Source organism: Mucilaginibacter sp. 14171R-50, from assembly GCF_010093045.1.
GTDB lineage: Bacteria > Bacteroidota > Bacteroidia > Sphingobacteriales > Sphingobacteriaceae > Mucilaginibacter.
Genome location: NZ_CP048115.1, coordinates 459,004 through 920,376, shown reverse-complemented (window position 1 = coordinate 920,376; position 461,373 = coordinate 459,004). Strand labels below are relative to the sequence as shown.

Sequence of the window (461,373 nt, the reverse complement as noted above, 5' to 3'; positions counted from 1 at the left end):
AATGGGGGCGAAAATGTTGGTGAGCGCATAGGTTGCGGTGCGGGCTACACGCGATGCTATATTTGGTACGCAGTAATGGATCACATCGTATTTGCGAAAAACCGGGTGGGTATGGTTAGTTATTTCGGATGTCTCAAAACACCCGCCCTGGTCAATACTAACGTCAATAATAACCGAGTTTGGTTTCATGCGGCTAACGGTTTCTTCAGATACTATACACGGGCTGCGGCCATCGTCGGCACGAATGGCACCAATGGCAACATCGCAGGTAGTTATGGCTTTTTCGAGTACTATGGGCTGCACAACCGAAGTAAAAATCCTTGTACCGATGTTGTTTTGAAGCCGCCTAAGTTTGTAAATGGACGGATCGAACACTTTAACCTGCGCCCCGAGCGATATAGCGGTACGCGCCGCATACTCGCCAACGGTGCCCGCACCCAATATCACAATTTCGGTTGGCGGTACCCCGGTTATTCCGCCAAGCATTAAGCCTTTGCCTTCAAAAATATTGCTCAGGTACTCGGCAGCGATAAGCACAGATGTTGCACCTACTATTTCGCTCATGGCGCGCACAACTGTTAGCGAGCCGCCTTCGTCTTGGAGATGCTCAAAACAAAGGGCGGTTATCTTTTTTTTCATGAGTGCATGCAGGCACTCGGCTTTTAAGGTTGATAACTGGAGCGCCGAAATCAATAGCTGCCCGGGTTTCATCATTTCAATTTCTTCCTGTGTAGGGGGCGCTATTTTAATGATGATATCGGCTTCGTAGACCTTTTTGGTGTCGTAAACTATCTGGGCGCCTTGCTCGCTGTAGTTATTGTCAGAAAAATTGGCAGCCTGGCCCGCGTTGCTCTCCAGCAGTATATCGTGCCCGTTATTTACAAGCAAGGCTACCGATAAGGGGGTTAGCGCGATACGGTTCTCCTGGAAAGAAACCTCTTTGGGGATGCCAATATAAAGTTTGTTTTTTTTACTTTTAACTTCCAGCATCGACTCCTGGGGTTGCATCATTGCCTGCCTGGCAACATTTGAGAACCCACTGTATTTCCCTGTACTCATGATAGCTATTTTTCCGGCTGATGAAGATACGAAAAAAACAGGTTTGATCAGGAAATGTTTTCAACCGTTAGTTGCCTCGAGCCCGCGTTGATGATATGTATCCGTATGCCGGTATAGCTATCAGGTACCAGGTCGGCAATTTTTTCGGGCCACTCTATAAAACAATAATTGCCCGAGTAGAAATATTCCTCGTATCCCATATCCAGTGCCTCGTTGTGATCTTTTAAGCGATAAAAATCAAAATGATAAACCGGGCCATCACTACCCTCATATTCATTCACTATCGAAAATGTAGGGCTGGTTACCTCATCTTTAACACCCAAAGCCGCGCAAAGGGATTTGATAAGCGTGGTTTTACCCGCGCCCATTTCGCCGTAAAAAAGAAAGATGCGTGTATCGCCGGCGTATTTCAATATCTCTGCCGCTGTGGCAGGCAGGTCTGTTGTGGATGTGGTGTGTAAGTCCATGTCAATTATCATCTCCCTAACGTCATTGCGAGGAACGAAGCAATCTCAAAACTTTGCATAGTCGTTATGATATCAGGAGATTGCTTCGTTCCTCGCAATGACGGGGTGAAATTAATACTTCTAAATTTTATTTAGGCCCGTAGGTAACTATCGGGATGATCATTTCTTCCAACGAGATCCCGCCATGCTGGAAGGTTTCGTTATAAAAATTCACAAAGTGGTTATAGTTATTAGGATAAACAAAATAGTTGTCGCCTTTTGCAAATACAAAGCTGCTACTTACGTGCAGCCTTGGCAGCATGGCATCGTGCGGGTTGCGTATGTGAAATACATCTTTGGCATTATAGTTAAGGTTTTTACCCTGTTTATAACGCAGGTTGGTGTTGGTATTTCGATCGCCTATTATTTTACTTGGATTTTTAACGCGAATGGTGCCATGGTCTGTGGTGATTATCACCCTCACCTGCTTGGAAGCTAAAAACTTAAGCAGGTCTAATAGCGGCGAATGCTCGAACCATGATAACGTTAATGAGCGATAAGCTGCATCGTCGCTGGCCAGTTCGCGTATCATCTGCATATCTGTGCGTGCATGGCTTAGCATATCAACAAAGTTGTAAACCACCACATTAAGCTCGTTGTTCATCAGGTTATTTACCGATTCGTTCAACGCGCGGCCTTCATCAATATTCAGAATTTTATGATAGGAGTGTTTAATGTCCTTGCGTAAAACGCGCTTAAGCTGGTCGGCAACAAAATCGGCTTCGTAAAGGTTTTTACCACCCTCGTCCTCATCGTTCTGCCACATTTGCGGGTAACGGCTTTCCATCTCTAAAGGCATTAAGCCCGAAAAGATAGCGTTACGCGCGTACTGTGTGGCAGTGGGCAATATACTGTAATAAGTGTCCTCTTCTTCCAGCCTGAAATACTCCGAAATAATGGGGTTAATTATTTTAAACTGGTCGTACCTTAAGTTATCAATCAATATAAAAAAAACCGGCCCTTTGCCATCCAGTTTCGGGAATACCTTCTTTTTAAATAATTGCGTCGAAATAGTAGGGCCGTTTTCAGGGTCTTTTATCCAACTTAGGTAATTACGTTCAACAAACTTGCAAAACTGTACGTTTGCCTCGGCTTTTTGCAGGGTTAGTATCTCGTGCATGCCGGCATCTTCAAGTGTTTCCAGTTCCAGTTCCCAATATATCAGTTTTTTGTAAACATCAACCCACTCCTGGTAACTTAAGTTATCGTTAAGGGTCATGCCCAGGTTCCTGAAATCCTGCTGGTATGCCATAGTTGTTTTTTCGGTAACCAGGCGTTTATTTTCAGTAAGTTTTTTTATCGTTAGCAGTATTTGCTTGGGGTGTACCGGCTTTATCAGGTAATCGTCTATCTTCGATCCGATAGCGTCCTCCATTAAATATTCTTCTTCGTTTTTGGTGATAAGCACTATAGGTACATCGCTGCTTATATTTTTTATTTGCTGCAAAGTTTCCAGGCCGGTTAATCCCGGCATGTTCTCGTCCAGGAATACCAGGTCAAAGTACTGCTTCTTAAATTCCTCAATGGCATCATTACCGTTGGTAACGGTGGTAACTTTGTAGCCCTTTTCGTTCAGGAAAAGAACATGTGGTTTCAGCAGATCAATCTCGTCATCGGCCCATAAAATAGTGGTATCCTGCATAATATATTTAATTTTACCTCCCTATAACCCCGGGGTAGTATATTTTGTTGTAAAAATATGCAAAGGATTAACATTAATTAACAAATACACCGTGCTTGTTTTGTCATAATTCAACACTTTTGTATTCTTAACAACTGCTTTGAATAAAAAGAAAATCATAAACGACCCGGTTTACGGCTTTATCAGCATTCCCACCGAACTGGTGTACGACCTGATAGACCACCCGTACTTTCAGCGTTTACGCTATATCAAGCAATTGGGAATGACGCACCTGGTATATCCGGGTGCGCTGCATACCCGCTTCCATCATGCTTTGGGCGCCATGCATCTGATGAGCCTGGCCATAGAAACACTTTGCAATAAAGGGGCTGAAATATCGCCCGACGAAAAGGAAGGCTTAACTATTGCCATTTTACTGCACGATATTGGGCACGGCCCCTTTTCGCATGCTTTAGAACATACTATTGTAGAAGGAATAAGCCACGAAGATATCTCTATACTGCTGATGAATAAGTTGAACGAGGAGTTTGGCGGAAGGCTGTCGTTGGCCATCAGTATATTTAAAGGCGAGTATCATAAGCACTTTTTGCATCAACTGGTATCGAGCCAGCTGGATATGGACAGAATGGATTACCTGAACCGCGACAGTTATTTTACAGGCGTATCTGAAGGGGTGATCAGTTCTGACCGGATCATAAAAATGCTGAATATTAAAGACGACAGTATAACGGTTGAAGAGAAAGGTATTTACTCGATAGAAAAATTTTTAATAGCCCGAAGGTTAATGTACTGGCAGGTTTACCTGCATAAAACCGTTATAGCTGCCGAACAGCTGCTTTGTAAGATTTTTACCCGAAGCCGCGAACTTGCTTTGCAGGGAATTCATTTTCCGTTAACCCCAGCCTTAAGTTATTTTTTAGAGGGCGTTATTACAAGGGATGAATTTATGGCAAGCGATCTGCATTTAAAAACCTTCGCCCTGCTGGATGATACCGATGTAATGGCTGCTGTAAAGATATGGGCGGGCAGTGGTGATTTTGTGTTGGCCACCCTTTGCAATAAGCTGATAAACCGGGGCTTATATCATGTGGATATTACCGCCGAAAAGCCCGACGAGGCCCTTGTTGAACAACTAACGGCTAATGCTGTAGAAAAATATAACATCAGCGCTCACGAGGCGTCGTATTTTGTATTTACCGACACTATACGCAACAATGCTTATAATAAAGGCGATGGTAACATTCATATATTAATGAAGAACGGTAGTATTAAGGATATTACACTGGCCAGCGATAATTCAAACCTGGAGGCTTTATCAAAAACTGTAAAAAAATATATACTTTGTTACACCAAAGACCTGTTATAGGATGGTGAGTTGTGAATGGTTAATTGGTGAGTAGTTAACGTTAAAGTGACCGTAAACAGCCATTTAGTGACTCACTATTAATAATTTGTTGCTATGGTTTTAACATTTAAATTTGTAAAATGCAATTTACCGCAAAGGATATAGCCTTTATGCTAAATGGAACAGTTGAAGGCGATCCGCTTGTGGCGGTTAACCACCTGGCCAAAATAGAAGAAGGCGGCGTAGGTTCCTTATCATTTTTGGCTAATCCTAAATATGAGCAGTACCTGTATACAACGAACGCATCCGTTGTGATTATAAATAATAGCCAGGAACTTACGGCGCCGGTAAATGCCACCCTGATACGGGTAGAGAATGCCTACGGAGCATTCACCTTACTGCTCGAGAAATACAACACCATTAAGCTAAATAAAACCGGGATAGAGCAGCCCTGCTTTATCCACCCGTCCGCAGCTATAGGTACAGAACCTTACATCGGTGCTTTTGCTTATATTAGCCAGGATGTAGCGATGGGTCATAACTGTAAAATATATCCCGGGTGCTATATTGCCGATAACGTAAAGTTGGGGAGTAATGTAACCTTGTTCCCCGGTGTAAAAATTTATTTCGACTGTATAATTGGCAATAATGTTGTTATACACTCCGGGGCGATTATTGGTAGTGATGGTTTCGGATTTTCGCCTAATGCCGATGGTACTTACACCAAAATTGCGCAGATAGGCAACGTTATTATTGAAGATAACGTTGAAATTGGGGCTAACGCTACTATAGACAGGGCCACAATGGGCTCAACCATTATTCGGAGCGGAGTAAAGGTTGATAACCTGGTACAAATAGCCCACAATGTAGAACTGGGGAAAAATACAGTTATAGCGGCGCAATCGGGTGTGGCTGGCAGCAGCAAGCTTGCCGAAAATGTAGTACTTGGCGGGCAGGTGGGCGTTGTAGGGCATATCAGCATAGCAAAGGGCACCCAAGTTCAGGCGCAATCGGGTATTAGCCGCACCATAACCCAGGAGGGGGGCAAATGGGCAGGTTCACCTGCAATTAGCTATGCAAATAATATGCGCTCAAATGTGGTTATAAGCAGGCTGCCCGAATTAGAGAAAAGAGTTGACCAACTGGAAAAGATAATTACAGAACTAAAGAATAAAGATGTTGATTAGTTCAATTGTCGAGCAGTTTGCCGTTCAAATAGGGGAATAACTGTTGCAAGAAACAATTGAATCAAATGAACCAATGAACACCTTCATAAAATGAACGTAAAACAAAGAACTATTAAGGAGCCCGTTTCAGTTTCGGGCACAGGTTTACACACCGGCCAAAAGGTTACTATGACCTTTAACCCGGCTCCCGAAAAACATGGCTATAAATTTCGCAGGGTAGACCTGCCCGGCCAGCCCATCATTGACGCCGATGTTGATAATGTTACCGATACATCAAGGGGTACAACGCTTACTCAAAACGGCGCCAGTGTAAGCACTATCGAGCATGTGCTGGCCGCGTTAGTGGGTTTAGAGATAGACAACGTGTTAATTGATATGGACGGGCCCGAAACCCCGATTATGGATGGCAGTTCTATACAATTTATTAATGCAATTGAAGCAGCTGGTTTTCAGGAGCAAGAGGCCGATAGGGAGTACTACCATATCCCATACAACATTCATTACTCCGAGCCCGACCGTAAGGTTGACATGGTTGCCATGCCGCTTGATGACGATTACCGCTTCACCTGCATGGTTGATTACAACTCGCAGGTATTGGGTAGTCAGCATGCAACTATCTCAACGCTTGCTGAGTTTAAAAAGGAGATTGCTTCAAGTCGTACTTTTTGCTTTTTACATGAGTTGGAAATGCTGGTAAAGCATGACCTGATAAAGGGTGGCGACCTTAACAACGCCATTGTGGTGGTTGATAAAGAAGTGGACGACGAAGAGCTTTCCCACCTGGCAAAATTGTTTAATCGTAAAGATATCAATGTTGCCCCGCAGGGGATTCTGAATAACATTGAGCTTAGGCACCAGAACGAGCCCGCACGCCACAAGCTGCTGGATATGATCGGCGACCTGGCGTTGGTAGGGGTTCCGCTTAAGGGGCACATTATGGCTGCCCGACCAGGGCACGCGGCAAACGTTGCCTTTGCAAAAAAAATAAAAACCCTGATCAAAAAGGAGCGTAGCCGCAAGCACGTAAAAGTGTACGACCCGAATATGACGCCGGTATACGATACCGTTCAGATCATGAACATATTACCGCACCGCCCGCCAATGTTATTAGTGGACAAGATTTTAGAGCTTACCAAAACGCATGTAGTTGGTTTAAAGGCGGTAACCATGAACGAGCCTTTTTTTGTAGGCCATTTCCCGGGCGCGCCTGTAATGCCGGGTGTTTTGCAGATAGAGGCGATGGCGCAAACGGGTGGAATCCTGGTATTGAACACCGTGCCCGATCCCGAAAATTGGTTAACGCTTTTCCTGAAAATAGAAAACGCCCGTTTTAAAGACAAGGTTTTACCTGGCGATACGTTAATATTCCGTTGCGATCTGATTGCGCCTATCCGCCGTGGCATTGCGCAAATGAAAGGGATTGGTATGGTTGGAGAAAAAATTGTTGTTGAAGCCGAGCTAATGGCACAAATAGTTAAATATAAATAAAGCATGATACAGCCCTTAGCATATATACATCCACAGGCAAAAATTGCCGATAACGTGGTAATTGAGCCATTTGTAACGATACATAAAGATGTAGAAATAGGCGAAGGCAGTTGGGTGGGCTCAAACTCGGTTATCATGGATGGGGCGCGAATAGGTAAAAATTGCCGCATATTCCCGGGAGCTGTAGTATCCGCGCCGCCGCAGGATCTTAAATACAAAGGCGAGCCAAGCACGGTTACTGTTGGCGATAACACGGTTATCCGCGAATGCGTAACCCTAAACCGCGGTACAGCGCTTGATAAAAACACAACTACCATTGGCACTAACTGCCTTTTAATGGCCTATACCCACGTAGCGCACGATTGTGTAATTGGCGATAATGTAATTATAGCTAACGGCGTGCAGCTTGCAGGCCATATCAATGTTTACGATTATGCTTTTATAGGGGGGACGTCGGCTGTGCACCAGTTTGTTGAAATAGGCGCCCATAGCATGATATCGGGGGGCTCGCTGGTGCGTAAAGATGTGCCGCCTTTCACCAAGGCAGGGCGCGAGCCCTTATCCTATATCGGTATTAATTCTGTAGGCCTGCGGCGGAGGGGCTTTTCAGCCGAAACAATTAACGAGATACAGGAGATATACCGGATCATCTTTCTGAAAAAATACAACATTACCAAAGCTTTGGATATCATCGAGGCCGAATTTAATCCTACCATCGAACGCGACGAGATCATCAATTTTGTACAAAATTCCCAACGCGGTATCATGAAGGGATTCGGAAGCAGTTAAGTTAGTTGATGCTCAATAGATCGTGGTTGAAAATATACAACAGGGCTATGATCTATGAACCGGGAACTATCAACTATCAACTACATGAACATTATCCTCCAAAATATTGGCCGTCGTTTTAACCGTGAATGGATATTCAAAGGAATAGATTATACTTTTGAAGCTAATGGCAGCTATGCCATTTTAGGACCAAACGGGTCAGGAAAATCCACTTTGCTGCAGGTGCTGAATGGTAGCCTGGTGCCATCTGCCGGAACGATCACATATACAGACGGTAGCGCAACTGTTGATGCCGGGGATATATTCAATCACCTGAGCCTTGCAGCGCCGTATCTTGAAGTTATCGAAGAATTTTCTTTGAACGAGATGATAGATTTTCATTTCAAGTTCAAAAAGTTCAGGCCCGGCATAGACAAAAGTGCCGTAGCCGATATCCTTAATTTAACAGGTAGCCGTAATAAATTGGTAAAATACTTTTCGTCGGGCATGAAACAACGGCTCAAATTGGCCCTTGCCTTTTGTGCCGATTCTCCAATACTGATGCTGGATGAGCCAACGTCTAACCTGGACGCCCAGGGGATAGACTGGTATTTAAACCTGGCGCAAAAATTCAGTGAAGACCGGCTGACGATAGTATGCTCTAACCAGGAGCACGAATATAGCTTTTGCCCAAACAGGCTTAGCATATCTGATTATAAATAGCAGATAAACTATACTTAACCCCCTACTGTGTGAAATCTCAAATCAATTATATAATTTTGCGCCTCAATTATAAAGTTTTATGGCAAAAGCATCTGATGTAAAAAATGGTAATGTTCTTCGTTTTAACGGCGAACTGGTACAGGTAGAGGAGTTTTTACACCGCACCCCTGGTAACCTGCGTGCGTTTTACCAGGCCCGCATGCGTAATGTTAAAACGGGTAAATTGGTTGAATACCGTTTCCGTACGGATGAAGAGGTGGATATAGCACGTGTTGAAACCAACGATTACCAATATCTGTACGAAGATGGCGATTCGTTAGTGATAATGGATAATACAACTTACGATCAGCATAACGTGCCTAAAAGATTATTTGGGCCTGCCGTAAAATTCCTTAAAGAAGGCATGAACGTTATTGTAGCATTTGAGAGTGATGAGCCTATTATGGCAAACATCCCGGGTTCGGCGGAGTTGGAGATAACTTACACCGAGCCGGCTGTAAAAGGAGATACCTCAAGCGGTGCATTGAAAAACGCTACTGTTGAAACCGGTGCCGAAATTAAAGTGCCTTTGTTCATCAACATTGGCGACAGGGTAAAAGTAGATACCGCGACAGGCGCTTATGTTGAGCGTGTAAAAGGATAATTAACCCTCCCTAACGGCGAGAGAGTGTAACCAACAAAGGCCGCGTATTCGTGGCCTTTGTTGGTTACATGTATTGCGAGAAGCGCAGCGATATGGCAATCTTCGACATGCTTGTCGCTGGCCTGTCCATCAATAGATTGCCTGGTGCCTAGTAATGACCTGCGGGAGAATCATATTGTTCCTATTCCCCTTCAAGGGTTAAAACTCGAGTTCCAGCAATACCGGGCAATGGTCAGAGTGTTTCGCTTCGGGCAATATAGCGCAGCGTTTAATGTTACTTTCCAGTTCTTTACTTACCATGGCATAATCAATACGCCAGCCCAGGTTTTTGGCGCGGGCATTGGCTCGAAAGCTCCACCACGTGTAATTATGCGGCTCCTGGTTACAGTGTCTGAAGGTGTCTACAAATCCCGACTCAATAAAGTTCTCCATCCACTCGCGCTCTTCGGGTAAAAAGCCGGACGAGTTGGCGTTTGATTTTGGATTGTGAATATCAATTGGCCGGTGGCAAATATTATAATCGCCGCAGATAACCAAATTTGGATGCGTAACCTTTAGCAGGGTAAGATATTTGCCAAACTCGTCCAGAAAGCGATATTTAAATATCTGCCTATCATCCCCGCTTGAGCCGGAGGGGAAATAAGCGCTCATTACCGACACCTCATCAAAGTCTACACGGATACAACGGCCCTCGCGGTCAAAATCAGGAATGCCGCATCCGTATTCTATATGGTTGGGCAAGTATTTGGTAAAAATGGCAGTGCCGCTATACCCTTTTTTTTCGGCCGGGAACCAAAAGTGCTGATATCCCATATCATCTACCAGACCAAGCTCTTTTATTACATCGGGTGTAGCCTTAATTTCCTGCAGGCAAACTACATCGGCATCTGTTGCCTGCAGCCAGGCCAGCCAGTTTTTGTTTATCGCCGAACGGATGCCATTAACGTTGTAGGTAATTATCTTCATGTTTTTAATATGTCATGGTGAGCTTGTCGAACCATTAGTCGCTTTAATAAGTCTTCGACAGGCTCAGACTGACATTTGGTTTATTTAGCGTCTGGCCATAACAGCTTATCCAACTGCTTACACTCCTTTTTGCTTAGTACCTCAACAGTCATCGGGATATCGGTTATTGGCCTGTCGCGTTCGTCTTTTTTAACAGCTGCAATCAGATCAACCATATCAATACCGCTTACCACTTCGCCATAAACGGTATAGTTTTGGTCAAGGTGTGGCACGCCACCAACGGTGGTGTAAATATCGCGCTGCCATACGGGTATTTTGCGCCCTTTTAGCCGGGTATTTTCAAGTGTATCCAATTTACCGGCTGTCCAGCGCTTTCCTTCTACAATATAAAACTGGCAGGCGCTTGATGCTTTGGCGGGATTATCGTCGCGCGCTGCGGCCAGCACCCCGCGTTTATGGAACAGGCTATCCCTGAACTCGGCTGGCACGGTATATTTAAGGTCGCCGTTGCCTAGCTCTGCGCCGGGTTTGTTTTTAGCGGTATCACGCGAATCGGGGTCGCCGCCCTGTATCATAAAGTTTTGTATCACCCTGTGAAACAACGTGCCGTTATAAAAGCCCTGCTTAGCAAGCTTTATAAAGTTATCCCGGTGTAAAGGCGTTTGATTATATAAGCGAATGATAACATTGCCGTAGCTGGTTTTTATACGTACGTATTGGTTTTTGGGCGGTTTAGCAAACGCAGTAGCTATGGTAAGCAATAATACTAACAGAATAGATATCTTTTTCATTTGTTTAGGTTGTCAAGGTTAAAATTCCCACTCCATCTCGGCTTCAAAGTAATCAATTATTAACGATTTTATCAGCATCTCCTGTTCAAGCAAAGTATAATTTGGAACGGTTTTTACAAGTTTCCAATGCGGCCAACCATCCTGGTCAAGCCCTTCCAATTCGTAGAAGCCCATTTTGCTGAATAGTTTGCAATTGGCAATGTGCATGAGCTCTTCTTTTTGCCGCTTGCTGAATTTTTTTGGCCCCTGCCCCAGTTCCTGCACACCTATCAGGAACAGCACCACTTTAATATCCGGCTTCTCGTTATCAAACTCAGTGGCAATACGGTCTTGCAGGGCGGCCCATTTCAAATTAATTTCGGCAGGTTTCATACCGGCAAATATACAGATGCGATACCGTTAAACCTTTTTTTGATGACATACAATTAACAACATTGTTACGTTTTAAAAACACGTTTAGCATATTATTAATTATTTTTGCAAGCGTACTACCAAAACATGCGTTGGTTTTGAAAAAAAGTAAATATCATATTTTTTGCGCCTGGGCGCTCATGTTCTGTTTTATAGCAGGGCAATATATGGTATTTGCCCATCAGCATCCTATATTAAAAGCAGCGCACGAAGCAAGTTGCCACGACTGTCATAACACGGCTAAACAAAGCATAACAGAAAAGTGCCAGCTATGCGATGCCATGCATCATAACAGCATGGCGCTGACAAGCCATACCTCCCACACTTCTTTTTCAGGCACGGACTACGCTTTTGTAACTTTTGAATACGACTTTAAAAGCATTGCCTTAATACTTTCGCCTGGCCGTGCACCGCCTGTAATTTCATAATAATTATAACCAATCAAACGCTGCTTTTTTCAGCATTTCCTTGTATTTTTTAATTTATTATTATGAAACTTAAGCTTGTTTATTGCTTTATATTATTATTCTTTCAATTTGCTGCATTTGCCGATGTCATAGATTTTAAGGGTAAAGTTGTTGACGCCAAAACCAACGAAGGACTTATTGGCGCTACGGTCAGCATCCCCGACCTTCATATAGCTGTCGCCACTAATGTAAACGGCGAATTTGTTATTAAATCGATACCTACCAAAGGCCGCTTTGTGGTACAGGTACAATATCTTAGTTATAAAACATTAACGCAAACGGTCGATTTTTCGTCGACAGCACCTATGATATTCGCTTTGCAGCCCAGTGTAATCGAATCGCACGAGGTGGTTATAACCGGTACACCTATTACGGCCGGCAGCCGCAGCAACAGCACTTCGGCATCGGTAGTTAGTAAAGAACAGCTGCAGGGTTCGTCAACCAATTTAATTGACGCGCTGGCAAGGCAGGTGCCCGGAGTAGGCCAGATAACCACCAGTCAGGCCATATCCAAGCCCGTGATACGTGGTTTAAGCTATAACCGGGTAGTTACACTTAACGACGGTGTTAAGCAGCAGGGCCAGCAATGGGGCGATGAGCATGGCATAGAGATGGACCAGTTCTCGGCCGGGCGCGTAGAGGTTTTACGCGGCGCGGCATCGTTGCAGTATGGTTCAGACGCGCTGGGAGGCGTTATCAATGTTATCGACCCGCCAACACCGGCAGAAGGAAACATACAGGGCGAATTTTTGACCAATTACTCGAGTAATAATGGGTTAAGTAATACATCGGTAATGTTAAGTGGTAACCAAAATGGTTTTGTTTGGCGCGGCCGGGGCACTTATCAAAACGCTTACTCATTTAACACACCCGCCGGCCGCTATATTAACAGCGGGTTTAATCAAACCAATGTAAGCGGTATGTTCGGCCTCAACAAAGCCTGGGGCTATTCGCACGTAAACTTTTCTTATTTTAAAAATAATATCGGTTTTTATGATGCCGAGCCCGGCGATCCGTTATATAACAACAGCACCAGCCGCACTTTAGAGTACCCCCGCCAGGATATCCGTCATTATAAAATAGCGGTAAATAACAACTTCCTTTTCGGGTCGAGCTCATTAAAGTTAGACCTTGGCTATCAGAAAAATCAGCGCCGCGAGTTAGAAGACAGCCCTACACCTTCGTTGTTTTTTGACATGAACACCTACTCGCTGGACGCCAAATATTACCTGCCCGAGGGCAATGGGTGGCACCCGGTCATCGGCTTAAGCAGTAGCATTGGCCATAGCGTTAACCTGGGCCAGGAACTGCTGATACCAGCTTATGATGAATATAGCAACGGCGCCTTTATATATGCTAAAAAAGCGTGGGGGCGAAATACCTTTAGCGCAGGTGCAAGGTTCGACTATATTAAAAACAAAGGCAAGGCACAAAACGATGAGGACGGCAATACGATTTTTACAGGGTTTGATAATAAATTCTCTAACGTAAGCGGGGCCTTGGGATACACCCATATTTTTAATGAAGTATTAAGCTTTAAGGCCAATGCCGGTTCTGCATTTCGCGCGCCAAACCCTGCCGAGCTCGGCTCAAACGGCGTACATGAAGGGACAAGCCGTTACGAGATAGGCAACGCCAACCTTAGCCCCGAACGCAGCTACCAAACAGATGCGACTTTAGAGTATGGATCTGGTGTTGTAACGGGGAGCTTTGGGCTATACGAAAACTATATACGCAATTATATTTATGCATCAAACACTAATAAAGAGCAGGTAACAGTTATTGATGAACAAACCGGTTTACCAAGAGATTACGATGCCTACCGCTACGGCCAGGTAAATGCTAACCTGTATGGTTTTGAGGGTAATTTAACTTTACACCCGGTATCTTTTATCCACTTTGAAAACACCTTTAGCTATACCCGTGCAAGCAATATCAGTTTTGACAGGCCCTTGCCTTTAATACCGGCCGGCACTTTGCATAATACCCTGCGCTTTGAGCCTAAGATAAAAGGCTTAAAGGATTTTTATCTATATGCAGGCATTGATAACTATTTTAAGCAAAGCCGCATCGATGCCACTTTTGAAACACCTGCCGATGGCTACACTTTGTTAAATGCCGGCGTAGGTGCAACCTTTAATGTAGGCAGGCAACCGCTTAAACTTTATGTATCGGGCACCAACCTTACCAACAAGGCTTATTACGATGCCTTGAGCCGCTTAAGGCCGGGCAGATACAGCCAGGAAGACCCAACTTATGGTGTTTACAATATGGGCCGTAACATCACGTTTGGGGTATATATCCCATTCGGGACCAATAAATAATTATTAGTTAGTTTAGTTAGAAAGATCGCCCCGCCTTGTTAGCGGGGCTTTCGCTTTTTAAGGTGTTAACCCGCAGTGCCGACTACTGATCTTGCGAGCAGGCTTTGCGTTTTAGCATAACTGTCTTCGTTGTGCCCCTGCTTAAATAATCTTTAAATTTTCTAATTCGGTTTTTAGTTGCTGCGGCGAATTAAAATGAATAGATTGAATACCGAGTTTTTGTGCCGCCAATACATTGCGCAGGTTATCATCAATAAACAATGCGTTTTGGGCTTTAACATTGTGCCTTTGTAACAGTAATTGATAAAAGGCAGGATTAGGCTTACGCATCTTTTCGGTGCCCGAAACAACAATATCGTCAAACCAGTTTAAAAAATCGTACCGCTCCAAAGCAACCGGAAACGTTTCTGCCGACCAATTGGTGAGCGCGTATATCTTATACCTGTTGGTGTTTTTTAGCTGCTCAAATATTTCAACGGTACCCTCAATGGCATCGCCCAGCATCTCATCCCAACGGCCGTAAAATGCGCGGATATTGGCCTCGTGCTGTGGATGCTGCTGAACCAATAGCGATGTGCCTTCTTGCAGGGGCCGGCCGGCATCCTGTTCCTCGTTCCAATCAGGCGTGGTAATATTGGCCAGAAAATGTAGCATATCCCGCTCGTCGGCAAATAGCTTCCGGTAAAGATATTGCGGGTTCCAGTCGATAAGTACTGCTCCGAGGTCGAATATGATGGTATCGGTCACTTTTTATTTTCCTTCTCCTCTTTATAATCTCGTTCGGTAACCTTAACGGCGGTGATAACTGAATCTTTGGTCATGGTGAAAACCAGGTTTTTGGTATACAGCGTATCAATTCCGCTCATTTTACGTATTATCTCATAATGAAAGCTAAGGCTGTCGCGACTAAAGCGATCCGGGTAATGAAGCATACCCACAATATTATTGAATTTAAGGCCAACCAATTTATGGGTAGCAAGCAGGTCCTCCACCATCAGGTTGCGCCTCGGGAAGGTAAGTCCATCGCCCTCATTCCATCCTTTCCGTTCAAACTTTTGTTTGTAGGTGCAGCTTGCCAGCATGGCTGCCATCAGCATGAAAATGATATATAGATTGATGTGTCGGGGGCGGATCATATTATTTAGTATTACTTAGCAAATATCCTTTAAATCCTTTTAAACAATGTAATTATTTTACATTGTTACAGTTAAGGCGCACTTGCCCGCCAAATGATATTTACAGCCGATAACACATCCGTCTCTAAACGAAGATCGCTGTTTACAACAAAATCGTTTTTTCGGTAGAAATTTATCGGCGACAAATAAGGCCTGCCGTCAGCTTTAACATCATTATCATGGTCAACAGCCCAGCCAAAAAGGGTGTCTTCCCTGGCCTTTAAGGCATTTAATAATTGTGTACCATACCCTCTGCCATGCCAAGCCCCCTTCAGCATGATAAAAAAGCAGCGAATGCCGCCGACAGAAAACAAGGTGGCCCAGCCAATAACTGCACTATCCTTATCTTTTAATAAAAAATAGTCTGGATTTATCAGTGTACCTAAGTAATCGTTAAATTCTGTTATGCCGGGCATACACAGCCTTGTAGGGTACTCGGCGTTCCAGATGCTCAAGAGGTTGTCCTTTTCCTGCGCTGTTAAATCATTAACGTGTTCAACATTACACATTATGTAACAAATAGGTTTTCAGTTCCTCGAAGCTTGTGCTTAAGCTTGTTGCACGGCGCGGTTTTTTCTCAAGGTCTTTAACCTGCTGTGGTATTGCTATTTTACCGGCTACATCCTGTGTAAACACATCGGGGAATTTGCAGGGATGGGCGGTTGATAAGAAAACACCGGCGGTATCTTTGGCATTCTGCTCATCCTGATAGGCCCTTAGCGCTTTCCAGGCAATAGCAGTATGCGGGCATACTACATAATTATATTTTTTTGAAATATCGCTTATGGCCTGCAATGTTTCTTCGTCGTTATAAGTATAGCCAACAATTAGCTTTTTAAGCGCCTCGGGTTCGTCTTTAAACAGGTCGGCAATACGTACCCAATTGCTTGGGTTACCCACATCCATAGCGTTTGAGAGCGTAGCTATTGACGTTTTTGGCTGATATACACCTGTTTTAAGGAACGACGGGACGGTATCGTTAGCGTTGGTAGCAGCAATAAATTGCCCGACAGGTAAACCCATTTTCCAGGCAAGCAAGCCTGCACCTATATTGCCAAAGTTGCCGCTTGGTACCGCGAACACTACCTTACTGATGCCTTCGCGAAGTAATTGTGCGTAAGCATTAAAGTAATAGAATGTTTGTGGTATAAGCCGTGCGATGTTAATGGAGTTAGCCGATGTTAAACGAAGCTTTTCATTCAGCTCCTGATCGGTAAACGCTTGTTTAACCAGCGCCTGGCAATCGTCAAATGTGCCATCAATTTCCAGTGCACGGATGTTTTGGCCATTTGTGGTGAGCTGCAGTTCTTGTATGTTACTTACCTTGCCTTTCGGGTACAGAATAGTCACCTGGGTATTGGGTACCCCTAAAAACCCCAGAGCAACTGCGCCGCCGGTATCGCCCGATGTTGCCACTAAAACATCGAGTTGTTTTTCGCCTGCTTCTAAAAAGTAACTCATCACCCGGCTCATAAAGCGCGCGCCAAAATCTTTAAACGCCAGCGATGGCCCATGGAAGAGCTCCAGCACGTAAACCTTATCTTCCAGTTTTACAACAGGCGCGTAAAAGTTGATGGCGTCGTGGATAATGGTTTTGAGGTCGTCGGCAGGGATGTCATTGCCCAAAAGATTTTGCGACACATGAAAAGCTATCTCGGGCAGGGTGTATTGATCAAGGTTGTTCAAAAACTTATTATCAAGGCGGGGTATCTCTACCGGCATATATAAGCCTTTATCCTGCGGCATACTATTAAAAACCGCCTCTTTAAAACCAACTCTTAGATCTGTATTGTTAGTGCTGTAGAATTTCATTTTGATTTCGGATTCCGAATGTTCGATTTCGGATTTTTAAAGTTCATATTAATACTGTTCGAAATTCGAAGTTGTAAATCCGAAATTCGAAATTAGGTTTATCCCAAAACCCTCGGCCCGGCATCATTTATGGTTGATACATAACCGTTGGAGCCAATTTTTATATTGGTTAAATGCTGCTGTAATTTAGCAGTGATACGCCTGGCGGTTTCCTCATCGCGGGTGAACGCGAATACGGACGGGCCAGAGCCGGAAATGCCGAAACTTACCGCGCCGAGTTCCATAGCCATTTGGCGCATCAGGTAAAAATCGGGGATGAGCATACTCCGTACCGGCTCAACCAAAACGTCCTTCATACTGCGGCCTATCAGATCGAGATCCTGCAGAAACAAGCCGCTTACCAAACCTGCTATGTTACCCCACTGGGTTACAGCATCCTTCATCTGAATGTTTTTTCGGATGATCTGCCGGGCTTCGCGGGTTGGCACATCCACATCCGGAAATACAATTGCGCACCATAGGCCCGCCGGGTGTGGCAAACGCACTAAATCCAAGGGTTCGTAACTGCGTATCAATACAAAGCCGCCCAGTAAAGCAGGGGCAACGTTATCTGCATGGCCATGCCCGCAAGCCATCTCCTCGCCTTTCATGGCAAAAGGCAACAGGGTAGATGGGTCGGCATCATCGCCCAATAGCGTTTTGATGGCAAACAAACCGGCAACCGTACTGGCCGAACTGGAACCCAGGCCACTGCCTATCGGCATTTTTTTGTGCAATTCTATATCTACCCCAACGTCTAACCTATCGATGCTTTGCAGATAATGTTGTACGCTTACGCTAACGGTGTTTTTAGCCGGGTTAAGCGGCAGGCGGCCATCATCACCGGTAATTTTACTGATTGTGATACCGGGCTTGTTGGTCATGCGCATAATCACCTCGTCTCCGGGTTCGTTCACAGCAAAGCCAAGTACATCAAATCCGCAAACTACGTTAGCCACTGTAGCCGGGGCAAAAACGTGTATACCCTCCCGCCCCCCTGAAGGGAGCGATTTTGAAGGACTTGACTGTAATATTTCTTTTAAATTTTCCATTATTTACTCGTTATGCTCCCCCTTCAGGGGGTTAGGAGGCGAATTTAATTCGCGCCCACATTTATCAGATCGGCAAACACACCGGCGGCGGTCACTTCGGCGCCTGCGCCCGGGCCTTTAACCACCAGTGGCCGATCTTTATACCTGTCGGTAGTGAAAGATATGATGTTGTCGCTGCCGCTCAGCATGTAAAAAGGGTGGTTCTCATCAACACTTTGCAGGGTAATGGAGGCCTTTCCGTTTTCCAGCTTACCTATGTAGCGTAAAACCTTTTTGGCTTTCGCTGCCTGCTCTTTCAAATCGGCGAAGTATGCATCTTCGGCCTTGAGCGCGGCGTAGAAATCTTCAACGGTTTGGGCCTCTAAACATGCTTTTGGCAGTACACTCTCTATTTCTACATCTGCCTCTTCCATTTGGTGGCCTGCATCGCGGGCAAGGATCAACATTTTGCGCATAAAATCCTTTCCGCTCAGGTCGTCGCGCGGATCGGGTTCAGTATAACCTTTCTCCTGCGCCTCTTTTACCACATCATGGAAATTAGCATCGCCGTTAAAGTGATTAAAGATAAAAGAGATTGTGCCCGACAGGATCGCCTCTATCCGTTGTATGCGGTCTCCGCTGCTCATCAGGTCCTTTAACGTACGGATGATTGGCAGACCCGCACCTACGTTGGTCTCATAAAAGAAGTCGACACCGTGCTTGCGTGCGGTATCCCTGAAGGTTTTGTATTGTGCAAATGATGCCGAGTTGCCTATTTTATTGCAGGTAACCACTGATATATTTGATTTGAAGATCTCCTCGTAAAAATCGACTGGCTTTGGGCTGGCGGTGTTATCAAGGAATACGCAGTTGGGCAGGTTCATTTCTTTCATTTTAGCGATGAACGCTTGCAGGTCGGCGGTATCGGCCGATGCCTGGAGGTCGTTTTGCCAGGTATCGAGTGATAGGCCATCGGCATTGAAAACCATTTTACGGGTATTGCTTATTCCGGTGATCTTTACCTGTATGCCGTTGTTTTTTTGCAAAAATTCAGTGTGCGCGTTTAACTGGTTAAATAAGGTTTTACCAATATTACCGGTACCGAGGCAAAAGGCGTGCAGGGTTTTAGTAAGCTCGATAAAAAAGGCATCATGTACCGCGTTCAGCGCTTTGGCAAGATCATGCGCCGAGATGATCACCGAAATGTTATATTCTGACGATCCCTGGGCTATTGCCCTTACGTTAACTCCGTTGCGGCCCAGCGCGTGGAATAATTTACCGCTCATGCCGGGGGTTTGTTTCATATTCTCGCCCACAATAGCCAGTATGGCCTGTCCTTTTTCTACCACCAGTGGCTCAAGTTTATTCGCCGCCAGTTCCAGTTCAAATTCCTGTTCAATCAACTGTTTGGCCTTATCAACGTCATGCGGTTGCACGGCAAAAGTGATGCTATGCTCAGATGATGATTGGGTGATTAGAATGATATTGATCTGTTCTCGCGCAAGTAGCGAGAAGAGCCTGCCGCTAAAGCCCGACTTACCAACCATGCCGCTACCTTCTAAGTTAAGGATGCTGATGTTGTTGATAGACGAGATTCCTTTGATAGGCAGACTTGACGCCTTGCAATTATGACGGATAACAGTACCCGCAAAAGCCGGCTCAAAAGTATTTTTGATAACAATAGGTATCTTCTTTAAAAACGCAGGGATCATAGTTGGCGGATAGATAACTTTGGCTCCGAAGTACGAAAGTTCCATAGCTTCAGTGTAAGTAAGTTCCTGCAGCGGGAACGCCTTTTGCACCATGCGCGGGTCGGCGGTCATCATGCCATTCACGTCTGTCCATATCTGTATCTCTTCTGCATTTAATGCAGCCCCGAAAATGGCGGCGGTGTAATCGCTTCCGCCGCGGCCCAGGGTGGTTATCTGCCCTGCGTCGTTACTGGCAATATAACCGGTGACGATAAGCAGTTTATCGCTGTTTTCGCGATAAAAGCCATTTATCAAAAGTTCAGTTAAGCTGATGTTTACTTTGGCCTGCCCAAATGCGTTATCGGTTTTTATCAGTTCAGAAGCGTCAACAAAAATTACATCGTTGAAGTGCTGGGCTGCAATTTTGCTTACCATCAGCGCCGAGCAACGCTCGCCATAACTTAGTATCTGGTCGCGGGTTTTTGGGGTAAGCTCACGCAAGGTCAATACGCCCTGCAGCAGCTCTTCCAGGTGATTAAAATGAATTTTAAGGCGGGTGTAGGCGGGGTTCTGGTTCTGAACGTTAAGCAAGGCTTTAACCACGTCAAAGTGGCGTTTTTCCAGTTCAGCTAATTGAGCGGTAAATTCCTTGCCGTTGGCGGCATCCTCTGCCATGGTTACTAACAGGTTGGTTACTCCACCCATGGCAGATAATACTACTACCGGGCGGCTACCGGGTTTATCCTCATCCTTTAAAATATCAAGCAGGGTTTGTATGCTGCTTACCGAACCTACTGAAGTGCCACCGAATTTTAAGATCTTCATTTCTATTCTTATAATTACTTTTCTTCGCCCCCTCTCCTTCAGAGAGTGTTGGGTGAGGCCAAAAAAAAGCCTTCCTCTTTGCGGAGGAAGGCTTTCATTTGGTTTTGTTTATGTTTTTACACCATACGATTATCTTCCTCCGTGTTTTATCCCGGTGGTAATAATAGTTGTAATAATGGTGTTGTTAGTTGTCATATATATAATGTCGGTAAAGTAAGTAGATTTTAAATTAATAACCAAATGTAAAGTAGTTTTATTTTTTCAAACCTTTTAAATCTTCCTAAATTGCAGCCTTATGCAGGGACTGATAACAAAATCGACCGGGAGCTGGTACCAGGTGAAGAGTGGTAAAGACACTATCGAGTGCCGTATCAAGGGGAAATTCCGGATAAAAGGGATTACTACCACCAACCCGTTAGCGGTTGGCGATGTAGTTGATTTTGAGATGGAGCCCGAACAGGGAACGGGGGTTATAACCAACCTGCACCAGCGTAAAAACTATATTATCCGTAAAGCCATCAATCTTTCCAAACAAGCGCAGATCATAGCGGCCAACCTGGACAGGGCGCTTTTAGTAGTAACCCTTGCCTCGCCCCGCACATCGCTTGGCTTTATCGACAGGTTTTTAGTTACCGCCGAAGCGTACGATATACCAGCCTGCCTGATATTTAATAAGCTGGATTTGTTTAGCGATGAAGGTTTGAAAATATTGGATGAATATAAGGCTATATACGAAAATATTGGCTACCCATGCTACTCGGTGTCGGCTTTAGAGGGTACCAATATCGATGAGATACAAAGTTTGCTGAAAGAGAAAGTGACGCTATTCTCCGGACACTCAGGCGTAGGTAAATCCAGCCTGATCAACTGCTTATTGCCTAACCTTGACCTGCGCACGCACATGATATCTGAATGGAGCGATAAGGGAATGCACACGACCACCTTTGCGGAAATGTTTGAACTGCCACAAGGCGGATATATTATTGATACGCCCGGTATCCGCGAATTGGGTGTTATCGATATAGAGAAAGAAGTGCTGAGCCATTTTTTCCCCGAAATGCGCGAACGCCTGAACCAATGCCGCTTTAACAACTGCCGCCATATTAATGAGCCCGGCTGCGCAGTATTGGATGCACTGGAAAAAGGCGAGATTGCGCCATCGCGGTATGATAGTTATTTAAGTATTTATCATGGCAACGATACGAGAGCGTAAGGGATTCAAGACTTTTAGAGTCAAGAATCAAGGAAGAAAAATAATATATAGTACTACATGTTGCGAGATCCTGACTCTTATGTCTTGATTTCTTGAATCTATTTAAATATGCGGGCAGTAATACAACGAGTTTCAGAGGCATCATGCCGGGTTGAGGGCAGCATCACCGGGCAAATTGGCGTTGGATTTATGGTGTTATTAGGTGTTGAAGACGCAGATACCGATGATGACTTGCAATGGCTTGCGCAAAAAATTACCGGCCTGCGCGTATTTAGTGACGAGAATGGCCTAATGAATAAAGCGCTCGCTGATGTTGGAGGCGATATATTACTCATATCGCAATTCACCCTGTTTGCCCAAACAAAAAAGGGTAACCGTCCGTCGTTTATTCGTGCGGCCAGGCCGGATAAAGCGATCCCTGTGTACGAGCAGATGATAAAAACGCTGGAAACCATTACCGGTAAAAAAATAGCCACCGGTATTTTTGGCGCCGATATGAAGGTTAATTTGGTAAACGATGGCCCGGTAACCATAACAATAGATACAAAGGTTCGGGAATAGGAATTGCCCGTATGCTGATAAGCGAAAACTGTTAAATAAGACCTATTTACACCTTTTGCGCGATTTTTAGTAATATTACGCTATGCGTAAAACTTTAACTCTCCTGCTTTTTGCTCTTGCTATGTCTGCATTGTCAGCCTTGGGCCAGGCACCCGGCTCAAGCATAGACGTGCAGCATTACCGCTTTGCCATCGACTTAAACGATGCCGATAATGTTATTAAAGGGCAGGCGACCCTTACAGTGAAGTTTTTAAAGCGGGCAGATAAATTTACGCTTGACCTGGCAAAGCAAAATAGCGAAGGCAAAGGCATGTTGGTAACCGCTTTAAAGGAGCATGGCAAGGCTGTTATGTTTTTGCAAGATAGCGATAAGCTGATCATCAACGCCAAGGGTGCGCCGGGATCTGTGCATAGTTACCGGATTAACTACCAGGGCACCCCTACCGACGGACTGATCATATCTACCAACCAATATAAGCACCGCACATTTTTCGGGGATAACTGGGCAACCCGGGCCCGTAACTGGCTGCCTTGTGTAGATCATCCAGCGGATAAGGCGTCGGTAGAGTTTTTGGTGACTACGCCTGCGCATTACAAAGTTGTAGCCAACGGGTTAAAGGTTGCCGAAAAACTGCTACCAGGCAATAAAAGATTTACGCACTGGCGCGAGACCGCCAAACTGCCAACTAAAGTAATGGTAATAGGTGTAGCCGATTTTGCTGTGGCTAACCCAGGTAACCCCGGCGATACCCCCGTTTATACTTATGTGTTTCCGGAAGATAAAGAGGTCGGGTTTAATAGCTATGCAGTGGCCACAAAAATACTGCCCTGGTTTGTCAGTAAAATAGGGCCGTTTCCATATAAAAAACTGGCTAATGTACAATCAAAAACCATCTTTGGAGGCATGGAAAACGCCGGGGCGATATTTTATTATGAAAAATCGGTGAATGATAAGGGTATTGAAGCTTTAATGGCGCATGAGATAGCACACCAATGGTTTGGCGATGCCATTAGCGAAAAGACGTGGCAGCATGTATGGCTTAGCGAAAGCTTTGCTACCTATATGGCCAACTTATACCTTGAAGGAACTTATGGACCCGATAGTTTAAAGTCGCGCCTGGAGGATGACAGGAAGCTGATATTTGCTTTTGAAAAGCAGTACCTTGCCCCGGTGGTCGACTCTGCATTTAAAGGCCCGATGATTAACATGCTGAATACAAATGCTTACCAAAAAGGCGGCTGGGTATTACACATGCTGCGCCGCAAAATAGGCGACGAAGCGTTTTGGAAAGGCGTATGTAACTATTATAAACTATACAATGGCAGTAATGCCAATACCGACGATTTGCGAGCGGTAATGGAAAAAGTTAGTGGAACAAACCTAAAGCCATTTTTTTACCAGTGGCTGCGCACCTCGGGCCACCCACAGCTAAAAATATCCCAGGTTTATAATGACGCGGCCAAAACCGTCGCCATCCATGTAAACCAATTGCAGGCATTACCTTACCAGTTTACGCTGGAACTACTGGTGGATGGAAAGCTTTACCAAATGAATATCAAAGGTGCCGAAACTATCTTAACGTTATCGTCGGCGTCTGCCAAGCCGGATATCAAGGTTGACCCAAACGTTAATTTGCTCGCTTCGTTTGTGCAATAATTAAACCTTTAATAGGCACCTGCGTCAAAGACGCAATGCGTTTAATTTAGTTTGGGTAATTTTAATTTTGCTTATTTTTTATTTTGGCAAATTAAAAAATTCAAAACATTATATCTTTTTAAAATGTTTTTCGTATAATTGAATTATAAAGTAGCCAATACGGCTATGTAAAAATTAACCGATCTGTTCACTTTAATTTTTCATCATGACAAAGGCTTATCAATCCATTTATGTAAAGTTTTGCAGGTGGAGTTTCAAAAATTTCGGTCAGGGGGCGTTGCCTCAATTTAAATCGTTGTTTAACGTAAGCTTTTTGCTGGTTGTGGTGTTAACAAACGCCATGCTGTTTACAAAGCTTTTGGTTAAGGCGCAATGGTTAACATTAAATATGTCCTCGTATGTGGCGATCCTTTTTGGTGCGGTAGCTTTTTTACTATTAAATCATTTTATATTGTTAAATAACCGCATGTTTAAAAAGCTTAATGCCCGCCTGGCAACTATAAGCGCGCACAATAAAAACCTGTTTTCGGTTGTGTTGCTTGTGAATGTATTGTGTGCCTGTGGGTTGTGCTTTATAAGGTAAATACTAAATCAGATATAAAAAAGCAGGGAAACATCACGTTCCCTGCTTTTTTATTTTGTGCATGGTTGTAAATATTTATGCAATTACCACATCGTATTTTTTTGCAACGTTGTGCATCGCCGCGTTGTTTTTTCCAAAGACCTTAACGGATCGTCCCGACGGTTTAAATGCGCTTGGCTGACTATCCGGGGTGAGCGTAACCAGTAATACGCCGGTTTGCGTTCCTATATTTTTAATGCTATGCACAATACCATGCGGAATAAAAATGTTAGCACCCTTTTCCGCTTCGAACGTTTTACCTTCTGCAAAAAGCAAAAAATTGCCGTTGGTAACCAAAATTACTTTGTCTTCGCGGTTACAGACATGGGCCGACGACACTGCGCCGATGCCTATTTCTTGTTCTATAATAGTTAATTTACCGCCGGTACACTCGGCGCTCAGGATGAGGTTCATACGTATTCCCTCTATTTCGGTCCCCGCTTGTTGGGGCCCTATATGATTAGTAGCAGATGTCATTGTGATAACTCTTTATTATTACTATGACGGAGCTTTAACCGCAAGTGTTACAAGTACACTTAGAAAATGTTGTATGTTTAAACGTATATAGGGCTGATTTTAAGTAGACTGTATATAGCTGTGCAGTTGCTCAATGGTCTCTTTCTGCGAGTGGATGGTTTCGTAAACCACATCGTTTATAGATATTATACCGCATAACTCATCCTGCTGGTCAAAAACCGGCAGATATCGTATGTTATTCTCGCTCATCACCAGCATACAAGTATCAACCGATGATTCGGGCGTTATCTTCGGGAAGTTATTGCTCATGATCTCACCAACTGTTGTATCGTCCGAGTGTTTGCCCATCAAGATGATCTTGCGGGCGTAATCCCTTTCTGTTACCAACCCTATGTATTTGTTATTTTCTGTTACTACTACCGAACCGATATTTTTATCAGCCATAAGCTTCAGTACATTTAAAACGGTGGTTTGTGTAGGTACAGCAATAACATTGCTGCCCTTGCGGGCCAGGATGTGTTTCACGCTTTTCATATCAGTTGGGGTTATTTGGTAACTGAATTTACGAATAACTAATAGAAAAACAATAGGTTATGGATAAAAAGAGAAATTATAGCTTAGCCTATAGCAATAACTTTGTCCTTTAATACCCCAAATATTCTGTCAGCTTTGCGACTCAGTATGGCAACCTTACCTGTAAATTTCCCGAACGAAGGCAGTATAGCCTGGTTTTTACCAAAAGCAAAACAGGGCAGCGTAACTTTTTGCCTGCCGCGCCCTATCAGGCTAACGCCGGGATGAATGTGCCCGCATAGCACGTAACCGCCGTCAGCTTTTTTCTCCGGATCGGGCAGCGGATGGTGCAGCATCAGGAAGGGCCCCATAGCTAACTGTTTATGCAGGATGATGCCCAGATCGGTATAATGCTTCTCGCTGATGATATCGTGATTGCCTTTTATGAGAATGATCTCCAGTTTGGGAAACTGGCTGCGCCAAAGCACAAACCAATCCCAGTCGTTATTCATGTCACTGTGGAAAAGATCTCCCAAAAAAATAAGCTTATCAGGTCGGTGCTCATAGATCAGGTCGGAGAGCATGGCCAGGTCATCCTGCTCCATATTACGCGGAATAGCGATGCCGGCTTTACGAAAATGCCCAACTTTACCAAAATGCACATCTGCGGCTATCAGTGCATTTTGCTGGTGCCAATAAATGGCTTTCTGAGGTAATAATAATAGGTCTTGATCTAAAAATTGGAAAGGGGTGCCCGCACTTATCGTCATGGCGCCAAAGATAAGGGTTTTGGTTGTTTGGTGAGTAGTGAGTGGTTGATTGGTGAGTGGTTGGAGCGCGAGCAACCAAATTTATTTATATTGCCTTATGGAAATTAAAGAGGCGCAGCATTTGGTTGATAACTGGATAAAAACAACCGGTGTACGGTATTTTAACGAACTGACCAATACCGCCATGTTGATGGAAGAGGTTGGCGAAGTTGCCCGTATAATGGCAAGGCAATACGGCGAGCAATCGTTTAAACAATCGGACAAGGATGTTAACCTGGCAGATGAAATGGCCGATGTGCTGTTTGTACTGATCTGCCTGGCCAATCAAACTGGTATAGACCTGACTGATGCCCTGGAGAAAAACATGCAAAAGAAAAATATCCGTGATGCCGATAGGCATCAGAATAATGAGAAACTTAAATAGTTATTTGCACTATATAATTCCATCCACACAACTAAAACAAAATATAATTCTGTTTTAGTTGTATAATCAAAATATAATAATGTAGATTTGCTATTAACTTATCAGATCTATGTGTTATGAAAAAGTATTTATTTATACTGCTTGCCATTTGTATAGGCTTTGCCAGTTGCAAGCACCAATCCACTGAAAAAGTTACCGAAGTGACGCTACCGTCTCCGCCGGTTGAGAAAGCAGTTGCTACTCAACAATTTTCCCCTCCCGCGGTAAGTGATAACGAACTTGCAGAAGGTGCACAACAAGACATCAGGATTGATGAACCGGTAGGCAATGCTGATGTAAAGCTTGTGGCGCCGGTTAAACCCGGCATTGATAAAAAGATCATCAAAGAAGGCGATATCCGTTTTGAAACCGGTAACGTAGCCGAAACCCGCAAACAGATCATCAGTTCGTTAAAACACTTAGGTGGTTACGCGGAAGATGATAGCGAAACAACCGATGGCGCGCTTCACAGTAAAGAATATACTCTAAGCATTCGCATCCCAGCAAAAAACTTCGACGTATTTTTGGGGACGGTATCGTCAACAGCGACAAAAATTGATAGCCGCAACATCCGCATTAAAGATGTTACCACGCAGTTTATTGATATCAAAGCCCGCCTGGATAACAAGCTGCAACTGGAAAAACGTTACCTGAACCTTTTAAACCGGGCTGAGAAAATGCGCGACCTGCTGGATATTGAGGAAAAGCTAACCCAGATACGGAGCGAGATAGAATCGACCCAAAGCCAGTTGAATTACATGAGCAAGCAGGTGGCCTACAGTTCATTAACAATTACCTTTTATACTATACAACCCGAGCAGGTAGCTGTTGGCAACGGTTTCGGGTATAAATTTAAGCATGCCTTATCAAACGGATGGAATCATCTACAGGAGTTGTTTTTCAGCCTCATATCTAACTGGCCATGGCTCATCGTTTTTGCTGTAGTGTTGGTATTGGTAAAGAGATGGAGCAGGCGCAGAACCGTTAAAACAGCTTAACCAGCCTGTCGCCCTCTAATACGGGGATAGCGGTTGTCAGGTCTACTTGCAGGCAAAAGGCGATATCCTTTTCGATGCCCAGTTTACGCAGGCGTTCGCCGTGGGATGTTTTGGCCAGGTACAGGTTGATATCATTTTTACCCAGTTGAAATAGGTCGTGGGCGGCAATGGCGGGGTCGTCTAATGTAAAATCCTCGCCTTTTAGCTGCTCAATTACTGCGCCTGCAAAAAGGGTGTCTTCCAGGTTAAAATTGTTTTGCCAACCCGCGCAAACCAGCAGTATATTGTCTTGCGTGGTTTTTAGCCAGTTACACAGCGATGTAAGGTTAAGGAACGAGCCTATCACGATCTTTTTGGCCATACGCGATAAATGCAGGGCGTGCGTACCATTGGTTGTAGTAAGTACAATGGTTTTGCCTGCAACCTTTTTGGCGGTGTATGAGAACGGGGAATTGCCAAAATCAAATCCTGCAACTACTTCGCCGTTACGCTCGGCGGCCAATAAATAGTCGAGGCCCTTTTCGCGGTAAGCCGCACATTCTGCTACTTCTGCTACCGGGATAATAGCCTCGGCACCATTTTCGATGCCATAACAAATTGATGAGGTGGCCCTGAAAATATCAATCACCACTACTATATACTCTTTCACATGGTAAAGCGGGAGAAGCGCCGGAGTAAGGCAAACATTTAACATGGGTCCCCTGCCCCCTGAAGGGGGAATAGAATTCTTAATGTCTGTGGTCATATTCTGTTCCCCCTTCAGGGGTTTAGGGCCTTACTTATAGAACGGCGGTTTTACCACTGTAGCTTTAACTTTATTATCGCGGATACTGATATAGATATCTGTACCTTCTTTGGCAAATTCGCTTTTTACGTAGCCCAGGCCAATTGCTTTTTGCAGCGATGGCGATTGCGTACCCGATGTAACTCTACCGATAAAGTTGCCCCCGGCATCAACAATTTCATAATCGTGGCGGGGGATGCCGCGGTCAATCATTTCAAAACCAATGAGTTTACGGCTTACACCGGCCTGCTTTTGCTGCTGTAAAGCTTCGGAGTTGGTGAATTGTTTGGTGAATTTAGTTACCCAGCCTAATCCGGCCTCTAATGGTGATGTGGTATCATCAATATCGTTGCCGTACAGGCAAAAACCCATCTCTAAGCGCAAGGTATCGCGGGCTGCCAAACCAATTGGTTTTATACCAAACGGCTCTCCGGCTTTAAATACCTCATCCCAAATATATTCGGCATGCTCATTATCGAAATAGATCTCGAAACCACCGGCGCCCGTATAACCCGTTGCAGACACCAGCACGTTGTCGATTCCTGCAAATGTGCCTTTCTTAAAGGTGTAGTACTCCATCGATCCAAGATCGATATCCGTAAGGCTTTGCAGCGCCTCAGCAGCTTTAGGGCCTTGTACGGCAAGTAACGATGTGCGGTCTGATATATCTTTCATGTCTACACCACCGGTGTTAAATTTAGATATCCAGTTCCAGTCTTTTTCAATATTCGAAGCGTTTACCACCAACATGTAGGTTTTTTCATCGATGCGATAAACCAGCAGGTCATCAACAATGCCCCCCTCTTCATTAGGCAGGCAGGAGTACTGCACCTTGCCATCGTAAAGCTTTGAAGCGTCATTGCTGGTAACGCGTTGTATCAGGTCGAGGGCGTTTTCACCCTTTAAAATAAACTCGCCCATGTGGCTTACATCAAATACACCAACGCCCTTGCGTACGGTATCGTGTTCGGCATTGATGCCGACGTATTGTACGGGCATATTATATCCGGCAAAAGGCACCATTTTAGCACCCAGATTGGTATGTACTTGTGTTAAAGCTGTATTCTTCATTATCGTGGTTTGTCGCGTGGCAAAAATAGCAAAATAGCTGTAGGGAATGCGCTTGTTTATACAATTGATTGATAAAAATCGGTTAGCTGAGGTATAATCGTATTTATATTATGCTGCTGCTCTACCAGTTTACGGGCGTTACGCCCAATTTCCAGGCAATAATGTTCGTCAGTAATGCATTTTTTAACGGCCTTGTAAAACTCGTCCACGTTGTTGGCTATAATAATATTTTTGCCGTTCTCAACATTAATGCCCTCTGCCCCAAGCGAGGTAGAGATGATACATTTTTCCATCGCCATTCCTTCCACAATTTTCACCCGCATGCCGCCTCCGGATAATAGTGGTACTATCATAATAGATTTACTGTTTACAAACTCAAGCGCGTCATCCACCTCGCCGTGTATAAATACTTTGCCCAGCACTTCGTAATCGTCGAACTGTTCGGGTATGTTGTGCCCGGCCACATAAAACTTAGCTTTAAGGGGGCCGTCAGTAAGGTCTTTATGAAAATTGTCCATAAACCACTCTATCCCTTCCCGGTTTGGAAGCCAATCCAGCGAGCCTAAAAAAAACAGGCTTGGGAAGTCGGTTTTTGAATGGTCGGGTTTGTAAAGCGATAGATCGATGCCGATAGGCAGCACCTTCAGCGGCACTTTATTGCCAAATGAAATAACGGAGCCTTTGTCCTGCTCAGTAAACACCACAATGCCGTCAAATTTGTTCAGCAATTCCAGCTCGTAATTTTTTATACGTCGGGCCAGTAATTGTAAGTACCACTTTTTTAACGGATCGCTTTTTTGTTGCGCCAGCTTTTGCCACACCTGGTGTTCGATGTTATGCGCCCTGAAAATAACTTTGGCTTTGGATGCCTTGCGGATGGTGCCAAGATAGGGCCCTACAAATATTCCTTCCAGTTGAATAACGTCGTACTCATTTTCCTGCAGATTTTTTAGGAGCAGCTTTTCGAACCCGGCGTTATAATACTTGTCAATATTGTAAGAATTGTGGGTGAACAAATTGCTTACCGCCTCGATCATGGTTATACGCGTATCGATATTGTACGCTATATAATTGATCTTCTCCAGCAGTTCGTCACTTTCGGGGGTTGCACTTGGGTATTTGTTAACATTTAGGGATATCAGCGACACTTGATGGCCGAGGGCGACTAACCCCTTTATGGTATTACCCACTACAATAGGGTAGCCACCATTTTGCGGAAATGGTGTACGATGCGTTAATATCAGTATCCTCAAGCCGGGCAAATAATTGGTTATGCCAAAGGTATTAATCCCATTAAGCTTTATCAATTAACTCTTCAAAAATAGATACGCCCGGTTCGGTCACTTTAAAAGTTTTACGGTGGTAAGGGGTGTGCCCGCGCTCTAAAACCATTTTACGGTGGCTAATGGTTGGGTAGCCTTTGTTGGTATGCCAATCATACTCGGGGTGCTCTAACGCTATTTTTTTCATATAGTCGTCCCGGTAGGTTTTGGCCAATATAGATGCTGCCGCTATACTGAAATATTTGGCATCGCCCTCTACAATACACTTGTGCGGTATCTCTTGGTATTTGTTAAAGCGGTTACCATCAATGATCAAAAATTGCGGTATACATAACAGCTTATCAATTGCTCGGTGCATGGCCAGGAACGATGCATTCAGAATGTTGATCTCATCTATTTCAGCATTGTCGCACCACGCCACGGCATGGGCAATGGCTTTTTCTTCTATTTCAACACGCAACTGATACCTTACCTCTTCGCTAAGCTGTTTAGAATCGTTCAATAAATGATGGTCAAAATCGCGTGGGAGGATAACTGCGGCGGCAAATACCGGGCCGGCAAGGCACCCCCGACCGGCCTCGTCACATCCCGCTTCAATATATTGTTGCTGATACCTTGCTAATAACATCCGTTCGCGCTTTCCCTTCGTTGGTTTCACAAATATCTTAAAATAAGCATAGTGCATGCAATAAGTGTTGAAAAATAAACCATTAGCGCAGTATGGGGTCAAACCAACAACTATTAAGAATGTTAAACAAAGGGATGAAGAGATTGATATTTGTTGTTTTTGTTTTTTGCGGGATAAATTGTTTTGCCCAAAAGCATACGCCACTACCGCACGGAATGGTTTTTGGCAATAAGCCCAACGATATTGCGCCTGTGCCGGCTACAAAAATAGAGGCGTTGATGGGTAAGAAGATACGCCAAAGCACGGCAGTTGTTGGTAAAATTATCACCGTAACAAAAGAACAGGGCGGCTGGTTTGAAATTGACGCAGGTAACGGGAAGATGATAGCGGCACATTTTAAAAACTACAATATAAAACTTCCCGAAGCGATTGAAGGCCGGACCGTAATTGTAGAGGGGGTAGCCCAGCGGATATTAACAGCTGACGATTTGCAGCACTTTGCCGGCGATACGGTTACCGGCACTAAACAACATCATGAAAAGGTAAACCCTAAAGCGCGATTAACGTTTGAAGTATGGGGTTTGGTTGTAGATAAGTAGAGGGAGCCGGGGTGTGTAGTAGGTGTTGCGGTAGGAATTTTTCATTGCCCCGTCTATTAATCTGGTTAAAACTATTGCCGGAATATAGAATCTACCCTAATTTTTAGTTGTCGACTATGATAGTACATGCGGGAGGCAACATATACCCGAAGGTCGTCGCGTCGCTATCGTTCCTCGCGATGACCTAGGATTGGACGGATCGGTATAGATGATAACAAAAGTAGCGATGGGTTTTATACCATCGCTACCTTGAAATTTTACGATACCTACGCAAACCTCGCTTCTTTCCTTAAGGATGCGGGTTCTACTGCAAGGTAATCGGCAAAAAGCTCCCGTATTTTTTCTGCTATTTCAGCACGGTTAACGGTTGAAGCATCGCGGCGACATTTAAGATAATGCTCGCGAGCAATCTTTTCAGAGAGGTCGCCAAGCGTTTTCACTTTTAATTCTTTGCCGAATTTGCCGGCAAGTACCAAGCCGGTAATAGAAATTACGGTACCTATATAGCCAATTAAACCGTAGGCAAAGCTTATGGTGATGGATAGGATAAGCACTATGGCAAATGCCCATACGATACCTGGCTTAGGGCGTAGCAGGTTCATGTGCAAGCCCATTTCGCTTTCCAGGTCGGCAATAACCTCAATGCGGTTATCTCGGGGGAAAAGTTCGCAAAGCTTGGTTTGTGGTTTCAGGTCGCATTTTTCAATTGACTTTTTAGCGTTTATAGCGCTGCGCAATTTGTAAAAGGCCTGCTGGGTGGTGCAGCTATCGCTTTGAACTTGTTTAACCTTATCAACAACCAGGTCGCACAGTGCGCCAAAGGTTTTGATGTGGGTAAGGTCGCCTTCAAATTTAATATTGAATGATTTTTCAATCATTAACATCACTTCCTCTACATCCTCCGGGTCGATATTGCTTAAATTACCAACCGGCGTATTCTTAAAATTAACTTTCAATACTATAGTACTAAATTAAACCATTTAGCGCCGTTAAATTAACGGCGGCTAATCCTTAATCCGAAACTGATGCCAGTTTCAAATTACTTGCTCAAATACATTGATTTTTCTTTATACAAATGTCTGAAATAGGGGTCTTCCAAATCGGGGATAAACCTGATCGCTTCACCTGTCGATTTCATTTCGGGGCCTAACTCCTTGTTTACTTCAGGGAATTTATCGAACGAGAAAACAGGCTCTTTTATTGCATATCCTTTAAGCTTGCGCTCTATCGTAAAGTCTTTTAATTTATTTACGCCCAGCATAACCTTGGCTGCTATGTTAATGTAGGGCACATCATAAGCTTTGGCTATAAAAGGCACCGTACGCGATGCACGCGGGTTAGCCTCAATTACATAAACTTTGTCATCCTTTATGGCAAACTGTATATTAAGCAAACCCCTTACGTTTAATGCACGTGCTATTTTGGCAGTATATTCTTCCATCTGGTGTATTACATTGTCAGACAGGTCGAAAGGCGGCAATACTGCAAATGAATCGCCCGAGTGGATACCCGCCGGCTCGATATGTTCCATCATACCAATGATGTGAACATCTTCCCCATCGTGGATAGAATCTGATTCTGCCTCGGCAGCGCGGTCAAGGAAGTGGTCAATTAATACACGGTTACCGGGTAAATTTTTCAACAGGTTTACCACAGCCTTCTCCAGATCCTCATCGTTTATCACAATGCTCATACCCTGGCCGCCAAGTACGTAACTTGGGCGTACCAATACCGGGTAGCCTACCTCGTGCGCAACTTCAAGGGCTTCTTCGGCACTTTCGGCAACCCCGTATTTAGGATAAGGGATGCCCAGGTCCTTCAGCAGGTCGCTGAAACGGCCGCGGTCTTCGGCAATATCCATATCGTTAAATGATGTGCCGATTATTTTGATGCCATGTTCATGCAGTTTTTCGGCCATTTTAAGCGCGGTTTGGCCGCCCAGCTGCACAATTACACCGTAAGGTTTTTCAAGGTCAATTATTTCACGTACGTGTTCCCAAAATACCGGTTCAAAATATAGCTTATCGGCCATGTTAAAATCGGTAGATACGGTTTCGGGGTTACAATTTATCATAATGGCCTCAAAACCGCTTTCTTTGGCAGCAAGCAAGCCATGCACACAACTGTAATCAAACTCGATGCCCTGCCCGATACGGTTAGGGCCCGATCCTAATACAATGATCTTCTTTTTGTCTGATACGACAGACTCGTTCTCACCTTCGTAAGTTGAGTAGTAGTACGGCGTTTTTGCCGCAAATTCTGCCGCGCAGGTATCCACCATTTTATAAACCCGGTTAATGCCAAGGGCTTTACGGCGCTGGTAAACATCTTCCTCAGTTACGTTGCCTAAAACATAGGCTATCTGGGTATCAGAAAAACCACGTTGTTTCAGGGTGAAAAAGAAGTCTTCAGGGATATTGTTAAGGGAGTAGCGGCGTAACTCTGTTTCCAGATTTACCACATCCTGTATCTGGTTCAGGAACCAGCGATCTATCTTGGTAACTTTGCGTATCGATTCGATAGGGACGCCCAGGCTCATCGCATCGTAAATATGGAATAGCCTGTCCCAACTTGGGTGTTCAAGGCTGTGCATGATATCATCGAGGTTGCGGCTTTGGCGGCCATCGGCACCAAGGCCTGCGCGCCCAATCTCAAGGCTTTGGCAGGCTTTCTGCAAGGCTTCAATAAAGCTGCGGCCAATACCCATTACCTCGCCTACTGATTTCATCTGCAGGCCAAGCTCGCGGTTGGCGCCTTTAAATTTATCAAAGTTCCAGCGGGGTATCTTTACAATAACATAATCCAAAGTCGGCTCAAAATATGCCGATGTTGTTTTGGTTATCTGGTTCTCTATTTCGTCGAGGTTATAACCAATAGCAAGCTTTGCAGCAATTTTAGCAATAGGGTAACCGGTTGCTTTTGATGCCAACGCTGATGAGCGCGATACGCGTGGGTTGATCTCTATCGCGATGATCTCTTCATCTGCCGGGTTTACCGAGAACTGTACGTTACAGCCGCCGGCGAAATTACCAATGGCGCGCATCATTTTGATAGCCTGGTTACGCATTTGCTGGTAACAGCGGTCGCTCAGGGTCATGGCAGGCGCTACGGTTATCGAGTCGCCGGTATGGATACCCATGGGATCAAAGTTTTCTATCGAACAGATAATGATAACGTTATCATTACTATCGCGCAATAGCTCCAGCTCATATTCCTTCCAGCCTAAAACTGCCTGTTCTACCAATACCTCGTGGGTTGGCGAAGCCTGCAGGCCCCGGCTTAAAGCGGCGTCAAAATCTTCTTTTTTATGTACAAAACCCGCACCTTTACCGCCGAGCGTGTAGCTTGGGCGTATCACCAGCGGGAAGCCAATTTCCTGCGCGGCTTCTTTGCCTTCAAGAAACGAATTGGCAATTTTTGATTTTGCTACGCCCACACCAATTTCCACCATCAACTGGCGGAAGGCTTCGCGATTCTCAGTTTTTTCAATGGCGGCAACATCAACCCCAACAACTTTAACACCGTATTTTTCCCAAATTCCGCGTTCAGATGCCTCGATGCAAAGATTCAGAGCGGTTTGGCCGCCCATAGTGGGCAATACGGCATCAATTTTTTGTTCCTGAAGTATTTGTTCAATACTCTCGCAGGTAAGCGGTAGCAGGTAAACGTGATCGCCAATAACCTTATCCGTCATGATAGTGGCGGGGTTACTGTTGATGATGGATACTGTGATCCCTTCGTCTTTTAAAGAAAGGGCTGCCTGCGAACCGGCATAATCAAACTCACACGCCTGGCCTATAATGATAGGACCTGAACCAATAATTAAAACGGATTTGATGGATGTATCTTTGGGCATAGGGCTTTTTTAAGTCAAAAAGTTAAAAACGGGCGTTTGCCATTTAAACAATAAGTTCTATGCGCTGAGGTTGTGAAGTATTTTCCCGACTCAGCATCGGGGTGCAAAGATAGTAATTTGCAACGATTTGGGTATTTAAATTTTGTAATTTAATGTGATATTATGGAAGGATGATTATTTAAGAGCGAAATTTATCGGGATACTGTAGACAACTCGTACTTGCTGCCCCATTATAGTGCCCGGAAGCCATTTTGGTGATTGGCCTAAAACTCTAACCGCTTCGTCATCAAGAACCGGATCTACAGATTTTACTACTTTAATATCGTTTATCTCACCGTCTTTTTCAACCACAAAAGTCAATATCACCCTACCCTCAATAATATTCTGACGGGCATACGCGGGGTAAACGATACTATTGCCAAGATATCTACCAAAAGCTGCAGAACCTCCTTTAAAAGTGGGCGGAGTGCCACGCGTGCCGGTATATTTAAAGGTTTCATTTTTATCATTAACGGATACTCCTTCAATTAGCTCGCCATTATTATACTTTTCGGTAAAGGTTGAGTGTATCCCTTTATTTTCGCCTGTCCATACGCCATCTTTTTTTCCATTATGAATCTGGCCGGTTTCTGTAACGGATTTGAAATCATCGCTGTAACCTTTATAATTACCCTCCCCGTCTTTTACATAGGCAACTCCCAGTGAATCGAAACTGGTAATAATATCATACCCCGGGTCGATTGATTTTTGCCCCGGCGCATCCGGGTATTTTATAGCGCGGTATAATTGGCCGTTAGGGTAATATTCGTAACTGTTACCAACCTTTTTGCCCTTAACAAAACTTGACAGATTTTGCCTGTTGCCCGATTCATAGTAGGTGATTTGCTGCATTTCATAAATTGGAGGATCCGCAACCGCTGACTTCCCAACCAGCTTACGCTTGCCGTTTTTGTAAAATTCCGTCACATTAAAAAGTACCGATCCGGAGTCGGGTTGATCTATAACCCGGGTATAATCGGCACTATCAGGCTGATTTGTATACTTGCCATTTTTTTTCAGATAAAAAACAACTTGTGAAAAGCCGGATGAAAAGAACAGGAATACAAAGGATAACGTAAAAAGTAATTTCATTAAATAGTAGCGGTTTAGGCTGCTGCTAATTTACTTCAATAATTTATTATTAGCATCCGGAAACACCAATATAGGCTCGTAATTACGCGCCTCTTCTGCCTCCATATAAGCGTACGACATAATGATAACAACATCGCCAACCTGGGCAAGCCTGGCGGTTGCGCCGTTAAGGCATATCGTACCACTGCCGCGTTCGCCTTTTATAACGTAGGTTTCAAAGCGTGCGCCGTTATTATTATTAACAATTTGTACTTTCTCGTTAGGGATAATATTTGCAGCTTCGATAAGATCCTCATCAATGGTTATACTGCCAACATAGTTCAGTTCGGCCTGTGTTACCCTAACGCGATGAAGCTTTGATTTTAATACCTCAATGATCATGGCGCAAAGGTAGGAATAATTGGTTGATGGTTCATAGATGATAGCCCATGGTAATGTTTTTCATTTGTAATATATGTATGACGGTACTATGATCTATCATCATTACTATATACTACTTTATCAACACGTTATCTATAAGCCTGGTGTTGCCAACCCTGGCCGCAGTGAGGGCTACAATTGTTTCGCTATTGGCATTGGCGGGTAACAGGGTTTTACCGTCAACAATACTGAAGTATTCAGGCTGCACCCCTTCTTCGGAGGCTAATTTTGCCATAGCATCCTTTTGAAGTGCCGGTAGATTATCGATATTGAAATTAGCTTTAACCCAGTTTAATGTTTTAAATAACACCCGGGCATGCTGCCGCTCTGCCGGTGTTAAATGGATGTTGCGCGAGCTCATGGCCAATCCGTCGATTTCCCGCTCAATTGGGCACATTACCATTTTTACAGGTAGGCCCATCAGGTTTACCATGCGGCTTACCACTAAAAACTGTTGGTAATCTTTTTGCCCCATGTAAAGGTTATCGGGCTTAACAATATCCAGCAGTTTATATACCACCTGCGTTACTCCCTGGTAATGGCCGGCCCTGAATTCGCCTTCCAGCAAATGCTCAAGCGGGCCAATGTTTAAATGCCATTGCTCATTATCGTCATAAATCTCGGTAACCGGGGGGTTAAATAAAACATCGCAGCCGGCCTGCTCTAATTTAGCCATGTCCTCGGCTATCGTGCGCGGGTAATTCTTCAGGTCCTTGGGGTCGTTAAACTGCGTGGGGTTTACAAAAATGCTGCAAACGGTTATATCATTGCCCTGCCTGGCCCGTGCTATTAACGATAAATGGCCATTATGCAAAGCGCCCATGGTTGGAACAAAGCCTATAGTTGCGGCGCCCTGAGATGTTAAATATTCCCGGATATCCCGGCGGGTGGTAAATGTTTTCAAGTTAAAATAAGGTTGCAAAAATTTGGTAAAGGTGTACAAATAGTTAAATACTACCAAACCCGCTTGCATAAGTGGTTGCCAGTTTATATAATAATGCTTATATTTGCAAACTCAAATTTTTTGACTTCTTTACATTTATTAATACTGATTAGTGATGGGTAAATCTAAGCTTTTGTTCATAACTCATGAAATGTCTCCTTTCCTTGAACTCACAAAAATTGCCGAAATAACACGCCAGCTTCCGCAAGCCATGCAGGAAAAAGGTTTTGAAATACGCATTTTGATGCCGCGTTTCGGGAATATTAATGAGCGCAGGAACCGCTTACATGAAGTTATCCGCTTATCGGGGATGAATATCGTTATTAATGACAACGACAATCCGCTGATTATTAAGGTGGCTTCGATACCGGCAGCACGTATGCAGGTATACTTTTTAGATAATGAAGAATATTTTCAGCGCAAGCATGTGTTTAACGATAAAGACGGTAAATTTTATGCCGATAACGACGAACGCATGATATTCTTTTGCAAAGGGGCCTTAGAAACGGTAAAAAAACTTGGCTGGGCGCCTGATGTAATACATTGCCATGGCTGGATGAGCGCGTTGGTACCTGCTTATTTAAAAACAACATATAAAGACGACCCTACGTTTAAAAATTCTAAAGTAGTTTACTCTATTTACGAAAACGACTTTAAAGAGAAAATGGATCCTGATTTTGCGCGTAAGGCAGTAATGGGCGACATGACCGAAACTCATACCGAAGCTTATAAAGAAGGCAGCAACACCGCGATGTATGCGGGTGCTATACAATACAGCGATGGCATTGTACTGGGGAGTGCTGATATCGATGCCGATGTGTTAAATAATGTTAAAAACAGCAATAAATCGGTGTTAGAATACGTTTCCACTTCTGATTTCGAAAATTATTACAATTTTTACGAAGAAATCACCAGCGACCAGTTGGTGGATGTTGCATAAGCTTTAAAATTATATATGAAATTTTACAAATTAGGCTTATTAACCCTGTTAATAAGTCTTTTTATTTTGAATAGCTGTAAAACCCAGGACGACATAGGTTTAGCGCCGGATGCGCCGATAAATGGCAACCTGATAACAGACACCAGCATTGTTGCCACAACCGTAGTAGAAGATAGTGTTGTAACTAATAATTTACGCGCAAGGGCGCCTCTGGCATATTTTAAAGACCCGGAATTTGGTACTACCGAAACGAATATTGCCGCGGTATTATCCCTGCCAAACGCAAGCGCTTACACGCTTCCTGCCGGTACAATTACTATCGACTCGGCACGGTTAGTGTTACCTTATTCTGGCAATGGTTTTTATGGCGATTCGCTTTTATCTACCTTCACCGTAAATGTACACCAGCTTAACGAGCGTATAGTAACTTCAAAATCGTACTACAACACCAGGCACTTTGATTTTAGTAGTGAACTATTGGGCGCTAAAACATTTAAAGCAAGGGCCCACGATAGTGTATGGATAACCAGTATTGTAAAAGGCAAGCCGGATACCCTGATAAAGGTTAAACCACAAGTGCGCATACCTATAGACCCCGCATTTATCAACACTAATTTATTTCATGCCTCAACAACTGTGCTGGCGTCTAATGCGTTATTTGAAAATACAGTAAAGGGATTATACCTTACCGTAGATAAAAATAACACTACTGGTATTGGCGGCAATATGTTTTTCAACCTCGATTCGGCTGCGGTAGTTGTTTATTATAAAAACGTTAATGGTTCAACAATTGATACTACCTCGCTTGCGCTTCCAATTGGCTCGAATGTTAACGAGATAAAGCATACATACAGTGCAAACGTACAAGCCGCTTTAGATCAGACAGCCACCAACGGCAACGTGTATGTACAGGGGCTTTTGGGCTTAAGGGCTAAGTTAACATTCCCTAATGTAAAAGGAATATTCGACTCGTTGCAAAATAAAGTAATAATTAACAGGGCCGAGTTAGTTGTTAAGGTTAAGCCGGGTACCGCATCGCCGTTTGGCCCAAATAAACGACTTGTACTATATAAGTACGATATCGCCCATCAGCGGGTTAACCTGCAGGATGCATCGGCGTCAGACCCACGTGCGTCTATTTTTGGGGGCGATTATAATGCAGCCACCGGTGAGTACCATTTTATAATAACGGCATATCTGCAAGACCTTATACGGGGGAAAGCGGTTGACTACGGTACATTTTTAGCACCAACAGACCCCACCTCTGACAATGTGGATATAAAAGCAACGCCATCGTTCGCAGAAAGATCTATACTGGTTGGAAAAGATTCGCCATATCGCATTAAGCTTAACATTATATACACCAAATTAAGTCAGTAAACTTTTTAAAAGCACTTAAAAAATACCTCATTTGGGGTATTTTTTTTTATATGCGGTTTTTTGCCTTGATAATGCTATTTATCTCCTTACTTTTGTCGCGCATCTAATTCTATTTTTTACATTAAAATTCTATTCATTTATGTGCGGCATAGTAGGTTACATAGGATACAGGGACGCGTATCCAATAGTTATAAAAGGACTTCACAGACTGGAGTACAGGGGGTACGACAGTGCAGGCATCGCCTTAACAAATCACAGCTTAAAACTTTTTAAAAAGGCCGGAAAAGTAAGCGATCTGGAGGCGCATGTAGCCGGGCAGGACCTTACAGGCACGGCAGGCATGGGGCATACTCGTTGGGCCACGCATGGCGCGCCGAGCGACAGAAACTCGCATCCGCACTCATCAGGCGACAGCAAGCTCACAATTATACACAACGGGATCATAGAAAACTACGCTACCTTAAAAGAGGCTCTTTTATCAAAGGGGCACGTGTTTAAAAGCGATACTGATACCGAGGTGTTGATCCATCTTATCGAGGAAATAAAGGACGTAACCGGCCTTGGTTTAAGGGAAGCGGTAAGGCTGGCGTTAAACCGTGTTGTAGGCGCTTACGCTATTGTTATTATGAGCGAGGACGAGCCCGATGAACTTATAGCGGCGCGTAAAGGCAGCCCGATGGTGATTGGCGTAGGTAAAGGCGAGTACTTCATCGCATCAGATGCTACGCCTATTGTTGAATATACTAAAAATGTTATTTATTTAAATGACAACGAAATTGCCTATGTAAGGCGCGACGACCTGCTTATAAAGCACATCGACAATACCATACAAACACCTTATGTACAAGAGCTGGAGCTTAAGCTGGAGATGCTTGAAAAGGGCGGCTACGACCACTTTATGCTCAAAGAGATATATGAGCAGCCGCGGTCGATCCGCGATTGCCTGCGTGGGCGAATTTACCCTGAACAGGGCCTTGTAGCGCTTGGTGGTATAAAAGAGTACATCGAGAAGTTAAAGAATATTGACCGTATTATTATTGTGGCCTGCGGTACATCATGGCATGCCGGCCTGGTTGGCGAATACCTGATCGAAGAATTCGCACGTGTGCCGGTAGAAGTTGAATATGCTTCAGAATTTAGGTACCGAAATCCAATCATTTCGTCTAAAGACCTGGTCATCGCCATATCACAATCCGGTGAAACTGCCGATACTATGGCAGCTATTGAGCTGGCAAAAGAGAAAGGGGCAACTATATTCGGCATTTGTAACGTTGTAGGTGCATCTATTCCGCGTATTACGCACGCGGGTGTTTATACCCACGCAGGGCCCGAAATTGGTGTTGCATCAACCAAGGCGTTTACTGCCCAGGTTACCGTATTAACCCTGATAGCGTTCTACATAGCTCAACAACGGGGTACCATTACCCAAAGTAAGTTTGTTGAATACCTCACCGAGTTAGATGAGATACCGGCATTAGTAGAACAAACCCTACAATGCAATGATGTGGTTAAAGCAATAGCCGAGCGTTTTAAAGATTCGGCAAACTGTTTGTTCCTCGGCCGCGGTAGTTCGTTCCCGGTAGCACTTGAAGGGGCGCTCAAACTAAAAGAGATATCATACATACATGCCGAAGGATATCCGGCTGCTGAGATGAAGCATGGGCCAATTGCATTAATTGATACAGACATGCCGGTGGTATTTATCGCTACAAAAAATTCGTCGTACGAGAAAGTTATAAGCAATATACAGGAAGTTAAAGCCCGCGGAGGTCATGTTATCGCCATAGTGTCCGAAGGTGATACTGATGTCAAGGAAATGGCCGACTATACGATTGAAATACCCTTAACTGGCGAAACCTTTGTACCCTTACTGGCAACTATACCTTTGCAACTGTTATCTTACCACATAGCGGTAATGCGCGGATGCAATGTTGACCAGCCACGCAACCTTGCAAAATCCGTAACCGTGGAGTAACTATAAGAGCGCTCAGGTAATCAAATAAATTACAAAGGCCGATAGTAGAAAGCTATCGGCTTTTTTGTGCATGGTGTTTATCCCTTGCCTGGTCGCTAAATTGGAACGATACTTGCCGTATTTCCTTTAAAAATATTATGGCAAACCGTGGAAAAAGGGGCCCGTGCTGGGCCGGATACAAAATAGCCGGGATGAAAAAAAAGAATGGTAAAAAAGTGCCGAACTGTATAAAATCGGCCACTAAACGCAAGCCTAAAAAGTAAGTTCAAATAAATGCTATAAGAAAAATCAATAGTTGGTATATTTATATATCGATATTATTGATATGACCATAACGCAGCTTGAATACGTCATAGCGGTTGATACTTACCGTAGTTTTGTAACCGCCGCAAACAAATGTTTTGTTACACAGCCGACACTGAGTATGCAAATACAAAAATTGGAGGATACACTTGGAGTAAAGCTTTTTGACCGCAGCCACCAGCCGGTTATACCTACCGAAATTGGCGAAGAAATTATTGCGCAGGCGCGAATATTACTTGCCGAGAGCGAGAAGATAAAGGAGATTATCAGCGACCGGCAAAAGGAACTTTCCGGGGAGTTGAAAGTGGGCATTATACCTACAGTATCGCCGTACATTTTACCCAAAATATTAAACGGTTTTATACAAAAGTATCCGCAGGTAAAGCTTATTGTTTGGGAACAGACTACCGAGATGATCATTCAGCAATTGAAACTTGGCATGCTGGATTGCGGCATATTGTCTACGCCGCTGCATGAAGCAAGCCTTACCGAGATTCCCGTTTTTTATGAAAATTTTGTGGCGTATGCTTCAAAGAACAGCAAGCTTTATAAAAAGAAGACCATAAGTCCGGATGATATTGATATGGAAGAGATATGGGTGCTGAACGAAGGACATTGCATGCGCGAGCAGGTGCTTAACATTTGCCAGCGCCGCAAGGCTACAAAAGGGTATCAGCATTTTGAGTATAATACCGGTAGTGTTGAAACCCTTAAACGAATGGTTGAAATGAACAATGGGGCAACCATTTTGCCTGAGCTTGCCCTTGCCGAGATGAGTGATAAGCAGCGCGACCGCGTACGCTATTTTAAAACCCCTGAGCCCGCCCGCGAGGTTAGTATTGTGATACACCGCAATTTTTTAAAGCGCCGGATGATAGAAGCGCTTAAAACCGAAATACTTGATTTTGTACCCAAAAGGCTGCGTACCAGGAAGAAAAAAGAAATTATGGAGATATAACGCTGGTACTCTTGTACGGTTACAATACTTCGCGCCTCAAAGCCGGTTGAGAGTTTGCAGCGCTTAGCCGGAACAAAGTGCTTCTCGCGCGAGGATAGACTACGTAAGAGCTAAAATTATCAAGGGCTGACCGATTGTTCTTTCAAGGTAGTACAGTTCAGGATTACTGTCAGATTTAATCAATAGCGCAATATTAGCCGCTGTTTCAGTTTTCAAAAACTCAACAGAGCCTATTTTATAAATTAGTTCTTTATCCTCAAGGCTCAACTTTAAATAATTTCCATTATTTATTTCGCCCGTAATAATCTCTCCGGCTACGGCCATTCCCCGATTAGTGATGCTAAAGACATCCGAGACCTTAAATTTCGCTACATCATAATATTCCATTGCATTAGATTTTAAGAGCATTTAGCACCCTCCCTTCGTTTTTATGCTACGTCCGCAAAAAAGCGATGGCTAACTACATCCCAGGCTAGCATAGTGCATTCAAAAGGAATCAAGTTTTAAATGGTTGCTGCATATGTGTAATTGCAGAACTTTCCTTAATAAATTGAAGAAAATTAAGTATTAATGTGCAAAAGCTTCTTCAGGGATCACAGCCGCTTTGCTGCTTTCCATTTTTCTTTTTACCAGCTTGTCTACCCGCGACATTAGCAAGACGCTCAGGATTGATATGCCCACCACCACGTAACCAACAGTGTCATAATGTTGCAACGGGCTGCCCTTACTTTGCTGGGTAACAATCATGCCCCCGACGGCCGCGGCTACACCTCCTGCAATTTGCTGTAACGACGCGTTAACGCTCATGAAAGCCCCGCGGTCGGCTGTGTCGGGTATGGCGCTGGTAAGTGCTGATGAGGGTATCATACGGCTCATAACGCCTATCATCATTAACACGTTAAAAGCCATAACCAACAGTAAAGGTGTTACCCCCAGGTTGGTGTATACCACGCACATGATCATTGTCCAAACAGACGCTGCGGTGAATATTTTAAACTTATCTATCTTATCGCTTAATTTACCAACTACAGGCATTATTACCAGCGTGCTTATGCCGGCTACCATAAATAGCGCGGGTAACTGCTGGTTGGTAAGGCCCAGGTTATTAACCGCGAAGGCGGTACCAAAAGGCATCATCATAAACCCACCTATTGATAACAATGCGGTAGATGCAAAGCCAATGCGATAGTCGGCTTTGACAACCGTATGCAAAAAGTGCTTATAAACCGATTTATCCTTTTGTACGGCAAGGTGTGCGTTTACAGGCTGTAGCTTTATGGCTATCATTATGGCAATGATGATACCTAACGCAGCGACCATCCAGAACGGGGCCTCCCAGCCCCAGGCGTTGGCCAGGTAAAGGCCAATGGGTATTCCCAGAACCTGGCTGCCGCCAAAGCCCATTTGTACAAAGCCCATTACGCGGCCGCGTTGCTGCAATGCAAAAAGGTCGGTAATAATGGCCATGGATATAGAGCCGATAACACCACCGAACAAGCCTGTGATGATACGCGCTGCTACCAATACCGCGTAGGTGTGTGCAAGGCCGCAAAATATGGTCCCTGCAATAAAACCAAGGTAAAAAAATAACAATAGTTTTTTACGGTCGAACTTGTCGGCGAAGCCGGCGGTAAGCAAACCCGATATACCGGCGCTAAATGCGTAGGCCGATACCGCTACGCCAAAGGCCGACGGCTTAAGGTTAAGCGATTTCATAAGCATATCGCCAAGGGGCGACATTACCATAAAATCCAGTATCACCGTAAATTGGGTGATGGCAAGTATAAATATTACAAATTTTTGATAGCCTGTAAAAGCTACCGGGTGTTGATTTTTCACTGTGTTGTTAGGTTAATTCGCAGCATTGATAGCCGAGACGGTTTATTAATTTAATTATTTGTGAGTGGTTTAAGGTATACGATACTATCCTAAGCACACAATCCTCATCCTCCATGTCAACACTCCAGCATTTGATATCGATGTTATTATCAAACAAAGTATGCAACAGTTGCTTATCATCATGGCACCTCACGTTGGTTTTAAATAAAAGGATGTGGTCAAAGTTTTCTATCATATGCATAAACTTACTTTTTAAGGCCTTTTACAACCAGATCAAAAGTTTTCCAAAGTATTTCATCTGTCATTTTAAATGGCTGGCCGCTCAGGCTTTGTCCTTCTTGCTCAAAGCGTATAAGGTTATACAAGGGTGCAAACGCCACCGACCAATACGCTTCAAAAGGCATTTTATCAATTTCCCCGCGCGCTATTACATTATCCATAAACTTCCCCATTACCAACTTAAAATCTGTAAGGAAGGATGACAAAAAGCTTTGCTGGTACGACGAACTGCGTAATTGCTCAAAAAACAGCGTCATAATAGGGTTAGCTTTCATGTACCCGTACCGGTTTTCCCATTGCTTACGCAGGCCCTCTTCAAAAGGCATAGCCGGATCAAAGTCTTTGATCATGGCATCGCCCATTTTTGTCCCTTCATCAATAGCGATCTTCAGGATGAGATCATCACGATCTTTATAATAAATATACAGGGTAGCTACAGAGATGTTACAGGCCTTAGCCAGCTTGTTCATGCTGAAGCCTTCTAACCCATCTTTTACGATAAGCTCAATGGCTTTTTGTTTTACCAGCTGTACTTTATCGGTATTTCTAATACGCATCTAAAATAAATTTCGCTGCAAATATAAATGAATATTCATTTATTTATAATCTTTTTTAATTTTGATAAGCGCTTGTTAACAATCTTGTGACTATATACTTATAAGACGATTATGCGCCCGTAACTTTTTATATTAGCTAACAATATTTTTTAGCTATGAGAAGTTTATTGTTGATGCTTATAACAGGATGCCTTGTAGTGAACCTGTGCAAGGCCCAACCCGGCAAAACCGAAATAGCCCGTTGGCAGGATGATAAAAAGGGAGCGGTATCTATTACCTGGGATGATGGCTCTATTAATCAGTTTAAAGTAGCCCTGCCTCTGCTTAATAGCTTTAAATTCCCGGCTACTTTCTTTATCATTACCGGGCAAATTCCGGGCTCGCAGTATCATGGAAAATTTATAGGGCGCCCGGTGCAGGATATTATAAAGGAAACGGCAGCCATCGCAACCAATAAGGATAACCTGTTTGAGCGGGCTTCGGCGGCACCCTATCTGGGCTTAGTTGGACCGATGGATTATTACTATAATGCAGGGTCGCTTGTTGATGCAGGGAAAACCGATGAGGCAATAAAGCTGATAGACGAGATGTACGCCATGGTGCGTAATAAGCAATTTAAACCCGGAGTGCAGCATAATCCTGAATATTTGGATGCCCACGGCACCACATGGAATGATATCCGAAAGTATGCGGCGCAGGGGCATGAGTTTGCCAGCCATATGATAACCCACCCGCGCCTGGCTATACTTGATGAGCCTAATATGTTATATGAGCTAACCAAAAGCAAAGAAGATATACTTAATCACCTCGGGGCCAGGTATACATTTTCGGGCGAGGGGCCGTTTGGGACCGAAAATGAACGTGTTATGCGTTATGCATATAAAGTTTATCCGGCCCTGCGTAACCGTATGCCCGAACCATGGCTAAAAGAGATAACCCGCGGCAATCCAAACAACCCGGGTAATACTAATAAAGAATACATCCAATTTCAGCGGGGCGCCACTACCAAAACGCCGTTGCCAATGATGAAGGCTTGGGTTGATACCACGGCCCACAAAAATAACACCTGGTTGGTACTAACCATTCATGGGGTAGATGGCATAGGCTGGGAGGCATTGTCGAGGCAGGAACTTAACGACTATTTTAGCTATATTAAAGCACGGGAGAATGACTTGTGGGTAGCAACCTTTGGTAATGTTACACGCTACATGCGCGAAAGGCAGGCCGCTGCGGTGCAGGTAAAACAAAATAAAGGTGCAATAACCATTACCTTACGGCACACGCTTGACAAGGCCATGTACAACCTGCCACTAACCCTTAAAACAGGAGTACCAGCTAACTGGAAGAGTGTTAAGATAACGCAAGGTAAAAAGTCGCTGATTGTTAAACCTGTAACGGGCAACAGTAAGTACGCTTATGTATTATATCGCGCCTATCCTAATAATGCCACAATAACATTATCGCCTATATAATGTAGCGCCGCTAAAGGTTATTGCCGTGTACCTGCCGGCTGCTTTTTGCTTTCGTAAACTGAACCGTACACATATGTTTTTTTATCACAGATATTGCAGGAATATCTTTTTAGAGGCAGCCAAAATAAAGTTGCTTTAACTAAAGCCGGCCTTCGGACACGGCTTGTGAGTTTACCTATGCCGCAATGCGGGCAGGTTTTTTTTTGTCTTGTTTCCATTTAAGGGGTATTGCAAACTTTAACAATTATTTATTCAATAGTTATTCAGAAACGCACGTGTATCAGGCTAGCGCTTTTATCAGAGCAGCTTTACTAACCGGCTTTGGCAAAAAGGCATTAGGCCCGGTTTTAAAGGCCATGTTTATTATATCTGCAGATGTTATGGATGATTGGAATATGAAGGGAATATGTAAATGCTGATTGATATAATGTGCCAGGTCGATTCCATTTTGTTCGCCCTTAAGCATTATGTCGGTAATTACAAGGTCAACATTCAAAATTCCAAGGTCCTTCACAGCCTCGTCATAACATTCTGCAATGCCGCAAATGTTGTGTCCAATATTCAGAAGCATCTTCTTTAACGCGCAGGCAATTAAAGGGTTATCTTCAACAATATAAATGTACAACTTTTGCATAAAAATTAACTTTCCATGTCGATATTAATTATAGCTATCTAAACCAAGCCATAAATTAATTTTAGATATATCAAATATCCGCTAAACAATGTCTTTTAAGAAATTTATAGGGTGGACAAAATTAAGACAAATGCTATGCAGCGGGCGGCTAAAGTATGTCTGTTACATCTTCCAAAGCCTCGTCTTCAACTAACCGCATCTTTTTTCGCAGGCGCTGCTTTGCCTTTTTAATGCCATCAACCGTGATGCCCAGCATGCCGGCCATTTCGCGATTGTTAAGCTTTAATTTAATTAGGGCCAGTAATCGTACATCGGTATCAGACAGGTTGGCGTATTTATGGCGAAGGTTATAAAAGAAAGTGCTGTGTACCCTGGTAAAAAGTCTTTTGAATTCAGCCCAACTATCATCCGTCATGATATGGGCCTGCAGCATTTTATCAAGGCTGGCGGCAACATCAGCCGAGTTAAATTTCACCTGGACGTTTTCAAGCTCCGCCTTAATCTTGTCTATCAAAATGTTCTTTTGCATCAGGCTTTCTGTGTAGCCGTTTAGCGCGCGTATGGCGTTTGTTAACTCTTCATCCAGTCGCCGCTTTTCTAATGCCATTAGTTCCTTATCCTTATTTGCCTTTAACCTTTGGCGGTTAAATACCAATGCTGTTATTATTATTAGCAATATTAATACTACAATTATGGTGTTTTGCTTAAAGGTGTTTATTTGAGCGCTCTTTTTTAAGTTGTTAAATTCATGCCTGCTTTTCTCTGTTATCCACTGCAGCCGTACGCGTTCGATAGCGGCCATGTTATCCCTTTTTGCTAAGCTATCGCGCAGGTTTTCTGCCCTATCGCGATATAATGCCGCCTGGGGGATATTATTGAGCTGCTCGTTAAGTATTGCTTTAAGATCGTAATATTGCGCACGCTGCAATAACATTTTTTTATCTATGTTTAAAAGTAACCGGTTGGCGGTATCTAACTGCATGCCCGCTTTCTTAAACTTGTAATGATCAATGTTAATGCGAATTATCCTTAACAAAGCAATAACCGCATTAAGTTTTTGGCCATACTTTAACGATTGGTTATAATCTGCCCGGATAAGCGGCAGGGCCTTATCATACCGGTGTTGTAAAAAATATATCGACCCTATATTGCCGCCTGCAATGGCCATCCAAACTGTATCTTTTGTTGCCGCAGCCATTTTTAGGGCGTTGTTAAAATAATTCATGGCTAACTCGTACTCCCCGTTATTGCGGTAAGTAAGGCCAATGGTATTTATAATATTTACGCTGGTGCGCGATATTTTGGTATCATATTTTAGAGCGTACCGCAAGTTTAGGCGGGCGTTTTCAAAATCGCCCATAGCGTAATAAAAGTTGGCGGTTTCTAAAAATAAGGCACTTACCCCGGGTACATTGGCGAACCCAACTTCGCGCAGGTTCTCTTCTGATAGCAGGAAATAACGGCACGCGGCCGTATTCTGTTTATAAAGGAAGTAATAATTGGCTTTGCGATGCTGGTATATGCCCGTCTCCAGTTGCATATGATTTTTTCGGGCGAAGGCAATCGCCTGGTCAAAATAGGTATTGCTTAAAATGTTGTATCCCCGATTTACCGAATAGTAGTCTGAGCGCATATCAAAGGTAGCGCATTCAAGCGGCAGGTCTTCAAGGTCAACCGCTATGCGTTTTATTTCGTCAATACAGCGCATGGCATCTGCCTCGTTCATGTTACGGCAATGCTGCTTATACATCAGCCTGGCCGCCTCTACCCGTCCTTTAACGGGCGCTTTTTTTAAGCTTATGAAGAGATTGGGTTGATAGGTTGGCTTTGTCTCAAACTCATGGGCAAATAACGGGCCGACAAGTATTAAACATATCGATAAAATGCAGAGCATTTTGCCTGATAAGATATTTGAGCACTTAGGGGCCAATGACTTAATTAATCAAAATTAGTTAGAGGAAATTTTCAGCAGTTAAATTTACTAAAGGTGAATAGTTTTTCGCAATAAATAATACTGAAATTCAGCTTTTTACGATACCTTATTGCACCCTTGTTTTGGTTACTTAATAGCTTGGGGTGTTTGTATCTCGTTTAAGGACAAAGGGATAAGCTTTTTGGTTTTGAGCCAGGTAATGGTTACGATGGCCAGGGTCATACTGCCGCCAAAAATAACCGCCGGTATGGTGCCCAAAAGCTTAGCTGCAACGCCCGATTCAAAATCTCCAATTTCGTTTGACGAGCCAATGAACATAGAGTTAACCGCCGATACCCTGCCGCGCATATGATCGGGCGTAAGCAGCTGCATCAATGTTCCCCTTATAATAACGCTTACGCTATCAAACGCTCCCTGTAAAAATAAGAACACAAGCGACAGGTAAAATATATGCGACAGGCCGAACCCAATTATTGAAACGCCGAAGCCAAGCACTGCTATCAATAAATTGCGCCAGGGCTTATTCATGGGCGAGTAACGGATCATGACCAGCATGGTGAGCGCAGCGCCCAGTGATGATGCCATACGCATAACCCCTAACCCTTCCGAGCCAACTTTCAATATGTCCAGCGCGAATACGGGCAACAGGGCTACTATCCCGCCAAAAAATACCGAGAACAGGTCAAGGCTCATGGCATAAAACATTACTTTATTGCTAAAAACAAAGTTAAGGCCCTCTTTAAGGCTTATCCAGATATTCTCTTTAGGAATAAACACCGGCGGATAGGTACGCAGCCTGAAAACCAGGTAAAGCGATATAAGCATTAGTATAAGTACCAGGCAAAAAGTAGCCGTAATGCCGCTTAAACCCGGAAACATATGGCTGGCAAAGCCGTAAATAAAACCGCCGGTAAGCGGGCCGAGTATCGATGCTACCTGCCAGCTGGAGCTGCTCCAGGTACTGGCGTTAGGATAAATCTCTTTTGGCACGCTATGGGCATAAATTGTAAATGTGGCCGGCCCGTAAAATGCCCTGGCTACCCCATTGCAAAATATCATGCCGTAAAGAACGGCTAACAGGCCATGAATGTGCATATAACCAGTTACGCTGTTCAAAGTGGCGATGAACATAATAAACGATGATAAAAATACACCCGAGAATATCAGCAGCAGCATTTTGCGTTTTTCGTATTTATCAGCAATATAGCCGCCGTAAAGCGCTATGCCGACAGCGGGTATGGCTTCGCTTAAGCCTATAAAGGCCAGCGCAATTTTACTGTGTGTTAGTTGATAAATATAAAAGCCGAGTACCACGGTTTGCATCTGGTAGGCAAACGTAAAGCAAAACCGCATGCCTACGTACGATCGGAAGTCCTTATATCTAAGGGCGGCGAATGAATCTGGTTTGCGGGTGTTATTTTCCTCGTCTGGCACTTATGGTGATGTTTGGGGCCGCAATTTACAATAGTAAAGGGCTGGCTCAAAATACTATCTACACCTGATTGTTAAAAACTTAAGCCGTGCTGATCTATCAGGTAAACCAACGTGGTAATTGCTGCCGCGCCCAATTCCAGCTCGCGTTTGTTTACATTTTCAAAAACATCGTTTGATGAATGGTGGATGTCAAAATAACGCTGCGAGTCGGGACGAAAACCGATCAAAACTATTGAGGGTACGGTTTCTTTCAGCGGTCCTATATCGGTTCCGCCACCGCCGGCAACCAAACGGTCGGCCTCGTAGGGTTCAAACAGGGGTTTCCAGTCTTTATTGATGCCCTTTAAAAATTCATTTGATACGCCCTGAAAACTAAAGCCCCGGGGCGTAAAGCCGCCCTCGTCTGTTTCAATAGCGGCTATATGTTCTTCTTTATTGGCAGCGGCAAGTTCAGCATATTTGATACCCCCTTTGTGGCCATTTTCCTCATTCATAAAAAATACTGCCCTTACGGAGTTTTTGGGGCGGTAACCGGTTGCTTTGAATATCCTTAGCACCTCGGCCGACTGCATTACACCCGTGCCGTCATCATGCGCTCCCTCGGCCAGGTCCCACGAGTCAAGGTGGCCGCCTACGGTAATAAATTTATTAGGGTTTTGACTTCCGGTTATTTCGCCGATAACGTTGTACGATTTAACGTCGGGAAGGGTTTGGCAGCTTTGTTTAAAATAAAATTTAATAAGCGGCCATTTGCGCAGCCTAAGCATATTGCTAAGCTTGTTTGCCGCCAGGGTTGATATAGCAGCGGCGGGTATTTTCTTAACGCCATCAACGTAAACCGTTCCACCTGTATGAGGATAATCGTCTATAGCTGATGATATCGAACGCACAATAGCCCCCACTGCACCGTATTTAGCCGCGGCTGACGGACCTGCAAAACGTTGTATGCCTGCGGCTCCGTATCCGGCGCCTGTTTCTATAAAGCGCTGGTCAAACGGCCCGTTAAAGAAAACAATTTTCCCTTTGATAATGCTTTCGCCCAGTTCATCCAGTTCTTTCAGGCTTCGTACTTCAATAATATTGGCCGTGATGCCTGCTGCAGGCGTGGCTATTGACATACCTAACGCAGCAATTGGCACAGCTATCTTGTTTTTGCCATCAATGATATAGGCTTGTTCTTTTGCGCCCCTAACCCAATGTGGCACCATTACTTCTTGAAGGTAAACCTTGTCAAAGCCATAACTTTCCATCAGTTTTTTACTCCAATCAACAGATTTCGCGGCGCCTGCCGAACCGCTTAAACGCTGGCCGATATTTTTGCACAGGTAACGCAGGTTTTCGTAGCATTGGCCGTTTACCAAAGCCTCGTCGTAAAACTTGCGTATCTGCACCGAATCCTGGCCCCGCGAATAAATTACCGATGATAAAATTGCGATAGTTAGGAGAAGGGATTTTTTCATGGATAAAGCGTTTAAGCAAATGTAATATTTGCCAGGCATTTTCATCAATGGCTTACGATATTTTATCCCAGCTTAGTCCGGCGTTTTTTGCCTGGAAGGCCCGGTTGAGAATCTGGTTTTCGGGCGAGGCCAGTTGGGGGTCTTTTTCAAATATTTCAATAACCAGATTCCGGGCTTGCTGTAATATCTCCTGATCAGTGGTAAGGTCGGCCACTTTCAGATCGAGCACACCGCTCTGCTGTGTTCCCTCGATATTTCCCGGACCGCGTAACTGCATATCTATTTCGGCAATTTCGAAGCCGTTGTTGGTTTTTACCATAGTATTTAACCTGATGCGGCCATCATTGCTAAGCTTCTCGTTACTCATCAAAATACAGTAAGACTGCTCGGCGCCGCGGCCCACGCGCCCGCGCAACTGGTGCAATTGCGAAAGGCCAAATCGTTCGGCATTTTCTATGATCATTACCGATGCGTTGGGGATATTAACACCAACCTCAATTACGGTTGTTGCCACCATTATCTGGGTTTCTCCTTTCACAAAGCGCTGCATTTCAAATTCTTTTTCGGCCGGTTTTAGCTTGCCGTGCACTATGCTTATTCTATAATCAGGCAGCGGGAACTCGCGCGCCATAACTTCGGTGCCGTCCATCAGGTTTTTCAGATCCAGCTTTTCACTTTCCTTTATTAGCGGATAAACAACGTAAACCTGCCTGCCTTTAGCTATCTCCTGTTTCATAAAACCAAACATACGCAGGCGTTGGGCCTCGTAAAGATGCCGCGTTTCAATAGGCTTTCGTCCAGCCGGCAGTTCATCGATCAACGATATATCCAGGTCGCCGTACATGGTCATGGCCAATGTTCGGGGGATAGGCGTAGCCGTCATCACCAGTATATGGGGTGGTACTACATTTTTACGCCAAAGCTTTGCACGTTGCTCTACACCAAAGCGATGCTGCTCGTCTATTACCACCAGGCCAAGATTTTTATATTGTACCTTATCTTCAATAAGGGCATGGGTGCCTATCAATATATTCAGGGTTCCGTTCTCTAACTTTTCATGAATCCCCTTACGTAGCTTGTTGGGTACCGACCCGGTCAGCAAAGCAACCTCAATAAAGCCCTCGCCTACCAGCCCTTTTATTGTTTGATAATGCTGATTGGCCAATATCTCGGTAGGGGCCATGATGCAGGCCTGAAAGCCGTTATCGATAGCTATCAGCATGCTCATTAAGGCCACAACAGTTTTACCGCTACCCACATCGCCCTGCAGCAGCCGGTTCATTTGTACGCCACGTTGCGTATCTAACCTTATTTCTTTTAAAACCCGCTTTTGGGAATTGGTTAAGGCAAAAGGTAATTTATGGTGATAAAACTCATTAAAGCAGTTACCTACCGACCCGAAAATATTTCCTTTAAATTTTTGGGTGCGGAGTAGCTTGTTACGCAAAAGCTTCAGTTGCAGAAAAAAAAGCTCTTCAAATTTTAAGCGATATTGAGCCTCCTTTAATTGGTTAGCATCTGCCGGGAAGTGAATGTTTCGGTAGCTTTCCTGTCTTCCGGAAAGTTTGAAACGGTTGCGGATATAGTCAGGCAGATTTTCATGAATATCTTTCGCTGTTTGATCCAGCAGGCCAGCAATTAATTTTTGCAGGCCTTTACTATCCAGGGCAAACTGCTTCAGCTTTTCGGTAGAATTGTACGCAGGCTGAAGGCTAAGGTTACCTTTTTGCTGCGCCCCCGGTGTGTATAACTCCATTTCGGGGTGTGCCATTTGGGCCTTGTTGTTAAAAAAGCCCGGCTTGCCAAAAATCACATACACTTTACCTGTTGCCAGCATCTTTTCCACCCATCTTATACCCTGAAACCACACCAGTTCTATTGTGCCGGTATCGTCTTTGGCCTGGGCAACTAAACGTTTTGTCCGCTTTTCGCCAATTATTTCTTTTAGGCTTATACGGGCCAGCACCTGTACATAGGGCATGTCGGGCTGTATTTCCCTTACTTTATAAAACCTTGTACGGTCTATATACTTATAAGGGAAGTGCTTTAGCAGGTCTTCAAAATTGTATATCTGCAATTCCTTTTTAAGTACTTCCGCACGGGCAAGGCCTACACCTTTCAGATACTCAATGGGTGTTTGAAACTGCTGATTATTCAATTTTTATATTGCTCAGGGTTTTAAGGCAATTACAGATATTTCTACGTTAACACCTTTTGGAAGTGCGGAAACCTGCACCGTTTCGCGGGCGGGAAAATCGGTAGAAAAATAGGAACCGTACACATCGTTTACCTGAGCAAAGGTTTGCATATCGGTTAAAAAAATAGTTGTTTTTATAATGCTATCAAAACCTACGCCTGCTTCAGTTAATATTTCCTTAAGGTTTTCCATCACCATTTTTGCTTCATCGGTTATGCCTGTGGTAATAACCTCGCCGCTTGTTGGGTTAATTGGCACCTGGCCCGAAACAAATAATAAACCGCCGGCTGCAACAGCCTGGCTGTATGGGCCTATCGGTGCAGGGGCGTTACTGGTATTGATAATAGTTTTCATAGCGCTAAATTAATTACTTCATTAAACAAACCACTGAATAAGCTTCCAGATAATACCTGCAAGGAACATGATAATGGCAACAGCATTGATCACGTGCATTACTTTAAGATTGAAGCTGGTGGGCCTGTTAGGGTCTTTTTTCCTAAAAAAGTACATAACACAAATTTAATAAAAAAAAGAAAGCCCTCCGAGTTATTCGGAGGGCTTCTTAATAATATTTTGGTTGGATATTATCTTTGTTTGAAAGAAACACGACGGTTAGCAACACGTCCTTCTTCAGTTGAATTGTCAGCTATCGGGTTAGTTTCACCGTAAGCTTTGATTTTCAATTTCGATGCAGAAACACCTGAGTTAACTAAGTAAGTTTTTACAGAGTTTGCACGGTCGCGAGATAAAGCCATGTTGTGAGCAGCAGTACCTTCAGATGAAGCGTAACCATCGATCTCAACAGTTTTACCAGATGAACGTAAATCAGCTGAAGTAGCATCTAATACTGGGTAAGATGAAGTCCTTAACACAGAGCTGTCGAATTCAAACTGGATATTTGAATAAGCAGTACCGGTTGCAGCACTGTCAGCAGAAGCGGTAGGGAATACGATAACGCAACCAGAACCGTCAACTACGCTACCTGCAGGAGTGTTAGGGCATTTATCGAATTGATCAGATACACCGTCGCCATCAGAATCTTTCTTAAGATCGGTAACCGCATTTTCAACGTTTGTTACACGGCCTTTAAGAGCTTCAACTTCCTGACGTAAAGCTGCATCGTATAATTCATCATACATCATAGCTACCGGGTTAACCCACTCTAAGCTTGGTTTTGAGCTTGAACCCAAAGTGAATTCTAAACCACCGTATCCGTATGAATAGTGATCTTTTCTGTTGCTACCTGTAGTAACACCATCAAAGTTACCACCATCAATAAAGTTTTCGGTGTAACCGAAGTTTAAGGCAACTACGTCGCTTAAACGGAATTTAACACCTGCACCAATTGGAATAACGAACTCTCTAACATTTCTGCCAGTACCAGCGTTACCACCTGCAGCACCGTTTTTATAATCAAAAGGCACACCAGCTGCAGTAACACCTGTAGGGTTATACATAGCTAAACCCGCACCTGCATTAATGAAGAAGTTAACCGAGTTTTTACGACGGATAAAGTCGATAGTTGCAACGTTAACAACACCACTTAAAGTAGCTTGCCAAAACTTAGTGGTATAAGTACCAACATTGGCAAGGCTGTTATTGTTACCTGATACTTTACCGCCACGTACATCTAATTGTAGGCCGAAGTTGTGGCCTAATTGGTCTCTTACGGATATACCGTAACCTAATTCGATTTTCTTATCTCTGAAGTCGTTACTTCCGCCTGTTGCAAGCACTTGAGATGTTGCACCAGCGTTAAGCCCGATACTCCAGGTTTTGTACTGACCTCTGCCGCCAAATACCTTGGCAGTAGTTGCTGTAGAAGACATCATGGTTGTATCTGTGGTAGTAGTGGTAGTGGTAGCGGCCGAGTCTGTTTGGGCACTAACCATTCCAGCAACCAGCAAAGAAGCGCATGATAATGCTACTGATTTCTTTAATGTAGAATAATTCATAGTTTTAAGATTAAACGATTTAATTGTGATTTTTTTCAAAATTAGTAATTATGTTTGAAACAAATACCAAATCTTGTTCCAAAAATCATTATATCTACTACAAACAACATAAATATTTTGTTTTTGTATAATTTAATATTTTATAATTTATGAAATATCTACCTGTTAGTGAACGGTTATTTACAATTAATAGAAAAAATTTCGTTTCAAGAATAAAATCAAACTCTATCGCTATATTTCACTCCAATGATGAGTATCCGAGAAATGGTGATCAAACATTCATTTTTAAGCAGAATCCCGACTTTTACTACCTGACAGGGATTGATCAGGAGCAAAGTATCCTTGTTTTATACCCCGATTGTCCTAATCAGCACTACAAAGAAGTACTTTTTTTAAGACAAACCAACGAACATATTGCTGTCTGGGAAGGTCACAAATACACCAAAGAGGAAGCGCGTGCTGCATCGGGCATACAACAGGTATTTTGGCTGCACGAATATGATAGTATTTTGCATAGTATAATAAACTACGCTGATAATATATATATAAATACTAACGAAAACGATCGGTATGTGCACACCGTGCCTTACCGCGACTTAAGGCTTCTGGAAAGCCTGCGGCAAAAATACCCGTTGCATCATTATGAGCGGTCGGCCCCTGTACTGCGCGATCTGCGTGTTGTAAAATCGGATATTGAAGTAGAACTTACCCAAAAGGCATGCGACATTACCAGAGATGCATTTATACGCGTACTAAAATTTGTACAGCCGGAGGTAACGGAATATGAAATAGAGGCCGAAATAACCCATGAATTTTTACGGCAACGTGCAACGGGACATGCTTATAGCCCTATTATAGCATCTGGCAAAAACGCTATTGTTTTGCACTATGTTGATAACAACCAGATTTGTAAAGATGGGGATGTAATATTGTTTGACTGGGCCGCCGAGTACGCAAACTATAATGCGGATATGAGCCGATCTATACCGGTGAACGGCCGCTTCACCAAACGCCAGCGCGATGTTTATGATGCAGTTTTGCGAGTGTTGCGTGCCGCCACAAAAATGATAGTAGCCGGTACCGTATGGAACGATTACCACGATGAAGTGGGTAAAATAATGACAGGCGAACTGATTGACCTGGGTTTATTAAAAAAGCACGAGGTTGATAAGCAGGACCCTAAAGCCCCCTTATACAAAAAGTATTTTATGCACGGCACATCGCACCACCTGGGCTTGGATGTGCATGACTACGCCAGCCGTTATAAGCCGTTTGAAGTGGGCAACATCTTAACCTGCGAGCCGGGAATTTATATACCCGAAGAAGGCTTGGGCATCCGTTTAGAAAATGATATCCTGATAACCAAGGATGGTAACCGCGACCTGATGGCGCATATACCTATCGAGGCCGGCGAGATTGAGGAGTTGATGAATTCTAAATAATAGAATGGTTTATTGAGTGAGTAGTTAACCATTGACCTGCTTACCCTACGTAGTCGGCTGCAAACCGGTAAATATTGAATGTGCCCGATCGTGCAGCTTTGGCAATATCCAGCTGCAGCTTTCTTTTGTCGATATCGGCCATCCGGTTTTGCTGTATTATATTGTAAACCTTTTGGGTTAGCAGCAATTCGTGCCGGCCGTTTTTTGTCTTAACGCCCGCCAATATAAAGTCGGTTAACGCCTCAATGCCAACCTTTTTGGAGGCTACTGTTTTAAAAACAGGCAACTTACTGTTTTTGCCCTGCTGAATAACTTTTTTAAGATTATTGATAAACAGGTCGGCGCCCTCCCTGTCGGCCTTGTTGATAACAAAGGCGTCGGCAATCTCCATCAGGCCCGATTTAATGTTCTGTATCTCGTCGCCCGCTTCGGGCACCAGCATAACCAAGGTGATATCTGCAAGGCCTGCAACTTCTACTTCCGACTGCCCAACACCTACTGTCTCTACAATAATATGGTCAAACCCCGATGCTTTAAGTACGTCCGTCATTTCGATGGTTTTGGCAGATAACCCGCCCAACGAGCCACGCGTAGCCAGCGATCTGATGAAAACATCAGGATGGTTAAAGTGCGAAGCCATACGTATCCTATCGCCCAGTAATGAACCGAAGTTAAATGGCGAGGTTGGGTCGATAGCCAGCACGGCAATTTTTTTGCCTTTTTGAACAAGGGTATCAATTACGGCATTTACCAGCGTGCTTTTGCCCGCCCCCGGCGGGCCTGTAATACCGGTAACGGGCGTGCTATTATTAATATGAAGGCTTTTTAACAGTTGGGCAGCACCGGCAAGGTTGTTTTCTACCACTGTTAAAGCACGCGCAACCGACCGGAAATCGGTATAATGTGGTTGAATAAGCTGCATAGTACCTGCCATATCTGTAGATATAAAGAAACAAAAATACACGTTAATTAAACAGAGCATAATAATATAAATGGGCTGGGTTAGATAATTATATTTGCCAAACCATATATCAGTGTAAATAATGAAGGTTTCGGGGTTCACATTTATCCGTAATGCTGTAAAAAACGATTATCCCATCGTGGAGGCGATAACATCAATATTGCCGCTTTGCGATGAGTTTATTGTGGCGCTGGGCGATAGCGAGGATGAAACCGAAAACCTGATAACGAATATCGGCTCGCCAAAAATAAAGATCATTCATACGGTTTGGGATACAAGCGTAAGGAGCGGGGGTAAGGTTTTTGCCGACGAAACGGATAAGGCGTTTGATGCTATAAGCCCCGATAGCGACTGGGCCTTTTATATACAGGGCGATGAATGCGTCCACGAAAAATATCTGCCTCTAATTAAAAAAGAGATGGAAGACAACCTTGCTGATAGCAAGGTGGAAGGCTTGCTGTTTAAATATTTCCATTTTTACGGCTCGTATGACTATTACGGCCACTCGCGCAGGTGGTACCGCCGCGAGATACGCATCGTGCGGAACAATAAAGCGATACGATCGTATCGCGATGCGCAGGGATTTAGATGGGCCGATAACTGCAAGATAAACGTAAAGCTCATCGACGCCTATATCTATCATTATGGGTGGGTAAAGCCACCATCGGGTTTAACCAATAAGCTGCGGAACTTTAACAGGTTCTATCACGACGACGAGTGGATGGAGCAAAACCTGCCCGAAACCTTTAAATTTGATTACAGCCACAAAAATCCCGACCGGCTGGTGCATTTTACCGACACACACCCGGCAGTAATGCAAAAGCGCCTGGCAGCCCATAACTGGAGTTTGGATATCGACCTGAAGGAACTGGACAAAAAAATGAGTTTTCGGCGCAAAGTGCTGCAAAAAATTGAAGATCTTACCGGCTGGCGTGTAAGTGAATACCGGAATTATAAAATTGTGAAATAGGTGATACTGAAGTATTTGTTAGTTAAATTAAGCAGTGTGAAATATAATTGGTTTTACAGTTAATAAAATTTACCTTTGCGAAATTTAAGTAATAAATATAAAGCAATGATTAAAAAATTACGTTTTAGAACTTTTTCGATGGGGGCAATTTTAATATTATTTAATATTATCGCCTGCAAAAAGGAAAATTCACAATCCCCGGATACAAATGTTATCCCCCAAAAAATAAAAATCCAATCAGCCTCAGATGGTAAGTGGGATTTATTAGGTTATGGTATAGATGTTACCGGCGATATGCTCGACCCTAACAGCATATCTGATGCAGCAATTTTTGACGTTAACAAGTTTTCGACTGATTATCTTAACAGAATTGATGTAGGTAACACGGGAAGTGGGGTAAATAAGTATTACAGTGGGGCTACTGCATTGGACTACATGAAAGACGTTAGCAATGGAAAGTCATTCGATGCTAATGACAACTCAACAATTGAAGGTACCGATAAAACAAAAAGTGTTTACAATTTCAAAGGTAGCTTCAGTAAAAACACTTCTGATGAAAATAAAACCACCTATTCAAATGCGTATTCTTATGCAACCTATGAAGTAAACCACACGGTAAAAAGAATAAGATTTACAGGCGATGTTAGTATTAGCTTGTTGATGAATTATCTAACCCCTGAGTTTATAAACAATGTTGCTACTAAAAGCGCAGATGAGCTAGTAACAAGATATGGGACTCACGTAATGCTGGATGTTACTATAGGTGGGCGTTTCAGGTTCGATTATAGTGGTGCAATGCAAAAAGGGAGCGATTATACTAAGAAAACATCAGATGTGAAGATGGGGTTAGGTTTTGGCTTACTAAAAAGTATTGGTGTAAATATCAATTCGGATAAAACTACTTCAGAGATAACAGAAGCAACAACAACAACCAGTAAAAGGCAATATACAGCCAGATACTATGGGGGAACAAATTCTGGTACAAGTGTAACAGTTGATAAGGACGGAAATAGCAGTCAAACTATTAATATTGCTAGTTGGGAGCAAAGTGTTAATGCAAGCAATGCTGCGTTGATAGATGTAGGAAAGGCTGTATTTCTTTATGACTTTATAACCGACCCTGTTAAAAAAGCGCAGGTTAAAGCTGCTGTAGAAAAACATATTAAAGATAATCAAATAACTTTAGTAGAAGATTATACTAACGAACTTGTTAATATCAATTCATTTGCGGCGAAAAAGGGAGGCGATCATTATTTATCTACAGGCTTTGTAAACGATCTGAATTATTGGAACTATATAGGTTCAGAGTTTCGCGCATATCCTAGTCAAATTCCAGGCACTGTTCAGGTAAACACTTATTTTAGCCAGCAAGGTGTCGATCATTTATTTACAACAGGTACAGTAAGTGATTTCTCCTGGTGGAAAAGTGAAGGAATTGCGTTTTATGCCTATAAAACGCAGGTTCAAGGCACCGTTCCGGTTTACTCACATACCAGCAAAGATGGGAAAGATCATTATTATTCTACTCGTGGTGATGTATTAGATGCAAACTATTGGTCACCTGTGGTTCCTGTAGCCTTTTATGCATACCCTAAAGCCATAAATTAATTTTTATTAGATTTTTAATAGCAAAACTATTTATTTAACAAAAAACCACATCTTTAAGGTGTGGTTTTTTGTTAAATAAATAATGTCAAAGCCTTCAGTATTAGTAACATTCGATTCTATGAAAAACCCCAACTCGGGATATTTCTACTTTGGGAAAGGGCTTGGCGATGCATTAATTAAAGAAAATAAGGGCCGGTTTAACCTGGCCTTCTACATGTTTAAAAAAACCACTTACTTTTTTAACGACAAAGCTGATGTCGTTTATCTTAACCGGCTGCACAATATATATTTCCCGCTGCGCAATAAGTTTGATGTGGTACATTTTACCGACCAAACCTGCAGGTTAAAGCCGTATAGCGTGAAGGCAAAAAAAATAATGACCATTCATGATATCAACAATGTTCATTTAAAATTTAAACCTCAGCGAAAAATAGATGCGCACATCAATAAGATCAGGCGGTACATATCTTATTGCGATATGGTAGTAACCATATCGCAGTTTGTAGCTGATGATATCCTGAAATATATTCCGGAAGCTAGGGAGAAACTAAGTGTAATATATAACGGCGCCGAAAAGCTTAGCGTGCCGGACAATCACACGCCGTTATATGTGCCTGAAAAGCGTTTTTTATTTACCATAGGGCTGCTATCGGTTCAAAAGGGATTTCACCTTATCCCGGCGCTTTTGGAAGGGAACGATTACGAACTGGTGATAGCCGGGATTGAAACCCCGCATAAAAGCACAATAATTGCCGAGGCCGAGAAATACAACTGCGCCGACAGATTAACTATAACCGGCCCCGTTAACGAAAACGATAAGGCGTGGTATTATAAAAATTGCAGTGCGTTCGTCTTCCCTTCAATCGCTGAAGGCTTTGGATTGCCTGTAATTGAGGCAATGCATTTTGGGAAACCCGTGTTTTTAGCAAAATACACCTCGCTCCCCGAGGTTGGCGGTAGCGTAGCCTATTACTTTGACAATTTCGAACCCGGGCACATGCAACAGGTATTTAAGGATGGTATGCTTGATTATGAAACGAACGATCGCGCCGCTGCTATTATGCAGCATGCTGGGAAGTTTTCGTGGGAGTCAGCGGCGAGGCAATATATAGAGTTGTATAACGAGTTGCTCGTCACAAAGTAATTTACTTTTCCGGCTTTTTCAGATAGTTCTTTTTAAACCTCCAAAACATAAACCTGCACCATATTTTAAAGCTAAAGTGTTTAAAAACAATGCCTACGTGGTCGTCTTCAAAGGGCTGATCAACATAGTTTTGCGATACGCCTAAATGGCTAAAGTTCGCTATAATGTAATCCTTAAATATAAACTTTAAGTCTTTATCGCTTGCGCAGTTTATATTCAAAAAGTGGTCGGCTCGTACAATGTATTTGGTATCATAACGGTACCTGTCAAAAACCATTTTAGGGTAAATAATGGCCTGATGATAGATGCCGTACTTGGCAATCTGGTAATCGCTTACAAAGCCCGAAAACTTTTTGCCCTTACAAAGTACGCTGGCGTAATAAATCGCATTCGGATCTTCCAGTTCAAAGGCCATTGTCGAAAAATCATCGAACATTTCATCATCGGCGCCAATAAAATAAACCCATTGCCCGCTTACCCGGTCTAAAGATTTGTTCATCGCGTCATAAATTCCCTTGTCTTTTTCGCTTATCCAGCTGGCTATCTTATCAGAATTTTCTTCCAGTATCTTAACCGTTCCGTCAGTGCTGCCACCATCTGTTACAATAATTTCAATATTCGGATACCTTTGCTGGTAAATGCTGTCCAGGCAGGCTTGTAAGGTGGCAGCGGCATTATACGTTACTATTATAACAGATATTTTAGCCGGTGTATTGGTATTTTTAATGCTGATAGTTTCGCCCGGGGATAACATAATTCAAATTAAGTTTATTGATAACGTATATTTGACAGTGTCAACGGTGCGAAATAACTAATATTTTATAATAATTAAGTACAAAGCGGTTATTAATGATTAAAATACAATTTGACCACCAGGCATTCTCAATGCAGCGCTACGGTGGCATCTCGCGTTATTTTGCCAATATTCAAAAATATCTGGCAAACAGTAATGAGTTCAGCTACGACAGGGGGCTGCTTTTCACCAATAACGCTTACATTAAAGATCAGAAGTTCCCGCTTCCGGAGTGGCTATGGCGCGCCTTCATAACTAAGGACAGAAAGATATTTAAGTATAACCGCAAGTACTCTAAGTATTGCATGCGCAATCATGATTACGATATATTCCACCCTACCTATTATAACCCGTACTTTTTAAGCAGTATAAAAAAACCCTTTGTGTTAACCGTGCACGATTTTATACACGAGTTATTTCCGGAGTATTTTTTGCCTAGCGACGATACGGCGCATTATAAAAGCCTGCTTATAAAAAAGGCAGCGCATATCATTGCTATTTCACAGTCAACCAAAAATGACCTGCAGAAAATTTACGATATACCAGATGATAAAGTAAGCCTGGTGTACCACGGATATGAACCCGTTATAGGCATCAATGAGCCCGAAGCAACCGCGCCCGGCCCGGGATATATTTTATTTGTAGGCGACAGGCCCGCTTATAAAAATTTTTTTAAATGGATAACTGCGGTTACCCCGCTGCTAACCAAATACGGTATCAATATAATATGTGCGGGCGGCGGAGAATTTACCAAAACAGAGCTCGACTTTATTAACCGGTTAAATATTCAAAATAAAATAAGCCAGGTAAGGGCGACGGAAGCTATGCTGGCAAGTTTATATCAAAATGCGTTGCTCTTTGCCTACCCGTCGTTATATGAAGGTTTCGGGTTCCCGATACTCGAAGCCTTTGCAAACAGTTGCCCCGTAGCAGTAAGTAACACCAGCTGTTTTACAGAAGTGGGTGGCGATGCCGCGGTTTATTTTGATCCGTATTCAATCGAATCAATGCAAATGAGTATTGATGGCATCCTTTCAAAAGCCGTTGATACCGAAAAAATGCGCACTGCCGGCAGTATGCAATTATCGAGATTTACCATGGAAAGCTGCATGCAGAAAACGACCCAGGTCTACCGGTCTTTAGTGTAACAAGTAATATTTATGAAACTGATATTATACTTCTTTCCTGATAATGTAACAGAGCCTGATGCGGGCAACAAGGCGCGGGCTTTGGGTTTGCTTAAGTATTTCCGTTATAAAAATTTTAGTGTAGATTTTGTAAGTATTAAAAATGAGCAGGCGGCTTTGGTAAATGAGCATACCGAAAGCGAACTGCTGTCGGCTGGGTTAGCTAATAAGGTTTACTTATTATCCAGAAAGCCAAAAGGTAATAACCCGGTTAGCTATTTTTTAAAATACAAGCTGTGGGACCTGTTCTATTACCTTTTTACTTACCCTGTAAACTCCGCCATTCCCACGTACTTAACCGTTGCATTAAAAAGAGGGTTCCGGCAAATCCTTAAGACAAACAGCTACGACCACATCATTATAAGCTACGTGCACAGTGCCGACCTGATAAGCGATAAGCAGTTAACAGGCAATGCTAATACCATAATTGATACGCACGATTTTTTAACCGCCCAGTTTAAGGACAAAAGGGGCTTTAACTTAGGAGCTACCTTTGCCGACGAGATAGAACGGCTTAATACCTTTAACGAAATATGGGCAATATCGCCCGAAGAGGAATACATTTTTAACCAGTTTTGCAGATCGCAGGTGCGGTGGGTACCAATGATGCTGGACGAGCCTGCACTGGACGTTAAAGATATAAATGAAAGAAAATATGACCTGGTTTACGTGGGTAACGATAACGTTCATAATATAACCGCTATAAATTGGTTTTTTGAGCAAGTTTATCCGCTTTTACGGGCCGATATTAAATTGTGTGTAATTGGCAGGATAAATAACCACATCTCGGAAAGCTACAAAAAGATAGACCGTGTTTCGTTTGCCGAAGACCTGTCATCTTACTACAACAACTCAAAAATTGCCGTTTGCCCTATGCTGAACGGCACCGGCATTAAGGTAAAGGTTGTTGAAGCCCTGGCCTACGGCTTACCGGTAGTTTGTACCCCGCGCGGTATAGATGGACTGCCGAACAAGCAAAACAACGGCTGTTTGGTAAGCGATGATGCGGCGGGTTTTGCGGGGCATATTATGGCGCTCTTAAATAATTATGAATTGTATAAAGCACAAAGCAATTACGCAAAAGCTACGTTCGAGGGGAACTTCAGCAGCCGGGCAACTTATCAATTATTGGATAAGGCATTTATTTAACAACCCGTTAAATACTTAACTCCAATTTTCACCGTCTTTATTTATTGGCGAAGTTTTAATTAATTACCATTAATTTTGCATCTTAAATTTTTAAATGAAGACTTATTTCCGGTTGTTATCTTTTGCAAAACCTATTGAGAAATTTGCAATACCTTATATTATAACAACTCTCCTTTCTATCATATTTAGCACATTAAACCTGGCTTTACTGGCGCCCCTGTTGCAAACCTTGTTTTCAAAAGATGGTACTGTTGTAAAACTTGGTGCAAAACCGGGCCTGCTTGATGTAATGGGTACCTTTAAATATTATGTGCAATATGCTATAAATACTTACGGCACATGGGGCGCATTACAATTTGTTTGCTGTACCATAGTAGTTTCGGCTTTATTAGGCAACCTTTTCAGATATTTGTCGCAGCGTACTATGGAGAACCTACGTGTGCATACCCTGCTAAACCTCAGACGTACAGTGTTTGATAATGTAATGGGCCTGCATATGGGGTTTTTCAGTAACGAGCGCAAAGGTGATATTATTTCGAAGGTAGCATCCGATGTGCAGGTGGTACAGTATTCGGTAACCGGCACTTTGCAGGTGGTATTTAAAGAGCCATTAACACTCATAACGTTTCTGGTTATGCTGTTCCTTATTTCGCCCAGCCTTACCTTATATTCATTTTTGGTTATCCCGATTTCGGCATTTGTTATATCAAGGATAGTAAAGCGGTTAAAGCAGCAGGCCATAGCCTCTCAGCAAACCTATGGTAATATGATCAGCTATCTTGACGAAGCCCTCTCAGGCATCAAGATCATTAAAGCGTTTAACGCTACCGATTTTATCAAGAACCGGTTTGATAGGGAAAACCGTAATTACTCGCGCATAACCAAATCTATGGCCCGCAGGCAGCAGCTGGCATCTCCCGTGTCTGAGTTTTTTGGGGTAACTATGGTAGCGGGTATCGTTTTATATGGCGGTCACCTGGTATTAAACAACACTTCAGCGTTAACGCCGCCTGAGTTTGTGACGTTTATAGCATTGTTCTCGCAGGTGATGCGCCCGGCTAAAGCCATTTCCGATTCGTTCAGTAATATCCACTCAGGTATAGCGGCGGGCGAACGTGTGTTAAGCCTGATAGATGAAAAGCCTTTGGTAAGCGATGCACCAAATGCTGTCAACATTACCGCATTTAATGAGGCTATCCGATTTGAAAATGTATCATTTGCTTACCAGGACAAAATGGTGCTGTCGCATATTAACCTTACAATTCCTAAAGGTAAAACCGTGGCGTTAGTTGGGCCATCGGGAGGGGGTAAATCAACCATGATGGATCTTATACCCCGCTTTATGGATCCTCAGGAGGGAAGTATTTCTATCGATGACGTTAACATAAAAGGCCTTACGGCAAACTCTTTGCGCAGTTTAATGGGCGTAGTAAACCAGGAGTCGGTTTTATTTAACGATAGCATTTACAACAATATCTCGTTTGGCAAACCCGATACAAACCCTGCCGACGTAGAAGCGGCTGCCAGGATAGCCAACGCCCATAATTTTATTCTGGAAACCGAGAATGGATACAATACCAACGTAGGCGACCGTGGCGCTAAACTATCCGGCGGGCAAAGGCAACGTATATGTATCGCCCGTGCGGTGCTAAACAACCCACCTATTATGTTATTGGACGAGGCAACATCTGCTTTGGATACCGAATCTGAAAAGCTAGTGCAGGACGCTTTGAATAACCTGATGAAAAACCGCACATCCTTAATAATTGCTCATCGCTTAAGTACTATACAAAACGCTGACATTATAGTAGTGCTGGAAAACGGCAAATTAATTGAACAGGGTTCGCACCAGGAGCTTATTAATCATGACGGATTATATAAAAGGCTTATTGATATGCAAACTTTCGAGAGTTGATCAGCCGTTAAGCTTATCTTTAATTAATTGCCAGTCGGGCCAGATCAAGCTATCCAGCTTTATCTCGTTTTTTTCTTCCATCCGTTTAACGTATTTCCTAGCTTTTCTAAGCAGGAACGGATCGCGCTTTTTTGGGCCGAACGGATCTTCGCTTAGCGGCTTTTTTGTAAATAAGTGAACAGATTTGCCATTGGTATAAAAATTACACCCATATAGCTTGGCAAGGTATTGCAACGATGGTATATTGTAAAAAGCAATATGCTGGCCGGTTTCGGTAGCAATGTATGGCCAGTTTTTCAGATCAGATGGGGCATCGGGTTGCAGCTCAGTGGTGAATAGCATATTATCAGAAAACTGGTATATCTGTTTTATCTCATCAACTGGGTTTGTCAAATGCTCAAATACTTCAAACGCGGTAACCATTTCAAAGTGGGTGCCTTGGGGCAGGCTATTAAGGTCGAAATACTCTGCGAACAGGTTTTGGCAATACTTATCGCTGCTGTAAAAATCGAAACCCTTATCGCGCATTAAGCGGGTAAACAGCCCGTATCCACCTGCATTATCTAAAAAAACGCCACGGTAATTAAAGAATTTTATAATAAGATCATTGGCTATATCAGCCAGTAACAAGTTCCTATTTACAAGCCCAACATCAAGTTTTGTAATTGCTGATGAATAAGCTTCATCAAGCCAATAAGGTTCTTCGGTTTGTATAAAGCCGGTTTCTTTACAGATATAATATTTAACATCGTGTTTTTGTAAAACTTTAGCAGTAAATAATAGTTCTGTATCGCCGCCCGTGATCTTGCTTTTCATTATTGCAAAACTACATATAAAGCCGCTAAATAATTAAGGGGTAATTTTATACTTATACCAATATATTTGTACCGTGAACGACAAATACCAAGCATCCTCGGCAGTTTTGTTTATTATTTTTAATCGCCCCGATACCACCGAAAAAGTTTTTGGGCAGATAAAGCAGGCCCGCCCTGCGCGATTATACGTAGCTGCCGACGGCCCGCGCACTGACAAACCGGGAGAACAACTTTTGTGTGAACAGGCGCGAAATATTACCAGGCAGATCGACTGGCCCTGCGAAGTAAAAACACTTTTCAGGGATAGCAACATGGGCTGCAAAAACGCGGTATCATCAGCGATAACCTGGTTTTTTGAAAACGAAGAAGAAGGCATCGTACTGGAAGATGATTGCCTGCCTACAGATGATTTTTTTAGGTTTTGCGATACTATGCTTGAAAAGTACCGACATGATACACGCATTCGCCATATTTCAGGATGCAATTTTCAGCATGGTAAAAAATGGGGAACGGCAAGCTATTACTTTTCAAACTTAACCCATGTTTGGGGTTGGGCTGGCTGGCGCAGGGTTTGGAAAGATTACGAGAAAGAGCTATTCCAATACCATGTAAACGATGTACGCCCGCAACTGGAAACTCTTTTTACTGATCGTTTTATTGTTGATGTTTGGGAGAGTATTTTTAAACTTGTAAAGACCGGCGGGGTAGATACCTGGGACTACCAGCTGACATTCCTTAACTTTTTTAACAACAGCCTATCTGTAATCCCTAACGTAAACCTTATTACTAACATAGGTTTTGGCGAAAGCTCTACCCATACCAACGACGTTAATAATATCAACGCCAACCTGCCGGTGCAGGCGCTTGGCAATATTACCCACCCTTTGTATATATTGCCTCAAAAACAAGCCGATATTTATACACTAAATGCTGACTTTGATATTGCCTCCCGCTGGAAAAAATATAACAAACCAAAGTATAAAGCTAAACGGTGGTTTAAGGGATTATTTAAATAATATAAAAAGCCACCCCAATAGCTCGGGAATGGCTTAAAATAAAATCAATAGTAACGGTTCTTACTGAAACTTAAACCCTAAGCCCAGTTGAAATACCTGGTTGCGGTAATCGGGTATTGCGCCGCTGTTTGAGCGGTTTTTGTCAAGGTCTATGGCATATCTGCCGCGTAGTTCAACATTACGGTTAAGGTCTATCCCCACACCAATAACACCCGAGATGTAGCTTTTGTCGCCCCGATTATCATAATCGTTTTCGTAGATGGTGTTGAACCCGTCATCGTAAATGTTTTTGGTTGATGTAAGAAAGCTTAATTGCGGCCCCACAACAAAGTTAAATCCGGGAACAAGCCTAAATTTTGCCAACAACGGTATATCGATGTAATTGGTACGCTGCTTAAACTCCCCGTAGGTGGTTTCGGCACGGAACCCTTTCTGCGAAAACAAAATTTCGGGCGCGAATGATAAAGGATACGCCACGGGGATATCGAACGTAAGCCCCAGATGCAAACCCGCAATTGTACTTGTACTAAAATCTGAGTTATAGGCATCAACCGTGTTAGAGAAGTTTACGCCGCCTGCAATTCCAACTCTGGGCTGGTAAAAGTTATCTCCCCGTCTTTGGTATCTTTCCTGTACCGGAACCGGGCGCCTGATAACCCTGCGCGGATAGCGGCGGTCATAACGTTGTGCACTTACCGAGCCTGCAACCGTAAGCAGGCATATCGCCATAAATAAAATTTTTTTCATTGGTAATTATTTTATGGCATCATATTACAGGCATGCCTGATAAATTGATGCCGGTTAATTTTTATACTCTTATAGAGTGAAAATTTGCGGCAAGGTTTATTCACTATTTTTTATAATCTATTTTATAGGTAAAACAATTAGCCGCAATTTAGATTTAAGCTACATTTGGAAACAATGAAACAAAAGACCCACTGCCGCTATTACCTGCTTTTTATAACTGTATTTTTTACCCAAAGCGTATTGGCGCAAAAAACAAGCTTTATAAACTCGTTAAGCCAGCAAAATCATTGGGTTGATTCTGTTTATAAAAAAATGAGCAGGAAAGAGCGCATTGGCCAGTTGTTTTATGTAAGGGCACATACCAACAAAGGCAAGGCATACGAGGATTCAGTGGGCAAGGTGATACAGGACGAGCATATAGGTGGTGTAGTGTTTTTCCAGGGCGGCCCGGTAAGGCATGCCAACCTGATAAACGTTTATCAAAAGCTGTCTAAAGTGCCGCTGCTTATTGCCATGGATGGCGAATGGGGCTTGGGCATGCGGCTGGATTCGTCAACATCGTACCCCTATCAAATGACATTAGGCGCTATACAGGATAATACGCTTATTTATAAAATGGGGCAAATGATAGGTAGTGATTTCAGGAGGCTTGGCATGCACATCAATTTTGCGCCCGATATGGATGTAAATAATAATCCTAACAACCCGGTTATCAATTACAGATCGTTTGGGGATAATAAGTACAATGTGGCACGCAAAGGCATTGCGTATTTCACAGGCATGCAGGATGCCGGCCTTATTGTTTTTGCCAAGCACTTCCCGGGCCACGGCGATACCAACGTAGATTCGCACCTGGCCTTGCCACAACTACCCTTTACCCGCGCCCGTTTAGATTCGTTGGAAGAATACCCTTTTCGCGAAGCGATAAATGCGGGCATAAGTGGCATTATGATAGCCCACATGAACATTCCGGCACTCGATACCACCAAAAATCTGCCGTCAACGCTGTCGCGGCCAATTGTAACCGGCGTGTTAAAAGATTCGCTTGGATTTAAAGGGATAGTTGCCTCCGACGCTATGGAAATGCAGGGTGTTGTAAAAGATTTCCCTAATGGCGAAGCTGATGTAAGGGCTTTTCTCGCAGGTAACGATCTGATCGAATTATCGGTTAACTCTGCAAACGGCGCCAAATTGATACGGAAAGCTATCAGGAAAAAAAAGATAACCAAAGAGGAGTTTGAGGCCAAAGTTAAAAAGCTGCTTGCCGCTAAATACTGGGCCGGGTTAAATAATTATCGGCCGACAAGTACCGCTAATCTGTTAAGCGACATTAACCGACCGGCCGCCGCTGAATTATTTCAGCAACTAAGTGATGCTGCTGTAACCGTGTTAAAGGGCGATAGCCGTACTCTTCGACAGGACCCGTTTAAAAAAACCGCTATCATCAGCATCGGGGTCGACAGGCCAACGGTTTTTCAGCTCGAACTATCTAAGTGGTATGTAAACAGCATGATATTTTTAGTAGGTAAAAGCACCTCGCTTACGGATATGAACCGTATGCTGCAAACGTTAAAAGGGTTTGACCAGGTTTTTGTAAGTATACATGATACCCGTACACGCCCCGCCAGTAAGCTTGATTACAGCAGCGATGTTAAATACCTGATAGCTGCGCTGGCCGCAAAACCAAACGCGGTAACCGCTGTGTTTGCAAACCCGTATACCATAGCAGGGTTGCCAGGCATAGAAAAAAGCGCCGGTATTATCGAAGCGTATCAAAAAGATGATGCCTTGCAGCGTTCGGCAGTAAAGGTAATAACCGGACTAATCAAGCCCGCGGGCAAACTGCCTGTTAGTGTAAATACCTTTTTTCCGACAGGTACGGGTATAAGCTTCTGAGGGTGTACAAGATCATATCAGCACGGCTATGCTGACTTCTTTTTTATCTGCACATCTGCTTTCGTTACTGCAGCAATGCAATTTTAAAGGTAGTATCGCTTGTGTTTAGTACGCGGTAATAAGCGTTATTGCCCCATTTAAAACGCGCTGCATGCGCTTTGATCAGTGTTTTAATAAACTCCTTTGATAACTTCAGATCCGCAGGATTAATATATTTTATCGTTTGCGACGCGTAAGCTATAAAATTATTTAAAACGTCTTCAGTGATGTGGTATTGATCTATAAAGCTATCGGCAGTTGCATATTTGGCAATCACGGGTTGCAGCCTGTCAATCACATAAGCCGTAAAAAGCTGGTTATCCGCAAGGTCTTCTACAAGTTGTGTGTTCTCTGTGGTATCGGCAGGTACAAATACATCTGGCATTATGCCGCCGCGACTAAAAACTTTTCGTCCCTTGGTTGTATGATAGGCTGAGCCGCCGATAAATGCGCTGTCGCTTAAACTACTTTCCGCGCTTAACAGTTCACCTTTTCGCACCCGGTTAGCCAGCTCGTTGCGGTAACTGGCAACGCCATTTTTATACGATTTTTGTATTGACCGGCCCGAAGGCGTGTAATATCTCGCTACCGTTAAATTTATTGCAGTACCATCTGCAAACGGAAACTGTTGCTGCACCAGGCCCTTACCAAAAGAACGGCGCCCAACAATAATGGCCCTGTCAAGATCCTGCAAGGCGCCCGCCAAAATTTCGCTTGCTGAAGCCGAATACTCATCAATAAGTACCGTAAGTGCGCCCTTTTCGTAATTGCCCGAGTCGGTGGCAAAGTAATCAGTTCTGGGTTCGTGGCTTCCTTTGGTGTAAACAATCAGCTTACCCCCGGGTAAAAACTCATCGGCTAAAGCAGTTGCCGTGTTTAAGTAACCGCCGCCATTTCCACGCAGGTCAAGCACCAGCTTTTGCATGCCTTCGGCTTTCAGCGTTTTAAGCGCGTCTTTAAAATCGTTATCAGTAGTTGATGCAAACTTGCTTATTTTGATATACCCGGTATTGCCAGTGGTGTATGCGGCGTCAAGGCTGCTCAGCGCTACCCGGCCACGTTTTATGGGGATGTTTTTGATTGCCTTCCAGCCGTTTCTTACAACGCCAAGCGTTATTTGTGTGTCCTTTTCGCCCCTAAAGGTTTTACTGATGCGGTCTGACTTTAATTTGGTGCCCGAAAAGGGTTTGCCATCCACTTGTATGATCCTGTCGCCGGTAATTATACCTGCTTTAGCGGCGGGCCCGCCGGCGTTAACCTGGGTAATTACCAGCGTATCGCGCAGTAACTGGTATTCTAACCCAATACCGTTGAAACCGCCCTCCAGTCGTTCGTTGATAGAGCGGGCCTGCTTTGCCGGCAGGTACACTGAGTGAGGGTCCAGGCTTTGCAGCATATCGTTAACCGTTGCGCCCTCTACACTGTCCGTATTAACAGAGTCGACATACTTGGTGCTTACAAGATCAAGCACACGGGATATTTTATCGGGCCCCGAAAAATTAAGGCCTATCCTTCGCCCCCCAATGTTATCACCGGTAATAAGTATCCCAATTGCAATACCTATCAATATTAAAATTACCGTCCTGAAGATAATGCCCGCAATTCTTTTCATCTATATTTAGCCATTGCAAATTTAATAAATAGCAGCTATTGCCTATAATTAATATCGGCTTCTTTGCTTTGATGTTTTTTATTCAATTTTGTTAAAATTTATTAACTGTAGCCTCACCTGAATCTTCTCCAAAGGAGAGGACTTATTCGTCGCATTATAAACCCTCTCCCTGGAGAGGACAGGGTGAAACTATTTTATTGCCAAAACATGGAAATAAACACCGAAAAAGACTCCAACTACAACGGGCTTGAAAGCATGCCGGTAGCGGAGCTGCTTCAAAACATTAATAACGAAGATAAAACCGTGCCATTAGCGGTTGAAAAAGCGTTACCCCAAATAGAAAAACTGGTAACAGTTGTTGCCCAACGCATACGCAACGGCGGAAGGTTATTTTACATTGGCGCGGGCACCAGCGGCCGCCTGGGCGTTGTTGATGCCTCTGAATGCCCGCCCACATTTGGTGTGCCGTTTGATTGGGTGGTTGGCATTATAGCGGGCGGCGATACGGCCATACGCAAGGCTGTTGAATTTGCCGAAGATGACCGTGAACAGGCCTGGAAAGATCTGCAGGAATTTAATATCACCGGCAAGGATGTAGTAGTGGGCATTGCGGCATCGGGCACTACGCCCTATGTTATTGGCGGGTTAAAAATGGCTAAAGAGCATGGCGTTGCCACAGGCTGCATAGTTTGTAATGCAGGCAGCCCCGTAGCTGCTGCGGCCGAATACCCCGTTGAAGTGGTTACCGGGCCCGAATTTGTTACCGGCAGCACCCGCATGAAGGCAGGCACCGCCCAAAAACTGGTATTAAATATGCTCAGCACAAGTGTAATGATACAATTGGGCCGCGTAAAGGGTAATAAAATGGTGGATATGCAGTTATCCAATAATAAATTGGTACACCGCGGCACCCGTATGGTAATGGCCGAAACGGGCTTGCCTGAAGAAGAAGCCGCTGAACTATTAAAGAAACATGGCAGTGTGCGCAAGGCGGTGGATAGTTTAAAATAGATGTGCAAATGAACAGGATTAGATGTGCAGATATGCAAATATGCAGATGTGCAAATGAGGAAAATAAAAAAGTCTCCCTGGCGGGGGGAGGTTGGAGGGGGTTATGCACGAAATAGAACCATATTACCGCTGGCGCGATGATTATGTAGCATCTGAGGATGAGTATTCGCCTTTTTATGCTACCGAGTACAGCGAGTTTGAATTTGATAAGCAGGTATATAATTATTTGCTGCACCCGCAGTGGGATTCTTTTGGGTCGAATACGTTGTACCTGAAGGTATTGTTTGTTGATTACGATCGGGGTTACAGCATCATCGAGTTTATTGGCGAATGGAACGACGCCATTAACAATGATATTATGCTGATGAAACGCGAACTTTTTGACCTGATGGTTGACCAGGGCATAAACAAATTTATACTGATAGGCGAGAATGTGCTTAACTTTCACTTCTCTGACGACAGCTATTACGAAGAGTGGTTCCAGGAGGTTGAAGATGGCTGGATAGCTGGCATAAACTTCCGCGACCATGTGATATCCGAGTTTAAACACAGCAACATTGATTATTACATCAATTTTGGCGGTCAGCTTGATGACCTTCACTGGAGGGCATTGAAGCCACTGCAAATGTTTAAAAAAGTAGAGGAGCAGTTAACTAAAAGATTAACTTAGAATTCACAGCCAATTGTAACCTTTTTAACCGCTACAACTTTTTCAATCATTACATCGTTTTTATTATATTCGTACAAATAATTTCTGAAATACATGGAAACCAAAACCGATAATTTTGAATACGTTTACGATAACGTAAGTTACGTAGAAAACCCTGAAGCATCCCGCAGGTTCATTGCTAATGTATTTGTTTGGATGTTTGTTGCCCTGGGCATATCGTCTGTATGTACCTATGCCTTTTCTTTTATCCCCGAACTATCGGGCTTGCTACGCGACACTGAAACAGGGCAGAATAATATCTTTGGCACCATCACTATGTTCGCGCCACTGATATTTGTAATTATACTGGCCCGAGGCCTTAACAAACTAAGTGTTTTTGCCACTATTTTAATGTTCCTGGCTTTTTCGGCTATAATGGGTATAAGCCTTAGTTATATTTTTTACATATACTCATTCGGCACAATTTCAACAGCATTTATAACTGCTGCTATTGTTTTTGGCGTAATGGCTATTGGCGGTTACACCACACAACAGGACCTTACCAAATTCGGCTCTATCCTGATCATGTTGCTGATAGGTGGTATTGTTGCTACGATACTAAATCTATTTATTTTCCGCAGCAGCAGTTTTGACCTATTGATAAGCTATATACTTGTAGCCGTATTTGTGGGCTTAACCGCTTATGATGTACAAAAACTGAAACGTATTGGCGCAGGCATTGAGTATGGCGATTCTACAGCTAAAAAGACAGCTATAATGGGTGCGCTAACTTTGTACCTTGATTTTGTTAACCTGTTCCTGTTATTATTGCGCATATTTGGTGGTAACAGAAGATAATCGGATATCATAAATAAAATTGAAAAGCCGTTTGCTGTAAGCAGGCGGCTTTTTTGTTTGTCCGCTTTGAAAGCCTTGGTGTAATTAATACGCTTGCACTTTACAACATTATTATTCATATTTGTACCGCTTATGGAGAAAGACGGAGGGATTAGACCCTGCGATGTCTTAGCAACCTGTTACTTAACAAGGTGCTACATTCTACTCCGGTTAAAAGAATAACCGGGGACAGATAAGTGAAAGTCAATTTAACACCCGACTTTTCGAGTAAGCTGCACTTAGATTTGAGATATTAGATGTGAGATTTGAGAAAGCTCCGCTTCTCAGCACGGCAATAATATTTTGATAGATAATGGAAATTAGTTTCCTATCTCACATCTCATATCTCCTGTCTCACATCTCAACAAATGGACATTAGAAAAGAACTACAGAAGCGTATATTGGTTATTGACGGAGCTATGGGTACCATGATACAGCGGTACGAGCTCACCGAGCAGGATTTTCGCGGGGAGCGTTTCCGCGACCATGCATCCGACCTTAAGGGAAATAACGACCTGTTGAATATCACCCGCCCGGATGTTATCAGGGCTATCCATGCCGAATATTTAGATGCCGGTGCGGATATCATCGAGACAAATACTTTTAGCACACAACGCATATCCCTGGCCGATTATCACCTGGAGGAGCTTGATTATGAATTGAGTTACGAGGGTGCCCGCATTGCGCGTGAAGTAGCTGACGAATATACGAAGCGCGACCCTTCAAAACCGCGCTTTGTAGCCGGAGCCGTAGGTCCCACAAACCGTACCGCATCGCTGTCGCCCGATGTGAACGATCCGGGTTACCGCGCCGTTACCTTTGACGACCTTGCCGAGGCCTATTATACGCAGGTACGCGGCCTGGTTGATGGCGGCTCGGACCTGTTATTGGTTGAAACTATATTTGATACCCTGAACGCCAAAGCGGCTTTGTTCGCTATCGACAGGTATAAAAACGAATGCCGGGCAGCCGGTAAAGATTACCCCGCCTTTAGGGAAACTGGCGGCGTTATGATATCGGGTACCATTACCGACGCCTCCGGCCGTACCTTGTCGGGCCAAACGGTAGAGGCGTTCTGGAACTCTATCAGTCACGCGCACCTCCTATCAGTAGGGTTAAACTGTGCTTTGGGCGCCCGCGAAATGAGGCCCCACTTAGAGGAACTGTCTGAAAAGGCAGGTGTGTTCATCTCGGCCTATCCCAATGCGGGGCTGCCAAACGAATTTGGCGCTTACGATGAGACCCCGCACGAAACCGCTCACCAGGTTGATGATTTTATGAAGGCAGGCCTGGTAAATATTGTTGGCGGTTGCTGTGGCACCACGCCCGAGCATATTAAGTGTATTGCCGATAAGGCCGCTAAATACTCACCAAGGCAGATACCCGAAATTAAGCCCTACCTGCGCCTAAGCGGACTGGAAGCCGTAACGCTTACGCCCGAAACCAACTTTGTGAACATTGGTGAGCGTACCAATATCACCGGGTCGCCTAAGTTTTCGAAGCTTATCCTGGCCGAAGATTACGAGGCAGCCCTGAGCGTAGCGTTGCAACAGGTAGAAGGCGGCGCGCAGGTGATCGATATCAACATGGACGAGGGGATGATCGACTCGGAAGCGGTGATGGTAAAATTCCTGAACCTGGTTGCCAGCGAACCGGATATTGCCAGGCTGCCTATCATGATCGATTCCTCCAAATGGACGGTTATTGAGGCTGGATTAAAATGCTTACAGGGCAAGGGTATCGTCAACTCCATCTCGTTAAAAGAAGGCGAGGAAAAATTTAAAGAATACGCCCGCAAAATATTAAGCTATGGTGCTGCAACAGTAGTAATGGCCTTTGATGAAACCGGCCAGGCCGATTCATTGGAACGCCGTAAAGAGATCTGCGAACGCAGTTATCGCATACTGGTTGATGAAGTAGGTTTCCCTCCGCAGGATATCATCTTCGATCCCAACATCCTGACCGTAGCCACCGGGCTTGAAGAGCATAACAACTATGCAGTAGATTTTATTGAAGCTACCCGCTGGATAAAACAAAACCTGCCGCTGGCTAAAGTAAGCGGTGGGGTAAGTAATATATCGTTCTCGTTCCGGGGTAATAACGTGGTGCGTGAGGCTATGCACTCTGCATTCCTCTACCATGCCATTAAGGCCGGGTTGGATATGGGTATAGTAAACGCCGGGATGCTGGAAGTTTACGAGGAGATACCGAAAGACCTGCTTGAGCTTGTGGAAGACGTTTTACTAAACCGCCGCGAAGATGCCACCGAGCGTTTGGTTGAGTTTGCCGATACCATTAAAAGCAAAGGTAAAGAAGTGGTGCGCGATGAAGAGTGGCGCAAAGGGACGGTAGAACAGCGCCTGTCGCACGCGCTGGTAAAAGGCATTATCGAGTACCTGGATGATGACGTAGAAGAAGCCCGCCAGAAATTTGCCAAGCCCTTAGAGGTTATTGAAGGCCCGCTGATGGATGGCATGAACGTGGTAGGCGACCTGTTTGGCGCCGGTAAAATGTTTTTGCCGCAGGTGGTAAAATCGGCCCGGGTAATGAAAAAGGCGGTGGCTTACCTGCTGCCCTTCATTGAACAGGAAAAACAACGCGTTATTGATGCCGGTGAGGATAGCAGCGGCAGTCGTGCTAATGCGGGCAAGGTATTAATGGCCACCGTAAAAGGCGATGTGCACGATATTGGTAAAAATATAGTAGGCGTGGTACTGGCCTGTAACAACTTTGAGGTGATAGACCTCGGGGTAATGGTACCGGCCCAAAAGATAATTGAAGAAGCTAAAAAACACGAGGTGGATATCATCGGTCTTAGCGGTCTGATTACCCCATCGCTTGATGAGATGGTACATTTTGCCAAAGAGATGGAGCGCGAAGGCTTTACCATTCCGCTGATCATTGGCGGGGCGACTACCTCGCGCATCCACGCGGCAGTAAAGGTAGCGCCGCATTACTCGGGCGGGGTTATTCATGTGCTGGATGCATCGCGCAGCGTAACGGTTTGCAGCAGCCTGCTAAACCGCGATACCCGCGAAGGTTATATACAGGGCATAAAAGACGAATATGCCAAAGCCCGCGAAGCCCATGCTAACAAAAAAAGCGATAAGCGTTTTGTAAGCATTGAGCAGGCACGTGAGCAAAGGTTTCAGATAGACCTGAAAACCGTAGCGCACGCGCCCACATTTACCGGTATTAAAGCATTTGAAAACTTCCCGCTGGAAGAGCTGGTGCCTTATATCGATTGGACGCCGTTCTTTCATACCTGGGAGTTACGGGGCAGCTACCCTAAAATATTTGCCGATAAGTTTGTAGGCGACGAAGCCAAAAAGCTTTTTGACGACGCGCAGGCATTGTTGAAGAAAATCGTTGACGAAAAATTGCTGCGCGCGAGCGGTGTTATAGGCTTCTGGCCGGCAAACAGCGTCGGCGACGATATTGAACTTTACACAGACGATACCCGCGGGCATTTGCTTACGCGTATTCATACGCTTCGCCAGCAAAACGAAAAGGTGAAAGGCGAACCATATTATGCCTTGTCGGATTTTATCGCTCCGAAAGAAAGCGGTGTGGCCGATTATTTTGGAGGCTTCGCGGTGACCGCCGGACTTGGCTGCGACGAGCTGGTGGCCGTGTTTGAGGCAGATCATGACGATTACAACAGCATTATGGCCAAGGCCATTGCCGACCGCTTTGCAGAAGCTTTTGCCGAAAAAATGCACGAACTGGTACGAAAGGAATACTGGGGTTACGCAGGGACCGAACAACTGGGTGCCGAAGAACTGATCAAAGAAGAATACCAGGGCATCCGCCCGGCACCGGGGTACCCCGCCTGCCCGGACCATACCGAGAAAACCACTTTGTTTGAGCTATTAAAGGCGGAGGATAACGCCCACATGCACCTTACCGAAAGCCTGGCCATGATGCCGGCCGCATCAGTAAGCGGGTTTTATTTCGCGCACCCACAGGCAAGGTATTTTGGTTTGAACAAGATAAGTAAAGACCAGGTTGAGGATTATGCAAGGCGCAAAAATATGTCAGTAGATACAGTTGAACGCTGGCTCGGGCCGAATTTGAATTATTAACCCCCCAACCCCCTAAAGGGGAGCAGGAGGGCATTTTATAATTATAAACTTTACAATAAATTCCCCCTTTAGGGGGTTAGGGGGCTCATGAAGATTACCGAACATATAAAAAACGCCAACGGCAAAACACTATTTTCTTTTGAACTGATCCCGCCATTAAAGGGGCAGAGCATCCAGGGCATTTACGATGCTATCGACCCGCTGATGGAGTTTAAGCCGCCGTTTATTGATGTTACCTCGCTGCGCGAGGATTACATATATAAAGAACACGAAACCGGTTTGCTGGAGAAACTTGCCTACCGCAAGCGCCCCGGCACTATTGCCATTTGCGCGGCTATCATGAATAAGTACAAGGTAGATACCGTTCCGCATTTACTTTGCGGCGGGTTTACCAAAGATGAAACGGAGAACGGCCTGATAGACCTGCAATTTTTAGGTATCGATAATGTGTTGGTGCTGCGCGGTGACGCCCGCCGTGGCGATGCCTCTTTTGTTCCCACACCAAACGGGCATTGCTACGCTACCGACCTGCTTCAGCAGGTAGTGAACATGAACAACGGTGTGTACCTGCACGAGCATTACGAAGGCATTATGAAGACGGATTTTTGCATAGGTGTTGCAGGCTACCCCGAAAAGCACTTTGAAGCGCCAAACCTGAAAACCGATTTTAAATACCTGAAGCAAAAAATAGATATGGGGGCGAACTTCATTGTTACCCAAATGTTTTTCGACAATCAGAAATATTTTGATTTTGTGAACAACTGCCGGGCTGTGGGTATCAATGTACCTATCATACCGGGGCTTAAGCCTATTACCACATCAAAGCAATTGGTTAACCTGTCTAAAACCTTCCATATCGATATCCCGGAAGCATTAAGCGATGCCATACACGATTGCAAGGAAGAAAAGCATGTAAAAGATATCGGTATAGAGTGGATGATAGACCAGTGTAAAGAGCTGGTTAAATTTGGCGCGCCCGTACTGCATTTTTACACTATGGGTAATCCGGGGCCAACTAAAAGGATAGCGGAAGCGATATTTTAGGTAAAAATATTCTCGTGACAAGTGGCAGCTAACATAGGATGACATTATAATAAAAAGGAAAGGCCTGACTATCAGTCAGGCCTTTCCTTTTTATCGGGAGACTAAGTTATATCCCTTCGGGCTTCAGTTTTGATGCGGCAACTAATGCCTTGTAAGCATTTACTATGCCCCCGGTTTTCGAAAGTGTTGTAAAATCAACCTTTTCGGTTTCGCTTCCGGGCTTTAAAACCATCGTTCCGGTTAACGGCGTTGCCGATTCCAATATCACTTGTTTTACCTGTTTGGCGCTTAAGTTTGGATAATACTCCAACACTAGCGCAGCTATACCCGCCGTAATTGGCGAAGCAAAGCTGGTGCCGTCGGCGGTGTTAAATTCGGCATCCATATTTACCGATGTTACCTTAACACCGGGTGCAAATACATCTACATTTTTTTTACCATAATTGCTAAAATCGCCGGCAAGGTTGGCGTTCAGCCTGTCGGCAGATGCGCCAACGCTTATCACGTTATCCGCGTCAACGCCCGATCCATCCTCAAATATATCGTTCGGGTATTCCGGCTTGGCATCCATGTCTGAATTATCATTGCCTGATGCCTGTACCAGCAACACATTTTTCGCGGCAGCATATTTAAAAGCTTCGTCGACCCAGGCCTTATGGGGCGATAATTTTTTACCAAAACTCATGTTAATGATCTTTGCGCCGTTATCAACCGCGTAGTGTATAGCGTTAGCGATATCCTTATCATACTCGTCGCCATTTGGCACCGCTTTAATAGCCATTATCCTTACATTGTCGGCCACGCCGTCAATACCGTATTTGTTACCGCGTACAGCGCCAATAAGGCCCGCTACACCGGTACCGTGTTCGGCATCCGGAAATTTAAGCAGATTGCTGCCATACGGTTTGCCATCCCTTACGTCGGGGTTATCGCCTACAATATTTTTGCGGGCGTCAAGGTCGGGGTTAATGTCGTTATTTAATTTTGCCAGGTATTCACTTAACTCTTTAATGATGCCGGCGTTAGTTTGGTCGCCGCCTTGCTGCTCAAAAACCGATATCCAAACCGCCTTGCTTTTGCTTACCGTATCGCTGGCGGTGGTAATTTTTGCCAGGTCGGCCTTTTTGAACGACGCGCCCGCGCTTAAGCTAAGCGCTTTTTTGATATAACCACTGGTGGCCATCAGGGCGTTCATTACCGGCTGTAGCTGCTGCGTTTCGGTTTTGGCTTTATTTACCGTGGCATCATGAGTAAGCTTTACTTTTTCCCAGTAAGCAAACTCTTTTTCGCTGCCGGCAGGGGCGGTGGTAAGGTTAATGTATTTATCCTTAAGCCGGTTATACTCCCGTACCTCCTCGGTAGTTTCGGTAAAATCGCATTTGCCGCCCGGGCCGCCTAAAAAGTTCCAGCCGTGTATATCATCCACATAACCATTCTTATCATCATCAATGCCGTTACCGGGTATCTCTTTTGTATTTACCCACAATACAGGCTTTAGGTCGGCCTGGGCGGTATCAATACCGCTATCAATAGTAGCTACAACTACAGTTTTGCTTTTTTTGCCTTTTACAAACTGATACGCCTGGTTTAGGCTGATACCGAAATAACCATCCGTTTTAAGATCAAGCAAGTGCCAGTTTTTCGGCGGGTCGGCGGGCGCTTTTTGAGCTACCTGTGCTGTAGCGGTAAAACCTGTTAACACGGCCGCGCTCAGTAACAGGGCCGAAATACTTTTGAAAACTTTGTACATATTTAATGGTCGTATTTTAATTTAATATCACACACCGAATGCTCAATTTTGAATAGTAAAGTGCTAATTTTTAATTTAGATATTCAAAATTCACTATTGATATTGTTGCATGGTGTTCCGTTATTGCTTTTACAGGTCAAATTTAATGCCCTGCGCTAATGGCAACGTTTTAGAATAGTTTATAGTATTGGTTTGGCGCCTCATATAAACTTTCCAAGCATCCGAGCCGCTCTCGCGGCCGCCGCCGGTTTCTTTTTCGCCGCCAAATGCGCCGCCTATCTCCGCGCCTGACGTACCGATGTTAACATTCGCTATACCGCAATCAGATCCCAAGCACGACAGGAACCTCTCGGCCTCGCGCAAATTAGTTGTCATAATAGCCGACGATAAACCCTGCGGCACACCATTCTGCAGCGCAATAGCCTCGTCTATATCCTTGTATTTTATCAGATACAATATCGGCGCGAATGTTTCGTGCTGTACAATTTTAAAATGATTCTCAACCTCGGCAATGCAGGGCTTTACATAACAGCCGGATGAGTAAGCCGCACCCTCCAGTTTGCCGCCTTCAACAACAAACCTGCCGCCTTCGGCCTTGCATTTCTCTATAGAATCGAGATATGAGGCTACCGCGTCCTGATCGATCAGCGGGCCCATGTGGTTGTTCTCATCCAGCGGGTCGCCAATTTTTATCTGGCTGTAGGCGTTAACTAACTTTTGTTTAAAAGCCTCGTAAACGCTCTCGTGAATGATCAGTCTGCGGGTGCTGGTACAGCGTTGCCCGGCAGTGCCTACCGCGCCAAACACCGCGCCAATGAGCGACATATCCAGGTCGGCATTTTCTGTGATGATGATGGCGTTGTTGCCGCCAAGCTCTAACAGGCTTTTGCCTAAGCGTGCGCCAACCGCAGCGCCAACTGCCTTGCCCATACGGGTAGAGCCGGTAGCCGATACCAGCGGCACACGGGTATCGTTGCTCATCAGCTCGCCAATGTTGCGGTCGCCTATAACCAGGCAGCTTACGCCTTCATCAATATTATTACGCTTAAAAACTTCCTGTGCAATGTGCTGGCAGGCAATAGCCGTTAAAGGTGTTTTTTCGGAGGGTTTCCAAACGCAAACATCGCCGCAAACCCAGGCCAGCATGGCGTTCCAGCTCCATACCGCTACCGGGAAGTTAAATGCCGATATCACGCCAACAATTCCCAAGGGGTGGTATTGCTCGTACATACGGTGTTCGGGCCGTTCGCTGTGCATAGTTAAACCATAAAGCTGGCGACTAAGCCCAACGGCAAAATCGCATATATCTATCATTTCCTGCACCTCGCCGTAGCCTTCCTGCAGGCTTTTGCCCATTTCGTAAGATACTAGGGTGCCCAGCTGCTTTTTATTTTCGCGCAGCGATTCGCCTATCTGGCGTACTATCTCGCCGCGTTTTGGCGCGGGTATGGTGCGCCATGTTTTAAAAGCCTTGGCGGCTGTTTCAACCACGGCATTATACTCATCCGCGGTAGCAAATTTTACCGATGCTATTTTTTTGCCATCGGTTGGCGATACAATGTTTGCAGTAACGGCGTTAGCGCTGCTACCCCACTGATTGCCAGTACTAAACGCATGGTTTATGTCGTTTATATGTAAATGATCAAGAATATCCTTTATAGGTAAGCTCATAATTGGTACTTTTGTCAAAGGTAAAAATCTTTAGGGCAATTATATTCAACTCATCCCTTGCCGGCTAAAATGCTTTACATTTATTATCAGCCACTTGTATAAACGCTTGTTTAATAATGTTTGTATGTTGAAAACTTAATTGCTTTGAGGATGCTTATTATTGTAATTTGAACTCATGTTTAAGCCTTGCGGATAAACATCCGCAGGGATAATATGGTGTTCTGCAAATAAACTTGAATGGAAGAAGAATTTGATTTTGGTTTTACCGAAGATCCAAAGTTTTCGGTAGAACGGTACGAAGAGATGATTCGCAATCATGACCAGTACTTTTTTGACGCGCAGGCGTTTGAGAACATTATAGACTACTACATAGAAAAGAACGATCCGGCCAAAGCCCTGCAGGTATCCGAGTATGCGCGCAACCAGCACCCCTTTGCCGCGGTGTTCCTGATAAAACAGGCCCAGTTACTGGTAGTTTCAAATCGTGCATCAGAGGCATTTGCCGCGCTTGATAAGGCTGCCATGCTTGAGGCAAGCGACGCGGATATTTACATCATCCGTGGTAACCTGTACGAGAGTATGGAACGCAATGCCGAAGCTTTAGAGAACTACGAAAAGGCGCTTGATCTTGCCGAGGAGACCGACGAGATATTATTGCATATTGCCTACGTTTATCAAAACATGGGCGATTATGATACCGCCATAACCTACCTTAAGCTTTGTCTGAAACAAAACATGGAAAACCAGGACGCCCTGTACGAGCTGGCCTTTTGTTATGATGTTTTGGATAACCAGGAAGAGAGCGTACAGTTTTACCAGCAGTACATAGATAACGAGCCATACAGTTATGCCGCGTGGTACAATCTGGGCAACGCCTACACTAAGTTAAGCCTGTTTGAGAAAGCTATCGACGCGTATGATTACGCCATTTTGATAAAAGACAGCTTTGCATCGGCATATTTTAACAAAGGTAACGCACTGGTTAACCTCGAGAAATATGCCGAGGCCATTGAGGTTTACCGCCAAACGTTTGAATACGAGCAGCCCAATGCCGATACTTACTGTGCTATTGGCGAGTGTTACGAAAAGCTGGAGCAAATGGACGAGGCGAGATCATTCTACAAAAAATCGGTTAAGATGGACCCAAAGCTGGCCGATGCCTGGTTTGGTATCGGGGTGACCCTTGATTTTGAGGAACGTTATTTTGAGGCCCTGCACTTTTACAAAAAAGCTTTGGACCTTGACATTGCCAACGCCGATTATTGGTTTGCCATTGCCGATGCCGAATATAAATTGGGCCATTTGCCCGAGGCCGAAAACGCATACGAGAAAGTAGTTGAGCTGAACCCGCTTGATGTGGATGCCTGGCTTGATTATTCATCTATCCTGTATGAGCAAAAGCGCCTGGTCGATGCTATTGAGGTAATATCGCAGGCCATTAAAAATAACCCGGATGCGGCGGAGCTTTATTACCGTATGGTAGCTTACCTGTTTGCCAAAGGCGAATACAACGAGGCGCTTAACTACCTGGAGATGGCCCTGGCATCTGACCCCGAAAAACATTATATACTATTTGATTACCTGCCGCAATTACAGGAAAACAAGGTAATTATCGATATTATAAACAGGTATACCAAGTAGGGAGTAGAGGTTAGTGAGCAGAGGTTAGTTAATTGTAATGCCTAAGCCCTCAAATAATATTCAAATCCCACTCAATTAAATGTTAAAAGCCAGACAGTAATGTTTGGCTTTTTTGCTGCGCGATAATCCCCTTCCGCGGGAGGGTTAGAGAGGGGTTTACCCCATGCAAATTTCATAAGTATAAATTGGTGGTACCACTGTGTCAGTAGCTGCTTTCTTAAAACATTGACTGTCAGGTGTTCATGAATGTTCACAGTGTTCACGTGCGCCGAACGTGAACACTTTTGCCTTTTTTTCCCGCCTAAAGGTTTAAGGTTAAAAACAAGCCTGATCCCCATCTGTTAAGCTTTAAACGCAAAGCAACCGCATGAATACTCCCAATAGCCCCGCGCCCGGTAATAAATTCCCTTTAGAGGGGGGAACCGGCGATCCCAAAGTAAATGCCGCCGAACAGGATGTGATCACCAATAAGGATGATACCGAAAAGGTAACCAATAAAGATGGCGCTGTTGCCGATATGGATGGCATCACCGAAACCCTTAGCGGGAGCGAGCCCTCCGCCGGGCTGAATGCCGATAACCAGATCACGAATAACGATAGCGCAGCCACCGACGAGCTTGAACCCGATGAGCAGTTTTAACCGGTTATTAAAATAATTTCACAGCAGCCCTAAGGGCTGCTGTTTTTGTTTGGTATTGGCCGTAACCACCAATAAATGCCCATAATCCCGCAGGTATAAATACGTGATTTACGGTATTTTTCAGAAACGCGCAGAAACTACTTTTATAGCTTCCTCTTAAAGTATAATCTTCAGGTTTTTGGCTAATATGTATAAATTAAAAGCTGCGTTACTACTGCTGCTTAGCATTACGCTCAGTAACGCTTTCGCGCAGGATAAAGTCCGGGTAGATTCGTTGACCAGGGTGCTCAAAACCGCTAAATCCGATACCGTTAAAGCCAAAGCATACTATAACCTGATGATGGAGTATGTTGATGCTGATAGCGCCCTGGCCATCAAATATGCTAACCAGGGGATGGCACTTGCGGCCAAAAGCCATGCCGATAAGGTATTAGGCAATATTCAGAATAACCTCGGCGCATTCTATAACTTCCGGGGCGAGCGCCGGATAAGCGATTCGCTGATCAACCTGGCGCTTAACATCCGTTTGCGAATAAAAGATAGTCTTGGCGCAGCCTACTCGCTCATGAACCTGGGCCACAATAACTACGATCAGAATAACTACGCAGCCGCCCTGCGCTACTATACCCAGGCGGCCCGCATCCGCGAAAAGATACATGACAAAAAAGGGCTGGCGGGTTCTTACATCTGGATAGGAAATGTATACTACGAAGGTATCGTCAACTATCCTCGGGCGTTAGAATACCACGGTAAAGCCCTGGCCATTTACAAAGAAATAAACGACGAACTTGGCCAAAGCTACGCCTACTCTAACATGGCCAACGTATATATGGAGCAAAAGGATTACAACAGGTCTTTAAAGTATAATCTGCTTTCGCTTAAATTAAAGTTAAAACTAAATAATGTTCGGGGCATTGGTGTGCTGTACAACAATATCGGCAACATGTATTTTTACAGCGGTAAGGCCGATAAAGCCCTGCCGTACTATTATAAGTCGTTAAAGATACGAGAAAGTCAGGACGATAAGGTAGGCGTAGCTACGTCGTATGTAAACATAGCCAATGTTTACTTAGGACGAAATGACCTGCCTAAGGCCGAAGACCTGCTGCTTAAAGCTATTAAAGTCGCTAAAGAAATTAATTTTAAGGCCGCGCTGCGCGATGGTTACTTGTCCCTGTTCACTATTTATAACCGCAAAAAAGATTATCCTAAGGCCATTGAATACTTTAAACTGCATACCGATTATAAAGATTCGACGATGAACGAGGCTTCGGCAAAGCAAATTGCCGAGATACAAACCAAGTACGAAACTGAGAAGAAGGAGGAACGCATAAATTTGCTCAATAAACAAACGCAGATACAACAATTAAAAATTGATAAGCGCAATACCACAATATTTATAATATGCTGTATATTTATTGTAATTGTGGCCTTTGGTTACCTATTTTATAACCGTTATCGTTTAAAGCAGGCAGCTATTTTGCAGGCCGAAGTTATGAAGCAGCAAGACATGGCTACCAAGGGTATCATAGCGGCTGAAGAGAACGAGCGCAGGCGAATAGCCGGCGACTTGCACGATGGGGTGGGGCAGCTATTGTCAGCTACGCGAATGAATTTAGATACCTTACTGGAACGATTGAAGCTATCTGATACAGAAAACCGCGAACTGGCCGATAAGACGATGGCTATGGTGGATGAGAGTTGCAAGGAGGTACGCACTATCGCGCACCAGATGATGCCGAACGTGCTGCTTAAACTGGGGCTTACATCCGCCCTGCGCGATTTTGTAAATAAGATAGACTCGCACAGGTTAAAAATAATTCTTGACGTATCCGGCCTGCAAAACAGGCTCGACAGCAGCGTAGAAATAGTGCTTTACAGGGTTGTACAAGAAACCGTAAATAATGTAATTAAGCATGCAAAAGCTTCATTGCTGGATATACAGCTGCAAATGGAAGGGCACGAAGTATCGGTGACCATTGAGGATAACGGGCGGGGATTTGATACAACTGACAGAGAAAAATTTGAAGGCATCGGGTTAAAAAATATTATTACCCGGGTTGAATATTTAAAGGGCACGGTTGATATTTCGTCATCGCCGGGCAAAGGTACACTGGTTGCTATTTTAATACCCCTAAACTGACATGGAAGCTGAAAAAAGGATTTTTATTGTTGATGATCACCAGATGGTTATTGATGGCCTGAGATTAATAATTGACACCATTAACGGATTTACAATAGTAGGCGAAAGCACCAGCGCAACCCATGCCCTCGACTGCCTTACCGGCCTCAATACAGATATTTTACTTACCGATGTAAGCATGCCTGAAATGAGCGGTGTCGAGCTTACCCGCCTGGTAAAAAAGAAATTTCCCAATATTAAAATAATTGCCCTGTCAATGTTCAGCGAAAGCCAGGTGGTGGCCGAAATGATAGATGCCGGTATATCGGGCTACATTCTAAAAAACACCGGCAAGCAGGAGCTGATTGAAGCGCTAAATAAGGTATCATACGGGCAAAATTATTTTGGCCAGGATATTACACTCCAGCTGATGAAATCTTTTAAACGCAACCAGGACGAATCGTCGCGCCTTACCGATCGTGAGATAGAGATCATACGAATGATAGAGCAGGATTTTGGAAACAAGCAAATTGCCGATATGCTTTTTATAAGCGAGCGCACAGTAGAGACCCACCGGAAGAACATCCTGCGAAAAACCAACACCCAAACGGTGGTGGGCCTACTGAAATATGCCTACGAACGCAAAATAATTTAAACATTTTTACAGTATTTTGCGGTTAATACGTAGTAAAATATGCCATTTTAACGTGATTGTATGCTGAGGAGGCATTCATCAATTTTGTTAGCAACAAATAACTAAAAACAAAGTGATGAAAAAACTTAAGCATGCATTTATATTAACAATGCTAATTGCCGTAACCGCGGTTTCATGTAAAAAAGATGATGATGTAAAGGCATCAACGGGCTCGGTAACGGTAACCGCGGCTAATTATGGCTTCGACGGTGTTAACGGATCCAACTTTAAAAGCACCAAGGCAGCAATTGTACAGGTGGGCAACCTGTGGACACTTACAGCGATCAGAGACGGTGGCAACGAGTCGATAACAATTGTTTTGGGTAATGTTACCGCAGCGGGCACTTTTGATCTGGATGAGGACAACACAGATGGCAACGGCGCGGTGTTGTTAAAAGATTACACCAAAACAGCTGATCCCTTACTGAATTACAGCACTGGTTACAGCGCTACAGGCGGCATGAAAGGCGGTGGCCAGGTAAAAATTACCAAACTGACCGATACCGAAGCCGAAGGTGAATTTTACATAGTTGCACATACTCAAGCGGGTAAAGAAGCTTTTGTAGAGCAGGGCAAATTTACGGGTAAAGTAACCAAACAATAGATCAACTAAATCTTAGCTAAAAAGGCCCCGAACCCGGGGCCTTTTTTGTTATTTACTGTGCGAGAAAAGCCAGGGAATTAATTGCGGTTCGGCAAAAGCGTCATCCCAGCTGTTATGGTCGTCGTTTGGATAAACGGTAAACTTGGGGTCGCCGCCGGCGGCCTTGATAGCATCAACCATAACCTGCGAATGATCAAACGGCACCACGCTATCTTTTGCCCCATGAAATATCCACAGGGGCACTTTTTTAGCATATTTTTCGGCATTGTTTGTATTGTCTCCTCCGCAAATAGTAAAGGCGGCCGCAAATATCTTTGGCTTGCGCCTTAATATTTCAAATGTGCCCATACCGCCCATTGAAAGCCCACCAACGTAAACCTGCTTATCGTTAACATAGGGTTTATCAAGCAATTGGTCTACCAGGCCAAGCAGTGCGTTCATTGCCCGCGTTGGCTCGCCGCCTTCCTGGAAACGGAATATCCTTTTGCCCGAAGTGGTGTCGATGTTCACATTTGACCAGTAGCTGTCTTTCGGGCATTGCGGATAAACCACAATAGCCGGATAGTTCTGTCTTATCGTATCATTCAAAAATAATTTAGGGCCGTAAGCCAGTTGTGCTTCGTTATCGCTTCCGCGTTCACCTGCGCCGTGTAACACTAAAATAAGTGGGTATTTTTGCGTAGGATTGAATTTTTTGGGAAATAAAATGCGATAAGGCAGGGTGTCGGTTTTATGAACAAACAGGCCCCGGTCAAAAGCCGAATTGGTTTGCGCCTGTACAAAAAAAGGCAATGCCAGGTACATGATACCCAGCATTGCCAGTACGGTTAATTTTTTTAAAGTCATATTATACGTTTAGTTCGGTGTGTGCCTATTAAACGTAAAATAACGAGTTTATATTTAAGCCGGATGAAATAATTGCATAAACAGCTGACAGCCAGTTATTTTTTTGCGAACGCCGGGCTCTGAAAATCCAGCTTTTTTAACCCTTGCTGAATTTCGGGGCAACTCATAAACAGGTTCCATAACAAACCCGAACGGTAGTTTTCTATCATTACAACAATCGGCCCCTGATCGATAGCCAGGTACGATTTTGCATACCAGTTATGCGATTCGCTGAAGGCATCGGTAAAACCATATTCGCCCCATATCTTATCGCCCAGGTCGTAATAAAAATGGCGCAGCGCCTGCATAGAATATTCCGGCGTGTAAGGGAATGCAGATAGGGCGGCTGTAGGCGTTATCACGCCCAGGTCATTATTAGGTGCGTGCGCATTGTAGCCTTCGTAATTATCGCTGGCGGTAAGTCCCCAGCAGTTTTCGCCATAGCCTTTAAACTTTTTAGGGTTATCAATACAATATGCCCTATTGATAAGCGTGTGGTTAACATTTTGCTCCCAATAATCGGCGTATCGGTCTTTCAGCCCTTTGGGGTTTAAGCCCAGGAACGAATACTGCGAAAAAAACAGCGGCCCGCCATACGGGAAGCCCAAAGGCAGTTTATAGCCATAATAAGTATGCCCGTTCTTAAAAAAATCGCTTTGCGCCCAGCCGCGGTGATAAACATCTGCGCTGACGGGGTACCTGTCTGCAGACGCGGCCAGGATATAGGTGATCAGGCACTCATTAAACCCGCGGATAGGGAAATTCATTGCCCAGCCATTATTCGGGCTCCAATGCCAGTAAAGGTTATCGCGGCCGTCGCGGGTGTACCAGTCCCACTCTACTTCGCCCCATATCCAGCTAATTACATCGCGTATGCGGCGCTCTTTTGGTGTGTTGGCGGCGTAGTATTGCTTGGCGCATAGAAGGCCCTGAAGCAGGTATGCGGTCTCTACCAGGTCGCCGCCATCGTCCTTACGGCCAAAGCGTATGGTTTTACCGGTTGCGCCGTTCATCCAGTGCGGAAAAACGCCATGATAAGCATCAGCCCTGAACAAAAACTCAACTATCTTAAGCATCCGGTCTACCGACTGCTCATGGGTGATAAATTTACGATGGTCAGCCGCTATCATGGCCATAATGCCAAAACCCGTGCCGCCGGTGGTTACCACTTCGTCGCCATAATCAAAAGATCGGTTGCTGCGTTCGCGGGCAAGGCCGCTAACCGGGTGGCCGAAATCCCAAAAGTAACGGAATGTTTGGCGCTGAACCACGTCTAAAAGGGCACTGTCGCTCAGGTTTTTTATAATGCCCACCGGTTTTATAGCACCGTCCATAACCGGCGGTTTTTTTTCGGGCGGATGGTTAAAGCCGCGTTTTTGCGCCATGCCATTAATAGTGGCTAAAAGTATAAAAGCTGATAAAAGTATTTTTTTCATTAGTTAATAGATAAATGATGCTGCAGCGTATGCAACCATAATAATCAGGAGATTACAAGGATGGCCCTGTAAATCCTAAGCCTTTCATCCCGGTTTTAATTTCGGGGCAACTCATAAATAAATTCCACAACAGGCCGCTCCTGTAATTTTCTATCATCACAATTATGGGCCCCTGGTCAATAGCCAGATACGAATTTGCAAACCAGGGATTGTTGAGATCAAAGGCATCGTAAAACCCGTAATCGCCCCATAGTTTATCGCCCAGTTTGTAATAGAAGAAGCGAAGCGCTGCCATTGATTGTGATGGTGTATACGGCAGGGATGATATTGCCGCGGTTGGCGCTATAACGCCAACATCGTTTGTTGGAGAGCTTGCCGTGTAACCGCCTTCAATATCGCTTGCGGTTAACCCCCAGCAATCAGCACTATAGCCGTAATAGTTTTTAGGGTTGGCAACGCAGTACTTATAATTGATAAGGCTGTGCGCTTTGTTTTGTTCTTCGTAGTTGGCGTAGGCGTCTTCCAGTCCGTTGGGGTTAATTCCCAGAAAGGAGTAATGTGCGAAGAACAACGGGCCACCTTGCGCGGGCCCTAAGGGCAGCTTTACCCCATAATAGGTATTGCCGTTCTTCATGCTGCCGTTGCCTGCCCAGCCGTTATCGTAAACAGCTTTAGGTACGCCGTGTGTTGTTGATGATGCGGCCAGCACATAAGCTATCAAGCCTTCGTTCCAGCCGCTTATTTTCATGTTGATGGCCCAGCCGTTGCTTGGGCTCCAATGCCAGTATAAAACGTTTTGGTTACCTTGCCTGAACCAGTCCCACTCTACGTTGTTCCAAAGGGTATTGATATCGGCGCGTAAGGTGCTTTCGTCCGTCCCGGCACCGTTAAAATATTGGCGGGCGGTTAATAGCCCCTGCATCAGGTACGAAGTTTCTATCAGGTCGGCGCCGTTATCCTGAGCGCTAAAGGGCTGCACGGCTCCCGTCGCGCCGTTTAACCAGTGCGGAAAAGCTCCATGAAATGTTACGGCCTTCGTTTTTAAAAAGCCTACTATTTTTTGCATACGTGCCAGGCCGTTCGCCCGGGTTATAAACCCGCGGTTAACACCAGCCACTAAAGCCATAATGCCAAAGCCCGAACCACCTGTGGTAACCACATCACCTGATGTATTCCGCTCGCGGGCGAGGCCGCTAACCGGGTGGCCAAAATCATAAAAGTATTTAAGGGTTTGCTTTTGCACCAGATCTAACAGTTGGTTATCAGATATGGCAGTGAATTTATCGGTAGAATCGATGCCGGTAGTAAGGTTAATGGTAAACGCAGATTGTAAGCTGCCGCCTTTGGCAGATTTAAGGCCGGTACTTACATCTACAGTGTACCGGGTGATAACATCCAGTGTGGGTTTTATAACAACCGTATTGTCGTCATCTTCGTAGGTGGCCGCATAGGTAACCGCCGCGCCTGCTTTACCCTTAATGGTTATTGAGGCAGGCACTGTGGTTTTATTTAACGCTGTTGAAAACGTGATCTTGATAACCGGCTTTTGGTTTATGTTGGTGTAAGTAAACCCATTGTTAAGGCCATTGATCTTCAACCCACTGAAACTGAATGATGCAGGTGTTACAGGCTTAACCGGATCGGGGGTTGGGGTGTTGCCGCCCTTGCTGCATGCAAATAACACAAGTAACAAGCTTATCCCCGCAAAAATCTTTAAATCTCTCATCATCTACGTTTAACTATGCAATAGCGTACAACTAAATTCCAAAAAAAGAGGCTGCCCGGCTATTAGCCGAACAACCTCATACTCAATCAAATGTTTACTTTCCTCGATTCTCCAGTTTAACAATAGTACCAACCTGGTCAGGGGTCAGCGCCTTGTTATATATGCGCACCTCGTCAAGCTGCCCAACAAGGTAGCTCGCCCAATCCTGTTTTCCGGTTGCAGATGTCAGGCTTGGATCTGTTTGAAACTGTACGGTTCCGAATACCATTTTACCTAAATTGGTGAAGTTGATATCGCCAAAGCCGTCAACTTTTTGAGTGGCTAATTTTGAGCCATTGGCATAAACAATAAAGGTTGATGTTTCGGCCGAATAGCTAACCGCCAGGTTTATCCATTTATCCCATGGCTTAACAACGGCGTAGTTTCCTAACCAGGCTTCTTTTGCACCGTTCCTAACGTGAATTTTCAGGTTGCCGCTTTCGGCAGTACCGCCGTTTTCAAAAAACATAGTCATGTTGCCCCAAAACTCAGATGTGTTAGACATATCAACCACCCCTACTATGCCATTGGCATTTATGGGGGTATGCACCCAACTCATTATAGTAAAGCTGTGCATATTTTTTACGGCCGCAGATGGCTCTACTAAGACGTATGAACTTAGGGCACCCTGCATAGCCTGGCCCTTAACCCCTTTGGCGAAAGCAGTACCTACGCCGGTTGCTTCGGTGTTTGATACGCTGTCGATAAGACTGCCGTTAAACGACCAGTACCCTACCAGGCTTTCTGATGCTACCTGGTTAGCTGCGGTAAAGCCACCAATACTTAAAGGCGGGGCATAGGTTGAAGGGTCGAACTTTTTTTGACATGATGACAAGCCTACACTTACCAGCGCGGCCGTAACTATATAAATATTTAATTTTTTCATCTCCGTTGTTGTTTAAAAATCAATAGCCCGGGTTTTGAACAAGTACGCCAGTGCTCTGATCAATTTCTGATTGAGGTATTGGCCACACTTCGTTTTTATTAGCGGTCCATCCTTTAGGGCCAAAAATTTCAGCAGCCCGACCCTGACGGATCACATCGAAATAACGGTCGAACTCCATTGCAAGCTCTACATGTCTTTCATGCCAGATAGCCAGGCGCAAAGCATCTTTGTCGGTAGTAGTAACCTTTGGCAATACCGCATTATTGCCTCCCCTTGCCCGTGCCCTAACTAATTCAAGGTCTGCTAATGCTGTGGTAGCGTCGCCCAATTCGTTAGCCGCTTCAGCATTCATCAGTAAAACCTCGGCATAGCGTAAAACCCTTATGTTTTGTTGTGCACCTTCGTTGTAACCGCTAACATACATGCTAAAGGGGACATATGACTTTTGATTATACCTGGGATTTGGGGCAGTGGGCGAAATAGCATCGCCTTCGGGAGTGGTTTCGCCGGCAAATATAATGGTTGCATCCTTACGCGGATCGCCCGGCTCATAATCATCTTCAAGGCTTTTTGTGGGGATATTGAAGCCCCAACCACCGCCGGTTTGGCCCCTTACACCCTGAACCTGCGAATACTGGGAATTAGAAGCGTCAGGATTACCTGGTATTAAGGAAGCCTGTATCTCAAAAATCGATTCGGAATTATTCTCATTAGGAACCCTGAACAACTGTTCGTAATTAGGGAATAAGCTATAGCCTAAACCTTTAACCTGGTTGGTCAACGATAAAACATCGGCCCATTTTTGCTGATACATGGCAACTTTGGCATGTAATGCCAATGCGGCGCCTTTAGTTGCACGCCCCACATCGTTGCCGGCATATGACTGCGGTAAACCAGCGGCGGCATCTGTAAGGTCCTGCTCAATGGCTGCATAAACCTCGGCTTTGGGCGATTGCGGTAAATTATACTCGCTGGCATCTTTTGGCAAGTGCAAACGCAGCGGCACATTGCCAAATGCGCGCACAAGCCTGAAATAAGCGTACGCCCTAACGAATTTTGATTCGGCTATGTAGCGGCTTTTTAGGGTAGCATCCATATCAATGGTATCAATATGGTCCAATACCTGGTTACAAAGGTTAATGGTTTGATATCTGCCGTTCCAGAAGTCAGAAAGCTGGCCCTGGGTAGAGGTTACCTTGAACTGATCATACATGTTCATGAACGGCACAGAGCCGTCGGACGGGTCACTACCGGTTTCGGTATCATCAGACCCGAGGCTTTCTAACGCGATAGGTGCAAAGGCAACTTCCGTCCAGCCACGCAAATTGGCATAGATAGAGTTTACAGCCTTGGTTGCATCGTCGCCGGTTTTCCAGAACTGGGTTGCCGCAGGCTGTCCCTGGGGCGGTACTTCTAAAAAGCTCTTTTTACAGCCTGTAACTGCTACTAAGGAAGCAAAGGCTAAAGCCATCGCGTTCCTGGCGTTTATATATTGATAAATTTTCATTTTGTTCTGATAATTAAATTAAAAAGTAACATTAACACCAAAGTTGTAAGTAGCATACAACGGGTACACGTTCACGTCTACTCCGGCTCTTGTGGGGCCACCACCAACTTCGGGGCTAAAGCCCTTATAGCTAAAAAAGTTGAAAGCGTTTTGCGCGTTGGCATACAACCTTACTTTGGCTATTTTAAGGCTATTGGTAATTGCAGATGGAAGTGTATAACCTAACTGCAGGTTCCTGATCCTGAAATAGCTGCCATCCTCTACATAAAAAGAGTTTGAGCGGTTGTTTTGCCCGCCTGCTATGAAAGCCGACGGATAAGTATTGGAAGTACCTTCGCCATGCCAGCGATTGTTATAGAAATCCTGACTGAAGTTTTCTGTACCAAAACGAAGGCCAACGTTAGCATTATAGATCTGCACACCTGCCACTCCCTGGAAATCGGCGGTCAGATCAAACGATTTGTAGGCGAAATAGGTGTTAAAGCCGTATGTAAATTTAGGGTTAGGGTTACCCAGCACCACCCGGTCCTTATCGTCAATTATGCCATCGCCGTTAGTGTCCTGGTATTTAAAGTTTCCGGCTATCGCTTCCGGTTGAATCTTACCGCCCGCCTTGTTTTTATAAGCAGCAACTTCGGCATCAGTTTGGAATATTCCTACCACTTTTAAACCATAGAACTGGCCAATTGGCTCGCCAACTACAGTACGGGTGTTAAAGTTGTTAGACCCCGGTGTGCTTACCGCCTGGTAAATGGGGTTTCTGCCTGATGATACTTCTAATACCTTATTGTCATTTATACCCAGGTTACCACCTATGCTATAAGAAAAGTCGCTTCCTATTTTATCTTTCCAGCTTAAAAGGAACTCAAAGCCCTGGTTTTGGAATGTGGCCTGGTTACCAATTATCGAGCTGCCGCTGGTACCTAATGAACCTAAGATGGGGATATCGAATATTGCTTTTTCGGTTTTTTTGTTATAAAAATCCACTTCGGCAAATAACCTGTCGTTTAGTAACGAAGCCTCAACACCTACGTCTGTACCAACGCCGCGTTCCCAATATGTAACCGGTGGGGTAATGGTATTTACGTTTGCACCGGGCGCTGTATAACCATCGGGGCCTACGTATATAAACTGTGGTGTTTGGGTAACAGTGGTGATAGACAAGTTAGCAGGAACAGACATGTTACCTATTTTACCCCAGCTGCCGCGAAGTTTTAAACTGTTAAACACGTGCTGGTCTTTCATAAAGTTTTCTTCCGAAATTACCCAGCCTGCACCAACAGAAGGGAAATAACCCCATTTATTTGGATCAGAGAATTTGGAAGAACCATCAGCACGCATGGTAGCGTTTAAAAGGTATTTATTTTTGAAAGAGTAATTTACCCGTGCAAAATATGAGCTTACGGTATTATAGAACGGATATCCGCCACCCGCATCAATATCTTTCAGGTTGTAGTTTTTCCCTTGCGATAGATAATAGCCATTGCCATTGTCAGGCACATCGGTTGCCGAAGCAATAGTTTGGTTATACCTGTATGATTGCGCGCCCTGGCCCACTAAAACCTTTAGGTTATGATCGCCAAAAGTGTTGTCGTAGGTTAAGGTGTTCTCTATGATCCAGTTACGGGTTTTATTATCTGTTAAAGTAAGCAAACTGTTACTGTTTTGCTGCGCTAACGTAGCCTGGTAAACCGGGGCATAATTAACAACCTGCCCTTGTCCAAAATCGCCACCTACACTGGTATGAAACGTAAAGTGGTTTGCAAATTTCAGATCGGCGTAGGCGCTACCGTTAAGCCTGTAGTTTTTTGACCGTTGGTTAAAAAAGTCAAGCGTAACCTGCGGGTTGAACATCGCAGAACTTGTAACATTAAAATCATTCGGGTCGCCGTAGGTGCCGTCGGCATATCTAACCGGTGTAATAGGTACCGCAGCAAATATCTGATGGAAAATTGAGCCGTCTATATCACGCGAGTTGTTCATTGAGCCGGCCACAGTATAGCCTATCTTCAATGCTTTCGAGAGATCAAAATCGTTCTTTATCCTCATGGTGTACCGGTCAAAACTATTGGTTTCAACTGTGCCTTGCTGTTTAAGGTAACCAAATGATACACTGTAGGTTGATTTTTCGCCGCCACCGTTTATAGATAGGTTATGGTTGTTAATAAGGCCGCTCCGCAATACCTGGTGCGCCCAATCTGTTGTGCCAAAACTGTTAGGGTCAGCATAACGCGGGGTTACACCGCTTCGCTCGTCCAGTTCGTTAACCAAGGTGGCGTATTCAGGGCCTGTTGCCATTTTAAAGTCGTTTGTAACAACCTGTGTGCCTATAAAGCCATCGTAGCTGATTTTAGCCCCCGAATTTTTAGTGCCCTTTTTGGTGGTAATTAAAATTACACCATTAGCAGCACGTATGCCGTAAATAGCTTCGGATGATGCGTCTTTTAAAACGCTGATACTTTCGATATCATTAGGGTTTAAGAAGCTGATATCTTCATTCCACACACCATCAACAACATATAAGGGATTTGCATTGCCATAAATAGTACCTGCTCCCCTTATGCGCACAGTTGGCGAGGCGCCAGGCGCGCCGGAGTTGGTTATCTGCACACCTGCCACCTTGCCCTGTAGCGAACTGATGGGGTTAATAGATGATTGCTTAGAAATTTCCGAGCCCTTAATTTGCGCCACCGAGCCGGTAACATCAATTTTGCGTTGGGTGCCGTAACCTACAACCACTACGCCCTGCAACTCGTTGGTTGTGGGTTGCAGTTTGATATCTAAGGTTGTTTGGCCGGTTATTGCAATATCCTGGGGGGTATAACCTATATAGGATATCTGCAAGGTAGCATTAGACGCCGCATTTAACTGGAACGCGCCGTTAACATCTGTTTGGGTGCCTGTTGTTGTACCCTTTACGCCAACGGTTACGCCAATAAGCGCTTCGCCGGTTTTAGCATCGGTAACCTTACCTTTTATAGTAACGTTTTGTGCAAACACAGCAGTCGACAAAAAAGTGAACAATAGCAATAACCCTGAGATTGAGTAAATTCTCTTCATAGTGGTTAATTAATTTTAAAGTACTGGTTAATTGGTTTTTGTAGCCTCGAAGTTGTGCAGATATTACAATTTAAGCAAATAATGTAACTCTACATTAATACATCAGCACTAAATTACTTTCACAAAATTTTTAAGAAGATTATTTAACGTGCTGAAATACTGCTGTTTACTAACGGATAGTGTAATGCCTACATACTACAAAAGCAAGGCGAAGACAGATGAACAACTTTTTAATTATGAGAGGAAATGATGTAGTATTAAAGCTCGATGAGAAACTCTACCAGGTTTTTATCGTGTGCAAGATTCAGCTTTTTACGCAATCTGTAACGACGTATCTCTACGCCTCTCAGCGATATGTTTAATAATGATGCCATTTCCTTGCTACTCATGTTCATGCGTAAGTAAGCGCAAAGTTTCAAATCATTTGGTACCAGGTCGGGGTGGTCATGTTTCAACTTCTTGAAAAAGTTTTCGTGCGCCTCGTTAAAACTGTTTTCAAAAACGTTCCAGTCACGATCGTCGCTCATACCCTGATCTATAACTTTATGGATCTTTTTTAGTTGATCTTCCGACAGTTTTTTCCCCGTGCTATCTTTAAAATTATTGATCTCGTCGCTTATTTTTTGGAGCAATTCATTCTTGTACACAATGTTCATGGCCGAGTTGGCCAGTTCGCGGCTTTTACTTGCCAGGTCGGCCTGTAATTGCTCGTTTTTGATGGTAACAATATGCTGCTCGTTAGCGATAGCCTCTCGGCGTAAAAACTCCTCTTTCTCGCGTTGTAGTTTTTCCTGTATCTCTTGCCTGTGGCGTTTCAGTTTTAAACGGTAATAATATCTGATAGCGTAATAAAGCGAAATAATTAACAATATATATACCCCTATAGCTAATTTCCCCGCATACCAGGGCGGCAGTATCTCGAAAGTAAAAGTGGTTACCTCAGATATGTTCGCATCATTAATTTTTGCCCGCACTTTAAAATGATAGGTGCCCTGGCTTAAATTTGTAAATTCTTTCTGCGTTTGGGTAGTCCATTCGCTCCATTGTCGGGAGTACCCTTCAAGATAATACTGGTATTTTATTTTAGATTGTTTGTAATATGGCAGCGAGTACGCTATGCGGACATTGTTTTTGTTGTATGGGATGGTTATCTCATTCTCAGCGCTGTTCATATCGGTAATTACCGACGTTTTATCCGTAATATTTTCTACCTGGCGTATCAACACCGGCGGCAGCTTTATCAGTGGCTGACGCGATGCATCCGCATCATTTAAAATCACGAAGCCGTCGTCAACACTTATCAGGTATATCTGGTTATTTATCAGGTTTATGTTTTCATAATTTTGCACCATTTGGCCGTTAAGCATGCTAAAACGGTTCGAATCGATAGTAAGCCGGCCCGGTACAGAAAGATCGGCAAGGGCCACCCGACCATGATTAATAAACCAGTATTTTTTGCCTATGGCTGCTATTACCTTGTTTGATGATGCAAATGTGTTTAACTTTTTATTAAGCTGCTGGTATTTGTAAAACCGGTCGGTTATATCATCGTAAATATAAAAGCCCGAATCTGATGAGAATACGATACGGTTATCAAGGTTAAATACCCCCACATTGTAGCTATCTGGCAAACCCGACCGCTTGTCGTAATATTTTTGCGATATCACTTTTTTACTGTCAGCACTTAATGTAACCTTATAAATGCCTTTATAGGCGTGGCTTACCCATATCTGGCCTTTGTTGTCTTGCTCAACATAGCGCGATGGCTCGCCAAAGCCTTCCACCTTGTGATCGAACGCCCAGTTACCCGCAGCATCCTTACGATAAATGATAAGCCCCGTGTACGTGCCCTGTATAAGTCGGTCGGTGTTGAATTTTTTAATGGTCCAGCCACCGCTTAAGGACGTTATTTTTGTGATAGAGCTGCCATTTACCTGAAAGGTGCCGTCGTTATGGCCGCAAAGTAGCCGGCCATCCTGCAAAGAAAGTTCCCAAACCTGCCCTTGCGAGCCGGGTATAAGCTTAAAATCAAATGATTGGAGCAGTTGTTTAGAACCGGTATTAGCCCACTCGCTGTAAAATAGGCCCTGATTAGTGCCCAGGTATATTTTGTCATTGAAAATTATGCTCGAGTAAACCGTTCCGAACTTGCCGGTTTTGTCAAAATAGAAATAAAGGGGCGAATTTATTTCGATGCGGTCGATGCCATTATCAAGCCCGGCCCACAGGTTTTGCTCGGCATCTACATATAAACTTAATACCGTGTTGTTTTGCAGCCCGCTCGATTTATTGATGTGTTGAATTACGTTGCCCGCGGTATCAATAATAATTACGCCATTTAAAATAGTGCCATACGCGATGTATTTGCCCGGGATAATGGTGCCGTTATTTAACTGAAAGGTTTTCAAAAAATCGTTTGCCTGGTTGGCCCAGGGCTTTATACTGCTGCCGTCATAAATAAATAAGCCGTTTTTGGCAGTGCCAATTAGATATTTACCTTTTTGAAAAGGCAGCACAGATAACACCCGGCTGCCTAATATATTGCTGCCGGCTATATACGTAAGCCTGTCGCCTTTAAGCTCAAACAGACCGGCATCAACCTGTTCAACAAAGTAGCGACTGCCGGTTTTAAACAAAAACAGGAATGGTTTAGGCGCTTTTACTACATTTATTTTACCCTGCGTATAAATGTAAATAGAGCCGAAAGATTGAAATATGACCTTATCATTGTCGATATATATCTTCCAGGTTTCTTCTTTTACAGGTTGAAATTGTTTTGGAACAAGGCTGATAAGCGAGTGATATTTAAGAAAACCTTTTTTGTTGTTCTCCCAATAGCCAAATTCACCAAATCCACCCGAGTATATTTTACCCCTGCCATCGGCAGCTGCCGATCGTACGATAAGACCGTTTGGCATACGGTTGAGCTGCCAGTACTTACCATCGAACGATAGCAGGCCTTCATCGTTGCCGAAGTACATGATGCCATGCTCATCGCGCGTTACCGACCAATTTTGATTACCCGATTGATACTGCGCTTTGGTATAGTTTTGCACATACGGCACGCCAATGCTTTTTATATCGGCAGGGTGAGCCCATATACTGGTAAATAAGAATATTGCGAACAGGAAATGTTTACGCATGTTAAGTGGCCCGGTGTATTTGTACGAAAATACAATTTGCCGCTGAATAAACAGTGTGGTGCCTGCCAACTATTCTGCCACTTGTACAGTGCCCTTTTTAGCTGTGTTGATGGGTTGCGGCACTTTTACATAATAGCCCGTGCCGTCGTAAACGCGCCTGCGCGGGTGCGCCTGGCAGGCATCGCTGCAGCAGCCATCCATTTTTACGCCGCACTCATCGCACTGGGTAAAATGCTCGTTGCATTCGGGGTTGGCGCAATTGATCATTTTAGGAGTGGTTTTACCGCAATTACGGCAGGTGGATATCACAACCGGGTTAACGCTGTTTACATCAACCGAAAGGCGGTTATCAAACACGTAGCATTTGCCTTCAAAATCCTGGCCGCCGGTTTCCTTACCATATTTTATAATACCGCCGTGTAACTGGTAAACATCGCTAAATCCTTCGTGCAGCAACAAGGCCGATGCCTTTTCGCATTTTATGCCTCCGGTACAATAGGTAAGTATCTTTTTATCCTTGTATTGGGCCAATTCGTTGATCATGGCGGGGAAATCGCGGAAGTTCTCGATGTCCAGCGTCACGGCATTCTTGAATTTGCCAAGTGAGTGTTCGTAGTTGGAGCGCACATCCAGTATCAACACATCATCGCGGTCTTTCATGGCCAAAAATTCTTTCGGCTCCAGATGTTTGCCCGTTTGTTTTTGCGGGTTGATGATATTTGGGTCGCGCAGGCCTGAATGAACTATCTCTGATTTATAACGGCAGTGCAACTTCACAAACGAAGGCTCATCCACCTCGTCTATTTTAAAATCGATACCTGCGAAACGCTCATCAGCATGCAAGGTATCCATATAGATCCTGCACGACTCTTCGGTTCCCGATACGGTACCATTCAAACCTTCGTCGGCAACAATGATGCGCCCGGTTAAACCTAAGCTTTTACAAAATTTTAAATGATCGGCCGCAAATTGCTCGCCATCGGCTATTGTAGAATAACAATAGTAAAGTAGTGTGTTGTATTTTGCCATAACATTCATTGATACCGCTGCAAACGGTGTTAAATGAGGCGCAAATGTAGTAAAAAGTTCAAAGTTCAAAGTCGAAAGTATGTAAGATTAACTTTTGACTTTGAACTTTAGACTTTCAACTCTCTATCTGATCCCGTAAAATATCCTGAAGCCCTGCAGGTATTTTTTGTTGCCTGCATACGATATACCGTAGTCTACCCGGAAGATCAGGCGTTGAACGCCAACATAAAATTCACGGTAATTAGGGTTTTCTTTTGTTGTTAAAAAATTGGCGCCAATTACTTCTTCGAGTTTTAGCTTGCGGACAAATGGCACCTTACTTAATATCGCCCCGGCAAAATTATGCTGGTAATGCGCCTCGAAGAATGCACCGCCTGTGCTGAACTGATAAAAAGGCAGGAAATGAAAACTGCCTATGTACGTTGGATCAAAGGTAGTGCCCTGGTTACCCAAAAAATGATAAAAATCCATGTAGTACAATCTTCGCCTGTTAAAATAATCGCCCCCTACTAATTTAAACGACGAAAATCCGCTGAGGCCAATGCGCAGGTTGTTTTGCGATATATCCGCCGATGCAAAATCGTAATTCACATCCGACCCAAACACGCCATTTATCCCTTTGCGGTAATTAATGGTTAGGGTAGGATATTTTGATGGCAGGTTAAACTTACCTGTTGGCCTGGTGATGTATTGCTGATCGAACGTAAAGGTAACCGAAGTGCTGAACGTTAGCGCCTGGTTCTGGGGGAATAAGAAAGTACGATCTGTAGGTGGTACCGAATCAGGCACAAGGGGGTTATTAGATGTGTAATCTTTATTTTTTACATCCCTTATATGCCCAAAGGCGGTGTTGTACAATTGTGTACGGCTGGCGTAGTTTAAACCGGCAGTCCATAATACGCCGTTCCACAATTCGCGCTGATAGCCAAAGCCGCCATATTTAGAGCGATAGTATTTTACGTAGTTGTTTTCGTACAGTAAGGTGCTTAAAGTATTAAAATATAAGGACCGGGTACCCACGTTATTAAGGTCAAGCACATCGCTTCCTGAGTCTGTATAGAGTTTGGCGTTATGGAACGGGTCATTTAAATATTCTGCATGCACATTTGCACTGAAAAGTTTATTTGAAAACCCATAACGCAGGGCCGGTGTAATGCTGTACGAGTGCCAGTCGTCTATAATGTGGGTGTACCGTACTTTAGCATTAATTCCAAACCCTTCAACCGTGTTGTAATAAAACGTTTGCAGAAACGGAAAAACATGAAGCGAATCGCGTTCGTCGCGGCTACTGGCATCATATCCAAATATCAGATATCCGGGGTAGTTTATGCCATTCTTCTCGTGCTGCAGCGAATCTAAATACCTGTCGGTTTTTTTGTAAGCTGCAATGCTGTCTTTCTTTTCATAGTCGCGTTTTTCCAGCCGCGTTAAGGGTAACAGGCGATGCGTATCCCAATAACCCGAAGGTTTGCTGTTCGCAGCGGTATCTATGCGTAATATTTCACCGTTAAAAAATCCATCGGGGAATTTTGGATTAATTTTATAATTGTTAAAAATCCCCTCATAATAGCCGCCGAACTTAAAGCCTAATACCGACCCTTTAAAATTAAATTGTACAGCAGCAGGCATCCAAACACTGTCGGTAATGGGGATGTATTGCTGGCTTATACGCATAGTATCAACCAGGTTAAGGCTGCTCATGGTATTGGTCAGGTAAAGGTCGGCGCTATAAATACGCCATTCACCCTCCACTATATATATGTTTCCCTGAAAATACATGCCATGCGCACGCTTTGGTATAATTTCTATCTTATCAATGGTAAGCCCGTTTTGCACAGAACTACCCACTAACCTGTAATCATAATAACTAAACGCATCAGAAGCGAGCGGTGAAATGTAACCACGGGTGCTTAAGCCATTTATCTTAAATACATCGTTGTAAAAATTAACCTGCAGGTCTGATCCTTTACTGTAGTTGAAAGCCGTATTTACACCCGCCTCCCGTGAAGCTATAGTGATCTCTTTGATTTTATTTGGCCGTTCGAAATTAAAAGCCGACAATAATTCAGACTGGTAAAGTATTCCCCGCCCGTTGGAGTCAAGGTCTAAAGCCTGGGTAACCGCTTTGCTTGTTAACGATTTTGGCGAGCTTAACAGCCGCTGTACCGCTTTAATATATACCGAGCAGGAGTAGCTGTTAACTTCTTCCAGGTGTTGCCTGCGCTTGGCAATAGCCATACGCATTATGGTGTCGCCGGGGTCCAGGTTTTGTTTCCATTTGTCAGATACCGCGCTGAATTTAAAAACCTCGTTGGCAAGCTGTACGTTGTGTACCTCGTCGTGGTCGGTAATTGTAATGCTTTCGGTTTGTTGTGTATAACCGGTAAAACGGTAGGTAACGTTATAAGTACCCGGGCTTAGCTTAAATTGATAGCGGCCCTCTTCGTTTGCCGTTGTTCCGTAAGTAGAGTTGCGAATATATACCGATGTAAAACCCACGGGTTCGCCTTTAGGCCCGGTAATAAGTCCCGATAATACATATTGCTGCGCCGAAGTGCTTAACGACACAAGAATAAGTATAATAACAGGTAGGTATCTTCTCATACAAGGAATTTTACGTTTAATAGCATCTGTGGGTAAAATGTTTGATGCTACACGTAATTTATATAAAATGTTTTGCATAACCGTTCAATTACAGGTTATTGTTTAATTTTGGGCTTTAACAATTGTAATTATGTATAAAACATTGCAGCCGGTTTTACAGCAGGAACTTGCCGATATTGAAAGTGCCGGTTTATATAAACGCGAGAGAATCATTACTTCGCCGCAGGGTGCGGATATCACCGTGCAGGGCGGTAAGGAGGTTATAAATTTTTGCGCCAACAATTATCTGGGCCTTTCGGCGCACCCAAAAGTAATTGCGGCGGCAAAGGCTACTATGGATACGCATGGATATGGTTTATCATCCGTACGTTTTATCTGCGGTACGCAGGACATACATAAACAGCTCGAGCAAAAAATATCCGAATTTTTAGGTACGGAAGATACCATACTTTACGCGGCCGCTTTTGATGCGAACGGGGGCGTTTTTGAGCCGTTATTTAATGAGCAGGATGCCATTATTTCTGATGAGTTAAACCATGCATCCATCATAGATGGTGTGCGCCTTTGCAAGGCACAGCGCAAGCGTTATAAGCACGATGACATGGCCGATCTGGAAGACCAATTGAAAGCCACGCAGGATCTTCGTCACCGTATTATTGTTACTGATGGGGCATTCTCGATGGATGGCACCATAGCCCAGCTTGATACAATTTGCGCCCTTGCCGAGCAGTACAACGCCCTGGTGATGATAGACGAGAGCCACTGCAGCGGTTTTATGGGCAAAACCGGCCGCGGAACGCATGAGCACCATAATGTGATGGGTAAAATAGATATCATTACCGGTACATTGGGTAAAGCTTTAGGTGGCGCATCGGGTGGATTTACATCGGGCCGTAAGGAAATTATCGATATGCTGCGCCAGCGCTCAAGGCCATATTTGTTTAGCAATACCCTGGCCCCGGCCATTACCGGTGCATCAATAGCTGTATTGGATATGCTGAGCGAAACCACCGACCTGCGCGATAAGCTGGAGAGCAACACCAAATACTTCCGCGAAAAAATGACCGCCGCGGGCTTTGATATAAAACCAGGTGTGCACCCTATTGTGCCGGTGATGCTGTATGATGCCAAACTGGCCCAGGAGTTTGCCGCCAAAATGCTGGAAGAAGGCATCTACGTGATCGGCTTTTACTACCCGGTTGTGCCGCAGGGTAAAGCACGTATCCGTGTGCAGATCTCGGCCGCTCACGATGTCGCACATTTGGATAAGGCCATCGCGGCATTTACCAGCGTGGGCAAGGCATTAGGGGTAATTAAATAATCAGGCCGTATATTTGTAGTTACATTTTTGAAGGGATAAGTTAATGCAATCTAAGATAGATCAATATACCGCCGAGATAAAGGCGTTTACCGCCGCTAAGGCTGATGAACTGGAAGCGTTCCGTATAAAATATTTAGGTACCAAAGGGTTGATAAAGGACCTGTTCGAAGAGTTTAAAACAGTAGGCCCCGAAGAGAAGCGTACCTTTGGTAAGGTATTGAACCAGTTTAAGCAATTTACCGAAGCTAAATACCAGGAACTACAGGAAAGTTTCAAATCCGAAATCGAAAATCCGAAATTCGAAATCGACCTTACGCTGCCCGGCGATGGTTTTGAGGTTGGCTCGCGCCATCCGCTTTCGCTGGTACGTAACGAGATCATTGATATATTTAAGCGTTTGGGCTTTGTAGTTGCCGAAGGGCCCGAAATTGAGGACGACTGGCATAACTTCTCGGCGCTTAACTTCCCTCAGGAACACCCGGCAAGAGATATGCAGGATACCTTCTTTATACGCAAGGGGGATGGTGCAGACGACATCGCTTTACGTACCCATACCTCGTCGGTACAGGTGCGTATGATGGAGAACGGTAAACCGCCGTTCCGCGCCATTATGCCGGGCCGCGTTTACCGTAACGAGGCTATATCGGCCCGGGCGCATTGCTTTTTTCACCAGGTGGAGGGTTTATATGTTGATGAAAATGTATCGTTCTCTGATCTGAAACAGACGTTGTATCACTTTGTGCAGGAACTTTATGGCGAAGGTACAAAGGTGCGTTTCCGCCCTTCATATTTTCCGTTCACCGAGCCGTCCGCCGAAATGGATATTTCATGCACTATTTGTAAAGGCGCAGGCTGCAACATGTGTAAATACAGCGGCTGGGTGGAGATTTTGGGCTGCGGTATGGTTGACCCGAACGTTCTGGAGAATTGCGGCATCGATAGTAAAAAATATACAGGCTTTGCCTTTGGTATGGGCATTGAACGTATTACAAACTTAAAATATGTGATACGCGATCTGCGTTTATTTTCAGAGAACGATGTGCGTTTCCTGAAACAATTTACAACAGATATTATATAAATGAGAGTTATACCGGCGCTATTGATCATTTGCCTGCTATCTTCAGGGTGCGGTAAAATCGAAAATGTAGTTCCGCGTGTACCGGTAAACGTTAAAATAGTAAAAACAGATCCCCGTTACACTGCACTAAGCGCCCCGGGCGGTTATGCCTATGTTGCGGGCGCGGGTGTGGCCGGTATAGTTATTTACCGGCAGGTAGATGGTTCTTACGTAGCGTATGACCGTTGCAGCAGTTACCAGCCCGAAAAACTATGCGCCATTAACGTTGACGATACCGGTTTTACGGCTACTGATCCTTGCAGCGGATCAAAGTTCTCGCTATCAGACGGGAGCCCGGTAAAAGCCCCTGCTACCAAATATCTCAGGTCGTACGTTGTAAATACCACGCAATTTGAGATATTTGTTTCAAATTGACCAATGGAAGCCGATAAAATTAAAGATAGCATTAAGCGGGCAGCGCAGGATCTGTTCCGCAAATTCGGTTACCACAAAACCAGTGTGAACGAGATCGCCAAACGGGCTAAGATCGCGAAGGCTACCATATACAAGTATTTTGACAGTAAGGAAGCGCTTCTGCATGTTTTACTGATGGACTACATCAAGGTGAGCGTTGACGAACTGATAAACACCAACACCCCTGATATGGATGAGGAAGCACATTTGAGCAACCTCATCATGAAAACCTGCCGGCTATCATACACTGTTTGTAATGAGTTTATCGGCTGGGACTTTATCCGCGAGAGCACCAACTCGCAGGATTTTTTGAAGAACTTATCTAACGAACTGGAAGAACTGCTGGTGCACTCTTTTACCCAACTGGCCGGCATCCGCAAACACGAAACCTATCAACAGCGCATCCGTTTCCTCATCAAATGCAGCAAAAGCATTGTATTCAGCTTCGCATTCACCTCAGTAAGCGATAGCGACGTGCGGAAAAATTTCGTGTCGTTTCAGAAAGAAATATTGCCCTACCTGGTAAAGGCCGCAATTCAGGTTTAACTTTTTGATAATATTATTTGGAAGTTCCCCTTTTAATAACTTACTTTGAATAACAAAGTACTTTAAGTGAAACAAAACGAAATACAAGACGAGCTTACATCTATCCGCAGCATGATGGAGCGCTCCTCAAAATTTATTTCGCTTAGCGGCCTTAGCGGTGTGCTGGCGGGTATTTACGCGTTAATAGGTGCCGGGCTTGCCTATAGTATCATTTATGGCTCCGGCGGGTTTTATAACTACCGCGAGTATGTAATTACTGATCAGGGCCGTTCCGCCGCCGACTTATACACCTTAATACTTATCGCTTTGGTTGTGCTGATAGCATCAGTGGCAACCTGTGTGGTGCTTACCATGCGTAACGCCAAAAAGAAAAATCAACCAATGTGGGGCAACAGCAGCCGGCAGATATTATTTAACATGGCTGTACCCCTGATAGCGGGCGGCGCGTTGATACTTATTTTAATAAGCCGCGGCTATGTAGGCATTGTAGCGTCAGCAACGTTAATATTTTACGGCCTGGCGCTCATAAATGCAAGTAATTTTACTTTTAAGGATGTTAAGTACTTAGGCATTTGCGAAATTGTATTAGGTTTGTTTGCCGCATTACTACCGGGTTATGGTTTGCTTTTTTGGGCCGTGGGGTTTGGTATATTGCACATTGTTTACGGCAGCATTATGTACTTAAAATATGATAGTAAATCTTAAGTTGTTATAGGCTTAATTTTTACGGTATATTAAAAATAATATTGGTGAAAGTTCCATTTGAAAAACTTGATAAGGCGTTTGAGAACAGGCTGCGTTTGCAAATAATGAGTGTGCTGATGGTTAACGACCGGTACGATTTCAATTCGCTAAAGGAGCTGCTGGATACCACCGATGGTAACCTGGCATCGCACCTGAAGGCTTTAGAAAAAGAAGAATATATTACTGTGCATAAATCATTTTTAGGGCGCAAGCCTAATACTAATTACGAGGCAAGTGATAAAGGCAGGCAAGCCTTTAAGCAGCACCTTAATGCTTTAGAGCAGATCATAAAAAATCAGAAATTGTTATAGCTATATTTTTTTACATAATCACTTTGCAATTCAAAGTACTTTTAATAAATCCAAATGATACAAGAAGAACCGTTGGCCTTAAAAGGCATTATGAATTGGCTCAAGGAGTCGATCACTGTTAAATTAGTTTTTATTGGCTTTTTAATTTTGGTGCTGCTTATCCCATCATCATTAATTGACAGCCTTATCCGCGAGCGCGCCGAACGACAGGATGAAATGGCGAAGAACATAGCCGATACGTGGTCGGGCAGCCAAACCATAAAAGGCCCCGTGCTGGTTATACCTTATCGCAAAACCATAAAATATACTGATAGTGATAAAAAAGAAACTACGCGGGATGTAATAGAGAATTTATACATCCTGCCGGAAAATTTAAAGGTAAAAGCCGATATAAGGCCCGAGAAATTACACCGGGGAATGTTCGAAACTGTGGTTTACAATTCCTCAATAAAAATTGCAGGTAACTTTGGCAGGGCCGAACTTGGCAGCCTCTCGTTAGTGCCCGAACAATTGCTGCTGGATAAGGCAAGGCTGGAGTTCAGCATATCAGACCTGAAAGGCCTTAAAAATAATCCGATGGTAACTGCTGCCGGCCAGCAGCTCAATGCCGAGCCATCTTTTAACGCTCACCCTTTATTTAACGGCGGCCTGCAGGCTAACCTGAATTTAACCAATGTTGCAAACGGCGCTTTTACTTTTGATTACACGCTGGATCTGAAAGGCAGCCAGGAACTGCACTTTTTGCATCTTGGTAAAACCACCGATGTTGAAGTGGCAGGCAACTGGTCGTCGCCAAGTTTCGACGGGCGTTACCTGCCAGATACCCGCACAGTAGATACCAGCGGTTTCCACGCAAAATGGCGCATGCTGTATTACAACCGCCCGTATCCGCAGCAATGGGTGGTTGATAACAACTTGCTTACCGACAAAAGTAAGCTTGGCGATGCATCATTTGGTGTAAAGCTGCGCCTGCCGGTTGACCAATACCAGAAGATAACCCGTACCAGTAAGTACGCCATACTTATCGTGCTGTTAACGTTTGTGTCGTTGTTCCTCACCGAGGTTATTCGTAAGAACAGGATCCATCCGTTCAACTACATACTGATAGGCGCTGCCATGATCATTTATTACACCTTGTTGCTTTCGTTCTCTGAGCAGGTTGGTTATAATGCAGCCTATTTAATTGCATCCATAGCCACAATAGGGCTGGTATCGGTTTTCATTGCCTCGCTACTCAAAAATAAAGGCGCGGCCGCGCTATTTGCGCTGATACTATCCATCATCTACGTCTTTATTTTCGTCATCATACAATTAGAAGACCTGGCACTTATGATAGGCAGTATAGCACTCTTCATCATTACGGGGCTGCTCATGTATTTCTCGCGCAAGATCAACTGGGACAAACAGTAATAACCAAAGGGGCGCGACGTATCGCGCCTCTTTGTCTAAAAACGCTAAACATTAAAAACTATGCATACAAGTGATTATTGGATAAGGTATTTCAAGGAAAACGCCCGCCATAAAAGAGTGAACTGGACCTTGGCGCCGACCATAACGCAGGACGAGATAGCCACCGTACTTCCATCGTTACAGGCCTGGCAGTTGGGCGAAACCTCTGAAGGCCAACACCTGATAGCGGCCTCGACGCGGTATGCATACCGCCTGGGCGATCCTGATTATGTTGATGCTGTTAAACTTTTTATAAAAGAGGAGCAAAAGCACGGGTATAACCTGGGCAGGTATATAGACAAAATTGGACAAAAGCGTATAAAACATAACTGGGGCGATACGCTGTTCCGCAAGGTGCGTTATTTTAATACCAGCATGGAAATATGGACGCTGGCGGTTATTGTCGTAGAGAGCACCGCGCAAATATTTTACCAGGCGCTTAAACATGCCACCGGCTGCCGTCTGCTTAAAGAGATATGTACAGACATCTTAATTGACGAAGCGCCGCATATCGTTTTTCAAACAGAGCGGCTGGCCATAATCTTTGAAGGAAAGTCGGCATTTTCAAAGGCGTGGCGCAAGGTTGCTTATAAATACTTCTTTTATGCAACATCGTGCCTGGTATGGTATGCGCATAAAAAGCTGTTTATGGCCGGCGGTATCACATTTGAAATGTATGTGAATAAGATGCAATATAAATACAGCAAAACACTTAAAATAATAACAGCACCTGTAGTAATGGAAATTGCCTGACGCTTCAGTCAAAACCCGCGTTCTGAAAATTATAAAATAGATTTACCTTTGCAGCCTGATGAGTAGATCTGCAAAAAAACCTAAGTTCTTTGAGAACGTAAGCGTAATTGACATTGCCGAAGAAGGCAAAGGGGTTGGCAAAGCCGAAGATTTTGTGCTGTTTATTGAAAAAGCCGTTCCCGGCGATGTGGCAGATGTAGAGGTTTACCGTAGCAAAAAAAGCTTCGGCGAAGCCAAGATCATCAAACTCATCAAGCCATCAGAATACCGTGTGCCGGCATTTTGCGAACACTTTGGTACCTGCGGCGGCTGTAAATGGCAGCACATGACTTATCAGGCGCAGCTAAAATTTAAACAAAAGGCCGTGCACGATGCGCTAACCCGCATTGCCAAAATAGATGTGGGGCACATGGAGGCGATTGTACCATCACCGGCTGACCGCTATTATCGCAATAAACTGGAGTATACCTTCAGCAACAAACGCTGGCTTTACGATGGTGAGAACCGCGAAGATGAAATCCTGGATATGAACGCCCTGGGTTTTCATATCCCCGGCCGCTTTGATAAGATATTGAATATTAACCATTGCTACCTGCAGGCCGAGCCATCAAACGATCTGCGTAATAGCATTAATGCATTTGCCAAACAAAACGGCATTAGCTACTACGATGTGCGCCAGCATACCGGCGCTTTGCGTAACCTCATTATCCGCACCTCGTCAACCGGCGAAATTATGGTTATCGTCGTTTTTGCTCACGCGGACCAGGAGCAGGTAAATCTGTTAATGAACTATGTTGATGCCGCGTTCCCGCAGATAACATCGCTGTTATACATCCTCAACCAAAAAATGAACGACACCATTTTTGATCAGGAGGTTGTAGCATGGAAAGGTCCCGAGTTTATCCACGAGGAGATGCCCGCTGCCAATGGTGCTGTGGTGCGCTTTAGGGTTGGGCCGAAATCCTTTTATCAAACAAACTCTATTCAGGCCCTGCGCCTGTACGAAATAACCCGCGATTTTGCAGACTTTAATGGCAATGAACTGGTTTACGATCTTTACACCGGGGCGGGGACCATTGCGAACTTTATTGCAGGCCATGTGCGCGAGGTGGTTGGGGTAGAGTATGTGCCATCGGCTATTGAAGATGCAAAGGTAAACTCACAGATAAATAATATTACTAATACCAAATTTTACGCCGGTGATATGAAAGATGTGTTGGTGCATGGTTTTGTTGCCGCGCATGGCAAGCCCGATGTGATCATCACCGACCCGCCCCGTGCAGGCATGCATGCAGAGGTGGTTGCCCGGCTAATGGAAATCGAGGCCGGCAAAATTGTGTATGTGAGCTGCAATGCCGCTACCCAGGCCCGGGATATATTAGTGCTGAAAGAGAAGTATGATGTAGTGAGGATACAACCTGTAGATATGTTTCCGCACACACAGCATGTAGAGAATGTAGTGTTGCTAAAGCTGAGAACAGCACTATAGGTTAATTAAATTACTGTTCAGTTTAATCGAACGATTTTTCATCATAAAATAACCCGTTATATACATTTAACAGTACTGTAGGGCAATATTTATTAAAATGTTTTGGTAAATTAGCTTCATAAGCAAACCTATATTAATTGCTGTTACCATGGATATTTCTGTGCCTTTTTTTAATTTCTCGATAAAAAAGGTATTGGCCTTGCAACCCGACAATTTAAAGCGGGCAAGGATAAAAATAGTGTGTACCATTTTATTGCTTAGCCTGCTAAAAATAGCCATAATACTACCTTTAGTTTATCACGGCATACAACCGGCACATCTTTACCGCATAATTATTGTATTTGTTTTATACGCCGGTTTGCTCAAATATTTGCTGTACCGCCCTGATGATATCGACGTTATAGCCCATTTGATGATATTGATAGGGCTGGTGGGCATTTGGGTAAACCTCATTGTCATCCGTCAAAGCCTTAACCTGGTTACATTACAGTTTGTATTTATGATAACTTTTGTGGGGTATTATCTCATCAATAGCCGTCACGCCATTATATACAGCTTTTTTGCTATCGCCCCGGTTATGTACTACTTGCTGATTACCGACAGGAGTAAATGGTACCTGGATGGCATAAGCCGCGAACTACCTTCGCCAGGCTTCGAAATAATCGTTGTTTTGAACTTTATAACCATTGTACTTATCCATTACCTTTTTTACCGTGCCTTTAGGGATAATGTGGCCGAAAAAGAAATTTTGAACAAACAGCTACAGGCTACTATTGCCGAAACAAAAGCGCTTGCCGAATCGCGGTCGGTATTTCTTTCAACCATGTCGCATGAGTTGCGGACGCCATTAAACGCCGTTATTGGCATGACCAGCCTTATTAAAGACACAGCTACTCCGGAGCAAACTGAGAACCTCGATATACTGGAGTTTTCGGCGGTTAGCTTATTGACATTAGTTAACGATATATTAGATTACAACAAAGGAGAAAATGATAAAATAGTGTTAGAGGCCATACCTGTACACCTGCCGGTTTTACTACATAAGGTGTGTTCTGGCCTGCAGCAAAAGGCATCTGAAAAGGGCTTCCATCTGATATTAGATGTCGATCCACGGCTTAAAGAACATTGGGTGGTTACTGATCCCACCCGTCTTACGCAAATTATCTATAACCTGGCGGGGAATGCTATTAAGTTTACCGAGTCGGGGCAGGTGAGTGTTAACGCTACCGTAAACCATAAAGACAAAGATCACCTAACCATAAACTTCTCAGTGGCCGATACTGGCATTGGCATCCCTGTCGACAGGCAAGGAGTAATATTCGATCCATTTATGCAGGCATCAGCAGATACTACGCGCCACTACGGCGGAACCGGACTGGGGCTGGCTATAGTTAAACGTTTGCTGGGCCTTTTTAACAGCGCCATTGAATTAACAAGCCAGGAAAATAAAGGCTCGGTATTTTCATTTACTATTAAATTTGAACTGTATAAGGGCAATGTTAACCCCATATCGCTGCATACAGTAATGAATACCAGCCTTGAGGGATTGAACGTGCTGATTGCCGAAGATAACCGCGTTAACGCCCAGTTATTAGTAAAGCTGTTAACTAAATGGCAAATAAATGCGGTAATTGCCAACAACGGGCAGGAGGCGATAGATAAATTGTCGGCTCAAAACTTTGATGTGGTGCTGATGGATTTACATATGCCATTAATGGATGGCTACCAGGCCACACAAGCTATACGGTTATTAACCGATAGCAGCAAAGCACAGGTACCAATAATTGCGCTAACGGCCTCCGTCTCGCATAATATACACGATAAAATAAAAGAGGCCGGCATGCACGATTATCTGTCGAAACCATTTCAGGCCGCTGCATTATATCAAAAGCTGGAGGCTTTAAATGCGGCAAAACAGGGTAAGGTATTAGCAGGTTAGTGAAGGTTTATTGTTTTAAAGCCAAACAAACTTCTTTTATCGTTTCGCTTACCGGTTTAAATTCAAAACCTATTGCTTTTCTTATTTTAGTGTTATCAAACTCGCGCGTTACTGATGCCGCACGGGCGCTGGTTTTGTCAAGGGCCGGGGCTTTACCCGTTACTGCTGCCCATGTAGCCGCAGCCCGCCAGGCCATTTCCATCATCCAGGGTTTAGCCAGAGTGGTAGGGGCAGGCACGCCCATGGAGGTGGCTATTTCTTCAAAAAGCTGCTTGTAATCGCGGTTTTCGGCATTGATGATGTAGCGTTCACCACTAATGTTGGTTTCCATCAATGCTATCATGCATTTGGCTACATCCTGCACATCAACAAAACCAATAGTGCCGCGGGTGTAAAATTTAAGGCCCTTGCGCACGGTCTCAAAAATCTGTCCGCTGCCGGCTGTGCCGGCGCTTGCCCCAATAATAATGGTGGGATTTACAATAACAGCGTCCAGGCCTTCGGCGATGCCCCGCCAAACTTCCATTTCACTTTCCAATTTAGATATTGCGTAGCCATCCGTTTCGGCTGTTGAATCAAGGTGATGGTTCTCGGTGATCAGTTCGCCGGGCTTAGCATCGCCTACCGCCGCTACAGAACTCGTATGCACCATACGGATACCCTTTTCGTTGCAAAGATCAACCAGTGTAGCCGTTCCCCGTACGTTGGTGCGTATCATGGGTGCTTTATCGGCTTGCTTTAAAGATACAAAAGCGGCGCAATTATAAACCTGGGTGATGCCTTCAAGGGCAAGTTCAAGTGCGGCTTCGTCCATCAGGTCGGCATTAACCCATTCAATTTTAGCTGCGTATGGTGCCAATATCCGGGGAATGGTTGAAGATTCCCTTTTGGTGCACCGGATACTATTTCCGCGCAGCACAAGTTCCTTCGCTAATTCCGCCCCTAAAAATCCTGTTGCACCGGTTACTAAAATCATATCTGCAAATCTGCAATTAGAAATGCGGATGTGCAAATATGCAGACGTGCTGATAAAAAAATAAAAAATGATGTTTGATATTAAAAATTGGATAACGACACGTCCAAAAATATCTGCACATTTGCACATTAGCATATTTTGCACATCAATAAACAATGTCTTTAGCCGATTTTTTTACACCTATCGATCTTAAAAAGATCACGCCAAGAAACGGATATTTCACCAGTCAGCTGGGCGATAAGATCGAGCACTATTCGGTTGACTTTCCGGATCTGGAACAAAAAACCGATATAGCTATTATTGGAGTGCTTGATGACAGAAATGCCATAAACAACCCCGGTTGTGCCTTGGGGCCCGATTATGTCCGCGAGAAACTTTACCAGCTTCACGAGGGCAGCTATACCACCAGGATAGCCGACCTGGGTAACATCGCCCGCGGCGAAACAGTAGTTGATACTTATTACGCGTTAAAAACCGTTGTTGAGGAACTGATTAAAAAAGACATTACCCCGCTGATCATCGGCGGAGGGCAGGATCTTACCTACGCCCAGTACCTTGGGTATGAAAGTCTTGAACAAAAGGTAGATATGCTGGTAGTTGATTCGCAGTTTGACCTGGAAGACGATAGTTTCAGTGAAACCATTGAAACTACTTCTGCGTCTTATCTGAATAAAATTTTCCTGCACGAGCCAAATTACCTGTTTAACTACAGCAATATGGGTTATCAAACCTATTTTGCCAGCCAGGATAGTTTGCGTGTTATGGATAAACTTTATTTTGATGTGCACCGCCTTGGCGAGCTTACCCAAAACATAGCGGTGGCCGAGCCCATCATCCGCAATGCCAACATGATAAGCTTTGATATGGGTGCCATTCGCTCATCAGACGCGGCGGGCAATGCCAACGCGAAACCAAACGGCTTTTATGGCGAAGAAGCCTGCCAGATATGCCGTTACGCAGGTTTTAATGATAAACTTACGTCAATAGGTTTCTACGAATTTAACCCGGCGTATGATAGTAACGGGCAAACCGCCATGCTGCTTTCGCAGATGGTATGGTACTTCATCGATGGCTTTTATAACCGCAAACGGGATTTCCCGCTCAATCCAAAATCACAATACCTGATATACAAAACCAGCCTTAAACACGACGAACACGAACTGGTGTTTGTGAAGAGCAAAAAAAGCGACCGCTGGTGGATGCAGGTGCCTTATCCAACAGGCGGTTCAAAAAACGAGCGATTCCATTTAGTGCCCTGCCGGTATGACGACTATAAAACTGCTGTATCCGGCGAAATGCCCGATCTGTGGTGGCGCACCTATCAAAAACTGAACTAACCTGCAATTGATTAGGCATTTACCCGTTATAGATACTTTACCAATATTTTAAATGAAGAAATTGTTTTTTGCCTTATTGGCATTTTTGCCTGTGCTAGCCTTTGCTCAAAACGGAAAACCGTTTACCCTGCAAACCAAACTTACTGATATAAAAACGCCGGCTAAGGCTTACCTGGTTTACTACTCGGGAGCTGATAATATAATAGATTCCGCCAATGTCATTAACGGCGAGTTTAAGTTTGAAGGTGTGGTGATGGATCCGGTTATGGCATCACTGTTTATCGACCATAAAAATCAGGGCTTTGATAAGTACAGCGAGGAGAACTTCCCTAACGGCAGGCCTTCAAAAACCGCTGATGGCCTAAGCTTTTTTATTGAAAAAGGTGATATCACAATCACTGGAAAGGACTCTATTGCGCACGCCGATATTATCGGGTCGCCCGTAAATGATGATAACAAAGCACTTAAGTCGCAGTTGAATGTGATAGTGGACAAAGCAAAAAAACTAACCGCCGAGGCCCAAAATGCGCCCGCCGCACAGCAACGTTCTGCGGCGTTTCAAAACAGCATGCAAGCCAAATATAAAGTACTGCAAGCCGAGCAAAAAAGCGTTCTTAAAAATTTTATAGCCACTCATCCATCAAGCTATATCAGTTTGCTGGCTTTATCGGGCATAAGCGGCCCTACCCCACAGGTTGCCGAAATAGAACCCTTGTTTAACCAGCTATCGGCTGATCTGCAAAATTCTGAAGGTGGTAAACAGTTAAAAATATCCATTGATGCATTGAAGCTAACCGATATAGGCGCTATTGCGCCTGACTTTACCCAAAATGATGTAAACGGCTTGCCGGTGCAATTGTCATCATTTCGGGGCAAATATGTGCTGATAGATTTTTGGGCGTCGTGGTGCGGCCCCTGCAGGCAGGAGAACCCAAACCTGATAAAGTTATATAACAAGTATAAAGGCAAAAACTTTACAGTGCTTGGCGTATCGTTAGACAAACCCGAGGGTAAAAGCGCCTGGCTTGCAGCTATTAAAAACGACGGACTTACCTGGACACAAGTCTCTGACTTGAAATACTGGGGTAATTTAGCCGCTACTTTGTATGGCGTCCAGTCTATCCCGCAAAACTTTCTGATAGACCCGCAGGGGAAAATCGTAGCCAAGGGCCTGCGCGGCGATGATCTGGATATTGCATTGGAAAAGTTACTCGGTAAAATTTGATTTCGTGCAATTTAATTTGATATTAGGGCTTACAAATTGATAACGATATTATGAAAAAACTAATTGCAAGCGCGATGGCGCTTTTGCCAATGCTTGCTATGGCACAGGATGCCGCCTTTACCGTACAAGGCAAGGTTGGTGCTTACAACGCCCCCGCCAAAGTTTACATACAATACCGCAACGCTGGAAAAACGGTTATGGATTCGGCTGTATTGAAAAACGGCGAATTTAAGTTTACGGGCATGGCGGCCGCCACACCCGGGCAGGGATATTTATTGCTAAACCCTAAAGGCAATAGCATAAACTCATCACGCGATTATAAGGCCATTTATATTGAGCCGGGAACCATTACCGTGAACGGCAATGACGAAATTGCAAAAGCATCGGTAAGCGGTACAAAGGCAAACGCCGAAAATGAACAATATCAGGCGGCTTTAAAACCCATAAACGATGCTTATACAGCGATGGAAGAAAAGCAAAAGGGTATTACCGACGAACAAAAAAAATCTCCTGCTTTTATGAGGGAAAGCTGGAAGGATGAAAAAACCATAGAAACACAGGAAAAAGAAATAAACAAAAAATTTATACAGGAGCACCCCGACTCGTACGTGAGTTTAAACGCTTTGCAAAGCTTTGTTTACAGCGCCGATTATGTAGATATTGAGCCGCTTTACAGCAATCTTTCCCCTGCAATAAAGGGATCAGAGGGGGGTAAGGCGTTTGGCGATCTGCTGCCCAAGCTTAAGAAAGTAGCCCTTGGCGCAACCGCCCCTGATATTGCCGAAGCTGATACCGCAGGTAAGGTTGTCAGCCTGGCCTCATTCCGCGGGAAATATGTATTGGTTGATTTTTGGGCATCGTGGTGCGGCCCGTGCCGCCGCGAAAATCCAAATGTTGTTCGCGCCTACAATCAGTATAAAACAAAAAACTTTACCATTTTGGGGGTGTCGCTTGATGGTAAAGGTGCTAAAGCGGCATGGATGGGTGCCATCCATAAGGACGGCCTGCAGTGGACACAGATATCTGACCTGCAAGGCTGGAAAAGCCGCCCCGCCGATACATACGCGGTACGCGCCATCCCTCAAAATTTTCTGATTGACCCTAACGGTAAGATCATTGGCAAAAACCTGAGAGGCCTGGACCTGGAAGATAAGCTTGCCGAATTGTTCGGGAAGATCTAATTGAGTCAGAAAGTCCGGAAGACAGAAAGTCCGAAAGATAAAGCTGCTTAGCTTCTTCTTTCGGACTTTCTATTTAACGACTATTTATCTTTCCGTCTTCCGGACTTTCGGACATTGGACTTTCGGACTATAATTTAATGACTATTTATCTTTCCGTCTTTCGGACTTCCGGACATTGGACTTTCGGACTATAAAAGGTCAAACCCGATATCCTTACGGAAATATACCCCATCGTAATAAATACGGGCGGCGTCGGCAGTGGCCTGCTGCAGCGCATCGAACATATTATCCTGTAAGCTGGTAATGGCTAACACGCGGCCCCCGGTTGCCTTTACTTCGTCGCCATCAAGGCTGGTGCCCGCATGGAATACATGCGAATCGCGAACATTTTCGATACCGGATATGGTTTTATTTTTTAAGTATTCGCCCGGATAGCCGCCGGCTACGCACACTACGGTAGCAGCGGTTTTATCAGCTATTATTAACTCTTTCTCGTTCAAATTGCCGTCGGCAACGCCAAGCAGCAGGTCTACAAAGTCACTCTCAATACGCGGCATAACGCTTTCCGTTTCAGGGTCGCCCATACGGCAGTTGTATTCAATAACCCAGGGCTCGCCATAGGTATTCATTAACCCTATAAAAATAAATCCTTTATAGGGTATTCCTTCACGTTTCAGCCCCTCAATAGTAGGAATGATCACCCGCTGCTCTACCTTTTGCATAAATTCCGCATCGGCAAACGGCACCGGCGAAACCGAGCCCATCCCCCCGGTATTTAAACCGGTATCCCCTTCGCCAATGCGCTTATAGTCTTTCGCTTCGGGTAATATTTTGTAGTTGCTGCCATCGGTCATTACAAAAACCGAAAGCTCTATTCCCTGTAAAAATTGTTCTATCACCACCTTTGAGCTGGCATCACCAAATTTGGCTTCGGTAAGCATTTCCAATAGTTCCTGGCGGGCTTCTTCAAGGGTAAGGCAAATTAAAACGCCTTTGCCTGCTGCCAGTCCGTCGGCTTTTAATACCACGGGCAGGCCGGCGGTGGCCAAATAGTCAAAACCTTCCTGCAAAGTATCGCGTGTAAACGTGCGCGACGCAGCAGTCGGCACGTTGTTACGCTGCATAAATGCTTTTGAATAGTCTTTGCTGCCCTCTAATTGAGCGCCTTCCTGTTGAGGGCCAATTACCGGAATGTTCTTTAGCAGTTCATCAGCCAAAAAGAAATCGTGAATACCTTTTACAAGCGGTTCTTCGGGCCCTACCAGCACCATATTGATACCGTTTGCCAGGCAAAAAGCCTTTATGCCTTTAAAATCAGTAACCTTTAAGTTAACGTTAGTACCATACTGGCCGGTACCGGCATTGCCGGGCGCTATAAAAAGCTTGTCGCATTTCTGGCTTTGCGAAATTTTCCAGGCGAAGGCGCTTTCCCTTCCGCCCGAGCCAAGGAGCAGGATGTTCATACGGGCAAAGATAATGTTTTTGAGAGTATCGAGTATCTAGTATCAAGTATCAGGATTTTGGCCATTTGAAGCAATGTACTTGCTACTTGATACCTGCTACTTGATACTATTTTCGTACCTTTGCATGTCAAAATGACTTTAAAATTGCACTGGCGCAATTATTGAGTTTGGTGCATTATATAAAAACAATATGTTAGATTTTTTCAGTAAGCTTTTTGGAAGCAAATCAGAACGTGACGTTAAAGGCCTTACGCCTATAGTTGAGAAGATAAAGGCTGCATACGCCAAGCTTGACCAGCTGAGCAACGATGAGCTTAGGGCTAAAACAGCAGAATTTAAAGAGACCATTGCAGCAGGCCTTGCCGGTGTCGACAGCGAGATACAGGCCATAAAAACCCGTACCGAAACCGAACTGAATATGGAGGTAAGCGAAAAGGTTACCCTGTATACGCAGTTGGATAAGCTTGAAAAAGACCGCAATAAAGAGCTTGAGGATATATTAATGAATATTTTACCTGAGGCATTTGCCGTGGTAAAAGAAACGGCGCGCCGATTTGCTGAAAACCCAATCCTTGAAGTTACAGCAACCCAGTTTGACCGTGAGCTGGCAGCCAAAAAAAATAATGTCATTATAAAAGGCGATAAGGCCGTTCACCATAACACCTGGCTTGCTGCGGGTAACGAGGTTACCTGGAATATGGTACACTACGACGTGCAGCTGATTGGTGGTATTGTACTGCACCAGGGTAAAATTGCCGAGATGGCAACCGGTGAAGGTAAAACGCTGGTAGCTACGCTGCCTGCTTACCTTAATGCCATTGCAGGCCAGGGTGTGCACATTGTAACGGTTAACGATTACCTGGCACGCCGCGATAGCGAGTGGATGGGGCCTTTATATGAGTTTCACGGCCTGGCGGTTGATTGTATTGATAAGCACGAGCCAAACTCTGAAGAGCGCCGCAAAGCGTACTTAGCTGATATTACCTTTGGTACCAATAACGAATTTGGTTTTGACTATTTGCGTGACAACATGACACGCAGCCCTGAAGAGCTGGTGCAACGCAAGCTGCACTACGCCATGGTGGATGAGGTGGATTCGGTGTTGATTGATGACGCCCGTACGCCGCTGATCATATCCGGGCCAATTCCGCGTGGCGATGAGCACGAATTTTATGAGCTTAAACCCCGTATAGAGCGCCTTGTGAACGCCCAGAAAGCATACGTTAACAGTGTTTTAAACGAGGCCAAAAAAGCGATAAATGATGGTGATACGGGTATTGATGGAGGCGGCTTGTCTTTATTACGCGCTCACCGTGCATTGCCAAAAAATAAGGCCCTTATCAAATTTTTAAGTGAAGGCGCAAACAGGCAGGTATTGCAAAAAACGGAAAACCATTACATGCAGGACCAGGGCAAGGAAATGCCCAAGGTTGATTCGGAACTGTTTTTTGTCATCGACGAAAAGCATAACTCGGTTGAACTTTCTGAAAAAGGTATCGAACTGATCACTGCATCGGGTGAGGACCCAAGCTTCTTTGTAATGCCCGATGTAGGTACCGAAATTGCCAATATTGAAAAGTCTGATCTTCCGGCCGAAGAAAAGATTGCTAAAAAAGACGAGCTGATGCGCGATTTCTCTATCAAATCAGAACGTATCCACTCGGTTAACCAACTACTTAAGGCATACACATTATTTGAAAAAGATACCGAATATATCCTTGACGATGGTAAAGTAAAAATAGTTGATGAGCAAACAGGCCGTGTGTTGGATGGCCGCCGTTACTCGGATGGGTTACACCAGGCTATTGAGGCTAAGGAGAATGTTAAGGTAGAAGATGCTACACAAACGTTTGCTACGGTAACTTTGCAAAACTACTTCAGGATGTACCACAAACTTTGTGGTATGACCGGTACCGCCGTTACCGAAGCGGGCGAGTTTTGGGAAATATACAAGCTTGATGTGGTAGAAATACCAACCAATACCCCGATAAGCCGCGACGACAGGCAGGATCTTGTTTACCGCACCGTGCGCGAAAAATACAACGCCGTAGCCGAAGAGATTGTGAGCCTTACACAGGCTGGCAGGCCGGTACTTGTGGGTACAACATCGGTAGAGATATCTGAATTACTGAGTCGTATGCTTAAGCTGCGAGGTATCAAGCACAATGTACTGAACGCTAAAATGCACCAGAAGGAGGCCGACATTGTGGCCGAAGCTGGCCAGGCGGGCACAGTGACCATTGCAACCAACATGGCCGGCCGTGGTACGGATATAAAATTAGGCCCGGGTGTGCAGGCTGCCGGCGGTTTAGCCATTGTAGGTACCGAGCGCCACGAATCGCGACGTGTTGACAGGCAGTTGCGCGGGCGTGCCGGAAGGCAGGGCGACCCGGGTTCGTCGCAGTTCTTTGTATCGCTTGAGGATAACCTGATGCGTTTATTTGGCTCGGAGCGTATCTCAAACCTGATGGTGCGCATGGGTATCGAGGAAGGTGAGGTGATACAGCACTCAATGATCTCGAAATCAATTGAGCGAGCACAAAAGAAAGTAGAAGAGAATAACTTTGGTATACGTAAACGCTTGCTGGAGTATGACGATGTCATGAACTCGCAGCGTACCGTTATTTATGCTAAGCGGAAGAACGCCCTGTTTGGAGACCGCCTTGACGTTGACCTGAGCAATACAGTTTATGACGTTATTGAAGATGTAGTAACAGAATATAAAGAGGCGAATAATTACGAAGGTTTCCAGATGGAGATCATCCGTTTATTCTCGATAGATACTGAAGTTAACGCGGAGGAGTTTTCGGCTACCAATATAAATACATTGGTTGAGAGCACATTTACCGAGGTAACCAACTTCTATAAACGCAAGGCAGAGGCGGTTGCGCAGCAGGCATACCCTGTGTTAAAGGATGTTTACGACACCCGCGGCCAATATGTAGAAAATATTGTAGTTCCTTTTTCTGATGGTATCCATGGCCTGCAGGTATCGGTTCCACTTAAAAAGGCAGTTGAGAATAACGGCTTAGAAGTATTCAAATCCTTCGAAAAAAACGTTACCCTTTATCTGATAGACGACGCCTGGAAAGAGCACCTGCGCGAAATGGATGAATTGAAGCAATCGGTACAAAACGCCGTTTACGAACAAAAAGACCCGTTGCTGGTTTACAAGTTTGAAGCCTTTGAGTTGTTCCGCCAGATGTTATCAAACGTGAACAAAGAGCTGGTTAGCTTCCTTTTCAGGGGCGGTATCCCGGTTCAGCAGGCGCCGGAGCAGGTACGCGAGGCAGCACCGCAGCCAAAGCTCGATCTAAGGAACATGCGTACGTCAAAACCGGAATTGGTTAGAGAAACCAATGGTATGCCGGTTGAAGATACACGCGAAATACAAAAGCCGACCCCCGTAAAAGTGGAGCAAAAGATAGGCAGAAACGACCCGTGCCCATGCGGTAGCGGCAAAAAATACAAAAACTGCCACGGTGTAGGGCAAAATTAAAAATATGTTCTTGTCACCCTGAGCGATAGCGAAGGATCTGATAGTGAACAAGCATATTGGCAACAGATGCTTCACTATCGTTCAGCATGACAACGCAAACAAACCCCGTGCGTAATTGCGAGTATGAAGCAATCTCTGAACGATGCATAGCCGGTATGCTTAAAGAGATTGCTTCGTACCTCTAATGACGGTTAAGGATTAAAACACAAATATGAAAAAAGCAATATCTGGTAACCAAGCTCAATTTAGCCTTATCAAATGTTGCTTTTTTTGTGTAGCCATATTACTGCCGGCATTTGCCGCAGCACAAACACGCGGCAAGGTACAGGTTGTAGCCCCGGCCTTGTTTGACACCCTTTTAGCCAGGCGTGCCGATCTTAATAAAAGCAATGTTAGCGGCGCTGTGGGTTATACCTCATCGTATGGTTATCGTGTGCAAATATACAGCGGCAGCAACCGCACCGCGGCTTATAACGCGCAAGCTAAATTTAACAGGGCCTTCCCCGAGATGCGCACTTATATTATTTACCGCGAACCGAATTTTAAAGTAAGGGCCGGCGATTTCAGGTCGCGAATTGAGGCCGAGCGAATGAAAGAGCAGCTAAAAACGATGTTCGCGGCAATGTTCATCGTATCCGAAAAGATCAATCCACCAAAAACCGCTACCCCTAATGATTAAAGAAAGAATACGCGCTTTAGCAAAAGATATTTTTGATGATGTGGTAGCTAACCGCAGGCACTTGCACTCGCATCCCGAACTTTCTTTCCATGAGGTAGAAACATCGGTGTTTGTGGCAAATAAGCTGGAAGAACTTGGCCTGGAATATCATAAAATGGCTGATACAGGCCTGGTGGCATTGATAAAGGGTGATAAGCCCGGCGATCAGGTGGTGGCCCTGCGTGCAGATATGGACGCGCTCCCAATTACAGAGGCGAACAATGTTCCGTATAAATCGCAAAATCCCGGTGTAATGCACGCCTGCGGGCACGATGTGCACACTTCATCGTTATTGGGCGTGGCCAAAATACTAACAAGCTTAAAAGGCGAATTTGGTGGCACTGTAAAATTGATATTTCAACCGGCTGAAGAAAAGCTGCCTGGTGGTGCCAGCCTAATGATAAAGGAGGGGGTACTTGAAAACCCTAAGCCTGCTGCTGTTATTGGCCAGCATGTTATGCCGCTTATTGATGCGGGTAAGGTGGGGTTCCGCGCCGGTAAATACATGGCATCAACCGATGAGCTTTACGTTACCGTAAAAGGCAAAGGGGGCCACGGCGCCCAGCCCCAGCAAAATGTTGATCCGGTTATCATCACCGCGCATATATTAACTGCCCTGCAAACCATTGTTAGCCGGTTTGCCGATCCTAAAAGTCCGTCGGTATTGTCATTCGGTAAGGTAATTGCCAATGGCGCTACCAACGTTATCCCTAACGAGGTTTATCTGGAAGGGACCTTCCGCACGATGGACGAAAAATGGCGCAGCGAAGCGCACATTAAAATGAAGAAAATGGCCGAAGGCATCGCCGAAAGTATGGGCGGCAACTGCGAGTTTAATATTATGAAGGGTTACCCATTTCTTATCAACGAGGAAAAGTTAACTGCTGTAACCCGCGCCAATGCCGAGGATTACCTTGGTAAGGAAAACGTGCTCGACCTGGATATCTGGATGGCTGCAGAGGATTTTGCTTATTACTCGCAGGCAGCCGATAGTTGCTTTTACCGCTTGGGTACCCGTAACGAGGCCCGGGGCATTACCTCATCGGTACACACCCCAACCTTTGACATAGAGGAAAGCGCGCTGGAGTTGAGCACTGGCCTGATGGCTTACCTGGCGGTTAAGCAGTTGGGGAATTAGGTTAGTCCATGGACGATAGTCGATAGTCTATGGAGTGCTTTTTTGTGCAGTAACGTACCATTGAATATGTTTATTGACTATCGGCTATGGTCTGTGCTTCTGCCTCTTTTTTAATTACCAGGTTACGCTTTACCAGCAAATTGGTCATATATTGTTTCAGGAACAACCGATCGGCAAGATTGCCAAATACACCTAATGGCGATTTAAAAATAAACACGTCCCTCATAAGTGTTTGACTATCATTGAGTTTGTCGAAATAATGCTTATGCCTGAAACTTTTGAAAGCACCCTCGACCATTTCATCAACAAAGAAGTTGGGTGAGTTAAATTCGGTGATCTTAGAGGTAAGATTTTGCCATATGCCGAAGTGTTTTGCCCGCCAGGTAACGGTTTCGCCCAGTCCTATCAGTCCGCTGGTGCGGCCGGAGATGGCTTTTTCGCCGGTATGCGCGGTTGAAGCCATATGAATATCTATATCCCTTGATACGTCAAAGCAGCATTGTATAGCGGCGTTAATGGTGGTAGATAATTCTATTTTTGGCATAATATTCCTGACCGAAGCTGCCAACAAAACGCAGGCAGATATGCTGCATTAGCGGCAGTTTTTCAGAAAATTCCTTAAAAAATCTGAGAAATTTCCGGTTAAAACTCTGCGTTTTTCGGGAACCTTGGGAAAGGTATAACATCCCGGATGTTGCCCATCCCGGTAACAAAAAGTACCAAACGCTCGAAGCCCAAACCAAAACCCGAATGCGGGCATCCACCAAAACGGCGGGTATCCAGGTACCACCAAAGTTCCTCTTTAGGGATGCCTATCTCGTCCATACGCTGCTCCAGTTTATCAAGGCGTTCCTCGCGCTGCGAACCGCCAACGATCTCGCCTATGCCCGGGAAAAGGATGTCCATAGCGGCAACGGTTTTGCCATCGTCGTTCTGGCGCATGTAGAACGATTTTATCTCTTTTGGATAATCCGTAAGGATAACCGGTTTTTTGAAGTGTTTCTCAACCAGGTAACGCTCATGTTCTGATTGCAGGTCGGTACCCCATCCTTCTACAAGATATTGGAACTTTTTCTTTTTGTTCGGGGTCGATTCTTTCAGGATATCAATAGCCTCGGTGTAAGTAAGGCGTTCAAAATCATTGTTCAAACAAAACTGCAGCTTTTCTAACAGGGTCATTTCAGAGCGTTCGTTTTGCGGCTTCTGTTTTTCTTCGTCAAGCAACCGCTGACTTAAAAATTCAAGATCCTCTTTGTTCTTATCAAGCACATAGCTAATCACATATTTAAGTAAAGCCTCGGCAAGGTCGGCGTTGTCCTTGGCGTCGTAAAAAGCCATCTCAGGCTCTATCATCCAAAACTCGGCCAGGTGGCGGGTAGTGTTTGAGTTTTCGGCACGGAAGGTAGGCCCGAATGTATAAATGTCGCTTAAAGCCATTGCGCCCAGCTCACCTTCCAACTGGCCCGATACGGTAAGGTTAGTGGCACGGCCGAAAAAGTCCTGTTTAAAATCTACCTCGCCGGTTTCAGTTTTTGGGGGGTTGGCCAGGTCAAAGTTGGTTACGTGGAAGGTTTCGCCGGCACCCTCTGCGTCACTGGCGGTAATTACAGGCGTATGCAGGTACACAAAGCCCCGCTCCTGGAAAAAGGTATGTACGGCAAACGATAGCGTATTACGCACCCTGAATATGGCCCCGAAAGTATTGGTACGGAACCGCAGGTGCGCTATTTCGCGTAAAAATTCGAGGCTGTGCTTTTTAGGCTGCAGGGGATATTTTTCCGGGTCGCTGTCGCCAAGTATTTCTATGGATGTTGCTTTAACGTCAACACTCTGGCCCTTTCCCAACGATTCGACAAGCCTGCCGCTAACGCTAAGCGCCGCGCCGGTACTAATGCGTTTTAATAAAGCAGGGTCGGTGTTTTCAAAATCAACAACTATTTGCAGGTTGCTATTTGTTGAGCCATCATTTAAAGCTATGAACTGATTGTTGCGGAAGGTACGTACCCATCCTTTAACGGTTACATCAATATCGGTTTTACCGCTTTCAAGCAGTGCTTTAATTTTTGTACGAGGGCTCATATTATAAAAGTATATGCGGCAAAAATACAATTATTTGCTAAAAAGCCCTCCTAAATCTCCTTGCCGGCTTGCGGATTTAGAAGGGCTTTTAATACTGGTGCTGTCACTTGCCTGCAGATAGCGCACCGGTTAATTAGTTGCGGGGCAGATAGATCAGGAACTGGCCTTTAGTGTACTTAACACTATCGGGGTAAGTGCTTGATGTAGCCGGAAAGGTGCGCTTAAGGTTTAAAGTAAACTTACCTTCTATAGCGTGGTTCACGCTGTCAACATCGGTAACCTCGATAGAGCTGCCGTTTGCCAATCCAACACTGTAACGACTAACGGTATCGGTACCAATTAGCTGATAGTATTTGCCCTGGTTACCTGTTAAGGTATAAACACCCTTGCCGGTGTATTTAACATGCATAATAATACCTGCAGTTCGGGTAATGCCGGCTATTGCGATAGAGTCGGTGCCAATTTTTTTACTGCCCGGTTCTGCATAAACCTGTAACCCGGCCCTTTCAGCGGCAAAATAAGGCTGATAAGGTGGCGCGCAGCAATTGTCATCGTTTTTTATACATGCCGTTAGCAATAACGAAACAGCTGCAATTGATGTAAATGTTAAGATGAACTTTTTCATATAGGAAGTATTTTGAATGTGTTTTATACTATACGTTAAAAAAATTGCAGGCGCTACAACGTAAATAATTTTTTTTCAGACAGGAGTGATTGCCCGCATGCTCTGTAAGGTGTGTAACAACCCTGTTATAACCGGTAGTTTGTTAAACTATGAGTGTTGGGGTACGTCATACATACAAAACATACGATTATGAAAAAGATAATAATTACTGCAGCGATATTTTTAAGCTGTATAGCATACAAATCAGCCGACGCGCAAATCAGTTTAAGCATCAATATTGGCAGTCAGCCCGAATGGGGCCCTGCAGGTTATGACCATGCCGATTATTACTACATGCCCGATATTGACACCTATTATGATGTTCCGGCCCATCAGTACGTTTACCTGGAAAACAACACCTGGGTACGCAGGGCAAACTTACCGGTAAGGTACAGCAACTATAATGTGTATAAGGGATATAAAGTTGTGATAAACGAGCCAAGGCCATGGACCCGCGCCACTGTTTACCGCACCAAGTATGCAAGCTACCGGGGCCATTCAGGTCAAAACATCATCCGTGATAGCCGCGATGTAAAGTACCGTAACCATTGGGTGGGTAAAAGTAATAACCGCCCTGTACGGGTAGATCACCGGAAAGTTGTAAAAACTAAAAAGGTGACGCATAGAATGCACTAACGGATAGCGAACTCGTAATATCTGCAGGTAAAAGCATTGACAACCGCAACAAGGGTGCGGAGTGGATGCCGGAGCAGTAATATTGCCGTAAGCGCTTACTTTTTTGAGATAATGCTTACCCTTGAAGCATTATCTTTTACGAAAGCCTCCCATCCCGAGTGGTTCTTTTTACTGGTTACCTTGCCGCCGCGTGCTACCGTTATCTTTTGAAACGAGTGGCAAACAGCTACAGCCAGGCCATCGGTAGCATCTAAAAAATCGGGGGTTTCATTAAATTTAAGAATGGTTTGCAGCATGGCTGATACCTGCTCTTTGGTTGCACTGCCGTTACCTGTAATAGACTGCTTAATTTTACGGGGAGAATATTCGGTTATTGACACATCGCGGGATAACGCTGCGGCCATACACACGCCCTGTGCACGGCCAAGCTTGAGCATTACCTGTATATTTTTGCCGTAAAATGGGGCTTCGATCGCCAGGCAGTCGGGCTTATAGTTATCAATTAGCGCCACAGTTTTTTCAAATATGCGCTGAAGCTTTAGCATGTGGTCGTCAATTTTGTCCATCTTAACAACACCCAGGCTTATCAGATCAATTTTAGGCCCCTTTTCAAGCACCAGGCCGTAGCCCATGATGGCCGTTCCGGGGTCGATGCCTAAAATTACGCGCTCTTTGTGAATTACCTGCTCCATGTATTACAAAACTAATATTTAGGCGCCGGTTTTATGCAGAACGGCCATATATTCTTCGCGGCTTATCATCCGGGCGCCCATACTTTCCAAATGCCCCGTATATACCTGGCAATCTATCAGTTTATAGCTGGTGGTATTGCAAAGCCATGTAAGCGCCGTTTTTGAAGCATTGCTTACTTTACTGAACATACTTTCGCCACAAAACACGTTGCCCGCCTGTACACCGTATAAACCACCGGCCAATTCGTTGTTGTGCCATACCTCAATTGAATGTGCGTAACCCAGGGTATGCAGCGCAGCGTATGCGGCTTTCATATCTGCCGTTATCCAGGTGCCATCCTGCCCCTCGCGCTTTACCGACGAGCAAGCCGCCACAACCTCATTGAAACAGGTATTGGCAGTTACGCTGAATTTGCCTGAACACAGCACTTTTTTCATTGATTTTGAAAGCTTTAATTCCTGCGGGTATAAAACAAAACGTTCGTGCGGCGAATACCACAATATAGGCTCGTCATCGCTGTACCAGGGGAATATGCCGTTTTGATATGCCAGCAGTAAACGCGCTGTTGACAGATCGCCGCCCACGGCCAGCAGGCCATCCTCTTCTGCCAGTTCCGGATCGGGGAAGAGCAAGCGTTCATCAAGCCTGAAAATCATGAGGCAAAATTAAGCCTTCTTACGTATTACCAGCTTTTTATTTTGGGCCTTAGCAATGTTATCCATGTATTGCTGCATCTCGGTATATTTTGCGGCCGGTATTACATGGTTTGTTAAAACAAATTTGCTGGTGCTTATTACCTGATTTTTGGTGGTGTCGTAAACGTAATTAACGTCAAAGCTGCCGTATGTGAATTTTAGGCTCTGATTTGCCGGCAAAGCTTCAACTTCAAAACTTTCGGGCAGGGTGATGATAGTCGTACAATTTTTCAGCATGGGCTGATTAAAGTAATAATCCGACTTCCTGTTTTCTGCTACAGGCAGCGTATTGCCCCATATATCTATTGCACGCGGGCGATAGAACTGTTTATTGCCGGCCTTTACATCGCAAAACTTATCATACTCGATATCAAGGGCTACTTCTTTAACGCCATCCTTATCAGTTAAAGGCTTATATTCAAAAACCGTTGGCTGTTTAATATTGAGCATGCGGATGAGGTACTCCTTTTGATCGTCGGCTTTCAGGGTGGCAATACCCAGGTAATCGTCGCGGTATTCGCCGGTGCTCGAAATTTTAACCCGCGCTTTGGCGCCGCCATCGGCATTTAATACAATCTGCACCTCGCTGTTCAGTTGATTATCTGCAGCAATGCTTTTTGGGGTGTTTACTAATTTGCCGCCTGTTTCGGTAATCAGCAGGGCCCGCCTGTTTTCGGTAAAAGGACCAAGCTTTCCGCATGCCTGAGTGCTGCTGGTACATTCCAGCCAGGTAGTATCGCCCTTTAACGGTACACAAAGTATCACATGGTCAAACGAGTTGCGCGCAAAGCCGGGCTCTGCAGGTTCCGCATTAGCCCCGGAATTAATAATGGCGTAATTGGACGGAATACCCACCGCTTTTAACAACGCATACATGTAGTTAGACAATGCTTTACAATCGCCGTATTTTTGCTTGTCTACAAAATCGGCGGCAAACGGTTTCATGCCGCCAATGCCCAGGCTTATGCTTACATAGCGCATGCTTTGCTGCATGTACTCATACAAAAACTTCACCTTTTCTTTATCGGTTTTTATGCCGGCTGTCATTGTTCGTATCTCTTCGGCCCTTTGTGTGCTAAGTGTACATACATCAGCATTTAAACCCAGTATCCATTTACCGAAGCTATCCCACGAACTGAAATTACCATCAAGGCCGTAAAATTCAAATTGATTGGCAGCAAAGTATATCCGCGGTAAAACCCTCCATGACCTGGCCCCCTCTTCGAGTTTAATGGCCTTTAAATTGGATACGTGCCACAAATAGCTATCAGTTTTATTATCTGTAGTTGCCTGCGGCTTTACCCTGATATTACGGTTAAGGTATCTAAACCCCGACCCTGTTTTAATTGCAATATGGCAGTAAGCATCCTGTACAGATTGCTCGGCGGATTGAATATACCACGATTCGATGTTCATAGAACTCCGGTACTTTGTTTCGGATATAATTTCAATGGTTGAAGGGTAGGTGGCAATGTTATGTGAAATCATCATCAGCCGCTCATCAGTAACTATGGAGCCGCTTACGGCCGAGCGATCGTACATATCGCTTTTATGGTACTTTTTTACCAGATCGCCTCCCGCGTTATAAACACGCATCTCAAACGACCCGATAGAGTTGTATTTTTTGCTATACTCTAATACCGCCTCGGCCTCGTCGTTGCCTTTTTCATTTAAAACGGTCACTATCGAGTGTTCTTTCACTGAAATATCATCAGGCCCGTCAACCGTTATATCTTTCATCTTATAACGTACAACCGAGTTGGCTTCCTCTTTTAACGAATCGGGGATACCTGCCGCGGCGTAAAGCTTTTTTGGTATTTCTTTCTCCTGCGCATAGGCGCCGTTTACCAAAATAACCGAAAGCGCCGCTGTATACAGCAGGCTTTTTATTTTAAAGTATTGCATATTAGGATTTCTTTAACACCACCTGCTCGTTGAGCATCTCGTACATTTTTTTGTAGAACTCATGCAACTCCGGGTAATCCTCTTTAAAAAAGATAGATTTTTTCTGATCGACGTTAAAGCGGATCACTATAGTACCGTCCTGTTCTGCCGCTATCCGCCTGAAGAAAATGGTTTTATCCGGCGTGGTCATGCTAATGCTTTTGGGTAATACGTCAACTTTATAGCCGGCAGGTACTTTAAAAGTGCAATTTATGATATAATTACTGCGGTAGCCAAAGTCAATATCAGTGTAGCGGTTTTCGCTTAGAAAAGGGTTGTTTTTTATGGAACTCAACATGTTAGGATTAAAGTAAATGTAGTTCCCGTCAGACCCGGTAAGGTCAAGATCAAAGTTTAATGTATGGGTTAGCGGCAGGGTGTCAATATCCATCCCTTCGAATTTCAGCGACGATACCTTAAGGTTATTATCGTCGTTTTGAATGTAATCGATAAATTTCTTTTCGCCATCTTTTTTGTACCGCGCCATAGCATCCACACGGTTGTAATCAAAGTTGCTTATAGCGGCAGTTCCCGTCATTTTTCCGTCGGCTTTTATCTCGCCGTTCAGCATCACTACCTGCCTTATCGGCTTTACATTCTGCAGAAAAAGCACATCGTAATCCTTCGCGTCTTTATTCATATAAAACCCAAATGAATTCAGGAAATTTGAAGGGATTTGGTTATAAATGTTGTATTTATTCGATGCATCAAGCACGTAAAATTTAGTGCTGTCAACCGGTACGTAGGCCACCGTGGTATTAAACTGGTAGTAATTTGGATAGCCCGGATTAACACGCCCGTTTTTACGGGTGCTTGCTATCATCGGGTAAACTTTTACGCCGGATTTTTTTAATAAATGGTATAAGATCATGTTTATCTCGCCCGAGTTGCCCGACTTTTTGTCCCAGGCTTTTGATATGCCATCGTCCGAATATTTGTCGTACAATTCGCTCCATTTCATATTCTTTTTAACCTCATCAAATAAATAAGCTATCCGGTCATCATCATTAGGCAAGCTTTTGGCTTTGGTGATAAGCGCTTCTTCGCCTTCAATTTTATGGTTTAGCTGCCCGCCAAAATAAATAGACTCCATTAGCGTTTCGCCAACCTTTTTCCACGAGTCGGAAAAAGTCATCACTCTTTGCCCCATTGACCTTATGGTCATTAACTGGAATAATATACGCTGATAGTTATCCTGACGCGAGCTCATAAAAGGCTCGTTCGGAATTGACGGAACATTTGCTAATGCCTTTGTAATTGAACCATCGCGATTGGTTTTGTTAACCGCATACGGCTGGCGCACAGTTTCCAGGTTTTTATAGTATAAAATATCTGGCACGTTGGTAGTTAGTTCGCTGTAACGGGTAGGTATGCTGGTTTGAAAATACCAGTCGGGGAAGTTGCCTATGTTATTGCTTACAATGGCATATTTGTATTCAATTACCGACCCCGGTTTAACGTTAGGTAACGAAAAAACTGTAGCTGTGCGCAGCCTGTCAACCTTTTCGGTGAATATTTGTTTTTTATCAACTTTAGTGATTTCGGGCGCACCGCTGGTAAAGTTAATGGTTTCGGCTTGTATGCCGGATATGTATTCAGACCGGTCGCCGCCGTAATACTCTATACGTACGTTGGCATAGTCTTTACCGTTATCATTAAATATTTTAACACGTTTGTGTATCTCAGTTACAATATCGTAATTATTGTTGAAGTAAACTTTGCTTTTATCGAACAGCACTTCGGCATTGGCTGCTTTTTCAAAGTCGCACGACGTCATTTGCAGGTCGGCTAAATCAATTTTACCGTAAGGTTGTGTAGTAGGAGCAGTTGTTTGAGTTTGAGCATTGGTTACAGAAACGCCAATGGTTAATAAGATAAGTGTAATAGTTTTGCGCATATAATTAGGTTTAGGGCGCACTAATATAGCGTTTTGTGCCGTATTTAAGCATATTTTTAAAAAAATACGCCACATCAATTATTTATGATAAGGCTAGCCGTAACATTGTATTGTTGAATAATTGTATATTGCTTTACCGTTAGTATCACTGCAAAACCCACTTAATGGAGAATATATATAAGATTATCCTTGAGGAAACCCTTGCGGGTTATTGGGATTGTTATCTGCAGGAAGATAAGGTGATTTTGAGTGCTGCTTTTAAAGCCATGTTTGGGTATCTTGACCACGAACTGCCCGACACTACCGAAACATGGGCCAAATTGATATTGCCCGAAGATATGCCCCGGATGGACGCCTGCCTGAAGGCGCACTATGAAAGCCATGGCAAAAACCCCTTCAATATTGATGTAAGATACAAGCATAAAAATGGCTCGATAGTTTGGATAAACACAACCGGCCGTGTTATTGAATGGGATGGGGGTACACCCTTACGCATGGTGGGCTGCCATATTGATATTACCGATAAAAAAACCATTGAACAAACGCTTGAGATTAGCGAAGAAACGTTCAGGAACGCTTTTGAATACTCGCCTATAGGGGTAGTGCTGGTATCAATGGCGGGTAAGTTTATGAAGGTAAATAAAAGCATATGCGAAATGCTTGGCTATACGGCAGAGGAGCTGATGACCAAAACCTTCCAGGAGATTACCCACCCCGAAGACCTGGAGGCAGACCTTGCCTTACTGCAAAAAACCCTGAGTGGTGAAATACGAACTTACAATCTGGAAAAGCGGTACATCAAAAAGGACGGGAGCTTTATATGGATATTGTTGTTTGTGGCGCTGGTGCGCGATAAGACCGGCGAACCTTTATATTTTGTATCGCAAATAAAAGATATTACGGAACGCAAAAAGGCCGAATCGCAGCTGAAGGAAAGTGAGCGCAGATGGATATTTGCGTCGGAGGGGACCGGCGGCGGTATTTGGGACTTTGACCTGCGTAACAATACGATATTTCATTCTAAACAATGCCTGAGCATGATAGGCCTTGAAGAGCATGAATTTAGTAACGAGCCCGGGCAATGGACCAAGCGGGTGCATCCGGACGACAGGGAAAGGTATATTGCTGATGTGCGGGCTTATATAGAAGGCAAAACGGACATATACTCGAACCAGCACCGTGTTTTATGTAAAGATGGCACCTATAAATGGATACTTGACAGAGGAAAGGTTATAGAGTACGACGAAAATAACAAGGCTGCGCGCATTATTGGTACCCACATAGATATTACTGAGCAAAAACAACAGGAGCAACATCTGCGCGAAACCCTGGAGGTGGTAAGCAGCCAGAATAACCGCTTGTTAAACTTTGCCTATATTGTATCGCATAACCTGCGCACCCATGCCAGTAATTTTAAGATGATAATGGATGTACTGGCCGACCCACACACCAGCGAGGAGGAAAAAACTGAGCTATCCGGCCATTTAGCGAAGGTTTCTGAGCAGTTGAATGAAACCATCACCAATCTTAATGAGGTGGTGTCTATACAAACAAATGTAGATATCCAAAAGTCTGAGATAGACTTGCTTAGCTATTTTAACCGTGCTGTGGCGTTGCTAAGTAACGATATTAGCTTATGGCACATTCATATTGATAACCAGATGCCGCCTGACTGTACCTTGGTATATAGCCCGGCTTATCTGGAAAGCATTATTTTGAACCTGGTAAGCAATGCTATCAAATACCGGTCGGCAACAGAGCACCCGGAAATTACATTTAAATATTTTAACGAACACGGCCGGCAGGGCTTTACCATAGCCGATAACGGCATAGGTATAGATATGGAGAAAAATGGCAACGACTTATTTGGCATGTACAAAACCTTCAACGGTAACCGTGATGCCAAGGGAATGGGGCTTTTTATTACCAAAAACCAGGTAGAAGCCCTGGGGGGTAAAATTGAAGTTACAAGTCAGTTGGGCAAAGGCACAACCTTTAAGGTGTACTTAACCTGAATCAGGTTTTTATTTTTTTCAGGATATCATCAGCGGTTAATTTTTCCTGCTCGCCCGTTTCCATGTTTTTAAAGGTGAGTAAACCGCTTTGCATTTCGTCGCTGCCAATTAACACAGTATATGGGATATGTTTGTTATTGGCATACTCCATTTGCTTTTTAATTTTAGCGCCCGCGGGATAAAGCTCGGCGTTGGTGTTTTGGCTGCGCAGGCTCTGTAATAATGGCAGGCCATATTTTTCGCCCTGCTCATCAAAACAGCAAATAAGCACTTGTGTGCTTTGCTCTGCCGATTGCGGGAACAGGTTCAATTCTTCCAATACATCGTAAATACGGTCGGCACCAAATGAGATACCTGCGCCGGTAAGGCCTTTAAGGCCAAACATACCGGTAAGGTCATCGTAACGGCCACCGCCGCCGATGCTGCCCATAGCTACCTCATTGGTTTTCACCTCGAAAATAGCGCCGGTATAGTAGTTTAACCCACGGGCAAGGGTAATATCCAGTTCCAGTTTGGCCGTTAGCGGTTTGCAGGCCGCCACATAATCAAATACGGTTTGTATCTCATCGCATCCCTGTAAGCCAATCTCAGAATTTTTTAACGCCGTACGCAGGCTGGCCAGCTTTTCATCATTGCTGCCCTCTAACAGGATAATAGGTTTAATGGTATCAATATCCGCCTGGCTAAAACCACGCTCAAGCAGTTCTTTTACAACACCATCAAAGCCAATTTTGTCAAGCTTATCAATAGCAACGGTCATATCTATAATGTTGTCGTGCTTATCAATAACCTGGGCTATGCCCGATAGTATCTTTCGGTTGTTTATTTTGATGCTGAAATCTTTTAACCCAAGCAGGCTTAAGGCTTCGTCATATATCATAATAAACTCCGCTTCGTTTAATAACGACGCCGAGCCCACTACATCCGCGTCGCACTGGTAAAACTCGCGATAGCGGCCTTTTTGCGGCCTGTCGGCACGCCAAACCGGCTGCACCTGGAAGCGTTTGAACGGAAAGATGATCTCGTTTTGGTGCTGTACCACGTAGCGGGCAAATGGCACGGTTAGGTCGTATCGAAGGGCTTTCTCTGAAATAGAGGCGGTTATCTGGTTTGAGTTGCGTGCGGCAAGTGCGTGTTCATCTGCCCGGGCCAGGAAGTCCCCGCTATTTAATATCTTGAATATCAGTTTATCGCCCTCATCGCCATATTTGCCGGTAAGGGTGCTCAGGTTTTCCATCGAGGGGGTCTCTATCTGCTGGTAACCGTATTTTCTGAATACGCCTTTTATGGTATCAAAAATAAAGTTACGCTTTGCCATTTCGGCGGGAGAGAAATCGCGGGTACCCTTTGGTACAGATGGTTTGATGGATGCCATGCGGCAAAGGTACAAAAAAGCATTTGCCGCACCTAAATCCCTCTGAAAAGGAGCGGACTTAAAAGTTATACCGAAAGGCTTATCTGGCCTTGCTCCCCGGTCCGAGCACAGGCGCCCGGAACTGCTTCCGCACGGGAGGTATATAGGGGGAGTATGGATTTGGGTAGGTGCAATCCATTGCCTCTCATACGGTGGGAGAGAATTGTTGTTTGCCGCCTAAGTGAGCGAGGCGAATTAAAGACGTTTTTACCCCGTTCAATAAGACGTTTTTGGGGTGTGCCTGCAAATTGTTTTGTTTAAATTAGTTATTGAATATCAGTAGGTTATATAGCCTTTGCAAAGCTGTTTACGGCCTGTTGTATCACAAACCTTAACCAAATCACAATCAGAAAATGAAAAAACAATTATCAATAACCGCATTGCTTTGCCTGTTGGTTATTGCAGTTTGGCGCTGCAGCGCCCCAAAAACAGAAACTGCTGCATCACTTGTAACCAAGAATCTGCTGCCCGATGATGTAAACCCGGCCTGCACCATTTCTGCGTCGGAATTTGCCACCTGGTTTGCCGACGGTAAGGTGGCTATTAACGGGCTGGTCACGCCCGCAAACAGCGTGGCCTTTTCGGTAACCAGGGGCAACTGCGATTTTTATGACTGGTCTGAACATATGCTGCTTTGGCTTACATCGCCCATAAAAGGTGGCGGGTCGGTACTGGAGTCGTCGTTATTTTATGATGTATCGGCCAGTGTTGACGGCCGGCGCAGGCTGGTGCCTCATGATGCTAAAACCGTATTGAACATGACCAGCGAAATCAATAAAACCGGCCCGAACGGTTTACCAGTGATAGAGGACAGTAATGGCAGGCTGCTTGAGATAGAAAATGCCGATACCATAACAAATGCGCCGGTTTTAGTTAAAAGTGATAAGAACAGCCCGCGGGAAGTTGCCAGTGTACAGCAAGATGCCGGCGGAGCGCTCCATTTTAAAGACCGCAATAATAACGAGATTGTGCATCCCAAAGCCCTTATTCGCCACGCGGTTAAAGAAAACTTTGTACAGCGTTTTAAAGTGGGAGATCATTTTGTATTTCTTGATGCCAACGGTAAGCTTACCCAATCAGAAGTGGGGCAGGCTACAGGCCATGTGCTGATGTCAAAGCAAGGCTCGCTGGTTTATTACCTGTCATCGGTAAATGATGTTTATGCTTATTTTATGACCGGGGTTAAAAATGGCGAACTTGACAGCAGCAGTTTTCCAACCACCGCCGCTACGCGCGACAAAATCATAGCCTATGCACGTAAAAGCGGCCACGCCCTGCCCGACTCTAACGCACTTGCGCTGGAGATAAAAACATCGTGGGTGGAGGCGGCCACGTTGCCTGATGCTGATAAGTATTTTAAGGTGAAAGCTACTATCCCGGTTTATGACACTACCAGCAAAATCAAATGGACGCCAACAGGCCAAAAAACGGTAATGATGGCTATGGTAGGGATGCACATTGTAGGCAGCGTGGCCGGCCATCCCGAAATGATATGGGCCACCTACGAACATAACGGTATTACACCTAATGCCGCTTATGATTACATCACCAAAGATGGGAAGGTGGCTACGCAGCCCGCAGATACCGGCACAGGTTGGGTATTTTCGACCAATGCCGCCGACACAGCGGTAAATATCCCGCACATGGGTAACCGGGATGCGCAACGCGTTACCACGCCTTATATAACAGCACAAGCAGGCCATACCATAAGCTCAAGCAACACGCAACGCATTTTTGCCTGGGGCGCTTTCGGGATAGCTAACCCACGGTCTAAATCGGCGGCGGCATCAAACACCGAGCTGATCTCTATTAACAAAACGATTGAAACGCTGCTTTCGCAGGGCGATGTGAGGGCTAATTACCTGCTGATAGGTGCTACCTGGACAGAGAAAGGTGCAGCACCAAACGGGAAAAGCTACAGTGCGGAGTTTCAGGTACCGGGAGCGGCGGTTGGAACCAATGTGTTGGCCAACAGCACCATGGAAACCTATTTTCAAACATCCAGCAAGTCGTGCTTTACCTGCCACAGCAACTCCAAAGCCCCCGGAGTATTACCAACAGATCTGAGCCACTATTTTAAATCGCTGCAGCCAATGGTGACAGCAAATGCAATGCGTAAACAATAGGGTTAGGATCAAACAATGTCCCCTGAACCTAACGGCCACTTTAATAAACTTTTCAAGCGGGCTACCTTTCCACTGAAAGGAAACGTTAAATGAACAAAAAGAAAAGCCATCCGATGCATCGGATGGCTTTTCTTGATTAACTATTAACTGATCTTAGTATTAATTAGTGGCTTGTTTGGCCTGATTTTTCATGGCGTCGTTCGCTACGATCACGATCTCGACCCTGCGGTTCTGACTGCGGCCCTCAACGGTGTTGTTATCTGCAATTGGTTCGCTTTCGCCTTTACCGCTGGTAGTTAAGCGCGAGTTGGCCACGTTATTTGCTGCGATGTATGATTTTACCGACTCGGCCCTTCGTACCGAAAGGTTTTGGTTGTACTCGTCGGTACCGGTATTATCCGTATGGCCCACAATCAGGATATTAGTTTGCGGGTTGTTTTGTAACGAGGTTGCCAGGTTAGCCAGGTTGGTACGCGCAGCAGGTTTAAGTTCTGACGAATTAGTATCAAACAGAATACCCGAATCAAATTTCACCAAAATACCTTCGCCTTCGCGGGTAACGGTTGCCCCGGGTACAGTTTGTTTTATTTCTGCAGCTTGTCTGTCCATGTTTCGGCCAATAAATGCCCCGGCGGTACCGCCAACAGCACCACCTATAATGGCGCCCAACGCGGTATTACCTGCTGCCTTGCCTATAAAGGCACCAATGGTACCACCGGCACCTGCGCCAATAGCCGCGCCTTTTTGTGTTTTGGTAAGTGAATTACAACCTGAGGCTATTACGCCCAACGAAGCTAACGCAATACTGTAAGTAGCGATTTTTATTTTTAGTGTTTTCATGTTTAAATGTTGTGTATTTAATAATGTGTTGCAAAGCAAATGCCAAACCCTAAACCTAAATATTATTAAAATATTATGGCCATTTGAGAAATAAAGGCGTACTATGACAACATATTTTTAAGATTCGAGAAAATAACTTTGGTTTAATACACTACGAAAAAATAAGTGGCATGCAGTACTGCCTCTTTTTTAGTACAGCATTTATTTAGCCGGCAGTTCCCCGGTAACTTTTTGCGGGAAGGTTAACGTAAATGTGCTGCCCTCTCCTTTTTCAGAAACTACGTTAATCCCTATTTTATGAAAAACCGCTATTGATTTAACGATAGGCAAGCCAAGTCCGAAGCTATCCTGCGAAAGGGATTGCTTTAGTTTCTTGAAACGGTTAAATATGTATGGTAACTCTTCATCGGCTATGCCAATACCAGTATCGGCTATGCTGATGGTATAATTGTTTTTTACCCATTGCGCGCTCACGGTTATTTCGCCATCGGGCTTGTTGTATTTAATGGCGTTATTAATAAGGTTAAATAGCATGTTAAACAGCAAAAACTTATTTACATTGATCAGTTCAACATCATCTATTACCAAAATGGCCAAACTGATGTTGCGGTCTTGCAACCGGATGGATATCTCGTCGTAAACATCCTGCAACAGGTAGCGGGCGGATATTTTATCTTCTTTTAAAAATTGCTCGTTCTCTATTTGTGATATCAGCAGCAAGGTTTTGGTAATGCTTTTTAAACGGTTAAGTATTTTCTGCATTTCCAGGAGGCGCACTTTCAGTTCGTCGGCAATGTCAAGCTCAAACATGTTTTCGATCTTTGATTGCAGGATAGAAATTGGGGTCATCAGTTCATGCGAGGCGTTGGATATAAATTCGCGCTCTTTCTGAAAGGTGGTTTCAATGGTCTCGACCATTTTGTGGATGCTGAGATCGAGCAGCTGAAAATCGGTAGTGCTGGTTTTAACTTCTTTGTAAACCGTAAATTTTGGGAACTTATTGCCGATTAGCTTTGTTTTAATAATAATGTTAAGCGGGCGTAAGATATAGGTAGAAAATATCTGGTCGGCCAAAATGGTGAGCAGAATCATCCCGAGCAATAACTGAAACGCAATGTTTTGCAGCGGGCCGGTAGTTTCGCCAATGGTTTCGGTACTTTTGCCTATTTCTAACAGGTAGTTTTTGTTATCCACTTTAAAAGTATGGCTTAATATGCGGTAGTCAATGGTGTCGCGCTCAACAAGGCGCTGCTCATCCCTTATGGTATCTAAATGATAACCGGGCTCTACTTCATCCAAACTAATGTACTCTTCTTTTAAAGGGAGATACATACCGTAGCTTTCGCCATTTTCGATATAGGTTTGTATGCCTTTTTCTTTAACTATTTGTAAAAGCTTATTCTTTTGTTTCAGCAGGCGGCTATCGTTATAGCTTTTGTTAATGTTTTCGATAATATTGGGCAGCAGCAATATAAAAAGGGTTACAATAACCAATTTTGATATGGCATTAAACAGCGTAAGTTTAGTTGTAAGTTTCAAATACCTAAACGTTTGTTTTTATCCTGTAGCCTAAACCGCGCACGGTTTCCAGCCAATCGGCCGGGGCAAACGTGCTTAGCTTTTTGCGTATGTTTTTGATGTGGGCATCAATAAAGTTTGAGTCGTAATCGTCGTTAATCACACTTCCCCATATATGTTCGCTCAGTTGGGCGCGGGTAAGCGTACGGTTTTTATGCAGCAGCATATAAGCTATAAGGTCGAATTCTTTTTTTGTGATAGCATTAACGGCTTGGTCCTGGTATATTATGGTACGCTCGGTAAGATTTACCAAAAAGCCATCCAGTTCTATAATATTTTGCGTGATGCCAAACTTGCGCCGCGTAATGGCCTGCATGCGGCTTTGCAGCTCTAAAAGCGAAAAGGGTTTTGCCAGGTAATCATCGGCCCCCAGGTCAAGCCCTTTTACACGGTCGTTAACTTCGGCGCGGGCGGTGAGTATGATACAAGCTGCTTCAGGGTTGGCCTTTTTTGCTTCTTTAAGCAGATCGAGCCCTTCATAATCGGGCAAGCCCAGGTCAAGCAGTATAAAGTCATAAAGGTTAACAGCAATTTTTTCGGAAGCAGATATACCGTTGTTGCTTACTTCGCAGATATAGTTATTTTTTACCAGGAAAAGCTCCAGTTCGTGGGCAAGCGCCTTTTCATCCTCTATGATCAGTACGTTCATTTAATAAAAGACGTAATAAAAGGTGAAATTAAAAAACGATTCCCGCCGGTTCCTTAATATCCCTTCAACGTTTACCGGTATCGAATATTTGTACGAAGCCTCAAGCGTGTAGTGCGGCATATTGTACGCCAGGGGTATTTTAAAGCTGTAATTAAGCATATTAAACTTAGCGTTTGCCCTGGCCCGTCTTCCATTTTCGTTTTGCACAGCAATGTTATCGGCCTCTATCCTGTAATCATGATCTACAGAATATCGTTGCACAAAGTTTTGCGTGCCAAAAATGAGGTTAACTGAAGGGTTGATAGATATAAAATCCTGATCGTTAAATATATTAAAGCTGCTTTCGATATATTTTGAGTTGCTGATGGTTGTGAACAGATCGTACGATTTGCCAAACAGGTAATCGGCGGTGAGGCTTGTTTTCAGATACTTCCAATCGAACGAGTTTTTCCAGTTGATATCGTTTGATGCGGAGGATTTAATAATATTTGCTTCTTTATTAAATATGAAACGCGTATAACTTACCGTACCTGTAAATTTTTTTGATAGCCTGTAATAATACCCGCCGCCAATATCAATCTCATCAACCAACGGCTTATAACCTAACACCTTTACCGCAGAGCCATATATAAAAAAGCCGGGCTTGGTGTTAAAAATAACGTCGGTAGACGTAAATGGATATTTAATTGGGCCGGTGCGGCCAAAAAATAAAGCGTCGCTGCCGTAGCTTATGCCTGCCGATACCGAGTTTTTACGCACAACGCTATCAGTATCTGCAACTGCGTAAGTATCCCGGTATGCTATTACAGGCCGGGATACTGCCGCGTTTAATGCATTGCTTGTGATAATAAATAGCAGTACGCCAAAGTATCTCATTAATAAAAAGCTTGTGTACGTATTAGTCGTTTCTCCTTGGTATTTCCGGCGGCCGCTCTAAACCTTCGGGCCTGCGTTGCCGTTTGGGTTTTGGTTTAGCCGGTTCTATCTTTTCGGGCTTAGGCACCTTTTTTGCCTTAGCTACCTCTTTGATCTTCTTTTTATCTTCTTCTGATTGATGTGGTTTGCCTTTTGTTACAATTGTATCACGTTGTAACGTATAAAAAGTAATAAATGATACACCACCGGTTGTATGAAGGCTGCCTTGAAAGCCGGGATTGTTATTGGCGTATGACAAACATGGCACGGATATCATTAAGAGTACAATATACAAAAACCACTTTATCATTTGAGAGAGTACGGAGCGCTAATATTGTAAAATACGCAACGTGCGTACTTATTTATGAGTAATCGTTATTCTGTGTTAAAAGTGCGCAAAATCCCAATGGGCTTTATCCCCCCGGAATATCTGCGAAAATTATATAATAGGTTTATTGGCAATAATAAGCAAAAACTTACATCGCTACACTAATATGTTTCGATGTATATACACGGGCATGATCATCGATAATAATACATGCCATTTGGTTCAGTTTGTTAATCAGATACAAGCCGGCGTTCACGCCCATTGCAATTACAGGGGTTGCCATAGCATCGGCAAGCTCTGCGCCGGGAGTTATAATGCTTACACTTTTAATTTTACTAACCGGGAAACCATCCGCAGGATTGATATCACCGATAACTTTACTATTAGTCAGGTTGGTGTACTTATCGGTGTTATATGAAGTAGCTACCGCCATGTTGCTGATGTTGACACCTGCATGTGGTTGGGCTGCCTGCGATGGGTCGGCGGCGGCAATGGTCCAGGGTGTATTATCGGGCTGCAGGCCCCAGGTTAGCAAGTCGCCACCGGCATTAATAACGCCGCTGCTTACGCCTTCTAGCTGTAATATATATTTAGCCCTGTCTGCAGCGTAACCGCGGCTAACAGCACCCAAACCTATGCGCATACCCTTGTTTTTTAGAAAAACGGTTTGCGTGGCAAAATCAAGCACCACGTTGGTATAATTTGTCAGGTTAACTTTCTTTTTTAAAGCTGTTGCAGTGCCGGCGTTAGCATCAGGGCTTTTATCGATGCTGATAGTTGTTGCGGCAGCATAAGTAATGTCAAAAGTGCCTTCGGTTAATGATGAAATTTCCAACGCCCTTTCAATAATGCGGAATATTTCTGCACCTACCCGCACCGGTTTAACGCCGGCATTGCGGTTTATGTCGTTTATTATACTGTCTTCAGTAAAGGTGCTAAGCAATTTATCAACGCGATTTATTTCGCTGATGGCGCTATCTATACGCTCATATGCCCACGCAGGATCATTAGCCACTAAACTAATTTCGAATCTGTTACCCATTAAACGCATTTCGCGTGTAAATATGGTTGACGCGCCTGTTAATTTTTTTACTGCCAGCATAGTAAATAGCCTTAATGTATCGTTAAACTTATTGTACCCATACATTACGTAACGTAATGATAGAGTGTAACTTTACTATGCTAAAATAACCCGGCATTATGAAATTGACATGAAATGCAATTTTCTAAAAACGAAAAAAGCACCCGTAGGGTGCTTTAAATTTTACAATTATAGTAATTTATCAGGCTACAGTTCCTTCTTTAAGCTTCTCGGCGTTCTCAGCAAATTGCAGGGCTTCCATTATTTCCTGAAGGTCTCCGTTCATTACGCCGGTTAGGTTGTATATGGTAAGGCCTATACGATGTTCAGTTAACCTGCCCTGCGGGTAATTATAAGTACGCACTTTAGCGCTTCTATCACCCGTGGCAACCATGGTCTTGCGCTTTTTTGATGTTTCTTCCAGGTGTTTTTGCAGTTCCATTTCGTAAACACGCGAACGTAACACCTGCAAAGCCTTGTCGTAATTTTTCAATTGCGACTTTTGATCCTGACACTGTGCCACAATACCAGTAGGGATATGTGTTAAACGCACAGCAGAATACGTAGTATTTACCGATTGCCCGCCCGGCCCTGATGCGCAGAAAAGATCCTTACGTATATCGCTTACCTGTAAGTCGATATCAAACTCATCAACCTCGGGCAGTACCACTACCGATGCTGCTGATGTATGCACACGGCCCTGTGTTTCGGTATCGGGCACACGCTGCACACGGTGTACCCCGCTTTCGTACTTAAAATTACCGTAAGCATCCTCTGCGTTTACGTTAAATACAATCTCTTTATACCCTCCGGCTGTACCTTCGGTATAATCAACCAATTCGGTTTTCCAGCCGCGTCGCTCGCAGTAGCGCATGTACATACGGTAAAGGTCGCCTGCAAAAAGGGCAGCCTCGTCGCCACCTGTACCGCCCCGTATCTCTATAATGGCATTCTTAGAATCTTCCGGGTCTTTTGGTATCAGCATCAGGCGAATGGCCTCTTCCATTTCATCCTGTTTAACCAATAGCTCATCCAGTTCCATTTTAGCCATCTCGCGAAACTCCTCGTCCTTCTCGGTAGCTAATATTTCTTTATTGGTTTCAATGTTGCTCATAATGTTTTTGTACACATTATATTGCTCAACAATTTTAGCCAGGTCTTTATATTCTTTATTCAGCTGGGCAAAACGCTTCATATCAGCCATTGCTTCGGGGCTGCTTAATTCGCCTTCCACGGTTTTCCAGCGTTGAAATATCAGTTCTAATTTCTCTAACATACTATTTGAAAATCAATTGCAGCATTTTGTGGGTTACTGCGTCCCGTTTTTACACATCAGCTTTTCGCGCTGTAACTTAGCCGCAAAAGCTTTTGTTATAACCAGTTCTGGCGTTGTTATTGCATTGCAAAAAACATGCAAAAATACGTAATTAAAGGCACATAATAAATTCAGCGGATTGTAAAGAGATTGGATGTGAAAATATCGAATGATGAAATGCAATTTTGAACGTCGAACAGAATATTAATTACTATTCAAAATTCAGTATTCGATGTTCGTTATTATTTATTGCCTTCAAAGTACTTTAATTCCAAACTTTCACCATCAAAAACAGCGTAGGTATTGTAATTTACCCACTCGCCCAGGTTTACATACCTGCTGTTTCCCGGCAGGGCAATATCCAAAGGCAAATGCCTGTGTCCGAAAATAAAATAATCGTAACGCTTGTTTTTCAAAACTTCAAGGGCATAGGCTTCCAGCCATTCCTGCTGATGTTGTATCTTTTCAACATCCTGCTTGTTACTTATCCTGCTCTGCTGCGACCACGCGTTGGCTATGCCCACGCCTAAATTGGGGTGTAAGCGGGCAAACAGCCATTGACATACCCGGCTGCGGAAAAACTTTTTAAGGAATTTATAGAATTTATCGCCGGGGCCAAGGCCATCGCCATGGTGTAGGTAAAAAGCTTTGCCGCCGCGTTCAATTTCCAGCTCGTTAGCAATAATAGTAGCGTTTAGCTCCTCTACAAAGTAATCAAACATCCACATATCGTGGTTGCCCTTAAAAAGATAAAGCTTTACACCGGCATCGGTTAACTGGGCCAGTTTCCCTAAAAAACGGATATAACCTTTAGGCACTACGGTTTTATATTCGAACCAAAAATCAAATACATCGCCCATTAAAAAAAGTTCGGCGCAATCATCTTTGATCATATCGAGCCAGCGGATAATGCGATCTTCGCGCCCGCGCGACGAAGGATAGCCACCGGCGCCTAAATGAAAATCAGAAGCAAAGTATAAATTTTTACCGGTTGGCATATTGCTTCAAAAGTACGGGAATAATTGGCAGCCTACAAACTCGCGTTTTCCTGAGGCATAAACTGCAGGCGTTTGGCAAAATAGATATCCCAGCTGTGCTGTTGCTGCCGGTTTACCATATGTTGGGTGTCCTCGTCGTAATCCTGGTTAAGCTGTTTATATTTGGCATCTATCCGGTTAAAAATGCCCATCGCTTCAGCATTGTAGTTCGCCGTAAAACGGGTGCGTTCAACTGCTCGTAACACTTCCTGCTGCTCCAGGTAGGCAATGGTATAATGGCCCTGTTCGTGTTTTAATATTTCGGCCAACTGATCGGCAGACGTTATTCGCGAACGGTCTATCCACGATTTGTAGTTGTTCATGAACATGCGCACGTTAAAACGCAGTTGATAGTAGCCATCATTGCGGGTGGCCTGGTATTTAAAATCGATAGTGCAATTAGTATAAGCTATTACACCGCGGCCATTTGGGCGCGGGGCCCCCAGGAAATCGTTAACCGTTAAGGTGCGATGGGGCTGAGCCCAAACGGGGTTTAGTATAAGGCACAACACAACACCGGCGCAAAAAGCTCGTAAATATTTAAAAATCATTTAGCCGTTGGTAAAGTAAAAACTTTACTTTTTGACTTCCTGCTTATCCAAAAGGTTTAAACTCATCATTTCTTTCATGGTGCGCTGCATGCCATCGGCCGAGCCATCCAGGAAAATGACGTTGCCCTTTGAGTTTTCTGAAAAATGTTTTATCGATTCTGTCCACATGGTGAACAGGATAACGGACGTATCCATGTTGGCCGTTTGCATTTCTTTGGCGGCCATGGTCATACCCTTGGCTACTTCCTCGCGGAATAACGCTATGCCTTGCCCGCGTAGCTGTGCGGCCTGGCGTTCAGCCTCGGCAGATATTTTAATGGCATTACCATCAGCTTCCGCTGCCTTTGTTTTAGTGATCAGTAAAGCCTGGCCCTCGTTTTCGGCAGCGGCTTTCAGGTTATTTGAGGCCACTACCTGGCTCATCGACTTCATGATGATGTCGTCAAAAGTGATATCGTTCAGTTGCAGGTCCTGCAGGTGGTAACCCCAGCCTTCCAGTATGGCATCCAGTTGTTCTTTAACGTGTTCTACAATATCGCGGCGTAGTATCAGCACCTCGCTTTGCCGTTTGGTAGCCACAAAAGCACGAATAGAGCCTTCGACGGTGCGGATAAGCGCCTGCATCAGGTTGCGCTCGTCAACAAACTTAAACGCTACGTTTTTGATGCTTTCTTCCGACTGATCTAACACCGAGTAAAGCAGCATGGCTTTAAAATATACATTGGCCTGGTCGAACGTTACAGCCTGGAATTCCAGTTCGACCGAGCGGTTCTGGATAGATATTTTTGAGTAAATATTCTCGATAAGCGGGATCTTAAAGTTGAGCCCCGGCGTTAATATACGGCGATATTTACCAAATACGGTTACTACAGCGATAGTGCCCTGTTTTACCGTTACGAACGACGACAGGACAACGATAATGATAAAAAATATTACAAGATACGTGATAATTGATGATGGTGTCATTAGGGATATATTTTTAATAAATATAGGCTTAATTGTAATACCATCAACATAAAGATGTCAACCAGCAGCACACGAGCCTACGCTGCTATCCAGATAGCATCTACAAACCATTTTTTGCTGTCGAAGAATTGGTTTAACGGTTTAAATCCTGCACCGGCAGCCATAACATCCACCTGACCTGCCGTGTATTTCTGTGAAATCTCCATATCGATATATTCATCTTTTTGAAAAGAGATGGTTTCGCTGCCAATTTTTACGCGCTGGTCGGCAAGGCTAATAAGGTAGCTTTTGCATGCACCTGTTTCGGGGTTGTAAGTTGCATAATGGTCAAACTGGGTGGTGTTAAAGTCGCCGCCAAGTTCGCGGTTTATACGTTCAAGCAGGTTTATATTGAAGCGTTTGGTAATACCTTCTTTATCGTTGTAAGCGGCCAAAACCGTCTTAGGGTTTTTTTTCAGGTCTACCCCTATAAGTACCATGTCGCCCTTTGATAGGTTATTGTGTAATTCACGGCAAAAGCCCTGTGCTACATCAACCGGCATATTGCCAATGTTTGAACCGAGGAACATCACCACCTTGCGTTTATTTGAAATTGAGGCCGCTTTGCGCAGCATATCAAAATACTCGCCGTTAAGCCCGGTAATTTTTATGCCTGGGAGGGTAACCGGAAGGGTAATATTTAGATAAGATATTACATTTTCGGAGATATCAATAGGCAGGTAAGTAAATTCCGCTTTGTTATCTATCAGATATTTTAACAGCTGGGTTGATTTTGTGGCATCGCCCGCGCCAAGCTCTATCATGTCAAACGCGTCGCCACCGGCAATAATGGCTTTACATAGTTCTGCCGTTTGCGAAGTGAAGATCTCCATTTCGCAATTGGTTGGATAATATTCTTCGCAGTTCATCAGCTCCTGGAAAAGCTTATCGCCATGGGCATCATAAAAATATTTCGAGTCGAGGTGTTTAGGCGTAGATGCCAATCCGGCTATAACGTCCTTGTAAAACTGATGATCGGCAATAGTATTAACCGTTTGTTGTGTTGCTGCATTGGTAGATGCCATAAATATCGGATAGTAATGTTAAAATTATTTTGCAAGGCGTATGCCGGTAAATTGCCAGCGCAGTTCGGGTTGAAAAAAATTACGATAGGTAACGCGGCTATGGTTTGGCGAGGTTACTTCTGATGCACCGCGCAGTACCTTTTGGCCAACCATAAATTTGCCGTTGTATTCGCCGATTGCGCCGGGTGCCTTAGCGAACCCAGGATAAGGCAGGTAGGCGCTTTCTGTCCACTCCCAGCGCAGGCCCCAGTTAAACTGTCCGGCCGCGGCCTCCCATTCAAATTCGGTAGGCAGGCGCATGCCTTTCCATGATGCATAAGCGTAAGCCTCGTAGTAACTGATATGGGTAACTGCTCCGTGCATATTCACGGGCTGCAACCCTTGGTAAGTATAGTTATGCCATGTGCCGTCAATTTGGTGCCAGTACATTGGCGCCTCAACTTTGTTGGTATTCACCCAATCCCAGCCGGCGGCATGCCAATGGCGGAAATCGTGGTACCCGCCATCATTTATAAATTCTAAATATTCTGCATTGGTTACCAGGTCCGGGCTTATCTCAAATGCATTAAGGTAAACTTTATGGCGGTTCAGCTCGTTATCAAAACAAAACCCCACGCCTTCAAAGCCCACCTCGTAAACACCCTCGTTAAGTTTGATGAATGGCGCTCCTGATTTATTGAATTTGGGCGTTGCATAATCTTTTGAATAAGCCGGGAACAGCGGGTTATTGCCCAAAATGTATTTAATATCGGTAAGCAACAGTTCCTGGTGCTGCTCCTCATGGTTAAATCCCAATATCAACAGTTCTGCTACGTCTTGGTTGATATCGCCGCAGGCGATAAAATTAAGCATAGCATCATCCACATACTTGCGGTAGCGTTTAATATCGATAACCGTTGGCCGGCTCAGATTGCCCCTGTCGGTACGGATAACGCGGTTGCCCACAGTCTCGTAATAACTATTAAAAACGTAATTGTAATTAGGGTCGAATTCCTGGTATTCGGCAAAGTAAGGTTTCAGAATAAATGTTTCAAAAAACCAGGTAGTATGGCCTATGTGCCATTTCGGCGGGCTAACGTCAACCACGGGTTGCACAACGTAATCTTCGGTTTGCAATGGTTCGCAAATGGCCTCGGTACGCTTGCGCACTTTTATATAGCAATCGGCTAAATCAATCATATTATTACTTACTCTCTAAGTATTGCTTCAGGTTGGTAATTGTTTTAATGTGCAGTTCTTTTGCCTGCTGCCCGCGCATCATTAATGCATAAGCGTTATTAAAGCCAATTGGTTTTAACCATTTTATCTGATAACGTTTTTTAAACTCCTTTTGAACATAAATATAAGTGCTATCCTTATCAACCTGCAGCCGGGCTACTGTTTGACGCGGCGCCTGCAATATAGCTAAAAGCCCTGTACCGGTATACTCCGGATACAGGTCGATCTGATCATTAGTCATGGCGTCGAAAACTATCTTAGTGCCTCCCAGGCCGGTTTTTGTAGCTACATCATAATCTGTATAGCCCTTTATCAACATACTGTATATACTTGCCAGGATATACTGCTCGCCAAATATTTTAGAACCGATCCTGACCACGCCTTTTACGCCGTGCCGGTCAGGCCGGTACAGCTTTCGCGCTATTAAAAAATCCCTTGCAACACGTTCGGGCGTTTCATGAAGATAATCAGTTTTGTAATTTAATTCCGTCATTACCTGGTCAGTAATGGTTCCCGCAAGTAAATTTAATGTTTTTTCAAGCTCAGGAAACTTGCGTAATGCATCCTCCCGTACTACCGGTGCGGCATAGTAGGGCGGGAATATCTTTTTATCATCATCCAAAACCACCAGGTTGTAGGCCTTTAGCCGACCATCGGTAGAGTAACCGCTTATTACATCGAGTTCTTTTTCCTGTGCCGCCTTATACATTACCGCATCGCTGATAACGATGGTACGGATATTTAATCCATATTTATTTATCAGACCCAGGTTACCGTCCTCCCTTCCCATAAACTCGGGCGTAAAGCCGGCGGTTAACTTACCGCCATAAGCCGACGGAATAAAATAAAAACATGAAAGTACGAGCAGTAAAACCGGGGCTACCTTAACCGCGCCTTTTATCTTTTTAAAATTTAGCCGCTGCACGCGCGATAGCAGAAAATCGAACAGGATAGCTAAAAGCGCTGCGGGGATTGCGCCGGCCAGTATCATGTTGGTGTTATTAAGCGATATGCCGCCAAAAATAAACTCGCCCAGGCCTCCTGCCGCTATGTATGATGCCAGCGTTGCCACACCCACATTAATAACCGTAGCCGTACGTATACCTGCCAGTATCACCGGCATGGCCAAAGGTAATTCCACCTTAAACAGTACCTGACCCTTGGTCATACCCATGGCCACAGCGGCCTCTTTAACAGCGGCATCAACACCGGTTATGCCTGTATAAGTATTGCGGATGATAGGCAGCAGTGCATAAAGCAATAAAGCTACGATAGCGGGCTTTGCACCGATACCCAGAAACGGTATCATGAAACCCAGCAAGGCGATACTTGGAATGGTTTGCAAAATGCCTGCCGAACCAAGTACAATACTCGAAAGCTGTTTTTTGCGGCTGATATAAATGCCCAGCGGCAAGCCGATGAGCACAGCAATAAAAAGGGATATAAAGGTAAGCCCGATATGCTGCAAGGTTTGCATTTCCAGCTTATCAGCTTGCTGCAACATAAATTCCCACAAAGTTTGCTGATGCTCATTCATGGGGCTGCAGCGTTTTATATTGCGAAAATGCGTTCATCAGTTGATCGAACGAAATACTTTTTACTTCTTTATTTTGTTGGTTAAGAATATTGATTGTCTCCTTTTGATAAAATTTAAAGTGCTCCAATGCCTCCCACACACTTAAACGACCTGCCAGAAGTGACGAGTTTATCTTTTTCCCGGAATCGGGAAGATGCTCCCAAATATCGTCTAACTTAATGGTGCTGAACTCCAGTTGCAGTTGCTGCGATTTAAGAAAATCTTTTACAAAATCGTTAACAGGGTTAAACAGTAGTTCAGCAGGGGGGCCAATTTGCTCAATCTGGCCGTTATCCATCAAAGCAACCCGGTCGGCCAGTTCAAAGGCTTCATGAACATCGTGCGTAACCATTATAATGGTCTTGCGTTTTAGTTCGTCCAACGCCAAAAAATCTGCATGTATTTTAGAACGAGTAACGTTATCAAGCGCGCCAAAAGGCTCGTCCATCAGCAGTAAAGGCGGGTTGGCGGCTAATGCCCTGGCCAGACCTACGCGCTGTTGTTGCCCGCCGCTAAGCTCATTAGGATAAACATTCAGGTGTTCTTTTGAAAGATGCAGTTTTTCCAGCAGTTCATTTATTCGTCGCTGCGTTCGGGCCCTGTCCCATTTGAGCAGGTTGGGCACAATTGCGATATTTTCGGCAACGGTATAATGCGGGAACAAACCATTGTTTTGAAGTACATAGCCAATGTCGCGCCGTAATAATTCGCGTGGCTGGTGTACGATGTTTTTTCCGTTGATGATAATTGTACCGCTATCGGGTTCTATAAGGCGGTTAAGCATCTTTAACGTTGTGGTTTTACCGCATCCGCTGGTGCCCAAAAGCACCAGATTCTCGCCCGTGTTCACTTCAAATGAAATACCATTAACAGCTTTTGTGGTACCAAAGGTTTTTGCAAGGCGTTCAACTTTTATCATAGCCGGTTAATCTTCCAACGCCATAAAAAGGTTATTTAATGATTCGGAATAGGTTGGGTGCGCAAAAACGCAGTAGCGTATCCTGTCGTAAGTTATACCACCCTCCATAGCCATCTGCAACACCGACATGATCTCGCCACCTTCGGTGCCTATTACAGCTGCGCCCAGTATTTTTTTGGTGCCGGCATCAACCACCGCCTTCATAAACCCGCGGGTGTCGCCGGTTTCAATCGCCCGGGCCACATGCTTCATGGGTAGTTTAGCCACTTTGTAATTTAAACCCTGTTTTTTTGCTTCAGTTTCTGAAATACCTATCCGGCCCAGCTCAGGGTCGGTAAACATACAATAGGGTACAGGCCGGTTTTTAACGCTCAGATTCTGTTTCTCTATCAAATTACGGTAAACAATGGTATAATCATTATAAGAAATATGCGTAAACGCCGGCCCCCCTTTTACATCGCCCAGCGCATAAATGCCCTTTTTACTACTCTCGAGCTTATCGTTTACTACAATGTTGCCCTTGCTATCCATTTTTACACCCGTCTTATCTAACCCGAGCGTATCAGTTTGAGGCGCCCTGCCGATCGCAACAAGCATATGGGTGCATTTAATTTTTTGCTCCTTATCACCAACGGTTACTGTTGCTACTATTTTACCACCCGATTTTTGCTTAACTTTTGTGGTTTTGGCATTTGTATAGATATTTATGCCCTCGTCCTGCAAAATCTCCGTCATCTCTGCCGAGATATCCTCGTCCTCGCGGGATAATAAGCGGGGCGACTTCTCTAATATCGTAACCTTGCTACCAAATCTGCGGAACATTTGTCCGAACTCTAATCCAATATAATTGCCGCCGATGATAAGTAAATGTTCCGGCAGTTCTTCCAGATCCAGGATGGTGGTTGAGGTTAAATAGTTGATATCACCTAAACCCTCAATATCGCCGGGTATAATAGTTTTTGCACCGGTATTGATGAATATTAGGTTGGCCGAGAAGGTTTTTGATTTTCCTGTGCGAAGTTTTACCGAGATAGTTTTTGTATCGGTAAACGTAGCGTCGCCAAAAAGCAGATCGAGATTTTTGGTGTTCTCAACAGCTGCCTGCCCGCCATTGCGCGATTTAAGTACAATATCATCTTTATGTTTTTTTACCTGGCGCATATCCACCTTATAGCCCTTTATGGTAACGCCCATATCATTGCATTTTCCTGCAAGATAAGCTACCCTGGCGCTCGCCACCATAGTTTTGGTAGGGGTGCAGCCGTCATTAACGCAGGTGCCGCCAATAAAACGTTTCTCAACGAGCAGCGTTTTCTTACCCGCCTCCGCAAGCTTTTTTGCCAAAGGTGTGCCTGCCTGTCCGGATCCAATAACTATACAGTCGTACTGCTTCATATCAGGTGACATTTATTTTTGAAAAACAGTGTAATTTTAAGATTGCGGCTATTTGGTGCTGCTCTCATAAGGTAATGTTTTATAAAGATAGTTTTTACTACCGCAATTATAAATGGCCAGGTATATTTTTTGTTTGTTGTATTAGGGTGATTTTTAAGGTGATTGACATGGAATAAAATTTTTCTGAAAATTTATTTTTAATTTATCCCGAAAGGTATATCTTTGCAATCCCAAAATAAGGGGAGCGAAATTGAAATAACCAATTTTGTTCTGCTAAATGGCCCGTTCGTCTAGGGGTTAGGACAGGAGATTTTCATTCTTCAAACAGGGGTTCGATTCCCCTACGGGCTACTAAAAACGCCGATCTCTTACAGGAGATCGGCGTTTTTTGCTTATGGGTCACGTAATAGGTAAAATAAATTTGATGTTGAATAACACGGAACGTGCTTTGTAGCAGTTTGTTAGTTATAATGATGCTATTTTTACAGCATAAATCTATACTATTGTATCTAAATGCAACCCACCATCCTCATCATCGACGACGAAAAAAAGCTAAACGATTTGCTGTCACGGATTATTGGCCTGGAAGGTTTTCGTGTGTTGCAGGCTTTTACCGGTAAGGAAGGTTTAAAATTATTACAGCAAGAGGATGTTTTATTGGTGCTAAGCGACGTTAAACTGCCCGATATTAATGGTGTTGACCTGGTTAAAACCATTAAGGAAAAGAAACCTTATGTAGAAGTGATCAATCTTACTGCCTACGGTACTATTTCGGATGGTGTAAAAGCTATTCAAAATGGGGCGTTTAATTACATAACAAAGGGCGATGATAATGATAAGATTATTCCATTGGTTAATCAAGCTATAGATAAGGCTATATTACAATACAATAAATACCTACAAGATTCGAAACCAACTAAACACAGCTTTGCAACCATTATTGGGAACTCAAAAGCAATACAAGATGCAGTAACAGTAGCCCGAAAAGTTGCTGCTACCGATACCACCGTATTACTGTTAGGTGAAACAGGTACCGGTAAAGAAGTTTTTGCATCGGCAATACATCATGAGAGCCAGCGCAGGCTGATGCCTTTTGTGGCCATTAATTGCAGTAGTTTTTCGGCCGAGCTATTAGAGAGCGAATTATTTGGCTATAAAGCCGGCGCTTTTACCGGGGCTTTAAAGGATAAAAAAGGATTATTAGAAGAGGCTCATCATGGCACTGTTTTACTTGATGAAATAGGCGAAATGAGTCTTGAACTGCAAGCAAAGTTACTTCGCGTTTTAGAGAGCAAGACTTTCATAAAAGTTGGCGATACACAAACTACCCAAGTCAACATCCGTGTTATAGCAGCTACTAACCGCAATTTGCAACAGGAAGCCGAGGCCGGGCGTTTTAGGCTCGATCTTTACTACCGTCTATCTGTATTTACGATAAACTTGCCCTCGCTGAATGAGCGTAAAGCTGATATTGAATTGCTGGCTAATTTTTATTTGAAAGATTTTTCAGCCAAAGCCGGTAAGCACCAGCCTGTAATGGCTAGCGGGTTTATTGATCTGCTTAACCGCCATCATTGGAAAGGCAATATACGCGAGCTTAAAAATGTGATTGAGCGCGTGATGATACTGGCTGATAGCGACATACTAACTGCCGACCTGTTACCCGTAGAATTTAGGTACGATACTGGCGACCACAGCGCCATTGACCTGGCTACCATTGAGCGTCAGCATATCCAAAAAATATTGAGCCGCACCGGCGGCAACAAAACCGAAACCGCCAGGCTTCTAGGCATCGGCCTAACCACGCTTTACCGCAAGCTGGAGGAGTATAACCTATACTGATGAACCTTCCATAACGATAATAAACCCTTCCATTTTGGTAGGGTTTTCTTGTTTATATCAATTGCGCTTTATTTTCAAGTAATTGATTATCAATTTTTTATTTTGGATTTTATTAATGTGGCATCTCCGTTGCCAATGGTGGTAAAAACAATTTAATAAAATGATCACCATACTCCTGTTGCTGGCAATAATCATCTGTTGCCGGCTATTCTTTAAAACTATCGACTGGTTCGAAAAAATTTAATTACCCCCATGATCGCACTATTTATCATTTCCATCGCAGTGTTTGCATACATGGTGTATGTACTGCTTAAACCCGAAAATTTTTAACGTAAAATGAACAGCGAATTATCAGGAGTACTTATCTCCTTTGTTATCACCCTCGCCATCGGCATACCGCTGGGTAAGTACCTCGCCAAAATGTTTGCAGGCGAACCGGTATGGACCGATTTTATGAAACCGCTGGAACGCGGCATCTTTAAATTATCGGGCATTAACCCAAATGAGCCCATGAACTGGAAGCAGTTCCTAAAATCCATGATGATGATCAACTCGTTATGGTTGGTTTACGGCTTCTTTGTTTTGATGTTCCAGGACAAGCTTCCGCTTAACCCAGACGGTAACCCGGGCATGACACCCGATCTCGCATTTAACTCCATCATCAGTTTTGTAGTGAACTGTAACCTGCAGCACTACAGCGGCGAAAGTGGGGCTACATATTTAACGCAGCACTTTATATTCATGTTCCTGCACTTTACCAGCGCGGCAACGGGTATTGCCTGTGCTGTGGCGGTGTTTAAAGCGTTCAGAGATAAAACAACTACTAACCTGGGCAGTTTTTGGCAGTTTTTTACAAAATCCATCACCCGTTTGCTTTTGCCGCTATCGGTAATAGTAGCCTTGATATTAACTTTCAACGGAACACCGTCAAGCTACGCCGGTAAAGATCAGTTCATCTCCTTACAAGGCGATACCGTAAATGTATCGCGTGGGCCGGCAGCGCAGTTTATCGCTATAAAACACATTGGTACCAACGGCGGCGGCTGGTTTGGCGCCAATTCGGCCCACCCATTGGAAAACCCAAGTTACATCACCAACGTCACCGAGATCGTAGCGCAAATGATCATCCCTATCGCTATGGTTTTGGCTTTTGGATATTACATCCGCCGCAAAAAACTGGGCTGGGTAATATTCGGGGTGATGGCTATAGGAATGTTGATGCTCATGATTCCTACTTTCAGCAGCGAATTAGGGGGTAACCCGGCTTTAACAAAAATGGGGATCAGTCAAACCACCGGCGCAATGGAAGGTAAGGAAGTACGCATTGGCCCCATGGCTACAGCCTATTGGAGCACCCTTACTACTATAGTTTCTACCGGCTCTGTAAACGGTATGCATGACAGTACCATGCCGCTTACCGGCTTATGGCAACTACTGGCCATGATGATCAATTCATTCTTTGGCGGATGCGGCGTTGGTGTGTTAAACTATCTGGTCTACCTCATCATCGCCGTATTTATATCCGGCTTAATGGTTGGCCGCACGCCCGAATTTATGGGCCACAAGGTTGAAGCACGTGAGGTAAAGATCGCTGCCATCATTACCTTGTTAAGTCCCTTTTTAATATTGGCGGGTACCGCTATTTCTAGCTATGTATTTAACAATTACGGCGCGGCAGACTGGTCGGTAAAACCATCAAACTGGTTAAATAACCCGGGCTATCATGGCTTTTCTGAAATGCTTTACGAAAACACTTCGGCCAATGCCAATAATGGTTCAGGTTTTGAAGGGCTGGGCGATAATAACATCTTTTGGAATGTTGTTACCGGCTTCACACTTATCCTGGGGCGCTTCCTGCCCATTATAGGCCCGGCGGCAATTGCAGGCTTGCTTGCTCAAAAAAAATACATCCCCGAATCGGTAGGCACGCTGAAAGTTGATACTGTAACCTTTGGTGCCATGACGTTTGCCGTTATCCTGGTGCTCAATGCATTGTCATACTTCCCGGCGCTGGTGCTTGGCCCAATTGCCGAATATTTTTCAATGCTAAAATAAGGCTTCACAGTAATCCCTCTCCAAACGAGAAGGACTTTCAAGACAAAAAAAATGAAAACATCCAATAGATTATTTGAACCCGCATTAGTGCAAACCGCGCTTAAAGAGTCGTTCATGAAATTGAATCCTAAAACCATGATTCGCAATCCCGTAATGTTTACGGTGGAGATCGGTACGGCCATTATGCTCGTAGTATCTTTCTACAGCTTTACGCACCATGATCAGGGCTCTTTCGCTTACAACTGCAGCATCTTTGTTATTCTATTGTTAACCCTGCTGTTTGCCAATTTTGCCGAGGCGATTGCCGAGGCGCATGGTAAAGCACAGGCAGACAGCCTGCGCAAAACCCGTGAAGATACGCCCGCCAAAGTTGTGTTGGAAGACGGATCAATAGTAACCCGTTCATCAAACCAATTGTTAAAGGGCGATGTATTTACCTGCGAGGCCGGCGATATCATTCCTACCGATGGTGAAATTATTGAGGGCCTGGCTACAATTGATGAATCGGCTATTACAGGTGAATCTGCCCCGGTCATCCGCGAGGCTGGCGGTGATAAATCGTCCGTAACTGGTGGTACCAAGGTATTATCAGACCGTATAAAAGTAGTTGTAACCACACAACCCGGCGAGAGCTTCCTGGATAAAATGATTGCCTTGGTTGAAGGTGCATCACGCCAGAAAACCCCGAACGAAATAGCTTTAACTATCCTGCTTGCAAGTTTTACGCTCGTATTCATCATTGTTTGTGTTACGTTGCAGCCATTTGCGGCTTATGCAAACACGCCAATAACAATAGCGGCGCTCATCTCTTTATTTGTGTGCCTTATTCCTACCACAATCGGCGGCTTACTGTCTGCAATTGGTATAGCGGGAATGGACAGGGCGCTGCGCTCAAACGTAATTACCAAATCTGGCAAGGCTGTTGAAACCGCTGGCGATATTGATGTGCTGCTTTTAGATAAAACCGGCACCATTACTATAGGTAACCGTAAGGCAACCCAGTTTTGGACCGCCCCCGGCGTATCAGAAGATGAATTGGTTAAGGCCTGTGTACTTTCATCATTGGCTGATGAAACGCCGGAAGGTAAATCTATCATCGAGCTGGCGCAGCAAAGCAACAACCGCTTATCGCTTACTGCGCCTCAAGGTTCTGAGTTTATCAAATTTACTGCTGAGACACGTGCAAGCGGCATCAACACGCCCGATGGTAAAAGGATTCGCAAAGGCGCCTTTGATGCTATCCGCAACGCAGTTGTAAATGCCGGTAATCATGTCGATAACGGGGTTGAAGAACGTGTAAAAACCATTTCATCTAAGGGCGGTACGCCGCTGGTTGTGGCGCAAAATGAACAGGCCCTGGGCGTTATTGAGCTGCAGGATATTATTAAACCAGGCATAGCCGAACGCTTTGAGCGTCTGCGTAAAATGGGAATCAAAACCGTTATGGTTACCGGCGACAACCCGCTTACCGCCAAATTTATTGCGGAAAAAGCAGGTGTGGACGATTTTATCGCTGAAGCCAAACCCGAAGATAAGATGCGATACATCATAGCCGAGCAGGCTACCGGCAAACTGGTAGCCATGATGGGCGATGGTACCAACGATGCGCCTGCCCTTGCCCAGGCAGATGTTGGCGTTGCCATGAACAGCGGCACGCAAGCCGCCAAAGAAGCCGGTAACATGGTTGACCTGGACAACGACCCAACCAAGCTGATCGAGATAGTTGAGATAGGTAAACAGTTATTGATCACCCGTGGCACGCTCACCACCTTCTCTATCGCTAACGATGTAGCTAAATACTTTGCCATAGTACCGGCTTTATTTATAGCTTCTATCCCGGCCTTGCAAGCCATAAACATTATGCGTTTGCACAGTCCGGAAAGCGCCATACTATCGGCAGTGATATTCAATGCCATTATTATACCGATGCTGATACCGCTTGCTTTAAAGGGGGTCGAATATAAGCCCATTGGTGCCAGCGCGTTGTTGCGCCGCAACCTGCTTATTTACGGCCTGGGGGGTGTTATAGCGCCATTCATCGGCATCAAACTGATCGACCTTTTAATTTCTGTAATAATATAGACGTAAGATATGTGATATCGGATATGAGAAAGCATATCGCACAACTCAAACGCTACAAAAAATAAATAACGGCGAAAAGATAGCGTCTAAAATCTTCTATCTCAGGCCTCAAATCAAAACAAATGAAAACGCTTATACAATCCATACGCTTAACCCTGGTGCTAACCGTATTATTATGCATAGCATATCCAATTATCATCGCCTTCGCAGGTAAACTATCAAAAGGTAAAGGCGATGGCGAAACCATTACTATGAACGGCAACGTAATAGGTTACGCCGCCTTGGGCCAAAAATTCGATAAGCCGCAATACTTCTGGAGCCGCCCTTCTGCCGTGGGATACAACGCTGCCGGCTCTGCAGGTTCAAACAAAGGGCCCAGCAATCCCGACTATTTAAAAGAGGTAAGTAACCGCATCGATACGTTATTAAAATACCACCCTTACCTAAAACGTAGCGAAATCCCTGCCGATATGGTGACTGCATCTGGCAGTGGCCTGGACCCTGACATTTCCCCTGCCGCCGCGCAGATCCAGGTTAAACGTGTTGCCCAATACCGCAAACTGGATGAGCAAAAAGTAGCTGCCTTGGTAGCCAACCATATCCACAAGCCAATGGTCGGCCCTGCCAAAGTAAATGTGCTGAAACTCAACGTAGCACTTGACCAGTTGAAATAACCACCATGAAAAAAATTATAATAACATTTATTGCTGCTTTAAGCACAACCTTTTTATTTGCCCAGGATACAACCAAAACCAGTTCTCCTTTAGTTATAAGCGGTTCGGCCGATACCTATTACAAGTATGATTTATCCGGGCATAATAACATCCCCACCAGTTTCGCGTCAGATCATAACTCGTTCTCAATAGGCATGATAGATCTCGGAGCGAAGAAAAAAGTGAATAAAGCGCTTTTTGTAGGCGAGTTGTCATTCGGGCCGCGTGGCGAGGGGCAATCTATCCCTAATGCGGGTACTAACGGGCAATCATTCCATATCCAAAACCTTTATGTGGGATATGATATTACTAACAAACTAAACATCACCGGCGGTTACATGGCTACTTTTTTAGGTTACGAAGTGGTATCGCCCATTGGTAATTTTAATTACTCAACATCATATCTTTTCACTAACGGCCCATTTCAAAATGCGGGTGTAAAACTTACCTATGCCTTTAATAATAAGGTGAGCCTGATGGCGGGCGTATTTAACGATCTCTGGAACGTTTACACATCCGCAGGGCGGGTAAATACCTTTGGCGGGCAACTCATGATCGCTCCGGTTAGAGGCTGGACAGCCTACCTCAACGTATTGGCCGGCCCCTCATCAGGCACAGAGTTTGACCTGACCACCAATTACCAAATAACTAACGAATTTAAATTGGGCCTAAATGCCGCCGATTTTAAAGCATCGGGCAGCGGCGAACGTGGTGGGTTTTCGGGCGTGGCGCTATACCCGCAATACGCTGTATCATCAGCTGTTATATTAGGCCTGCGCGGTGAATACTTCGAAACCAAAAATGGTGCAGACATATCAGCCGCCGCGCCAATGCCGGGTAACCCGGTAACAAGTTTTACGCTTACGGCTAATATTAAAAGCGGCCCGCTTACTTTTATACCCGAAGTTAGATTAGATAGTATGAAAAACAACTTTTTTACAGACAGTAATGGTGTTGCAACAAAATCCGCATCGCAGGTTTTGGTAGCAGCGGTGTATGCCTTTTAAAGCATGAGCAAAGAAAACGACAATACGGTAAAAGACTTTATAGACCTGGTAAAGAGGTCGCGCAGGGGTAAGCTCAAAATTTATATTGGGATGAGCGCCGGCGTGGGTAAAAGTTACCGTATGTTGCAGGAAGCGCATGCCCTTTTGCGAAACGGGATAGGCATCCAGATAGGATACATAGAAACCCATAACCGCCCTGAAACACATGCATTGCTTGCAGGTTTACCACTTATAGCCCGCCGTAAAGTATTTTACAAAGGCAAAGAGCTGGAAGAGATGGACCTGCAAGCCATCCTGAACCGCCACCCGGAAGTAGTGGTGGTTGATGAACTGGCCCACAGCAATATTGAAGGCAGCAAAAACAGCAAGCGCTGGCAGGATGTAGCCGATATACTGGAAGCCGGCATTAGCGTTATTACAGCCGTAAACATCCAACACCTTGAAAGTCTTAACCAGGAGATAGAGAAAATTACCGGCGTCCCCATAACCGAACGCATTCCCGATAAGATCCTGGAAATGGCGGACGAGATCGTTAACATCGACCTTACCGCCGACGAGCTGATAGGCCGCCTAAAGGACGGAAAGGTCTATGAAAGATCAAAGATTGAGCGGGCATTGCAAAACTTTTTCCGTAACGATAAGATCTTGCAGCTCCGTGAGATAGCGCTACAAGAAGTGGCACATCACCTCGAACGGAAGATAGATACCGAAATACCCAAACAAATTAAGTTGCGCCCCGAGCGTTTCCTGGCCTGCATATCATCCAATGCGGAAACCGCCAAGATCGTAATCCGTAAAACAGCGCGCCTGGCGTCCTACTACCGCTCGACATGGATAGTGCTCTATGTACAAAGCAGCAGCGAAAGCATGGAGCGCATAAAGTTAGATAAGCAACGCCATTTAATTAATAACTTTAAACTGGCAACAGAACTAGGTGCCGAGGTTATGAAAATGAAAAGCGACCAGATAACGCAAACCATTATGCGGGTAGCAAACGAGCGCGATATTACTACCATTTGCATTGGTAAACCGCACCTGAGCCTGTTCCAGGTTATTTTGCGAACAGCGGTATTTAACGAGCTGCTTAAAAATATAGCAGCAAATCAAATTGATTTAGTGATACTATCATGAAAGTAAAAAATAAACTGCGGTTGGGGTTTGGTTTTCTGTTCATCGTTGTGCTGTTCTTTGGCGCTACTGCCGTTTACTACATTCACGATATTTCAGAGAACTCAAAGGTTATCCTCCAAAACAACTATGAGTCGCTAAGCTTTGCTCGCCAAATGCGCGGTGTTTTAGATAATAATGATTTTCCCCTTAACAATTCCGCCATTAATAAATTCAATATATACCTGGAACAACAAGAAACTAATATTACCGAGCCCGGTGAAGCTTTTCTCACACATAGGCTGCGGATAGATTTTAGGCTTCTGATGGCTACCCCCGAAATCAGTGTGCAACGTGAAACAGCGCGTAATATTAGGAAAATTTTAAGTGATATCGAAAACTTAAACATGCAGGCCATTATTCGTAAGGACAACAAAGCACGCGCATCAGTAACCAATGCAACGCTGTTTTTGGGGCTGGTTGGTGGATTTACTTTTTTGGTCCTGTTCAGTTTTAGTGTAAATTTTCCGGGGTTTATTTCTAAGCCCTTAAATACATTATTAATAGGTATCAGGGCAATCGGGCTAAAGAATTATAAGCAACGCATCCATTTTGACAAGAACGACGAATTTGCCGAGGTCGCCAACGCCTTTAACGATATGGCCGAACGCCTCGACGAGTGGGAAAACAGCAACCTCTCTAAGATAATGTCGTCAAAGCTTCGGATAGAAACCATTATCGAGCAAATGCATGAGGCAATTATAGGGGTGAACGAGAAGCAGGAGTTACTGTTTGTTAACACTGCGGCCATGAAAATCCTCAATTTAAATGCCCAAAAGATAGAAGGTGCCTCTGCCGATGATATTGCCAAAAACAACGAATTGTTCAGGTATATTATCAACGAAGGCAGCAACATCAAACCTTTAAAAATTGTGGTTGATGGTAAGGATTCTTACTTCCAGATGGAGTCTCGCGAGATCAATGTTCCAAATATATCATCAGATAAAAAGCAAGCCTTAACATTTGCCAAAAACTCTGCCGGCAAAGTTTACACCCTGCGCAACATTACCGAGTTCAAGGAACGCGATGAAGCGAAAACCAATTTTATAGCTACCATTTCGCACGAATTAAAAACGCCTATATCATCCATTAAAATGAGTTTGAAATTGTTGAAGGACGAACGTGTAGGCCACATTAACACCGAGCAGCAACAACTGTTGGAACACATTAACGACGACAACGACCGCCTGCTTAAAATCACAAGTGAATTATTAGAGCTGTCGCAGGTAGAAACCGGCAACATTCAACTGAATTTTGTACCGGTGCAACCTCAAGAGATCGTAGATTATGCCATAACATCCGTAAAATTTCAGGCCGAGCAGAAAGGTGTAAAACTGGAAGTAGTTAATGATTCGGAGCTGCCCCAGGTAAACGTCGACGTGGAAAAAACAGCCTGGGTGTTGGTTAACTTCCTGTCGAATGCATTACGTTATAGCGCTGAGAAATCAAAGGTTATTATATCAACTATCAAAAAAGGTAACGAGGTGGAGTTTTCAGTAAAAGATTTAGGTAAAGGTATTGATGAACAATATCAAAAACGTTTGTTCGACCGCTATTTCCAGGTACCAACGGATGGCCAGAATAAATCGGGCTCCGGCTTGGGGCTGGCTATATCAAAAGACTTTATTGAAGCACAAAACGGCCGAATATGGCTTAAAAGCGCCATTGGCGAGGGGAGCACTTTCGGATTTAGTTTGCCATCAGCGTAAATTTCGATAGCGCAAAAAATGGGTAGAGTGCAATTCATGCCGAAATAAGTTGAATCATGTCGGGATAATGCTTTATGGCGCTGAAAATGCCCATGGACAATCTAATCTTATTCCCCTACGGCCTACAATAAACGCCGATCTCTTATAGCGATCGGCGTTTTGTTTTAGGGTCTCGTAACAGGAAAATTTATTTGGAAGTGAATGACAAACATTCAACAGGTCAGACAACCAAGGTGGATTTTCGCGATATGTACATTTGCATAACCTGCGCAAGTTTAGACCGTTTAAGTGCTGTTAAAAATGCGCAGGTAGATTCTTGGGCTACTTCAAAACTGTACTGATTGCGTCGCCCACTTCATGCCCAGCGTTTTTCTTAAAATCCAAGCCAAGCAATTGGGCAATGGTCTGTGCCAGTTGCTTATGATAGGTAGTGGTTTGGGTTTTTAACTCGCCTGTTGGCTTAGTATCCGGGCCAATAACGGCAAACCAGGTTTGTTCTGAATTTTCAACATCAGCACCATGGCTGCGCCAGGTGTCTAAAGGCTGCTCGCCACGGCCATGGTCGCATGTGATCAGCAGGGTGGTTTTGTCCTTATAGAAGGGGTCGCTCTGTATCAGCTCCCAAAGGTGCCTGATAAAGCCGTCTTCCTGTTTTGCACGCTCCAGATATAACTTGTAATTGCCTTCGTGAGCCATATCGTCGGTTTCGTCAAAAGCCATGTATAAAACACGGGGTTTATATTGTTTCATGTACTCTTTGGTATATTCATAGGTAATAAAATCAGACCGGGTAGAGTCGCCCAGGTATTTGGGGACATTGTGCTGCAGCTCGTTCAGATACTTTAGGCGAGGGTTAGCGTCGGCGTTTTTAATATCAGCATAACCGGAGTATACGGGTAATTTAGAACGCCAGACATTTAGGATCTGCGGAAAGCGCTCCCATGATGAAAACGCAGCAACCTTGCCTTCAAAGCCTTTTTGTTTGTTGATAAACTCAAGCACATTCATGTTTGGATTAACAATTGGGTCGTTGGTGTTCATTCGTTCATCCGGAAAACCAGTGAATATCTCACTATAACCGGGGTAAGAGAAGTGATATTTGTTTGCCACTTCATCTTTGTTTCCCAGATCGCGGTTGCCATAGACCTGGCCCTTGCTGCTAACCTCCGACCATAGGAACGGGAATAGCAATTTGCGGCGCTCGGGAGCGGAAACTGCCCAGAAACGCTTTTTTACATCTTCGTTGTCAGCGGTATATTTTGAATTGATCAGCGCTGAATCCGCTCCGCGAAACACATCCTGCCAACGCATGCCATCAAGGGTAACTATTACCACGTTTTGTGTGCGATGACTTTGGGCGAAACTGCCGGTAAATGCGGCGGCTATTGAAAGGGTTAAAAGCAACTTTTTCATAAATATAAAAAATGGAAACGGCCGTTAACAATAACGGCCGTTTGTATTAAGTATTTAATTATTTTAAGATCCACATAACGCCATTGATGTCGTCATTACCACCAAACTGGCTTTGTAAAGCAGCCTTGTAATTTTTAGCGTTTGACACGCGCTCAGCATCCGGGTATCTGAAACGTTTCGCTATACGAGAGCTGTTACCTGTACCCGGGCCGCTAGTAAAAGTAGGCACACCCGTACGACGGTTAGTGAAATACGATTCTAACCCTGAATGGCGGAATAACGCAATATATTTTTGCTGCAATATTTTAGTTATACCTGCATTCCCTGCCTCATACTTAACGGCGTCCTGGTTGTAATAAGTGTTAAATGCTACTGTAATCGGGAAGGTATCGTAATTGGCATCGCTTGTAACACTTGTTGAACCCGGGCGGTAAAAATAGGCTGTGAAGGTACCGTTTTCGGGGATGCCGTATGACGCCATTGAAGCTTTGATACCGTTTTGGTAATACGTTTCTGCATTACCGCTTGCCCAACCACGATTAATGCCTTCGGCTATATTGAACATTAACTCGGGATAGCCAATTTGTATGCTTGGCTCGCCGGTGTAAGTTGAGTAGAAATGCTTACGGTTAATGAACGAGTATTTCTGCAAACCAGCGTTGTTGTACATAGTGCCCTGGTCTTCGCCCGGATTTGCCCCAATAAAGGAGGCAAAATCAGTAGGGCTTTTCTTTTGCTTATCCACCAGGTCGCGGGCGGGCTCGGCGGTTACAAATATGCGCGGGTCTTTAAGCGTTGTAAGCAAACCTACATATGTTGACGACATGTTTTTACGTGAACCGCTTTGCCCAAAGTTATTCGGGTTCATCGGATAAAAGTTGTTCGGCGCTAAAAACACATATTGCATATTATCCGCGTTGCTTTCCATTAAAGGATATTTTGAAGGATTATTAACAATGCTTGCGAAGCGGGTAGTCACTTTTAAATCGGCGTCAGTGGTTTTATTACTCAGGTGGAGCAGTAAACGTACATACAATGCGTTCACAGTTTTTTGCCACTTTTTAAGATCGCCGCCAAAATAAATGTCATTCTTTAAAACGGCGCCTTCGCCTGTACCAAAGCCATCCGGTTTTGCTATCAGCTGGCCCAGGTCACTGTTTGCACTCTCCAACCAGTCTAATGACTGTAGCATCACCATTTTCTGAGCATCGTAAACCGGCTCCAGGTTATCCAGGCCTTTTAAAGCTTCAGTCATTGGAATATCGCCCATCTCCAGGCTCATTTTGCTAAACAGATAAGCTTTAAAAAACTTGCCTATCGCTTCATACGGATTAATGGCCGCGCCACCTGTAGCGGCGGCCTGCTTCTCCATTTCCACCACATTTTTAAGTGTGGTGTAATAATTATCACCGCCGCCAAAGTCATACCGGTTGTTTCCGTAGTAATCATAGTTATACAGATAATATTGGTCGTAAACTTCGTTCTGGCCGTCGGGCAGTTCGGCAGTGCTGTTTAGCACACCATTGAATAGTAACGAAGCCGGTACATTATTAGGCAGGTTTGTATTTTTAGTAAGCTCGTCAAAGCTTTTTTTACAACCGGTAACTGAAAGCAGCAAGGCTGCCGGCAGTATATATTTTTTTAATATCGTTTTCATGTTTAACGCTTATCAGTTATTTAAAATGATACATTCAGGTTAAAACCATAACTGCGTACAGTTGGCGATTGTAAGCCTGTTAAGCCTGCCGCATAGTTATACTGGTCAAGGTCAACATCTTTAAAGCGTTTGTCTTTATAAAAATAAAGCAGGTTACGGCCGTAAATTGATATTGATGCTTTCTGGATAAAGGTTTTTTGCAGCAATTGCTTAGGGAAATCGAAGCCTAAGGTAACCTCACGCAGCTTGGAAAAGGTTTTGCTCATCAGGTTTGCCTCATCAGCATTGTAGTATTTACTTACGTAATCTTGTACAAATGTTTTTGAGCCGTTTTTCTTGTATTGCAGGTCGCCATAGTTAAGTACAGCGCCGGTGTTTGAATCATAATTGATAACACCACCGTTCGATATTTGCACACCTTCGCCAATATAGCTGCCCGCATATCCGGCCTTGCCGTAGTTCGACCAATCCTGGTAACGTGCTGCACCTAAGGCGCCTTCTGCGGTTTCAATGTTGGCGCCGCCGCGCATAGTTTTGTTGTGCATATAATCTACAATTACGCCGCCTACAGAACCATCGAACTGGAAGCCCAGGCTCAGGCTCTTATATTGTAACTTGTTGTAAACACTCCACGCATATTTGGCGTTCATGTTGCCCAGGTATTGCGCAACGGGATTAATAAGCGGTTTGCCGGCTTCGTCGTTAATGATCTGCCCATCCGGCGTTTTTACGAAAGCCGTGCCGTACAATTTGTCGGTACGGTCACCCGCTTTAAAAAAAGTGGCGTAAGTGTCCTGTCCTTCAGGAAGCTCTTTGTAAACTTCTTTGAAACTTGAGATGTTGGCTAAAACATTCCAGGTAAAACCACCCATATTTTTGATAGGGGTGCCCTGGAGCGATACTTCATAACCCGTCTTCTTGGTTTTTAACGCGTTAACGTACTCTACCCTATAACCTGATGCAGTTGAGATGGAGTTAGCCAGGATCTGCGGGCCATCAATGTATTGAAAGGTAGTACCGCTTACACCCAAACGATTTTGGAAAAACTTAATATCCAAACCTTCCTCGTAGTTTACACGTGTAGAGGTTTTAATACCCTGCTGAAATAGATAATCGGTTGCATAACCGGCGGTTTGGCTGTTATATGGCTTGCTTGTTGAAAAAGACGTGTTCAACGCGTACGACGGACCATTGTACGGCGAATTGTATGTTGTGCCGTAGCCAAGCGGGTTATCATATAATGACTCACCCGTGCTGCCGTCAAATACAGTGATTGAACTGAATGGCGCGGGGCCAATGGTTGTTGCAGTGGCATCAGACCGGATGTTTGAGAAAGATGCACGTGCTTTCAGGAAGCTGATAGCTTGGGGTACTGGTATATAGTCAGACAATACCGTAGATACCGATACACTTGGATAATAATAAGTGGTTGGCACCTGAAATGCTGATGATTTATCGATACGGCCTGTGCTCGAGATGGTAGCGTATTTACCCAGGCTTGCATCCAATGAGTAGTAAGCGCTTAACACACGCATATCAGACCTGAAGCTGGTTGATTGTACAGGATTCATAGAATTACTGAACGAGTACACACCGGGCACATTAAGGTAATCAGTCGAAGTCCAGTTTGAGTTGTAGCTCAGATTACGCATGTTACCACCAACTAAACCCGACAGGTTTAAGAACTTGGCTACGGTATAATCATAGTTAACCATCAACTCCGTGTTGTTGTCAAACAGGTTACGGCGATCTTCACGGTAGTCGCCCAGGTTGCCCTCACGGCCGTAGGGGTGTGCCGAATAAGGCATCTTTTCGGTACGTAACAGGTCATAGGTATCAATCTGCGAACGCAGCGTAACGTTTAAGTTGTTGTTGATCTTATAGTTGCCCAGTAAATAACCTGTAGTATTATTTTTATAGTGGCCGCGTGTCCACTCTTTAACCATTAACCAGGGGTTGTGATAACGGGTATATTCTGCAAATTGTGATTGCACACCAACCTTGCCCGGCTGCCAGATAGCCTTGATATCGGGCGCGTTAACATCCCAGTCGGCACCGGTCCATACAGCAATGTTATAGATCAGGCTGTTGGGACCGTATTGTACGTCGGGGAAGTTGTCGGTAGTCTGACGGTTAAAGTTTACGTTACCTTCAAATTTCCAGCGGGGATTTGGGTTAAACGATGCGTAGATGTTAGCGTTTGCAATATCCAGATATTGCTCGGGGATGTAGCTGCTTTGATGCTGTTGCGATGCAGATAGCCGTACAGTGTAATTATCGCCGTTAGCGCTTAACGCAACGTTGTTGTTGGTTTGATAACCGGTACGTAAAAAGTTGTTAAGGTTGTTTGCGCCACGGGCAGTGTACGGGGTAGCCTGCCGAACGCCGTTGATAACCGGGCTGTCATACTGTTCAATTAACTGGCCTGCAAAGTAAGGCCCCCAAACATCGTAGTCGGCATCCACACCGCCGGGTGCACCACCTTTACCATCAACAAATTTGTAAAAGGTGTTTTCGCCTGCACCGTATGAATGCTGTACGCGAGGGAAGGCTAAAAAGCCATCGTTTATAACGGTACTACTGTTTATATCAACAGTAAGGCCTTTTTTGTTCTTGTTACCCTTTTTAGTGGTGATCAGGATTGCACCGTATGATGCGCGGTTACCGTAAAGCGCCGCAGCTGCAGGGCCTTTTAGCACGGTATAAGTTTCAATGTCATCGGGGCTGATGTTGTAGGTATCTGTATTGATAGGGAAACCATCTACCACATAAAGCGATATGGCGTTACCACGTAACCTTACGCTTGGCGCGCCCAAAAGCTCTGCTGACGGACCAACAGATAAGCCTGCAACTTTGCCGGTTAGGCCGGTAATAGGGTTGGGGTCGCGGGCCAGGGTCAGGTCTTCGCCATTAACTGTTTGTACCGAGTAACCCACACGACGGGTTTCTTTTTTTACACCCAGCGCCGTTACCACCACCTCGTTCAGCGTTTTATTGTCGCCCTTTAAGGTTATAAGCATGTTACTGGCCGAGCCAACAGTTGTTTCCTGGTCGGCAAAACCAAGAAATTTGAATACTAACGTTTGGCCCGGCGAAGCATTGATAATAAAGCGGCCGTAAACATCTGTAGTGGTACCCTGGTTGGTACCTTTAAGCATAACCGTTACACCCGGCAGTGGCTGCCTGGTTTCGTCGGTTACCGTACCTGTTATTTTGCTTTGAGCAAACAAAACAGCAGGCGAAAGACAGCACATCAATACAATGGCGAGTCTTTTTAAGTGGGAGTAAAATCGTTTCATTCTGCTTTTTAAATCGTTAATATTAGGGTTGATTTATCCGCAGCAATACTAAACTTTGTTTATTATTTATAAACTAAGTTTAAATTAAGTAAACTTTAATGTTTTATTCCCAATAGGTTAAGTGAAGTAGCTGTGCGTAATAATTACGGCACAAGTGAGTAAACTTAACGTAACATTGCGCTAAGCGGTTGTTCTGTTAGCGTATAAATGATCAAGTGCCATTTGCTTAAGACTACGGATATTGGTTACAGGTAAATGTTCAATCTTAGCCTCATCATCCCAGTGCCTGAAACGTATGATCAGTTCCTTGTCAGGATTGGCTTCAAACACGGCAGCCTCATGCGCGCTCATAACCCCGCCCTGGAAGTTCAGGGTTGCGCGGCTTGCCGGAGAAAGCTTTTCATAATATTCCGGGTACTTATAGGTCAGGTAACGCTTGGCTATCACATGACTTTGTACCAGTGCTGTCAAACGTTTTGAGAAGCCAAGCTTTAATAAGTAATCGGCACCAAGTTTTTCATGGTCCACATTACCCATACCGGCCATACTTTCTGCCTCACCTTCTGCCGCGCACAAGTGGCCAATGTCATGAAAAAACGCAGCCAAAACCACTTCATCATCGTAACCTTCATTCTGTGCAAGTGCTGCTGCCTGAGCCATATGCTCCAGTTGTGAAACCGGCTCGCCAATGTAATCTTCGTCGCCATGCTGCTCATACAGGGCAAACACTTTGTCAACAACTTGTTCGGGGGTGAGTGAAGTTAAGGGCATGATTAATGTTTGCAACAAAAAAAAACGTTTAATATTAGCTGTATATTAAGCCTGTATAATAAAATGCACATTAACTTTTTTAACTCACTTAACGCAAAAGTTACTTGCTATATGCCTTGTAATATATTACTTTGCCGCCGCCACCAACCTGATAAATAATGGAAGATGATGTACTTATACAAATAAGTAACCGTATAAAAGAAAAGCGCCGCGAAAAAAACATAACCGTGCAGGAGCTTGCCACTAAAGCTAATGTGAGCAAGGGCCTGATATCACAGATAGAAAATAGCCGTACCATACCCTCATTAATTGTGCTGGTAGATATTGTGAAGGCGCTTGATATCGATCTGAACGTTTTCTTTAAAGACATCCGGCATCGCAACGAAAATTTTCCGCTCATCATCAAACGAAAAAACGAATACGAACACTTTGAGAAAGAACACGCTGAGGGGTTTAACTACCAGCGTATCTTTACACAGTTCATCAAAAACTCTACAGTTGATATCGTAATCCTTGAACTGGAGCCCAACGCATACCGCCCACTGGTAGAAACTGAAGCGTACGAATACAAATATGTGATAGCGGGACAGATAGAATATCGCTTTGGTGATGACACAACTTACCAGCTTGGTCAAGGCGACAGCATGCTGTTTGATGGCCGGATAGCACATACCCCACGTAATACAGGTACTGACACCGCCACGATGCTGGTAATTTATTTTTTTGAAGATAAAAACGGCTCTTAAACAGTTCTTAACAATACGTTAGTTTATATTTAATAAACATAGTTTAATATTGCTAAACAAAAATATTGATTAGCATGTCTATTAAACTTGTTGTTTTTGATATGGCCGGCACTACGGTAGCCGACGAAAGTGGTGTTATGGATACCTTCCGGGCATCGCTTGCCAAGTATGGGTATGAGATACCCCTTAATGAAATAGCGCCATTAATGGGTTATGAAAAAAGGCTGGCCATTAAAACCATGCTTGAACGGAATGAACCCGATGCGGCAAAACTTACCGATAATTTAATTGATGACATACACCGCGATTTTGTAGATACGCTTGTAAACTATTATACCAATGCTACTGATCTTGAAGCATTGCCGCATGCCGAAGAAACACTTATTACCCTGCGCGACAGGGGCATTAAAGTTGGTTTAAATACGGGATTTTCAAGAAATATTGCGGACAGTATTATCAACAACCTGAAATGGCGTGAGCGTGGTTTGTTTGATTATTCGATCTGTTCAGACGAAGTGCCGGCCGGCAGGCCCGATCCTGCTATGATACATATTATGATGCAGCATGCCGATATAACCAACCCGGCCGAAGTAGCTAAAGTTGGTGATACCGAAGTAGATATCCGCGAAGGGCAAAATGTGGGCTGTAGGTATGTAATAGCCGTTACTACCGGTGCATTTACCCGGGCGCAATTACAGCCGTATAACCCTACCCATATTATAGACGACCTTTCTGAAGTAATATCCATCGTCACCAACACAACTGATGCAACTGCTTAATAGTATAAAAAGCCGCGTTGCGCAATGGCCATACGGCCTTTTATCGGTAATGGCCGGGCTATCGGCATTTGGGGCATATACATGCATGTACGCTTTCAGAAAAGCTTTTGCTGCGGGCACATTTACGGGGCATCAATATCTTCACGTGGACTACAAGGCATGGCTGGTAATAGCGCAGGTATTAGGCTACATGCTTAGTAAATTTTACGGTATACGTTTTATAGCCGAGGTGAAACCCAAAAGCAGGGGTAAAAGCATTTTACTGCTGATAGGCATTTCCTGGCTGGCACTATTGCTCTTTGCCCTCATTCCGGCCCCCTACAACATTGTGTGTTTGTTTATCAATGGTTTCCCTTTAGGCATGATATGGGGCTTGGTGTTCGGCTATTTGGAAGGCCGGAAGTCTACGGAATTGATGGCTGCAGTGCTATCTATCAGCCTGATATTTGCTTCAGGGTTTGTAAAGACCGTAGCCCGCAATATTATGGGAAACTGGCATGTGAGCGAATATGTAATGCCGTTTGTAACAGGTGCTGCATTTGTAGCTCCATTACTACTATTTGTGTTCTTTTTAGAAGTAATGCCGCCTCCTACCCGGCAAGATAAACAACTACGTACCGAGCGTATTGCAATGAACAGTGCTGAACGCCGTGCATTTATCAGCCGCTTTTTACCCGGCATCATCTTAACTGTGATTGTTTACCTGCTGCTAACCATCATGCGCGATATAAGGGATAATTTTGAGGTAGAGATATGGCATGCCCTCGGGGTGAAAAACAACGGCATATTCGTCAGTATCGATTCAGTTATTTCCATTGCGGTGTTGGCAGGTATCGGTTTACTCATTCTCATCAGGAACAACATTAAGGCCTTTACCGTAATCCATATCTTCATTATCTGCGGGTGCTTACTCGCCGGGGTTGCTACGGTATTGTTTAACTTAGGTTCTGTTGGCCCGGTGTGGTGGATGACCATGGCCGGCCTGGGCTTGTATGCAGGTTACGTACCTTATAATGCAATATTTTTTGAACGGATGATAGCTTCGTTCAACTACAAAAGCAATGTAGGCTTTATTATGTACGTTGCCGATGCTATTGGCTACCTGGGCAGCATAAGCGTGCTGTTGTTAAAGGAGTTGGCTAATCCCCGCGTAAGTTGGGACCTTTTCTTTAAAAACGGCCTCATCATATTGTCGGTGGTTGGCACTATCAGCGGTGTCCTTTCGCTTGTATATTTTCTGCAGAGCGCACGTAAAAGCGCAGATAAAAAAAGGCAATTGACATTATTTACAGCATGAGAAACAAAACAGCTATTGTAATAGGCGCAGGCATTGTAGGCTTAGCTACGGCAAGGGCGTTAGCGATAAGAGACTACAAAGTAACCGTGTTCGAACGCAACCAACAAGCCGTGGGTGCATCCATACGCAACTTTGGGATGGTTTGGCCAATTGGCCAGCCTACAGGCCCGTTATTTAACCGTGCCATGTTATCGCGCGAGATCTGGAAACAGATTTGTACAGAAGCTAATATCTGGCATGATGAAGTTGGCTCGCTGCACCTGGCTTATCATGATGATGAGTTGCAGGTGATGCAGCAATATGTTGACGTTAATGCCTTGTTGCGTGATTGTGCTTTGCTGTCACCCCGGGAAGCTTTACAAAAATCGCCCGCTGTAAATGCAAACGGACTAAAAGGTGCCTTGTGGAGCGGTACCGAAATGATCATAGAATCGCGCGAGGCCATTGGCACGGTGGCTAAGTATTTAGCCGAAAAGTATGGCGTCATCTTTCACTGGAATACCGCTGTTAGCGAGGTGAAAAGCAATGCTGTTCGTACCGGTGCGCAAAGTTACAGCGCTGACGAAATATTTATCTGCAGTGGTATCGAATTCGAAACGCTTTATCCTGAGTTGTTTGCTGCCTCGCCCATTACAAAATGCAAGTTGCAGATGATGCGTATGGCTGCACAACCCAACAACTGGCGTATCGGCCCATCGTTATGTGGTAGCTTGTCAATGATACACTACCCGGGTTTCCAGGCAGCGGCATCATTGCCACAATTGCGTAAGCGCTACCAGGACGAATATGCCGAACAACTGAAATGGGGGATACATGTAATGGTATCGCAGAACCAGTATGGCGAACTTACCGTTGGCGACTCGCATGAGTACGGCCTGGTTCACGACCCTTTTGATAAAGAATTTATAAACAAAATGATAGTGGATTACCTGTTGATCTTTACCAACTTAAAGGACACGCGGATAATTCAGACCTGGAACGGTATTTACGCCAAACTTACCAACGGCCAAACCGAATTGGTGCTTGATGTTGAACCGGGTGTAACTATTGTAAACGGACTTGGCGGTAACGGCATGACGCTCTCTTTTGGCTTGTGCGAACAGCTGATAGCATCGCGTGTTTGATACCGTTATGTGGATGATCACTTGATTTAATAGAAAAGGAGCGCCGCAAGGGTGCTCCTTTTTGTTTATAAACTCCAGCCTGTTACTTTTTTGTATCGATAATAACCCAGCGGTTAATGGTGTTGTACTTCCCTTCTATACAAACCTTATAAAAGTTTGACGGCATATCCTTAACAGATACCGACGCGTGGCCTGCATCTGCATTAAATTCACCCGCAAGTTTGTAATCGTCGGGGTGGCCTTCTTTAACGTTGTTGGTAGCGGCTACCCATATCTTCACTTTTTCGCCTTTGTTTAAAGCCTTCCAGCTTACATCTAAGGTGCCCTTGATAAAGTTAGCCTGTGCTTGTGCCACAGATACCGGTCCGGTAAGGTTGATGCCATCAACCTCGCGTTTGTATCTTACCGGAATTGCTATGTTTAAATACTGCGCTAAAGAAGGCATGATATCAACCACGCCCGGATAATAGTATTGGGCATAGGTGTTAAGGCCTTTAGCATTGGTTACCATCCAGGTTGAGCGCTGCCTTGGCGATTGCCCGCCATGGCCCTTGCCGTCTTTCTCGCTGCGGCCATGGTCTGTAGTGATGTAAATAACCCAGTCTTCGTTAAACTTTTGCTCGCGGTATTTAATGGCTTGCCATACCTTACCCATTTGTTTATCCATCATCTCTATAGCTGCATAATACTGCGGACTATCACCGTACGCGTGGCCCATATCATCAGTATATTCCAAATATATCCATGACAGATCCGGCGCTTTTGTCCGGATAGCGTCCGTTGCTTCTACAATTACCTTTTCATCAATTTGATGCATGTAAGCGCTTTCTTTATCGTGCTTAAAATTTACGGTGTCCAGTTCATAACCATCGGCGCTGTAGTCAACATGTATGCTGCCGGTTTCAGGCAAGCCCTCGCCAACAAGCTTGGTGCGGTTATCCTGCCAGCTCGAGAAAACAGCGATCTTCTTGGTCGGATACTGGTCTTTAAACAGCCTGAATATAGTTGGATAGTTATAATTAGGCGCCTTGATATCATTGTCCCAAACGTTGTGCTTATTTACCCATGTGCCGGTAAGTAAGCTGTTATAGCCCACGGCAGATATCGTGGGTGTTTGGCTGTAGCCGTTCTTTTCACCGCCTACATGCGCGCGCAGGTATTTGCCTTCTTTGGCAATAGCATTCAGGTTCGGCGTCCTCAGCTTTTCAATTACATCGGCGGGGATACCGTCAGCAATTACAAAAACGGCTTTACGGCTTTTAGTTTGGGCGTAAAGCGTTGTAGTAAACAAATTTACAGCAACAAGCAAAAAAAGTTTAAGTATATAGGATCGCATAAATATAGTTTTGTCAAATATACAAAGTACGCTTTCGACAATAGTTAAACAAGCGTTATCCAGGCGTTATCATTTGTTTATGCCATCCCGAATATCAGCTATCCGATATAGACCTTGTCGCGAACAACCCCTTAAATTGTCACTTTCACACAGCATCGTATCCGTAAATCCTTTACAACTTTGTATTGTCAACAAAACAAACCCGAAACTGAAGCTTTTATGAAAAATTTATTCAACACACTTACCATCCTTAAAGCAATATTGCTTACATCCGCTATACTATTTACAGCGGCACGGTCAAACGGCCAGCAAATTAAACCTGCAAGCAGCGGTTATGCACCTGTTAACGGCATTACGGTTTATTACGAAATATATGGCCAGGGTAAACCTTTAGTGTTAATACATGGGGCGTTTTACACTATTGAAATGAACTGGGGGCAGTTGATACCTGAACTATCAAAAACAAGGAAAGTAATTGCTATTGAAATGCAAGGCCATGGGCACACACCATATTCAGATAGAAGATTAGATATTGCTACGCTGGCAAGTGATGTTGAAGGAGTGATGGATTATTTAAAGGTTGACAGCGCTGACATTGCCGGTTATAGCATGGGCGGCTCTGTTGCTTACCAGTTAATTGTAAAAAGCCCTAAGCGGGTAAATAAATTAGTGATTATTTCCTCTACTTATAAAACCGATGGCTGGCTGCCAGTAATAAATGGCGGTTTTAAGGATTTTAAGCCCGATTTTTTTGATCATACGCCCATCAAAACGGCATATGATGCCGTAGCACCCGACAAAACCAAATGGAGGAAGTTTATTGAGCAGATGATTGCTTTTGCAGCTGTACCCTTTAATGTAGGCGATGCCAATATTGCGAAAATTACTTCGCCGGTATTGTTGATATCGGGTGATAATGATGGACTGGACAAAGTGGAATTAATGAAAACTTACCAGTTACTGGGTGGCGGTGTTTCTGCTGATCTGGCGCCCATGCCAAAATCGCACCTGGCCATTGTGCCCGCCCAGGGCCACGTGAGCCTGATGATGCAAACAAAAACCATACTGGGATATATGAATGATTTTTTAAAGTAAAATGATACCACTGGTTTTAGTAACCACCTTACTGATTTTGCCCGGGCTCAGATAACAAGGACGCTTTTATATTTTATTTTAAGAAGAAGTGTTTTGTTTAAGGATGATAGGTTTATTTACTTACTGACAGTTGTTGAAGTAACGCTTCAATTTTGTCGGTGCATAAAATATCCGCGTGTAGGTTCATCAACTTTTGCCAGCCTGCGGGGTTATCGGGTGCCGCCCAAAAGCGGATCTTTTTCCCTGAGGCGTGTACTGCATTAATAACCGACTTAAGCACTTTTTCGTCAGTAGGGAGTAAGGCGCCCTTACCCTGCCATTTAGAATAATTTTCGAAACAAAGGCTTACCTGCGCAACACGGGCCCACTGATTCGGGGTATGCGGCAGTTGCAGGTCGTCGTCGAAAGTAATGTAAGATGGGTAGTTATTATAGTAGGCCGGCGGAGGGCGGTTGCCGGTAATAATAATACTTAAGGGGTTTTGGTTGTTATTATCCTTTATCAGACTTTTTAGCGGAGCTAATTCTTTCAGCAGTTCATTTAATAAAGGGCCATAATCTTCTTTAAGATCAATTAACAGGTTAAGCGGCCTGGGGTGAACTTTCATTTCCTTTAATATAGGCTCCAGGTACATTTTTTGAAGAGTGACATAGTGATTGACGGTAGGGGTATCATGCGAAACCACTAACCGGCCGTTGCGTAAATATACATCTGCCTCTATGGCCCCGGCCCCTGCGTTAAAGGCATGGTAAAATGCATTTGGGCGCGTATAATCGTTATGCGAATGTATATTAGCAGCGGTGTATTGCGCCTGCGCATTTACCGAAGCGAAAATAATTAGCGATAGAATAATTGAATAAAATAATCGTGCCATTGCGTGTCGTAAAAAGAATTGCCACCTGTGGCGGCCTAAAGTAGCAATTTATAATTAAGCTTATATAACGCACATATTAGTATATTTAGCACGCAATTATTTTCTATACGCTCTTTTATGACCTGTCGCAAAATCCACGCCTTATTATCAGTTGTATTATGCCTTGCTGCTATTTTTAACGCATCGGCACAAACAAAAAACAATACGCTTTATACGGCAGGCCATGCCAGCGCATTTATCGGCGGGCTATACGATGCAGTTTACCCCTATACCAAAGTATTAAAGCATGGCGATTTTGGCCTGGGTGCCCCTGATAAGCTGGATGGCGAGGTGTTGGTTTTAGATGGTAAGATCTACCAAACGCAATCTACCGGGCGCACATTTGAGGTTAAGGCGACCGAGTTAACACCCTTTACTGTAGTCAATTTTTTTAAAGCCCAAAAAACGGTTCAAAACAATCAAAAACTGACCAAAAACGACCTTTTTTTGTACCTGGATAGTTTGCTGTCCAACAAAAACGGTATTTATGCCATCAAAATAACTGGAAACTTTAATTTCATCAAAACCCGGGCATTCCCACCGGTAAAAAAACCGTATGTGCCACTGGCCGACATGCTACCCCTGCAACATTTTTTTACTTTCGAAAATGTGAAGGGTACCCTGGTGGGTTACCGCATACCAGCATATATGGATGGGCCTAATATCACCGGATACCACTTTCATTTTTTATCTGACGATAAAAAGGGTGGCGGGCACATTATTGACCTTACCACGGGTTCGGTTACTATCGAAATTGACGAACTTGACAGCTTTATGGTAGATATCCCCCAAACACCGGCGTTCAACAACTTCGACTTTAATAAAGACCGCCGCGAAGAAGTTAAGCGTGTAGAGAACGGTAAAAAAGATTAAACCAGTTTTTTTACCGCTTTAGCCAAAATTCCTGTCGCCTGTTCCATCTCCTTGAAATTCATGGACGCAAAACCGAGGCGGATATGCTCGCTTTCGCGGGCTCTGTCATAATAGTAATCTTTACCCGCGCTAACCGCAAGGCCCATCGCAGCTGCCTTTTCGGCTACATCTTTTGGCTTTAACCCGTTCTCATATTTCATCCATATAGCAAAGCCGCCATCGGGTATTTTAAAACTTACGTGGTCGCCAATTTGCTGCTGTAACAAGCGGCAAAATACATCGCGCCGTTCGTGGTATAACTTATTGGCCTTTTTAAGATGCCGTGTAATATCTCCATTCTTTAATAAGTTAGCCATCGCTTCCTCCAGCAAATGCTCGCCCTGGCGATCAATAATGCGGCGCAACTTAGTGGCCTGCTCTATCAGATTTGGAGGCGCTATCATAAAGCCTATGCGTATACCGGGAGCAATAGTCTTGCAAAACGATCCCACATATATCACACTACCATAGTAATCGGCACTGGCCAGGGGCAATATCGGGCTGCTGGTATAATGAAAATCGTAATCGTAATCATCCTCTATAATCGCAAAGCGGTACTTCATGGCCAGTTCAAGCAGCCGCATGCGCCGCTCAGAGCATAAGGTTACCGTTGTGGGTTGGTGATGATGAGGTATTACATAAAGCAGCTTCACCTTTTTCTTTTTGCAGATATCTTCCACCGCATCAAGGTTGATGCCCAGCTCATCAACTGGTACCAGTTCTAAATTTGCGCCGGTTTGCACAAATACTTCGTTGGCACCGCAGTAGCCCGGGTCGGCAGCAATAACCGTTTCGTTTTTATTAAGCAGCAGTTGCGACACTAAATAGATAGCCATTTGCGCACCTTTGGTTATCAGTATATGATCGGCCGTTACATGTAAACCACGGGTTTCGCCAAGGAAACGGGCAAGCTCGGCCCGCAGGTTTTCTGAACCCTGTTCGGCGCCGTACAACAAATATTTTGATGTAAAATGGTAATTGGCAAATCGGCGGTACTCGCGCAGCATTAAATCTAACGGAGCAAGACGGGTATCGGGGAATCCCTCATTAAAGGCTATGTTCTGCGCTTTGGCAGGGTTAAATAAATTAATATGCGATAACGTATTTTCTCCAACCTCAAAAAAAGTTTGGCTGGCGTATGCTGTTTTTTGCGGGCTGTCAGCAATGGGGCGCGGCGATACTTCGGGCAGGTTGGCGGCGATAAAAATGCCCTTTTGCGGATATACGTCCACCCAGCTTTGGGCATACAATTCATCGTAAGCGGCAACCACGGTATTGCGGTGCACCTTTAAGCCCTGGGCAAGGGCGCGGCTGCTTGGCAATGCCGATGCAGGCTTTAAGGTGCCCTGCCTGATGTGGCATATAATGCCGTTGGCTATTTGCAAATACACCGGCACCGGCAGTGTTTTGTCAATATTAAGTAAAGCTGCTACGAACTGCATACTGGACTATCCCGCTTGTTTTATCTGGACTATAAAGATAGGCCACTATGCTCGTATTTTTATATCAGCAAACAAAAAAATTATGCAGCAATCAAAATTCTATAACCCGGCAGCCATATATTTAAGAGCCGCGCTTGCATTGGGGTATCTTTGGCTGGTGGCCGATCGCCTGGGTTGGTTAGGCACTTACGGGCAACCTAATATAAGATGGGGCGATTGGGAACACTTTATGGTGTTATCCCGTAAAACCATGTCGTTCCTGCCCGGGGCGCTGGTAACACCACTGGCCGTTTTGGCTACGCTGGGAGAAGGTATTTTTGGATTGATGTTGCTGATTGGGCTGTTTACCCGTATTGCAGCTATCGGCAGCGGGGCGTTAACGCTGGCCTTTGCTATATCGATGACCATTTCAAGGGGGATAGATTCCCCTATAGGATACTCTGTTTTTACGGTAAGCGCCGCAAGCTTTTTGCTGGCCACCCTGCCGGAATACAAATGGAGCATCGATCAGTTAATCTTTAAAAAGTAATTGTAATGATAAGTACAGTACAACAAAGAGCGCCATCAACCCTATTGGTAGTAATAGCATTTGCTATTGTGTATGTTGTTTGGGGCTCTACTTATTTCTTTATCCAGATGGCTATTCACGGCATACCAGCTATGCTGATGGGTGCTATGCGCTTTATAGCCGCCGGTGCGATAATGCTGGCCTGGTGCGCCCTCAGGGGAGATAAAATTTGGGTGAAGCGCGATGTAATAAACGCAGCCATAAGCGGCCTGCTTTTACTTGCTGTTGGCAACGGTATAGTAATATGGGTTGAGCAGGCTTTACCCAGCGCTATGGTAGCCATTATGGTATCGGCCAACCCTATATGGTTTGTGGTGCTTGATAAAAGAAACTGGAAACAGAACCTGCGCAGCACCGCAACAGTTGTGGGCTTAATTATAGGCTTTGCAGGCGTAATACTGCTGTTTGGTGAACAGGTGGTTAATACACTTGGCGGCACACACAACAATGCTAAGATATGGGGCGTATGTTTGTTGGTAATAGGCCCGATAGGATGGGCGGCAGGGTCCTTGTATTCAAAATACAAAGGCAGCAGCAGCCCGGCAAGGGTTACCACGGCCTGGCAAATGCTGATTGTCGGCATCGCTTTTTTACCGGCAAGCGCCCTGCATAACGAATTTGCAAACTTCGACATAACGCAAGTGCCCGCCCAGGCATGGATGGCGGTTTTATACCTGATATTTTTTGGATCGATAGCGGCGTTTACCGCTTATGTGTGGCTGCTGCAGGTTAGGCCTGCAACGCAGGTAAGTACACACTCGTACGTAAACCCGGTTATTGCGGTATTATTAGGGGTAATGTTTGCGCAGGAACACATCTCCTGGCTGCAGATAGGCGGACTGGTAATTATACTGGTCAGCGTGCTGCTGATAAACCTTGCCAAGTACCGTAAAGATGGGGATGATAAAAAAGAGGTAAGACCCAAGGGTATGAAGTTAAACGGATCTGTTCGTGAAGCCGTATAATATTATGGATATAATCAATGGAAATGGGGTGTGCGATTCCCTTCCCTGGGAGGGAATTAAGATATCCAAACACTCATGGCTTATCCATTGCTTTAATGCCCTTCAAAGGAATCCTTAAATCAAGAAAATCTGTTTAATCCCGGTTCATACTATTTTTGACCCCGGCCAATTGTAAGGTATAGTATTGAACCCAGGAACGGGAAGAACAGGATAACTAAAACCCACATCAGCTTGGTTACCGAATCTTTGAAAGTTGAACGGACAGCATCAATCAAGCTAAAAGTGATTAGCCCGAGGTAAGATAGGGCTATAAATATCAGGATAAGTTCAGGAGTACCAAGGCCGCCCATATAAGAAGCTTTAAATTAGTGATTAACTTTAAAGGTAGCCATTTATGCAATTATAAACAACCGCTTAACCATTCTCTAATCACTAACCACTAACTCCTATTTCACACTCTTCCTTTGCACAATAAAGTACCCGGCAACAAATATCACTACCGCTACTATAAGGCTCACATATACATCTTTGGTGTAAATATCAATTTCGAAGCTACTTGCAGGGCCTTTAGTATTATGTTTTATCATACTTTTTATAGCGCCCATAGGGTGCGCGTAAGGGAAAAGGTAACTGTATTTCCAATCGTTTGAAGCCAGTATAACACCGGTAATGGTTGCCACAAACCCAAGGCCCATCGGCTTCAAAAAGTCCGACCATAAAAGGCTCAGCAAAAACTGGATGGAAAGTATGCCTAATGCAGCTAACAATAATTTATAAAAAACCTGCATCAGCTGCAGCTCCATATGGTACTCGTTAAACTTCAGCGAAGGTTTTACAATACTTAGTAAATTACCAAAGGCGATATTAAATACGGTAAACAGCGAAAGGCACAGAAAAAGCAGGAAAAACGCGTAAAAATATTTAGCGCCATAAACAGCCCAGCGCGAAATGGGCAAACTAAATAGGGTTTTCCAGGTATCGGCCTTATGTTCAACATTGTTTACAGAGTACGCAACAAAAATGGTGTAAATGGGTAATAGCAACGAACCCATGCTGCCCAGGCTTATCATGCTGAACTGCACCCACAGCATCATTGGCGGCATTTTAACAAATTTATCGCTGTTGGAATAAATGGCTACAAATGCCAGCCCGGTTATAAGTAAAGGCAAAATAATGGCACCCCAAAAGCCAAGCGTTTTGCGGCTTTTATAAAATTCGGACTGAAATGATAGTAAAAATCCTTTCATGATGGTTTAGTTGCTTTTGGTGGTAATATCTAAGAATAACCGCTCAAGGTCCTTGCGCTGTTTGCTGATGCCTAAAACGGTTATGCCGTTTTGAACAAGCAGCGTATTTATTTCGCCGATTTGTTGTTTAGAGGTAAATGGAACAAACAAGTGGTCGTTGTTAATATCGGTTACAGTAAAATTATTGCGCTTTAACAGGTTGGCGGCATCAACAGTATTATCGGTTTCAATATGGATAAGCGGCTGGCTTATATCCTGAAGTTCCTGGATAGTTCCCTGAAACATTAGTTCGCCGTTATTGATAATGCCTACATGGGTAGCCATTTTTTCGATTTCGGCCAGCAGGTGGCTCGATATAAATACGGTTTTCCCGGTGGTTACCAGGCGCATCATCAGTTCGCGTATCTCAATAATGCCGTTAGGGTCAAGTCCGTTGGTGGGTTCGTCAAGTATCAGTAATTTGGGGTCGCTTAGCAAGGCAAGGGCAATACCCAGGCGTTGTTTCATCCCTAAAGAATATTGTCCGGCTTTTTTGCCTGCGGCATTGGTTAGCTGTACAAGTTTCAGCATTTCGTCCACCCGCTGTTCGTCAACCTGCAATAGCATGGCGCGGTTCATCAGGTTTTCGCGGCCGGTTAGGTGGTGGTATATAGCCGGCTGCTCTATCAGCGACCCTATTTGCGATAATATGCTGATGCGGTTGGCTTCAAGCTCGAGCCCGAAAATACGAATGCTGCCTTCGCCCGTACGTAATAGGTTAAGCAGCATTTTAATGGTGGTGGTTTTACCGGCACCGTTTGGCCCTAAAAAACCGTATATACTACCTGCCGGCACTTGCAACGACAGCGATTTAACAACTTGCTGATTGCCGAAGCTAAAAGACAAGCCTTCCGTTTGGATTACCATAGTTTCTCGGTTGCGATTGAGCATACTGTTTTAACTACAGATACACCTTTAATAAATAACGATGTAGCCTGTGCAGCCGAGTTGTGTGAGGTAAATTGTCTTTTTTGTTCAAACTGGTAGCTTACGCCCATTATAATGGCAAATACTACAGGGGCCAGTAATAAGATAAATGGATTTGAGTTTGAAACTAACTTTTTCATTGTGTTATCGTTTTGATGAAACAAAGGAATACTAAATATTTTACCTGCTAAAAACATTTAGACCAACAGCCAGCATTTGTAGATGAACGGTTAATATGGCAGGCACGCCCGTTCATCGGTTCTAAATGCCCGTTCATCGGTTAAAATTATTGCTACATATAATTACATAGCCAGTTTCATATCAAAATACTACTTTAGATGCAGGTTAGGCCTTGCTAAGCTGTCCTGAATGTGTGGACTTAAAATTGAACTTTTAGAACCCTTTTCGCCGGGGTGGGTACGGTGAGGCTAAAAAATGCAGGTAATACACTATATATAAATGAAAAAAGGCTGGCAAATTTTTTGGCACATTCTGTTTTGGACAAGCATCATATCCTTTTTTGTGTTTGTAGCGCGTAATGGTGGCAAAAGCAGTATGCAAAGCCTGCTGATCGTATTTGTGGTGTTTGGCCTGGTTAATATCGGCCTTTTTTATCTGAACTACCTCGTACTCATTCCAAGATACTTAGATAAAAAGAAATACAAGCTTTACGCGGCGCTGGTAATAGGCGCCATTATCGTAATGGGCCTTTCTAAATTTGGGCTGGCTGTTATATTCAGGCCCATTACCTACATCCATATGGGCAAAGCCATCGGGTTTTGGCAGTATACGTTCAGCACATCGTTCACCAGTATTGTATTTATATTTCTGAGCACTGTTTTAAAATTCACTATCGATTGGTTCCTGAACGAACGCATACAGCGCGACCTGGAGAACCAACGCTTAACCGCCGAGCTTTCGTTCCTTAAATCGCAGATCAATCCCCATTTTTTATTCAACTCGTTAAACAGCATCTACTCGCTGGCTTATCAAAAATCAGATACTACGCCCGAGGCCATTTTAAAGCTGTCCGAAATTATGCGCTATATGCTGTACGAGTGTAATGATAATAAGGTGGAGATGAGCAAGGAACTGCAATACCTGCAAAACTATATCGACCTGCAAAAGATACGTTTTGGCAATAAGGCCTTTATTGATTTTGAAGTGAACGGCGAGGTGAAGAACCAGCAAATTGTGCCTTTACTGCTTATCTCATTTATCGAAAATGCCTTTAAACACGGTATTGCCAACGATGCGTTATCGCCCATAAAACTTAGAATTAATTTAGAGGATGGCCACATGTACTTTTTTATCCAGAATAAAAAGCACACCCATAACCGCGATGCATCCGGTGGCATTGGGTTGGCAAACGTACGCCGCCGGCTTGACCTTTTATACCCCGGAAAATATAATTTAGATATTCGCGACGAAGCGGATACATACACTTGTCAATTATCCTTAGCTTTATAATCATGATTCGTTGCCTTGTTGTTGATGATGAGCCCTTAGCGCTGAATATATTGGAAGATTATATATCCAAGATACCTTTTCTGCAATTGGTTAAAGCAACCACCAACCCTATCGAGGCATTAACCATGGTGCAGGATGATGGCATCGATCTTGTTTTTTTGGATGTGCAAATGCCCGAACTTACCGGTATACAGTTTTTGCGGATAGCGAACGGCAAAACCAAGGTGATCTTAACAACGGCTTATCCGCAGTATGCGTTAGAAGGGTATGAGCTTGATGTGGTAGATTATTTATTAAAACCGATAGCTTTCGACAGGTTTTTTAAATCGGTACAAAAAGCGCAGGGCATAATACAACCGGCTGCAAAGCCTTCCGCACAGCCCGAGCCCGTGCAGCAAGACGATTTTATGAGCGACTTTATCTTTGTAAAAACCGAGCATAAAATTCAAAAGGTTTACCTGCACGATATATTGTTTATAGAAGGCTTAAAAGATTATGTATCCATTTTTACCCCCGCCGAGCGTATCATTACGTTGCAGGGAATGAAGAAGATGGAGGACGCCCTTCCGCCAAAACACTTTATCCGCGTGCATAAATCGTACATCGTATCTATCAATAAGATCGACAGCATCGAGCGCAGCCGCATCTTCATCGGCGATAAGATCATCCCCGTAGGTGACACCTATCGCGACGAGTTCTTTAAGATTGTGGACGGGAAGAATATATAGTATATATATTAGGTGCATGAAAACTTTTTGCCTGTTTATAGTTTTTTTTGCTGCCGGTATATCGGGGTTTGCCCAAACTAAAGCGATTGATAGATCTAAAGCAAATTCACTATTGGTATTGTTAAAAAGTAAACGTGCGGCAGTTGACGCATATGTGAAAAAGCATGACAAGAAACTTCTGTTATACTCCAAGATACCCGGAGAAAAGATACCTGTTAGGGTAAAAAATGGAAAGTGGCCAGATGAAGTTGAATATTCTTATAACTTGCTTAAAGATTCTTTGGGGAAAATAGTAATGATTGCCGAAATTCCTTTTAGCCAGAGCGGCGATTGGTATATAACCTACACGCATTATTTCGACGAAGATGGCAATACATACGCGTTTAAGAAAGAAACAAATACCTTTGATAGCGAGGTAAAAGATGGCGTGATTTACGAAACGCTAATAAGGTATTACGGAGCAAGCCTTAAATTATTGAACAAAACGTATTCGCTGAAGGACAAAGGTGGTAAGCCAATAAAAAACAATGGGCACATCGATGTTTATCAATATAAATACAACATCTATAAAAACGCAGCCGAGTGCCTTAAGGCATATAATATTAAAATGCTTTAGTCGCTCCCCTTCAGGGGGTTGGGGGGCTGCTCATGATCCTGATTTCCTTCGGATAATAGTTATTGATCCGGTTGGGCAGCAACTTAGCCCAGCCCAATGCCAAACCTTCGTAAGTCATCAAACTCCAGCCTTTCCCGCTTACAGCAATATCTATATTATCCCGGCGCAGATATTGTATGGCTTGCTCTTTACTTAGCGCTGTAGATAATACCGCATCCTTATTGATAGCCAAGCTCAAAGCTAACTCATGGTCAGGTATCAGATCTTTACCTGCCAGTTTGCCTATCCGCACGCCCGATTTTTTTATATACAGATGCCGGTGCAAAATGTTCAGGCTTTCCTTATGCTCGCGATTGATGGCCAGCCAGTCGTCATTCACTTTAAAAAAGTAAAAATCGTCAGCATTGTTAATATAGGCCTTCACTATATCCATCTCTTTGGCAGGTAGTTTTTGCTGCGCGTTGTTTTTGTAGTTTGATATACCGCCGCTGCTTTCCTTTTTACGCAGGCATGCTGCAAACAAACCCTCGCCTTTAACCTTGCCCGGGTAAAAGCGGTAGCCCCATGCTTTTTTAACCGGCGATTCGGCCTCAACAATTCCCCACTCCTTATATATAGGTATCCGGATGCTTTCCAGGTCAAACTCGGTGCATAGCCAATCCAGTATATCTTCGTTCTCCTGGTGCGAGTAGCTGCAGGTACTATATATTAGGTATCCGTCTTCTTTTAGCGTAGGGTAAATATCCTCCAATATGCGTTCCTGCCTTTGGTGGCAAAGGGTTACGTTGCCTTCGCTCCATTCGTTCATGGCGGCGGGGTCTTTACGGAACATACCCGAACCCGAGCAGGGCGCGTCAACCAGTATCACATCAAAAAGACTATGAATAGTGTTAAAATCCTTTGGGTCGTTATTGGTAACAATGGTGTTTGTTGTACCCCAGCGGTTAAGGTTATCGCTTAATATAGGTACGCGTGTTTTGATGATCTCGTTGGCCACCAGCAGGTCGGTGCTTTGCATCGCCGAATTTAGCAGCGTGGTTTTACCGCCGGGCGCCGCGCAAAGGTCTAATACCTTAATAGGGTCGCTCTTATCCGGGCGAATGGTATTTAATATATGGCTGATGAACATGGATGATGCCTCCTGCACGTAGTATGCCCCGGCATGAAACAGCGGGTCGAAGGTAAACGATGGGCGGGCATCCAGGTAAAATCCCTCGGTGCACCACGGCACTTGTCCGTTTGTTTTTGTGGCAGATGGCTTAAAAGGATTGATCCTGATAGATGTTGGGGCGGCCTCCGCCAGGTGCGCATCAATAAAATTTTGCCTGTCAAAGCCCGGCTCGGCGTTCAGATCCTCAAAAAAAAGCGGCGGAAAATTATAATTATCCATATTTGAATCAAACTTACGGAAAATTTTTAGCGCCCTGTTTAAGGGCTGATAACCCATAGTTTTACTTATAGCGGTGACAATTGATGTTTATACACGTATTTGCGGCCAAAGTTTATTGTTAGTTTACAGGTAGTTACAAAATTGTTTTAATTATTTTAAAATAATGCTTGTAGTGGTAGGGGTTTTCTCCTTACATTTGTGGCCGCTCAAATAAAAAGGGCGTTGTTTTTTGAAGTTTTAGCGAATAAATAAAAGTTTGAAAATGTGATTTTTCGCTTGCCAAACACAATAATTATTTGCACCTTTGCAGCCCGCAATAACGAAAGGTAATGCGGTTGTTAATTGAAAAAACGAAGCGAGAAAATAATTTCAAAAAAAGTGAAAATAACACTTGACACGAATTAAAAATAATCGCACCTTTGCAGCCGCTTCTACAACGAAGCAAAGCATTGAAAAAAGAAAACCACAAGGGTTTTCAAAAAAAACATTGAAAGTTTAGACCGCAACGGTCGACAACATAAAAGCTGAACCGCGAGGCGAAGCGAAAAGTTCTTAAAAGAGATAGAGAATAAATTATGCAGCGTAACAGCAGGACAGCGATGTTCTGAATGTTAAGAGCGAGACTTGAGGGATGGGATAATGTAAGAGAATATTTTTTTTACAGATTTCTATTGATTGAGTTAATAGGGTCTGGATTTGAACAACACATTATACAATGGAGAGTTTGATCCTGGCTCAGGATGAACGCTAGCGGCAGGCCTAATACATGCAAGTCGGACGGGATTGAGGAGCTTGCTTCTCATGAGAGTGGCGCACGGGTGCGTAACACGTATGTAACCTACCTTGTTCAGGGGGATAGCCTCTCGAAAGAGAGATTAACACCGCATAACATTATTTTATGGCATCATAAGATAATCAAATATTTATAGGAACAAGATGGGCATGCGGAACATTAGCTAGTTGGTAAGGTAATGGCTTACCAAGGCTACGATGTTTAGGGGATCTGAGAGGATGACCCCCCACACTGGTACTGAGACACGGACCAGACTCCTACGGGAGGCAGCAGTAAGGAATATTGGTCAATGGGCGCAAGCCTGAACCAGCCATGCCGCGTGCAGGAAGACGGCCCTACGGGTTGTAAACTGCTTTTGTACCGGAATAAACCCCTTTTCGTGAAGAGGGCTGAATGTACGGTAAGAATAAGGATCGGCTAACTCCGTGCCAGCAGCCGCGGTAATACGGAGGATCCAAGCGTTATCCGGATTTATTGGGTTTAAAGGGTGCGTAGGTGGCCTATTAAGTCAGGGGTGAAAGACGGTAGCTTAACTATCGCAGTGCCTTTGATACTGATGGGCTTGAATACACTTGAGGTAGGCGGAATGTGACAAGTAGCGGTGAAATGCATAGATATGTCACAGAACACCAATTGCGAAGGCAGCTTACTAAAGTGTTATTGACACTGAGGCACGAAAGCGTGGGGATCAAACAGGATTAGATACCCTGGTAGTCCACGCCCTAAACGATGAATACTCGATGTTGGCGATATACGGTCAGCGTCTAAGCGAAAGCGTTAAGTATTCCACCTGGGGAGTACGCCCGCAAGGGTGAAACTCAAAGGAATTGACGGGGGCCCGCACAAGCGGAGGAGCATGTGGTTTAATTCGATGATACGCGAGGAACCTTACCCGGGCTTGAAAGTTAGTGAATGAGACAGAGACGTCTCAGTCCTTCGGGACACGAAACTAGGTGCTGCATGGCTGTCGTCAGCTCGTGCCGTGAGGTGTTGGGTTAAGTCCCGCAACGAGCGCAACCCCTGTGAATAGTTGCCAGCATGTAATGGTGGGGACTCTATTCAGACTGCCTATGCAAATAGAGAGGAAGGAGGGGACGACGTCAAGTCATCATGGCCCTTACGTCCGGGGCTACACACGTGCTACAATGGATGGTACAGCGGGCAGCTACCTGGTAACAGGATGCCAATCTCGTAAAGCCATTCACAGTTCGGATCGGGGTCTGCAACTCGACCCCGTGAAGTTGGATTCGCTAGTAATCGCGTATCAGCAATGACGCGGTGAATACGTTCCCGGGCCTTGTACACACCGCCCGTCAAGCCATGGAAGCTGGAAGTGCCTGAAGTGCGTAACCGCAAGGAGCGTCCTAGGGTAAAGTCGGTAACTGGGGCTAAGTCGTAACAAGGTAGCCGTACCGGAAGGTGTGGCTGGAATACCTCCTTTCTGGAGCATTATCCAAACAACCTTAGTAACGCATTAACAGGAAACTGTTACCTGCATGATTATTTTCTTATTTATTCTCTTAAAAAAACAACCCGGAAGATGAAGCCATCAGTGGTTCAACCATGAGCGTGGCAAGATTGTAAGTAATTACGATTTACGATTTACGAATGACGATTGAAATCTAAAATCGTACATCACAAATCCGAAATCAAACAGTCCTGTAGCTCAGCTTGGTTAGAGCACTACACTGATAATGTAGGGGTCAGCAGTTCAAATCTGCTCGGGACTACACGGTAAGTCAAAAGTTGAAAGTTAAAAGTCAAAAGCTGCAAAGCCAATGACCTAATGACTCAACCAATGACAGAAACATCTGAAAGGGGGATTAGCTCAGCTGGCTAGAGCACCTGCCTTGCACGCAGGGGGTCAACGGTTCGAATCCGTTATTCTCCACCAAGTTAAGATGTGAGATATTAGATATGAGATATCAGACAGGATGCAAATCGGTCTCAGATCTCAAATCTCAGTACTCAAATCTAAACGAACGTTCTTTGACATATTGGAAGAAGTAATTCAAAAAGAGAAAACAACAGTAGAGGACTGTTGCAGGCTTTGGACCTTGAGAAAAGGGATTGCAGATAAAAGACGGGCGGCTTCGGCAGGAAATCTTGGTTCTTGATTCTAATATCTTGTTCTGAACGGCAACATAATCAAAAAGCATACAGTACCGAGCAAAAGCGGTACAAGTATAGAAGAAAGTAAGAAAGGGTACACGGGGGATGCCTTGGCTCTCAGAGGCGATGAAGGACGTGATAAGCTGCGATAAGCCGCGGGGATCAGCAAATATGAATTGATCCGCGGATTTCCGAATGGGGAAACCTGGCTAGTTGAAGACTAGTCGCATAAATGCGCAAACCTGCTGAACTGAAACATCTAAGTAAGCAGAGGAAGAGAAAATAATAATGATTTCCAGAGTAGTGGCGAGCGAAATGGAAGAAGCCCAAACCAGTTATGTTACGGCATAATTGGGGTTGTAGGACCACAACATGAATATCAGAATGAACCGGAACGGGGTGGGAAACCCGGCCATAGAGCATGAGAGCTGCGTACGGGTAAGTAATGATAGGATAGTGGTATCCTGAGTACCGCGAGGTCGGAGACGCCTTGTGGGAATTTGCCGGCACCATCCGGTAAGGCTAAATACTCCTGAGAGACCGATAGTGAACCAGTACCGTGAGGGAAAGGTGAAAAGAACCCCGAACAGGGGAGTGAAATAGAACCTGAAACCGTGTACTTACAAGCGGTCGGAGCAGACTTGTTCTGTGACGGCGTGCCTTTTGCATAATGAGCCTACGAGTTACTCCTCTCTGGCAAGGTTAAGTGTTTAAGACACGGATCCGAAGCGAAAGCGAGTCTGAAAAGGGCGCAGAGTCAGAGGGGGTAGACGCGAAACCTTGTGATCTACCCATGGACAGGTTGAAGGTGCCGTAACAGGTACTGGAGGACCGAACCGATAAACGTTGAAAAGTTTCCGGATGATCTGTGGGTAGGGGTGAAAGGCTAATCAAACTGGGAAATAGCTCGTACTCCCCGAAATGTTTTTAGGAACAGCGTGGTGGTAAAGTTATACAGAGGTAGAGCTACTGATTGGGTGCGGGGGAGTCAAATCCTACCAAATCCAGACAAACTCCGAATGCTGTATAATATACACTGCAGTGAGGCTATGGGTGCTAAGGTCCATGGCCGAGAGGGAAAGAACCCAGACCATCAGCTAAGGTCCCCAAATTAACGCTAAGTTGAACTAACGAGGTCCGATTGCACAGACAGCTAGGATGTTGGCTTGGAAGCAGCCATTCATTTAAAGAGTGCGTAACAGCTCACTAGTCGAGCGATCGGGCATGGATAATAAACGGGCATTAAGCGTTATACCGAAGCTATGGATTGCAATTTATTGCACTGGTAGGGGAGCATTCTAATTGCCGGCGAAGCAGGAAGGACAACTGACTGTGGAGGAATTAGAAAAGCAAATGTAGGCATAAGTAACGATAAGGCGGGAGAGAAACCCGCCCACCGAAAGACTAAGGTTTCCTGATCAACGCTAATCGGATCAGGGTTAGTCGGGGCCTAAGGTGAAGCCGAAGGGCGTAGCCGATGGATAACTGGTTAATATTCCAGTACTTTTTATAACTGCGATGCGGTGACGGAGTAGTGACACTGACGCGAACTGACGGAATAGTTCGTTAAATGCAGTAGGTATAGGGTTTGTAGTTAAGTACGCAGACCTTGCTGAAAGCAGATAGTACACTGAGCCTTCGGGTAAGGTGATAGTTCAGGTAATCAGACTTCCAAGAAAACCCGCTAAGCTTCAGGTTATAAAAACCCGTACCGTAAACCGACACAGGTAGTCGAGGAGAGAATCCTAAGGTGCTCGAGTGAATCATGGCTAAGGAACTCGGCAAAATGGCCCTGTAACTTCGGGAGAAGGGGCGCTGATAGCAATATCAGCCGCAGTGAAAAGGCCCAGGCGACTGTTTAACAAAAACACATGGCTTTGCAAAATCGAAAGATGACGTATAAGGCCTGACACCTGCCCGGTGCCGGAAGGTTAAGAGGGGATGTTAGTCAGCAATGGCGACGCATTGAATCGAAGCCCCGGTAAACGGCGGCCGTAACTATAACGGTCCTAAGGTAGCGAAATTCCTTGTCGGGTAAGTTCCGACCTGCACGAATGGTGTAACGATCTGGGCGCTGTCTCAGCCATGAGCTCGGTGAAATTGTGGTATCGGTGAAGACGCCGGTTACCCGCAACGGGACGGAAAGACCCCATGCACCTTCACTACAACTTAACATTGATATCGGATACAGGATGTGTAGGATAGGTGGGAGGCTGTGATCCTGCTTCGCTAGGAGTAGGTTAGCCAACGTTGAAATACCACCCTTTCTGTATTTGGTGTCTAACTCGATAATGTCGAGAACATTGTTTGGCGGGTAGTTTGACTGGGGTGGTCGCCTCCAAAAAGGTAACGGAGGCTTTCAAAGGTAAGCTCAGTACGCTTGGTAACCGTACGCGGAGTGCAATAGCATAAGCTTGCTTGACTGTGAGGCAGACAAGCCGAGCAGGGTCGAAAGACGGATATAGTGATCCGGTGGTTCTGCATGGAAGGGCCATCGCTCAAAGGATAAAAGGTACGCTGGGGATAACAGGCTGATCTCCCCAAGAGCTCATATCGACGGGGAGGTTTGGCACCTCGATGTCGGCTCGTCACATCCTGGGGCTGGAGAAGGTCCCAAGGGTTGAGCTGTTCGCTCATTAAAGTGGCACGCGAGCTGGGTTCAGAACGTCGCGAGACAGTTCGGTCCCTATCTGTTGTGGGCGTTGGAAGTTTGAGTGGGGCTGACCTTAGTACGAGAGGACCGGGTTGGACTAACCTCTGGTGAATCTGTTATGCCGCCAGGTGTACTGCAGAGTAGCTACGTTGGGAATAGATAAGCGCTGAAAGCATCTAAGTGCGAAACTAGCCACAAGATGAGACTTCCATTGAGGATCGTAGCAGACTACTACGTTGATAGGTTACAGATATAAAGGTGGTGACATCAAAGTCGAGTAATACTAATAATCCGAAGCTTTCTCATAGCAGGTAATGAATGGTTCATTGGTTCAATAGTTCAATAGTTCATTGGTAGCAATACTAATAAACAAATGAACGAATGATACCAATGAACCGAACAAAACAAAGCTGTTGTTTTCTCTGATTATTACTTCTTTCAATTATTGTCTTAGATATGAGACGTGAGATATGAGACATGAGATGAAAATCTCCTCAAACTCCGCTTACATCTATAAAATATTGATTTGTTATTAAGATCATGAGTCTCAAATCTCATATCTCAATACTCAGATCTAAAAACCTTCAGGTGCCTATATCGGCGGTGTCCACCTCTTCCCATTCCGAACAGAGAAGTTAAGCCCGCCAGAGCCGATGGTACTGCAGTAAAATGTGGGAGAGTAGGTCGGTGCCAAACTTTAAAGAAACCCTTTAGTAGCAATACTAAAGGGTTTTCTTGTTTTTAAACCTTTTGACCATAGTCCATGGTCCATAGTTCATGAAGGCATCTGCACATCTGAAATCTGCACATCTGCACATCTGGAAAAGCGTTCACGTTCGGCGCACGTTCACACCGTGAACACTCGTGAATACTTCATTATCAGCTACTTCCGTTTTTAACTACTGACATGGTTATGTCACCATTTAAATATTGGAATTGTTAAGGGCGAGTATACGCGCCTGCAGTATTTTAAATAAAACAGAACCAAATTGGGAGCGGTGTGTTGCTTTATAAAACCATATACTATGAAAAATCCATTTAAGAAACACGATAGCAGCAGCGGTAAATTAGTAGCAGGTTTGGCGCTTGGGGCAATCTTTGCAGGTGCGATTGTATATCTGTATATCAAACGTAAAGCCGATATAGAGGCCGAGGCAGCCGAATTGAAGGAGCATGCGCAAGATTATCTGAAGGAGAAGCATAAGGGCGCAAAAAAGTTAAAAACTGATGTAAGCGAACTTGCGAACGTTGTGAGCCACTAAGCGGCCACATCAAACCACACAAGCTGCGCGCTAAGTAACGCGTAGGTTGTGTTGTTAAAAAGGCTCGCTTCCGTTGGTGATGATGCGATATACCACCCAGTCGTTTGTTTCAAAAACCTTACGGAAGTTAATATCCGGTATGGTTTGGCTTATGGTAACAATATACTTGTTATTGAGTTGCGTATACCCCGATACCACGTTTTTAGCGGTTGCGACAACCACATAGTCTGCATATTTATCAGGCGATTCCAGCGCGCTTAAAAAATTGCTTTCGTAAGGCATTATAAGGGGCTTTATATCGTTTGTAAAGGCTATTACGCCATAAGCAATAGCATCATCTACCAATACGTGCGAATCTGAAGGAAGGCTGTTCAGGTAATTTGCAACATCAATATTATCCTGTTGCTTATCATCCTCCTCCCGGTTAAAAAGTACTTTTACAAAGTTCTGTTCTTCGGGTATCGAAGAGGTGCTTAGGTAGTACCAGCCAAAGTATAGCTGAAAAACAACCGTAAAAGCCAATAAAATTTTAAAGTTTTTTTGGTCTTTTACGGTATGTGCTTTAAATATAACGCACAAATAAGCCAATATTAAAAATATCATGTAATACTGGTACGCCAAAAATACCTTATCGTATTTGATGTGCAGAAACTCGATAAATGCAAAAGGGATCAGGATGGTTAAAACCTGGTAGGTACTCTCTCTGAACAGATACATGGCAATAAGTACCATGGGGCAAAAAAGCACGACCCTTGCTGATAGAAGAACAGAAATTTCGGGGATCTTATAATTGGTATTGGTGGTTTGCTGGTCGAAACTTAACTTATCTATTAATACATTCCAGGTAGCATAAGGGCTTTCGGCAAAGTAATTAAGATCGTTGGCATGTGTAAGGTTAAGCAACTTGTAGCATAATACAGCTACCAGCGGCAGGCTAAATAAAATAATATACAGCGCAAATGTTTTGTTTATCAGCTTGCGCCTTAATGATGGGCTGTTGAAGCTTAAAAATAGGCGGAAGATAGATTCCTGCTCGCCAAGGTTTAAACTATGCAGGGTAATGGATAACACCAGGGGCAAAAAGAACAGGGTTAACCAAATAAATTTATAATCGCAAAAAATGAGCATCACCAGGCAAATACTGGCAATTGATACGTGGAAAGTTGTATTTGACCGGTAGAATTTAAACAGGTTTAAAAAAAACAGGAAGAAGAATATTAAGATAAGATAGATGCTTTTGCCGGATGCGGCGGTGTAAATAATGCCGGGATGAAGCAAAAAAATTACAAGCAGCAGCCAGATATAACCTTCATCGTTAAGGCGTTTTGCCACGGTGCTTGCAATAATATAAAACAACACGCCGGTGCCAATTGCCGAGGCCAATACGGGTGCGAGCGTGTTACTGAAAATAGTAAATATAAAAGTGGTGTAAAAAGGTATCATGGGCGTGGTTAAGCCCATTACTTTTAAACGGTTGCCCAAACCCTCAAAAACTATTTTCGCTTTTTCGATATAAAATAACGACTCGTGGTTATAGTAGTTCAGGTTGTTTAAATAAATGCCGCATACCAGGTAGTAAATTACCAGCAACAGGGTAAGTATGGCCAAATATATAGTACCTGTTAACTTCATTATTTTACAACGTTTACGGGGCTGTTAACCTTACTTAACCCGTGATTGGTTTTTTCCCAGTAAAAAGGCTTGGTTACTAATTGGTACAATCCCTTGTATGCAGCTATCGAGTGCATTAGCCAGTAAATAGGGTTGGCTATGGCAAACAGTATCAACTCGTAATAGCGGCGTTTAAATACCGCTATCATATTCACATATATCATCAGGATATTTCCTACCATCAGGTTAAATATCGACATAAATAAAACCCAGTCGGGAAAAAGGGTGCGTATGCTCGAAAGATCAAACACTACATAGCATATAAAAAAGGCCAGCATTAGCGGGTATACTAAAAAAGTTACCGGCGTTGCGCCTATAAAAAAGTTAAAGCCTAAAAATCCGCGCCAGCCAATTTCTTTCCATAGCTCAACAGGGTGCCGCATGTGTACCAGGTAGGTTTGCATGTAGCCTTTTATCCAACGGCTGCGCTGGCGTATCCAGTTAAATGGCTCGTTATTGGCCTCCTCGTAGGTGGTAGAGTTAATGATGGCTATTTTATAGCCTTTTGCATACGCCCTTACGCCCAGGTCGGCATCCTCGGTTACATTAAAGGGGTCCCAGGCGCCCAGCTCTACCAATTCGTTAAGCTTAAAGTGATTGCTTGTACCGCCCAGGGGGATAGGTATATCCAATGTATCGAGTCCCGGAAGCATATAATCAAACCAATACGAGTATTCGAGGGTGAACATCCTGGTAAGGAAGTTCTCGTTGCGGTTAAAGTAGTTTAGGGCGCTTTGCACACAAATATAATCCCACGGCAGTTTGTTAAAAAGCGCTACCACTTTTTTTAACTGGTCGGTATCGGGTATATCCTCGGCGTCGTAGATAGTGAGGTATTTGCCACGCGCAAAGTGCAGCCCGTAATTACAGGCCTTTGGTTTGGTTTTAGGCATATGAAAAGGCACCACTATCACCTCAAATACGGCCGGGAAGTCAAGGTTCTTTACCGCGTTGAAAGTTTTGTCATCATCCTCTTCTATCAGCAGCTTAATATCCAGCTTATGGCGCGGGTAATCAATAGACTGCAGGTTCCATATTAGCTTTTTTATCAGTTTATCCTCTTTGTAAACGGGCAGCAATATGGTGTAAACGGGCAGCTCACTATCCTTAACCTGCTTCAGGTCGTCGCGGGTAACCGCCTGGTGAAGTTCGAAACGGGAGCCTACCAGCGCCAGGAACAGCTTAAAAATAATAGCTACCAAAAAGAACGAACTGATGATAACGTTAACAATTATGGATGTGTTTTTAAAGCTTATAACCAGCCCAATAGTAACCAGGCCAATGATTATAAAAATAAAGATGAGCTGCGCGGTAGAGAACGTTACAATAGCCGAGTTATCCGGGTCGCGTTTCATGAGCTCGAACACCGACGACTTGATATATTTTTCGCCTAATAGCTTATTGCTTAACCAGGTTATATCCAGGTCGGATGCTATGATCACTTCGGCTTCGCGATCGTAGGTGAACCTTATATAATCCAAAAACAGGGGGTCGTCCGGCGAGGCCATAAGGCAAACCACTTTGTTGTTTTGGATGCGCAGAGGGATAGCCAGCCTGTCGTGTGCGAAATTAAGGTCGATTTTGTTTAAGACTTCGCTATCATACGCTTCTCCGCGCGGGTGTTCGCTTATGGTGTACCCCGCGTTAAGTAACGATCTGTCGTAGTTCTTGCGCGATATATATCCCGAAGTTAAGGCAATTTTAATGAAGGATAAGCCCGATTCCATTGAATGTTGTTCAATCTCCTCGCGTTCGCCTGCTGTAATAAAGCCATCATTAGTTAATAATTCGGGAATTGATATCCTCATGAATTAATATCAGTTAAATTTTTGAGGTTGCGGTGTTAATCGTTAAACAGATCCTGCGATTTTTGTACCCGCGAACGTATGTACAGGAACGACAACAGGATAAGCACCAGTATACCTAATAAGATATACAGGTTGTAATTGTCCCAAAAGCGGGTAAGGGCGCTTTTAGTATCGATATACTCCAGGTTTTCGCTTGATTTGTTTATATTAAACAGGTACTTATTATTGTTGACATCAGATATACAAACGTTGCTGCTGAGGGTTGACAGCTGCTCGGTAATAGATTTGGATGCCGATAAAAATGCCTCGGCCAGGTGTGTGCCAGTTGCGGTTAACACAAGGGTTGCGTTGTTGCTTCGCCCGTAAAATATCTGGGCCAGCCCGTTTGACGTGGTGTCAGACAGGGAATAGACAATAGTATTATTATCGGTATTATAAAGCCTGAAGTTGCGGTCGAATTTAATAGGCGCGTCAGGGAATTCATTCCTGGTGAACAGGGGGTCGTCTTTAGCCAGCAACGCTATAATATTGTTTTTCTTTAGTTCCGATTGATTGGCGATCACGTCCTCGGAGTACAAAAACTCGGGGAAGTTATTGGCGTTGATGTTATTATTCAGTTCATAAATAATCTCGCCCATGGCGCCGGCAGCATATTTAGCAAACTTTTTTGATACTACTATGCGTGTTGTGCCACTGTTAAATGCCTCGGGGTATTGGTAAAAACTCAGGTCGCTGGTAATAAATGGGTTTTTTGATTCCAGGTACGATTTATCCACGTCAATTTCGGCAAAGAAATTGGTGAAGCTGTTTTTACAGTTACCATTGTTAGGATAAAACCTAAACTCGGCCTCAAGGGTGTTATATTTATGATGCTGGTAGCGGTTAATGGTTACCGATGTGTTTAATTTGCCCGAGGCGTCCAGCTTTTCGCTGCTCAACAGTAAACCGTTCAGGTAAATATTAAAGAAACCGCGGTCGCCCGGGTTAAGGCTGCTGTAATTGGCTACAATGCGTATTTCAACCTCTTTAGGCGTAAAGCTAAAATCGCTGTTTTTAAAATTGAAAGAACTTTTTAACGAACCTATCCCCGATAAGAAATCGCTTACACCGCCAATTTGTTTCAGCGATAGTTTAGAGCGGTTTTCATCGATGGTTTTAAAGAAGGTGTTTTGCGCCTTATTAACCAGCAGGTAATCGCCAAAGGTTGAATTCAGCACGTTCATGTTACCGAGGGCGGTAATGGTTTTTTCGTAGCCGGTGTCATCGCCCCCGGTAACAAACAATATTTCGGTAGGCACAACCTCCTGCGATACTGATTTTACCTCCATAAACTTGCCGCCCAGGTCAACCATGCGGGTTACCGTATCGGTTACTGTCGACACGGATTTATGCAAATACAACAGCCCCTGGTTGGCCTGTGGGGTTACTTTTACCAACGCGCGCTTATCGGCGCGCAGCGTAGGCATTGTGCCTACCATAATATAGTTACGTACCGTATCGGGTAATTTGCTTAGCTCAAATACATTGATGGTTTTTGTTTGCGTTTTCTTTAACCTCGAATAAGCCCATGCAACCGCTTTAAGATCGTGAAGGGTTGGGTTGCTGTTATAAACTATAGCCGTTTTTGAATCGAAGCAATTGCTGATGTTTATGTTGTTAAAAAAGTTTTTGTTGCTTTTTACCAACGACAGGTACGAGTAGTTTTTAACCTTTAGCCACATAGCGGGGTTGTCAAGGTCGCGGCATTGGTCGTCAGTAATGGTTAAAAGGGTTTTTACCGTAATCTTCAAATACCTGTCGGCCGAAACATCCGCAGGGGTAAGGTTTAGCATTATTTTTTGAACGGAATCTTTTGTTAAACGGCCGCTGTATACCGGTTTTGAACCAAGGAAAAGGTTGATGTACGACCTGTCGCGTATCAGCGCCTGCGATGGTTCAAAATAAATAACCAGCTTACTCCCGCTTATTTCATACTGTGGCGTTATTTTAAAATAGAATGAAGTAGCCCCGCTCATACCAAATATGGGCTCGTCATCGGCATGGCCCAATGCTTTGAACGACAAAATGGATTGCCCGAACGAAGCAGTGCTAAGAAATATAAATGCCAGGAAGGTAAAAAATCTGTTCATCAGGTTATAAGCGTTAGTTTATTACGTAAAATTCTACTCTAAAATAATTTCCGTTATCGTCGCTGCGGTAAATTAATTCGCCGCCGAGTTCTTTTGTCATTAGTTTGGCAATGGATAAGCCCAGGCCCAGCCTGCTTTCCATAGTGCCCGATGCATCGTTAAGCGTTTTTAGCTTATTAAACATCATATCCAATTCGTCCTGGCCAATGGCAACCCCTTCGTCAATAATTTCAAAAACAAACTTTTGGCGCTGCAAACTGGTAACTACTTTAATGTTGTTGTTTGTTTGCGAAAACTTAATGGCGTTAGATAGCAGGTTTTGAAATACCTGGCCTACAAAAACCTTATCAAGCTTTACGTTAAGGGGTAGCTTTAAAATATTATCGGTAAGGTGTATGTTTTTCATGTGGGCAGTTTCGAGCAGGCCCTTAAACACATGCGTAACCTCGGCATTGATATCAAAGATCTCCATGTTAAATTTCATCTCAGGCGATTCGATCTCTTTAACATCCATTAGCTTGTTAAGCATGTACTGCATTTTTTCAGCCGATTCTGCAATGTAACCGGTGTATTCTTTTTGGTCGGCGCTAAGGCGGTAATCTTCTTCCCTTAGCATATTATTGCTCATGATGATGGAGCCGATAAGGTTTTTAAGATCGTGGCCCGCTATATTAATAAAGCTGTTCTTTTGATCGTCCAACTTGCGTAACTGTTCGTATTGGCGGTCTATAATATTGTTTTTCTCGTTAATGTTGTGGTTTTGCTCCTTTAGCTGCTCGTTCGATTTTTCGATGAGTATCTGCGAGCGTACATCGCGCGCTATAACTTTATAGCGGGCGTTGGGGATAAGGCAGGATATAAACGCGATGATGAAAAATATCTGGCCACCGCTGTTTATCACCAGGTCTACAGAATAATCGCTTAAAATATTGTAGCAAACGGCAAGCAGCAGCAAGGCAAGCAAAGTTTGAGCAATAGAGTTGATGGGCTCCCAGAAAACCTGCAGGTTAAAAAACAATATAATGGTAGCAAAAATTAAGTAATAGGTTGTTTGCTGCTGTATATTAACCACATTACATAAAACAGCACAGGTTGCCGATAGTAAAAAGAAGCAAATGTGCAGCAGGGTTCGGTAATTATACTTGCGGGCCTGAAAAAAACTATACAAGCCGTATATAACAAGCACGGTGATTATTCTTACGATAAAAAACTGCAGCCAAATGCCATTGGCGTAAATGAAATCGATAATGCTGAAAATAGGATATAGAAATATAATTGTCCAGATTATATTATTGGTTTGATACCATGCCCTTTTGGATATCTCCTTTTTATATTCCTCTTTTGAAATTTGAACAAACATTTTGTGTCCTTAAGTATAATATAAAATAATCCCAGCCTTTTATACGGTTAATATATTGAAAAACGCGGTAACTAAAAATGGAATTTCAAAGCTGACAACAAAGCTGCCTATTATTATAGTAATTATGCAGGGCATTAACGCAAAAAGCACTCCAATACCTGTAAGCCCGCAGTAAATAGCGTTTACACGCGCAAATAGCCCGCAAAACGGGGTTTGCATACCGTGGTTAGCGCAAACGTGAAATAAAGGTGTTTTAAGTATAAAGCCCATAAAAAACAACAGCATTGTATTAATTAAGGTATTGTGGTTTAAAAACGTAACGCTGCCGGTTGCATTTGCATATTTCAAGGCTGCTTTTATACCTCATGAGAAAGTATTTGCACATATTGATGAAGTTTTGAAACAATGTGATAAGTATGGGTTAAAGTTAATAATTGATTACCACTACAGCTACCTTAATGATAATAAATCCCTAACGAAACGCCCGAAATAATGATCGGTGGCTTACTATAGCCCCGGGGCATAAACAGCAAAGCGCTGAAAAGTTTTTTGTGGAATATACAATAAGCCGCCAATAGGGGAGGTAGATAAAAGCGTACTTTAATTTTCAGGGTGTCAAACTTTAACAATAGTTATGAGTTAGCCGTATGGCACACTTTGCCGGGGATGACCTTATTTCAAGTCTCGTTTTATTTAACGGCCCGCCCGCTATCAAAAACTTTGTTGGCGTGCATGAAACAGGTGTTGACTATAAAATAGTGAAATAATATATTGGCATTAAATTACTAACTTTGCATACTAATAAAGGACTATGAAATTTTACGAAGAAAAACGTAAGGAGGTAATGGGGCACATAGAAAAGTTCATGCTCGAAAAGATGAACGAGTACTTAAAACCCATTGATACAATATGGCAGCCATCAGATTTTTTACCTGATGCTTCAAGGGATACGTTTTTCAGCGAAATTAAAGAAATGCAGGAAAGCGCCCGTGGCTTGTCGTACGATCTTGTTGCCGTATTAATTGGCGATACGATTACCGAAGAAGCACTGCCCACCTACGAATCGTGGTTAACCATGGTTGAGGGGGTGTCAGATAACGAAGAAGGCGGCTGGATGAAGTGGACCCGCTTATGGACGGCCGAAGAGAACCGCCACGGCGATCTGCTGAATAAATATTTATACCTGAGCGGCCGGGTGAATATGCGGGCCATGGAGGTTTCTACCCATTATTTAATTGCGGATGGATTTGATATAGGTACCGGCCACGACCCATACCGTAACTTTATTTATACGTCGTTCCAGGAGCTGGCCACCAATGTATCGCACCGCAGGGTGGCATCGCAGGCCAAAAAGGATGGTGACACGTTATTATCTAAAATGTGCGGTGTTATTGCCGGCGACGAGGCTCGCCACGCCAAGGCCTATAAATACTTCATCAGCAAAATATTTGAGGTTGACCCTAACGAAGCTATGCTTGCTTTTGAAGATATGATGCGTAAAAAAATTGTGATGCCGGCGCACTTCCTTCGCGAAATTGGTTTAAAGATCGGGCAAACCTTCGGTCATTTTACCGATGCCGCCGAACGCCTCGGTATATATACCGCTATTGATTACGTAGATATATTAAAAGAATTGATTGAGGATTGGCACATCGAGAGCGTTAGCGACCTGAAAGAAGACGGCGAAAAAGCCCGCGATTACATCATGAACCTGCCTGCACGTTTATTACGCGTTGCCGAACGTATGAAAAACCCTATGCTGGAATATAAGTTCAGCTGGATATACGGATAGGATATAAATACGGAAGGCTCTTTTTAAGAGCCTTCTTCAATTAAACTGATATTGTCCCTTCCGGGGAATTCCATATACAGGTTATTTAGTATGTCCTCTAACGTGAGCACATTTACATCATCAGTATAATGCTCAGATTTGATAACATCTATTTCATTCCCTTTAAACTCAAACCGGAATAAAAAGCCGTCGTAGATATCGGTATTTTGTATCTCAATACTGTCGTCGGTATTTACAATGTTAAAGGTAAGCTCCACCTGGCGCCGCTCCTTAAACAGGGGTAGTAGTTTTTGCCGCAAAAAATCAGCGTATTCACTGGCATTTATCGGGGTATCGGTATTGATAATTTTCATGGGCGTGCGTTTAATATATTTACAATCAGCTTACCCTATTGTTTACCCGGCATTTTTATTTGAGCTTTTAAAACCGCAGTTTTGCTTAAAACGTTCATTATAAAACTACCATCATGAAATATAAATTATTGGGCCGCTCGGGGCTAAAGGTATCCGAGCTTTGTTTAGGTACCATGGGTTTTGGCACCGAAGGCGGCTGGGGGGCAGATGCTGCCACCAGCTTTGAAATAATGGATGCCTACGCCAACGCGGGCGGCAATTTCCTGGATACAGCCAACATATACAAGCTGGGCACCAGCGAAAAAATTATCGGCGATTACCTGGCTAATCAGGATCGCGACTATTTTGTACTGGCCACTAAATACACCTTAAAGGATAATACCACTAACCCCAACGCCAGCGGCAACAACCGTAAAAATATGATGCGCAGTGTTGAGGAGAGTTTGAAAAGATTAAAAACCGACTTTATAGATGTGCTTTACCTGCACATATGGGACGATATAACCCCCATTGATGAGGTGCTGCGTGCCATGGACGATCTGATCAAGCAAGGTAAGATAACTTACGCCGCCATTAGCGATACACCCGCATGGGTAGTAGCAAAAGGCAATACCCTTGCCGAGCTGATGGGCTGGAGCCAGTTCATCGCCCTGCAGGTAGAGTACAGCCTGCTGGCCCGTACTGCCGAGCGCGAACTGATACCTATGGCTAAACACTTCGGTATGACAGTTACCCCCTGGGCACCGCTGGCCGGTGGCGCATTAACCGGCAAATACTTAAAAGGCGATAAAGGCCGCATAAAGCCCGACAGCAAACGCCTTGATGCCCGCGCTGAGAAGATAACCCGTGTGGTAATGGAAATAGCGCAGGAACTTGGCGTATCCGAAAGCCACGTTGCCCTGCAATGGACCATGAGCAAAGGTTTCAGCTGCATTCCTATCGTGGGCGCTACCAAAGTTGACCAGTTAAAAGATAACCTGAAAACCATAGACGTTACCCTAAGCCCCGAACATGTAGCCAAACTCGATGAAGCAAGCAAGATAGAATTGGGATTCCCCGGCGATTTCTTTGCCGAGGATGCTGTGAAGATGAACAGCTTCGGCGGGTTTTATGACAGGGTGGAGAAGAGGTAAGACCACCAACCCGTCATTGCGAGGTACGAAGCAATCTCAAAACTATGCGTGAATGCTTTGCATATCGCGTGTCTATCAGGAGATTGCTTCGTACCTCGCAATGACGGTTGGCTGTAGAGACGCGATACCTCGCGTCTCTTTCGCATTTAACCGCGTTAGAGATTGCAGCGGATACCGGCCCTGGGCTAAGGCCTGCGCAGTATGAGCGTAAAGCCCGGCCACAGGCAACGCCACAATGATGAATGGTTGATTGAGTGAGTTGTGAGTGGTTCTCATAAATTATGATCTTAGGTCAACAACTATTTTTATTTCGCCGTTTACCATAACCCTGTTGTCAACTCTTCCTGACCATTCACCTGATCAACCGATCTAACCACTCACCATACCACCCAATAATTCCACAAAAACCATTTGTTAATTAAACAATTAAGCCTATCTTTGCAGTCCCGTAAATACGGGGTAAAGTATACGTTTAATAAATTTAATTAAAAGCAAGTGAATACGTTAAGTTACAAAACTGTCTCAGCCAACAAGAAAACCGTTAATAAAGAATGGGTTGTTGTTGATGCAAACAATGAGATTTTGGGGCGCTTGTGTACTAAGATCGCGATGATGATCAGAGGTAAACACAAGCCAGGGTTCACCCCACACGTAGACTGCGGAGATAACGTAATTGTTATTAATGCAGACAAGGTTAAACTGACAGGAGACAAATTTGCCACCAAGCAATATGTTTCGTACACCGGTTATCCGGGTGGTCAGCGTTTCATTTCTCCGAAAGAGTTAATGGCAAAGCATCCTGAGCGTGTGATAGAGAAAGCCGTACGTGGTATGTTACCTAAAAACCGTTTAGGCCGTGCTATTTATGGTAACCTGCATGTTTACGCAGGTGCAGAGCATCCTCATGCCGCTCAAAATCCAAAAACCGTTTAATTTTTAATCACAAGGAGAAAAGAAAATGCCAACAACTAACACTTCAGGCAGAAGAAAAACCGCTGTTGCCCGCATCTATCTGAGCGAAGGCAATGGTGCCATTACCGTTAACGGTAAAGATTACAAAGAGTACTTCCCTACCTTACCATTACAATACATCGTTATGCAATCCACAGAAGTTTCTGGCTCGGCCGGTAAATTTGATGTGAAGGTAAACGTTGCAGGTGGTGGTGTAAAAGGCCAGGCAGAAGCCGTTCGTTTAGCCATCGCGAAAGCTATTGTTGAACTGGACCCGGAAAAGAAACCGGCATTGCGCGCTAAAGGTTTAATGACACGTGACGACCGTATGGTTGAGCGTAAAAAACCAGGACGTAAGAAAGCACGTAAGAAATTCCAATTCAGTAAACGATAATTTAAGGAGGACACAAACAATGGCAAGAACAACATATCAGGATTTACTGGATGCAGGTGTACACTTTGGTCACCTTACCCGCAAATGGGACCCGAAAATGTCACAGTACATTTTCATGGAGCGTAACGGTATCCACATTATAGATTTAAATAAAACCTTATCAAAGGTTGAAGAAGCTGCTTCAGCTATCAAACAAATTGTAAAATCAGGCCGTAAGGTATTATTCGTTGCAACAAAGAAACAAGCGAAGGATATTGTAGCTGAACATGCAAAAAGCGTAAACATGCCGTACATCACCGAGCGTTGGTTGGGCGGTATGTTAACCAACTTTGCTACCGTACGCAAGTCGATCAAAAAGATGTCGAACATCGATAAATTGACCAAGGACGGTACTTACAGCAACCTGTCGAAAAAAGAACGTTTGATGATACAGCGCGAGCGCATTAAATTAGAAACCTTGTTAGGTGGTATTTCGGATCTTAACCGTTTACCTGCTGCATTGTTCCTGATCGACGTTAAGAAAGAGCACATCGCGGTATCTGAAGCCTTAAAGCTTAACATACCAACATTTGCGATGGTTGATACCAACTCTGACCCATCTAACATCGATTTCCCTATCCCGGCGAACGACGATGCTACCAAATCAATTTCATTGATCACCGGTATTATCATCAAAGCTATCGAAGAAGGTTTAGATGAGCGCAAACGCGAGAAAGAAGACGAAACTGAAAAAGAAGCAGCTGCTGCTAAAGCAAAAGCTGATGCGCCTGAAGTAGCTGACCGCTCTGAAGGTGGCAAACGTAAAAGGACTGCAGAAGTAACAGCCGAAGCTGCTACTGAAACTGAAGCCCCTGCTGCTGATTCAACAGAAGAATAATTTACCCCCTAACCCCCTGAAGGGGGAATAGGAAATAATAATTAATATCTCTAAGCCCCCTTCAGGGGGTTTGGGGGTTTATAAAACATATACAATGTCTACAGTACAAATATCTGCATCAGATGTAAATAAACTGCGCCAGCAAACAGGTGCGGGCATGATGGATTGCAAAAAAGCTTTAACTGAAACCAACGGCGATTTTGAAGCTGCTATTGATTTTTTAAGGAAAAAAGGCGCTAAGGTTGCTGCCAGCCGCCAGGACCGCGAATCGAACGAAGGTGTTGTTATAGCACGTACTTCTGAAGATTTTAAGACCGGCGTTATCATCGAGCTTAACTGCGAAACAGATTTTGTGGCTAAAAACGCTGAGTTTGTTGCCTTTGGTAACGAAATAGCAAACGCAGCAGTACAGGCCAAGCCAGCTTCTATCGAAGAACTTTACAACCTGGAAATTGACGTTGAAAATGCACGTGTTAAAATTGGCGATGCAGTTATCGACAAAACCGGTAAAATAGGTGAGAAGATAGGTGTTTCTAAATACGAAGTTATTGAAGGCGATAAGGTTGTTGCCTATATACATGGTAACTACCGTTTAGCCGTGCTGGTTGGTTTAAGCAAAGCTGTTGATGGTGCTGACGAAGCAGGTAAAGACGTTGCTATGCAAATTGCGGCCATGAACCCTGTTGCTATTGATAAGGATGGCGTTGACGCCACCACCATTGAGCGCGAAATGGAAATTGCAAAAGACCAGATCCGTGCCGAAGGCAAACCGGAAGCAATGGTTGAAAAAATTGCTGCAGGTAAGCTTAACAAATTCTACAAAGATTCAACTTTATTAAACCAGGAGTTTGTTAAAGACTCATCTAAAACTGTTGCCCAGTTCTTAGATACGGTTGATAAAGGCCTAACCGTTACCGCTTTTAAGCGGGTAGCTTTAGGAGCTTAATTATATTATCCCCTCGTTATTAACGAGGGGATTTTTTTTGCCCTGAGATTTCTTAACCACGCGTCATTGCGAGGAACGAAGCAATCTCAGAACTGTGCTGAACGATTTGCATGATTGACCTTCTATTGTAGAGATTGCTTCGTTCCTCGCAATGACGTAAACTGTTAAATACGCGACACTATGATAACAGCACTTCATAACCTCACCCTGATTTCGGATGGTAGCATCGCAGCAGGCAAAGCCGTTTTAATTGAAGGCAGCCAGATCAAGGCTATTGTTGATGAAACAGCTATACCTGCAGGTGTCGAAAAGAGAAACCTGAACGGCGCATATCTTGCCCCGGGTTTTATTGATCTGCAGATATATGGCAGCGGCAGTAAATTATTTGCCGGCAAGCCCGAAGCGGCAGCTTTAAAGCGTATGGAGGATGACCTGCTTGACCAGGGCACTACGGGGTTCTTTGCAACCATCGGCACCAACACCAATGATATTGTTGAAAAAGGCATCGCGGCAGCTAAAGAGTACCGCAAAATAGCAAGGGGTAACTTTTGGGGCGTACACCTGGAAGGGCCGTACCTGAATGCTGCTAAAAGAGGGGCGCACCCGGCCGGTCTTATCAAAAAGGCAACACTTGCCGAAGTTAAAGGCTGGATAGAACAAGCTGAGGGCGTTATCACCATGATGACCATAGCCCCCGAATTGCAGGATCAGGATGTAATAGATTACCTGCATGCCCAGGGTGTAATTATTTCATCGGGGCACAGCAACGCCACGTACGAACAAGGTAAAGGGTTTTTAAATAAACCTATACCAGCAGTTACACATCTGTTTAACGCGATGCCGCAAATGCACCACCGCGAACCGGGCTACATTCCCGCTATATTCGAGGAAAAACCATATACCAGCATTGTTGCCGACGGCAATCATGTGGATTGGCCCATGATACGTTTGGCCAAGCGCGAACTGGGAAATAAACTATTTTTGATAACTGATGCGGTTACCGCGGCTACCGAGGGCACTTACCAGCACAGGTTAGAGGGCGATAAATACGTGATGCCCGATGGCACCTTATCAGGATCGAGCCTTACCATGCTTAAAGCGGTACAAAACTGTGTAGAAAAGGTAGGCATTGAACTGGCTGAAGCTATTAACATGGCGTCGCTTTACCCCGCCCAACTGGCATCAAAAAAAACTAAGGGTAAAATTGAAGCAGGCTTTGATGCCGACCTGATCGTATTTAATGAGCAGTACCAAACTCTGGCCACTATAATAAACGGCAATTATTTAACACCAACCACATAAAATTTTAACAATACCATTTATTATCTATTTTTGATAAATCTCCCTTTATAAATGAAATACAAAAGAGTTCTACTAAAGCTTAGCGGCGAATCCCTGATGGGCGAACGCCAGTATGGTATTGATAACAACCAAGTGCTGCAATACGCACACGACATAAAAGCTGTAAAAGACCAGGGCATCGAGATTGCCGTTGTAGTTGGCGGCGGCAACATTTTTAGAGGACTCAGCGCCGAAAAAAGCGGGATGGAACGCGCCCAGGCCGATTATATGGGCATGTTGGCCACCGTGATCAATTGTATGGCCCTGCAAAACGCTTTAGAAAGTATTGGTGTAGAAACCCGCCTGCAGTCGGCTATTAAGATGGAGCAGATCTGCGAACCTTACATACGCCGCCGTGCTATGCACCATTTAGAATGCGGTAAAATTGTGATATTTGGCGCCGGTACCGGTAACCCATATTTTACTACCGATACCGCGGCATCATTGCGCGCAATTGAGATAAAAGCCGATGTTGTATTAAAAGGCACCCGTGTTGATGGTATTTATACTGCCGACCCGGAGAAAGACCCTGCCGCAACCCGTTACGACGAGATCACCTTCCAGGAGGTGTATGATAAAGGGCTAAACGTAATGGACATGACCGCCATTACCCTTTGCCAGGAAAACAAGTTACCTATCATCGTTTTTGATATGAACAAAGAAGGCAACTTCATGAAAATTGCCAAAGGCGAACCAATTGGTACGCTGGTAAAATAAAGATAATAGTCATGCTGAACTGGTTTCAGCATCCTCCACGTTGAGCATAAGATTTGCAAACCCTATTATCCCGAGAGGTGCCGACATAAATTCGGCATGACGAAAAGTAAAAGTGGGCTGCCGGATTCCGGCAGCCCACTTTGATTATAACCCGTCATTGCGAGCGTAGCGCGGCAATCTCTTTAGGGCGGGTATACGCCTTGCATAAAGGAGTAGCTTAAAGAGATTGCTTCATACCTCGCAATGACGCGCGGGTGTGATGGTACCTACGCATCCACCGTATGCTTCTCGCCAATTTGCTGGCGCCACATGGCGTAGTACAGGCCTTTTTGGTCTATCAGGTCGAAGTGTTTGCCTGATTCGATGATATGACCTTTTTCCAGCACGTAAATACAATCAGCATGCATAATGGTAGATAACCTATGGGCTATCAATATGGTGATATGGTCGTTCAGGACCGATACATCACGAATGGTATCGGTGATCTCTTCTTCGGTGATGGAATCCAGCGATGAAGTAGCCTCGTCAAATACCAGCAGGTCGGGTTTGCGCAGTAATGCCCGCGCTATAGATAAACGTTGCTTTTCGCCACCCGATACCTTTACGCCGCCTTCGCCGATAACGGTGTCAAGGCCTTTGTCGGCACGGGCAAGCAGGGTTTGGCAAGCCGCACGCTGCAATACATTCATACATTCCTCATCCGTTGCGGTCGGATTTACAAACAGCAGGTTTTCGCGAATGGTACCAGAGAAGAGCTGGGTATCCTGCGTTACAAAACCAATCTTTTCGCGTAGCTGATCAAGGTCGATATCCTTACTCAGGATATTATTATAAAGAATATCGCCCTGCAATGGCTGATACAAACCAACCAGCAGTTTTACCAAAGTAGTTTTTCCTGAACCCGATGGGCCTACAAAGGCAATGGTTTGGCCGGTTGTTGTTTTAAAGCTGATATGATTAAGCGCATTGCGGTTAGCAGTTAAATGCTTAAAGCTTACATTATCAAATGCAAGTGTCCTTACTTTTTCCAATAATACGGGTTTCTCCGGTTTTTTATCTATTGGTGTATTCAGGATATTTTCAAAATTAGCCAGCGAAATCTGCGACTCGCGCCACGATTGAATAACATTCCCAAGTTCCTGCAATGGGTTAAATAAGAAGAACGAATAGAACAGGAATTTAAGATATTCGCCGGGCGTTAATTCATTTTTAAATATCAGCACAAGTAATACTAACACCATTATGCTGCGCACCAGGTTCACTACCGTCCCTTGGATAAAGCTCATACTGCGCACATATTTCACCTTCTTTAACTCCAGGTCTAGAATTTTATAGGTGGTTTGGTTAAGTCTCGCGATCTCTTGCTTAACCAAACCTAGGCTTTTTACCAGCTCGATATTTCGTAATGATTCGGTAGTTGACCCGGCCAGTGCTGTAGTTTCTCCTACGATCTTCCGTTGGATGGTTTTAATGCGCTTGCTTAGCGCCATACTTACGAACGTGATGATAGGAATAGCGCAAAAGTAAACCAGCGTTACTTGGTAGTTTACCTTTAACGAGTAAACGATCACGAAGATCATCCCCACTAAACTCACGAATAAAACGCTGATAAATGAAGTAATGAACTTTTCGCTATCCAACCTAACCTTTTGCAGTATACCTAAGGTTTCGCCGCTGCGCTGATCTTCAAACACCTGGTAAGGTAATTCAAGCGAATGTTTTAAACCATCAGCATACATTTCGGCGCCGGTTTTTTGTACGATGATATTTGTAAAATAGTCCTGGAAGTTTTTGGCGATACGCGATATCATGGCTGCGCCGATGGCCAGACCTACAAGCCCCAAGGCACCGTAAAAACGATATTCGAAGGGATGGACTACATTATCTTTAGGTACTATGTATTTATCCATAATATTACCGGTGATCATAGGGTCGACCAGCGAAAAGCCAATATTTAGTCCGGCAAGCAACAACGCCAAGACAACTGTCCAGCGATGTTTTGATAAGTAGGATAAGAGTAGTTTCATGTTGTAACACAAAAATATAAAAAAGGGAATGGCTAAATAGCTCATTCCCTTTAATTTGACAATTGGGTTAATAAAATCAGCATGACATATCGTAGAGGCACGATAGTTCAGGCCTCTACCTCGCGCCTCCTATTGATTGTAAAAGACGCAATGTATTGCGTCTCTATGAACATCAACAAAAAAGGGATGAACCTTTCGGCCATCCCTTTAATATTTAAGCAGGTTTAATTAAACCGTCATGATATCTTTTTCTTTAGCTTCTGATAGTTGGTCGACCTTAACGATGTAAGAGTCGGTTAGTTTCTGTACTTCAGCTTCCCCAACCTTTATTTCATCCTCAGAAACACCTTCGGTTTTTAATTTTTTTATCTTTTCGTTGGCATCCTTGCGGATGTTGCGGATAGCTATTTTACCATTCTCGGCTTCGCCTTTTGCTTTTTTAACCAGTTCGCGGCGACGCTCTTCGGTTAACGGCGGTACATTAATGCGGATAATCACGCCATCGTTTTGCGGGTTAACACCCAGGTTGGCTTCTTTAATGGCTTTTTCTATGGCCGGCAGCAGGTTTTTTTCCCATGGCTGTACAACAATAGTACGCGCATCCGGAGTATTTACGCTGCCTACCTGGCTTAGCGGGGTAGGAGTGCCATAATAATCTACATGCACATCGTCTAACATGGATGGGTTGGCTTTGCCTGCGCGTATCTTTAATAATTCGCTATCTGCATGGGCAATCGCTTTATCCATTAAAGCTTTTGCATCAGTTACTTGTTTCTTAATGAGTTCGCTCATTGGTTATAGTTTTTTTGACAAAAATAATAAAAAGTATCAAAGCCCCTTAATCCGGGCCATCAAACCAAAACAATTTATGGCCGGTGATCTAAAGCTTGGTTGCTTATAGCTACCGGCGCCGGCATGCAAGCCTGATGACAAAGCCATACCTTAAAAAAAGGCAATAAAAAGCACGCTAACAAATTTCATGAAAGCGTGTTAACAAAATCAAAGCAAAACACCGTTAATACAGTGCTTTGCTTTTTAGTAATTTTTACAGATTACCAACGGCTGCCGCCGCCACCTCTGTTATCTTTTGAGTAGCCGCCGCCACCTCTGTTATTATCTCTTGAATAGCCGCCGCCACCACGGTTGCCGCCACCAAAGCCACCGCCGCCTCTGCGCTCACCTGGCTTTTTGTCTTCAGCCTGGCTAACAGCTATAGAGCGGCCGCTAACTTCTGATCCGTTTAAGCCCGAGATAGCTTTTTGTGCTGCTTCATCATCCGGCATTTCAACAAATCCAAAACCTTTGCTTCTGCCGGATTCTCTGTCAATAATAATTTTAACGGTGCTTACTTCACCATAAGCTTCAAAAAGCTCTTGTAAATCTGCTTCCTCTAATGAGTACGGAAGGCTTCCTACGAATATGTTCATCAAAAAATTAGTTTAGTAATGATCAGTTGTTAGCTGTCATTTTATTTGTTTACACCAAATATAGAATAGAAATCAATCAATTGTACAATAATTTGTTAAACTATATTTTTTATTTTCTATCCGTGTGCAAATCGCGGGCATAAAAATTAAAGAATGTGCTGTATTTGATAAGTTTTTTCATTCAAAATAAACTCATCGCCGGCCTTTTTATCTTTTAGCCTGTGGCCTATAGGCGATGCCGGCGATACAGCAATATAATCGCTGCCATCTATCGTTAATGTACCTGCGCTTATGGCCAGGTAAAAGTTTCCGTTATTAGTGCAGATCACGCTGCCGGTTTCTGCCTTTTGCGATGTGCTGTTTAAGGCAATGGTATTTAACGCTACCATTAGCTTGTTAGCCTCGTTCAATTGCGCCAAATTTCGATTCGTTTCCTGCTGTGCCATTTCCCGGCCGGTTTCGTATTTGTCGCCTGCGCTGCTTTTGGTATCGTCACTTTGTGCCTGCTGGGCTTCGGCTATTGCCTGTTGGGCGGCCTGCATACGGTTTGTTACATACGAAACGCACAGCGCGTGCAGCTTTGCTTTCATGTCATTCATTTTGTAAAACTTAGATGGCTAAAGCCATAAAAACAAAAGCCCCAGGCACTCGCTGCCCGGGGACTTTCAACCTAAACCTTATCACAATGTAAATGCGAGGCACTTACAGAGATATAAACGTACGTTTTATGAAAATTGTACGTTTACGGCGGCTAATTTACAGTTTTATGATATATGTTGCTTTTTTACAGGCATGTATATTTCAAACAAACTGGTGGTAAAGTGGTTAATGAATAGTTGTTAACCATAACTAATAAAGAAAAATGAACTTAAAACGTACTTTTGGAGCTATACTTACGGTATTAGGTATAGTAGGATTAATTTATACCGGTATTCAAATAATACAGCATAGCGGCTCGGCAACAACGTTAACTGTTGTGGGGTTAATATCTGTTATATTCTTTTTTACCGGGGTAAGCCTGGTGCGCAATACCAAGGACGAAGCTTAATTGGCAGTTGACGGTTTGATTTTGCCGGATGGCGAAATTTTTAAGCCGGGTTGTCTAAAGTCGGCCAGGGTGAGGGCCATTATGCGCTGTGCCGCAAGGTTAAGTGTGTCAAACCGCAGGCCTGTTTGATGGCTTTGTTTATACGATACTATTTGTCCGTTTAAAAACTCGCCCTGTTTATTGATACTGACTTTAAGTAACGGCGCTATACCGCAAATCCCGCTTATGCTTACGCCTTTGTAAGTTACAAAGTTGCCTAAGCTGTAAGCTATAAGGCGGTTTTTATATAACTCCATTGCACGGGCTACGTGGGGCCCATTCCCAAAAACCACATCGGCACCCGCGTCAACAGCAGCATGTGTAAATGCGCGCAGGTTGCCGCGGTTTTCTCCTTTAAATATCTCGGCCGAATCGGGCACGTGCTCGTAATCAACGCCTTCGCCGCCTCCATGAAACGATACGATAACAATATCAACTTTGGATTTAAGCCCGGCTATAAGTTTTTTTGCCCTGGCCGTTTGCAATAGCGAAACGGTTTGCCCATTTGGCGAGAACGCGCAAAAACCATATTTAACGCCATTTAAGGTAAATGTTTTTGACGGATGGGATTTAAAGCCGGCGGTATGTATGCCCAGGCTGTCTAAAACTTTAAGAGTACTTTTACGCCCCGCCACATCAAAATCGTTTGAGTGGTTGTTACCAACGCTTAAAATATCAAAGCCGGCATCCTTTAACACATTGCCAAACTTGGCGGGCATCCTAAAAAGATAACCCTTATGCTTAAATCGTAATTTATACCCAACAGGTGCACCGGTATCCAACAGTACCCCTTCCAGGTTGCCGAACGCCAGGTCGGCTTCGCGCAGGTCTTTTAGTGCGTGTTTAAAACTGTTTTTTGCGCTATCGGGAGGCAGGCAGGTGCTGTCGGGATATGATGAGCCCAGCATAATATCACCAACTGCGGCTATATTTATCGCATCGGGCGGTGCGACGGCGGTTGACGGCTGTGCTTTTGCAACCGGGTTTTTAATGACAGGGCTGCCCGACGGGGGACGAGTACAGGCCGCTATTATTAATATTAAAAAGCATTGTATAAACCGGGTTTTCATAATAAAAAAATCCTTTCATGGTTAGTGAAAGGATCAGGGATATTAATTTAGGTTTATTTAGTTGGCAGGTTCATCATCAGCAACTGACGATGAAAGTTCATTTTTAAATGACTCTAATAACCGGCCGCCTTTGTAAAAATAACGGCTATAGTAAGCATCGTCTAAACTGCTTATGGCAACACCACGAGATGATGCATGTGCAAACCTGTTATTGCCCAGGTAAATGCCCACATGTGATATGCTGCGGCTGTGAATTTTAAAGAATACCAGATCGCCCTCTTTAAGGTCGTCCTTGCTAACGGGGTTAACCATACTGAAGATATCGCGCGAATTACGGCGGATAGTCAGGTTAAATACGTCGCTGTATAATTGTTTGGTAAACGCCGAACAGTCGATCCCTTTTTTTGAACTGCCGCCAAAACGGTAGGGAGTGCCTATCCAATCATAAACGAAATGAAAAAGCTTCATGTTAGAGGTCGCCGAAACCGCGACGCCCATAATTTGCGAAAGATAATCTTTTGCTAAGCTCTCTTGTTCTGCATTTTCTGCAGCCTGGCTTGGAACAGTTTTTGTTTGAGCTTGTGCGCCTAAAACACTCAGGAATAATGCAATAGCAATTGTAATTTTCTTCATTTAATCTATTAAGTTGTTGTAATTAGGACAACAAATGTATATTAAACTGGACGTTTCTGTCTATTGTGAATACAAAACTATCCAATATATTTAAATTACCAAATTAAAAGCGATAAATTTTTTCCTAACGATTCAGATAATTTTTTTAACCATTGTTAATTATTTATCGCTTAAATAAAAAAGTCGCGCTGATATTTCTACCTGTGAAATTATTTTTCGATGGCTGCAGGTGGTGCGGTAAGTGTTTTACCGAAAGCATGCGGATTGCGAAATAAACTTAACTACCTCAATTAAAAAACTGTAGCAAAATGGTGGATAGGGTCAAATATTAGCCCATATTACATTATTATTTGAGAATTTCTGCGAAAAGAAAATTGCGGGTTAGCAGTATTTTGCCCGCATATAAATATCCTTAGTTAAGCTGCTTCCAAATGATATTTCGCTTTTTATAAAAATGCTATGCATGCATCATAAACCTGTCCGGCGCCTTTAAACAAATTATTCATAACAAATTGGTTGCAGTTTCGGTTATTTGCAGGATATAATTAGATTTGCACTTTCTCATAGAAATTTGTTTTTAATAAATGAGTTCAATCGAAATAACTAAAGACACCTACCTGATGTGGTACGAGTCTATGCTCCTGATGCGTAAGTTTGAAGAAAAGACCGGCCAGTTATATGGTCAGCAAAAAATACGCGGATTTTGTCACTTGTATATTGGGCAGGAAGCGGTATTAGCCGGCGCCATGTCTGTTATACGTCACGAGGACAGCCTGATAACCGCTTATCGCGATCACGCGCATGCTTTGGCAAAAGGTACGCACCCCAACGCCGTAATGGCCGAAATGTATGGTAAAGCCACCGGATGCTCAAAGGGCAAAGGCGGTTCTATGCACATGTTTGATAAAGAAAACCATTTTTATGGCGGGCATGGTATTGTAGGCGGCCAGATACCTATGGGCGCAGGTATAGCCTTTGCCGAAAAGTATAAAGGCACCGATAACGTAAACATTACCTACATGGGCGATGGCGCCGTGCGCCAGGGTGCGTTAACCGAAACCTTTAACATGGCAGCCCTATGGAAATTGCCGGTAATTTTTGTTTGCGAAAACAATGGTTACGCCATGGGTACATCTGTTGAGCGTACAACGATTCAAACTGATATTTATAAATTAGGTCTTCCTTACGGTATCCCCTCATCGCCGGTTGATGGTATGGACCCGGTTGCGGTGCATAATGCAATGGACGAGGCCGTATCGCGCGCACGCCGCGGAGAGGGGCCAACCTTCCTGGAAATGCGTACTTATCGCTACAAAGGGCACTCGATGAGCGATCCGCAAAAGTATCGCACCAAAGAGGAACTGGAAAGCTACAAATCAAAAGACCCCATTGAAACTGTAAAGCTAACTATACAAAAAGAAGGCTATGCTGATGATAAATGGTTTGAAGAAATAGAGGCAAAAGTTAAGGCGCAGGTAGACGAGGCCGTGAAATTCTCTGAAGAATCGCCGTGGCCGGAAGCATCAGAACTATATACTGATGTGTACGTGCAACAGGATTATCCTTACATACGCGACTAACACTAAATTTACACTAACAATATTCATCACATTTATATATGGCTGAAGTAGTTAAAATGCCTAAAATGAGCGATACCATGACCGAAGGGGTATTGGCTAAATGGCATAAGAAAGTTGGCGACAAGGTAAAATCGGGCGATGTATTAGCCGAGATAGAAACTGACAAGGCCACTATGGATTTTGAATCGTACCAGGACGGCACCCTGCTTTATGTAGGCGTGCAAGAAGGTAGCGCCGTTCCTGTTGATGCCGTTATTGCGGTTTTAGGTAAAGAAGGCGAAGATTACAAAGCGCTTTTAGATGGCGCAGGCGGTGCCGAAGCCGCGCCAGCCAAACCGGAAGAGAAAAACGAAGAGAAGCCGGCTGCAGCCGAGGATAATAAGCCTGCGCCTGCCGAGGCTGCAAAACCAAAGGTAGATACCGCCAGCATACCGGCTACTGTAATACGCATGCCATTGCTTAGCGATACGATGACCGAAGGGACTATTGAAAAATGGAACTTTAAAGTTGGCGACAAAGTAAAATCTGACGACTCGCTGGCTGACGTAGCAACGGATAAAGCTACTATGGAAGTTGTGGGCTATGAAGAAGGTACGCTGCTATATATTGGTGTTAAGGAAGGCGAAGCCGCTAAGGTAAACGATATTATTGCCATTGTAGGTAAAGAAGGTACCGATATACAACCGTTATTGGATAACGATGGTGGTGCCGGGGCATCTGAGGAAACGACAGTTACCCACGAAGCCAAAGAAGAAGCACCCGCTGCGGCGGCCGAAGCTGCACCTGCTGCCACATCAGCCGGCTCAACTGCCGATGATAGCCGCGTTAAGGCATCGCCTCTTGCACGTAAGATCGCTAAAGAAAAAGGCATCAACCTTAATGATGTAAAGGGAAGCGCCGACGGCGGCCGTATCATTAAAAAAGATGTGGAAGAGTTTACGCCATCGGCAAAACCTGCGGAAACCGCTAAACCACAGGAACAGGCAGCAAGCGCCCCTGCCGAGAAAGCATCGGTTATTTTACCCGCTTACACAGGCGAAGAGAAATTTACTGAAAGGAATGTTACGCAAATGCGTAAAGCAATAAGCCGCAGGTTATCTGAAAGCTTATTTACCGCGCCGCATTTTTATGTAACCATGTCAATTGATATGGACCAGGCAATTGCCGCCCGTAATAAAATGAACGAGGTTGCGCCGGTTAAGATATCGTTTAACGATTTTGTAGTAAAGGCCGTAGCCGTTTCGCTGAAACAGCACCCTGCCATAAACTCATCATTCCTGGGCGATAAGATCCGCGCAAACGAACACGTACACATTGGTGTTGCCGTAGCCGTAGACGAAGGTCTGCTGGTGCCGGTTATCAAATTTGCCGATGGCAAATCGTTAAGCCATATCTCGCAGGAGGTAAAAGAGTTTGCCGGTAAAGCAAAAGCAAAAAAATTACAGCCTGCCGAAATGGAAGGCTCAACCTTCACCATATCAAACCTTGGTATGTTTGGTGTTGACGAGTTTACGGCTATCATTAACACGCCAAACGCTTGTATCCTTGCCGTTAGCGGTATAGCGCAGGTGCCGGTTGTTAAAAACGGCGCGGTAGTACCTGGTAACGTTATGAAGGTAACCTTAAGCTGCGATCACCGCGTGGTTGATGGTGCAACAGGGGCCGCGTTCCTGCAAACTTTAAAATCATTATTGGAAGAACCGGTAAGGATGATGATATAGGTTGATTTCGGATTTCGGATTTACGATTTCGGATTTAAAAAAAAGCGATGGGTTTACTCATCGCTTTTTTATTTAATACTATGTGGTGCTGCGGCTAACTTACAACAAATGGTGTTCGGCAGGGCCGGTTTAAGCTGACATAGGCATGGAGAATAATTTTTTCTGTTTATATTTATGCAGCGCTAATGGTTAACCATTTACAGCTTTAAAATCCTTAATATTTAAGCAAAAAATGCCTGCCTGTAAAAATTGCAATACCGAAATAGATCAAAATTATTGTTCCAACTGCGGACAGCCCGCCGTACTAAAACGCATCGATGCGCATTACATCGCCCATGAAATTGAACACATCCTGCATTTTGAGCGAGGCATATTGTTCACCGTTAAAGAACTACTAATAAGGCCGGGCGAAAATGTACGTGATTTTATTTCGGAGAACAGGAGCCGGCTTGTAAAGCCAGTTATCTTCATCATTGTTACTTCATTGATCTATACCGTTATAAATCACTTTTTTCATATCGAAGACGGTTACGTAAAAGTAGGGGACACAAGAAGTGCCGCAACGGATGCGATATTTGAATGGATAGCTAATCATTATGGGTACTCGAATATTATGATGGGGATGTTTATTGCATTGTGGGCTAAAATATTTTTTAAAAAATACAACTATAATTTTTTTGAGATCCTCATTCTGCTGTGTTTTATTATGGGTATGGGCATGCTCATATTTACGTTATTTGCAATTGTTCAGGGTATAACACATATTAGCCTGGTGCAAGCTGGAGGGTACGTAGGAGTGCTTTATTGTGCATGGGCCATAGGCCAGTTTTTCGATCAGCGTAAAGTAAGCTCCTATTTTAAAGCGTTAGGCGCTTATATATTGGGGATGGTAACGTTTTTTGTTATTTCAATTATAATAGGAACGGTGATCGACCAGGTAATCAAGCATTAATTACAGGATAGCATGCTATACTTCCTCATCGCGTTTGCCCTTGTTATCTGTTTTACAATATTTCAGCGTAAAAAAAGGCGCGCATTAACGCAAACTGTTCTAAACGACGCGCAAAAGCAACTGCTTACGCAGCATATTAATTACTACAACAAACTATCAGATACCGATAAACTGTACTTTGAAGATAAGATAGAACAGTTTTTAGAGGCGGTGCGTATCGAGGGAGTGGGCCTTGAAGTTACCGATACCGACCGCATTATGATAGCATCGAGCGCGGTGATCCCGATATTTAGTTTTAAAGATTGGACCTATCGCAACGTTACTAACGTGCTCTTATATCCCGATACTTTTGATAAGGACTTTCAGTTTGAAGGCGACAGCGGCGAGGGGCGTAATATTATGGGGATGGTGGGCAGCGGGTATATGAACGGGCAAATGATATTATCGCGCAACGCGCTGGTAAAGGGGTTCTCCAAAAATTCAGGTAAAGAAAATACAGGTATCCACGAATTTGTGCACTTGCTTGATAACGCCGATGGCGCCACAGACGGGATACCCGGGGGATTCCTGCAACATGAATATGTAGAACCCTGGGTGCGGATGATGCACCAGGAGATCCGTAGGATAGAGGCGGGCCACTCGGATATTAGTGGGTATGCCACTACTAACGAAGCAGAGTTCTTTGCTATAGTATCTGAATATTTTTTTGAAAAGCCCGACCAGTTCCACACCAGGCATCCTGAATTATATGACATACTGAGCAAAGTATTTGCACAAAATCCCGCACAAAATAATTAATATGAACTTCGCTGAAAAGGTAATAGCGTTTAACGGGCAGCTGGAATATACCGGGCCACTATTACCTGCCAACATCCGGATAATGAACCCTTACCGCGAAGAAGAGCATGCCCTGCAGATATCATCAACGTTTTATCGCAAGTATTACAGCGATAACAATAAGCGCCACCTTATTCTGGGGATCAACCCCGGCAGGTTTGGCGGTGGTGTTACAGGCGTACCCTTTACCGATCCGAAACGCTTAATAGCCGAATGCGGTATCGGATACAGCGGTAAACTAACCCATGAGCCATCTTCGGTATACATTTACGAAATGATAAACGCCTTTGGCGGGGCAAAGGCATTTTACAGCAAAATCTACATTAATTCGCTTTGCCCGTTGGGGTTTACCACTATTGATAATAAGGGGAAGGAAAAAAATTACAACTATTATGATAGTAAAGAGCTGTGCACAACCGTCACGCCTTTTATGATCGATAACATAAAAAAGCAAGTTGCCCTGGGCTGCTATACAGATACCTGCTTTTGTTTTGGCACCGGGCAAAACGAAAAATTCCTGAAAAAATTGAACGAAATTCATGGCTTTTTTAACAAGATAGTAGCCTTAGAGCATCCCCGGTTTATAGTGCAATACAGATCTAAAACCAGGCAGCTGTATATTGATAAATATTTGCAAGCCTTTGCCGACGCCGGTATAGTTACGTAACCTGTTTTAAAGCCTGGCGCCCCGCGGTTTAGAGATATCAGCCGGAGTATTTGTGAAAAAAAATTACTTTTAAAAATATTTTTTTGAAATCCGCGCGGCAAACAATCTCGTTTATATGGTATTATAAAATCTAAAAGAGCGAGTACATGTTGAATCAGAGGGCAAAAGCTGTCGCAACCAATATCCGTAATAAGCGCGAAAAGCTAAACTATACACAAGAATACCTGGCCGCAAAACTCGGTATTTCCCAAAATGCCTATAGTAAAATAGAGTTGGGTTATACAAAGATCACTGTAGAGCGCCTTTTTCAGATAGCTGATATTTTGGAAACAGATATGGCGGAGCTGATTGGAAGCGAGAAGACAGCCGCCGCTTAACCACCCTAAGCCATCCAAATAAAGGTCAACTGTTATATTTGCACAAACAGCAACCCATGAACAGCACCGATATATTGGATAAAACCGTAGCCTTTGTACAGGAAACTTTAAAAAATGCCGAAGGGGGCCACGATTGGTGGCATATTTACCGCGTTTGGACAAATGCCAAACAGATAGCAAAAACCGAAGACTGCGATGTGCTTGTGGTAGAGCTGGCTGCCCTGCTGCATGATATTGCCGATAGCAAATTTCATAACGGCGATGAAGAGATTGGCCCGGCTACTGCCGGTAAGTTTCTGACTGAAATCGGCGTTTCTGCCGATGTTATTGTTCACGTACAACAGATCATCAGGTACATGTCTTTCAAGGCGAGCTTTGATAAAGCGGCTTTTCATTCGAAGGAGCTGGCTGTAGTACAGGATGCCGACCGGCTCGACGCTATCGGCGCCATAGGCATTGCCCGGGCGTTTACTTATGGCGGCTTTAAGGGCAGGGAGATATACAATCCCCATATTCAGCCTAAGCTGAATATGACAAAGGATGAATATAAAAACACCACCGCACCCACCATTAATCATTTTTACGAGAAGCTGCTGTTGCTTAAAGATAAAATGAACACCCCTACCGGTCGTCACCTCGCGCAGCGCAGGCATACTTTTATGGAGGCATATTTAAAGGAGTTTTATTCGGAAGTTGCGCCGCAATAATTTTATAACTGTAAAGCCGTTACCATTGCTGGCAAATGCAGATCGGGGTTAATTAAACCCTGCCGTATAAAAAATGTCATATCCAACCATGAAGCGTATCTTAATAACAATAGTCATATTAATAATTACTGCCGGGGCTTTCGCTCAAAATAAAAGCAACATCACCAGTGCTAAAATAACTTTTGAATTAAAAAACCTGGGCATTAAAACCGGCGGTACCATTGGTGGGGTGCAGGGTAATATTATGTTTGATCCGGCAAACCCCGGCGGCAGCAAAATCGAGGCGACTGCTGACGCAAATACCATAAACACTGATAACAGCATGCGCGACGGGCACCTGAAGGGTGAAGACTATTTTAGCGCGGATACCTATCCAAAAATAGCCATGTCTTCGTTGTCATTTCAAAAAAAAGACAGTCGTTTTGTTGGGCGTTTTAACCTTACTATAAAAGGCACAACCAAACCTGTTGAAGTGCCATTTAACTATACCGAGCAGGGCAACACCAGCAATTTTAAAGGCAGTTTTAAAATAAACCGTAAAGATTTTGGCGTTGGCGGCAGCAGCATGACCATGAGCGACGACGTTACCATATTTATAGAGGCCCGGGCAATAAATAATTAAAGGCCGGCGCAATAAATGGCAACAATAAATTAACACATATACAACTGTATATGTTAATTATAACCATTTACAAATAGTAACTTTATACTATGAAATTGCGCGTATTGATACTCATAAACGCTGCCGCGGTTGCCATAACCTTATCGGCGGTAAACTACTACTTTCAGCATAAGTGGTACGATATGATGATAACCTTCCTGGTGTCGTTTATTACCAGCTACCTTGTTTTTTATTATCTCACCGAGAAATACATCTACTCAAAAATAAAGCTTATTTATAAACTGATACATAATCTAAAACTCGGGCGCGATCTTAGGGACGCCCTTGGGGAACATGTAAGCGCCGACCCTATTAATGATGTTGAACACGAGGTGCAGGAATGGGCGCGGCAAAAAAAAACAGAGATAGACGAGCTGAAAAAGCAGGAAAGATTTCGCCGGGATTTTTTATCAAATATCTCGCACGAGTTTAAAACACCTCTTTTTGCCATACAAGGTTACATTGAAGCTTTGCAGGATGACGGCCTGGAAGATAAAGAACTGGCTGCGCAGTTCCTGGAAAAGGCATCGAAGAATGTTGACAGGTTGAGCTACCTGATCACCGATCTGGACGAGATATCAAAGCTGGAATCGGGCGAGATACCGATCAACTATACCAAATTTAAAATAAACGACCTGATTAAAGAGGTTTTTGAATCGATGGAGCTGAAGAGCAGGCAGCACAATATTAAGCTAATGTTTAAACAAAAATACGATGAAGGCATTTTTGTTAATGCCGACCGTGAAAAGATCAGGCAAGTACTGGTAAACCTTATCGATAATTCGTTTAAATATGGCAAAGATGGAGGCAGTACTTCGGTTAGCATTTTTACGCTGCATGAACAGGTACTGATTGAAGTTACCGACGATGGTATTGGTATCGAAGAAAAATTCCTTCCGAGGCTATTTGAGCGCTTTTTCCGTACAGATACCAGCCGTTCAAGGCAAATTGGCGGTTCGGGGCTGGGGCTGGCTATTGTAAAGCATATCATCGAGGCCCACCAGCAAACCATTAACGTACGCAGCACCGAGGGGATGGGGTCGACTTTTGGTTTTACCTTGCAAATAGCGCGCCCCTCACTTCCTTTTCCCAATATCCCTGTATTGAAAAGTTAACATTAACTTAACATTGCAACCTTACCTTTACCGAAATTTAAATGCAAAATGTCACTTAACAGTATATTCCAGTATTTTGTTCCTAAAGATAAGAAAACCTTTTTCCCGCTGTTTGAGCAGGCTGCAAGCAATGTTGTAAGCATGGCAACAATTTTGGTTGAGGCTGTGAACTCGGCTAACGTAGCCACCCGTGAGGAACTTTTCAGGCAGATAGACAAGCTTGAAAACAGGGGTGACGAGCTTACTCACCAAATATACCTTGAACTGGGCAAGAATTTTATTACCCCTTTTGACCGTGAAGATATACATGCTTTAGCTACCGCTATTGACGATATAGCCGACTATATACATGGCGCTGCCAACCGCATGCTGCTTTACAAGATAGACGATTTTAACGAGCACGTGCGCAAATTATGCGAGTTGATACTGCAAGCCGGAACAGACCTTGAAAAAGCGGTACGCGAATTAAAAGACCTAAGGAACGTACGAGCTATTGCCGATTCATGCATCCGTATAAACAGTGTGGAAAACCAGGCCGACTACGTTTTCGACCGTGCCGTTGCCGATCTTTTTCTTTATGAAACGGATGCAATAAGGTTGATAAAATATAAAGAGATATTGGCAGCCCTTGAAACAGCTACCGATATGTGCGAAGATGCCGCTAACGTAATGGAATCTATTTTAATTAAAAACGCCTAAGCATAAATTACATTATTTAGATGGTTACCACCTTACTTGTTGCTGTAGTTGCCCTGGCGCTCATATTTGATTATACCAACGGCTTTCATGATGCGGCTAACTCTATAGCTACCATCGTTTCAACCAAAGTGCTAACGCCTTTCCAGGCTGTTCTGTTAGCCGCAGTTTTCAACTTTGCCGCCTATTTTTTTATTAAAGACCATAAGGTGGCTAATACCGTTGCCAAAATTGTGCACGAGGAATTTATAACCATGCATGTAATATTGGCCGGGCTTATTGCTGCCATTACCTGGAATTTAGTAACCTGGTGGTTTGGCATCCCGTCAAGCTCTTCGCATACACTTATCGGGGGCTTTGCCGGTGCAGGTATAACCAACTCGTTTTTTATGGGTGCCCATGGCTTTGCGGCGGTAAACTCGCATTACATCTTAACAATTATAGCATACATCGTACTTGCGCCGTTCATCGGTTTGTTTATAGCTTATTTTATTACCATACTGATACTGCACATTTGCAAAAGGGCAAAACCCGCAACGGCCGAGCGCTGGTTTAAGCGCCTGCAGCTGGTATCGGCCGCTGCGCTAAGCTTTGCACACGGTACAAACGACGCTCAAAAAGTAATGGGTATTTTATACGTGGCGCTTATTGCCGCAAAGGTTATTAATAACAGCGCCCCAATGCCCGAGTGGATACCTTTGGCATGTTACAGCGCCATATCATTGGGTACCATGTCTGGCGGATGGAAGATCGTTAAAACGATGGGATCGAAGATCACCAAGATCACACCTTTAGAAGGCGTTGCAGCCGAATCTGCCGGCGCAGTTACCCTGTTTATTACCGAGCGTTTTGGTATCCCTGTATCAACTACCCATACTATTACCGGGTCTATCATCGGGGTGGGTTTAACAAAAAGGGTATCGGCTGTGCGCTGGGGGGTTACTATAAACCTAGTTTGGGCCTGGATAATTACCATACCAATTTCGGCACTTATTGCCGGGCTTGTATTTTTGGTGGTAAGGCATTGGTAGCAACATATTTATGGCAGTAAATTTGCTTACTCATTTCCATGAAAAAAGCATTTTTACTTATCCCTTTCCTTTTTATTTTATTAAGCAGCTGCGATACGCTCAACCAGGTGGCGCAAACTACCATACAACAGTACGGCACCCCTACAACATTCGAAATTAACAACGGCTTAAAACAGGCACTTGAAATAGGTACCGGTAAAAGTTCTGACCAGCTATCGGCTGTAAATGGCTTTTTTGGTAATGCCGCTATAAAGATATTGTTCCCGCCCGAAGCGCAAAAGGTTGAACAAACCTTGCGCAGCATAGGCCTTGGCAAACTGGCCGACAACGTTATATTATCCCTTAACCGTGCTGCCGAAGATGCCGCGGTGCAGGCAAAGCCCATTTTTGTTAACGCCATTAAACAAATGACCTTAACAGATGTAACCAACATTTTGTTAGGCAGCCGGGATGCCGCCACGCAATATTTCAAACGTACCACCACCTTACAGCTTTCTGCCAAGTTTAAACCTGTTATACAAAACAGCCTTAACAAAGTAGGCGCTACAAAGTATTATACCGAAGCCGCCAGCGCTTACAATAAAATACCCCTTGTAAGCAAGATAAACCCTGATATAAGCGATTATGTTACACAAAAGGCTATTGACGGCTTGTTTGTAGAGATAGCTAAAGAAGAGCTTAACATCCGCCAAAACCTGAGCGCACGTACCACGCCGCTGCTGCAAAAGGTATTTGGTTACTACGATAAAAATAAGAAGTAACTGCAAAATGTAAATAGCGATGGGTTTATACCCATCGCTGATAAAACCCATCGCTATTTATGAAACTCCACCTTCACCTTCACATCTTCGGTTTTACCGTTAATATTGCCAACCCATGCGGGGCCTTGTTGTATCAGGGAAACAGCTTGTTTATCAGCTACTTCGTTCAGGCTCTTTATCACTTTGATGTCGCCTATGCTGCCATTTGGGTTTACCGTAAGCTGCAGGGTAACTACACCCTCTTCGCTGTTGGGCAGCGTAGCGTTATCTTTTAAATACATTCTGAAGTTTTCCCAGCCGTTTTGCGGGTGGGCTCGCGGCAGTTTCCTTTTAATTGTTTTTACAACTACTACTTCGCTTAAAGTGTGGGCGCTTTGATCTAATTCAACCTTCAAGCTGTCGTTGTTTTTAACATTCAGCGTTTTACTGTTAAAGCCAACCGAGCCAAACTTAAGGCTCTCATCTTTTTTAATATTGGGCAGGGTAAACTTTCCATTGGCATCAGTTAAAGTGCCCTGGGGTTTGCCTACAACCTGTACAGATACGCCCGGAAGCGGAGAGCCATCCACGCGGTTTAACACCACACCCGATACCAGGTTTAAGGGTAAGCCCGCACTCGCTAAAGCAGCCGGGTTATTATCTGTACGTTTACCCGGCCTAACCGTAATATCCGCGCCGTCGGCCTTACTTTTTAACGGAGTTAAAGCCGATGGATTTTTATTGATGGCCACATAACCGCCGCCTAAAACAGTGTCCTGCTTTTTATCGGCCACCATGTCCGACGCAACCATCTCTTCCAGGGGTGTAACAGGGGGGGCTGCCTTAAAAGCATCGTTTTGTGCTATTGCAATTTCGCGTGTCGCAGCAGATTCCGCCTTCGCCCGGTTTGCCGCCGCTCTTTCATTTATAACGGCGGATTTACGTTTTTGGTAGGCTATAGCTTGTTCACCAGCTTTTATAATACCATGCACGGCTTTTTTATCTATCACAACCGGCGTAGTATCAACAGGCACAATATTGTTTGCAGGCGCTGTTATGGCTACTTTTGGCGCCAGGGTTGTATTATTGCGTTTGTATAATAATCCTACCACTATCGCAAAGCCAATAAGGCTTGCTGCAATGGCAGTTACAGTCCATGGCAATATGCGCCCTACTTTAGGGGCTGTACGCTCCTCCAAACGCTGTTGCAGGGCATTAAGGGTTTGGTGCTGTTTATTTTTTGTATTGCCATATCCTTCCAGCGCATCCATTAAAAACGGATCGTCCTGCGCCTCGCGTTCCAGTTTATGCATGGCGCGGGCATCAAGCTCCCCGTTAAGGTACTTCTGTATTTGCGATATGTTGGCCCGTTTGTTATCCACTGTTCTTCTCCAGGCAAATCTTAAGGTTGCGCTTCCCGTTTTGTATATAGCTTTTTACTTCGTTCATGGTAAAGCCGGTTTCGTCGGCCACTTCTTTATAACATTTCTCTTCAAGGTAAAATAATTTTACGCTTTGTTTTTGTGCCGATGTTAGTTTGTCCAAACAACGTTCCAAAGCCTGCATGGCTTCTTCGCGGTTATCATCATCAGGATGCAAAACGGGCGTAAATTCCATAAACTCATCCAAGTCAACGGTCTCTAATTTTTTACCCGCGCGCAGCTGCATCAGGCAATGGTTGCGGCTTAGCACGTATAACCATGCCCTGAACTGTTTTATATCGTGCTGATGCACCTTTTGTGCCAGCTCTTCAAATATGCTCATTACCGCGTCCTGGGCCGGCTCCTCATCTTTCAGATACTTTAACGCCACGCCATAAACCAGCGGCATATAACGCCCGTACAGCGTGCCCAGAACCTTTAGGTCGCGGGTTGCCCGGTAGCTTGCTAACAGCTCATCGTCTGCGGTATCTTCTGGTTTAACTGGCTTGGTAAAAAAATTCATCAAGAGGGTTGCAAAATAATTTTTTTAAACCGCTTATGGAAATCTTATCTCTGCTGCATCCTGTAATAAAAACCAACCGAATATGAAAAAGCTATTATTACTTATTATGTTGTTTGCTGGCTTTACAGGCAAGGCGAATCAAATTGTTACAGGAACCGTTACAGGTGCTGATGATAAAAAGCCCATAGTGGGCCTTGCTGTTGCAATAAAAGGAATACCGATCGGCACATTAACCGACGCTAAAGGTCATTATAAATTAAATATCCCTAATGGTGGCGTTACGCTGAAGTTTTCATTTGTAGGATATCAAACACAGGAAGTGAAAGTGGATCAGCGCACCAGAATTGACGTGATCATGCAGCCAAGTCAAACTTCTCTTAACGAAGTGGTTGTGCTTGCATACAATGCTAAAAACAAGAAAAATGCAGTTGGGAGCGTAGCCAGCTTAAACGGCCGGGTGGCCGGCCTCAGGGTTTCTGCCCAGGCAGATAAAAGTCACGCCTATTATGCCCCGGCCCCGATCCAGAGCAGTGAGAGCTATAAAGGCATTACCGACAATGCATTCACCAACGCGGCTTCTACGCCTCTTTCAACTTTCTCTGTTGATGTGGATGCCGCTTCGTACAGCAACGTAAGGCGGTTTATCAATAATGGCCAGCTGCCACCGGCCGACGCGGTGCGCATAGAAGAAATGATCAATTATTTTAACTATAACCTTGCCGGCCCGACAGACGGCGGCCCGGTTGCTATACATACCGAACTTTCATCGGCACCGTGGAATACCAGTCACCGTTTGCTGCGTATAGGCTTAAAGGCTAAAACAATCCCTACAAACAACCTGCCTGCCTCAAACCTCGTTTTCCTGATAGATGTATCGGGCTCAATGGATAGCCCCAATAAGCTGCCGTTGGTACAGTCATCGTTAAAAATGCTGGTAGACCAACTACGCCCGCAGGATAAGGTTGCCTTGGTGGTTTATGCCGGTGCCGCAGGCGTAGTGCTGCCATCAACCCCCGGTGATAAGAAGGAAACCATTAAAAACGCAATTGATAACCTTAGTGCGGGCGGCTCAACCGCGGGCGGCGAGGGCATAAAGCTGGCCTATAAAATTGCCGCCGAGAACTTTGTTAAAACAGGGAACAACCGCATTATACTGGCTACTGACGGCGACTTTAACGTAGGCGCATCCAGCGACGATGATATGGAGAAATTAATTGAACGGAAGCGGGAGAGCGGGGTGTTTCTATCGGTTTTGGGTTATGGCATGGGCAACTATAAGGATAGTAAAATGGAAACCCTTGCCGACAAGGGCAACGGAAACTATGCTTACATTGATAACATCACCGAAGCCCGTAAAACACTGGTAACTGAATTTGGCGGTACCTTATTTACTGTTGCCAAGGATGTAAAGCTGCAGATAGAGTTTAACCCCGCCAAAGTACAGGCATACCGCCTGCTGGGTTACGAAAACCGCATTTTAAACAAAGAGGATTTTAATAACGATAAAAAGGATGCCGGCGACATGGGCAGCGGCCACACGGTTACCGCGTTTTACGAGATAGTGCCTGCCCGCATCAAAGACGATTATATGGTGAGCGTAGACCCGCTGAAATATCAAAAGGTTAAAGAAAGCAAGGCAGACTTAAACCCATCAGCAGAGATGATGACCATAAAATTCAGGTATAAAGAGCCGGTTTCATCGGTAAGTAAGCTGAGTCAGGCCATTGTTTACGATAAGCCGGTAGGTTTTAACTCAACTTCTGTCGACTTTAAATTTGCCTCGGCAGTAGCCGAGGTGGGTATGCTGCTGCGCGATTCAAAATTTAAACAAAAAGCCAGTTATGCCCATGCTATCGCCGCAGCACGCGCCGGTAAAGGCGAGGATACGGAAGGCTACCGGGCCGAATTTATTCGCCTGGCAGAGAGTGCCCGGCTACTCAGTAAAAGTGCTGCGCTTGCAAAAGTAAACGAGGAAGAATAAGCCACAAATTAAAAGGCCTGTCGAATCATTATTTCGACAGGCCTTTTCCGGTAAAGAGGGTGATCTTTTTACTGTATATCGTACTTTACCACCACAGTTGGCAGCAGTGTAGCCGAGTTTAACGGTATCTGGTCGGTAGCTACGATTGGCCTGCGGGCTTTGTAAAAATCGTAAGCCGCTTTTTGCACATCCGCAACACCTGATGCAGGGTTGTTAAAGTTGATAGAAAAAGGGATAATAAAATCATGAAACTTCTCTTTATTGGGTATTATCCATTTTTTAGTCGACTTTTTTAAGGCCGCTACTGCCGGGACGGTTAACAGGTAATCATCGGCATAATAAATTACCAGTTTTGAAAGGTTACCGTTTACATCGGCTGTAAATTTTATGACTGCTACGCCGGCGGCCTTTTTAGCGATGATATCGGGGCTAACAACCAGGCTATCCTTAAAAAATCGGTTCATTACCGGCACCCCTCCCTGAAACGGGAACGCCAGTTCCTCCTGTGCTTTTACGTAAAAAGAAGATAATAATAGTGCAATTACGATCAGTTTTTTCATTCTGTTTCTTTTGGTTCTCGTTTGCTGCCTTCGTACAGCTCGTATTCAAATAAGCGGCAATCAAGCTTGCCATTGTAAAATTCAATTTTGCGGGCTGCCCTTAAACCTATTTTCTTAGCCAGGTCGGGGTTGCCGGTAAAAACATAACCGCGGTAGCCTAAACATTTCTTTTTCAGGAAATCGCCTATACGTTTGTAAGTTATTTCCAGTTTGGTATGTACGCCTAAACGCTCGCCATACTCGGGGTTAAACATCACAATACCCGGTTCGGCGGGCACTTCGGTATCTTCAAAATCACAAACGTAAAATTCTATCAAATGTTCTACACCCGCCGTATTTGCATTTTTACGGGCAATATCAACGGCATCTTCAGAAATATCCGTAGCGACGATCTTAAAGTCGACCGCCTTTTTCGCCTTATCCTTTAATTTACGGCGCTCGGTAAAAAACTCCTGCTCATCGTAGCCCATAATATGCATAAAACCGTAATTCATACGGAACAGGCCGGGATGTTTATTAGTAGCCAGCAAAGCCGCTTCAATTGCAAGCGTGCCCGAGCCACACATAGGGTTGATAAAAGTACTGTTCCTGTCCCAGTTGGTGGCCATAATGGTTGATGCGGCAAGCGCTTCCAGCATAGGGGCCTTACCCGGTATTTTACGGTAGCTGTGTTTAGCCAGCGTTTCGCCTGATGTATCTATATAGATGTCGGCCTTATCATCCTGCCAGTAAAGGCTGATCACCGTTTTATTTTGGTCGGCGCCCGAGTTTGGCCTGATGCCTTTTTTCTCCTTTATCCTGTCTACAATGGCATCTTTTACTTTTACGTTGGCAAACAACGGTGTTAATATATGTTTATTATTTACGTTGGATGTTACCGAAAAGTAGCCCGAAAAATCGATCAGGTTTTCCCATTCTATCTGTACCAGTTCATCGTAAAGTTGTTTAGGGTCGGCAGCTTCAAAACTTTTTAGCAGGTAAAGCACCTGGCTTGCGCAGCGCAGGTTAAGGTTTAGCGCTATGGTATCGTTAACAGTGCCCAGCAACTCAATGCCGGTTGCAAAAACGCGTGTTGGTTTAAAGCCTAATGCTTCAACTTCCTGCTGTAAATATGGCGACAGCCTTTTGTTGCAGGTGATAATGATCTTACTCTCAGTGTGGAAAACTTGCATAATTATTTTGCGAATTTATGAATTAAATACGCCGCTATTTAATTTCATACTATTAACTTTACATTTTAAACATTTTCTGAAATTATGGAAGTTAAAGGTAAGGTACATGAAGTGTCGGCAACCCAACAGGTTACCGAGTCGTTAAAGAAGAGAGAATTGATACTTGAATATATCGAGAACCCACAATATCCCGAGTATTTAAAGTTTGAAGCCATACAAGATCGGTGCAATTTATTAGATAATGTGAAGGTTGGCGATGATATAGAAGTGTTCTTTAATTTAAGGGGTCGCCCGTGGACCGATAAAACCGGTAAAAAAACGTACTTCAACTCGCTGCAGTTATGGAAGATCAACGTATTAGGCGGCGCAGGCTCTGCCTCTGCACCTGAATACGCGGCACCAGCTGATATCAGCTCAACCCCGGACGATGACGATCTGCCGTTTTAATTCGCTGGCGGTTTTTAGTTTGCAGTAAGCGGGCCCAAAAAAATATAAAAGCCCTTCTAAGTTATTTTAGAAGGGCTTTTTTGTGCAAGCTGCAAATCGGTAACCGCTAACTATTCCTTAACTACCCTTTTTACAGCAACGTTTGCGCCTTGCTGTACCTGCAGGTAATAAACGCCGTTTACCGGCAGGTTAAACTTTTTGCTGAAACTACCGGTGCTGCTCTTATCCGCCCATATTATAGTGCCCTTGCTGTCGGTAAGTTTAATAGCTGCCACGGTTTTTGCGGGCAAATTGAAAGCTAATACCGTTTTGCCCGTGCTAAATTCGTAAGCGATATTGATATCGGTTACAGTCAGCAAAGGTTTTATTAAACCCATAGCTTTCAGTTTTTCTTTCGGCGCCTCCGTTACACGATAGCTTACATGGGTGCTTATGCCGTCAGCATCGGTATTGTCATAACTAAAGCTTTGTGTATTGCGGCCGTTAAATTCAAACCCCGGCCTGCGGCGCGGAAAATCAAAATTAAACGGTTCTATTCTCATAGGGGGCAAATCCTTATCAAAGCGATAGGTAAATGCCTGGGAGCTATCATTGCCCCGCAGCTTTTTAAGGCGTAACCTAACGTCTTTACGCGCGCTATCCTTACCTAAACCAGCAACAATCTCGTTATCGTTGTCCATGTTGCGTTCAATAGTGATATGGTTATTTTTTCCGTCGCCGGTAGTTTCGCGCTCTATGGTTATCGTGCGGTTTGTTACAACACTATTGTTGTTAAATAAAGGCGGAGCCGGTAAATTGTTTATTTCGGCAAGGGCATCCTTTCGTTCCTGTGCCGATAGCTTTTTGATATCCTTACCGTTTATGGTAGTATCGCCGTTAACAATTCGTATCTCGGTGCTTTTTTGCGTTTGGCCGAGTACCAGGGGCGGCAGGCCAATTATGGCCACTAAAGCAACCGAGAAAATGAACTCAAAGCCGGGTTTTATGATCTTCTTCATCGCTATTGATCTAAGGTTAACGCACAAATTTAGAAACTCTTCTTAATCAATACGTTAAAAGGCTGATGGTAAATTGTTAAAAATTGTTAAAAGCAATAGCGTGTGGGTAATTTAAAATATTTTTGTTGTTGGCATGAAAAGAAGAAGCATAGCGCTTATAATAGGTTTAATGGGGTTTGCACTTTTGGGTGTTATTGTTATGCAATTGTATTTTTTGCGGCAATCGTACCAAATGCAATCCGAGCTTTTTAACCGGTCGGTTAACGAGGCATTAAGCAATGTGGTAGCAAAAGTTGCCAAACAGGATGCCATTAACTTTTTGAATGCTAAAACCCAGCAAACCCATAATTACGCGTTAAAGCGTGCAGAAACTATTGATAAAAGAAGCGAAATAAGCATCAATGGCAGTAAAAGTATCATAGGCGACTCGCTGGTACTTAAAAAGAAGCAAAGCAAGCGCGAACGGAAGCTGGCTATGCTGCGCGACAGCCTGAAGCGCATGATATTGCACAAAAAAATGGACGATGACCTGACCGGGTTAATGCAGCAGGGCCTGGTTAACCTGCGTATTCGCATTGGGCAATATACCGATGAATTTGGCGAGGTACATTTTAGGTTCGTGCCCGAGATCGTAAAAACGCCACCACGGAAAGTTAACCAAAAACCGCACAAGTACGATACGCTTAGATACACTTATATAGATCCGCAATTTGGACCCCAAATGATATCGGTGCCAAAGCTTAACCCCGATTGGGTAAGGGAGCAGGAGCGTATTCAAAAAGAACGGCAGTTTCAGCAGGTAAAGAAAATGCTGGAAACCGACTCGTTAGAGAACGCACCGGCCAATGCAAAAAAGCCTAACGTGATAGAGAACCTTGCCGAAGAGTACCGGAAATCTAACGAGCCGCTGGATAAACGCTTAAATAGTTTTTGGATAGATTCGCTGCTAAGGTTCGAGCTGCATAACCGGGGCATATTTTTGCCCTTTAGCTATGAGGTGAGTACGGCCAACAGCGATTCGCTCATTTTTGCGAGCGCTATGGATACAAAAGGTGTTAAGCCCGAATTTGTTGCTGCCAATACCTATCAGAAAGCCATATTCAGCGATGAACTGATCAACGACCCGGGTAAGATAAAAATTTCTTTCCCGCAAAAAAGCTCGTTCATTTTAAGTAACATGACGGCTACCATGGGTACAACCGGGGCCTTGTTATTTGTACTGATATTTTGTTTTGGCTATACCATCTTCTCTATCCTCAGGCAAAAAAAGATATCTGAGATGAAGATAGATTTTATCAACAACATGACTCACGAGTTTAAAACCCCGGTATCAACCATCATGATAGCCAGCGAAGCTTTAAGAGATAAGGAGATTGCCGAAGATAAAACCCGTGTTACACGCCTTGCAAACGTTATTTATGAAGAAAATGTGCGCCTTGGCAGCCACATAGAACGGGTATTGAACATTGCCCGTATAGAGCGTAACGACTTTAAGCTGGATAAAAAGCCGTTGGATGTAAATGAAATGATTACCATAGCGCTGGATAGCATGGCGCTAAAAATGCAAAAATGCAACGCGGTTACCACATTAAACCTGGAGGCCGATAAACCGGTTATTATTGCCGATGAACTGCACTTTAGCAACGTAATGTTTAACCTGATAGATAATGCCATTAAATACAGCGCCGGCGCACCAGAAATTGCAATTACTACGTTAAACAGGAACGGGCATGTAATAATACGCGTTGCCGATAAAGGCATAGGCATGAGTCGCGATCAGCAGGCAAAAATATTTGAGCAGTTTTATCGCATCCCCACGGGCAACTTGCACGATGTAAAAGGCTTTGGGCTGGGGCTTAGCTACGTAAATACCATTGTTAAACGTTTAGAGGGCACTATAAGCGTACGGTCTGAAAAGGACAAAGGATCGGAGTTTGAATTAAAATTTCCGGTGGCTTAGGTCTGGAAGTCGGAAAGTCCGCGGTCGGGAAATCCGAAAGAGAAAGAAGCGACCGCATAAGTAAAACTTAAAATCTCGCCGATTTCCGGGCTTATCGGACTTTCGGACTAAACATTATGAAAAAAATATTACTTGTTGAAGATGACCCCAACCTTGGCTTGTTGTTGCAGGATTACCTGCAGCTGAAAGGAAAGTTTGACGTAGTGCTGTGCAAAGATGGCGACGAAGGCCTGCGCGCTTTTACCAGGGACCAGTTTGACCTGCTGATACTGGATGTGATGATGCCAAAGAAGGATGGCTTTACATTGGGTAAAGAGATAAGGAAGATAAACCCCACTGTGCCCATTATATTTGCCACGGCCAAGGCCATGATAGAAGATAAAACGCAGGCCTTTAACCTTGGCGGCGACGATTATATCACCAAGCCGTTCCGCATAGAAGAGCTTTTGCTGCGCATAAACGCCTTATTGAAAAGGGCGGACGTTACCGAGAAAAAAGGCGACGACAAACCCTCACAATTTAAGCTGGGCAGCTACGATTTTGATTATACATCGCAATTGATAACCCGGGGTACCGCCCTGCAAAAACTCTCTACAAAAGAAGCCGAATTGCTGCGCCTGCTGTGCATCAAAAAAAACGAGGTGCTTACCCGCGAAGAGGCCCTGCTGAACATCTGGCACGATGACAATTACTTTAACGGCCGCAGTATGGATGTTTTTTTAAGCAAGATACGCAAGTACTTAAAGGATGACCCGTCGGTAGAGATTATCAACGTTCATGGCAGGGGTTACAAGCTGCTCATCAATTAATTAACGGGAGGTTGCCCGCCTGGGTATTTGTTTACATGGTTAACATGGTTAACACAATTTGTTATTTTTATTTTATAATAAACTGATAATTAAGTGGTTATGAAATTATCTTCCTAAAATAGGTTAACCTTAATTAATGCAAGAGATTCAGTGGTATCATAATTGAATAGCGTACCCAACTCACGTTACCTGATCATCTTCTCCGTTGGGTATATCCTCTCCAAAATGGATAATGTTACCATCATTATCCAGGATGCTGAACTGGCGCATTTCCCAGGGCATATCCTGCAGGTCGCCATTAGGATGGATGATGCCATGTGCTTTATACCCGGCGTATAGCTTATCTACTTCGGTTACGTTTACATAGCAGCCGGTGGCTTTGGGTATTTCGGGGTCTTTACATGGCCACAGGTGGATGTTTACCCCATCGCGGCTAAATATCAGGTAACCATCCCAGCTGTTATGAAAGGTAAAGCCCAACTTTTCGGTGTAGAATTTTATGCGGGCTTCCTCGTTTAACGAGGCCAATATGGGTATGGCGGCTTTTAGCATGATGATCTTTCAAATGTTCAATTCAAATATAATTATTGCTTGTAACAACTTTGTTAAATCTGCACTGCAAAAATAACGGGGTAATTAAATAAGTTTGCTTTTAAACTTAACTGACTCATTATGAAATTAAAACTACTTTACACCTGTATGGCCCTTACGGGTTTGGCGACCACTGCTTTTGCGCAGGAAACTGTTGACCAGGCCACCACGCAAAAAATACGCGAGGAAGGCATGAACCATTCCAAGGTAATGGAAACCGCTTTTTATTTAACGGATGTATCGGGCCCGCGCCTGGCTAACTCCCCGGGGTTAAAACGTGCGCAAGCCTGGGCGGTTAACCAGCTGAAAAGCTGGGGCATGTCAAACTCCAAATTAGAGCCATGGGGCAAATTTGGCAAAGGCTGGGAAGTTCAAAAAAACTACGCGGCTGTTACCATGCCTTACTACCATGCTATTATTGCTATACCCAAAGCCTGGACGCCCGGGACAAACGGCCTTATAAAAAGCGATGTTGTTTTGGTGCAGGCCGATAGCATGCCCGATCTGGACAAATATAAAGGCAAACTGGCCGGTAAAATAGTAATATTCGACACCAAAAACACCTTAAAACGTTCAACTAAGCCTGATCTGGAGCGTTACACCGACGAGCAGCTGGCCGAAATGGCTAATGCCAAACCTCAGCCCCGTGGTCAGCGCAGGGCGTTTGACCCAAACTCGCCGCAGTTTGCTGCCATGCGTAAGGCCAGGGCAATGCGTGCTGCCATGAGCCAGTTTTTGATTGACGAAAAGGTTGGCCTGATACTTAGCCAGGGCCGCGGTACAGATGGTACAACCTTTACTACAAACGGTGCCTCGTATGCCGATACCGCAAAAGCCGTTGCCCCTGAGTTAGAAACCAGCGGCGAAGACTTCCTTCGTATACTTCGTTTGGTTAAAGCCGGCCAGAAAGTAGAGATGGAAGCAGATATTAAAACCCAGTTTATTACTGACGACCTGCAGGGGTACAACGTAGTTGCCGAGATACCGGGCACCGATAAAAAATTAAAAGAGCAGGTTGTGATGATAGGCGGCCACCTTGATTCATGGCACGGCGCAACCGGCGCAACTGATAACGCGGCAGGCAGCGCTGTGATGATGGAAGCCATGCGCATATTAAAAGCAATAGGGTTTAAACCAAAACGCACTATCCGCATTGCCTTATGGAGCTCGGAAGAGCAGGGCTTGTTCGGATCGCGCGGTTATGTGCTTAAGCACTTTGGCGACCCTAAAACCATGGAGCTAAAACCTGAGCAAAAAACACTTGATGCTTACTATAACCTTGATAACGGTACCGGCAAGATCCGCGGTATTTACCTGCAAGGCGACAGCGCTGCAGGGCCGATATTTAAAGCATGGTTAGAGCCGTTTAAAGATCTTGGCGCTACCACCGTTACCATAGGCAACACAGGCGGTACTGACCACCTTTCGTTTGATGCGGTTGGGTTGCCGGGCTTCCAGTTTATACAGGATGCTATGGATTACGGTACACGTACCCACCACAGTAACCAGGATACTTACGACCGCTTAAGCGAGGACGATCTGAAACAAGCAGCTACTATTGTAGCATCGTTTGTTTACAATACCTCTCAGCGTGCAGAAATGATACCTCGTAAAGAGTTGCCGACCGTAGCCCCGGCAACACCGGGAAGGTAATATATTAAACCGCAAAAGAAAGCCGCCCGAGTTATCAGGCGGCTTTCCTTTTCAGATGATCTTTTATAAATTAATGTCGGCGGTTTTGGGCTATATTCAAGATTGTCTGGGCAGTTGCTATATTTGCACTATGATTAAATTTTTATTTGCGATCGCATTTTGTGTATGTTTATTTTCCTCATGTGTTAAAGATCTGCAAATAGATAAGCAAAATCCTCCGGGCACAGGTAAGCCTGATAGTACGGAGACAAAAAGTACTATAGTTGCTGTTGGAGGTGCCGCTCAGACAGATACTGTTGGTAACGAACTTATAAATGCAGTGGTTTTAAAGATTAACGAGCCCGGCTCCAAACTCAATAAGTTTTTTGTAAAAATATTCCAGGAAACCCTCTGCAATGGCGACTCGGTGGCTGAACGCACGATCACTAATGGCGACCAAATAAGCTACAAGTGGCGACTGAATAGTAAGCCGGGGGTGCAAACCCTTAACTTTAAAATATTTGATAGTAATAACAACGCGATAGATTCATTAAAAATCACAGCTACAGCAATTTCGCCAGCACCCGGCTGGCATGTTGCATCATGTACAGTGCCAGACAACTTATACGTAAACACTTTTGCTATTCAAAGTACAGGGAGGCTTTTGGTTGGCTATCCTGGCACCTGGCGGCCCCAATATAGCGATGATAATGGTGTTAGCTGGCATTCATTTAAATATAGCGATATTGCATACACTAATAAAATAATAACAGGACCCAATGATGAGATCTATATCGCAGCTAATAACAACTCTGTTTATTACTCCGAAAATGGCAACAAATGGGAGGAATTAACTTTAGGGGGATATAAATATGAAACATGCCGCGATATAGCATTATTACCCAATGGCAAATTATTATATACTTCGATAGGTGGTGGTATTTTTATTCGTGATAAAAAAAATGACCCGTTCGTAGAGATTCACGCATCAGATAAATATAAAAGCATGGACTTTTATTACCAGGCCAGTCTGGCTAATGGGGATATTTACTTCAGGCAGATCTCTAATTTCGTTCCGAGGCTTGTAAAGTTAGACCACAACACACTTAAAGTAGAAGATGTGACGAATTTGCCTGTTACATATACTAATACATTTTATGTTGATGATAAAGGTAATTGGTATGTAGGCGGTTACAATAAAGTCAGTGCTTCGGCAGAATTGTACAGGTCTGACAACAACGGCATAACCTGGAATAAGCTTTTCAGTTATGCATATTCAGCATCTTTTTACGATACGAGCATTTTCAATTTTAGCAAACAAGTTGATGGTAACTATTATTTTGAGATCGATGCCGAGTATTTTAAAACCGCCGATCTTAAAAACTTTCAAAAGATAAATATGAAGGTAAATTCTTATTCAGGCCAATATGTTGTTGCGCCTAACGGAAACCTTGTTTTAAGTACTTTTCCAAGGGCTATAAGTTATCTTGTACAGTAGTTTGCAAGCGCATGACTAACCCCATTATTAGGCATTCTACATTACAAAAAAGGCATTATTTTAAATAAGATTTTCCTTCTTTATAGTTATTTGCTCCGTATACTTACGATGCTATAATGTGCGTATTATCTCTTTTAATTGCAAACCTTTTTACCTGGGCGGCAATACCTGCAGCATCGTAGCCGCACTCGGCCCAAAGCTCGGGTTGTTCGCCGTGTTCAATAACCTTATCCGGGATGCCTAAACGGGTTACCTGGGCCTTGTAATTGTTATCGGCCATAAACTCTAATACTGCCGTGCCCATTCCACCTTCAAGGCAGCCGTCCTCAACGGTTACTATGTGGTTGAATTTTTTAAACACCTCGTGCAGCAGCGCTTCATCCAGCGGTTTTACGAAGCGCAGGTCGTAATGGGCAGGATAATACCCCTCGGCGTTAAGGCCGGCGATAGCTTTAACAGCCTCGTTGCCAATAGCGCCAATGGTTAAAATAGCTACTTCCTCGCCATCGCAAATCATGCGGCCTTTGCCAACCGGTATAGCTTTCATTGGGCGTTGCCAGTCTACCATAACACCGTTACCGCGTGGGTAGCGAATCACAAAGGGGCCCATATTATCCTGCTGCGCGGTGTACATCAGGTTGCGCAGTTCTTCCTCGTTCATAGGTGCCGATACCGTCATATTGGGTATGCAGCGCATAAAGGCCAGGTCGTAAGCGCCGTGGTGCGTTGCGCCATCAGCACCGGCAAAGCCCGCACGGTCAAGGCAAAATACCACGTTTAACTTTTGCAGGGCAACATCGTGTATCACCTGGTCGTAAGCCCGCTGCATAAAGCTGGAATATATGTTACAAAACGGCACCAGCCCTTGCGTAGCCAAACCAGCGCTGAATGTAACCGCATGCTGCTCGGCAATGCCCACGTCAAACGCGCGGGTTGGCATAGCCTTCATCATCAGGTTTAACGAGCATCCTGATGGCATAGCCGGCGTAATACCCATAATCTTTGGGTTTTGCTCGGCAAGCTCTATAATGGTGTGGCCAAAAACATCCTGATATTTAGGCGGTTGCGGCTTTTCGTGCTTTGTCTTTTTTATTTCGCCGGTTATTTTATCAAATAAGCCGGGTGCGTGCCATTTGGTCTGGTCTTTTTCGGCCAGCGCATAACCCTTGCCCTTCACTGTAACGCAATGCAATAATTTAGGGCCGGGGATGTCGCGCAGGTCGCGCAACAGTTTAACCAGGTGTTTTACATCGTGCCCGTCAACCGGGCCAAAATACCTGAATTTAAGGGCCTCAAAAAAGTTGCTGCGCTTAAGCAGGGTGCCCTTTATGCTTTTTTCAATTTTCTTGGCTATTTTAAAGGCATCAGGCCCTAATGACGATATTTTGGCCAACACGGTGGCTATATCATCGCGGAAACGGTTATAAGGCTTTGATGTGGTAATATCAGTTAAGTACTCTTTTAACGCGCCCACATTCGGGTCTATCGACATGTTATTGTCGTTCAGGATCACCAGCAGGTTAGAGTTTTCGATACCCGCGTGGTTAAGCGCTTCAAAGGCCAGGCCGGCTGTCATGGCGCCATCGCCAATTACGGCTACGTGCTGCCTGTCGGTTTCGCCTTTGTATTGCGATGCTACCGCCATACCCAAAGCTGCGGATATTGAGGTTGATGAGTGGCCCACGCCAAAGGTGTCGAATACGCTCTCGCTGCGTTTCGGGAAACCACTTAGGCCTTTATAAATACGGTTGGTATGAAAGTTTTCGCGGCGGCCGGTGAGTATCTTATGGCCATATGCCTGGTGGCCAACGTCCCAAACCAGTTGATCGTATGGGGTGTTTAATACATACTGAAGGGCAACTGTAAGTTCAACGGTGCCCAGGCTGGCCGCAAAATGTCCCCCGTTTACCGATACTACATCAATAATATACTGGCGTAGTTCATTGCAAACCTGTTCAAGTTCATCTTCCTTAAATTGCTTTAAATCAGAAGGATAGTTAATGCGTTTTAAAAATTCACCGGCGGGTACCTGCATTGGATGATATTCACTCTTTTATAACTTACAAAGTAAGCTATTTAATTATTAATAATTGGAATATAATAAACGTATTTATTGTTTTGATTATAAAATTTATAATTTTTTAAATCGTAAATAGCTGTATTTTTGGCACATGACCGAAGATGGGTTCTCCATAAAGTTATCGCAGTTTGAAGGCCCCTTTGATCTTTTGCTGTTTTTTATCGAGCGGGATGAACTCGACATCCACGATATCCCCATCGCTAAGATAACCGACGATTTCCTGAACTACATTCACCAGATGACGGTGCTGAATATGGAACTGGCCAGCGAATTTATTTTTGTTGCCGCCACCCTGATGCGCATTAAAGCCAAAATGCTGCTGCCGCGTTACAATGCCGATGAGGAGGAGAACGAGATGGACACCAAAGAGGGCCTGATCCGTAAACTCATCGAATACAAAAAAATCAAGGTGCTTTGTGATGAACTGCGCCCTTACGAGGATGAGCGCTTTAAGCAGGAGAAACGCGGCAACATTAAAACCGACCTGGAACAGGTAGAAAAGGTAACGGTGCCCGGCGAGGAACTATCTGAACTGAACCTGTACAAGCTGATGACGGTATATAACCGCCTGATGCGCCAGTATATGACCCGCACCGAAGAAGTGCACCATACGGTAGTACAATATCCCTATACCATCGAAAAGCAGAAAGAAGCGATAAACAACCTGCTGCGCATCAACAAAAAAATGGATTTTAAAAATATCGCCGGCAACAGCGAGAACAAGGTGCATTTTGTATATAATTTTTTAGCCGTGCTGGAGATGCTTCAGCAGGAAATGATAGATATAACTATTGGATTAGGATATAATAATTTTTGGATAGCGCCGAGGGAAGATGTGAGATCTTAGATGTGAGATATGAGACAATTTGTGGTAATGGAACAATTTATAAGCTCAAACTATATTTTTTCATCTCAAATCTCGTATCTCACATCTCAAATCTAATCTTAATATCTAAATTAGCGCCGTTTACACACCCCATAATGAAAAGAGACAAATTAATATTCAAGCTGTTGGACGAAGAGCAGCAGCGCCAGGAAGAAGGAATTGAGCTTATTGCATCAGAAAACTTTGTAAGCAGGCAGGTAATGGAAGCAGCGGGCTCTGTGGCTACCAACAAATATGCCGAAGGCTTACCGGGCAAGCGCTATTATGGCGGCTGCGAGGTTGTTGATGAAATTGAGACCATTGCCATTGAGCGTGCCAAGCAACTGTTTAACGCGGAGTGGGCAAACGTGCAGCCGCATAGTGGTGCACAGGCTAACGCTGCAGTGATGCTTGCCGTACTAAACCCGGGCGATAAAATATTAGGGTTTGATCTTTCGCATGGTGGGCACTTAACGCATGGTTCGCCGGTTAACTTTTCGGGTAAACTTTACGAGCCGCATTTTTATGGTGTTGTGAAAGAAACCGGGCTTATTGATTACCAACAGCTTGAAAAAGTTGCTTTAGAGCAAAAACCAAAACTGATCATCTGCGGCGCTTCGGCTTACTCGCGCGATTGGGATTACGCGCGGATCCGCAAGGTTGCTGATAAGGTAGGCGCCCTGGTGCTGGCTGATATAAGCCACCCGGCAGGCTTAATTGCCCGTGGTTTATTAACCGACCCGCTGCCGCATTGCCATATAGTTACTACAACTACCCATAAAACCCTGCGCGGCCCGCGTGGCGGCCTTATCCTTTTAGGTAAAGATTTTGCAAACCCGTGGGGTATAAAAACGCCAAAGGGCGAAGTTAAAATGATGTCGGCCATGCTGGACATGGCGGTGTTCCCCGGTACGCAGGGCGGCCCGCTCGAGCATATTATTGCCGCAAAGGCAATTGCTTTTGGCGAGGCGTTAACCGATGGCTATATGAAATATATTGCACAGGTAAAATTAAACGCGGCAGCAATGGCGAAAGCGTTTGTAGCCAAAGGGTACGATATTATATCGGGCGGTACTGATAACCATTTAATGCTGATCGATCTTCGCAATAAAAACATTACCGGCAAAGCCGCCGAAAACGTGCTGGTTAGCGCGGATATTACCGTTAATAAAAACATGGTGCCGTATGATGATAAATCGCCTTTTGTAACTTCGGGTATAAGGGTTGGCACAGCCGCCATTACCACCCGCGGATTAAAGGAGAAGCATATGGAAACCATCGTTGACCTGATAGATGCCGTATTAATTGATCCTGAAAATGAAACCTCTATCAAAAAAATCCGTAAAAAAGTGCATAAGCTGATGGAAGATTTCCCGTTATACAGGGATAAAGATTAGCATTAATAGATGGGGATAAAGCAGGAAAACTCTTTCGACACTGAAAGTAAGCGGTTAAACGCGCTTAATTCATACGACGTATTGGATACGTTGCCCGAGAAGGAGTACGATGCTATAGCCCGCCTGGCATCGTATATATGCCAGGCACCCATTGCCTTAATTACACTTATAGACGGCGAAAAACAATGGTTTAAATCTAAGGTTGGCCTGGAAATAAACGAGACACCACGCGCCGACGCGTTTTGCAATTACACCATACAAAGCGACCATATTTTTGAGGTGCCCGATGCCTTGGTTCACGAGGAGCTAAAAACCAATCCCTTTGTTAATACTGCCGACGGCATCCGGTTTTATGCCGGCGCTCCGTTGATAGATCCCGACGGTCATCGCCTCGGCTCGCTTTGCGTGGTCGACCGCAAACCGCGACAACTGACCGACGAGCAGCGTGATGCCTTGCGTACGCTTGCTGACGAGGTGATGTCGCACCTTACTTTGCGCAAGCAAAAACGAGACCTTGAAAAAAGCCTGGACCTGCACAAAGAGTTTTCTAAACTGTTCAATAGCTCGTCAGAAATACATTTTATTGCCGGTGCCGATTCAAATATCGAAACCATAAACAACGCGGTGTTTAATATATTAGGGTACACACCTGAACAAGCCATTGGCAAATCGTTATGGGAGTTTGTTGTTGGCAAAAACCGTGAGCAATATGTGCCGATGATAGAGCAGGCCGTTAAGTCGCAAAAACCGTTTGAGCTGGAAACAGAAACGGTGACCCGTACCGGCGAGGTAAAGCACCTGAGCTGGACGGCTATAAACAGCGGTGGTAAATGGTATGCCAGCGGGCGCGATACTACGTTTCAGCAAAAGTTAATAGAAGAGACCCGGCAGTTGTCGCTGGTGGCAAGTAAAATAAAGAACGGGGTAGTAATAAGCAATGCCGATGATAAAGTGGTGTGGGCCAACGACGCTTTTGAACATATAACCGGGTACACGCTGCAAGATGTAGAGGGGAAATTTTTAGGCGAGGTGTTGCAAGGCAAGCCTAAAGATGACGATGCGGAGCGAACCCTGATAGAAGCGAGAGAAAAAAAACATTCGTACGAGGTAGAGCTATCTATGGTGAGCAAGGACGGCCGGCCGCTATGGATAGCCGTAACAAATTCGGTTATCTACGCGGCCAACGGCGCTATAGAAAGTATATCAGGATAATTATAGACATTACAAACCGGAAGCGTGCCGAACAGGATGTGGAGATACTATCGTTTGCGGCGCGTAAATCGCCAAGCGGCATCATGATACGCGATAGCAGGGGTGAGGTGATTTGGATGAACGAATCACTTGAACATATTATTGGTTATACACTTGCGGAACTTAAGGGGAAAACCATCGGCACCAAATTAATAGGGGCCGAAACCAACCAGGAGGTTTTTCAAAGAGCGGTAGCAGCGGTTAAAGCAAATAAGCCTTACGAGGTTGAGATCAAAATATATAAAAAGGACGGCTCGACTGCCTGGGTATTCATATCAAACAGTCCGTTGTTTAACGACGTGGGCAACGTTGAACGCCAGATAGGGGTGATCGTAGACATAACTGAACGTAAGAAAGCAGAGGAAGAACTGACCATGTTATCGTTGGTGGCCAGTAAAACCACCAGCGGCGTGGTAATAAACGATAAGGATGGTAAGGTAGAATGGGTAAACGACGCCTTTGAACAAATAACCGGTTACACCTTAAGTGATGTTAAGGATAAACACCTGGGCGATTCATTAAAGGGCGAACTGACCGATGTTTCTATTATACAAAAAGCCCGCGAACTTTCTGCAAAAATGCAATCGTTTGAGGTGGATCTGCTGATATACCGTAAAGACGGGCAACCGCTATGGATATCGGTAATAAATTCCGCAATCAGGGGGGATAACGGCAAGGTGGATAAATACATTGAAACCATTATTGATATTACCGCCAAAAAGAAGGCGGAGCTTGAACTGATAGCCGCTAAAGAAGAAGCCCTTCAGCTAAGCCGTGCAAAGGATATGTTTATTGGGGTAATGAGTCACGAGATACGTACGCCGTTAAACGCGGTGATCGGGATGTCGCACCTGTTGTTAAACGATGATCCGCTTGAATCTCAAAAAGAGAACCTGAGCGTGCTTAAATTTTCGGCCGAGAATTTAATGACCCTGATAAACGATGTGCTTGATTTTACAAAAATAGAAACCGGAAACATTGAGCTGGAAAAGGCGAAGGTAGATATTCGCGAAATGATACAGAGCATTATAGGCTCGATGAAATATAAGGCGCACGAGAAGAATATCTATCTTACGCAAACGATTGATACGGCCGTACCTGCCGTTGTAATTGGCGACAGGGCAAGGCTTGTTCAGATATTGTTGAATTTGGTTAGTAATTCTGTTAAATTTACCAGCCGGGGCGGTGTAAATATCGACCTGAAGGTAATTGAGCAAAACGACGATATCGTACGCATACGTTTTGGCGTATCAGATACCGGCATTGGCATTGCAAAGGATAAATTAAATACCATATTTGAATCGTTTAAGCAGGCAGAGGCCGATACAACCCGTAATTATGGAGGAACGGGCCTGGGTTTGGCAATAAGCAAAAGGTTAATTGAACTGCACGATTCGCGTATAAATGTAGATAGTGTACTTGGGGAGGGCTCGACATTTTGGTTTACAATAACCTTTAAAAAATTGGCCGCCCACGCAATTAATAATAAAAACAAAGTGGAAACAATATTGAACATTAATGTGCTTGTAGTTGATGATAACCAGATAAACAGGTTACTTATCAACAAGGTGCTTAAAAAGTGGGGCGCGACCGCGGACTTTGCCGAGAACGGACAAGAAGCCATTGATAAGCTTGAAAGACATATGAACTTTGATGTTGTACTGATGGATATTCATATGCCTGTAATGGGCGGGCTTGAAGCCGCCGGCATCATTCGGGCGAAAACAGAATCGTACTTTCAAAACCTGCCCATAATTGCCCTAACCGCATCAATGTTAAGCAACCAAATGGGGCAGATAGAAGATGCCGGTATGAACGATTACATCCTGAAACCATTTGACCCTACCACCCTGTTTGAGAAACTGAGCAGGTATCAGAAGCAGTAGGTAGAGGTTAGAGATTTGTGACCAGAGATTAGTATTGTATGCTATTCGTCCTAATCTTTAATCAACTAACCTCTAATCACTAAAGGCTACTCCGCATACGCTATAGTGGCAATGCTTAGCTTCAATCCCGGTATTTTCAACAATTCAATCCCGCAAGCCTCTAACGTGGAGCCGGTAGTAATAATATCATCTACAAGCAGCACGTGCTTATCCTCAAGCTCTTTTGGCCGGGCAATAGCAAATACCTCTTGCATGTTCTGGAACCTGGCAAACCGCGATTTATGGGTTTGCGTTCGTGTTGCTACAACTCTTATTAAATTATCCGCTTCAACTGTGGCGTTTAATACAGCTGCCAATCCCTCGGCAAAGCAGGCGCTCTGGTTATACCCTCGTGTTTTTAAACGCTTTTTATATAGCGGTACAGGTATGATATAGTCAACCGTGCTGAATACAGGGTTTTTAATTAACTGTTTGGCGGCAATAACGCCTAATAAATTACCTATCTGGTGCATGCCGTTATATTTAAGGTGGTGCACCATATTTTGCACCTTACTGCCCTTATTAAAATAATACAAGGCGTAGGCCGCTTCGATATTAAGCCGGCCCCAAAACTGGCGAGCAACAATATTATCGGGCTGTTGATGAAAATTGGTAAATGGTAAATTATAAAGGCAATCGGTACACAAAATATCCTCGTTCGCCATCAGGCTGGCGCTGCAAGCGGCGCAAAGCTGAGGAAATATCAGCGACGTAAAATCGGCCAGGTAAGCGCGCAGGACTTGCATGGGGTTAAGTTAGGCAGAAATTTCTGAATAGTCCAATAGTTTAACCACCCCGACTACGCCGCGCTGATCGACCCTCTCGGCTGCACACAGACGGGTAAAAAATAAAAACCCCCTCTTTGCGAAGCAGAGAGGGGGCAGGGGGCGAGTCAGTTCACAATATTTAAGAAGTAACGCCTTCTTTTTCCTTTTCGTTTATAGCCAATTGCCCACAGGCAGCATCAATATCTTTACCACGGCTGCGGCGCAGGTTGGTGTTTATGCCCTGGCTGCGCAGGTAATCGGCAAAGGCCTCAACCTTATCCTCGCCGGCATTTATAAAGCTCGCCATTGATATAGGGTTGTATTCGATAATATTGACTTTGCAGGGAAGGTGCTTGCAAAAGCGGGCCAGTTCCATCGCATCCTGTATATTATCATTTACACCGTCGAAGATGATGTACTCGTAAGTAACCGGATTTTTGGTTTTGGCATAATAATATTTTAAAGCTTCGGCCAATGCTTTTAATGAGTTTTGCTCGTTAATGGGCATTATGGTGTTACGCTTTTCGTCGTTAGCGGCATGCAGCGATAAGGCCAGGTTAAACTTTACCTGGTCGTCGCCCAGTTTACGTATCATTTTCGCGATGCCGGCGGTTGATACTGTGATCCGTTTTGCCGACATGTTCAGTCCGTCGGGCGCGGTTATCCGCTCAATTGATTTTAAAACGTTGGCGTAATTAAGCAAAGGCTCCCCCATACCCATATAAACGATATTTGATAAAGGTATGCCATAATTTTCGCGGGCCTGTTTGTCAATCAGTACAACCTGGTCGTATATCTCATCAGGATTAAGGTTGCGTTTGCGCTCCATATAACCGGTGGCGCAAAACTTACAGGTAAGGCTGCAACCCACCTGGGATGATACACAGGCAGTCATCCTGTCGGTTGTAGGAATTAAAACACCCTCAATCAGGTGAGTATCATGTAATATAAAGGAATTTTTTATAGTTTTATCAGCACTAACCTGCGATGTATTTATTTTAACATTGTTTATTTGAAATTTTTCATCAAGTTTGGTACGAAGTTCTTTTGAAATATTGCTCATTGCGTCAAAAGAGATGCACGATTTTCCCCATAACCATTCATAAACCTGCTTAGCTCTAAAGCTTTTTTCATCCATGCTGATGAAATGCTGCTGTAAGGCCTGTAGGCTAAGGCTGCGGATATCTATTTTATCTTTTTTGTTGTTCACAATACAAAAGTACTTAAATTTAAAAAATCTGTTCTTTTTTTAAAGTCATTCTTTTATAACATTAAAAACAATAACTAAAAGTTAATTGTATTTATGTCTGGATTGGGTTTAAAAAAAACATTGCTGATGCTAAGTTATATTTAATGAAAAGTTTTAAAGCCGATTACGTTTATCCTATTTGTGCCGATCCGATAAAGAATGGAATTATAACCGTGGATGATAATGGAAAGATACTTTCTGTTACCGACGAAAAACACCTCCAAACATCACACCCTCCCATTGAACACGTTAGCGGTATAATAGTACCGGGGTTTATAAACACTCATTGCCATACCGAACTATCGCATATGAAAGATGTGATAGCCGCCGGCGGCGGACTGATCAGTTTTATAAAGGATATATTATCATCCAGGGGCGCCGAAACAGCCGATATACTTGACGCTGCGCAGGCGGCCGACCAGGAAATGTATGATAACGGCATAGTAGCCGTTGGCGACATTTCAAACAACAGCCTTACCGCCTCAATAAAGGCCAAAAGTAAACTGTACTACCATACTTTTATCGAGATATTGGGTTTTTTGCCCGAAAGCGCCGACAGTTTATTTGAAAAGGCGCTTGAAACAGCCGAAGAGTTCAAGCCGTTGCCAACATCAATAACCGCGCACGCCCCTTACTCAGTTTCGAAAGAATTATTTAAGCTGATCAAAAAACACTGCGATACCGGTACTAACCTGCTAAGCATACATAACCAGGAATGCGAAGACGAAAATAAATTTTACCGGTACAAGCTGGGCGGCTTTATAGATCTATATAAACACATGGGGATCGATATCGGGTACTTTCGCCCGCAGGCGCGTAACTCTTTGCAATCCATCATCCCGCTTTTAACAAACAGGCAAAAGATACTGATGGTGCATAATACGTGCACCAACTTAAAAGACATTTACTTTATCAAGCGGTTCGACCGTAAGATAACCTGGTGCTTTTGCCCCAACGCCAATCTTTACATAGAAAAAAGACTGCCTAAGATCGAGCTTTTTGTAAACCAGGGCTTTAATATCACTTTAGGTACCGATAGCCTTGCATCAAACAGCAAGCTTTGTATTTTAAGCGAAATGCAAACCCTGCAGCAACACTTTCCATCGTTAAGTATCGATACGCTTTTGGAGTGGGCAACCATTAACGGCGCCCGTTTCCTGGGTATCGACGACGAAAAAGGAACTCTTGAAGCCGGTAAAACACCCGGACTTAACCTCATAACCGGGATGAACGGATTGAAGTTGACACCCGATAGCAAGGTTAAAAAACTGGTTTAATTTGAGCACGGGATTATTTGAAAACGCATTTTTTATTTCAGATAATAACCATGTAATTTGGAAGGATTAGAAAGGACCTTTCTAATCATCAAATTAATTAATTCTCAAATTAATGATAAAACATCTGGATATAACGGTTAAAGGGAAAGTGCAGGGTGTATTTTTCAGGGCGGGCGCAAAAGCCGTGGCTGACCAGCTTGGTGTACGCGGCTTTGTAAAGAACGAGCCAAACGGTGACGTATTCATATCGGCCGAAGCAGAAGATGTGCTAATGGAAATGTTTTTGGAGTGGTGCCAAGAAGGTGCCGAGCATGCAGTAGTCACAGGCGTTGAAACTCGTGAGGGCGAATTAAAAAACTATCGTAATTTTGAGGTTGTAAAAAAGAGTTTGTAACCCTTATACTTTCTTAATTGTCAACAGCTAAAAAATTTGCCGGGCAAACAGCGCTATATGGCCTAAGTACCATTGCGGGCCGTGTTCTTAATTTTTTCTTAACACCCATTTACACACGCACTTACCCGGCTAAAATATATGGTGTATTTGGTAATCTTTATGCTTATGCATCTATGCTTAATGCGCTTTTGGCCTTTGGCATGGAAACCACCTTTTTCAGGTATCTGAACAAGCGCTCGGATGACAAACAACTGGTTTATAATAATACATTTGGAGCTATCCTTACGGTTTCGGTTATATTCTTCCTGTGCACTTTTCCGTTTGCCGCTACTATAACTAACTGGATAAGGATAGGTGATGCTACGCCGCTGCCCGATTATATCCTGTACATTAAGTTTTTTATTGGTACACTTATCATTGATGCGTTATGCATTATCCCGTTTGCCAAGCTGCGTGCCGATGGCAGGCCGGGGCGCTATGGCTTACTTAAGTTTATCAACATTGTTATTTTTGTAAGTTTAAACCTGGTGTTTATTTACCTGGTGCCCTTTATCATCAATCATGGTTTACCCGGCGGCACCTGGATGAGCGGCTGGTTCAAAAAAACCTGGGTGGGCTATGTGTTCCTTTCAAACTTAATTGCAAGCTCGGCAACTTTAATAATGCTGCTGCCCGAGTTCATGAAACTTCAGCCGAAGTTTAGTAGGGCGTTGTTTGCCGAGATGCTCCTGTATAGCTGGCCGGTACTGGTGGCCAACTTTTCGTACCTTGTAAATGAAAATTTAGATAAGATATTACTTGGCAACCTGCTGCCCGAAAAGGTTAGTGCCATACAGGTAGGCATATACACTGCCTGCGCCAAAATATCCATCTTCCTCAGTATTTTTGTAAATGCCTTTAGGCTTGGCGCAGAACCCTTCTTTTTTAGTCATGCTAAAAATAAAAACGCCACCCAAACCTACGCCCGTATAATGAACTACTTTATCATTGCGGTATGCTTGATTTTTGTTGCACTGGTGGCCAATATTGAACTGTTAAAGTATTTTATAAAGGGTAAAGATGCAGCGCAAACGCAAATTTACTGGTCGGGTATAGGTGTTATACCGGTGTTACTGTTCGGTTACGTTAGTTTGGGTATATACATGAACCTATCGGTATGGTATAAACTAACCGACCAAACCAAGTATGGCCTGTATATATCCGGCATTGGGGCAATGGTCACCATCGTACTCAACGTTATCTTTATCCCATCATACGGATATATCGCATCGGCGTGGATATCCCTGGCCGCTTATGCCAGTATGATGGTTATGTCTTATTTATGGGGTCAAAAACATTATCCCATCCCGTATCATCTCAAAAAGAATTTGGGTTATATTATTATCTCCATCGTACTCGTTTATATATCGTTCAGCGTATTTAAACGTAATATATTTATTGGCAACGGGTTGCTTATACTGTTCGGTTTAGGTACTTTATACGCCGAGCGAACTGAACTTAAAGCTATATTTAGCAAAAAATAACGCACACCATCAGCATGAAGTCAGCGGCAGCAGTAATATTGTTTATCGGAATTACCTTTGCCGGTTTTGCGCAAAGCAGAACGGGTAATGCCGCTATAGCGGTTGCCGGTAAGCCCATGACGGCTGCCGACAGCGCCATGGTAAAGCAACTTTTTTTTTCGGCGCTGCGCGAAAAAACTGTTGACAACCCCAAACTGGCGTTCGATATTTTTAACCGGGTACTGCAAATAGACCCTGCTAACGATGCTACCATGTTTGAGCTGGCCAACCTGGAGAAGTCTCGTAACAACAACCAGGCTGCACAGGCTTTATTAGAGCGCGCGGTAACGGTTAATCCCAACAACGAATGGTACTGGATAGCGCTTGCGGGCAGCTACGAAAAAACGAATGACATTAGCAAGCTGGAGAACGTTTTTAACCAACTTATACGTATTAATCCCGGTAAGCCCGATTATTATTATGGCGAGGCCAATGCTTTATCACTGCAAAAAAAGTACGACGCGGCCTTAACAATGTATGATAAAGTTGAAGAGCTTGCAGGCGCAAGTGACGACATACTGGAAAACCGCCAGAAAATTTACATCAGGCAAGGCAATGTAAAAAAGGCTGCATCGGTATTGGATGAGTTGATAGCAGCCAACCCAACGCAGGTTCGTTATTACCTGATGCTGGCCGAAGTTTATAGCGCCAATAACCTGAATGATAAAGCTATTGCCATATTGCAAAAAGCAAAGGCTATTGCCCCTCAAAACGGAATGATACATTTAGCGCTTGCCGATATGTATCGCGCGCAAAACAATGCCGAAGCAAGCTTTGATGAATTAGAAGCCGCCTTTGCCATCCCGGACGTGGATATTGAGCAAAAGATCAGAATATTACTGGGCTATGTGCCAAAATTTCCCGAGCCGAATGCAAGGGCGAGCGCGCTTGAACTAAGCCGTATATTAACTAAGGCCCATCCTGCCGATAGCCGGGCCTTTGCCATGTACGGTGATATGCTGCTGCAAAGCGAAAAGGTGCCCGAAGCAAAAACTGCTTATCAAAAAGCACTTATGCTAAACAATCAGGCGTATAGTGTGCAGGAGCAATTGGTGCGGATAGACCTCAGCGAAAATGACCTGGATGCTGCTATAAAAGATGGCGAAAACTCGCTGTCGTTTTTTCCGAACCAGGCATGGATGAATTATATGGTGGGGATTGCCTGGCAGCAAAAGCGCGATTATAAAAAAGCGATAAGTTATCTAAATAACGCGGTATCCTTAGAAACACAGGATAAGGAGCTGTTAACACAGGCCTATTCGGCCCTTGGCGATTGTTACCACTCTTTAGCTGATAATGCGGCATCAGATAATGCTTACGAAAAGGCCATAGCCATTAGTCCGGATAATGCGTTTACCCTGAACAATTATGCCTACTATTTGTCGTTAAGAAATGAGCGTTTAGAAAGCGCGGCGCAAATGTCAAAACACAGCAACGATCTGCAACCCAACACCGCATCGTTTGAAGATACCTACGCGTGGATACTTTTTAAACAGAAAAAATACCCCGAGGCTAAACTTTGGATTGAAAAATCGCTCTTACATGATAAAGGGAACAGCGCCGTGAAAACTGAGCATTACGGCGACATCTTGTTTTTATCAGGCGATAAGGATGCAGCCGTACAAAACTGGATAAAGGCAAAAACACAGGGAGGCAGGTCGCCGGTTTTAGAAAGGAAAATAAATGAGAAAAAATATTTTGAATAAAATGGCAATGGTTTTTTGCCTTGTGGCTTTAGTGGCCTGCAAGTCTAAAAAACTGGTTGTTGTTAACAGGCCCACAACCATGGTCGACTCCGCGGCTGTTAACGAGGAAAATAGCCTGCGCGCCAGGCTGGCTGCTATCCGGTCTAAACAGGTTACTTTTAATACCTTTTCGGGTAAGGCAAAAACCAAACTTGATATTAACGGTAACGATAACGATGTTACATTGAACATCCGCATTGCACGCGATCAAAAGATATGGATATCTATAACAGCCATTGTTGGGATAGAGGTTGCCCGCGCGCAAATAACACCCGATAGTATTATAGTTGTTAACCGGCTGCAAAGTGTTTATTTAAAAAAGCCGTTTAGCTATGTTTACACCTATGCCAGCAAGCAGGTTAACTTCAAAACACTGCAGGCATTGTTGGTTGGTAACGCTATTCCGGAAATGGTAAACAGCGATGCGGATTTTAAAATGGAAGGTGCCAATACGGTACTTAGCGGCAACTTGCAGGATATTATTTATAAGCTTTTGCTGGGGCCCGACATGAAAGTTACTCAAACAAATCTGTCGAACCAGGTGGCCAGGCAATCGTTACAAGTAGCCAACAGCGTTTTTATACAAGCCGATAACCGTGTTATCCCTTCACAAATAGATATTTTGTCTACCGCGGGCGATAAAAAGATTCAGGCCAACCTGCGTTATGCCCAGGCCGAGTTTGATAAGCCGCTTGAATATCCTTTTAGTATTCCAAAAAGTTACGAACCTGCTAATTAAATTATATTTTTGGTGAATGAAATTTTTTAAAGCTGCATTATTTATTTTCCTAATGCTTGCAACTTCGGGGGTTTTTGCACAAACCAGCGCCGAACTTAAACGCAGGCGAGATAAATTAAACGATGAACTTGAGCAACTGAACCGGGAGTACGACGAAACAAAAAACAATAAAAGGGTATCGTTAAAACAGCTTAATATATTAAAAGCGCAAATAAACCTGCGCGAAGAAAAGATAACCAACATCAACGCCGAGGTAAGAAATTTAGATAATCAGATCTCTGAGAGCAATAATACCGTACATAACTTACAAACCCAGTTAGATCAGCTTAAAAAGGATTACGCCGGCATGGTGCTTTTTGCCTACCGCAACCAAAGCGCTTATAATAAACTGATGTTTATTTTTGCCGCGAAAGACTTTAACCAGGCATACCGGCGTTTAAAGTATTTACAACAGTTTGGCGCTTACCGCGAGCGGCAGGCCGGCTACATACAAGGTACCCAAAAAGACCTGCACATTAAGATAGTTGAACTGGATAAGGATAAAAAACAAAAGAGCGACCTGCTGCAAAGCCAGGAAAAGGAGAAACAGGAGTTAGGCAAGGCAAAAAACAACCAGGTAAAGGTTATTTCAAACCTGTCTAAACACCAGGGCGAGTTAAAAAGGCTGCAAAGGGACGTTCAGAAAAGATTAGCGCGTAATAAGCAGGAAATTTTAAATGCAATCAGGCGTGAAGTAGAAGAAGCAAAGCGCAAGGCCGAGGCTGAAGAAAGGGAACGGGCCAGGATAGCGGCGGCGAAAGCCAAAGCAGAAAACCGTGAGGTGGCTGCCCCTACAAAAAAAGCGATAACGAGCAAATCGTCTAACAGTGAGATATTGAACTCTACGCCCGAAGCCGCCAAACTGTCTAACGACTTTTTGGGCAACAAAGGCCGTTTACCGTGGCCGGTTGCAACAGGCCAGCTGGTACATGGCTTTGGCACTTATACCGATGCCGAGGGCATCCGGAACGATAATACCGGGTACGAAATAAGAACCAATACCGGTGCGCCGGTTAGGGCTGTTTTTGAAGGCGAAGTAAAAACGGTAATGGATATCAGCGGCAGCTTTTTGGTGGTGATAAATCACGGCGAGTACTTTACGGCCTATCAAAACCTTAAAACGGTAAACGTATCTAAAGGCCAAAAGGTAAGCACTAAGCAAACCATTGGTACCGTAGCGCTTGATCCGGCAACGGGTGATGCCACAACCATATTTACATTGTCGAAAGGTACAACCTTTGTTGACCCGAGGCTATGGCTGGCACCAAATTGATTTTAAACATATACTATTCAAATTGTGTATATTTGTAACCTTAATTTAATACAGATGTTAAATTCAGTCTTTTTATTTTTGAATATAGGCAGCGGCGAAATGATCTTGATATTATTCGCGGCACTCATGCTTTTTGGCGGCAATAAGCTTCCCGAACTTGCGCGTGGGTTAGGGAAGGGTATCCGCGATTTTAAAGATGCATCTGAAGATGTTAAGCGCGAGATAAACAATCAGATAAATAATTACGAGGATAAAAAAGTAGAAAAGAAAGCCGAACCTGAAGTTACAGACGAAAACGAACCTGCAGGGTATACTTACGAGCCCGTTGCCGGCACTTTGCCCGCATTTGAAGGCCATGCTGTAGGTACTGATGCAATTGAGGATACAGCACCTGTTGTTGACGGTGAAGTAGCGAAGGATGCTGCTTTTGAACACCAGCCCGAGGAATTGAAACACCCTGTTACCGGTAGCGCTAACAGCAGTATCGATTTAACCAAAGCCGAAGAGCCGGTTAATAAAACTACAGAAGAAGAATATAAATAATAACAAAAATATTAACATACATAAAACTTAAAAATCATGGGTGGATTAGGCGCACCAGAAATCATTCTGATCATTATTGCGATATTAATTATGTTCGGTGGTAAAAAAATACCCGAACTAATGAAGGGTTTGGGCCGCGGCGTAAAAGAGTTTAAAGACGCGCAAAACGGCGAAACCAATACCGCAAACACAACTACTACAGAAGATAAAACCAAGGTTTAATTTTCTGCACCTTTCTTGTACAGCATAACCGCTGTTTTACCGTATAAACTTATCTGTTGAAATAGTTATGCTTCAACGGATAAGTTTTTTATTTTAGGCCCATGGCTAAAAACTACACCTCTTATTCGGAAATTAAGAGCGGGTTAAAAAGTGGGGAGATCACAGCTGAAAGCCTGGTAACAGGCTACCTGCAGCAGATAAAGGCAAAAGCGCATCTAAATGTTTTTAACGAAGTTTTTGAGGATGAGGCCCTGATCTCTGCAAAAAATATTGATTTACGCATAGCAAACGGCACCGCCGGTAAGCTTGCAGGGATGGTAATTGCCATAAAGGATAATATCTGCTACAAAGGGCATAAGGTTACCGCGTCATCAAAAATTTTAAAAGATTTTACCTCAATATATTCATCAACGGTAGTAGAACGCTTGCTGGCCGAAGATGCCATTATAATCGGCCGCTGCAATTGTGACGAATTTGCGATGGGCGCGGCAAACGAAAATTCTTTTTTTGGCCCGGTAAAAAACTACGCTGATGAAGCTCACGTATCCGGCGGCTCGTCGGGCGGCTCGGCGGTTGCAGTGCAGGCAGGCATGTGCCACGCGGCAATCGGTACCGATACGGGCGGTTCGGTAAGGCAGCCCGCATCGTTTTGCGGGGTAATTGGGCTAAAACCGACCTATGGCCGCATATCAAGGCATGGTATTATCAGCTACGCCTCATCTTTTGATCAGGTGGGTCCGCTGACGCGCTCTGTTGCCGATGCCGCCTTATTATTAGAGGTTTTGGCCGGTGCTGATGAACACGACAGTACGGTATCTCAAATGCCTGTTCCGGAGTCAGGAAGCCTGAAAAAGGAAACCGGCAAAAAAAAGATCGCCTACCTGCAGGAAGCATTATCAAGCCCTGGCGTAAACGCCGATGTAAAAGCCACGCTAACCCATTATATCGAAAAACTCCGGGCCGATGGCCATACGGTAACGCCCATCTCTTTTGAATTACTGGATTACCTGGTGCCCACTTATTACATCCTTGCTATGGCCGAGGCATCATCAAACCTTGCCCGTTACGATGGGGTACATTACGGCTACCGCAGTCCCAACGCTACCGACCTGGAATCGACCTATAAACTTTCGCGGTCCGAAGGTTTTGGTAAAGAAGTAAAGCGTCGTATCATGCTGGGAACTTTCGTTTTGAGCGCGGGGTATTACGATGCTTACTATGCTAAAGCGCAAAAAGTGCGCCGGCTCATCCAAAATGAAACAAACAGGCTTTTAAATAATTTTGATTTTATATTAACCCCTACCGCTCCTGAACCCGCATTTGCCCTGGGCCTTAAAGAAAAGGACCCGGTGGTAACTTACCTGTACGATATTTTTACGGTGCAGGCTTCGCTGGCAGGGATGCCTGCAATTTCGCTCCCGGCGGGCAATAACAGTAAGGGTTTGCCGTTAGGGTTACAATTATTAACTAAAAGTTTCGACGAGCAAGCGCTGCTTAATTTTTCAGACTATTTCATGCAGCTATAATTATTTAATATATTAGTAAATAATCGTCGAAGTTTTTGAGAATTGCCCTAATTATGAAGAGACTGTTTACTTTTATTATTTGTGTATTATCCCTACAAATAGTTAAAGCAGATAACGTGGAACCGGCCCCCTGTATGGCCGAAATTGTTCAGCAAGATACCAACGTATTGCTGCCAGCAGTACAAACGCCGGTATCAGTTTACCAGAATAACATCTTCAAACGCCGCCTCGACTCTGTTCAACAGGAGGTGCCTTTAGATTATAACGGCTATGTGCAGGCGTATATAGATAATTACACCCGGCGCAAGGACGAGATGGGCCGTATGATGGGGCTTTCGAGATATTACTTTCCCATTTATGAAAAGGCGTTTAAAGAGGCCGGGATCCCCGATGAAATTAAGTACCTTTCGATAGTAGAGTCGGCGCTTAACCCGAATGCAATTTCAAGAGTGGGTGCAGCCGGGCCATGGCAGTTTATGTCAGAAACGGCCAAGATATACGGCTTAAGTATGACCGATTATGTTGACGAGCGCCGCGACCCGGTGCAAGCCAGCAACGCTGCCGCCGCCTATCTTAAAGATGCCTATCAGCAATTTGGCGACTGGCTGCTGGCCATTGCATCATACAATTGTGGCAAAAGCAATGTATTACATGCGCTTGAACAAACCGGCACGCACGATTTTTGGTCGATACGCGAACTGCTGCCTGCCGAAACACGCGGATATGTGCCCGCGTTTATCGCCATAAACTATGTAATGAAGTATCACAAGTATCATTACATAGTACCTCAAACCGGCAACCTCGCTATTGTTACCGATACCGTTATGGTAAATAAGTTTGTTTCACTTAACCGGGTGGCGCAGGCCTTAGGCATGCCTTTAAAAGATATTTGTACGCTAAACCCCTCGTATCGCCAGCAGCTTGTTAATGGCACCGCCGCTGTACCGCGCAAAATTGTTATCCCCAAAATTGAAAACGACCGCGCCGCTATTTTACGAAAAGCCATCGCAGATATCAGTGCACCCATCCCGGTACTCAGGCCGATACAGTATATAGCCATTGCCCCGCCGCCCGAGCCGGTAAAACCGGCTATGCCTGTTCAACAGGTAATGGTTGCCGGTAAATTGGTTACACCAACTACCCATACTACAAAAAGAGGCGAAACACTTTCGGGCATTGCCAGCCAGTATGGCGTAAAGGTTGAAGACCTGATGCGGTGGAACAAGTCGTTAGGCTCTAATACAACTTTGCCGCTAATGCCTGGTTTAACGGTTAACATAGGACAAGGGTAATTTAGGAGTGCAGGTTCAAGGGCGCACAAAGAGCAGATAACGCCATGCATGTTTCAGGGAACCCGGTATTCATAAAAATCTGCACATCTGAAATTCGTACGTCTGCACATCTCGAAAAGTAATTGTAATTTTGAGCGCTTGAATTTTGAGACCATGAATAAACCCAATCGTAAACAGGAAGCCCTTAATTATCACGCAAAAGGCCGCCCTGGAAAAATACAGGTAGTACCAACGAAACCTACCAATTCTCAGCGCGACCTTACTTTAGCCTATTCGCCGGGGGTTGCCGAGCCCTGCCTGCGTATTGCCGATAATGTTGAAGACGTGTATAAATACACCGCCAAAGGTAACCTGGTGGCCGTTATAAGTAATGGTACTGCTGTACTTGGCCTGGGTAATATTGGCCCCGAAGCCAGTAAGCCCGTGATGGAAGGGAAGGGTTTATTATTTAAGATATATGCTGATATCGATGTATTTGACCTGGAGATAAACGCCAAAACAGTTGATGAATTTGTAAATATCGTAAAGGCGCTTGAGCCAACTTTTGGGGGTATAAACCTTGAAGATATATCGGCACCAACCTGCTTTGAGATAGAACGCAGGCTAAAGGCCGAAATGAAGATACCCGTAATGCACGATGATCAGCACGGTACGGCCATTATATCAGGCGCGGCATTAATGAACGCCTGCGAGATTCAGGGTAAAAGGCTCGATAAAATAAAAATGGTAGTGAACGGCGCCGGCGCGGCTGCCGTATCCTGCACGAAAATGTACTTGTCGCTGGGGGTTAAAAAAGAGAACCTGGTGATGTTTGATATCAACGGCCTGCTCACCCCCGATCGCACCGACCTCGACGAGATGCGCATGCAGTTTGCCACGCAGCGCAAAGATATTACTACCCTGGCCGATGCTATGAAGAACGCAGATGTGTTTGTAGGCTTGTCGGCAGGTAATGTGGTTACACCGGCTATGCTGGTTAGTATGGCTAAAAACCCTATTGTGTTTGCAATGGCTAACCCCGAGCCCGAAATTTCATATGACCTGGGCCATGCCGCCCGCAAGGATATCATTATGGCAACCGGCCGGTCGGATTTTCCTAACCAGGTGAACAACGTATTGGGCTTCCCGTACATTTTTCGCGGCGCGCTGGATGTAAGGGCTACGGCCATAAACGAAGAAATGAAGATAGCGGCGGTAAAGGCCATAGCCGAAATGGCTAAAAAGCCAGTACCCGAAGCCGTTAACCTGGCTTACGGCATCACCAACCTTAAGTTTGGCCGCGATTACATCATCCCCAAACCAATGGACCAGCGCTTAATTACCGAAGTTTCTGCGGCAGTTGCTAAAGCAGCCATCGAGTCGGGCGTGGCGCGTAAAACCATTACCGACTGGGATGCTTATAACGAGGAGTTATTATCCCGATTAGGCAATAACAATAAAATACTGCGCGATGTAACCAACAAAGCCAAGCAAAACCCCAAACGCGTTGTGTTTGCCGAAGCAGATACCTACAAAATATTGCGAGCAGCGCAGATAGTTAAAGACGAGGGTATTGCAACACCGATACTGTTAGGCAACGCCGATAAGATACGCGAAATAATGCGCGAGAATGAGCTTGACCTGGGCGATGTGCAGATCATCGATCCTAAAATAAAAACCGAACGCTCGCTTGAGTTTGCGCAGTTCCTGTTTAATAAGCGCCAGCGTAAGGGGGTTACCCTGTTCGAAGCCAAAAAAATGATGATAGACCGTAACTATTACGGTGCGTGTATGGTTCATTTTGGTGAGGCTGACGCCCTGATATCGGGCTTGACAAAGGATTACGCTACAACAATTAAACCGGCCTTACAGATAATAGGTACCGAAGCGGGCGTAAACCGTGTTGCAGGTATGTACCTGATGATAACCGAGAAAGGCCCTGTTTTTTTTGGCGATACAACCGTAAATATTAACCCTACCGCGCAGGAACTGGTAGATATTACCGTGTTGATGGAACGATCGGTTGCACAGTTCAATATAAAACCCCGCATAGGTATATTATCTTACTCAAACTTTGGCTCAAATGAGGGCGAGATCCCTGAAAAAACACGGGAAACCGTGCGCATACTTCACGAAAAGTACCCCGAAATGATTGTTGACGGGGAAATGCAGGCAAACTTTGCGCTGAACTCTTCGCTGTTGGCTGATAACTTTCCCTTCTCTACTTTAAGTGGTAAACCTGCCAACACATTAATATTCCCGGGATTGGCATCGGGTAACATAGCCTACAAGTTGTTACAGGAAATTGGCGGTGCCGAGGCTGTTGGCCCGATACTGCTGGGTATGAAAAAACCCGTGCACGTACTGCAACTGGGTAGTTCGGTACGCGAAATTGTTAATATGGTTACCATAGCTGTAATTGACGCCCAGGTAAAATGCGCCGAAAGTAACAGAAAGCCGTCAAAAACCGGTAAAACCAAATAAGTATGTACGATTACATTGATGGTAAACTGGTGTTTAAAGGCGCCGCGCATGTGGTGATTGATGCCGGAGGGGTTGGCTATCACATTAATATCTCATTAAATACCTACTCGCAATTGCCTGCCGAGGAGCGCTGCAAGTTGTTTATATGGCTACATGTAAAAGAAGATGCGCATACATTGTATGGCTTTGCCACCGAAGGCGAACGCAGGCTGTTTATGCACCTGATATCCATATCGGGCATCGGGCCTAATACCGGCCGCATGATGCTCTCTTCCATAACCCCGGCCGAAATACAAGCGGCTATTGTGCAGGGTAATGTAGCGGCTATACAGCGTATAAAGGGCATTGGCCCAAAATCGGCCCAGCGGGTAATTTTAGAACTGCAGGACAAGCTTAAAAAAGAAGGACCTGACACTTTAACGGTTATGCCAGGGTTAAAAACGGCAAAAGATGAAGCCCTTTCTGCCCTTGTAATGCTTGGATTTGTTCGTAACGTTGCAGAAAAAGTATTAGAGCAGGAAATAAGTAAAAGCAGCAGTGTTTTAACTGTTGAACAATTGATTAAATCTGCGCTAAAAAGCTTATAATTACTTTGCAATAATTTATACACTTGATTAGAATTTTTACTACCAAGCTTTTTGTAGTTATACTCATGGTATCTGCTTTAGGCGGGGTGGGGAAATTGTTTGCACAGCAAACGCCTGTTCAAAGGCCTCCGGGCCAGCAAACAACAGGTCAGCAACCAACCAGCCCGCGGCCGGGGCAGCAAGTGCCTAATTCGCAGCAACAGCCTAACCAACCACAGCAAATTGGTCAGCGCCCACCGGTGCAGCAGGGGCAACAGCAAGCAGCACCAGTTGCCGCTAAAATTGATACCGGGATAAAGCCTGGCCCCATCAGTTTTAACGAACCGCAGAGCAAAAGGCAGCGCAACGGGATATTTTTTGCCGACCCTCCGGGTTTGGTTCGTACTATCGAATACGATGCCGCTACCAATAAATACATTTTATACGAGCGTGTAGGCAGCCTGCTTTACCGCGCCCCGCAATACCTAACTTTTGCCGAATACCTGTTGTTACAGCAACGGGGTGTTAAACGCGAGTATTTTAAACAACTGGCGGATAACTATGCTTATGAATCGCAGCAGCCGGGCTTTATCCCGCAGATGAAGGTGCGCAGTAAAACATTTGAGCAGATATTCGGCAGCTCTAATATCAACATCCGCCCGCAGGGATCGGCCGAAGTGATATTGGCCGGGCAGGTAAACAAAAATGAGAACCCGCTTTTTAATACCCGCCAGCGCAACCAGTTCAACTTTAACTTCGACCAGCGTATACAACTGAACGTTACCGGAGAGATAGGCGACAAGCTAAAGATAACTACCAACTACAACACAGAAGCGCAGTTCCAGTTTGAGAACCAGATAAAGCTCGACTATACTGGGCACCCTGATGAGATCATCCAGAAAATTGAGGCAGGTACCGTAAGTATGCCTTTGAACACCACCTTGATTTCGGGTAGCCAGGCGTTGTTCGGCGTAAAAACCAAGCTTAAGTTTGGCAAGCTTGACGTTACCAGTATTTTTTCACAACAGCGCTCGCAATCAAAAAATTTAACAATCAATAACGGGGCGCAGCAGCAAAATATAAACATCACTGCTGCCGATTACGAAAGCAACAAGCACTTCTTTCTGTCTCAATATTTCCGCAATAATTATAACAGGGCGCTGGCCAATATCCCTATTATCAGCTCAAATATTAACATTACTAAAATTGAGGTTTGGACAACCAACCGAACTAACGTAACAACCGATTCGCGCGATATATTGGCTTTCATCGATCTTGGCGAGAACAGGCCATACAATACCGCCCTGGTACAGGGAGGCCCCGGCTTTAGCGCGTTGCCCGCCGGTTTTAAAGGCCCGGGCTTTACGCAGCAATCAAACTCGTTGTTGAATAACCTGCCCGCGGGGGCGCGCAATACAAACTCTAACGACGCTGCAAATTATTTCAGGGCTACCGGAGCTACCGATAATTATGCCAAGTTAACCTACGCCCGTAAACTCACCGATAAAGAGTTTACACTGCATCCGCAGCTGGGCTATATTTCACTTAATTATCCTTTAAACAACGATGAGGTGCTGGCCGTGGCTTACCAGTACTCGGTTAACGGCGTACAGTACCAGGTTGGCGAATTTAGCAGCGACAGGGCCGTTGACCCCAACACACCAACCGTTTTATATACCAAGCTGTTGAAGAACGAGCTACTGAAAACCAATTTGCCAACATGGGACCTGATGATGAAAAACATCTACTCGTTAGGCGCATACCAGATAAGTCCCACCGATTTTAAGTTGAACATTTCGCGTTTGGATGATAAATCGGGTATCGAAAAAACCATCATGGACGAAGGGCAGAACACCAAGGGCAAACGCTGGCTGCAGATAACCGGTGTTGATAACCTGGACCAGCAGAACGACAAACGGCCTGACGGTTACTTCGACTTTTTAGAAGGCATCACCATCGATTCGCAGCAAGGCCGCATAATGTTCCCGGTGCTGGAACCTTTTGGTAGCGACCTGGCCAAACAATTTACCGCGGGCGAAGCTGACCTGGCTGCCCGTTATTCCTACCAGCCTTTATATGATTCTACTAAAACCATAGCGCAGCAGCTTTTCCCGAAACTGAACAGGTATTTAATAAAAGGTACGTACACATCGCAAAGCGGCTCGGAGTACCAGCTTAACGCGGTGAACATTCCGCAGGGCTCAGTAGTGGTTACTGCCGGTTCGGTAAAGCTGCAGGAGGGTACCGATTACACCATTGATTACAACGCGGGCCGTATAAGGGTGCTAAACCAGGCTTTACTGGCTTCGGGCCAAAGCATTAATATCAAGTTAGAAAATAACGAACTTTTTGGGGTACAGCAAAAATCGTTGTTCGGGTCGCGACTCGATTACCATTTTAGCGATAAACTTCTGCTTGGCGGTACAATTATGCATCTCACCGAGCAGCCGATCACGCAGAATGAAATTGTAGGCGAGGAGTCGATCTCGAACACCATTTGGGGCCTTGATGCGAACTATAGTACCAATTCGCGCTTTTTGACGCGATTGGTGGATAAGATACCGTTCATAAACACCAAAGCGCCATCTACTATAAACTTTAGCGGCGAATTTGCCAAATTAATGCCCGGCAGCCCCGGCGCGCTGAATTTTGCCGGCTCCAGGAACGGGACATCATACCTGGATGATTTTGAGAACAGTCGTTCGGTAATAGATATAAAAAGCGCCATTAGCTGGCAAATATCCGGCACACCACAAATGTTCCCCGAGTCGGACAGGTTTGATGACCTGAGCTACGGCTTTAACCGTGCCCGACTTGCCTTTTATAACATCGACCCTATCTTTTATACAAGCTCGGGCACTGCAAACATATCGCGTAACGAACTTTCAAACCACTACGTAAGGCAGGTTATAGAGCAGGAAGTATTCCCTTACAAGCAATCAACCACCGGACAGCCCTTAAGCCTTTCTACATTAAATATGGTTTTTTATCCAACCGTGAGGGGGCCTTATAACTATACCACCACCGGTATTAACCCCGATGGCAGCCTGCAAAATCCCAAAAACAGGTGGGGTGGTATGTTCCGCAAACTTGAAACCAATGACTTCGAATCGTTAAATGTAGGGTACATCGAGTTTTGGGTGATGGATCCATTTATTTACAAACCAAACGCTGCGGGCGGCGATCTGTATTTTAACCTGGGCAGCGTATCCGAAGATATCTTAAAAGATGGCCGTAAGAGCCTCGAGAATGGTTTACCGGTAGATGCCGCAGGCGCAGATAAGGTGGACGAAACCAATTGGGGGCGGGTATCAAAATTACAGCCGGTTATTAACGCTTTTGATAATAACCCCGAATCGCGCAAGCTGCAGGATGTGGGTATTGACGGGCTTAACGATAACGACGAGAAAGTGAAGTTTGCGCCCATACTGCAGCAGGTTCAGGGCCAGTTGAATTCGCAGGCGGCGGCAGCTTTTTCAAACGACCCGTCATCAGATGATTACCAGTACTACCAGGGGGCCGCGCTTGACCAGGCCGGTGCGGGGATATTGGAACGTTACAGCAGGTACAACGGTACCGAGGGTAACTCCAAAACAGCGGAGCAATCACAGGCCGAGCTGGGCATTCAAACGTCGGCATCAACATCGCTGCCCGATGGCGAGGATATTAACCGCGATAACAACATGAGCCAGACCGATGAATATTTTCAGTACCGGGTATCTATCCGGCCACAGGATATGATCGTTGGCCAAAACTTTATCAACGACAAAATAACATCCAACATAAAACTGCCAAACGGCACCACACAGCCGGTAACCTGGTACCAGTTTAGGATACCTATTACCGATTACCAAAGCAAGGTTGGCAACATCCAGGATTTTAAGGCCATCCGTTTTATGCGTATGTTCATGACCAACTTTGCCGATACTTCTATACTGCGTTTTGCCACCCTGCAACTGGTAAGGGGCGAGTGGCGCACCTTTAACGCCGAAAACAGCCAGACCAATGTTATTGCCGACCCAGCCATAATCAACCCGGTTGTAGATGGCTCTACCCTTGATGTGCAGGCCGTAAATATTGAAGAGAACGGTAACCGGTCGCCAATACCCTATGTGGTGCCGCCGGGTATAAACCGCCAGCGTAACTACAATAACCTGCAAACCGATACAAAGCTTAATGAGCAATCGCTGTCGCTTAATGTTGCCAACCTGCGCGATGGCTATTCGCGGGCGGCTTTCCGCACCTTTTTTAACGATCTGCGCTCGTACAAACGTATCCAGATGTTTATCCACGCCGAGGGCGATCAACTAAAAGATAACGACCTGAGCGGTTTTGTGCGCCTTGGCGTTGATTACCAGGACAACTACTACGAGTATGAAGTGCCTTTGGCAATTACCCAGCCCGGCACCCGCGACCCTGGTGCTATATGGCCGGCAAACAACGAACTGGACCTGCAACTATCAATATTGGTTGATGCGAAACTGGCACGTAACAACGCAAAACTAAACGGGCAGCCATGGCCGTTTACGGTGCCATTTGTATATACCGATGGCCGTAACAAGGTAACCATTAAGGGCCAGCCCGACCTGAGCCGGTTGCGTACGATAATGCTGGGCGTGCGTAACCCATACAAACCTGGCGGCCTGCCCGGCGACGACGGCTTAAATAAAACAGGCACGGTTTGGTTTGACGAATTGCGGCTGACTGATTTTGACCAGCGCGGCGGCTGGGCTGCTACAGCAAGGGTTGATGCCGCCCTGGCTGACTTTGCCAATATCACCGTATCGGGCAGTAAAAGCACCATTGGGTTTGGTACCCTTGATTCGCGTATAGGCGACCGTAACCGTAGTGATAACCAGGCGATAGATGCATCGGCAAGTGTGGAGCTGGGCAAGTTCTTCCCTGAGAAAAGCGGCATACGCATACCAGCCTATGTAAATATATCAACCCAGGTAAGTAACCCGCAGTACGACCCCGGATCGCCCGATGTGGAGCTGAAAAAATCGCTTGCGGCGGCACCAACCAGCCAGGCGCGCGACTCTATAAAAAATGTTACCACGGACTACACTATGCGCAAAAGTATCAACTTTACCAATGTGCATAAAGAGCGCACTGATCCTTCGGCGACGGTGCATGTATGGGACATCGAAAACTTTGCAGCTACCTACGCCTATACCGAATACCAGCACCACGATTTTATTGTGGAGAACGACTTTGCCAAAACCTATCGCGTAGCGCTGAATTATAATTACAATAAAGAGCCTAAGTATTACGCGCCTTTTGCTAAGATCATAAAGAGCAATCTGCTTGCGCTGGCGCGTGATTTTAATTTCAGTATATTGCCATCCAGACTTAACTTCAGCATTAATTTCGATCGTTTTTATTCGGAGAACACCCTGCGCAATAACGACCCCAATAATTTTATACCTATCCCAACATCGTTTAACAAAAACTTCAATATAACCCGCGTTTACGGAATAGGGTGGAACCTGTCAAAGTCGTTATCGCTTGACATCGATGCAACCAATTTGTCTGTTGTGGATGAGCCCGCCGGGCGTATAAATGGCTTGAAACGCGATACACTTTGGGAAAACCTTTGGCGATTGGGCCGCACCACAAACTATAACCATACCATTAATTTGAACTGGACCGCGCCTGTAAATAAATTACCCGGCCTTGACTGGACCGCCCTTACCGTGCGTTACAGCACTAACTTTAACTGGCAAAGCCAGCCCGAGTTTGCCATAAACGACCCTACTTATGACGTGGGCAACAGCATACAGAACGCGCGTACCATACAGCTGAACCCTAACTTGAATTTCTCGAACTTTTACAACAAGTTTAGCGCCCTTCGTAAAGGCAGGAACGAGAAAAAAGGAGCGGCAAAGTTTTTCACGGGACTTTTAACCAGCATTAAAAGTATCAGCGGTACCTACAGCCGTACCGAAGGTACGTTCCTGCCGGGGTATTTGCCGCAGTCCAACTTTTTTGGGCAGGACCTTACTTACGACGCTCCGGGTATCGGGTTTTTGTTGGGCAGCCAGGCGGATCTGCGTAACAGGGCAGTAGCAAACGGATGGATAACAACAGATACCCTGCAGAATCAATTGTACGTTAGGTCCTTTAACGAAGATATCCACCTGCGCAGCATTATTGAGCCGGTGCCTGACCTGCGTATCGAGCTGATAGCCTTTAAAACCCAGGACCGCAATTATCAAACTAATTTTAAGTACCTGGCATCAACCAACAGCATCGAAAGCCTTAGCCCGGTTACATCAGGTACTTACAGTATCTCGTTCATGTCCCTGGCTACCGCATTTTCAAAGGGCGGCAGTGTTGACAACACATCGCCTGCCTATCAGAAATTTTTAGATAACCGTGCGGTAGTCTCGCAAAGGCTTGGCCGCACTAATCCAAATTCGGGTGGTGCTGCCGGTGGTTTTGCCGATGGTTACGGGCCTAATGCCCAAAACGTGCTGGTGCCGGCGTTTTTGGCGGCTTACGCGGGTAAAGATGCGGGTTCGGCAAACACCAGTCAGTTCCCTAATATTCCTATCCCTAACTGGCAAATTTCATACGGCGGGCTGGGCAGGCTGCCGTTCTTTGCAGACTTGTTTGAATCGTTCGACCTGAAGCACGGTTATCGGTCGTCATATAACGTAAGCAGCTATACCACCCTGCTGCAATACCAGGAAAATAACGGCGCGGTAAGCTCAAGAGATTTTAATAACGATTTCCTGCCGTTTTACCAGTTTTCGCAGGTGGCTATATTTGAGCAGTTTGTACCCTTACTGGGCGCCGATGTGCGCTTTAAAAACAGCATGACCGTCAATTTTGAGTATCGCAAAACGCGGTCGTTGAACTTAAGCTTGCTAAACAGCCAGCTGGCACAGCAGGACGAGAACATTCTGGTATTTGGGTTTGGTTACCGGCCAAAAAATTTCAGGATGCCATGGGGGCTGTTCGGCACAGGGGCCCGCACGGATAATGACATCAATTTTAAACTTGATGTTGCGGTGCGCGATAACAAAACGCTTATTTACCGGGCCGATGTGCCTAACGCCGAAGTATCATCGGGCGCGCAAAACATCACCCTGCGGCCTTCTATCGATTATGTGATAAACCAGCGCTTTAACCTAAACCTGTTTTACGATAGCAACATTACCAAGCCTTATACTTCGCAGGCGTTTAATACATCGTTTACCAATTTTGGTATTAACTTGAAGCTATTATTGCAGTAGATAAATCATCATTATATCTTGCGCTCGTCTGCGACGAGTGCTTAACATAGGTTTGCGATTGCATCGCTGTTATATCTTGCGCTTCTCTGCGACGAGTGCTTAACATAGGTTTTGCGATTGCATCGCTATTATTTTTATATTTACAAAACAGCCTTAGCCATGTCACACCAATACAGAGTAAGAGGTCCCGAAGAAATTTACTTTGTTACTTTTACAATTGTTGACTGGATCGATATTTTTACAAGACCTTCATACAAAGAATTAATAATTGATTCGCTTAAATACTGTCGGCAAAACAAGGGGCTTGAAATTTACGCCTACTGTTTAATGACCAATCATCTGCATTTATTGGTGTCTGCACAACTTCCGGCAAGGCTTTCTGATATCATACGGGATTTTAAAAAGCACACCAATAAGCAAATAATGAAACTAATGGAAACTGAAAACGAAAGCCGGAAGGACTGGATAGTTTACAGGTTTCGTTATCATGCAAAATATAATAACAGGATACAGGATTATAAAGTATGGCAGGATGGCTATCATGGAATTGCCTGTGATAAGCCTGATATCCTTCTTCAAAAATTAGATTATATTCATGATAACCCGGTTAAAAGCGGAATTGTTGCGTTGCCCGAACATTACTTATACAGTTCGGCCGCTAATTATGCAGGTGAAAAAGGATTGTTGGATGTGTTACTGTTAGATACGGGGTTTCACGTTGCAAACGTAAAACCATATTAAGCACTCGTCGCAGACGAGCGCAAGCATTAATTATTCCAGTATTAATCTTTCTTTTTATCCTCTACTTTCTCTTTAAATTTCTTATCCTCTTTTTCTTTTTCTTTCACCGCCTTTTTAATGATCTTTTCCTGCTCCTTTTTATCGTCGGTATCTGCCTGGCTGTTAAGCTTCTTTTCCTGGGCGGGACCAACACCCGCGCAATTTTTTATGCCATTGAGCAATACGTGCCAAACCGTTTTAAAGAACGGGAAGTTTGACGGCCGGATGTACACCACATTGGCCAGGCGCGGAGTTTTATCACCATCGTCAGGATTGTCGTGCTTTAAAACTATGGCATTCGCCAATGTACTGATCAGGGTTTTTTTGGTATAATCGGGGCGCAGTATATCAACTTTAAGATCGTGATATAAAAACGATACGGTCCCCTTTGAAACTTTTTGTGTGCTATGCACGTCAAAATCTAAGCCGGTAACCCTGCCCGATGTAAATTTTGCCATAGCAAGCGGCATTAAAACCGGGTTAACAACAGCCATATCCATTGGGGCCAGGTGCCCTTTGTAAGCATAGTTGTAAGTAGCGTCGTTTAAATTAAAATCAAAGTGCACGTTAAGTTTAGCCTTGCCCATAAAATAGCTGGTGAGGCTGGCGGTAGCAATATTGTTTTTCTTTAACTTATCTGCGCGGTTTGTTAAATTGAGGAGCCGGCCATTGATATTGTCAAATTTCAAATGCCCGAATTTTTTTGATTTTTTACTAAACTGCGAATACATAAAGTTCATGTGCTCCAGCTCGAGTGTATCAACATTCAACGTATTTTTAATAGCATGGCGAATGGCCCAGTTAGGGAAAGTAACCAGCCTGTCGGTAGTTTGAAGCGGCCCGTTATAATTGCTGAAAACCTCGAAATTTCCTTTAAATATTTCAAGTTTTTTCACATCAACACTTTGAGACTTTTGATAGGTGATATAATCGAAATTGTTAAGCTGTACCGAATCCAGGCTGACAGTAAACCTGTCTTTTTTACTTTTTTGAAAAAATACTGTATGATTCACAGGCTTAAGGTTGATGCCGATAATGCTCAGCTTTCTTGTTCGGGTAGACAGCTTAACGGATTTGACCTTAAATGAGTATAACCCATCGACCGATTTGCTTCTGTAATTTTTTAATTCGGTGGTGATATCCTTGCTGAATAAAAAACGCGAAGTATCGGTTTGGGTGGCAGAGTCTATTAGTAAGTCGGTCACCTTTACATCCATTTCCTTTAGCTGCGATGTAGCTATTGCAGGGCCCGTGTAATCGCGCTGTTTGTAATTGATATTGGTAAGCAATATTTCGCCTACATGCACCATTTTAAGGGTTTTTGATAGCTTCTGGTATAGCGTGCGGTTATCTTTTTTACTGGTGTCGTTCTTAACAAATAGTTTGTTTATCTCTATTTTCGGTTCATTAAGCGCAATGCGACCGATGTTCAGTTTCTTTTTAAAATATAGCTCAAAAGGATGCGCGTTAGATACAATAAGCCGGTTTACATGCAGCTCGTATAAGGTACCCGGTGCGTTCCCATTTTTTTTCATGCGGTGGTAAACGGCTGTATCGGCTTTAAAAGTAATGTTATATAATACGGCCCTGCCTTGCAGCACATTAAGGTCTATGTCGCTATAATCGATAGTATACAGGCTGTCGGTGCCTTTTAACACTCCCTCTTTTAACTTATCAGATAGCTTGGGTGCCAGGAAGCTATTCAGAAACAACACCGGGATAAGTATCAGGATAAACAGCGCAGCCACCGTTATAAGCAGCACTTTTTGCCATTTGTGTTTGAAAAATTTAACCGCCATTTTTGTTCGCGTTGAAGTGTGTTTGCAGCAACCCGTATGGCGGCTTCAGTGGGTATAACAACAGAAAGCGAAAATTGTTAAACGCTGACAAACTGTCACTCATTAAATAAAATTATGTATTTTTGCGGCTCAATTTTTTATGACAATGGATTTGCTTATTCCGGATAAGGTGCATGACGAAAGCAGGCAGGGCGAGGCGCTGATATTAGAGCCCGGCGATAAAAATAATGGCCGAAAGCTTTATATAGAAAGCTATGGCTGCGCCATGAACTTCTCTGACAGTGAGATAGTAGCTTCTATATTGGCCGAGAAGGGTTTCGAAACTACATCAGATTTTAATAACGCCGATGTGGTTTTTATAAATACGTGCTCGATACGCGAGAATGCGGAAGTGCGCGTACGTAACCGGCTCAAAGAATTTGCGGGCGCTAAATTCAGGAACCCCGGCATGGTGGTCGGCGTTTTGGGCTGCATGGCCGAGCGTTTGAAAGCTAAATTTTTAGAAGAAGAGAAGCTGGTTGATGTAGTGGTTGGCCCTGATGCCTACCGTAGTCTGCCTGATCTGATAGAACAGGTTGATAGCGGGCAACGCGCTGTGAATGTACTTTTAAGCCGCGAAGAAACCTACGCCGATATAAGTCCGGTGCGTTTAAACAGCAACGGTATAAACGCCTTTGTATCGATTATGCGTGGTTGCGATAACATGTGCAGCTTTTGCGTGGTGCCGTTTACCCGTGGCCGCGAGCGGAGCCGCGATGCCTATTCAGTTGTGGCAGAGTGCCGGGCACTTTTTGAAGCGGGATACCGCGAGGTTACATTGTTGGGGCAAAATGTGGACTCTTATAAATGGAGTGGTCAGTCGGCAGATGGCAGCGAGCAGTTGGCAGTGGGTGATGAGGTTAAAGTTGTAAACTTTGCCAATTTGTTAGAGATGGTGGCATTGGTAAGCCCCGAGCTGCGGGTGAGGTTCTCTACTTCGCACCCAAAAGATATAACCGACGAAGTATTACACACAATTGCCAGGTACGAAAATATTTGCAATTACATACACCTGCCGGTGCAAAGCGGGAACAGCCGTATATTGGAAATGATGAACCGCACATACGACCGCGAATGGTACATGAACCGTATAGATGCTATCCGCAGGATAATACCGGAGTGTGCTATATCTACCGATGTGATCACCGGCTTTTGCACCGAAACTGAGGAAGAGCATAATGATACCGTAACCATGATGGATTACGTAAAGTACGACTTTGCTTATATGTTTAAGTACAGCGAACGCCCTGGCACATTGGCTGCCAAGCGTTACACAGACGATATACCGGAGGATGTAAAACAGCGCCGCCTGGCCCAAATAGTAGCCAAGCAGCAACAATATTCTTTTTACCGTATGCAGGCGCGTATCGGTAAAATTGAGAAGGTGCTGATAGAGGGTTTCTCGAAAAAATCAGACAAAGACTACTGCGGCCGCAGCGATCAAAACGCTATGGTGATCTTCCCGGTAAACGAAAATTACAAACCGGGGCGGTATGTAAATGTGTTGGTAGAAAGGACCACATCGGCAACGTTGATAGGAACTATCGTTTAATTTGTAGAAGCAAGAAATTAGGAATCAAGAGATAAGAAAAGGATCGAAGATAGAATGAAGCACAATTTTAAAAGTTTAAAGATTTGGCAACGGTCCATGGACTTAACCGATCTAACTTTTGAATATTGCAAGGGTTTACCAGTAGAAGAACGCTTCAATCTTATTGATCAACTCAACCGGTGTTCTTGTTCTATACCATCAAATATAGCCGAGGGGTCAGGGAAACGAACGAAGATCCACTTCGCTGAATTTTTAACAACGTCGCTAACATCTTCTTTTGAGGTAGAAACGCAGTTGTTGATATGTGAGAGGAGGGCGTATGGTTCTCAGAATAAATTAAAGGAATGTTTGGAATTAGTTGCTGAAATTCAGAAAATGATATTCAATTTCAGAGAATATATATTGAAAGGCGATGATTAAAATTGGGTCAGGTCAATTCTTGAGTTGTCTTAGGTCTTGATATCCTGATTCTTGAATCTCTTATGGAAGTACAAGAAATTAAACAGCGCTTCGGGATCATCGGCAATTCGCCGTTGCTTAACCGGGCTATAAATATTGCAAACCAGGTTGCACCTACTGATATTTCGGTATTAATTACCGGGGAGAGTGGTAGCGGTAAAGAGGTTTTTTCCCACATCATTCACCAGATGAGTCCGCGCAAGCACGGGCCGTTTATCGCGGTGAACTGCGGCGCTATTCCCGAGGGAACCATTGACTCAGAGCTTTTCGGGCACGAAAAAGGCGCTTACACCGGCGCCATTGGCGAACGTAAGGGGTATTTCGAAACCGTTAACGGCGGTACTATATTTTTGGATGAGATAGCCGAGATGCCTTTGGGTACTCAGGCACGTTTGTTACGTGTTTTAGAGTCGGGCCAGTACATCAGGGTGGGATCGTCAAAGGTGGAGAAGACAAACGTACGCGTTATTGCCGCAACCAATGTTGATGTTTATGATGCTGTAAAGGCAGGAAAATTCCGCGAGGATCTATACTACCGCTTGAACACCGTGCCGTTGCGCATACCACCCCTGCGCGACAGGAAGGAGGATATTTTCCTGCTGTTCCGCAAGTTTACTTCAGATTTTACCGATAAATACCGCACACCGCCCATTCAGCTTGATGACGAGGCGCAGCAGGTATTGATCAACTATTCGTGGCCGGGGAATGTCAGGCAACTCAAAAACATGGCCGAGCAACTGGCCGTTTTAGAGCGCGACCGTATTATAACAGCGGCAACCTTATTAACTTATATTCCGCACGAGGCGAGCCGCAGCAACCTGCCTATGCGTTTGGATAGCCAGCCAAAAGAGGACTTTTCTGAGAGGGACATACTGTATAAAGTGCTGTTTGATATGAAGCGGGATATGGTGGAACTCAAAAAGCTGGTGGCTGATATCATTGAGCATGGTGGTGTAAGTGCAAACTTTCAGCATAACTCGCCGGCTATAACACAATTGTACCGCGATATTGAATTACCAACCAACAAACACGAGGCACAATTTACCCTGCAGCAGCCCGTTAACAATAGCGGCGGCAATAATAATACCGACTATAATATTACACACGATGCAGAAGAGGTAGAGGAATCGTTGTCGCTTATTGAAAAGGAATCTGACTTGATACGCAAAGCCTTAAAAAAGCATAAAGGCAAACGTAAGCTCGCGGCCAACGAACTGGGAATATCCGAAAGGACTTTATATCGTAAAATAAAAGAATTAGATTTATAGGTATCAGATGAGAAAAAGGCTTTTTTTAATTTTAGTAATAATATGCCCGGTGGTTATGCTTTTTAGCTCATGTGCCTATAAACTCTCGCTTAACGGCTCTTCTATTCCTGTTGATATGAAAACTATCGACATTCAGTTTTTTGAGAACAACGCGCCCCTTGTGGTGCCAACCTTAAGCCAAACCTTTACCGAGGCATTAAAAAATCGCATCCGGTCGCAAACAAGTTTAAGCATAGTAAGGGGCGAAGCTGATGGGATTATGTCGGGCGCTATTACCAATTATTCTATCGCACCGGTTTCTATACAAGCCACAAACAGCAATACGCCGCCTATTGCAGGTGCAAGCCGTTTAACAATTACCGTGAGTGTAAAATATGTAAAGTATATTTATAAGGATGGTAAAAGAACCGATGAACCCGATAAAATACTTAGTTTTGAAGAATCGTTTACTAAATATAAAGAATTTACAGGCGAAAGTTCATCGCAGGAACAAGCTTTGATACAGGATATAGTTAAACAGTTAACCGAAGATATTTTTAACAGGGCATTTGCCAATTGGTAAGCCAATAGTTTTAAAAGCGTGGATCAATACGTAGATAGCAGGCAGAAAGAAATTTTATGGGACTTATTGGCAAACCCTGCCGATACCGGTTCGGCGTATATCCAAAGCCTGGAACGGTTGGCTCATGAATATCCTCAAAGCGGCATATTGCAGGTAATGCTTGCCCGAGCCGGGGATAAGCAGCAATTGGGCCGGGCTGCCATTTATTGCAATCCGCGCGCCCTGCACAAACTGATTAACCATCCCGAGCGTTTGGCCAAGGTTGACACTGCCCGTATTATATCGGTGCCTGCTGGTACCGGGCTATTCACCAATAATGCTGCTACCAATGCAGCACAGGTGGAGATTATATCCGGCGCAGCGCAAACCACGCATTTACAGGATGTTGAACCTGTCGGAAATATCGAGGAAATAACTGCCGGTGGGGAAATATACACGCAGGCCGCGTTTACTGAACCCGATACCGGCGATGTGGAAGTTGCTGACCCGGAAATAGAAGGCATAGCTTCGCAACCCGTTGAACAAAATGCCCAAGCATTGCCGGCCGACGGTATGGGCGGGGAGAATGGCCAGCCGGTTGACGACGGCGAAATCGTGGATGCGGACATATTACCCGAAACTGACGAGCAGGTTAACAACACCCCACAACAGCCCCAGGAACCGGTAACGGATTTTGCCCGGCCTGCAGGGCATGGAGATAAGCCTGTATTTGGCTCGCGTTTCCCCAAAAGAGATGTTACAAACAGCTATACACCTGAACCTGACTATCCCCAGCAGCATGATATTGAGGATGAAGTATATGATGAAATTGTAAGCATTGAAGATATTGGTTTTGAAGCTGTAGTTAACGAACCCAACACCGAACCGCAGCCCGAGGTCCGGTTTAGCGATCCATATGCTGTACCCGAGGAGGAGGAAGCGTCTCCGGTGCTGTTTCATCAGCCGCAGCCGGTGGCAGAGCCCGTATATAATGCCGAACAAAATATTAATAATCAGGAAGAGCGCTTAATATTGGGCGGTATTGTGAACTCCGATTACCTGTCGTTTGATAAAAAGCTGGACGAGCTACGCAACACTGCGCCGGCCGGAAGCGCATCTGACATGCCAGCGCAACCTGCAGCAGAAAGCCACGAGGTATCGCGTTACGATGATGATAAAATGCCATACACTTTTATGTGGTGGCTTGATAAAACGCGTAAAGAGCATGCAGCTAACCTGCAGCCGTACGCCACTCACAATAGGGTAAAAAATAAAGCCGGCGAACCGGCTGGCGCCCCTAAAGCCAATACTGCCGACGAGCTACAGCAACAGTATTACGAAAATATTTTTAGCCTTACATCGGTAAGCGCTGTTGACAGGGATGCAGAACCGGCAGGAATAGCATTTGATCACAACAAGAAAGAGGACGTAATTATCGAGCGTTTTATCCATACCGAACCGCAGATAAAACCGCTTTCGGCCGATAAGCTTGATAACGAGAACAAGGCCAAAAAAAGTTCGGAGGACCAAAACGAACTGGTTACCGAAACCCTGGCCCGTATCTACTGCGACCAGATGCTATATCATAAAGCCATAGCCACTTATAAAAAATTGATATTGAAATTCCCGGAAAAAAAGCTTTACTTTGCGTCCCAGATTGAACAGTTAGAAAAAAAAACCAATTGATATAATAAGAAATGTATTTACTTTTAGTCATCATCACCATTATTTTATGCGTCCTTTTAGGATTAATCGTATTGATCCAAAATCCTAAAGGCGGCGGCTTATCCTCAAACTTTTCGGGTTCGTCGCAACTAATGGGCGTGCAAAAAACCGGCGATTTTTTAGAAAAGGGTACCTGGGTGCTGGCCATCAGCATTATGGTATTATCGCTTATTATTAACGTATCTGTTAAAGGCGGCGCGCAAAAAAGCGATGACCCGCAACTGATAGAGCGTATCAATAAGGCATCAAAACCCGCAACTACCACAGCGCCTGCGCCAGTAAGCCAGCCGGCTGCAACACCACCTGCCGGTCAGAAGAAATAATATTATGTAAACGATATCAAAAAGGCTTTGGACTACCTCCAAAGCCTTTTTTGCTGAAATGGGTTACTGACACGTTGGCACTTGCGCATTGCAGTATAACTTACAGGTTGTAACCTTGCCTTTAAAAGGGTGACAATTGAACAGTAAATATGCCAATACGGTTTTTTTTTGCCGCTTGGCATAATTGATGTGAAAAAGTTAGCGAAAACTTAAAATTATAAAATCAAAATAGTATTACTATGTCATTAAACATTAAACCAAGTGCAGACAGAGTGGTTGTTGAAGCTGCTGCTGCAGAAACCAAAACCGCTTCTGGTATTTACATCCCGGAAACAGCGCAGGAGAAACCGCAAAAAGGAACTATTGTAGCTGTAGGCCCCGGCAGGTATGCTGATGCATCAGGAACACTTATCCCCATGACCGTTAAAGTTGGTGACGAAGTTTTATATGGTAAATATGCCGGTACCGAGGTCAACCTTGATGGTAAGGAATACCTGATCATGCGCGAATCTGATATTTACGCGGTATTATAAAAGTTGAAAGTTGCAATGTGGAAGGTTGTAAAGTTGCCTTCTAACATTGATTATTTATAACGTTTCAACTTTACAACCTTAAAACATTCAAACAAAAAAGAAAATGGCAAAACAAGTTAAATATAATGTTGAAGCACGTGACGCTTTAAAGCGTGGTGTTGATATCCTGGCTAACGCGGTTAAAGTTACATTAGGCCCTAAAGGTCGTCACGTAATTATCGATAAAAAGTTTGGTTCACCAGCTGTTACAAAAGATGGTGTAACTGTAGCTAAAGAAATTGAACTGAAAGACCCTATCGAGAATATGGGCGCACAGATGGTTAAAGAAGTTGCTTCAAAAACTGCTGATATTGCGGGTGACGGTACTACTACTGCTACTGTTTTGGCGCAGGCCATTGTTACTGCCGGTATTAAAAACGTTGCCGCAGGTGCAAACCCAATGGATTTGAAACGCGGTATTGATAAAGCTGTTGCGGCGGTTGTTGCAAACCTGAAAACACAATCGCAAACCGTTGGCGAAGACAACAATAAAATAAAACAAGTTGCCTCAATTTCGGCTAATAACGACGAGGTGATCGGTTCGTTAATTGCCGAGGCAATGGAAAAAGTTGGTACTTCTGGCGTTATTACTGTTGAGGAAGCAAAAGGTACCGAAACCGAAGTTAAAACGGTTGAAGGTATGCAGTTTGACCGTGGTTACCTGTCGCCATATTTTGTTACCAATTCAGATAAAATGGAAGTGGAGTTAGAAAACCCATACATTCTTATCTACGACAAAAAGATCTCGTCGATGAAGGAATTACTTCCTATCCTGGAGAAACAAGTACAAACCGGTAAACCACTTTTAATTATTGCTGAAGACCTTGACGGCGAAGCATTGGCTACTTTAGTGGTTAACAAGATCCGTGGCTCGCTGAAAGTTGCGGCAGTTAAGGCACCTGGCTTTGGCGATCGTCGTAAAGCGATGTTAGAGGATATCGCTGTATTAACTGGTGGTACCGTAATATCTGAAGAGCGTGGTTATAAACTGGAAAGCGCAGACCTTTCTATGTTAGGCCAGGCCGAAAAGATATCTGTTGATAAAGACAATACCACTATTGTTAACGGCGCTGGCGATGCTGACCAGATAAAAGCCCGTGTAAGCGAAATACGCGCACAGATTGAAACTACCACATCAGATTATGATAAAGAAAAATTACAGGAACGTTTAGCCAAATTATCAGGCGGTGTTGCTGTGTTATATATCGGCGCTGCATCTGAAGTAGAGATGAAAGAAAAGAAAGACCGTGTTGACGATGCTTTACACGCAACCCGTGCAGCTGTTGAAGAAGGTATTGTTGCTGGTGGTGGCGTTGCCTTCATCCGTGCGGTAGCATCTTTGGCTGATTTGAAAGGCGTTAACGAAGACGAGAACACCGGTATCCAGATCATCCGTCGCGCTATTGAAGAGCCTTTGCGCCAGATATGCGATAACGCAGGTATCGAAGGTTCTATCGTTGTTCAAAAAGTTAAAGAAGGCCAGGCCGACTTTGGTTACAACGCCCGCACTGATAAATATGAAAACCTAATCGGCGCCGGTGTTATCGATCCTACAAAAGTAGGCCGTGTAGCATTAGAGAACGCAGCTTCTATCGCGGCAATGCTGTTAACCACCGAGTGTGTGCTTGCAGACGAGCCTGAAGAAGATAAAGGCGGTATGCCACCAATGGGTGGCGGCGGCATGGGCGGCATGATGTAATCAGCCACTCAAAGCTAAATACATTACAAGCCCCCTGTCTGTTTTTTCAGACAGGGGGCTTTGTATTATACAGCCTGAACATACACTAATAGCACGTTTATAACTTTTGCCCGATCGATTTCTGCGCGTATGGGCGGTGTTGTGTTAATTTTTTGTAACATAATAACAATTACGCGGGTTAGGCACAGCATTTGAATAAATGCTGGTATGAAACAAATAGTAAAAAAACGGAAGCACATACACAGCCACATAGTTGAGTGGGTGCTGTTTAAGGGCCCGGAGCTGTTTGTAACCATCTATGGCAAATAAAAATTCTTAAATTTGCCCCTCATCAATGGAACTTAAAGATTTTTATCACGGACTACACGTTTGGCTTCTACAAAACGGGCCACGATACCTTTTAGGCATAATACTCTTTCTTGGCGGGCTTTGGGCTATAGCGTTCATCAAATCGCGCCTTACCCGGCGTATGAGTAAGCGCGAAGTGCACTCTTCGTTGCAGCCTTTCTTTTTAAGCCTTTCTATTACCGCCCTGTACGTGGTGCTTATTATCACGGTATTCAATATAATTGGATTCCAGCTAACATTCATCAGCACGGTGATTGGCGCGTTGGGTGTAGCGGCCGGCCTTGCTTTATCAGGTACGCTGCAAAATTTTGCGGGCGGCGTTTTAATATTATTGCTAAAACCGTTCGATATCGATGACCACATTATTGCTCAGGGACAAGATGGCCGGGTACAGGGCATTCAGTTATTTTTCACCGAGTTGTTAACTGCTGATAATAAAACTGTGATTATACCAAACGGTAAGCTATTTAACGAGGTGATTACAAATATTGGCCGCCAGGGTAAGCGCCGCTTAGATATTGATTTTAAACTTGGTTTTGGGGTTGATATCGAGCAGGTTAAAGAAATATTAGAAAAGTCAATAACGGGTACATCAAACATTTTGGGGCAGCCCGCTACCAAAGTAGGCGTACTGGCTTTGGAAGCCGACGGAATGCGTTTTACCGTGCGCGTATGGGTAGATCCTGTTCACTACCTGGCAACAAAAATGGCGCTCCAGGAAAAAATCGTTAACAATTTAAGGGCCGCCGAAATTAAACTGCCCGGCACCTAAAAAGATGCCCTTTTGCGAGGCGACAGGTCACATATCAGCTTTTTGTGTCGGAATGTCTCGTTTCGGTGATATAATTTGACGGGAGGATTTTAGTCATCATGCGGGCGATTGTGCCAGCAAATTCAGCAGTAACCAGCGCGGTTATAAGGCGGTTTTATATTAAAGCAACCCCTATATGTGGGGTCTAAGTTGACCAAATGTAACAAATAGTACATAAATACTTATAGTATCCTTACCCGATTGCATTTTACACATTAGTGCTTATATTTGCGGTCGTAAAAAACTTCATTTAACTATCATAATGAGAGAAATACAATTCAGGGAAGCGCTAAGGGAAGCCATGCAGGAAGAAATGCGCAAGGATGAGAATATATACCTAATGGGCGAAGAAGTTGCCGAATATAACGGCGCTTATAAAGTAAGCCAGGGTATGCTCGACGAATTTGGTGCAAAACGTGTTATTGATACGCCTATCTCTGAATTGGGTTTTGCCGGTATAGGCATAGGTTCGGCTATGAACGGCTTACGCCCCATCATCGAGTTTATGACGTTTAACTTTTCGCTGGTAGCTATCGACCAGATCATTAACGGTGCGGCAAAGATCATGTCTATGAGCGGCGGGCAATTCTCGGTGCCTATCGTATTTCGCGGCCCAACAGGCAACGCGGGTATGTTAAGCTCTCAGCATAGCCAATGTTTCGAAAACTGGTATGCAAACTGCCCCGGCTTAAAAGTTGTTGTGCCGTCAAACCCTTACGACGCTAAGGGACTTTTAAAGTCGGCTATACTTGACCCCGATCCGGTAATTTTTATGGAATCGGAACTGATGTACGGCGATAAGGGCGAAGTACCTGAAGAGACCTATTATATTGAATTAGGCAAGGCGAAGGTGACCAAAGAAGGCAGCGATGTTACTTTGGTAGGTTTCGGCAAGATCATGAAAGTGGTTAACGCAGCTGCGGCGGAACTGGAAAAAGAAGGCATCCACGCTGAGGTTATCGACCTGCGCACCGTTCGCCCAATTGATTACGATACGGTTATTGGTTCGGTTAAAAAAACAAATCGTTTAGTGATCGTTGAAGAAAGCTGGCCACTGGGCTCAATCGCTACCGAAGTAGCGTTTAAAGTGCAGAAGGACGCGTTTGATTATTTAGATGCGCCGGTTTTGCGTATTACCGGTGGTGATGTGCCATTACCGTACGCGCCAACCTTGATCCAGGAATATCTGCCAAACCCCGAGCGTGTGATAAAAGCGGTAAAAGAAGTAATGTACGTTACAAAATAATAGTAGTAACGCGTAGATGTTATAAGGCCCCCTGTATACAGGGGGCTTTTTTTATGCTTATTATACCGCCTTAAAAATTCCATGGGTGGCACTAAGCATGCAATGATTTTACAAAGAGTCATTTAGTCAATACTCTCACCCAATGCCTTCAGGAATTTATCAGGTACTTCAATGTGAGGGATGTGGCCGCAGTTGTCGAATTCAATTAACTTGCAATTTGGTATCTTTTTAGCAGTTTGGGGGCCTAACAATCTATATTGGCCGTGTTTGGTTTTTTCTTCATCGCTTAAAAGCGCTTTACCTACAATGGTTTTATCTTCTTTGCCAATAAAAAGCACCGTTGGTACCTTAATCAAACCAAATTCGTAACACACGGGCTGTTCATATATCATCTCGAACGTTAAAGCGGCAACCATTGCGTACCTCGGGAAATCGGCGCTTTTATTAACACTGGCGGCAATTTTAACCAGGTAGTCATATTCCGGTTTCCATTTTACAAAATACGATGTCTCATAATATTTCTTAATGCTTTGATAACTTGTTTGCAGTTCTTTTTTATAATCATCGGCGGCGCTGTTGTAAGGCACAAAGGTCCGGTAGTCTTCCAGCCCGATAGGGTCTTCCAGCAATAGTTTCTGCACATGTTGAGGGTACATCAGGGTAAACCGCGTGGCCAGCATCCCACCCATCGAGTGCCCCAGCAAAACAATTTGTTTTATACCCAGCGTATCCAACAGTTGTTTATTGAACCTTGCCAGCTGATGAAAACTGTAATGTATAAACGGCTTTGACGATTTGCCAAACCCAACCTGGTCAGGTACGACAACGCGGTACCCTTTTGCGCTTAGCCATTTTATCACGTTTGTCCAATAATAACCGCCAAAATTTTTGCCATGAAACAGCATCACTGTTTTGCCATTGGGGTTAGCCGGCGTAACATCCATATAAGCCATCCGGATATCCTGGTTCTCGATATGGATGGGCATGAATTTTACGGGATAGGGATACTTTACATTTTCGAGTGTAATGGATAACGTATCCTGCGCCGAAACGATGGATAGGTTTATAATGACGAGTATTACGGTTAAAGCTTTTCTGCACATATTTAAGATACAGCTATAGCCGGCTATGGTTTTACTTTACCCAAAAGCTTTATCCCGAAACTGCGCCTGTTTTATAATAAATTAATACCACGCCGGTATTAAAAACACTGGTTTTATAAGGGCGGATATTTATTTTGGTTTTAAACAGGGGCCTGCCCTTACTTAATAATACCGGATGCACCCAAATGCGGTACTCGTCTACCAGGTTTAATCGGTTAAGAGCCCAAACCAATTTACCGCTGCCATATACTACTATACTTTTACCCGCTGCAGCTTTAAGCGCCTTAATTTCTTTTGACAAACTCCTTTGGGCGAGCCGGGAGTTTTGCCAGCTTACCGCATTAAGCGTTTTAGAGAACACAACTTTTTGACACCTGTTTATCAGATCGGCATAATCCATATCTACCCTTGCCCCAAAAGCATTTGCCTGCAATGCCGACCAATAGGGTGCCATTGCACAGTAAGTTATCCTCCCGAGTAGTAAGGTGTCTGCATCGCCTAATTGGCTGGCGGTAACCCTTGCCATCTCCTCATCCCAGTAGGACGCATGCCAGTCCAGTTCGCCGTGCGGGCCGGCCATAAAGCCATTAAGGCTTACATTCATTGACACAATTAACTTCCGCATAGATATTATGCCGGGTTATAACAAAGCACAGTAATGCCGCAGTCAAATTGGGTAGCTTTTACCAATTTCAGGCTTAGTTTTTTATCAAGCAACCCATAAATGCTTTTGCCTTTACCAATTGCTGCGGGGTTAACAAAAATGTGGTACTCGTCTATCAGGTTAGCCGCTACCAATGCCGATGCAAGGCGGGCCCCACCATAAGTAATAATGTCGCCCCCCGGCAGGGCTTTTAGCATATTTATTTCTTTTACCAGTTCGCTCGCTGCAAGTGTGGTATTCTCCCAGGGGTTTTCGGTAAGGGTTTTGGTGAATACCACTTTTGGGGCGTCAACCATTTTATGCGTGAACTCATCAGCAGATGGGTCAGCGGCGCGCTCTTTCCAAACGGGGATAAAGCCTTCAGCCAGTGCGCGGCCAAGTATAATGGTATCCACCGGCGCGGTTAAGTGCTGAACATACTTTTTAAGGTCATCGTCCCAGTCCCAGGTCAGCCAGTCCATTTCATTATTTGGGCCGGCTACAAAGCCGTCGAGGCTCACCTGCATTTGTAATTTTAGCTTCCTCATTTGTGGTGTAATTAACAATACAAATGTACAGTACCCCCAAATTTGAGGTAAGGTGCAAAAAGGACTTATTTAGGGTTGTTTACGACTTTCTTCTTTCCTACATTTATACTTATAAACCGATAGCCACCCTTTACCATGAAACAGGTATCCATACTGATAACCAACGAGGCCGTGCTGGCAAGCATTGTAGACCCGCGTATTATTTTTACCGGAGCTAACGATTTTTTGGCCGCGATGGGTAAACCTCCGGCCTTTAATGTGCAATTGGTAGGCCTGGAAAAAGAAGTACGCCTGCATGGCGGGTTATTTTCGGTGCATACGGATGCGGTGTTGAGCGAGGTTAAGAAAACCGACCTGATCATCGTGCCGGCCTTTGGCGGTGATATGGCTGCCGGCATACAGCGCAATGCCGAATTTATCCCATGGATAACCGATCAGCATTATAAAGGGGCGGAGGTTGCCAGCCTTTGCGTCGGCGCATTCCTGCTGGCCGCGACAGGGTTATTAAGTGGCAAGGAGTGTTCTACCCACTGGCGGTTTGCCAACGAGTTCCGCGAGATGTTCCCGGACATTACACTGGTTGACGATCGCATTGTAACCGAGCAAAAAGGCTTGTACAGCAGCGGCGGGGCGACTTCATACTGGAACCTGCTTTTATACCTTGTAGAAAAATACGCCGGGCGCGATATCTCTATTATGGCGGCCAAAATGTTTGCCCTGGAGATAGACCGCAAAAGTCAGTCGCCGTTTATTATGTTTAACGGGCAAAAAACCCATGAGGACGAGCCTATTAAAAAAGCGCAGGAATTTATAGAGGCCAACATCACCGAAAAGATCTCGGTAGAGGACCTGGCTACGAAATATGCCATAGGCAAACGACACTTTGAGCGCCGGTTTAAAAAGGCTACCAATAACAGCCCCCTTGAATATATTCAGCGCGTAAAAATAGAGGCCGCCAAGAAGCACCTGGAAAGCAGCCGTAAAAACATCAACGAAGTAATGTACGATGTTGGCTACTCCGATACCAAAGCCTTCCGCACGGTTTTTAAGAAGATAACCGGCTTATCGCCTGTGGAATACAGGAATAAGTATAATGCCGCTTAAGCCTTTTTAAAAAGCAGTTATACTTACAAGTGTTCACGTTCGGCGCACGTGAACACCGTGAACACTCATGAACATTTGATAATCAGCTATTTAATAATTTGATAACTGACACCATGGCGTCACCATAATTATCAGCCAAAATGTTATTACTGAAGGTGACGTGTAAGTTACTTTTTGCTAAACTTTACCTGGAACAGCTTATTCCATTTTTTACCGGTTACAAAAATGCGGCCGGTGGCTTTGTCGTAGGCAATACCGTTTAGCACATCGGCATATTGGTTGCGGGTAAGGTAAAGATCGGTCATGTCGGCTTTTTGCAGAACGGCACCGGTTTTAGGGTCTATCACCACAATATCATCCGTACCGTATACATTGGCGTAGATCTTCCCGTCAATATACTCCAGTTCGTTCAGCTTGTTTACCGGGCCTTTGTCGTCGTAAACATCAATATAGCCCATTTGCTGGTAAGTGTCCTTGTTCAGGAACCAGATACGGTTAGAGCTGTCGTCCATATAGATCTTGCTGCCGTCAAAGGTCATCCCCCAGCCCTCTATACCAACATTATTGGTGAAAGTATCAAGCAGTTTTAGGGTGGCTTTATCGTACACGTAACCAATCTTCTCGGTCCAGGTAAGCTGTATTATTTTGTTGCCCACTACGGTAATGCCCTCGGCGAATATCTTGGGATCAACAGGTACCATTTTTATCACCTTGCCGGTGGTTAAGTTGGCAGTACGCAGGCTCGACTGGCCGGTTTCTTCGGTTAAACGGCCGCCATCGCTCTCGTACAGTATGCCGTCATGAAATTCAAGGCCCTCGGTGTACGATGAAGTATCGTGCGGGAACACCTTCTCTACCTTAAAGCTTAATTCTTCGGGTGCTTTGGCCGGCAGCAGGTTTATGTTGGTGGTTACGTCCTGGGCTTTCCCTCCCTGGTACACTTTAGCGGTGATGATCCGCGCGCCCAGTTTAAGGTCGCCGGTTTTTAAACTAACGGCCGACGAATCTTTTGCCGCGCCAACCCGCGCCGAATCTACCAGGTATACTACCGAATCGACCTTAGTACCAGCCGGATAACCAACCTTAAGGGCAATGTTATCGCCCCATTTGTAGTTACTGCCGGCATCAGGGCTTATGGTAAATTCTTCGGCTTTATCGTTGTCTTTACAGCTGTATGCAAAAAGGGCTATGATCGCAAAAAGGGCTATTCGTTTGTTCATCTGTTAAATGGCAGAAGGCCAAAAGGCATCTTCAATATGTTTTAATGTGTAGTTACTATTACGGTCGAAAAGGATAGATATTATATCAAACCTCACTTCGCCCTGGTGGTTCATCAAGTAAATGTACTCATCGGCAGCCTCAACCAGCAAACGTTGCTTGCGGGCGTCCACAAAATCCTCGGGCTGGCCAAAGCCGTTGCCGGTGCGGGTTTTTACCTCGGTAAATATAATAATCCCCGCCTTGTATGCTATAAGGTCTATCTCGGCTTTACCGAAAACCCAGTTCTCGTCCATTATCTCGTACCCGGTTGCTTCCAGGTACGCTTTTGCTATGGCTTCACCTTTTTGGCCAAGATCATTGTGGGTAGCCATTATTTTATGATCACCGAGCCTAAGTAATCGGATATGGTTTTTTCCACCTTTTTCATGTGCATATATTGGTTTAGCAGTATCTCCTGGTCGGCTTCGCCTGCGGCCGTCTGCAGCTCTTTGCGAAGGTTCTCCAGTATCTTGCCCACCTTTTGCTTTTTAAGGTGAAATATAGCGCCCAGGATGGTGGCTTTCATGTTAGCCTGCTCATCGGGTACCATTATCTTATGCATTTCGTACCAGTTTTCGCTTAAGGTATATTTTGTTGCCAGCAGGGTAACTACCAGGTCTACAATCCCCTTATCCGGGTGATGAATGAAATGCTGCTCCTCGGGCAGTACACCGTTCTCCACTTCCTGACGGTAAATTTCCATAAAGTGTTTGGTTACGGGCTGCTCAAACTCCACATCGCTCAGCTCGGCTATCATAAACGGGCCTATGTAGGTATTGGCAATGCCATCCCAGTCTATCATTTTATTGCCATACAGCAACAGCAGCCGAATGATCTCTTTCTCCTGCGCGTCAGATTCCTTTGCAACCTTTTCTTCAGGCTCATCAAAAAACAGCAGGTCTTCGGGCGCGGGTTCAGAACGCTTGTTTTGCTGCTGTTGTCCATCCTTTTTGGCCTTGACCTGGCGCATTTTATTCAGTTCAGAAAGCAGCGCGCGCTCATCTATCTGCAGCTGGTGGCTGCACTCCTTTATAAATACCGAGGCCTTGATAGAATCGGGTATCTTGGCAATACTTTCTACGATCTCCCGTATTACCTCTGATTTTTTTATGGGATCGTTGCCGGCTTCTTTTAAAAGGATATCGGTTTTGTAAAGGATAAAGTCTTTTTTATTCCTGTCGATATGCGTTTTGAAAGCGTTTGTACCAAACTTTTGCACGTACGAATCCGGGTCGTGCCCATCTGGGAATAGCACCACTTTTACGTTCAGCCCTTCCTCCAATATCATATCCAGCCCACGAAGTGAGGCCTTTATACCCGCCGCGTCGCCATCGTATAATATAGTGATGTTTTTGGTGAGGCGGCCTATAAGCCGGATCTGCTCGACGGTTAACGAGGTACCTGACGATGCCACCACATTTTCTACACCAGCCTGGTGTACCGATATTACGTCGGCGTAACCTTCAACCAGGTAGCAGTTATCTTCCTCGCGGATGGCCCGCTTGGCAAAGTACAGGCCGTATAAAACGTTTGATTTATGGTAGATCTCCGACTCGGGCGAATTAACGTATTTGGGTACATTCTTATCGCTTTTCAGCGTACGCCCGCCAAAGGCTATCACCCTGCCGGTAAAGCTATGGATGGGGAACATCACCCGCCCGCGGTAACGATCGTACAGCGAACCATTATCCCGCTTAACCGAAAGGCCGCTTTCTACAAGATATTGTTCCTGGTAGCCCTGCTTAACGGCCTCGCCGGTAAAGGCTTCCCATTGGTCGGGCGAGTAGCCCAGCTCGAACTTTTTAATGGTATCGGCGTTAAAACCGCGTTCCTTAAAATAACTCAGGCCAATGTTTTGGCCCTCCTCGGTTTCCAGTAAACTTTCATGAAAAAATTTCGCCGCATAACCCGATACGATCATCAGGCTTTCGCGGTGATTTTGCTCTTCCAGGTTTTCGGTGGTATCTACCGTTTCTTCAACCTGTATACCGTATTTTTTGGCCAGCCATTTTAACGCTTCGGGGTAGGTGAACTTTTCCAGTTCCATTAAAAATGTAACCGCGCTGCCACCCTTGCCCGAAGAAAAATCTTTAAAAATGCCCTTTGCCGGCGATACCGTGAAAGATGGCGTGCGCTCGTTGGCGAAGGGCGAAAGGCCTACGTAATTGGCCCCGCGCTTTTTTAAAGCCACAAATTCACCTATCACCTCCACAATATCTGTGGCTTCCATTATGCGGTCGATGGTGGGTTTGGTGATCATGGATATTGCTTCGCAATTGAGCGGGTACAAAAGTAATCTTAACTCTCTAAATCGTTGTTTTAAATATAGAAAAAAATCAAATGGTAAGCCTCCCTGTACCAACAAAAAGCCCCGGTTGCCTAACAACCGGGGCTTAAATATTATGCTCTCTCTTCGGGTGCCGGGGGGTTATTTAAGCGTTATGCTGGTTTTGCCCATAGTATAACCATCTGCATAAAGCAGTACGGTATAAGTGCCCTTTTGAAACGGCGCTGGGTTTATCCAGTCGATAGTGTAAGCGCTGCCGTCATCCCTGAAATCAATAGATGTTCTGTAGGTATATTGCAGGTCCTGGTTATCTGCGTTAAACATACCCGAGTCGTTTTGAGTGATCAGGTTGCCGGTTGGGTCAATTATCCGCACATAAACATCATGCAGGCCTTTTTCGGCCACCGCGTTGGTCGCTATTGTAAAATTGATCTTTATTTTTTGCGCTTGTTTGGCTTTTGTAACATCGCTTTCCTTGCCGCTGTTTTTTACTTTATAGGCCACCACATCCGCAGTTGCCACCTTAATGGCCGATGCAACTTTAACCTTGGTATCAAGCTCCTGGTTCTTTTGCTCAAGGTCGGTAGCTTTTTGGCTAACGGCTGCCAGGTTGTTTTTTAAGGTATCGCGCTCGGTAGCCAGGGTGGTGTTCTGTTTTTTAAGCTCCTCTATGTCGGCAGTGTATTTGGTTACAAAATACCTTAGCTGCTTAATATCTTCTTGGGCTTTGCTAAGTTCGGCGGCGGTTAGCTTGCCCTTTGCCAGTTCGCTTCGTAGCACGCGAATCTTCACCCTTAACGAATCGTTTTTGGCCTGCATTTCGGCCGACATTTTTGCCCTGCCCGCGTTAACCTGCTCTATTTGCGCTTCCAGGCTATCCAGTTCGGTTTGCAGCCTTGTTTTTTCGTCGTTTTGATATACAATTTTTGTATCCGAGTTCTTTTTCTGCGTATACAGGTAAACATCGGTACCCAATAAAGCAACCACAACGGCTATCAAAAAATAAATTACGTTCGAATTTTTTTTGGGGGCTTGTTCCGGTTGGTTTTCTACTGGCTGGTATTCCATAGCAATTAATTAAAGTTTTTGATAAACCGGCAGGCTGTTACCCGCTAAGCATTATCATTCTTTTTTTATATAATCTACATAAAAATAAGCAAAAAACTGACAATACGAAAGTTTGAAGCCCTTTTAGTACTTAAGCAACGCGGGCTAAATTAAGTACAATATGATTAAAACACAAAATAGACGTAATTATTATACTAATACTAAAACTGGTTTGTTATGAGTTTATATCTTTGGACCTTAAAATAAATACCCGTTTAATGTATCTTTATAAACGTTTACTTTGTACCCTTCTTTTTATAACTATATATTCCCTCTCAATAGCACAAACGGTAACTCCTGAAGAGGTTACTCAGGCCGAACCCAAACGCGAATTTAGAGGCGTATGGATAGCCACTGTAGTAAACCTTGACTGGCCGACGAATGCAAAGGCCACCGCCGAAGCGCAGGAAAAGGACCTGCTTAACCAGTTAAATTTTCACCAGCAGGCAGGTATAAATGCCATCATGTTCCAGGTAAGGCCTGCCGCCGATGCCTTTTACGCAAAAAGCCGCGAGCCATGGTCAAAATACCTCACAGGCAGGCAAGGGCAGGAACCGGGGTACGACCCGCTGGAGTTTGCCACCACCGAAGCCCATAAACGGGGCATGGAGCTGCACGCCTGGTTTAATCCTTACCGCGCAACTTTTGATAACAAGTTTTGGGCGCTTGCGCAAAACCACATCACACGCGCCAAACCCGAATGGTTCTTTATTTACGATGGGATAAAACTATTTAACCCCGGTATACCCGAGGTGCGCGAATATATTGTGCAGGTGATATTGGATGTGGTAAAAAACTATGATGTGGACGGCATACACATGGACGATTATTTTTACCCTTATCCTGTAAGGGGCCAGGTTATAGGCGACGCCGAAACCTTTGCCCAATATGGCGAAGGCTTTGATAATATAAAAGACTGGCGGCGCGATAATGTTGATAAACTGGTGCATATGCTTGCAGATAGTATACATAAGTACAAACCGCGCATGAAATTTGGCATAAGCCCTTTTGGGATCTGGGCGAACAAGAGCCAGCATCCCGATGGTTCGGCCACCAACGGCGGCTCGTCATACATCGAAAACTATGCGGATACACGCAAATGGGTACAGCAAGGCTGGATAGATTACATTAACCCGCAGATATACTGGCATATTGCTAACCGGGTGGCATCATTTGATACGCTATTAAACTGGTGGAGCAATAATACTTATAACAGGCACCTGTACATTGGCCAGGGCCCTTACCGTTTTTATGAGCAGCGAAGCCCGGCTTTTAAAAACCCGTCAGAGATACCTAATCAGATACGTTTGATACGGGAGAACCCGCGTGTGCAGGGCAGCGTTTTTTTCAGGTCGCAAACGTTAATGGCCAATGCCAACCATTTGGTTGATAGCCTGAAGGAGGATTTTTACAAATACCCGGCATTGCCCCCGCCTATGCTTTGGCTGGATTCGATAGCGCCCAATGCCCCGCAAAACTTTATAGCGAAGGCAGAAAATAAAGGCATTATGCTGAAATGGCAGGCACCGGTATTGGCCAAGGACAGCGAGGCGGTTTATGGCTATGTGATATACCGTTTTCAGCAAAACGAAAAGTTTGATATGGCCGACCCCAAGAACATACTGCATATACAATACGATAGCGAAACCCTATACATGGACAGCAATGTTAAGCCAGGCCAAACGTACTATTATGTGATAACGGCATTAGACCGGTTGAAGAACGAGAGCGACCGGTCGCCAACGATGATGGTGACAGCGCCTTAGCGGAATGAATATCGGATGTAGAATCTCGATTATTGAATATCGATGTTTTTACCCGATTGGCCGGTTTACAGGTTGATAAGCCGGCGGGCGATTAGCTCGTTGAGATAAATATCCAGCTCGCTGTCGCCCATGCCATATATCTTTTCGGTTTGCCAAAAGGCTTTGTAAATGTCGGGTTTGCTGTGCTTGCCATTATTATAAATGTCCAGCAGCTTTTGATGAATATAATTTAACCCTGCAGCATTGGTTTGCAAGCGTTTTAAGTGCGCCTGCATAGCTGGTTTAAGGCATGGCATATTGCCCCAAAACTGGGTGGTATCAATCCAGGTATTCAGTTTATCCGCATTGCCGGCAACATACAGTTGCCAGGCTTCGGTAGCCAGTTCAATATCATATTCGCCTAATTGCACGCGGATGTTATCGTAAAGGTATTCAAGCTGTTCGCCGTTTAATTCGCCCATGCCCCTAAAATCGGGCAGGCCCGGATAATCTGCGGGGCATATCAGGTATATGGCCGGCGCGGATAGGTTGGTTTGCTGCGATAGCAGCATTAAGGCGCCAAGCAGGTTCACCTGGCAATGCAGGTCGAACTCAAACCAGAGATTAACTTCATCATAGGGCTGGCTTAGTTTTTCCAGGTGCGCCACCATCTCATCATGATAGCGTTGGGGCGTTTCGTCAAACGTTCCGCAAATAAACGCCGAACGGTCCCTCCAGAAATCCGCCGACGCGATGTTTTCTGAGAGCGGGCCTTCAGATAAAACTTCACGCCAAACCATTACATCGCCTTCAATGCCGGTCCGTTCAAACCCATGCAGGGTGGCGTCGCCGTTAAGTATGTTAAGCACACTCATATAACTTGGTTTTACAGCGCGTAAATGGATATGGATCTTTTATCACCTCCAGGCTTTATACTGATTGATCAACCCGTTGGTTGACGAATCATGACTGGTTACTTCGGCCTCATCTTTTAATTCGGGTAATATTTTACCGGCGAGCTGCTTGCCCAGTTCAACACCCCATTGGTCAAAACTGTAAATATTCCAGATAATGCCTTGCACAAATATCTTATGCTCGTACATGGCTATCAGGCTGCCTAAAGTGCGCGGAGTTATTTTTTTAACCAGTATGGAGTTTGTAGGCCGGTTGCCTTCAAATACTTTGAACGGTGCAATTTTTTCGATCTCCTCATCGGTTTTACCGGCTTTTTTTAATTCGGCAATTACCTCTTCCTCTGTTTTGCCGTTCATTAAAGCTTCGGTTTGCGCAAAGAAGTTTGACAGCAGCATATTGTGGTGCTCGCCCAATGGGTTATGCGATTGTGCGGGCGCAATGAAATCGCAGGGGATCAATTTTGTGCCCTGGTGTATCAGCTGGTAAAACGCGTGCTGGCCGTTGGTGCCGGGCTCGCCCCAAATAACCGGGCCGGTTTGGTAATCTACATGTTTGCCGTTACGGTCTACATGCTTGCCGTTGCTTTCCATATCGCCCTGCTGAAAATAAGCCGCAAAGCGGTGCATGTACTGGTCGTATGGCAGTATAGCCTGTGTTTCGGCTTCAAAAAAGTTATTGTGCCATATGCCTATTAAGGCCAACATAACCGGCAGGTTTTGCTCAAGTGGCGCATCTTTAAAATGGTTGTCCATAGCATGCGCGCCATCAAGCAGCTCAACAAAATTTTCAAAACCAATGCTAAGCGAAATAGAAAGGCCGATGGCGCTCCATAAAGAGTAGCGCCCCCCAACCCAATCCCAAAACTCGAACATGTTTTTAGTATCGATGCCAAATTTTTCAACGCCTTCGGTATTGGTAGAAAGCGCCACGAAGTGTTTGGCCACATCCTCGTCCTTGCCGCCATTTTTGATGAACCAGTCGCGGGCGCTGTGGGCGTTGCCCATAGTTTCCTGTGTGGTAAAGGTTTTTGATGCCACCAGGAAAAGCGTGGTTTCCGGGTCGACTGTTTTTAGCGTCTCTACTATATGGGTAGCATCCACGTTGGACACAAAATGCAGGTTCAAATGATTTTTGTAGGCCTTTAAGGCTTCGGTAACCATTACCGAGCCAAGGTCGGAGCCGCCAATGCCAATGTTCACCACATCGGTGATGGCCTTACCAGTGTAGCCTTTCCACTCACCGCTGATTATCGCTTCGCTAAAATCCTTCATTTGATTTAATACCCGGTTCACATCGGGCATTACATCCTTACCCTCAACATATATTGGGGTATTGCTGCGGTTACGCAGGGCTATGTGCAGTACCGGGCGGCCCTCGGTAACGTTGATCTTTTCGCCGAGGTACATGGCCTCAACTGCCTTATTTACACCACACTCGCGGGCCAGCTGTATCAATAAAGCAACGGTCTCATCGTCAATACGGTTCTTGGAGTAATCCAGTAAAAGATCATCAAACTGCAGGGAGAATTTTTCAAATCGCTGATTGTCAGCTTCAAATAATTCCTTCAAGCTTTTTGAAACGATATCTATATAATGGTCAGTTAGATATTTATAGGCCTGGGTGGTGGTGAAATCGATATTTGGCAGCATAGTTGTAACATTTTTTGTAAAAATAGCAAGTTAAAACTGAGCCCTGAATTAAAAGTAAAAAAAGGACAGTTAAGTGTTATTTTAACACATCACACATAGTGTTTGTTTTACACCTTAAAATTGTCATATCAATAACAGATATTAAATAATTTTTTGAAAATGAAAATAAACAATTCATATATTTGTGGTGTTGGTAAATAAGTATAGTATTTTTCATCATTTTATTAATTGGCTTTTTAACCGCATCATACCATGTTCGAAAAACTTTTTTTGCTTGTAAAAAATAACGCCGGTACGGCTGTTATTAACAACCCGGTAGTTCCTGAACAATACCGCGAAGCCGTAATAAACGAAGCTTCGAGCTCGATCATCGAGGTGTTAAAAAACCAGATGGAAAGCGGCAGGTTAAAGGACCTGGTTAAATATTTTCAGTTTTCGGGGTTGTATGATAACCCGCTTATCAACAGCGCTGTAAACAAATTTGCCAATAAGCTGAACAACTACTACAATATTGATACGCCCCAGGCGCTGCAAATTGCCGATGAGCTGATACCGCCGGTAATGCAGGAGTTGATCAAACAATCAAAAAGCGAACAGAATAAAGAATTTGCGCTTGGCGCCATGCTTTCGAAATTAAGCGGCGGCGTGGGCGATATGGGCCTGTTGCTTAGCCAATTGCGGATAGCGTAGTTTGGTTGTAAAGGTTAAAAGAAGTTATAAAAGTTAAAAAGGTTGTAAGCGTTAAAAACTTACAACCTTTTTGTTTTTGGGCCTTTATAACGTTTGCAACCCTTACAACATTTTAACTACTACAACTTTTACAGCCCAATTTATATCTTTGCGACATGACAAAAGAGAACATGCAGGATTTAAGGGATAGAACAACTTCCCTGAGGAGGCATCTTTGACATCGATACCAAACTCGATGCCATGCAAAAGGAACAGGATATAACCTTAGGCCCAAACTTTTGGGATAATCCTAAAGATGCCGAGAAGGTTCTGGCATCCATCAAAACAAAAAAAATATGGACCGATGCTTTCCAGAAGGTAGTATCGGTAGTTGATGATACAAACGTATTGTTCGAATTTTTTCAGAGCGGTGATGCTACCGAGGCCGAAATGAACGAACAGTACAACCTGGCGTTAACCGCGGTTGAAGAGCTTGAATTTAAAAACATGCTGAGCGCCGAGGAAGACCAGTTTAACGCCGTTTTGCAAATAACTGCCGGCGCCGGCGGCACCGAAAGCTGCGACTGGGCCGGTATGCTGATGCGCATGTACATTATGTGGGGCGAGAAAAATGGCTATAAAGTTACCGAGCAGGATTACCAGCCCGGCGATGTGGCCGGTGTAAAAACCGTAACCCTGCAACTGGAGGGCGATTTTGCCTATGGATATCTAAAAGGCGAGAACGGCGTTCACCGGTTGGTGCGGGTATCGCCATTTGATGCCAATGCCAAGCGCCACACATCATTTGCATCGGTGTATGTTTACCCGCTGGTTGATGATACCATCGAGATTGAAGTAAACCCCGCCGATGTTGAGTTCGAAACCTTCCGTTCGGGTGGTGCAGGCGGCCAAAACGTAAATAAGGTTGAAACCGCCGTACGTTTATACCACAAACCATCAGGCATCATTATCAAAAACCAGGAATCGCGCTCGCAGCTGCAGAATAAGGAGAACGCCATGCGGCTGCTTAAATCGCAATTGTATGAAATTGAAATGCGCAAACGCCAGGAAACCACCAATGCTATTGAAGGCAATAAGAAGAAAATTGAATGGGGGTCGCAGATACGTAACTATGTTTTACACCCATATAAGTTGGTGAAAGACCTGCGTACCGATCATGAAACCTCGAACGCCGCAGCAGTACTTGATGGGGACCTGAACGAGTTTTTGAAAGCCTACCTGATGGAATTTGGCGGGCCGAAAAGTTAAAGGTTGAAATTTGTGAGAGTTGGGGGCATCCTGAGCGTGTCGAAGGATGAGCGATGGGGCATGGTACGGGATAACTTTATTCAATACTATCGTTTTAGTTAAGCAATTGCCGCCGGTTTAATAGCTGAGATCTTAAAATCGCGTAGTTTTACGTATTGTTTGTAAGGTAAGAATATTCTACCTTTACGAAACAACCTTAACTATCACATGAAAAGACTTTATCCAAAAAACAACTACTACCTTAAGTTCTGTGTTATTGCGCTTGTCGCGTTATGCGGTATCATCTACGGCTGCCGTAAAGAGATAACAAACAGTAAAGGATCCACATTAAATACTGATCCTGCTGTTACCGATGCCAAAACCTGGTATGAAAGCACTTTTCCTGTTACCGGCGGCAGCAATCAAACCGTTCATACAAGCAGCACTGGTACAGGGTTCGACCTGAGCCAACGGGTAAAACCCGACTGGCAGCATACAGCAACATATGCCCGTTTGGGCAAAGATGTGATAGAAATGCCTGTTGACCCGGACAGCAAGTTTAACAGCATACTAAAAAGGAAGATCAACAACCGGGCTTACAGTAAAAGCTATACCCGCAGTTCGTACCTGCTGTTAAAAGATGGCAAAGGCTACAAAGCCTACATCATGACCATTGTTGGCGATTCATCGTACATCAAAGGTAACCCCGGCAAATTAGCAAACAATACCTATCGGCAGCACGATGCCGATTTTAGCGGTTTAGTGCTTTACTTTACCCCAAAAGGTAAGTACGTTAATGGGTATGCCTACAAGAACGGGCAACTGGTTACCCGTGCCTCGCAGACACAAGCAACTGGTAAAACCAGGGTGCAATTGGCAGAAATATGTACAGACTGGTACGATGAGATTCTGATAAACGACGTAATCGTTTCATCAACTTATTTATACACTACCTGTGAAGGTGGCTACGAAGAACCTAATAATCCGGGGACCAGCGGCAGCCCCGCGCCGCCGCCGCCACCCGACCCATGCGCCCCGCCACCACCACCTGTAACGCCACCACCATCGGTGCCCGATCCACCAACGGTGCCGCCTGCACCTTTGGCAATGCCGGGGCATATTGCCATTAACAATGTACCGGGTGGTGGTTTTCCACCGCCAACTGATGAGGATGATCCGTGCCCCCCAAATGATTATGATATTATTAATAAAGTAAAAGACCCTTGTCTGAAAGCAATGGTTGACGCAACGATCCAAAAAGACATCAATTTTTATATTAATGAATCTATGAAGTCAATTTTCAATCAAAATACAGATTTTAATATTGATTTTGCTGATGCAGGCCCTTCGAACTTTATTAGTCCAACTGACGATGGGAAAACAGATGTGACTCATGCGGGATTTGGAAACGTAACCCTTCCTGATGGCAGTAAAAAATTAGTTCTAAATACTATGGATTTAACAATTACACTAAACTCAAATTTGGGAAATTCTTCTAAAGAATATATAACGGCTTCTATAATGCATGAAGCTTTTCATGCCTATCTCACTTATAGTCAAACGATAGTGAACCAACATTTGGATATGGCAAGAAATTATATAAATTCGATGGCTACCCAATTGCAAGCAATGTATCCTAATTTATCTCCCGTAGATGCGAAAGCTCTGGCTTGGGGTGGATTGGAACGAGAAGCGGGAATTCTATATACAAATCTTAATACGACAGAAAAAAACATAATCTCATCTACAAATGCTTTATACAAAAATGGAACATATGGACAACCATGCACACCGTAAGGCGAATAAATACTTAAAAGCAAAGCTATTTGGTGCTATATTATTTTTAATACCAATTGCAAGTGAAGCTCAATCACTATCAACTTTAGATTTTTTTTCAAAATTTGTATCAAAAAATTACCGTTTGCCCGAAGAATTGAAGAGTAACTGCGAATGGATGTACGCAATTGTAAAAGTAAAAACAGACAACCATAATAGAATTATCAAATATGAGTTCGTAAACAAGCCGACGGAAGGAATGAAAAAACCTTTTGATTTTTTAATCGGTTATCAGTTTCCAAAAGCAACCAAAATAAACGGGCATCCAATTATATTTTATTTAGGCATTGATAATTTGGAAATTTGTAAAGAAAAGCCTGGTGATAAAGTGTTTTATGCCCCCAACGATGTAGTTTCTACCATTACATCCTATATGCAAAAGATATTGCGTGACGATCCTAAAACGATATTTGTACCTAATTTAGTTTTTATAGGATATCCTCCTTCTCAACGTTAAAAATATGCTGATACACGCACCACATGCGGTTTAGGTAGCCCTTCTGTAAATGTCACGTTATGTGGCGTGCGATGCCGCGAGAGCGGTGCAGGCGGGCAAAACCTAAAAAAGGTGGGGGATAAAAACGAATTGATGTTGAAGGGATTGCACAGTCCATAACTTTAACGTAAAAAACGATGCCGCACACCACGGCATCGTTTTTTGTTGGCATAAATTGTAATTTGGCATAAACAATTATTACCAACCATGATGAAGCCTGTTTTAACAACCATAATTTTAACTGTTGCAACTATCGCGGCGTTTAGCCAGCAAAAGCCAATGCCGCTTTACCCTAATGGTGTGCCAAATTCAAAACCTACCCCGGCTACTTATAAAGAAACTGTTGATGATACCTACTGGATAACCCATGTAAGCACTCCTACGCTTACGGCTTACCTGCCCGAAAAGGGCACAGCCAACGGTACCGCGATTGTGATATGCCCGGGTGGGTCGTATGCAGGGCTGGCATCGGCGCACGAGGGGTTCCAGGTGGCACAGGCCTTTAATAAAATTGGCGTTACCGCGTTTGTGTTAAAATACCGCCTGCCGAGCGACAGTATTATGGTTGATAAAACGATAGGCCCTTTGCAGGATGCCCAGCGCGCTATACAAATAGTTAGGCAGGGCGCAGCCAAATGGGGCATAAACCCCAACCGGATAGGTATTATGGGTTTTTCGGCGGGAGGGCACCTGGCATCTACCGAGGGTACACATTTTGATAAGGTAGTTATTGATAACCCGGACAATATTAGCGTTAGGCCCGATTTTATGATGCTGATATACCCGGTGATCACTTTTGGCGAAAAAACGCATGCCGGATCGCGCGAGAATTTGATAGGGAAAGACGCACCTCAGCAGATGACAGATCTTTATTCGAACGAGAAGCAGGTAACCGCCAACACGCCGCCAACCTTTATCGTGTTTGCCGAAGACGATGATGTGGTGCCGGTTGAGAATGGCCTGATGATGTATAACGCCTTGCTGAAAAATAAAGTGAAAGCAGCGTTACACATTTTCCCCGAAGGCGGGCACGGCTTTGGCATGTTTAACCCCAAAAGCAAAGGCCTTTGGTTCGATTGGGCCAAAACCTGGATGGGCGATAACGGATGGTTGAACAAATAGTTGTTTGTTGAGGTTGTTTTACTTAAAATGGAACAAAGTCAACAGGTGTAAATAATTGTCATTCAATCTTTAAAGATTGAATGATTGTGCCTGTGAACCTCGGATTTACGCTTCCGGTATTATAAATAGATTTAGCAGTTCGTTCAGTTCATCCACTTTCTCTGATGATCCCAGGTGCTCGTAGGCGCTGATGAGGTTACGCAGTACGCGTTTAATGATGTCGGCATTTGAGCAGGGCTCATAAAACTGTTTATCGAACTGCAGGTTAAGCTGTTTCAGAAACATATCCACATCCCGGCGGCCGAATATAAATCCTTTGTTAAACGCGTTGATGTAGAACAAAATACCGCCTTCAAACTCGCTTTCGCGGCTTTCGTCAAGATAGGCCAGTATAAAATGCTGCGGCAGGTTTACCCCGTAAACCGGGATATCCAGTTTTTGAGCGATGATGGAATAAATAATGGCCAGCGATATCTGGTTGCCCTTTTTTGTTTCCAGCACCTGGCTTATATAGCTGTTTTGAGGGTCGCGGTGGTTGGTGGTATTGCCGCTAAAACCATGGATGCTGTAAAAAACATGGTTCATCAGCTTTACCTGCTCAACCGGGCTGGCCTCGTTCATCATCTGTATCCAGATGTCGCGCTTAATAGATTCTATCTGGTTAATAACCTTTTGCTCGTCAAGATCGGGGTATTGGTAGCGGTTAATGATCAGGATGCCCTGCAGTAGATCAAAGGCCCCGCTCTGGTACCAAAGCTTCAGGTCGTTCTTAACCGTGCCGAATTGTATCTCGTGCACAAGGTTAGCAATTCGCTCCTGCTGTGTAGGGTCAAAGGCCTGTTCAAAAGCGCTTTCAAGGTAAGTAATGGCCTCGGTACCGTACGACAGCAGCTTTTCGTGCACGTGCCCGTATATTTCGGTATCCGGGTCATCCAGTAAACGAATTAATGAATTTACTTCTGTAGGATTAATCATATCGCTTCATGCTAAAATACTAAACGTTTTAATATTTTTACAGCTATGTTCAATTTAACGTTTGCAAGGGATTTTCTGTTGCACCAGCTTAAGTCAAAAAACCGTCATGGTTTGCACTCGCCATTTGTATACCGTTTGGTAGATGAGGTTATTTACGATAAGAAACATTACCCTGCTTACGACAGCATTGAACAGCAGCGCGACCACCTGCTGGTAGACGACCGCCAAATTACCGTTACCGACCTGGGCGCTGGCTCGCATGTAAATAATAATAAACAGAAAAAGATAAGCGATATCACCCTTAACGCGCTTAAACCGCCAAAGCTGGCAAAGTTGCTTTACCGGCTTGCTGCATCCACCAAACCGGCCAGTATTGTTGAACTGGGTACTTGCTTAGGCATTACCACTTTATACCTGCAAGCCGCCGCGCCCGATGCAAAAGTTTATACTTTAGAGGGCTGCCCGCAAACTGCAGGTGTTGCCAAAGATGTATTTGAAAGGGCGGGAGCAAAGGACATTAACGTGATAACCGGGAACTTTGACGATACCATGCCCGGTGTTATCGCCGGGTTGGACAAACTTGACTTTGTATACATCGATGGCAACCACCAGCGCGATGCCACCCTGCGATATTTTGAATGGTGCCTGCCCAAGGTACACGAAGGTACCATGCTGATATTTGACGACATTTATTGGAGCGACGGCATGAAACAAGCCTGGGCGCAGATAAAAGCCAACCCGCAGGTAACCGCCACCGTCGACCTGTTTTGGATAGGCCTGGTGTTTTTTAAACCGGGGCGAGCGAAGGAGAATTTTAAGATAAAAGTATAGTGGATGAGGAAAATTGTGATTGGTATAGCTATTGTAGGAAGTATAGTGGTAGTAGCAGTAGTTTGCCGGGTTTTATACATGATAGCATGCATTAGCTGCACTTTCCCGCCAATTAGAGAATATGAGTGTGCCTGTAGTATAGAAAGGCTTGAAGTTGCTTTTAGTAATTATTCTAAACAAAAGCCTAATATTAAATTTAAAGCGTCGATAAGAGATAGTAGTAATACTCAAGTTGCTAATTACAGAGATATACAGCTTGCATTACAAAAAGATAGTACAGCTATATCCTATAGCTTCGTTTGCGACGTAATTTCTGAAGAAAAAACATATATCAAATTAGTGAGTGTTGAGAGCTTTACGGGTAAAGCCAGAGAATACAAAGGTGGGTATGGAATTAATGCTATCGGAGCAAAAGAATTGCTGAATGATCTTGAGAAAGACTTTTTGCCTGGATTTATAAAAGATCAGCGTATTTCAATTGTCGCTAGATAACCACATCAAAACGCTTCGCCCAACCCCACATAAACACCACTTTGCCTGCTTTCGCCGGGGCGTTTTTCGCCAACGCCGTAATCTACGCGGATGCTGAGGCCTTTTTGCACGTCGAAGAAATAACGCAGGCCGCCGCCATAGTTTGGCTTTAGCTGGCTGGTGCTAAATTCCTTGTTAAATACCTCGCCCGTACCTAAAAAGCCTACTATGCCAAAACGTTCGCTCATGCGGTATCGCAGTTCGGTTTGGCCGACTATCAGGTTGCGGTCGCGGAAACGGCCGTTGTAGTAACCGCGCATCATTTCGTCGCTGCCCAGGGCGGGTAGCAGGTAAAACGGCGACTGGCTGCCCGTCATGTTCTGGCTTTGGATATCAAACCCTAAAACAAACTTTCTGCTTAAGGCAACAAACTGGGTGAATTCTACATTTAAAAACCCGCCTTTATAGCCGCTGTTGCCACCAATGCCGTTCATAATATTAAAATAACTGGTAAACGTTGTGCCCTTTGTAGTATAAGTATTATTGTTTCGGCTATCGAAGATAAAGGTAGGGCCAACATACAGGATAGAGCCGCCGTGCTTACCCTCTATGGTAGGGTCGGTGGCAAAAACGCCTGTGCTTTCCTTGTCGTTAAAGCGGTAATCATACCCACCGCCAACCACGCCCATATAAATGTTGCTGCTTATCTTTTTCTCTGCAGTTAGGTTAACTCTTATGCGTTTTTGGCCCAGGCGGTCGGCATCTGCCTTGCGGGTGTTATTGCCGATCCCATAAAAATCGAACGGGAAGTTAATATACCCCACCTGGCCCGTAAAGTGGTAATTATTATGTGGCGCCCAATAGCTGCTGCTTAAATTGAGGCGGCTTTGGCCCTTGGTGGTCAGGGTAGCGTAGGCAAAAATGTTCGATACGCGGGTATCGTTGCCCAGTGTATCGGTGTAAAACGAGTACAATGCCGAACCGCCTGCCTCCAAACCAGTTTCGGGCGCCGAACTGATCACGGGCAGCACCACAAAGCTGGCTTTTTTAGTGGTATCTTTTTCAAAATACATTTTGCGGATAAATTTTGGCAACAGCTTTACCTGTGCAAAAGCAGGCTGAATAAGTACGGAGAGTAATACAATGGTGACAAGTTTCTTCATAAAGCGATATGCCATAAAGGTATATTTAAAGCGCTTGTTTTACCGAATTTGTAATTTAAAATTCTGTTGTGCCCAAAATACTTAGTTTTGCAAAATAATAAAGAGCAATTAATATGAGCACATCAAGAGGCCCTATATCTCAATTCATCGAGAAAAATTACCTGCATTTTAATGCAGCGGCATTAATGGACGCAGCCAAAGGTTACGAAACGCATTTAACCGAAGGCGGCAAAATGATGGTAACCATTGCCGGAGCCATGAGCACCGCGGAATTAGGTATTTCGCTTGCCGAAATGATACGCCAGGGTAAAATTGATATAATATCATGTACAGGTGCCAACCTCGAGGAAGACATTATGAACCTGGTGGCACACTCGCATTACAAGCGCGTGCCACATTACCGCGATCTTAGTCCGCAGGACGAGTGGGACCTGTTAGAGAATCATTATAACCGTGTAACCGATACGTGCATCCCCGAAGAAGAAGCCTTCCGCCGTTTGCAAAAGCATATTTATAAAATATGGAAGGATGCTGATACCGCGGGCGAACGTTATTTCCCGCATGAGTTTATGTATAAGATACTGCTAAGCGGCGAGCTGGAGCAGTATTATGAAATAGACCCGAAAAATTCATGGATGCTGGCGGCCGCCGAGCGTAACCTGCCAATTGTGGTACCGGGCTGGGAAGACTCTACCATGGGGAATATCTTTGCATCGTACGTAATAAAAGGTGAAATAAAGGCAACCACCATGAAAAGCGGTATCGAATATATGGCCTGGCTGGCCGATTGGTACCCAAAAAACTCAGGCGGTAAAGGCGTGGGCTTTTTCCAGATAGGTGGTGGTATAGCAGGCGATTTCCCGATTTGTGTGGTACCTATGCTTTACCAGGATATGGAAATGCAGGATATCCCTTTCTGGAGTTACTTTTGCCAGGTGAGCGATTCGACCACGTCATACGGCTCGTACTCGGGCGCGGTACCGAACGAGAAAATTACCTGGGGTAAGCTGGATATTCATACACCCAAATTTATTGTCGAGAGCGATGCTACCATAGTTGTGCCGCTTATATTTGCCTGGATATTGAAACAATAAGGCGAAATATGAAGAGCCCTGCAAAAACAGCAGGGCTCTTTTATTAAGTGTAAACCGGTTAGTTTTAAGCCATGTTAAAACTAACCGAGCAATAACCGAATAGCTTCCGGTTAATTTAAACATGCAGCCAGCCAACCATGCAATACCCGCTGATGGTGGTTTGTGGGATTTTAACGGTTATAGCTAAAACAATAATTAATATTTATAAGTAATACAAGTAGCAGCTTTCCGCTTAAGTATCAATATTTTACAAAAAAGGCCTTCGGCGTTATTTAAACGGCTTTTATCAATAATTTAGAACGATTATAAATTAGATATTGGTGTCATTATATTGTCAGCGATACTGTAATAAGTTATACTTTTGTGCCTGAAAAAGTGGCAAAAACATACAACTCTACGTCCGTTTAACACTTTAATATAAAAATTATTTAGCATAAATACCTTTTATGAGAAATATCTCATTGATTTTTAAACAGTTTTCAAGGTCGGTTTTACTGGTTGCCGGTTTGGTTGTTTACGGGGCTACGGCCCGGGCGCAGGCAGATGCAGCAAAAGGTGAAGCTATATTTAAGGCCAAATGTACTGCGTGCCATAAGATAGATACGCGTATGACAGGCCCGGCCTTAGGCCCGCAGTTAACATCTGAAACAGATGATGCATATCTAACCAAATGGATACAGAACAGCCAGGCGCTGATTGCTGCCAAAAACCCAAAAGCGGTTAAGATCTTCAACGAATTTAACCAGGTTACCATGACCTCGTTTGAAGAGCTTAGCGATGCTGATGTAGGCAACGTAATTACATACGTGCGTACAGAGTGGAAAAAAATGCAGGATGATAAAACAAAAGCACCTGCAGGCGGCACCGCTACTGAAGCAACCGGCCCAAGCAGCCTTGTGGTATGGGGGCTTTTGGGTGTTATCGCTATAGCGTTCATCGTTATCCTGGTATTAAACAAGGTTATTGCAACGCTTGAGCGTTTGTTGCTGAACAGGCAGGGCTTACTGCTTGAAGAGGAAGAAACTACAACCGAAGAAGCAAAAGCCAACCGTTTGGCAACCGTTAAAAAACTGCTGAAAAACAAAAAGCTTGTTTTCTTTATAGTAGTTTGCGGTACTATTGCCATGGGCAGCTTTAGCTGGGTAACCATGTGGAACACCAACGTTCACCAGGGATATCAGCCGGTACAGCCTATCAAATATTCGCATGAGCTGCACGCAGGTGTAATGAAACTGGAATGCCAGTACTGCCACACCGGCGCGTTCAAATCAAAGAACGCTTCGATACCGTCGCTGAACGTTTGTATGAACTGCCACAAATCGGTTAAAACAGAGTCGCCCGAGATCCATAAAATATACGATGCTTTGGGTTACGACCCCAACACCGCTAAGTACGATAGCACAAAAGCAAGGCCTATACAGTGGGTGCGTGTACACAACCTGCCCGATCTGGCTTACTTTAACCACTCGCAGCACGTAAAGGTTGGTAATATAAAATGCCAAACCTGCCACGGCCAGATCCAGGAAATGAAGGAAGTATACCAATACTCGCCGCTTACCATGAAATGGTGTATACAGTGCCACAAACGCACCGAGGTTAACGGAAAAGGCAACGCTTACTACGATAGCATACTTGCTACCCACGATAAGATCAAAAAGGGTGAAAAGGTTACCGCGGCTGTTTTAGGCGGTATTGAGTGCGGCAAGTGCCACTATTAATAAATTTGGAACACAACATTACAGTTTATATAACTTAAATGGATAGCAATAAAAAATACTGGAAAGGTTTAGAAGAACTAAACAAAAGCCCAGAATTTGTTGAGAAAAATAAACACGAATTTGCAGAGCCTATTCCTATTGAAGAGGTTTTAAGCGGAGGTGGTTTATCGTCGAAAACTCCTCGCCGCGACTTTTTAAAGGCGCTTGGCTTTGGTGTAGGTGCTGTTACTTTAGCGGCTTGCCAAAAAGTACCTGTACACAAATCAATCCCATACTTAATAAAGCCCGAAGAGGTAACCCCGGGTGTGGCCAACTATTACTCATCAACCTATGATGGCAGCGCTATACTGGTTAAAACCCGCGAAGGCCGCCCTATTAAAGTTGAAGGTAACCCTAACGACCTGTTAGGAAAAGGCGGATTAAGCGCGCAGGCGCAGGCATCGGTACTTGAGCTGTACGATACCAGCCGCATAAAAGACCCTCAGCAAAATGGCAGCGACAGCAGTTGGGCAAGTGTTGATGCTTTTGTAAAAAACGAACTTGCAGCGATAGCAGCAAGCGGTAAAACAATAAGCATTGTTACATCAACGATACATAGTCCGTCAACGCAAGCGGTTATCGCCGATTTTATTTTAAAATATCCTACTGCCAAGCATGTTAGCTACGATGCGGTATCATACACCGGTATTATAAAAGCTAACCAGAACAGCTTTGGTAAAGCAGTATTGCCGCATTACAATTTTCAAAATGCGGACGTTATTGTAAGCTTTGGCGCTGATTTTTTGGGTACCTGGATATCTGGCGAAGAATTTAGCCGCCAGTATGTATCAAACCGTAACAATAAATCGCTTGAGGCTAAAAAGATGTCCCGCCACATTCAGTTTGAGAGCGGCATGAGCATGACCGGCACCAACGCCGATGTGCGTATAGCTATAAAGCCATCTGAAGAGGGCCCGGCCCTGGTTAACCTGTACAATGCATTATCAGGTACAACGCTGCCAGGTTCAAAAAAATTAACCACTGCCAATGCAGATAAAGCCATCCAGTTAGTAGCAACCGAACTTAAGGCAGCCAAAGGCCGTGCCCTGGTGGTTTGCGGATCGAACGATGTTGCCACGCAAGTATTGGTAAATGCTATTAACTCCCTACTGGGCAGCTACGGTACTACTATCGACCTTGACAACCCGTCTCGCCAGTACGCCGGCAACGATGGTGATATTGTCGACTTTGTAACCCAGGCCAAAAACGGATCGGTAGGTGCAGCGATATTCCTTGATGCTAACCCTGCTTACGATTATCACTCGGCCGATGCGGTTAAAGAGGCATTAAAGAATGTTCGCCTTAAAGTGTCGTTATCTGATCATGCCGATGAAACTACAGCGCTTTGTAACGTAGTTGCACCAAACCACCACTATTTAGAGTCGTGGGGCGATGATAGCTCGGTTGAGGGTTACTACACTGTTATGCAGCCAACCATTAACCCGGTTAACAATACGCGCCAGGCCGAACAAAGCCTGTTGATATGGAGCGATAACGCGGTTAAAGATTATTACACCTACGTTAGAAATAACTGGAATAACAACCTGTTGGCCAAAGGCGGTTTATCTGGCCAGGCCGGATGGGAAACCCTGCTGCAAAAGGGATTTGTACTGGCACCAGCCGTTGCTGCCGGTAGCTATACCTTTAACCTTGACCTTAACGCGGTTGCGCAAACTATATTAAGCCAGAGCGCCAAACTGGTTGCAGGCGATAATAAGTTTGAACTGCAGATTTACCAATCAGTTGGTATGCGAGATGGTAAAAAAGCTAACAACCCGTGGTTACAGGAAATGCCTGATCCGGTATCGAAAGTTACCTGGGACAATTACGCTGCCATGTCTCCGGCAGATATCAAAAGGTTAAGTCTGGAGGAATTTGAATTAGTAGAGATAGAAGCTAACGGTTATAAAGTATCATTACCTGTATTATCACAACCTGGGCAAGCCGCTGGTACGGTATCGGTAGCTGTTGGTTACGGCCGCACTGCAGCCGGTTTGGTTGGTAATAACGTTGGTAAAAACGCATATCCTTTTCATACCTTCCGCAACGGTACGTTCCAAACTACCGCTGTGGCAAGCCTTAACGGAACGGGCGACCTTTTCCCGCTTTCGCAAACACAAACACACCACTCAATTGAGGGCCGCAACATTATACGCGAAGCCACCTTTACCGAGTATAAGAAAAACCCTGCAATAAATAGCGGAAGCGAAGGCGAGCACGAAAAATATGACTTGTGGGAAAACACCAACGAAGATCATATCCACGCGCGCCCCGTTTATGACTGGGTTATGGCTATAGACCTTAACGCTTGTACCGGTTGCGGCGCTTGTATTGTAGCATGTAACGCTGAAAACAATATACCCGTTGTTGGTAAAGACGAAGTTGGCCGCCGCCGCGAAATGCACTGGATACGCATTGACCGTTACTACAGCTATAACGATGATGGCAACGGAAACGCGGTAACCCGCGAGCGTGAAATAGCCAAGCTTGATGACCTGACCAATGTTACCGTTATCCATCAGCCGATGCTATGTCAGCATTGCGACCACGCACCTTGCGAAACGGTGTGCCCTGTATTGGCTACCGTACACTCAAGCGAAGGTTTGAACCAAATGGCATATAACCGCTGCGTTGGTACACGTTACTGCGCAAACAACTGCCCATATAAAGTGCGCCGCTTTAACTGGTTTAACTACTGGAACGACAGCCGCTTTGATAATTACCTGAACAACGAGCATACGCAATTAGTACTTAACCCTGATGTTACTACCCGTTTCCGTGGGGTGATGGAAAAATGCTCGATGTGCGTACAACGTATACAGGCAGGTAAGTTACAGGCTAAAATAGAGAAGCGCCCGCTAAGGGATGGCGAAATTAAAGTAGCCTGCCAGCAAACCTGTTCGGCAAACGCTATTGTATTTGGTAACCGTAACGATAAAAACTCTGAAGTTTATAAAGCTTTACAAAGCGAGCGTACATACTACGTGCTTGAAGAGCTTAACACTAAACCAGGTATTGGTTACCAGGTAAAAGTTAGAAATACATCATCTGAATTACAGGCTTAATTATACAAGAGATATATAACATATGGCATCTCACAACGAATCGATAATCAGGGAACCGTTAATGACGGGCAAGGATATTACCTACGCCCAAATTACTAACGATATATTGTTGCCTGTTGAAAATAAACCCAATAAGGCCTGGTGGATAGGCTTTACATTAGCCTCGTTAGGCTCGTTGTTATGGGTAGTATCTATCAGCTACACTTTTTGGTTTGGCTTAGGTGCTTGGGGATTAAATAAAACAATAGGCTGGGCCTGGGATATTACCGGTTTCGTGTGGTGGGTAGGTATCGGTCACGCCGGAACGCTTATTTCGGCAGTACTATTGCTGTTCCGTCAAAACTGGCGTAACTCTATTAACCGCTCGGCCGAAGCGATGACCATCTTCGCGGTAATTTGCGCCGCTACCTACATTGTAGCGCACATGGGCCGCCCGTGGTTAGCATATTTTACATTACCACTGCCAAACCAATACGGTTCGTTATGGGTAAACTGGAACTCGGCGCTGATGATGGACGTATTTGCGATATCAACATACTTCTCTGTATCGTTATTGTTTTGGTACACAGGTTTATTACCCGATATTGCCGCTATCCGCGATCGTGCAACAGGCTTACGCCGCCGCATCTATTCGATCATGTCTTTCGGATGGACAGGCTCCTTAAAAACATGGCAGCGTTTCGAAACTGTATCGCTTATACTGGCAGGTATAGCAACGCCACTGGTACTTTCGGTACACACCATCGTATCCTTTGACTTTGCTACCTCGCTTGAGCCCGGATGGCACACCACCATTTTCCCGCCTTACTTCGTTGCGGGTGCTATCTTCTCGGGTTTCGCCATGGTGCAAACACTATTATTGGTAACCCGTAAAGTATTAGGCTTAGAAAACTATATCACCATGTTCCACATCGAATCGATGAACAAGATCATCTTGTTAACCGGTTCAATTGTAGGCGTGGCTTACCTTACCGAGTTCTTTATTGCATGGTACTCCGGCAGCGAATATGAACAGTACACTTTCCTGAACAGGTTTATAGGGCCATATTGGTGGGCCGGCTGTATGATGTACGGCTGTAACGTTATCATGACCCAGGTAATGTGGTTCAAGAAAGTACGTACCAACATAGCGCTTTCCTGGGGTTTCTCTATCATCGTGAACATAGGTATGTGGTTCGAGCGTTTTGTGATCATCGTAACCTCATTACACCGCGATTACCTGCCATCAAGCTGGGCAATGTTTTATCCAACCTGGGTAGATGTTAGCGTGTTTATCGGCTCTATCGGTATATTCTTCACCATGTTCCTGTTATTCATCAGGGTATTACCATCGGTAGCTATTGCCGAGGTTAAATTACTGCTGAAATCGTCGAGCGAGCAGGCTAAGAAGAAGCTGATCGACGAAGGGCACCTTGATCCGACTGAAGTTCAGTACTACAAAGAGTCGTTAACAAAGTATGATAGCGTAAACATGGCTGATTACGAAAAAGTATAAAAATGAGCAACACTAAATTTATATTGGGCCTTTTTGATGATCCTGACGATATGATGCAGGGTATCGATAATCTGCAGAAGAATAGCATCCCTATTTACGATGTTTATACACCAATGCCTATACACGGTATCGAAGCCAAAATGGGCGTTAAAGAATCGAGATTAGGGTACGCAGCATTTTGCTTTGGCTGCCTTGGCGGTACGGTAATATTCAGCATGATTTATTATATGCTGGTGCACGACTGGCCAATGAACGTAGGTGGTAAGCCGAGCTTTGCCATACCGAACTTTGTACCTTTTACCTTTGAGTGGACCATATTATGGACTGCCTTTGGTATGACGTTAACCTTTTTTGCCGCAACGCATCTGTTTCCGGGCCGCGCCCCGCGTGTAATGGACCTGCGCGCAACCGACGACCGCTTTGTTATAGCGGTTGATGCAAAAGGCAACGTTCCGCACGAGGATATAACCAATTTATTAAAACAAGCAGGAGCAGTAGAAGTAAAGCATAACGAAAGGAAATATGTTAGCTATGAATAAATTAAGAATATTGGGCACAACGGTTTTCGTTATCGCTGCATCGATAGTTATTACATCGTGTAAGGATAAGCGCAGTACCGGTTGGGAATACGCTCCCAATATGTACGAGCATACCGCTTATGATCCTGACCAGGCCAATCCAAACTTTAAGGATGGTAAAACCGCTCAGGTGCCGCCCGCAGGTACTATACCTATCGGCTTTAAGCGTTTTGATTATCCGAACACTAAAGAAGGATACGAAAAGGCAGGCGCCGAGGTAACCAGCCTTATAGCCCAAACCCCTGCTAATTTAGCAGAAGGCAAGGCGTTATTTACAACCTTTTGCTCGCCATGCCATGGTGTAACCGGGCAAGGTGATGGCATAATAGTACAACACGGCTATCCGCCGCCGCCGTCATATTCAAAAGGGCAATCCTCTCGTGGTGGCGCAATGAAAGACCTTACAGACGGGAAAATTTATCATACTATAACTTATGGCGTTAACGCCATGGGGTCTTACGCTTCGCAGGTATCGCCCGACGAGCGTTGGAAAATAGTTATGTATGTACACCATTTACAAAATTTATAAGAATTATTTTTAATGAAAACTCATAATAGTTTTGAAGAAAGATTTGAATTCACCGGCAAATTAAAAACATTTAGCCTGGTTGCAATTGTAATTGGTGTTTTGGCTTTAGCTTTTGGCTTTATATTTGGCGGCGGCGAGCATATCCAGCGTACATATAGTAACCTGTTGCTAATGTCGTACTACTTTGTTTGCGTTTGCATTGGCGGTGTGTTCTTTAGCGCTTACCAGTACGTGTCGCAGTCTGGCTGGTCGGCAGCATTATTAAGGGTACCGCAGGCGTTGGGCAGGGTGTTGCCTTTTGCGAGCCTTATTTTGCTTATAGTAGTAACCGCGGGTTTGTTCCATACGCATGAAATTGTTGGCGAGGACGGTAAAAAAGAAATGGTGCCATATTTATATGCTCATTGGGCGGCACACGGCCTTACTACCGCAGGCAGCGAAAACTTCGACGCGGTAATTGCAGGTAAGTCGGCGTTCTTAAGTATTCCATCGTTTTATGCATTGGTAGTTTTATTGTTAGGATCTTACAGCTTTTTAGGCTGGTCGATAGCAAAAAACTCTGCCGACGAGGATACCACCGGCAATATGGTGAATTACAAAAAGAACTTTAAGTTATCCGTTATATTCCTGGTAGTGTTTGGCTTTACCTTCCCTTTATTAGCCTTTGGCGTAATCATGTCGTTAGAAGCGCATTGGTTCTCGACCATGTTTGGCTGGTATAACCTTGCCGCTGCACACGTAATGGGTGTAGCTATGATAGCCCTGATCATTATATATGTACGCAAAAAAGGCTACATGAATTGGTTGTCAGAAAATCACCTGCACGATTTGGGTAAGATCATTTTCGGTTTCTCGATATTCTGGACATATGTATGGTTTGGTCAATTTTTCCTTACCTGGTATGCAAACATTCCCGAAGAATCGGCTTACTTCTATATCAGGTGGGAGCCTGAGTTTAAGTGGTGGTTTTGGGTAAATATTGTGTTAAACTTCCTGGCGCCACTGCTGATGTTAATGTCGCGCGATGCAAAGCGTTTAGAAACTCGGATGAAATGGACTTGTGTTGTGTTGATTTGCGGCCACTGGCTGGATTATTACCTGATGGTAATGCCGGGCACCGTAGGCCCTAAAGGCGCAGGTTTTGGTGTAGAAGAAATAGGGCTATTTTTAGGATATGCCGGTATGTTTACTTATCTGGTGTTTACACAGTTAAGCAAATTCACATCGCTGATACCTAAAAAACATCCATTCCTGGAAGAGAGCCTGCATCATCACATATAATAATTGTTAAATTTGCAACCGGATACAGCAATTCAAATAACCAATAAAATGGGATTCAAAAATTTAATAAATTCTAAAAAAATACTTTCGCTTTTAGCTGTGTTTATGCTTCTGGGCACAAGCATGCTTTTTGCCCAGGGTACAGAATCAGCCGGGGCTGCCGCATCGCCTGCTGCCGATGCAGTTAAGGATAACGGTTTAGCAACTGCCGGTTACTACATCCTGATCTTCCTGGTAGCTTGTTTCATTATCGGGATTGTTGGCAAAATACTGCGGGTGTATGATCTTACCCAGCAAATACAAGGCAAACAGCCAATCAACTGGAACAATGTAATGGGAGTTTGCTGTCTGATATTCCTTATTGCCGGCGCATACGGCGCATACTGGGAATTTACCGTTCACGGCAGCATGATATTGCCTGCTGCGGCTTCAGAGCATGGCGTTAAGATAGACGAAATGTTTTGGACCACAACGGTTTTAACCATGATCGTGTTTGTGATTACGCAGGTATTGCTGTTCACCTTCCTGTTCAGGTATCGTTATAATGCCAAACGTCGCGGCCATTTTTATCCGCATAATAATACCATCGAAAAAGTTTGGACTATTGCACCGGCTATTGTGCTAACCATCCTGGTGATCTTCGGGTTCTTTACCTGGCAAAAAATCACCGATAACGTTGATGCCAAAGGCGAACCCGCTTCAATCAATATCGATATTACCGGCCACCAGTTTGCCTGGGAGCTGCGGTATCCGGGTAAGGATGCGCGTTTAGGTTCAACCAATTATAAACTGGTAAGCGGTATCAATAAACTTGGGATAAACTTTAAAGATAAATATAGCTACGACGATTTGCAGGCCGATACCATGGTGATACCGGTACGTAAATCAATCAGGTTGAACATACACGCACAGGATGTTATCCATAGCGTTTATATGCCGCATTTCCGCGTACAGTTGAACGCGGTGCCGGGATTACCCACCTATTTTAAATTTAAGCCTACTATTACTACAGCAGAAATGCGTGTAAAATTGAATAAGCCGGATTTTGAATACGAAATTTTGTGTAACAAAATTTGCGGCGGCTCGCACTACAACATGAAAAAGATTGTGCGTGTGGTATCAGAGGCCGAATACCAGGGATGGTTGGCTCAGCAAAAACCATATCTTACCGATAAGGTAAAACAAGCATTAAATTTTGCTGCAGAAAAGAAAGAAGTACAACCCAACAGGTTAGCGTTAAACAATTAATACAAAAAGATTAGCGAGTATGTCAACATTATCAGTTCAAGATCACGGCGTAGTTCATCACGAAGACGATCACGGACAACATCATCATAAAGCAACGTTCCTGAATACATACGTATTTAGTCAGGATCACAAGATGATAGCCAAGCAGTTCCTTATAACAGGTATCACAATGGCGTTCATCGCCATGATGCTATCTATCCTGTTCAGGATCCAGTTAGCCTATCCGGATAAATCATTTCCTTTGATGGAAACATTATTAGGACGTTTTGCACCGGGCGGCCGTTTAGATTCTAACTTTTACCTGGCATTGGTTACCATACACGGTACCATCATGGTGTTTTTTGTATTAACAGCAGGCTTAAGCGGTACTTTTGCCAACCTTTTAATACCATTGCAGGTGGGTGCCCGCGATATGGCATCGCCCTTTATGAATATGCTTTCATACTGGTTTTTCCTGATAGCCAGTGTTGTAATGCTTTCATCGTTCATGATACAAAAAGGCCCTGCAAGTGGCGGGTGGACCATATACCCTCCGTTATCGGCCTTGCCTAAGGCCATGCCCGGCTCGGGAATGGGGATGACGCTTTGGCTTATCAGTATCGTATTCTTTGTTGCATCGTCGCTTATGGGTGGTATCAACTACATCAGTACGGTGCTAAATATGCGTACCAAAGGCATGGATTTGTGGAAAATGCCTTTAACCGTTTGGGCATTGTTCCTTACCGCTATATTAGGGGTGTTATCGTTCCCTGTATTGGTTGCAGGCGTAGTATTATTGATATTTGACCGCAGCTTTGGTACCAGTTTTTATCTTTCAGATATTGTATTGAACGGTACGCAGATACAGCCTTACGAAGGTGGTAGCCCTATCCTGTTCCAGCACTTATTCTGGTTCCTGGGCCACCCCGAGGTGTATATCGTAATTATGCCTGCAATGGGTATCTCGTCCGAAGTTATGTCGGTAAACTCACGTAAACCAATTTTTGGTTACCACGCAATGGTTTACTCGCTTATCGGTATCACCGTACTATCGTTCATCGTATGGGGCCACCATATGTTTGTAACCGGTATGAATCCGTTCCTGGGTGGTGTGTTCATGATCACTACGCTAATCATCGCGGTTCCATCGGCAGTAAAAACCTTTAACTGGCTTGCTACATTGTGGCGCGGTAATATCCGTTTTACCTCGGCAATGCTATTTGCTATAGGCATGGTGTCGTTCTTTATCTCAGGTGGTTTAACAGGTATATTCCTGGGTAACGCTGCATTAGATATTAACCTGCACGATACTTATTTTGTGGTTGCCCACTTCCACCTAGTAATGGGGTCGGCCGCTATATTTGGTATGCTTGCGGGCGTTTATCACTGGTTCCCAAAAATGTTTGGCCGTATGATGAACGAGCGCCTTGGTTACCTGCACTTCTGGTTAACGTTTATCGGCGCTTACCTGGTATTTTTCCCTATGCACTTTATGGGCTTAGATGGTGTACCACGCCGTTACTACGCGTTCACCGAGTTTGAATCAATGAAACAGTGGTTATCTGTAAATACATTTGTTACATGGGCGGCAATTATGTCGGGTGTGGCGCAGCTTGCTTTCCTGTTCAACTTTATACACTCTATTTTCTGGGGCAAAAAGGCCGAACAAAATCCTTGGCATGCCAACACCCTGGAGTGGACAACACCTGTGGAGCATTTACATGGCAACTGGCCGGGCGAAATACCAACTGTTTACCGTTGGCCTTATGATTATAGCAAGCCCGGTGCCGAAGACGACTTTATACCACAAATAGTTCCGCTTTCGCAAACCATGAGCTCAAACCTTCCGCATGACTTTGAGGATAACCCTACAGGGTTGGAAGAACATATGAAATGGGCAAATACTCAAAAGAGTAACGAAGAGGTAAAATAATATTTTATACTGATCTGATCTTTTAGGGTAGTTGTTAAAGTACTAAGTTTTTAAGTCTGATTTTTTAGGTCAATAGTTAACGCTGTTGACTTAAAACTAAGTACTTAAGGCTTAACGCTTAAACAGGTGCCCTAATTTTTTAGAAATATTTAAATGAGCATTAAGGCATCCGGTAATACATTTCTAAAAGTCAACCTTATAACCATCATTGTACTTTTTGTACTGATACTGGCTGGCGGGGTTGTGCGCAGTACCGGATCTGGCATGGGGTGCCCCGATTGGCCAAAATGTTTCGGGCGTTATGTGCCGCCAACCAACATAACCGAATTGCCCGCAAATTATAAAAAAGTATATGCGGATAAGCGCCTGGCCAAAAACCAAAAGTTTGCAAAAATGCTTGACGTTTTTGGTTACAGCCAATTGGCTATGCGTATACGTAACGACAGATCGATCCTGGTTCCTGAAGAATTTAACAGCGCCCGTACCTGGACAGAGTATGTAAACAGGCTGATAGGCGCCGTTTCGGGCGTGTTACTGCTGCTGTGCGCAATATTTTCGTTCAGATATCGCAAAACCAGTAAGCTGATTGTAGCGCTTAGCATATTTAATGTTTTGCTGGTAGGTTTTCAGGGATGGTTAGGCTCTATAGTAGTATCAACCAACCTGGTTGCGTGGATAGTTACCGTTCACATGCTTATAGCGCTTGCCATATTGGCTATCAGTATTGCCACTTATCATATGGCAAAGGTGCAGGGGAGGTATAAAGTTCAGCGCAAGCCGTTTGTAGCGATAGTTACTGTTGTGGTTTTAGCTATCAGCATTTTGCAGATAACTTTTGGTACCGAAGTGCGCGAGAGGATCGACGCGGTTGCCGGCCATTTGGAAGGCAGCTATCGCGAAAGCTGGGTTACACGCGCCGGCGACATATTTGCCCAACACCGGGATGTAGCTATAATAGTATTGCTGGCAAACCTGGTTTTATACGTGCTGATACGTAAAGGCTTTAACAGGCACTCGATACAGCAGCAGTTAATGAGTTTTGCTTTTTTAATGATAATGCTGCAGATAGTTACCGGTATATTTTTATCGTACTGGGCATTACCGCCATTTGCGCAGGCATCACACATTGTATTGGCAAGTTTACTATTTGGCGCCCAGTTTTATTTACTGTTAAATTTATTTAGTTCGGTTAACGTGCAGGGGGCAGGCAAATGAAGGATTTTATAAAGCTGGTTAAGTTACGCTTGACATTGCTTGTGGTTTTTTCGGCCTCGATATCATTTATCATTGCGGTGAAGGCAAATGGGGGCAACACCTGGGGCTCGCTATATAGCACAACCATGTGGATAAACTGGCTAAAGCTTGTTGTAGGTGGGTTTTTAGTTACCGCTGCGGCAAATTGTTTTAACGAAGTTATAGAGGTTGACCTTGACAGGTTGATGAAGCGCACGATGGACCGCCCTATGCCCGCCGGCCGCATGACTACCGGGCAAGGATTGGTGTTAGGTTTAGGCATGGGCGTGGCCGGTACTTATCTGTTAGGCTCGTTAAATGTGTTAACAGGCTTGTTATCGGTCTTTTCAATAATATTATACGCCTTTGCATATACGCCGCTTAAACGCAAATCGCCGGTGGCGGTATTTGTTGGGGCAATACCGGGGGCATTGCCGGCATTAATAGGCTATGTTGCAGGGCAGCCCCACGGGCGGATAGATGAAATAGCGCTTATATTGTTTGCTATACAGTTTGTTTGGCAATTCCCGCATTTTTGGGCTATAGCGTGGGTGCTTGATGATGATTATAAGTTGGCAGGCTTCCGCCTATTACCTTCGGGTAAGCGCGACAGGACAAGCGCAGTTATTACCTTTGTAATAACATTGGTATTATTGCCCGTAAGCCTGCTTCCATATTTAAACCATAATGCTGGTATCGTTCTTGCGATAGTATCATTAATAATGAGTTTAATATTTGTATACCAGGCATTTAGTTTATTGCGAACGCTTGAAATTAGCAGCGCGCGTAAATTAATGTTTGGCTCGTTTTATTATCTGCCGGTTGTGCAGTTGCTATTTTTATTTGATTTTGTAGGAAAATGATTACTCAGATGCAGCAAGAAGATAGATATGATCTGGCGCCTAAAAGGTTTAACATGTGGATATTCATATTCACTTCGTTTATGTTTTTTGCGGCGTTAACCAGCGGGTTTATCGTTTATGCGGGCGGCAGTTCTGCGCATGGCATGAACATTAAATTGCCCGGTATTTTTACATACAGTACAGTAGTAATTGTACTGAGCAGTATAACCATGTTTTTATCCTCAAAAGCCACCCGTGCTTTACAGTATGGCAAACAACGGTTGTACCTTTCATTAACCATACTTTTAGGGCTTGTATTTTTTGCCATCCAGGTATACGCGTGGCTTATACTTTTGCCCGGTATGGGGGTTTACTTTTCTAACCCAAACGCATCACAATCGTTCATATATGTATTTATATGGATGCATTTAATACACATTTTAGCCGGCCTGTTGTTATTGGCAAATACGCTTTGGCGTAGTTACCGCAGCATAGCGCAGGTTAAAAATTTACACAGTATGCAGATGTCTGCTATTTTTTGGCATTTTGTCGATATAATATGGATTTATCTGTATGTTTTTTTACTTTTGAACCAACAATAAAAACACATGAGTGCACAATTATCACCTATTGATGAAGTAAAAACCACGCCGTGGTCCGGAGGCAAATCGCCATTTAATGTTGAGTATGGTAAAATGATGATGTGGTTTTTCCTCCTGTCGGATGCGTTTACCTTTTCATCGTTACTAATAGCCTATGGCTCATTGCGTTTTAGCTCTAATAGCTGGCCCGCTGCCGATCTTATCTTCCAGTCGGTTCCCGGCATGATAGATCATGGTGCACCGCTTGTATTTGTGGGCTTAATGACGTTTATCCTGATCATGAGTTCGGTAACCATGGTGCTGGCAGTAGAAGCAGGGCACCGGATGGCAAAGAAGGAAGTAGTAACCTGGATGATACTCACTATAATTGGCGGGTTTATGTTTTTAGGTTGCCAGGCGTTGGAGTGGTCGCACTTACACCACGAAGGCTTTTGGTGGGGCAGTATCCCGCACGATCTGAAAGAATACTTTCACGAAGGGGCGCCACTGTCAACCACCTACACGCAGCAATTCGCGAATTTGTTTTTCACCATAACAGGTTTCCACGGGTTCCACGTATTTAGCGGCGTTATCATTAATATCATTATAACAGTGAACGTATTGTTAGGTACTTACCAAAAACGCGGCAGCTATTTAATGATAGAAAAAGTTGGCCTTTACTGGCACTTTGTAGACCTTGTTTGGGTATTTGTATTTACTTTCTTTTACTTAGTTTAAAATTTTAACCTGATATACATATGTCATCAGAAACAACAGAAGTTCACCACGACGAGCACGGTGAAGGAATGACCCGGAAAAAAATATGGAAAGTATTTGGCATTTTACTTGCCATAACGGTTGTTGAATTTATTATTGCATTGGTATTGGTGCCCAAGGGAATTATACCTTTGCATACAGCCAACCCTATATACATAGTGTTAACGCTGGCTAAAGCGTTTTACATTGTTGCGTACTTTATGCACTTAAAGTTCGAAAGGATCGGGTTAGCCCTATCTATCATAGTGCCTATATTGTTTATCATAGGCTTAATATTAGTGCTTACAAACGAAAGCCATTACTGGATAGACCTTAGGATGTAATGCGTAAAGGATACATCCTAAAAAAAATAATAATCCTGGTATTGATATTAGCTTTACCGGGATTTTTATATTATTTACTAACCGCTAAAGGTAAAAACAGGTATAAGCCGCTGCCTTTTTACGGGCCAAAAATGGTAGCCAAAACAGGGCACAAGTTTCACGGTAAGTATATCCCTGATACCATTTACCACAAACTGAGCGATTTTAACCTGACAGACCAAAATGGCAAACCGGTGTCTTTTAAAAACTTCGACAAAAAAATATTTGTTGCCAGTTTTTTTTATACCAATTGCCCGGATATTTGCAGCGCGGTAAATAAGAACATCAGCGAACTGGTATATGCGTACCGTAAAAACCGCATGGTTTATTTTACATCGATAACGGTAGACCCTGAACGCGATACGCCACCTGCACTAAAGAAGTATAGCTCGAGATACGAAACGACTAATAAATGGCTTTTTTTATCGGGCGATACTGCTACCACCTATAGCCTGGCACGTAATGGCTTTTTGGTTAATGCCGTGCAAAAAAACGAGCACGACTTTATTTACAGCGACAAGCTCATACTCATAGATGCCGAAAAACGTATAAGAGGGTATTACGATGGTACATCTGCAGCCGATATCACCAAACTTAACGACGAGATAAAGGTACTGATAGCGGAAGAATTACGTAAAGTTGATAAACCGCTTTATTAGATAAAAGAATAAGGATACCAGGATAAAGTAACAGGACATAAATAATTGCAAGCCCTTTTTCTTTTAGGTTTTCCTAATATATACAACAGAATGACAGATAAATTCATATTCCGATTTGTTGCCGGTATAACCGTATTTGTTATAGCCGTGGTTATTGTGCTTAACCGCCATCTTATACCCGGGCCGGCTACTCCGCCCGCGTTCACTCCCTATTTGCCCTTGCTTAATGCCATACTTAATGGTACCTGCAGTATATTGCTGTTAACGTCGTTATATTTTATTAAACAGGGCAAAATTACAATACACAAGCGGCTGAACATCACTACCTTTTGCCTGTCGTCGTTGTTCCTGGTATCGTATATCCTGTTCCATTACCTGATGCGTAATGATACCGTTTATGGGGATATAGACGGCAACGGGCTGTTATCAGATGCTGAACGTGCGGCGGCGGGGAGTTCAAGAACTGTTTACTTGTATATACTTGTGCCGCATATTATACTTGCCGCCGGGGTTTTACCACTTATACTGTTAAGCTTTTACCGCGGGTTGCAAATGCAGGTACAAAAACATAAGAAATTGGTAAGATGGACGTTCCCTATATGGTTGTTTGTTACCTTATCGGGTGTTGTTGTATATTTGATGATCAGGCCTTACTACCACTTTAATTAACCAACCATGAAAAAGTTAAAATTTTTATACATCGCGTTAGTATTGGGCTTATTGGTATGCAGTGTAGTGCCGGTTAAGGCACAATGTGCTATGTGTGCTTCTAATGTCGAAACCAATTCAAAAAGCGGAGCCAAAACTACCAATGGCTTAAACAATGGCATAGTATATTTATTGGCTGCTCCTTATCTGGCTGTGGCTGTAGTAGCCTACATCTGGCTGAAAAAATACCGTCGTAAAAATGTTGAACTGAACATGCGAAGCGAGAAACTGCACCTGAATTAACACTATTGGTTGATGACAGGCAACCGCACTAAACCACAAACAGATACTTTGGATGATAAGGCCCCAAACGCTTGACTTTTTAAAAGAGCTTGTTGAAAATAATAACAGGGAGTGGTTTCAGGAAAATAAAGACCGATACGACGATGCGCGTGCCAACGTAATTGAGCTTGCCGCCGATGTTATTAACAAGCTGCACAAAGTTGACCCCAGCGTTAGCGCCGACCTTGACCCCAAAAAGTGCGTAATGCGTATTTACCGCGATATACGCTTCAGCAAAAATAAAACGCCTTACAAAAACAACTTTGGCATAAGCCTGCCAACCCAGGGTTTAAAACCCGGCGGGGTTGAATATTACTTACATATACAACCAGGTAAATCTTTTATAGCCGGGGGCTATTGGATGCCCGAAGCCGATCATCTCAAAGCCATACGCCAGGAAATTGATTATAATGCCGAAGATCTGAAAAAGATAATCGACGACGAAGAATTTATAAAGCTGTTTGGCGAGTTCAGGAAACAAGACCAGTTAAAGACAACCCCAAAGGGCTATGATGCCGATAACGAAAACATCGATCTGTTAAAATTAAAAAGTTTTGTAGCCTGGCATCCACTTAAAGATAAGGAAGTAGTGCGCGCCGGCGCCGCAACAGAAATTGTGGCTTTGTGCAGCAGGATATACCCTATGAATGTTTTTCTGAAAAACGCGATAGCTTGATATACTTAAATCTGATTGATCATGAAATTTAAACACTTACTGTTAGCCGCTCTGCTTATTTCTGCACTGCAATCGTGCGTAGTAATGTCGCCAAAAAAGCACAAGGCTTTATTAGCCGAGCGCGATTCGTTAGCTAACCGTACCACTGCATTAGAAGAGCAGGTTTCGCAACTGATAGCCGACACAGCACGCATACGCCAGGAACTTGCCACGCTAAAAGGAAATTATAAGGGTTTAAATGATAAGTATAATGCTCTTGATAAAAATTATAATGCCAGTTCGTCAAAAGTAAGCCAGTTATCTACCGACCTGCAAAAACGTGAAGCGCGGCTTAAAGAAGTTGAAGAGATTTTGCGCAAACGCGACGAGGCGACCAACGCGCTGAAAGATAAGTTGCAAAAGGCTTTGCTTGGTTTTCAGCAAAGCGGGCTTACTGTTGATATACGTAACGGCAAGGTGTATGTATCATTAACCGATAAATTGCTTTTCCCGTCGGGTAGCATTGTGATCGACGAAAAAGGTAAACAGGCGCTGAAGCAGCTTGCGGCTGTACTGAATAAAGAAGCCGATATCAATATAGCCGTTGAAGGCCATACCGATAACAAGAAGATAAAGAACCTTGGCCAGATCAAAGATAACTGGGATTTAAGCGTATTGCGGGCAACATCTGTAACCCGTTACCTTACCGAAAACGAAAATATCGACCCTAAAAGATTAACCGCTACAGGGAAAGGAGAATTTCAGCCGATTGATACCGGTAACTCTCCCGAAGCACTTTCAAAGAACAGACGTATCGAGATCGTGTTGTCGCCAAAGCTGGACGAATTATACAACTTGATAAGTAAATAAAATAATCCATCTTTTTAATAGCATAATCCATTATATCAAATCCTCCACCTTATGGGGGATTTTTTTTATTCACATAATTTTACATTAAAGGTAATTTTTACAGTAAATAATTATAAGCTTTTATATATTCGTAAAACAGAAACTTTTAAAAGCGTATCAATTAGCAATGCCTGCAGAAAAGCCTACCTATATACAAATTCACCCGGCCGATAACGTGCTGGTGGCTTTAACCAGCCTTGCGGCGGGCACTCCGGTGAATTTTAACGGGCATAGCTTCGCCCTGTTAACGCCGGTTGAAGCAAAGCATAAATTTACTATTGCCGCGCTTGAGCCCGAAGCGCCTGTTTATATGTATGGTGTACTGGTAGGTAAGGCTAACCAGCCTATACCGCAAGGCGCAGCCTTAACCGTAAATAACATCAGGCATGCCGCGGATGATTTTAAACTGGGCAGCCGTAAAACGGATTGGACAGTACCGGCCGCTGCGGATGCTTACCGCCACAAAACTTTTATGGGTTTCCATCGTGCGGATGGCTCGGTGGGTACAGCAAACTACTGGCTGGTGATACCATTGGTTTTTTGCGAGAACAGGAACATCAACGTTTTAAAGGATGCACTGGCGGCGAAGCTTGGTTTTGCCCAACCGCGGGGATACGAAAGCGAAGTAGATGACCTGATAGCGATGTACCGATCGGGTAAAACAGCAGCTGATATTTTACAGGCCGATCTGCAACCATCCCCAGTAGGGCAAACTGCAAAAAAGCTGTTCGAGAATATCGACGGGATAAAGTTTCTGAACCACGATATGGGCTGCGGTGGCACCCGTACGGATTCTGACGCTTTGTGTGGTTTATTAGCCGGATATATCACCCATCCCAATGTGGCGGGTGCAACCGTACTCAGTTTGGGATGCCAGCATGCGCAGGCAGGGATACTACAGGAAGAGATCAAAAAACGCGACCCCGGATTTAGTAAGCCGCTGATAATGCTCGAACAGCAAAAAATGGGTACGGAAAGCAAGTTACTTCATGAAGCGCTGAAGCAAACCTTTGCCGGGCTGATGGAAGCCAATAAGCAGGTGCGGCAACCCGCCCCGTTATCTAAACTGTGCATAGGATTAGAGTGCGGAGGCTCGGACGGGTTTTCGGGTATATCGGCAAACCCCGCGCTGGGGTATCTGTCTGATATTTTGGTAGGGTTGGGTGGCAGCGTTATCCTGTCAGAATTCCCTGAACTTTGCGGCGTAGAACAAGAGATGAGCGACAGGTGTGTGGATGAAGCGGAGGCGCTGAGGTTTATGCACCTGATGCGAACCTACAACGCCCGTGCCGAAGCCGATGGTTCGGGCTTTTATGCCAATCCATCGCCGGGCAACATCAGGGATGGCCTGATCACCGATGCTATAAAATCTGCCGGTGCTGCAAAAAAAGGCGGAACATCGCCGGTAACCGCTGTGCTTGATTATCCCGAAAAAGTAACCAGGCCCGGGCTTAACCTGCTGTGCACGCCAGGTAGCGATGTAGAAAGCAGCACCGCCGAAGTAGCAGCGGGCGCGAATGTGGTTTTGTTTACAACAGGCCTGGGTACCCCTACGGGTAACCCCATTGCACCGGTTATTAAAGTGGCCACAAATTCAGCGGTGTTCAACAAAATGCCCGACATTTTGGATATAAATTGCGGCACTATCATCGAAGGCGAAGAAACTATAGCCCAATCGGCCACACGCATGCTGGATTATGTGATAGAAGTGGCCAGCGGGCTAAAACAACCCAAAGCGGTAATTTTAGGACAGGACGATTTCATCCCCTGGAAGAGAGGGGTTTCATTATAAAGCATTACAATGTTCAGCTTAAAAAATAAACACGCGGTAATAACAGGTGGGGGCAGCGGGATTGGTAGGGCCATTTCGGTGCTTTTTGCCCGGCAAGGTGCCACGGTACATATCATTGAACTTAATGAAGATGCCGCCACGCAAACCATCGGAGAAATACAATCCGGTGGCGGCAATGCCTTTGGTTATACTGCCGATATAAGCCTGCAAGAACAGGTACTGGATGTATTTAAACGGATAGGGGTGGTTGACATCCTGGTAAATAATGCAGGCATAGCACACATAGGCAGCCTGGAAGGCACAACAGGAGCCGATCTTGACCGTGTATATAACGTGAATGTTAAGGGGGCTTACAACGCCTTGTATGCGGCTGTGCCTTTAATGAAAGTAAACGGCGGTGGGGTTATTCTTAATATGGCATCAATTGCGGCAACGGTGGGTATTACCGATAGGTTTGCCTATTCCATGAGCAAGGGCGCCATTATGGCCATGAGCCTTTCGGTAGCGCGAGATTATCTTGCAGATCATATCCGGTGTAATACCATTTCGCCGGCCAGGGTGCACACGCCGTTTGTTGATGGCTTTATATCGAAAAATTATGCGGGCCGCGAAGAAGAGATTTTTGAAAAGCTCTCAAAAAGCCAGCCCATTGGCCGCATGGGCAGGCCCGAGGAAGTTGCGGCACTGGCCTTATACCTGTGCAGCGACGAAGCAGGCTTTATAACAGGCTGCGATTACCCCATAGACGGGGGCTTTATAAAATTAAACAATTAATTTATGGTGAATAGAGAATGGTTGAGTGGCGTGCGGTCAAATATTCCGAAATTTAAGTGCTGGAATGCTTTATCAATCATCTGCTACCAACTTTCTTTTAACAGAGAACCATCAACTGTTCACCATTTAACCCTTTTACTACTCACTATTAAATAAATGAAACTGATACGATACGGCGCGGCAGGTAACGAAAAAACCGGTGTTATCATTAATGATGTAAAATACGACACATCGGCCTTTGGAGAGGATTATAACGAAGCCTTTTTTGAGAACGACGGGCTAAACAGGCTACGGCAATTTATCAACGAAAACGAGGGAAAGCTTACAAAAATTGCCGATAGCGAACGATTAGGCAGCCCGTTTGCACGCCCTTCAAAAATTGTTTGTATAGGCCTTAATTATAAAGATCATGCCGAGGAGACGAACGCGCCGCTGCCAAAGGAGCCTATCTTGTTCCTTAAGTCAACTACGGCCCTGGTGGGTCCCAATGATGATATTGTTATTCCTAAAAACTCCGTAAAAACCGATTGGGAAGTAGAATTGGCTGTGGTGATCGGCAAAAAGGCCAGCTATATTGAAGAAAGCGAAGCGATGGATTATGTGGCGGGATATTGCCTGCATAACGACGTGTCTGAAAGAGAGTTTCAATTAGAACGTAATGGCACCTGGGATAAGGGCAAAGGCTGCGATACCTTTGCACCGGTAGGCCCGTTTTTAGCTACAACAGATGAGATCGAAGATGTACATAACCTGCGCTTGTGGTTATCCCTTAACGGCAAAATTGTTCAGGACGGCAGCACATCAAACCTGATATTCAATATCCCTTATTTAGTGGCTTATATAAGTCAGTTCATGACCTTGTTGCCCGGCGATGTGATATCTACAGGTACACCTGCAGGGGTAGGTTTAGGTATGAAACCACCATTATATTTAAAGCCCGGCGATATAGTTGAACTTGGTATTGAGGGCCTTGGGGAAGCAAAACAAGTGCTCAAAGCCTATGCGAAAGATTGACAGTCACCAGCATTTTTGGACATTTGACGCCGAAAGGCACGCCTGGATAGATGATTCGATGCAGGCCATCCAAAAGGATTTTTTACCCGGCCAACTGCAACCCATATTGCAGCAAAACGGTATTGAGGGATGCATAACCGTGCAGGTAGAGCAAACCGAAGCCGAAAACGACCTTATGCTGAGCCTTGCGGAAAACAACAGTTTTATTAAGGGTATAGTTGGCTGGATAGAAATGGCGGCCGACAGGGTGGAAGAACGCCTGCAGTATTACAGCACAGTTAAGCTGATTAAGGGGTTTCGCCATATACTACAGGGCGAGGCTGATGACAAGTTTATGCTGAACCCAAATTTTATGCGGGGCATTGGCTTACTAAATAAATACAATTTTAGTTACGATATATTGATAAAGCCAAATCAGTTGCCATATGCCCTGCAATTCGCATCGGCCTTTCCTGATCAGCGTTTTGTGATAGACCACCTGGCGAAACCGTACATAAAAGAAAAACGGATAACCGGCTGGAAAACGGATATGCAAGCGATAGCCGCCTTGCCAAACGTTTGCTGCAAAATATCGGGAATGGTAACCGAAGCTGATTGGCTTAACTGGCAACCCAAAGATTTTACACCCTACCTGGAGGTGGTTTTCGAAGCCTTTGGGGCGCAGCGCGTAATGTACGGTTCTGATTGGCCCGTATGTAATGTAGCCGGCGGTTATAATGGTGTGCTGGCGGTTATTGACAACTACGTAAGTAGATTAAGCCAGGATGAACAAGAAGCCTTTTGGGCTAAAAATGCTGAGGATTTTTATCGGCTTTAGCGGTAATGTTAAAAGGCCACTCTTTATTCGCTTTTGCTTTAACAAAGTAAACCACAACGCCCAAAGCTATTGCGCTTAGGCCGCCTAACACCATGTGAAAACCGGTGGATATCAATATACCTACCCACATGATAATAGCCAGGAAAACGGGTATTGGAAATAGCGGCATTTTATAGGGGAAGCTGGTTTCGCTTTTCCGCCGCCGAAGCAGGAACAGCCCCCATGCCTGCGAAATAAACTGGATGACTATGCGCATGGCCAGTATAGCGCTGATTACATCGCTAAGCTTAAACAGCAGGCTAAAAATAAAAGCTACCCCACCTAAAAATAATAACGAAACATGCGGGAAGTTGCCGGTAGGGTGAAGTTTTGCAAATACCTTAAAGAACGCGCCATCTGCAGCTGCTGCATACGGAATACGGCTATAGCCCAGGGTAGCCGAAAATACCGACGAAAAGGCCACAAGTAGTATTAGGCAGGTAATAATTTTAGCCGCAGCATGTCCAGATAGTTGCTCCATAAATTCGCTGACTACAAAGCCACTGTCTTTAGCGTGCTGCCACGGAATTACGCTCACCACACTTACGTTCATCAGCATATATAAAACCGCAATGCCTGCAATAGATATAAACATACTTTTTGGTATGTTTTTAGCCGGGTCGATAATTTCGCCGCCCAAATGGCAAATATTGTAATAACCCAGGTAGCTGTAAACGCTTTTTACGCTGGCAAAACCAAGAGCAGCAACAAACGCGTAGTTAAGCGTAAGGCCGTCGTTAATATGCTTTATGGGTGATAAAAAGTTGCCATGTGCTAAGCCGCCGCCAATTATCCATATCAGGGTTAGTAAAACGCCTACCCACAACACCATACTTATTTTGCCGATAGATTCAATTTTGCGGTAAAGCAATACGATTATACAAATTACCACACTGCCGCTCATTATTTTAGCTTCTACAGCGGATAACGGCAGCAGGTATGAAAAGTACGAGGCGAACCCTATCGCCGCAGACGCTATTACCAGCGGCGCCTGTATCATGGTTTGCCATACGAATAAAAAACTCATTAATTTACCCATGCCGGTTTTACCGTAGGTTTCTTTCAGGAAATTGTATGATCCGCCCGCTTTTGGGAAGGCTGCGCCAAGTTCGCTCCAAACCATCGCATCAATAAATGATAATATGGCCCCCGCCAGCCAGGCGTACAGAAACCATGGGCCATTCATCATTCCTATTACCATAGGTAATGTTATAAACGGCCCGATGCCTACCATGTCGGTCATGTTTATTGCAGTGGCATGAGCCAGTCCAAGGCGCCTTACCAGAGTATTTTCAGCCATTGTAGTTTTTAAATCAGCCCGAAAGCGGGTCAAGGGTACAAAAATAACTTTAACCGGCAATGGGCAAAATTTATTGGGTCAGCGGTTTGTAACGAGTTGTACCGGCGTAAATAATATTTACAATATACCCATTTACGGGTATGTTTTATGGCGACAAATAATATTACTATTGTTATACTAATTGCTTTATTATGAACAAGATATATTCGCCGGTAAAATACCTTTTGCTGCTTTTTTTGGTTGTGCTTTTTTGCGGTGCGTGTAAAAAAAGCGACCCTGTAAAACCCGATCCTGACCCTAAGCCTGTAAAAAAGCCCACGGTAGAAGAGGTGACCACCAGTGTGAACACGGCGCTTGCAGGTAAAGATACCCTTAGCCAGTTTGCCCTCGATTTTAAATTGGCGGGGCTTACGCAAGCCGAAGTAGAAAATGGTATAACCGTTTTCGCGCCCTCAAATAAAGCCTATACGTTAAAAACTAACGGTCAGAAGAAAATAACCGCCGTTACAGATGTTTACCTGCCCGATTCTTCGGTTGTAAGAGATTATATTGTGAGCGGGAAAATAGATATTGCCAAGATAACCAACGGAACTTCCTTAACGGCCATAAGCGGCAAAAAGCTGATACTAACAAAGGTAAACGACAAGTGGTATGTTAACGGTATATTTTTAAATATCACTGTTTTATTAACCGGCGACAATACGGTTGTATTTAGCCTGGCAGGTCTGTTCAATACCAGTACTTTGCCGCATATTACCAGTGTATCGAGCACCAAGATCTTCCCTGGTTGGCTGCTGACCATTTATGGCGGCAATTTAGGGGCCGCGGTAAATAAAAATGTGGTGAAGATAGACAATATAACAGCTACAATACATACCGCCAACGCGGATTCTATCGAGATCACGGTTCCCCAAGGGGTTACCGCCGGGGCATTAACAGTTACCACCCAAGGGCGTACTGTAACCACGGAGCAAAATTTAACTGTGCAAAAAGCTCACGTAACAACTGTTGCAGGCACAGGCGGCGGGCCGGTGCAAGGCATAACCATTGATGCGGCCGATAACATTTATTGGACAGATAATTTTTACAACGGCAATGTTCCGGCCGCGCGGCTTGTTAAGTATAGCGCAGGCCAAATATCTTACTATAAGCCTGTTTTCCCTAACCCTAACGGGGATGGTACCAATATTGCAGTTTTAAATACCAAAACGCTTTTGTGGGCTATCGGGCTTAATAGCCAAAACCAGGTTTACTTTGCAACCGAATCAAGCTCCGCTGACGGTTACAGCGGCATATTCCGTTCTGCAACGGCTACGCCAACCACGGCCGAATGGTGGGCAGGTACGGGTACAAACTATACGGCAACCACCAGGGCCGATTTAAAAGTTTATACAAGCGTTATAAAATTTGATAAGCAGGATAACTTATACTTGCTTAACAGTGGCGGTAACCTGCAAAAAATAACGCCTGCAGGTAATGTAAGTATCGTTATCGGTAATGCGGAGTTTTTGTCGGCAGAGCCGAATGTACAAAGGGTGTCATCTTACGGAATAGCGCTTTCAGGATCAAAAACATATGTATCAGACGCTACAAATGGCAGGGTTTGGATAAAAGACAACAACGGCTTAAAGGTGCTTGCAGGGAATAATACACATGTTGCAAAAGATGGGGTGGGCACAGCCGCGCAGTTTGGCGCCCCGTTTGGTATTACACTGGATAATAAGGGTAACCTGTATGTTTGTGATAACGATTACGGAACATCCAACTTTATTATACGAATGATCAATCCGAGGGGAGAAGTAACCACTATTGCGGGAGGTGCCGGTGGAGGGGCTGATGTGGACGGTATAGGTACCGCAGCCGGATTTAACGGGGTAAATACTATTGCTATTGACAGTAAGGGCGCATTGTATGTAGGTACAGATGCAGGGACCATCCGCAAAATAACCTTTCAGTAATATAAAATTAAGCACGGCTTATACGCCCCTGCATTATTTGCAGGGGCTTTTTGTGTTTAATAGTTTAGCTATGGTTATAACAGGATACTTTTCTTTTTGTAATGTTTTACATTCATTTTAAAGCCACTGTTGCAATCTCGCCCGGCTACACGTAATAGATGTAAAAATGCCATTACACTTGTTTTACGCTACTTTCTTTAACACTAATTAACAACTCACGAATTGATTATTTAGCAAATTAGCGGCATATCATACTACGTCAAATACATATATGAATAAAACATCAACTCCAATCAATTTATTGCTCTTACTAATCATCGCATCGCTTGGCGCCTGCGTAAAAGGGACAGCCGTAACTGTAGAAAAGCCGGTGGTGGTAACTACTGACGTAATTGTTGAAACAACCGGTACCAGCGCTTGGGGTGGCGGTTTTATAAGCAATGGCGCCACAAACATTACTGCTTATGGCGTTTGTTACAGTTCAACCAATTCCGAACCTACTGTTGCCGATGCTAAAACCGACAATAAAGTAGGCCTTTATTGGTTTAACAGTAATATAAAGGGGCTTACCCCCAATACAACTTACTATGCCAGGGCGTATGCTACAAACTCGGAAGCTACGGCTTATGGTAACGTTGTTCAGTTTAAAACCGGCAGCGGCACAGGCACGCCTGCCGCCAATGTAAGTACCCTTGCCGGATCATCCGAAGGTAACGCCAACGGCCACGGCGCGGCAGCCTTGTTTAACCATCCGTATGGCACCGCCACTGATGCCGCGGGCAACGTGTATGTTTCCGATTCTTATAATTGCTCCATCAGGAAAATAACACCTGACGGCGAGGTTACCACTATAGCAGGTACCGGTGCCCTGGGTAATACCGACGGACCTGGAAACATAGCCCAATTTTATGCGCCTGCCGGTTTAGCGGTAGATGCAACCGGCAATATCTTTGTAGCGGATATGGGCAATAACATAATCCGCAAGATAACGCCGTCGGGCATTGTAAGCACCTTTGCGGGCAGCGGTTCGGCCGGATATAATAACGGTACAGGTACGATCGCATCGTTCTCGCAACCGGCAGATATCGTGATAGATGGCAGCGGAAATTTATTTGTGGCAGATATGGGTAACAACCTGATAAGGCAAATTACCCCGGCAGGGGTAGTTACCACGGTAGCTGGAAGCCGGTTTGCAGGAATTGCAAGCGGACAAGGTACAGCAGCATCGTTAAATAAGCCAAGCGGTATTGCAAGGGATGCAGCAGGAAATTTATATGTTACCGAACCCCTGAATAAAACGATAAGAAAAATAAGTAAAGACTATATGGTAACCATCTTTACCGGCGGCCCCGACTCGTTATCGTTTGCTATTGGCCGGCCACAGGCTATTAAGATAGACGGCAGTGATAACTTATATATAGCAGATGCAAACGGGCGCATATTAAAAATAGCGGCCGACAAAACCTTTAGTGTACTTGCCGGTACCACGGGCACTACTGGTTCGGCAGATGGTGCTGGCGGCACGGCATCATTTAACGATCCAAGAGGCATTGCTGTTGATAACCAGGGCAACGTTTATGTTGCCGATTACAACAATAACCGGATAAGAAAAATAAAGTAAATATCGAGATGAAAGAAGGGTCGCTCTATTTAGAGCGGCCCTTCTTTTTAACAGGCGATTTTAAGCATGGCCTGTGCATTTTGTGTGTAACCCCCGATTTTAAGCGCAGCGCGATAACGATTGTTAATCGCTAAGGTCATCCTGCTCAATGTCTGCTGTCTTGCTATCCTTCGGCAAGTTTGCCTTCAACATCACCCTGCCCTTTTTGGTTAAAGTACAAGCCGGCGATCGTGCATTTTCTTCGCCCTTCGCTATATTTATCAGGTTGTATTGTTTCAGGTCCTGTAAATCGGGTTTGCTTATATTTATGGCCATTTCTTTTTCAGCGATAACCTTAAGCGCTGCAACCACATCTTCGTGTTTCATAACATTGTATTAAGTGTGACGCAAATATGCGATAAACTATAAAAGCTACCTAACCATAGCTTTTGTGGTGAAGGATTTTGGCTGATGTATTACGCAGCATTTATCCTGTCAATAAGTTCGTTGCTGTAAAACTTTGGGTGTTGTAACTTTTACAGCATCGCTCTTTGATTGGGTAGCAGGTACAGGCTTGGCTTTCTTCAAGCTATCCTGCTTAGTCCGGATAACTGGCGCTGTCGTCGCCGGTGGTTGTTTAATACCGGAGCTATCCTGTCTTGCTTTTACAACAGGAGGGCCCGTAACCCCTTGTGTCGCTGTGCCTGTGCTATCCCTGCCCACCTTTGTGCTGTCGGTTCGGGGTAAATTATGCTGTAACGAATCCTTGCGCGCTTTATCGTTTTGTACTGCATCTTTTGATTTATTTGCAAGCTTTTTATCGGCTGCCGCTTGTTCGCGCGCTTTTTTTCTATTATAGGATGGGATGATAGATTCTTTAGAAACCGGCCTTTCTTTAGGCTTCCATATAAAGCCTTTCAGTATCTTATCATCTTCAGAAAACTTAGCCAAAGGGCCGTAACGGTGTTCGGGTTTGGTTAAAAATACGATTTGCGAGGCAGTGCCGTTTTTAAAATAAACGCGCATGCGGCTGCTTAACGATCGTTGCATGCCATCAACCTTTTTAAGGCTGTCGCGGCTAAAGTAAATGCTTTCGGCATTTCCTGCAACGTACATCCTGTCCAGTTTATCGCTTTTAAAAAAGCCCTTCATCCTTTTACCCCCTACCTGGTTAAAATTGGTGGAGTCGCCCTTTTCAATATTTACCACAAACGATGAAGGGAATAAATTAAGGTTATCCAGCTTTTTATTTTTCATCTGCATGGTGATGGTATCGCCAGATAGCTGCGAGCCCTGGGTCCATATCAGCGGGTTTATAAAACAATGAAGGGTAGAGTCGCTGTAACTGTAAAACATCGAGTCGGCCTTGGCCTGAAGGTCTGATTTGAACAGCTTAGCGCCATGATAGGCTTTAATTATCCTCACCCTGGCCGTATCGCTCAGGGTAACCGGCGGCGTAAAAAATATTGGATCGTTCTCTACGGCGTTTGCATCGCCACCCTTTGATGCAGTTTGGCCTGGCGCGGCAACTGCGCCGCCTTGTCCTTTCGCATTCCCTTTAGCCGGGGCAGTTGCTTCGGGTTTCGGCTTCCCGAAAAAATCGGCATGTAGGTGCAGCGTGTCGTTTTTCCATTTAGGCGCATTCAAGGTTAAAAATTTGTCGGCCTTTTTTTGCTGCTCAGGAGTAAGCTTTTTAGTTTTAACACTGGTGTCGCGCACGTTGAGCAATCGCTGTTGCTCCTGCATAATCTTCAGATCTTTATAGGTAAGTATCTGGGTTTCCAGTGTATCTGCAGATATATAAATAGAATCACGTTTTACCTTTTTCTCAGGCGTCGCTTTGGCCGTATCCGTTATCGGGAAAGCAGCCAGCCCCGCACCTTTAGCGGGAGTACCGCCCTTTACCGGCTTAACGCCCGTTTGGGGCACCTTAACTGCGCTATCAGCTATTACCTGCAACGGTACCATCCCTGTTTTAGAAATGCCCGGGCGCGATTTAACGGCCATTGCATCAGCCTTTTTTACTAAAGCAGCTACGCCGGCCCGGTTATTTTTTAATGTGTTTTGAACTTTAACAGTTAATGTATCTACATCGGTAGCAACAGGTTTTTGTAACCCTTTTACCTGCGCTGTGCCCGGGGGCGGTTTAATAGCAAACGCATTTGCTTTTTTTACACCGGGTGCAGTTTTAACTGCGGGGTTGGCTTTAGTTCCGGACTCTAAAGTCACCGTATCCGTTTTGGTGGTGTCCTTTTCTTCGGTAACAATAATTACGTACGGGTCCTTGGTTACAACGGTGCGTTCGCCCTTTTTATAGTAGGTAGCCAGGTCGCCCTTAAGGGTTATATTTTGTTCGCGGTCGTGAAAGGTAACGCGTTTAACCGCGCGACCATAACCATTTATCTTATCATAAAATAAACTATCGCCGGTCAGGGTTTTAGTACCCTGTTTGTATAAGTTCTTTTTACCAAAGAAAGCCTGCTCGATAATAGTATTGTATAAGCCATTCTCGGTATATAGCGTATCTTTTTTATCCTTAGTATCGTAAATGTTTGTGGGCCCGTAAAAATAAGCTATCCGGCTGCCGGTGTTGTAACGCAGGGTATCGGTTTTTATCAAGGCATCCGGCGTTATCAGCACCACGTTATAACGGAAATAAGAGTCTCTTGAAAAGGCAAAATAATAGCCGTTCTTACTGGTAAGGGTGTTGTCTTTATTGATCAGCTTACCTCCGCCGGTATAAGTACCAATGCGGGTAGCGGTGTTATAAGTAAGGTAATTGGTGGTTAAAATAGCGTCCTTATCAATCAGCCTCACGTTATCTGTAAGTACAGCCACCTTGGTATTGCCATTGTAATTGAGCTTATCCGCGTAAATATTCAGCGTATCGCCCTGGGTTATATGTACATTGCTAAAAGCGTCGAAGGCATTATCTTCAGCATAAAAATATGCGCTGTCTGACCGCATAATGGAATAATCCTGTTGAAAAACACCCTGGTAAACTTTAATAACATTCCGGCCGTTTAGCTTAATAACCTCGCTGCTTTTTGATTGTATAAGGTGCACTACAGATTTTTTCTGCGCCGATACGGTTAAGGTTATGATCACTAAAAGTGTACTAAGAATGTATTTTATCACAATGGCAAAATTAGTTTTTTGCTGGGGTTATTAAATTAATAATTTTGATGTATGCTTCCTGTTAAACGCTTTGTTGAATTTATTGGACAAAATAAGTTATTTACACCTGCCAACAAAATACTGGCAGCTGTAAGCGGAGGCATGGATTCCGTTTTAATGGCCCATTTGCTAAAGGCGGCCGGCTTTAATTTTAGCATAGCACATTGCAATTTTAACCTGCGCGGCCCCGAAGCTGATGCCGACGAGGAGTTTACCAGGCAGCTTGCCCTGCAAATGGGGGTTAGCTTCCACACGGTTAAGTTTAATACTCAGCAATACGCTGCCGATAACCGGGTATCTATCCAAATGGCGGCCCGCGATATGCGGTACCAATGGTTTGATGAGGTCAGCCAATCAGCAGGTTATGATGTCATTGCGCTTGCACACCATCAGAACGATACTATCGAAACAATATTGTTAAACCTTACACGGGGGACGGGCATTGCTGGTTTGCACGGCATTTTGCCAAAAAACGGCAACCTGGTGCGCCCCCTGCTTTTCCTGACGCGCAACGAAATACAGACCATTATTGCTGCGGAAGGTTTAACATATACAGAGGACGCCTCGAACGCCTCGGTTAAATACGCCCGGAACAAACTACGGCACCAGGTTATCCCGATATTAAAAGAGCTTAACCCCAACCTCGAGGCCACTTTTGAAAGCAATCTGCGCAAATTCAGGGAACTGGAAATGCTGTTGAACCGTGAGGTAGATGATTTAAAAAAGAAGCTTTTGCTAATTGAAGGTAATGAAGTACACATAAGCATCAACGAAATAGAAAAGCTATCGCCTAAGCGCTTGTTACTTTTTAAATTGCTGTATGATTACGGCTTCGGCGAAATGGTGGTTGATGACCTGATAACAGTACTTGGCAGGCATCCGGGCAGGGTATTTGAAAGTGCAGGGTTTATGTTATTGGTAGATAGGGGCAGGCTCATTATATCGCCAAAAGCGGGTGTAAAGGATAAGGCAGTTAGTTTTAGCCCTGGCGATACCAATGTGGGGTATAACAACTATAAATTGACTGTGCTGCATGATGATAGTCCGCTTATCGTGAAGGATAATCCCCTGGCGGTTTCGGTAGATGCGGAACAGTTGGTTTACCCGCTAACGCTTCGCGCATGGCAGCAGGGAGATACTTTTTATCCACTGGGGATGAAGACCAGGCAAAAGCTAAGCGATTTTTTTATACATCAAAAAATCCCTTTGCATCAAAAAGGTGGTGTGCCGATACTGGTAAACGGCAATGGCGATATCATTTGGGTTGGTGGTTACCGTTTGAGCGAAAGGTATAAAGTAAGCGATAACACTAAAAAAGTTACTATATTCGAACTGTATAAATTATGAGCGATAAATCGGTTTTTATTGAAAAACAATACCTGGGCCGCGAATGGATACCTATAACCATACGCCTTGTTTTAGCCATGTTTTGTTTTGCTGCTTATTTTTTTACTGACGAACGCGAACGCAACGGCGACTTGTTAGCCATCGTTGGATTTGTTATCATTATCATATCCATTATCATGGGCTTCCTGCTGCACTTTAGCACCCGTGTTATCAACAAAAGTATTTTACTTGACGGCCTTTGGAGCACCCGCCGGGTAAAAATAGACCTGAACAGTATTGTGAAGGTTGAAAAAGGATCGTACAGCAGGTATTTGTTTAACAACCCGGTTTATAACCTGCATACCAAAGGTACCATACGCTTTTACGCTGCCGGTAACGATGCCATACACCTAACCGATAGGGATGGGCTTGTTTACATCATCGGATCGCAGCATGCCAATGAGTTTTTAAGGGCGATAAAAAGCGAAATGAAAGCGGTATAACCTCAGAATAGCCTGCCATTGATTATAGTTAAAACATCAAAATCTTAATTGTCTCATTATCAACCATTCATGAGTGTTCACGGTGTTCACGTGTGCCGAACGTGAACACCTTAATAATATTTCAGTCTTTTTTTGTGAATGAGGATCTTCCTCAGTGCGTTTTATAGCTGGCCAGGTCGGTATAGATCTGGCGGAACGAACTGCGAACACCAAAGGTTATCATGGCGGTCTTGTCGTTAAAATCGCTGTTCTTTTCGGTGCGGTATATGCCTCCCAGTTCTAACCTCAGGTTGTATTTGGGGTTAAGTACATAACCAATTTTACCCTGCAGGTACACCATGTTTGTTTTTAAGCCCTGCCCAATAGTGTTGCCATATTTAGCTAACGGTGTAGTATAATGCTGAAATATGTCTTTACCGTAGTTTATACCATTCATATCAAGTCCGTAATGCCCGTAATCTACTTCACCCATCAGGTCAAACCGTTTGTAGGAGTAGTTAAGCAGCGCAACCACTTCGCGGAAGTTGGCGCCCCAGGGGTGCGCCAGTGGTTCGCTATTGGCCGAGTAATTTAGTATGCTGGCCCTTTCTGAATAAGTGTAAGGCCTTACGGTGTTGGTTTCTAACAGATAGTTAAGATTGGTAACGCCGAACAGGTTGGCGCCCTTTACCCCGAGCTGATAACCGAATTTATTGTTTGAATAACCCGGGTTAGAGAAGAACTCCTTAGCCGTAAATTCATCAAGCGAGAACTGGCCGTAAGCAGTTAGGCCGTCGGTTAATTTGTATTTAGTTGTAAAACCTATCAGCGCGTTATCAGGCGAGCCATTTGCGGCTTCAACAGGCCTTAGAAATATTACCGGGTTTATGTAGCTGAAATCGAAACCGTGGGTGTGGCCCTGGTCGTCCTCATTGGCCCAAATGATAGAATCAAAAAAGCCAAGCGACAATCGGTTACTTACGTTCCAGTCAAGGTAATGGAATATCCCCCACTTATTGCGGTCTTTAAATTTGTCGCTGGTGCCGGCAGGGTCGGTAAAGTATGCCCACATGGCCATATATTTTACGTTGCCCAGGTTTGCGGTAAGCTTGAAAAAAGGGTACGGCGAAGCATAATCAGATAATAGGAGGGAGCGGTAGCCGTCGCCGATAAATGTTTTGTCGCGCCCGGCGCTTATGTTTAAATACTTAACCGGGGTGTACGATACATTAGCCGTAATATAATCCCACGAGTAATCGTTGGGGTTACTGTTAAAGGTATTTGCATACGCCTGCCCGGGCACAATACCAACCTGCCTGATGTAGGTAGAGATATAATCCGGCACCCTGGCCTGGTTCAAATACCCCGATACATAATAAGAAAACTTTTTACCGGCAGTACCTCCAAATTGCAATCCAAGCGAACTGAGGTAGGTGTTTTGTTTAGCAGAGAGGTCCCGGCCAATATTAAAATCGGGCAACAGATCGGCATAAAAAGTAGAGTTTACACCTTTCACGTCTACCAAATGTTCGTTAAACAATTTGCGGTACAATATATTACTGTTTGATGCATCGCTGCCATAGTTCATGATCGAATCATAGCGGTGCATCAGTAGCGAATCGTCAACAAAAAAAGGTTTTATGGCAGTATGCAGGCGGGTTTTGGTTGAGTAAGCATCAGCATTAAACTTTTGATAGAAGTCGTATGAGTACGGCTGGTATACCGATTGAGAACGGGCTATGCCCACCGTAACCAGTAGTAATGTTATGCTGATAAATAATCTCTTCATATTGATACCGAATGAACTAAGCTATTCAAAGTAGTTTAACGTCTTAAATCCCCCTTTTTTCATGTGTTCGTCCTTTTTTGCTAAATGCAGGTCAGACTGTACCATATCAGTAACCAGGGCTTGCAAATCATAACTTGGTTGCCAGCCTAATTGTTTTTTTGCTTTTGAGGGGTCGCCAATTAACAGGTCAACTTCCGTAGGCCTGAAATAGTTGCTGTCGACCTTAACAACCGTTTGGCCAAACCTTAAAGCATCAGCGTTTAAGCCTAACAATTCTACTTTTTGCTGGTCAATATCAATGATAACGCCTCTTTCATTTTCATCCTTGCCGCTAAATTCCACCTCGATACCCAATTCAGCGAACGACATTTTAATAAACTCGCGCACAGTAGTGGTAACGCCGGTTGCTATTACATAGTCCTCCGGCTTCTCCTGCTGCAACATCAGCCACATCGCAACAATATAGTCCTTAGCGTGGCCCCAATCGCGCTGCGCCGATAAATTGCCTATATACAGGCAATCCTGCAGCCCTAACCCGATCTTGGCAACCGCGCGGGTAATTTTGCGGGTAACAAATGTTTCGCCGCGTATAGGGCTTTCATGATTGAATAATATACCATTACATGCGTACATTTGATATGCTTCGCGATAGTTCACTATTATCCAATACCCGTAAAGCTTAGCTACAGCATAAGGCGAGCGTGGATAAAAAGGCGTTGTTTCGCTTTGCGGAACATGCTGCACCAAACCATAAAGCTCTGATGTAGATGCCTGATACAAACGCGTTTTTTTGGTAAGTCCCAATAACCTGATGGCTTCTAATATACGGAGCACGCCAAGTCCATCCGCATTGGCCGTGTATTCAGGGGAGTCAAAGCTTACCTTAACGTGGCTTTGTGCGCCAAGGTTATATATTTCATCGGGCTGTATTTCTTGTATAAGCCGGGTTAAATTCATGGCATCGGTAAGGTCGCCGTAGTGCAGCTGCAATTTAACACCGGTTTCGTGCGGGTCGTGGTAAAGGTGGTCTATCCGGTCGGTATTGAATGATGATGAGCGGCGTTTAATGCCATGCACCTCATATCCTTTTTTAAGCAAAAATTCAGCTAAATATGCGCCGTCTTGTCCGGTTATACCCGTTATTAAAGCCTTTTTCATTAATAAATAATATAAAATGCAATATTATTTAAATTAATTGTAAAAGCTTGTATTTGGTAGGGTAATATCGAATACTGAACACCCAATAACGAATGACGAAGTGGGGAATTCGGTGTTGGATATCCGACATACATTAGTCGATCCTATCAGATGCCCGCAACCGTATCTTCCAGTTCGCGGTACCATTCTTCGCCGTATTTACGAATGAGCGGGCCTTTCAAAAACTCGTGCACTTTTACCTGTAGTTCGTTGCCAAATGTACATGCAGGGCTGCAAATGCTCCAGCGATCATAGTTAAGCACATCAAACTCGGGGTAAGCCGTAATGCGGATAGGGTATAAGTGGCAGGATATTGGTTTTTGCCAGGTTACCGCGCCTTGCTCATACGCTTTTTCTATGGCGCATTTGGTAATGCCGTTCTCCCAGGTTACGTAAGCGCATTCTTTATTTACATCAACGCACGGTGTAGTATAATCTCCTTCAAAATCGGTTACATGGGTGCCTTCGCGTTCAATGGTGGCAATGCCCTTGGCCGTCATATAAGGTTTTACCTTTGGATAAATATCTGCCAGTATCTCCAGTTCGTCGTGATTTAAGGGCGCGCCCGAGTCGCCTTCAAGGCAGCAGGCGCCTTTGCATTTATTCAAATTACAAACAAAATTGTTTTTTATTACATCCTCGTGCAATAACACGCTTCCAACTTCGATCATCAGTATCTTTATTTTTTTACCGGGTTTAGCGGGTATTTAAGCCCGCTGGCCTGTGTAAGGTCCATTACCAAACTGCCAACTATCAACTCTACATGCGCTTTAACGGGTATGCGGTTCTTATCGTTAGTTATCCACAAATATAGCTTACTATTTTTTCGGAATATACGCCCGGGGATAATTGTAGGGTTGAATTTTAAACAGTCGAAGGTGCCCAAGCCGCATTTTACCTGCTCGTGGCCCATAAATGTTATGGTAAGCGTATGTATCCCATCCTCTAAAAAGTAACGCATACTTAATTTATCGCCCACCTTTAATTTTGACACATCGATGTTACGTGCAAAGTAATATGCTGATAAAAAATCGAACACGTTACCTTTAAAAGGGAACTTGCCTTTATCAGCAGTTATCATTCCGGTATCGTGGTCAAAAGTTACCTTATCGCTATGCCGGTAACTCGACTCCTGCCTTTGCTCGGAATAGTAGTAAGGCAGCAGGGTTTGCGGATTAATAAAGGTTTCGTATCTGTTACGTACTTTAAAAAGCAGGTTAAATGTACCAGCTGTTTTAGCGTCGGCGAATATATGGAGTGCGGGGTGATTGTCAAACTTAACAGGGCTGTTTTCTACTTTTATAACGGCCTCGGCCGCGGTAAATATGCCATATTTAAGCTTATAAGTTATTTGTTCGCCGGCCTGAAATGCAACTTCGTTTGTTTTGGTTACTTCCTGGCTAAATGCGGCCGAAACACCGGCAAGCATTAGCAGGAATAAAAAATATTTCTTCATGTATTTGATATAGACGCAATTGCCGCCAAACGGTTTAATCTTTGCGTTTATAAATGGGTACGGTAGAGCAGGGTTCGCCAAACATCAGGCTTTTTGCCACCGGCGTAAGCCTTTGCGTTAACTCTACATACGCCGATACCGGCACCGGGATATCACCGCAGCCTTTAATCACTACGCGCTGATCGCGGTATTGCTCCACATCAAGGCGCGAAACCTCTTTTACAAACAATACGGTTTCTAAAACTTCAGCATCGCCAAAAACTACCTGGCGGGCATACGGCGCCAAACGGTTGGCCAGTAACATATATGCCCAGGCAGGTACAATGGCGTCGGCTGTGCAGGTAACCGCAACATTTTTGCCCTGATATTGGGCCCAATCGTGTGTTTTTACAAACTCGCGAAAATCTTTTTCGCGCAGTATAAGGCCGTGGAACAAGTTGTCTTTGATATCATAAACCACACGCTCGCCCGGTGCGTAAAACTGCGCCGGGTCTAAAGTGACCAGGCCGCTTTGCGCTACTTTATTTATAATGTTTTCCTGTATCTCCATGGTATAAAAAAAATCCGGCAATAACTATAACGTTATTGCCGGATGCAAAATTACTTTAAATTTTTGTTACAAGAACTTCGCCCTGTTATCTTTTACATTCGCCTTATCTTTCAGGGCATCAAGCACCTGGCCTTGCGAGCGTTGTGCAAGCGCCTGGCCTATCTGTTGTTTCTCCCTTACATTGTTAGTAAGCTGTGCTGGGTTTGTAAAGCTATCCAACGTAAATACATAAACGCCTTGCTGGCCGGCGACAGGTTTAGAAAGTTTGTTTGGCTGCGAACCAAATACCGTACCTACCACTTTATATTCGGCTGTTGCACCTGGTATTACCGGGTTGGCAAATACTATGTTTTGCAAAGGCACTACTTTGCTGCCGACTTTTTGGGCAACCTGATCGATGTTTGAAGCGCCATTCAAAGCAGCCTGGAATTTATCGCTAAGCTGTTTTCCTTTAACCTGTATGCGTACCATGGGTTCAATTTGTTTTTTAACAACATCCAAAGGTAAAACGCCTTTTGGTTTTATAGTGGTTAAACGGGCAACCACATACTGGTCGCCAACCGCAAACACCTGGTCAGAGAAAGCGCCTTTTTCTGATTTAAAAGCCCACTTTACAATGTCGCGTGCGTTATCTAAACCCAATACACTGGCAGCGGTAGCGTTAACGTCTTCGGCGTTTTTAATAGCCAAGCCGGCTTTCTTTGCCTGGGCGTCGAAATTTTCGGCGGTTAACGAGGATAAAAACGACTGTGCCCTGGCGTAAACAGCTGCGGTTGTTTTAGTGCTTGGCAACAATGGTTTATCAACTACGGCTACTTTTACCACTCTTGATGATCCTTTTTGATCCAATATCTGAACCACATGAACACCAAATTGAGTGGTTACCACCTTTACATCGCCAACCTTTGCGTTAAAAGTCGCTGCTTCAAATACCGGATCCATAGTGTTACGGCCAAAAGTGCCAAGGTCGCCGCCTTTTTCGTTAGCTACCTTGTCAACAGAAAAGTTTTTTGCTAACTCTGCAAACGGCCTGCCGCCCGCAATCAGTTTTTTGAGCGAATCGGCTTTGGCAATAGCTTTATCAAGGCCACCTTCGGTGGTAGGGTTCAACAAAATGTGGCGTGCTTTAACCGAGTCGGGGCCAATTTTTGAATCAACAAGCTTGGCGATTTTGAAGCTGCCGTTTGACAGGTAAGGGCCATAAACAAAGCCTTTACCCGCACCGAACATTACCGAATCCAGCTTTGGCTCTAACTCGCCTTTTTTGTGATAAGTAAGCTGCGCCTTTGTTTCAGAGTTGATCTGTACAAAAAGTGAATCGTTAGGGGTTGCCTTAAAATCAGCCGCTAATTTATCAACCTGCGTACGTACTGCTGCGGTATCGGCTTTTGAAGGTGCCGCGTTGAAGCTTATATATTCAAAGCTGCGCAACTCCTGCGGGTTTTTAAACTCTGATTTATGATCATTATAATAAGTGCTGTAATCGTTGTCAGTTAATTTAACGTTAGCATCGGGTATTGATGCATAGTCAAGCACTGTGTACTTAAAGTTTGCCAGTTTGTTTTTTGCAAGGTAATCGTCCTGAGCATCAAGCGCGTTAACGTACAAGCCATTGGTTACCAAAGCCATATACTTTTGCTGCCTTTTTGCGGCGATCAGTTGCTTAACAAAATCGTTCCAGGCCTCTTGTTGTTTAGGGTCTACCTTTGCAGATTGCAGATAACCTAAAAACTGGTTAAGCTTTGTTTTATCAAACTGGCCTTTATCATCAACAAACTGGCGCTGTATCTGCGGGTCGGGGTTGTTACCACTGATCATTGACCTGGTTTCGTCATCGCCTACAACAATGCCCAGTTTATTTATCTCTTTATTTAAAAGTAACTCAGTTAAAAATTGGTTCCAGGTGGTCTCCTGTATGTAGTTGGTGATCTGAGGTGTAAGGCTTTGGCCAGACTGTTGCTTAAACTGCTGTGTACTTTGCTCTAACCTGTTATTAAAATCAACGTACGGAATTTTTTCGCCGTTCACTTCGCCGATGTTATGAACATCATCCCTGAAAAAAGCACCTCCTGATTGTACCACTTCGCCTGCGATAAACGCAAAAAGCGCCAATCCAATAACTCCTGCGAGAATTTTTCCCATTCGCTCCCGCAAATAACTCATTATACCCATACAACTATATATATTTTATATTTCTCAAAAAGAGGCGCAAGATACAATTTTTACTAAAATTCTATAACACAAAAATTTGCGTAAAAATTACTGCCCTTTATTGCGCAAGGCTGCCGTCAACGTGGATAATGGCAGTTGAGTTTTGAAACTTCGGATTTTGCAATTTATCGTCGGTTACAAAGCTTGTTCCGGTCATTTCGTCGCCGTTAGGTTTTGTCATTACCACCTTTTGGTTTGAATAGGCTTGCTTTTTCTTCATATCCCATATCAACTCTTCTGACCGGTACACAGAGCCGTCGCTTCTTGTAGCTACCACATGCTTTTTAAATATAACAAGTTCTTTTTGGCCGTAGTAATACCCAGTATCGGCAATGATATTGGCTTCTTCGGTAACCTTGGGTGTATACAAGATCACTTTTACACCATTAGGCATCACCTGGTAAGGATTTTTTTTGGTAGCATACTCTATAAGCAGGGGGGCCGTTAGCTGCGCCTTTACAATGCCCGAGTCGCTCAGTATCATATTTACGCCGGTAGTGCGCTGTATTGGTTTTGTAGCATCAGCGGCAGCTATTGCTTTTACCTTGTTAATGTCGTTTTCGCAGGCGGTGAAGAATATGCCTGTAAAAACAACCGGTAAATAAATGCAAAGTTGTTTTAACCTGTTTTGCATTATACAATGTTAATCAAACCTGTACTTCTGGAACCACTTGTCATTAAGGGTGAATGATAAATGTACGTTAACGTAGTTTTCTTTAACCAGGCTGTTTACCAGGGTACCCCGTTTACCAATTTCGGCGGCAATGTTTATTTTGTAAAAGCTGGAATTATTAGCTCTTAAGGGTAAGCCAAGGCCTACTGTAGCCGCGTAGCGTTTAATATCGGTATTATTTACACGTAAGTAGGTTTGGTCGTAAATGAAGCCTAAACGGTAATCAACTGCGGCAAAATAACTCGAGAGCGAGTTGATGTTGGGCGTAAACTGGCCGCCTACATTAAAAGTCTTGCTATCGCGCAGGCCCTTATTTACGCCTGCAACTGTAAGTTTAGACCAATTGCTCATGGTATAATCGGCACCAACCAAAAATTTTCCGTCGTTTTGAAAAGCAATACCGAAACGGTTTATGCTCGGCAACTGTATTTTTGCAGATGGTTGCTGGTTGTTTATGATACTATCTGTAGCAACACCTTCATCGCCCGTGCCATTCCGGTAATAACTGCTGACAATGTAGCTGTTAACTGTATTCAACTTGGTATTTGCTGATGCAGAATAACCAAAGGTTAAGTGTTTTTTCTCAGAAAAATCTACCGAATACTGGATGCCGTAATCGTAATTTAAGCCGTTTATACTGTTGCCTTCTTCAATGCGGGAGTTTAACACACCGGCCAATGAAGGTACTTCTGTTGATTGAGTTTCTTTAAGGTTACCAAAAATGTAAGAGATGTTACCACCTATTGACAGGTGCTTGCCTATGCCGAAACCGTAACCTAAATAAAATTTTGACAGACCGCCATCACCGCTATAAATGTAGTTTACGGCGCTTGTATCGCCCGGAAGACCGGTGCCAAAGTTAGGGCTCACCTGCCTGTAATTATAGCCAAGTTCGCTGTAGGGCATTAAACCAAAGCTAATTGCCGAGCGTTTTGAGATAGGTAGACCAAAAGCAATATGGCTAAGTCGGAAGTTGGCGTTGCTTTGCGACGATTGTCCACTTTTTTCGAGCGTATTGAACTTGCCGTACAAGCCTATATCAATAACCGTTAAGCCGATTGAAGCGTACGAAGCCGGATTAAGCGAGTTTGCATTATTAAAATTATTAATACGGTTGGTAGCTACACCAATACCGCCCATGCCAACATTTTGTGGCATTAGCATTGGATCGATATCGCCAATGCCATAGCGCGAATATGGCGAACTGGTAGTTGCAGTAGATTGCGCCTTAACGCCAAGTGCCGTTGCAGTAAATAAGAATAGTATTATTACGAACCTTATATATTTAATCATTATGCTGTTGTATAGCTGCGTTTAATCCTTTAAGAACCAGGTAAGGCTCAATTTTAATATAGGGGGCAAAGATGCTATTTTTCAATAGAGTATCAAAAAAAATACTGTCGCCCCCGCTTAGTATAATGTTGTACCCTGCCGCTGTATTTATGTAATTATTAATAAAGCCTTCCAGTTCGTATTTTATTCCGTTTTGTACCCCCGATACTATTGCCGATGCGGTATCATTGCCATAGGCCGCTGTAAAATTTTCATCTGCTTTAAGTAACGGCAGCGCAGCGGTATAATGGTTAACGGCTTTATAACGCATATTTAAACCCGGTGATATACTGCCGCCAAAATAATTTGCGCCGGCGTCAATAAAATCGTAAGTGATACAGGTACCCCCGCCTATAACAATGTTGTTTGCACCCTGATATAAATGGTGTGCGCCTATTACCGCCGCCAGCCTGTCGGTGCCCAGGGTAGCGGGTGTTTTATAATGATTATTAATACCCGCTGTTATATTGCTGTTAAAATATAATACCGGCAACGTATTGCTAAGTATGGTTTGCCAGGGTTGTGTTTCTGTTTTTACAGATGATATAATAACCTTGTCTATTTTATGGTCGGTTAAAAAAGCATCCAGGTCCTCCTGTACGGGTTGTTGGTATTGTTGTACTTTAAGCAGGTTGTCGTTATTAAAAACGGCTACCTTGGTAAACGTGTTTCCAATATCAATAACCAGGTTAAGCATCAGGCTTTTGCCAGTGACAGTATAGATTCAAAAATGGCAAGGCCATCCTGGTTACCCACAATGCTTTCTGCCGCGCGCTCTGGGTGTGGCATAAAGCCAAATACATTACGCCCCGCGTTGGTTACCCCGGCAATATTTTCGATAGAGCCGTTAGGGTTGCTTTCGTCCGTAACATTACCCGACTCGTCGCAATAACGGAACAGCACCTGGTCGTTATCATTTATGGCCTTTAATACATCAGCATCTGCAAAATAATTACCCTCGCCATGCGCCAAAGGTATTTTTAACGCGCGTTGCGGGTCAATTAACTGCGTAACAAGCGAGTTTTGGGTTTGCGCTTTCATGTGGATGTTGCGGCAAATAAATTTGCGGTTTTTATTATGCAACAGCGCGCCCGGCAAAAGCCCTGCTTCTGTAAGGATCTGAAAACCATTGCAAATGCCCAATACTTTGCCGCCCTTTGCCGCAAATTGTATTACTTCCTGCATAATAGGCGAGAAGCGGGCAATTGCGCCCGAACGCAGGTAATCGCCGAAAGAGAAGCCGCCCGGCAAAACAATAAACTCAGCACCCTGCAGATCATGGTCTTTATGCCATAAACGCACTACCTGTTGGCCCATTACCTTTTCAAGAACGTGGATGATATCTTCATCACAATTGGAGCCTGGAAATATTACTACACCGAATTTCATGCTACAAAACTAATATAACCGCTGAAATTTGAACGAATGTAAAAGTTAAAAAGTGTTAAACTGAAAATATATGATACTGATAAGCAGCAATAAATACAAGGTTTCGTACATCCACCTGATGTTGGCGCTGATGAAATAATAAGACAAAAATACCGCTACCGGTACGGCGCACAATAAAAAATGATTGAGGTTAAATTCAGATTTTACGTAAAACGATAACGCGCCGATCAAAAAAATAAAAAACAGCAGCTGAAACGACTTGCGTACCTGCACATAGCTTTTATAATAATTTTGCTGTAATTTAAAAAAATACATGCCCAAAAGCAGCAATACCGGCACCAATACCAGGTAGTTGTAATGATTGATATTGATACGGTTAGGGAATTTGGTGCCAAGGGGGGCCCATATATGGTAAAAGCTGCCCAGTTTGTTGTTGAGGTAATAAAATACCGCGAAGAAAAAGAAGATGGTGAGGTAACCTAATATGCCTGATACCCATTCGCGCCAGTTAAAGGGCTTAAATATGATAAGCGCTATCCAAATGGATAAGAACAAGTATATATAAGGAAGGTAAATAATTGAACCAATTGCTACGATCATGCCAAGATCATAAGCGGTGGATTTTGCATCATCGCCTTTATAAAAGCTGAAAAGTTTGAACAGCATCCATATCACCAAAAAATTGCAGATAAGCGGCGCGCTAAGCACCATAAATGGCGTAAACAAGGATGTTAGCGTTACATACATCAGCGATGGTAAAAATGTTGGCTTGCCCAATAAGTTAAACCGGTTTACCAGGTAATTAAGTAACAGCGCCTGCGATAATATGATAACCGCCGCTAAAAAAATATTCGCTGCCGGCGAAAACGCGTACTCATAAGATACCGGTACCAGCAGGCGGGCAAACGGTTCAACAAAAATAAATTCGAGTTTATCAGGTACCTGTGCTATGTAACCAATACGGAGGATGAACAATAAAATAGCCAGCCATAAAACGTTAAGCGGATTAAATACCTTAAAAATACTGATCATACGGGGTGGCTATATGGGCAAAATTAGCACAAAAATTTAGAGAGTTGAACAGGTTGCAATAATTACCTGCACCCTCCGGTTGGGAAAGAATCGAACAGGCCAATGCTTATTATTATCTCCGCGCATTATTTTGATATCGATGTTGTACGTTATTGCCTTGCGTATTGCTTCACCATTTTATCTACTATCTGGGCGGTCTCGTCCGGGAAATCGACCACAATGCGGCGGTCATCGGCCAGCCATTGTTTAATGCGGTATACAAAATCGTGGTTGATGCTGTACACCACTTCAACTCCCAGTTTAGAGGCCGACAGGGCGTTGCATTGCTGCTCGTACTGACCGCGCATAGGTATCATCAACACCTTTTTTCCCAGAAACAGAGCCTCCGCAGGGCCTTCAAAACCACCGCCGGTTAGCAGGCCGGCGCAACTGGCAAGGCTATTATTAAAGGCCTCATTATCTATCGGAAAAACATTTACGTTGCCCTCTTTATACGCGGTTTTTGTACGCTTGCTAAATATATGCCACTCAGCACCGGTTTCTTTTAAATGCTTTATCAGCGTTTTATCGCCGTATGCCGGCAAGTAAACGGTATAATGGCCCAGGTTGCTGGTTACCATGTTGCGTATATCGCTGCGAATGACCGGTGTGTGTATAAAATCGTCGTACCGCTCAAAATGAAAACCGATATGATGCGTGGTTGGCGAATAATACTTAAACAGCCATTCGGCGTAATTCCATTTAGCCGGGCGTGGGGTTTTTTTTGAAATGAACGAACATTGGTGGCTTAGCGACACCGACGGCACTTTTTGCAGGCGGCAAGCCCAGGCGCTAACGGGCTCAAAATCGTTAATGATCAGATCATACTGGTTTAGGGGGATGCTGTGCATATCTTTCCAAAGCTGGCGTAGGTTCATGATCTTAAAGGTAGCCCAGTTATCAACCCCGCCTTTTTTGCCAAATACAAAGCTAAAGCCATGAAAACGGTACTTAAGCGGCTGGCTTAGGCTTACCTCGGCCTCGGTACCGCTTACCAGTAAGTCAACGTCGCCATATTGTTGCAACAGGGGCACAATTTCGCGGGCGCGGCTGATGTGGCCATTCCCTGTACCCTGTATACCAAACAATATTTTCATAGCTATAGAATTGCGGGCAATTTAGTAAAGAAAGTGTTATGAAGATTAAAAATGGTGAATGAAATCATCAAAGGTCTTTTAATTAAAAGAACAATACTATACCTTTACGAAAATACAACCTAAGCCATCACAATGAAAAAACGTTATCCTAAAAGCAATTCTGCCTATTTAAAATTCTCCTTTATCGCCCTTATTGCATTATGCGGTATCATATACGGTTGCCGTAAAGAGATAACAAACAGTAAAGAATCCACGTTAAATACTGATCCCGCTGTTGCCGATGCCAAAAGCTGGTACGAAAGCACTTTCCCTGTTACCGGCGGCAGCAATCAAACCGTTCATACAAACAGCACCGGTACAGGGTTTGACCTGAGCCAATGGGTAAAACCCGACTGGCAGCATACAGCAACATATGCCCGTTTGGGCAAAGATGTGATAGAAATGCCTGTTGACCCGGACAGCAAGTTTAACAGCATACTAAAAAGGAAGATCAACAACCGGGCTTACAGTAAAAGCTATACCCGCAGTTCGTACCTGCTGTTAAAAGATGGCAAAGGCTACAAAGCCTACATCATGACCATTGTTGGCGATTCATCGTACATCAAAGGTAACCCCGGCAAATTAGCAAACAATACCTATCGGCAGCACGATGCCGATTTTAGCGGTTTAGTGCTTTACTTTACCCCAAAAGGTAAGTACGTTAATGGGTATGCCTACAAGAACGGGCAACTGGTTACCCCTGCCTCGCAAACACAAGCAACTGGTAAAACCAGGGTGCAATTAGCAGAAATATGTACGGACTGGTACGATGAGATTCTGATAAACGACGTAATCGTTTCATCAACTTATTTATACACTACCTGTGAAGGTGGCTACGAAGAACCTAATAATCCGGGGACCAGCGGCAGCCCCGCGCCGCCGCCGCCACCCGACCCATGCGCCCCGCCACCACCACCTGTAACGCCACCACCATCGGTGCCCGATCCACCAACCGGGCCACCTATTCCAATGGCAATACCGGGGCATATAACGGTTAACAACGTACCGGGTGGCGGCGGTGGTTTTCCGCCACCGGTTGAAGATGATGAAGGCGACCCGTGCACTGATGAGAATGAGCAAGACATAATTGACAAGATCGATCCGAAGTATCCTTGTGCAAAGCAGTTATTAGCCATGCTGCCTAATTTAAACAGTGATATTTCTAAATTTATTTTGAAAGCCTTCGGTTCAAACAATGCTAATAGCATAACCTTTTATGACGGCAGCAATACTGACTTTCCTTCCGGAAGCCTTGAAGATGGTCATACTGTAGGTTATGATATATATCTAAATCCGGCTGTATTATCCAACTCATCAAATGAATATCGATTAGTAACGATGTATCATGAAGCTCTTCATGCTTTTTTGGCGTTAGAACATTCCAAATTGGGCTCGACAGCCTTTGCAGCAAAATATCCTGAAATAAAAGTTGTAAAAAGACAAGTTATTAACTCAAATGCCAACAAAGATCCCTACAATTATTATATTGATGAAGGCTCATATTACACGCAGGTGTTAGGTGATCCAGAACACAGAACAATGGCTGAATATTTTACAAATGAACTTAGAGACGCTATACTTGCATATAATCCTAATTTTCCTATAGATCGTGCCACAGCGTTAGCCCGATATGGAATATTTCTTGATCCCAGTATTGATGGTTTTAACAAAAATGAAAGGGATGTTACTAAAGGGAAGTCTGTAGGAACGAAATGTACACCTTGATTATGAAAAAGCCTCAACTAATAATTTTATTTTTTTGCTTTTATATAAATGCATTCGGTCAAACACCTGGTGGTTTTAAGTTAACCGGCACCATGTTTAGGAATAGTAACACAGTTGGTTATAGGTACGTTTTACTGGATGTTAGTAAATTGCCAATTGACGTGGTAGTACATAAAGTAACGCTTAAAAGAAGTTTATCCACATATCCCAAGCCAACAGACCTTACGATTGAAGTTTATAACATATTATTTAATCAAAAGGATTTGGCTGTATTTTCAGTAATGCCCTCTCTATTCAGTAAAAACCCCACATGGAAAAAAATAAATATCGATACAATAAGCAATTCGATGATTAGCATAACCCAACTGCATACGTTAATGCAAAGTAAGTTTGTAACCTACCCGTTGAAAGAAAAAGGCCGGCTCGACCGTTTAAAGTATTACAATTACATATTGATATTTAAAAAAGATGACGGATACTATTGTAATACTACCGATTGCTTTACGGAGTTCTTGACTATTGATGACAACGAAAAAGAGGTAGTTATGCCTACCGGTTTTAAACTTAATTTAAAGGCGAAAATGCTAAGCATCGCTGAGTACGAGTCTGATTACAGAAGGAGGCACGGCGAATATTCATCCAATTTTTTTAATGATAAAAACTCTTATTTTAATGACGACGTAAAAGATGGACCACGGCTTAACTTATCTTATGTGATTGAATACCAAAATAAAAAAAGTTATAAATTTTGGCTGCTTGATCAATTCTATAGGAATAATATAAACGCTGAACGTGGTATGGATCGATTTATTTTTCAACCGGGAGTTGGAATAATTGGCGCTGCATATGAATTTTTTATGCGCGACCTCGCGAATTATTGGTATCATCTACCGCAAGCACCAAATAAAATAATAAAGGGATCTGTAGAGGATAAAAAATATTATAATCTTACGCCATATTTTTCAGAATATGATCCTATACTTTTAGATTATCTTAATGAAGATGTAATTAAATATCTGAGTATTGAAAAGTTATGAAATTAAATAATATCACCGCGTTTCCTGCTTAAATCTTTCCAGCAGTTTAGTTACATCCAGCTTGGCGTCAAGGTCCTCTGCGTCAGTTAGGTCGTCTTCGTCGTTATCTTGCTTAAAGTCCTCGGCCCGGTACTTAAAAACAGTCCACTGCTTGTTGTTGTATTCCAGCGCGGTAAGGCTTTCTACCCAGTCGCCGCTGTTAAGATATAGCACCGAGCCGTTTTGTTCGGTTGATCGTATCTCCCTGATCTCGGCATGGTGTATGTGCCCGCAAATAACATAACTATACGCTTTTTCGACAGCCAGATCGGCAGCGGTTTGCTCAAACTGGTTAATAAATTTTACAGCGTCCTTAAACTTCGCCTTAATTTTTTGAGAAAAGCTCATCTTTGGTTTTCCTATGGCGGTAAGCAGCCAGTTGGTGAAGCTGTTGATCAGGATCAAGGTGTCGTAGCCCACAGCACCCATTTTAGCCAGCCATTTAGAGTGCTGCATGGTAACATCAAACACATCGCCGTGAAATATCCAGGCTTTTTTACCGTCGATGTTCAGTACTATCTTATCGAGCAGCTGAAAGGTGCCCAAGTTAAAATCGGTGAATTTACGCAGCATCTCATCGTGGTTGCCGGTAAGATAATACACCGGGATGCCCTCGGTAACAAATTTAAGGATGCGGCGTACCACCTTCATGTGCGCTTCGGGCCAGTACGATTTGCTGAATTGCCATATATCAATGATATCCCCGTTAAGGATAAGCATTTTAGGCTTGATACTTTTAAGGTATTTTAGGAGTTCTTTGGCGTGGCACCCATATGTGCCTAAGTGCACATCAGAAATGATGACTATATCTACTTCGCGTTTTGCCATTAAAGTTTACAGGCTAAATAAATAGCCGTTAATTTTATTAATTGCTGATAGCCGGCAAATAGGGTTATTCCTCGTCGTCGTCTTCGTTAACCTTCAGTTCGTAAGGGCTTAAATAGAATGCGCCAAGCAGCACCAGCAGTCCTATTACAAACAAGTAAGTAAATTCAAAATTCATCTTCTTATTTTTACAAATGTCGCGTTATCAAGTTATTACAGTATTAAGACTATGTTAAATGTAAAAGGTTACTTAACATTTAAAATAATTATAAAACATAGCTATACCGCTTTAAAGCGGCTTAATAACTCAAGTTAACAATATCATATGAAAACGGCGTGAAATTTTGCTTTGTACAGCAGGTTAACCATTCTTTGCAAAACTATTTTGTATCCTGTCCAGCTGTTTTAAATGGTGCTGTAAGTGTACGCGAATAAATTTGAACCATTGCGCTGCGTTAAGCATGCCCAAACGCGGGTGCTGCCATCGGGCGTTTTTGGGCGCATCGCTTATCAGCATGCTTACACCATCAATACGCCTACGGGTTTTTACCAGCAGGTTTTTGGCTTCCTCTTTATCAATTTTAGTAGGCGCTATTTTGGCGGCTACTTCTTGGGGCACCTGTACTTTAAACGGAGGGAACAAGCCGGTTATGAGTAAATAGCGGCCCCAAAAGTTTGGCCCTTGCTTAGTAGGGGGGCAATTGTTGTGTGTACAACGCTCCAGGGCAATACTTGCGGCTAAGGTTGATTTAAGGATATGGTCGTAAACTTCCGAGTAGCTCCAACCGCCAATAGGGGGTGTTTTGGCAAACTGCTCATCGGGATAGGTATCTACCAGTTCGTGGTACTTATCTAACGCGTTATCAATGGCACGCCGCTCTTTGGTTGGGTTCATAATAGTAAAGTTAACTCTTTTAAATGACTGATTTGCACGGCTACGTCCGCAGGTTTTTCTAAGTTAAAAGGGTTAAAATAAATAGCATCCATACCCACGCCCATAGCGCCGCGTATATCCGCCTCAATGCTGTCGCCTATCATTACGCTTTCAGGGATGGTTGCACCGGCCAGTTCAATTGCATGCTTAAATATCTCCGGATCGGGTTTGTTAACGCCAACTACTTCGGATATGATGATATTTTTAAAATAGGGCGCAAGATCAGTACCCGCAACCTTCATCTCGGTAGCTTCTTTAAACCCGTTCGAAATAAGGTGTAACGTGTATTTGCTTTGCAGGTAGGCCAGTGTTTCATGCGCGTGCGGAAAAAGGTTAGTTTTTGTTGGCCCCAAACTAACATAGGCATCCTCAAAATCGGCGGGCATCAGGTTGGGTTGTACGCCAAGTTCAATGAACGTAGATTTGAACCGTTCTTCGCGCAGCTCATTTTTTGTTATCTCGCCCAAATGATACTGCGCCCAAAGGCGGTGGTTGTGGCGCGTATAGGTTTCAATGAACAGGTCGGCGGAGTGCAGGCCAATATCTTTTAGCTTGTAAGTGCTGTAAAGCTCGTGCAGGGTCTCCTCGGCGTTCTTATCAAAATCCCAAATGGTGTGGTCAAGGTCGAAGAAAACGTGTTTGTAGGATTTATATAGCGCCATGAAGCAAAAGTAGTGAATGATGTTAAAAGACGTAAAGGTCAATATCAAACTCAATGTTGAGTGTTTTTACGACTTGGTTGTATCTTTCATCTAAATGCACAGAGGGAGTGCTTTCTCCGTTATCTTTATAAACCATTAATGCACACGCGAATTCACAATAATATTTTGAACAAAGATTATTGAATACTTCTATGTTGTTTTCAATAATATCAAGAAGTCTATTCATCTGATCTTCAAAAGATGCGTGAACCCCCAATCCGCTATTCATCGACCATAAGTTATTAGGCCACAGCGGGGAATCAACTTGTTTAGGATTTCTTGGTTGGCCTTTCGTTCTAATGTAAGTAGGTTTAACGCCGGTCATTAAAGTGATATCGTCGTGTGTTATATCTTCAAAGTCGATGATAATTAATCGTAAGTCAACCTCATTAGGTTTTATAATTTCATCCATTCAAGTCGTAAATCTAAAATCGTCCATCGTAAATCCTTACGCCTTCTCCCCAAAGGCCAGATCCCCTGCATCACCCAGTCCCGGAACAATGTAAGCTTTGCTGGTCATTTCGTCATCAACGGCACAGGCCCATACCTGTACCTTAGGCAGGTTGGCCCGTACGTGGGCTATACCTTCGGTGCTGGCAATCACAGCGGCAATGTGCAGGGCTTTAAGGTTGTATTGCGCCATAATTTCCTTGCAAACGCAAACAATGCTTTGCCCCGTTGCCAGCATGGTATCGCACATGATCAGGGTTTTGCCCTCCAGGCGGGGATTAGAAATATGATCTATCTGGATAGTGAACGCCCCGCTCTTTTTAACTTTGCGACAAGCTGTTACAAAGGCAGAATCGGCACGGTCGAAAAAATTGATGAACCCCTGGTGAAAGGGCAGCCCGGCACGCAGAATAGTTGCTATTACCGGCTGGTCGGCAAGCTGGTTAACATTGGCGGTACCCAAAGGTGTGTGTACATCTGTAGCCGTATAAGGCAGGGTTTTGCTTATTTCGTAGGCGAGTATCTCGCCCAGCCGTTCCTGGTTCTTGCGGAAACGGTACTTATCCTGTTGGATGTTCACATCGCGCAGCTCGGCCAAAAATTGGTTGGCAATGCTATTGGTTTTATTCAGGATGAAAGTATTTGTGGGCATGGTTAAATATACAAATAAGCATGGTCTAAAACATAAGCACCTTTGTCTAATAATTTAGTTAAAAGAGCTGCGATAGCCTATATATAAATATATCACAAAATTGGTGACAGTGCTTTGTCAGTAGTGCTATTGTTATATCATTGAAAATCAGGTGTTCACGAGTGTTCACGGGTGCGCACTGTGCCGAACGTGAACACTTTTGGCGATATCCGCCTGCAAATTTCTCTTTTGAAAAAAGATTTAAGTGAGACTATTTTACTGCTGACATAGGGTTGTCAACATAACCCGTTACTTCGTGTAACATTGAGTTGTATTCAGGGTTATCACTTGCAGAGGCATTTTTTACAACTAAAACGCTTAGCAAACCTGACAGCCTAATCACAAATCTCTGCCCACTAATCACTATTTTTGTAATAATGGATTTTAAAATAACTTCTCAATACGTACCTACCGGCGACCAGCCAAGCGCCATTAAACAACTGGTTGAGGGGGTAAACAACGGCGACCCGTTTCAAACCCTTTTAGGGGTAACCGGTTCGGGCAAAACGTTTACCATTGCCAACGTAATTGAGCAAACGCAAAAGCCTACGCTGATCCTCAGCCATAACAAAACACTGGCGGCACAGCTTTACGGCGAGTTTAAGCAGTTTTTCCCTGAAAACGCGGTGAACTATTTTGTATCTTATTATGATTACTACCAACCCGAGGCATTTATCCCCTCGTCAAACACCTATATCGAAAAGGACCTCCAGATAAACGAGGAGATAGAAAAGTTGCGTTTGCGCACCACATCGGCGCTCATGAGCGGCCGCAGGGATGTGATTGTAGTGTCGTCCATATCCTGCATTTACGGTATGGGTAATCCCGAAGATTTTGCCAATTCGGTATTTAAATTCGCGGTGGGTACACGTATCAGTCGTAACGCATTTTTGCACCGCCTGGTGGAGATATTATACGCCCGCACCACCGCCGATTTTAAACGCGGTACGTTTCGGGTTAAGGGCGATACCGTTGATATCTTCCCTGCGTATATGGACTATGCTTACCGGATCAGCTTTTTTGGTGATGATATCGAGGAACTGAGCACATTTGACATCACCACCGGGAAAACCATCGAAAAGATGACTCACATGGTAGTTTACCCCGCCAACCTATACGTTGCCCCGCGCGAGCGCTTTCAGCAATCGGTTTGGGCCATACAGGAAGAACTGGAAACCCGTAAAAAGCAGTTTATTGATGATGGCCGCTTTATTGAAGCCAAGCGCCTGGAAGAAAGGGTTAACTACGACCTGGAGATGATACGCGAGTTGGGGTATTGCAGCGGTATAGAAAACTATTCGCGTTTTTTTGACGGCCGGGCACCGGGTATGCGCCCCTTTTGCCTGCTGGATTATTTTCCTGATGATTACCTGATGGTAATTGATGAGAGCCACGTAACTGTACCACAAATAAGGGCTATGTATGGCGGCGACAGGTCGAGGAAGATATCGCTGGTTGATTATGGTTTCCGCTTGCCTGCGGCGATGGATAACAGGCCGCTAAACTTTCAGGAATTTGAGCGCCTTGCCCCGCAAACTATTTATGTAAGCGCTACCCCGGCCGATTTTGAACTGGAAAAATCAGGAGGTGTGGTGGTTGAGCAGGTAATACGCCCAACCGGCTTGCTCGACCCTGTTATTGATGTTCGCCCGGTGATAAACCAGGTAGATGATTTGCTTGACGAGGTAGACAAAACCATAAAGATGGGCGACCGCGTATTGGTTACTACCCTTACCAAGCGCATGGCCGAAGAACTGGCTAAGTACATGGACAGGCTGGGCATAAAATGCCGGTACATTCACTCGGAAGTGAAAACTTTACAGCGTGTAGAGATACTTCGCGGTTTGCGCCTGGGCGAATTTGATGTATTAATTGGTATCAACTTATTGCGCGAAGGGTTAGACCTGCCCGAGGTATCGTTAGTGGCAATTTTAGATGCAGATAAAGAGGGTTTCCTGCGTTCGGAGCGCTCGCTGATACAAACCATTGGCCGCGCCGCCCGTAATGACAGGGGTAGGGTTATTATGTATGCCGATTCCATAACAGACTCGATGCAGATAACGATCGACGAAACCAACCGCCGGCGCGAGTTACAGATAAAATACAACCAGGAACACGGCATTATACCCAAAACGGTTGGTAAATCAAAAGAGGAAATAATGGAGCAAACATCCGTTGTAGACTTTAAAGGCGGTGTACAGCAAGCCTATGTTGAAACGGATACCCTGACCCTTGCCGCCGACCCGATAGTACAGTACATGACCAAAGCCGACCTGAAAAAGTCTATCGAAAACACGCGAAAGGACATGGTTGCTGCCGCAAAAAATATGGACTTTTTACTGGCCGCCAAACTGCGCGACGAAATGTTCGCGCTGGAAAAAACGATGGAAGAGAAGTTTTCGTAAATGTGCATAGCTCCACATTATATCTATCCATTCAATTTTTCCGTTATATATTTATATTTGTAAGCTTAAATAAAACCAGATGGGTTTAATACGTTTTTTAATAATTGCCATTTGTTCGCTATATATCATACGCAGCCTGGTGCGTATATTTTTGCCTATGCTGTTTAACAGCGTAATAAATAAAGCACAAGAGCAGGCGCGTCAGCAACAGCAGGATTACTATCAGCAACAGCAACCAAAGGCAGATGGCCGTGTACGGGTTGATTATAAACCCGATGCAAAAAGTTCCGTTCCGGATTCTGAGGGAGAATTTGTAGATTACGAAGAAATAAAATAAACATGTTACCCGAGGGGCTTTATAAACGCAGGCGCAACCATAATAACACACCGCCATCGGTGCTGTTAATACTTACCAATTGTATTGTGTTGGCGGTTTTAATTCAGCTATATACCGGCTGCAGTACCATTAATAGTTTTTTCTGGGTGGTAGTGGCCGGTCTTGCGCTTTACAACGTCTATAACATCCGCCGCAACCGCGAAGAATATAATAAGCTTAATATCATAGTTTACATCATTAGCATATTGTTAATGATATTCCTGTTCTATTATTTCAGCGCCCAGCCCCATAAGTGCTAAGTAAATATCTTATAAAAACTTATCGTTTCTAATCTCATCCAATTTTCTATTTTTGAAAATTAATTATTATCCCTAAAAGAGTTTAAATGAACAACTGGATCAAGCGGAATAGTGAGCATCTTATTGTCGCTGCAATATTTTTGGTACTAACATTTGCCTATTTCTTTAACCCTATAATGCAGGGCAAGATATTGTACCAGGGCGATGTTTTGCAGGCACAGGCCATGCAAAAAGAGATAATGGATGTGAAGGAAGCCACCGGACACGCCCCCTTGTGGACAAACCAGATGTTTGGCGGTATGCCAAGCTACCAGATATGGGCTAAGTATGGTAAAAACCTTACTACCTACGTTATCGACGTCTTAAAAACGGTTTTCCCTAATCCGGTTGATACTATATTGCTGTACCTGTTTGGGGCTTACCTGTTATTTTGCACGTTAAAGTTAAACCGTTGGCTGGCAGCAGCAGGTGCGGTAGCTTTTGCTTTTTCATCCTATAACTTTATTTATATAGATGCCGGGCATGCCAACCAGGCTTACGCCATAGCATTCTTTGCGCCTATAGTAGCCGGTATCATTATGACGCTCAGAGGCCAGTATATCACCGGAGGGGCGTTAACCGCGTTCTTTTTAGCGATGGAAATAAGGTCAAACCACGTGCAAATGACCTTTTACCTGCTACTGGCAATCATTATACTGGTTTGTATCGAGCTTTACCACGCCATAAAGGCAAAACAAACCCAGCCTTTCTTTAAGTCGGTTGCATATTTGTTTGCCGCTACTATATTGGCAGTAATTGTAAATGCCGGGTCATTGTGGACAACCTTTGAATATAGCCACTACACCATACGCGGTAAACCAAACTTAAAAAGCGAAAAAGGTGCCACAAGTTCGGGCCTTGATAAAGAGTATGCTTACAACTGGAGCCAGGGCGTAGCCGAGTGTTTTACGTTTTTTATACCAAACGCTTATGGTGGCGGCAGTGCTACGCCTGCTGCTGAAAATTCAGAAACTGTAAAACTGCTTACCGGTAAAAATGTAGATCCTGCTCAGGCGGAGCAATTTGTTGGTCAGCGTATGTATTGGGGTAATAAACCGGGTACATCGGGCCCCTGGTATTTTGGTGCCATTGTGTTTTTCTTATTTGTTTTGGGCTTAATAATAGTTAAGCACAGGATAAAATGGTGGCTGCTTTCGGCGGTGCTGTTAAGCGTATTCCTTTCGTTTGGCAAAAATTTGCCTTTCCTGTCAGACATCTTCTTTAACTATTTCCCGCTATATAATAAGTTCAGGGCCGTAGAGTCAATTTTAGTCATCGCTTCGTTGTGCTTCCCTATATTGGGCTTTTTGGCGCTTAACGAAGTGTTTGTAAACCGCGACAAACCATACATCTTTAAAAAGGTTAAGCTGGCGTTTTACATAACAGGCGGTTTAACTTTACTGATGATAGCGTTACCGGGCTTGTTCCTCAGCTTTAAAACTGCCGATCATCAAACCTTTATTTCTGGGCTTACCCAGGCGTTTCAGGGTAACGCTACCATGGCCAATCAGGTGGCTAACGCCCTGGTTCAGGATCGCCAGGCTTTAGAACGTGCCGATGCCATACGCACCCTGATATTTATAGCGCTGGCCTTTGGCTTGCTTTATATCGTTATCAAACAAAAAATAAGCACAACCTTTGCCGCCCTTGCTTTTATGGGTATTATACTGGTTGATATGTGGAGCGTGGATAAACGCTACTTAAAAGACGATAACTTTATTCCGAAAGAAGAATTAGGACGGGCCTATACACCACGCGAAGTAGATGAATTTATTATGCGCGATAAGGACCCTGATTTTAGGGTGATTGATCTGAGCCTGCAAGATCCTTTCCACGATTCGCGCTCATCATACTTTTATAAAACAGTAGGTGGTTTCCACTCGGCCAGGTTAAGGCGTTTTGACGAACTGGTGGAAAATCAGTTCACCAAAAGCATAAACGAGGATGTACTGGACATGCTGAATACCAAATACATTATCACCGCCGACCCGAAAACAGGTATGGCAAGCATGCATGCTAATGCTACCGCATGCGGCCATGCATGGTTTGTAAAAAGCGTTAAGTATGTAAAGGATGCCGACGAGGAAATGCTGGCCATCAGCAGCTTTAACCCAAAGGAAGAAGCTATGATAGACCAGAAATACAAAAGCACGGTTGAAGCAAAACCGATAAGTATCGACCCTAATGCTACCATTACCTTAACCAGTTACACCCCCGAGCATCTAACATACCAAACAGGTTCAACTGCCAACCAGGTTGCAATATTTTCAGAGATCTATTATGATAAGGGCTGGAAAATGCTGATAGATGGTGTTGAGCAGCCATACTATCGCGCCAATTATTTGCTGCGTGCCGCAACAATTCCGTTGGGGAACCATAAGGTTGAATTTATTTTCCACCCTACCTCATACTACGCCGGAGAAAACATTTCGTTAGCCGGTTCAATTATCCTGGTACTGGCCTTGGCCGGCGCGGTGTATGTCGAACGTAAAAAGAAACAACCCGAAGCTAAAAAAGCATAAGGTTCATTCGATATTATTTGAAGAGCGATGGGTTAATACCCATCGCTCTTTTTGTTTGTACCTATTTTAATACCCTGTCATTGCGAGGAGGAACGACGAAGCAACCTCGTCGAATGCTAAGCGTCATGCACTGACTACGAGATTGCCGCGTCGCTATCGCTCCTCTCAATGACATAGGAGTGAAGTCAATCGTTCGTCCTTCTGTTTATCAACCAATACCACCCCAAATTAAAGGCGATAACCGCATGATTAAATAATGTGGGGATCAACCCGTAATGGCGTTTCATAATATCAAATCGTTCCAGCAAGCTTTGTTTGTGTTTAGCTTTTGACATGCCGCCCACTAAATATTTAGCCACATAGCCGTCAACCCTAACGATCTTCGAAGCTTTTTTAGCCGCGCGTATAATCCAGTCGATATCAGCACTGAGCTTGTACCTGGGGTCGTAAGACTCAACCAGCGAACGTTTGATGTAAATACCCTGGTGGCTTACACTCATGCCATATTTAAAACTGCGCCAGGTAAATTTTGGGGGGACATTGTGGCGGCGGCGGCCAAGGCTTTCGCGGGCATCGTTCACCATTTCGGTTTCGCCGTAATAAATGTCCGCATCGGGCGCGGTAGCAAATACCTTGGCCACGGTATCGGATGCGTAAAATTCATCGCCCGAGTTCATGAATATCACATAATCGCCCGTTGCCAGGGCAAGGCCTTTGTTCATGGCGTCGTAGATGCCTTTATCCTTTTCGCTGACGAGGGTGGCAATCCGGTTTTCGTGGCGTTTAACAATGTCCAGTGTGCCATCAGTTGATGCGCCGTCGATCACGATATATTCAATACCGCTATAAGTTTGGTTTAATACCGAAAGCATGGTGCGCTCAATATCACGCGCATTATTATAAACTATCGTGATGACGGATAATACTGGCTTCATACGCTTACGCGGTTTAAAACTGACCGATACAGGTCAATATATTGCCCGGCTACCTTTTCATTATTAAACATCTGCTCTACTTTATTACGGGCAATAGCGGCATATTTATTATGGTTTTCTACATTTAACACGTTATTTATACCCTCGGCAAGGTCCGCCGACGATTTAAACTCCGCCAGGTACCCGTTCACCTTATGGTCTATTAGATCGGGGATGCCGCCGGTATTAAAGGCCGCTACAGGTGTACCACAACTCATAGCTTCCATGATCATATTCGGCAGGTTATCTTCTACTGACGGCGATACAAAAACATCGGCCATACTGTATATTTCGGCCAGATCAGCCGGGGATGTTATCGTATTTAACTGGTGCACCGGGAAAGGCAGCACACTGGTATCAAAATGCTTGTTCTTACCAAATATTACTATTTCCATTGGCGTGTCGCCTGCGTACTTGTCCTTTAAAATTTGCAGGGCTTCTACCAGGTAAATTATGCCTTTACGCCTGTCGTTGATATTGGCAGCGCCAAACAAAATTACTTTAGCCGATGGGTCAACTCGCCATTTCGCGCGCACCGCGGCTTTATTCTTTGGCGAAAACAGCATCGTATCAATAGGGTTTGGTATAGCTTGAATGCTGAAGGTTTGTAACAGCGTACTTTGTTTGGCTACCCCCGCCAGCCAGTTGCTGCAAGTTACAACCGACAGGTTTTTTGCGAAGCTAAGCATATCTTTTTTGCGCAGCCAGCCATCATGCGATAGGTCATCATCTTCCGGGTCGCGTAAAAAATAGCAATTGCCGCACTGGTTTTTAAAGTGATTACATGGCCCCGAATAATGACAACCGCCGGTAAATACCCACATATCGTGCAGTGTCCAAACAATTGGCTTATTAAGGGCAATGAGCTTTTTTATATCCGCGATAGACAGGAACCCCGAGTTGGTCCAGTGCAGGTGGATGATATCCGCCTGTTGTATCACATCAAGTTTACTAATATCTGTGCCTGCGTTCGCTGTCGAAAATGCAAACCGTACCGACGGGTCGCGTTCGCGAAAAAGCATAAATGGTATACGTTCCCTGAAAAAATTTATTTTCGACCTCAGCCTGCCAAACATGACCTGCTCAACGCTGTGAACCGCGGGATCATTGCGTTTTTTATGCTCAACAACCATAGTTACATCTACAGCCTGCAATTGCAGGGCCTTTAACAGGCGCATACAAGCTTCAGCGGCACCGCCGCCGGCATCAGATGTATTTATGAGGGCAACCTTCATTCAGCAGATTTGATTTATCGGGGCAAGTATAATGATACTAAAATTAAAAATTTTACTTTTGAATACTTCATTTGCATCAATAAATGGGGTTTAACAGCAAACGCGCACCAGGCATGAACTTTTTCGCTTATTTATTCCAGGATTGGAACGCCAACCGGGGCAATATAAAAGGGCGATTGGTGTTGTTTTTATTCCGTTCCGTACAAGTTGTGAACCGCCATATACTGTTAAAAATACTTTTTTACTGGCACCTGGTGCTTTACCGCTTGTTTGTAGAATGGCATTTGGGTATTGAACTGCCCCGAAAGCTTACAGCCGGCAAAGGCCTTATAATTTATCACGGGCAGGCTTTAGTGGTTAACCAGGGCGTAATCATCGGCGATAACTGCGTACTGCGCAACAGCGTTACCATTGGCCACAAAAAGCTGGCCGACGGCACTTTTACCGCTTGTCCGCGTTTAGGCAACAACGTAGATGTAGGGGCAAACGTTTGTATCATTGGCGATGTAACAATAGGCAACAACGTAATAATTGGCGCAGGGGCTGTAGTGATAAAAGATATACCCGATAACAGCATAGCGGTAGGCAACCCGGCACGCATATTAGAACAGAAAACCGAAGCCCATATTTAATATTTTAATGGAGAATAATTTAACCGACCGTTCCTTCTGGAAATCGTTTTGGGAATCGCGTAGAGGGCTGATATTTAAGTTGAAGCCTAATTATGTTTTTGGAGATATACTGGCAAAAATAATTGCCGAAAAAGGTGTGAAGAATGCTATTGAACTGGGTGGCTTCCCGGGATATTATTCTATCTACCTAAAAAAGTATCAGCACCTTAAAACTACCTTGTTGGATTATTTTATTCACCCCGGGTTGGTTAATAAACTGCTTGCAGCCAATGATTTGCAGCCGGGAGATATAAATATTGTAGAAGCCGACCTGTTTACTTATCAGCCCGCCGAAAAATTTGATATGGTACTTTCCTTTGGTTTAATAGAGCATTTTAACGATACAAAATTCATCATTAACGAGCACCTTAAGTTTCTGAAGCCCGGCGGCACATTATTTATCACTTTGCCAAATTTTAAGAGCGTTAACGGCTGGGTACAAAAGAATTTTGATAAGGACAATTACGACAAGCACAACATCAACAGTATGGACCTCAACCTGCTGCGCGATAGTTGTAAGGCGTTGGGCTTAAAGGATATAGAAACGTACTACCACGGCAAATTTACCGTATGGCTGGAAAATAAATCGGAACAAAAGGCACTATCAAAAGCCATTGTAAAGGCTATTTGGGTAGCCGGAAAGGTATTTACCAAGCTTATCCCTGTTGATACCAAAGCCCTGTCGCCATATATTGTGGTGAAGGCGACGATGTAAAACAAAAAAACCCTACATTTTTGCAGGGTTTTTTAATAAAATTCTGTAGAAATTATACAATATAATTCCATCCGTGGGTGTCTTCGGCGCGGCCGTATTTAATGGCATCAAGCGTGGCCAGCACCTTTTGCGAGAACTCGCGGGTAGCCGGGTCGCTCAGGAAGTATTCTTCGCCGTCAACGCTGATAGAACCAACAGGAGCTATGGTAGCGGCAGTACCGGCGCCAAAAGCATCAGTTAGTTTGCCGTTTTTAGCACCTTCAATTAATTCGGCAACAGAAACCTTGCGCTCCTCAACCGGGATACCCCAGTCTTTGGCTAAGGCTATCACCGTATCGCGGGTTACACCGTCAAGTATGGTATCTTTTGCTTCGGCGGTTACCAGTTTTCCATCTAAAAGGAACATAGCGTTAGCTGCGCCCATTTCCTCAACATATTTATGCTCTTTGGCATCTGTCCATATTAACTGATCGAAACCTTCTTGTGCAGCTTTACGGGCAGGCAGCATAGCCGAACCATAATTGCCGGCTGCCTTTGCAAAGCCCATACCACCTTCGGCGGCGCGGGTGTAATGCGTTTCAATTTTTACCCTCAGGGTTTTGGAAAAATACGGGCCGGTTGGGCCAATTATAACGATAAACTTATAGGTAGCCGATGGATTTACCCCCAGGAATGGATCAGTAGCGAACATAAACGGACGGATATACAAAGCGTGATCCGCCTTTGCCGGGATCCATTCGCGGTCAAGATCAACCAAAGCAGCTATACTTTGTACAAACACATCTTCGGGCAGGGTAGGCATGCACAGGCGCTCTGCCGATTTGTTAAAACGGATCGCGTTCTTATCGGGCCTGAAGATAGAAACCGTGCCATCGGCATGTTTATAGGCTTTAATGCCTTCAAAAAACGATTGGCCATAATGCAGCGCAGATATTGCCGGGCTCATCAAAATAGGGCCGTAGGGCAGTATTTCAAAGTTCTTCCACTCTCCGTCAGTATAGTCGGCCACAAACATGTGGTCGCTAAAAACCTTGCCAAAGGGCAGGTTGCTAAAATCCGTTTCGGCCAGGCGCGAATGTGCGGTCTTGGTTATTTTTATGTCCAATGTTTCGGTCATGGTAGTATAGATATAATTCAGAAAATGGCAAGGTAGCAAATTTTAGGCCTAACTGCCAATTTATTAGCTAAGTATTACAGTTCGCTAACAACCTTTTCAACCCAGGCCCTGCCCCAGTTTTCCAGTTGGTCCACGTTCCACAACGAAGGGTAAAAAATACGGCGCTGAAAGCGCGGAGGCAGGTACTTTTGCCAGTTGGTGCCGCCCGTGGCCTTTATATCTTCAGGGTCGCGGTTTAAGTAACGCACAGCCGATTTATAATGGCACAACGGCCAGTTCACGTTTACATTTACATCCAGCTGCCTTAGCTCGTCTTCTAAGGCGTTTGTACTTTCACCTTTATATTTTAACTGCTGCAGCAGCGCGTTAAAGTTAGTATCTGCAACATTTTTAGCAAGTTCGATAAACGTTTTGGCGTATTTATGTTCGAACTGCTTTAGGGTAAGCGTTTTTTTACCTGTTGATAGTTCGGTGGCGCCGTATTTCCAGTATATCTGCTCAAATTGCTCTTCGACGGGGGCGCTGCGTAGGGCTTCGCGGTGGTCGGGGGCTATCAGGTTAATAAAATCGGTAGCGTAAATCTCGATCATGCGGTACTGCCCGCTCTGAAAACCGCTAGCGGGCAATAAACTCATCCGGAATTGCAAAAACTGCTCTTTGTCCATACCATCCACCATGATCTCGAACGAGTTGGTAAGTGCTTCAAAGTAACGGTTAATGCGTTTTAAACGGGTTGTAAAAAACTGTGCGGTGAGGTTTTCGGCCCCTGACAACTGTTTACATTCGTGCAGTACAAGCTTAAAATATAGCTCGGTTATCTGGTGGTACATGATGAATATCTCTTCATCGGGAAACTGCGTTTTAGGGCTTTGCAGGCTCAAAAGCGTATCCAGGTGAATATAATCCCAATAGGTTAAAAAATCGGCATGCAGCAAGCCGTCAAGGTACGACGTCATGTCTTGCCCCATGGCGTTGTATTTTTCCTGCAGCAGGGTAAGCCGTTGTTCAATTTCGGGTGAGATACTCATAAGGCAAAGATACGAGATTTTAAATTTCAGATGTACGATTTTAGATTAGCTGCCTTCCCGTTAATAATTCGAAATTGACATCCGAAATCCAAAATAATCAATATATTTGTTTGATACAACAAGGCAATGGTGTTCTGCCTATTTGAACCGCTGCAAAGCTGATGACGCCTACTCAAATGGATTTTTTATTTATTTGCATGTAGGTTATGTTCAAAAATATCTTTTCAAAACAATTCGCGCTGTTAAAATACCTTATCCGCTGGACGCTGATCAGCATACCCGTAGCCGTCGCTGTTGGCAGCGTGGTAGCACTTTTTCTGTGGCTGCTTACGGCGGCTATCCATTTCAGGTTTGGGCATACCTGGCTGCTATATCTTTTGCCTGTGGCAGGTGTGGCTATCCACCTGCTGTATAAATTATACGGCCAAAGCGCCGAGCGCGGCAACAATCTTATCATCGATGAAATTCACCAGCCCGGCGCGGGGGTGCCCAAACGCATGGCGCCGCTGATATTGGTTACTACGGTCATCACACATTTATTTGGTGGCTCGGCCGGCCGCGAAGGCACGGCCGTGCAAATTGGCGGTAGCCTGGCCAACTTGTTTGGCAGCTGGCTTAAGCTAAACGCAGGTGATAAAAAGCTGATACTTACCGCGGGGGTGGCGGCCGGCTTTGGCGCTGTTTTTGGCACACCCTTAACCGGTACTGTCTTCGCGCTGGAGGTTATTGCCATCGGCCGTATTCAGTATAATGCGTTACTGCCCTGTCTTATTGCCGGCCTGGCCGGCGATCTTACGGTATCAGCGTGGGGTGTGCACCATACTTTATATCATGTAGATATAGTTAACATCAGCCAGGAACTATACGGCCGCCATTTAACAGTTAGCTTGTGGCTGCTTGCCAAAGTAGTAGTAGCCTCGGCTTTATTCGGGTTGGCAAGCTATGCTTTTGCTAAAGCGGTACACGTTGTAAAAAGCCTTGGGCTAAAGTGGATAAAGCTAACCTGGCTTATCCCGGTTATCGGCGGCCTAATGATCATTGGTTTAACGCTAGCTATAGGCAAGCCGGATTATTTAAGCCTTGGCGTTGATGCGGAATACCCGGGGGCTGTAACCGTTGTATCGGCATTTGAACACGGCGGGGCCCATGCCTTAAGCTGGTTATGGAAACTAATATATACCGCCATTACCTTAGGCACCGGTTTTAAAGGAGGCGAGGTAACACCGCTGTTTTATATCGGTGCAACCCTGGGCAATACACTGGCAGAAATAATGAACGCCCCGGTAGGTCTTTTTGCCGCCCTGGGCTTTATAGCGGTATTTGCCGGGGCAACTAACACGCCCCTGGCCTGCACCTTAATGGGAATAGAATTGTTTGGCGGCCACTATGCATTGTTTTTTGCAGTGGCATGTTTTACCGCGTACTTTTTTAGCGGCGAAAAGGGCATATATTCCGCTCAGCGGACAGAAATACCTAAGGTGCCGGGTGATAACCCAAGCCCCGGTGCGGGGAGATATCTGAAACGCATGTTTTCGAAGTATAAGGTATAGCAACAAGTATTATTAGCTGAAAACATATTTGCAGATGATTGTTTAATAAGTAAACCAAGCACTTATAACATGAAAATTAGCAAGATACTTATTGGTATTGATGACAGCAAGTTTGCAGAGTATGCGGCATCATACGGCTTTGACATTGCACAAACCTTTAATGCTCATGTAGGGCTGGTGCACATTGTAGAACCGGCAATTATTCCTGAAAGCAATACCGATACGGTTTTGGGCATGCCGTTGCAAACGCCTGATTATAATGAAATGAATATTCTGGATATACAGAAAGACCAGGCAGAAAGTGTTATTGAACGAACTATAAAAAAATATGCCAGGGGTTTGCAGGTCACCCACTTTAACGAATACGGATCGACCGCCGACGGTATTTTAAGCTGCAGTAAAGAGTTTAATGCCGACCTGATTGTGATAGGCACACACAATCGCACCGGGATAGACAGGCTGCTGATGGGTAGCGTTGCCGAAAGCGTGGTAAGAAACTCGCATGTGCCGGTACTTGTGGTACCATTGGCAGGCGAGGGGGAATAAGTCGATGGTCTATGGTCGATAGTTCATAGTCGTCAATGGTCAATAACCTTGCTATGGTCAATGGTCTATCGACCATCGACTACCTAATACAGCAGCCTGAATTTTATAGTTTGCTCAATGGCTTTCAACTCGTTTAGTACATGGGTATCATAGCCGGCGTCAACATCGGTAATTACATACCCAATTTGCGGGTTGGTAACCAAAAATTCGCCAACAATATTAATGTTATGGTTGGCAAAAACTTCGTTTATCTGCGCCAGTATACCCGGTACGTTTTTGTGAATGTGTATTAGGCGGTGGGCGTTGTTAATACGCGGCGGCTGTAAATCGGGGAAGTTACAGCTCATGTGAGTTTTTCCTTCGTTCATAAAAGCAATTACGCGGCGTGGTATAAAATCGGCATTACGTGGGTTTGCTTTAGGGTCGTCAAAAATAATGATCCCTTTTCCGCACGCGGCCTCGGCCAGTTTGCGGTTAACACGGCCAAAACATCCAATCACTTTTAAACGGCCCGCATTCGCAAGCTGTTCGGGTTTAGGCAAGCCGGCCTCGTCGCAAAATAAAACCCCGGCCTCTTCCAAATACTTTTCTTCAATGCTGTCGCGGTGTCGCAGGTTGTAGCCCTCACGTTTCATTTGTGATAATGCTTCTTCATTTACCTGCCCCACTATCAAACATTTTATCCGGTTTTTTGGGTATGATATTGCCCTTGGCAGTTTATTGATGTATAAAAACTCATCAAAGCTCGGTGTAATATGGTCGGCCTTTTCTGCTACAGATTTGCGTTCGATGTTTTCAGTAAAGGCAAAGAATTTCTTGATCATGCCCGATTCTTTCAACTGGAAATCGGAATAACCGTCGCCAATGCCGAATATCTCGCCGGGCAGGTTCAGCTCTTTTAAAAGCTTAACCTTACCGCCCTCTTGCGATAAAGGGTTCTCACGATCGTAACCTACAATGTTCCCTTCGTCATCAAATACAAAGGTATTAGCGTAAATATTTTCCTTTTTTATATGATATTCGGTAACTACGGGGATAATAAATTCTTTAAAGCCACCGGATACGATCAGCACTTCATCCTGGTGATTTTTAAAGAACACCGTATTGCGCGAAAATGAGCGCGATACTTTTTTCTTTAAATGGGTTATCAGCATTTTTAGATGGTCGCGGTTAGCACAAAGCAGCTGAACGCGGCGTTCCAGACTTTCTGTGAATGACAAGCGACCTTCCATCGAAGCGTTTGTGAGGTCTTCTATTTTCTTATAGATGGCTTCCCTGTCGGGATGATTTTTTAAAGATATGCGGGCTAACTCGTCTAACGCCTCCACCTGTGTAAAGGTGCTGTCGAAATCTATTATAAAATACTGATCCATTTGGGGTATGAGATGCTGAATTGCAAATGTGCAAATTTTTTGCGTATGTGCCGAAATGGATGTGTAATATGAACACTTTTGATATCAGTGAAACGTCGAACATCGAATGTTGAATAATGGATGAGAACTTCGGGATTGATATTCAAGATTCATTGTTCACATTAATCCTTTTTATCTTCTTAGGATAATAGCAGGCCTATAACAAAAAAGAGGGGCCGCACCCCCCGTGCAGCACCCTCTTTAAAACTAAATAAAAGAAACTTTATTTGGTTGTATTGGCAGCCATTGCTAATTTATTAGTAGCAATAAGGTTGTTTATCATTTTTGAATTGAAAGAGATTTCCTGTTTTAATGCACCTATACTGCTTTTGATGTACATTAATGATTTTAAGCCTTTAATGCCTTTCATCAGGCCGGCGCTTTTGATCTCGCCCGGCAGCGTGATCAGGTCTTTTGAAGATTTAAGCAGGCTTGAACCCATTGATAGACACAATTTCGAGAAATTCATTAACTGATCGGGCGATAATGGCTTAACCTCGGTTGTAGGCAGGCCGTCGATGGTTTGTCCGGTTACGCTGGCATACATTTGTGGTATAAGTTGCCTGTTTTCTTTTAATTGAGTCAACATTGTTGTAACCATACCGGCCAGCGCATCTACACCAGCAATGCCAGCATCTTTTGGGGCTTTTAGCGCGTCAGCTTTAGCCAGCACTTTTTGAAACTCCTCTGACTTTAGCATTGCCACCAGTTCGGCGCGCTGCGCTTTCAATTCATCAATAGTTAAAGCCTTGGTTTCTTTAACCTCTCCGGGGTTTTCAGTTACGGCTTCGTCTTGCGCTTTTGCAGCAAAGCAAAGTGTCAATGCAAATACAGCGCTTAGTAATAACTTCTTCATAATATTTAGTGTTTAGTTTATGAATGTAAAGTTCAGGCAATCAGTATTTTGCGACAATCCCCGCGTATCGGTATATTTATATACGTGATAATACGTATATCATAATTGAAAGGTGTAACATCTAATACGTGTAGAGCGGTTGATTGGCGATGGTTAAACCTTTGCACAACGCCCGTATTTGTTTATATTTATGGCAAATTGTTACCCTTAAATTAAACTGTTTGAAAAAATATTTACTCGTCCTGTTCCCTGCCATTTTGTTACTGGTCAGTTCATGTAAAAAAGACCCGATCGATTTTACGGGCTATGAGGCCAATGGCAATTCTGAAACCGATAAGTTTGCTAATAGCTATATGCCTACCTCAAAGGGCACCAGCTGGACCTATGTAAGCGATCCGGGTAATGGCGTTAAAACCAACTCGGAAATCCATATGACAGGCGTAATAACTCCGTTAGACGGCGTTAACTACTTTGAGGTAAAAAGCACCACTACTGGCCGTGCCGAAGAAACCGCTTATTACTATGTTGACGACCACAATTACAAAATTAAAGGGGCAACGATAGAGAGCGGCACTGTTGTAGAGTTCCATTACCTGGATGCCAGTTTGCCTGCGGATGGCGAATGGACCGCCAAAATGAGCCCGAACGGATATATTAATGGCGTGCCGGCGCGTACTAAAGGGAAGATCATAGAAAAAGATGTGACCAAAGTGGTACTTGGCAAAACCTATAAAAACGTTGTGCATACGCAAATTATCATTCAGTACGATCTGGGCGCTGGATTTGAAGATTTTGGAACTTATGATTATTATTTGGCCAAAGGTGTTGGCCTGGTAGAAACGGATACAAACTTTTTCGGTTTGGTAGCTACATCAAAGTTGTTAAGCTACAGTATTAAATAAATTCCTGTAATGTAAGCAAAAGGCCTTTGATATTTTCAAAGGCCTTTTGTTATTTACAGATACTTGCCTTTGATACAAGCTGTTTTGTAATTTTTTTAATTTTAGATTAAACATGGCATGGTGGTTGCACTGTAGTAGTAAATAAATAATAGAAACTACTATGGAAACTACCACAGAAAAATCAATTGAAGTTTTAAACGACCTGATAGAAATTAATAACGACCGCATAGACGGGTTTGACCGCGCTGCTAAGGAATTAGACGCGAGCGACAGCGACCTGAAAGGAATTTTTGAGCAGTTTGCAAGTGATAGCCGCCGCAATGTACAAGAACTAAGCGCTGCAGTAGGCCAGGCTGGGGGCGAGGTTGAAACCGGTAACAGTGCAACCGGAACCATACACCGCGCATGGCTTGATGTTAAAGCGACATTTAGCGGCCACGACCGTAAAAGTATACTGGAAGAATGTGAACGCGGCGAGGATGCTATTAAAAAAGCGTACCGCGATGCCTTATCACCTGATAACGGCCTTTCATTACAACACAGCCAGATAGTTGCACAACAGCAGCAATTGATAAACCAGGGACACGATACCATCAAAGCCCTTAGAGACAGCCAGGTTTAAGCCCGGATAAATTCATTTTTTTAAAGCCGTTTAGCGAAAGCTGGGCGGCTTTTTAATGTTTATGACATTACTTAACCTTAATAATGGAACTAAATAGCCTTTAAAATCGTATATTTGTAATCATTATAAATAGTAAATCTACGTTAATTAAATTTTTGTGATCATATTAATTTTCTTCCTTGGGCACTGGTTTTTATCATTGTTCTTCCAAACTTTTTTTCTGCACCGGTACGCTTCACACAAAATGTTTACCACCAATAAATTTTTTGAGCGCACCTTTCATGTCATGACCTTCCTTTTTCAGGGATCATCGTACTTAAACCCGCGTGCCTATGCTATTATGCATCGCGAACACCATGCTTACAGCGATACCGAAAAGGATCCGCACTCGCCGCATTTTTTTAAAGATGTTTTCCAAATGATGTATTACACTGCTGTAAGCTACCGTAAACACGAAAAGAAACTTAAAGAGCCCGAGGAACGCTTTAAAGGGAACTATCCGGAGTGGAAGTTTTTAGATTATATTGGCTCGTCCATCGTATCGCGCATAATATTCGGTTTGTTTTATATCGCTTTTTATGTAGTGTTTGCTACACAGTGGTGGATGTACCTGCTGATACCTATTCACTTTATCATGGGTCCTTTACACGGCGCTATTGTAAACTGGTGCGGCCACAAGTATGGTTATTCAAATTTTGATAATAACGATAAATCAAAAAATACAACCCCGTTTGACTTTCTGATGCTTGGCGAGTTGTTCCAGAACAACCACCACAAGCGGCCTAACAGCGCCAATTTCGGCGCCAGGTGGTTCGAGATTGATCCGGTTTACCCTATCATGAAACTGATGCACTGGGCCCGCATCATCAGGCTGAGGAAAGCCTATTTATAAAAGTAAAAAGCTTAAAGCAGAAAGCGAAAAACATATCCCTTTTGATATTGCTTTTCGCTTTTTTAATAAAGCAGTTTTTGCTTTGGCCTTTCTGCTTTCCGCTCTGTTGCCCTTTCCCCCTAATAACGCTATCTTTGCCGTTCGTAAAATTCTATCGATGAAAGTATCAGTATTAGCACAAAATTTACACGGCTCGGAGATCATTAAAATAGCCGGCGAAATAAACGAACTAAAAAAACAGGGGCAAAACATTGCCAACCTAACCATTGGCGATTTTGATGCTGATATTTATCCCATACCAACCGAACTTAAAGATGGTATTGTAGACGCGTATAACCGCAACCAAACTAACTATCCACCTGCCGATGGCATGCTCAGCCTGCGCGAAAGCGTTTCGGCTTTCCTGAAAAACCGGATGGGTTTGGAATATGCCGCTAACCAGATACTGATTTCAGGCGGCTCGCGCCCGCTTATATATTCTACCTACCTGGCATTGGTTGATCCGGGCGATAAGGTAGTTTTCCCTACGCCCTCATGGAACAATAATCATTACTGCGATTTAACAGGTGCCGAGGCTGTTTTGGTAGAAACCCGTGCCGAAAATAATTTTATGCCAACGGCCGCCGAAATTGCGCCGCATTTAAAAGGCGCTACCCTGCTGGCATTATGCTCGCCGCTAAACCCAACGGGTACCATGTTTGGTAAAAAGGACCTGGAAGAGATATGCGACCTGGTGATAGCCGAAAATAAAAGCCGCGGCGCGGATGAAAAACCTTTGTATTTATTATACGATCAGATCTATTCGCAGCTTACCTTTGGCGCATACAAACATTATGACCCGGTAACCCTGCGCCCCGAACTAAAGGATTACACGGTATTTATTGACGGTGGATCCAAATGTTTTGCGGCTACCGGCGTACGTGTGGGCTGGGGTTTTGGCCCGGCAGAAATAATAACCAACATGAAAGCCATTGTGGGCCACATGGGGGCATGGTCGCCTAAGGCCGAGCAGGTGGCCATGGCCGAATACCTGAAGAACGACGGCTATGTTAATGCATACCTTGGTAAGCTAAAAGATAATATCCAAGCCAGCTTAAGCACCCTGCACGAGGGCTTTCAGGCGCTAAAAGCAGAAGGTTTTAATGTAGATTCGATTGAGCCGATGGGTGCCATTTACCTAACCGTTAGGGTTGATTATACCGGTAAAACCACGCCCGATGGCAAAGTGCTGGCAAACAGCGCCGATGTGAATTTTTACCTGATCAAAGAAGCAGGCGTAGCGTTTGTGCCATTCTCAGCATTTGGTACCGGCGAAGAAATTACCTGGTTCAGGGCATCGGTAGGGGCAAGTACCCTGGCCGAAATACAGCAAATGATACCGCGTATCCGCGAAGCGCTGGCGAAATTGAAATAGATAAAAAAGTAGAGACGCGAAACTTCGCGTCTCTTTTTGCATTTATAATATACATATGGCCTACGGAACCCTCTTTTTGATACCTGTACCGCTTGCAGACGAAGCCGCGGCCCAATCTTTTACGCCTTACCTGGTAGATACCATTAATAGTGTAAAAGAATATATTGTAGAGAATGAGAAAACCGCCCGGCGTTTTTTAAAGCTGGCCGGGTTAAAAACCCCGCAAAGCGAGCTGGTTATCCACGACTACGGTAAGCATAACCGCGATGCCGGGCTAAAGGAGTTTTTTAAGGGGCTGGTTGCCGGAAATGATGTCGGCCTCATGAGCGAAGCAGGCTGTCCCGGTATAGCTGACCCCGGCGCGGATATTGTTGCCGAAGCTCACCGTAAAGGTATAAAGGTGGTGCCGCTGGTGGGGCCAAGCTCTATTTTACTGGCGCTGATGGCATCGGGGTTTAACGGGCAAAGCTTCACCTTTCATGGTTACCTGCCTATAGATAAAATGGAGCGCAGCAAACGCATTAAGGAACTGGAAAGCCTGGCCGAAAAGAACAAGCAAACTCAACTATTTATAGAGACGCCTTTTCGTAACGATAGCATGCTGCAGGAAGTGTTGAAAAGCTGTAAGCCAAACACAAGGCTTTGTATTGCCTGCGATATTACCGCCCCAACAGAATTCATCAAAACCATGCCTATTGCTGAATGGCAAAAGCAGGTGCCTGATCTGCGCAAGCGGCCAGCCATATTTTTATTATTCCATGCGTAAATGAAATGATAAGCGTGCCCCAACATACCAGCGTACTGATAGTTGGCGCCGGGCCGTCGGGGTTGATGATGGCCGCGCAATTACTTCGTAACGGTGTTCAGCCCGTGATTATTGATATCAAGCAAGGCCCCACCAATCAATCAAAAGCATTGGCGGTGCAGGCCCGTTCGCTTGAGATCTATCGGCAACTGGGCATTGTGGATAAGATCATTAGCGAAGGCAAGCAGGCGGGCGGCCTGGCTTTTAATATGGGTGGCGAGCAACTCGTGTCGATATCGTTAAAAGACATGGGCGAACCCCAAACGCTGTTCCCTTTTATACACCTGTATCCGCAAAGCAAGAACGAACGCGCACTGCTGGAATACTTAACCACAGCATGCTGTCCCGTTTATTGGGAAACGACACTCATCAGCCTTACACGCAATAATAATACGCTACAAGTTAGTATGCAAAATGGCAATACTACCTTCAAGCTCTCCTGCGATTATATTATAGGTGCCGATGGAGCGCACAGTGTGGTTCGCAAGCAACTGGGCATTCCTTTTACCGGGGATACTTACCAGCATAAATTTTACCTTGCAGATATTGAACTGGCAAGTGCCATGGATGGCAGGCAGGTGAACCTTTTTGTAGGCAAGTCCGGCTTCGCCGGTTTTTTCCCCATGCCCCAGGAAGGTTCCTTCAGGGTAGTTGCCAGTTTACCTGACGGACTGGAGGACAGGGAGTATCTGCAATTGAGCGATGTGCTGCCCGAATTAGAGAACATCACCAGGGCGAAGATAGAGGTTGACCATATTAACTGGTTTACCACCTACAAATTGCACCACCGCATGGCCGAAAAATTTAGCGATGGCCGCTGTTTCTTAATTGGAGATGCCGCGCATATCCATTCGCCGGTAGGCGGGCAGGGCATGAATACGGGTTTACAGGACGCGTATAACCTTGGCTGGAAACTGGCCGCGGTTGTTAATGGTCAAATAAAAGAGGATATACTCGGTAGCTATGCTGCCGAACGCGTACCGGTTGCTAAAGATCTGCTTAATACTACCGACCACATGTTTAATGTCATTACCTCGCGCAGCTGGTTTAGCGGGTTGTTAAAAAGATACGTTATACCAAACGCCCTAAAGCTGGTGTGGAAAAACGAAAGCATGCGCGGATACTTTTTTAAACAGGTATCGCAAACCGGCATTAGCTATCGCGACAGCAAAATAAACCTTCAATTAGGGCATTCGGGTAAAATAAAGGCCGGGGACCGCCTACCATACCTGGAGATATACGACGAGAAGAAAAAAGCTAAAACCGATATACATGCCTGGTGCAACAAGCCGGGGTTTACCCTTATTACACTTGGCGAAATAAAAGAAAGCTTCCTGTTTACCCTGGCCAAATGGATCACGCAGGATTACAACGGCAATATTAATTTCTTCCACTTGCCGCCGTCAGAAAATAACCAGCATATTTTTGATGTGTTTGAGGTAAAGACCGGTGCCCGTAAGGCACTCATTATCCGGCCGGATATGCACATTGGCTATATAAATGATGCCGTAGATATCGAAATGATGAATAACTACCTGCGCAACATAGTGGGCTTTATTAGTTAATTAGCCGTGTATGGTTTCGCCTTTGCCGTAATTTTGAATCACCTGCGCTTCATAGGCTAAAAACGCCGCCCAGCGGGCATCCACATCAATTTCAACAGCATGTTTTTTAGCAAGGCGTAAAAACATGGCGTAATGAGTAGCCTCGCTGATCATCAGTTCGTGGTAGAACTCGGATAGCTCCTTGTCATTTATGTTTTCAGACAGCACTTTAAAACGCTCGCAGCTGCGTGCCTCAATCATTGCCGAAAATAGCAGCCTGTCTATCAGTTGCGCTTCGCGGCCGCCACCTACGATAATAAATTTTCTAAGCTCATTCACATAATTATCCCTGCGCTCCCTGCCCAGCGTAAAGCCGCGCTGCAGTAATATTTCGTGTACGCGTTTAAAGTGGTCCATTTCTTCCTGGGCAAGGGCTATCATTTCCTGCACCATATCGCTCAGGTTTGGGTTTTGCACAATAAGCGTGATGGCATTGGTTGCCGCTTTCTGTTCGCAATAAGCATGATCGGTCAAAAGCTCTTCAATATTGCTTTCTACCACATTTTTAACCCACAACGGGTCGGTTGGTAACTGAAGTTTAAGGATCGTTTTCTCACTCACGGGTACAAAGATAGGTGATGAGGCTGAAAGCCTGAAGCAGAAAGGTTATCTTACCTGTACAAGCTTTTGCTTTCTATAAATTTTAAAACAGCATCAGGTACAAAATATTGCACATTCTTTTTCTCGGCTATGGATTTACGAATGAAGGTTGCCGACAGTTCCATCAATGGGGTCATGGTTATAGTTACCGAGGGATGCGATGCAAATTCGGCATTTTCATACCCCGGGCGCGGGTATACAAATATTTGATAATCGCGCAGTATTACCTTATAATTTTTCCATTTATGTATAGTAGCCAGGTTGTCTGAACCCATTATAAGGGCAAACTCGTGCTGCGGGTACTTTTCTTTTAAATGTGTAAGGGTGTCAATAGTGTATGATGGCTGCGGTAACCTGAGTTCGACATCGCTAACTTCAATATTGGTTGCATTATCCGTGGCCAGTTTAGCCATCTCCAGCCTGTCGTAAGTGTTTATCAGGTCGCCATATTTTTTAAGGGGGTTTTGCGGCGATACCACCAGCCATACCTTATCAAGCGCAGTGTGGTTGGCCATATAATTGGCAATAATTAAATGCCCTATATGTATAGGATTAAACGAACCGAATAGTAAACCTATTTTCATGAGTTTGCAGTTTGCAGTAAGAAGTTTGCAGTAAATAAATTTTATTCGCCAGCACCGAACTTACCTGGGTTTTCGATCATATAATATATAATTCGTCCTATCTCATCTGATAAAGAATGCAGCTTTTTGTACGTTTCTTGTGTTATATACTTGCATGCCAGCGAAAAGTCTAACCATCCTTGTGTTTCGCTGTTTTCCATATCTGCATCACTAAGTTTGCTTATAAAATGATTCGGATATCGGCGTTTGCGATATGCTTCAATAGAACAAATGTTTGCAGATCGCGATGAGCGTCTTATTTGATCAGTTAGTGAGTAAGTTTCTTCTTTTGGAAATTGTTTTGTAACAGAAAATATCTCCATTGCAAGAGTGAAACTTTTCTTATACAACAATAAATCTTTATAAGTACCCATCCATCTGCTGACTGCAAACTTAAAACTGCAAACTGTTACCAATGAAATTGGTTACCAACTCTTTAGCCTCTTTGCAAGCTGTTTCAAGATCGTAATTTTTCAGGATAACATCAAACTGGGGGGCATAATTCAGCTCCTTTTCAGCTTTTGCGAAGCGTTCCTGCAGTTTTTCGGGGCTATCGGTCCCACGGCCGGTCAAGCGCTCTATCAAAACTTCAAGTGATGGCGGCTGAACGAATACAGCCAGCGCCTGGTCTTCATACTTGCGCTTCAGGTGCATACCCCCTTCTACGTCTATATCGAAAATTACCGTTTTTCCTTTTGCCCAAATGCGTTCTATTTCGGTACGCAGGGTGCCGTAAAAAGTGCCTGAGTAAACTTCTTCAAACTCAACAAATTGCTTTTTGGCTATCCGGTGTAAAAACTCTTCCTTGCTAATAAAATAATAATCCCTGCCGTGTACTTCTTCGCCGCGTGCGGGCCTGGTAGTAGCAGAAATGGAAAACTCCAGGTCGGGTATCTGAGTAAGCAGGTGATGTACGATGGTGGTTTTTCCTGCACCCGATGGGGCCGAGAATATAACAAGTTTACCTTCTTTCATTTTGTTGGAAAGTGGAAGGTTACAAAGTTTAAATGCTGTAAGCCGATTGAGTTTAACCTTCCAACCGTATACAACACTCCGACCTTACAACATCTTACAACACATTTAGTAATTGTTCCTTAATTTTTTCAAGTTCTTCTTTCATGCCCACCACAAGTTTTTGCATGTTGGCGTCGTTAGCTTTTGAGCCGAGGGTGTTTATCTCGCGACCTATCTCCTGCGAAATAAAACCCAGTTTTTTACCGTTCGCGTCGGCGTTTTTCAGCGTTTCTATAAAATATTCGCAATGCGCTTTCAGGCGTATCTTCTCTTCCGTTATATCAAGCTTGTCAATGTAATATATCAGTTCCTGCTCAAAGCGGTTTTTGTCAATACTATCTGCACCCACGGCTTCGCTTAAAAACTGGTTTAAACGCTCGCGGATCACGGGTACGCGTTTCGGCTCTTCAACCTCAACCAGTTCCAGGTTTTTAAGGATGATGCCAATGCGCATCTTAATGTCCTGTTCTAAAACCTTACCCTCGTCTGCCCTAAACTGCTGAAAAGCAGCCATAGCCTGCTGAAAGGTTTTTTCAACCAGTTTCCACTCATCGTCAGATACGGTATCTTCTTCGTATTTAACCACCTCGGGCAATCCTAAGGCTAACTGCAGCAGGTTGCCGCCCGGTTCGTTAAGTTCGTCGCTTACGCTTTTTAGCTGGTTGTAATAGTGTTTAAGCAAATCGCGGTCTATGCCAGCTGCCTTTACGCTGGCGTTTGCCTGTTCTACGTTGATAGAAAGATTTACCTTACCACGTTCTATCTGCTTGCTGCAATCGTTACGCAGCTGAAATTCTTTCTCAGAAAATATTTTTGGTAATCGCAGGGAAAGCTCAAGAAACTTACTGTTCAGGGATTTGATCTCGACGGTATACTTTATTCTGCCGGAGTCAAAACTGGCAATTCCATACCCTGTCATGGATTTTATCATGTGCAAAGATATGTTTTTAGTCCGAAAATCGGAAGAGTCCGAAAGTCAGGAAAGTCCGCAGTCCGAAGGCCAAAGTATATAGTCTTCTTTCGGACTTTCGGACTTCCCGACTCTAACTTTAACACTTTTTCACATTTTAACAGCTATACATTTTATAAGTTTACCGCGTTTAATATAAATGCCCTTGAAGTTTATAATATCCTTTTTAATCGGCGTGCTTTGTTTTGTATTTTGTGCATCTGCGCAGCAGGTGATCATAAAAGGGATTATTTACAAGCGCATTTCATCCGAGCGGCTCGCCGATGTATTTATTACCAACCTGCGCACCAAGGGCGTTGCCATTGGCGACCAGCTTGGCGGCTTTAGCATCAGCGCCAATGTTGGCGATACGCTACTGTTCACCAAAAGGGGTTACACACCGCAAAAGCAGGAAGCTACCAATTACGGAATGGTGGTTTATATGCAGCCCGAGGTGCAGCTGAACGAGGTCCGTATCGTAGGGCAAACAAAAAGGCAGGAGCTTAGTGAAATATTAAACGATTACCGCAGCAAGGGCCTGTACTTTGATGGTAAGCCACCGGCTACTATTTTTTTACCTATAGGCGGTTCGCCGCTTACCGGCCTGCGCGAATTGTTTAGCAAGGATGCCCGTAATATGCGCCGCTTTGCCGCCTTTACCAAAAAGGAACTGGAAGCTACCGAAGTGGATAAAAGGTATAATAGGCACTTTGTAATGCGTGCTACAGGCCTTACAGATGTCGACAGCACAACAGTGACCAGATTTATGGAATACTATCGCCCGTCATTTGAAGACCTAAAAGTTTGGGGCGATTATGATCTGATCAAAAAGATAAAAACCCAATACGAATACTTCAAAAAAAATGGCGACCGGCCTACTTTGCAGAAGTTGTATTGACCCCCCAGCCCCCTAAAGGGGGAGTAGAATTGAGTATCTGACGATGAATGTAGAATTAGATAAATACTTCATTACTCAATTAGGTGTTCGGCATTCAATAAGGTTTATGCTTTTGAAGCGCCCCCTTAAGGGGGATGGGGGGCAATTATATCCCCAGCGCTGTACAGGCTTTTTCGGCGGCGAGTTTTTCGGCGTTCTTTTTACTGAATTCCTTGCCCGAGCCCATTATTTCGCCGTCTACACTGGTCTGTACAGTAAACAGCTTGGTGCTTTCGCCTTCCTGGTTCTCAATTACATCAAAGCTAATGTCCTTGCCATGTCGCTGGCACCACTCAATCAGTTTACTTTTAAAATTGGTTTCGGTTTGCTCAAGGGTATGAATGTCAATATGCGATTTGATGATGTGATTCACCAAAAAGTTGCGGGTAAAATCATATCCCTTATCCAGGTAAACAGCGCCTATCAGCGCCTCAAAGGCATCGCCAAGCAGCGAGCCCTGCCTTCCGGCATTTAATATTTTGGTATCAAACTCTATTAGTTTGTCAAAACCCAGCTTACGGGCAAGCTGGTTAAGGTTATTACGGCTTACGATCTTTGATCGCAGCTCTGTTAAAAAGCCTTCATCTTCGTAAGGGTACAGCTTAAAAAGCACTTCGGCAACTACGCTGCCCAATACCGCGTCTCCCAAAAATTCGAGGCGCTCATTGCTGTTTTTTACTCCCTTTTTTATGTTTTGGGCAACCGATTTATGGCGAAACGCCAACCGGTATAACGACAAATTGCCCGGTACAAAACCGAGCAAATTTTTTAAGACCTTAACATATTTTCTATTGGGCGAAAGGTATAACTTATAAAAGCGACTAATAGGCATCCAACGAAATTATTGCTGGTACTTTTTAAATATTACCGATGCATTATGACCGCCAAAGCCAAAACCGTTGCTTTGTGCTACATTAACAACGCGTTTTTGAGCGGTGTTAAATGTAAAGTTAATTTTAGGGTCAAAAGCCGGGTCATCGGTAAAATGGTTGATGGTTGGCGGGATAATATCGTTCTGAATTGCCAATATCGAGGCAATTGCTTCAACAGCGCCTGCCGCACCAAGTAAGTGGCCGGTCATTGATTTTGTTGAGCTGATATTGATATCGTATATCCTGTCGCCAAAAGCATCTGTTATAGCTTTTACTTCCTGGGGGTCGCCAATTGGGGTAGATGTACCGTGTACGTTAACGTAATCGATATCGGCGGGTGTTAAACCTGCGTCTTCTAACGCTGCCTTCATAACCAGCGATGCACCTAAACCTTCGGGGTGGGGGGCTGTCATGTGGTAAGCATCGGCGCTCATGCCGCCGCCAACCATTTCAGCATAAATTTTTGCACCGCGTTTTAGGGCGTGCTCCAATTCTTCTAAAATAATAGTACCTGCACCTTCGCCGGCCACAAAACCATCCCTGTCCAGATCAAACGGACGAGAGGCAGTTGCAGGGTCATCGTTGCGGGTTGATAAGGCATGCATTGCGTTAAAACCACCAATACCCGCTTCATTTATAATAGCTTCGGACCCGCCGGTAATAAACATGTTTGCTTTACCAAGGCGCAGGTAGTTAAAAGCATCAATAAGCGAATTGTTTGATGAAGCACAAGCGGATACCGTAGTAAAGTTTGGCCCGCGCAAGCCATATTTAATAGATATATGGCCTGGTGCAATGTCGGCTATCATTTTGGGGATAAAGAAAGGATTAAACTTAGGTGTACCGTCGCCTTTGGCAAAGTTTACAACCTCGTCTAAAAATGTCTTTAAACCGCCAATGCCCGATCCCCAGATAACACCAATACGGCTGGTGTCCAGTTTCTCGAAATCTAAACCTGCATCTTTAACGGCTTCTTCTGTCGAAAATAAAGCGTATTGAACAAACGGGTCGAGTTTGCGGGCCTCTTTGCGGCCCAAAAACGCTTCCGCGTCAAAATTCTTTACTTCGCAGGCAAATTTAGTTTTGAATTTTTCAACATCAAAACTTTTGATTAAGGCAGCGCCGCTTACCCCATTAATAAGGCTGTTCCAATATTCCGGAACAGTATTACCAATTGGAGTAAGCGCTCCAAGCCCGGTTACTACAACTCTTTTAAACTCCATTTAACAGTTTTAAGGAGTTAATTAAGCTTTAACGTTTTTTTCTAAGTAAGCAACAGCCTGGCCAACAGTACCAATGGTTTCTGCCTGATCATCAGGAATTGCAACGTTAAATTCTTTTTCAAACTCCATGATCAATTCCACGGTGTCTAAAGAGTCAGCACCAAGATCGTTGGTGAAGCTTGCTTCTGGTGTTACTTCACTTTCGTCAACACCCAGTTTTTCCACGATAATAGCTTTTACTCTTGAAGCGATATCAGACATAGTCTTTATAGTTTAATGATTAATAAATTCAGTGCAAAGAAAAATAAATTATGTTAAATATCAAATCTAAAAACTTTGACAATATTTAGTGAACAACTAATTATATCAAAAGGTTTCAACCCGGGTATCTAACTGGCGTAAAAGTAATGATTTTGAGCAGAAGTATTAAAGTTTAATATCTATTTTGAATTTATAGTAATAAAGTTACACTAAGGGTTTGTATATGCTTAACTGTGAGGCAGGTAACTGATTACCTACAACCTGTATAAGATGTTTTTGGATATAAAAAGATGGGCCAAAAGTGTGTTTATTACCAAAGCCGGGTATTAAATAATAACCGGTTCATGATGTGGCATGGTTTTGCGGGCATAGGCAGGTGCAATAAAATTTATGGTATGTGCCTGCGTTTTGTATTTTTACCGTTTTAAATATGAATGGTTTTGAACAGGAAAATTTTAAAGTTTGAGATCGATCTGGATTTTATATTAATAGCGGTTACGACGTCGTTAAAAGACTACCGTATATGCTACTATATAAACAAGTGTTTAAATTTTAATTTTTCGCGGATAGACGATTTGCGGCTGGATACTAATCTAAACGGCTCGCCGCTGTTGTTCTCGTTATACCATTACAGTTGGGAAAGTACCGAAACTGATTTTTATTTTATAGGTAACAAGGGTTCGGAAGGGTATTTGGTACCCGAAATGCGTGAGGCCGATTATTTTATAATGATAAAAAATTACATCGATGACGAGGACCTTGAAAGCATGATATCCGCTTTAAATAAGATCCCTGAAATTGTTGCGGCAGTAAAGATTGACCCGAAAAAAATAAAATCACGCGAAAATCTATTATTTTAGCGGAAAATTAGATGTGTAATTTGTACACAATAGCGTAAAAAGCCGAATTTAACCTGAAAATATGAATTTTTACTACAATCGTACTAAGATCGTTGCTACAATGGGGCCTGCATCAGCAAAAAAGGAAGTGTTGCTGTCAATGATAAGGGCCGGACTAAATGTGTGCCGACTAAATTTTTCGCACGGTAAGCCAGAAGATCACAAAAAATTTGTTGACCTGATCCGTGAGATAAACTCAGAATATAAAACCAATGTAGGTATCCTTGCCGATTTGCAGGGCCCCAAGATCCGTATAGGCCTGGTGAAAGATGGCGGTATACACCTTATAAACGGCACGCGGATTAATATTACTACTCATGAATGTATTGGCGACGACAGCCAGATATATATTACTTACGAAACGTTCCCGCAGGACGTACAGGCCAACGAGATCATTTTACTGGACGATGGTAAACTGCAATTGAAGGTTATTGAAACAAACCGTAAGGATACCGTAGTTTGCGAGGTAGTGCATGGCGGTATTTTAACATCGCGCAAAGGTGTTAACCTGCCAAACACAAAAGTATCGATACCAAGTTTAACACCCGAAGACCTTGAAAATTTAAAGTACGCCTTAGAATGGGAGGTAGACTGGGTGGGCCTTTCGTTTGTACGTACCGGCCAGGATATCATAGACCTTAAGCGTATCATCCGCGAAAGCGGTAAACAATCGCGTGTTATTGCGAAAGTTGAAAAGCCCGAGGCTATTGAAAATATCGACGAAATTATTGCAGCTACCGATGCGGTAATGATTGCCCGTGGCGACCTTGGTGTTGAGTGCCCGCTGGAAGAAGTGCCGTTGCTGCAAAAAATGATTGCCCGCAAATGCCGCGATGCATCAAAACCGGTTATTGTGGCTACACAGATGCTTGAATCAATGATAACCACGCCGCGCCCAACGCGCGCCGAGGTAAATGATGTGGCTAACTCGGTACTGGATGGTGCCGACGCGGTAATGTTAAGCGGCGAAACATCGGTAGGGGAGTTCCCGGTTATTGTTATCGAAACAATGGCGAAGATCGTTCGTAACGTGGAAGATTTGGGTTACCCGTTCAACGCTTCAAAAGCTGAAAACACCGATTCTGCATCGGCAAATTACCTGAGCGACGCGCTTTGCGGATCGGCTGTATACCTGGCCGAACACACCAATGCCATGGGTATTGTAAGCATGACTGTTAGCGGTTACACCGCTTTCGAAATATCGAGCTATCGCCCTAAAGCAGGGACTTACATATTTACATCAAATAAGCACTTACTTAACGCGCTTAGTCTTGTTTGGGGTGTAAGGGCATTTTATTATGATAAAGCCGAAAGCACCGACCAGACCATTGCGGATGTAAACAACATACTTAAACAAGAGCAATTACTTAAAGCTGGCGACGTGGTAATTAATACTGCCGCGGTGCCAATTTATAAACAAGGTAAAACCAATATGCTTAAAGTAAGCGTTATTGAATAAGTCCGAAAGTCGGAGGTCCAAAAGTCTGGAAGAATATAACAAAAGAGGGTTGCGCGTTTAGCGTAACCCTCTTTTGTTTTTAGGCTCGTCATTACGAGGAGGAAAAGTGACCTGGCAATCCCCGATATGCAGGTCACCTACTTTTCTATCGAAGATTGCGACCTTGCAATTACGGATTTGTTAAGGTCAATAGCAATCACCCTGATCACCAATCACTAACCTTTCATCACTACTTCGCCTTTTCTTTTTCTACGTAGCTTTTAGGGTCAAGCGCGGCCGGTGCCCAGCCTTGAAAAAACTCCATTACTTTAGCTTTACTGTGGCCTTTGCCTTCTTCCAGGTAACCCGAGTTTTGGGTGTGAAGGCGGTTGCCTTTGCTATCAAGTACTACAAACACCGGGAAACCAAAACGTTGGGGGTAGCCCAGATCGGCCAGCACCTTTTCGTTTTTGTTTTCAGGGCTCCAGTTTACGTGCAGTACCACAAAATTATCATTCATGTATTTATTTAATTCGGCATCTTTGGTTACCAGGTCGTTAAACCGTAGGCACCATATACACCAGTTGCCGCCAATTTGAAGCAGCACATTTTTATGCTGTACCTCGGCGGCTTTTACAGCGGCTGCAATCTCGGCTTTGGCGTCGGCAGCGGGGTTGTAAATTTTAGGGCCTTCCGCTTTAGCGGCTTCCTGAGCCCTGGCGGTTACCGACAGTCCTATTATAGCGGCGATAAACAATATCTTCTTCATAATAATTGATCTATAGAATACATAATATACCCAGAAAATTAGAGCAGGTTATTAAAGGTAAATATAGTAATAACAGATTATATATTATACGTTGCCGGTATAAGTGACCGACGATCTGTCGGGTTTAGCGGCGTGATATGGCGTAATGTTATCTTCCAAACGCTTGCTTTTTATCAATCTGCGCCTGCGGCGTTTTAAGCGGTACCGTTCTGCCCAGTGATCAAACGTACCCGTGGCGGCCAGTATTGCGCCAATTATAAAGCTAACCATCATAAAAATGACGAATACGTGGAGCAGGGTTGCAAGTAAATGTTTCATATTTAAATTAAGTAGTCGGCCAGATACAGGCAATAGCCGTGCCTTAACGGGATATTTTGGCAGGTGTTTAAAATTACCCGGACTTTGTTATAACCGCGCGGTGTTTTTTGATCAGTGGCACCAATGTTTCGTGTGGGCAAACCGCAAATTTTAATGTATCCTAATAAGGACAAATTGAGGCGGGAGCGCAGGTATGCGTTAATAATTGTTAATTATCGGCTATAAACTTTTACCTTTAGGCAGGGTTTGTTAATTTCGCAAACTACTAAGTGTAATTGGTTACCTATCTATAAAACGTATGGAAGAATTTGAAGCAAGTGCATCGGCAAAAAAAACCAAAACGATATATATATCTACCGTTTTTGGTATTGCCATGGTTTTATTGATGATAGGGTTGCTGGGGTTGATACTGGTTCATGCCAACAACCTCTCCAGATATGTTAAGGAAAATATTGTTCTGAACATATTTATGGACGATTCGGCCCACGAAACAGATGTAATGCAGCTGCAAAAGCAACTGGATGCTAACCCCATGGTAAAACAAACGCTTTACGTAAGTAAAGAGTTGGCTGCCCACAACTTGCAGAAGGACCTTGGCGAAGACTTTGTAAAGTTTTTAGGATACAACCCGCTATCGCAATCACTTGATATTTACCTGAAGGCAGATTACGCCAACAACGCCGGTATCGAAAAATTTAAGGCCCAGTTACTAAAAAACCCATTGGTTAAAGAGGTGAAGTATCAGCAATCACTGGTTGATCAAATGAACCAGAATCTTACCTCTATCAGCCTTATTATCCTGGCCTTTGCCGGTATATTTGTAATATTATCAGTCGCCCTCATCAATAACACCATCCGGCTGGCTATTTACTCGCAGCGCTTCCTCATCAAATCAATGCAGTTGGTAGGTGCTACAAAAAGCTTTATACGCAAGCCGTTTTTACTTTACGGCATATGGCATGGGTTACTGGGCGCCCTAATATCTATTGTTATATTAATTGGCACACTTTACCTGGCCAATAAACAAATACCAGACCTGGTGATACTGCAAAGCCCTGCCGAATTTGGGATGGTGTTTATAGGTATTATAATACTGGGGATATTTATATCGGCGTTTAGCACGTTCCTGGCGGTCAACAAGTTTTTACGCTTAAAGATATACGATTTATACAGATAGTTCATTATTTCACCGGCTCTTTAGTCCATTTGTAACTAAGGCCGATCACTATCCCGATAGCGATCGGGTAAAATTTAATAAATCACAAAATAAGATATGCCACTGCAACAAACAAAAACAGCTGCAAGTAAAACACAGGCCCCGGTAAACAATACCACCCCGGGCCAATTCATTTTCGGTAAAGACAATTACCTATGGCTTATTATCAGCATTGCCATAGTTGCCTTTGGCTTTGTGCTGATGAGCGGCACCACGGATATTTACAGTACAACCAAAATTGTAATAGCGCCAATTGTAGTATTGGCGGGTTTCGGCCTGGGTTTTTACGCCATTTTAAAAAAGCCGACTGCTAAATAATGAACATACTACACGTAATTGTCCTGGCGATAATTGAGGGGCTCACGGAGTTTTTGCCGGTATCATCAACCGGGCATATGATCATCGCTTCATCGGTAATGGGCATCCAAAGCGATGATTTCGTAAAGTTATTTACCATTGCCATACAGTTAGGGGCCATACTTTCTGTAGTGGTGCTTTACTTCAAACGCTTTTTTCAATCTATCAATTTTTACTATAAGCTTGTTGTGGCGTTTATACCGGCTGCGATATTTGGCCTGCTATTCAGTAAAAAAATAGATGCTTTGTTAGAGAGTGCCTTAACCGTAGGTATTACCCTATTTATAGGTGGTATCATTCTGCTCTTTGTAGACAAGTGGTTTAACAAGCCGGATATTAAAGAGGAGAAAGAGATAAGCTATTTAACCGCCTTAAAGATCGGTTTTTTCCAGTGCCTGGCCATGATACCCGGTACATCGCGCTCTGCTGCCACTATTGTAGGGGGTATGAGCCAAAAGCTAAGCCGCAAGGCCGCTGCCGAGTTTTCGTTCTTTTTAGCTGTACCTACCATGTTTGCCGCCACCGCCAAAAAATTATACGATTTTATTTATAAGGACGGTCACGTTTTTACCGGCGAAGAAATCAAATTGCTGGCCATTGGCAACATTATAGCATTTTTGGTAGCCCTGCTGGCTATTAAAACATTTATCACCTTTTTAGAGCGCCGCGGTTTTCAGCTTTTTGGCTGGTACCGTATATTAGTAGGCGGAGTGATCATTATCCTTTACCTAAGCGGCCACAATTTACAGGTGATATAACCGGGATTGACTTAATCTACTTGATTCGGTCACAAGAATTCCTTAATCAGATAAATCCGTTTAACCGCGGTTAACATGTTCAATTCCATACAACAATTTGCCGACGGGCAGCTCCTTCTTATCAACAAACCCTACAAGTGGACCAGCTTTGATGTGGTGGGCAAGCTGCGCAACGCCTTTAAGCCGTTAAAGCTAAAGGTGGGCCATGCCGGCACGCTCGATCCGTTAGCTACCGGCCTGCTCATTGTTTGCACCGGTAAAATGACCAAGCAGATAGATACCTTCCAGGCCGAAGAAAAGGAATACACAGGTACCATGGTGCTCGGATCGACCACCCCAACGTACGATTTGGAAAGCGAACCGGAGCGACGATTTGAAATAAGCCATCTTACTGAAGAACAAATAAAGGCCGCCTGCGCGCAGTTTATTGGCGATATACAACAATATCCGCCGGCGCACTCGGCCATAAAAGTTGATGGCGAACGCCTGTACGAAAAAGCCCGCCGCGGCGAAGAAGTGGAACTGAAGCTGCGCAATGTTACCATAACCGAATTTGGGATAACCCGCATAGAATTGCCCGAGGTTGATTTCAGAGTGGTTTGCAGCAAAGGCACTTACATCCGCTCGCTGGTGAACGATTTTGGCGCGGCGTTGAATAACGGGGCATACCTATCGCGTTTAAGGCGTACCCGCAGCGGTAATTACCGTATTGAGGATGCGCATGAGATACTAGCGTTAGTAAACACTATCAGAGAATTAAAAGCGGCCGAATTCCCGGATAATGGTTGATCGCAACATCTTTACACACAGCAGGCAAAAAACTTTCTCCTTTTAGTTTTCTCCTTTTACCTTTGCTCAATAAATGAAGATATACCATCATATTGATGAATTTAAGCCTGTTAAAAATGCCGTTGTCACTATCGGCACTTTTGATGGAGTGCATATTGGGCACCGTAAGATCATATCGCGCATAAAAGAATTGGCTGCAGCCACGGATGGTGAAACGGTTATCCTTACTTTCTTCCCGCATCCGCGCATGATCTTGCATCCCGAGGATGAAAGCCTTAAACTCATTAACACTATAAATGAGAAGGCCGGACTGCTTGACCAATTGGGCGTCGACCATTTAATTATTACGCCGTTCTCAAGGGATTTCTCCAACCAAAGTGCCGAGGGCTATATCCGCGATGTGCTGGTAAATAAAATTGGCACTAAAACCATTGTTATTGGATACGATCACCGTTTTGGTAAAGACCGGCAGGGCGGCCTGGGCGATTTGCTTGAACTGGCGCCGGTTTACGGTTTTGAAGTGGTGGAGATACCCGAGCAGGATATAAACGATGTAGCCATAAGTTCTACCCGTATACGTACCGCACTGCTTGCAAACGATATCCGTATTGCAAATGAGTGCCTGGGATATCTTTTTTTTATCACCGGCAAGGTTATCCGCGGCGACCAGTTAGGCCGCGAACTGGGTTACCCCACCGCTAATCTGCTTATCGAAGAAAGTTATAAGCTGATACCTGCCGACGGCATCTTCGCTGTTAAAGTAATAGTAGCGGGTAAAGAATATACCGGCATGGCCTACATAGGCCACCGCCCAACCGTAAATGGCATGGCGCGCAATATTGAAGTTAATATCTTCGATTTTAATGCCGAGATATACAACCAGCAGGTGCGCATGGAATTTTTGCACTTTATACGCGGCGATATCAAGTTCGCATCACTGGAAGAACTGGTTGTACAGTTGGGGAAAGACAAAGAAGATGTGCAGGCCCTGCTGATTATCGATCGCCCTCAGTTCAACACATAGTTTTCACCGCATTTTCATAATTAACATTTATTTTTCTTGCAGCAAGCGCAACAATTACTGTGCATTAACATTGTTAATTAAACCTATTGCGCTAAATTAGTGCATCAGCAAGCTATGGCTAAATTAAACATCGACAGGCAGGAAAGTGAGTTTTTGAACGATACCATTACGCATTGGGAAAAGCACCGGCTGATAGATGCCACTCAGGCCGGCAAACTTCGCGATTCATACGAAATAAAGGGGTTTGATTGGATGCGCCTGGCCAAATACAGCATTTGGGTGGCGCTTTTCTGCGGGGCTATAGCCATTGGCTCCCTAATTGTTGATGATGCAGTTATCAATTGGATAAAGCAGCTTTACGATACGCCCGATATTGTTATCGCTATCCTTTCGGGCGCTATGGCCGCCGGCTTGTTCTACATAGGCCGCCGGCGCGAAAAACTTTACCCCGAAAAAATATTCAGTAACGAAGCGGTAATATTTACCGGTGTGCTGTTTACGGCATGTTGCATAGCTTATTTAGGCAAAACGTTCGATAACCGGTCGGGGCACTACTCGCTTTTGTTTCTGGTATCGGTGTTTGTGTACGGCTTTTTAGCGCGCCGTATGTCGTCAAGGCTGATATGGCTATTTGCACTGGTATCGCTGGGTAGCTGGTTCGGCACCGAAACGGGTTACCAAACCAACTGGGCTATGTACTTTTTAGGGATGAATTACCCGCTGCGTTTTGTGCTGTTTGGGCTGTTGCTGGTAGGGGCCTGCTACTTAATGAAGGGTAGAAAGTGGTTTGCCTACTTTTGGGAGCTTACCTACGTAGTGGGGATGCTGTACCTTTTCATGTCGCTTTGGTTGCTCAGCATATTTGGCAATTACGGCAGCCTTGATGTTTGGTGGCAGATCAAGCAGATCAGTTTGTTCTATTGGGGCATTATAGCGGTGGTAGTGGCAGGGGTGTTCATGCTATATGGGTTAAAATATAAGGACGTAGTAGCCCGCGAATTTGGCATCACCTTCCTGATCATATTCCTCTACACAAAATACTTCGAATATTTTTGGGAAAACACCAATAAAACTTTGTTTTTTTCAATACTCGCGCTGTCGTTCTGGCTTGTTGGACGGAAGGCAGAAAAGATATGGAACATTAATGTCAAAACCTCTTAGGCAGGCGAAGCGGAAGGGTAATCGCATAATTTTTAAGCTTGATCATTTAAACCATACCAGGTAAACCTGCTTACAAATATGGTAAGCTGCAAATGCAAAAAACAATATGGCTATAGCGGTATCAATTACCCTGGTGCTTAGTTCAAAGCGTTTTTGTACATAACCCGCAAATTTGGCGTAAAGGAACAGCGCTAAAAACGCTCCCGCTGCCGAGCCCAGGCTAAAAACAATTAACTCGAACCAGCCGTCGGCTATCCATTGGTGGGTGATAAGGTAGGTGCCTGTGACCATCCAGAAAGGTATTTGTACAGGGTTTAAAAAGCCGAGCAGTATACCGTACTTAACGCTTGCGTGTGGGCTGTAGGTGGTTTTGGGCGGATTGTTGCGATTTTTCCAGGTGATGTACCCTAAGGTGCTGAAAAGCGCTATCATAATCCAATCTATGATCGTATCCAGCCGTACTTGTTCCGAAAGCCATTTGGCGCCCTGCATCACAACATAGGTAAAAAAGAATTCGACACAGGAAAAAGCGATAATAAACCTGAGCGCTTGTTTTAACCCCCTGTTTATAGCTACCTGCACCAGCGTAAGATTGATGTTACCGGGCGGCACATAGCCAATAAAGTTGGCAATTATCCCGATAAAAAAGGTGAGGATGATCATCTGCGCAAAGGTAATATTAAAAGGATAATAATGCAGTGAGCAGTTTGCAGTGGGCTGGGATGCAATACTTCTAATGCTAACAACATTGCCCTATATTTCGCATATTTGCAGCGCAATTATTAGAGTAGCGACATAGGCATAAACCAATGCAACTGCAAACTTAAAACTGCGAACTGAAGATATGTCTGATCAAAAAATAGTTTCGTTATTACCTGCAGCAACCGAGATAGTTTGTGCCCTTGGATTAGAAACCAACCTGGTTGGCCGCTCGCACGAATGCGATTATCCCGATAGTATAAAAACGCTGCCCGTTTGCTCTGAAGCTAACCTTCCTGATGGCTTAAGCAGCGCCGATATCGACGCGAAAGTAAAAGAGATACTGGCCGATGCTTTATCGGTTTATACTGTAAAGCGCGAAGTGATCAAACAGCTTTCGCCCGATTTGGTGATCACCCAGGCGCAGTGTGATGTTTGCGCGGTATCATTGCCAGAGGTGGAACAGGCCCTGGAGAATTACCTGGGCAAGCAGGCGCATATCATCTCCCTGCAACCTAACAGCCTCGACGATATATTTACCGATATAGGTACCGTTGCCAAGACCCTTAGTGTTGAGGCAACAGGCGAGCGCTTACTGGAAGATCTGAACGAACGTGTCGACATTATTCGTCATAAGCTTAAGTTTATGGAGAATAAGCCCACCATTGCATGCATCGAGTGGCTGGAGCCCTTAATGATATCGGGCAACTGGATACCTGAACTGGTTGATATTGCCGGAGGTACACCTGTACTAGCCCAGGCAGGCAAACATTCGCCCTATGTAAGCTGGGATGATATCCGCGAAAGCGACCCTGAAATTATCCTGCTGATGCCATGCGGCTTCGCCATTGAGCGAACCATGAGCGAGATCAATATACTATTGGAACAACCTGGCTTTACCGATCTAAAAGCTGTGAAGAACAACCGGATCTATATAGTTGATGGAAACCACTTTTTTAATCGCCCGGGCCCGCGGATAGTCGACTCACTGGAAATATTGGCGGAGATCATCCATACCAAACAATTCGCGTTTGGCTATGAGGGTCATGGCTGGATAAAGTTCGCACTTTAAAAAATATTTTAAAAAGTATTTCCACATCTTAAATTGATTATATTTACGGTATAAACCTAAATATGATCCTGATGCGACGTTTTATTACCCTGATATTTTTTGTTACAGTAAATTTTAGTGCTGTGGCAGTTATGGCCGGCGTGCCGGATTTTGATGTAAAAAACCTGCGCCTGAGTTGGGAAGTTATTGATAATAACTATCACAACAAACAAGAAGCACTCACCGGTTTAACCATTACAAATACCGGGAAACAAACTTTACCCGCCAACGGATGGAAGATCTATTTTAACTCATCGCGCAATTTTACCGCTGATGCCGTTAGCGGCAATGCAAAGATACAGCAGGTAAACGGCGACTTATACAGCATCACCCCAAATGATAAATTCAGGGAGGTAAAGCCTGGTGAAAGCACCCGTATCGACTATGTTTGTGAGGCCATTGTAGTGAACTTCACCGATGCCATTGAAGGCCCATATTTTGTATGGGATGCCGAACCCGCCAAAGGCCACCTGCCCGGCGATTTCACTGTTAAACCTTATACCCCAAATTACCAGGGGCTGATAACCCCGGAGATACTCTACAACCAAAACAAAATTATACAAGACATCCCTGCATCGCAGCTGCAAAAAATTATCCCGACGCCCCTTAACTATACCGAAAACCCGGGTGCTTTTATAATTACCAATGCCGTTACCCTGATAAGCGATCTGCTTTTTGCCAAAGAGAAAGCTTACTTTATAACAGGGATAGAGAAACTTTTGGGCAGCAAATTAAAAGGGACGTCTAAGGCTAAGAAGATCATATTTAAAAAGGATGCCAGCCTTGGCGCGGAAGCCTATACGTTAACTGTTACCCCTGATGAAATGACTATAGCGGCATCAACTCCTGCGGGTTTGTTCTATGGTATACAGTCGTTTAAAACATCTATTTCCGCCTCGCCATGGATGAAGCCGCAGGCAAATATCCCTGTGCCCTGCATGAACGTTAAGGATGAGCCCCGCTTCCCCTACCGCGCGGTGATGCTGGATGTTGCCCGTAATTTTCAAAGCAAGCAACAGGTGCTAAAGCTCATAAACCTGATGGCCGTTTACAAGCTAAATACCCTGCACCTGCACCTGACCGACGATGAGGGCTGGCGCATAGAGATACCGTCGTTACCCGAACTAACCGCGGTAGGCTCCAAACGCGGGCATACGCTGGACAGCAAAACCTTCCTGCCTGCCTCGCATGGTTCCGGTCCCGATTTTACCAATACCGCCGGAACCGGGTTTTATACCAGGGCGGATTATATCGAGATATTGAAATATGCTACTGAGCGCCACGTTACCGTATTGCCCGAGATAGAGACCCCGGGCCATGCCCGTGCATCTATCAAAGCCATGGATGCCCGTTACCAACGATTGATGGCGGCTGGCGATAAAGCCGGTGCCGAACGTACCCTGCTGCGCGATATGAACGATAAGTCGACCTACCGTTCGGTGCAATATTGGAATGATAATGTAATAGATGTGGCCCTGCCGTCCACTTATAACTATATTGAAACCGTTGTTGGCGACCTGGTAAATATGTACAAAGACGCCGGTGCGCCGCTGCCCGCCATACATTTTGGCGGAGATGAAGTGCCTGCAGGTGTTTGGGAGCAATCGCCCGCCTACCTGGCCCTAAAGGCCAGCAACCCGGCAATACAAAATACCGGCGACCTGTGGTACTACTTTTATGGCAGGGTAAATGATATTTTAAAGAAACGCAACATCACCCTGTCGGGCTGGGAAGAAATGGCCCTGCGTAAAACCGCTGTTGACGGGCAGGCTACCTATGTGCCCAACCCGCAGTTCTTAGGCGAAAAAATGCAGGTTGATGTTTGGAATAACGTACTGGGCGACGGGCAGGAAGACCTGGCGTACAAGCTGGCAAACGGGGGCTACAAAACGGTACTTACCTGTGTAACCAACCTGTATTTTGATATGGCCAACTACAAATCGTTTGATGAGCCGGGCTATTATTGGGGCGCGTTCTTAGGGATCGATAAATTTTTCTCGTTTATCCCTTACGATTACTTTAAAAATGCAGATGTTGACAAGAACGGCCTCCCTATCAACCGCAATTTGTTTTTAGGCAAGCAACGCCTTACCGATTATGGCAAAACCAACATTATAGGCCTGCAGGGTGCGCTTTGGGGCGAAACCGTAAAGAGCGCGGAGCGTATGGATTACATGATATTCCCTAAACTGACAGGTTTAGCCGAGCGCGCCTGGGCTAAGGACCCGGCCTGGGCTACCGAACGCGACACCACTAAAGCCCGGGAACTTTACAACCAGGACTGGAGCAAATTTCTGAATATTTTGGGCAAGCGCGAGCTGCCGCGCCTGGCTTACTATAACGACGGGTACAACTTCCGCATCCCTAAACCGGGGGTGGTGTTGCAGGATGGGAAATATTACAGCAATATCCAGTTCCCCGGCATGACCATACGTTACACCACCAACGGTAAAGAGCCGGATGCCGGCAGCCCGGTTTATACCGGACCGGTAAATGCCAATGGCATTGTAAAATTCCGCGCGTTTGATGCTAAAGGGCGTGGGGGCAATGTAGCCGAACTGCAGAATAAGGAAAGCCCGGCGTTGTAATAATCGTTAATTAGATTTTGCTTAAAAGCAGGGCCATTTCGGTTCTGCTTTTTATCTTTATACCCATGTCTCAAAAAAAGGCGGTAATTATTGGTGCCGGTATAGCGGGTATAGCCACCGCTATCCGTTTGGCGGTTAAAGGCTATAAGGTTGAGGTTTTTGAGGCTAACGGTTACCCGGGTGGAAAGTTATCAGAAATTGAGCAGGACGGTTACCGTTTTGATGCCGGACCAAGCCTTTTTACCATGCCGCAATATGTGGATAAGCTATTTAAACTTGCCGGTAAAAATCCCGCCGACTACTTTACTTACCAAAAGTTGGATGTGGTATGCAAATACTTTTATGAAGATGGTACACGCATCAGCGCTTTTGCCGATACCAGGCAATTCGCCGGCGAGATTGAAAACAAAACCGGCGAACCTGCTGCATCGGTAATAAAACATTTGGCCAACAGCGCCGATATTTACAGCATTACCAATCACGTTTTTTTAGAACGATCGCTACACAGGCTACAAACCTATTTGAGGATTGATACGCTGCGATCTATCCTCCGCTTCCCGAAGATTGACCCGTTCCGTACGATGCACAAGGCCAATAAAGCAGGTTTTAAGGATAAACGTGTTGTACAGCTATTTGACAGGTATGCCACCTACAACGGTTCTAACCCCTATATGGCGCCTGCAACCCTGAATGTGATACCCCATCTGGAACAACACTTTGGCGCATATTTCCCCGAGGGTGGCATGTACAGCATTACGCAAAACCTGGTAAAACTTGCAGAAGAATTGGGTGTGAAATTTAATTATAACTCCAGGGTGGACGATATCGTGGTTATCAACGGAAAAGCGAAAGGTATACGCTCAAATGGTCAGAATATTATGGCGGATATGGTGATATCCAACATGGATGTTTGGTTTACTTATACCCGTTTGCTTAGCAAATACCCTCAATTACATCCCAAAAAAATACTGAACCAGGAGCGCAGCAGCTCGGCATTGATATTTTATTGGGGGATAAAAAAGCAGTTTGCCAGTCTTGATCTGCACAACATCTTTTTCAGTGCTGATTATAAAGCCGAATTTGACCATATCTGGAAGCGTCAGGACATTTTTCACGATCCGACCGTTTACGTTAACATCAGTTCGAAATTAAAGCCTGACGATGCTCCCCCCGGTTGCGAAAACTGGTTTGTAATGATCAATGTGCCTGCAAATAACGGGCAGGATTGGGATAAACTGATAGCGGGCGCACGCGGGCGCATTACGGCCAAAATTTCGCGTTTATTAGGGGAGGATATTACATCGCTTATAGTTAACGAAAGTATTCTTGATCCCCGCAGCATCGAAGGTAGAACATCATCTTACAAGGGGTCTATATATGGAACAAGCTCCAACAACCAATTTGCGGCATTTTTGAGGCATGCCAATCAGTCGTCGAAAGTTAAAGGGCTATATTTTTGCGGCGGAAGCGTACATCCCGGCGGCGGGATACCGCTTTGTTTGCTATCGGCGAAGATAGTGAGTGAGATGATTGGTAATTAACCCGTCATTGCGAGGTACGAAGCAATCTCCCTTGGAGCATCGGCCATGTAAAGTTCGGAGATTGCTTCGTACCTCGCAATAACGCTCGGAAAGGGCTTTAACCCTACTACTTCACCATTCCTGCCAGCGCTTCAATCCACTTCGGTTCGGCGTTCAGGCTTTCTACCAGTTGTACGTGCTCGCCACCAAGGGCTTTAAACTCGTCGCCATATTCGTGGGTCACTTCAAAAACAGTTTCAAGGCAGTCGGCCACAAATGCCGGGCAAAATACCAGCAGTCGTTTTTTTCCTTCCTTCGCCAGCTGAGCAATAACTTCGCTGGTATAAGGCTGTACCCATGGGTCGCTGCCCAGGCGCGATTGAAAGCAAACAGTGTATTTCCCCTGTGGCAGGTTCATTTTAGCAGCAATCAGTCGTGCAGTATCATGCGATTGTGCCGAATAACACAATTTGTTGGTATCATTTAAGGTATTGCAGCAGCCATCAGCCTGCAGGCAGTAGCTGTGCGTATGATCACATTTTTTTAACTGGCGTTGGGGCAGGCCATGAAAGCTGAACAGGATATGGTCGTAAGTTTCGGGTTGATATTTTTGCGCGTTATCCGCAAAGGTCTCTATCATCAGGTCGTTATTATGAAACGAGTTGATAAAGGAAATATCCGGGATGGTTTGCCATTCTTTAACCAGGCTCATTATCTTTTCGTGTACTGAGCCAGTACTTGCAGAAGCATATTGCGGAAATAGGGGTATTACCTGTATCTCGCTTACAAGCGCATCTTTTAAACGTTGTAAAGCCGATTCTATCGACGGGCTCTGGTAGCGCATGGCCAGCTCAACCAGGTAGCCGTCGCCCAGGTGTTGTTGCAGCAACTTTTGCTGTTGCAGGCTGTAATGCAACAATGGCGACCCCGTTTGCTCATCCCAAATAGCCTGATAAAGTTTGGCAGATTTAGGAGCCCTGAAAGGTACTATAACGGTTTTTACCAAAAAAGTACGCAGTACAGGGTTTACATCAATAACCCGGGGATCCATCAAAAATTCGTTTAGATACTTGCGCACATCCGCCGTTGAGGGGCTATCTGGTGTACCTAAGTTTACGAGTAAAACTCCTTTTTTTGCCATAATTTACAAGAGCTGCAAATGTAATAAAAAAGGCCCTAACCAATTGTGACGATAGTCATTATTGCAAAACGATGATAGGTGTACAATACTCAGAATCCTTCTTTGGAGAGAAAAGAAAGTAACATCCACTAACGGTTCATTTACTCTCTTTTACCTTCCATAACCTCCACCAGGGTACCCAGGGTGCATCGTGATGCTCATAATGATAGCCAAAAAAGTAGCAGGAAATAAAGGCGAAAAAATGATTGCGCGGCAAACTGCGCGAATGGTGCTTGTTACCATGTTCGCCTTTGTGAGGCAAATAGGTGCCGAAATAAAAAAGTTGCAGCGTGCTTAGTAGCGAAGGCACAACCCAGAAAAGGATAAGGTTTTGCTGGGGTATCCATATTTTTAAAATATTAAATATTATGGCCATTACCACGATTTGCCAAATGGACAGATAGTTGCGAATAAACCTTACATACCAGCTAAAAAAGTTGCCTTTATGATAGTCGGGGTCGGCATCAGTATGTACATGGTTATGGTGCTGATGATGTTTGGAGTATAACTTGGGATACCAGAACGAGGCATACAGAAACGTACAGATAAAGCCTGCCGCATCATTTATTTTTTTATTGGGTGCAATAGTGCCGTGCATGGCATCGTGCGCGGTGATGAATAAACCTGTATACAGGTGCATTTGCAATAATATGAACAGGTAAACCAGGGGGTTTTTAAGATCCACATGCCATTGCATTAATAAGCCAATTGAGAGGGCCCAACTGCCCAGTACAAGCAAGGCAATTAATAAACCGGTGTATGATGATCTTTGCAAAATAACAGCCTCCTATAAAATCCCTCTGTAAGGCAGAGACATTTATTCAAGCAAATAGCGTGCGGTTAATATTTCTCAAGCTCGGCTTTTACCTGTTGCATCAGCCACATGGGTGTTGATGTTGCCCCGGCAATGCCAACTTTGTCGCCCGGCACAAACATGGTTTTATCCAACTCGCTTATTGATGATACGAAATAGGTGTTTGGATTATGTTTACGGCAAACTTCGTAAAGCACCTTGCCATTAGAAGATTTTCTGCCTGACACAAAAACCACCTTGTTAAATTTTGCCACAAAAGCTGGTAGGTCTTTGTCGCGGTTACTTACCTGCCGGCAAATAGTATCGTTAGCTTTTACCTCGTAACCGCGCGAAAGCAGCTGTTCTTTTACATTGTAAAACTTCTCCATGCTTTTGGTGGTTTGGCTGTACAAGGTAAAGCTGTGGGGCAGTTCAGCATCGTCAAGTTCAGAAATGTCCTGGAAAACCAGGGCGTCGCCGTTTGTTTGCCCCTGCAAGCCAACAACCTCGGCATGGCCGTGCTTACCAAATATCAGGATCTTTTCGTTTGTGTCATATGACGTTTTGATGCGGTTTTGCAGTTTTAAAACCACCGGGCACGATGCATCTATCAGGGTGATGTTATTTTCTAAAGCTATTTTGTAAGTTTCGGGGGCTTCACCATGTGCGCGTATCAGCACTTTTTCGTTATGCAGGTCCGCCAGTTCGTCATGACCAATGATACGCAACCCCATCGCTTTCAGGCGTTCAACTTCCTCGTCATTGTGCACAATATCGCCCAGGCAATATAAATAGCCATCTTCGGCCAGTATCTCTTCGGCCATATCAATGGCATAAACTACCCCAAAGCAAAAGCCCGAGTCCTGATCAATAGTAACCTGTAGCTGATAATCACCCATGTTATTGCAAAAATACTAAATTCTAAACGCTAAATATTAAAATACGATATCAGAAGTGCTTCGGTTTACGGTCAATTTTAAGCTGTAACCTCAAAACCGTATTTTATGGCAGTTTCAAGCGTGCTGAGGTTAATGTCTTTTAAGGTTTTAAACTTAATGCAATACCCGGTTACGGTGGCCTTGCCTAATTCATTTCCGTAGGTTTGTTGCAGGTAAGCTTTATCGGCGATACCAAGGACATATATAGAAATACCCGCACTGTTCGCGCTCATGCCAACCTGGTAAAATTCTTTTGTTGTTCCATCAGCGTATTTGATCAAACGTGCCCCATACCCGATACTGGGATTGCTTACGGTTTTATTTTCGCTGTTCTTGCCATCCAGAAACCAAAGTTTACCTGTGGGATGTATTTGAAGTATGCGCGTATGCAACTCTTCCATATCCTTCCGTTTGGGCCCGGGCTGGCTGGCAATATAGTTTTTGATCTCTTGGTGTATGTTCATGCAAGGTGTTGAATTGGATATCAATTAGGAATGAATTTCGGGATATTTAGTCCACAAAACGAATGGAGAACACTGTAATCCAGATTATAATGGCCATAATCCTATTACTAAATTCAGTGCCCCAAAAAATACAAATTCGGTTATTAACAATGCCGGTGCAGCAATACCTTGCTTTTTGAAATTAAAAAGTTCAAAAACGTAAAGCATAACAGCCCCAACCAAAAACCAGCAGGCGTAATTTTTTAATGGAATGCTGCCTGCGATCCATTGCCAATAGTTAAACTTTATGGCCACGGGTTCTATCAAAACATCAAGCAACACTAATAACCCGGCGCCTGTTACCACCCGTACAAAACCGTTTTTAAGCCCGCTGCGCTGCATAGTAACACCCGCCGAATATACCAGCAAAAACCAGTTGACGCCTATCATTAAGGGTATATCAAACATCTTTACACCAAGCGTTGTGCCATAGGCATAATTACCAAACAACCAGCCTTTATGTACACCTATCCACTCGGCAAAGAAGCCCAGCCAAAAAACCACAAGGATAAACGCCTTGAACCGGCCGCTCAGCTTATAGTGGCCAAATACTATTGTTAACAGCATGAGCAACAAATGCCACGGAACTACTTGCAAAAAAAGAGGCCTTGTAGCAGGCAGGCTAAGGCCCACCAGCCCAACTGCGTGGAACAGAATAATTACCCCAACCGCAATGCGTGGTGCAATGCTCATATTTTGCGGCCTTTCCATTCAGTTGTTTTTGTGATGTGTTTTTGTATAGATGTAAGGCCTATAAATAGCAGGCTCAGCATTTGTATAGGGTGTAAAACTACATTCAGTAAGGCGTTTTGCCCGGCGGATAACGAGATCATGACGCGCGTAAGGGCAATTAGTCCTGTCATCATTAGTATAAGGTTCAGGTTTAATGTCATAACTATTATTGCCGGGCCGCCAATTATCAGCAGCAGGTATACTAAAAAACCTATAATGTTATAATTAAAAGCTGCCAGGAAGTTTTTGCCGAAACCGTTTACAGCTTCGCTATAGCTACTGTACATACGGCAGCTTATCATGTTGTTAGCCAGCAAAGCCTCGCCGTTAAGTTGCGACCCTTTTACTAATTTCATGATCTCTACATCTTCTACCACTTTATTTTTAGCCATTTGATGCCATTGGTATTTATGATAATCGGCAGCGTTAAACAGCATGAACTGGCCACTGGCGGCCGCAACCGCGGCGCTTTTTATAAGATATACCAGCCGCAGCGGCAACAGGTTCAGCAAAATATAGTGCATTAGCGGCACCGTCATTTTTTCGCCGAAGGTAACCATGGTTTGATTGGTAAACAAGCTTAACAGGCTCAGGTCGCGCAGGTTCATGCGGTGTATCGCGCTGTTAAAAAGTCCCTTTTCAACCTTTTCATCAGCATCTAAAAACAGGTAATATTTGCCGGTAGCCTGTTTGGCTAACTGATAACACGCATAATTTTTACCCAGCCAACCGTTTGCCAGTGGCTTACCCTTCAAAACTTTGAAATGATCATGGCCATTGGCGAATGCTTCGCAAAGGGCATAAGTATTATCAGTCGAGTTGTCATCTAATACGATCACCTCATAGTTTTTATAATCCTGTGCGTAGATAGACCGTAGCAGGGTAAGGATATTGTCGGCTTCGTTGCGTGCCGGTATCAAAACTGATAATTTGCTTTCGTAATGTTTACCAATACGCGGCAGTTTTGGGTTCGATAAAAAATTGAACAGCGTAACCGTAAAGCGCAGTATCAAAAAAATAAAGCTGATTAAAAGAGCTATGATCACGGTATGTCAATTTCGGTTTGTTGCTGTTTGGATGATTGATAGTGTTGCTGATAGCTGCTTTGCAGGTCGTTGATGGTTTTGCCTTTAAAATTATCATCCTCCCGTTTTAAATAAACGGTAACTGTTGGCTTTTTGTGCTGTAAGTATTGAATAAAAGTTGCGGCAAAAATTACCTGGTAATGGTCCGTGGCGTTTTCAATAAGTTTCATAATACCTTTTTGAAAGGTAACATGGCTGGTAAAATTGGAGAACAGCCTGCCTTGCGGAAACATGAGTACCAGGTTATCAGGGTCGCTTAATAATTGCGATGCATAATTAAGCGACCGGAGCATATCTCTTGAACCCTTGTTAACCGAAAAAGCCCCGCCATAACGCAACGAGCTTACCTTTTTGGCCGTTTCCTGCAATATCATTACATGAAAATTCTTTTTAAAAAGTTTTTCGTTTAAGCAAAATAATAAAAGGGCGTCCCAAAAACTAAAGTGATTGGCTATTAACAGTACCGACTTGTTTTTGTCAACCTCTGCATTGTTGTATATAAATTCATGAAATTCCTTCCCCACAAGCCATTTCACATAAGCTCTAAAGATCCATTTTGCTACCGGGTTTTTCTTGGGGTACAGCATAGGTTAGTGCTCAACGTGTATTTGTGCCTGTAATGCCTGTTGATGAAAGGCATTTATTTTTGCTGTCAGTTCATCAAACGATACCTCGCCCGCCACGCCGCAATCAAATAAATGGAAGTAAACAGAGGGCTTCAGGCTCTCAAAATAATCGATCAGGGCGCAGTTGTACACGATCTGGCAGGGGCCTTTTATGTTTTTAATGAGGCGTTCTATGCCCTTTTCAACCTTGATCTCGGTAGTGTGGTTGGATATCAGTTCACCCTGCGGAAAAACAACCACCAGGTTTTCGGGATCATTGAGCAATCCTGCCGCGTACTGTAATGATTTTATCATCTCCCGCGAAGAACGGTTGATGGAGAAACCACCAAAAAGATTCAGCAGCATACGTTTTTGCAAGTGGTCTTCCTGCATCATAATATACAGGTGCCGGTTAAGGTGCCAGTAGGCAAGGTAATTCCCCCAAAGCCCGTCCCACCAGCTAAAGTGATTGCAAAGCAGCAATACCGAATGGACTGGTTTCGGCGTAAACGGCGTAACAACAAGCCTGTTAAAAGCCTTGCGCATGCGGTAGCGCATATATATAGCAAACCAGTTGCTAAAAAGCTTTACTCTGCGGGCGGGTATCATTGTTGTAAATTTACTAAATACTCATCTAATTGCCGGGTAACCAGCCAGTGGCCCATATTCACCTCGTGCACATCGGCATTTTGCACTTTGTCAATAAATGACCGGGCAGCCTTCATCGGAAATAAGTTATCGTATTTGCCAAATATCAGCCGGCACTTAATATGATGCTGATTGATGAGGGTGGCTATCTTTTGCGTATCGGGCTTCACTAATCGGATAAGATTTAAGGTATAATAAACATCCTGCCGTTTTTGTTCGGTATCAATTTCATTATAGGCTATCTGGTGCAGGCTATCGTCTATAAACCTTATTTTTTTTAGGCTATTGAGCACCGCCGGGGCCAGCCATTTGCTTTTAGTTACGGTTTTAAACATATACCGCCCCCATGGTTTGTGCAATAAAATTTCAAAGCCCTTATAAACCGCCAACCCGTCCGGGGCCATTAAAATAACCTCGTCTATCAGGCCGGGGTATTCTTCTACCAGTAAAAGTGCAATATTGGCGCCTATTGAATACCCCAATACCGAAAACCTTTGCCTACCGTGCAGCTTAAACCATTCTTCTGCATATTGCTTTACCATTTCGCGGGGCATGCCGGTAAGTATCTGTGCTTCTGTCCAGTCGCCCAATTGGCTGCCGCCATGAAAAAAATGGTCGAAACCATAAACATGGTACTCCCGCAGGATAGAATTTTCGAGCACATGGAACTGCCTGCCCGTCATGCCATACCCATGAAACGCCAGCAGGGGTTTACCGCCGCTGCCATATTCATGATAATGCACCTTACCCAAGCCGGAAATATTCAAGAAGCCCATAGGGGCAATATTAAGAAAATGAACCGGGATGAAACGGATTTTAACGATTTACAGATTTAAAACCTATATATGCTAAACTTACAACATCAGCTACTTGGCCCAAACTGGGTTAACATGGTCAACACAATTTTTAATAAAATTTTTATAAAACATTAATAATCAAATATTTATATAAACAACGCACTAAAAAGTGTTAACCATGATTGGCTTAGGGTGAGGCATCACAATCAAACAACGGGAATTGCTATCCGCAGCTCCCGTTATTTAATTTAACAGGTACTTAATGCCTCTCTTTAATATAACCCATTATTGTATCTGTGGCGCCTATATGCTGCTGCACATAGTTTTTGGCAAGGTTAGCCGCTATAAGCCGCGCGGCATCATCATTCATCAATGTACCGGCTATACTGTTTAGTTCTTCCTGGTTTGTTATACTAAAGCCGGCGCGTATATCTACCAAGTCGCGGGCTTCTTTGAACTTAGCGTACCTGGGGCCAAATATTACCGGCATGCCAAAGGCCGCTGCTTCCAGCGTATTATGTATTCCCGCGCCAAAGCCACCGCCTATGTAAGCGATATCGGCATATTGGTACAGGGCGGAGAGCATACCGATGTTATCGATGACCAGGGTGGTGAGTGGTGAGTGGTGAGTGGTGAGTTGGGAGTATTTAAGTGTATTATTTTTCGGCAAGATGTTCATCAACCCGTTTATTTTATCCTCACTGATCTCGTGCGGGGCAATAATGAATTTCCAGTCGGGGTGGTGTGCAACCAAATCGGCTAACAGCTTTTCATCAGCGGGCCAGGTGCTGCCGGCTATAAATAGTTTCTGTCCTGCTTTAAACGCTGCAATTTCCGGCAGGGCTTTGGGCTGCTGCGCATTGGCCCATACCCTGTCAAAACGGGTGTCGCCGCTGATGGTAACATTGGTAATGCCCACATCATGCAGCAAGTGTTTCGAAGGTACATCCTGCAAAAAATACCAGGTTACCATTTTCAGCATTTTGCGGTGAAGGCCGCCATACCACCTGAAAAAAACCTGCCGGGGCCTGAATATGCCCGAGATTATATAGAGCGGTACATGCTGCTTGTGTAACTCGTTAAAAAAGTGGTACCAATATTCGTATTTGGTAAAAATGGCCATAACGGGCCGTATGGTATTTATAAATTTCCGGGCGTTTGCGGGGGTATCAAGCGGTAAATAATAAACCGCATCGGCCAGGGGGGTGTTTTTCCGGATCTGGTACCCTGACGGCGAAAAAAATGTAATAATGATTTTATGCTGCGGATATGACAATTTCATTTTTTCCAACACAGGGCGGCCCTGTTCAAACTCGCCTAATGATGCAAAATGGAACCAAATGCCCGATACTGAAGGTTGTATATGTTGTTCACGGCGACCGTTGATCCACAATTTTGCCTTATTGTTAAAAACAGAAACAATATGTATCAATATGTAGTATAAGTATATGCCTATGTTGTATAGTAAAATCATTTTTTACTTACGATTTATTATCTTCGCCGGGCATAAAAGTAATATATTAACGCAAAACTTAGATTATGAAAATAGCTGTTGTCGGTACAGGGTATGTTGGACTGGTAACCGGTACTTGTTTAGCAGAAACCGGGAATCAGGTAACCTGTGTTGATATTAACGAACAAAAGGTAAAAATGATGCAGGAAGGGAAGCTTCCTATATACGAACCTGGCCTTGAGTTGTTATTTCATCGCAATATCAATCAGAAACGCTTATTGTTTACAAATAACCTTGCTGATGCCATTGCAGACGCGGAGATCATTTTCCTGGCGTTGCCAACGCCTCCCGGTGGCGATGGTTCTGCCGATCTGAGCTATGTTTTAGGTGCTGCAAAAGATATTGCTAAATTGATTACCGATTATAAAGTGATCGTAACCAAATCTACCGTTCCGGTAGGGACAGCCGATAAAGTAACCGCGGTTTTAAAAGCAAACACCGATATAGGATGTGCGGTAGTATCAAACCCGGAGTTTTTACGCGAAGGTGTGGCTGTTGAAGATTTTATGAAGCCCGACCGTGTGGTTGTAGGCACTACTGACGAACGCGCCCGTAAGTTAATGGGCGAGCTTTATGCTCCTTATGTACGCCAGGGTAACCCCATAATATTTATGGACGAGCGATCATCTGAGTTGACTAAGTATGCGGCCAACTCTTTCCTGGCAACAAAAATATCGTTCATGAACGAAGTGGCCAACTTATGCGAACTGGTTGGCGCTGATGTTGATATGGTACGCCGGGGGATAGGCGCCGATAACCGTATTGGTAACCGCTTCCTGTTTTCGGGTATTGGTTACGGTGGCAGCTGTTTCCCTAAAGATGTACAGGCACTGGCGAAATCTGCTCAGGAGAATCAATACGACTTCAAGATACTCAACTCGGTGATGGAAGTTAACGAGATACAGAAGAAGGTATTAGTGCAAAAAGTAAGAAAATATTACAATAACGACCTGAAGGGGAAGAAATTTGCGATGTGGGGCCTGGCATTTAAACCGGAGACTGACGATATACGCGAAGCCCCTGCATTGTACATAATTGATGAGTTGCTGGCAGCGGGGGCCGAGCTAACCGTTTTTGACCCCGAGGGTATGAATAACGTTAAAGCCTTACTTGGCGATAAAATACAATATGGTACCGACCCGTATACAACCGCCGACGGCGCGGATGCGTTACTGATAGTTACCGAGTGGTCATTGTTCAGAACGCCGGATTTTGAGCAACTGTCCGGACTTTTAAAAAGCAAGGTTATATTTGATGGCAGGAACCTTTACGATCTGCAAAAAATGATCGATCTGGGTTATTACTACAACAGCATCGGCAGAAAGGTAATTAACTAATGGTACAACGCAAGCGTATTCTGATCACCGGTGCGGCCGGGTTTTTGGGCTCGCATTTATGCGACAGGTTTATAAAGGAAGATTACCATGTGATTGGCATGGACAACCTGATAACGGGCGACCTGCGAAACATTGAGCACCTTTTTAAACTGGAGAATTTTGAGTTTTATAACCACGATGTTTCCAAATTTGTGTATGTGCCGGGTAAGTTAGATTACATATTGCATTTCGCATCGCCTGCAAGCCCTATCGATTATTTAAAGATCCCTATTCAAACACTAAAGGTGGGCTCGTTAGGCACCCATAATTTATTGGGCCTGGCCCGTTCAAAGGCGGCCCGGATGCTTATCGCTTCAACTTCTGAGGTTTACGGCGACCCGAATATAAACCCGCAGCCTGAGGAGTACTGGGGTAACGTTAACCCTGTTGGCCCCCGCGGTGTTTACGACGAGGCTAAACGTTTCCAGGAGGCTATTACCATGGCTTACCATACCTTTCATGGGCTGGAAACACGTATTGTACGCATATTTAACACGTATGGCCCCCGTATGCGCCTAAACGATGGCCGCGTTTTACCGGCCTTTATTGGCCAGGCCTTACGCGGCGAACCGCTGACCATGTTTGGCGATGGGTCGCAAACCCGCTCGTTTTGCTATGTTGACGATCTGATAGAAGGTATCTATAGGTTATTGCACAGCGATTACGCGCAGCCGATGAATATTGGCAACCCCGATGAGATAACCATTCGGGAGTTTGGCGAGGAAATAATAAAGCTCACCGGTACCAACCAGCAAATGATAAGCCTGCCGCTGCCTACAGACGATCCGAAACAACGCCGCCCTGATATTACTAAAGCAAGAAGTATTTTGGGCTGGGAGCCAAAAGTATCGCGAAGCGAAGGTTTGAAGATCACCTACGAGTATTTTAAATCGCTGCCCGAAAAAGATATACTGCATAAAGATTTTACGTATTATAACAAACAATAAGCTTTTCAGTCGCTTGGCGGTGTAGCTTTAAATTTTACCTTTTAAAAACATGCTATGAAAATTTTAGTGACCGGGGGCCTGGGGTTTATTGGATCGCATACGGTAGTAGAACTGGTAAATGCAGGTTACGACCCGGTAATTATCGACGATCTTTCTAACTCAAACGTCAGAATATTAGATCAGATCGCTAAGATAATCGGCTATAAACCGGCTTTTCACGAATTTGATCTGTGCGATGCAAAGGCGGTAAAAGATTTTGCGGCTAACAACCCCGATATTGGTGGTATTATTCATTTCGCGGCTTCTAAGGCGGTTGGCGAATCGGTGCAATTACCGCTAAAGTATTACCGCAATAATTTTTATTCGCTTATCAACATCCTGCAGGCTTACGAAGGTAGCCCCCTAAACTTTGTTTTCTCGTCAAGCTGCACCGTGTATGGTCAGCCCGATGTTTTGCCGGTAACCGAAGATGCGCCGGTAAAACCTGCCGAATCGCCGTACGGCAACACCAAACAAATTGCCGAGGAAATATTAAGAGATGTTGTAGCGGCAGGATCAGCGTATAAAGTTATTGCATTGCGATACTTTAACCCGGTAGGGGCGCACGACAGTGCCATGATTGGCGAGTTACCCATTGGCGTTCCGCAAAACCTGGTACCATTTATTACGCAAACGGCTATAGGTAAGCGCGAAAAGCTAACGGTTTTTGGCGACAAATATGATACGCCCGATGGCAGCTGTATACGCGATTATATACACGTAGTTGATTTGGCCAGGGCACATGTAGCCGCGCTAAAGTTGATGGAGCAGCCGGGTTTTAATGGTTACGATGTATTTAACATTGGCACCGGTAAAGGATACACGGTTTTAGAGGTAATAAACGCTTTTGAACAATCAACCGGTAAAAAACTGAACTACCAGATAGGGCCGCCCCGCAGCGGCGATATCGAAAAAGTTTGGGGCGATGTAAGTAAATCAACCCAAAAGCTGCATTGGAAGGCCGAGCGCGATATTGATACCATGATGTCATCTGCCTGGGCATGGGAAAATTATATCACCCAAAACCCGTTATAACCTCATAACATTATCATCTCATGAAAAAGATAATTATCACGGGTGGCGCTGGGTTTATAGGGTCGCACGTGGTGCGGCGTTTTGTAAAAAATTATCCGGATTACACCATTATCAACCTGGATAAACTTACTTATGCAGGCAACCTGGCCAACTTAAATGATATTGAACATGCGCCAAATTATCGTTTTATTAAAGGCGATATAGTAGCGCTTGACTTTATAAACGATTTGTTTGAGCAGGAACAGCCCGACGCGGTAATACATCTTGCGGCCGAATCGCACGTAGACCGGTCTATTACCAACCCGCTGGAGTTTGTAATGACCAATGTAGTAGGTACCGTAAATCTGTTAAACGCGGCTAAGAATCTGTGGAAGGGTGTATATGATACAAAACGCTTTTACCATGTATCTACAGATGAGGTTTACGGCAGCCTGGGCAACACGGCAATGTTTACCGAGCAAACCGCCTATGATCCGCATTCTCCTTATTCAGCATCCAAAGCAAGTTCCGATCATTTTGTAAGGGCGTATTATGATACTTATGGTTTAGGCACGGTTATATCAAATTGCTCAAATAACTACGGGTCGTACCATTTTCCCGAAAAATTAATACCCCTGGCCATTAATAATATCAAGCAAAATAAGCCTGTACCCGTTTATGGTAAAGGCGAGAACGTGCGCGACTGGCTATGGGTTGAAGACCACGCCAGGGCGATAGATGTTATTTTTCATAAAGCAGCGGCGGGCACCACCTACAATATTGGCGGACACAATGAGTGGAAAAACATTGATCTGATCAGGCTGTTATGTACTATAATGGACAAAAAGCTCGGCCGCGAAACGGGGGAATCTGCTAAACTGATAACTTATGTAACAGACCGGGCCGGGCATGATCTAAGATATGCCATAGATGCTACCAAACTAAAGAATGAACTGGGCTGGGAGCCATCTATAACCTTTGAGGAAGGCCTTGAAAAAACCGTTGACTGGTACCTTGAGAACCAGGAATGGCTTAACGACGTAACATCCGGACATTACCAGGATTATTACAATGAGCAATACACTAATCGATAAAGATGTTCGGATTTTTTAAGAAAAAGGAAGTTAAACCAATTGTTAATTTCGACTACAGTTCGATTGTAACAGATATGCATTCGCATGTTTTGCCGGGTATTGATGATGGTGCGCAAAACGTAGAAGAATCCATCTTCCTCATAAAAAAAATGATGGCGCTGGGCATCAAGAAAATTATTGCCACCCCGCACATCATGATCGATTATTATCGTAACGACGCCGAAAGTATAGCTAACGCGCTTGCGATACTCAAGGCAGAACTAAAGAATCAAAACATAGATATTGATATCTCAGCCGCAGCCGAGCATTATTTTGACGAAACTTTTGAAAAGCGCCTTGAAGAACGCAAGGTTTTAACAATGGGAGATAACTACGTACTGTTTGAACTTTCTTTCGTTAGCCAACCGCCAAATACGATAGCTATTGTTCAAAAGATGACGGATATGGGTTACAAACCTATACTGGCCCATCCCGAAAGGTACGGGTATATGAGCCTGGAACAGCTAAAAATGATACACAGCTGGGGCTGCAGCTTACAGCTTAACACAATATCGCTTGCGGGTTATTACGGCAAACATTCAAAAAAGATGGCCGAAGACCTGATAGATAATAATATGGTTGATTTTATCTCGAGCGATATGCACCACCCTCGTCACGCAGCAGCGTTTGAAGCCGTACTGACTACGCCCTACCTGCAAAAGATATTAGTTGATTATCCGTTAAAAAATGTAATGCTGTAGCAGGGAATCAAGATAGTAAGAATCAAGAGACAAGACGAAGATGTAGAGGCGGGACAATAATACTAAATAGCAAGACTCAAAAAGAAATCTTTTATCTTTCTGTCCTGTCTCTTGCTTCTCTGTATTGCATCTCCTACTCGTACCGCAGCGCCTCTACAGGGTCAAGCCGGGCCGCTTTGCGTGCGGGATAAAATCCCGACGACAGGCCGATAAAAGTACATAAGCCTACTGCGCAAAACAGCCAAACCCATGGTATAATAAAAGTGCCGCTGATTTGTACAGCTATAAGGTTGCCCATACCCATCCCTAAAATAATGCCGGCAAAACAGCCTATAAGGCAAATAACAATCGCCTCAATTAAAAACTGTTTGCGTATTACCGATGGCGTTGCGCCAATAGCTTTGCGCAGCCCAATTTCGCGGGTGCGCTCCGTTACCGATACCAGCATAATGTTCATCAGGCCAATGGCAGCACCTATAAGGGTGATAGCGCCAATGGCGAAACCTGCTATGGTAATACCGGTAAGCTGCCCTGACAGTTCCTGCTGGATAGAGTCGCTCCTGGATATTTCAAAATTGTCAGGCTGGCCAATACGTGTACCGCGTATATTACGCATCAGCGATGTAGCTTCGCCTATACTGGCATCAAGCACATCGGGGCTGTTAACGTTTACGGTTATCCCAAATGATGGCTTCGAAGTGGCAGCAATTTGCCGTGCCTTTTGTACGGGGATAATACAAAATTTATCGCCTCCAAAACTGTTACTGCCCTTTGGTGCAACCACACCAATTATCCTGAACTTACTGCTGCCCAATAATATCGATTTATTTATAGGGTCTTCGTTTTTGAACAGCTTGACCTTTATTTCGTCGCCAATAATAACAACGTTGGCGCCGTGTTCAAGTTCGGACGACGAAAAATTACGTCCTAAGGCAAGCTTATGCCCCTTTATAAATAAATAATTATCGTTACTGCCCGTTACCGAAATATTGGGATTGGTTTTTATGCTGTTATACTTAGCAATGGCAGTACCCGTTACATTCAGGTCTATGCTAATGCGTGCTGGCAATTTATAAAGCTTTAAAAACCGCTCGGCCTGGTCGTAATTAATTGCCGGATAGATTTTACGGTGTCCGCCATTACCAAAGTTAATGCCGCTGCCACGGTTTTGGATAGTAAAAGAGTTGGCCCCCAGTCCTGCAAAGGCATCGTTTGTAAATTGCTTAATGCCCTCAATGGCGGTTAATATACCAACCAATGCCATGATACCTATAGCGATAATTAAAGCCGTAAGCGAAGTCCGCAGCCTGTTGCCGGCTATAGATTGTAACGCTATGGATATGTTTTCTTTGTAGGTGGTTTTTACCGGCATGCCATAAATATAAAAAACTTGATCGTATGACTATAGTGTTATGCGGTTTGTTACACACAGGCCGTTAATTATTTGTAAATATGATGGTAAGGCATACATACAGATAATACCCGCCGAACAAAAAAAGGGCCCCTGATTCAGGGGCCCTTTTCTAAATATTTTAAATTAATTACACTGAAAACGAAGTGCCGCAGCCGCAGGTACTGGCGGCATTAGGGTTATTAAAGGTAAAGCCACGGGCGTTTAAACCGTCCTGGAAATCTATCTGCATACCAGCCAGGTAAAGGCCATGCGCCTTATGCATAAACACCTTAATACCATCAATTAAAAATTCCTGGTCGCCATCTTTTCTCTGATCAAAACCTAAAACATAGTTCATACCAGAACAGCCGCCGCCTTCAACTCCCACGCGCAGTCCAAAATCGTCGGCAATTTCCTGCTGGTCTCTCAGTTTAACAAGTTCTTTAACGGCACCTTCAGTAAAGGTTACAGGTGCAGTAAGGGTTTCAGCAATAGCACTCATCTTATTTTTAATTAACTACACAAATATAAGGTAAAATGCGGATTTTTGCACCGACCGATTTATTTATGACCTCCGCCTAACATTATAAAATGATACTGTATAACTACCTTTTTGATATTTTAAAATATACCGTTGCCGGTATGGGCATTGTATATATAGCGTTTTATTTGTTTAAGCCCTATCTGGATAAAAGCAATACCTTGCAAATGCTTGAGTTTAAAAAAGCAGTAAGCTACCAAACACTGCCATTACGGTTGCAGGCTTACGAACGTTTAGTGTTATTTATAGACAGGATAAACCCGGCCAACCTGCTTATACGCCTAAATGGTAACGGCTATTCGGCAGCCGAGTTGCACAGCATTATTTTAAACGAGGTGCGCACCGAGTATCAGCATAACGTAACGCAGCAAATATATGTGAGCACACAGGCTTGGGCCATAGTAAAGCGCACAAAAGAAGATACCTTAAGCCTGATAAATAATGCGGTTAAAGCCATTCCTGATAATGCAACAGGCCTTGACCTGGGCAAGGTTATACTAACCCATTTAAGCAAACTGGATGAAGACCCCTATGAGATAGCAACCAATCTTGTACGAAAAGATCTGGATAATATATTTTAAGCATATGGCCGATAAAAAATTCACTACTATTTCCGGCATCGAGCTTAAGGAAGTTTATACAGAGCCTTCGGGTATGAATGAGTTACCGGGACAGTTCCCGTACACCCGCGGCATTCAAAAAGACATGTATCGGGGTAAACCCTGGACCATGCGGCAGTATGCAGGTTTTTCAACCGCCGAAGAAAGTAACAAGCGTTACCATTACCTGTTAAGCCAGGGTACAATGGGGCTTTCCGTAGCGTTTGACCTGCCTACACAAATAGGTTACGACAGCGACCATGAACTTGCCGAAGGCGAGGTTGGCAAAGTAGGTGTGGCGATAGATTCCCTGCAGGATATGGAAATATTGTTCGATGGCATAGCGCTGAAGGATATTACCACCAGCATGACCATTAATGCTACAGCTGCCATATTGCTGGCAATGTACATCGCGTTAGCAAAAAAACAGGGAGCAGATCTGAAACAAATTTCGGGTACGATACAAAACGATATATTAAAAGAATACGCGGCCAGGGGTACTTATATTTATCCGCCCGAACCGTCTATGCGGTTAATAACTGATATTTTTGAGTATTGCAGCAAGGAGGTGCCAAAATGGAACACGATATCCATATCCGGCTATCATATTCGCGAAGCTGGTTCAACGGCCGTGCAAGAACTGGCCTTTACTTTGGCCAACGGCAAAACATATTTAAAGGCCGCGTTAGAAAAGGGATTAGATATAAACGTATTTGCCAAACGCCTTTCGTTTTTTTTCAACTGTCACAATAATTTTTTTGAAGAAATAGCAAAGTTTAGGGCGGCACGGCGTATGTGGGCGCATATTACCGAAAACCTTGGCGCTACAGACCCGGGGGCGCAAAAGTTGCGCTTTCATACCCAAACCGGCGGCTCCACCTTGACGGCGCAGCAGCCGATGAACAATATAGTAAGGGTAAGCATGCAGGCGTTGGCTGCAGTGTTGGGCGGCACACAATCATTACACACCAATGGTTACGACGAGGCTTTGTCGCTGCCAACAGAGGCGGCTGCAAAGATCGCCCTGCGTACCCAGCAGATCATCGCGTTTGAAAGCGGCGTAACCGATACGGTTGACCCACTGGCAGGCTCGTATTTTATTGAGGCCTTAACCAATGAACTGGAAGCCGCAGCGCAAATATATATAGACAGGATAGACGCGATGGGTGGATCTGTTAAAGCCATTGAACAAGATTATATTCAGCAGGAAATAGCCGCTGCCGCCTACCAGTACCAAAACGATATTGAAAGTGGCGACCGCGTGTTGGTTGGCGTTAATAAGTTTACCCAGCAGGAGGAAGTTGCCCAAAATGTATTTAGAGTTGATGACGGCATACGCCGGCAACAAATAGATAAGCTTAACCGTTTAAAACAGAGCAGAAATAACGACCAGGTAAAAACCGCATTGCAAAATTTAGCAATTGCCGCCGGGGGTAGGGATAACCTGATGCCTTACATTTTGGCAGCTGTTGAATGCTACGCAACCCTTGGCGAAATAGCCGACACCCTGCGAAAAATATTTGGAGAATATTGAGAAGTATTATCGTCCTAATTAAGGATTTTTAGAGATGTTTTATGAAAAAAATAATCCACAAAATCCGGCAAAACGATGTTGCAACTTTAAAAAATGCGATACCGCAAAACTGACGCATAAAAGTGCCTTCTTGATGCGAAATATAATGTTAATAACTTTAATATCCGCAATAAAAAAGTGTATTTTTTCTAAATATATTTCTTAAAATTTATTTTTTTATCCGCTTTTTTTTAGAATATTCGATGTTCCGAAACGGCCGAAAAACTTGCCACTTCGGACACTGTAAATCAAGATATTACTGATACTTATATGGAAAAAACTTGTACTAACGTTTGGAATAGTTGCCTTCAGATCATAAAAGATAACATACCGGCACAAAGCTTTAAAACATGGTTTGAGCCAATAAAAGCTTTGCGTATGGAGGGTAGCGTTTTAACGATACAAGTACCAAGTTTATTCTTTTACGAGTGGCTGGAAGAGCATTACGTTGGCTTGCTGCGCAAAACAATAAAAAAACAATTGGGCGACGAAGGTCGTTTAGAGTATAACATTGTTGTTGAGCAATCATCAAGCAAGCCATACACTACCAACATGCCCTCGAACGGGAATGGTGCTGAATCTAAAAATCAGTCTATGCCAATACCTATTTCTATAAATAAGGATATTAAGAACCCGTTTGTAATCCCGGGCCTTAAAAAGCTTAATGTAGACCCGCAGCTAAACCGCAACTATACCTTCGAAAACTTTGTTGAAGGCGATTGCAACCGCTTAGCGCGTTCTGCAGGTTACGCGGTGGCTGCCAAACCCGGTGGTACATCCTTTAACCCGTTAATGATATACGGAGGGGTAGGCCTTGGTAAAACACACCTGGCCCAGGCTATTGGTAACGAAATTAAACGCACCCTGCCCGATAAACTTGTACTATACGTTAGCTGCGAAAAATTTACCCAGCAATTTGTTGATGCTTTAAAACACAATAACATAAACGATTTTGTGAACTTTTACCAGGCTATTGATGTACTGATCATGGATGATGTACACAACTTTGCCGGTAAAGAAAAAACGCAGGATTTCTTCTTCCACATATTTAACCACCTGCACCAAAGCGGTAAGCAACTGATCATTACCTCGGATAAAGCTCCCAAAGATCTGGCGGGTTTAGAAGAGCGCCTGCTGTCGCGTTTTAAATGGGGGCTTTCTGCCGATCTGCAGATCCCAGACCTGGAAACCCGTATGGCCATCCTAAAAAACAAGATCTATCAGGATGGTATCGAGTTATCTAATGATGTAGTAGAATATGTAGCCCACAACATCGATAACAATGTACGCGAGTTGGAAGGCGCCATGGTGTCGTTATTGGCTCAATCAACCCTTAACCGTAAAGAGATAGACCTGAACCTGGCCAAGCAGATGCTGAAGAATTTTGTAAAAAATTCGGCTAAGGAAATTTCAATGGAATACATTCAGAGTTTGGTTTGCGAGTATTTTGAAGTGCCGATTGAAATGGTAAAATCGCAAACCCGCAAACGCGAAATCGTTCAGGCCCGCCAGATATCGATGTACCTGGCCAAGGCACACACCAAAAGCTCATTAAAATCTATCGGTAACTTTTTTGGCGGCCGCGACCATTCTACCGTTATCTATGCCTGCCAAACTGTTGAAGACCTTATTGACACCGATAAAAAATTCAAGGGCTACGTGGCCGATATCCAAAAGAAACTAAAAATGTCGTAATTGACATGAAGATATACAGAAGCCTTGCAGAAATGTGAGGCTTCTTTGTTTTTCTTCTATCCTATGTCATTGCGCGGAGCGATAGCGACAAAGCAATCTCTTTATGCAAAATGTACACTTGTCCTAAAGAGATTGCCACGCTACGCTCGCAATGACATAGTGATCAACAATTTGATTTCTTTTATTTAAATTGCCTCAACCAATCAACACAAATTATGAAAACCTTGTTACTTGCGACGCTGATTTTGGCTTTAAGCGCGCCTGCTTTTTGCCAAACCGATCAGGACGATATCAAAAAAACCATTACCACCATGTTTGACGGCATGCGTAAGGGCGATAGCACTATGCTGCGGTCAACCTTTCATAAAGATATGGTGCTGCAAAGTGTGGTGAACAAAAGGGATGGCTCTACTGTGCTGCTGACAGAAAAAGCCGATGAGTTTGTAAAACAAGTTGGCACCCCTCATAAAGAAATATACGACGAGCGTATCACCTGGGGCGATATTAAAGTAGACGGGGACCTGGCCAGCGCGTGGACGCCTTACAAATTTTATGTAGGCGAAAAGTTTAGTCATTGCGGGGTTGATTTTTACCAGTTAATGAAAACCGCCGCCGGCTGGAAGATCATTTATATTGTTGATACCCGCCGTACAGGTAACTGCCCCGAGTAAGGTGACTGCTTAACAATATTACCATGCGCCATAAGTAATGACGCATGGTCTTTTATTTAAACATGAATGCCTTCGGCAATTTCCTCAATTGTTTTTTGGTTAAAGGCGTCAAGGTCGGCAGGGCGGCGGCTTGTTACCAACCCGCTGTCAGTAACAACTTCTTCGTCAACCCAATCTGCGCCGGCATTCTTAAGGTCGGTTTGCAGGGAAGGATAGGAGGTGAGGCGACGGCCTTTCAGCATATTCGTTTCTATCAGCAACTGTGGGCCATGGCAAATGGCCGCAAGTGGTTTGCCTTCATCTAAAAAGGCCGATGCAAAGGCCACGGCATCTTTATTCTGTCGCAATTTATCCGGGTTTAATACGCCCCCGGGCAGCACCAGTGCGTCGTAATCATCCGGACTAACATCGCTCAGGTTTTTGTCTACGTCAACTTCTATGCCCCATTTATCCTTGTCCCAGGCTTTGATCTTGCCGCTTTTTGGTGATATGATATGCACGGTTGCGCCCGCGGCTTCCAATGCTTCTTTAGGGCTGGTTAATTCAACCTGCTCAAATCCTTCTTCAGTAAGCATTGCTACTTTTTTATTACTTAAATCAGCCATAACTGTAATTTTTTATAGATTATACTTCAATGTATATTAACTACAAGTGGCCGTTTTTATAGTTTTAGTAAAATTAAATTAGCTTTTAACCCTTTCAAAGTAATTGCCATTAAATTTATAGAGAATAAACTTATCAGTTATTTTGCCTTTGTTGTTTACCAGGGGCATTTTAATGGTATTGGTTGCGGCATCAAAGGTAATAGTTGGCCGTAATTCGACAGCTATATCCACGACTGAGAAAAAATCGTAATTGTAGCTGATTTTGTTGCGTAGGCCCGATTGAGTTTTAATAAGTTTAACATTGTCGTTTAACCTACCATTTTCTATCGTAAATAATTTAATACCGGTACTTACATCCTTTGTTGAATAGATGCCGTTATAGACGCCCAGATAATAGGTTTTTGCACCATTTTTAAATGTGTAAAGGTTGCTGTAAAACGGTATGTAAACATCTTGTGTGGTAGTGTACAATATAGCATTTGTTTTTTGCCCGGTTTTGTATTGCATCAGGTTCGAAAAATCGCGCATCGTACCACCCATCCAGGTTTCCCATGAATATATCCTGAACAAACCATCTTTTGAGGTAAAAATATCCAGGTGCGCTTTTTTCAAAGCAGTGAAAGGCTCGGCTATCGTAGATGGGATGTTAATTGCATAGCCCTTTAACTTCGTTTCAAACACATCATTAGCGGCCTCTAACGAATCGCTTGCTCCGTCAACGCCTTTCCGTTGTTGATGGTCCCAATATTCCAGCTTTGTAAACGATCGTAAAAGGTCGGCTTCAATTTTGCCGTTCTGCGCTATTGCAGGAACCGACAAAATAGTTGCAAATACAGCAAGGAGCAATAAACGTTTCATACAAAATAAAAATAGGGATAATCTTTCGACCATCCCTATTAAATATATTTGTTACAGTGCAAAGAACTAATCTCTGATCACAAACCTCTAATCTCTAAACAGCTACAGCCTGCCCTATCAAATTTTTGGCAGCTAAGTACTCTGCAATTTGTACGGCGTTAGTTGCCGCACCTTTACGCAGGTTATCAGATACTATCCAGCAGTTAAGGGTGTTGTCCTGCGTTTCGTCGCGGCGAAGGCGGCCAACAAACACCTCGTCCTTGTCGTGCGCATCAAGCGGCATTGGGTATTTCAGGTTAGCAGTATCATCAACCACTACAATACCCGGCGAATTGGCCAATAGCTCGCGTACCTCGCTCAGGTCAAAATCGTGCAAAAACTCGATGTTCACAGATTCCGAATGACCACCCATAACCGGTATACGCACGGTGGTTGCGGTTACTTTGATAGTTTCGTCGCCCATTATTTTTTTGGTTTCCAATATCATCTTCATTTCCTCTTTGGTGTAACCGTTCTCAGTAAACACATCAATTTGAGGAATAACGTTCAGGTCGATAGTGTAAGGATAAACCTTCGGCCCGTCTATACCTTTACGCTCGTTAAAAAGCTGGTCTACAGCCTTAACGCCTGTACCTGTTACCGATTGATAGGTAGATACTACAACGCGTTTGATCTTGTATTTATCGTGCAGGGGTTTTAACGCCACTACCATTTGTATGGTCGAGCAATTTGGGTTGGCAATGATCTTATCCTCTGCGGTAAGTACATCGGCGTTTACTTCGGGCACAACCAGTTTTTTGGTTGGATCCATACGCCAGGCCGAAGAGTTATCAATAACGGTTATGCCCGCAGCTGCGAATAACGGTGCCTGCTCTAAAGAAGTACTGCCACCCGCGCTAAAAATAGCTACATCGGGCTTTTGTTTAATCGCATCCTCAACAGAAACCACCTTAAACTGCTTACCCTTAAAAGTGATCTCTTTACCAATACTTTTAGCGGAAGCTACGGGAATTAATTCTGTAACGGGGAAGTTGCGTTCGGCAAGAACCTGCAACATTTTAGTGCCAACCAATCCTGTGGCACCTACAACTGCGACTTTCATTTTTTGTTTTAAATTATGAATATGTAAACTAAATGGCAAATATGCGATTTTTTTGCCAAAATGTCTACTAATTTAGTATGCAAAAAATAACGGCGTAAATCATATGTATCGAAAATAATATAATGCATATATAGGGTTTATGGGTGTATTTAAGGCTATTTTGTCAATTCTTTGATGCTTAAAATTCGGGTTCAGGCAAAAAAATTTACCTTTGTACCCAAACCGCGATTGCATGAGCGAAAAGATTTTAGTGATTGGCGCCAATGGGCAAATTGGCACCGAATTGGTAACTGCTTTAAGAAATATACACGGCGCCGAAAACGTTATAGCATCTGATATAAACAGCCCGAATTATGCTATCCGTAATAGCGGCCCGTTTGAGTTTGCTAACGTTCTTGATAAGGATAACCTGCACCATCTGTTTGATAAGCACCGCCCCACGCAGGTTTACCTGCTGGCCGCAATATTATCGGCAGTAGGCGAGCAAAAACCAAAAATGGCCTGGGATTTAAATATGACCGGCTTACTGCATGTGCTTGATTTTGCCGTAGAATTTAAAACTTCAAAAATATTTTGGCCAAGCTCAATAGCAGTATTTGGGCCGCATTCGCCGCAGTACAATACACCGCAGTATTGTATTATGGACCCTAACACGGTTTATGGCTTTAGCAAGCTGGCCGGCGAACGCTGGTGCGAGTATTACCACACTAAATATGGCGTGGATGTACGTAGTTTGCGTTACCCGGGCCTTATAGGATGGCGCGCTAATCCGGGAGGCGGGACCACGGATTACGCCGTACATATTTTCCATGAAGCATTAAAGAAAGGAAAATACCAGGGTTTCCTGTCGGCACAAACGGCTTTGCCCATGATGTATATGGACGATGCCATACGCGCTACCATCAGCCTGATGGATGCCCCTGCAGAAAACCTGAGCATCCGGTCGAGCTATAACCTGGCGGGTATAAGTTTTACGCCAGAGCAACTGGCCGAAGAAATTAAAAAGCATATACCGGGCTTTGAAATGAGCTATGCCGATAATGACCCCCGGCAGGCAATTGCCGATAGCTGGCCAAAATCAATAGATGATACACAGGCACAACAGGATTGGGGCTGGGCTTTGGAGTACGACCTGGCAAAGATCACGGAGGATATGCTAACTAACTTAAAAAATGTAATTTAGAGCCCCCTACCCCCCGAAGGGGGGAACAAGTAGGCTTTATAATGGTATAAACAAAAAATAAAAAATAAATTCCGGCTCCCCCTTTAGGGGGCTGGGGGGTAATATGGGAAGAGCATTTGAATTCCGTAAAGAAAGAAAGTTTAAGCGTTGGGCTAAAATGGCCGTGCAGTTTACCCGCTTGGGCAAAGAGATTGTAATGGCGGTTAAAGCAGGCGGCGGCGACCCTAACACCAACTCGCGCCTGCGCACCGCGGTGCAAAATGCCAAAGCGGTTAATATGCCTAAAGACAGGGTAGAAGCCGCTATAAAGCGTGCTACCAGTCGCGACGAAAAGGATTACGAAGAAATTGTGTACGAAGGCTACGCGCAGCATGGTGTAGCCATACTGGTTGAAACTGCCACTGATAACCTGAACCGTACGGTGGCTAATGTGCGCAGCTATTTTACAAAATACGGCGGCACGTTGGGCAAAACCGGGTCGCTGGATTTTATCTTCAGCCGTAAATCAGTATTTACCTTTGACCCGGGCGACCGCGACCTGGAAGAACTTGAATTTGAATTGATAGACGCCGGGCTCGAAGATCTTTTTGTGGAGGCAGACGAGGAAGGAAACGATATTGCCGTGATACACACTGCATTTGAGGATTTTGGAAAGATGCAGAAAACTTTGGAAGAAAAGGGTATCGAAACCAAATCGGCCAAGTTGGAGCGTATTGCGCAATCAACCACGCCGGTAACCGAAGAGCAGGCTGTAGACGTTTTCAAGATCATCGACCGACTTGAAGAGGATGATGATGTGCAGGCGGTTTATCATAATATGGCGGAATAAGACGATTTCGAATTTCGGAGTTTCGATTTCGGATTTATTTTAAAATAACGAGAGCTGCTTTAGGATTTAGGGTTTAGAATTTAGAATTTTCAATTATGCCTTTATTTTCGTCAAGCAAACAGGAAAAAAAAGTTAAGGTAACCTTTGCTAATGGACTGCTTTTTGTAGAAAAGGCAGATGGAAAGCAACAGGCTTTCCCGCTGGAGTGGTTCCCCAAACTAATGAACGCTACCGACGATGAACGTGAGGACTGGACACAAACAGACAAGGGCATCCACTTTAACAGTCTGGATGTGGATGTGGCCTTGTAATTAAGCAATTTGAAGATGCGGCAATTTGAAGATGACTATCAACTTTCAAATTTTCAAATCAACAAATTTTCAAATTATTTAAAATGACCTTCGAAGAGTTTTTTAACAGGAAGCGGATAGACCTGGTCGCCCTGCGGGCAGCAGAGCCGGCTCTTTACGCTGAATTTGAAAAGCACTTCAACCAGATGGGCGAAAAAAGTTTCGACCACACCAAAAAATACTGGTTCAATAAATTAAGGCTTCAATATCACCTTGCGCCTGAACAAAAGCCTGAAAAGGTACACTTAGAGAATAAACTTGCAGAGCAAACTATCGCTGAAACATTAACAGATAATGTGCCGGCACCATCCGTTGGATTTAAACCGAGGTTTAAACCCGGAATGGGCAAGGCTGCCGATGCAACAAACGACCAAAAGGTTGCCGCACAGGATGACAGTGCAACCGCTACCCCAGAGGTAAACGCAGCTGTAGCAGCTGGAGACCAACTTCCTCCCTTTCAACAGGAGAAAGAGGCAATGCAAGCCGCCGCTGATGCCACGCCACGTACTACAGATGCTGAAGAAGAAGAAAAGCAAACACAAGGCCCGGCTACAAAGCCGGCTGGTTTTAAGCCTCGCTTTAGTATGAAAATGACCCAGGGTAATGCACCACAAACAAAGAAGGTTGAGGCGGAACCAAAGACGGAAGAACCGGGGGACCTTAAACAAACCGAAGCGACAAAGCCTGCAGGCTTTAAGCCGCGCTTTAACATGAAAACAATGGCGCCTAAGCCCGCGGCAGCTACGGATGCACCTGCAGAAACCGAATCTGCGGAGGATAAGTTGATAAACGAAAGTGGGCCTATAGAACCTGTAGCGCCCACAACACCAAAAATTGGCTTCAAACCGAGGTTTAATGCCAAAACCACGAAACCCAAACCACCTGAAGAATAGTGTAATATGGATACCGAAGAACTTTTTAACGAAAACAGGGGAGCGGAGCAACAGCCCAAAAAGGAAAGTCCGCTGGTAAGTTTAGAGCGAGACCTTAAATTTTTTAATGAATCGATCCGGGAGGTAGCTGTCGAGATCATGGTGGAAGGCTTGTCGGCAACACCGATATTTATCGCCCATCAGCACGAAATAAAACTCGGCGAGATGATATTGGACCGCAACGAGCTAAACACCGAGTGGAGCATTCATGCTTCAACCATTGAGGAGTTTATAGAGCGCGGCATCATCAAGGCCGAACTGAAAGAGCGGTTCATGAACACCTACAAAAACCCTAACGATTTTATGTGCCTGTTTGTAGTGGTACCCGAAGGGGCCAACTTCGTGTATTATCCGTACGTTAAAAATTGAAAGGTTGTTGGAACGTTTGAAAGTTAAAATATTGAAACGTTCCTTATATTTACATATCAAAAGCGCTTTAACTTTACAACGGTTCAACCTTATATATTCAACAAACTCTCCATGTCTGATAAAAAGATACTGATATTAAACCAGCAGCAAATACAGCAAAAAATAGACCGTATTGCGTACCAGATATTGGAAGATAATTTTGATGAGAAGGAAATACTGATAGCCGGTATCCTCCCGCGCGGGAACCATGTAGCCGGGCGTTTGAAACTGGTTTTGGATAAGATAGCGCCGTTTAAAAGCCGCCTGCTAACCATCGAACTGGATAAACAAAGCAGCCGGCTACAGGCCAAAACCAACTTTGACGTGCAGGAGTGCAGTAACAAGGTCATCGTTCTGGTTGACGATGTGCTGAACAGCGGCAAAACACTGGCCTATGGCTTTGGTGTGTTCCTGGATGTGCCGTTAAAAAAGCTGCGTACCGTAGTACTCATCGACCGTAACCACAAAAATTTCCCGGTGACTACAGACTATGCAGGCGTAGCCCTTTCAACCGTGATAAAAGAGCACGTTGATGTTGTTTTAGACGAAGCCGGACAGGAAGATGCTGTTTATTTGAGGTAGAATTACTAAAGTCTTTCTCCAATATGTCATTGCGAGCGTAGCGTGGCAATCTCATAGGACAGATAAGCGCTTCCCTAATTATTGTTCAGATGAAAATTCACCAATATTACGTTTATATTATTACCAACAATTCTAATAACGTACTTTATACGGGTGTCACAAATAATATCCTTGAACGTATCATTCAACATAAAGGGAAGGCTAATCAAGGTTTTTCGGCAAAGTATCAATGCAACAAACTTGTTTATTATGAAGAATTTCAATGGGTACAAGATGCTATCGCACGCGAAAAGCAAATAAAGGCCGGATCGAGAAAAAAGAAAATTGATTTAATTGTTTTGGAAAATCCTGAATGGAATGATCTAAGTGCAGGGTGGCACGATTAAAAGCAGCCCGCGGATATGCTGAGATTGCCACGCTATGCTCGCAATGACAATAGGCTAAATATTAACGTTTATTATCCCAATCAACTTTTCAACGCTCATATCCATCCCATCAACAATATGTGTAGCTTTTAGGTAAAAGCCTTCGCGTTCGGCTAATTTGTGTTCGATGAATGTTACCAGTTCGTCGCCTTTTTTGCCTTGCAATACAGGGCGCGGGGTTTTAGCATTTTCTAAACGATTAGCTAATGCCTTTGGCGATAATTGTATGTAAAGGGTTTGCCCATGGCTATTCATCCAAGCCATGTTGTCAAAAAAGCAAGGCAAGCCACCTCCGGTAGATACAATTGTATTTTGGGGATATGCAGTTGTTTTTAATATTTCGCTTTCCAGGTTTCGAAACGCGGTTTCGCCGTGTGATGCGAAATACTCAGCTACGGTAGAGCCTACTTTAGCCTCGAGCGTATGGTCAAGATCGATGAAATCGTACCCTAACCCTGCGGCCAGTTTACGGCCCCATGATGTTTTGCCGCAGCCCATAAATCCAACTAAAAATATTAAACCCATTATTGCTTACTCAGGTAATTTTTAACCAGCTCATCGTACTTAGGCATGTTATGAAAATGCCATTTATTGATAACGGTGCCATTTTTTAGCAGGATAATACCCGGGTTAGAACGCACCATAGTTTTCAGCGGTACGCCGTCGGCATAAAATAACTCGCTCACAAGTTTATGTTCTTTTGCAAATTTTTGGGCGCCCTCGGGAGCGTTGGAAGTTAAAAATATAACGCGTGTGTTGTAATTCTGAATAAGGGTTGCAGCTAACGCGTTGCTACGGTTTACAGCATCAGCGTTAGTATCGTCAAGATTGTACGCTACTATCCAAAGACTATAGAATGGGCTGGACAATAATTCCTGGTTATAATTATTACCCTGCGCATCCTGAATGTTCAGGTCGCGTATTTTGGGTTCAAACCCTTTTTTAACCAGGCGGCTTTCGGGGTTGCCCTGTACCTGCCAATTGGCATCCTTCCATATGCCCGATTTCAGGTATTCCTTATCGGTCATGGTTTTTGTTTCCTTTGTTTTTTTGTTGATAAGCTTGTAGTTGATCTCAAACTCGTCCGGTACAGCATCCGGCGGGGTCTTCATTTCTTCCAGGATATTAGCGCCGATCTTGTAGGGCAGAAAATCTATCACCGGTAAAAAATTGTAAGTATACAGGCCAAAACCTATTGATACTATAGCCGCGCCAAGTAACAGCTTGTCGCCGGTTTTGGCGTTGGTTAATGGTTTTATGCTTTTACGGTTGATAAACAGCACCAACACCAGCAGCAGCAATATCATGTCTTTAATAAAGGATTGCCAGGGAGTAAGCGGTATGGCATCGCCAAAGCAACCGCAGGTTTGCACCACTTTAAAGTAAGCCGAATAAAAGGTAAGGAAACCGAAAAAGATAATAAGCAGCAGCAAGCCCCAAACTACTTTTACAGCACGCACGCCAACAAGCAGGGCAAAACCCAATATCATTTCCAGCGCGCAAAGTAAAACCGACAAGCTTAATGCAAACCCGTTTAGCCAAGTTATGTGAAATACCTCGAAGTATTCTTCAAGCTTGTACGAGAAACCCAGAGGGTCGTTTGCCTTTATCAGCCCCGAAAAAATGAACAGCAGCCCAACAGCTATCCGGCAAAACCACACTAACGCATTTTTCATTTTACACCCAGTTTTATCAGCGCAAACACCGCATAATTAAGCATATCCTGGTAATTGGCTTTTACGCCTTCGGATGCCAGGGTTTGGCCCTTGTTATCCTCTATTTGCTTTACACGCAACAGTTTCATTAGTATCAGGTCGGTTAACGAACTGATACGCATATCGCGCCATGCCTCGCCATAGTCGTGATTTTTAGCAAACATCAGTTCCTTGGTTTCGCTTACCTTGCTGTCAAATAGCGTTTCTACCTCGGCGGCATCCAGTTCGGTAGGGGTTTGCGGGCCGCAATCCAGCTGCATCATGGCTATAACGCAATAGTTTACGATGCCTATATACTCACCGGTAATGTCCTCGTCAACTTTAGAAACTTTTTTTTCTTCGAGGGTACGGATGCGCTGCGCTTTAATAAATATCTGGTCGGTGATGGATTCGATACGTAGGATGCGCCATGCGGTACCATAGTCGCGGGTTTTTTTAAGGAAAAGGCCCCTGCAAATATTTATTATCGCTTCGTATTCTGCTGCTGTGTTAGTCACTTTTGTTGTAATGTTGTAATGTTGTAAAGTTGTAATGTTATAATTGCGGTTGCGGGGCGAGCGATTACCCTTGTGCTCCTTGTGAGAAAGGTGCCGCATAATATGTCTAAGATTTGAACAAAGTTACCTTAACTTTACAACATTCAAACTTTTCAACGTTTCAACAGAACAACGTGGCTAAAGATACATTTTTTCAGAAAAAGGCAACCATAAATGCAGGGGGTAAATTGATTGATCTTTCGCGGCCGAAGGTGATGGGTATTATCAATATCACACCCGATTCGTTTTACGCGGGCAGCCGTAAAACCGGTAAAAATGATATATTACAGCAAGCCGGAAAAATGCTGAACGATGGTGCCACTTTTTTGGATATTGGCGCTTACTCGTCCCGGCCCGGTGCCGATGATATATCGGTGCAGGAAGAGACCGACCGCCTGCTGCCCGCAATAGAAGCTATTGTAAAGAATTTCCCTGAAGCTGTTATTTCTGTAGATACCTTTAGGGCTAAAGTTGCCGAAGAGGCCATAAAAGCCGGCGCACATATCATTAACGATATATCCGGCGGCGAACTGGATGAAGATATGTTTGATACCGTTGCCCGTTTGCAGGTACCATATGTTTTAATGCACATGAAGGGCAACCCCAAAACCATGCAGCGGCTGGCCAGTTATGGAGATGTATTTGCAGAGGTGTATGATTATTTTGTAAAGAAAATATACCGGCTTAAACAATTAGGAGTACACGATATTATCATAGATCCAGGCTTTGGTTTTGCAAAAAAACCTGAGCATGGCTACGCGCTGATGAGCCGTTTGCAGGAGTTGGAAAGGCTGCAATTGCCGATCCTTGCAGGCATATCGCGCAAAAAAATGATCTATGGGTTGCTGGGTATTGCGGCGGAAGAAGCGCTAAACGGAACCACCGTACTTAATACCATAGCACTTACAAAAGGCGCGAATATTTTGCGGGTGCATGATGTAAGGGAGGCCGTAGAAGCGATAAAAATATATGAGGCCTGCAGGTAATTCCTTATTTTATTTTCGCATAAACTGATGTGATGCCATCAGCAATAGAGGTGCCAATATAAATGGTGTCCTTTTTCATGGCAAAAGCATCTTTATAATCTATATTCACAAACTCGATATTACCCTGCTTATAACCTTGCTCGATATTTGTTATTTTAATATGGAATTTGCCGGCGCTGGTGACCTTATTGCTGTCAATTTTTGAATAAGTGCTATCGCTGTTAAATTGATAGATATCCCCATTGCCAGGTGGATAGTATCCAACAGTGCCGCTAAAGCCGCCGGATTTTGACCGTAACTCCCATTTGCCGAAAAGCCCCGGGCTAAGCGCCGTTTTTTCTTTTTTGCAGGATGCAAGGCATGCTAAAATTGCTACGCAGAATAAGATCTTTTTCACGTTTTGAGCGGTTATAATGGCATTACGCAAGGATTGGGTTTTGCGTTACAGCAATATGTAAATAAAAGCGGCAGAATATGGCGGCCGGAGGCCTTACAATAATTCTCACTCGGCAGGAGCCGAGCGAGTGCGGTGGTGTAGGAGCAGTAAATATTTATAATGCTGTCACCTCTTTACCCTGACATATTTATAACTTGGTCCATCTGCTGCCGAACTGCCTATAATAATAGTATCAGCCTTAAACGTAAACGCGTCAGTATACGCCGGGTTTGTAAAGGTGATGGTACCAAATTTATAACCGTTGCGCTCTTCGGTGAGGTTTACGGTATATGAGCCCCTTGTTTGTACTTTGTTTGCGTCGGTTTTTACGTATTTGCTGTTAAGGGTGATCACATATTGATCTCTATTATCGTCAGTCACATCTTCCCCGGGGCCGAACCCACCTACAATCGCTTTTAGTTCCCATGTTCCGTTAAGGGTTTGGATAGCGGGTTGATCTTTTTTACAGGATACCAGGCCGATAACTACAGCCACAAACAGTATAGCTTTTTTCATTTTTTTCATTTTATAAAGCTATTACGGCTATTAAACGGCGCGCGATACAGGTATTTGGTTAAATGATGATTAAGATTTTGTTAATTCAACGTAACCCGACCCACGCAACTCAATTGATGATCGGTTCCGCCATCTTCAAAATCGAATCCACATATTCGCGATTATTGGCAAGGCGCGGCACCTTATGCTGGCCGCCAATTTTTCCTTTCTCCTTCATCCAGTTAAAGAAAGTATTTTGGGCCATTATCCTCACCTGCGGGCGGCGGAGCGCCATATCTTTAAAACGCTTGGCATCATAATCGGAGTTTACGCGGCGCAGGGTTTCATCGAGCAGGTCAACAAAGCGTTCAAATTCTGCCGGTCTTTTCTCAAATTCAATAAGCCATTCGTGTGCGCCGCATTCGTCATCGCTAAAGTAAACAGGCGCGGCGGTATAATCGCGGATGATGGCCCCGGTTTGTGAGCAGGCCTCGGCAAGGGCGCGTTCGGCGTTATCGATGATCAGTTCTTCGCCAAAGGCATTAATGAAGTGCTTGGTGCGACCTGTTATCTGGATGCGATAGGGTACCAGCGAGGTGAACCTTACGGTATCGCCTATCATGTATCGCCATAAACCGGCGTTGGTAGTGATGATAAGCGCGTAATTCTTATTCAGCTCAACCTCGTACAATGTAAGTGTTTTAGGGTTCTCTTCGTGCAGGTTCTCTATCGGCAAAAATTCGTAAAAAATGCCGTAATCAAGCATCAACAGTAATTCGCCGGGTTTTTCCAGATCCTGTATGCCAAAGAAGCCTTCGGATGCGTTGTACGTTTCCAGGTAGTACATGTCATCGGTAGGGATAAGTTTCCTGAACTGCTCGCGGTAAGGCGTAAAATTTACCGCGCCGTGAAAATATAACTCAAGGTTCGGCCAAACCTCCAGCAGGTTCTTTTTTCCGGTTATTTCAAGAATCCGTTTAAACAGCAGGATATTCCAGGTAGGTACACCACTTATACTGGTTACGTTTACATCCTTGGTGGCATGTGCCATCTTTTCGATCTTTTCTTCGAAATTCTCCAGCAGGGCAATATCCAGATGAGGAGTACGGCAAAACTCGGCCCAGAGGGGCAGGTTTTTCATGATCACCGCTGATAAGTCGCCAAAAAATGTATCGGCATTTAACTGACCGACCTGGTGACTGCCGCCGAGTGTTAAACTTTTTCCTGTAAATATTCGAGCATTTGGCCGGTTGTTAAAGTATAGGGTAAGCATATCCTTACCACCCTTAAAATGGCATTCTTCCAGTGATTCCTCGCTTACGGGGATGAATTTACTCCGGTCGCTGGTGGTGCCTGATGATTTGGCAAACCAGCGGATCTCTGACGGCCAAAGCACATTTTGTTCGCCTTTAAGCATCCGTTCGATATAAGGCTTTAGCGTATCATAGTTTTGGATAGGTACACGCTCTTTGAACTGTACAAGGTTTTCGATGCTTTTATAACCGTATTGCTTGCCCCACTCGGTGTTTTCGGCACCCGCAATAAGTTGCTCAAACCACTCCTCCTGCACCTCGTTGGGGTATTTCATAAAAAGCTCTATCTGGTGGATACGCTTTTTCATGAACCAGGTAAAAACAGAGTTGAATATGGTCATAAGTAGTTAATAGTTCATAGTTAATGGTTCATAGATAGTATATGATCCTCATGGCGCTCTATGAACCATGAACTATCATCTATGAACAACTCACCTTTCCCAAAGATAAAAGTTATTGCGGAAATGTTTTTCTTTTCAATACGAAGTTAGCGCCCAGGTAAACCTTACGCACCATCTCGTTTTCGGCCAGTACCTCGGGTACGCCAGATTCCAGTATCTTACCTTCAAATAGCAGGTAGGCACGGTCGGTGATGGAAAGGGTCTCCTGCACGTTGTGGTCGGTTATCAGGATGCCGATATTGCGGTGCTTTAATTTGGCAACCATAGCCTGGATCTCTTCAACCGCAATTGGATCTACGCCCGCAAAGGGCTCGTCGAGCAGGATAAAGTTGGGCTCGGCAGCCAGTGCGCGCGCTATTTCGGTACGGCGTCGCTCACCTCCCGATAGCAGGTCGCCGCGGTTACGGCGTACCTTGTGTAAACTGAACTCATCTATCAGTTCTTCCAGTTTATCCCGCTGTTTTTCCTTACTCATTTTGCCCATTTCCAAAACAGCCTTAATATTGTCCTCAACCGAAAGCTTGCGAAAGACCGATGCTTCCTGCGCCAGGTAACCGATGCCTTTTTGCGCGCGGCGATACATAGGGTCTGTAGTTATATCTTCATCGTCTAAAAATATTTTGCCTTCGTTGGGCTTTATCAAACCCACTATCATATAAAACGAAGTGGTTTTACCGGCCCCGTTTGGGCCAAGCAAGCCTACGATCTCGCCCTGCGATACATTGAACGTTACATCGTTCACCACGCTGCGCTGCTTATATTTTTTTACTAAACTTTCTGCCCTCAGTATCATTAATTCAAAATTCTGTTACCGCTTTAACGGATTTTAACGCTTGTAATTGCCTATCAGGAGATTGCTTCATTCCTCGCAATGACGTTGCTAATTTTCGATAGAAACTAATCTCCGATCACTATTCACTAATCTCTAACCTAATCGCTTTTATATTTAATTGTATGCTGCGTTGCTCGCGCCATACGTTTTCTTCAATGGTATAACAAATATCAAACGGCACGCCCGGCTTAAGTTGCGGCAACAATTCGGCCTGGTTAAATGCTATGCTGCTAAACGCTGCCGAACCAGGCTGTACAATAAACATTTTTATGTGATTGCTGCCTACTAAACCCGCATTACCGCTAACATACACATTTTTGCTGAGGAATACCGGCGACATATTCTCTGGCCCAAACGGTGCAAACTGACTCAGGATCCTGAAAAATTTCGCATCGATATCTTTAAGGTCAATCTCGGCATCTATACTTATTTGCTGTACCAGCAGGTCGTCAGTGATGGTGGTGCTAACAACTTCTTCAAATTTTTCTATAAAAGCCGGGACGTTTTCGGGATGCATGGTTAAGCCTGCGGCATATTTGTGCCCCCCGAATTGGATGAGCAGTTCGGAGCATCCGCAAAGCGCCTCGTAAAGGTCGTAACCTAAAACGGAGCGGGCCGAGCCGGCCACATGGCCGTTTGAGCGGGTAAGCACTACCGTTGGCCGGTAATACTTTTCGGTAAGGCGCGATGCCACGATGCCGATAACGCCCTTGTGCCAGTTCTCGTTAAACACCACGGTAGATTTACGGGCTATCATTACCTCATCGTTATCTATCATGCCCAGTGCTTCGTCGGTAATTTGCTGGTCGTGACCCTTACGTTCGGCGTTGCGGAGGTTGATCATGTCGCCTTTTTCTTTCGCGGCCTCTTCATGACAGGCTATCAGCAACTCAACGGCATGTTTGGCGTCGTCAATGCGTCCGGCAGCATTAATGCGCGGGCCTAACAAAAATACCACATCGCTTATGGTGTAGGTGCCTGTTCGGCCGGCTACCTGCATCAACATATTTACACCGATGCACGGGTTTTCGTTTATTTTTTGCAGCCCTAAATGTGCCAGTACCCGGTTTTCGCCTGTAATGTGCACAATATCGCAGGCTATGCTGATGGCCACCAGGTCGAAGTATTCAACGACCCCTTCAAATGGCAGGTTGTGTTTATCAGACCAGGCCTGTATCAGCTTTAAGCCTATACCACATCCCGAAAGTTCTTTGTATGGGTACCCGCAATCGGCACGTTTTGGGTCGAGCACTGCAATGGCAGCAGGCAATCCTTCGCCGGGCAGGTGGTGGTCGCAGATGATAAAATCAACACCCAAAGTATTTGCATAGGCTATTTTATCTACCGATTTTATACCACAATCTAAAGCTATAATTAAACTGAAGCCGTTTGCTGCAGCGTAATCAATGCCGGCTGTGGATATACCGTAACCCTCTTTGTACCTGTCGGGAATGTAGTATTCTATGTTTTGGTGGATCTTTTTAAAGAAGCTGTAAACCAGGGCGACGGCTGTCGTGCCATCTACATCATAATCGCCGTAAACTAATATTTTCTCGTCGTTTGTAATAGCCTGCTCAATACGATCTATAGCTTTTTCCATATCCTGCATCAGGAACGGATCGTGAAGATGCAGGGGGCTCGGGCGGAAAAAGTATTTGGCCTCGTCAAAATTGGTAACCCCCCGGCGGACGAGCAAGGATGACAGAACGGGGTTTATATTTAGCTGCTCAGAAAGTTGCTGTATAATAGCCTCATCTGCCGCATCTTTTAATACCCACCGTTTAGTCATAAATAGTTTATCGCTTAAAAAGAGTAAAGATAACTAATGGTTGATAAACGCAGGCGCAGTGTTTAAATTTTAATAGAGGTGAATAAATTAGGAAAGCATTGAAGTTTAAAGTATGTTTACATACATACCATTTAGTATTCAGTTATGTCAAAGGCAGCTACTACGCGTACTATGATCCTGACCAAATCTTTCGAGCTTATTTATAAGCAAGGTTACCAGGCCACCAGTATTGATAACATACTGGCCACTACTAAGGTTACCAAGGGCGCATTCTTCTATCATTTTAAAAACAAGGACGAGATGGGGCTGGCGATGATCAACGAGATCATCTTTCCGGGTATGTACGCCAGCTTAGTGAAACCCTTGTTAGAAGCAAAAAGCCCGGTTACTGATATTTACGAAATGATGCGGAATGTATTGCTGAAGGTGCCTTTTTTAAGGGCAAAATATGGATGCCCCGTTGTAAACCTGATAGAAGAAATGGCGCCGCTGAACGAAGATTTTAAGCAGGCTCTTTTAAAATTAACCGACCAATGGCAGGATGCTATAAAAGAAAGCATAGACCAGGGCAAGGCATCTAAGCAAATTCGGGAGGATGTAAATGCGGGACATGTAGCCTGCTTTGTGGTTGCAGGGTACGCCGGTATCCGTGGTATGGGTAAAGCGATGGGTTCAGCGTGCTATAATGTTTACCTGGCCGGGTTGAAAAATTACCTGAAGCAATTAGAGGCGGTTTGAATTAAACGTACTAATTGGTATGTGACATTCTTTGATGATCATCCCATTAAAACACCTTACATCAGCCAAAAATTCCTGAAAAAAACAGAGAAATTTACCGGTTAATTGAACCTTTGAATTGGTTTTGCGGATTAGTATTTAATGTTTAGAATTTCCGCTACCTACTTCCCTTTTAAGGTTTGGTATTTACCACCGTTTGCCGGATCGGCCAGTGATAGGGTGTTCATGGCCTGCATCCTGTCCTGGGGGGAGGCGTTGCTGAATATAGATACCAGCTCGGCATTTTTGGCAGTGAAAAAAGCCAGCGGAAAATACGAACCTAAACGCTTGCGGTCTACCTGGCTCAGCACCGGCAGTATGCTGCTAATGTACCTGCGGCTCTTCGCCGCATCATTGGCCATCATATCAAGGCCGTTACGGTGATAGTTATAAATAAATTCGCGCAGGTTGTTGTAAAGCTTATTGTTCAGGTTCTCTGCCAGCCAATAGCGGTTAAGGTTACTGTCAAACGCCTTCCATCCTTTAAAAGATGTGGTTTGCGCATTAATGGCAACTGTTTGCGCGTTTAAAAAATACGGTGTGCCGCCATATTTCGAGAACGAGTCGTAATCCATGCCTACAATGATATAAGCGTAAAACGCCATTACCGAGCTCAGGTTACTTTGAAAGTTCTGGTCGCTGTAGTCGATGGTTTGGCCTTCCGTGTAGGTAAAATCAAAATCCTTATCATTGATATTAAGCAGGGTAGTGCTGTAAGCTGTGTTAAACACCGGCCTTGATGATTGTACCTGCAACTCCCCGGTAAAATTACTGCTGCCATCCCAGGCGGTAATATTCAATACAAAATTGCAATCAATACGTTCCTGCGGGGCAATATCATCAGCGCTCCATTTCCGGCCATTCAAAAAATCTTTCATGGCGGTTTCCAAAGTTTGCAATACGCGCTTATTGGTAACCTGTATTTTGGGCGCCACAACTTTTACGCGTGCGTTCAGGTCCTGCGCCTGCACGGCGCAGCACGTGAAAAACAGCACGGCAATAGTTATATATCTTTTCATTTTTTTAGCAATTCTGTCAGCTTGATGCAAATGTCCCGTGCTACTTCGGCCTTGTTTTTAAGCCCAAAAGTGGTTTTTTGCAGTTCGCGGTCAATCAGGGTTACTTTGTTCGTGTCATTTTTAAAGCCGGCACCCGCATCGTTCAACGAATTTAGCACAATCAAATCTAAGTTTTTCTTTTGCAGTTTTTCTATCGCGTACTGCTCTTCGTTCTGGGTTTCCAGGGCAAAGCCAACCAGTATCTGCCCCGCATGCTTTTGGCCGCCAAGGGTTTTTAATATGTCGGTAGTTTTCTTCAGTTCAATGGAAAGGCCGTCGTCGTGCTTTTTTATTTTTTGTGCAGCCACTGTTGCCGGGGTATAATCGGCAACGGCGGCGCACATCACGCAGGCGTTAACAGTAGGAAAATACGTTAAGCATTGCTGCAGCATATCTGCCGCGCTGGTAACGTCTATTCGTTTGATGCTTTTGTATTTGCTTGCCTGCGCGGTTGGCCCTGCAATTAAGGTAACATCTGCCCCGAGCGAGGCCAGCTCATCTGCCAGTGCAAAGCCCATTTTACCTGATGAGTGGTTGCCGATAAATCGCACCGGATCGATAGCCTCATAAGTTGGCCCTGCGGTAACTAATACCTTTTGGTTAAACAACGGCAGCTTCTCTTTGATATCGTTTGTCAGGAAGGCAATTATTTCTTCCGGTTCGGCCATGCGGCCTTCGCCGTGCAGGCCGCTTGCCAGTTCGCCGGTACCGGGCGGGATCAGGATATTTTCGAATGACTGCAGCGCGGTTATGTTGTGCTGTGTGCTTTCATGCTTCCACATATCCAGGTCCATAGCGGGGGCAAAGTATACCGGGCACTTTGCCGACAGGTAAACCGCTGTAAGCAGGTTATCAACCAACCCGGTTGCCATTTTTGCCATAGTATTGGCGCTTGCCGGGGCCATGATCATGGCATCGGCCCAAAGTCCAAGCTCTACATGGTTGTTCCACTCGCCGGTTTCGGGCTTAAAATAATCTGAATAAACCGGGCGTTTAGATAGGGTAGATAAGGTAAGCGGTGTAATGAAGTTGGTGGCATCGGGGGTCATTATCACCTGTACCTGCGCCCCGGCCTTTACCAGCAGCCTCACCAGTGTTGCCGATTTATAGGCCGCAATGCTGCCGCAAACCCCTAAAATTATCTTTTTATCCTCAAGCATAAGCCCCCTAACCCCCAGAAGGGGGAATTAAGATCAAATATATAAATAGCTATCGTTAATAAACAAATAAAGCCCCTCTCGTAAACGAGAAGGGCCTGATATTTTCAGTTCCCCCTTCAGGGGGCCGGGGCTTAAAGCTCTTTTGCTTCTTTCGCCGGGTTGCGGTAGTAAATTTTATTGTCTAAAAATTCCTGAACGGCTACCAGGGTAGGTTTAGGTAATTTTTCGTAATATTTTGATATCTCTATCTGCTCGCGGTTTTCAAATACCTCTTCCAGGTTATCATTAGCCGATGCAAATTCAGAAAGTTTTTGGTGCAACTCTTCTTTGATGTTGTTTGATATCTGGTTGGCCCTTTTTGACATAATTACCAACGACTCGTATATATTATCGGTTCTCATATCCAGTTCACGCAGGTCGCGGGTAACTGTACTGCTGGCTACAGCCGGCTTGTTTGCTGGGTTATTAACGTTCATGTCTTTTTATATCTTTATTAATATGGTATTTTTTGATTGTCCCTGTCTTTTATTGATGGCGGCTGCGATGTTACGGTGTCTTTATTGGCCACCTTTTGAGCCAGCTTTGGGTTTGCCATAACTTCGGCCATAAACTTTTTAGCTTTTATGGCATTTTGTTCGCTGTCTTTTTTATAATCTGCAGCTTCTTTTAAAAATTTGCTCGAAGGGTATTTTTCGATAAACTCGTCGGCAAAGGCAGCAGCCTGGTTAAAACGCTCTTCCTGCCTGTTCTCGCGGCTAACCTTTGCGTACTCGTACTGGGCGCGTATGGTTAAAAACTCCAGTTCTTCGGCGTATTTGGTGTCCGGGTAATCGCGCAGGGTGTTGCCAAATGCAATAACTGCCGATTGGTAATCGCCAATGGTTAAATATAATTTAGCGTTGGCATATGATTTTTGCTCCAGCTTATCGCGCAGGTTCTGTATCAGCTTGCTTGCCTCGGTAACACGGTCGCTTTTTGGATAAAGATTGATAAACAACTGTAACGACTCGATGGCCTTGGTGGTGTTCTCCTGGTCTAAAGAGTATATAGGCGAATCTAAATAATAACAATAAGCGGCAATAAAGCGGCACTCCTCGGCCCGGGGGCTTGATGGGTACGTATCTGCAAATGTTTTAAAATGGAACCTGGCCGAAGTATAATCCTTAAGCCTGTAATTGGTGTAGGCGTAATAGTAAAATAAATCTTCGGCCTCGGCGCGGCCGCGGTAACGGGTTACCAGGTCTTCAAATAAGCCCAGGGCTTTGGTGTAATCCTTTTTATTATAAAATTTTACCGCTTCCTGGTATTTTTTAGCGTTATCGTTACTCGCTTTTAACTTTTCGTATTTGCTTTTACAACTGCCAAGCGTAACAATAAGCAGGAACATTACGCCCGAAAATATGAGTAGTTGCTTTTTAAACATTTTGCAAAGATAGTTGAATATTATAAATCAGTCAATTATTTATTTAGTGGACGAATATATAACGGTAAAAGCGCACCTTATATATATAGGTGTAGTATTTAACATCTTTTAACGTATGGGGAAAGTGCCGGGGTTCAATTAAGCGGACTAACCCCTCCCTGCCAGCACACACGGCAATCGCACCCCTCCCCAGGGAAGGAATTTTATATTCTCTAAACGCCTGCGGTGTTGTTAAAAAAAGCGGGGGTTTGTGCGATTCCCACCCAACGGGAGGGTGTAGGGAGGGGTTAATTAAGCGGACTAACCCCTCCCTGCCAGCATACACGGCAATCGCACCCCTCCCCAGGGAAGGAATTTTATATTCTCTAAACGCCTGCGGTATTGTTAAAAAAAAGCAGGGCTTTGTGCGATTCCCTCCCAGCGGGAGGGTGTAGGGAGGGGTTTAATTAAGCGGACTACCCCTCCCTGCCAGCACACACGGCAACCGTATCCCTCCCCAGGGAGGGAATTTATATCCTCTGAACGCCTGCGGTGTTGTTAAAAAAAGCAGGGGTTTGTGCGATTCCCTCCCAACGGGAGGGTGTAGGGAGGGGTTTAATTAAGCGGACTAACCCCTCCCTGCCAGCACACACGGCAACCGCACCCCTCCCCAGGGAAGGAATTTTATATTCTCTAAACGCCTGCGGTGTTGTTAAAAAAAGCGGGGGTTTGTGCGATTCCCACCCAACGGGAGGGTGTAGGGAGGGGTTAATTAAGCGGACTAACCCCTCCCTGCCAGCATACACGGCAACCGCACCCCTCCCAGGGAGGGAATTTTATATTCTCTGAACGCCTGCGGTATTGTTAAAAAAAAGCAGGGCTTTGTGCGATTCCCTCCCAGCGGGAGGGTGTAGGGAGGGGTTTAATTAAGCGGACTAACCCCTCCCTGCCAGCACTCAGGGCAATCGCACCCCTCCCCAGGGAGGGAATTTATATCCTCTGAACGCCTGCGGGGTTACCATTAACAAGGCAAATCAATAACCTGGTCCAGAGATTGCTTCGTTCCTTGCAATGACGGGTGGGGAACATGTTTCATAACTCCTATGTTTTTGCACCGTCCCTTCAATCACTCAACCAATTACCCTAAAAACTTTTTTATTTAAGCCCTTGAAAATCAAAAAATAGTACCTACCTTTGCAGTCCTTAAAATAAGGATAAAACTGTAAAAACAAAAAGCAAAGAATGCCTACTATTCAACAATTAGTTAGAAAAGGTAGAGTAGCTCTGGTTGACAAGAGTAAGTCGCCAGCGTTGGACAGCTGTCCACAGCGAAGAGGCGTGTGCACCCGTGTGTACACCACTACCCCTAAAAAGCCAAACTCAGCAATGCGTAAAGTTGCACGTGTGCGCCTTACAAATGGTAAAGAAGTTAACGCCTACATCCCTGGTGAAGGCCACAACTTACAGGAACACTCTATTGTTTTGATCCGTGGTGGTCGTGTTAAAGACTTACCGGGTGTACGTTACCACATCATCCGTGGTGCATTAGATACATCAGGTGTTGCCGGCCGTAACCAACGCCGTTCGAAATACGGAACCAAGCGCCCTAAACCAGGACAAGCAGCAGCGGCTCCAGCAAAAGGTAAAAAGAAATAATTAAAGGAGGATAGTAAAAATGAGAAAGTCAAAACCAAAAAAGAGAATCCTTCTTCCTGATCCAAAATTCAACGATGTTTTGGTAACCAGGTTTGTAAATAACATGATGTTTGATGGTAAAAAATCTACCGCTTACACCATATTCTACAACGCAGTTGAGATAGTTGAGAAAAAAACAAGCGAAAACGGGTTAGATACCTGGAAAAAAGCTTTAAACAACGTAATGCCTGCTGTTGAAGTAAAAAGCCGCCGTGTTGGTGGTGCTAACTTCCAGGTACCTACCGAGGTTCGCCCGGAACGTAAAATAGCATTAGGTATGAAATGGCTTATCAGCTATGCCCGTCGTCGTGGTGAAAAAACCATGATGGAGAAATTAGCCGGCGAGATCATATCGGCTGCTAAAGGTGAAGGTGCTGCTGTTAAGAAGAAAGAAGATACGCACAAAATGGCCGAGGCCAACAAAGCGTTCTCACACTTCAGATTCTAATTTTTAAAGGATTACACAGATTTAATATAGGATTACACCGATTTTGTTATGTTGCAAATCGGTGTAATCATTAAATAATATCGGCGAAATCAAAAAAAACAAAAATGTCAAGAGATCTAAGATATACAAGAAACATAGGTATTGCCGCCCACATTGATGCCGGTAAAACCACTACTACAGAGCGTATATTGTACTACGCCGGTGTTAGCCATAAAATTGGCGAGGTACACGAGGGTGCAGCTACAATGGACTGGATGGCGCAGGAGCAGGAGCGTGGTATTACCATTACTTCGGCAGCTACTACAGTTAACTGGAAGTACAGGGGCCAGAACTACCACATGAACATTATTGATACACCGGGCCACGTGGATTTTACCGTAGAGGTAAACCGCAGCTTACGTGTATTGGATGGTTTGGTTTTCCTTTTCAGCGCGGTTGATGGTGTTGAGCCACAATCAGAAACCAACTGGAGGCTTGCAAACAACTATAACGTTGCCCGTATAGGCTTTGTTAACAAGATGGACCGTAGCGGTGCCGACTTTTTAAACGTTGTTAAACAGGTTAAAACCATGTTAGGCAGCAACGCTGTTCCGCTTCAGTTACCAATTGGTGCCGAAGAGAACTTTAAAGGCGTGGTTGACTTAATTAACTGGAGAGGTATTGTTTGGAACGAGCACGATAAAGGTATGACCTTTACCGAAGTGCCTATTCCTGAGGATATGATCGAGGAAGCAACCGAGTGGAGAGAGAAATTACTTGAATCGGTAGCTGAGTACGATGAATCGTTGATGGAGAAATTCTTTGACGCACCGGATACCATTACCGAGCGCGAAGTGCTTGACGCTTTACGCAAAGCGGTTTTGGATGCCAAGATCGTTCCGATGGTTTGTGGCTCATCTTTCAAAAACAAAGGTGTACAAACCATGCTCGACTACGTGATGGAATTGCTTCCTTCACCTATGGATGTTGAAGGTATTATTGGTACAAACCCTGATACAGGCGAAGAGATATTACGTAAACCGGATGTTAAAGAGCCATTTGCGGCTTTAGCATTTAAAATTGCAACCGACCCGTTTGTGGGCCGTCTTTGCTTTATCCGTGTTTATTCTGGTAACCTTGAAGCAGGTTCGTATGTACACAACATGCGTTCAGATAACAAAGAGCGTATCTCACGTATCTTCCAGATGCACGCTAACAAGCAAAACCCTATACCTAACGTAGGTGCGGGTGATATTGCTGCGGTAGTAGGCTTTAAGGATATTAAAACCGGTGATACCCTTTGCGACGAGAAACACCCTATCATCCTGGAGTCGATGAACTTCCCTGACCCGGTTATCGGTTTAGCTATCGAGCCAAAAACTCAGGCCGACGTTGATAAATTGGGTATGGCTTTAGGTAAACTTGCCGAAGAGGATCCAACCTTCCGTGTAAACTCTGACGAAGAGACCGGCCAAACCGTAATCAGCGGTATGGGCGAGCTTCACCTGGATATCATCATGGACCGTTTGAAACGCGAGTTTAAGGTTGAGGTTAACCAGGGTGCGCCACAGGTAGCTTACAAAGAGTCTATCACCGGCACTGTACAACACCGCGAGACATACAAGAAACAAACCGGTGGCCGTGGTAAATTTGCCGATATACAAGTTGTATTATCGCCAAATGACGAAGGCAAAGAAGGTTTACAGTTTGTTAACGAGATCAGCGGTGGTTCAATCCCTCGCGAGTTTATCCCATCTGTACAAAAAGGCTTTGAAGCTTCAATGGCAAATGGTGTGTTGGCAGGCTATCCGTTAACCAGCTTAAAAGTACGTTTGATCGATGGTTCATTCCACGCTGTCGATTCGGATGCTTTATCTTTCGAACTAGCTGCTAAGATGGCTTACCGCGAAGCATTGCCAAAATGTAAGCCGGTATTGCTTGAGCCGATCATGAAGATCGAAATCTTAACCCCTGAAGAAAACATGGGTGACGTTATCGGTGACATGAACCGTCGTCGTGGCCAGCTTTTGGGTATGGACTCACGTGCAGGTTCGCAGGTAATTAAAGCTACTGTACCACTTTCAGAAATGTTTGGTTATGTAACCCAGTTACGTACTATCACTTCTGGCCGTGCTACTTCAACCATGGAGTTTGATCACTATGCTGAAGCGCCGCGTAACGTACAGGAAGAAGTTGTTGCTAAAGCCAAAGGCAAAAGAGCTGCTGCAAACGCGTAAATAAAGATCAGTTGATCGGTGATTAGAAGATTAATTACCGGTCAACTTTTCAAATCAAATAAATAATCGGCCGCTATAATAAATAGCTCTTATAACGGTCATAAACAAAAACAAAATGAGCCAAAGAATCAGGATCAAATTAAAATCGTACGATTACAACTTGGTTGACAAATCAGCCGAGAAGATCGTTAAAACAGTAAAGCCTACGGGCGCTGTAGTTAGCGGACCACTTCCGTTACCAACCGAAAAGAAAATTTTCACTGTTTTACGTTCACCACACGTTAACAAAAAAGCACGTGAGCAATTCCAGTTATGCTCTTACAAGCGTTTATTGGATATCTATAGCTCAAACTCCAAAACTGTAGACGCGCTGATGAAGCTTGAATTGCCAAGCGGTGTTGAAGTTGAGATCAAAGTGTGATAGTACCGGAAGATCTATAATAAAAAGCCACTCTTAAAAAAGAGTGGCTTTTTTGTTATATTTAATTATGTTAAAAAAAATTTCAATTGGTTGTTTGAGTGTGTTGTTACTTCTTATGGGATGTAACAAATACGAAAAACGCAACGGTAAGGTATTTTACAATTCTTGGAATGAAGGAACGGGGCATTCAACAAAGGAGCTGACAGGCGTAAACGTTAACAAGTTTCACGTATTAGGATTCTCTTCATATGCAAAAGACGATAAGTATGTTTTTTATAATGGAGCGCGTATAAAAAACGCTGACGCTATTACTTTTCAGGCTATTGGTGACTATTATGCTCATGACAAGGATAGAGGCTATTATGGTGCTGATAGCATAACGTCTTCGCAAGGGCGTACTTTTAGGATTATCAATAATTATTATACTACGGACGGAACAGATATTTTTTTTATGCAAAAACCTTTAAAAGTCTCGTCAACAAAAAGTTTCCGGTTTGTTTTTAAATATGGGGAGGATGAGTGGGAAAGATGGACTACGGATGGGAAGTACTATTATTACAAAAACTATAAAGTACCTTCAAGCGATTACAAGCGCATGACGCTCTATAAACGAAGCGGTGGATTGTCAAAAGATAGCCGTTGGGTTTATTTCTTGGATCATAAATTAAACTTCGATGTCAATGGTATAAAAACGGTAGATACAATTGATATCGCTACTTTTGAAGTATTAGGCTATATCAAATGTAAAGACAAATTCGGATGTTTTAACGTATTTCATGGGCGAACCCCGTGTGATAAACTGCGCTGATGAAGCTTGAATTGCCAAGCGGTGTTGAAGTTGAGATCAAAGTGTGATAGTACCGGAAGATATATAATAAAAAGCCATTCTTGAAAGAGAGTGGCTTTTTTGTTGCTGATACTTTTTTAAGTAAATTTGTTTATGAGCACATTCGTAATACACCCAACTGATGAGCAAGCCAAAGTGGTTACAGCTTTTTTAGAAGCTTTAAACATATCATTTGTTATGAACGATAATACTAATGAGTTACCCGAGCATGTGCTTAAGGGCATACAAAAAAGCCGGGAAGACATAAAAGCTGGGCGAACCATGACTTATGATGAATTCAAAAGCAGGAAGAAGGCTATGTAGATGGAGTACACTGTAATTTTTTCGGCACGTGCAGTTGAAACGTATGATTTATTATTTGAGCAAATCCTTGCAAGATGGGGAGCCAAAAAAGCCGCGGATTTTGAAGCAAGGGTTTACAGCTTAGTTGATATTATCCAACAAACACCGCTTATTTACCAGGCATTAACTCAGGATGAAAGTTTAAGAAGATGCGTTGTTCATGCTAACTGTTCTTTTCTTTATGAGGTAAAAGGGCGGAACATCGAGATTCATTTCTTTTGGGATAACAGGCAAGAGCCATTATTATAAAAGCCACCAGTGAATAACTGATGGCTTTTTTGATACATACCCGCGAGTTATTGCGAGGTACAATGCAATCTCTGCAGGGACAGTCAGCTATGCAAGTCCGGATACAGATTCTTACTGATGCTCAGGCATGCCATTTGGGTCCATCCATGCAAATTCCCAAATGTGGCCGTCAAGGTCTTCATAGCTATGCTGGTACATAAAGCCATAATCGGTTGCCGGCTTGGGTATCCTGGCGCCGGCGGCTTCAGCTTTTTCCACCATGTCGTTCACAGCATCCTTGCTATCGGCCGATAAGCATATAATGCACTCAACCGCTTTATTGGCATTTATTATTTCTTTAGTTGTAAAAGTCTGGAAGAACGGTTCAACCAGCAGCATTACGAATATAGTATCGCTGATGATCATGCAGGTTGCATTCTCGTTGGTAAATTGCGGGTTAAAAGTATAACCAAGTTTGGTAAAGAACGCTACCGACTTATCAAGGTCTTTAACCGGTAGGTTCACGAAAATTTGAGTTGCCATATCTTTTAGTTTTTGTATATCCAAAGGTAATATTGGTAATGAGGACTGCAACTGTGTAAAAACGACAAGTTAAGGGGGCAATCACGACTTGCTATTTATAACCTCTGCAAACGTGATACGGTTCAAAAAAGGGTCATTCACGGTCATCTCTATCGAGTTGGGGTTCCACTCGGGTACCTGCAAACCCGGGCGGTTGTATTTATATTGTTTGTCTATCAGTTGCTGATGATAAGCTTTTAAGCCAGTGAAATTTTCAATACGGAAATGCGAGCCCGGGCTGGCGTCGCCGTGATGCTCAGACAAGTGAAACTGTACGTCGTTTAGTGATAATTGTATATAAATTGGTATGCCATCAATTTTATGCTCCCAGTCTATCTTAAAGCCAAGCCAATTTATATAAAACTCAATAGCCTTATCATAATCAAACATCCGGAACATGGGTTTTACGATAGTCATTAATAATCCTCCTTATTAGCTAAAAAATCAAGCCATACACCTTCCAGTTCATCAACCAAGGGCGGCCTTATAGAAATGCCCGATGCTTGTGGTGTCCAGTTCTGCCCGGCAAGGTTGCCGGTTTTCAAAATATCAAAAGTAAGTATGCGCTCCTTATCCGGATTCAGCAAAACATCAAAGGTGATATTGATGCGGTAATAGATCCGCCCTTTACGTGATGCCAGGAATGGTTCAGATGCGATGTAGCCCGATGCAAATATCCCTTTTGGCTCAGCACCAAGTCGTACAACATACGCCCTGTCGCCGGGCTGGATGGTTTTATGGCTGGCCACACTCCAGTTATCTATAAGTTCACCGGTAGTTTTTAGCTTTTGTATATCATCATCCATATCTGACCACCTAAATTTCAGCGGGTTCCAGCCAAATAAATAAGCTTTGCCCCCTAACCCCCTAAAGGGAGCACTATCTGCAGATGTAATTTTTACCATATTGTTTATACTCCCCCTTTAGGGGGGCGGGGGGCTTATCCCTTACCCATCAACTCATCGTTCTTGTTACGTTCTGTTTGCAGTTCGCGGGCAAGTTTCTTTTCCTTTTCGTTGGCCTTGGTTTTATAGGTTTTATATTCCTCTTCAAGTTCGTTATAAAGCTTAATACGATAATTGGCCTCGCGGCTGTGGCTGCCCGAGCGGGCAATAACAATAGCGGCAATTGCGCCAAATCCAATTACCAGTCCCCACATAATTAAATTATAGGTTGATTTTGATAATGGCATACCCAGTAAGCTTACCTCGTCAACCCTTGCTTTTGATTCGGCCAGGGTTTGATCTTTAGTGGCAGATGCTGTTTTCAAGGTGTCAATAGTTTTGGCTTGCGCTGCAACGGTAGCCTGCGCCGCTTTTAGTTGTTTACGGGCTTGGCTTAACGTATCGCTATAATTTTTAAACAGCGCCGCCACCAGGGGTTGCTGGTAGTTATATACTTTGGTTAATAAATACTGATACTGGCCGCGCAGACTTTTATCAACCGGGGCGGCGGGCTGAGTTATCTTTGGCACACGTATCGGTGTGGCATTGCCCAGTTTTTGCGCCGGAGTAACAATTGGTTTTTTATAGTAGCTTTTGTTGGTGAGGTTTGGATTTTTCGGAGTTGCAGGCGTAGTGGCTACTTTTACTTTTTTAGCAGTGTCCTGAGTGTAACCGGGCAGTGCGGCTGTTAAAAGAATAGCGGCTAAAATAAGGGGGAATAATTTGTAAAACTTCATCTTTTAGAAATTAGGTTTCAGTGTGTTTGTATACGAGCGAGCAATTAAAACGGCTTTAATTATTTTAACGTTGTTAACCTAACTAAAGTTTGTATTAATTGTGTGGCATAAATGCAAAGCCTCGTGCAGCATAATATGATGTTTATGGTAAGGCCTGCGCAGGCATTACCATAATTCCGGTACCTGCGGTACCCCAGGCGCTGCAATTGCCGGGCTTTGCTGTAATATCCATTTAAACGGTATTTGGTGTTAAAAGTATAAAAAAGTTGTTAAGCATATATTAAAGGTGTAATTATCAAAGCATATATTAGCCTTTTTAATTTATACTATGCGGATAGGTATCATAGGATTGGGCGATATGGGTAAGTTGTATGCCAAAGCTTTTTCAAAGGCAGGCTATACCGTTTGCGGCTGTGATATGCCCCATAACCGGGAACGGCTGGAAGATGAGTTAGCCCCTTTAGGGATAACCCTGATGGACGATGGCAAGGACGTATCGCGCGTGAGCGATCTTATTATATATTCGGTTGAGGCAGATAAACTGGAGCAGGTAGTGGGCCAGTACGGGCCGGCAACCAAGTACGGTGCCATAGTAGCCGGCCAAACATCAGTTAAGCACCCCGAGATAGCCATATTCGAAAAATACCTGCCTGCCGACGCGCAGATCATCACCTTTCATGCCATGCACGGGCCGGGCTTTGAACCAAAGGGCCAAAAGCTGATACTGATAAACCACCGCGGCCAGCCAGATGCCTACAAGCGTATGCTCGACCTTTTTGCGGCAGTAGAAACCGATATAGTAGAGATCCCCGATTATCATGAGCATGATAAAATAGTTGCCGATACCCAGGCTGTTACCCACGTAGGGTTCGAGAGCATGGGTACCGCATGGAAGTCGGCAGGGTTTTTCCCGTGGGAGAACGCCTCTTATATAGGGGGTATCGATAACGTAAAAATATTGACCACCCTGCGCATATTCAGCTATAAGGCGCACGTGTATGCCGGCCTGGCTATACTAAACCCCTACGCGCGCCAGCAGGTAAAGCGCTATGCCGAATCAGAGTCGGAGTTGTTTAAACTGATGATCAAAGAGGAGGAGCAAGAGTTTAGGAACCGACTTTACCGCGCCCGCGATTTTGTTTTCCATGAAAGCCGCAAACCTATCATGTTCAACGATGCCGTTATGCGCGAGTTTTCGCTGGCGCGCGATGCGGGGCACCAGAAACCTAACTCGCACCTGAGCATATTAAGTATGGTTGATGCCTGGTACCACCTGGGCGTAAACCCTTATGATAACCTGATATGCCAAACGCCACCTTTTAGGTTGCGCCTTGGGATTGCCGAATACCTGTTTAAGAACGAAGAGTTGCTGGAAGAATCTATCCAAACCGCCCTGTACGATAAAACCATCCGCGGAGACGACCTGGAGTTTCACTCTGCCGTACGCGAGTGGAGCGCCATTATTGGTTATGGCGACATGGAAGGCTACAAAAAACACTTTAACGAAGTACAGGCGTTTTTTAAAGGCCGACTGGAGGAAGGTAACAAGCAAAGCGCCGAGTTGATAAGGCGGCTGATGCAAGCATAACAAATGCAACCTTGCCGCGAGCACGTTGATCTAAAATAACAGATGAAGCCCATGCTCATTTGCTTAACACGGTCAGTGCTTCTGCAACTGTAGGCAAAAAATTTACTTGCTTGCCATTATTGCTCTCGTAAATAAAGTCGTTGAGGCTCTTGCTGTTAAAGCTTGAAAAGTCGCCGACAATTACAACACGCATACGATAGTTTGTGAATTTCTGCAGTATTTCACCAGCAATTTTGCTTTTTAGGTCGAAAAAGTCGTTTGTCAGGTTTTCCTTGTGAATGATAACGTCATTAAAACCCTGATAACCGGTATTGCCGATGATATCCAAAGCGTCATCAACATTACTTACGATTACCCCCTCTGAAATGATTTCTGCAACTTGTTTGTTAGCGATAGCGTGCGATAAAATATTCATGTATAGGTGTTTTGTCTTCTCCTTACGGAAAGCGATATCCATTTATAACAGTTGCCGGTAAAATCTTAATATACCTCTATTTGTCTTTACCTAATTGTGAAATAAGATAAAAAGTTCAATTCTAACTTTTTTAAAGCCCGATTAACTTAGGCGGAGCATTGCCACTCACCTATTTAAAATCATGTAAGTAAATAGAAAACAATATGTTCCTTTCTGTTTGTAAAAATGATTGCCGGAAATGTGATATGTCTTTCTACATATAGCGCCGAATTGATAGGAAGGTTGAAGATGGGGTGACGGAATAACGTTAATTAATCTTTTTCCTCCAGTTTACCCCACTCCAGGCGCAACTCATTTATGCTATTTGTAATGCCGGTTATCTCTGCGCGGTATTTGTAATTATCGTTATCACTAAACTCTTTATAAAGCAGTTTATACAGGCGGCATTCAAGCTCTATAATTTTTGATTTTATTACAGCTACACGCTTTTCCTTATCAGGCAGTATCAGTGTATTTAGTTTTTTGACAACGGTTAAAAGTGTATCTACCCGGCGAAGCGTTTTATTATTAAACATGGCAAGGCGCTGGCTACGGTCTAAATTGGTTGTTCGGTAAAAATCATTGTTCAGCGTGCTA

Annotated in this window: 414 protein-coding genes, 3 tRNA genes, 3 rRNA genes and 2 riboswitches (2 of these 422 cut by a window edge); of the genes, 229 read left to right on the top strand and 191 right to left on the bottom strand. The window is 44.2% G+C overall.

From position 1 onward, the window contains the following. The 3 genes from GWR56_RS04190 to GWR56_RS04180 form a co-directional block, all read right to left on the bottom strand. A protein-coding gene (locus tag GWR56_RS04190; protein WP_162429908.1) for an alanine dehydrogenase crosses the window boundary here: on the bottom strand, positions 1-1,059 show its 5' portion. The gene continues 168 nt to the left of window position 1, outside the view; 1,059 of the gene's 1,227 nt are visible here — the first part of the coding sequence; the start codon lies at positions 1,057-1,059; its stop codon lies off the left edge, out of view. A 47-nt stretch (positions 1,060-1,106) separates the two neighbouring features. Continuing rightward, positions 1,107-1,526, bottom strand: coding sequence for a tRNA (adenosine(37)-N6)-threonylcarbamoyltransferase complex ATPase subunit type 1 TsaE (gene tsaE, locus GWR56_RS04185; RefSeq protein ID WP_162429907.1), 420 nt, complete (start codon positions 1,524-1,526; stop codon positions 1,107-1,109). Positions 1,527-1,653: 127 nt separating this feature from the next. Further along, on the bottom strand, positions 1,654-3,207 hold the full coding sequence (locus GWR56_RS04180) for a bifunctional response regulator/alkaline phosphatase family protein (protein ID WP_162429906.1): 1,554 nt from the start codon (positions 3,205-3,207) through the stop codon (positions 1,654-1,656). A 139-nt stretch (positions 3,208-3,346) separates the two neighbouring features. On the opposite strand from GWR56_RS04180, the gene GWR56_RS04175 reads away from it, so the two are divergent. The 6 genes from GWR56_RS04175 (at position 3,347) to efp (ending at position 9,361) form a co-directional block, all read left to right on the top strand. Then, positions 3,347-4,573 carry an HD domain-containing protein gene (locus GWR56_RS04175; protein ID WP_162429905.1) on the top strand — a complete coding sequence of 409 codons (1,227 nt, stop codon included), beginning with the start codon at positions 3,347-3,349 and terminating at the stop codon, positions 4,571-4,573. 119 nt (positions 4,574-4,692) lie between these two features. Continuing rightward, complete coding sequence (lpxD, locus tag GWR56_RS04170) at positions 4,693-5,739, top strand: UDP-3-O-(3-hydroxymyristoyl)glucosamine N-acyltransferase (RefSeq protein WP_162429904.1); 1,047 nt, start codon at positions 4,693-4,695, stop codon at positions 5,737-5,739. Between the two features lie 90 nt (positions 5,740-5,829). Further along, positions 5,830-7,227, top strand: a complete 1,398-nt coding sequence (locus GWR56_RS04165) for a bifunctional UDP-3-O-[3-hydroxymyristoyl] N-acetylglucosamine deacetylase/3-hydroxyacyl-ACP dehydratase (RefSeq protein WP_162429903.1) — start codon at positions 5,830-5,832, stop codon at positions 7,225-7,227. Positions 7,228-7,230: 3 nt separating this feature from the next. Further along, entirely contained in the window at positions 7,231-8,016 is a 786-nt protein-coding gene (lpxA, locus tag GWR56_RS04160) for an acyl-ACP--UDP-N-acetylglucosamine O-acyltransferase (RefSeq protein ID WP_162429902.1), read from the top strand. 84 nt (positions 8,017-8,100) lie between these two features. Next, positions 8,101-8,718, top strand: coding sequence for an ABC transporter ATP-binding protein (locus GWR56_RS04155; RefSeq protein ID WP_162429901.1), 618 nt, complete (start codon positions 8,101-8,103; stop codon positions 8,716-8,718). 79 nt (positions 8,719-8,797) lie between these two features. Beyond that, positions 8,798-9,361 (top strand): elongation factor P, encoded by a 564-nt coding sequence (gene efp / locus GWR56_RS04150; protein WP_162429900.1) that lies wholly within the window; start codon positions 8,798-8,800, stop codon positions 9,359-9,361. Between the two features lie 198 nt (positions 9,362-9,559). Here efp and GWR56_RS04145 read toward each other — a convergent pair whose 3' ends face one another. The 3 genes from GWR56_RS04145 to GWR56_RS04135 all read right to left on the bottom strand — a co-directional run bounded on the left by GWR56_RS04145 (position 9,560) and on the right by GWR56_RS04135 (position 11,490). Beyond that, positions 9,560-10,327 (bottom strand): exodeoxyribonuclease III, encoded by a 768-nt coding sequence (locus tag GWR56_RS04145; protein ID WP_162429899.1) that lies wholly within the window; start codon positions 10,325-10,327, stop codon positions 9,560-9,562. Positions 10,328-10,407: 80 nt separating this feature from the next. Beyond that, positions 10,408-11,118: a peptidylprolyl isomerase gene (locus tag GWR56_RS04140; protein ID WP_162429898.1), complete on the bottom strand. Its 711-nt coding sequence runs from the start codon at positions 11,116-11,118 to the stop codon at positions 10,408-10,410. A gap of 18 nt (positions 11,119-11,136) precedes the next feature. After that, positions 11,137-11,490, bottom strand: a complete 354-nt coding sequence (locus GWR56_RS04135; RefSeq protein ID WP_162429897.1) for a hypothetical protein — start codon at positions 11,488-11,490, stop codon at positions 11,137-11,139. Positions 11,491-11,627: 137 nt separating this feature from the next. Here GWR56_RS04135 and GWR56_RS04130 point away from each other — a divergent pair, with 137 nt between their 5' ends. Next, positions 11,628-11,957 (top strand): hypothetical protein, encoded by a 330-nt coding sequence (locus GWR56_RS04130; RefSeq protein WP_162429896.1) that lies wholly within the window; start codon positions 11,628-11,630, stop codon positions 11,955-11,957. A gap of 62 nt (positions 11,958-12,019) precedes the next feature. Continuing rightward, positions 12,020-14,320: a TonB-dependent receptor gene (locus GWR56_RS04125; protein WP_162429895.1), complete on the top strand. Its 2,301-nt coding sequence runs from the start codon at positions 12,020-12,022 to the stop codon at positions 14,318-14,320. Between the two features lie 141 nt (positions 14,321-14,461). Here GWR56_RS04125 and GWR56_RS04120 read toward each other — a convergent pair whose 3' ends face one another. The 6 genes from GWR56_RS04120 to thrA all read right to left on the bottom strand — a co-directional run bounded on the left by GWR56_RS04120 (position 14,462) and on the right by thrA (position 20,893). Beyond that, a complete protein-coding gene (locus GWR56_RS04120) occupies positions 14,462-15,067 on the bottom strand; it encodes an HAD family phosphatase (protein WP_162429894.1) in 606 nt (201 codons plus the stop codon). Continuing rightward, positions 15,064-15,456 carry a hypothetical protein gene (locus GWR56_RS04115; protein ID WP_162429893.1) on the bottom strand — a complete coding sequence of 131 codons (393 nt, stop codon included), beginning with the start codon at positions 15,454-15,456 and terminating at the stop codon, positions 15,064-15,066. The genes GWR56_RS04120 and GWR56_RS04115 overlap by 4 nt, the downstream gene beginning before the upstream one ends. A 71-nt stretch (positions 15,457-15,527) precedes the next feature. Beyond that, positions 15,528-16,004 carry a GNAT family N-acetyltransferase gene (locus GWR56_RS04110; protein ID WP_162429892.1) on the bottom strand — a complete coding sequence of 159 codons (477 nt, stop codon included), beginning with the start codon at positions 16,002-16,004 and terminating at the stop codon, positions 15,528-15,530. Then, positions 15,997-17,307 carry a threonine synthase gene (gene thrC, locus GWR56_RS04105; RefSeq protein WP_162429891.1) on the bottom strand — a complete coding sequence of 437 codons (1,311 nt, stop codon included), beginning with the start codon at positions 17,305-17,307 and terminating at the stop codon, positions 15,997-15,999. The genes GWR56_RS04110 and thrC overlap by 8 nt, the downstream gene beginning before the upstream one ends. A 98-nt stretch (positions 17,308-17,405) precedes the next feature. Beyond that, complete coding sequence (locus tag GWR56_RS04100; RefSeq protein ID WP_162429890.1) at positions 17,406-18,398, bottom strand: homoserine kinase; 993 nt, start codon at positions 18,396-18,398, stop codon at positions 17,406-17,408. Between the two features lie 44 nt (positions 18,399-18,442). Further along, positions 18,443-20,893: a bifunctional aspartate kinase/homoserine dehydrogenase I gene (gene thrA / locus GWR56_RS04095; protein ID WP_162429889.1), complete on the bottom strand. Its 2,451-nt coding sequence runs from the start codon at positions 20,891-20,893 to the stop codon at positions 18,443-18,445. Positions 20,894-21,188: 295 nt separating this feature from the next. On the opposite strand from thrA, the gene rsgA reads away from it, so the two are divergent. The 4 genes from rsgA (at position 21,189) to GWR56_RS04075 (ending at position 24,907) form a co-directional block, all read left to right on the top strand. After that, a complete protein-coding gene (rsgA, locus tag GWR56_RS04090; protein ID WP_162429888.1) occupies positions 21,189-22,106 on the top strand; it encodes a ribosome small subunit-dependent GTPase A in 918 nt (305 codons plus the stop codon). A 108-nt stretch (positions 22,107-22,214) separates the two neighbouring features. Further along, complete coding sequence (gene dtd, locus GWR56_RS04085; RefSeq protein WP_162429887.1) at positions 22,215-22,667, top strand: D-aminoacyl-tRNA deacylase; 453 nt, start codon at positions 22,215-22,217, stop codon at positions 22,665-22,667. A gap of 121 nt (positions 22,668-22,788) precedes the next feature. Continuing rightward, a complete protein-coding gene (locus GWR56_RS04080; protein ID WP_162429886.1) occupies positions 22,789-24,324 on the top strand; it encodes a M1 family metallopeptidase in 1,536 nt (511 codons plus the stop codon). A gap of 205 nt (positions 24,325-24,529) precedes the next feature. After that, entirely contained in the window at positions 24,530-24,907 is a 378-nt protein-coding gene (locus tag GWR56_RS04075) for a hypothetical protein (protein ID WP_162429885.1), read from the top strand. A 75-nt stretch (positions 24,908-24,982) separates the two neighbouring features. Here GWR56_RS04075 and GWR56_RS04070 read toward each other — a convergent pair whose 3' ends face one another. The 3 genes from GWR56_RS04070 to pdeM all read right to left on the bottom strand — a co-directional run bounded on the left by GWR56_RS04070 (position 24,983) and on the right by pdeM (position 26,706). Then, a complete protein-coding gene (locus tag GWR56_RS04070; RefSeq protein WP_162429884.1) occupies positions 24,983-25,423 on the bottom strand; it encodes a cupin domain-containing protein in 441 nt (146 codons plus the stop codon). A gap of 99 nt (positions 25,424-25,522) precedes the next feature. Further along, entirely contained in the window at positions 25,523-25,957 is a 435-nt protein-coding gene (locus GWR56_RS04065) for a CBS domain-containing protein (protein ID WP_162429883.1), read from the bottom strand. A gap of 83 nt (positions 25,958-26,040) precedes the next feature. Beyond that, positions 26,041-26,706 (bottom strand): ligase-associated DNA damage response endonuclease PdeM, encoded by a 666-nt coding sequence (pdeM, locus tag GWR56_RS04060; RefSeq protein ID WP_162429882.1) that lies wholly within the window; start codon positions 26,704-26,706, stop codon positions 26,041-26,043. Positions 26,707-26,803: 97 nt separating this feature from the next. Here pdeM and GWR56_RS04055 point away from each other — a divergent pair, with 97 nt between their 5' ends. Continuing rightward, positions 26,804-27,130: a nucleotide pyrophosphohydrolase gene (locus GWR56_RS04055; RefSeq protein ID WP_162429881.1), complete on the top strand. Its 327-nt coding sequence runs from the start codon at positions 26,804-26,806 to the stop codon at positions 27,128-27,130. Between the two features lie 116 nt (positions 27,131-27,246). Continuing rightward, the gene (locus tag GWR56_RS04050; protein WP_162429880.1) at positions 27,247-28,167 is read left to right on the top strand and encodes a DUF4349 domain-containing protein; all 921 of its coding nucleotides are present in this window, start codon (positions 27,247-27,249) and stop codon (positions 28,165-28,167) included. Here GWR56_RS04050 and GWR56_RS04045 read toward each other — a convergent pair. The 4 genes from GWR56_RS04045 to GWR56_RS04030 form a co-directional block, all read right to left on the bottom strand. Further along, positions 28,154-28,861, bottom strand: a complete 708-nt coding sequence (locus GWR56_RS04045; protein WP_162433098.1) for a 2-phosphosulfolactate phosphatase — start codon at positions 28,859-28,861, stop codon at positions 28,154-28,156. The genes GWR56_RS04050 and GWR56_RS04045 overlap by 14 nt on opposite strands. 81 nt (positions 28,862-28,942) lie before the next feature. Further along, complete coding sequence (gene gcvT / locus GWR56_RS04040) at positions 28,943-30,022, bottom strand: glycine cleavage system aminomethyltransferase GcvT (RefSeq protein WP_162429879.1); 1,080 nt, start codon at positions 30,020-30,022, stop codon at positions 28,943-28,945. 56 nt (positions 30,023-30,078) lie between these two features. Then, positions 30,079-31,329, bottom strand: a complete 1,251-nt coding sequence (locus GWR56_RS04035; protein WP_162429878.1) for a glycosyltransferase family 4 protein — start codon at positions 31,327-31,329, stop codon at positions 30,079-30,081. Next, on the bottom strand, positions 31,316-31,933 hold the full coding sequence (locus GWR56_RS04030) for a ribonuclease HII (protein WP_162433097.1): 618 nt from the start codon (positions 31,931-31,933) through the stop codon (positions 31,316-31,318). The genes GWR56_RS04035 and GWR56_RS04030 overlap by 14 nt, the downstream gene beginning before the upstream one ends. 134 nt (positions 31,934-32,067) lie before the next feature. Here GWR56_RS04030 and GWR56_RS04025 point away from each other — a divergent pair, with 134 nt between their 5' ends. Then, positions 32,068-32,532, top strand: coding sequence for a DUF4920 domain-containing protein (locus tag GWR56_RS04025; protein WP_162429877.1), 465 nt, complete (start codon positions 32,068-32,070; stop codon positions 32,530-32,532). A gap of 266 nt (positions 32,533-32,798) precedes the next feature. On the opposite strand, the gene GWR56_RS04020 is transcribed toward GWR56_RS04025, so the two are convergent. From GWR56_RS04020 to panC, 5 genes are all read right to left on the bottom strand, one after another. Further along, positions 32,799-33,488 carry a hypothetical protein gene (locus tag GWR56_RS04020; protein ID WP_162429876.1) on the bottom strand — a complete coding sequence of 230 codons (690 nt, stop codon included), beginning with the start codon at positions 33,486-33,488 and terminating at the stop codon, positions 32,799-32,801. A gap of 83 nt (positions 33,489-33,571) precedes the next feature. Then, entirely contained in the window at positions 33,572-36,388 is a 2,817-nt protein-coding gene (carB, locus tag GWR56_RS04015; protein ID WP_162429875.1) for a carbamoyl-phosphate synthase large subunit, read from the bottom strand. Positions 36,389-36,562: 174 nt separating this feature from the next. After that, the gene (locus GWR56_RS04010; protein WP_162429874.1) at positions 36,563-37,519 is read right to left on the bottom strand and encodes an energy transducer TonB; all 957 of its coding nucleotides are present in this window, start codon (positions 37,517-37,519) and stop codon (positions 36,563-36,565) included. 30 nt (positions 37,520-37,549) lie between these two features. Next, the gene (gene panD / locus GWR56_RS04005) at positions 37,550-37,900 is read right to left on the bottom strand and encodes an aspartate 1-decarboxylase (RefSeq protein ID WP_162429873.1); all 351 of its coding nucleotides are present in this window, start codon (positions 37,898-37,900) and stop codon (positions 37,550-37,552) included. A 112-nt stretch (positions 37,901-38,012) separates the two neighbouring features. Beyond that, positions 38,013-38,843 (bottom strand): pantoate--beta-alanine ligase, encoded by an 831-nt coding sequence (gene panC, locus GWR56_RS04000; protein ID WP_238395300.1) that lies wholly within the window; start codon positions 38,841-38,843, stop codon positions 38,013-38,015. Positions 38,844-38,997: 154 nt separating this feature from the next. Between panC and GWR56_RS03995 the strand changes: the two genes are divergently transcribed. The 4 genes from GWR56_RS03995 (at position 38,998) to GWR56_RS03980 (ending at position 44,438) form a co-directional block, all read left to right on the top strand. Further along, entirely contained in the window at positions 38,998-39,822 is an 825-nt protein-coding gene (locus tag GWR56_RS03995; RefSeq protein ID WP_162429871.1) for a glycogen/starch synthase, read from the top strand. A 15-nt stretch (positions 39,823-39,837) separates the two neighbouring features. Continuing rightward, positions 39,838-41,202, top strand: coding sequence for a DUF4270 domain-containing protein (locus GWR56_RS03990; protein ID WP_162429870.1), 1,365 nt, complete (start codon positions 39,838-39,840; stop codon positions 41,200-41,202). A 139-nt stretch (positions 41,203-41,341) separates the two neighbouring features. Then, on the top strand, positions 41,342-43,177 hold the full coding sequence (glmS, locus tag GWR56_RS03985) for a glutamine--fructose-6-phosphate transaminase (isomerizing) (protein ID WP_162429869.1): 1,836 nt from the start codon (positions 41,342-41,344) through the stop codon (positions 43,175-43,177). Between the two features lie 325 nt (positions 43,178-43,502). Beyond that, positions 43,503-44,438, top strand: coding sequence for a hydrogen peroxide-inducible genes activator (locus GWR56_RS03980; protein WP_162429868.1), 936 nt, complete (start codon positions 43,503-43,505; stop codon positions 44,436-44,438). Positions 44,439-44,537: 99 nt separating this feature from the next. Here GWR56_RS03980 and GWR56_RS03975 read toward each other — a convergent pair whose 3' ends face one another. From GWR56_RS03975 to GWR56_RS03960, 4 genes are all read right to left on the bottom strand, one after another. After that, positions 44,538-44,825: a hypothetical protein gene (locus tag GWR56_RS03975; RefSeq protein WP_162429867.1), complete on the bottom strand. Its 288-nt coding sequence runs from the start codon at positions 44,823-44,825 to the stop codon at positions 44,538-44,540. 180 nt (positions 44,826-45,005) lie between these two features. Further along, positions 45,006-46,277 carry an MFS transporter gene (locus GWR56_RS03970; RefSeq protein WP_162429866.1) on the bottom strand — a complete coding sequence of 424 codons (1,272 nt, stop codon included), beginning with the start codon at positions 46,275-46,277 and terminating at the stop codon, positions 45,006-45,008. A gap of 7 nt (positions 46,278-46,284) precedes the next feature. Beyond that, entirely contained in the window at positions 46,285-46,518 is a 234-nt protein-coding gene (locus tag GWR56_RS03965) for a hypothetical protein (RefSeq protein WP_238395299.1), read from the bottom strand. Between the two features lie 4 nt (positions 46,519-46,522). Next, complete coding sequence (locus GWR56_RS03960) at positions 46,523-47,113, bottom strand: TetR/AcrR family transcriptional regulator (RefSeq protein ID WP_162429865.1); 591 nt, start codon at positions 47,111-47,113, stop codon at positions 46,523-46,525. 155 nt (positions 47,114-47,268) lie between these two features. Here GWR56_RS03960 and GWR56_RS03955 point away from each other — a divergent pair, with 155 nt between their 5' ends. After that, a complete protein-coding gene (locus GWR56_RS03955; RefSeq protein WP_162429864.1) occupies positions 47,269-48,585 on the top strand; it encodes a polysaccharide deacetylase family protein in 1,317 nt (438 codons plus the stop codon). A gap of 280 nt (positions 48,586-48,865) precedes the next feature. Here GWR56_RS03955 and GWR56_RS03950 read toward each other — a convergent pair whose 3' ends face one another. The 8 genes from GWR56_RS03950 to GWR56_RS03920 all read right to left on the bottom strand — a co-directional run bounded on the left by GWR56_RS03950 (position 48,866) and on the right by GWR56_RS03920 (position 58,075). Next, positions 48,866-49,219, bottom strand: coding sequence for a response regulator (locus GWR56_RS03950; RefSeq protein ID WP_162429863.1), 354 nt, complete (start codon positions 49,217-49,219; stop codon positions 48,866-48,868). Positions 49,220-49,367: 148 nt separating this feature from the next. Next, positions 49,368-51,113: a tetratricopeptide repeat protein gene (locus GWR56_RS03945; protein ID WP_162429862.1), complete on the bottom strand. Its 1,746-nt coding sequence runs from the start codon at positions 51,111-51,113 to the stop codon at positions 49,368-49,370. Between the two features lie 165 nt (positions 51,114-51,278). Further along, positions 51,279-52,586 carry an MFS transporter gene (locus GWR56_RS03940; RefSeq protein WP_162429861.1) on the bottom strand — a complete coding sequence of 436 codons (1,308 nt, stop codon included), beginning with the start codon at positions 52,584-52,586 and terminating at the stop codon, positions 51,279-51,281. A 71-nt stretch (positions 52,587-52,657) separates the two neighbouring features. After that, on the bottom strand, positions 52,658-54,046 hold the full coding sequence (locus GWR56_RS03935) for a M20/M25/M40 family metallo-hydrolase (protein WP_162429860.1): 1,389 nt from the start codon (positions 54,044-54,046) through the stop codon (positions 52,658-52,660). Positions 54,047-54,098: 52 nt separating this feature from the next. Next, on the bottom strand, positions 54,099-56,204 hold the full coding sequence (recG, locus tag GWR56_RS03930) for an ATP-dependent DNA helicase RecG (RefSeq protein WP_162429859.1): 2,106 nt from the start codon (positions 56,202-56,204) through the stop codon (positions 54,099-54,101). A gap of 12 nt (positions 56,205-56,216) precedes the next feature. Continuing rightward, complete coding sequence (locus tag GWR56_RS03925) at positions 56,217-56,597, bottom strand: RidA family protein (protein WP_162429858.1); 381 nt, start codon at positions 56,595-56,597, stop codon at positions 56,217-56,219. A gap of 21 nt (positions 56,598-56,618) precedes the next feature. After that, positions 56,619-56,753: a DUF6728 family protein gene (locus GWR56_RS20680; RefSeq protein WP_255456704.1), complete on the bottom strand. Its 135-nt coding sequence runs from the start codon at positions 56,751-56,753 to the stop codon at positions 56,619-56,621. A gap of 74 nt (positions 56,754-56,827) precedes the next feature. Beyond that, positions 56,828-58,075 (bottom strand): OmpA family protein, encoded by a 1,248-nt coding sequence (locus tag GWR56_RS03920; protein ID WP_238395298.1) that lies wholly within the window; start codon positions 58,073-58,075, stop codon positions 56,828-56,830. 272 nt (positions 58,076-58,347) lie between these two features. Here GWR56_RS03920 and GWR56_RS03915 point away from each other — a divergent pair, with 272 nt between their 5' ends. Beyond that, a complete protein-coding gene (locus GWR56_RS03915) occupies positions 58,348-59,640 on the top strand; it encodes an aminopeptidase P family protein (RefSeq protein ID WP_162429856.1) in 1,293 nt (430 codons plus the stop codon). A 40-nt stretch (positions 59,641-59,680) separates the two neighbouring features. Here GWR56_RS03915 and meaB read toward each other — a convergent pair whose 3' ends face one another. After that, positions 59,681-60,574, bottom strand: coding sequence for a methylmalonyl Co-A mutase-associated GTPase MeaB (gene meaB / locus GWR56_RS03910; RefSeq protein WP_202925370.1), 894 nt, complete (start codon positions 60,572-60,574; stop codon positions 59,681-59,683). 109 nt (positions 60,575-60,683) lie between these two features. On the opposite strand from meaB, the gene GWR56_RS03905 reads away from it, so the two are divergent. The 3 genes from GWR56_RS03905 to GWR56_RS03895 all read left to right on the top strand — a co-directional run bounded on the left by GWR56_RS03905 (position 60,684) and on the right by GWR56_RS03895 (position 64,323). After that, positions 60,684-61,571 (top strand): glycosyltransferase family 2 protein, encoded by an 888-nt coding sequence (locus GWR56_RS03905; protein ID WP_162429855.1) that lies wholly within the window; start codon positions 60,684-60,686, stop codon positions 61,569-61,571. Positions 61,572-61,676: 105 nt separating this feature from the next. Next, positions 61,677-63,179 (top strand): MAC/perforin domain-containing protein, encoded by a 1,503-nt coding sequence (locus GWR56_RS03900; RefSeq protein WP_162429854.1) that lies wholly within the window; start codon positions 61,677-61,679, stop codon positions 63,177-63,179. A gap of 118 nt (positions 63,180-63,297) precedes the next feature. Continuing rightward, positions 63,298-64,323: a glycosyltransferase family 1 protein gene (locus GWR56_RS03895; RefSeq protein WP_162429853.1), complete on the top strand. Its 1,026-nt coding sequence runs from the start codon at positions 63,298-63,300 to the stop codon at positions 64,321-64,323. Between the two features lies 1 nt (position 64,324). Here GWR56_RS03895 and GWR56_RS03890 read toward each other — a convergent pair whose 3' ends face one another. Beyond that, positions 64,325-65,077 (bottom strand): glycosyltransferase, encoded by a 753-nt coding sequence (locus GWR56_RS03890; RefSeq protein ID WP_162429852.1) that lies wholly within the window; start codon positions 65,075-65,077, stop codon positions 64,325-64,327. 95 nt (positions 65,078-65,172) lie between these two features. Here GWR56_RS03890 and GWR56_RS03885 point away from each other — a divergent pair, with 95 nt between their 5' ends. The 3 genes from GWR56_RS03885 (at position 65,173) to GWR56_RS03875 (ending at position 69,367) form a co-directional block, all read left to right on the top strand. Further along, complete coding sequence (locus tag GWR56_RS03885; RefSeq protein ID WP_162429851.1) at positions 65,173-66,264, top strand: glycosyltransferase family 1 protein; 1,092 nt, start codon at positions 65,173-65,175, stop codon at positions 66,262-66,264. Positions 66,265-66,276: 12 nt separating this feature from the next. Further along, on the top strand, positions 66,277-67,452 hold the full coding sequence (locus tag GWR56_RS03880; protein ID WP_162429850.1) for a glycosyltransferase: 1,176 nt from the start codon (positions 66,277-66,279) through the stop codon (positions 67,450-67,452). A gap of 94 nt (positions 67,453-67,546) precedes the next feature. Then, a complete protein-coding gene (locus GWR56_RS03875; RefSeq protein WP_162429849.1) occupies positions 67,547-69,367 on the top strand; it encodes an ABC transporter ATP-binding protein in 1,821 nt (606 codons plus the stop codon). Here the strand turns inward: GWR56_RS03875 and GWR56_RS03870 are convergent, their stop codons facing one another. After that, positions 69,368-70,183 carry a class I SAM-dependent methyltransferase gene (locus GWR56_RS03870; RefSeq protein ID WP_162429848.1) on the bottom strand — a complete coding sequence of 272 codons (816 nt, stop codon included), beginning with the start codon at positions 70,181-70,183 and terminating at the stop codon, positions 69,368-69,370. It abuts the gene before it with no gap. Positions 70,184-70,256: 73 nt separating this feature from the next. On the opposite strand from GWR56_RS03870, the gene GWR56_RS03865 reads away from it, so the two are divergent. After that, the gene (locus GWR56_RS03865) at positions 70,257-71,198 is read left to right on the top strand and encodes a nucleotide-diphospho-sugar transferase (RefSeq protein WP_162429847.1); all 942 of its coding nucleotides are present in this window, start codon (positions 70,257-70,259) and stop codon (positions 71,196-71,198) included. Positions 71,199-71,258: 60 nt separating this feature from the next. Here the strand turns inward: GWR56_RS03865 and GWR56_RS03860 are convergent, their stop codons facing one another. Beyond that, on the bottom strand, positions 71,259-71,945 hold the full coding sequence (locus GWR56_RS03860) for a porin family protein (protein WP_238395297.1): 687 nt from the start codon (positions 71,943-71,945) through the stop codon (positions 71,259-71,261). A gap of 174 nt (positions 71,946-72,119) precedes the next feature. Here GWR56_RS03860 and GWR56_RS03855 point away from each other — a divergent pair, with 174 nt between their 5' ends. Then, the gene (locus GWR56_RS03855) at positions 72,120-73,841 is read left to right on the top strand and encodes a glycoside hydrolase family 3 N-terminal domain-containing protein (RefSeq protein ID WP_162429846.1); all 1,722 of its coding nucleotides are present in this window, start codon (positions 72,120-72,122) and stop codon (positions 73,839-73,841) included. A gap of 64 nt (positions 73,842-73,905) precedes the next feature. Here GWR56_RS03855 and GWR56_RS03850 read toward each other — a convergent pair whose 3' ends face one another. Continuing rightward, positions 73,906-75,492, bottom strand: coding sequence for a S41 family peptidase (locus GWR56_RS03850; protein WP_162429845.1), 1,587 nt, complete (start codon positions 75,490-75,492; stop codon positions 73,906-73,908). Between the two features lie 207 nt (positions 75,493-75,699). On the opposite strand from GWR56_RS03850, the gene murQ reads away from it, so the two are divergent. The 5 genes from murQ (at position 75,700) to metF (ending at position 83,178) form a co-directional block, all read left to right on the top strand. Then, positions 75,700-76,503, top strand: a complete 804-nt coding sequence (gene murQ, locus GWR56_RS03845) for an N-acetylmuramic acid 6-phosphate etherase (protein ID WP_162429844.1) — start codon at positions 75,700-75,702, stop codon at positions 76,501-76,503. A gap of 103 nt (positions 76,504-76,606) precedes the next feature. Then, a complete protein-coding gene (locus tag GWR56_RS03840; RefSeq protein WP_162429843.1) occupies positions 76,607-77,173 on the top strand; it encodes a hypothetical protein in 567 nt (188 codons plus the stop codon). A gap of 93 nt (positions 77,174-77,266) precedes the next feature. Beyond that, the gene (locus GWR56_RS03835) at positions 77,267-78,010 is read left to right on the top strand and encodes a Bax inhibitor-1/YccA family protein (protein ID WP_162429842.1); all 744 of its coding nucleotides are present in this window, start codon (positions 77,267-77,269) and stop codon (positions 78,008-78,010) included. 127 nt (positions 78,011-78,137) lie between these two features. Beyond that, positions 78,138-78,249, top strand: a riboswitch (SAM riboswitch). A gap of 168 nt (positions 78,250-78,417) precedes the next feature. Then, the gene (gene metH / locus GWR56_RS03830; protein ID WP_162429841.1) at positions 78,418-82,134 is read left to right on the top strand and encodes a methionine synthase; all 3,717 of its coding nucleotides are present in this window, start codon (positions 78,418-78,420) and stop codon (positions 82,132-82,134) included. An 87-nt stretch (positions 82,135-82,221) separates the two neighbouring features. Continuing rightward, positions 82,222-83,178: a methylenetetrahydrofolate reductase [NAD(P)H] gene (gene metF, locus GWR56_RS03825; protein ID WP_162429840.1), complete on the top strand. Its 957-nt coding sequence runs from the start codon at positions 82,222-82,224 to the stop codon at positions 83,176-83,178. Between the two features lie 106 nt (positions 83,179-83,284). On the opposite strand, the gene GWR56_RS03820 is transcribed toward metF, so the two are convergent. Together GWR56_RS03820 and GWR56_RS03815 are read right to left on the bottom strand one after the other, a co-directional pair. Further along, the gene (locus tag GWR56_RS03820; RefSeq protein ID WP_162429839.1) at positions 83,285-84,928 is read right to left on the bottom strand and encodes a S8 family serine peptidase; all 1,644 of its coding nucleotides are present in this window, start codon (positions 84,926-84,928) and stop codon (positions 83,285-83,287) included. Positions 84,929-85,057: 129 nt separating this feature from the next. Further along, entirely contained in the window at positions 85,058-86,599 is a 1,542-nt protein-coding gene (locus GWR56_RS03815; RefSeq protein WP_162429838.1) for an aldehyde dehydrogenase family protein, read from the bottom strand. A 237-nt stretch (positions 86,600-86,836) separates the two neighbouring features. On the opposite strand from GWR56_RS03815, the gene GWR56_RS03810 reads away from it, so the two are divergent. The 5 genes from GWR56_RS03810 to GWR56_RS03790 all read left to right on the top strand — a co-directional run bounded on the left by GWR56_RS03810 (position 86,837) and on the right by GWR56_RS03790 (position 92,300). After that, positions 86,837-88,240, top strand: coding sequence for a lipopolysaccharide assembly protein LapB (locus tag GWR56_RS03810; RefSeq protein ID WP_162429837.1), 1,404 nt, complete (start codon positions 86,837-86,839; stop codon positions 88,238-88,240). 367 nt (positions 88,241-88,607) lie between these two features. Further along, complete coding sequence (locus GWR56_RS03805) at positions 88,608-88,880, top strand: hypothetical protein (protein ID WP_162429836.1); 273 nt, start codon at positions 88,608-88,610, stop codon at positions 88,878-88,880. Positions 88,881-89,067: 187 nt separating this feature from the next. Next, positions 89,068-91,023 carry a sensor histidine kinase gene (locus GWR56_RS03800; protein WP_162429835.1) on the top strand — a complete coding sequence of 652 codons (1,956 nt, stop codon included), beginning with the start codon at positions 89,068-89,070 and terminating at the stop codon, positions 91,021-91,023. Position 91,024: 1 nt separating this feature from the next. Next, on the top strand, positions 91,025-91,657 hold the full coding sequence (locus GWR56_RS03795; RefSeq protein ID WP_162429834.1) for a response regulator transcription factor: 633 nt from the start codon (positions 91,025-91,027) through the stop codon (positions 91,655-91,657). 115 nt (positions 91,658-91,772) lie between these two features. Next, the gene (locus GWR56_RS03790; RefSeq protein ID WP_162429833.1) at positions 91,773-92,300 is read left to right on the top strand and encodes a hypothetical protein; all 528 of its coding nucleotides are present in this window, start codon (positions 91,773-91,775) and stop codon (positions 92,298-92,300) included. Positions 92,301-92,348: 48 nt separating this feature from the next. On the opposite strand, the gene GWR56_RS03785 is transcribed toward GWR56_RS03790, so the two are convergent. From GWR56_RS03785 to GWR56_RS03745, 9 genes are all read right to left on the bottom strand, one after another. After that, positions 92,349-93,146 carry a prolyl oligopeptidase family serine peptidase gene (locus GWR56_RS03785; protein WP_162429832.1) on the bottom strand — a complete coding sequence of 266 codons (798 nt, stop codon included), beginning with the start codon at positions 93,144-93,146 and terminating at the stop codon, positions 92,349-92,351. A gap of 95 nt (positions 93,147-93,241) precedes the next feature. Further along, positions 93,242-94,621: a glucoamylase family protein gene (locus tag GWR56_RS03780; protein WP_162429831.1), complete on the bottom strand. Its 1,380-nt coding sequence runs from the start codon at positions 94,619-94,621 to the stop codon at positions 93,242-93,244. Positions 94,622-94,673: 52 nt separating this feature from the next. Further along, positions 94,674-96,350, bottom strand: coding sequence for a glucoamylase family protein (locus GWR56_RS03775; protein ID WP_238395296.1), 1,677 nt, complete (start codon positions 96,348-96,350; stop codon positions 94,674-94,676). A gap of 91 nt (positions 96,351-96,441) precedes the next feature. Beyond that, a complete protein-coding gene (locus tag GWR56_RS03770; protein ID WP_162429830.1) occupies positions 96,442-97,272 on the bottom strand; it encodes a LamG domain-containing protein in 831 nt (276 codons plus the stop codon). Positions 97,273-97,291: 19 nt separating this feature from the next. Further along, positions 97,292-98,779 carry a RagB/SusD family nutrient uptake outer membrane protein gene (locus tag GWR56_RS03765; protein WP_238395295.1) on the bottom strand — a complete coding sequence of 496 codons (1,488 nt, stop codon included), beginning with the start codon at positions 98,777-98,779 and terminating at the stop codon, positions 97,292-97,294. A gap of 18 nt (positions 98,780-98,797) precedes the next feature. After that, positions 98,798-101,839 (bottom strand): TonB-dependent receptor, encoded by a 3,042-nt coding sequence (locus tag GWR56_RS03760; RefSeq protein WP_162429829.1) that lies wholly within the window; start codon positions 101,837-101,839, stop codon positions 98,798-98,800. Between the two features lie 257 nt (positions 101,840-102,096). Next, on the bottom strand, positions 102,097-104,982 hold the full coding sequence (locus GWR56_RS03755) for a triple tyrosine motif-containing protein (protein WP_162429828.1): 2,886 nt from the start codon (positions 104,980-104,982) through the stop codon (positions 102,097-102,099). A gap of 69 nt (positions 104,983-105,051) precedes the next feature. Then, a complete protein-coding gene (locus GWR56_RS03750) occupies positions 105,052-106,011 on the bottom strand; it encodes a rhodanese-related sulfurtransferase (protein ID WP_162429827.1) in 960 nt (319 codons plus the stop codon). Between the two features lie 123 nt (positions 106,012-106,134). Continuing rightward, positions 106,135-108,615 carry a DUF5686 family protein gene (locus GWR56_RS03745; protein ID WP_162429826.1) on the bottom strand — a complete coding sequence of 827 codons (2,481 nt, stop codon included), beginning with the start codon at positions 108,613-108,615 and terminating at the stop codon, positions 106,135-106,137. Between the two features lie 130 nt (positions 108,616-108,745). Between GWR56_RS03745 and kbl the strand changes: the two genes are divergently transcribed. The 10 genes from kbl (at position 108,746) to GWR56_RS03695 (ending at position 118,698) form a co-directional block, all read left to right on the top strand. Next, positions 108,746-109,936 (top strand): glycine C-acetyltransferase, encoded by a 1,191-nt coding sequence (gene kbl / locus GWR56_RS03740; RefSeq protein ID WP_162429825.1) that lies wholly within the window; start codon positions 108,746-108,748, stop codon positions 109,934-109,936. A 43-nt stretch (positions 109,937-109,979) separates the two neighbouring features. After that, positions 109,980-111,014, top strand: a complete 1,035-nt coding sequence (pheS, locus tag GWR56_RS03735; RefSeq protein WP_162429824.1) for a phenylalanine--tRNA ligase subunit alpha — start codon at positions 109,980-109,982, stop codon at positions 111,012-111,014. Beyond that, positions 111,015-111,428 (top strand): hypothetical protein, encoded by a 414-nt coding sequence (locus GWR56_RS03730; protein ID WP_162429823.1) that lies wholly within the window; start codon positions 111,015-111,017, stop codon positions 111,426-111,428. 3 nt (positions 111,429-111,431) lie between these two features. After that, positions 111,432-112,013, top strand: a complete 582-nt coding sequence (locus tag GWR56_RS03725) for a TetR/AcrR family transcriptional regulator (protein ID WP_162429822.1) — start codon at positions 111,432-111,434, stop codon at positions 112,011-112,013. Positions 112,014-112,079: 66 nt separating this feature from the next. Then, on the top strand, positions 112,080-112,718 hold the full coding sequence (locus GWR56_RS03720) for a hypothetical protein (protein ID WP_162429821.1): 639 nt from the start codon (positions 112,080-112,082) through the stop codon (positions 112,716-112,718). 44 nt (positions 112,719-112,762) lie between these two features. Next, a complete protein-coding gene (locus GWR56_RS03715) occupies positions 112,763-113,068 on the top strand; it encodes a transcriptional regulator (protein WP_162429820.1) in 306 nt (101 codons plus the stop codon). Between the two features lie 54 nt (positions 113,069-113,122). Beyond that, on the top strand, positions 113,123-114,478 hold the full coding sequence (creD, locus tag GWR56_RS03710) for a cell envelope integrity protein CreD (protein ID WP_162429819.1): 1,356 nt from the start codon (positions 113,123-113,125) through the stop codon (positions 114,476-114,478). Between the two features lie 60 nt (positions 114,479-114,538). Next, positions 114,539-115,270, top strand: a complete 732-nt coding sequence (locus GWR56_RS03705; protein ID WP_162429818.1) for a ferritin-like domain-containing protein — start codon at positions 114,539-114,541, stop codon at positions 115,268-115,270. Positions 115,271-115,328: 58 nt separating this feature from the next. Continuing rightward, a complete protein-coding gene (rlmD, locus tag GWR56_RS03700; protein WP_162429817.1) occupies positions 115,329-116,759 on the top strand; it encodes a 23S rRNA (uracil(1939)-C(5))-methyltransferase RlmD in 1,431 nt (476 codons plus the stop codon). 148 nt (positions 116,760-116,907) lie between these two features. Next, positions 116,908-118,698, top strand: a complete 1,791-nt coding sequence (locus tag GWR56_RS03695; RefSeq protein WP_162429816.1) for an ATP-binding protein — start codon at positions 116,908-116,910, stop codon at positions 118,696-118,698. A 7-nt stretch (positions 118,699-118,705) separates the two neighbouring features. Here GWR56_RS03695 and GWR56_RS03690 read toward each other — a convergent pair whose 3' ends face one another. Beyond that, on the bottom strand, positions 118,706-119,674 hold the full coding sequence (locus tag GWR56_RS03690; protein WP_162429815.1) for an NAD-dependent epimerase/dehydratase family protein: 969 nt from the start codon (positions 119,672-119,674) through the stop codon (positions 118,706-118,708). Positions 119,675-119,829: 155 nt separating this feature from the next. Here GWR56_RS03690 and GWR56_RS03685 point away from each other — a divergent pair, with 155 nt between their 5' ends. Genes GWR56_RS03685 through GWR56_RS03675 form a run of 3 tightly spaced genes read left to right on the top strand, consistent with a single transcriptional unit; the run spans position 119,830 to position 123,417 of the window. Then, on the top strand, positions 119,830-121,011 hold the full coding sequence (locus GWR56_RS03685; RefSeq protein ID WP_162429814.1) for a formimidoylglutamase: 1,182 nt from the start codon (positions 119,830-119,832) through the stop codon (positions 121,009-121,011). Between the two features lie 52 nt (positions 121,012-121,063). Then, complete coding sequence (locus tag GWR56_RS03680; protein WP_162429813.1) at positions 121,064-122,236, top strand: TlpA disulfide reductase family protein; 1,173 nt, start codon at positions 121,064-121,066, stop codon at positions 122,234-122,236. 50 nt (positions 122,237-122,286) lie between these two features. Continuing rightward, positions 122,287-123,417, top strand: coding sequence for a TlpA disulfide reductase family protein (locus tag GWR56_RS03675; protein WP_162429812.1), 1,131 nt, complete (start codon positions 122,287-122,289; stop codon positions 123,415-123,417). A gap of 188 nt (positions 123,418-123,605) precedes the next feature. On the opposite strand, the gene purD is transcribed toward GWR56_RS03675, so the two are convergent. Next, positions 123,606-124,880: a phosphoribosylamine--glycine ligase gene (gene purD, locus GWR56_RS03670; protein WP_162429811.1), complete on the bottom strand. Its 1,275-nt coding sequence runs from the start codon at positions 124,878-124,880 to the stop codon at positions 123,606-123,608. A 190-nt stretch (positions 124,881-125,070) separates the two neighbouring features. On the opposite strand from purD, the gene secA reads away from it, so the two are divergent. The 3 genes from secA (at position 125,071) to GWR56_RS03655 (ending at position 130,235) form a co-directional block, all read left to right on the top strand. Further along, the gene (gene secA / locus GWR56_RS03665; protein ID WP_162429810.1) at positions 125,071-128,379 is read left to right on the top strand and encodes a preprotein translocase subunit SecA; all 3,309 of its coding nucleotides are present in this window, start codon (positions 125,071-125,073) and stop codon (positions 128,377-128,379) included. 211 nt (positions 128,380-128,590) lie between these two features. Next, complete coding sequence (locus tag GWR56_RS03660) at positions 128,591-129,058, top strand: SPOR domain-containing protein (protein ID WP_162429809.1); 468 nt, start codon at positions 128,591-128,593, stop codon at positions 129,056-129,058. Next, the gene (locus tag GWR56_RS03655; RefSeq protein ID WP_162429808.1) at positions 129,051-130,235 is read left to right on the top strand and encodes a M20 family metallopeptidase; all 1,185 of its coding nucleotides are present in this window, start codon (positions 129,051-129,053) and stop codon (positions 130,233-130,235) included. Before GWR56_RS03660 ends, GWR56_RS03655 begins: the two co-directional genes overlap by 8 nt. Before the next feature lie 70 nt (positions 130,236-130,305). On the opposite strand, the gene GWR56_RS03650 is transcribed toward GWR56_RS03655, so the two are convergent. From GWR56_RS03650 to GWR56_RS03640, 3 genes are all read right to left on the bottom strand, one after another. Further along, positions 130,306-130,779: an SRPBCC family protein gene (locus GWR56_RS03650; RefSeq protein WP_162429807.1), complete on the bottom strand. Its 474-nt coding sequence runs from the start codon at positions 130,777-130,779 to the stop codon at positions 130,306-130,308. Between the two features lie 98 nt (positions 130,780-130,877). Then, complete coding sequence (asnS, locus tag GWR56_RS03645) at positions 130,878-132,314, bottom strand: asparagine--tRNA ligase (RefSeq protein WP_162429806.1); 1,437 nt, start codon at positions 132,312-132,314, stop codon at positions 130,878-130,880. A gap of 133 nt (positions 132,315-132,447) precedes the next feature. Continuing rightward, positions 132,448-132,939, bottom strand: coding sequence for a DUF6252 family protein (locus GWR56_RS03640; protein ID WP_162429805.1), 492 nt, complete (start codon positions 132,937-132,939; stop codon positions 132,448-132,450). A gap of 189 nt (positions 132,940-133,128) precedes the next feature. Here GWR56_RS03640 and GWR56_RS03635 point away from each other — a divergent pair, with 189 nt between their 5' ends. After that, the gene (locus GWR56_RS03635; protein ID WP_162429804.1) at positions 133,129-133,614 is read left to right on the top strand and encodes a hypothetical protein; all 486 of its coding nucleotides are present in this window, start codon (positions 133,129-133,131) and stop codon (positions 133,612-133,614) included. A 95-nt stretch (positions 133,615-133,709) separates the two neighbouring features. On the opposite strand, the gene ruvC is transcribed toward GWR56_RS03635, so the two are convergent. Genes ruvC through GWR56_RS03615 form a run of 4 tightly spaced genes read right to left on the bottom strand, consistent with a single transcriptional unit; the run spans position 133,710 to position 138,843 of the window. After that, positions 133,710-134,306 (bottom strand): crossover junction endodeoxyribonuclease RuvC, encoded by a 597-nt coding sequence (gene ruvC, locus GWR56_RS03630; protein ID WP_162429803.1) that lies wholly within the window; start codon positions 134,304-134,306, stop codon positions 133,710-133,712. An 18-nt stretch (positions 134,307-134,324) separates the two neighbouring features. Beyond that, a complete protein-coding gene (aat, locus tag GWR56_RS03625) occupies positions 134,325-134,963 on the bottom strand; it encodes a leucyl/phenylalanyl-tRNA--protein transferase (RefSeq protein WP_162429802.1) in 639 nt (212 codons plus the stop codon). A gap of 9 nt (positions 134,964-134,972) precedes the next feature. Continuing rightward, positions 134,973-136,907 carry a DUF3857 domain-containing protein gene (locus GWR56_RS03620; protein WP_162429801.1) on the bottom strand — a complete coding sequence of 645 codons (1,935 nt, stop codon included), beginning with the start codon at positions 136,905-136,907 and terminating at the stop codon, positions 134,973-134,975. Between the two features lies 1 nt (position 136,908). Then, on the bottom strand, positions 136,909-138,843 hold the full coding sequence (locus GWR56_RS03615; RefSeq protein ID WP_162429800.1) for a DUF3857 domain-containing protein: 1,935 nt from the start codon (positions 138,841-138,843) through the stop codon (positions 136,909-136,911). A 164-nt stretch (positions 138,844-139,007) separates the two neighbouring features. On the opposite strand from GWR56_RS03615, the gene GWR56_RS03610 reads away from it, so the two are divergent. Next, entirely contained in the window at positions 139,008-140,858 is a 1,851-nt protein-coding gene (locus GWR56_RS03610) for a PAS domain-containing sensor histidine kinase (RefSeq protein ID WP_162429799.1), read from the top strand. Position 140,859: 1 nt separating this feature from the next. Here GWR56_RS03610 and hisS read toward each other — a convergent pair whose 3' ends face one another. After that, positions 140,860-142,233: a histidine--tRNA ligase gene (hisS, locus tag GWR56_RS03605; protein WP_162429798.1), complete on the bottom strand. Its 1,374-nt coding sequence runs from the start codon at positions 142,231-142,233 to the stop codon at positions 140,860-140,862. Positions 142,234-142,625: 392 nt separating this feature from the next. Between hisS and GWR56_RS03600 the strand changes: the two genes are divergently transcribed. After that, positions 142,626-144,398 carry a hypothetical protein gene (locus GWR56_RS03600; RefSeq protein WP_162429797.1) on the top strand — a complete coding sequence of 591 codons (1,773 nt, stop codon included), beginning with the start codon at positions 142,626-142,628 and terminating at the stop codon, positions 144,396-144,398. Between the two features lie 159 nt (positions 144,399-144,557). On the opposite strand, the gene GWR56_RS03595 is transcribed toward GWR56_RS03600, so the two are convergent. From GWR56_RS03595 to GWR56_RS03525, 15 genes are all read right to left on the bottom strand, one after another. Further along, positions 144,558-145,238, bottom strand: a complete 681-nt coding sequence (locus GWR56_RS03595; protein WP_162429796.1) for an OmpA family protein — start codon at positions 145,236-145,238, stop codon at positions 144,558-144,560. A gap of 201 nt (positions 145,239-145,439) precedes the next feature. Further along, positions 145,440-146,777 (bottom strand): cell wall metabolism sensor histidine kinase WalK, encoded by a 1,338-nt coding sequence (locus tag GWR56_RS03590; protein WP_162429795.1) that lies wholly within the window; start codon positions 146,775-146,777, stop codon positions 145,440-145,442. Between the two features lie 4 nt (positions 146,778-146,781). After that, a complete protein-coding gene (locus GWR56_RS03585) occupies positions 146,782-147,465 on the bottom strand; it encodes a response regulator transcription factor (protein WP_162429794.1) in 684 nt (227 codons plus the stop codon). Then, complete coding sequence (locus GWR56_RS03580) at positions 147,466-148,341, bottom strand: hypothetical protein (protein ID WP_162429793.1); 876 nt, start codon at positions 148,339-148,341, stop codon at positions 147,466-147,468. A gap of 22 nt (positions 148,342-148,363) precedes the next feature. Then, positions 148,364-148,657, bottom strand: coding sequence for a hypothetical protein (locus tag GWR56_RS03575; RefSeq protein WP_162429792.1), 294 nt, complete (start codon positions 148,655-148,657; stop codon positions 148,364-148,366). A 199-nt stretch (positions 148,658-148,856) separates the two neighbouring features. Next, entirely contained in the window at positions 148,857-149,810 is a 954-nt protein-coding gene (locus GWR56_RS03570) for an FAD:protein FMN transferase (RefSeq protein WP_202925369.1), read from the bottom strand. A 181-nt stretch (positions 149,811-149,991) separates the two neighbouring features. Then, on the bottom strand, positions 149,992-151,065 hold the full coding sequence (gene prfA / locus GWR56_RS03565) for a peptide chain release factor 1 (protein WP_162429791.1): 1,074 nt from the start codon (positions 151,063-151,065) through the stop codon (positions 149,992-149,994). 281 nt (positions 151,066-151,346) lie between these two features. Then, entirely contained in the window at positions 151,347-152,102 is a 756-nt protein-coding gene (locus GWR56_RS03560; protein WP_162429790.1) for a UDP-2,3-diacylglucosamine diphosphatase, read from the bottom strand. A 32-nt stretch (positions 152,103-152,134) separates the two neighbouring features. Continuing rightward, positions 152,135-152,692 (bottom strand): DUF922 domain-containing protein, encoded by a 558-nt coding sequence (locus tag GWR56_RS03555; RefSeq protein WP_162429789.1) that lies wholly within the window; start codon positions 152,690-152,692, stop codon positions 152,135-152,137. A gap of 24 nt (positions 152,693-152,716) precedes the next feature. Further along, positions 152,717-153,658 carry an SPFH domain-containing protein gene (locus tag GWR56_RS03550; RefSeq protein ID WP_162429788.1) on the bottom strand — a complete coding sequence of 314 codons (942 nt, stop codon included), beginning with the start codon at positions 153,656-153,658 and terminating at the stop codon, positions 152,717-152,719. 77 nt (positions 153,659-153,735) lie between these two features. Continuing rightward, complete coding sequence (locus GWR56_RS03545) at positions 153,736-154,722, bottom strand: L-histidine N(alpha)-methyltransferase (RefSeq protein WP_162429787.1); 987 nt, start codon at positions 154,720-154,722, stop codon at positions 153,736-153,738. A gap of 24 nt (positions 154,723-154,746) precedes the next feature. Then, complete coding sequence (gene egtB, locus GWR56_RS03540; RefSeq protein ID WP_162429786.1) at positions 154,747-155,901, bottom strand: ergothioneine biosynthesis protein EgtB; 1,155 nt, start codon at positions 155,899-155,901, stop codon at positions 154,747-154,749. A gap of 4 nt (positions 155,902-155,905) precedes the next feature. Further along, on the bottom strand, positions 155,906-157,477 hold the full coding sequence (locus GWR56_RS03535) for an ABC transporter permease/substrate-binding protein (protein WP_162429785.1): 1,572 nt from the start codon (positions 157,475-157,477) through the stop codon (positions 155,906-155,908). Continuing rightward, a complete protein-coding gene (locus GWR56_RS03530) occupies positions 157,470-158,435 on the bottom strand; it encodes an ABC transporter ATP-binding protein (RefSeq protein WP_162429784.1) in 966 nt (321 codons plus the stop codon). The genes GWR56_RS03535 and GWR56_RS03530 overlap by 8 nt, the downstream gene beginning before the upstream one ends. A gap of 6 nt (positions 158,436-158,441) precedes the next feature. Continuing rightward, the gene (locus tag GWR56_RS03525) at positions 158,442-159,830 is read right to left on the bottom strand and encodes a mercuric reductase (protein ID WP_162429783.1); all 1,389 of its coding nucleotides are present in this window, start codon (positions 159,828-159,830) and stop codon (positions 158,442-158,444) included. A gap of 279 nt (positions 159,831-160,109) precedes the next feature. Between GWR56_RS03525 and GWR56_RS03520 the strand changes: the two genes are divergently transcribed. The 9 genes from GWR56_RS03520 (at position 160,110) to GWR56_RS03480 (ending at position 170,405) form a co-directional block, all read left to right on the top strand. After that, a tRNA-Glu gene (locus tag GWR56_RS03520) sits at positions 160,110-160,181 on the top strand. Between the two features lie 162 nt (positions 160,182-160,343). Then, entirely contained in the window at positions 160,344-161,672 is a 1,329-nt protein-coding gene (locus GWR56_RS03515) for a sigma-54 dependent transcriptional regulator (protein WP_162429782.1), read from the top strand. A 252-nt stretch (positions 161,673-161,924) separates the two neighbouring features. Further along, complete coding sequence (locus GWR56_RS20785; RefSeq protein WP_162433090.1) at positions 161,925-162,002, top strand: potassium-transporting ATPase subunit F; 78 nt, start codon at positions 161,925-161,927, stop codon at positions 162,000-162,002. 6 nt (positions 162,003-162,008) lie between these two features. Continuing rightward, positions 162,009-163,727, top strand: a complete 1,719-nt coding sequence (gene kdpA / locus GWR56_RS03505) for a potassium-transporting ATPase subunit KdpA (protein ID WP_162429781.1) — start codon at positions 162,009-162,011, stop codon at positions 163,725-163,727. 51 nt (positions 163,728-163,778) lie between these two features. Further along, on the top strand, positions 163,779-165,809 hold the full coding sequence (gene kdpB / locus GWR56_RS03500) for a potassium-transporting ATPase subunit KdpB (RefSeq protein WP_162429780.1): 2,031 nt from the start codon (positions 163,779-163,781) through the stop codon (positions 165,807-165,809). A gap of 122 nt (positions 165,810-165,931) precedes the next feature. After that, positions 165,932-166,483 (top strand): K(+)-transporting ATPase subunit C, encoded by a 552-nt coding sequence (locus GWR56_RS03495; RefSeq protein ID WP_162429779.1) that lies wholly within the window; start codon positions 165,932-165,934, stop codon positions 166,481-166,483. A gap of 5 nt (positions 166,484-166,488) precedes the next feature. Next, positions 166,489-167,529, top strand: coding sequence for a porin (locus GWR56_RS03490; RefSeq protein ID WP_162429778.1), 1,041 nt, complete (start codon positions 166,489-166,491; stop codon positions 167,527-167,529). A 3-nt stretch (positions 167,530-167,532) separates the two neighbouring features. Then, positions 167,533-168,660: a sensor protein KdpD gene (locus tag GWR56_RS03485; protein ID WP_162429777.1), complete on the top strand. Its 1,128-nt coding sequence runs from the start codon at positions 167,533-167,535 to the stop codon at positions 168,658-168,660. Continuing rightward, the gene (locus GWR56_RS03480) at positions 168,657-170,405 is read left to right on the top strand and encodes an ATP-binding protein (protein ID WP_162429776.1); all 1,749 of its coding nucleotides are present in this window, start codon (positions 168,657-168,659) and stop codon (positions 170,403-170,405) included. The genes GWR56_RS03485 and GWR56_RS03480 overlap by 4 nt, the downstream gene beginning before the upstream one ends. A gap of 321 nt (positions 170,406-170,726) precedes the next feature. Here the strand turns inward: GWR56_RS03480 and GWR56_RS03475 are convergent, their stop codons facing one another. From GWR56_RS03475 to GWR56_RS03460, 4 genes are all read right to left on the bottom strand, one after another. After that, entirely contained in the window at positions 170,727-171,818 is a 1,092-nt protein-coding gene (locus tag GWR56_RS03475; protein ID WP_162429775.1) for an alkaline phosphatase family protein, read from the bottom strand. A gap of 58 nt (positions 171,819-171,876) precedes the next feature. Next, on the bottom strand, positions 171,877-173,475 hold the full coding sequence (locus tag GWR56_RS03470; protein ID WP_162429774.1) for a SusD/RagB family nutrient-binding outer membrane lipoprotein: 1,599 nt from the start codon (positions 173,473-173,475) through the stop codon (positions 171,877-171,879). A gap of 20 nt (positions 173,476-173,495) precedes the next feature. After that, positions 173,496-176,774, bottom strand: coding sequence for a SusC/RagA family TonB-linked outer membrane protein (locus GWR56_RS03465; protein ID WP_162429773.1), 3,279 nt, complete (start codon positions 176,772-176,774; stop codon positions 173,496-173,498). Positions 176,775-176,954: 180 nt separating this feature from the next. After that, positions 176,955-177,545 (bottom strand): HD domain-containing protein, encoded by a 591-nt coding sequence (locus GWR56_RS03460; RefSeq protein ID WP_162429772.1) that lies wholly within the window; start codon positions 177,543-177,545, stop codon positions 176,955-176,957. A 158-nt stretch (positions 177,546-177,703) separates the two neighbouring features. Here GWR56_RS03460 and GWR56_RS03455 point away from each other — a divergent pair, with 158 nt between their 5' ends. The 4 genes from GWR56_RS03455 to GWR56_RS03440 all read left to right on the top strand — a co-directional run bounded on the left by GWR56_RS03455 (position 177,704) and on the right by GWR56_RS03440 (position 181,491). Further along, positions 177,704-178,291, top strand: coding sequence for a helix-turn-helix domain-containing protein (locus tag GWR56_RS03455; protein ID WP_162429771.1), 588 nt, complete (start codon positions 177,704-177,706; stop codon positions 178,289-178,291). Positions 178,292-178,365: 74 nt separating this feature from the next. Then, entirely contained in the window at positions 178,366-179,070 is a 705-nt protein-coding gene (locus tag GWR56_RS03450; RefSeq protein WP_162429770.1) for an HAD-IA family hydrolase, read from the top strand. Further along, entirely contained in the window at positions 179,057-180,367 is a 1,311-nt protein-coding gene (locus GWR56_RS03445) for a DUF5690 family protein (protein WP_162429769.1), read from the top strand. The genes GWR56_RS03450 and GWR56_RS03445 overlap by 14 nt, the downstream gene beginning before the upstream one ends. After that, a complete protein-coding gene (locus GWR56_RS03440) occupies positions 180,364-181,491 on the top strand; it encodes a TIGR03364 family FAD-dependent oxidoreductase (protein WP_162429768.1) in 1,128 nt (375 codons plus the stop codon). The genes GWR56_RS03445 and GWR56_RS03440 overlap by 4 nt, the downstream gene beginning before the upstream one ends. An 82-nt stretch (positions 181,492-181,573) precedes the next feature. Here the strand turns inward: GWR56_RS03440 and GWR56_RS03435 are convergent, their stop codons facing one another. Continuing rightward, on the bottom strand, positions 181,574-182,827 hold the full coding sequence (locus tag GWR56_RS03435; RefSeq protein WP_162429767.1) for an alkaline phosphatase family protein: 1,254 nt from the start codon (positions 182,825-182,827) through the stop codon (positions 181,574-181,576). A 219-nt stretch (positions 182,828-183,046) separates the two neighbouring features. Here GWR56_RS03435 and GWR56_RS03430 point away from each other — a divergent pair, with 219 nt between their 5' ends. Then, positions 183,047-183,922, top strand: coding sequence for an alpha/beta fold hydrolase (locus GWR56_RS03430; protein ID WP_162429766.1), 876 nt, complete (start codon positions 183,047-183,049; stop codon positions 183,920-183,922). A gap of 112 nt (positions 183,923-184,034) precedes the next feature. Here GWR56_RS03430 and GWR56_RS03425 read toward each other — a convergent pair whose 3' ends face one another. Then, positions 184,035-184,796 carry a hypothetical protein gene (locus GWR56_RS03425; protein WP_162429765.1) on the bottom strand — a complete coding sequence of 254 codons (762 nt, stop codon included), beginning with the start codon at positions 184,794-184,796 and terminating at the stop codon, positions 184,035-184,037. Positions 184,797-184,913: 117 nt separating this feature from the next. Between GWR56_RS03425 and budA the strand changes: the two genes are divergently transcribed. Next, complete coding sequence (budA, locus tag GWR56_RS03420) at positions 184,914-185,708, top strand: acetolactate decarboxylase (RefSeq protein WP_162429764.1); 795 nt, start codon at positions 184,914-184,916, stop codon at positions 185,706-185,708. On the opposite strand, the gene GWR56_RS03415 is transcribed toward budA, so the two are convergent. Then, positions 185,705-187,189 carry a PLP-dependent aminotransferase family protein gene (locus GWR56_RS03415; protein WP_162429763.1) on the bottom strand — a complete coding sequence of 495 codons (1,485 nt, stop codon included), beginning with the start codon at positions 187,187-187,189 and terminating at the stop codon, positions 185,705-185,707. The genes budA and GWR56_RS03415 overlap by 4 nt on opposite strands. Positions 187,190-187,271: 82 nt before the next feature. Between GWR56_RS03415 and GWR56_RS03410 the strand changes: the two genes are divergently transcribed. After that, on the top strand, positions 187,272-187,718 hold the full coding sequence (locus GWR56_RS03410; protein ID WP_162429762.1) for a DoxX family protein: 447 nt from the start codon (positions 187,272-187,274) through the stop codon (positions 187,716-187,718). Between the two features lie 5 nt (positions 187,719-187,723). Further along, positions 187,724-188,722, top strand: coding sequence for an EamA family transporter (locus GWR56_RS03405; protein WP_162429761.1), 999 nt, complete (start codon positions 187,724-187,726; stop codon positions 188,720-188,722). Between the two features lie 149 nt (positions 188,723-188,871). Here the strand turns inward: GWR56_RS03405 and GWR56_RS03400 are convergent, their stop codons facing one another. The 4 genes from GWR56_RS03400 to GWR56_RS03385 all read right to left on the bottom strand — a co-directional run bounded on the left by GWR56_RS03400 (position 188,872) and on the right by GWR56_RS03385 (position 191,075). Next, positions 188,872-189,072: a PLD nuclease N-terminal domain-containing protein gene (locus tag GWR56_RS03400; RefSeq protein ID WP_162429760.1), complete on the bottom strand. Its 201-nt coding sequence runs from the start codon at positions 189,070-189,072 to the stop codon at positions 188,872-188,874. Positions 189,073-189,168: 96 nt separating this feature from the next. Then, positions 189,169-189,969: an ABC transporter permease gene (locus GWR56_RS03395; RefSeq protein WP_238395294.1), complete on the bottom strand. Its 801-nt coding sequence runs from the start codon at positions 189,967-189,969 to the stop codon at positions 189,169-189,171. 6 nt (positions 189,970-189,975) lie between these two features. Continuing rightward, positions 189,976-190,875 carry an ABC transporter ATP-binding protein gene (locus GWR56_RS03390; protein ID WP_162429759.1) on the bottom strand — a complete coding sequence of 300 codons (900 nt, stop codon included), beginning with the start codon at positions 190,873-190,875 and terminating at the stop codon, positions 189,976-189,978. After that, complete coding sequence (locus GWR56_RS03385) at positions 190,869-191,075, bottom strand: hypothetical protein (protein WP_162429758.1); 207 nt, start codon at positions 191,073-191,075, stop codon at positions 190,869-190,871. The genes GWR56_RS03390 and GWR56_RS03385 overlap by 7 nt, the downstream gene beginning before the upstream one ends. Positions 191,076-191,394: 319 nt before the next feature. On the opposite strand from GWR56_RS03385, the gene GWR56_RS03380 reads away from it, so the two are divergent. Genes GWR56_RS03380 through GWR56_RS03370 form a run of 3 tightly spaced genes read left to right on the top strand, consistent with a single transcriptional unit; the run spans position 191,395 to position 193,749 of the window. Beyond that, a complete protein-coding gene (locus GWR56_RS03380) occupies positions 191,395-192,405 on the top strand; it encodes a sensor histidine kinase (protein WP_162429757.1) in 1,011 nt (336 codons plus the stop codon). A gap of 2 nt (positions 192,406-192,407) precedes the next feature. Continuing rightward, positions 192,408-193,133, top strand: a complete 726-nt coding sequence (locus GWR56_RS03375; RefSeq protein WP_162429756.1) for a LytTR family DNA-binding domain-containing protein — start codon at positions 192,408-192,410, stop codon at positions 193,131-193,133. A gap of 16 nt (positions 193,134-193,149) precedes the next feature. Further along, the gene (locus tag GWR56_RS03370; protein ID WP_162429755.1) at positions 193,150-193,749 is read left to right on the top strand and encodes a hypothetical protein; all 600 of its coding nucleotides are present in this window, start codon (positions 193,150-193,152) and stop codon (positions 193,747-193,749) included. 10 nt (positions 193,750-193,759) lie between these two features. Here GWR56_RS03370 and GWR56_RS03365 read toward each other — a convergent pair whose 3' ends face one another. After that, positions 193,760-195,139, bottom strand: coding sequence for an RNA methyltransferase (locus GWR56_RS03365; RefSeq protein WP_162429754.1), 1,380 nt, complete (start codon positions 195,137-195,139; stop codon positions 193,760-193,762). Between the two features lie 712 nt (positions 195,140-195,851). Here GWR56_RS03365 and GWR56_RS03360 point away from each other — a divergent pair. The 6 genes from GWR56_RS03360 to GWR56_RS03335 all read left to right on the top strand — a co-directional run bounded on the left by GWR56_RS03360 (position 195,852) and on the right by GWR56_RS03335 (position 201,959). After that, positions 195,852-197,373, top strand: a 16S ribosomal RNA gene (locus GWR56_RS03360). A 214-nt stretch (positions 197,374-197,587) separates the two neighbouring features. Next, a tRNA-Ile gene (locus GWR56_RS03355) sits at positions 197,588-197,662 on the top strand. Positions 197,663-197,749: 87 nt separating this feature from the next. Then, a tRNA-Ala gene (locus tag GWR56_RS03350) sits at positions 197,750-197,826 on the top strand. Positions 197,827-198,122: 296 nt separating this feature from the next. Continuing rightward, positions 198,123-201,003: ribosomal RNA gene (locus tag GWR56_RS03345) — 23S ribosomal RNA — on the top strand. Between the two features lie 278 nt (positions 201,004-201,281). Beyond that, positions 201,282-201,393: ribosomal RNA gene (gene rrf, locus GWR56_RS03340) — 5S ribosomal RNA — on the top strand. Together the 16S, 23S and 5S rRNA genes with 2 tRNA genes alongside form the textbook arrangement of a ribosomal RNA operon. A 329-nt stretch (positions 201,394-201,722) precedes the next feature. After that, the gene (locus tag GWR56_RS03335) at positions 201,723-201,959 is read left to right on the top strand and encodes a hypothetical protein (RefSeq protein ID WP_162429753.1); all 237 of its coding nucleotides are present in this window, start codon (positions 201,723-201,725) and stop codon (positions 201,957-201,959) included. 54 nt (positions 201,960-202,013) lie between these two features. On the opposite strand, the gene GWR56_RS03330 is transcribed toward GWR56_RS03335, so the two are convergent. Genes GWR56_RS03330 through GWR56_RS03315 form a run of 4 tightly spaced genes read right to left on the bottom strand, consistent with a single transcriptional unit; the run spans position 202,014 to position 208,927 of the window. After that, the gene (locus GWR56_RS03330; RefSeq protein WP_162429752.1) at positions 202,014-203,591 is read right to left on the bottom strand and encodes a hypothetical protein; all 1,578 of its coding nucleotides are present in this window, start codon (positions 203,589-203,591) and stop codon (positions 202,014-202,016) included. After that, on the bottom strand, positions 203,591-205,438 hold the full coding sequence (locus GWR56_RS03325; RefSeq protein ID WP_162429751.1) for a glycosyltransferase: 1,848 nt from the start codon (positions 205,436-205,438) through the stop codon (positions 203,591-203,593). Before GWR56_RS03325 ends, GWR56_RS03330 begins: the two co-directional genes overlap by 1 nt. A gap of 35 nt (positions 205,439-205,473) precedes the next feature. After that, on the bottom strand, positions 205,474-207,567 hold the full coding sequence (locus GWR56_RS03320; protein WP_162429750.1) for a cellulose biosynthesis cyclic di-GMP-binding regulatory protein BcsB: 2,094 nt from the start codon (positions 207,565-207,567) through the stop codon (positions 205,474-205,476). Between the two features lie 13 nt (positions 207,568-207,580). Continuing rightward, positions 207,581-208,927, bottom strand: a complete 1,347-nt coding sequence (locus GWR56_RS03315) for a sensor histidine kinase KdpD (protein WP_162429749.1) — start codon at positions 208,925-208,927, stop codon at positions 207,581-207,583. 811 nt (positions 208,928-209,738) lie between these two features. On the opposite strand from GWR56_RS03315, the gene GWR56_RS03310 reads away from it, so the two are divergent. Further along, positions 209,739-210,719 carry an acyl-ACP desaturase gene (locus tag GWR56_RS03310; RefSeq protein ID WP_162429748.1) on the top strand — a complete coding sequence of 327 codons (981 nt, stop codon included), beginning with the start codon at positions 209,739-209,741 and terminating at the stop codon, positions 210,717-210,719. 23 nt (positions 210,720-210,742) lie between these two features. Here GWR56_RS03310 and GWR56_RS03305 read toward each other — a convergent pair whose 3' ends face one another. Beyond that, entirely contained in the window at positions 210,743-211,072 is a 330-nt protein-coding gene (locus GWR56_RS03305) for a hypothetical protein (RefSeq protein WP_162429747.1), read from the bottom strand. A gap of 113 nt (positions 211,073-211,185) precedes the next feature. Between GWR56_RS03305 and GWR56_RS03300 the strand changes: the two genes are divergently transcribed. The 7 genes from GWR56_RS03300 (at position 211,186) to pyrH (ending at position 217,431) form a co-directional block, all read left to right on the top strand. After that, on the top strand, positions 211,186-212,205 hold the full coding sequence (locus GWR56_RS03300; protein ID WP_162429746.1) for an aldo/keto reductase: 1,020 nt from the start codon (positions 211,186-211,188) through the stop codon (positions 212,203-212,205). Positions 212,206-212,700: 495 nt separating this feature from the next. After that, positions 212,701-213,138 carry a 50S ribosomal protein L13 gene (rplM, locus tag GWR56_RS03295; protein ID WP_162429745.1) on the top strand — a complete coding sequence of 146 codons (438 nt, stop codon included), beginning with the start codon at positions 212,701-212,703 and terminating at the stop codon, positions 213,136-213,138. A gap of 25 nt (positions 213,139-213,163) precedes the next feature. After that, positions 213,164-213,550 (top strand): 30S ribosomal protein S9, encoded by a 387-nt coding sequence (gene rpsI, locus GWR56_RS03290; RefSeq protein WP_162429744.1) that lies wholly within the window; start codon positions 213,164-213,166, stop codon positions 213,548-213,550. Positions 213,551-213,569: 19 nt separating this feature from the next. After that, positions 213,570-214,427, top strand: coding sequence for a 30S ribosomal protein S2 (rpsB, locus tag GWR56_RS03285; protein ID WP_162429743.1), 858 nt, complete (start codon positions 213,570-213,572; stop codon positions 214,425-214,427). Between the two features lie 94 nt (positions 214,428-214,521). Continuing rightward, positions 214,522-215,373, top strand: coding sequence for a translation elongation factor Ts (tsf, locus tag GWR56_RS03280; RefSeq protein WP_162429742.1), 852 nt, complete (start codon positions 214,522-214,524; stop codon positions 215,371-215,373). A 180-nt stretch (positions 215,374-215,553) separates the two neighbouring features. After that, entirely contained in the window at positions 215,554-216,675 is a 1,122-nt protein-coding gene (gene nagA / locus GWR56_RS03275; protein ID WP_162429741.1) for an N-acetylglucosamine-6-phosphate deacetylase, read from the top strand. A gap of 51 nt (positions 216,676-216,726) precedes the next feature. Further along, a complete protein-coding gene (gene pyrH / locus GWR56_RS03270; protein ID WP_162429740.1) occupies positions 216,727-217,431 on the top strand; it encodes a UMP kinase in 705 nt (234 codons plus the stop codon). A gap of 266 nt (positions 217,432-217,697) precedes the next feature. Here pyrH and GWR56_RS03265 read toward each other — a convergent pair whose 3' ends face one another. From GWR56_RS03265 to GWR56_RS03250, 4 genes are all read right to left on the bottom strand, one after another. After that, a complete protein-coding gene (locus tag GWR56_RS03265; protein WP_162429739.1) occupies positions 217,698-219,458 on the bottom strand; it encodes an ABC transporter ATP-binding protein in 1,761 nt (586 codons plus the stop codon). Positions 219,459-219,686: 228 nt separating this feature from the next. Next, positions 219,687-220,250 (bottom strand): ribosome recycling factor, encoded by a 564-nt coding sequence (gene frr, locus GWR56_RS03260; protein ID WP_162429738.1) that lies wholly within the window; start codon positions 220,248-220,250, stop codon positions 219,687-219,689. A gap of 260 nt (positions 220,251-220,510) precedes the next feature. Further along, on the bottom strand, positions 220,511-220,885 hold the full coding sequence (locus GWR56_RS03255) for an RNA-binding protein (protein WP_162429737.1): 375 nt from the start codon (positions 220,883-220,885) through the stop codon (positions 220,511-220,513). A gap of 146 nt (positions 220,886-221,031) precedes the next feature. Beyond that, on the bottom strand, positions 221,032-221,484 hold the full coding sequence (locus tag GWR56_RS03250) for a 3-oxoacyl-ACP synthase (RefSeq protein ID WP_162429736.1): 453 nt from the start codon (positions 221,482-221,484) through the stop codon (positions 221,032-221,034). 263 nt (positions 221,485-221,747) lie between these two features. On the opposite strand from GWR56_RS03250, the gene GWR56_RS03245 reads away from it, so the two are divergent. Continuing rightward, positions 221,748-221,933 (top strand): hypothetical protein, encoded by a 186-nt coding sequence (locus tag GWR56_RS03245; RefSeq protein WP_162429735.1) that lies wholly within the window; start codon positions 221,748-221,750, stop codon positions 221,931-221,933. On the opposite strand, the gene GWR56_RS03240 is transcribed toward GWR56_RS03245, so the two are convergent. Together GWR56_RS03240 and GWR56_RS03235 are read right to left on the bottom strand one after the other, a co-directional pair. Continuing rightward, positions 221,930-223,042, bottom strand: coding sequence for a CapA family protein (locus GWR56_RS03240; protein WP_162429734.1), 1,113 nt, complete (start codon positions 223,040-223,042; stop codon positions 221,930-221,932). The genes GWR56_RS03245 and GWR56_RS03240 overlap by 4 nt on opposite strands. Positions 223,043-223,099: 57 nt before the next feature. Next, entirely contained in the window at positions 223,100-223,675 is a 576-nt protein-coding gene (locus tag GWR56_RS03235) for a C40 family peptidase (protein ID WP_162429733.1), read from the bottom strand. 584 nt (positions 223,676-224,259) lie between these two features. Here GWR56_RS03235 and pdhA point away from each other — a divergent pair. The 12 genes from pdhA to GWR56_RS03175 all read left to right on the top strand — a co-directional run bounded on the left by pdhA (position 224,260) and on the right by GWR56_RS03175 (position 234,780). Then, positions 224,260-225,255 carry a pyruvate dehydrogenase (acetyl-transferring) E1 component subunit alpha gene (pdhA, locus tag GWR56_RS03230; RefSeq protein ID WP_162429732.1) on the top strand — a complete coding sequence of 332 codons (996 nt, stop codon included), beginning with the start codon at positions 224,260-224,262 and terminating at the stop codon, positions 225,253-225,255. A gap of 38 nt (positions 225,256-225,293) precedes the next feature. Beyond that, complete coding sequence (locus GWR56_RS03225; RefSeq protein WP_162429731.1) at positions 225,294-226,976, top strand: pyruvate dehydrogenase complex dihydrolipoamide acetyltransferase; 1,683 nt, start codon at positions 225,294-225,296, stop codon at positions 226,974-226,976. Between the two features lie 232 nt (positions 226,977-227,208). Then, positions 227,209-227,928 carry a DUF3667 domain-containing protein gene (locus GWR56_RS03220; RefSeq protein WP_162429730.1) on the top strand — a complete coding sequence of 240 codons (720 nt, stop codon included), beginning with the start codon at positions 227,209-227,211 and terminating at the stop codon, positions 227,926-227,928. A 12-nt stretch (positions 227,929-227,940) separates the two neighbouring features. Next, complete coding sequence (locus tag GWR56_RS03215; protein ID WP_162429729.1) at positions 227,941-228,726, top strand: zinc-dependent peptidase; 786 nt, start codon at positions 227,941-227,943, stop codon at positions 228,724-228,726. Position 228,727: 1 nt separating this feature from the next. Beyond that, entirely contained in the window at positions 228,728-229,432 is a 705-nt protein-coding gene (locus tag GWR56_RS03210; RefSeq protein WP_162429728.1) for a uracil-DNA glycosylase family protein, read from the top strand. A 146-nt stretch (positions 229,433-229,578) separates the two neighbouring features. Then, a complete protein-coding gene (locus tag GWR56_RS03205; RefSeq protein WP_162429727.1) occupies positions 229,579-229,809 on the top strand; it encodes a helix-turn-helix domain-containing protein in 231 nt (76 codons plus the stop codon). A 56-nt stretch (positions 229,810-229,865) separates the two neighbouring features. After that, a complete protein-coding gene (locus GWR56_RS03200; protein WP_162429726.1) occupies positions 229,866-230,516 on the top strand; it encodes an HD domain-containing protein in 651 nt (216 codons plus the stop codon). Positions 230,517-230,604: 88 nt separating this feature from the next. Further along, positions 230,605-231,138, top strand: coding sequence for a YceI family protein (locus tag GWR56_RS03195; protein ID WP_162429725.1), 534 nt, complete (start codon positions 230,605-230,607; stop codon positions 231,136-231,138). 89 nt (positions 231,139-231,227) lie between these two features. Further along, positions 231,228-232,292 (top strand): cell wall metabolism sensor histidine kinase WalK, encoded by a 1,065-nt coding sequence (locus GWR56_RS03190; protein WP_162429724.1) that lies wholly within the window; start codon positions 231,228-231,230, stop codon positions 232,290-232,292. Positions 232,293-232,340: 48 nt separating this feature from the next. Beyond that, positions 232,341-232,991, top strand: a complete 651-nt coding sequence (locus tag GWR56_RS03185) for a DUF47 domain-containing protein (RefSeq protein WP_162429723.1) — start codon at positions 232,341-232,343, stop codon at positions 232,989-232,991. Between the two features lie 20 nt (positions 232,992-233,011). Beyond that, entirely contained in the window at positions 233,012-234,019 is a 1,008-nt protein-coding gene (locus GWR56_RS03180) for an inorganic phosphate transporter (protein ID WP_162429722.1), read from the top strand. Positions 234,020-234,057: 38 nt separating this feature from the next. After that, positions 234,058-234,780 carry a DUF4197 domain-containing protein gene (locus GWR56_RS03175; RefSeq protein WP_162429721.1) on the top strand — a complete coding sequence of 241 codons (723 nt, stop codon included), beginning with the start codon at positions 234,058-234,060 and terminating at the stop codon, positions 234,778-234,780. A gap of 53 nt (positions 234,781-234,833) precedes the next feature. Here the strand turns inward: GWR56_RS03175 and GWR56_RS03170 are convergent, their stop codons facing one another. Further along, entirely contained in the window at positions 234,834-236,141 is a 1,308-nt protein-coding gene (locus tag GWR56_RS03170) for a carboxypeptidase-like regulatory domain-containing protein (RefSeq protein WP_162429720.1), read from the bottom strand. After that, positions 236,134-236,703, bottom strand: a complete 570-nt coding sequence (locus GWR56_RS03165; RefSeq protein ID WP_162429719.1) for an RNA polymerase sigma factor — start codon at positions 236,701-236,703, stop codon at positions 236,134-236,136. Before GWR56_RS03165 ends, GWR56_RS03170 begins: the two co-directional genes overlap by 8 nt. A gap of 82 nt (positions 236,704-236,785) precedes the next feature. On the opposite strand from GWR56_RS03165, the gene GWR56_RS03160 reads away from it, so the two are divergent. After that, positions 236,786-238,684: a VWA domain-containing protein gene (locus GWR56_RS03160; RefSeq protein WP_162429718.1), complete on the top strand. Its 1,899-nt coding sequence runs from the start codon at positions 236,786-236,788 to the stop codon at positions 238,682-238,684. Positions 238,685-238,752: 68 nt separating this feature from the next. Here the strand turns inward: GWR56_RS03160 and GWR56_RS03155 are convergent, their stop codons facing one another. Together GWR56_RS03155 and GWR56_RS03150 are read right to left on the bottom strand one after the other, a co-directional pair. After that, positions 238,753-239,244, bottom strand: a complete 492-nt coding sequence (locus GWR56_RS03155; protein ID WP_162429717.1) for a hypothetical protein — start codon at positions 239,242-239,244, stop codon at positions 238,753-238,755. Continuing rightward, complete coding sequence (locus GWR56_RS03150; RefSeq protein WP_162429716.1) at positions 239,241-240,416, bottom strand: class I SAM-dependent RNA methyltransferase; 1,176 nt, start codon at positions 240,414-240,416, stop codon at positions 239,241-239,243. The genes GWR56_RS03155 and GWR56_RS03150 overlap by 4 nt, the downstream gene beginning before the upstream one ends. A gap of 84 nt (positions 240,417-240,500) precedes the next feature. On the opposite strand from GWR56_RS03150, the gene GWR56_RS03145 reads away from it, so the two are divergent. Further along, positions 240,501-240,863, top strand: coding sequence for a DUF3127 domain-containing protein (locus GWR56_RS03145; protein WP_162429715.1), 363 nt, complete (start codon positions 240,501-240,503; stop codon positions 240,861-240,863). Between the two features lie 110 nt (positions 240,864-240,973). Here GWR56_RS03145 and GWR56_RS03140 read toward each other — a convergent pair whose 3' ends face one another. After that, the gene (locus GWR56_RS03140; protein ID WP_162429714.1) at positions 240,974-241,861 is read right to left on the bottom strand and encodes a T9SS type A sorting domain-containing protein; all 888 of its coding nucleotides are present in this window, start codon (positions 241,859-241,861) and stop codon (positions 240,974-240,976) included. Positions 241,862-241,994: 133 nt separating this feature from the next. Between GWR56_RS03140 and GWR56_RS03135 the strand changes: the two genes are divergently transcribed. Both GWR56_RS03135 and GWR56_RS03130 read left to right on the top strand, forming a co-directional pair. Further along, entirely contained in the window at positions 241,995-243,821 is a 1,827-nt protein-coding gene (locus tag GWR56_RS03135; RefSeq protein ID WP_162429713.1) for a sensor histidine kinase KdpD, read from the top strand. A 116-nt stretch (positions 243,822-243,937) separates the two neighbouring features. Next, positions 243,938-244,630 (top strand): response regulator transcription factor, encoded by a 693-nt coding sequence (locus GWR56_RS03130; RefSeq protein ID WP_162429712.1) that lies wholly within the window; start codon positions 243,938-243,940, stop codon positions 244,628-244,630. A 180-nt stretch (positions 244,631-244,810) separates the two neighbouring features. Here the strand turns inward: GWR56_RS03130 and GWR56_RS03125 are convergent, their stop codons facing one another. Continuing rightward, positions 244,811-245,182: a VOC family protein gene (locus GWR56_RS03125; protein ID WP_162429711.1), complete on the bottom strand. Its 372-nt coding sequence runs from the start codon at positions 245,180-245,182 to the stop codon at positions 244,811-244,813. Between the two features lie 120 nt (positions 245,183-245,302). On the opposite strand from GWR56_RS03125, the gene GWR56_RS03120 reads away from it, so the two are divergent. Beyond that, on the top strand, positions 245,303-246,874 hold the full coding sequence (locus GWR56_RS03120; protein WP_162429710.1) for a M20/M25/M40 family metallo-hydrolase: 1,572 nt from the start codon (positions 245,303-245,305) through the stop codon (positions 246,872-246,874). Between the two features lie 130 nt (positions 246,875-247,004). After that, on the top strand, positions 247,005-248,351 hold the full coding sequence (locus GWR56_RS03115) for a hypothetical protein (protein ID WP_162429709.1): 1,347 nt from the start codon (positions 247,005-247,007) through the stop codon (positions 248,349-248,351). Between the two features lie 103 nt (positions 248,352-248,454). On the opposite strand, the gene dxs is transcribed toward GWR56_RS03115, so the two are convergent. Next, complete coding sequence (gene dxs / locus GWR56_RS03110) at positions 248,455-250,386, bottom strand: 1-deoxy-D-xylulose-5-phosphate synthase (RefSeq protein ID WP_162429708.1); 1,932 nt, start codon at positions 250,384-250,386, stop codon at positions 248,455-248,457. Positions 250,387-250,522: 136 nt separating this feature from the next. Between dxs and GWR56_RS03105 the strand changes: the two genes are divergently transcribed. The 4 genes from GWR56_RS03105 to GWR56_RS03090 all read left to right on the top strand — a co-directional run bounded on the left by GWR56_RS03105 (position 250,523) and on the right by GWR56_RS03090 (position 255,830). Then, entirely contained in the window at positions 250,523-251,278 is a 756-nt protein-coding gene (locus GWR56_RS03105; protein WP_162429707.1) for a ScpA family protein, read from the top strand. Between the two features lie 134 nt (positions 251,279-251,412). After that, on the top strand, positions 251,413-252,693 hold the full coding sequence (gene glyA / locus GWR56_RS03100) for a serine hydroxymethyltransferase (RefSeq protein ID WP_162429706.1): 1,281 nt from the start codon (positions 251,413-251,415) through the stop codon (positions 252,691-252,693). 9 nt (positions 252,694-252,702) lie between these two features. After that, positions 252,703-253,905, top strand: coding sequence for a PAS domain-containing protein (locus tag GWR56_RS03095; protein ID WP_162429705.1), 1,203 nt, complete (start codon positions 252,703-252,705; stop codon positions 253,903-253,905). After that, positions 253,839-255,830, top strand: coding sequence for a PAS domain-containing hybrid sensor histidine kinase/response regulator (locus tag GWR56_RS03090; protein WP_162429704.1), 1,992 nt, complete (start codon positions 253,839-253,841; stop codon positions 255,828-255,830). The genes GWR56_RS03095 and GWR56_RS03090 overlap by 67 nt, the downstream gene beginning before the upstream one ends. An 86-nt stretch (positions 255,831-255,916) precedes the next feature. Here the strand turns inward: GWR56_RS03090 and GWR56_RS03085 are convergent, their stop codons facing one another. Next, positions 255,917-256,615: a ComF family protein gene (locus tag GWR56_RS03085; protein WP_162429703.1), complete on the bottom strand. Its 699-nt coding sequence runs from the start codon at positions 256,613-256,615 to the stop codon at positions 255,917-255,919. Positions 256,616-256,775: 160 nt separating this feature from the next. Then, the gene (gene rlmN, locus GWR56_RS03080) at positions 256,776-257,846 is read right to left on the bottom strand and encodes a 23S rRNA (adenine(2503)-C(2))-methyltransferase RlmN (RefSeq protein ID WP_162429702.1); all 1,071 of its coding nucleotides are present in this window, start codon (positions 257,844-257,846) and stop codon (positions 256,776-256,778) included. Between the two features lie 143 nt (positions 257,847-257,989). On the opposite strand from rlmN, the gene GWR56_RS03075 reads away from it, so the two are divergent. The 14 genes from GWR56_RS03075 to GWR56_RS03010 all read left to right on the top strand — a co-directional run bounded on the left by GWR56_RS03075 (position 257,990) and on the right by GWR56_RS03010 (position 279,508). Further along, on the top strand, positions 257,990-259,162 hold the full coding sequence (locus tag GWR56_RS03075; RefSeq protein WP_162429701.1) for an amidohydrolase family protein: 1,173 nt from the start codon (positions 257,990-257,992) through the stop codon (positions 259,160-259,162). A 112-nt stretch (positions 259,163-259,274) separates the two neighbouring features. Then, complete coding sequence (locus GWR56_RS03070) at positions 259,275-259,556, top strand: acylphosphatase (protein WP_370463811.1); 282 nt, start codon at positions 259,275-259,277, stop codon at positions 259,554-259,556. 17 nt (positions 259,557-259,573) lie between these two features. Further along, positions 259,574-261,079, top strand: a complete 1,506-nt coding sequence (locus GWR56_RS03065) for a lipopolysaccharide biosynthesis protein (RefSeq protein ID WP_162429700.1) — start codon at positions 259,574-259,576, stop codon at positions 261,077-261,079. A gap of 14 nt (positions 261,080-261,093) precedes the next feature. After that, a complete protein-coding gene (locus GWR56_RS03060; protein WP_162429699.1) occupies positions 261,094-262,824 on the top strand; it encodes a tetratricopeptide repeat protein in 1,731 nt (576 codons plus the stop codon). After that, entirely contained in the window at positions 262,802-263,602 is an 801-nt protein-coding gene (locus GWR56_RS03055) for a DUF4292 domain-containing protein (protein WP_162429698.1), read from the top strand. The genes GWR56_RS03060 and GWR56_RS03055 overlap by 23 nt, the downstream gene beginning before the upstream one ends. Positions 263,603-263,618: 16 nt before the next feature. Then, positions 263,619-264,914, top strand: a complete 1,296-nt coding sequence (locus tag GWR56_RS03050; RefSeq protein WP_162429697.1) for a murein hydrolase activator EnvC — start codon at positions 263,619-263,621, stop codon at positions 264,912-264,914. A 54-nt stretch (positions 264,915-264,968) separates the two neighbouring features. After that, the gene (locus GWR56_RS03045; protein ID WP_162429696.1) at positions 264,969-265,457 is read left to right on the top strand and encodes a twin-arginine translocase TatA/TatE family subunit; all 489 of its coding nucleotides are present in this window, start codon (positions 264,969-264,971) and stop codon (positions 265,455-265,457) included. A 36-nt stretch (positions 265,458-265,493) separates the two neighbouring features. Next, entirely contained in the window at positions 265,494-265,679 is a 186-nt protein-coding gene (gene tatA, locus GWR56_RS03040) for a twin-arginine translocase TatA/TatE family subunit (protein ID WP_162429695.1), read from the top strand. A 101-nt stretch (positions 265,680-265,780) separates the two neighbouring features. Next, positions 265,781-267,205 carry an Asp-tRNA(Asn)/Glu-tRNA(Gln) amidotransferase subunit GatA gene (gene gatA / locus GWR56_RS03035; RefSeq protein WP_162429694.1) on the top strand — a complete coding sequence of 475 codons (1,425 nt, stop codon included), beginning with the start codon at positions 265,781-265,783 and terminating at the stop codon, positions 267,203-267,205. A gap of 53 nt (positions 267,206-267,258) precedes the next feature. Beyond that, positions 267,259-268,497: a lytic transglycosylase domain-containing protein gene (locus GWR56_RS03030; protein ID WP_162429693.1), complete on the top strand. Its 1,239-nt coding sequence runs from the start codon at positions 267,259-267,261 to the stop codon at positions 268,495-268,497. A 153-nt stretch (positions 268,498-268,650) separates the two neighbouring features. Beyond that, a complete protein-coding gene (locus GWR56_RS03025) occupies positions 268,651-270,960 on the top strand; it encodes an NADP-dependent malic enzyme (RefSeq protein WP_162429692.1) in 2,310 nt (769 codons plus the stop codon). A gap of 2 nt (positions 270,961-270,962) precedes the next feature. Next, a complete protein-coding gene (gene ruvA, locus GWR56_RS03020) occupies positions 270,963-271,547 on the top strand; it encodes a Holliday junction branch migration protein RuvA (protein WP_162429691.1) in 585 nt (194 codons plus the stop codon). A 23-nt stretch (positions 271,548-271,570) separates the two neighbouring features. Further along, entirely contained in the window at positions 271,571-278,767 is a 7,197-nt protein-coding gene (sprA, locus tag GWR56_RS03015; protein ID WP_238395293.1) for a cell surface protein SprA, read from the top strand. A gap of 159 nt (positions 278,768-278,926) precedes the next feature. Then, on the top strand, positions 278,927-279,508 hold the full coding sequence (locus GWR56_RS03010; RefSeq protein ID WP_162429690.1) for a transposase: 582 nt from the start codon (positions 278,927-278,929) through the stop codon (positions 279,506-279,508). 41 nt (positions 279,509-279,549) lie between these two features. On the opposite strand, the gene GWR56_RS03005 is transcribed toward GWR56_RS03010, so the two are convergent. Further along, positions 279,550-281,346: a hypothetical protein gene (locus tag GWR56_RS03005; RefSeq protein ID WP_162429689.1), complete on the bottom strand. Its 1,797-nt coding sequence runs from the start codon at positions 281,344-281,346 to the stop codon at positions 279,550-279,552. A gap of 145 nt (positions 281,347-281,491) precedes the next feature. On the opposite strand from GWR56_RS03005, the gene miaB reads away from it, so the two are divergent. The 10 genes from miaB (at position 281,492) to GWR56_RS02955 (ending at position 291,929) form a co-directional block, all read left to right on the top strand. Further along, complete coding sequence (gene miaB, locus GWR56_RS03000) at positions 281,492-282,937, top strand: tRNA (N6-isopentenyl adenosine(37)-C2)-methylthiotransferase MiaB (protein ID WP_162429688.1); 1,446 nt, start codon at positions 281,492-281,494, stop codon at positions 282,935-282,937. Positions 282,938-282,991: 54 nt separating this feature from the next. Further along, positions 282,992-283,357, top strand: a complete 366-nt coding sequence (locus GWR56_RS20780) for a four helix bundle protein (RefSeq protein ID WP_370463810.1) — start codon at positions 282,992-282,994, stop codon at positions 283,355-283,357. A gap of 62 nt (positions 283,358-283,419) precedes the next feature. Then, positions 283,420-284,664 (top strand): sigma-54-dependent Fis family transcriptional regulator, encoded by a 1,245-nt coding sequence (locus GWR56_RS02990; RefSeq protein WP_162429686.1) that lies wholly within the window; start codon positions 283,420-283,422, stop codon positions 284,662-284,664. A gap of 115 nt (positions 284,665-284,779) precedes the next feature. Then, entirely contained in the window at positions 284,780-285,226 is a 447-nt protein-coding gene (locus GWR56_RS02985; RefSeq protein WP_370463809.1) for an LptE family protein, read from the top strand. Between the two features lie 18 nt (positions 285,227-285,244). Next, positions 285,245-286,891 carry a hypothetical protein gene (locus tag GWR56_RS02980; protein WP_162429684.1) on the top strand — a complete coding sequence of 549 codons (1,647 nt, stop codon included), beginning with the start codon at positions 285,245-285,247 and terminating at the stop codon, positions 286,889-286,891. Positions 286,892-286,902: 11 nt separating this feature from the next. After that, positions 286,903-287,253: a preprotein translocase subunit SecG gene (secG, locus tag GWR56_RS02975; RefSeq protein ID WP_162429683.1), complete on the top strand. Its 351-nt coding sequence runs from the start codon at positions 286,903-286,905 to the stop codon at positions 287,251-287,253. A 239-nt stretch (positions 287,254-287,492) separates the two neighbouring features. After that, positions 287,493-287,786 carry a co-chaperone GroES gene (groES, locus tag GWR56_RS02970; protein WP_162429682.1) on the top strand — a complete coding sequence of 98 codons (294 nt, stop codon included), beginning with the start codon at positions 287,493-287,495 and terminating at the stop codon, positions 287,784-287,786. Positions 287,787-287,889: 103 nt separating this feature from the next. Then, entirely contained in the window at positions 287,890-289,524 is a 1,635-nt protein-coding gene (groL, locus tag GWR56_RS02965; RefSeq protein WP_162429681.1) for a chaperonin GroEL, read from the top strand. Between the two features lie 334 nt (positions 289,525-289,858). Further along, positions 289,859-290,644 carry a mechanosensitive ion channel family protein gene (locus tag GWR56_RS02960; RefSeq protein ID WP_162429680.1) on the top strand — a complete coding sequence of 262 codons (786 nt, stop codon included), beginning with the start codon at positions 289,859-289,861 and terminating at the stop codon, positions 290,642-290,644. Between the two features lie 301 nt (positions 290,645-290,945). Continuing rightward, positions 290,946-291,929, top strand: coding sequence for a pyruvate dehydrogenase complex E1 component subunit beta (locus GWR56_RS02955; RefSeq protein ID WP_162429679.1), 984 nt, complete (start codon positions 290,946-290,948; stop codon positions 291,927-291,929). A gap of 122 nt (positions 291,930-292,051) precedes the next feature. Here GWR56_RS02955 and GWR56_RS02950 read toward each other — a convergent pair whose 3' ends face one another. The 3 genes from GWR56_RS02950 to GWR56_RS02940 are packed head-to-tail and all read right to left on the bottom strand — an operon-like array spanning position 292,052 to position 294,223. Beyond that, entirely contained in the window at positions 292,052-293,032 is a 981-nt protein-coding gene (locus tag GWR56_RS02950) for an alpha/beta fold hydrolase (RefSeq protein WP_162429678.1), read from the bottom strand. A gap of 49 nt (positions 293,033-293,081) precedes the next feature. Continuing rightward, positions 293,082-293,657, bottom strand: coding sequence for a dihydrofolate reductase family protein (locus GWR56_RS02945; RefSeq protein WP_162429677.1), 576 nt, complete (start codon positions 293,655-293,657; stop codon positions 293,082-293,084). 5 nt (positions 293,658-293,662) lie between these two features. After that, positions 293,663-294,223, bottom strand: a complete 561-nt coding sequence (locus GWR56_RS02940) for a dihydrofolate reductase family protein (RefSeq protein ID WP_162429676.1) — start codon at positions 294,221-294,223, stop codon at positions 293,663-293,665. Positions 294,224-294,358: 135 nt separating this feature from the next. On the opposite strand from GWR56_RS02940, the gene GWR56_RS02935 reads away from it, so the two are divergent. Then, complete coding sequence (locus GWR56_RS02935; RefSeq protein WP_162429675.1) at positions 294,359-295,327, top strand: GlxA family transcriptional regulator; 969 nt, start codon at positions 294,359-294,361, stop codon at positions 295,325-295,327. 167 nt (positions 295,328-295,494) lie between these two features. Here the strand turns inward: GWR56_RS02935 and GWR56_RS02930 are convergent, their stop codons facing one another. From GWR56_RS02930 to GWR56_RS02915, 4 genes are all read right to left on the bottom strand, one after another. After that, positions 295,495-296,547: a glutaminyl-peptide cyclotransferase gene (locus GWR56_RS02930; RefSeq protein ID WP_162429674.1), complete on the bottom strand. Its 1,053-nt coding sequence runs from the start codon at positions 296,545-296,547 to the stop codon at positions 295,495-295,497. 3 nt (positions 296,548-296,550) lie between these two features. Next, positions 296,551-296,919 (bottom strand): YraN family protein, encoded by a 369-nt coding sequence (locus GWR56_RS02925; RefSeq protein WP_162429673.1) that lies wholly within the window; start codon positions 296,917-296,919, stop codon positions 296,551-296,553. Continuing rightward, positions 296,919-298,847, bottom strand: a complete 1,929-nt coding sequence (dnaG, locus tag GWR56_RS02920) for a DNA primase (protein ID WP_162429672.1) — start codon at positions 298,845-298,847, stop codon at positions 296,919-296,921. Before dnaG ends, GWR56_RS02925 begins: the two co-directional genes overlap by 1 nt. A gap of 168 nt (positions 298,848-299,015) precedes the next feature. Then, positions 299,016-299,942, bottom strand: a complete 927-nt coding sequence (locus tag GWR56_RS02915; protein WP_162429671.1) for a hypothetical protein — start codon at positions 299,940-299,942, stop codon at positions 299,016-299,018. Between the two features lie 257 nt (positions 299,943-300,199). On the opposite strand from GWR56_RS02915, the gene GWR56_RS02910 reads away from it, so the two are divergent. Next, a complete protein-coding gene (locus GWR56_RS02910) occupies positions 300,200-301,747 on the top strand; it encodes a glycoside hydrolase family 10 protein (RefSeq protein ID WP_162429670.1) in 1,548 nt (515 codons plus the stop codon). Between the two features lie 65 nt (positions 301,748-301,812). Here the strand turns inward: GWR56_RS02910 and GWR56_RS02905 are convergent, their stop codons facing one another. Further along, positions 301,813-302,601 carry a hypothetical protein gene (locus tag GWR56_RS02905; protein ID WP_162429669.1) on the bottom strand — a complete coding sequence of 263 codons (789 nt, stop codon included), beginning with the start codon at positions 302,599-302,601 and terminating at the stop codon, positions 301,813-301,815. 42 nt (positions 302,602-302,643) lie between these two features. After that, a complete protein-coding gene (gene pgi / locus GWR56_RS02900) occupies positions 302,644-304,290 on the bottom strand; it encodes a glucose-6-phosphate isomerase (protein WP_162429668.1) in 1,647 nt (548 codons plus the stop codon). 252 nt (positions 304,291-304,542) lie between these two features. On the opposite strand from pgi, the gene GWR56_RS02895 reads away from it, so the two are divergent. The 5 genes from GWR56_RS02895 (at position 304,543) to GWR56_RS02875 (ending at position 309,661) form a co-directional block, all read left to right on the top strand. After that, positions 304,543-304,980 carry a hypothetical protein gene (locus GWR56_RS02895; protein ID WP_162429667.1) on the top strand — a complete coding sequence of 146 codons (438 nt, stop codon included), beginning with the start codon at positions 304,543-304,545 and terminating at the stop codon, positions 304,978-304,980. 155 nt (positions 304,981-305,135) lie between these two features. Then, positions 305,136-306,228 (top strand): peptide chain release factor 2 gene (prfB, locus tag GWR56_RS02890; RefSeq protein WP_162429666.1). Its coding sequence is split into 2 segments (ribosomal slippage): positions 305,136-305,195 and positions 305,197-306,228, totalling 1,092 coding nucleotides; the frame shifts between segments, so codons are not numbered across the junction. Between the two features lie 207 nt (positions 306,229-306,435). Further along, a complete protein-coding gene (locus GWR56_RS02885; RefSeq protein WP_162429145.1) occupies positions 306,436-308,004 on the top strand; it encodes a hypothetical protein in 1,569 nt (522 codons plus the stop codon). Further along, a complete protein-coding gene (locus GWR56_RS02880; protein WP_162429665.1) occupies positions 307,982-308,500 on the top strand; it encodes a hypothetical protein in 519 nt (172 codons plus the stop codon). Before GWR56_RS02885 ends, GWR56_RS02880 begins: the two co-directional genes overlap by 23 nt. Before the next feature lie 246 nt (positions 308,501-308,746). Beyond that, positions 308,747-309,661, top strand: a complete 915-nt coding sequence (locus GWR56_RS02875) for an alpha/beta hydrolase (protein ID WP_202925368.1) — start codon at positions 308,747-308,749, stop codon at positions 309,659-309,661. 105 nt (positions 309,662-309,766) lie between these two features. On the opposite strand, the gene GWR56_RS02870 is transcribed toward GWR56_RS02875, so the two are convergent. Further along, positions 309,767-310,636 (bottom strand): transglutaminase-like domain-containing protein, encoded by an 870-nt coding sequence (locus GWR56_RS02870; RefSeq protein WP_162429664.1) that lies wholly within the window; start codon positions 310,634-310,636, stop codon positions 309,767-309,769. 45 nt (positions 310,637-310,681) lie between these two features. On the opposite strand from GWR56_RS02870, the gene GWR56_RS02865 reads away from it, so the two are divergent. Further along, a complete protein-coding gene (locus tag GWR56_RS02865) occupies positions 310,682-311,467 on the top strand; it encodes an O-methyltransferase (RefSeq protein WP_162429663.1) in 786 nt (261 codons plus the stop codon). A gap of 3 nt (positions 311,468-311,470) precedes the next feature. Then, positions 311,471-311,959, top strand: a complete 489-nt coding sequence (locus tag GWR56_RS02860) for a hypothetical protein (protein WP_162429662.1) — start codon at positions 311,471-311,473, stop codon at positions 311,957-311,959. A 5-nt stretch (positions 311,960-311,964) separates the two neighbouring features. On the opposite strand, the gene GWR56_RS02855 is transcribed toward GWR56_RS02860, so the two are convergent. Continuing rightward, positions 311,965-313,101: a polymerase gene (locus GWR56_RS02855; RefSeq protein WP_162429661.1), complete on the bottom strand. Its 1,137-nt coding sequence runs from the start codon at positions 313,099-313,101 to the stop codon at positions 311,965-311,967. A gap of 113 nt (positions 313,102-313,214) precedes the next feature. Between GWR56_RS02855 and GWR56_RS02850 the strand changes: the two genes are divergently transcribed. The 23 genes from GWR56_RS02850 to GWR56_RS02740 all read left to right on the top strand — a co-directional run bounded on the left by GWR56_RS02850 (position 313,215) and on the right by GWR56_RS02740 (position 337,465). Further along, positions 313,215-314,195, top strand: a complete 981-nt coding sequence (locus GWR56_RS02850; RefSeq protein WP_162429660.1) for a deoxyhypusine synthase family protein — start codon at positions 313,215-313,217, stop codon at positions 314,193-314,195. A gap of 446 nt (positions 314,196-314,641) precedes the next feature. Continuing rightward, entirely contained in the window at positions 314,642-315,913 is a 1,272-nt protein-coding gene (locus GWR56_RS02845; protein WP_162429659.1) for a cytochrome c3 family protein, read from the top strand. Positions 315,914-315,951: 38 nt separating this feature from the next. Beyond that, on the top strand, positions 315,952-319,017 hold the full coding sequence (locus GWR56_RS02840) for a TAT-variant-translocated molybdopterin oxidoreductase (RefSeq protein ID WP_162429658.1): 3,066 nt from the start codon (positions 315,952-315,954) through the stop codon (positions 319,015-319,017). 22 nt (positions 319,018-319,039) lie between these two features. Further along, positions 319,040-320,512: an NrfD/PsrC family molybdoenzyme membrane anchor subunit gene (gene nrfD / locus GWR56_RS02835; RefSeq protein ID WP_162429657.1), complete on the top strand. Its 1,473-nt coding sequence runs from the start codon at positions 319,040-319,042 to the stop codon at positions 320,510-320,512. Between the two features lie 2 nt (positions 320,513-320,514). After that, positions 320,515-321,051, top strand: coding sequence for a DUF3341 domain-containing protein (locus GWR56_RS02830; protein WP_162429656.1), 537 nt, complete (start codon positions 320,515-320,517; stop codon positions 321,049-321,051). Further along, on the top strand, positions 321,035-321,619 hold the full coding sequence (locus tag GWR56_RS02825; RefSeq protein WP_162429655.1) for a cytochrome c: 585 nt from the start codon (positions 321,035-321,037) through the stop codon (positions 321,617-321,619). Before GWR56_RS02830 ends, GWR56_RS02825 begins: the two co-directional genes overlap by 17 nt. A 12-nt stretch (positions 321,620-321,631) precedes the next feature. Beyond that, entirely contained in the window at positions 321,632-322,900 is a 1,269-nt protein-coding gene (locus GWR56_RS02820; RefSeq protein ID WP_162429654.1) for a quinol:cytochrome C oxidoreductase, read from the top strand. Between the two features lie 48 nt (positions 322,901-322,948). Next, positions 322,949-324,148, top strand: coding sequence for a cytochrome c oxidase subunit II (locus GWR56_RS02815; protein ID WP_162429653.1), 1,200 nt, complete (start codon positions 322,949-322,951; stop codon positions 324,146-324,148). Between the two features lie 19 nt (positions 324,149-324,167). Continuing rightward, a complete protein-coding gene (locus GWR56_RS02810) occupies positions 324,168-326,060 on the top strand; it encodes a cbb3-type cytochrome c oxidase subunit I (protein WP_162429652.1) in 1,893 nt (630 codons plus the stop codon). 153 nt (positions 326,061-326,213) lie between these two features. Beyond that, positions 326,214-327,275 carry a heme A synthase gene (locus GWR56_RS02805; RefSeq protein WP_162429651.1) on the top strand — a complete coding sequence of 354 codons (1,062 nt, stop codon included), beginning with the start codon at positions 326,214-326,216 and terminating at the stop codon, positions 327,273-327,275. After that, positions 327,272-328,156: a heme o synthase gene (gene cyoE, locus GWR56_RS02800; protein WP_162429650.1), complete on the top strand. Its 885-nt coding sequence runs from the start codon at positions 327,272-327,274 to the stop codon at positions 328,154-328,156. The genes GWR56_RS02805 and cyoE overlap by 4 nt, the downstream gene beginning before the upstream one ends. Before the next feature lie 8 nt (positions 328,157-328,164). After that, positions 328,165-328,737 (top strand): cytochrome c oxidase subunit 3, encoded by a 573-nt coding sequence (locus tag GWR56_RS02795; RefSeq protein ID WP_238395292.1) that lies wholly within the window; start codon positions 328,165-328,167, stop codon positions 328,735-328,737. Between the two features lie 6 nt (positions 328,738-328,743). Then, positions 328,744-329,454: a cytochrome c oxidase subunit 3 gene (locus tag GWR56_RS02790; RefSeq protein WP_162429649.1), complete on the top strand. Its 711-nt coding sequence runs from the start codon at positions 328,744-328,746 to the stop codon at positions 329,452-329,454. A 20-nt stretch (positions 329,455-329,474) separates the two neighbouring features. Further along, a complete protein-coding gene (locus tag GWR56_RS02785; protein ID WP_162429648.1) occupies positions 329,475-329,816 on the top strand; it encodes a cytochrome C oxidase subunit IV family protein in 342 nt (113 codons plus the stop codon). Then, positions 329,816-330,514 (top strand): SCO family protein, encoded by a 699-nt coding sequence (locus GWR56_RS02780; protein ID WP_162429647.1) that lies wholly within the window; start codon positions 329,816-329,818, stop codon positions 330,512-330,514. Before GWR56_RS02785 ends, GWR56_RS02780 begins: the two co-directional genes overlap by 1 nt. 90 nt (positions 330,515-330,604) lie before the next feature. Continuing rightward, a complete protein-coding gene (locus tag GWR56_RS02775; protein WP_162429646.1) occupies positions 330,605-331,183 on the top strand; it encodes a DUF420 domain-containing protein in 579 nt (192 codons plus the stop codon). Between the two features lie 6 nt (positions 331,184-331,189). After that, a complete protein-coding gene (locus GWR56_RS02770; protein ID WP_162429645.1) occupies positions 331,190-331,465 on the top strand; it encodes a hypothetical protein in 276 nt (91 codons plus the stop codon). A gap of 52 nt (positions 331,466-331,517) precedes the next feature. After that, positions 331,518-332,180 (top strand): DUF2461 domain-containing protein, encoded by a 663-nt coding sequence (locus tag GWR56_RS02765; RefSeq protein WP_162429644.1) that lies wholly within the window; start codon positions 331,518-331,520, stop codon positions 332,178-332,180. A 21-nt stretch (positions 332,181-332,201) separates the two neighbouring features. Next, on the top strand, positions 332,202-333,029 hold the full coding sequence (locus GWR56_RS02760; RefSeq protein ID WP_162429643.1) for an OmpA family protein: 828 nt from the start codon (positions 332,202-332,204) through the stop codon (positions 333,027-333,029). A gap of 166 nt (positions 333,030-333,195) precedes the next feature. After that, a complete protein-coding gene (locus tag GWR56_RS02755) occupies positions 333,196-334,860 on the top strand; it encodes a UxaA family hydrolase (RefSeq protein ID WP_162429642.1) in 1,665 nt (554 codons plus the stop codon). 9 nt (positions 334,861-334,869) lie between these two features. Beyond that, positions 334,870-335,634 carry an SDR family NAD(P)-dependent oxidoreductase gene (locus tag GWR56_RS02750; RefSeq protein WP_162429641.1) on the top strand — a complete coding sequence of 255 codons (765 nt, stop codon included), beginning with the start codon at positions 334,870-334,872 and terminating at the stop codon, positions 335,632-335,634. A 156-nt stretch (positions 335,635-335,790) separates the two neighbouring features. After that, positions 335,791-336,648, top strand: coding sequence for a fumarylacetoacetate hydrolase family protein (locus GWR56_RS02745; RefSeq protein ID WP_162429640.1), 858 nt, complete (start codon positions 335,791-335,793; stop codon positions 336,646-336,648). Next, positions 336,635-337,465: an amidohydrolase gene (locus GWR56_RS02740; RefSeq protein ID WP_162429639.1), complete on the top strand. Its 831-nt coding sequence runs from the start codon at positions 336,635-336,637 to the stop codon at positions 337,463-337,465. Before GWR56_RS02745 ends, GWR56_RS02740 begins: the two co-directional genes overlap by 14 nt. Here GWR56_RS02740 and GWR56_RS02735 read toward each other — a convergent pair. Continuing rightward, the gene (locus tag GWR56_RS02735) at positions 337,434-338,804 is read right to left on the bottom strand and encodes an APC family permease (RefSeq protein WP_162429638.1); all 1,371 of its coding nucleotides are present in this window, start codon (positions 338,802-338,804) and stop codon (positions 337,434-337,436) included. The genes GWR56_RS02740 and GWR56_RS02735 overlap by 32 nt on opposite strands. 191 nt (positions 338,805-338,995) lie before the next feature. On the opposite strand from GWR56_RS02735, the gene GWR56_RS02730 reads away from it, so the two are divergent. Continuing rightward, entirely contained in the window at positions 338,996-340,762 is a 1,767-nt protein-coding gene (locus GWR56_RS02730; protein ID WP_162429637.1) for a fasciclin domain-containing protein, read from the top strand. Positions 340,763-341,033: 271 nt separating this feature from the next. Next, positions 341,034-342,383, top strand: coding sequence for an NHL repeat-containing protein (locus tag GWR56_RS02725; RefSeq protein ID WP_162429636.1), 1,350 nt, complete (start codon positions 341,034-341,036; stop codon positions 342,381-342,383). Between the two features lie 123 nt (positions 342,384-342,506). Here GWR56_RS02725 and GWR56_RS02720 read toward each other — a convergent pair whose 3' ends face one another. Next, a complete protein-coding gene (locus tag GWR56_RS02720) occupies positions 342,507-342,749 on the bottom strand; it encodes a hypothetical protein (RefSeq protein ID WP_162429635.1) in 243 nt (80 codons plus the stop codon). Between the two features lie 108 nt (positions 342,750-342,857). Continuing rightward, positions 342,858-345,500, bottom strand: a complete 2,643-nt coding sequence (locus GWR56_RS02715; RefSeq protein WP_162429634.1) for an OstA-like protein — start codon at positions 345,498-345,500, stop codon at positions 342,858-342,860. A 51-nt stretch (positions 345,501-345,551) separates the two neighbouring features. Here GWR56_RS02715 and tilS point away from each other — a divergent pair, with 51 nt between their 5' ends. Both tilS and GWR56_RS02705 read left to right on the top strand, forming a co-directional pair. After that, the gene (gene tilS, locus GWR56_RS02710; protein ID WP_162429633.1) at positions 345,552-346,886 is read left to right on the top strand and encodes a tRNA lysidine(34) synthetase TilS; all 1,335 of its coding nucleotides are present in this window, start codon (positions 345,552-345,554) and stop codon (positions 346,884-346,886) included. After that, a complete protein-coding gene (locus GWR56_RS02705; RefSeq protein WP_162429632.1) occupies positions 346,883-347,368 on the top strand; it encodes a hypothetical protein in 486 nt (161 codons plus the stop codon). The genes tilS and GWR56_RS02705 overlap by 4 nt, the downstream gene beginning before the upstream one ends. Before the next feature lie 151 nt (positions 347,369-347,519). Here the strand turns inward: GWR56_RS02705 and GWR56_RS02700 are convergent, their stop codons facing one another. The 12 genes from GWR56_RS02700 to GWR56_RS02645 all read right to left on the bottom strand — a co-directional run bounded on the left by GWR56_RS02700 (position 347,520) and on the right by GWR56_RS02645 (position 360,112). Continuing rightward, on the bottom strand, positions 347,520-349,136 hold the full coding sequence (locus tag GWR56_RS02700; protein WP_162429631.1) for a gliding motility protein RemB: 1,617 nt from the start codon (positions 349,134-349,136) through the stop codon (positions 347,520-347,522). Between the two features lie 21 nt (positions 349,137-349,157). Further along, positions 349,158-350,294, bottom strand: a complete 1,137-nt coding sequence (gmd, locus tag GWR56_RS02695; RefSeq protein ID WP_162429630.1) for a GDP-mannose 4,6-dehydratase — start codon at positions 350,292-350,294, stop codon at positions 349,158-349,160. A gap of 146 nt (positions 350,295-350,440) precedes the next feature. Continuing rightward, positions 350,441-351,004, bottom strand: a complete 564-nt coding sequence (locus tag GWR56_RS02690) for a DUF3109 family protein (RefSeq protein WP_162429629.1) — start codon at positions 351,002-351,004, stop codon at positions 350,441-350,443. 8 nt (positions 351,005-351,012) lie between these two features. Continuing rightward, positions 351,013-351,789: a DUF3108 domain-containing protein gene (locus tag GWR56_RS02685; RefSeq protein ID WP_162429628.1), complete on the bottom strand. Its 777-nt coding sequence runs from the start codon at positions 351,787-351,789 to the stop codon at positions 351,013-351,015. A gap of 34 nt (positions 351,790-351,823) precedes the next feature. Continuing rightward, entirely contained in the window at positions 351,824-352,339 is a 516-nt protein-coding gene (locus tag GWR56_RS02680) for a DUF2480 family protein (RefSeq protein ID WP_162429627.1), read from the bottom strand. 66 nt (positions 352,340-352,405) lie between these two features. Then, positions 352,406-354,481, bottom strand: a complete 2,076-nt coding sequence (locus GWR56_RS02675) for a peptidylprolyl isomerase (protein WP_238395291.1) — start codon at positions 354,479-354,481, stop codon at positions 352,406-352,408. A 127-nt stretch (positions 354,482-354,608) separates the two neighbouring features. Continuing rightward, positions 354,609-355,184 carry an LPS export ABC transporter periplasmic protein LptC gene (lptC, locus tag GWR56_RS02670; protein ID WP_162429625.1) on the bottom strand — a complete coding sequence of 192 codons (576 nt, stop codon included), beginning with the start codon at positions 355,182-355,184 and terminating at the stop codon, positions 354,609-354,611. 9 nt (positions 355,185-355,193) lie between these two features. Continuing rightward, the gene (locus GWR56_RS02665) at positions 355,194-356,516 is read right to left on the bottom strand and encodes a hypothetical protein (protein WP_162429624.1); all 1,323 of its coding nucleotides are present in this window, start codon (positions 356,514-356,516) and stop codon (positions 355,194-355,196) included. Continuing rightward, a complete protein-coding gene (locus GWR56_RS02660) occupies positions 356,509-357,252 on the bottom strand; it encodes a type III pantothenate kinase (RefSeq protein WP_162429623.1) in 744 nt (247 codons plus the stop codon). Before GWR56_RS02660 ends, GWR56_RS02665 begins: the two co-directional genes overlap by 8 nt. After that, positions 357,252-357,944: a phosphoribosylformylglycinamidine synthase subunit PurQ gene (gene purQ, locus GWR56_RS02655; protein ID WP_162429622.1), complete on the bottom strand. Its 693-nt coding sequence runs from the start codon at positions 357,942-357,944 to the stop codon at positions 357,252-357,254. Before purQ ends, GWR56_RS02660 begins: the two co-directional genes overlap by 1 nt. A 45-nt stretch (positions 357,945-357,989) precedes the next feature. Further along, entirely contained in the window at positions 357,990-358,976 is a 987-nt protein-coding gene (locus GWR56_RS02650) for a DUF6427 family protein (protein ID WP_162429621.1), read from the bottom strand. 149 nt (positions 358,977-359,125) lie between these two features. Beyond that, a complete protein-coding gene (locus GWR56_RS02645; RefSeq protein ID WP_162429620.1) occupies positions 359,126-360,112 on the bottom strand; it encodes a glycosyltransferase family protein in 987 nt (328 codons plus the stop codon). A 132-nt stretch (positions 360,113-360,244) separates the two neighbouring features. Between GWR56_RS02645 and GWR56_RS02640 the strand changes: the two genes are divergently transcribed. Both GWR56_RS02640 and GWR56_RS02635 read left to right on the top strand, forming a co-directional pair. Continuing rightward, a complete protein-coding gene (locus GWR56_RS02640; RefSeq protein ID WP_162429619.1) occupies positions 360,245-361,876 on the top strand; it encodes a hypothetical protein in 1,632 nt (543 codons plus the stop codon). A gap of 2 nt (positions 361,877-361,878) precedes the next feature. After that, positions 361,879-362,913 carry a hypothetical protein gene (locus GWR56_RS02635; protein WP_162429618.1) on the top strand — a complete coding sequence of 345 codons (1,035 nt, stop codon included), beginning with the start codon at positions 361,879-361,881 and terminating at the stop codon, positions 362,911-362,913. A 12-nt stretch (positions 362,914-362,925) separates the two neighbouring features. Here GWR56_RS02635 and GWR56_RS02630 read toward each other — a convergent pair whose 3' ends face one another. The 5 genes from GWR56_RS02630 to upp form a co-directional block, all read right to left on the bottom strand. Continuing rightward, positions 362,926-363,780 (bottom strand): UDP-2,3-diacylglucosamine diphosphatase, encoded by an 855-nt coding sequence (locus GWR56_RS02630; protein WP_162429617.1) that lies wholly within the window; start codon positions 363,778-363,780, stop codon positions 362,926-362,928. A 358-nt stretch (positions 363,781-364,138) separates the two neighbouring features. Further along, positions 364,139-364,672: a DinB family protein gene (locus GWR56_RS02625; RefSeq protein ID WP_162429616.1), complete on the bottom strand. Its 534-nt coding sequence runs from the start codon at positions 364,670-364,672 to the stop codon at positions 364,139-364,141. Continuing rightward, positions 364,669-365,373 (bottom strand): YjjG family noncanonical pyrimidine nucleotidase, encoded by a 705-nt coding sequence (locus GWR56_RS02620; protein ID WP_162429615.1) that lies wholly within the window; start codon positions 365,371-365,373, stop codon positions 364,669-364,671. Before GWR56_RS02620 ends, GWR56_RS02625 begins: the two co-directional genes overlap by 4 nt. A gap of 22 nt (positions 365,374-365,395) precedes the next feature. Next, the gene (locus GWR56_RS02615) at positions 365,396-365,824 is read right to left on the bottom strand and encodes a DUF4279 domain-containing protein (protein ID WP_162429614.1); all 429 of its coding nucleotides are present in this window, start codon (positions 365,822-365,824) and stop codon (positions 365,396-365,398) included. Positions 365,825-365,860: 36 nt separating this feature from the next. Beyond that, positions 365,861-366,514: a uracil phosphoribosyltransferase gene (upp, locus tag GWR56_RS02610; RefSeq protein ID WP_162429613.1), complete on the bottom strand. Its 654-nt coding sequence runs from the start codon at positions 366,512-366,514 to the stop codon at positions 365,861-365,863. Positions 366,515-366,930: 416 nt separating this feature from the next. On the opposite strand from upp, the gene uvrB reads away from it, so the two are divergent. From uvrB to GWR56_RS02590, 4 genes are all read left to right on the top strand, one after another. Further along, positions 366,931-368,958 carry an excinuclease ABC subunit UvrB gene (gene uvrB, locus GWR56_RS02605; protein WP_162429612.1) on the top strand — a complete coding sequence of 676 codons (2,028 nt, stop codon included), beginning with the start codon at positions 366,931-366,933 and terminating at the stop codon, positions 368,956-368,958. A gap of 79 nt (positions 368,959-369,037) precedes the next feature. Then, positions 369,038-369,295 carry a DUF4834 family protein gene (locus GWR56_RS02600; RefSeq protein ID WP_162429611.1) on the top strand — a complete coding sequence of 86 codons (258 nt, stop codon included), beginning with the start codon at positions 369,038-369,040 and terminating at the stop codon, positions 369,293-369,295. A gap of 2 nt (positions 369,296-369,297) precedes the next feature. Further along, the gene (locus GWR56_RS02595; protein ID WP_162429610.1) at positions 369,298-369,594 is read left to right on the top strand and encodes a hypothetical protein; all 297 of its coding nucleotides are present in this window, start codon (positions 369,298-369,300) and stop codon (positions 369,592-369,594) included. An 86-nt stretch (positions 369,595-369,680) separates the two neighbouring features. After that, entirely contained in the window at positions 369,681-372,155 is a 2,475-nt protein-coding gene (locus tag GWR56_RS02590; RefSeq protein WP_162429609.1) for a YfhO family protein, read from the top strand. Between the two features lie 185 nt (positions 372,156-372,340). Here GWR56_RS02590 and GWR56_RS02585 read toward each other — a convergent pair whose 3' ends face one another. After that, entirely contained in the window at positions 372,341-373,090 is a 750-nt protein-coding gene (locus GWR56_RS02585) for a glycosyltransferase family 2 protein (protein WP_162429608.1), read from the bottom strand. Further along, positions 373,087-374,364: a glycosyltransferase family 4 protein gene (locus GWR56_RS02580; RefSeq protein ID WP_162429607.1), complete on the bottom strand. Its 1,278-nt coding sequence runs from the start codon at positions 374,362-374,364 to the stop codon at positions 373,087-373,089. Before GWR56_RS02580 ends, GWR56_RS02585 begins: the two co-directional genes overlap by 4 nt. A gap of 113 nt (positions 374,365-374,477) precedes the next feature. Between GWR56_RS02580 and GWR56_RS02575 the strand changes: the two genes are divergently transcribed. Further along, the gene (locus tag GWR56_RS02575; protein WP_162429606.1) at positions 374,478-374,996 is read left to right on the top strand and encodes a serine acetyltransferase; all 519 of its coding nucleotides are present in this window, start codon (positions 374,478-374,480) and stop codon (positions 374,994-374,996) included. 7 nt (positions 374,997-375,003) lie between these two features. Further along, the gene (locus GWR56_RS02570; protein WP_162429605.1) at positions 375,004-375,750 is read left to right on the top strand and encodes a bifunctional 2-polyprenyl-6-hydroxyphenol methylase/3-demethylubiquinol 3-O-methyltransferase UbiG; all 747 of its coding nucleotides are present in this window, start codon (positions 375,004-375,006) and stop codon (positions 375,748-375,750) included. 52 nt (positions 375,751-375,802) lie between these two features. Here the strand turns inward: GWR56_RS02570 and GWR56_RS02565 are convergent, their stop codons facing one another. Together GWR56_RS02565 and GWR56_RS02560 are read right to left on the bottom strand one after the other, a co-directional pair. Beyond that, positions 375,803-376,867 (bottom strand): branched-chain amino acid aminotransferase, encoded by a 1,065-nt coding sequence (locus tag GWR56_RS02565; RefSeq protein WP_162429604.1) that lies wholly within the window; start codon positions 376,865-376,867, stop codon positions 375,803-375,805. Positions 376,868-376,941: 74 nt separating this feature from the next. After that, positions 376,942-377,895 (bottom strand): tryptophan 2,3-dioxygenase family protein, encoded by a 954-nt coding sequence (locus GWR56_RS02560; protein ID WP_162429603.1) that lies wholly within the window; start codon positions 377,893-377,895, stop codon positions 376,942-376,944. A 113-nt stretch (positions 377,896-378,008) separates the two neighbouring features. After that, a riboswitch (Fluoride riboswitch) is annotated at positions 378,009-378,073 on the top strand. Positions 378,074-378,101: 28 nt separating this feature from the next. Between GWR56_RS02560 and GWR56_RS02555 the strand changes: the two genes are divergently transcribed. Both GWR56_RS02555 and GWR56_RS02550 read left to right on the top strand, forming a co-directional pair. Further along, positions 378,102-379,445, top strand: a complete 1,344-nt coding sequence (locus GWR56_RS02555) for a voltage-gated chloride channel family protein (RefSeq protein WP_162429602.1) — start codon at positions 378,102-378,104, stop codon at positions 379,443-379,445. Between the two features lie 69 nt (positions 379,446-379,514). Continuing rightward, entirely contained in the window at positions 379,515-379,991 is a 477-nt protein-coding gene (locus GWR56_RS02550; protein WP_162429601.1) for a universal stress protein, read from the top strand. Between the two features lie 83 nt (positions 379,992-380,074). Here the strand turns inward: GWR56_RS02550 and GWR56_RS02545 are convergent, their stop codons facing one another. Continuing rightward, the gene (locus tag GWR56_RS02545) at positions 380,075-381,364 is read right to left on the bottom strand and encodes an HAD-IB family phosphatase (RefSeq protein ID WP_162429600.1); all 1,290 of its coding nucleotides are present in this window, start codon (positions 381,362-381,364) and stop codon (positions 380,075-380,077) included. 262 nt (positions 381,365-381,626) lie between these two features. Further along, the gene (locus GWR56_RS02540; RefSeq protein ID WP_162429599.1) at positions 381,627-382,259 is read right to left on the bottom strand and encodes a hypothetical protein; all 633 of its coding nucleotides are present in this window, start codon (positions 382,257-382,259) and stop codon (positions 381,627-381,629) included. A gap of 221 nt (positions 382,260-382,480) precedes the next feature. Between GWR56_RS02540 and GWR56_RS02535 the strand changes: the two genes are divergently transcribed. From GWR56_RS02535 to GWR56_RS02510, 6 genes are all read left to right on the top strand, one after another. Next, positions 382,481-383,161, top strand: a complete 681-nt coding sequence (locus GWR56_RS02535; RefSeq protein ID WP_162429598.1) for a hypothetical protein — start codon at positions 382,481-382,483, stop codon at positions 383,159-383,161. 160 nt (positions 383,162-383,321) lie between these two features. After that, a complete protein-coding gene (locus GWR56_RS02530) occupies positions 383,322-383,783 on the top strand; it encodes a PA2169 family four-helix-bundle protein (RefSeq protein ID WP_162429597.1) in 462 nt (153 codons plus the stop codon). A 157-nt stretch (positions 383,784-383,940) separates the two neighbouring features. Continuing rightward, positions 383,941-384,675: an acyl-CoA desaturase gene (locus GWR56_RS02525; RefSeq protein ID WP_162429596.1), complete on the top strand. Its 735-nt coding sequence runs from the start codon at positions 383,941-383,943 to the stop codon at positions 384,673-384,675. 157 nt (positions 384,676-384,832) lie between these two features. After that, the gene (locus GWR56_RS02520) at positions 384,833-386,089 is read left to right on the top strand and encodes a pyridoxal phosphate-dependent aminotransferase (protein ID WP_162429595.1); all 1,257 of its coding nucleotides are present in this window, start codon (positions 384,833-384,835) and stop codon (positions 386,087-386,089) included. A gap of 55 nt (positions 386,090-386,144) precedes the next feature. Further along, the gene (locus GWR56_RS02515; protein ID WP_162429594.1) at positions 386,145-386,855 is read left to right on the top strand and encodes an SAM-dependent methyltransferase; all 711 of its coding nucleotides are present in this window, start codon (positions 386,145-386,147) and stop codon (positions 386,853-386,855) included. Positions 386,856-386,860: 5 nt separating this feature from the next. Further along, positions 386,861-388,459 (top strand): FAD-dependent monooxygenase, encoded by a 1,599-nt coding sequence (locus tag GWR56_RS02510; RefSeq protein WP_162429593.1) that lies wholly within the window; start codon positions 386,861-386,863, stop codon positions 388,457-388,459. Here GWR56_RS02510 and GWR56_RS02505 read toward each other — a convergent pair whose 3' ends face one another. The 5 genes from GWR56_RS02505 to GWR56_RS02485 form a co-directional block, all read right to left on the bottom strand. Further along, positions 388,460-389,059, bottom strand: coding sequence for a tRNA-(ms[2]io[6]A)-hydroxylase (locus GWR56_RS02505; RefSeq protein ID WP_202925366.1), 600 nt, complete (start codon positions 389,057-389,059; stop codon positions 388,460-388,462). It lies immediately after the preceding gene. Positions 389,060-389,109: 50 nt separating this feature from the next. Then, the gene (gene nadD / locus GWR56_RS02500; protein ID WP_162429592.1) at positions 389,110-389,682 is read right to left on the bottom strand and encodes a nicotinate (nicotinamide) nucleotide adenylyltransferase; all 573 of its coding nucleotides are present in this window, start codon (positions 389,680-389,682) and stop codon (positions 389,110-389,112) included. A gap of 41 nt (positions 389,683-389,723) precedes the next feature. After that, positions 389,724-390,095: a four helix bundle protein gene (locus tag GWR56_RS02495; protein ID WP_162429591.1), complete on the bottom strand. Its 372-nt coding sequence runs from the start codon at positions 390,093-390,095 to the stop codon at positions 389,724-389,726. A 19-nt stretch (positions 390,096-390,114) separates the two neighbouring features. Then, complete coding sequence (gmk, locus tag GWR56_RS02490) at positions 390,115-390,696, bottom strand: guanylate kinase (protein WP_162429590.1); 582 nt, start codon at positions 390,694-390,696, stop codon at positions 390,115-390,117. 94 nt (positions 390,697-390,790) lie between these two features. Continuing rightward, positions 390,791-391,666 (bottom strand): YicC/YloC family endoribonuclease, encoded by an 876-nt coding sequence (locus tag GWR56_RS02485; protein ID WP_238395290.1) that lies wholly within the window; start codon positions 391,664-391,666, stop codon positions 390,791-390,793. Positions 391,667-391,850: 184 nt separating this feature from the next. Here GWR56_RS02485 and GWR56_RS02480 point away from each other — a divergent pair, with 184 nt between their 5' ends. Continuing rightward, positions 391,851-392,582: a hypothetical protein gene (locus GWR56_RS02480; protein ID WP_162429589.1), complete on the top strand. Its 732-nt coding sequence runs from the start codon at positions 391,851-391,853 to the stop codon at positions 392,580-392,582. Between the two features lie 145 nt (positions 392,583-392,727). On the opposite strand, the gene rnc is transcribed toward GWR56_RS02480, so the two are convergent. From rnc to GWR56_RS02465, 3 genes are read right to left on the bottom strand one after another with little or no spacing between them, the layout of a single operon-like run. Next, a complete protein-coding gene (gene rnc / locus GWR56_RS02475) occupies positions 392,728-393,453 on the bottom strand; it encodes a ribonuclease III (protein WP_162429588.1) in 726 nt (241 codons plus the stop codon). Positions 393,454-393,462: 9 nt separating this feature from the next. Then, complete coding sequence (fabF, locus tag GWR56_RS02470; RefSeq protein ID WP_162429587.1) at positions 393,463-394,716, bottom strand: beta-ketoacyl-ACP synthase II; 1,254 nt, start codon at positions 394,714-394,716, stop codon at positions 393,463-393,465. A 21-nt stretch (positions 394,717-394,737) separates the two neighbouring features. After that, positions 394,738-394,977 (bottom strand): acyl carrier protein, encoded by a 240-nt coding sequence (locus GWR56_RS02465; RefSeq protein WP_067058906.1) that lies wholly within the window; start codon positions 394,975-394,977, stop codon positions 394,738-394,740. Between the two features lie 440 nt (positions 394,978-395,417). Between GWR56_RS02465 and GWR56_RS02460 the strand changes: the two genes are divergently transcribed. Together GWR56_RS02460 and pyk are read left to right on the top strand one after the other, a co-directional pair. Beyond that, positions 395,418-395,837, top strand: coding sequence for an IPExxxVDY family protein (locus tag GWR56_RS02460; RefSeq protein ID WP_162429586.1), 420 nt, complete (start codon positions 395,418-395,420; stop codon positions 395,835-395,837). Positions 395,838-395,898: 61 nt separating this feature from the next. Then, complete coding sequence (gene pyk, locus GWR56_RS02455; protein ID WP_162429585.1) at positions 395,899-397,335, top strand: pyruvate kinase; 1,437 nt, start codon at positions 395,899-395,901, stop codon at positions 397,333-397,335. A 229-nt stretch (positions 397,336-397,564) separates the two neighbouring features. Here the strand turns inward: pyk and GWR56_RS02450 are convergent, their stop codons facing one another. Together GWR56_RS02450 and GWR56_RS02445 are read right to left on the bottom strand one after the other, a co-directional pair. Beyond that, entirely contained in the window at positions 397,565-398,083 is a 519-nt protein-coding gene (locus GWR56_RS02450; RefSeq protein WP_162429584.1) for a thioredoxin family protein, read from the bottom strand. Between the two features lie 84 nt (positions 398,084-398,167). Then, positions 398,168-398,401, bottom strand: a complete 234-nt coding sequence (locus tag GWR56_RS02445; protein ID WP_162429583.1) for a hypothetical protein — start codon at positions 398,399-398,401, stop codon at positions 398,168-398,170. 298 nt (positions 398,402-398,699) lie between these two features. On the opposite strand from GWR56_RS02445, the gene GWR56_RS02440 reads away from it, so the two are divergent. From GWR56_RS02440 to GWR56_RS02415, 6 genes are all read left to right on the top strand, one after another. Beyond that, the gene (locus GWR56_RS02440) at positions 398,700-399,578 is read left to right on the top strand and encodes an ABC transporter permease (RefSeq protein ID WP_162429582.1); all 879 of its coding nucleotides are present in this window, start codon (positions 398,700-398,702) and stop codon (positions 399,576-399,578) included. 96 nt (positions 399,579-399,674) lie between these two features. Beyond that, positions 399,675-399,935 carry a DUF3098 domain-containing protein gene (locus GWR56_RS02435; protein ID WP_162429581.1) on the top strand — a complete coding sequence of 87 codons (261 nt, stop codon included), beginning with the start codon at positions 399,675-399,677 and terminating at the stop codon, positions 399,933-399,935. Next, a complete protein-coding gene (locus tag GWR56_RS02430; RefSeq protein WP_162429580.1) occupies positions 399,935-400,732 on the top strand; it encodes an undecaprenyl-diphosphate phosphatase in 798 nt (265 codons plus the stop codon). The genes GWR56_RS02435 and GWR56_RS02430 overlap by 1 nt, the downstream gene beginning before the upstream one ends. 75 nt (positions 400,733-400,807) lie before the next feature. Then, positions 400,808-401,521, top strand: a complete 714-nt coding sequence (truB, locus tag GWR56_RS02425) for a tRNA pseudouridine(55) synthase TruB (protein ID WP_162429579.1) — start codon at positions 400,808-400,810, stop codon at positions 401,519-401,521. Positions 401,522-401,594: 73 nt separating this feature from the next. Continuing rightward, entirely contained in the window at positions 401,595-402,545 is a 951-nt protein-coding gene (locus GWR56_RS02420; protein WP_162429578.1) for a bifunctional riboflavin kinase/FAD synthetase, read from the top strand. 114 nt (positions 402,546-402,659) lie between these two features. Next, on the top strand, positions 402,660-403,706 hold the full coding sequence (locus GWR56_RS02415) for a DUF2157 domain-containing protein (RefSeq protein ID WP_162429577.1): 1,047 nt from the start codon (positions 402,660-402,662) through the stop codon (positions 403,704-403,706). A 42-nt stretch (positions 403,707-403,748) separates the two neighbouring features. Here GWR56_RS02415 and GWR56_RS02410 read toward each other — a convergent pair whose 3' ends face one another. Beyond that, the gene (locus tag GWR56_RS02410; RefSeq protein ID WP_162429576.1) at positions 403,749-404,369 is read right to left on the bottom strand and encodes a LysE family translocator; all 621 of its coding nucleotides are present in this window, start codon (positions 404,367-404,369) and stop codon (positions 403,749-403,751) included. 181 nt (positions 404,370-404,550) lie between these two features. On the opposite strand from GWR56_RS02410, the gene GWR56_RS02405 reads away from it, so the two are divergent. The 3 genes from GWR56_RS02405 (at position 404,551) to crtD (ending at position 409,645) form a co-directional block, all read left to right on the top strand. Beyond that, positions 404,551-405,477, top strand: coding sequence for a cobalamin-binding protein (locus GWR56_RS02405; RefSeq protein ID WP_162429575.1), 927 nt, complete (start codon positions 404,551-404,553; stop codon positions 405,475-405,477). Between the two features lie 71 nt (positions 405,478-405,548). Next, on the top strand, positions 405,549-408,104 hold the full coding sequence (locus GWR56_RS02400; RefSeq protein WP_162429574.1) for a family 20 glycosylhydrolase: 2,556 nt from the start codon (positions 405,549-405,551) through the stop codon (positions 408,102-408,104). Between the two features lie 65 nt (positions 408,105-408,169). Further along, entirely contained in the window at positions 408,170-409,645 is a 1,476-nt protein-coding gene (gene crtD / locus GWR56_RS02395; protein WP_162429573.1) for a 1-hydroxycarotenoid 3,4-desaturase CrtD, read from the top strand. Positions 409,646-409,751: 106 nt separating this feature from the next. Here crtD and hemH read toward each other — a convergent pair whose 3' ends face one another. The 10 genes from hemH to GWR56_RS02345 form a co-directional block, all read right to left on the bottom strand. Continuing rightward, positions 409,752-410,765, bottom strand: coding sequence for a ferrochelatase (gene hemH, locus GWR56_RS02390; RefSeq protein WP_162429572.1), 1,014 nt, complete (start codon positions 410,763-410,765; stop codon positions 409,752-409,754). A 136-nt stretch (positions 410,766-410,901) separates the two neighbouring features. Beyond that, the gene (locus GWR56_RS02385; protein WP_238395289.1) at positions 410,902-411,579 is read right to left on the bottom strand and encodes a fatty acid desaturase; all 678 of its coding nucleotides are present in this window, start codon (positions 411,577-411,579) and stop codon (positions 410,902-410,904) included. 65 nt (positions 411,580-411,644) lie between these two features. After that, on the bottom strand, positions 411,645-412,496 hold the full coding sequence (locus GWR56_RS02380; RefSeq protein ID WP_162429571.1) for a 4-hydroxy-3-methylbut-2-enyl diphosphate reductase: 852 nt from the start codon (positions 412,494-412,496) through the stop codon (positions 411,645-411,647). Between the two features lie 77 nt (positions 412,497-412,573). Continuing rightward, complete coding sequence (locus GWR56_RS02375) at positions 412,574-412,999, bottom strand: DUF1801 domain-containing protein (RefSeq protein WP_162429570.1); 426 nt, start codon at positions 412,997-412,999, stop codon at positions 412,574-412,576. Between the two features lie 84 nt (positions 413,000-413,083). Then, positions 413,084-413,749: a carotenoid biosynthesis protein gene (locus GWR56_RS02370; protein WP_162429569.1), complete on the bottom strand. Its 666-nt coding sequence runs from the start codon at positions 413,747-413,749 to the stop codon at positions 413,084-413,086. Beyond that, a complete protein-coding gene (locus GWR56_RS02365) occupies positions 413,728-414,816 on the bottom strand; it encodes a glycosyltransferase family 2 protein (protein WP_162429568.1) in 1,089 nt (362 codons plus the stop codon). Before GWR56_RS02365 ends, GWR56_RS02370 begins: the two co-directional genes overlap by 22 nt. Then, positions 414,813-415,442: a lysophospholipid acyltransferase family protein gene (locus GWR56_RS02360; protein WP_162429567.1), complete on the bottom strand. Its 630-nt coding sequence runs from the start codon at positions 415,440-415,442 to the stop codon at positions 414,813-414,815. Before GWR56_RS02360 ends, GWR56_RS02365 begins: the two co-directional genes overlap by 4 nt. 3 nt (positions 415,443-415,445) lie before the next feature. Next, positions 415,446-416,069: a lysophospholipid acyltransferase family protein gene (locus GWR56_RS02355; protein ID WP_162429566.1), complete on the bottom strand. Its 624-nt coding sequence runs from the start codon at positions 416,067-416,069 to the stop codon at positions 415,446-415,448. Further along, positions 416,066-416,884: an alpha/beta fold hydrolase gene (locus GWR56_RS02350; protein ID WP_162429565.1), complete on the bottom strand. Its 819-nt coding sequence runs from the start codon at positions 416,882-416,884 to the stop codon at positions 416,066-416,068. The genes GWR56_RS02355 and GWR56_RS02350 overlap by 4 nt, the downstream gene beginning before the upstream one ends. A 280-nt stretch (positions 416,885-417,164) precedes the next feature. After that, positions 417,165-418,379 (bottom strand): 3-deoxy-D-manno-octulosonic acid transferase, encoded by a 1,215-nt coding sequence (locus GWR56_RS02345; protein WP_162429564.1) that lies wholly within the window; start codon positions 418,377-418,379, stop codon positions 417,165-417,167. 65 nt (positions 418,380-418,444) lie between these two features. Here GWR56_RS02345 and GWR56_RS02340 point away from each other — a divergent pair, with 65 nt between their 5' ends. The 5 genes from GWR56_RS02340 to GWR56_RS02320 are packed head-to-tail and all read left to right on the top strand — an operon-like array spanning position 418,445 to position 423,628. Beyond that, the gene (locus GWR56_RS02340; protein ID WP_162429563.1) at positions 418,445-419,755 is read left to right on the top strand and encodes a UDP-glucose/GDP-mannose dehydrogenase family protein; all 1,311 of its coding nucleotides are present in this window, start codon (positions 418,445-418,447) and stop codon (positions 419,753-419,755) included. After that, the gene (locus tag GWR56_RS02335) at positions 419,755-420,741 is read left to right on the top strand and encodes a UDP-glucuronic acid decarboxylase family protein (protein ID WP_162429562.1); all 987 of its coding nucleotides are present in this window, start codon (positions 419,755-419,757) and stop codon (positions 420,739-420,741) included. The genes GWR56_RS02340 and GWR56_RS02335 overlap by 1 nt, the downstream gene beginning before the upstream one ends. A 54-nt stretch (positions 420,742-420,795) precedes the next feature. Further along, entirely contained in the window at positions 420,796-421,815 is a 1,020-nt protein-coding gene (gene galE / locus GWR56_RS02330; RefSeq protein WP_162429561.1) for a UDP-glucose 4-epimerase GalE, read from the top strand. Positions 421,816-421,835: 20 nt separating this feature from the next. Further along, positions 421,836-422,888, top strand: a complete 1,053-nt coding sequence (gene rfbB, locus GWR56_RS02325) for a dTDP-glucose 4,6-dehydratase (RefSeq protein WP_162429560.1) — start codon at positions 421,836-421,838, stop codon at positions 422,886-422,888. 2 nt (positions 422,889-422,890) lie between these two features. Then, a complete protein-coding gene (locus GWR56_RS02320) occupies positions 422,891-423,628 on the top strand; it encodes a tyrosine-protein phosphatase (protein ID WP_162429559.1) in 738 nt (245 codons plus the stop codon). Between the two features lie 133 nt (positions 423,629-423,761). Here the strand turns inward: GWR56_RS02320 and GWR56_RS02315 are convergent, their stop codons facing one another. Continuing rightward, positions 423,762-425,000, bottom strand: a complete 1,239-nt coding sequence (locus GWR56_RS02315) for an ABC transporter permease (RefSeq protein ID WP_162429558.1) — start codon at positions 424,998-425,000, stop codon at positions 423,762-423,764. 169 nt (positions 425,001-425,169) lie between these two features. Continuing rightward, positions 425,170-425,523 carry an iron-sulfur cluster assembly accessory protein gene (locus GWR56_RS02310; RefSeq protein WP_162429557.1) on the bottom strand — a complete coding sequence of 118 codons (354 nt, stop codon included), beginning with the start codon at positions 425,521-425,523 and terminating at the stop codon, positions 425,170-425,172. Between the two features lie 89 nt (positions 425,524-425,612). Here GWR56_RS02310 and GWR56_RS02305 point away from each other — a divergent pair, with 89 nt between their 5' ends. The 4 genes from GWR56_RS02305 (at position 425,613) to GWR56_RS02290 (ending at position 430,100) form a co-directional block, all read left to right on the top strand. After that, positions 425,613-426,143 carry a hypothetical protein gene (locus GWR56_RS02305; protein WP_162429556.1) on the top strand — a complete coding sequence of 177 codons (531 nt, stop codon included), beginning with the start codon at positions 425,613-425,615 and terminating at the stop codon, positions 426,141-426,143. A 4-nt stretch (positions 426,144-426,147) separates the two neighbouring features. Next, positions 426,148-427,695 carry a methylmalonyl-CoA mutase gene (locus GWR56_RS02300; protein ID WP_162429555.1) on the top strand — a complete coding sequence of 516 codons (1,548 nt, stop codon included), beginning with the start codon at positions 426,148-426,150 and terminating at the stop codon, positions 427,693-427,695. Between the two features lie 309 nt (positions 427,696-428,004). Beyond that, positions 428,005-429,429: a chromosomal replication initiator protein DnaA gene (gene dnaA, locus GWR56_RS02295; protein ID WP_129876159.1), complete on the top strand. Its 1,425-nt coding sequence runs from the start codon at positions 428,005-428,007 to the stop codon at positions 429,427-429,429. A 215-nt stretch (positions 429,430-429,644) separates the two neighbouring features. Further along, positions 429,645-430,100, top strand: coding sequence for a nuclear transport factor 2 family protein (locus GWR56_RS02290; protein WP_162429554.1), 456 nt, complete (start codon positions 429,645-429,647; stop codon positions 430,098-430,100). A gap of 56 nt (positions 430,101-430,156) precedes the next feature. Here the strand turns inward: GWR56_RS02290 and GWR56_RS02285 are convergent, their stop codons facing one another. The 3 genes from GWR56_RS02285 to GWR56_RS02275 form a co-directional block, all read right to left on the bottom strand. Beyond that, the gene (locus GWR56_RS02285; protein ID WP_162429553.1) at positions 430,157-430,705 is read right to left on the bottom strand and encodes a type 1 glutamine amidotransferase domain-containing protein; all 549 of its coding nucleotides are present in this window, start codon (positions 430,703-430,705) and stop codon (positions 430,157-430,159) included. Between the two features lie 78 nt (positions 430,706-430,783). Next, positions 430,784-431,563 carry a hypothetical protein gene (locus GWR56_RS02280; protein ID WP_162429552.1) on the bottom strand — a complete coding sequence of 260 codons (780 nt, stop codon included), beginning with the start codon at positions 431,561-431,563 and terminating at the stop codon, positions 430,784-430,786. Between the two features lie 94 nt (positions 431,564-431,657). Next, positions 431,658-432,665, bottom strand: a complete 1,008-nt coding sequence (locus tag GWR56_RS02275; protein ID WP_162429551.1) for an aspartate-semialdehyde dehydrogenase — start codon at positions 432,663-432,665, stop codon at positions 431,658-431,660. Positions 432,666-432,897: 232 nt separating this feature from the next. Between GWR56_RS02275 and GWR56_RS02270 the strand changes: the two genes are divergently transcribed. The 7 genes from GWR56_RS02270 to GWR56_RS02240 all read left to right on the top strand — a co-directional run bounded on the left by GWR56_RS02270 (position 432,898) and on the right by GWR56_RS02240 (position 437,335). Beyond that, positions 432,898-433,848, top strand: a complete 951-nt coding sequence (locus GWR56_RS02270) for an NAD-dependent epimerase/dehydratase family protein (protein WP_162429550.1) — start codon at positions 432,898-432,900, stop codon at positions 433,846-433,848. Positions 433,849-433,951: 103 nt separating this feature from the next. Next, on the top strand, positions 433,952-434,677 hold the full coding sequence (locus tag GWR56_RS02265) for a YebC/PmpR family DNA-binding transcriptional regulator (RefSeq protein ID WP_162429549.1): 726 nt from the start codon (positions 433,952-433,954) through the stop codon (positions 434,675-434,677). 95 nt (positions 434,678-434,772) lie between these two features. After that, positions 434,773-434,988, top strand: coding sequence for a DUF2442 domain-containing protein (locus tag GWR56_RS02260; RefSeq protein WP_162429548.1), 216 nt, complete (start codon positions 434,773-434,775; stop codon positions 434,986-434,988). A gap of 83 nt (positions 434,989-435,071) precedes the next feature. Further along, entirely contained in the window at positions 435,072-435,920 is an 849-nt protein-coding gene (locus tag GWR56_RS02255) for a hypothetical protein (RefSeq protein WP_162429547.1), read from the top strand. Between the two features lie 6 nt (positions 435,921-435,926). Continuing rightward, a complete protein-coding gene (locus tag GWR56_RS02250; RefSeq protein WP_162429546.1) occupies positions 435,927-436,328 on the top strand; it encodes a hypothetical protein in 402 nt (133 codons plus the stop codon). Positions 436,329-436,439: 111 nt separating this feature from the next. Next, the gene (locus tag GWR56_RS02245) at positions 436,440-436,949 is read left to right on the top strand and encodes a phosphoribosyltransferase family protein (RefSeq protein WP_162429545.1); all 510 of its coding nucleotides are present in this window, start codon (positions 436,440-436,442) and stop codon (positions 436,947-436,949) included. 89 nt (positions 436,950-437,038) lie between these two features. Then, the gene (locus GWR56_RS02240) at positions 437,039-437,335 is read left to right on the top strand and encodes a GIY-YIG nuclease family protein (protein WP_162429544.1); all 297 of its coding nucleotides are present in this window, start codon (positions 437,039-437,041) and stop codon (positions 437,333-437,335) included. A 54-nt stretch (positions 437,336-437,389) separates the two neighbouring features. Here GWR56_RS02240 and GWR56_RS02235 read toward each other — a convergent pair whose 3' ends face one another. From GWR56_RS02235 to GWR56_RS02225, 3 genes are read right to left on the bottom strand one after another with little or no spacing between them, the layout of a single operon-like run. Beyond that, a complete protein-coding gene (locus tag GWR56_RS02235; protein ID WP_162429543.1) occupies positions 437,390-437,899 on the bottom strand; it encodes a shikimate kinase in 510 nt (169 codons plus the stop codon). Beyond that, a complete protein-coding gene (locus GWR56_RS02230; protein WP_162429542.1) occupies positions 437,899-439,050 on the bottom strand; it encodes a BT_3928 family protein in 1,152 nt (383 codons plus the stop codon). The genes GWR56_RS02235 and GWR56_RS02230 overlap by 1 nt, the downstream gene beginning before the upstream one ends. Continuing rightward, positions 439,047-439,586: a DUF1599 domain-containing protein gene (locus tag GWR56_RS02225; RefSeq protein WP_202925365.1), complete on the bottom strand. Its 540-nt coding sequence runs from the start codon at positions 439,584-439,586 to the stop codon at positions 439,047-439,049. Before GWR56_RS02225 ends, GWR56_RS02230 begins: the two co-directional genes overlap by 4 nt. 173 nt (positions 439,587-439,759) lie before the next feature. Here GWR56_RS02225 and folP point away from each other — a divergent pair, with 173 nt between their 5' ends. Then, positions 439,760-440,611, top strand: coding sequence for a dihydropteroate synthase (folP, locus tag GWR56_RS02220; protein ID WP_238395288.1), 852 nt, complete (start codon positions 439,760-439,762; stop codon positions 440,609-440,611). A gap of 4 nt (positions 440,612-440,615) precedes the next feature. Here the strand turns inward: folP and GWR56_RS02215 are convergent, their stop codons facing one another. The 5 genes from GWR56_RS02215 to recJ form a co-directional block, all read right to left on the bottom strand. Beyond that, positions 440,616-441,008: a hypothetical protein gene (locus tag GWR56_RS02215; protein WP_162429540.1), complete on the bottom strand. Its 393-nt coding sequence runs from the start codon at positions 441,006-441,008 to the stop codon at positions 440,616-440,618. Positions 441,009-441,173: 165 nt separating this feature from the next. Further along, positions 441,174-441,563 (bottom strand): hypothetical protein, encoded by a 390-nt coding sequence (locus tag GWR56_RS02210; protein ID WP_162429539.1) that lies wholly within the window; start codon positions 441,561-441,563, stop codon positions 441,174-441,176. Between the two features lie 109 nt (positions 441,564-441,672). Beyond that, positions 441,673-443,196: a GH3 auxin-responsive promoter family protein gene (locus tag GWR56_RS02205; protein WP_162429538.1), complete on the bottom strand. Its 1,524-nt coding sequence runs from the start codon at positions 443,194-443,196 to the stop codon at positions 441,673-441,675. 112 nt (positions 443,197-443,308) lie between these two features. Beyond that, complete coding sequence (gene lptB, locus GWR56_RS02200; RefSeq protein WP_162429537.1) at positions 443,309-444,049, bottom strand: LPS export ABC transporter ATP-binding protein; 741 nt, start codon at positions 444,047-444,049, stop codon at positions 443,309-443,311. Positions 444,050-444,167: 118 nt separating this feature from the next. Further along, positions 444,168-445,877, bottom strand: a complete 1,710-nt coding sequence (recJ, locus tag GWR56_RS02195; protein WP_162429536.1) for a single-stranded-DNA-specific exonuclease RecJ — start codon at positions 445,875-445,877, stop codon at positions 444,168-444,170. Positions 445,878-446,021: 144 nt separating this feature from the next. Here recJ and GWR56_RS02190 point away from each other — a divergent pair, with 144 nt between their 5' ends. After that, positions 446,022-446,615 (top strand): TetR/AcrR family transcriptional regulator, encoded by a 594-nt coding sequence (locus tag GWR56_RS02190; protein ID WP_162429535.1) that lies wholly within the window; start codon positions 446,022-446,024, stop codon positions 446,613-446,615. Positions 446,616-446,776: 161 nt separating this feature from the next. Here GWR56_RS02190 and GWR56_RS02185 read toward each other — a convergent pair whose 3' ends face one another. The 4 genes from GWR56_RS02185 to GWR56_RS02170 form a co-directional block, all read right to left on the bottom strand. After that, positions 446,777-447,673 (bottom strand): DUF4835 family protein, encoded by an 897-nt coding sequence (locus GWR56_RS02185; RefSeq protein WP_162429534.1) that lies wholly within the window; start codon positions 447,671-447,673, stop codon positions 446,777-446,779. After that, entirely contained in the window at positions 447,670-448,872 is a 1,203-nt protein-coding gene (gene coaBC, locus GWR56_RS02180) for a bifunctional phosphopantothenoylcysteine decarboxylase/phosphopantothenate--cysteine ligase CoaBC (RefSeq protein WP_162429533.1), read from the bottom strand. The genes GWR56_RS02185 and coaBC overlap by 4 nt, the downstream gene beginning before the upstream one ends. A 131-nt stretch (positions 448,873-449,003) precedes the next feature. After that, positions 449,004-449,348 (bottom strand): DNA-directed RNA polymerase subunit omega, encoded by a 345-nt coding sequence (locus GWR56_RS02175; RefSeq protein ID WP_162429532.1) that lies wholly within the window; start codon positions 449,346-449,348, stop codon positions 449,004-449,006. Positions 449,349-449,365: 17 nt separating this feature from the next. After that, on the bottom strand, positions 449,366-450,295 hold the full coding sequence (locus GWR56_RS02170) for an outer membrane protein assembly factor BamD (protein ID WP_162429531.1): 930 nt from the start codon (positions 450,293-450,295) through the stop codon (positions 449,366-449,368). Positions 450,296-451,516: 1,221 nt separating this feature from the next. On the opposite strand from GWR56_RS02170, the gene rpsL reads away from it, so the two are divergent. From rpsL to GWR56_RS02135, 7 genes are all read left to right on the top strand, one after another. Then, a complete protein-coding gene (rpsL, locus tag GWR56_RS02165; protein WP_002993550.1) occupies positions 451,517-451,930 on the top strand; it encodes a 30S ribosomal protein S12 in 414 nt (137 codons plus the stop codon). 19 nt (positions 451,931-451,949) lie between these two features. Beyond that, the gene (gene rpsG / locus GWR56_RS02160; protein WP_162429530.1) at positions 451,950-452,417 is read left to right on the top strand and encodes a 30S ribosomal protein S7; all 468 of its coding nucleotides are present in this window, start codon (positions 451,950-451,952) and stop codon (positions 452,415-452,417) included. Between the two features lie 104 nt (positions 452,418-452,521). Further along, on the top strand, positions 452,522-454,633 hold the full coding sequence (gene fusA / locus GWR56_RS02155; protein WP_162429529.1) for an elongation factor G: 2,112 nt from the start codon (positions 452,522-452,524) through the stop codon (positions 454,631-454,633). A 115-nt stretch (positions 454,634-454,748) separates the two neighbouring features. Continuing rightward, a complete protein-coding gene (gene rpsJ, locus GWR56_RS02150; protein WP_022830652.1) occupies positions 454,749-455,054 on the top strand; it encodes a 30S ribosomal protein S10 in 306 nt (101 codons plus the stop codon). A 67-nt stretch (positions 455,055-455,121) separates the two neighbouring features. Further along, positions 455,122-455,862, top strand: coding sequence for a DKNYY domain-containing protein (locus GWR56_RS02145; RefSeq protein WP_162429528.1), 741 nt, complete (start codon positions 455,122-455,124; stop codon positions 455,860-455,862). A gap of 132 nt (positions 455,863-455,994) precedes the next feature. Next, the gene (locus GWR56_RS02140; RefSeq protein ID WP_162429527.1) at positions 455,995-456,204 is read left to right on the top strand and encodes a DUF2683 family protein; all 210 of its coding nucleotides are present in this window, start codon (positions 455,995-455,997) and stop codon (positions 456,202-456,204) included. Continuing rightward, a complete protein-coding gene (locus tag GWR56_RS02135) occupies positions 456,205-456,492 on the top strand; it encodes a type II toxin-antitoxin system RelE/ParE family toxin (RefSeq protein ID WP_162429526.1) in 288 nt (95 codons plus the stop codon). A 111-nt stretch (positions 456,493-456,603) separates the two neighbouring features. Here GWR56_RS02135 and GWR56_RS02130 read toward each other — a convergent pair whose 3' ends face one another. The 4 genes from GWR56_RS02130 to GWR56_RS02115 all read right to left on the bottom strand — a co-directional run bounded on the left by GWR56_RS02130 (position 456,604) and on the right by GWR56_RS02115 (position 458,734). Then, positions 456,604-457,014, bottom strand: a complete 411-nt coding sequence (locus GWR56_RS02130; protein WP_162429525.1) for a VOC family protein — start codon at positions 457,012-457,014, stop codon at positions 456,604-456,606. 81 nt (positions 457,015-457,095) lie between these two features. Continuing rightward, positions 457,096-457,470: a glyoxalase superfamily protein gene (locus GWR56_RS02125; protein ID WP_202925364.1), complete on the bottom strand. Its 375-nt coding sequence runs from the start codon at positions 457,468-457,470 to the stop codon at positions 457,096-457,098. Next, positions 457,470-457,958, bottom strand: a complete 489-nt coding sequence (locus GWR56_RS02120; RefSeq protein ID WP_162429524.1) for a hypothetical protein — start codon at positions 457,956-457,958, stop codon at positions 457,470-457,472. Before GWR56_RS02120 ends, GWR56_RS02125 begins: the two co-directional genes overlap by 1 nt. A gap of 35 nt (positions 457,959-457,993) precedes the next feature. Further along, positions 457,994-458,734, bottom strand: coding sequence for a hypothetical protein (locus GWR56_RS02115; protein ID WP_238395287.1), 741 nt, complete (start codon positions 458,732-458,734; stop codon positions 457,994-457,996). 328 nt (positions 458,735-459,062) lie between these two features. Between GWR56_RS02115 and GWR56_RS02110 the strand changes: the two genes are divergently transcribed. Next, complete coding sequence (locus GWR56_RS02110) at positions 459,063-460,322, top strand: prephenate dehydrogenase (protein ID WP_162429523.1); 1,260 nt, start codon at positions 459,063-459,065, stop codon at positions 460,320-460,322. A gap of 55 nt (positions 460,323-460,377) precedes the next feature. On the opposite strand, the gene GWR56_RS02105 is transcribed toward GWR56_RS02110, so the two are convergent. Then, entirely contained in the window at positions 460,378-460,779 is a 402-nt protein-coding gene (locus tag GWR56_RS02105; RefSeq protein ID WP_238395286.1) for a DUF4180 domain-containing protein, read from the bottom strand. Positions 460,780-461,048: 269 nt separating this feature from the next. Continuing rightward, positions 461,049-461,373, bottom strand: partial view of a rhomboid family intramembrane serine protease gene (locus GWR56_RS02100; RefSeq protein WP_162429522.1) — the end only. The gene runs 1,199 nt beyond the window's last position; only the last 325 of its 1,524 coding nucleotides appear in the window; its start codon lies beyond the right edge, outside the window — the gene reads right to left on this strand; its stop codon occupies positions 461,049-461,051.

Coding starts and splice junctions, on each gene's coding strand:
- tsaE (WP_162429907.1), bottom strand. CDS start 1,526: ATGGACTTACACACCACATCCACAACAGACCTGCCTGCCACAGCGGCA.
- GWR56_RS04180 (WP_162429906.1), bottom strand. CDS start 3,207: ATGCAGGATACCACTATTTTATGGGCCGATGACGAGATTGATCTGCTG.
- lpxD (WP_162429904.1), top strand. CDS start 4,693: ATGCAATTTACCGCAAAGGATATAGCCTTTATGCTAAATGGAACAGTT.
- GWR56_RS04165 (WP_162429903.1), top strand. CDS start 5,830: ATGAACGTAAAACAAAGAACTATTAAGGAGCCCGTTTCAGTTTCGGGC.
- lpxA (WP_162429902.1), top strand. CDS start 7,231: ATGATACAGCCCTTAGCATATATACATCCACAGGCAAAAATTGCCGAT.
- GWR56_RS04155 (WP_162429901.1), top strand. CDS start 8,101: ATGAACATTATCCTCCAAAATATTGGCCGTCGTTTTAACCGTGAATGG.
- efp (WP_162429900.1), top strand. CDS start 8,798: ATGGCAAAAGCATCTGATGTAAAAAATGGTAATGTTCTTCGTTTTAAC.
- GWR56_RS04145 (WP_162429899.1), bottom strand. CDS start 10,327: ATGAAGATAATTACCTACAACGTTAATGGCATCCGTTCGGCGATAAAC.
- GWR56_RS04140 (WP_162429898.1), bottom strand. CDS start 11,118: ATGAAAAAGATATCTATTCTGTTAGTATTATTGCTTACCATAGCTACT.
- GWR56_RS04135 (WP_162429897.1), bottom strand. CDS start 11,490: ATGAAACCTGCCGAAATTAATTTGAAATGGGCCGCCCTGCAAGACCGT.
- GWR56_RS04125 (WP_162429895.1), top strand. CDS start 12,020: ATGAAACTTAAGCTTGTTTATTGCTTTATATTATTATTCTTTCAATTT.
- GWR56_RS04115 (WP_162429893.1), bottom strand. CDS start 15,456: ATGATCCGCCCCCGACACATCAATCTATATATCATTTTCATGCTGATG.
- GWR56_RS04110 (WP_162429892.1), bottom strand. CDS start 16,004: ATGTGTAATGTTGAACACGTTAATGATTTAACAGCGCAGGAAAAGGAC.
- thrC (WP_162429891.1), bottom strand. CDS start 17,307: ATGAAATTCTACAGCACTAACAATACAGATCTAAGAGTTGGTTTTAAA.
- GWR56_RS04100 (WP_162429890.1), bottom strand. CDS start 18,398: ATGGAAAATTTAAAAGAAATATTACAGTCAAGTCCTTCAAAATCGCTC.
- thrA (WP_162429889.1), bottom strand. CDS start 20,893: ATGAAGATCTTAAAATTCGGTGGCACTTCAGTAGGTTCGGTAAGCAGC.
- rsgA (WP_162429888.1), top strand. CDS start 21,189: ATGCAGGGACTGATAACAAAATCGACCGGGAGCTGGTACCAGGTGAAG.
- dtd (WP_162429887.1), top strand. CDS start 22,215: ATGCGGGCAGTAATACAACGAGTTTCAGAGGCATCATGCCGGGTTGAG.
- GWR56_RS04080 (WP_162429886.1), top strand. CDS start 22,789: ATGTCTGCATTGTCAGCCTTGGGCCAGGCACCCGGCTCAAGCATAGAC.
- GWR56_RS04075 (WP_162429885.1), top strand. CDS start 24,530: ATGACAAAGGCTTATCAATCCATTTATGTAAAGTTTTGCAGGTGGAGT.
- GWR56_RS04070 (WP_162429884.1), bottom strand. CDS start 25,423: ATGACATCTGCTACTAATCATATAGGGCCCCAACAAGCGGGGACCGAA.
- GWR56_RS04065 (WP_162429883.1), bottom strand. CDS start 25,957: ATGAAAAGCGTGAAACACATCCTGGCCCGCAAGGGCAGCAATGTTATT.
- pdeM (WP_162429882.1), bottom strand. CDS start 26,706: ATGACGATAAGTGCGGGCACCCCTTTCCAATTTTTAGATCAAGACCTA.
- GWR56_RS04055 (WP_162429881.1), top strand. CDS start 26,804: ATGGAAATTAAAGAGGCGCAGCATTTGGTTGATAACTGGATAAAAACA.
- GWR56_RS04050 (WP_162429880.1), top strand. CDS start 27,247: ATGAAAAAGTATTTATTTATACTGCTTGCCATTTGTATAGGCTTTGCC.
- GWR56_RS04045 (WP_162433098.1), bottom strand. CDS start 28,861: ATGTTAAATGTTTGCCTTACTCCGGCGCTTCTCCCGCTTTACCATGTG.
- gcvT (WP_162429879.1), bottom strand. CDS start 30,022: ATGAAGAATACAGCTTTAACACAAGTACATACCAATCTGGGTGCTAAA.
- GWR56_RS04030 (WP_162433097.1), bottom strand. CDS start 31,933: ATGTTATTAGCAAGGTATCAGCAACAATATATTGAAGCGGGATGTGAC.
- GWR56_RS04025 (WP_162429877.1), top strand. CDS start 32,068: ATGAAGAGATTGATATTTGTTGTTTTTGTTTTTTGCGGGATAAATTGT.
- carB (WP_162429875.1), bottom strand. CDS start 36,388: ATGCCCAAAGATACATCCATCAAATCCGTTTTAATTATTGGTTCAGGT.
- GWR56_RS04010 (WP_162429874.1), bottom strand. CDS start 37,519: ATGAAATTACTTTTTACGTTATCCTTTGTATTCCTGTTCTTTTCATCC.
- panD (WP_162429873.1), bottom strand. CDS start 37,900: ATGATCATTGAGGTATTAAAATCAAAGCTTCATCGCGTTAGGGTAACA.
- GWR56_RS03995 (WP_162429871.1), top strand. CDS start 38,998: ATGGGTAAATCTAAGCTTTTGTTCATAACTCATGAAATGTCTCCTTTC.
- GWR56_RS03990 (WP_162429870.1), top strand. CDS start 39,838: ATGAAATTTTACAAATTAGGCTTATTAACCCTGTTAATAAGTCTTTTT.
- glmS (WP_162429869.1), top strand. CDS start 41,342: ATGTGCGGCATAGTAGGTTACATAGGATACAGGGACGCGTATCCAATA.
- GWR56_RS03980 (WP_162429868.1), top strand. CDS start 43,503: ATGACCATAACGCAGCTTGAATACGTCATAGCGGTTGATACTTACCGT.
- GWR56_RS03975 (WP_162429867.1), bottom strand. CDS start 44,825: ATGGAATATTATGATGTAGCGAAATTTAAGGTCTCGGATGTCTTTAGC.
- GWR56_RS03965 (WP_238395299.1), bottom strand. CDS start 46,518: ATGCATATGATAGAAAACTTTGACCACATCCTTTTATTTAAAACCAAC.
- GWR56_RS03960 (WP_162429865.1), bottom strand. CDS start 47,113: ATGCGTATTAGAAATACCGATAAAGTACAGCTGGTAAAACAAAAAGCC.
- GWR56_RS03955 (WP_162429864.1), top strand. CDS start 47,269: ATGAGAAGTTTATTGTTGATGCTTATAACAGGATGCCTTGTAGTGAAC.
- GWR56_RS03950 (WP_162429863.1), bottom strand. CDS start 49,219: ATGCAAAAGTTGTACATTTATATTGTTGAAGATAACCCTTTAATTGCC.
- GWR56_RS03945 (WP_162429862.1), bottom strand. CDS start 51,113: ATGCTCTGCATTTTATCGATATGTTTAATACTTGTCGGCCCGTTATTT.
- GWR56_RS03935 (WP_162429860.1), bottom strand. CDS start 54,046: ATGAAAAAATCCCTTCTCCTAACTATCGCAATTTTATCATCGGTAATT.
- GWR56_RS03925 (WP_162429858.1), bottom strand. CDS start 56,597: ATGAAAACTATTATCAATACCAGTAACGCCCCTGCACCGATAGGCCCA.
- GWR56_RS20680 (WP_255456704.1), bottom strand. CDS start 56,753: ATGTACTTTTTTAGGAAAAAAGACCCTAACAGGCCCACCAGCTTCAAT.
- GWR56_RS03920 (WP_238395298.1), bottom strand. CDS start 58,075: ATGATGTCTTCTACAGCAACTACTGCCAAGGTATTTGGCGGCAGAGGT.
- GWR56_RS03915 (WP_162429856.1), top strand. CDS start 58,348: ATGAAATATCTACCTGTTAGTGAACGGTTATTTACAATTAATAGAAAA.
- meaB (WP_202925370.1), bottom strand. CDS start 60,574: ATGGCAGGTACTATGCAGCTTATTCAACCACATTATACCGATTTCCGG.
- GWR56_RS03905 (WP_162429855.1), top strand. CDS start 60,684: ATGAAGGTTTCGGGGTTCACATTTATCCGTAATGCTGTAAAAAACGAT.
- GWR56_RS03900 (WP_162429854.1), top strand. CDS start 61,677: ATGATTAAAAAATTACGTTTTAGAACTTTTTCGATGGGGGCAATTTTA.
- GWR56_RS03895 (WP_162429853.1), top strand. CDS start 63,298: ATGAAAAACCCCAACTCGGGATATTTCTACTTTGGGAAAGGGCTTGGC.
- GWR56_RS03890 (WP_162429852.1), bottom strand. CDS start 65,077: ATGTTATCCCCGGGCGAAACTATCAGCATTAAAAATACCAATACACCG.
- GWR56_RS03885 (WP_162429851.1), top strand. CDS start 65,173: ATGATTAAAATACAATTTGACCACCAGGCATTCTCAATGCAGCGCTAC.
- GWR56_RS03880 (WP_162429850.1), top strand. CDS start 66,277: ATGAAACTGATATTATACTTCTTTCCTGATAATGTAACAGAGCCTGAT.
- GWR56_RS03875 (WP_162429849.1), top strand. CDS start 67,547: ATGAAGACTTATTTCCGGTTGTTATCTTTTGCAAAACCTATTGAGAAA.
- GWR56_RS03870 (WP_162429848.1), bottom strand. CDS start 70,183: ATGAAAAGCAAGATCACGGGCGGCGATACAGAACTATTATTTACTGCT.
- GWR56_RS03860 (WP_238395297.1), bottom strand. CDS start 71,945: ATGAAAAAAATTTTATTTATGGCGATATGCCTGCTTACGGTTGCAGGC.
- GWR56_RS03855 (WP_162429846.1), top strand. CDS start 72,120: ATGAAACAAAAGACCCACTGCCGCTATTACCTGCTTTTTATAACTGTA.
- GWR56_RS03850 (WP_162429845.1), bottom strand. CDS start 75,492: ATGAAAAGAATTGCGGGCATTATCTTCAGGACGGTAATTTTAATATTG.
- murQ (WP_162429844.1), top strand. CDS start 75,700: ATGGAAATAAACACCGAAAAAGACTCCAACTACAACGGGCTTGAAAGC.
- GWR56_RS03840 (WP_162429843.1), top strand. CDS start 76,607: ATGCACGAAATAGAACCATATTACCGCTGGCGCGATGATTATGTAGCA.
- GWR56_RS03835 (WP_162429842.1), top strand. CDS start 77,267: ATGGAAACCAAAACCGATAATTTTGAATACGTTTACGATAACGTAAGT.
- metH (WP_162429841.1), top strand. CDS start 78,418: ATGGACATTAGAAAAGAACTACAGAAGCGTATATTGGTTATTGACGGA.
- metF (WP_162429840.1), top strand. CDS start 82,222: ATGAAGATTACCGAACATATAAAAAACGCCAACGGCAAAACACTATTT.
- GWR56_RS03820 (WP_162429839.1), bottom strand. CDS start 84,928: ATGTACAAAGTTTTCAAAAGTATTTCGGCCCTGTTACTGAGCGCGGCC.
- GWR56_RS03815 (WP_162429838.1), bottom strand. CDS start 86,599: ATGAGCTTACCTATAAAGGATATTCTTGATCATTTACATATAAACGAC.
- GWR56_RS03810 (WP_162429837.1), top strand. CDS start 86,837: ATGGAAGAAGAATTTGATTTTGGTTTTACCGAAGATCCAAAGTTTTCG.
- GWR56_RS03805 (WP_162429836.1), top strand. CDS start 88,608: ATGAATACTCCCAATAGCCCCGCGCCCGGTAATAAATTCCCTTTAGAG.
- GWR56_RS03800 (WP_162429835.1), top strand. CDS start 89,068: ATGTATAAATTAAAAGCTGCGTTACTACTGCTGCTTAGCATTACGCTC.
- GWR56_RS03795 (WP_162429834.1), top strand. CDS start 91,025: ATGGAAGCTGAAAAAAGGATTTTTATTGTTGATGATCACCAGATGGTT.
- GWR56_RS03790 (WP_162429833.1), top strand. CDS start 91,773: ATGAAAAAACTTAAGCATGCATTTATATTAACAATGCTAATTGCCGTA.
- GWR56_RS03785 (WP_162429832.1), bottom strand. CDS start 93,146: ATGACTTTAAAAAAATTAACCGTACTGGCAATGCTGGGTATCATGTAC.
- GWR56_RS03780 (WP_162429831.1), bottom strand. CDS start 94,621: ATGAAAAAAATACTTTTATCAGCTTTTATACTTTTAGCCACTATTAAT.
- GWR56_RS03775 (WP_238395296.1), bottom strand. CDS start 96,350: ATGATGAGAGATTTAAAGATTTTTGCGGGGATAAGCTTGTTACTTGTG.
- GWR56_RS03770 (WP_162429830.1), bottom strand. CDS start 97,272: ATGAAAAAATTAAATATTTATATAGTTACGGCCGCGCTGGTAAGTGTA.
- GWR56_RS03765 (WP_238395295.1), bottom strand. CDS start 98,779: ATGAAAATTTATCAATATATAAACGCCAGGAACGCGATGGCTTTAGCC.
- GWR56_RS03760 (WP_162429829.1), bottom strand. CDS start 101,839: ATGAAGAGAATTTACTCAATCTCAGGGTTATTGCTATTGTTCACTTTT.
- GWR56_RS03755 (WP_162429828.1), bottom strand. CDS start 104,982: ATGCGTAAACATTTCCTGTTCGCAATATTCTTATTTACCAGTATATGG.
- GWR56_RS03750 (WP_162429827.1), bottom strand. CDS start 106,011: ATGGCAAAATACAACACACTACTTTACTATTGTTATTCTACAATAGCC.
- GWR56_RS03745 (WP_162429826.1), bottom strand. CDS start 108,615: ATGAGAAGATACCTACCTGTTATTATACTTATTCTTGTGTCGTTAAGC.
- kbl (WP_162429825.1), top strand. CDS start 108,746: ATGTATAAAACATTGCAGCCGGTTTTACAGCAGGAACTTGCCGATATT.
- pheS (WP_162429824.1), top strand. CDS start 109,980: ATGCAATCTAAGATAGATCAATATACCGCCGAGATAAAGGCGTTTACC.
- GWR56_RS03730 (WP_162429823.1), top strand. CDS start 111,015: ATGAGAGTTATACCGGCGCTATTGATCATTTGCCTGCTATCTTCAGGG.
- GWR56_RS03725 (WP_162429822.1), top strand. CDS start 111,432: ATGGAAGCCGATAAAATTAAAGATAGCATTAAGCGGGCAGCGCAGGAT.
- creD (WP_162429819.1), top strand. CDS start 113,123: ATGATACAAGAAGAACCGTTGGCCTTAAAAGGCATTATGAATTGGCTC.
- GWR56_RS03705 (WP_162429818.1), top strand. CDS start 114,539: ATGCATACAAGTGATTATTGGATAAGGTATTTCAAGGAAAACGCCCGC.
- rlmD (WP_162429817.1), top strand. CDS start 115,329: ATGAGTAGATCTGCAAAAAAACCTAAGTTCTTTGAGAACGTAAGCGTA.
- GWR56_RS03695 (WP_162429816.1), top strand. CDS start 116,908: ATGGATATTTCTGTGCCTTTTTTTAATTTCTCGATAAAAAAGGTATTG.
- GWR56_RS03690 (WP_162429815.1), bottom strand. CDS start 119,674: ATGATTTTAGTAACCGGTGCAACAGGATTTTTAGGGGCGGAATTAGCG.
- GWR56_RS03685 (WP_162429814.1), top strand. CDS start 119,830: ATGTCTTTAGCCGATTTTTTTACACCTATCGATCTTAAAAAGATCACG.
- GWR56_RS03680 (WP_162429813.1), top strand. CDS start 121,064: ATGAAGAAATTGTTTTTTGCCTTATTGGCATTTTTGCCTGTGCTAGCC.
- GWR56_RS03675 (WP_162429812.1), top strand. CDS start 122,287: ATGAAAAAACTAATTGCAAGCGCGATGGCGCTTTTGCCAATGCTTGCT.
- purD (WP_162429811.1), bottom strand. CDS start 124,880: ATGAACATCCTGCTCCTTGGCTCGGGCGGAAGGGAAAGCGCCTTCGCC.
- secA (WP_162429810.1), top strand. CDS start 125,071: ATGTTAGATTTTTTCAGTAAGCTTTTTGGAAGCAAATCAGAACGTGAC.
- GWR56_RS03660 (WP_162429809.1), top strand. CDS start 128,591: ATGAAAAAAGCAATATCTGGTAACCAAGCTCAATTTAGCCTTATCAAA.
- GWR56_RS03655 (WP_162429808.1), top strand. CDS start 129,051: ATGATTAAAGAAAGAATACGCGCTTTAGCAAAAGATATTTTTGATGAT.
- GWR56_RS03650 (WP_162429807.1), bottom strand. CDS start 130,779: ATGCCAAAAATAGAATTATCTACCACCATTAACGCCGCTATACAATGC.
- asnS (WP_162429806.1), bottom strand. CDS start 132,314: ATGAGCCCTCGTACAAAAATTAAAGCACTGCTTGAAAGCGGTAAAACC.
- GWR56_RS03640 (WP_162429805.1), bottom strand. CDS start 132,939: ATGAAAAAGTTCATCTTAACATTTACATCAATTGCAGCTGTTTCGTTA.
- GWR56_RS03635 (WP_162429804.1), top strand. CDS start 133,129: ATGAAAAAGATAATAATTACTGCAGCGATATTTTTAAGCTGTATAGCA.
- ruvC (WP_162429803.1), bottom strand. CDS start 134,306: ATGGAGCAGGTAATTCACAAAGAGCGCGTAATTTTAGGCATCGACCCC.
- aat (WP_162429802.1), bottom strand. CDS start 134,963: ATGATTTTCAGGCTTGATGAACGCTTGCTCTTCCCCGATCCGGAACTG.
- GWR56_RS03620 (WP_162429801.1), bottom strand. CDS start 136,907: ATGCAATACTTTAAAATAAAAAGCCTGCTGTATACAGCGGCGCTTTCG.
- GWR56_RS03615 (WP_162429800.1), bottom strand. CDS start 138,843: ATGCGCAAAACTATTACACTTATCTTATTAACCATTGGCGTTTCTGTA.
- GWR56_RS03610 (WP_162429799.1), top strand. CDS start 139,008: ATGGAGAATATATATAAGATTATCCTTGAGGAAACCCTTGCGGGTTAT.
- hisS (WP_162429798.1), bottom strand. CDS start 142,233: ATGGCATCCATCAAACCATCTGTACCAAAGGGTACCCGCGATTTCTCT.
- GWR56_RS03600 (WP_162429797.1), top strand. CDS start 142,626: ATGAAAAAACAATTATCAATAACCGCATTGCTTTGCCTGTTGGTTATT.
- GWR56_RS03595 (WP_162429796.1), bottom strand. CDS start 145,238: ATGAAAACACTAAAAATAAAAATCGCTACTTACAGTATTGCGTTAGCT.
- GWR56_RS03585 (WP_162429794.1), bottom strand. CDS start 147,465: ATGAACGTACTGATCATAGAGGATGAAAAGGCGCTTGCCCACGAACTG.
- GWR56_RS03580 (WP_162429793.1), bottom strand. CDS start 148,341: ATGAGATACTTTGGCGTACTGCTATTTATTATCACAAGCAATGCATTA.
- GWR56_RS03575 (WP_162429792.1), bottom strand. CDS start 148,657: ATGATATCCGTGCCATGTTTGTCATACGCCAATAACAATCCCGGCTTT.
- GWR56_RS03570 (WP_202925369.1), bottom strand. CDS start 149,810: ATGCTGGCAGTAAAAAAATTAACAGGCGCGTCAACCATATTTACACGC.
- prfA (WP_162429791.1), bottom strand. CDS start 151,065: ATGTTAGAGAAATTAGAACTGATATTTCAACGCTGGAAAACCGTGGAA.
- GWR56_RS03560 (WP_162429790.1), bottom strand. CDS start 152,102: ATGCCAACCGGTAAAAATTTATACTTTGCTTCTGATTTTCATTTAGGC.
- GWR56_RS03555 (WP_162429789.1), bottom strand. CDS start 152,692: ATGATTTTTAAATATTTACGAGCTTTTTGCGCCGGTGTTGTGTTGTGC.
- GWR56_RS03550 (WP_162429788.1), bottom strand. CDS start 153,658: ATGACACCATCATCAATTATCACGTATCTTGTAATATTTTTTATCATT.
- GWR56_RS03545 (WP_162429787.1), bottom strand. CDS start 154,722: ATGGCATCTACCAATGCAGCAACACAACAAACGGTTAATACTATTGCC.
- egtB (WP_162429786.1), bottom strand. CDS start 155,901: ATGATTGATTTAGCCGATTGCTATATAAAAGTGCGCAAGCGTACCGAG.
- GWR56_RS03535 (WP_162429785.1), bottom strand. CDS start 157,477: ATGAATGAGCATCAGCAAACTTTGTGGGAATTTATGTTGCAGCAAGCT.
- GWR56_RS03530 (WP_162429784.1), bottom strand. CDS start 158,435: ATGATAAAAGTTGAACGCCTTGCAAAAACCTTTGGTACCACAAAAGCT.
- GWR56_RS03525 (WP_162429783.1), bottom strand. CDS start 159,830: ATGAAGCAGTACGACTGTATAGTTATTGGATCCGGACAGGCAGGCACA.
- GWR56_RS03515 (WP_162429782.1), top strand. CDS start 160,344: ATGCAACCCACCATCCTCATCATCGACGACGAAAAAAAGCTAAACGAT.
- GWR56_RS20785 (WP_162433090.1), top strand. CDS start 161,925: ATGATCGCACTATTTATCATTTCCATCGCAGTGTTTGCATACATGGTG.
- kdpA (WP_162429781.1), top strand. CDS start 162,009: ATGAACAGCGAATTATCAGGAGTACTTATCTCCTTTGTTATCACCCTC.
- kdpB (WP_162429780.1), top strand. CDS start 163,779: ATGAAAACATCCAATAGATTATTTGAACCCGCATTAGTGCAAACCGCG.
- GWR56_RS03495 (WP_162429779.1), top strand. CDS start 165,932: ATGAAAACGCTTATACAATCCATACGCTTAACCCTGGTGCTAACCGTA.
- GWR56_RS03490 (WP_162429778.1), top strand. CDS start 166,489: ATGAAAAAAATTATAATAACATTTATTGCTGCTTTAAGCACAACCTTT.
- GWR56_RS03485 (WP_162429777.1), top strand. CDS start 167,533: ATGAGCAAAGAAAACGACAATACGGTAAAAGACTTTATAGACCTGGTA.
- GWR56_RS03480 (WP_162429776.1), top strand. CDS start 168,657: ATGAAAGTAAAAAATAAACTGCGGTTGGGGTTTGGTTTTCTGTTCATC.
- GWR56_RS03475 (WP_162429775.1), bottom strand. CDS start 171,818: ATGAAAAAGTTGCTTTTAACCCTTTCAATAGCCGCCGCATTTACCGGC.
- GWR56_RS03470 (WP_162429774.1), bottom strand. CDS start 173,475: ATGAAAACGATATTAAAAAAATATATACTGCCGGCAGCCTTGCTGCTT.
- GWR56_RS03465 (WP_162429773.1), bottom strand. CDS start 176,774: ATGAAACGATTTTACTCCCACTTAAAAAGACTCGCCATTGTATTGATG.
- GWR56_RS03460 (WP_162429772.1), bottom strand. CDS start 177,545: ATGCCCTTAACTTCACTCACCCCCGAACAAGTTGTTGACAAAGTGTTT.
- GWR56_RS03455 (WP_162429771.1), top strand. CDS start 177,704: ATGGAAGATGATGTACTTATACAAATAAGTAACCGTATAAAAGAAAAG.
- GWR56_RS03450 (WP_162429770.1), top strand. CDS start 178,366: ATGTCTATTAAACTTGTTGTTTTTGATATGGCCGGCACTACGGTAGCC.
- GWR56_RS03445 (WP_162429769.1), top strand. CDS start 179,057: ATGCAACTGCTTAATAGTATAAAAAGCCGCGTTGCGCAATGGCCATAC.
- GWR56_RS03440 (WP_162429768.1), top strand. CDS start 180,364: ATGAGAAACAAAACAGCTATTGTAATAGGCGCAGGCATTGTAGGCTTA.
- GWR56_RS03435 (WP_162429767.1), bottom strand. CDS start 182,827: ATGCGATCCTATATACTTAAACTTTTTTTGCTTGTTGCTGTAAATTTG.
- GWR56_RS03430 (WP_162429766.1), top strand. CDS start 183,047: ATGAAAAATTTATTCAACACACTTACCATCCTTAAAGCAATATTGCTT.
- GWR56_RS03425 (WP_162429765.1), bottom strand. CDS start 184,796: ATGGCACGATTATTTTATTCAATTATTCTATCGCTAATTATTTTCGCT.
- budA (WP_162429764.1), top strand. CDS start 184,914: ATGACCTGTCGCAAAATCCACGCCTTATTATCAGTTGTATTATGCCTT.
- GWR56_RS03415 (WP_162429763.1), bottom strand. CDS start 187,189: ATGCAGTTCGTAGCAGCTTTACTTAATATTGACAAAACACTGCCGGTG.
- GWR56_RS03410 (WP_162429762.1), top strand. CDS start 187,272: ATGCAGCAATCAAAATTCTATAACCCGGCAGCCATATATTTAAGAGCC.
- GWR56_RS03405 (WP_162429761.1), top strand. CDS start 187,724: ATGATAAGTACAGTACAACAAAGAGCGCCATCAACCCTATTGGTAGTA.
- GWR56_RS03400 (WP_162429760.1), bottom strand. CDS start 189,072: ATGGGCGGCCTTGGTACTCCTGAACTTATCCTGATATTTATAGCCCTA.
- GWR56_RS03395 (WP_238395294.1), bottom strand. CDS start 189,969: ATGAAAGGATTTTTACTATCATTTCAGTCCGAATTTTATAAAAGCCGC.
- GWR56_RS03390 (WP_162429759.1), bottom strand. CDS start 190,875: ATGGTAATCCAAACGGAAGGCTTGTCTTTTAGCTTCGGCAATCAGCAA.
- GWR56_RS03385 (WP_162429758.1), bottom strand. CDS start 191,075: ATGAAAAAGTTAGTTTCAAACTCAAATCCATTTATCTTATTACTGGCC.
- GWR56_RS03380 (WP_162429757.1), top strand. CDS start 191,395: ATGAAAAAAGGCTGGCAAATTTTTTGGCACATTCTGTTTTGGACAAGC.
- GWR56_RS03375 (WP_162429756.1), top strand. CDS start 192,408: ATGATTCGTTGCCTTGTTGTTGATGATGAGCCCTTAGCGCTGAATATA.
- GWR56_RS03370 (WP_162429755.1), top strand. CDS start 193,150: ATGAAAACTTTTTGCCTGTTTATAGTTTTTTTTGCTGCCGGTATATCG.
- GWR56_RS03365 (WP_162429754.1), bottom strand. CDS start 195,139: ATGGATAATTATAATTTTCCGCCGCTTTTTTTTGAGGATCTGAACGCC.
- GWR56_RS03335 (WP_162429753.1), top strand. CDS start 201,723: ATGAAAAATCCATTTAAGAAACACGATAGCAGCAGCGGTAAATTAGTA.
- GWR56_RS03330 (WP_162429752.1), bottom strand. CDS start 203,591: ATGAAGTTAACAGGTACTATATATTTGGCCATACTTACCCTGTTGCTG.
- GWR56_RS03325 (WP_162429751.1), bottom strand. CDS start 205,438: ATGAGGATATCAATTCCCGAATTATTAACTAATGATGGCTTTATTACA.
- GWR56_RS03320 (WP_162429750.1), bottom strand. CDS start 207,567: ATGAACAGATTTTTTACCTTCCTGGCATTTATATTTCTTAGCACTGCT.
- GWR56_RS03315 (WP_162429749.1), bottom strand. CDS start 208,927: ATGTTTGTTCAAATTTCAAAAGAGGAATATAAAAAGGAGATATCCAAA.
- GWR56_RS03310 (WP_162429748.1), top strand. CDS start 209,739: ATGAAATTTTACGAAGAAAAACGTAAGGAGGTAATGGGGCACATAGAA.
- GWR56_RS03305 (WP_162429747.1), bottom strand. CDS start 211,072: ATGAAAATTATCAATACCGATACCCCGATAAATGCCAGTGAATACGCT.
- GWR56_RS03300 (WP_162429746.1), top strand. CDS start 211,186: ATGAAATATAAATTATTGGGCCGCTCGGGGCTAAAGGTATCCGAGCTT.
- rpsI (WP_162429744.1), top strand. CDS start 213,164: ATGCCAACAACTAACACTTCAGGCAGAAGAAAAACCGCTGTTGCCCGC.
- rpsB (WP_162429743.1), top strand. CDS start 213,570: ATGGCAAGAACAACATATCAGGATTTACTGGATGCAGGTGTACACTTT.
- tsf (WP_162429742.1), top strand. CDS start 214,522: ATGTCTACAGTACAAATATCTGCATCAGATGTAAATAAACTGCGCCAG.
- nagA (WP_162429741.1), top strand. CDS start 215,554: ATGATAACAGCACTTCATAACCTCACCCTGATTTCGGATGGTAGCATC.
- pyrH (WP_162429740.1), top strand. CDS start 216,727: ATGAAATACAAAAGAGTTCTACTAAAGCTTAGCGGCGAATCCCTGATG.
- GWR56_RS03265 (WP_162429739.1), bottom strand. CDS start 219,458: ATGAAACTACTCTTATCCTACTTATCAAAACATCGCTGGACAGTTGTC.
- frr (WP_162429738.1), bottom strand. CDS start 220,250: ATGAGCGAACTCATTAAGAAACAAGTAACTGATGCAAAAGCTTTAATG.
- GWR56_RS03255 (WP_162429737.1), bottom strand. CDS start 220,885: ATGAACATATTCGTAGGAAGCCTTCCGTACTCATTAGAGGAAGCAGAT.
- GWR56_RS03250 (WP_162429736.1), bottom strand. CDS start 221,484: ATGAATGACATGAAAGCAAAGCTGCACGCGCTGTGCGTTTCGTATGTA.
- GWR56_RS03245 (WP_162429735.1), top strand. CDS start 221,748: ATGAACTTAAAACGTACTTTTGGAGCTATACTTACGGTATTAGGTATA.
- GWR56_RS03240 (WP_162429734.1), bottom strand. CDS start 223,042: ATGAAAACCCGGTTTATACAATGCTTTTTAATATTAATAATAGCGGCC.
- GWR56_RS03235 (WP_162429733.1), bottom strand. CDS start 223,675: ATGAAGAAAATTACAATTGCTATTGCATTATTCCTGAGTGTTTTAGGC.
- pdhA (WP_162429732.1), top strand. CDS start 224,260: ATGAGTTCAATCGAAATAACTAAAGACACCTACCTGATGTGGTACGAG.
- GWR56_RS03225 (WP_162429731.1), top strand. CDS start 225,294: ATGGCTGAAGTAGTTAAAATGCCTAAAATGAGCGATACCATGACCGAA.
- GWR56_RS03220 (WP_162429730.1), top strand. CDS start 227,209: ATGCCTGCCTGTAAAAATTGCAATACCGAAATAGATCAAAATTATTGT.
- GWR56_RS03215 (WP_162429729.1), top strand. CDS start 227,941: ATGCTATACTTCCTCATCGCGTTTGCCCTTGTTATCTGTTTTACAATA.
- GWR56_RS03210 (WP_162429728.1), top strand. CDS start 228,728: ATGAACTTCGCTGAAAAGGTAATAGCGTTTAACGGGCAGCTGGAATAT.
- GWR56_RS03205 (WP_162429727.1), top strand. CDS start 229,579: ATGTTGAATCAGAGGGCAAAAGCTGTCGCAACCAATATCCGTAATAAG.
- GWR56_RS03200 (WP_162429726.1), top strand. CDS start 229,866: ATGAACAGCACCGATATATTGGATAAAACCGTAGCCTTTGTACAGGAA.
- GWR56_RS03195 (WP_162429725.1), top strand. CDS start 230,605: ATGAAGCGTATCTTAATAACAATAGTCATATTAATAATTACTGCCGGG.
- GWR56_RS03190 (WP_162429724.1), top strand. CDS start 231,228: ATGAAATTGCGCGTATTGATACTCATAAACGCTGCCGCGGTTGCCATA.
- GWR56_RS03185 (WP_162429723.1), top strand. CDS start 232,341: ATGTCACTTAACAGTATATTCCAGTATTTTGTTCCTAAAGATAAGAAA.
- GWR56_RS03180 (WP_162429722.1), top strand. CDS start 233,012: ATGGTTACCACCTTACTTGTTGCTGTAGTTGCCCTGGCGCTCATATTT.
- GWR56_RS03175 (WP_162429721.1), top strand. CDS start 234,058: ATGAAAAAAGCATTTTTACTTATCCCTTTCCTTTTTATTTTATTAAGC.
- GWR56_RS03165 (WP_162429719.1), bottom strand. CDS start 236,703: ATGAATTTTTTTACCAAGCCAGTTAAACCAGAAGATACCGCAGACGAT.
- GWR56_RS03160 (WP_162429718.1), top strand. CDS start 236,786: ATGAAAAAGCTATTATTACTTATTATGTTGTTTGCTGGCTTTACAGGC.
- GWR56_RS03155 (WP_162429717.1), bottom strand. CDS start 239,244: ATGAAAAAACTGATCGTAATTGCACTATTATTATCTTCTTTTTACGTA.
- GWR56_RS03150 (WP_162429716.1), bottom strand. CDS start 240,416: ATGCAAGTTTTCCACACTGAGAGTAAGATCATTATCACCTGCAACAAA.
- GWR56_RS03145 (WP_162429715.1), top strand. CDS start 240,501: ATGGAAGTTAAAGGTAAGGTACATGAAGTGTCGGCAACCCAACAGGTT.
- GWR56_RS03140 (WP_162429714.1), bottom strand. CDS start 241,861: ATGAAGAAGATCATAAAACCCGGCTTTGAGTTCATTTTCTCGGTTGCT.
- GWR56_RS03135 (WP_162429713.1), top strand. CDS start 241,995: ATGAAAAGAAGAAGCATAGCGCTTATAATAGGTTTAATGGGGTTTGCA.
- GWR56_RS03130 (WP_162429712.1), top strand. CDS start 243,938: ATGAAAAAAATATTACTTGTTGAAGATGACCCCAACCTTGGCTTGTTG.
- GWR56_RS03125 (WP_162429711.1), bottom strand. CDS start 245,182: ATGCTAAAAGCCGCCATACCCATATTGGCCTCGTTAAACGAGGAAGCC.
- GWR56_RS03120 (WP_162429710.1), top strand. CDS start 245,303: ATGAAATTAAAACTACTTTACACCTGTATGGCCCTTACGGGTTTGGCG.
- GWR56_RS03115 (WP_162429709.1), top strand. CDS start 247,005: ATGATTAAATTTTTATTTGCGATCGCATTTTGTGTATGTTTATTTTCC.
- dxs (WP_162429708.1), bottom strand. CDS start 250,386: ATGCAGGTACCCGCCGGTGAATTTTTAAAACGCATTAACTATCCTTCT.
- GWR56_RS03105 (WP_162429707.1), top strand. CDS start 250,523: ATGACCGAAGATGGGTTCTCCATAAAGTTATCGCAGTTTGAAGGCCCC.
- glyA (WP_162429706.1), top strand. CDS start 251,413: ATGAAAAGAGACAAATTAATATTCAAGCTGTTGGACGAAGAGCAGCAG.
- GWR56_RS03095 (WP_162429705.1), top strand. CDS start 252,703: ATGGGGATAAAGCAGGAAAACTCTTTCGACACTGAAAGTAAGCGGTTA.
- GWR56_RS03090 (WP_162429704.1), top strand. CDS start 253,839: ATGGATAGCCGTAACAAATTCGGTTATCTACGCGGCCAACGGCGCTAT.
- GWR56_RS03085 (WP_162429703.1), bottom strand. CDS start 256,615: ATGCAAGTCCTGCGCGCTTACCTGGCCGATTTTACGTCGCTGATATTT.
- GWR56_RS03075 (WP_162429701.1), top strand. CDS start 257,990: ATGAAAAGTTTTAAAGCCGATTACGTTTATCCTATTTGTGCCGATCCG.
- GWR56_RS03070 (WP_370463811.1), top strand. CDS start 259,275: ATGATAAAACATCTGGATATAACGGTTAAAGGGAAAGTGCAGGGTGTA.
- GWR56_RS03060 (WP_162429699.1), top strand. CDS start 261,094: ATGAAGTCAGCGGCAGCAGTAATATTGTTTATCGGAATTACCTTTGCC.
- GWR56_RS03055 (WP_162429698.1), top strand. CDS start 262,802: ATGAGAAAAAATATTTTGAATAAAATGGCAATGGTTTTTTGCCTTGTG.
- GWR56_RS03050 (WP_162429697.1), top strand. CDS start 263,619: ATGAAATTTTTTAAAGCTGCATTATTTATTTTCCTAATGCTTGCAACT.
- GWR56_RS03045 (WP_162429696.1), top strand. CDS start 264,969: ATGTTAAATTCAGTCTTTTTATTTTTGAATATAGGCAGCGGCGAAATG.
- tatA (WP_162429695.1), top strand. CDS start 265,494: ATGGGTGGATTAGGCGCACCAGAAATCATTCTGATCATTATTGCGATA.
- gatA (WP_162429694.1), top strand. CDS start 265,781: ATGGCTAAAAACTACACCTCTTATTCGGAAATTAAGAGCGGGTTAAAA.
- GWR56_RS03030 (WP_162429693.1), top strand. CDS start 267,259: ATGAAGAGACTGTTTACTTTTATTATTTGTGTATTATCCCTACAAATA.
- GWR56_RS03025 (WP_162429692.1), top strand. CDS start 268,651: ATGAATAAACCCAATCGTAAACAGGAAGCCCTTAATTATCACGCAAAA.
- ruvA (WP_162429691.1), top strand. CDS start 270,963: ATGTACGATTACATTGATGGTAAACTGGTGTTTAAAGGCGCCGCGCAT.
- GWR56_RS03010 (WP_162429690.1), top strand. CDS start 278,927: ATGTCACACCAATACAGAGTAAGAGGTCCCGAAGAAATTTACTTTGTT.
- GWR56_RS03005 (WP_162429689.1), bottom strand. CDS start 281,346: ATGGCGGTTAAATTTTTCAAACACAAATGGCAAAAAGTGCTGCTTATA.
- miaB (WP_162429688.1), top strand. CDS start 281,492: ATGGATTTGCTTATTCCGGATAAGGTGCATGACGAAAGCAGGCAGGGC.
- GWR56_RS20780 (WP_370463810.1), top strand. CDS start 282,992: ATGAAGCACAATTTTAAAAGTTTAAAGATTTGGCAACGGTCCATGGAC.
- GWR56_RS02990 (WP_162429686.1), top strand. CDS start 283,420: ATGGAAGTACAAGAAATTAAACAGCGCTTCGGGATCATCGGCAATTCG.
- GWR56_RS02985 (WP_370463809.1), top strand. CDS start 284,780: ATGAAAACTATCGACATTCAGTTTTTTGAGAACAACGCGCCCCTTGTG.
- secG (WP_162429683.1), top strand. CDS start 286,903: ATGTATTTACTTTTAGTCATCATCACCATTATTTTATGCGTCCTTTTA.
- groES (WP_162429682.1), top strand. CDS start 287,493: ATGTCATTAAACATTAAACCAAGTGCAGACAGAGTGGTTGTTGAAGCT.
- groL (WP_162429681.1), top strand. CDS start 287,890: ATGGCAAAACAAGTTAAATATAATGTTGAAGCACGTGACGCTTTAAAG.
- GWR56_RS02960 (WP_162429680.1), top strand. CDS start 289,859: ATGGAACTTAAAGATTTTTATCACGGACTACACGTTTGGCTTCTACAA.
- GWR56_RS02955 (WP_162429679.1), top strand. CDS start 290,946: ATGAGAGAAATACAATTCAGGGAAGCGCTAAGGGAAGCCATGCAGGAA.
- GWR56_RS02950 (WP_162429678.1), bottom strand. CDS start 293,032: ATGTGCAGAAAAGCTTTAACCGTAATACTCGTCATTATAAACCTATCC.
- GWR56_RS02945 (WP_162429677.1), bottom strand. CDS start 293,657: ATGCGGAAGTTAATTGTGTCAATGAATGTAAGCCTTAATGGCTTTATG.
- GWR56_RS02940 (WP_162429676.1), bottom strand. CDS start 294,223: ATGAGGAAGCTAAAATTACAAATGCAGGTGAGCCTCGACGGCTTTGTA.
- GWR56_RS02935 (WP_162429675.1), top strand. CDS start 294,359: ATGAAACAGGTATCCATACTGATAACCAACGAGGCCGTGCTGGCAAGC.
- GWR56_RS02930 (WP_162429674.1), bottom strand. CDS start 296,547: ATGAACAAACGAATAGCCCTTTTTGCGATCATAGCCCTTTTTGCATAC.
- GWR56_RS02925 (WP_162429673.1), bottom strand. CDS start 296,919: ATGGCTACCCACAATGATCTTGGCCAAAAAGGTGAAGCCATAGCAAAA.
- dnaG (WP_162429672.1), bottom strand. CDS start 298,847: ATGATCACCAAACCCACCATCGACCGCATAATGGAAGCCACAGATATT.
- GWR56_RS02915 (WP_162429671.1), bottom strand. CDS start 299,942: ATGGAATACCAGCCAGTAGAAAACCAACCGGAACAAGCCCCCAAAAAA.
- GWR56_RS02910 (WP_162429670.1), top strand. CDS start 300,200: ATGTATCTTTATAAACGTTTACTTTGTACCCTTCTTTTTATAACTATA.
- GWR56_RS02905 (WP_162429669.1), bottom strand. CDS start 302,601: ATGAGTGTGCTTAACATACTTAACGGCGACGCCACCCTGCATGGGTTT.
- pgi (WP_162429668.1), bottom strand. CDS start 304,290: ATGCTGCCAAATATCGATTTCACCACCACCCAGGCCTATAAATATCTA.
- GWR56_RS02895 (WP_162429667.1), top strand. CDS start 304,543: ATGTTCGAAAAACTTTTTTTGCTTGTAAAAAATAACGCCGGTACGGCT.
- GWR56_RS02885 (WP_162429145.1), top strand. CDS start 306,436: ATGAAAAGACTTTATCCAAAAAACAACTACTACCTTAAGTTCTGTGTT.
- GWR56_RS02880 (WP_162429665.1), top strand. CDS start 307,982: ATGGACAACCATGCACACCGTAAGGCGAATAAATACTTAAAAGCAAAG.
- GWR56_RS02875 (WP_202925368.1), top strand. CDS start 308,747: ATGATGAAGCCTGTTTTAACAACCATAATTTTAACTGTTGCAACTATC.
- GWR56_RS02870 (WP_162429664.1), bottom strand. CDS start 310,636: ATGATTAATCCTACAGAAGTAAATTCATTAATTCGTTTACTGGATGAC.
- GWR56_RS02865 (WP_162429663.1), top strand. CDS start 310,682: ATGTTCAATTTAACGTTTGCAAGGGATTTTCTGTTGCACCAGCTTAAG.
- GWR56_RS02860 (WP_162429662.1), top strand. CDS start 311,471: ATGAGGAAAATTGTGATTGGTATAGCTATTGTAGGAAGTATAGTGGTA.
- GWR56_RS02855 (WP_162429661.1), bottom strand. CDS start 313,101: ATGAAGAAACTTGTCACCATTGTATTACTCTCCGTACTTATTCAGCCT.
- GWR56_RS02850 (WP_162429660.1), top strand. CDS start 313,215: ATGAGCACATCAAGAGGCCCTATATCTCAATTCATCGAGAAAAATTAC.
- GWR56_RS02845 (WP_162429659.1), top strand. CDS start 314,642: ATGAGAAATATCTCATTGATTTTTAAACAGTTTTCAAGGTCGGTTTTA.
- GWR56_RS02840 (WP_162429658.1), top strand. CDS start 315,952: ATGGATAGCAATAAAAAATACTGGAAAGGTTTAGAAGAACTAAACAAA.
- nrfD (WP_162429657.1), top strand. CDS start 319,040: ATGGCATCTCACAACGAATCGATAATCAGGGAACCGTTAATGACGGGC.
- GWR56_RS02830 (WP_162429656.1), top strand. CDS start 320,515: ATGAGCAACACTAAATTTATATTGGGCCTTTTTGATGATCCTGACGAT.
- GWR56_RS02825 (WP_162429655.1), top strand. CDS start 321,035: ATGTTAGCTATGAATAAATTAAGAATATTGGGCACAACGGTTTTCGTT.
- GWR56_RS02820 (WP_162429654.1), top strand. CDS start 321,632: ATGAAAACTCATAATAGTTTTGAAGAAAGATTTGAATTCACCGGCAAA.
- GWR56_RS02815 (WP_162429653.1), top strand. CDS start 322,949: ATGGGATTCAAAAATTTAATAAATTCTAAAAAAATACTTTCGCTTTTA.
- GWR56_RS02810 (WP_162429652.1), top strand. CDS start 324,168: ATGTCAACATTATCAGTTCAAGATCACGGCGTAGTTCATCACGAAGAC.
- GWR56_RS02805 (WP_162429651.1), top strand. CDS start 326,214: ATGAGCATTAAGGCATCCGGTAATACATTTCTAAAAGTCAACCTTATA.
- cyoE (WP_162429650.1), top strand. CDS start 327,272: ATGAAGGATTTTATAAAGCTGGTTAAGTTACGCTTGACATTGCTTGTG.
- GWR56_RS02795 (WP_238395292.1), top strand. CDS start 328,165: ATGCAGCAAGAAGATAGATATGATCTGGCGCCTAAAAGGTTTAACATG.
- GWR56_RS02790 (WP_162429649.1), top strand. CDS start 328,744: ATGAGTGCACAATTATCACCTATTGATGAAGTAAAAACCACGCCGTGG.
- GWR56_RS02785 (WP_162429648.1), top strand. CDS start 329,475: ATGTCATCAGAAACAACAGAAGTTCACCACGACGAGCACGGTGAAGGA.
- GWR56_RS02780 (WP_162429647.1), top strand. CDS start 329,816: ATGCGTAAAGGATACATCCTAAAAAAAATAATAATCCTGGTATTGATA.
- GWR56_RS02775 (WP_162429646.1), top strand. CDS start 330,605: ATGACAGATAAATTCATATTCCGATTTGTTGCCGGTATAACCGTATTT.
- GWR56_RS02770 (WP_162429645.1), top strand. CDS start 331,190: ATGAAAAAGTTAAAATTTTTATACATCGCGTTAGTATTGGGCTTATTG.
- GWR56_RS02765 (WP_162429644.1), top strand. CDS start 331,518: ATGATAAGGCCCCAAACGCTTGACTTTTTAAAAGAGCTTGTTGAAAAT.
- GWR56_RS02760 (WP_162429643.1), top strand. CDS start 332,202: ATGAAATTTAAACACTTACTGTTAGCCGCTCTGCTTATTTCTGCACTG.
- GWR56_RS02755 (WP_162429642.1), top strand. CDS start 333,196: ATGCCTGCAGAAAAGCCTACCTATATACAAATTCACCCGGCCGATAAC.
- GWR56_RS02750 (WP_162429641.1), top strand. CDS start 334,870: ATGTTCAGCTTAAAAAATAAACACGCGGTAATAACAGGTGGGGGCAGC.
- GWR56_RS02745 (WP_162429640.1), top strand. CDS start 335,791: ATGAAACTGATACGATACGGCGCGGCAGGTAACGAAAAAACCGGTGTT.
- GWR56_RS02740 (WP_162429639.1), top strand. CDS start 336,635: ATGCGAAAGATTGACAGTCACCAGCATTTTTGGACATTTGACGCCGAA.
- GWR56_RS02735 (WP_162429638.1), bottom strand. CDS start 338,804: ATGGCTGAAAATACTCTGGTAAGGCGCCTTGGACTGGCTCATGCCACT.
- GWR56_RS02730 (WP_162429637.1), top strand. CDS start 338,996: ATGAACAAGATATATTCGCCGGTAAAATACCTTTTGCTGCTTTTTTTG.
- GWR56_RS02725 (WP_162429636.1), top strand. CDS start 341,034: ATGAATAAAACATCAACTCCAATCAATTTATTGCTCTTACTAATCATC.
- GWR56_RS02720 (WP_162429635.1), bottom strand. CDS start 342,749: ATGAAACACGAAGATGTGGTTGCAGCGCTTAAGGTTATCGCTGAAAAA.
- tilS (WP_162429633.1), top strand. CDS start 345,552: ATGCTTCCTGTTAAACGCTTTGTTGAATTTATTGGACAAAATAAGTTA.
- GWR56_RS02705 (WP_162429632.1), top strand. CDS start 346,883: ATGAGCGATAAATCGGTTTTTATTGAAAAACAATACCTGGGCCGCGAA.
- GWR56_RS02700 (WP_162429631.1), bottom strand. CDS start 349,136: ATGAAGAGATTATTTATCAGCATAACATTACTACTGGTTACGGTGGGC.
- gmd (WP_162429630.1), bottom strand. CDS start 350,294: ATGAAAAAGGCTTTAATAACGGGTATAACCGGACAAGACGGCGCATAT.
- GWR56_RS02690 (WP_162429629.1), bottom strand. CDS start 351,004: ATGATCGAAGTTGGAAGCGTGTTATTGCACGAGGATGTAATAAAAAAC.
- GWR56_RS02685 (WP_162429628.1), bottom strand. CDS start 351,789: ATGAAGAAATATTTTTTATTCCTGCTAATGCTTGCCGGTGTTTCGGCC.
- GWR56_RS02680 (WP_162429627.1), bottom strand. CDS start 352,339: ATGGAGATACAGGAAAACATTATAAATAAAGTAGCGCAAAGCGGCCTG.
- GWR56_RS02675 (WP_238395291.1), bottom strand. CDS start 354,481: ATGGGAAAAATTCTCGCAGGAGTTATTGGATTGGCGCTTTTTGCGTTT.
- lptC (WP_162429625.1), bottom strand. CDS start 355,184: ATGCAAAACAGGTTAAAACAACTTTGCATTTATTTACCGGTTGTTTTT.
- GWR56_RS02665 (WP_162429624.1), bottom strand. CDS start 356,516: ATGATTAAATATATAAGGTTCGTAATAATACTATTCTTATTTACTGCA.
- GWR56_RS02660 (WP_162429623.1), bottom strand. CDS start 357,252: ATGCTTAACCTGGTTATTGATATTGGAAACACGTTTACCAAGGTAGCC.
- purQ (WP_162429622.1), bottom strand. CDS start 357,944: ATGAAATTCGGTGTAGTAATATTTCCAGGCTCCAATTGTGATGAAGAT.
- GWR56_RS02650 (WP_162429621.1), bottom strand. CDS start 358,976: ATGATCAGTATTTTTAAGGTATTTAATCCGCTTAACGTTTTATGGCTG.
- GWR56_RS02645 (WP_162429620.1), bottom strand. CDS start 360,112: ATGAAAATATTGTTTGGTATACAGGGTACAGGGAATGGCCACATCAGC.
- GWR56_RS02640 (WP_162429619.1), top strand. CDS start 360,245: ATGAAAAAACGTTATCCTAAAAGCAATTCTGCCTATTTAAAATTCTCC.
- GWR56_RS02635 (WP_162429618.1), top strand. CDS start 361,879: ATGAAAAAGCCTCAACTAATAATTTTATTTTTTTGCTTTTATATAAAT.
- GWR56_RS02630 (WP_162429617.1), bottom strand. CDS start 363,780: ATGGCAAAACGCGAAGTAGATATAGTCATCATTTCTGATGTGCACTTA.
- GWR56_RS02625 (WP_162429616.1), bottom strand. CDS start 364,672: ATGAACCCAACCAAAGAGCGGCGTGCCATTGATAACGCGTTAGATAAG.
- GWR56_RS02620 (WP_162429615.1), bottom strand. CDS start 365,373: ATGGCGCTATATAAATCCTACAAACACGTTTTCTTCGACCTTGACCAC.
- GWR56_RS02615 (WP_162429614.1), bottom strand. CDS start 365,824: ATGGATGAAATTATAAAACCTAATGAGGTTGACTTACGATTAATTATC.
- upp (WP_162429613.1), bottom strand. CDS start 366,514: ATGCCCACAAATACTTTCATCCTGAATAAAACCAATAGCATTGCCAAC.
- uvrB (WP_162429612.1), top strand. CDS start 366,931: ATGGATTTTAAAATAACTTCTCAATACGTACCTACCGGCGACCAGCCA.
- GWR56_RS02600 (WP_162429611.1), top strand. CDS start 369,038: ATGGGTTTAATACGTTTTTTAATAATTGCCATTTGTTCGCTATATATC.
- GWR56_RS02595 (WP_162429610.1), top strand. CDS start 369,298: ATGTTACCCGAGGGGCTTTATAAACGCAGGCGCAACCATAATAACACA.
- GWR56_RS02590 (WP_162429609.1), top strand. CDS start 369,681: ATGAACAACTGGATCAAGCGGAATAGTGAGCATCTTATTGTCGCTGCA.
- GWR56_RS02585 (WP_162429608.1), bottom strand. CDS start 373,090: ATGAAGCCAGTATTATCCGTCATCACGATAGTTTATAATAATGCGCGT.
- GWR56_RS02580 (WP_162429607.1), bottom strand. CDS start 374,364: ATGAAGGTTGCCCTCATAAATACATCTGATGCCGGCGGCGGTGCCGCT.
- GWR56_RS02575 (WP_162429606.1), top strand. CDS start 374,478: ATGAACTTTTTCGCTTATTTATTCCAGGATTGGAACGCCAACCGGGGC.
- GWR56_RS02570 (WP_162429605.1), top strand. CDS start 375,004: ATGGAGAATAATTTAACCGACCGTTCCTTCTGGAAATCGTTTTGGGAA.
- GWR56_RS02565 (WP_162429604.1), bottom strand. CDS start 376,867: ATGACCGAAACATTGGACATAAAAATAACCAAGACCGCACATTCGCGC.
- GWR56_RS02560 (WP_162429603.1), bottom strand. CDS start 377,895: ATGAGTATCTCACCCGAAATTGAACAACGGCTTACCCTGCTGCAGGAA.
- GWR56_RS02555 (WP_162429602.1), top strand. CDS start 378,102: ATGTTCAAAAATATCTTTTCAAAACAATTCGCGCTGTTAAAATACCTT.
- GWR56_RS02550 (WP_162429601.1), top strand. CDS start 379,515: ATGAAAATTAGCAAGATACTTATTGGTATTGATGACAGCAAGTTTGCA.
- GWR56_RS02545 (WP_162429600.1), bottom strand. CDS start 381,364: ATGGATCAGTATTTTATAATAGATTTCGACAGCACCTTTACACAGGTG.
- GWR56_RS02540 (WP_162429599.1), bottom strand. CDS start 382,259: ATGAAGAAGTTATTACTAAGCGCTGTATTTGCATTGACACTTTGCTTT.
- GWR56_RS02530 (WP_162429597.1), top strand. CDS start 383,322: ATGGAAACTACCACAGAAAAATCAATTGAAGTTTTAAACGACCTGATA.
- GWR56_RS02520 (WP_162429595.1), top strand. CDS start 384,833: ATGAAAGTATCAGTATTAGCACAAAATTTACACGGCTCGGAGATCATT.
- GWR56_RS02515 (WP_162429594.1), top strand. CDS start 386,145: ATGGCCTACGGAACCCTCTTTTTGATACCTGTACCGCTTGCAGACGAA.
- GWR56_RS02510 (WP_162429593.1), top strand. CDS start 386,861: ATGATAAGCGTGCCCCAACATACCAGCGTACTGATAGTTGGCGCCGGG.
- nadD (WP_162429592.1), bottom strand. CDS start 389,682: ATGAAAATAGGTTTACTATTCGGTTCGTTTAATCCTATACATATAGGG.
- GWR56_RS02495 (WP_162429591.1), bottom strand. CDS start 390,095: ATGGGTACTTATAAAGATTTATTGTTGTATAAGAAAAGTTTCACTCTT.
- gmk (WP_162429590.1), bottom strand. CDS start 390,696: ATGAAAGAAGGTAAACTTGTTATATTCTCGGCCCCATCGGGTGCAGGA.
- GWR56_RS02485 (WP_238395290.1), bottom strand. CDS start 391,666: ATGATAAAATCCATGACAGGGTATGGAATTGCCAGTTTTGACTCCGGC.
- rnc (WP_162429588.1), bottom strand. CDS start 393,453: ATGCCTATTAGTCGCTTTTATAAGTTATACCTTTCGCCCAATAGAAAA.
- fabF (WP_162429587.1), bottom strand. CDS start 394,716: ATGGAGTTTAAAAGAGTTGTAGTAACCGGGCTTGGAGCGCTTACTCCA.
- GWR56_RS02465 (WP_067058906.1), bottom strand. CDS start 394,977: ATGTCTGATATCGCTTCAAGAGTAAAAGCTATTATCGTGGAAAAACTG.
- pyk (WP_162429585.1), top strand. CDS start 395,899: ATGAATTTTTACTACAATCGTACTAAGATCGTTGCTACAATGGGGCCT.
- GWR56_RS02450 (WP_162429584.1), bottom strand. CDS start 398,083: ATGAAGAAGATATTGTTTATCGCCGCTATAATAGGACTGTCGGTAACC.
- GWR56_RS02445 (WP_162429583.1), bottom strand. CDS start 398,401: ATGAAACATTTACTTGCAACCCTGCTCCACGTATTCGTCATTTTTATG.
- GWR56_RS02440 (WP_162429582.1), top strand. CDS start 398,700: ATGGAAGAATTTGAAGCAAGTGCATCGGCAAAAAAAACCAAAACGATA.
- GWR56_RS02435 (WP_162429581.1), top strand. CDS start 399,675: ATGCCACTGCAACAAACAAAAACAGCTGCAAGTAAAACACAGGCCCCG.
- GWR56_RS02430 (WP_162429580.1), top strand. CDS start 399,935: ATGAACATACTACACGTAATTGTCCTGGCGATAATTGAGGGGCTCACG.
- truB (WP_162429579.1), top strand. CDS start 400,808: ATGTTCAATTCCATACAACAATTTGCCGACGGGCAGCTCCTTCTTATC.
- GWR56_RS02420 (WP_162429578.1), top strand. CDS start 401,595: ATGAAGATATACCATCATATTGATGAATTTAAGCCTGTTAAAAATGCC.
- GWR56_RS02415 (WP_162429577.1), top strand. CDS start 402,660: ATGGCTAAATTAAACATCGACAGGCAGGAAAGTGAGTTTTTGAACGAT.
- GWR56_RS02410 (WP_162429576.1), bottom strand. CDS start 404,369: ATGATCATCCTCACCTTTTTTATCGGGATAATTGCCAACTTTATTGGC.
- GWR56_RS02405 (WP_162429575.1), top strand. CDS start 404,551: ATGTCTGATCAAAAAATAGTTTCGTTATTACCTGCAGCAACCGAGATA.
- GWR56_RS02400 (WP_162429574.1), top strand. CDS start 405,549: ATGCGACGTTTTATTACCCTGATATTTTTTGTTACAGTAAATTTTAGT.
- crtD (WP_162429573.1), top strand. CDS start 408,170: ATGTCTCAAAAAAAGGCGGTAATTATTGGTGCCGGTATAGCGGGTATA.
- hemH (WP_162429572.1), bottom strand. CDS start 410,765: ATGGCAAAAAAAGGAGTTTTACTCGTAAACTTAGGTACACCAGATAGC.
- GWR56_RS02380 (WP_162429571.1), bottom strand. CDS start 412,496: ATGGGTGATTATCAGCTACAGGTTACTATTGATCAGGACTCGGGCTTT.
- GWR56_RS02375 (WP_162429570.1), bottom strand. CDS start 412,999: ATGAACATACACCAAGAGATCAAAAACTATATTGCCAGCCAGCCCGGG.
- GWR56_RS02370 (WP_162429569.1), bottom strand. CDS start 413,749: ATGGAAAGGCCGCAAAATATGAGCATTGCACCACGCATTGCGGTTGGG.
- GWR56_RS02360 (WP_162429567.1), bottom strand. CDS start 415,442: ATGCTGTACCCCAAGAAAAACCCGGTAGCAAAATGGATCTTTAGAGCT.
- GWR56_RS02355 (WP_162429566.1), bottom strand. CDS start 416,069: ATGATACCCGCCCGCAGAGTAAAGCTTTTTAGCAACTGGTTTGCTATA.
- GWR56_RS02350 (WP_162429565.1), bottom strand. CDS start 416,884: ATGGGCTTCTTGAATATTTCCGGCTTGGGTAAGGTGCATTATCATGAA.
- GWR56_RS02345 (WP_162429564.1), bottom strand. CDS start 418,379: ATGATTTTACTATACAACATAGGCATATACTTATACTACATATTGATA.
- GWR56_RS02340 (WP_162429563.1), top strand. CDS start 418,445: ATGAAAATAGCTGTTGTCGGTACAGGGTATGTTGGACTGGTAACCGGT.
- GWR56_RS02335 (WP_162429562.1), top strand. CDS start 419,755: ATGGTACAACGCAAGCGTATTCTGATCACCGGTGCGGCCGGGTTTTTG.
- galE (WP_162429561.1), top strand. CDS start 420,796: ATGAAAATTTTAGTGACCGGGGGCCTGGGGTTTATTGGATCGCATACG.
- rfbB (WP_162429560.1), top strand. CDS start 421,836: ATGAAAAAGATAATTATCACGGGTGGCGCTGGGTTTATAGGGTCGCAC.
- GWR56_RS02320 (WP_162429559.1), top strand. CDS start 422,891: ATGTTCGGATTTTTTAAGAAAAAGGAAGTTAAACCAATTGTTAATTTC.
- GWR56_RS02315 (WP_162429558.1), bottom strand. CDS start 425,000: ATGCCGGTAAAAACCACCTACAAAGAAAACATATCCATAGCGTTACAA.
- GWR56_RS02310 (WP_162429557.1), bottom strand. CDS start 425,523: ATGAGTGCTATTGCTGAAACCCTTACTGCACCTGTAACCTTTACTGAA.
- GWR56_RS02305 (WP_162429556.1), top strand. CDS start 425,613: ATGATACTGTATAACTACCTTTTTGATATTTTAAAATATACCGTTGCC.
- GWR56_RS02300 (WP_162429555.1), top strand. CDS start 426,148: ATGGCCGATAAAAAATTCACTACTATTTCCGGCATCGAGCTTAAGGAA.
- dnaA (WP_129876159.1), top strand. CDS start 428,005: ATGGAAAAAACTTGTACTAACGTTTGGAATAGTTGCCTTCAGATCATA.
- GWR56_RS02290 (WP_162429554.1), top strand. CDS start 429,645: ATGAAAACCTTGTTACTTGCGACGCTGATTTTGGCTTTAAGCGCGCCT.
- GWR56_RS02285 (WP_162429553.1), bottom strand. CDS start 430,705: ATGGCTGATTTAAGTAATAAAAAAGTAGCAATGCTTACTGAAGAAGGA.
- GWR56_RS02280 (WP_162429552.1), bottom strand. CDS start 431,563: ATGAAACGTTTATTGCTCCTTGCTGTATTTGCAACTATTTTGTCGGTT.
- GWR56_RS02275 (WP_162429551.1), bottom strand. CDS start 432,665: ATGAAAGTCGCAGTTGTAGGTGCCACAGGATTGGTTGGCACTAAAATG.
- GWR56_RS02270 (WP_162429550.1), top strand. CDS start 432,898: ATGAGCGAAAAGATTTTAGTGATTGGCGCCAATGGGCAAATTGGCACC.
- GWR56_RS02265 (WP_162429549.1), top strand. CDS start 433,952: ATGGGAAGAGCATTTGAATTCCGTAAAGAAAGAAAGTTTAAGCGTTGG.
- GWR56_RS02260 (WP_162429548.1), top strand. CDS start 434,773: ATGCCTTTATTTTCGTCAAGCAAACAGGAAAAAAAAGTTAAGGTAACC.
- GWR56_RS02255 (WP_162429547.1), top strand. CDS start 435,072: ATGACCTTCGAAGAGTTTTTTAACAGGAAGCGGATAGACCTGGTCGCC.
- GWR56_RS02250 (WP_162429546.1), top strand. CDS start 435,927: ATGGATACCGAAGAACTTTTTAACGAAAACAGGGGAGCGGAGCAACAG.
- GWR56_RS02245 (WP_162429545.1), top strand. CDS start 436,440: ATGTCTGATAAAAAGATACTGATATTAAACCAGCAGCAAATACAGCAA.
- GWR56_RS02240 (WP_162429544.1), top strand. CDS start 437,039: ATGAAAATTCACCAATATTACGTTTATATTATTACCAACAATTCTAAT.
- GWR56_RS02235 (WP_162429543.1), bottom strand. CDS start 437,899: ATGGGTTTAATATTTTTAGTTGGATTTATGGGCTGCGGCAAAACATCA.
- GWR56_RS02230 (WP_162429542.1), bottom strand. CDS start 439,050: ATGAAAAATGCGTTAGTGTGGTTTTGCCGGATAGCTGTTGGGCTGCTG.
- GWR56_RS02210 (WP_162429539.1), bottom strand. CDS start 441,563: ATGAAAAAAGCTATACTGTTTGTGGCTGTAGTTATCGGCCTGGTATCC.
- GWR56_RS02205 (WP_162429538.1), bottom strand. CDS start 443,196: ATGACCATATTCAACTCTGTTTTTACCTGGTTCATGAAAAAGCGTATC.
- lptB (WP_162429537.1), bottom strand. CDS start 444,049: ATGATACTGAGGGCAGAAAGTTTAGTAAAAAAATATAAGCAGCGCAGC.
- recJ (WP_162429536.1), bottom strand. CDS start 445,877: ATGACTAAACGGTGGGTATTAAAAGATGCGGCAGATGAGGCTATTATA.
- GWR56_RS02190 (WP_162429535.1), top strand. CDS start 446,022: ATGTCAAAGGCAGCTACTACGCGTACTATGATCCTGACCAAATCTTTC.
- GWR56_RS02185 (WP_162429534.1), bottom strand. CDS start 447,673: ATGAAAAGATATATAACTATTGCCGTGCTGTTTTTCACGTGCTGCGCC.
- coaBC (WP_162429533.1), bottom strand. CDS start 448,872: ATGCTTGAGGATAAAAAGATAATTTTAGGGGTTTGCGGCAGCATTGCG.
- GWR56_RS02175 (WP_162429532.1), bottom strand. CDS start 449,348: ATGAACGTTAATAACCCAGCAAACAAGCCGGCTGTAGCCAGCAGTACA.
- GWR56_RS02170 (WP_162429531.1), bottom strand. CDS start 450,295: ATGTTTAAAAAGCAACTACTCATATTTTCGGGCGTAATGTTCCTGCTT.
- rpsL (WP_002993550.1), top strand. CDS start 451,517: ATGCCTACTATTCAACAATTAGTTAGAAAAGGTAGAGTAGCTCTGGTT.
- rpsG (WP_162429530.1), top strand. CDS start 451,950: ATGAGAAAGTCAAAACCAAAAAAGAGAATCCTTCTTCCTGATCCAAAA.
- fusA (WP_162429529.1), top strand. CDS start 452,522: ATGTCAAGAGATCTAAGATATACAAGAAACATAGGTATTGCCGCCCAC.
- rpsJ (WP_022830652.1), top strand. CDS start 454,749: ATGAGCCAAAGAATCAGGATCAAATTAAAATCGTACGATTACAACTTG.
- GWR56_RS02145 (WP_162429528.1), top strand. CDS start 455,122: ATGTTAAAAAAAATTTCAATTGGTTGTTTGAGTGTGTTGTTACTTCTT.
- GWR56_RS02140 (WP_162429527.1), top strand. CDS start 455,995: ATGAGCACATTCGTAATACACCCAACTGATGAGCAAGCCAAAGTGGTT.
- GWR56_RS02135 (WP_162429526.1), top strand. CDS start 456,205: ATGGAGTACACTGTAATTTTTTCGGCACGTGCAGTTGAAACGTATGAT.
- GWR56_RS02130 (WP_162429525.1), bottom strand. CDS start 457,014: ATGGCAACTCAAATTTTCGTGAACCTACCGGTTAAAGACCTTGATAAG.
- GWR56_RS02125 (WP_202925364.1), bottom strand. CDS start 457,470: ATGACTATCGTAAAACCCATGTTCCGGATGTTTGATTATGATAAGGCT.
- GWR56_RS02120 (WP_162429524.1), bottom strand. CDS start 457,958: ATGGTAAAAATTACATCTGCAGATAGTGCTCCCTTTAGGGGGTTAGGG.
- GWR56_RS02115 (WP_238395287.1), bottom strand. CDS start 458,734: ATGAAGTTTTACAAATTATTCCCCCTTATTTTAGCCGCTATTCTTTTA.
- GWR56_RS02110 (WP_162429523.1), top strand. CDS start 459,063: ATGCGGATAGGTATCATAGGATTGGGCGATATGGGTAAGTTGTATGCC.
- GWR56_RS02105 (WP_238395286.1), bottom strand. CDS start 460,779: ATGGATATCGCTTTCCGTAAGGAGAAGACAAAACACCTATACATGAAT.